Here is a 452,677-nt window from a genome sequence, read left to right on the forward strand (position 1 = left end):
CAGCCCTGGATGGAGGCGATGGTGGGGGTCCGGCAGTCGGCGACGGCGGTGATGGCCTGTTGCATGGCCCGCAGCGCGGTGTGGAAGTCGGCGCGCTCCTTGGCCAGCCCGCCCGCCAGTAGCGGGGCGAGCAGGCCGCCCATGGCGGGCAGGTCCAGTCCGTAGCTGAAGTTCTTGCCCGACCCGGTGAGCACGATGGCCCGCACGTCGGGGTCGGCGTCCAGGGCGGCGAAGGCCACCGGCAGTTCGGCCCAGAAGGCCGGGCCCATGGCGTTGCCCTTGCCGGGGCCGAGCAGTGTCACCTGCGCGACGTGATCTTTGGTCTCAATGGAGAGCGATTCGAAGCTTCCCGAGGTTTCACCCATGATCGGCAGGCTAGCCGGTCAACCTGGGCGTAGCGTCTCGCCCATGACGATTCCGTCCGATGTGATCGAGGCCGGCGAGGCCAGTCTGGACGTGCTCGAGCGGGTGTTGGCCGGTCTCGGGCCTGACGATGCGACACGGCAGACACCGTGCACCGAGTTCGATGTGGCGGCCCTCACCGACCACTTGATGAACTCGATCACCGTCATCGGCGGGATCGCCGGCGCGCAGCTGCCCGAGCGGGACGCCAGCGCCCCGATCATCGACCAGGTGAGCGCTGCGGCGCGGCCCGCACTGGCGGCGTGGCGCAGCAGGGGGCTGGAGGGCACCGTCGCGGCGGGGCCGGGTGAGATGCCCGCCGCCATGATCGCCGGCATCCTGCCGCTCGAATTCCTGGTCCATGCCTGGGACTACGCCACCGCCGTCGGCCGCGAAGTGGACGCCCCGGACGACCTGGCCGAGTACGTGCTGGGGTTGACCCGAGCGGCGATCAGCCCCGCGGCGCGCGCGGCCGTCGGGTTCGACGATCCCGTCGAGGTACCGGCCGACGCGAGTGCACTGGATCAGCTGATCGGCTTCACCGGCCGCCGCGCCACCTGATCGCGAAGTCGAGGAACAGGTCGTTCTCGTGCGGCACCGTGACGGTGACGCGCACGCCCTCGCCGCCGTAGGGCCGCACCAGCAGCTTGTTGTCGGCGGCGGCGTCGACGAAGTCGGCGGTGTCTTCCGGGCTCAGGGGCAGCCAGACGAAGTTGGCCTGTGAATCGGGCAGCTCGAAGCCGGCGTCGCGCAGGGCGGCGCTGACCCGGGCCCGCTCGGCCACCACCGCGTCGGTACGCGCCAGCAGTTCGTCGGCGGCGTCCAGGCAGGCGATGGCCGCGGCCTGGCTGACGCTGGTCGCCGTGAACGGCACGTACACCTTGCCCAGGGCCGTGACGATGTCCTCGTGGGCGACGGCGTAGCCGATGCGCAGTCCGGCCAGCCCGTACGCCTTGGAGAAGGTGCGGAGGACGACGACATTCGGGTGCTTGCGCACCAGCGCCAGGCTGTCCGGCAGCAGGCCGTCGCGGATGTACTCCACGTAGGCCTCGTCGAGAACGACGAGAATGTGCGGCGGGACCTTGGCGACGAACTCGGCCAGTTTCACCGGGTCGACGACTGTCGAGGTGGGGTTGTTGGGGTTGCAGACGAAGATCAGTCGCGTGCGGTCGGTGATCGCGGCCAGCATGGCGTCCAGATCATGCGTGTGATCCGCCAGCGGGACGGGCACCGGCGTCGCCCCGGCGGTGCGGACCTGCAGGGGGTAGATCTCGAAGCTGCGCCACGCGAACAGCACCTCATCGCCGACCGAGGCGGTGATCTGGATGAGCTGCTGGCACAGGCTCACCGACCCGCAGCCGACCGAAATCTGGTTGGCCGCGAACCCGACATGGGCCGCCAGCCGTTCCCGCAGCGCGGCGTAGCCGTTGTCCGGGTAGCGGTTGATGTTGTCCATCGCTTTGACGATGGCGTCCCGGACGCTGGGCAGCGGTCCGTCGACCGTCTCGTTGCTGGCGATCTTGATGGCGCCGGGCACCGTACGGCCGGGGGTGTAGGCAGGCAGGGCGTCCATTTCGGGGCGCAGACGGGCGGTCACCCGGGACAGTCTAGGTGTCCGGCGAATGTGGCCCTGGCGTCGCGCTTTGCCATTGACGGCCTTGACTGTGTACCGTATGCCCTCGGCGGTTCCGGGGTGCAAGAGTCCGGTACCCTCGGATCGTTCAGGAGGCGTGCCAGAGCGGCCGAATGGGACTCACTGCTAATGAGTTGTCCCCCTTACAGGGGACCGGAGGTTCAAATCCTCTCGCCTCCGCCACATAACTGAATAGTTGTACCCGAGCGCCCGTAGCTCAACGGATAGAGCATCTGACTACGGATCAGAAGGTTAGGGGTTCGAATCCCTTCGGGCGCACAACATCTACAGGCCAGAAGCTTTTGCTTCTGGCCTGTAGTCATTTCTGGGGTCGATACGCGTCCCCTCAACGCGTTCCGAGGGCGCCGTTGATCGTCCGCATGACCGCCAGTTCGAGTTCCGCGCGGGACGCCGGCCGACCGATGGTGGTGTGCGTGAAGAACATTCCGACGATGAGATGAAGGATGGCCTGCGCGTCACCATCCGGATCCGGCGATGACACGTAACCGAACCGGCAGCCGTGCACAATGGCGTCCCGCAGCGGCTTCAGCAGTTTGTCGGGCGGCATGCGCCGCGTCGAGGCAAGGTCCGCCTGCCCGTTGGTGCAGAGCCAGTCGATGATCGCGGCCGCGGACGCCTGGATGCGTTCCCTCGGGCACTGCTGAGACATGCGCGGCTACCGACGCGGCAGAAGTACGGCTTTGACGACGTCGCCGCGTTGCGTCGCCGCGATGGCGTCGTTGATCTCGTCGAGCCCGAACGTGGTGATCAAGCGGTCGACGGGTAGCGCACCGCTGCGGTACAGGTCGATGAGCGCCGGGATGAAGCGGCGCGGCACCGCCTGGCCTTCGACGACACCGCAGAGCGTCTGGCCCTTGCCGACGAGCTTCGCGAGGTCGACCTGGATCGGCGTACTCAGTCCCTGCAAGCCGACGACGGCACACACGCCAGGGGAGGCCAGGCTGGCGATGGCGGCACGCGCAACCTCGGGCTTGCCGATGCAGTCGATGGCGTAGTCGACTCCGGGTCGTATGGCGCTGCTGACAAAGGCGGGATCGACGGCGTCGGTGGCGCCCAACGCCACCGCGAGTTCGCGCCGTTGCGGTTTCGGGTCCACAGCGATGATCCGTTCGCAGCCCGCCACTTTCGCGGCCATGATGGCCGAAAGTCCCACCGAGCCCGCGGCGAAAATCGCGATCGACGACCCCGGCTCGGGGCGTAGCGCGTTGAGTACCGTGCCCGCGCCGGTCTGCACGCCGCAGCCCAGGGGGGCGAGCACCTCGAACGGGATGTCCTTCGGAACGGGCACCACGGTGTGGGCGACGGCGAGAGCGTATGTGGCGAAAGAGGATTGGCCGCAGAAGCGGGCGTGCACCGGGGTGGCACCGATCCGCATGCCGCCGCTCCCGTCGAGCCGGGCGCCGGTGAGGTTGAGCATGTTGGACCGCGAGCAGTAGGCCATCCGGTCGCGCTTGCAGTTGGTGCATTCCCCGCACCACGCGTAGCTGAGCACGACGTGATCGCCGGGCTGGAGGTCCGTCACGTCGGCCCCGACGGCTTCGACGACGCCGGCACCTTCATGGCCGAGAACCATCGGAAGTTGTTGGGGCTGAGCCATTCCGGCGATCACAAGGTCGCTGTGGCAGATGCCGACGGCCTCGATGCGCACGAGAACCTCGTTGGCGCGGGGACTTTCGAGCTCGACCTGGGTGACCTCGAAGGGTTGGCCCGGTGCGCGCAGGACTGCCGCATCGGCGGTGCGGGGCGGTTCACACGAGACGAACTCGGGATCGCGCGGCCGCTCCGAGGTGTCCATCCGCCTCAGATAGAAATAGCCGGCGCGGCTCTGCCCTGGCGCTTCCATCGCCCCGATGAGGATGGTGTCGGAGATCTTCCGGAAGTGATCCGCCATCGGCAGGTCGTGGTAGGTCATGGTGGCGGTCGCGCTGCCGCGGTAGTCCTTCAGCCGAAGGCTCGCGCCGCCGAAGATCGGGTTCACGAAGCGGCGGCCCGCGTCGTCGAAGCAGACGATCGGTGCGACGTCATCGGCGGCGCCGAACGACTTGCCGGCCCATTTGATCGCCTCCAGCTGCGCTTCGGCGGGGTGGCCCAGACCGAACACGCCGCCCGCCCATTCGCCGAGCACGTCGTCGACGCGGACGGGGGCCGCGTCGGCGTACAGCGCGTCGAGCTGGTCGAGGGTCGGGGCGGGGCCGCCCTTGATCAGGTCCTGGAATCTGTCGGTGAGGTTCATCGGCGCCCTTTCTTGACGTGCTGGGGGTTGTGGCCGGATCGGGCCGAAGTAGGAACAATAGTGTTCCTGGAACAGGGTTGTGTCAAGATTGGGTTATGTCGACCGTCACGCGGCCCTTCCGAGGTGTGAACGCCGATCAGCGCGTGCTGGACCGCCGGAATCGCCTGATCGCGGCGGGGCTGGACGAAGTGGCGGAGGTTGGCGTCGCCGGGTTGCGGATGAACACCGTCTGCCGGCGGGCGCGGCTCAGCCAGCGGTACTTCTACGAGCATTTCGCGAACCGTGACGAGCTGCTCGCCGCCCTGTTCGACGACGTGATGCGGGACGTTTTCACGCAGACGGTGGCGGCCGTCGATGCCTGCGGGCCCGGCATCGTCGAGCGGGCGAGCGCCGCGCTGGCCGTGTTCTACGACGTCATCATCAGCGATGTGCCCAGGGCTCGGTTGTACGCCGAATCCGCGGGCGTCGCGGCCGTCGCGGCGCGGAAGCGGGTGGCGACCGACCAGTACGTCGCGTTCGTGACCGAACAGGTGGCCGCCGTCGTCGGCCCCATGGACGACCGGACGACCGGTCGTCTGGCCATGGCGACGCGGGTGCTCGTCGGCGGCCAGGTGGACGCCGCCGTCGCGCTCGCCGCCGGCGACGTCGTCATTTCCCGCGCGGACTACATCGCGCTGTGCGCGCGCATGCTCAGCGACGCCATCGCGGCCGCGGCCGGCTGACTCAGCGCGCCCGCTTCGTGGGGGCGTAGGACTCCAGGTAGGCCGTACTCATCCGCCGCACCTCGTCGATGACGGCCTCGTCGCCCGTCGGCGACTGCCGGAACGCGACGTCGAGGAGTCGGTTGCCGGCTTCGAAGGTCAGCAGCACCACCAGGACCGGCGTATCCGGATGCAGCAGCTCGCGTTCGATGAGGTACCGCCAGAACTGCTCGGCCCAGGTTTCGTCGGCGGCGCGTGCCGACTCTCCGACGACCGTCGTGCGCTCGACGAACCACAGCGCGATCAGGCTGCGGTGCTCACGGAAGTAGTCGACCATGGTGTCGATCAGCACGTTGATGGCGCCGCGTAGCGTGCGGGCGCGGCTGCGCTCGAGCGCAGCCGTCAGGATGCCGTCGATCGCGGCGATATGCCGTTGCACCAGTTCGGCTTCGAGCTGATGGCGGTCGGCGAAGTAGTGGTAGACCGACGCGGTCGGGATGCCGGCCAGTTCGCCGACGGCCTTGAGTGTGGCGGCCGCGTAGCCCTGCTCGCTCAGCAGCGTTTCGGCCGCGTCGAGAAGCGCCTGAGTCCGTTCGACGCCGCGGCGTTGGACTGCCGCGGGACGGGACCGGCCGGCGCTTGAAGGCGGAGTACTGGGCATCGTTCGAGAGCTTAGCCACTTTCATTGACGCGCTCCGGAGTGCTACCTAAACTCGAATACGAATCGAAATCGGTTTTGACTTTGGAAGTGAGGGACCCATGACCAACGAATGCGACGTCGCGGTGATCGGCGGCGGTTTTGCCGGCGTCATCGCGGCACGCGACCTGAGCGTCAAAGGGCACTCGGTTGTGCTGATCGAGGCGCGTGACCGTGTCGGCGGACGCACGTGGACCGGTCCCGGTCTGGGTCGGCAGCTCGAATACGGCGGCACCTATGTGCACTGGACGCAGCCCAACATGTGGCAGGAACTGCAGCGACACAACATTCCGCTGCGCATCCCTGTCGTACCCACCACGATGTACTGGATTGCCGAAGGCGCAACACATTCGGCGTCCCCCGAGGAGTACGGCGCGGCGCTCGAGCCGCTGATGAATCAGTTCTTCGCCGATGCCCGGGCCACCTTCCCGCAGCCGTTCGATATCGGGCTCGTCGACACCAGCGCAGTCGAGAAAGAGACCATTGCCGACCGGCTCAACGCACTGAACCTGCCGCCCTACGAGCATGACCTGCTCGATGGTGCGATGGCCGGTCTCGTCACGGCCTACGAGGAACATGGTGTCGCCCAGTTCCTTTCGTGCGTGGCGACGTACTTCGGCAGTTGGGCGGCTTTTTTCGAGACTGCCGGCACCTGGCCCATCGAGGGCGGCACCAGGAGGCTGCTCGACGCCGTCATGGCGGAGTCGAAAGCCACGGTGCGGTTGTCGACCCCGGTCGCCGCGATCGAGGACGACGGTGCCGGCGTCACCGTCACGACGCGAGATGGTGAGCGGATCCGGGCGCGTGCGGCCGTCGTCGCGGTGCCGCTGAACACTTTGGGCGACATCGCCATCACTCCCGAGGTCCCGGCGGCGTCGCGCCGCATGATCGAGGAGAAGAACCCGATCGTCGGTTCCAAGATCTGGGTGCGGGCCAAGGGCGAACTCGAGCCTTTCCAGGCTGTCGCGCCGCTGGGGGTGAACCCCATCAACGCCGCGCGGGTGGAGTACCACGACGACGGCGACACCTTCATCATGTGCCTGTGTTCCACGGGCGCCGCGATCGACGCCACCGATCCGACCGCGGTGCAGCGGGCGTTGCGGGCGTTCGTTCCCGACATCGAGGTGCGCGAAACCGCTTGCCACGATTGGGTTGCCGACGAATTCTCCAAGGGCGGATTCATGGTGCACCGGCCGGGGCATTTCACCGGTGGTGCCGCACAGCTGCGGGAAGCTCACGGACGAATTCACTTCGCCGGCAGCGACATTGCCGGGGTCGAGGCCGGCGCCATCGAAGGTGCCATGGATACCGGTGCGCATGCGGCCCGGAGCATCGCTGCCGGACTGGCTGACGGCACGTACTGACGAAATACGGTGACGGCCCGCGGGGAGGAACCCGCGGGCCGCTACCTTTTGCGAAGTGCTATGCGGCGAAGACCTTTTCGGCCGGGATCCGCGCGGTGTGATTGTTCAGCGCGCGGTAACCGTAGTAATACACCGTCATCTGCGCCGCCCAGGTGGTCAGCGCCAGGATGTAGAAGATCGTGTGGTGCTGATCGTCGCCCGGGATGCGGTAGAAGTCGTACATTCCGGCAATGGCAGCTGCCGCGATCGTCACGGCGGCGACGGCCATCGCGTTACCTTGTGCGCCGATCCGCCACAGTCGCCAGGCGAAGTAGAACAGGAACAGCGTCGTCAGGGCATTCATCACCATGTAGAAGATGGCCCCGGCGACGCCGAGCTCCTCGGCGAACAACGACATCACGAGTCCGCCGATGATCGCGAGCCCGAACACACCGATGTCGACGGCGACCGACGGCTTGTAGCCGTGCGTGACCTTCATCAGGCCCAAGACGAGGATCACCGTGATGCCGATCGACCGGGAGAAGGCATCGAGGAAGAACGCCGCGTGGAACATCGGGCTGCTCTCGTTGGCGCCGACCAGCCCGTACACCAGGAAGTTGGTGCCCGACGACGCGACGATGATCCATTCGAGGCCCAGCAGGTAGTTCTGGTAGTTCCGAATGAACTTGAAGCCGTAAGTGAATCCGGCGATGATCATGAAGATATCGGCGAGCGCGTACAGCGCGGTCTTGAGATCCATACGGAGTTACCTCTGGTGCGCGCCGGAAGGGAGCTCGGCGCGCGGCACCCCGACACGTTCGAGGGCGGCGTAGAACTGCTGCGGCCCGGCCCATTCTTCGGGCGTGAAAACCCCTGCGCGGCTGTCGGCCTCGAGTGCCACCACCATGAACGCGGCGCACGCGGTCCCCGTCGCGGCGGCCATGTCGGTGAACAGATACGTGCCGGGTCCCGCGACCGGGGTACGGCGGGCGGCGACGGTGGGGATGCCATCCTTGAGGCCGGTCACCTCCACCTTCAGGCCCGATTTGTACGGGAAGGTGTGGCCCGCTGCGGCCTTGGCGAGGAACGTCAGGAGTTCGAGTCGCGTCGACTCGCCCGTGCGCACCAGGTCCCACATTCCGGACAGGCCGTGCCGCCAGCCTTTCAGGCTGCCCGTTTCGCCGGTGAGGAGCGACTCCAGGAAGTCGATGGCTTTCTCGACGGGCAGCCGGCCCTTCTGTACCGCCAGGCCGACGCCGCGGACCAGGCCGTTGTAGGGTGCCGGATCGAGGCCGCCGAAGCAGCGAATGTTCTTGGCGTCAGGGTATTTCCGTGGCAGCGTCACCGGTTCCGGATGGGCGGTCTCGTGCACCATCGTCAGGCCAAGGCCACCACCCAGATCCGTCCAGCGGGTCTCCAGCCACGACTGGTGCATCACCGGACCGCCGTTCTCCCACGTCATGCAGGGGCCCGCGGCGACGCGCAGCATGTGGTCGAGTACCGCGCGGCCGATCGAGCCACGCTCGTCGCCCACGACCCAGTAGACGTCGATGTTCTCGACGGTGTCCAGATCGGCGACCGCGTCGGCGGCCAGCACGTTGGTGATGCCGGGTGAGGCACCGCAGCCGATGTACATCGGCACGCCGGCCGCCTTCGCGGCGTCATGCAGAGTCAGTGCGTGCAAGGTGCTTTCGATGTCGTCATCGAAATCGAGGTAGGGCACCTTGGCGGCCAGGCAGGCATCCATCACCGGGCCGGCAGTGCGGTTGTAAGGACCCGCGCCGAGCACGACGAGTGCAGCGCCGTCGATGGCGGTGCGTAGTGCGCCGTGGTCGTACAGATCGAGCCGCGCCGCGGTCGCCAGACCGGCCGGCAGCGTCTCGATGAGCGCCTCGAGCAGTTCCGGGCGAATGTCGTAGAGCGCGAGCTCCCAGTCGCCGGCGGCTACCGCGAACCGCTTGATGGCCAGGCGACACATCTCACCGGCTGCGCCGATGAAGACGACCCGCCGTCGGGTGTTGGCCATGATCTTCTCCTTCTGGTGGGGGTCATCCCACAGGATCAAAAGTCAATGTCGAATCGAAATCGAGTTTAGGTATTGCGTGGATACGCTGTCAATGCCCGCCCTGACGTGCGCTTACGGCGCTAGGCTGCGGGTCATGTCGCCGAGGGCCGCGTCCGCCGAGAGTCTGGCGCGCCGCCGACGGGTACTCACGGTGGCCACCAGGATCGGCGCCGTCGTCGCCGCGTTCCTCGGAATGCTGTCGATGCTCGCGGGCGAGGCCGGCATCTGGATCGGTGCGCTCGCCGTCCTGTGTGCCCCGGTCTATCTCGCGATTCCCCGGTTGTACCGGTACGGCGAACTCGTCGCGCCGTTGACTTTCATCGGCATCGCGTACTTCTTGACGACGCTCGTGACCGCTTACGTCGGAAGGGGATCCGGTCAGCAGTTGTACTTCCTGGTGGCCGCCTCGCTGGTGGTGCTGATCCTGGGCATCGAGCACATCGTGGTGGCCTCGGCGGTGGCGGCGGTGGGTGCGGCACTCATCATCACGCTGCAGTATCTGGTGCCCGCGGACACCGGCGTCCAGCCGCTGTGGGTCACGACTGCCGGATTCGTCATCTCGGTGATTTCCTCATGGGTGCTCGTGCTCGCGACCGTCTGGTACGCACTGCGTGAAATCAGCCGCGCGGAAACGGCTTTGGCCGCCGAATACGAGCGCTCCGAGTCGCTGCTGGCCAACATCCTGCCCGCGAAGATCGCTGAGAGATTGAAGGATCCGCACCGCGATGTCATCGCGGACAGCTACGACGACGCCTCGGTGCTGTTCGCCGACATCGCCGGATTCACCCAGCGCGCAAGCGATACCACGCCCACCGAGCTGGTCAGGTTTCTCGATCAGCTGTACACCGACCTGGACACGCTGGTCGATCGTCACGGCCTGGAGAAGATCAAGACGAGCGGCGATTCCTACATGATCGTCAGTGGCGTCCCGGAGCCGCGGCCGGACCATCTCGAGGCGCTGGCTGATCTGGCTCTGGACATGGTCGCCGCGGTGGCCGAGCTGACGGACCCCAATGGGCGGCGGGTACCGCTGCGGATCGGGCTGGCGGCCGGGCCTGTCGTCGCCGGTGTGGTCGGCGCGCGGAAGTTCTTCTACGACGTGTGGGGCGACGCGGTCAACGTCGCGGCACGGATGGAGACCACTGATGTCGAGGGCCGAATCCAGGTGCCGCAGAACGTCTATGAACGCCTCAAGGACGCTTTCATACTGGAGGCGCGTGGGGCCGTCGAGGTCAAGGGCAAGGGCGTCATGCAGACCTGGTACCTCATGGGACGTATGTCGTCAGGTACGCGGTGAGCATGCGACGGCCCTCGTCGATGGTGGTGTCATCGCCCTTGGGGGAGCGCCGGAATGCCACGTCGAAGAGCCTGTCGCCGACTTCGAACATCAGCTGGACGGCGAACAGCGGGGTCGTGGCACTGATGAGCTTGTGCTCGATGAGGAAGTGCCACAGCCGTTCTGCCCACGACTCGTCGAACAATCCGCCCAACTCGGTGAGTGTCCCGCTCCGGCCGGCGAACCACAGCTGGAGTAATCCGGGGTTCTCCCGGAAGTAGGCGAGCAGTGGGTCGATCATGGCGTCGACGCCGTCGCGCAGGCTCGTTATCTGCTTCTCGTACAGCGACGCGGCGAAGCGTTCATCGATGGCGGGGATGTGGCGGCGTACCAGTTCGGCCTCGACCTGACCGCGGTCGGCGAAGTAGTGATAGAGCGATGCGGTCGGGATGCCGGCATGTTCGCCAATGGCCTTGAGAGTGGCTGCGGCGTAACCGTGTTCGGCGAGGATGGCCTCGGCCGAGTCGAGGATCGCCTGGGTGCGTTCGATGCCGCGGCGCTGCACCGCGGTGCGAACAGGCGGCGCGCTCGTCGAGGCAGACTCGATCACGATTCGAATTCTACCAGCGGGCTACGCGGCGGCCTGCTCCAGCTCGTCGAGCGCTTCGCGCGAGTAGACCGCCAGACGCTGCAGGTGCGGCATGGTGTCGCGGCAGCCGACGAATCCGAGGATGACCTTGTCGGTGTAGCCGACCAGGGTGATGTTCAATCCGTAGCCGTCGCACAGGAAAGAGACCGGAGCGATCAACTCGAGCTGCGCGCCGCCGAGGTACAGCGGCTCTCTCGTCAGGACCACGTTGGACACGGTGAGGTTGAACAACGGCGGAATCTTGGTCAGCGCACCGGTTTTCTGGCCGATGGTCAACGGCAGCAACCCCATCAACGTGTAGTGGTTGAGGGCATTCGGCGACATCGCGAGCAGTTCCTTCTTGCCGCGAGTGGTCGAGGCGTTGATCACCGCCAGGCGTTGCAACGGATCGGATTCTGTTGTCGCCAAAGGACAGACGAAGCCCGCGGCCGCATTCAAGGTGTCTTCGTCGCGCTCCCAACCAACCGGCACCGAGGCCGTCAGCGTCTCGTCGGGCAGCTCGCCCTGCTCATCGAGATAGCGCCGCAGGGCAGCGCCGCACACGGCGAGCGACACGTCGTTGACGGTCGTCTCGGTGGCCTTGGCGATCGCTTTCAGGCGGCCCAGTTCGAGGACCTCGACCGCGAGCCGGCGCTGCGGAGTGAGGGTCGCGTTGAACGGCGCCCGCGGCGTGCCGAGCGTGGCACCCACGTGGCTGTTGTCGCCGCCGATCATCCCGACCAGGCTCTTCACCAGTTCGGCTGAACCGGAGACGCCGTCGGTCGTCCGGTTCCACAGTTCGTACGCGACCGACGCGATCCGGTTGCGGTCGGGCACCTCGGCCTTGGGTCCGGCCTCGGACAATGGCACGTAGCGGTCCGGTTCGGTGCTCAACCACTTCTTGATGGTGTTGATGGCACCCATGCCGTCCACCGCACAGTGATGGGCCTTGAAGTACATAGCGAAGCGGCCGTCGGACAGGCCTTCGATGAAGTGCGCCTCCCACAGCGGCCTCCGCATGTCGAGCGGGTGCGCGTGCAGCCGGGCGACCAGGGTGCCCAGATCGGCCTCGCTGCCCGGATACGGCAGCGCCGACAGCCGGACGTGATACTCGGGATCGGGGCGGACCGTGCGCCACTCGGGCAGCAGACCGTCGACGACTTCGCTGTCGAACGGGAATGGCAGGAACGACAGTTCGGCGAACGCGTTGTACAAGGTGCGGACGTAGTCCGGCCCGGCGCCGTCGGGCAACCGGAACGTCAGCAGGGCACCGATGTGCATGGGCGTCCGGTCGGACTCCATCCGGTAGAACATCGCATCGACAGCACTCAGCAACCGCATGGCAGCACTATGTCAGGCTCACCAGCTGGAACGCGGCGAAATCCGTCAGCAAGTCCACGCCCGACGCGAATTCTTCGTCCCGTTCGAATCGGGCGAGAAAAGGTGCACACGCAACCACTTCCGGCAGCGCGGAACCTTCGAGTTCGGACTGCCGGGCAGCGATGGCGACGGGGTCGGTGCTGCCGAAGGTGGGGCCGGCCGACACCTCGCGAAGCAGCATCCCGATGAGCGCGGCCACCAGGACGCGGGTGAGTCGCACCGCTTGCTCGGGATCGGCACCGGCCTGGTGCAGCGTCGACAGCACTGCCTCGACGGGCGTGAGCCCGGCCGCCGTCGACATCGGTCGCGTCAGCACGAGCGTCGCGGCCTCCGGGTGGGCGAGGGTCACCCGCCGGAACTCGTAGGCCAGGGCCCGTAGGTCGGTCTTGGGATCGCCCGTGGGTGCCGGTGGCTGCAGTTGCCCGAGGAGATGTTCGGCGACGGCGTCCAGCAGGTCGTCCTTGTCGGCGACGTGGTGGTACAGACTTTTCGCGTCGACGCCGAGCAGGCGGCTGACGGACCGCATGCTCACCGCGGCGATGCCGTCGGAGTCGATCACGGTCAGCGCTGCCTCGCGAACCGTTGCTCGGGTCAGCTGTGCCAGGGCCTTTGGGGGCCGGCCGCGGCGAGGAGTCGGGTTGGCCGCGTTCATGGCCTCATTCTCGCCCAGAGTCTTGCAAATTTCCACACCGTGGGATTATCGTCCATTAATCCCACGGTGTGGAAATAAATTGTTGGAGGAGCCATGACCCACCGCTTCGCCGTCCCTGCCATCGATGTGTTGCAGGCTCGCGAAAAACTCGTGCTCGACCACTTCCATGACGAAGTGCGTCAGGACTGGGACGACGTGCTGGCCACCTTCCCGCATCCGCACTACGAGATCATCCCGACGCTCACCGTCCACGACGGCGACGCCGACGTGCGGGGCTACTATCACGACACCCGCGTTGCGTTTCCTGATCAGGACCACGAAATCATCGCGCTGCGCCACAGCGCTGATGCGGTGATCGTCGAATTCTGGCTCCTGGGGACACATTTGGGCCCGTTGGGTGGCATCCCGGCGACGGGTTCGCGGCACTGCACCCGGATGACTGCGTACTTCGTATTCGACGAGAACGAGAACCTGGTCTCCGAACGGATCTACTTCGACACGCTGACGATGCTGAAACAGCTTGTGGGCGGCCTGAATCTGCGTGATCCGCGGAACTGGCCCACCGTCATCCGCGGTCTGCGCGGACTGCTGGCCATGTCCAGCCAGCCTGATGCGAGGCTCATCGATACCCCGCCTGCGGACCTGACATGAGAGTTCATCACCTCAACTGCGGCACCATGCACCCACGTTTCGTCCCCGACGGCCTGGTCTGTCACGTGCTGCTCGTGGAAACGCCCGGGGGCCTCGTGCTGGTGGACTCCGGGCTGGGGTTGCGGGACGCTCAATCACCCGGCAGTCGGTTCGGCCCGGCCCGCTTCTACGTCCGCCCGGTATTCGATCCACGGGAGGCTGCCGTCAACCAGGTCCGCCGGCTCGGCTTTGATCCTGGCGACGTGCGGCACATTGTTGTGACCCACTTCGACGCGGACCATGTGGGCGGTCTCGCCGACTTTCCTTGGGCGCAAGTGCATCTCACTGGTGCTGAGGCGTTCGCCGCGTTGCATCCGAAGACGCTCGTGGAGAAGCAGCGGTACCTGCCGGCCGGTCATGCGCACGGCCCGATGTTGGTCGAACACTCGCCCGCGGCATCTGAGATGTGGTGCGGTTTCCCCGGCGCCAAAGAGTTGACCGAGATCGCCGACGGCATCGTCTTGATCAATCTGCCCGGGCATACACGGGGACATGCTGCGGTGGCCGTCGACGCGGGGGACCGCTGGATTCTGCACGCCGGCGACAGTTTCTACCATCGTGGCCAGCTCGACGGCAGCGATGCGGCACCGCGCGCGCTGCGGCTGATGGAGCGGTCGGTGGCTTTCGACTGGAAGCGAGTGCAGGTGAATCATCAACGGTTGAGCGAACTTTGGGCGTCGGGTGAGCCTGACCTGCTGCTCGTCAATGCCCACGACCCGCAGCTGCTGCGGCAAGCGGCCAACTAGGCTTGTACGGACGTAGCGGCCGCTGCCGGACGAACGTCGGCCACCAGAACCACGGGCCCAGCAGCCGCACCAGGCACGGCACGATGAACGACCGCACCACCAGCGTGTCGAGCAGCAGGCCGATGCAGACCGTCGACCCCATCTGGCCGATGGTCCGCAGGTCACTGGAGAGCATGGCCAGCATGGTGAACGCGAACACCAGGCCGGCGGACGTCACGACGCCGCCGGTGCTGCCGAGCGCGCGGATCAATCCGGTGTTGAGGCCCGCGTGGATCTCTTCCTTGAGCCTGGCCACGAGCAGCAGGTTGTAGTCCGAACCGACCGCCACCAGCACGATGAAGGTCAGCGGCAGGATCAGCCAGTGCAGAGGTAGGCCGATCAGGTGCTGCCAGATCAGCACCGACAGCCCGAACGCCCCGGCGTAGGAGAACGCCACGGTGCCGGGAATGACCAAGGCGGCCACCAGGGATCGGGTGATGATCATCATGATCAGGAAGATCAGCACGAAGGCCGCGATGGCCGCGATCATGAGGTCGTTCTTGGCGTACAGCTGGATGTCCTTGTTGTTGGACCCGGATCCACCGATGTAGATCTTCGATCCGGCCAGCGACGTCTCCTTCAGCGCGATCTTGATGGCGTCGGGGAACTGCTCGACGTGCTCGATGCCCTCGGGTCCCATCGCGTTGCCCTCGTGGGTGACGATGAAGCGCGCGGCATGGCCGTCGGGCGACATCATCAGTGCCATACCGGTTTTGATGTCGTCGTTGTCGAAGGCTTCGTGCGGGATGTAGAAGAAATCGTCACTGCGCGACATGTCGAAGTCGTTGCCGACGTTGATCATGTCGTCGAAGGTCTGGTCGGTGTTTCTGTTCTGGATGTCGGTGGGGCCGTAGTTGTTGACGATCAGGGCCAGCAGCGCCTGGTTGTCGGACACCGTCTGGCGCAGCAGCGACACCATCTGTGGCATCAGGCTGTCGACCACCTGCAGGGAGCCGACCGCGTTCCCGATGTCGGCGGCGAGGTTGTCCACCTTGTCGATCACGTCGAAAAGGGACCGGAACGACCAGCACACCGGAATGTCGAAACAGTGTGGTTCCCAATAGAAGTAGGCGCGGATCGGGCGCATGAAGTCGTCGAGATTGGCGACGGCGTCACGCATGTCGTTGGTGACCCGCTCCATGTCCTCCATGGTCAGCACGGTGTTGTGGAGTTCGTCGGCGAGCGTCTGCGTCAGGTCCGCCGTCTTCTTCAGCACCTCGATGCTGTGCCGGGTGATCTCGGCCTGCTTGGCGGTGTTCTCGTTGTTGTGCTGGGTGAACGGCAGCTGCTGGCCGTTGCCGCTGCCTTGTGTGGTGAAAAGGTAAGGGATGGAGGCGTGTTCGAGCGCGCGGCCCATGGGGCGCGTGATGCTCTGCACCATCGCCACGCCGGGCAGCCGGATGAGCGCCTTGGCCACCCGGTCCAGCGAGATGAAGTCGGCCGAATTGCGCATGTCGTGGTCGGCCTGGACCATCAGCATCTCGCTGAACAGCTTGCTCTTGGGGAAGTGCCGGTCGGCGGCCTGAAATCCCTGGTTGGCCGGGGCATCTGACGGCTGGTACGTGCGATCGTCGTAGCTGACCCGGTACGTCGGCACGAACACCGCACCCACCGACACGACCGCGACGCTGGCGACGAGGATCGGCTTGGGCCAGCGCACCACGGCGGTGCCGATGCGCCGGTACAGCTTCGCCTTGACCGCCTGCTTCGGGTCGAAGAGCCCAAAGAGGCTGCCGACGCTGAGCAGTGCGGGCCCGATGGTCAGGGCGCCGGCGATGGTGATCAACATGCTGACCGCCACGGCGGGGCCCATGGTGTGGAAGTAGTTCAGCCGGGCGAAGGTAAGGCAGGCGCAGGCGCCGGCGATGGTCAGGCCGGAGCCGATGATGACGTGTGAAACCCCCTTGTACGCGGTGTAATACGCGTCTTCACGACTCTCGCCGTTCAATCGGGCCTCGTGATATCGGCCGATGAGGAAGATGCCGTAGTCGGTGCCCGCACCGAGAGTCAGCGAGATCACCATGTTGGTGGCGAACGACGACAATGGGATGAAGCCGTAGTGCCCGAACGCGGAGATCACGCCCTTGACCGACAGCATCAGCAGGATCACGCCGAAGAACGGCACCAGCATCGTGACGACCGAGCGGTAGACCAGCAACAGCATGAAGATGATCAGGAACATCGTCGCGATGGTGATGTTGTTCAGGCTGGAGTTGGCGATTTCGACGGTATCGGCGGCCAGCGGAGCCGCGCCGCTGACGTAAACCTTCAGTCCGGCAGGCGGATTGGAGTTGTTGACGATCTTTCTGACGGCGTCGACCGAGTTGTTGGCCTCCATCTGCCCGATGTCGCCGGCGAGTCGGAGCAGCACGTAGGCCGACTTGCCGTCCAGGCTCTGGGCGCCGGCGGCGGTGATCGGCTTGCCCCAGGTGTCCATGACGTACTGCACGTGCGTGCTGTCGGCCTTGAGCGTGCGGACCAGGCCCGCGTAGTAATCGCGGTCCTGTTCGGTGAGCCCCCGGTCGGCCTCGAGCACCAACATGGTCAAGCTGGTCGAGGTGGACTCGTGAAATTCCTTGCCGATGGTCAGCATCGCCACCTGCGATGGCGCGTACGTCGGAACCATCGGACCGGCGAGCTCTTCGGCGACGCGTTCGATCTGCGGCACAAAGGTATTCGTGATGACCGCGAGCAGGGCCCAGAAGACGATGATCGGGATGGCCAGGAAGCGAACGGTTCTGGCGAAGAACGGGCGCTTCGCCTGATGCGCACTCACGCGGACTTCACCCGGCAAGCTACATCGGCGTTGCCGCGCTCGTCGGACTGTTCGTCGCGGACAACGTCATTCACCTTCATCCGGCAGCCGACGGTGCCGCCGTGCACCTGGACCGAGATGCTGCCGGAGACGACGGTGAGGGTGGTGGTCTCGGTATGGGACCACGGCAGTTCGGTGAGCTCGACCTTGTGCGGATGCCCGCTGATGTCGACATACGACAGCAGTCCTCCGGACCCGAGGCTGCCGAACACCTCGTAAGTGAGGGTCTTGGGGGTGAACTCCGGCGGCGCCTGCGGCGGGTTCACGGCAAGCACCGGTCCCGGTTCGGAGAATTCGTGGACCTTGACCATGCACAGCACCCCGACGCCGATCGCGATCAGCGCTACCAGGGGCATCCACGCGCGCGCAAGGATTCTTCGGCCGGTGGAGCGCTGGCTCACTCGATCACCCCTCGATGTCAGGATCGGGTATATCAATTAGATTGATATGAGTCGGCGTAAACCTTATCAGCCATTCGACGCTGCCGCGGTCGCACATATTCCGGCGAAACAAACGCCGAGGTGAGGGCACTCAGCTAATTCGCAGAATCCACCAAGGTGACTGTCGACAGCCGCTTCTTCAGTTTGATGACACGGAAGATCTGGGCGGTGATGTTGATGGACGACACCATCGCAATAACCCCGAGAAAAGTGCGCTCCGAGGGAGTGGCGCCGTGCAATTGTTCGAGGCTGCCCAGGACGTAGAAGCAGCCCAGTGAGAACACGGTGAGCGGAATGGCGAACGTCATCAAGGTGCGCTGATTGCCGACGACCTGGGTGGCGTACTCCAGTTCATCGCGGGTCATCGGCTGGCCCTTGCGCACTTTGGTGAGCACCGTCTGTTTGGCCCGAACGCCTTCCGCGATCGGTAATTGCGGTTGCTTCCGCAGTCGTTGGACGTAGAAGAACATCACCGTGGCGCCGAACAGCAGCGTCAGCAGTGCGACGTCGGCCAGCTTGCCGAACAGGCGCCAGTCGGTGCCGAGGAAGTTCCAGCCCATTGCGACAGTCCTTTCCGGTTCGCGGCCACAGCTATCGGCGCGACGTTACCTCAGCTAACTGGCAATGGGTGGTCGGTGTCAATTGCATTGAGATCAGGGTCTTGATGCCCGACCGCTCATGACACAGACTGCGGTGATGACGCACGTGCAGACCGTCGGGGGCCCGGTGCCCGTCGACCGACTCGGGGCCACGCTCATGCATGAGCACGTGTTCATCCTGGGCGACGAGATCCGGCAGAACTTCCCGGACTACCCGTCGCCGTGGAATGAGGAGACCCGCGTCGCCGACGCGATAGACCAACTGCGCCAATGCAAGTCACGCGGCATCGACACCATAGTCGACCCGACGGTGATTGGCCTGGGTCGCTATCTGCCGCGCATCCAGCGGGTCAACGAGCAGGTCGATATCAACATCGTCGTCGCGACCGGCATTTACACGTACAACGACGTGCCGTTCCAATTTCTGCATACCGGCCCGGGCCTGCTGTTCGACACCCCCGAGCCGATGGTCGAGCTGTTCGTACGAGATATCCGAGAAGGCATTGCGGACACGGGGGTCAGGGCGGCATTCCTGAAATGCGCCATCGAACATCAAGGGCTGACGCCAGGGGTGGAGCGCGTGATGCGCGCCGTCGGGCAGGCGCACGTGCAGACTGGTGCGCCTATCACGGTGCACACGCACGCGCACAGCCAGTCCGGGTTGGTCGCGCAGAAGGTGTTCGCGGAGGAGGGAGTGGACCTGACGAAGGTGGTGATCGGCCACTCCGGCGACAGCACCGATCTCGACTATCTGTGCGCGCTAGCCGACGCCGGTTCGTATCTCGGCATGGACCGGTTCGGGCTCGACATGCTGCTGCCTTTCGAGCAGCGGGTCGATACCGTGGCGGCGCTCGCCAAACGCGGCTACGCCGAGAAGATGGTGCTGGCACACGACACGTCGTGTTTCATCGACTGGTTCTCCCACGAGGGCAAGGTTGCCGCGCAACCGAACTGGAAGCTGACCCACATCAGCGACGACGTGCTACCCGCGCTCCGTGAGCGCGGCGTCACCGAAGAACAACTCACCACCATGCTGGTCGACAACCCGCGACGGTACTTCAGTTGATGCACTTACTCCTGATCTCCGACACCCACGTGCCCAAGCGGGCCCGCGACATGCCGGCGCAGGTCTGGGACGAGGTCGCGCGCGCCGACGTCGTGCTGCATGCCGGCGACTGGGTGGACGTGAGCCTGCTCGACGACCTGGAGCAGCGGGCCAATCGCCTCGTCGCGTGCTGGGGCAACAACGACGGACCGGAGCTGCGGGCCCGGCTGCCCGAGCGGGCCGACGTCACGCTCGGCGGGGTCCGGTTCACCGTCACGCACGAGACCGGCGCCTCGGCCGGGCGCGACGCGCGCATGGCTCGGCTGTATCCCGACACCGACGTATTGGTGTTCGGGCACAGCCACATTCCGTGGGACAGCACCGCGGCCGCCGGCCTGCGCCTGCTCAACCCCGGGTCGCCGACCGACCGCCGACGCCAGCCGCACTGTACGTACATGACGGCCACGGTCGGTGACGGCATGTTGTCAGATGTGGTGCTTCATAAGCTCTGACCCGCGCGAAATTGACGCTAGGTTGGTCGCATGGAGCAGAAGCCGCCCACAGCCGCCATCGCCGCCGCCAACCGCGCCCACGTCGCGTCGCTCCCGTTCGCGGACACTCGGGACTTCGACGACGCCGACCGTGGCTTCATCGCTGCTCTGGAGCCGTGCGTCGTCACTGCCGCTGACGGAAGAGTGGTGTGGGACAACGACTCCTACTCGTTCCTGAACGGCGACGCGCCCGACAGCGTGCACCCGAGCCTGTGGCGGCAGTCGCAGCTGTGTGCCAAGCAGGGCCTCTACGAAGTGGTGCCGGGCATCTATCAGGTCCGCGGTCTGGACTTGTCGAACATCAGCTTCATCGAGAGCGACACGGGCGTCATCGTCATCGACCCACTGATCTCCACCGAAACCGCGGCGGCCGCGCTGGCGCTGTACCGCGCGCACCGCGGTGACCGTGAGGTGCGGGCGGTCATCTACACGCACAGCCACGTCGACCATTTCGGCGGAGTGCTCGGCGTGACGTCGCAGGCCGATGTCGATGCCGGGAAAGTCGAGATCATCGCGCCCGAGGGCTTCACCGAACACGCCGTGCAGGAAAACGTCTATGCCGGAACGGCAATGGCGCGCCGCGCGGGATACATGTACGGCGCTTCTCTGGACCGCGGCCCGCAGGGGCAGGTCGGCTGCGGGTTGGGTCAGGTCGGGTCGACGGGCGAGGTCGCACTTATCGTGCCGACTGTCGACATCAAGGCGACCGGCGAGACCCACACCGTCGACGGCGTCGAGATCGAGTTCCAGATGGCGCCCGGTACCGAGGCGCCGGCCGAAATGCACTTCTATTTCCCGCAATTCCGGGCGCTGTGCATGGCGGAGAACGCCACCCACAATCTGCACAACCTGCTGACGTTGCGTGGTGCGCTGGTGCGTGACCCGCATGGGTGGGCCGGCTACCTGACCGAGGCCATCGACCGCTATGCCAACCGCGCCGACGTGGTGTTCGCGTCGCACCACTGGCCCACCTGGGGGCAGGACAACATCGTCGAATATCTTTCGGTGCAACGGGATCTGTACGCCTATCTGCACGACCAGACGTTGCGCCAGCTCAACCAGGGGTACACCGGGATCGAGATCGCAGAAACCTTCCAGATGCCGCCGGCACTGGAGAAGGCCTGGCACACCCACGGCTACTACGGCTCGGTCAGTCACAACGTCAAGGCGGTCTACCAGCGCTACATGGGCTGGTTCGACGGCAATCCGGGGCGGCTCTGGCAGCACCCGCCCGAGGCTGCGGCGCCGCGGTATGTGGCGGCGATGGGCGGTATCGACCGCGTCGTGGAGCTGGCCCGCGCGGCTGCCGACGAGGGTGACTTCCGTTGGGCGGTAACCTTGTTGGACCACGCCATCTTCACCGACGAGAACCACGCCGCCGCCCGCGAACTGTATGCCGACGCCCTCGAACAGCTGGCCTACGGCGCCGAGAACGCGGTATGGCGCAACTTCTTCCTGTCCGGCGCCACCGAACTGCGCGTGGGCAAGTTCGGTACCCCGACGCAGGCTGCGCCGACGATGCTGGCGCAGCTCACCCCGGAGCAGATGTTCGACACTCTGGCGATCAACGTGAACGGCCCGCGGGCCTGGGACCTGGATCTCGCCGTCGACGTGACGTTCCAGGACGTGGACACCAATTACCGGCTGGCGCTACGCAACGGGGTGCTGGTGCACCGCAAGGTCGCCGCCGATGCGGCCACCGCTCAGGCCACCGTCACATTGGCGAACAAGCTGCGGCTCTTGGCTTTTGCCGCCGGCGACACCAGCTCGCCGGGCGTCGAGGTGACCGGTGACGCCACCGCGCTGCCCACACTGCTGGGCGTGATCGACCGACCCGACCCGGCGTTCAACATCATCACGCCGTAGCCGGGCCGGTCAACCCGCTAGGTGGTCGGTACCCAGTTGCCGTGGAACCCGGCCGGCACGCGGTGGGGCAGCTTGATGCTCGCCACGTCCTGCAGCGTCTGGGCGTCGAGGATCGCCAGCTCGCTGTGGTCGGTGGCGGCGTCGTAGACGAAGCCCATCAGCACGCCGTCGTCTTCTGCGGCGGCCGCCGATGACGGGTGAAAGACGAACTCGCCCAGCTCTTTCCCGGCACCGAAGTGGCGGGTTGCAGTGTTGCCGCCGACGAAGTCGTGCTTGAGCAGCGTGTCACTGCCGCTGACACCCTCGGCGATCATCGGCGCGTAGCCGTAACGGTGACGCTTGCCGACCAGGCGTTCGTCGACGCGCGGGAATTCCTGGGGGTGGTCGTCCACGCGGTCCTCCAGCACCTTGCCTGCGCTGAGGTCGATGGTCCACCGGTCCAACGTCGGCGGCCCCTCGTTGGGGCCGATGCGGTCGGTGTCGAACATCTTGGGGTGCCGCACCACATCGAGGACGATCGTATTGTCGTCGGGGGAGTCGTAGGCGTTCATCGGGTGGAAGACGTAGCACGGTTCGACGTCGAACCAGCGCACGTCGGCGTTCCCGCCGTCGCGGGGCATCACGCCGATGCGCGCCGGGTACTTGGGATTCCACGAGTACGGGAAGCGCCGATCATTCGATCGGAAGCTCGACTGGCGCGCGATGACCGGATCGGGAATCTTGACCCGGCCGATCACCGAGGACAACAGCAGTCGGGCCGGCAGTCGCAGTGCCTTCGGCACCGCCATTTCCGCGACGGTTTTCGTATCAAAGCTCACGGGCAGGTCGTAGAAGATGACATGGCGCTCGGTCAGCGAGAAATCGTGCATCATCGGGCTGCCGTGCACTTCGACGTCGACGGTACGGCGCGCCTTTCCGTCGGTGCCGATCACCGAGTACTGCACGGTGTTGCCGCGCGTGAAGCTGTACGAAACCGCGTGCAGTTCACAGGTTTCCGGGTCCCGCTTCGGATGGGCCGTGTAGCCGCCGCTGAGGGTGCCGTCGAAATCGCAGGCGCCGATCGTGTCCAGCTCGTCGGTGAGTTCATAGTTCGCCCCGCCACCCTCGACCAGCGCCAGGGTCTTGCCGGCGTGGCCGAGCACATTGGTGTTGGCGCCGATGCTGAATGGAACGCCGTGTCCTTCCGGGGTGCCTTCACCGAGTGCGGCGACGGTGTACGGTCCGCGCACCCACCGATTGCGGTACCACTCGGCTTTGCCATCGCGGATGCGGATGCCGTGCACCATGCCGTCACCGAGGAACCAGTGGTAGAGCTCAGGGTCGATTTCGCCAATCGGGTTGGGGCCGTTGCGTAGATAGCGGCCGTCCAGGTAGTCCGGGATCGTGCCGGTGACGGACAGATCGGTCAGGGTGTACTCGTCGTGCAGTGGCGCGAACGCGCCTTCCAGGTAGCGGTTGGTCATCCCAGAACCTCCATAACAGTGTTATTGGCTGCGGTTACTGGTATAACACTGTTATGAGAGGTCTGCAAGGGTGAGCGAAGAAATCCGCCGGCAATTGATCGAAGCCGGCATCGTGATCCTCGAACGCGATGGTCTCCAGGCGCTGACGGTGCGTAAACTCGCCGCCGAGGTGGGCACGTCGACCATGGTCGTGTACACCCACTTCGGCTCGATGACCGGTGTGGTCGACGCCCTCTCGGCCGAGATCTTCGCGCGGTTCGGCGCAGCGCTGGCCGCCATCCCACACACCGATGATCCGGTGGCGGACTTCTTCTCGATGGGCGCCGCCTACCGCCGGTTCGCGCTCAAGAATCCGCAGCACTATCAACTGATGTTCGGCACGACGGTCCCGGCATCGTTGTCGAGCGTCCGCAGTGATCTGACAGTGACTGGTCATGCCACGTCGCGTGACGCGTCGTTCCAGACACTCTGCGAGTCGGTGCGCCGGATGACCGCGGCCGGCCGCATCCGCGATGACGGTGAAGCCGCTGTCGCAGGCCGTATCTGGAGCATGTGCCACGGAGCAGTGATGCTCGAGATGGCTGGGTTCTTCGGCGCGGAAGGCCACGGGCTGCGGGACATCCTCACCCCGATGACCGTCGATTTCCTCGTCGGAATGGGCGACGAACGGGAGCGCGTCAACGAATCACTCGCCACTGCGGCCGCCGCGCTCGTGGCGAGCGGTCACCTGTGATCTAGGCGAAACCGCCGTCGGCCCGCAGGATCGAACCGGTGGTGAAGCTGGATGCATCCGACATCAAAAAGAGTGCGGCGCCCACGATTTCGCGCGGCTGGCCGGCGCGCTGCAGTGGCAACGAGCGAAAGGCGCTCGACGGATCCGCACCCCACGCCTTGCTGATGTCAGTGAGGAACGGCCCGGCCATGAGGGTGTTGACGCGCACCGTCGGGCCGAAGGCTTTCGCGAAACCCTCGGTGAGCGTGTTCAATCCGGCCTTCGCGGCGGCGTAGGGCAACATGTACGCGTCCGGGCGCAATGAGCCCGACGAGCTGATGTTGATGATCGACCCGCCGCCGTCGGCAACCATCCGCTCACCGACAAGCGCCGATAACCTGAACGGCCCCTTGAAGTTCAGGTTCACCACCGCATCGAACAGCTTCTCCGGCACCGAGCCCAGCGACTCGTACAACGGCGACATGCCGGCGTTGTTGACCAGCACGTCGACCTTGCCGAACCGGGCATAGGCCGCGTCGACCAGTCCGTCGAGCTGATCCCAGCGCCCGACATGCACCTCGTGCGCGAGTGCGGCCCGGCCCGTGGCGGCGGTGATCTCCGCTGCGGTGGCCTGACACGACTCCAGGTTCCGGCTCGCGATGATGACGTCGGCGCCGCAGTGGGCTGCCGCGAAGGCCATCTCCCGGCCCAGGCCACGACTACCGCCGGTGATGAGCACGACCCGGTCGGTGAGGTCGAACAGTTCGTCGGCGTACCCCATGGCTTTATGGTGACACGGTGCAATTGCTTTTGATCCGTCATGCCCTGCCGCTGCGCAACGAGCCCGGCGAGGGCGCCGACCCCGACCTGTCGGAGGAAGGCATCGCGCAGGCCAACCGGCTGCCCGACGCGCTCAAGCGGTTCCCGATCACCCGGCTCATCAGCAGCCCGCAGAAGCGCGCCATCCAGACCGGGCAGCCGGTGGCGGCCGCGCTCGGGCTGAACATCGAGATCGACGACCGGCTCGCCGAGTACGACCGCGACATGGCGCAGTACATCCCCATCGAGCAGATCGCGGCCGAGCACCCCGAGGAGATGGCCCGGCTCATGACCGGCCACCTGCCCAGCAGCGTCGATGAAGAGGCGTTCCTCGCCCGCATCACCGAGGCCGTCATGGACATCGCGAGCGAGGCCGAAGCCGAGGACACCGTCGTGATCTTCAGCCACGGCGGCGTGATCAACGGATTGCTGCACGACATCGTGCCCACCGAGCGCATCCTGTCGTTCCAGGTCGACTACACCGGCATCACCCGGCTGTTGGCCTCGCGCAGCGGCCGCCTCGCGGTGGCCGGCGTCAACAGCGTCGAACACGTGTGGGATCTGCTCCCGCGAAATCAGCGGTGGTAGACAGATCGGGTGGGATCTCTCGACGGCTTGGACCTGACCGCCCTTGACGCGCACCTGCGCGAGATCGGGGTGGCCCGCAACGGTGAGTTGCGCGCCGAGCTGATCGCCGGTGGCCGGTCGAATCTGACGTTCCTGGTGTTCGACGACGCCGCCAAGTGGGTGCTGCGCCGGCCGCCGTTGCACGGCCTGACGCCGTCTGCGCATGACATGGCCCGTGAGTACAAAGTCGTTGCGGCGCTTGAGGGTACGACGGTGCCGGTCGCGCACCCGGTGACGATGCGTAATGACGACTCGGTACTGGGCGCGCCGTTCCAGATGGTCGATTTCGTGCCGGGCCGGGTAGTGCGGCACTCTGCGGAGCTCGATGCGCTGGGCGACCAGCAGGCCATCGATGCCTGCGTCGACGCGCTGATCAAGGTGCTGGCCGACCTGCATGCCCTGGATCCCGAGGCTGTCGGACTTGGGGATTTCGGGAAGGCCAACGGATACCTGGAGCGGCAGGTGCGGCGCTGGGGTTCGCAGTGGGACCTGGTGCGGCTGCCCGACGATGCGCGCGACGCGGACGTGCGCCGGCTGCATGGTCTGCTGACGGAAAAGCTGCCACCGCAGAGCCGTAGCGCCATCGTGCACGGCGACTACCGCATTGACAACACCATGCTCGACGCCGTCGACGCGACCAAAGTGCGGGCGGTGCTGGACTGGGAGATGTCGACGCTCGGTGACCCGCTGTCCGACGCCGCGCTGATGTGCGTCTACCGCCACCCGATGTTCGGCATGGTGCACTCCGACGCGGCCTGGTCCTCGGACAAGATTCCGCCGATGGACCAGCTGGCCCAGAAGTACTCCGTCGCGGCCGGGCAGCCTCTCGATCACTGGGATTTTTACCTGGCGCTGGCCTACTTCAAGCTCGCGATCATCGCCGCCGGTATCGACTTCCGCGCCCGGATGGCCGCCGGCGGAGCCGGCCACGACGACCCCGTCGGCGAGGCCGTCGCCCCGCTCATCGCCGCCGGCCTCGCTGCCCTCACCTAGCGTCACCCTGGTCTGCCCCCTTAGCGCGAGCGGCCGTGTCTGTACGTCGACACGCGGCATTTCACGTGCAGTTTGGGGCCGCTCGGCAGCGACGAGTGTGCGCAAATTGCCCGGCTGACCCGGCGTGTTGACGTACAAACACGGCCGCTCGCGGGGGATTGGACTACCCGCGGGGGGATTGAAACCGGAGCTAGAGGCCGGCCTTGAGGTTCTTCTTCGCGGCCAGTCGCAGTTGCAGGATTCGGGTGGTGGCGACGGCGAAGGTCAGGAGGCCGCCGGCGATGGCTGCGAGCAGGATGGTCACGCCGAGTTGCACCTGGTGCAGCTTCCAGCCGAGCAGCACGATGTCGACCGGGGTGTCGTTCTGGATGACGAACACCAGCAGCAGGATCAGGATCAGAAAGCCCAGGACGAGCGCAGTCCACAGTGCCGCGGTACGGGTGAACTTAACGGCGGATTCGGGTGTCTTGGGTTTCTTGGCCGGGGCCGAGTCCGGCTTGGGCGACTTGGGCGCCGGCGGTTCGGCGTGCGTCGGCGCCGCCTCGTGGGTTGGCCCGGTCGGCTCGGGGGTAGACGCGTGCTCGCTACTCATACGGACCATCTTGACGGTTCTGCGGGCCGGATGCCGGGAACTGCGGCACCAATTTTCGAATAACGCTAGGGTCGGCCTGAGTGCACGACGCCGAAAGGACGTTCGGGTGGCGCGAATTCTGACCGCTCTGGCCGTACTGCTGGCTGCCCTGTTGACGGGCTGCGGCAGTGCCAATCCCCTCGGTGGGGGCAGCATTTCCGGTGATCTCAAGTCGATCGTGGTGGGGTCCGCCGACTTCCCCGAGTCGAAGATCATCGCCGAGATCTATGCGCAGGCGTTGGCGGCCAACGGCTTTACCGTCGGTCGTCAGTTCGGCATCGGCAGCCGCGAGACGTACGTCCCTGCGGTGAAGGACCATTCGATCGACCTGATCCCGGAATACACGGGCAATCTGCTGCAGTACTTCGACCCCAAGACCACGGCCACGGCCGCCGATGATGTCGAATTGGCGCTCGCGCGAGTGCTTCCGGGTGACCTGTCGATCCTGACTCCCTCGCCGGCCGAAGACACCGACACCGTGGCCGTATCAGCCGAGACCGCGAAGAAGTGGAACCTCAAGACCATCGGTGATCTGGCCCAGCACTCGGCCCAGGTGAAATTCGGTGCGCCGTCGGAGTTTCTGCAGCGGACCGAGGGTCTGCCCGGTTTGAAAGCCAAGTACGGCCTCGATATCGCGCCGGCCAACTTCATCGCCATCAGCGACGGCGGGGGACCGGCCACCGTGCGGGCGCTGGTCGACGGAACCGTCACCGCGGCAGACATTTTCAGCACCTCGCCGGCCATCGTCCAGAACAACCTGGTCGTGCTCGAGGATCCGAAACACAACTTCCTGGCCGCCAACGTGGTGCCGCTGGTGGCGTCGCAGAAGAAGTCCGATCTGCTCAAGACGGTGCTCGACGGCGTCAGTGCGAAACTCACGACGAAAGCGCTCATCGAGATGAACACCGCGGTCTCCGGCAACAGCGGCGTCGACGCCGACCAGGCTGCGAAAAAGTGGGTCCAGGACAACGGATTCGACAAGCCGGTGAGCCGATGATCACGTTCGACAAGGTCACCAAGAGCTACGGCAGCGCCGTCGCTGTCGATGAACTGACCCTCGAGATCGCCGAGGGGACGCTGTCGGTGTTCGTCGGGCCATCGGGGTGCGGCAAGACCACGTCCATGCGGATGATCAACCGGATGATCGACCCGACCTCCGGAACCCTGACCGTCGACGGTGCCAACGTCGCCACCGTCGACCCGGTGCGGCTGCGCCTCGGCATCGGGTACGTGCTGCAGAGCGCCGGGCTCATGCCACACCTCAAAGTGGTGGACAACGTCGCCACCGTGCCGGTCCTCAAAGGCGAATCCCGGCGCAGTGCACGGAAAAAGGCGCTGGGCGTGTTGGAGCGGGTCGGACTCGACGTCAAGCTCGCCGACCGTTATCCGGCCCAGTTGTCGGGCGGGCAGCAACAGCGCGTCGGGGTGGCCCGGGCACTGGCCGCCGATCCGCCCATCCTGCTGATGGACGAACCGTTCAGCGCGGTGGACCCCGTCGTCCGCGAAGACCTGCAGGCCGAAATCCTGCGGTTGCAAAGCGATCTGCGCAAGACCATCGTCTTCGTCACCCACGACATCGACGAGGCCGTCAAACTCGGCGACCGCGTCGCGGTGTTCGGGCCCGGTGGCACCCTGCAGCAGTACGACGCACCGCAGCGGCTGCTGTCCAACCCGGCCAACGCATTCGTCGCGGGTTTCGTCGGTGCCGACCGTGGCTATCGCGGCCTGCAGTTCCGGGATGCCGACGGACTCAAGCTCCGCGACATCCGCACCGTCGCCGAACCGGCGGTCGACGCGCTCGATCTCACCGACGGCCAATGGGCCCTGGTGGTCAACGCCGACGGCACTCCGTACGCGTGGATCAACGCCAACGGCGTGGGTCTGCACCGGCACGGAAAGTCCTTGTACGACAGCACCATCGCCGGTGGCTCGCTGTTCCGGCCGGACGGCACGCTGCGGCTGGCGCTCGACTCGGCCCTGTCATCCCCGTCGGGTCTGGGTGTCGCGGTCGACGAGCGCGGCCAGGTGATCGGCGGTGTGAGCCTCGATGACGTGCTGGCAATCATCAAGAGCCGCAAGGGCAAGCAGTGCGATACCTGCTGAATCACCTGGAAGGCGCGTGGCTGCTCACGCAGATACACCTACGCCTGGCCCTGCTGCCGCTGCTCATCGGCGTGCTGATCGCCGTACCGCTGGGCGCCTATGTGCGGCAGCGGCCGCGGCTGCGCCGGTTCAGCACCATCACCGCCAGCATCGTCTTCACCATCCCGTCGCTGGCGCTGTTCGTGGTGCTGCCGCTGATCATCCCGACGCGAATTCTCGACGAGGCCAACGTCCTGGTCGCCCTGACCCTCTACACCGTCGCCCTGCTGATGCGGACGGTGCCCGAGGCGCTCGACGCGGTGCCCGCCGACACCCGGGAAGCGGCCACGGCCATGGGCTACCGGCCGCGTACCCGGTTCTTGAGAGTCGAACTGCCGCTGTCGATTCCGGTCCTCACGGCAGGCATGCGCGTGGTCGCCGTCACCAACATCTCGATGGTGTCGGTGGGTTCGGTGATCGGCATCGGCGGGCTGGGCACCTGGTTCACCGAGGGATATCAGGCCGACAAGAGCGACCAGATCATCGCCGGCATCATCGCGATCTTCCTGCTGGCGGTGATCGTCGACCTCGTCATCCTGAGCGTCGGCCGCCTGGCCACCCCCTGGACCCGGGCGAAGGCGCCGGCATGAACTTCCTGCACCAGGCCCTCGCCTACATCTTCACCGCGGCGAACTGGACCGGCCCGGCGGGTCTCGGCATGCGGATGCTGGAGCACCTGGAGTACACCGGTATCGCGGTGCTCTGCAGTGCGCTCATCGCCATTCCGGTGGGCATGTACGTCGGGCACACCGGTCGCGGTACGGCCCTGGTGGTTGGCGGCGTCAACGCCCTGCGCGCCCTGCCCACACTCGGCGTCCTGCTGCTCGGCGTCCTGCTGTGGGGACTGGGCTTGGTGCCGCCGACCGTCGCGCTGATGCTGCTGGGCATTCCGCCGCTCCTGGCCGGGACGTACGCCGGGATCGCCAACGTCGATCCGGTGGTGGTCGACGCCGCTCGCGCCATGGGCATGACGGAGCGTCAGGTGCTGCTGCGCACCGAGGTGCCCAACGCCATGCCGCTGATCGTCGGCGGGCTACGGACCGCGACGCTGCAAGTGGTGGCGACCGCGACCGTCGCCGCGTACGCCAGCCTGGGCGGGCTGGGCCGGTTCCTGATCGACGGCATCAAGGTGCGCCAGTTCTATCTCGCCCTCGTCGGCGCCCTGCTGGTGGCAGCTCTCGCGTTGGCGCTCGATGCCGCCTTGGCGTTGGCTGTGCGGGTCTCGCGGCCGGGTCCGGCCGGAGTTGCAATCGTGACTGCGAAGCCGGGCCTTCGTCGCCTACGGTAGACGGGTGAGCGCACCGCAGTCCGATGCCAGCCCCGAAGCTGCAGAACCCGCCTGGCCGGCGATTCTGACCTGGCGCGCGCAGGATGTGTCGCGCATGGAGTCGGTCCGGGTCCAGTTGTCCGGCAACAGGATCAAGGCCTACGGCCGCATCGTGGCCGCGGCCACAGACATACATCCGGCGTTCAGCGCGTCCTATGACCTGGTGACCGACGAGAGCGGCGCGACCAAGCGCCTGTCGCTCACCGTCACCCTCGCGCAGCGCGAGCGGCAGCTGTCCATCGCGCGTGACGAAGAGAACATGTGGCTGGTGCAGGACCACCAGAACCAGGCCCGGCGGGCGGCCTACAACGGCGCCCTGGACGTCGACGTGGTCTTCAGCCCGTTCTTCAACGCGCTGCCCATCCGGCGTACCGGCCTGCACAACCGCACGGCGTCGGTGTCGCTGCCTGTCGTCTACGTCCGGGTGCCGGATCTGACGGTCGAATCCGTCACCATCGGCTACAGCAGCGACGGGCCGGGCAAGCCCATCAAGCTGGACTCGCCGGTTGCCGACACCGCGATCACCGTCGACGACGACGGCTTCATCCTCGACTACCCCGGACTGGCAGAGCGGATCTGATCACCCCGCCCGCGCGGCCTTGGGCGGCCAGCTCTTCGCGCCAGCCCTCGGCCCCGATGGTCGTCGCGAGGATTTGTGGCCGGCTGAAGTTGTCGTAGCGCACCCGCGCGGCATGGCCGCCCTCCACCAGCTCGGCCACCGATTGCGCTTCGACCAGCGACGAGCGGGCCTGGCTCAGCAGTTCCACGGCCCGGTCGAGCATCACCGTCAGCTCGGTCGCGTTGGCCTCGCACATGGCCCGGACCAGGTCCGGCGCGGTGGCCGCGACGCGGGTGCCGTCCCGGAACGATCCCGCGGCCAGTGCGAATGCCAGTGGCACCTCACCGGCGGTCGCGGCCAGGGCCTCGGCCAGCAGGTGCGGCAGATGCGAGATCGCGGCCGCCGCGGCGTCGTGTTCGTCCGAGCGCGCGGGCACGATCACCGCGCGGCAGTCCAGCGCCAGATGCATCACCTGGGCCCACACCTCGGGGTCGACGTGGTCGTCCACACTCACCACCCACGGCGCCCCGGCGAACAGATCCGCGGTGCCGGCCGTCCAGCCGGAATGTGCGGTGCCGGCCATCGGGTGTCCGCCGACGAATCGGCCGAGCAGCCCGAAATCCTGAACCTGTTGCAACACATTGCCTTTGACGCTCACCACGTCCGTGAGCGGGCAGTCCGCGGCGTCGTCGCGGATGTGCTCGAGCATGATCGGCAGTGCGGGCACCGGCACCGCCAGGACGATCAGCGCCTCGGTCGACGCGGCGCGCTTCAGCGCGGCCGTGAGATCCTCGGTCGCATCGAAGCCGTCGGCCGTCGCCGCCCGGACCGCATCGATCGAGCGGTTGTATCCGAACACCTCGCGGCCCGCGGCCTGTCCGGCCCGCATCAGCGAACCGCCGATGAGCCCCATACCGAGCACACACACCGGAGTTGTCACCTTCCAAGGTTTGCATACGGCCCCGGTCGGGTACATATGGGACCGCTGGTCAAGTGGCAGAGTGCGGACTAGCGTTATCCGCATGGGAGTACAGCGCGCGCAGGCACAGCAGCAGGTTGCCGATCTCCCCGACGGCTTCGGAGTCGCGGTCGTCCGGGAGGACGGCGCATGGCGTTGCGTCCCGCTGAAACGGGCCGCGCTGGTCGACCTGGCCGCCGCCGAGACCGAGCTTCGTGAACTACGTTCCGCCGGTGCGGTTTTCGGCCTCCTGAACGTCGACGACGAGTTCTTCGTGATCGTCCGCCCGGCCCCCTCCGGGGCCCGGCTGTTGCTGTCGGACGCCACCGCGGCGCTGGACTACGACATCGCGGCCGACGTGCTGGAGAAGCTGGACGCCGACCTGAGCCTGGAAGAGCTCGAAGAGGACGACCCGTTCGAGGAAGGCGACCTCGGGTTGCTGGCCGACCTGGGTCTGCCCGAGGCGGTGCTCGGCGTGATCCTCGCCGACGACGAGTACGCCGACGAACAACTCAGCCGCATCGCCCAGGAGATGGGCTTCAACGACGAACTCGTGGCGGTATTGGACAAGCTGGGGCGGTGAGCTCCGCTGATGAACGGCTGATCCGCCTGGCGCTGGAGGCCGCCGAACTCGCCGGTGCCGACGACGTCCCGATCGGTGCGGTGGTTTTCTCTGCTGATGGGGTCGAGCTGGCGCGGGCCGCCAATGCACGCGAATCCCTGGGCGACCCGACCGCACACGCGGAAATCCTCGCCCTGCGCGCGGCCGCCGCGGTGCACGGCGACGGCTGGCGGCTGGAAGGTGCGACGCTGGCCGTCACCGTCGAGCCGTGCACCATGTGCGCCGGCGCGCTGGTCATGTCGCGGGTCGCGCGCGTCGTTTTCGGGGCGTGGGAACCCAAGACCGGCGCCGTCGGCTCGCTGTGGGACGTGGTCCGCGACCGCCGCCTGACGCACCGGCCCGAGGTCCGCGGCGGGGTGCTCGAGGCCGAGTGCGCGGCGCTGATGGAGGGGTTCTTCGCCCGGCAGCGCTGATTTCCAGGATTCCTCGCTGCCACATCAGGGAGTTCCGGCCGAAAAGTACGTGAGTTCAGTCGAATGGGCGATCAACCTCTTGTGACTGAAACCAGGGACCTGTCGCAGCGCGGAAAGTTACCTGGTTTCAGTCGAAGCGGCGTCGAGCGTCCAGTGAGTGAAGCTACGGACTTTCTGGACCGAGGCCCGTGCGAGTAGTCCCAAAGACGCCCAAGTAGAGCTCAGGTCCCGGATGCAAGCCTGGTTTCGGCGTCACGCGACCAGCGATTAGGGACTAGGGCCCGGGTTCGGTAAGCTGCCACACGGTGGCGTGTCCGAGCGGCCTAAGGAGCACGCCTCGAAAGCGTGTGTGGGGTAACCCCCCACCGAGGGTTCAAATCCCTCCGCCACCGCCATAGCTGCCCACCTGTTACATGCAGGTGGGCAGCTTTTTTGTGTTAGCTGGCGGTCTCAGTATGGTCGCCCGTGCCCACACTTTGCCCACACTCTGGAGATACTTCGGGCGAGTATTCGTTGTGCAGGGTGATCGCAACGGCATCCAGATCGGTGTCGAACAGGTCCGCGTAGATGCGCAGCGTCACGCTCGCGTCCTTGTGCCCGAGCATCCGTGCCAAGGCCAAGACGTTGCACCCGGCGGACACGGCCAGGCTCGCGCAGGAGTGCCGCAAGTCGTGCGGGGTGATCTTCTGTACCCCCGCCCGATCCACGGCTCCAGAGAACCATCCACGCGTCGATTTCGGCCTCGGCAGGTACTTGCCGTCGGCGCCGGGGAACACCAGATCGTCGGGCTTCTTGCCCTTGCACAGCGGCGCGATCTCCTCGAGCACGAAGGACGGCACCGGCACCGATCGGATCTTCTTGCCCTTCGTCTGGCCGACGGCGTGCTCGATGCCGAGTTGCACCGCGTTGTCGGCGACGACCAGGCGCCGCTTCAGGAACTCAACATCCTTGACCTTCAGTGCGATCGTCTCGCCCCAGCGTGTCCCGCAGAAAGCGAGCACGTACACCAATGCTCGGTGCTCGCCGGCCTCGGCCGCCAGCCGATGCACATCACTGGCAGACAGATAGATGTGCCGGCGTGCCGTCTTCTTCGGAAGGCCTGCGATGCCTCGCGCGGGATTGGACGCCAGCCGCTTGGCCTTCACTGCATCGCCCAAGATGCCGGACAGGACGCCGTGGGCGCGCAGCACCGTCGTCGCTCCGCGACCGTCCTTGCCCATCTGGGCCACCCACGACTCGATGTCGGGCACGGTGATGGCTGAGACCTGCCAGTGGCCCCACCTCGGCTGTACGTGGATGCGCCACGCCGATTCGATCATCCGGAAGTTGGATTTCGCGGTGGCCTGTTCCTTGCGCGCCAGCCAGTTCGGCGCGAGCTCTGCAACGGTGATCTTGCCGAGGGCCGGGGCGATGTAGTCGCCGGTCAGCTTCTGCACTTCGACGGTAGCCGCATACGCCTCGGCGGCCCGCTTAGTCTTGAAGCCGCGCTTGTCAGTCTGGCGATGGTCCGGCGTGCGGTATCGGACACGGTAAAGCGTCGAGCCGCTCTTGGTTTCGTACTTACTTATCGTCGCCACGGAGGTGGTCCTCGTTGCGGAGTATCGAGAGAACCCGCGGGTGTGTGACGACTTCTCCAATCATCTTGTCTATCTCGTTCTGGCGTTCGGCCCACACCCATGGCGGTAGCGCGCTGCGGTAGAACACAATGTTGTTGCCCAGTCCTGGTAGGAAGCTCCGTTCGCCGCTCATCCAGCTCCACGCCTCGCCGCCTGGCATATCGCCGAGGCCGGTCACCCGAACCCGATCGTCGGGTGCCTCGGTGTGCGGCATTAGTAGCGTGACGGGTGAAACCTCGAGCGCTACAGCCAATGCCGCAAGGTCGTCGGCGTCGACACGTCGAGTGCCGGCCTCGATGCGCTGGATTCCGACCAGGGGGATAGGTCGGTCTAGCTCGCCCAACTTCTTGGACAGCTGTGCAGCGGACAACCCTTGCGCATCGCGGAGCCGTCGGACGTTGGCCTTGACTGCTTCGCCTGTGGCGCCCAGGCGCGCTGATGTCTCGGTCTTCTTCTTCGCGGGTTCCTCTGCCATGGGTTCAGTATGCACTCATTTTTGAGGTAATCCGCCCCATCACTTGACACAACGCTGACTCTGATCCATTATCGCTCTATCACTACATCAAAAGTGAGTGAATATGGCAGCATTTTCGAGTGCAGGAAGAAGTTGGACGGCGCGGATTGCCCGCGGCGGCGGTCAGCTAGCAATCCCTCGGATGTGCCCGATTCGCACCGGCAGTTTGACAACTCCACAGAGCGCGCCCATGCGGGATACGGGACCGCTGGCGACATTCTGGGCGCGAGAAGGTAATCACTACAACAGTTTTCGATAGGAGGTAACCCATGCAAGAAATCATGACTGCCAAGCAATTGGCTACCGAGTTGCACGTATCCGAAGCGTCACTTGCCCAGGATCGCTACCGCGGCGACGGTATCCCGTTCGTAAAGATTGGATCCCGCGTCCGCTACATGAAGGCCGACGTCGAGGCGTTCCTGAACGCCAATCGCTGTACCCGCACCGACGACCCGCGTGGAGTTGCCTGATGCACCCGAACATCGACCAGGCCGATCGTGACGCGCTCGACGACCTCGGCCTGATCGACACCGGCATGGCCGGAGATGACGAAGCGGCCCCCGTTTACCCCGGTGTTAGCGCACCGGCGGGGACCGCTTCAGCCCACTAACCAGCAGATCAGAAAGGCAATTCCATGATGACACACCAAGATCAACAGGTCACCTGCACCGGCGATGTCTGGTGCGGGTGCACGTGCCAGGCGTGCACCGTGACCTTCGAGCACTGCCAGCCGAGCCCGGTCGTCAGCACCGGGGACGAGCTGGACGTCGCGCTGGCCCTCGACAAGGCCGCGAACCTGCTCACGCTGGTCGCCAACGACCTGGAAGCGGTTTTGCCGCAGCTTCGCGACGGTCACCCGATGTGGTGCAGCGTGGACATCGTCTCTGCACTTGGGCATCTGCGTATCGCTGCCCGCAAGGTAGACCAGGCCGCTGACCGGATCAACGCGCCGGCGGTGGCCCGATGAGCTGCCCCGACGAGCCGATCAAAATCGACTACCGCTCCAACCACATCCGCATCATCGACTGCATCCGGCCCGCCGGAGCCCGGTCAGGACGCCACCCCGATTCCGATCGGGACCTCAGCGCCATCGACGACCAGGGCAACTGCCTTGTCACCGCCTGGCAGTTCCCCAACCGCGACCACTGGCGGATCGACATCGAATCTCCCGCCTTCAAGCTCATCGGCATCAAGGCCCTCGGCTCGAAAGCACATGGGTTCTGGGTCCGGACCGAGGAAGAGGCCGTTGACTGGCTCGAATTTCTGGGACGGGCGGTGACCCGATGACCGGGACGGAAATCGCCCTGCCCGACGGCGCCGATCCTGAGTTCTCCGAAGGCGAATGGGAAGCCGACATCGACAGCCCCACCGGCTGGTATCGCTGCGTGTGGTCCCCGGCATTCGGAAACGATGATGTACGCGTCGTCGCGACCCAGTACCTCGACGGATCCCTCGGCACCGCAGAGGAATCCCCGCACGTGTCCCTGGGTAGCGGCGAGGCCATCACCCCCGCCGAAGCCCGCAAGGCGGCCGCAGCACTGAACGCGGCTGCCGACCTGGCCGACAAATGGGCGGTGGCGCGATGACGACTCAGACTTGCGCGCAAGGGTATTCGTGGTGCCAGGGTGGTTCGCCAGATTGCGGCGGCGATCACGCCAGCATGGTGTACCAGCCGGTCACGCTCGGCCAAGGCGCACCGATACGGGCAAGCGGCGAAACGCTGTCAGTTGGAATTGGTGTCAGGTTCAACGGCGTAGACGGCGACGTCGCTCCCCGTGTGGTGATCCACATCGACGGCGGCCCGGAGGAGCTGGACGTTGAAGTGTCCCTTCGGCCCGGTGAGGCGTACGAGGTCGGCAAGCTGCTCGATGCCGCAGTTATGGATGCCACGAGCGCGACGCTCAGCCTGTTGCCGTCACGACTCGCGAACGATCTTCTGGAGGTTGACCAGTGACCGTCGAGTCCAATCAGGTGGTCAACTCTTTACCACCTGACGACGACGAGGTCCGAATCGCGGTGCGGTGCAACATCTGCCGCCGATGGTTGACCCACCCGACCAGTGTGGCGGCAGGAGCAGGTGCCCGCTGCCGGGGAGAGCGTGAGTAGTCGCGAAGTGTCGTGGTGGCCGGTATACCAACTGTTGGCCGGCCACCTCGGCAAGCAACCCACCGTAATCGCAGGAACGCCTGCGTGGCACGAACTTCCAGACAACCACCCCGACAAATGGCGCGCGGTCCTCTGGGCCGCGGTGTGGTGGGCACTCGACACAGACACCCGACAAGAACATCTTGCCGACGCCGGCAAAAAGATCGCCGAAGCGGTCGACGCCAACGCCCTGGCGCAGAACATCATTCAAGGCCGAGGACCGGCCTACGTTGAACGGAGGTCCGCGTGACGGACGACCTACTCGACCGAATCCACCGCATCATCACGAAGTACGTTGCATTCCAGTCGCCGCACCACAGCGTCGTCGTGGCCTTGTGGGTGCTGCACACGTGGGTCGTCAATGCGTTCTACGTGACGCCCCGCCTGATCCTCGACAGTGCCGAACCCGGCTCAGGCAAGACCAGGGTGCTCGAGCTGCTGGCGCTGCTCTGCCGGTCGGCGAAGCTCACCCTGTCCACCACCACCGCGGCCCTATACCGACGCATTGCCGCAGCCGTAGAAGACGGACTCCCACCGCCCACCGTGCTCCAGGACGAAGCTGATGCCGTCTTCGGCAAGACAGCCACCCCGCAATCTGAAGACCTCCGGGCTCTGTTCAACGCCGGGTACCGCAAGGGTGCAACAGTCGACCGATGCGAAGGTGATGCGGCCAAGATGCGGGTGCGGGAGTTCCCGGTCCATGCCCCAGTAGCGCTCGCGGGACTGGCTGGCCGGATGCCCGACACCATCCGCACCCGCGGAGTCACCCTGCACATGCGCCGACGCCGACCCGACCAGAAGGTGGCGGACTTCCGCGAGCGGGACGCAATGGCCGAGGCCGAACCGATCCGGGAGCTGTTGCAGCAGTGGGCCATCGATAGCGAGGAGGGGTTAGCCGCCGCGAGGCCCCAGATGCCCGCCGGGGTAACCGACCGGGCCGCGGAGATATGGGAGCCGCTTCTGGCAATCGCGGAGCTGGCCGGCGGTCAGTGGCCAGACAAGGCGCGGTCAGCGTGCAAGTTCTTCGTGCTCGACTCGGCATCCGACGATGAGAAGCTATCCCTCGGCCAACGGCTCCTCCGAGACATAAGGCAGTTGCTGGAGACCGAGAAGGTCGACGGCATGTGGTCGTCGGAGATCATCAGCAAGCTCATGGCCGACCCTGAATCCGAGTGGCGAGATATGTGGGGAAAGACCCTGGATCAACGTCGTCTAGCAAAGGAACTTACCAAGTACGGCGTCAAGTCGGTCAACGTGCGCATCGGCGTCGGCCAGGCCAAGGGCTACACAGTCCACGGACCCACCGGCTTGCAGCAAGCATGGGACCACTGGCTCACCCCATCTACATCCGTCCCATCCGTTGCAAACGTCCCGGCACTGGTAGGAGCGTTTTCGAGTGGGACGGCTGAAACGAATAACGTCCCGAACGTCACGGAACCGTCCCACCTATTTACCGCCTCTGAACAGGTCAAACAAGAATCTGGGACGGCCGCAACGGATGGGACGCTTATGGATGGGCCATCCCTTCGGGGTAGGCCGCCACTGTGCCCTGACTGCACCCGCGCGCCCGCTCGATCGGATACCGGGTACTGCGACCTATGTACCGCACGCCGTCGCCGTCAGCAAACAGTCGACGGTGGCCCCGCCAACGTGGATGCACTCACGTGGTTGGTCGCATGGATACGCGCCAACGCCGGCCCAGGGGGATGGGTCAAACCCGGCGCCGCCATCGCAGCGGGAGTTGCTGCCGGATACAAACCCGCCACCATCAAGGCCGCCCGCCAGCGGTCAGGCAATCCGCGTATTGAGGCATCTGGCATCGGCCGGGACTCGATGTGGAAGATCGCCGACGACGGCGAGGTGACGGCGTGACCGGCCTCGCATGGCGCTTGTGGCCGACCGTCAGACTCACGGACCCGTACCGAGAGTTCGGGTTCGGCCCCGTGAACCACATCCCCGGCACCGCCGACTTCAACGCGCACTGCCCGCACGGCACCCGGCCACCCACTCCGGCCTGCCCATGCGGACTGCACTGGATCGCCGACACCAACCGCGAACAGTTCTTTCATGGACGGCAAGTCAGGGAAGGCCACCGCAACCATCGCCACCGCATCGTGGCAAGCGTGGGTGAACCGATCGGCGCACACCTGCTGGACCACAACACCGACGAACACCGCGGCTGGAACGACGCACCATGCTGGCGCTCCACAGGATTCCGAATCCACGGCTTGATCGTCGCCCCCAACCAGAACAACCCCGCCGTCCTGGCCCGGACCCTCCGCGACAGGTATCCCGTGGCGGTCCTGGAGGCAATGTGGGACGACGAGGCCAACGCCGAACGACTCCTCAACCTCATCGCGAGCGGCAGCGAGGTGGCCGGATGAACCTCGACCCCGACCAAGTCCGCGCAGCTTTCTACTGCGTCGCCGAGGTCACCCGCCAACGCCTACTCATTGGGGCGCCAATCCCGCAGTGGCTCCGCAACATTCACCAAGCCCTGTCCGCAACAGGACAGGAAATCATTGCACCGCAACTAGATTCAGATTCACCGGATGAACTGATCGGCACCGAGCAGGCAGCAGCAATCCTAGGAATCCACCCCCGCACGGTCCGCCGCATCGCCACCGACCTCGACGGCCAACGAGTCGCAAACCGGTGGTGCTTCACCCGCACCGCAGTTATCGAATACGCCGAAAACCGAACGGACACAATCAATGACCGCACAGCAGAACACCAGCCAGGACAGTCCTCCCGACCCGTTTAACGCACTGCTCGCCGGCGTCCACCGCTTCGCCGGCACCAAAGACGAGAGCACCGGCCGCGAAGTCCTCATTGCCGCCGTCAAGCAATACCTGTCGGAGCTGACCGCCGACGAGTTCGCCGCACTCGAGGCTGAAGTCAGGCCACCCGACGAGGACTCCGCACAGTCCAGCGACGGGCCGGTCTACCCCGCGTCGTGGGGATTCAAGCCCACGCCCACCAACTAACCCGACAGGAACACCATGACCCTCGATAGCTATACCAGCCTCACCGACGCCGCCAACCTCATCGCCGCCGCCGGCGACCTCGGCGCCACGATTCCCAAGCGCCTGACCAATCTCATTGCCGCACACAAGGTCATCGCCACCGCACCCCCGACGACTGACCCCGTCACCGCGATCCTCGACGCCGCAGAATCCGGCAGCCTCACCGAAGCCAAGGTCGCCAAACTCGTCGCTGACGCCGCATCAACCACCGCCGTGGCCGAATACCGGGCGACCCTCGCCCAGCGCGCCGGACGCCAGTTCCTTGGCCGTTTCTACGACTGCCTCGGCGACGGCGACGCAGACACCATCATCGACAGCCTGCGACCCGCATTCGACAACGCAGCCAGCGCAATCGACGACGCCCTACGCATCGTCGACATCAACACCAGCGACACCGAACTGGCCACCACCGCCACCGCCGAACAGCTCACCGCCTGGCGCGGACTCGCCAGCCACCTGAACATCCTCGACCGCATCGCCGCCATCGCCACCACCTTCGCCCCCGACGGCACCTTCGGCATTGTCGACAACCCCCGCGAGCGCGACGTCGTGCTCAAGGGCAACAGCGGCCCCCTGCACCCCCGCGCCGTGATGTGCTCGCAACTGCCCCTCGACCAAGGCTGGCACGTATTCATGCAGCCCCACCGCATCGGCGACGTCCGCACCAGCCCCTGGATCGCCGCGCAACCCGTCCTACACACCCTCGACGAAGCCCGCGAACGCGTCCGCGCCTGGGCCGAAGACACCTGGGCCGTAGCCGACGCCACCCGCGGCAAGACCTACAGCAGCGTCAACGGCCAGCTCGTCGAAGACACCCGACGCAATCCGTTCAGCCTCGCCGAGCAGCCCGCCTAACCACCAAGAGAAGGAACCCACCATGTCCAACGAATGCACACCCCTCTACCGCCCCGGCCAAGAGGTCACCGCACTGACCACCGCGGCCGTCACCGGCTCCACCTTCGTCGGCATCTCCGCGACCCGCCTCGCCGGAATGATCCGAGTCGCCACCGCCACCCAAGCCGTCAAGCCGTTCGGTGTCGCTTCGGCTGACATCGCTTCCGGCGCAACCGGAAACATCATCCGCGGCGGCATCGTGTTCGTCACCGCCGGCGGTGCGATCACCGCGGGCGCCGAAGTCGAAGTCGGCGCATCCGGCAAGGTCGTCACCAAGGCATCCGGCACCGTTGTCGGCACCGCACTGGAGACCGGCAGCAACGGCAACCCCGTCCTCGTGGCACTGGACATCTAATGCCTGAACGGGCGGACCACGAAGCCACCGACGACAAGCCACCGCCCACCGTCACCAGCCTCAAAAGCGGCCTCGGCTGGACCGACCCCGACCGCCACCACACCGACCCCTACCCGCCGCACTGGGGATTCCAGCGCGACACCTAGACCGGGCAGCGCGGCGGGCAAATACTCCTGGGTCCCGCCAGCCGCAGCCCACCGCCCCAGACGTCCGCAATGTCGGACCGGACGTCTGGGGCACACCAAGGAGGCACACACCGTGACCCCACAGACCCGCGAGAACGACGCCGAAACCAAACGTCTGCGCGCACGCCTACGCTCACGCCGCGACGACTGCCACATCTGCCTGAAACCCATTGACTACCAAGCCCATTACCTCAACCCGTGGGCATTCCAAATGGACCACCTCGTGCAGTTCGCACACGGCGGACCCACCATCGAAGCCAACGTCGCCGCATCACACCGAGCATGCAACCGACGCCGCAGCGACACCATCGACGGCATCACCATCGCCGCCGCCTACCGCCTCGGCATCCCACTCGACCCCACCAAAACCGCCAGCGCCTACGGCCACACCACGCCATCCGAACCACCACCATGCACCACCCCAAACGGCCAGCTCTGCGAACGACACGGCGGCACCCACAACCCCCAACCAGGCACCCACTGGGTCACCCGACGCCGCTGGTGGTGACCCCTGGGGGATGCCTCTCGACCCGACCCGACGTCCCCCTCAGGGCATTGGGAAATCGGGAGGGAGCGTGCTTTTTTTCGCAGGGCACCCAGCGGCCCCTGGGGGAGGCCTCTGACCCGGCGCCGGCCGTCCTCCTCAGGGCATTGGGACGCATCTCTCCCCGTTGGAAAAAAATCGTCGGGGGGAGGAAATCCCTATGCCCAGAGGTGGAAGCGGGAGCCGATCGGGGTGCATGCCCAGCCCACTGACTCTTGGACACTTCCGGCGGCCGAGGAGTCCCACTAGTGCGATAATCGCACACGTGTTCGAAACGTGGGAGAACATCGACGGGTACACCACCCTGTTCCCCTGCGACCGCCCTGTCTTGGTCAACACCAACTGGCTGCCGGCATCCGGTACCCGCCGGGACAAGCTGGCCATGTGGATCAAGTCGGGCGGCCTCCACCTCGACCACGAGATGCCCGGACGCCAACTCGCATGGATCAGACGATCCGACGGCTCATGGATCGCCGTCGTCGAACTCACCGCCCACAGCGGCAACAAGCGGTCGACGCTCACCGCGACACTCTGGCTGCCACCCGGCGCGATCAGAATCGTTCCTCAATCATGAATCCTGATGGGCTCTCCTGCGCCTAGCTCGCTGCATGCCATTTCCCATCGAATCCCGTTGGCGGTTGTGAACCGGATGCGCACAACAACTTTGGCCAAGTCGATGGATTTGTAACTCGGGTGAACGTAACCCGCTGTACGCGGCACGACCTCAGCCAGCGGGCTCTCCTCGGGATCGCCGAACCGAATACTCAGCTCAAACACCGTGTCGACCGTGTCATCTCCGCCTCGATGCGACTTGAGAATGGGCTTGTAGTCGCGGCGACCCCGCCAGCTATTGTCAAGGGCTGTCCAAGGGGCCTCAGGGTGCTCACTCCACGCCGCGTCGACAAGCTCGACGTCGAGGACCGGTAGAGCGCCGTAATTGTGCAGCTTTGCGGTCACGGCAGCCCGGGTGTCATGCCAGTCCAGGCTCATTCGGACCAGACGCGCATGTGTCTGCTCTTCAGCCAGTCGTTCTGACTCGCGGTCCCTGCGGTCGGAAGTCGATATCCACAGCGCCACTCCGGCAGCGGCGAAGCTTCCAAGCGCTCCTAGCCATTGCCCGAACCCTGTGTACCACGCGACGGACTGGCCGTGTTCATAGGCGATCTGGCTGCCGACGAACAGGCAACCGATGGAGACAAGCCCCAGGAGCACCGGGCCCCAGAACGGTGCGGCGCGGCGCTTTTTCGGGGCCGCGGGCGGTCCTGGCGTGTCAGCGGAAGAGGCCATGCGCTGGACACTACGGCGAGCTACCCGCCGCCGGCATTAAGGCAAGCGCGGTTCCCATGACCTGGATTTCATCCACGCGTCGACCTCGCCCAGGTCGAGCCGGTAGTCGCGGCCCTTCCCGACCGGGTACGCCGGCAACTCACCCTTGTTGACCGCCTGGGCAATCAGGTCGGCGCTGCAGCGGAGGTGCTCGGCCGCTTCGTGCTTTGTCGCCCACTGGACCATTGGGGTTACCCGGCCGCGCTTTCCAGCGTGTGGATGAAGGTCGCAATCTGCTGGTCAGTGCGAAGCGGCGTGACCCGATCGTCACCGAGCCCAGATCGCCGGCGGCCCAGAGCGCGAACACCTTCGCGCGGCTGATCCCGCCCAGCTTGGTGGACGTTGCCTTCCAATCGTTCAACCAGTTGCTCACCGCTGGATGATCTGACGCTTATTCGACGGGAGGCCGCTGTGCCGCGCCGGGGACCGGCAGTAGTCACCGAATGTTCATCGAGCTCCGCCCACATCGTGCCCACTATCTGCCCACAGTTACAGATATCTGGCGTCATCTCTGGTGATGTATTTCGGCAGTTCACGGGCATCACGGCAGGTCGAAACCACCCCGATTTATGTTTCAAATCCCTCCGCCACCGCCATAGAGCCCCTCACCTGTCACCGCAGGTGAGGGGCTTTTTTGCGTGCCAGAAACCACAACGGCCAGGCACCCGATCGGGTGCCTGGCCTTTGGTGAGGACGAACTAGCGACCGAAGGTGAAGGCCGATCCGCCGCCGAAGTTGGAGCCGCCGACCGGGGTCGCGACGCCGGCACCGGAGTTGGTGCCGGCCTGGACGCCGTCGGGGCCGATCTCGCCGGAGGTGCCGGTGTTGAAGCCGCTGCCGCCGACCGGGGTGTTGACGGCCGCGCCGCCGCCGGTACCGGCGCCGAACGTCGGGATGAAGTCGGCCGGGGCGGGCGCGGCGAACTCGTTGGAGGCGCCGGCGTTGAAGCCACTGCCACCGAACGGCGTGTTCACACCGGCGCCGCCGCCCGCGTTGGCGCCGCCGCCGAAGTTCGGGATGAAGTCAACCGGGTTGGGCACGTTGAAGTCGGTGGACGCGCCGGTGTTGAAGTTGCTGCCGCCGATCGGGGTGTTGATCGCCGCACCGGTGTTGGTGTCGAAGCCCGCGCCACCGAAGCCGGCGTCGGTGCCCGTGGCGGTGTTGAATTCACCGCCGCCGAGCGGGGTGTTCACACCGGCGCCGCCGCCCGCGTTGCTCGACGCGTCGAAGGGCTGCCAGAACGGGTTCTCCACGCCGAAGCCGGCGCCACCACCGGCGTTGCCGTTGCCGATCGGGGTAGCGACCGCGGCGCCGGTTTCACCGGAAACCTCGTCGTCGGCCCAAGCCGGAGCCGCGACGGCGAGCGGGACCAGCGCCAGGGCCGATGCCGCAGCAAATCCGATCAAACGTCCTGAGTTGCGCATTAGTGATACTCCAATCATGGTTCTCTCGCGTGTGGCCAGGTGAACCTACTGGGTCGTACTCGGTTCCTCCGACCACTACCCTGGTATCGCCGGCCACGGCGCATCCGTTACAGCAGTGAACCAGTCGGTTGACATACAGCTGTTTGCTATCAGTCTCGATTCAGTCACTGATGCTGTGAATATGCTGGCAATATCTGCTCACGATGAACTTGCTGGTAGCCGAGCAACTATTCGTCGAGCAAAACCGCGGCCGCGTACCACTGGCACAGCAGCAGCGCCATCTCGACGTCCAGCCGGTCGTCGCCGAGCGGCCGTCCCCGACGCTCGAGCGCCCGCCCGACGCGGTACTTGACGGTGTTGAAATGCACCACCAACTCGTCGGCCGCGGCAGTGTAGCTACCTCCGTGCCGGAGGAACACCTGCAGGGTCTCCCGCAGGCGGGCGTCATTGGCGCCGGCCCCGGCCAGCGGCCCGAGAACCGTGTGGACGAACTCCCGAGCGTCGTCCTGGTTCTCGCCCATCAGCGCGGCCGCGGCGAACCCTGGGTCGTCGGCCGCGGTGACGCCGGTCAGGTCGGCCGTCACCGCGACGCTGTGCGCGCGCAGGGCCTGCCGGTGCGACCGGCGGAAGCCGTCGACGCCCGGCAGTGGGGTGCCGACGGCGACGGCAGGGGCGCTGGGATGGGAGTCCGTGAACTGCCGCAGCTGTGCCGACGCGCCGGGTCCGGTCGCGCCGGACAACGGCAGCCAGCCCCAGCCGGTCCGCTGGTCGGCCGCCGTGAACAGCGGACTGCCCTGCGTACCAACATGTTCGGCGGCCGCGCGCAGAAACTGTTCGAGTTTGGCCAACGCATCATCGTGCCCGGTGACGTGCCCGCCACCCGTCGGCCACCACAACACGACGCCCAGATGGTGACGGCGCATCGGATAGCGGATCGCGGCCGTGATGGCCTCGGGGTCAGAGTCGTTGCCCGACAACACTTCCCGCACCCGCAGCGCCTGCGTGCTGTTGCGGTTCGCGAGCCAGCGGTCGCGCTCGTCCTCGTAGACCGTGACGACCTGCTGGGAAATCCAGTCGATGTAGCGGAACGTCACCGACGTCAGCCGTTCGAAGAAGGCCAGGCTCGTCTGCGGTGCGAGCCCGGCCTGATTGATCTCTTCGCTCGCGACGTCGAGCACCAGCGCGTGGCCGATGCGGTAGGCGCGGGTGAGGGCGTTCATCGGCACGCCGCGCTGCGCGAGCCGGCGGGCGTACTCGAGGGCTGCGGTGGGCGCTTCGATGTTCTCCAGAGATATGTCGTAGCGCAGCGCGTGGAATATGGTCTCGACGTTGCCGCCGACACTGGCACGGAGTAGCTCGATGATCTCGGGATCACCGCGCAGCTCGGTGATATCGCTGGCCAGGCGGTGCCCGACGGAGCGCGCGACCTCGGCCTGGCGGGCGATGAGCCGGGTCATGATCGTGGTGTTGGCCTCGCTGACCGCCGGATCCATGAGCCGACTGTAGAGCCAAAGTTTGTGCTCAACATACAAATCATCCGACAAAGTTGATCGGCGCACGACGGAGTGGCGCACGCCACAGACTTCTACTTTTATGACATGAACCTCGCCACCCTGCCCGACCGTCGCGCTGCCGCGGCGCCGCACGCACCGGCCGTCGCCGACGATCAGACCGACCTCGACAATGCCGCATTCCTCGATGTCGTCCAGCGCGCCGCCGGGGCGCTGCGCCAGCGCGGTGTGCGCGCCGGCGACGTCGTCGGCATCATGCTCCCCAACCGCGCGGCATTCGTCGTCGCGCTGTTCGCCACCTGGCGACTCGGCGCCGTCGCGACACCCATCAGCCCGACCCTGGTAGCCGCCGAAGTCGCCTACCAGGTGGCCGACGCCGGCGCCGTCGTGCTCGTCGTCGACCGTGACGTAGAAACCACAGCCGCCGTTCTTCACGTCGACGACATGGGTGGCGAGCCCCGCACGGCCGAGCCGGTGACCGGCAACGGCGACGACCTGGCCCTGCTGATCTACACCAGCGGCACGACCGGCCGGCCCAAGGGCGTCATGCTCGACAACGCGAACCTGAATGCCATGTGCGCCATGGTGATCGAGGGCTTCGAGTTGACCGACGCCGACCACAGCCTGCTCATCCTGCCGCTGTTCCATGTCAACGGCATCGTCGTCAGTGTGCTGTCGCCGCTGCTCGCGGGCGGCCGGACCACCATCGCCGGCCGGTTCGATCCGGCGACTTTCTTCGACCGTCTGGAATCCAGCCGCGCCACTTATTTCTCAGCGGTGCCAACCATTTACACCATGCTGCTGGGCCTGCCGGCCGAGGTGCGGCCCGATACGTCCGCGGTGCGGTTCGCCGTCTGTGGTGCCGCACCGGCCAGCATCGAATTGCTGGAGGGCTTCGAAAAGCGTTACGGCATCGGCCTGGTCGAGGGCTACGGGCTGTCCGAGGGCTCGTGCGCCAGCACCGGCAACCCATTGAACGGGCCGCGCAAAGTCGGCACCGTCGGAATCCCGTTGCCGGGACAGGAGATTCGCATCGTCGACCTGGCCGGTGCCGAGGTCCCGCAGGGTGAGCTCGGCGAAGTGGTGATCAAGGGCCCCAACGTCATGCGCGGCTACCTGAACCGCCCCGAGGAGACCGAGAAGACGCTGAAGGACGGCTGGCTGCACACCGGCGACGTCGGGCGGTTCGACGAGGACGGCTACCTGGTCCTGGTCGACCGGGCCAAGGACATGATCATCCGCGGCGGCGAGAACATCTACCCCAAGGAGATCGAGACGGTCGTGCACCAGCTCGCCGGGGTCGCAGAGGCCGCCGTGGTCGGACGCGCGAGCGGGCTCTACGGCGAAGAGCCGGTGCTGTTCGTCTCCGCACACCCCGGTGCCGAACTCGACGTCGACAGCATTGCCGCGCACCTGCAGGCGTCGCTCTCGAAATACAAACTGCCCGTGGATATCACGGTTCTCGACACGCTGCCGAAGAACCCCGTCGGCAAGATCGACAAGCCGTCCCTGCGCAAAACCCTCACCGCCACCGATCCGCGAATCTAGCCTGATACCAGCAAAGGAGCTCACATCATGGGATTCATCAAACCGACCTTGCCGAAGGTCGATCTGGAAGAGTTTCTCCGGATGCCGCTGCAGGAGCGGCTCCGCATCATGTGCCTCAAATGGGTGGACGAGGGGTACGGCGCACCGCGCATGATCCACGTCCTTTACATCCTCAAGCTCACGATCTTCTACGCCATCGGCGGGGTCACGATCGCCAACGCGACATCCGACCTGCCGGCGTTCTGGCACGTCGCGCAGTGGTGGGACCAGCCGATCGTGTACCAGAAGGTGATCCTGTGGACCGTCCTCCTGGAACTCATCGGGTTCGCGGGTTCGTGGGGTCCGCTGGCCGGCAAGACCAAACCGATGACGGGCGGGTTCCGATTCTGGGCCAAGCCCAACACCATTCGGCTACGGCCGTGGAAGGCGGTGCCGTTCACGAACGGCGATCGGCGCACCTGGTTCGACATCGTCGTGTACCTGGCGCTGATGGCCACCGTGCTCGTCGCCCTGGTGCTGCCCGGTGTGCCCAGCGAATCACTGGCGAAAGCATTGCCGGACAACATTTCCGGACTGGTCGACCCGGCCCTTTTCGTCGCGCCGATCATCCTGTTCGTGCTGATCGGGCTGCGCGACAAGACGATCTTCCTGGCCGGCCGCGGTGAGCAGTACCTGCCCGCGCTGATCTTCTTCGCCACGCTGCCGTTCGTGAACATGATCATCGCCGGCAAGCTGCTGATCGGCACGGTGTGGTTCTGGGCCGGCGTCTCGAAGTTCGGTCTGCACTTCACCAACGTCATCCCGCCGATGGTGAGCAACAGCCCCGCGATCCCGTTCAAGTGGCTCAAGCGGGCCCACTACCGCAACTTCCCCGAGGATCTGCGCCCGTCGCACCTGGCCACCTTCATGGCCCACGGGCCCGGCAGCATCGTGGAAATCGCAGCGCCGCTGGCCCTTCTGTTCTCACCGTGGCCGTGGCTGTCCATCGCGGCCGCCGCCATCATGGTCAGCTTCCACTTGTTCATCATCTCGACGTTCCCGCTCGCGGTGCCGGTGGAATGGAACGTGCTGTTCGCGTACGCCACGATCTTCCTGTTCCTGGGCTTCCCGAACCAGGACGGGTACGCGGTGTGGGACATGAACCCGGGTTGGCTGGCCATCGTGCTCGCCGCGGCGCTGTCGTTCTTCCCGATCCTCGGCAACCTGCGCCCCGACCTCGTCTCGTTCCTGCCGGCCATGCGGCAGTACGCCGGCAACTGGGCCTCGGCGGTGTGGACCTTCACGCCCGGTGCCGAGGAGAAGCTGAACCGCGTCACCCGGTCGTCGCCGAACTCGGCCGACCAGTACGTCGCCTTCGGCTGGGACCCACTCACCGCCGAGGTGTTCACCCAGCAGGCGACGGCGTGGCGGGCCATGCACAGTCAGGGCCGCGGTCTGTACTCGGTGCTGCTGAACTGCCTACCCGACATCGACACCCGTGTCGTGCGGGAAGGCGAGATGTCCTGCAACACCATCATCGGCTTCAACTTCGGCGACGGGCACCTGCACAATGAGGATCTGATCCGGGCCATCCAGTCAGAGGCGCAGTTCGAGTCGGGCGAGTTCGTCATCGCCTGGGTGGAGTCGCAGCCTATCCACAAGATGACGCAGGAGTACAAGGTGATCGACGCGGCACTGGGCGTCATCGAGCGTGGCACGTGGAACGTGAAAGACCTGGTCGACGAGCAGCCGTGGCTGCCCAACGGGCCGATCCCGCTCAACGTCACCTGGCAGCGGGCCGGAGTCCTGCACTGATGAGCACCGCGGTTGTGGTCGGTGCCGGGCCCAACGGGCTCGCCGCCGCCATCACCTTGGCTGCCAAGGGCATCGACGTCACGGTGCTGGAGGCCACCGACCGAATCGGCGGCGGCATCCGTTCGAGTGAGTACGTCCTGCCGGGCCTGGTGTTCGACGACTGCGCGGCCATCCACGTGATGCCGGCGGGCTCCAAGTTCATCAAAGACCTCGGCCTGGATCGCTATGGCCTGCAGTGGAAGTGGACCGACATCGACTGCGTCCACCCGCTCGACGACGGTACCGCCGGCGCCCTCTATCGCTCGGTCGAGACGACGGCGGCCGGACTCGGCGCGGACGGAGCCCGCTGGCAGCTGCTGTTCGGTGGACCGTCGCGCCGGTTCGACAAGCTGTCCGACGACATCATGGGGCCGCTGCTCCGGGTGCCGCGACATCCATTGGGGCTGGCCCGATTCGGGGCGCCGACGGTGCTGCCCGCGGCAGCGCTGGCCCGGATCTTCCGCACCCCGCAGGCCCGGGCACTGTTCGGGGGTGTTGCCGCACATACCTTTCAGCCGCTGCACCACCCGCTCACCTCGGCGATCGGGCTAGGGATCATCACTGCCGGGCATGCCAACGGCTGGCCGGTGGCCGGCGGCGGATCGCAGGCGATCACCAACGCTTTCGAAGCGGTGCTGACCGAACTGGGCGGCAAGATCGAGACGGGCGTGCGGATCACCGCGGTGTCACAGTTGCCGCCGGCCGACATCACCGTCTTCGATCTGTCGCCCACCGCCATCGCCGGGATTCTGGGGGACCGGTTACCCGAGCGGGTGCGCCGCGCCTTCGGTCGATTCCGGTACGGTCCAGGCGCTTTCAAGGTCTACTTCGCGGTGGATGGTGACATTCCGTGGACCAACGCGGCGGCCCGCCGCGCCGGCACCGTGCACCTGGGTGGCGATTTCGCCGAGATCGCCTCGACGGAACGGGACATCCACGCGGGCCGGATGCCGCAGCGTCCCTTCGTGCTGGCATTCCAGCAGTACCTGGCCGACCCCGGCCGTTCCGTCGGGACCGTCAACCCCGTCTCCACGTATGCCCATGTGCCCAACGGCTTCAGTGGCGACGCCACCGAGGCGATCATCGCGCAGATCGAGCGCTTCGCTCCCGGATTCCGTGAGCGCATCGTCGGGCAGGCCGTGCGGTCCACCACCGAGATGTCGGTGTACAACCCGAATTACGTGGGTGGCGACATCAACACCGGTGCGAAGGACATCCGGCAGCTGGCCTTCGGGCCGCGAACGACGTTGTCGCCGTACACCATCGGGGTTCCCGGCATGTACATCTGCTCGGCGGCCACGCCGCCGGGTCCTGGCGGGCACGGTATGTGCGGGGCCAACGCCGCCGCCGTCGCACTGGCTCGGTTGGGGCGCTAGCTACACGTTCACCGCGATGGTGTGCATCTCCCAGATGAGCACTTCTGTGCCGTCGGCGCCCGCGGTGATGCGCTGCCCGCCGGTCGCGGTGAGTCGCACGGCATCACCGGTGCCCAGCGGACCGGAGCCTTCGAACTCGGCCGCTCCGCGGGTGACGAAGACGTGGCCGTACGGTGCGTCCGGCACCTGTACGGTGCTACCGGCATCCAGCCGCGCGACGTGCAAAGTGGCATAGCTGTTGCCGAAGGTGATGGCGGCGTCGTCCCGGTACTTGCGCATGCCGGATGCCATGGGAATCAACGTGTTTCCGGCGAGCTCGGTGCTGATGTCGGCTTCCTGATAACTGGGCGCGCCGCCGAGATCTTCCGGCGGAATCCACATCTGGACGACCCGCAGGGGCTGACGGTCCTGCCGCCCGGCGCCGTTGCGCTCCGAGTGCCGCAGGCCGGTGCCCGCACTCATCCGCTGCGCCAGACCGGGGTAGATGGTGCTCTCGTTGCCCAGCGAATCCTTGTGCACCAGTGTGCCTTCGAGGACCCAGGTGATGATCTCCATGTCCCGGTGGTCATGCGCGTCAAAGCCTTCCCCGGGGTCGACGGTGTCCTCGTTGTTGATCATCAGCAGGCCGTGCGCGTTGGCCGCCAGATCGAAGTTGCCGGTCGCCGGGAACGACTGCCACGATTCCAGCCATTCGTTGCGCCAGTGCCACCGTTCGGCAGCACGGATGACGCGAACAGGCACAGCCGTCGGGTGAGTCACCGGTCAATTCTGGCAGGACGTGCACCATGGAGGCATGACCCGTTCGCTACAGCGCGTATTCGCCGCCGTGCTGGTGGTTGTGGCGCTGCTCGCGGTCGGCGGCTGCCTCGGCCGGCACTCTGCGATGGGTGCTCCGGGCAATGGCATACCCGTCGGCACCTCGAGCAACTCGCTGCAGGCGGGAGGGCTGACACGGACATTCCGCGTGTACCGCCCGGCCGGGCTCAACGCCGTGAGTCCACTGGTCGTCATGCTGCACGGTGGCTACGGCGACGGCGCGCAGGCCGAGCGCGCCTACAACTGGGACGCCCAGGCCGACACCGGCCGGCTCGTCGTCGCTTATCCCGACGGTATGGATCGTGCGTGGAACGCCGGAACCTGTTGCGGGATACCGAAGAACCGCAACATCGACGACGTCGGGTTCATCACCGCGATGGTGGGCGCGATCGAAGCGCAGATTCCGATCGACCCGGCGCGCGTCTACGTCACCGGCATGTCCAACGGAGCCATGATGGCGCTGCGCCTCGTGTGCCAGACGGACCTGTTCGCCGCCGTCGCCCCGGTCGCGGGAACGCTGCTGACCGACTGTTCGCACGCCGCGCCGACCTCGGTACTGCAGATCCACGGCACCGCCGACGATCGCGTGCCCTTCGACGGCGGGCCGGGCAAGGCCAGAACGGTCACCGGCGCACCCAATGTCGATGGGCCGTCGGTGCCCGCCGTGAACGCGACGTGGCGCGGTATCGACGCGTGCGGAGCTCCGGCTATGTCAACCACCGGCGCGGTCACGACGCAGACGGCCGACTGTCCCGGTGGCCGCACCGTCGAATTGATCAGCGTCGCCGGTGCCGGCCATCAGTGGCCGGGCGGGGTCCCGAGCCCATTGGCGCAACGGCTCGGTGACCTGCCGCCACCGTCGACCGCCGTGAATGCGACCGACACCATCTGGCGGTTCTTCGCCGCGCACCATCGCTGAGAACTCGCGAATATACGAAATGTCGAACAGGCAGCTGGAAAATCCCCGGATTGTCCGAGCGGGGCGGATGTGTCCTGGCGCACACTGAGGCCGTGACCGCCAGTGGTGAGGTGAGATGAGTCGACAGTGGCGGGTTGCGCTCGTCCAGGCCAGCCCCCTGCAGGGCGAGGATCCGGTGGCCGAACTGGCTGCTGAGCTCGCGGCGATCCTCGCCGAGCGCCCGAACACCCAGATGGTGGTGTTCCCCGAGATTCACCTGCTCGGCGCGAGCGACGGTGCTGCCGATACGCGGTCCTATTTCGATGCGGTCGCCGAGCCCCTCACCGGACCACTCGTGCGGGCGCTCGGCGCCGTGGCCGCCGACGCCGGCGTCTGGCTGCTGCCCGGCTCGATCGCCGAGCGTGGCGAAGACGGCCGGGTGTTCAACACCGCTCTGGTCTTCGATCCCGACGGCCGTCTCGTCTCGTCGTACCGCAAGGTGTTCCCGTGGCGCCCGCACGAGCCGTGGGCGTCCGGTGCCGGTTTCACGACCTTCGACGTACCCGGCGTCGGCCGGATGGGCGTCAACATCTGCTACGACAGCTGGTTCCCCGAGGCGACCCGGCAGATCGCCTGGCTCGGTGCGGAAGTCGTGTTCAACATCGTCAAGACGACGTCCGACGACCGCGCGCAGGAACTCGTCCTCGCCCGCGCCAACGCCATCACGAACCAGATCTACTACCTCAGCGTGAACGCCGCCGGGCCACTCGGGCGCGGGCAGAGCATCTACGTCGGACCGGAGGGTGAGGTGCTCGCGCAGGCGGCACACGCCGAGGCCGAAGTCACGCATCTGACGATCGACCTCGATCAGGTGACCGCCGTGCGGACCCACGGCACCGCCGGGGTCAACCGGGTATGGGAACAGTTGCACGCCGACGACGACCCGATCGAGCTGCCCGCCTACGCCGGTCAGCTGGTGCACCAGCGGTGGCAGCCGCAGCCCGTCAACCCTGAAGGACGCTCATGACCGAAACCGCCCAGCGGCCCGGCGAGGCCGGCCACCTCAACGCGACCCTCGGCCTGGGTGGCGTGACGCTGTTCGGCCTCGCCTACATGGCGCCGATCATCGTCCTGGGCATCTTCGGCGTGATCGCCGAGGTCGGCGGGAGCCAGCGCCGGTTCGTATCTGCTGGCCACCGTCGCCATGCTGTTCACGGCCGCGAGCTACGCGAAGATGTCGGTGCACTATCCGGTCGCGGGCTCGTCGTACACCTACGTCCGCAAGGCGCTGGATTCGCGGCTCGGCTTCCTGGTGGGCTGGACGATCCTGCTCGACTACCTGTTCCTGCCGCTGGTCATCTGGTTGATCGGCGCCGCGTACCTGACCGGTGAGTTCCCATCGGTGCCGGCGTGGGTGTGGATCGTGGCGTTCATCGTCGTGACGACCGCGCTGAACATCCTCGGACTCAAGGTGGCGGACAAGGCCAACCTGGTCCTGATGGCCTTGCAGTTCCTCGTGATCGCGCTGTTCATCGGTTTCGCGGTGGCCCACATGGTGTCCCGCCACGGCGGTGGCTCGCTGCTGTCCGTCACCCCGTTCAGCGGGACCGGTGGTTTCCCGGCCATCGCCGCGGGCGCAGCCATCGCGGCGTACTCGTTTCTCGGCTTCGACGCCGTCAGCACGCTCACCGAGGACACCAAGAATCCGCAGCGCAACATCCCGCGCGCGATCATGCTGGTCGCCCTCATCGGCGGCGTGGTCTTCGTGACGGTCGCGTACATCCTGACGCTGGTACAGCCCGGAGGTACGTTCCCGAACGCCGATTCGCTGGCCGCCGACACGGCCCGGACCATCGGTGGCGCGCTGTTCGCCGCGTTCTTCGTGACCGGGCTGATCATCGGTCAGTTCACCTCAGGCCTGGCGGCGCAGGCCAGTGTGTCCCGGTTGCTGTATGCGATGGGCCGAGACTCGGTGCTGCCCAAGAAATTCTTCGGCACGCTGTCGCCGCGGTTCTTCACGCCCGTCTTCAACATCGTGCCGTGCGGGCTCATCGGGCTCGGCGCGGTGTTCCTCAGCGTCGCCACGTCGACGTCGTTCATCAACTTCGGCGCGTTCACGGCCTTCACGTTGGTGAACCTGTCGGTGATCGGCTACTTCGTCCGGCATCGCCACGAGCAACGACTGAATCCGCTGACGTACGTGGTGATTCCGCTGATCGGTGCGGTCGTCGACGTCTACCTGCTCACCCAACTCGGCAGTGCCGCACTGACTCTCGGGGTGATCTGGACGTCGATCGGCGTGGTGTACCTGCTGGTTCTCACCCGTGGTCTGCGCGTCCCGCCGCCGGAGTTGTCACTGGCTGAGTAGGGGTGCGCTGCTGCGGGCGAGCGGGGCGCAGTGGACGTCGAAGCGCTTGGCGACGGTGTCCAGCGTGTGCTGCAGGTGCGGACGGCGACGGCGGTGGGTGGCCAGGAACTGGGCCATCCCGACGGCTTGGCGCGGGACGGGATACCAGCGCGCCACGTCCAGTCCGCAGTCCCGAAAAACACTGAGGGGCAAGGCGTCTGCGATGAGGCTGAGGTTGTGCACGGCCAGCGTCATCAAGGCGTGGGGGAACACCGCGTTGCATTTGCGGCGCAGGTCGATCATGTCGAGCTCGTAGAGCGGCACCTCGGTGAGCTGGCCGGTGAACATCAGATGCGGCAGGAAGTAGCCCATGTACGTGGTCAGATGCAGGGTTGCCCCGCGTGCGTTCAACGACAACACCCGGCCGCTGGGGGAGGTGTAGGGCTCATACGGTGGTGAGTGCTTCAGCAGATACCCGGTGCAGTTGACGATCCAGCTGTCCGGGTCGATCGCCCGGACCGCGCCGCTGCGGAGCTGCATCTCGGCCCGGCCGTCGCGATCGACGACATCGACCAGATGGTCCATCACGATGTCGCGCAAGCCGGCCGCGATGGCGTCCCGTTCCGCCGTCGACAGCACGCCGAGCAAGAAGTTCCCGGTGCTGGGCGTCACCCAGACGCCACACCGCTCACGCCAGTGGCGAGCCACTTCCTCTTCGTTGGTGCCGTCGAACATCCGGGTCACTTCGTCGGCGAAGGCGTTGAACGTCAAGCCACCCCACCACCGCCTGCCGCCGGTGGGGAACAGCCGGTCGCGGTGCGCGAAGTAGGTTCCCGAACCCGCCAGCAGGTTCACTTCTCGTCCAGGGTGGCGGTTGATCAGCGCGTGCGCGGTGTCCATCGCGGTCTTGCCGCTGCCGATCACCCACACCGGAGCGTCGCTGGCGTCGATGTCGCCGCTGCGCATGTCGCAGTAGTTCGGCGACACCGAGCGGACGCTGGTGCTGGACAGCGGCAGCGGATCGTTCGGCTCGACGTCGGAAGCGATGGCCTTGATCAGGCGCTTGGCCTCGACCACCATGGTGCGGCCGTCGTCCGACCGGCACTGCACGCGGACGACGCCGTCGGCCTCTTCGTCGGATTGCATTGTCCAGCCGTAGTATTCGTCCACCGTGACGCGCCGCCGCAGCACGTCCAGACAGTGGTCGAAATGTGCCAGCACTTCGTGTTTGGTGGCCAGGTGCGAGGGCTCGGCGCCCAGCGTCCAGCCGATGTTCCCTGCGGTGAAGAACGGGTGTGGCTGGTGCAGTCGCACGTATTCGTAGGTGTCGACCCACATGCCGCCCACGCGCTGCCGACGATCCAGCAGGATGACCCGCTGGCCGGGCGACAGGTACTGCGACGTCGTGAAAAGGGCATTCAGGCCCGCGATCCCCGCCCCGACGATGCAGACGTCGCAGCGTTCGACCGCGGCGCTCACGGGTTCAGCCCTGTGGTGTCGAACATGGCGCCCTCCTTGTCCTTTGAAAAGGATACGGCATCGGACGCGGGCTGTACATCGGCCGATTGGCGTATTTGGTTGGTGCCGCTACAGCGATATGGCGAGCAGCGTCCGGACGAGTTCGGCCTGGCGGTGGGTGCCCGTCTTGTCGAAGATGTGTTGAACGTGGGTCCTCACGGTCCCGGCGGACAGGCACATGCTCTCGGCGATGGGTTTGATGCCGTCGCCTTGTATCAGCCTGATGGCCACCGCCGCTTCGGCCGTCGTCAGCCCGTACAGGCGGCGCAGCATCTCGGTGTCCGGCTGCGGGTGCTGTTCGGGATCCAGGATGAGCACCAGCGCCCGTGATTCGGCGAGCGGAGCCGTCACGTGTTGGAACGGCAGGACGTGAATGACGTAGGGGCGCAACCCCGATGGGCGCGGGCACAACAGGGAGGTGCCGCCCCGAACCGATCCGGTCTGTCCGAGTGCGGCGTTGATGCCGTGGCGCAGCGTCGCGTCGGCCGGCGGGTGCGCGAACTCGAAAGAGCCCTCGTGGATGGTCAAGCCGTCGTGGCGGCGGACGATGTTCTCCGCCGCGGTGTTCAGGTATCGCACCGACAGCGCGCAGTCCACGACGGCCATCCCGATGCGGGTGACATTGTCCATCGCCGACGAGATGTTGCGGATCTGGTGGCTGGCCGCGCTGAGGTCGTGCTGGATGCGCAGTGCGCGCTGGAAGTGCGGGACCAGCGCCGTGGCCAGCTGCACCCGTTCGGCGGTGTCGAACGGGTCGGAACGTTTCTCGGTGGCCACCAGCCAGGTGGCGGGCTCAGGTCCGTCCGTCAGCCGGACGAACAGGCCGTCGTCGAGTCGGTGCGGCCGCATCCAGTCCATGCGGAACTCTGCCTTCGGCTGCAGCTCGGCGAGTCCCTGACAGCTGTGCACATACCCGACGGGCCCGTTCTCGACCGCCTCGAGGAGGTAGTCGATGTGGCGGTAGTACTCCGCGTACTCGGCCAGAGCGTCGGTCGGGATGGTGACGCTCTGGGGTGCTCGGCTCACGCCATCGGCCAGCACCAGTGCCGCTCCGCCGGTCGCCTCGAACATGGTGTGGAGTGCAGCCATGGTCGCGGTCCAGTGCTCTGGCTGGACGGCGGAATCGTAGATCGAGGAGACTACGCGAGAGAAGTCTTCGACCGTGACCACGGCCGACACTCCCTGCGATGTGTTGCGTTCACGTCTGGCGCCTTTCGCGACGTGATCCCCCCACGAATGGACAGGTGCTGCCGAAATCGTAATTCAAGACCAAAGGTATGTAAAGTGTTGGCTTGGTGATTGCTGAGAGTTGGATCAGCGGCGCCGGCGGTGCGGGCAGATCGCGATTAGCGGGGGATCGCGATCTGTACGTACCGCATAGACCGGTTGACGCGAAGCGGTAGGGAAATCCCCTATATCGCTGGTGAGGTCCAGGCCATACGTTGCGTTCATGCTTCCGGTGGAACCGTGCTACCTCGTCGAGTGGTACCACCCGAAATTCTTCGGCTCGACGCTTGCTGAAGCGGCCGCGCTGCTCGACGCGGTCGCCGCGTCGCTGTCGACGGGAGAGACGATGGTGCGGGTGGCCAGCGTGATCTCGGTCCCCAACGACGAGGTCGCGTTCGGCATCTTCGTAGCCGACTCGGCCGACATCGTCACGCGAACGTGTGACCAAGCCGGGTTTCCCGTGCAGCGTGTCAGTGCCGCGAGCGACATCGAGTTCCCGGCCGGCGCATAGTCTCCGTTCGGGTATCCCGAAGGAAATGCACAGCGCATAATCGCGGTGTGCTGGGAAACCGCCTGGATGAGTCGCGGGTGATCAGCGAATTCTTGGCCTCGGCGCGGTGGCCCGCCGCCTTGCTTTTGGAGGGTGAGGCGGGCATCGGAAAGACGACGCAGTGGTTGTCGGTGATCGATCAGGCAGGGGCCCTGGGGATTCGGGTGCTGGCGGCGCGTACGGCTGCGGCGGAGTCGGTGTTGGCGTACGCGTCGCTCGCTGATCTGTTGGGCGACGTCGAGGCGGCGGTGTTGGCGGATCTGCCCGGTCCGCAGCGGATGGCGATGGACCGGGTGCTGCTGCGTGGGACGGGCGACGATGACGAGGCGACGGATCCCCGGGCGGTGGCGGCCGGCTTCGTGTCGGTTGTCGAGCGGCTGGCCGACGAGTCGCCCGTGATCATCGCGATCGACGATCTGCAATGGCTGGATACCTCGAGCCGGCAGGTGGTGGCGTTCGCCGCGCGGCGGCTCGTGGGGCGGATCGCCCTGCTCGGCACCGTGCGTACCGAGCCGCAGCACAGTGCTGCGGTGTCGTGGCTCCAGTTGCCGAGGGTTGATGCAGTGTCCCGAATTCGGTTGCAGCCCTTGAGCCTTGGCAAGCTGCACGGCGTGCTTGTCGATCGGCTCGGGCTGAGTCTGCCGCGGCCCACCATGGTCCGGATTCACGAGATTTCGGGCGGTAACCCGTTTTATGCCCTGGAGCTGGCCCGTACGACCGGTGGTGCGGCACCGCCCGGCGAGATGTCATGGCCGGGCACACTGGCCGAGTTGGTCCAGGACAGGATCGGCAGAGTCGGCGCCGACGCGCGCGAAGCGCTGTTGGTGGTGGCGTGTGCCGCCACTCCGTCGGTGGAACTTGTTGCCCAAGTGACGGATTCGACAACCGACGACGTCGTCGCGGTACTGGAGTCGGCCGAGAGCAACGGCATCGTCGGGATCGACGGTGAGCGGATTCGCTTCACGCATCCGCTGCTGGCGGCCGGGGTCTACGTGGCCGCAACCCCGACGCAGCGGCGTGCGACGCATCGCCGGCTGGCCGCGGCCATCGACGAACCCGAGCTGCATGCTCGCCATCTTGCCCTCTCGGTGACACGGGGTGATCCGCACACGTTGCAGGCTCTGGACATCGCCGCGGAGAGAGCGCTGGTCCGTGGTGCGCCGGCTGCCGCGGCCGAATTGCTCGATCTGGCAACCGGACTCGGCGGCGACACCCCGGAGCGCCGCATACGTCAGGCGAACCACCACTACAACGCCGGCGATGCCGACCGCGCCCGGGCGTTGCTCAACCGGACCGTGGGCGAAGACGTCTCGGGACCGATCAGAGCGCAGGCGTTCAGCTTGCTCGGTGCCATCGAGATCGTCGACCGAAGCCACAGCGGGGCGGCTCGGTTACTCGAGTGCGCGCTTGCGGAGGCCGCCGCCGATCTGGCTGCACAGGTGCAGATCCTGGTGCCGATGTCGTTCGCGCTCTACAACATTGACCATCGCGAGCTCGCGGCCCGCCGAATCGACGATGCCGTCGCTCGTGCAAACCGGCTCGGTCAGCCGGGGTTGTTGAGCCAGGCGCTGAGCATGCGCACCCTGATCCAATTCTGGCTGGGTAGCGGTGTCGACGAGGAAAGCCTGCAGCGGGCAGTCGACTTGGATGAGGGTGACCCGGCCACTTCGGTATTCTTCCTGCCCCGGATGCACAGAGCCATCCTGTTGTCGTGCACCGGGCGCCTCGACGAAGCCCGGGCGGAATTCCGCATCGTCAGACAGCAATGTATCGACGGCGGCGTCGAGACCGACCAGAACTTCGTCGCCATCAACACCGTCCACAACGAGCTCTGGCAAGGGGATCTCGCGGCGGCCACTCTGCTGGCCGACGACGCCATGGAACGCGCCGTACATCTCGGCGGCTTTCACCACACCGCGGCGCTGGTCATGCGAGCACGATGCGCCGCGTATGCCGGCAAGGAAGAGGCAGCGCGCGACGCTGTCCGCGAAGTGGTGGCGACCGTGCCATTGTCGGAGTGCTTCATCTTGACCGGCGAGGCGATCATGGCCCTGGGCTTCCTGGACGTCTCGCTGGGCAATTACGAAGCCGCGCTGGAAGTGCTCGAGCCGCTGTTGTCGACCTTCGCAGACCGGCGCCGGGCGACGGAGATTTATGTCGCGGAGTGGTTGCCCGATGCGGTCGAGGTGCTGGTCGGGTTGGGGCGACTGGCCGAGGCGGAGCCGTTGGTCGAGGCGCTGGAGGTCAATGGTCGCCGGCTGGATCGCGCGTGGATGCTGGCGGTCGGTGGCCGGTGCCGGGCTCTGCTGCTGGGTGCACAGGGCCACGTCGACCAGGCGGCTGCGGAGGCCGAGCACGCGCTGACCGAACACGACCGGCTGCCAATGCCTTTCGAGCGGGCACGCACCCTGCTGGTGTTGGGGCAGCTGCAGCGGCGGCAACGCCGCCGGGCCGTCGCGGTGGCCACGCTGCAGGAGGCATTGGCGGCGTTCGAGGGACTCGGCACACCGCTGTGGGCCGAACAGGCGCGTCGTGCGCTGGGCCGCATCGACGAACGTTCCGACCGCGGTGCGGTGCTGACGGCGTCGGAGCGCCGCATCGCCGAGCTCGTGGCATCGGGGATGAGCAACCGTGAAGTGGCCGCGAAGCTCTTCGTCAGCGCCAAGACGGTCGAGGTCCACCTGTCCCGGATCTACCGGAAGCTGGGCATCCGGTCGCGGGCGGAACTCGGCTGGCGCATCGCTCGTCCCGATCAGTGACGTTGACCGAAACGCGGCCGGCCTGTTGCGACTACGTGATCCCGGCCAGTGAGACGACGCCGCCGGGTGGCCCGCGTGCCGTCAGTAGCGTTCGGCGCCGATATCCCGCGAAACGATCAAGGAGACAACGATGTTCACCCGTTTGACCCGGGGCAAACGATTCGCGCTGCTCGCGGCGAGCACGCTGCTGTGCAGCCTCACCGTCGCGACCGGAAACGAGGCCGCCCAGGCCGCACCGCCGGACCGGGCGCCGACAGTCGTCTACCTCGTCGAACACGGCGAACCCGTTTTCACCGATCCGGCGATGCCGTTGTCGGACAACGGTATCCGTTATGCGAAGGCAGTAGCGGCGGTCCTGAAGGACGTCACGTTCACGAACATCTATTCGTCGCCCGCGCTGCGTTCCAAGCAGACCGTCTCATACGCCGCCGACGCCCGCGGCATGGCCGTCCAGCAGTTGCCCAATGCCGATCCCAAGACACCATCCGCTGACGCGGCCGCGCCGCTCGCCGACGCGGTGTCGAAGCTGCCGGCCGGTTCGGTGGCACTGATCGGCGGCAACACCGAGAACATCTACCGGATCATGAACACCCTCGGGATTCCGGTCCAGGCCGGCTGCCAACCAGGTCAGCGTTGCGTGCCCTGCCTGGACAAGACCTGCTTCACGCCGAACGATCTCAGCACGGTCCGGCAACTGACGCTGTACCCGCAGAGTTCGGGATTCCCGCCCGGCATGGGGCTGGTTACCGGCATGCAGCGCATTCACCCGGAGACGCAGAACGTGTTCAATCCACCCACGCCCAAGTAACGGCCCGGCTTGGCGCCGAACGCGAGTCAGGCCGCGGCGTGGCTGGACTCGCGTTTGGCGCCATCTTTCGGCTCGGATGTGGACCCGCCGGCCGGTGCCGTCTGGGCGTCACCGGCATCCTTGGCGGGCCCGTTCTTCTTCTTCTTCGGCTTGGGGGTCTTGGTCGGCGGGTTGTCCGGATCAGTTTTCGGCTTGGTCGACTTCACCGGCGGCGTATCGGGATCCGCCTCGGGTTTGGGTGATTTGGCCTTTGGTTCGTCGGTCCCCGTCGCCTTGGCGTCGGGATCGGTCTTGGTGTCCGTCTTCGTGTCGGCCGGTGCGTCGGCCTTCGGGTCCGTCTTCGCGTCGGTCTTCGTGGCCTCGGGGGCCTCGACCGTCGTCTTCTGATCCGTGGCCGCCGGCTTGTCCTCGGCGGTCGCCGCCACCGGTGCCAAGGCGGCGGTCTTCTTGGCCGAGGCATCCAGAGTCGTCACGGGCGGCGAGGCGGCCGGTGTCGCCGCCAGGGCCGGCAGGTGCAGTTCGGAGCGGATGTCGTTGACGAAGTTGTCGGCGCCTTCCTGCAGCGCGCCCGGGATCGCATTGAGCGTCTCGATGATTTTCGACAGCGGAGTGAACAACGAGAACGGCGTCTTCTTTTCCGGATGCAGGTTGTCGCGGTCGGTGTAGCCCATGTCGACCAGCACCCGCAGCAGCGGCTCGACGGCGTCCAGCAGCGGTTTGACCAGAGGCGTCAAGCCGATGGCGCCGGCGCCGATGCGCAGTGGCACCAGCAGCGGCAGATCGGGCGTCTTGATGAACACGTAGGTGTCCGTCCCGCCCGCGCCGTTGTCGGGCACGACCGTGACGATGGCCGGCGTGGTGCCGGGGATGTACGAGTCGTAGTACGCGTCGGGGTGGGCGTACATGACGCCGAGCAGGCTGTTGGCCAACGACAGCGGGTTGAAGTACGCCGGGAAGTCGGCGTAGGGGTCGTACTCGCGGGTGTAGAACGTGGTGTCATATGGCGACGGCGCGGACGGGCCCTGGTTGTTGACGATGAGGGGCACGTTGATGCCGGGGAACCGCTCGAAGATGCCGCCGTTGCCGGCGAAGGGCGAGCCGATCATCACGAACGACAGCTGTGACGGTGCGGGGCCCGTGCCATTGGCCAGCAGTCGGCGTTTGGCCCACTCGGCGCCCAGACTGCCTTCCGAATAGCCGGCGACGATCAGCTGCTCGCCCGGCCGGGATGTGATGGCGTTGTACACCTTCGGTCCGGAGACGGTCGTGCTCGCCGACAGCTGGATCGAGGCCGGGTAGTCGATGGGCAGGTATGTGTAGCCCGGCGGCACCACGGTGTGATTGAGCTTGGCCGGAATGTTGGCCGACGTCGGGTCGCCCCGTCCACCGATGCCGATCACCGTGTTCATCAGGCCGACGACGAAGCTCGAGGTGATGTTGGTGGCCGGACTCACGAGCAGTGCACAGCACAGTGCGATCAACAGGAAGACGCGTGGCATTCCGCGAACGGCAGGACTGGTGGCCGGCAACATCTGCACTGACATCGACGCTCCCCCGACTAGGCGTGAACCGGACGGTACTCCCGCGACCAGGCCTTTAGACGGGAATTTGCAACTTCCCCCGGAACAAAAGAACGGATGGTGCTCCGGTAATCCGGAACACCACCCGTGTCTTTCGTGAGTGCCTGCTAGGGGCAGGTCACCTCGATCTCGAAGGGCTTCTTGGTGGGCTCCATCGGGTTGGCCATGTCGACCCCGGTTGCGGTGCCGCTGATCTTGTAGGTCTTGCCGTCCTTGGTGGCCTTGGCCTCGCCGCCCGGGACACCGTCGGTGTAGCCCAGGGTGACGCCGTTGACGGCGCCCAGGCCGACGGTCTTGACGACCGGCGGGTCGGCGTCGGTCAGGGTGACGCCCAGGCCGCCCGAGGCGTTGCCGATGGCGATGACCAGGTTGCCGGCCGCCGTGGTGCAGCCGATCTGGCCCTGAACGTCCTGGGCCTTGCCGTCGATGCTGACCTTCGCGGTGCCGGAGCCTGCGGTGGAGTTACCCGCAGCCGACGACGCCGAGGCCGACGCGGTGGCCGACGAGCCGGACGACTTCTTGTCATCCTTGGAACAGCCGGTCAGACCGGCGGCCAGAACCGCGGCACCAGCGACCGCGACAACCAAACCACGCTTCATAACTTGTGCTCCTAATTTGTGCGAACCGTCCGGACGGCGGGTCATCCAGTGCATTATGGGGTCCGCCAACCGCCCTTTCACCAAATTCACAGAAAATCCCTGTAACCGTCCTGACCTGTTTGTTTCCGCGTAGTTAGCCGGCATTCGGGAGTCGGGGCGGACAATTGATTGAATACAGCGGTGAGTCAGCAGTTCTTCGGAGTCACCGCGCAGCTGCCGGACCGGCGCGGCCGGGCCGGCGTGATCCACACTCCGCACGGTGACATCCAGACCCCGGCGTTCATCGCCGTCGGTACCGCGGCGACGGTCAAGGGCGTCCTGCCGGAGACCATGAAATCGCTTGGGGCGCAGGCGCTTCTGTCCAACGCCTACCACCTGTACCTGCAGCCCGGGCCCGATGTGGTGGACGAGGCGGGCGGGCTGGGCGCCTTCATGAACTGGCCCGGGCCGACGTTCACCGACAGCGGCGGCTTTCAGGTGATGTCGCTCGGGGTGGGCTTCAAGAAGGTGCTGGCCATGGACACGGCCCGCTTGCAGGCCGACGACATCATTGCCGAGGGAAAAGAGCGGCTGGCCCATGTCGACGAAGACGGCGTGACGTTCCGCTCGCACCTCAACGGCGACAAACACCGCTTCACACCCGAGGTGTCCATCGGCATCCAGCACCAGCTGGGCGCGGACATCATCTTCGCCTTCGACGAGCTGACCACCCTGGTGAACACCCGTGCCTATCAAGAACGTTCGGTGGAACGGACCCACCGGTGGGCGGTGCGGTGCCTGGCCGAACACCGCCGACTGAGCATCGAACGCGAGGGCAAGCCGGCGCAGGCGCTGTTCGGGGTGGTGCAGGGCGCGCAGTACGAAGACCTGCGCCGCCAGGCCACCAAGGGGCTCGTCGGCATCGTCGACGACGACGGGCACGGCTTCGACGGATACGGTATCGGGGGCGCGCTCGAGAAGCAGAACCTGGCGACCATCGTCGGCTGGGTCACCGACGAACTGCCCGACGACAAACCGCGGCATCTGCTCGGTATCAGCGAGCCCGATGACCTGTTCGCCGCCATCGAGGCCGGCGCCGACACCTTCGACTGCGTGTCGCCATCGCGGGTCGCCCGTAACGCCGCGATGTACTCGGCGACCGGCCGTTTCAACGTCACCAACGCCCGGTTCAAGCGCGACTTCAATCCCATTGACGCCGAATGCGATTGCTACACCTGCGCCAACTACACCCGGGCGTACATGCACCACCTGTTCAAGGCCAAGGAGATTCTGGCGTCCACGCTGGGGACGATCCACAACGAGCGGTTCATCATCCGGCTCGTCGACCAGATCCGCGCCGCGATCGGCGCCGGTGAGTTCGACGAGCTGCGGGACCACGTGCTGGGGCGCTACTACCGCAGCTAGTCCGACAGCGCGTCGGCGAGAATGGCTTGTGCTGTCCGGCAGAGCATCTCGGTGGCCTGCTCCGGACTGATGCCGGCCACGTCAACCAGCCAGACGTACGCTTCGATACCGGTTGCCGCGCGGATGGTGAGAGCGAGTCGGTGTAGATCGAGCCCGGGGTTGCTGTCACGGAGGGGGCTCAAGGCGTCCTCGATCCAGGGGACGGCGTGTCCGCGGCGCAGCTCCGGCAGCTCGGCGCTGTCTGGTTCGAGGGAAAGCCGCAGTGCGGCACGGAGTTCCGGCTCCCACTCGATGGTGATCCGGAGGCACTCGCGCATCACGAGTTCCAGTCGGTGGCTGGGGGACTCGGGTGCGGACTCGGGAAGCAACGACGGCGCGTCGAGTTCCGGGTGTACTGCCGCCAACAGTGATCGTTGGTTCGGGAAATACCGATACGCCGTGGTGCGGGAAATGTCGGCGGCGTGGGCGGCTTCCTCGACGGTGGGTAGGAGACCCCGCGCGAGTAGGCCACGCGTGGCATCCACGAGCGCAGCGCGGGTGCGCGATTTCTGGCTGCGCCTGCCGGTGGACTCATATGGTATTTGAGTGCCCATCATGGGACAATGATCCCATAAAGTAGAGGGAGGGGCCTCGACATGAGAATCGCAATCAGCGGTGCCGGGATCGCCGGTCCGACCCTCGCCTATTGGCTGCGCCGCGGCGGGCATGACACAACCCTGATCGAGAAGTCTCCGCAGCGGCGCACCGGCGGCTATGTCGTCGACTTCTGGGGCCTGGGATACGACATCGCCGAACGCATGGGCCTGTGCCCGCAACTCGAGGCCGCCGGATACCAGGTCGAGGACGTGCGACTCGTCGACCGTCGCGGAGACCGCGTCGGCGGTTTCCCGACCGCCGGTCTCCGGCGGGCGTTGGGCGGCAGGTTCACGAGCGTGCCGCGCGGCGACTTGGCGGCCTTGATCCACGGTGCCATCGACGACGACGTGGAGACGGTCTTCGGCGACACCATTACCGAGGTCAGCCAGGACGTCGCGGGTGTGCGGCTCGAACTGGAACACGGTGGCGGCCGTGAATTCGATGTGCTCGTCGGCGCCGACGGCTTGCACTCGCCGGTGCGGCGCTTGGTGTTCGGGCCTGACTCGAGGTTCGAGCACGATCTCGGCTATCGGGTGGCCGCCTTCGAAGCACGTGGATATCGGCCCAGGGATGAACTCGTCTACGTCTCGCACGGGTTGCCGCGGCGAATGGTCAGTCGGTTCACGATGCGCGACGACCGCACGATGTTCCTGCTGGTGTTCACGGCCGACCAGGTGCGAGGGCCAGAGCCGGCCGGAATCGGCGAGGTGAAAGCGCTTCTGCGGGAGGTGTTCGCCGACTCTGGCTGGGAGAGTCGCCAGATCCTCATGGCGCTGGATGCGGCCGACGACGTGTACTACGACCGGGTCTGCCAGATCCGGATGGCGAAGTGGTACGACGGGCGGGTCGCGGTGATCGGTGATGCGGCCGCCGCGGTATCGCTGCTGGCCGGTGAAGGCACCGGACTGGCCATGCTGGAGGCCTACGTGCTGGCCGGCGAAATCGAGCGTGCCGGCGCTGAATTCGTGACCGCCTTCGACCGGTACCAACAGTCGCTGCGTCCGTTCATCGCGGGGAAACAGCGGGCCGCGGAGCGTTTCGCCTCGTCTTTCGCCCCGCGCACCGCACCGGGGGTATGGGTCCGTAACCAGTTGAGCAAGCTGCTGTCGTATCCGGGCGTCGGGGACTGGATGCTCCGCCGCCAATTGCACGACGATTTCCGCCTGCCCGACTACGCCCCGAGCTAGCCACCTGCGGCGATCCGGCGCTGTGCACAATTGCTTGTATGACTGGTGCACCTGGAGTGATCGACCCGCAAACCTTGCTTCTCGGGTTGATGGATCCGGGCAACCGGGCCGATCCGTACCCGCTGTACGAGCGATTCCTGGACACCGGACCGCTGGCGCTGCCCGACGCGAATCTGGTCGTGTTCCCCGGATTCGCCGAGTGCGACGAGGCGCTGCGGCACCCGGCATCGGCCAACGACCGGTTGAAGTCGACGGTCACGCAGAAGCAGATCGCCGCCGGCCAGCGGCAGGCGCGGCCCTTCGGCGAACCGGGGTTCCTGTTCCTCGATCCGCCCGACCACACCCGGTTGCGTGGGCTGGCGCAAAAGGCGTTCGCGCCCAAGGTGATCAAGGCGCTCGAGGCCGACATCGTGACCATGGTGGACGGGCTGCTCGAGGGTGTGACGGGCACGATGGATGTGGTGGCCGACCTGGCCTATCCGTTGCCGGTCGCGGTGATCTGCCGGCTGCTCGGGGTGCCGATGGCGGACGAGCCGCTGTTCAGCCGGGCGTCGGCGCTGCTGGCAGGCGGGCTGGACCCGTTTGTCGCGGTCAACGACGAGACGGCCGATGACACCGCCGACCTGATGGAGGCCGGACTCTGGCTGCGCGGGTATCTGCGGGACCTCATCGAGGAGCGGCGCAGCTCGCCGGGGGAGGACCTGATCTCCGCGCTGATCGCCGCCGAAGAGGACGGCGACCAGCTGACCTCCGAGGAGATCGTCGCCACCTGCAATCTGCTGCTGATCGCCGGGCACGAGACCACGGTCAACCTCATCGCCAACGCGGCGCTGGCCATGCTGCGGCACCCGCAGCACTGGGCGGCGCTGGCGGCAGACCCCGCGCGGGCGTCGGCGATCGTCGAGGAGACACTGCGGTTCGACCCACCCGTGCAGCTGACCAGCCGCGTCGCCGTCGAGGACATCCAGATCGGCGGTGTGGCGGTGCCCAAGGGTGACATCATGATGTTGCTTCTGGCTGCCGCGCAACGGGATCCGCGCATGTATGACCGGCCCGGCGAATTCGACCCGGACCGCGGCGTGATCAAGCATCTGGCGTTCGGCAAGGGCCCGCACTTCTGTCTCGGCGCGCCGCTGGCCCGGTTGGAGGCGTCGGTCGCGCTGTCGGCGCTGGCTGAGCGGTTCCCGAACGCGCAGCTGGCCGGTGAGCCCGTGTACAAGCCCAACCTGACGCTGCGCGGTCTGGCCACCCTGCCGGTGACCGTCTGATCCCCGCTACTCTCGCGCGTATGCCTTCAGTTCTCGTCACCGGTGCCGGTCGCGGCATCGGGCTGGCCATCACGCAGCACCTCGCCGCGACCGGCTGGGACGTCATCGCCGGGGTGCGCTCGGAGGCCGACGCCGCCGCGGTCGTGGCGCTGGCCCCGAAACGGATTTCGGCGGTGATCCTCGATGTCACCTCAGAAGACGATGTCGAGGCACTGTCGGAGGCATTGCCGAGCCGGCTCGACGCCGTGGTGAACAATGCCGGCATCGTGGTCGCCGGTCCCGTCGAGACGCTGACTCCGGCGGACTGGCGGAAGCAGTTGGACGTCAACGTGGTCGGCCAGTTCGCCGTGACGGCGGCCGTGCTGCCCAAGTTGCGGGAGTCCCGGGGCCGCGTGGTGTTCATCTCCAGCGTCAACGGGCAGCTGTCGACGCCGATGATCGGCGCTTACGCGGCATCGAAGTTCGCGCTGGAAGCCGGTGCCGAAGCGCTGCGAATCGAATTGCGGCCCTGGGGGATTCCTGTCGTGGTCGTCGAACCCGCGCAGACCGATACGGACATGTGGCGCAAGGCCGACGACATGGTCACCGACCTCGAGGCCGGCGTCTCGCCGACGCACCACGCGCTGTACGGCCGACATATCGCCGGCATGAAGAAGATGGTGCCGCTGTCGCAGAAGATGGCCGTCGATCCGGCGAAAGTCGTTGCGGTGGTGGAGGAAGCGCTCACCGCGCGGCGACCCAAGGCGCGCTACATCGTCGGGCTGGGGCCGAAGCTACAGGCGGCGCTCATGACGAACATCCCGGCATCCGTACGCGGGTTCTTGCTGGCCAAGGTCTTCGGGGTGCCGCGCCGGGTATGACGGCTGTTGAAACTGAGCTTATGTGTCAGATCCTTTGCGAGATTGGCACATAAGCTCATTCTCGGCGAGTGGTTGTGAAGATCCATGGCTCGTGCGGCAATCTGGCCGGGTCGAACTCGGCGAGCATGCCGTCGAGTGTGGTGGCGGTGTAGCCCAGAGATGCCGCGATCTGTGCCAACGCCGCCTCCGCGCCGATCTCCGAAACCGTCACCGCGTCATCGCGTTTGGCCAGCCGCTTGCCCTCGGCGTTGAGAACCAACGGAACATGCGCGTAGACGGGCGGCGAATAGCCCAGTAGCGCAGCCAGATACGCCTGTCGCGGCGACGACGAGAGCAGATCATCGCCGCGGACCACCTGGTCGATGCCCTGCGCGGCGTCGTCCACCACGACGGCCAGGTTGTAGGCCGGGACGTTGTCGCCGCGGCGCAGCACGAAGTCGTCGACGACGCCGGTATAGCTGCCGTGCAGCAGGTCGGTGACGTTGTATTCGTCTGTTTCCGAACGTAATCGGATGGCCGGCGGGCGGCCGGTGGCCCGGCGCCGGGCACGCTCGTCGGCGCTGAGGTTCCGGCAGGTGCCCGGATAGGCGCCTTCGGGCGCATGCGGGGCCCGCGGCGCCTGCAGGATGTCCTTTCTGCTGCAAAAACATTCGAACGTCAGGCCGCGTTGGGCGAGATCATCGACGACGGCGAGGTAGCGGGCCTCGTGTGCCGTCTGATACTCGGGTGGTTCGTCCCACGTCAGCCCGACAGCCGTCAGGTCGTCCAGCTGCCGCTGTGCCACATCGGGGAACGTACGATCGTCCAGATCCTCGACCCGCACCAGGAACCGCCGGCCCGTGGACCGCGCGAACAACCACGCCAGCACCGCCGTACGCACGTTGCCGATGTGCAGGTCGGCGGACGGGCTCGGCGCGAACCGGCCGGCGGGGGAATGGGACACGACCGCAATGTAACGCGCCGGGCGATGAGATTGCCCACCCGCGCCGGTCTACGTGAGTATGAAGAGTGTGGACCTACCCGTGCAGCCACCGATAGACCCCATGCTGGCCAAGGCGGCCGCGAAGGTGCCGGACGACGCAGGGCTGTGGTCCTACGAGCCGAAATGGGACGGGTTCCGCGCCCTGGTGTTCCGCGACGGTGACGAGGTGGTGCTGCAGTCCCGCAATGGCAAGGAGCTGGGCAGGTACTTCCCGGAGTTGCTCGCCGCGCTGAAGGACGAGATCGCGCCGCGCTGTGTGCTCGACGGCGAGGTGGTGGTGCCGCGGGCGATCAACGGCCGCATCCGGCTCGACTGGGAATCGCTGAGCCAGCGCATCCATCCGGCGGCCAGCCGGGTGCAGATGCTGGCCGAGCAGACGCCGGCGCATTTCATCGGATTCGACGCGCTGGCCGACGGTGCCCGCAGCCTGCTGACCGAGCCGTTCCGCGTCCGCCGCGCCGCGTTGCAAAACCTGGTGAGTGAGAAGCAGTGGTGTCACGTCACACGGACCACCGAAGATCCCGAATTGGGCGCGCACTGGCTGACCACGTTCGAGGGCGCGGGACTGGACGGCGTGATCGCCAAGCGTCTCGACGGCGCCTACCTGCCGGGCAAGCGGGAGATGATCAAGGTCAAGCACGCCCGCGACGCCGACTGTGTGGCCATCGGTTATCGCATCCACAAGAGCGGTGAGGGCATCGGGTCCATCCTGCTCGGGCTCTATACCGACGGTGGCGATCTCCATATGGTCGGTGGCGCAGCGTCGTTCACCGTCAAGGACCGCATCGCACTGCTGGGGGAACTTGAGCCGCTGCGTACCGGTGAAGCCCAGGACGGCGAACCGAGCCGCTGGAACTCGGCCGCCGACAAGACCTGGATTCCGATTCGCCCGGAGCGGGTATGCGAGGTGGCATACGACCAGATGGAGGGAAACAGCGTGCATGGCAGACGGTTCCGGCACACGGTGAAGTTCCGGCGCTGGCGCCCCGACCGGGATCCGGAGAGCTGCACCTTCGACCAGCTCGACGTGCCGCTGAACTATGACCTCTATGACGTCCTGGAGAAGTCGTGATGGCAAGTGCCGCAGAAGAACTCGACGTCGACGGCGTCGCCGTCCGGTTCACCAACCCGGACAAGGTGTACTTTCCGCAGCTCGGAAGCATGGGCACCAAGCGCACCATGGTCGACTACTACCTGGCGGTCGCCGACCGGATGGTGACACTGCTGCGAGACCGGCCCACTCACCTGCAACGCTTCCCGGACGGTATCGAGGGCGAGGAGATCTACCAGAAGCGGGTGCCGGTGAAGCATCCGGATTATCTGAAGACCTGCACGGTGACCTTCCCGTCGGGGCGCACCGCCGATGCACTCAAGGTGACGCACCCGTCGGCCATCATCTGGGCCGCGCAGATGGGCACCATCACGCTGCATCCCTGGCAGGTGCGCTGTCCCGACGTCGAACACCCCGACGAGCTGCGCATCGACCTCGATCCGCAGCCGGGAACCGGGTTCAACGAAGCCCGGGAGATCGCGACCGGGGTGCTCAAACCGATCCTCGACGAACTCGGCCTGATCGGTTACCCCAAGACGTCGGGCGGCCGGGGCGTCCACGTCTTCGTCCGGATCAAGCCGGAGTGGGATTTCATCGCCGTGCGCCGGGCCGGCATCGCGCTGGCCCGCGAAGTGGAGCGGCGCGCGCCCGATGCGGTGACGACGTCGTGGTGGAAGGAAGAACGCGGCGAGCGGCTGTTCATCGACTACAACCAGAACGCCCGGGACCGGACCTTCGCCTCGGCGTACTCGGTGCGCAAGACGCCGATCGCGACGGTGTCGACGCCACTGTCGTGGGCGGAGCTCGCCGACGCCGACCCCGACGACTACACCATGGCCACCGTGCCGAAACTGCTTGCGCAGCGCGATGATCCGTGGGCCGGTATCGACGATGTGGCGCATTCCCTGGAGCCGTTGCTCGACATGGTGCAGGCGGACGAGGACCGGGGGCTGGGCGATCTGCCGTATCCGCCGAACTATCCCAAGATGCCGGGCGAACCGAAACGGGTACAGCCGAGCAAGGACCGGGACCTCAAGGGGTCCTAGGACCGTGCGATCACGGGGAACACGTGTGCGCCGCGCCCTGCGGGCTGGGCAGCGCCTGGAGATCATCGGTGCCGCAGCCGAGCGCGGTCGCCGAGATCAGCAGTGCCAGCACCGCGAGGTACCGGAGGGGCTTTCCACGCCACGAACGGGTATTCACCTGGTATTCCGATGAGTCGCTGACGCCAACTGAAATATTTTGCTGTCGTCGCACGATGCCACCTCCTCAGTGTGAATATCGCCTAGTAATGGCAACTTACCGGTAAGTATCGGTTGGTAGCCAGAAATCGCCGAACAAGTTCGCTGAGATCGTACATCGGCGCATATTGACGATCGTGGCGGCTCCGGGCCGATCCACTGGGTAGATTGCTGCCCATGACTGGAAGCTGGGGCACCGTGTTGACCGGGCTCGTTCCCCTCGGGCTGGTGGTGGCACTGTCGCCCATCACCGTCATCCCGGCGGTGTTGGTCCTGCAGGCTCCGCGCCCCCGGCCGACGGGACTGGCGTTCCTCGCCGGCTGGGCCGTCGGTCTGGCGGTGGTGACGGCCGTCTGCGTCCAGGCCTCACATCTGCTCGGCGGCGCGCACCATGGCCACAAGTCGCCGCCCGAGTGGGCTTCGTGGCTGCGGGTGGTGCTGGGTGCCGCGCTCATCGTCTTCGGCATCTATCGCTGGTTCACCCGGCACGACAGCACCGATTCGCCGGGTTGGATGAAGAAGATCGGGACCCTCACCCCGGTCCGCGCGGCGGCGATGGGTGTGGCGCTGGTCGTGGTGCGCCCCGACGTCGTATTGATCTGTGTACCAGCCGGATTGGCGATCGGCACCGCTGGGCTCGGCCTCGAGGGCGACTGGCTGGCCGCGGCCTTCTTCGTGATCGTCGCCGCGTCGACAGTGGCGATCCCGACCGTGGCCTACGCCATCGCCGGTGCTCGGCTCGACGACACGATGCGGCGGCTCAAAGACTGGATGGAGAAGAACAACGCCGCGCTGATGGCGGTGGTGATGGTCGTCATCGGCGCGATGGTGCTGCACAACGGCGCACGTGCACTCGGGTGGCTCTAGGACAGACCGAGGCGACAGGTGTTCCTGACCGGAAAACTCCGGTAGAGACGCCATCGCGCGGATGCCCAGGTCACAGACCTGCGCATCCGCGCGACAGTGCGAAAAGAATTGTGGAAAAGAATTGTGGCTGGTGCGAAGCGCTCCGCACCAGCCGACTGAGCTTTCGGGCTCAGTTAGACCGCGGTGACTCCGGTCGCAGCCGGGCCCTTGCTGCCCTGACCGACCTCGAACTCGACCCGCTGGCCCTCGTCGAGGGTGCGGAAACCGTTGCTCTTGATCTCCGAGTAATGGACGAACAGATCCTTGGAGCCGTCGTCGGGAGTGATGAAGCCGAAGCCCTTCTCACTGTTGAACCATTTCACAGTTCCCTGTGGCATATACCAACTTCTCTCATGTAGAGCGGACGTTAGGAAGAAACGTCCGCTCGGCATCTTAGCTCAGTTCGATGCCCGTGCGCACCCTGAACTGCACATATCGATATCAGGTGTGAACCGGCCTTTCGCCGGGTATGGGGACGGCAGGAGAGCGCCGGCCTCCGCTGTCTGCCGGCCCCGGCCCGGAAGTGACGGACATGCGACTGGTTGCGGCCGTGCTCGCTGTCGTTTCCGTCCTCCTCGCGACGTCGTGCGCGCCCGCACAACGCGTTGACCTGGGCCGGGACGCGGGTTACCTGATCGCCGCGATCTCCGGCGAGCCCGACCAACTCGACCCGCAGAAGACCAGCGCGTACTTCGCCTTCGAGGTTCTGGAGAACGTCTTCGACACCCTCGTGGAACCGGACGCCGACCTGATCATGCGGCCCGCCCTCGCGCAGTCGTGGGACGTCTCTCCTGATCAACTGGCATGGACGTTCCACCTGCGGCCCGGCGTGACGTTCCACGACGGCAGCCCGCTGACCGCGTCGGACGTCGTCTACTCCTACCGCCGGATCATCGACGGCAAGCTGGCCAATGCCGACAAGTTCAGCGCCGTCACCGACGTCACCGCGACCGACGACCACACGGTCCGGATCACCGTGGCCCACCCGACGCCGAACCTGCTGACCAATCTCGGCGAGTTCAAAGGCGTGGCGATCGTGCAGCGCCGCAATGTCGAGGAGGGGCAGATCGCGAGCCACCCCATCGGCACCGGGCCGTTCGCCTTCGTCAGCCAGCGCAGCGGAGATGCGATCACGCTGCGCGCAAATCCGGGCTACTGGGCCGGGGCCCCGCGGATTCCGGGCGTGACGTTCCGCTTCATCAGTGAGCCGTCGACGGCGCTGTCGGCACTGCAGGCCGGTGAGATCGACTGGACCGACGCCGTGCCGCCGCAGCGGATCACCCAGCTGCGGGGCGACGATTCGCTCCACCTCGCGGTCACGCCGAGCAATGACTACTGGTACCTGGCGCTCAACGAGGCCCGGCCGCCGTGGCAGGACGTGCGCGTGCGGCAGGCCGTCGCCTACGCCATCGACCGGGCGTCGATCGTGCAGGCGACCAGTTACGGTGCGGCGCAGGCCAATCAGCTCGCGATCCCGCAGGGCAACCCGTGGTACACGCCCTACGACAAGTACCGCTACGACATCGACCACGCCAAAGCGCTGCTGCGGCAGGCCGGCTCGACGCCGACCGCCATGGACCTGCTGGTCACCAGCGAGTACCCGCAGACGGTGACCGCCGCCCAGGTGATCGCCGACAACCTTGCGCCGCTGGGCATCCGGGTCACCATCCGCACCGTCGACTTCGGGACGTGGCTCGACGAACAACACAGCGGCCACTTCGACATGCTGATGATGGGCTGGCTCGGCAACATCGATCCCGACGACTTCTACTACGCGCAGCACCACACCGGCGGTGCGAGCAATGCCCAGAAATTCTCGGATCCGCGCGTCGACGCGCTGCTGGACGCCGGCCGAACGGAGACCGATCAGCAAGTGCGGCACCAGGATTACACGCAGGCGGCGACGCTCATCGCGGACCAGGTGAGCTACCTCTACCTGTACAACCCCGCCGTGGTGCAGGCCTGGTCGCCGCGGCTGACGGGCTATGAGGCCAGGCGCGACAAGGCAATTCGGTTCCGGGGCGCGGCACTCGGGGGTGACCGGCCATGACCATCCTGCGATTCCTGGTCCGCCGGCTCGTCTACTCACTGGTGGTTCTGGTGGGCGTTCTCATCGTGGTGTTCGCGTTGGTCCATCTGGTTCCCGGCGATCCGGTGCGCATCGCCCTGGGCACGCGGTACACCCCCGAGGCGTACGACGCCCTGCGGCACGCGAGCGGCCTGGACCGGCCACTGGCCGCCCAGTTCGTCAGCTACCTCGGCCATGCCGCGACGGGGAATCTCGGCGTGAGCTTCCGCAGCGGCGACCCGGTGGCCCAGGTGCTGGCCGAGCGGTTGCCCGCCACCGTCTCCCTGGCCGTGGTCGGCATCGTCCTGGCGCTCGTGATCGCGCTGCCGGCCGGCATCTACGCGGCCGCACACGAAGGTCGGCTCAGCGACGTGATCGTCCGCGTCACAAGTCAATTCGGGGTGTCCGTCCCGGACTTCTGGCTGGGCATCCTGCTCATCTCGCTGTTCTCCACGACGCTGGGCTGGTTGCCGACATCGGGCTACCGGCCGCTGCTCGACGATCCGACGGGCTGGCTGCGCCACGTGATCCTGCCGGGCCTGACCGTGGGCCTGGTGGCCGCGGCGATCATGACGCGCTACGTCCGCTCCGCGGTGCTGGAGGTGTCCGCGATGGGTTACGTCCGGACCGCGCGCTCGAAAGGCCTACCGCCACGGGTTATCACGCTGCGACACGTCGTCCGCAACGCCCTGGCGCCCATCCTCACCATCACCGGTATCCAACTGGCGACGATTCTCGGCGGCGTCATCGTGGTCGAGGTGGTGTTCGCCTGGCCGGGCCTGGGCCGGCTGGTCTACCTCTCGGTGGCCGCGCGCGACTACCCCGTGATCCAGGGCGCGGTGCTCCTCATCGCGGTCCTGTTCCTGACGGTCAACCTGGTGGTGGATGTGCTGTACGCCCTTGTCGACCCGCGGATTCGGCTGTCATGAGACTGCGCGCGAACCCCGTCACGGTGCTCAGCGCCGGCGTCGTCGCGGCCGCAGTGGTCATTGCCGTGGGCGCCGGGTGGCTGGCGCCGTACGGCATCAACGACGTCGACGTACCGCAGGCGCTGCGGCCGCCGAGCGGTGCACACTGGTTCGGAACGGACGAGCTCGGCCGCGATGTGTTGTCCCGCGTGCTGACGGGCCTGCAGGCGTCGATGACGGTGGCGGTGGTCAGCGTGGCGTGCGCCGCGGTGGTCGGGACCGCGCTGGGCGTCATGGCCGGTTATCGCGGCGGCTGGCTCGACACCGTGGTGATGCGGGTCGTCGACGTGATGTTCGCGTTCCCGGTGCTGCTGTTGGCCATGGCGATCGTCGCGGTGCTCGGGCCCGGGCTGGCGACGACGATCGCCGCGATCAGCGTCGTCTACGTGCCGATCTTCGCGCGGGTGGCCCGGGCCAGCACCCTGGCCGTGCGGGAGGAGCCGTACGTGGCGGTGTCGCGCACCCTGGGAACCGGCACGGCCTACATCCTGGCCCGGCACGTCCTGCCGAACATCACCGGGCCGCTCATCGTCCAGACGTCGCTGTCACTGGCGTTCGCCATCCTGTCCGAGGCCGCGCTGTCCTTCCTGGGGCTGGGTATCCAGCCGCCGCAGCCGTCGCTGGGCCGGATGATCTTCGATTCGCAGGGCTTCGTCACACTGGCCTGGTGGATGGCGGTGTTCCCCGGCGCGGCGATAGTCGTCATCGTGCTGGCCTGCAACCTGCTCGGTGACGGGCTGCGTGATGTCCTCGATCCCAAGCAGCGCACCATGATCGAAGCGCGGCGGCAGTCATGAGCGTGCTGTCGGTCGACGATCTGTCCGTCCGGATCGGGCGCCGCGACATCGTGCGCGGTGTGTCACTGGCCGTCGAGCCCGAGCAGACGCTCGGCATCGTCGGCGAGTCCGGCTCGGGGAAGTCGACGACGGTGCTCGCCGCGACCGGACTGCTCGACGCGCCCGGTGCGATCGTGACCGGATCGAGTCTCCTTGGCGGACAACAGGAACTCGTCGGCGCCCCGGCACGGACGTTGCGGCGCGTGCACGGCGGCCGGATCGGCTTCGTCTTCCAGGATCCGGGGACCTCGCTGAATCCGCTGCTGACCATCGAACGGCAGATCACCGAATCGCTCGAGACGCACAAGCATCTGACCCGGCGGCACGCCGCCGTGCGGGCGCTGGAGCTCCTCGAGGCCGTGGGCCTGCCCGACCCGCAACGGCGGCTGCGCAGCTATCCGCATCAGCTCTCCGGCGGACAGCGCCAGCGGGTGATGATCGCGATCGCCCTCGCCTGCGACCCTGAGCTGCTGATCGCCGATGAGCCGACGACGGCCCTCGACGTCACAACACAGGCCCAGATCATCGCCCTGGTGCGGGAACTGCAGCGCGGTTTCGGCACCGCGGTCGTGTGGATCAGTCACGACCTCGGCGTCATCGGCGAGGTCGCCGACACCGTCACCGTGCTGCGCGGCGGCGAGGCCGTCGAACAGGCGCCGGTCGACGCGATCTTCGACGCGCCGCAGCAGGCCTACACCCGCGAATTGCTCGATGCCAGGCCGGTTTTGGGGCACCCCACCCGTGAGGTCCCCGACACCCCGACCCTGCTGGACGTGTCCGGTCTGGATGTCAGGTTTCCGGTGAGCACGCCGACGGGCCGGATGGAGGTCCACGCCGTCAAGGACGTGTCGTTCCGCATCCGCCGGGGCACGACGCTCGGGCTCGTGGGGGAGTCGGGCTCGGGGAAATCGACCGTGGCGGCCGCGCTGACCGGTCTGGTCGTGCCCGACGGGGGCCGCGCGCTACTGGACGGCACCGACGTGCTGACGGTCAGGCGCCGCGACCGCAAGGCGGTACGCCGCCGGATCGGTCTGGTGTTCCAGGATTCGTTCTCGTCGCTCAATCCCCGCATCCCCGTGGGACTTTCGATCGCCGAGCCCCTGACGGCCAATGCCAGGGACCGGCGGGCCCGGGTACGCGAGCTGCTGGACTCCGTCGAGCTTCCGGCGGACTACGCGGCGCGGTACCCGCACCAACTGTCCGGCGGCGAGCGCCAGCGCGTCAACATCGCCCGGGCGCTGGCCGTGCAGCCCGAGCTGTTGATCCTCGACGAAGCCACGGCGTCGCTCGATGTCTCGGTGCAGGCCAAGGTGCTCGACCTGCTGACCCGGCTGCAGCGGGAACGCGGTCTGACCTACCTGTTCATCGGCCACGACTTGGCCGTGATCGAGCGCATGAGCCACGACGTCCTGGTGCTGCGCGGCGGCGAGGCGGTGGAATACCGCTCTGCTGCCGAGTTGTTCGCGCATCCCGAACATGACTACACGCGCGCGTTGCTCGCCGCTGTGCCTCCGGCGCGTCCGGGGCGTGCAACGATGACCTGATGCGTGCGGTGATCTTCGAGCAGTTCGGTGGGCCGGTGGAGGTTCGCTCGGTCGCGGACCCGACGCCGTCGCCCGGCGGCGTCGTGGTGCAGGTGCACGCGACCGGGCTGTGCCGCAGCGACTGGCATGCCTGGGCCGGGCACGACGACGGCGTCGCACTCCCGCACGTCCCCGGACATGAACTGGTCGGGGAAGTGGTCGCCGTCGGCGCCGACGTCCGGCGCTGGCATGTCGGTGACCGGGTGACCACACCGTTCGTGTGTGGTTGCGGCGCCTGCGAATGGTGTGCCAATGGTCAGGCGCAGGTGTGCCCGAACCAGACCCAGCCGGGATTCACGCACTGGGGCTCGTTCGGTGAGTACGTGGCGCTGCATGCCGCAGACACGAATCTCGTTGCGGTGGGCGAAGATATCGACGACTCCGCGGCGGCCGCGCTGGGTTGCCGGTTCGCCACCGCCTACCGCGCGCTGCGGGCCCGTGCCGACGTCAAACCCGGTGAGTGGGTCACGGTGATCGGCGTCGGTGGCGTGGGCCTGAGCGCCGTCCAGGTGGCGGCGGCTGCCGGCGCCAACGTCATCGCCGTCGACCGCACGCCGGCGGCACTGGAACTCGCACGCAGCCTCGGCGCCACCGAGACCGTCCTCGCCAACGGCGGCGGGGTGGCGGCCGCGGTGCACGAGATCACCGGTGGCGGAAGCCATGTCGCGGTCGACGCGGTGGGCACCGCCGGGACGTGCGCCGACGCGATCCACAGCCTCCGCCGACAGGGGCGGCACGTGCAGGTGGGCTTGCTGCCCAACGTCGACGGGCACCCGCAGGTGCCCATGGATCGCGTAATCGCCTGGGAATTGGATGTTTTGGGCTCGCACGGCATGGCCAGCGCGGACTACCCCGAGATGCTGGACCAGGTCGCGGCGGGCGAGCTGCGTCCGCAGGCGCTCGTCGAGCGGGTGGTGGGGCTGGCAGAAGGGGCGCGGCTGCTGCCGGAGTTCGGTGCCGCCAGCCCGGTGGGGGTCACGCTGATCGACCCCCGCCTGGCGTGACGGTCAGGGGACCGGCACGCCTTCGCGCAGGAAGTACACGCCCGCGATGGTGCCATCGGGGTGAATCTTCACCCGGAACTGGCCTGGCATGCGGTCCATCTGCAGCGGGACGTTCACCACGGTGAGGTCGCCGCGCAGGGTGTCCTCGGGGCCGCCGTGCGACTGGTACGCCCCGAACGTGCGCTGGTAGCCGTCCCATACCTGCTGTAATGCCTTGGGGGACAACCGCTTCTGCAACTCCGGATCGAACCGGGCGGTGACGGCGGCGTAGTTGCCCGCCGCGATGTCGTCGATGGTCGTCATCGCGACCTGGTCGGGGGCGTCGGCCGCCGTCGCGGCTGGTGCCGCGCCGAGTGCGACGCCGATCCCGAGTGCCGCGATCGCGGCCGCCACTGTGCTCCGACGCTGATGCCTGGAATGTTGTCCCCGCCACATGAGGGCCAGCCTATGCGCTCGCGTCCCGATTGCCATTGACGAGACCCCGGGTACCGCCTAGTTTTGACTACATACGTTGTCAACGGTGACAAGGAGTGCGCACGATGTCCCTGCCGATCCCGGCACGTCATCCCGACCGGCCGCAGCCGGTGCCCGCGGCGATCAGTTCGTTCGCCACCATGCTGGCCATCGGGAAGCCCGATGCGGCGCAGTGGCAGCGCCTCGGCGAGCGTCTGGGCGTCGGGGACGAGCCCATGGACGCCCTGGTCGGCTGGATGTCGGAGACGGGAACCAAGCAGCTGCGGCCGCTGTTCGACCGCGCGCTCACCGACGGCATCGCCGCCGTTCCCGAGGCGCCGGAGCCACTGCGCAGGTTTTTCGAATCCGTCGAGGCCACGCCCGACTGGGTCGACACCGAAGCGCTGCGGATCGGCGCGCGGACGCTGCGCCGCGGCGGGGCCGACGGCATGTACATCGCCAGGGACGTGGCCCTGCTGGGCGGCTACCAGTTCTCGGGATTCAACCAGACCCTGTTGCGCACCGGAGCCCTGGAAAAGGGGTCCAACCAGCGGTTCGCCGAGACCATGCAGTGGGCGCTCGACGTGATCGAGGCCGGCGGGCTCGACAAGTTCGGTTCCGGCTACCGGGCCACGGTCCGGGTCCGCTTCGTGCACGCGATGGTGCGCAGACACGTGCAGGCGATGCCGGACTGGCGAACCGAGCAGTGGGGTGTGCCGGTCAATCAGACCGACATGGCGGCCACGCTGGTCGGCGCCCTGATCGCGCCGGTTCTCGGTGGCCTGGCCATGGGCATCGTGGCCACCCCCGCCGAGTTGAGCGGCATCGCGCACCTCACGCGCTACGTGGGCTGGTTGATGGGCGTGCAGGACGAATGGCTGCCGCGGTCCTTCCGGGACAGCGTCCGCATCCTCTATCACACGTCCACCGCGCTGGCGGTCTCCGACGAGACCACCAGGCAGCTTTCCGTCCCGATGGCGCGTGACCCGCTGAGCTGGCATTACCGCGGCGCGGCAGGCCTTCGCCGGCGGCTGGCGTGGGCGCAGCACCTGTCGGTCACGACGGCGTTCCTGGGCCCGCGGGTGATGCGCACGCTGGGGCTGCCGGCCTACATGCCGCCGTGGTATCCGGTGCTCCGCATCCCCGTCAACGGTGTCCGCAGCATCGCGGCGCTGGTGCTCCCGGGAGGTTCGGACCGCGCCGCCGACCGGGGACTGCGCGAGCAGAAGGCCCTGCTGCACACCATGATCGGGGAGGACCAGGCCACCATCGGGGCGTCGGCGTCCCACCTGCGTGGCGTGGCCTGAGTTTTACGGCAGCGGCGCGACGGGGGCGACGCAGGCCGGCTCCACCGGCGCCGGGTCGCGCCACGCGTGACTGCCGGACATCAGCGCGACGGTGAAAGCCTCCAGCAGCCCGACCACGACGACGGGCCACATGGCTCCGGCCAGCACGCTGGTGAGGACCTGGTGGTCGGGTTGCTCGTCGTCGCTGAACCTGCGGCCGAGGAGATAGGTCGCCAGGGTCACCACAGCCCAGATCGCTGTGTACGCCTCCACGTAGAGGTGGACCACTGGGCTACTCCCTTTGACCGGGTAACCGCCGCGTGAACAGCTGTGACCGAAGGCTCATTTGCAACTGAATGTGTCGCCAATCTAACTCGGGAAAATGCCCCCGCCAAGGCCTTCGGCACCCAGCAACCCCATTACGGCACGTCGGAGGGCGGTGGCAAATTGTCATAACGCCCGGTACCCGGTTAGTGCCGGTGGCCAGCTACTTCGACGGGCTAGTAGATTTTTTTGCCAGAAAGCGACGTGTCAGGACGTCAGGGCGGTCTTGGCGGTGTGCTGCTGGCCCGCGCGGTCGATCCAGAACAGCTCCACGACGTCGCCGGGGTAGTGCCGGTCCAGCACGCTGGTGAGCGCACTCGCCGAGCTCACCGTGACGCCGTCGATGCTCACCAGGACGTCGCCCGGGACCATCCCGGCGATTTGCGCGGGGCCACCGCTGATCACGTCGCGGATCAGCACGCCGGGCAGCTGCGAGTGCTCGTCGGTGCCGCCGACACCGACGCCGAGCAGCGTCGGCTGCCCGATGTGGATGCTGTTCGACGCCGCGCCGGCCCGGATCTGTGCGGCCGTCGCCAGCACCTCATTGATCGGGATCGCGAAGCCCTCGCCGCCCGGACCCATGTGGAAGTTCAGCGTCGCCGCGACCGTCATCCCGACCACCCGGCCGTCCGACGAGACCAGCGGGCCGCCCGAATCACCGGCGCGGACCGGAGCCGCGAACTGGATCAGGCCCGTCACCTGCTCGGAACTGCCCGTCAGCTCGTCCTTGGCGGTGATGGTGCGGTTCAGGCCGATGACGTTGCCGGCCTCGTGGGTCAATGAGTTGACACTGCCGTCGGCGTTGCCCAGGGCCACGACCTCGTCGCCGACGGCTACCGCCGCCGAGTCGCCCAGCGGGGCGACCGGCAGGTCGGCCGCGCCGCGCAGCTGCAGCACCGCGATGTCGCGGTGCCGGTCGTAGCCGACCAGGTCCGCGCGGTATGGCCGGCCAGAGACGGTCGCGGTGACCTTGTCGGCGCCCTGCACGACGTGGAAGTTCGTCAGCAGCGCGCCGCCGGCGTCCAGGACGAAGCCGGTGCCGGCGCCGATGGCGTGCTGGTAGTTGATGACGGTGTCGACGCGCGCGGTCGCGGGTTCGACAGCGGCTGCGGCCGTGGACGGGTCAGCGTGGGCGATCGGGGCGATGCTGACGGTGGCCACGACAACGGCTGCCGCGGTGACCGCGGTGCCGAGCCGACGGCAGAAGCGGAACCCGCCCATGTGCTGTCCTCCGGACTGCGAGGTGATGGCCCTGCGAGTAGGCCCTTAGGCTCCGCGCCCGAACAAGCCGGAACCTTTGCCGGAGCGGCGGTTGCGCAGCTTACCGGCGGGGGCGTCGTCAGTGGCCGTTTCTTCAGCCTCGTCCTCGTTGGTGTCGGCGGTCTCTTCGCCGGACGTCTTGGTCGCTTCATCGGACTCGGCGGCCTCGGTGTTACCGGCGTCGTCGCCTTCGGTGGTTTCGGCCGCGTCGTCGCCGGCCTCGTCTTCGGCCGTTTCTTCGGCCGTTTCTTCGGCCTCGGGCGCGCTCTCGTCGGCGGCTTCAGCGGTGACAGCTGCGGCCCCGGCGTCGGCCTCGACGTCGGCCTCGATGTCCTTGCGGCGGCCGCGACGCTTGCCGTCCTTGACCTTCAGCGGAGCCGGCGGCGGGGGCGGCAGTTCGGCGACGAAGGCCAGGTAGAAGGCCAGGGCGGCGAGCAGGGCCAGGCCGGCCGCGCCGCCGTAGATGCCGAACAGCCAGGTGCCGGCCTGATCCAGGGTCAGCCAGATCTCGCTGATCGCGGCGCCGATGATCAGGACGCCGGCCACGATGTGGAGGACGATCGACCAGGTGCGCAGGGTCAGCGCCAGCTGCGGGGTGCCGTACTCGGGCAACGCGGTGCGCTGGCGGGTGAACAGCACCGGCAGCGCCGACAACGCGATGATCAGGCCGCAGACGATGCGCATCGCGGTGCCGAGGGTGTGCGACCAGTCGCCGGTCAGCTCATTCCAGCGGGGCAGCGTGAAGAAGAAGTACAGCAGGGCTGCGAGAACCAGGAACGACGCGTGCCAAATGATCGCTACCGGCCGCCGCATGCTGCTCCTCGAGGGGTTTTGGCTTCGATGTGGATCCGGGGTGCGACCGGCTGATCAGCTGGTCGCACCCCGGACCGAGTGCGGAGGATAGGGGATTTGAACCCCTGAGGGCTGTTAACCCAACCCGCGTTCCAGGCGAGCGCCATAGGCCACTAGGCGAATCCTCCGTCGACAAGGGTACCCGACCCGGATCCGACGCCCTACTCGTGTGCCACTGGGTGGGTACTACACTCATGGCCGGACCCCGCGCGGCGTCCATCCTGTGAACTCCCCCAGGGCCGGAAGGCAGCAAGGGTCAACGGGCTCTGGCGGGTGCGCGGGGTCCCCTATGTTTTCGCTATCTGATGCGAAAGGCGCGCCGTGTCGTTTCTGTCCCTCGGCCGTGACGAATTGCAGGCCCAGCACGATCTGCAACAGCGCAATTACGCCGAACTGCAGGCCCGCAACCTGACGCTCGACCTGACCCGCGGCAAGCCGTCGGCAGAGCAGCTCGACCTGTCGAACGCCATGCTGAACCTGCCGGGGGACACCCCGGGCTCGTACCTGGACGGCAACGGCACCGACACCCGCAACTACGGCGGCCTGCACGGCCTGCCCGAGCTGCGGGCCATCTTCGGTGAACTGCTCGGCCTGCCCGTGCAGAACCTCATCGCCGGCAACAACGCCAGCCTGGAGTTGATGCACGACGTCATCGTGTTCTCGCTGCTGCACGGCGGCGTCGATTCGCCGCGGCCCTGGGTTCAAGAGCCCGTGTTGAAGTTCCTGTGCCCGTCGCCCGGCTACGACCGGCACTTCGCGATCACCGAGAGCTTCGGCATCGAGATGATCCCGGTCCCGATGCTCGAGGACGGCCCCGACGTCGACCTCATCGAGGAACTCGTCGCGGCCGACCCGGCCATCAAGGGCATGTGGTGCGTGCCGGTCTTCGGCAACCCGACCGGCGTCACCTACTCATGGGAGGCCACCCGGCGGCTGGTGCAGATGCAAACGGCCGCACCGGATTTCCGGCTGTTCTGGGACAACGCCTACGCCGTGCACACGCTGACGCACGAGTCGGTGCAGAACGTCGACGTCGTCGGCCTGGCCGCCACCGCGGGCAACCCGAACCGGCCGTACGTGTTCGCCTCGACGTCCAAGATCACCTTCGCGGGTGCCGGGGTCAGCTTCTTCGGCGGCTCGCTCGGCAACATCGCGTGGTACCTGCAGCATGCCGAGAAGAAGACCATCGGCCCGGACAAGGTCAACCAGCTGCGGCACGTCCGGTTCTTCGGCGACGCCGACGGCGTGCGGCTGCACATGCAGCGGCACCAGGCGCTGATGGCGCCCAAGTTCGCGGCGGTCGCGGAGATTCTCGACGACCGGCTCGGCGAGTCGAAGATCGCGTCGTGGACCGACCCCAAGGGCGGCTACTTCGTCAGCCTGGATGTGTGGCCGGGCACCGCGAAGCGGACTGTCGCACTGGCCAAGGATGCCGGCATCGCGGTGACCGCGGCCGGGGCGTCGTTCCCGTACAAGAAGGACCCGGACGACAAGAACATCCGGGTCGCGCCGACCTTCCCGTCGCTGCCCGACCTGCGGGTCGCCATCGACGGCCTGGCGACGTGCGCGCTGCTGGCCGCGACCGAGGTGCTGCTCGAGGACTGAGGTCCGGCCGCGGTACGCGTTGGCCCTGTACTCAGGGCGCATTTGTGCGAGTGGCGGCCGCCTACAGCCGGTCGACGATGCCTTTCGCTTCTTTCAGGCCGAGGCCCGTTTCCTCGCGCAGCCGCTTGATGGCCTGGATTTTCTGGCCGGCCGCGGCCAGTCGCATGACTTCGGGGCTCACGCCGGAGCCGCCGTACGACTGCCATTGTGGCTGGGGCGCCGGCGCGGCGTTGTCGCTGTTGCCGGCGCGTTCCAAGATCGCGACCCGGCGCTCCAATTCGGTGAGCCGGTTCAGTAGATCGTCGTACGAGAGGTCGCCGGAGCGTCCGAACAATGCCATGCGTGCCAGTGTGGTGGATTGGCACAGCTCTTGCGTTGACTGCGAACTGACGCCGTATTTGTGCGAGTAGCGGCCTGCGTGGATTCGCAGTCAACAGCCGCGCTCCAGCGGTGGCCCGTTGCGGGGCGTCTTGCGGGGTGAAATCTCCATGCCTGGCCGCCAGAGCCGGTCCCATTCGCGCTCGACCCGAGCGATGATGCCGGGCCGCCGATGCCCCGCGGCAACTCGGATATGCGTCCACCCGACTCGAGCGATGTAGTCGGCACGTTCGATGTCGTAACCGAGCTGATCGGCGTGCTGCCCGCCTTCGTATTCGACCGCCAGCATCAGCTCCTCCCAACCCATGTCGAGGAAGTACTTCGGGTAGCCGTCCGGCCCGAGGACAGGTATCTGCGTCTGCGGCCTCGGAAAGCCGGCGTCTATGAGCATCAGCCGCAACCAGGTTTCTTTCGGTGAATGGCCACCGGCGTCGAACAGGTCGAGCGCGCGATCCAGTTGCCGCAGGCCACGGGCGTGGGGGTGGTGTTCAGCCAGTGCGACAACGTCGTCGCCTTTGAATCCGGTGGCCCGCGCGAGGGCGTCGAGCCGGGCGACTGCCGCACCGACCAAACCCCGCCGCCCCAGGTCGAACGCAGTGCGCTCCGGGCTCGTGACAGGCAGCCCGCCGATCTGGGTGGTCTCACCTTCGCGGATCAATTCCCGGCGGGCGATCACATCATTCGGCGGCTTGGTCTTGGTGCTGATCAATTCGATCGCGACGTCGTCAGCTACCCATTTGGCCTTATGGAGTGCAGATGCGGCCATCCCCGCGATCACCCCGTCACGACCTGACCACAACCATGCGGCTGTACTGCGCTGTCGCAGCGACAACGCACTCCGTTTGTCCGCGTAGATGTTCGGCAGGATCGGCCGGTAGTAGCGGCTCAGCTCGTAGCGGCTGAGGACGCCCGCTGCCAGCGCTTCGCTGCCGATGAAAGGTTCGGTCATGTGGGAAGCGTCGTGACGAACACCGACGCGGATCGTTCGGTTGGCGGCGCTTTGCAGCTGTCTGTGGATAAATCGGTGACTGTGGATAGTTGACTGCGAACTGACGCCGTATTAGTGCGAGTAACGGTATGCGTAGATTCGCAGTCAACGGGCACCAGAGCACGAGTCGGACCCGCTCGGTAGCCTTCTCCCGTGGCTCTCTACCGCAAGTACCGACCGGCAAGTTTCGCTGAGGTAGTCGGGCAGGAGCATGTCACCGAGCCGCTGTGCAACGCGCTCGAATCGGGCCGGATCAACCACGCCTACCTGTTCTCCGGGCCGCGCGGTTGTGGCAAGACGTCGTCGGCGCGCATCCTGGCCCGCTCGCTGAACTGTGAGCAGGGGCCGACGGCCAATCCGTGCGGCGAGTGCCATTCGTGCGTGGCGCTCGCGCCGAACGGGCCGGGCAACATCGACGTCGTCGAACTCGACGCCGCCAGCCACGGTGGTGTCGACGACACCCGTGAGCTCCGGGACCGCGCGTTCTACGCGCCGGCGCAGTCGCGGTACCGCATCTTCATCATCGACGAAGCGCACATGGTGACCAACGCCGGTTTCAACGCGCTGCTCAAGATCGTCGAGGAGCCGCCGGAGCACCTGATCTTCGTGTTCGCCACCACCGAGCCGGAGAAGGTGCTGCCGACCATCCGGTCGCGTACCCATCACTACCCGTTCCGGCTGCTGCCGCCGAAGACCATGCGCGGCCTGCTGGAGAAGATCTGCGCCCAGGAGGACGTCGGCGTCGACGACGCGGTGTACCCCTTGGTCATCCGCGCCGGTGGTGGTTCGCCGCGTGACACGTTGTCGGTGCTCGACCAGCTGCTGGCCGGCGCCGAGCAGAATCGCGTCGTCTACCAGCGGGCGCTGTCGCTGCTGGGCGCCACCGACCTCGCGCTGATCGACCGGGCCGTCGACGCGCTGGCCGCCGGCGACGGCGCGGCGCTCTTCGGCGCCGTCGAGTCGGTGATCGACGCCGGGCACGACCCACGCCGCTTCGGCACCGACCTGCTGGAGCGCTTCCGGGATCTGATTGTCCTGCAAGTGGTTCCGGACGCCGCGGCCCGCGGCGTGGTCGACGCGCCGGACGACGTCATGGAGCGCATGCGGGACCAGGCCGCCCAGATCGGCACCGCAACACTGACCCGCTACGCCGAGGTCATGCATGCCGGACTGGGGGAGATGCGCGGCGCGACGGCACCGCGACTGCTGCTCGAAGTGGTGTGTGCCCGGCTGCTGCTGCCGTCGGCCAGTGACACCGAAGCCGCTCTGCTGCAACGCATCGAGCGCATCGAGACCCGGATGAACGTCTCGATCCCGGCCTCGGAGGCCGGGACCGTGGCTGCCCCGCGGCCCGCTGCGGTGGCGGCTCCGGCCCCCGCCTCGGCACCGGTCGCCGAGTCGTACGCGGAGGCACCGCAGGCTCCGGCTGCCCCGTCCTCGGCGGCGGGCAACCGGCAGTTCACGCGGAGAAGTCAAGTACCCCAATCGGTTTCGACACCTGAAGCGGAGCCGACGCCGCCGCCCGCACCCCCGGCGCCACGGCCCGAGCCGCGTCCGGCCCCCGAACCTGCGCCGGTTCAACGTGAAACATCACCTGAACCCGTCGCCCCGCCGGCTCCCGCACCGGCCGCCGCGGCGCCCGTGCAGCCTGCCGCCGCGACACCCGGTGAGCCCGATGCCGCCGCGGTGCGGGCCATGTGGACGACGGTGCGCGAGAAGGTCCGGGCGCGTAGTCGCTCACTGGAAGCCATGCTCATGGAGGCGACGGTCCGCGGCATCGAGGGCGACACCCTCGTCCTGGCGCACCCGGCGCCGCCGCTGGCGCGGCGCCTGTCGGAGCAGCACAACTCGGACGTCATCCGCGAGGCCCTCAAGGACGCGCTCGGGGTGAACTGGCGGGTGCGGTGCGATACCGGGGCGGGGCCCGCTGGTGCCGCGCCCGCGGGTGCGGCGCCGGCCGCCGCGGCGCCGCGAGCCGCCGCGCCGACGCCAGAACAGCAGGCCGCGGTGGAGCGCGCCGAAGAAGAGGACATGCTGGCCGACGCGGCCAACGACCGGGGCACCGACGTCCCCCGGCGCGACCCTGAAGAGGTGGCGCTGGAACTGCTCAAGAGTGAGCTGGGCGCCCGACCCATCGGGGAGTAGTCAGGGCGTCCACCACGGCCGCAGCGGCAGCCCGCCGTCGGCCCCGTGCTCGTCGAGTTTGACGGCCAGAACCTGGTGCAGCTGAACCACATTGGTCTCGAATCCCACCCGGGAACCGGCCATGTACATGCCCCAGACCTTGGCTGTGGCCACGCCGACCTCGGCGACCGCGTCGTCCCAGTTGCGGACCAGGTTGGCGCACCAGTCGCGCAGCGTCAGGGCGTAGTGGTGGCGCAGGTTCTCCTCGTGCAGCACCTCCAGTCCGGTGTCCTGGGCGGTGGCGATTATCCGTCCCGAGCCGGTCAGTTCCCCGTCGGGGAAGACGTAGCGGTCGATGAATCCGCCGATGTGCCCCGGCCGGTTGTGCGGCCGGGTGAGGCAGTGGTTGAGCAGCAGCCCGCCGGTCCGGAGCCGGTCCCGCAGGAACCGGAAGTACGCCGGGTAGTTGGCGACGCCGATGTGCTCGGTCAGGCCGATCGAGGAGACCGCGTCGAAGCCGTCCTCCCGCACGTCGCGGTAGTCACCGTGCACGACGCGGGCGAGGTCGGCCAGGCCCTCATCGGCGATGGCGCGCTGTGCCCAGCCGGCCTGCTCCGCCGACAGCGTCACGCCGGTGGCCCGGACACCGTGCCGGGCGGCGTACCGGACCATGCCACCCCAGCCGCAGCCGACGTCGAGCAGCCGATCGCCGGGCTGCAACCGCAGCTTGTCGAACACCAGCCGGTACTTGTTCTCCTGGGCCTCCTCGAGCGTGGCATCCGGCCGTGGATAGCACGCGCAGGTGTAGGTCATCGATGGGCCGAGCACCAGTTCGTAGAAGGCATTCGACACGTCGTAGTGGTGGTGGATGGCCTCGGCGTCCCGGATTCTGCTGTGCCGCAGCCCTTCTGCCATCCGGCGCCATTTCGGCAGGGCCTCCTGCGGTGGCGGGGCGATGGGCAGCAGATGTTCGAATCCGATGGACCGCACGATGTTCGCCAGCACCCGGATCGGCGGACGCTTGAACTCCACCTTGTCGGCGAGAGCCTTGAGCAGCTCGTACGGGTCGCCCGGATGCACTCCGAGCGCGGCGAGATCGCCTGCGACGTAGGCGCGAGCGAGGCCCAGGTCGCCCGGCGCGGTCGCCAGGTAGGTGGTGCCGCGCGGAGTGAGCAGGCTCAGACCGAGTTCGGCGTCTTCGGGGCCGGCCGAACTGCCGTCGTACGCCTCGAATTTCAGGGGGAGCCGACCACTCGAGAAGCTCTCCAGGACCTCGGCCAAGGTGAGCCTGCCGTCGGTCGTGTCCCGGTCGTCAGTTGTCGTCATTGCCGTTGTACCGCCTTCTCATAGAGACCTAGTAGCCGCGATTCGGGGTCGTAAACGTCTTTGACCTTCTGGTACTCCGCGCCGCCGTAGCGTTTGTCGAAATCCGCGCGCGAGTAGAACGACTCGGAGTACAGGGATTTGTGGCCGCCGCACTCGTCGACCTTGTGCTCGATTAACCGGTTCGTCTCGCCGGCGACGGGTCCAGCCGGGACCGATGACCAGAACCCGACGTTGACGTAGTTGCGGTGGGGCTGGAGCGGATACAGCGGCCAGTGGGTGTCGTCGCGTAACCGCAACGGGCACAACCAGATCGGGGTGATGGGTACCCGGGCCAGGAACCACGCGAGAAAGTCGACGACGCGCTCGACCGGTACCTCGACGTCCTGCACGACGCGCTCGCGCAACGGCTGGCGCGGGGCCAGCAGGCTGCGTCGCTCGATCCGGTCGGCGATGTGGAAGCGCTGGTCCAGACCCACCAACTTCCAGTAGACGCTGCTGCGGCGGTACCGGCGGGGCCACAACCGCCGGATGAGCGGGAGTTGCGCGCCGAAGGCCGCCGAACACCAGAACCAGTCGGTGTCCCAGCGCCAGAGATAGTCCTGCGTGGTGAGCCGGTCGTGCCGCTCGCCGGAGTCGTGCTGGATGGAACGGTAGAAGATGCGCCGGCCGGTGTAGTCGCTGACCGGCCCGTCGATCCCGGTCTTCATGCCGAGGCACAGATAGCTTTCGTCGGGCCCGAACACGACGCCGTCGAGGTAGTCCACCGGCACGCCGTCGTGGCCGCCGGTGTCGAGAATGCGCGCCAGTTCGTCGATCAGGTCGGTCACCCGGTGGAAGCGCAGGTGCCGCAGCTTGACGAACGGGCGCACGGGCTCGAGCTCGATGCGCAGCCGCACCGAATAGCCCAGCGTCCCATAGGAATTGGGGAAGGCGTGGAAGAGGTCGGGGTGCCGGTCGCGGCTGGCGGTGACCAGCTCGCCGGCGCCGGTGAGGATGTCGAGCTCCAGCACGGACTCATGCGGCAGCCCGTTGCGGAACGACGTCGACTCGATGCCCAGTCCGGTGACCGCGCCCCCGAGGGTGATGGTCTTGAGCTGCGGTACGACCAGCGGTGCCAACCCGAACGGCAGTGTCGCCGCGACGAGCGTCTCGTAAGTGCACATGCCCTGCACGTCCGCGGTGCGCGACTCGGTGTCGACGGCCAGCACACCGTCCAGCCCCGAGACGTCCAGCCCCTTGGTCTTGGTGCGCGTGCGTGCCCGGAACAGGTTCGACGTCGGTTTCGCCAGCCGCACTGTCGCACCCTGCGGGATGGCGCGATAGCTGTCCAGGAGTCGCTGAACGGCCACCTCGTGGGCGGCCGTCGCATCGGTCGTGACAGCAGTCACACATATACGCTAAACCGAGACAGCGGTCCTCGCGACCGCAAGGGAAGCCAGATGAACAGGAGTTTTACCTGATGGGACAGGTCAGTGCGTCCAGCACCGTGTTGATTCTCGCCGAGCCGGAGAAGGTGCTTGCGGCAGTCGCCGACTACCAGACGGTGCGCCCGAAGATCCTCTCGTCGAACTACAGCGGCTACCAGGTGCTCGAAGGCGGACAGGGCGCCGGCACCGTCGCCACCTGGAAGCTGCAGGCCACCAAGAAGCGCTCGCGTGAGGTCAAGGCCACGGTTGACGTCGCCGGCAAGAGCGTCATCGAGAAGGACGCCAACTCGTCGATGGTGACCACATGGACCGTCGCCCCGGCGGGCACCGGCTCGACCGTCACCGTCAAGACCGCGTGGCAGGGCGCGGGCGGTATCGGCGGCTTCTTCGAGAAGACCTTCGCGCCGCTGGGTCTGCGCAAGATTCAGGACGAGGTGCTGGGGAACCTGAAGAAGGTCGTCGAAGGCTAGCCCTTCGGCGCACGGAGATTCTTTTCGCGGCCAGTCGGTCGCCCGGTGATCCGTCGGGCGACTAGGCTGGCGCGCACACCCGATCATCGAAACTTGAGGGGATCGTCATGCAACCCGGTGGCCAGCCCGATATGTCCGCGCTGCTCGCTCAGGCGCAGCAGATGCAGCAGCAGCTCATGGCGGCGCAGGAGTCCCTGGCCACCTCGTCGGTGACCGGTCAGGCCGGTGGCGGTCTGGTCAAGGTCACCATGATGGGCAGCGGTGAGATCACCGCGCTCACCATCGACCCGAAGGTCGTCGACCCCGACGACATCGAGACGCTGCAGGACCTCATCGTGGGTGCCCTGGGTGACGCCTCCGAGCAGGTGACGCTGATGGCGCAGCAGCGCCTCGGTCCGCTGGCCGGCGGTATGCAGGGCATGGGCCTGCCCGGGTTCTGATGTGTTTGAAGGACCCGTACAGGATTTGATCGACGAGCTCGGCAAGCTGCCGGGCATCGGGCCGAAGAGTGCCCAGCGCATCGCGTTCCACCTGCTGTCGGTGGAGCCGCCGGACATCGACCGGCTGACCGCGGTGCTGAACCGGGTACGCGACGGCGTCAAGTTCTGTGCGGTGTGCGGCAACGTGTCCGATGACGATCGCTGCCGGATCTGCAGTGACCCGCGCCGCGACGGTTCCCTGGTGTGCGTCGTCGAGGAGCCCAAGGACGTCCAGGCGGTGGAGCGCACCCGCGAATTCCGCGGGCGCTATCACGTCCTGGGCGGCGCGCTGGATCCGCTGTCCGGCGTCGGGCCGGAACAATTGCGAATCCGCGAGCTGCTCAACCGCATTGGCCAGCGGGTCGACGGTGTGGACATCGTCGAGGTGATCATCGCGACCGACCCCAACACCGAGGGCGAGGCCACGGCCACGTATCTGGTGCGCATGCTGCGGGACATCCCGGGGCTGACGGTGACGCGCATCGCGTCGGGTCTGCCGATGGGTGGCGACCTCGAGTTCGCCGACGAGCTGACGCTGGGCCGGGCCCTGGCCGGCCGCCGCGCGATGGTCTGATTCGCGGCCCCGCCGAAATCGCCTCCCGTCCGGCCGCCCCTCGTACCTCTCTCTCTGGCACCGTTGCAGCAACTTCAGCTAACTATCGGAAATGGCCGTCTGACGGTGTTCCCAGGGAAGTCGGTACCGTCGTCGGCATTGGGCAAAGAAGGTCGCGAAAGTCGTTACGGTGTCGGTGTTTTCGGACGGATTGCTCGATCGCGGCGCGCCGGGGCGGGTTTATTGACGCCCATTTGTGGACATAGTCAGAGCATGTAGCATTCGCCCACGGGTCGAGTGAAATCGCAAAGCCCAATTATCTTGAGCGTCAATTCTTTTGGGAGCACCATGAGCACCAACCCGTTCGATGACGACAATGGATCTTTCTTCGTGCTGATCAACGACGAAGAACAGCACAGCCTGTGGCCGACATTTGCTGATGTGCCGGCGGGCTGGCGGGTGGTATTCGGCGAGGCGGACCGCGCCTCGTGCCTGGAGTACATCGAACGGGAGTGGACCGACATCCGGCCGAAGAGTTTGCGGGACCGACTGGCGGTGGGTCAGCAGCTCTGATCGCTCGGTAAGTCAGGGGTAGTTCGGCATTTCAGTGTTTGGGATGGATCTCGGCGATTCGTCGTTGCCTGTCACGCGTGGGCAGTTGGACATCTGGCTCGCGCAGGAAACCGGTCAATCGGCTGCGGAGTGGCAGCTCGGTATCTTCGTAAAAATTGACGGGCCGGTTGATTTCGAGATCTTCGAGCAAGCGATCCGCCACGTCGTGGGCGAGGCCGACCCGGTGCGGGCGACGTTCTCGGAGTCCGGCGGTCAGGTGCGTCAGCGGTTGCTCGACGTCGCCGATTTCGAGGTGGCGTTCCATGATCTGGCCGATGCCGACGAGCCGATGGCCGATGCGCGTGCGACGGCCTCGGCGCTGCAGCGCACCCCCATGCCGCTGGATGGCCCGCTGCTGCGGTTCGCCTACTTCCGGGCCGGCGCCGACGAGTCCTACTTCTTCGCCTGCTGCCACCACGTCGTCGCCGACGGCATCGGGCTGGCACTGGTCCTACAACGCATCGCGGCGGTCTACTCGGAATCCGTTGCGGGCGTGACCATTCAGCCGTCCTACTTCAGTTCGCTTCAGGATCTGCTGGACTCCGAAGATGCGTACGAAGCCTCCGCGGACTACGCCGAGGACGAGGCCTACTGGACCGAGAACCTGCCGGCGCAGGCGACTCGTGACCTGCCGGCGGATGACGTCGCGGGCGCCGACGGCTCCTCGGAGCCCATCCCGCTCGCCCCCGCGCTGCTGTCCCAGGTCGAACGGCTGTGTACGGCCTGGGACGTGCGCCGGTCCACGGTGCTCATCGCGGCGTGCGCACTGGTCCTGCGTGGCCGGGCGGCCGAGGGGCACGAGGTCGTGCTCGACCTGCCGGTGACGCGGCGCGTGCTGCAGGTGTCGAAGACGTTGCCCGGCATGGTCGCCGGCGTGGTGCCGCTGGTGCTGCAGGTTGCCCCCGACGCCACTGTCGCTGAATTCTGTGCGCATGTGCACACCCGCACCCGAGAAGCGGTGCGCCATCAGCGATTTCCCGTTCAGGCCCTCGAGCGCAAGATCCACGGGCCGGGTGCGGACCGGATCGTGGTGGACTTTCTGCCGTCCGGGTTCACTGTGCCGCTGGGCGAGGCCACCGCGGCAGCGCAGCTGATCTCCGGTCTCGGACGCGGCTCCGGACTGGCGTTCTCGGGTACGGGCGACGAACTCTCCGTCACGACATTCGGTACCCGGCAGCTCGACGTCGTGGAACTGGCAGACCAGCTCGATCGCGTGCTGACCGCCATGACGGCGGACCCGGCGCAGCGCCTATCGGCGTTGCCGGTGCTCGGTACACCGGCCGAGGACCGGCTCGCGGACCTCGGAAACTGGGCGACGCTCGCCGCCGAAACGGCGCTGCCGCTGTCGATCCCGGCACTGTTCGCCGCGCAGGTGGCTCGCGTGCCGGAGGCGGTGGCGCTCAGCGGTGACGGTCGGCCACTGACCTACCGGGAGCTCGACCGCGCGTCGAACCGCATGGCTCAGCTTCTCGCCGACCGCGGCGCGGGTCCGGGGCGCCGCATCGCGGTGATGCTGCCGCGTTCCGCCGAGGCCATCGTGACCATCCTGGGCGTACTCAAGACCGGCGCGGCCTACCTGCCGATCGACCCGGCACTGCCGGCGCCCCGAATCGCCTTCATGCTGGACGATTCCGCACCGTTCGCCGCCGTCACCACAACGGCTCTGGCCGGCCGGTTCGACGGCTTCGACGGTGTGGTCATCGACGTGCGGGAGCCGTTCGACGGACCCGACGACTGGCCGGCCGAAGCCGGCCCGGAGCCCGACGACGTCGCCTACGTCATCTACACCTCGGGCACGACCGGGACGCCGAAAGGCGTTGCGATCGCTCATCAGAACCTGACACAGCTGATCGCCGCGCAGGATGCCGGCCTGCCGTCCGAGCAGGCCTGGTCGCATTGGCATTCGTACGCTTTCGATTTCTCGGTGTGGGAGATCTTCTCGGCGCTGCTGCGCGGCGGCCGGCTGGTGGTGGTGCCCGAGTCGGTATCCGCCGATCCGACCGAGTTCCATGACTTCCTGATCGCGGAGAAAGTCACCGTCCTCACCCAAACCCCTTCTGCCATCGGGATGTTGGACATGGCCGGGCTGGAGTCGTGCGCGCTGGTGATGGGCGGTGAGGCCTGTCCGGCCGAGGTGGTCGAACAGTGGGCGCCGGGCCGCACAATGGTCAACGGCTACGGCCCGACCGAGACCACGATCTACGCCGCGATCAGTGCGCCGCTGACCGCAGGTGAGGGCGCGGCGCCGATCGGCGCGCCACCGCGCGGCACGGCATTGTTCGTGCTGGACGGCTGGATGCGGCCGGTGCAGCCCGGCGTGGTCGGCGAACTGTATGTGGCCGGTGCCGGTGTAGGCGTCGGGTATCTGCACCGGACCGCCCTGACCGGATCACGTTTCGTGCCGTGCCCCTTCGGCAAGCCCGGCGAGCGGATGTACCGCACCGGAGACCTGGTGTACTGGGGCGAGGACGGACAACTGCGGTACGTCGGACGCGCCGACGCGCAGGTCAAGATCCGTGGCTACCGCATCGAACTGGGTGAAGTCCAAACAGCTTTGGCCGCAGTCGACGGCGTCGTGCAGGCGGCGGTGATCGTCCGGGAGGACCGCCCCGGCGACAAGCGCCTCGTCGGTTACGTCACCGGTGCCGTCGATCCGGTCGAGGTGCGGGCCGCTCTCGTCGATCGCCTGCCGGCGTACCTGGTTCCGGCCGCGGTAGTGGCACTGACCGAACTGCCGCTCACCACCAGCGGCAAGCTCGACACCCGGGGCCTGCCCGCCCCGGAGTACACGGGTGACGACTACCGCGCGCCGGACAGCCCGGTCGAAGAAATTCTGGCCGCCATCTATGCCGAGATCCTCGGCCTGGAGCCGGCGGATGTCAGCGTCGACGACTCGTTCTTCGAGCTGGGCGGCGACAGCATTCTCGCGATGCAGGTGGCGGCGCGCGCCCGGGCCGCCGGATTGGCATGCCGCCCGCGTGACGTGTTCGTCGAACAGACGGTGGCGCGTCTGGCGCAGACGGTGACCGTGACCGACGACGCGGACGACGTCGTCGACGAGGGCATCGGATCGGTGCCGGCCACCCCGATCATCCGCTGGTTCGCCGGGATCGAAGGACCGGTTGACGAGTTCAACCAGACCCTGGTGTTGCAGGCACCGCACGGCGCCACCGGGGACGACGCGGTGATGTTGTTGCAGGCCTTGCTGAGTCGGCACGCCATGCTGCGGCTGCGGGTCGGCGCCGACGGGGCGCTGTCGGTACCCGAGGCCGGCGCGGTCGATGCCCGCGATTGCGTCGTCGATGTCGAGGAGCTGACAGAAACCGCGGTGGCCGCGGCGCGGCGACGGCTGAACCCGGGTGCCGGGATCATGGTCAGCGCCTTGTGGGTCGGCCCCAGCCGGCAGCTGGTCCTGATCGTCCATCACCTCGCGGTTGACGGGGTGTCGTGGCGAATCCTGCTGGAAGACATCAATATTGCGTGGGCGCAGCATCGCGCCGGCCAGCCGGTGGAGCTGACGACGACAGGCACGTCGTTCCAGCGGTGGGCCATGCTGCTCAGCGAGTACGCGCACCATCCGGACGTGCGGGCGCAGGCGGCGGCCTGGCAACGGGCGGCCTCGGTACCCGCGGCTCTGCCCGCCGCGAACCCTGATGTGGACACCTACGCCACCGCGGGCCGGCTGTCGGTGACGCTCGACGCCGAGCACACCAGGGCCCTCCTCGGCGAGGTGCCGGCGGCATTCCGCGCCGGCGTGCAGGACATCCTGCTGATCGGTTTCGCGTTCGCGGTCACCGAATTCCTGGGCGCCGGTGGGTCGCCCGTCGGCATCGACGTCGAAGGCCACGGGCGCGACGAAGACATTGCCGACGACGTCGACCTGTCGCGGACCGTCGGCTGGTTCACCGCCAAATACCCGGTGTCGCTGGCGCTGCGCGAGCTGTCCTGGTCGCAGATCACCGCGGGCGACGAGGCGCTCGGTGCCGTCGTCAAGGCGGCCAAGGAACAGCTGCGCGCACAGCCCGCGGGCCTGACCTACGGGCTGCTGCGCTACCTCGACGACGGCATCGATCTGGACGGCGCGGAGCCGAGCATCGGGTTCAACTACCTTGGACGCCTGGGTTTCCCGCAGATCGCCGGTGTCGAAGAACTGTGGCGGCTCGGACGCGACGAACTGTCCCTGGCCGGCGCCGCGGCCCCGCTGCCGCTGTTCCACACCGTGGAACTCAACGCCGGCACCGTCGACACCGACGCCGGACCTCAGCTGCAGGCCGACTGGACCTGGGCGACCTCGGTTCTCGACGATGCCCAGCTGAACCGGTTGAGCCGGTTGTGGTTCGAGGCGCTGGCCGGCATCTGCGCACACGTCCGCGCGGGTGGCGGCGGTCTGGCGCCATCGGACATCGCACCGGCGCGGCTGGGGCAGCAGCAGATCGACCAGCTGCAGCAGCAATGTCGCGTTGCCGACATCCTGCCGCTGACGCCGCTGCAGCAGGGTCTGCTGTTCCACAGCAGCACCGCGCACGAGCGGGCCGACGTCGCGGCCGAAATGTACTCGGTGCAGCTGGATTTCACACTGACCGGCACGCTGGACCCGCAGCGACTTCGCGATGCCGTGCAGCGCACCGTCAACCGGCATCCGCACCTGGCGGCCACGTTCTGCCAGCAGTTCGACGAACCGGTGCAGGTGATCCCGGCCGAGCCGGAAATCGCGTGGCAATTCCTCGATTTCGGCGCGACGGGGGTACCCGACGAAGACGAGATTCAGCGACTGTGCGCCGCCGAACGCGTCGCGGTCGGCGACCTCGCCGGTGAGCCGCCGTTCCGGGCCCTGCTGATCCGAATCGCCGAGGACCGGCACCGTTTTGTGCTGACCAATCACCACATCGTGCTCGACGGCTGGTCGCTGCCGATCCTGCTGCGTGAGATCTTCGCCGGCTATGCCGGGCACCGGCTGCCGCCCGCGGCGTCGTACCGGAAGTTCATCACCTGGCTCGCCGATCGCGATCTCGACGCGGCGCGAGCGGCCTGGGGTGCGGTGCTCGCCGGTTTCGATACGCCGACGCTCGTGGGCCCGCAGGACCGGCTCCAGGACCGGTTGGGTCGGGGGCAACGGGGCTTTGCGTCGTTTCAGGTTTCGGCGGAGACCACGCGCGCCCTGTCAGACCTGGCCCGTTCGTGTCAGACCACCGTCAGCACTGTGCTGCAAGCCGCGTGGGCGGTGCTGCTGTCGTCTTTGACGGGCAGGCACGACGTGGCGTTCGGTACCGCGCGGTCCCGGCTCGGGCAGCTCGATGTCGGCGACACCGAATCGATGGTCGGCCTGCTGATCAACACCGTGCCGGTCCGCGCCAACCTGACGGCGGGCACCACCGTCACCGGCCTGCTCGACCAGCTGCAGACCGCGCACAACGACACTCTCGACCATCAGCACCTGGCGCTGGGCGAGATTCACCGCGTCGCCGGCCATGACCAACTCTTCGACACGCTGTTCGTGTACGAGAACTATCCGGTCGAAGCGGGGATGTCCGTCGGGGTCGACGATCTTGCCATCGCCGAGTTCGCGAACCGCGAGTTCAACCACTACCCGCTGACGGTCGAGGCGTTCCCGGGCGACGAGCTCGGGCTGCACATCGAATACGACACCGAGGTGTTCACCGAAGCCGCGATCACGTCGCTGATCGGCAGGCTGAGCCGGCTGCTGGCGGCGATGACCGAGGACCCGGCGCGGAAGCTGTTGTCCATCAACCTCCTCGGCGAGGCCGAGCAGGACGAATTGCGGCGGTGGTCAGGTGCCGGCGTGCAGGCGCCGATCGGACTCGGGCCCGAGCTGCTGGCCGCGGCCGTCGCTGCCGATCCCGGTTCCGTCGCCGTCATCGACGGGGCGCGCAGCCTGACGTATCGCGAGCTCGACGAAACCTCGAACCGGCTGGCGCGCCTGCTGATCGAGAACGGGGTCGGTCCCGAACGCGCCGTGGGTGTCGCGATGGACCGGTGCGCCGAACTGGCGGTGGCGTGGTGGGCCGTGCTGAAGGCCGGCGGCGTGTACGTGCCGGTGGACCGCACCCACCCCGTCGAACGTATTGCCACGGTGCTGGATTCGGTCGCCGCCACGTGTGTGCTCACGCGGGACGCGGACCAGATGGGCGGCGCAGGCTCCCGTCCGGTGTTGCGGGCGGACGTCGATCTGTCCGGCTACCGCGCCGAACCGATCGCCGACGGCGAGCGTTCGGCGCCATTGGCGGTCGACAACACCGCCTACGTCATCTTCACGTCGGGCTCGACGGGTGAGCCCAAGGGTGTGGCGGTCAGCCACGCCGGGTTGCTGGGTGCCGCTGCGGCACAACGGGAATCGTACGAGCTGACCGCCGACGCGCGCGTGCTGATGGTCGCCGCCCCGACGTTCGACGCGTCGCTGTTCGAGATGCTGACGGCGACCGGTGCGGCCGCTGCCTTGGTGGTGGCACCGCGGGACGTGTACGCCGGCGAGGCGCTCGTCGATCTGATGCAACACCACCGCGTGAGCGCGACGCTGCTGACCCCGACAGTGGTGGCATCACTGGACCGGGCGCGACTCGACGGGCTGACCACTCTGATCACCGGCGGTGAGGCCTGCCCTGAGGAACTGGTGCAGGCCTGGGCGCCCGGGCGCCGCATGTTCAACGCGTATGGCCCCAGCGAATCCACGATCTGGGCCACCGGTACCCCGCTGACGCCGGGCCGGCCGGTGAACATCGGTAAGCCCATCGCGGGCACCCGGACCCTCGTGCTCGACGCCCAGCTCAACCCCGTGCCACCGGGCGTGACGGGCGAGCTGTACCTGGCAGGCCCGGCGGTGGCGCTCGGATACGTCGGCCGGCCCACACTGAGCGCCGAGCGGTTCGTCGCGAATCCGTATGGTGGCGAAGGTGATTCCGGCAGCCGCATGTACCGGACGGGCGACCTGGCGCGCTGGAACGCCGACGGCACACTCGACTACCTGGGCCGCGCCGACACCCAGATCAAGCTGCGCGGCCAGCGCATCGAACTGGGCGAGATCGAGAGCGCGCTGCTGGCCTGCCCGCAGGTCAGCCAGGCAGCCGCGACCGTGCATCACGGCACCGGTGGCGCCCAACTGGTCGGCTACATCACGTTCGAACACGCCACCGACGGCACCCGCGACGCCGAACACGACGCGGAGATCGTCGGGGAGTGGCAGGACATCTACGACGAGCTGTACGCCGCCGACGACGCGGAAGGTCAAGCACCCGAGTTCGGTTCGGACTTCCGGGGCTGGAACAGCAGCTACACCGGCGAGCCGATTCCGCTGGCCGAGATGGAGCAGTGGCGGGCTGCCACGATCGACCGCATCATGGCGCTGCGCCCGCGGCGGGTCCTCGAGATCGGCGCCGGCTCGGGCCTGATCCTGTCCCAGATCGCACCGCACTGCGAGCAGTACGTCGCGACCGACGTGTCATCGGCGGCGGTCGACAAGCTGGCGCGGTCGTTGCGGGAGTTGCAGATTCCGTGGCGCGACCGGGTCGAGTTCATGGCGCGGGCAGCCCACGTCACCGCCGGACTGCCCCGTGGGCACTTCGACACCATCATCGTGAACTCGGTGGTCCAGTACTTCCCCAATGCGGCGTACCTGACCGAGGTCATCGACAAAGCGGTGGAGCTGCTGGCGCCCGGTGGCACCCTGTTCCTCGGCGACATCCGAAACCACAGTCTGCAGAACACCTTCCAGACCGCCATCGTGCTGGCCCGCAGTGCGGAGGCCGGAACCGACGCCGCGGTGCTCCGGCAGCGCGTCGAGCATGCCGTGCTCGGCGAGGCCGAGCTGCTGCTGGCGCCCGAGTACTTCACGACGTGGGCCGCGCGGCGGGAATCGGCTGTCGGACTTGCCATTCGGATCAAGCGCGGCACCGCGGACAACGAACTCAACCGCTACCGGTACGACGTCACCATCCACAAGGCACCCGCGGCCGTCCGGTCGGTGGCCGACATCCCGACCTGGACGTGGGCCGACTGTGCCGACCTGGCCGGGCTGCAGGGCCGGCTGGCCGACGTGCGGCCCAAGGCGATCCGCATCACCGACATTCCCCGCGCGGGTGTGGGCATCGACGTCCGGCTGGAGCGGGAACTCGCCGGGCTCGCCGCGGACACCGAAACTGCCGAGACCACAACGGAAGAGCTGCACCGCGTCGGTGAAGAGGCGGGATACCAGGTCGCCGTCACGTGGGGTACGGCACCCGGCAGTGTCGATGCCGTCTTCGTCATCCCGGGAGAGGCCGGCGCGGCGGAGGTGCCACTGACCGACCTGTACCGGCCGGTCGCGCACAACGGCATTCACGCCAACGAACCGCACAGCAGCACCAAGATCAGTGCCGTCCGGAACCGGCTGAGCGCGTGGCTGCCCGATTACATGGTGCCGCAGCACATCGTGGTGCTCGACGAGATGCCGTTGACCACGTCGGGCAAGCTCGACCGCAAGGCATTGCCGGCACCCGAGTACACCGACACCGACGGCTACCGCGCCCCGGCCGGTGTGGTGGAAGAGATCCTCGCGGACATCTACGCCCAGGTGCTGGGTGTGCAGCGCGTCGGTGTGGATGATTCGTTCTTCGACCTGGGCGGCGATTCGCTGTCCGCGATGCGGCTGATCGGCGCGGTCAATTCGATTCTGGCCGTGGATCTTTCGGTGCGCGCGCTCTTCGAGGCGCCGACCGTGGCGCAGCTGGCCCCGCGAGTCGGCGGCGACGCGACGCGCCTGGCCCCGTTGGCGGCGGGGGAGCGACCCGAGGTCCTCCCGCTGTCATTCGGCCAGAACCGGTTGTGGTTCTTCGACCAGCTGCAGGGACCCTCGGCCATCTACAACCTGGCGGTGGCGCTGCGGCTGCGCGGCCGACTCGACACCGACGCACTCGGCCGGGCGCTGGCCGACGTGGTGGCCCGCCACGAAAGCCTGCGGACCTTGTTCGTGGCGCCCGAGGGCGCACCCCAGCAGGTCATCATTCCCGCGGACCGCGCCGACATCGGCTGGGAGAACATCGACGCCGCCGGCTGGCCCGCGCACCGGGTCGACGACGCCGTGGGTGCGGCAGCCCGGCACACGTTCGACCTGTCGGCGCAGATTCCGTTCCACGCCAAGCTCTTCCGTGTCACCGACGACAACCACATCCTGGTCGTCGTGGTGCACCACATCGCGGCCGACGGCTCGTCGGTCACGCCGCTGGTGCGTGATCTCGGGCTGGCCTATGCCAGCCGGTGCGCGGGCCGGGCTCCCGACTGGGCGCCGCTGCCGGTGCAGTACGTCGACTACACGCTGTGGCAGCGTGCGCAATTCGGCGACATCGACGACGCCGACGGGCCCATCGCCGCACAGCTCGATTTCTGGCAGGACACGCTGGCCGGGCTGCCGGAGCGCCTCGACCTGCCCACCGATCGCCCGTATCCGCCGACGGCCGACCACCACGGTGCCCGGGTCACCGTGCAGTGGCCGGTCGCCCTGCAGCAGCAGATCCGCCGCGTCGCCCGTGAGCACAACGCGACCAGCTTCATGGTGATCCAGGCGGCGTTCGCCGCGCTGCTGGCCCGGATCAGCTCGACTTCCGATGTGGCGGTGGGCTTTCCGATCGCCGGTCGGCGCGATGCCGCGCTCGACGATCTGGTCGGCTTCTTCGTCAACACCCTGGTGCTGCGCGTCGACCTTGGTGAGTTCGCCGGCGGCGACCCCACGTTCGTGGATCTCCTCGCACAGGTCCGCCGGCGGAGCCTGGCGGCGTACGAGCACCAGGATGTGCCGTTCGAGATGCTCGTCGAGCGGCTGAATCCCACCCGCAGCCTCACCCATCACCCGGTGGTCCAGGTGCTGCTGGGCTGGCAGAACTTCTCCTGGCAGGCCGGCGACGCGGCCGGGTTGGCCCTCGGCGATCTGCAGGTGACCCCGCTGACGGTCGACACTCAGACCGCCCGCATGGATCTGGCGTTCTCGCTGGGCGAGCGCTGGGACGGCGACGGCGAGCCCGACGGACTCGACGTGATGGTCGAGTTCCGCACGGACATCTTCGACGCGGAGAGCATTCAGGCGCTCGTCGGCCGGTTCGAGCGCATGGTGTCGGCGTTCAGCACCGATCCGGCGCAGCGGTTGTCGTCGGTGGATCTGCTCGACGAGGTCGAGCAGGCCCGGCTGGACCGCTGGGGCAACCGGGCCGTGCTCGGCCGGCCGTCAGCCGTGACAACGGTGCCGGAGGTGTTCGCCGCCCAGGCCGTCCGCACCCCCGACGCGGTTGCGGTGGTCTGCGGCGAGCGATCCCTGACCTACCGGGAGCTCGACGAGGCGTCGAACCGGCTGGCGAACCTGCTGATCGAGCAGGGCGCCGGCCCGGGACAGATTGTCGCCCTGCTGTTCTCGCGCTCGGCCGAGGCGATCGTGGCGATCCTCGCGGTGCAGAAGTCGGGCGCGGCGTACCTGCCGTTCGACCCGGCGCTGCCGGCGGCCCGCATCGAATTCATGCTCGGTGACGCCGCACCGATCGCTGTGGTCACCACCGCGGAGCTGGCCGACCGGTTCGACGGATTCGGCGTCACGGTCATCGACGTGGCCGACCCGCGGTTGGCCACGGAGCCGGACACCGCGCCGCAGGGACCGGCGCCCGACGACGTGGCGCACCTGATCTACACCTCGGGCACCACGGGGATGCCCAAAGGTGTTGCGGTCACGCAATACAACGTCGTCCAGCTGTTCCAGGGCCTGGACATCGGCATCGAGCTGTCGCCCGAACAGGTATGGACGCAGTTCCACTCCTACGCGTTCGACTTCTCGGTGTGGGAGATCTGGGGCGCTCTGCTGCACGGCGGCCGGCTGGTGGTCGTGCCCGACGCGGTGGCCCGCTCCGCCGACGATTTCCACGATCTGCTGGTGCGCGAACGCGTGACCGTGCTCACTCAAACCCCTTCGGCCGCAGCGGTGTTGTCCACCGCGGGGCTGGATGCGGCCGCCCTGGTCATCGGCGCCGAGGCCTGCCCGCCCGAGATGGTGGACCGCTGGGCACCCGGCCGGACGATGGTCAACGTCTACGGCCCGACCGAGACGACCATGTGGTTGTGCAAGAGCCTGCCGCTGACCGCGGGCTCCGGGGCGCCGCCGATCGGCTCGCCCACGGCGGGTGCGGCGTTCTTCGTCCTCGACGAGTCGCTGCGGCCCGTGCCGCCGGGCGTGGTCGGTGAGTTGTACCTCGCGGGCCGCGGTGTCGGCATCGGCTACTGGCGCCGATCCGGCCTGACGGCAACACGTTTCATGGCCTGCCCGTTCGGTGAACCCGGCACCCGCATGTACCGCACCGGCGACCTGGTGTCGTGGCGCCCCGACGGTCAGCTGGACTACTTCGGCCGCGCCGACGAGCAGGTCAAGGTGCGCGGCTACCGCATCGAATTGGGTGATGTCCGTTCGGCTTTGGCCGAACTGCCGGGCGTGGAACACGCGGCGGTGATCGCGCGCGAAGACCGTCCCGGCGACAAGCGACTGGTCGGCTACATCGTCGGCCCGGCGGACCCCGCCGAGGCGCGCACCGCGCTGGCGCACCGGCTGCCGGGCTACATGGTTCCGGCCGCCGTCATTGCGGTGCCGGCCCTTCCGGTCACCGTCAACGGCAAGCTGGACACGCGGGCCCTGCCGGCACCGGACTACCAGGACACCGCGCGCTACCGGGCCCCATCGGGGTCGGTCGAGGAAACCCTGACGGCCATCTACGCCGAACTTCTCGGTGTCGAGCGCGTCGGCGTGGACGATTCGTTCTTCGACCTCGGCGGAGATTCGTTGTCCACGATGCGGTTGATCGCAGGCATCAATGCGGCGCTGGACGTCGAGCTGCCGGTGCGCACGGTCTTCGAGGCGCCCACCGTGGCTCAGCTCGCGGCGCGGATCGGCGACGGGGCGACGCGGCGCGCGCCGCTGCTGGCCGTCGCGACTGCCGAGCGGCCGGACCCGATCCCGCTGTCCTTCGCCCAAAACCGGTTGTGGTTCGTCGACCAATTGCAGGGCGCCTCAGCGCTTTACAACATGCCGGTGCTGCTGCGGCTGCAGGGTCGCCTCGATACCGCGGCGCTGCGTGCGGCGCTGGCCGACGTGGTGGGCCGGCACGAGAGCCTGCGCACCGTGTTCGCGGCGACGGGCGGCACGCCCCGTCAGGTGGTCCTTCCCGCCGAACAGGTGGAGCTCGGCTGGGATGTCATCGACGCTGGTGCCTGGACCGACGAGCAGCGCACCGCCGCGGTGCGCGCGGCCGCGCAGTACGTGTTCGACCTGGCGACCGAAATCCCGGTGCGCGCCAGTCTGTTCCGGCTCTCCGGCGATGAGCACCTGCTGGTGGCAGTGGTGCATCACATCGCCGCCGACGGCTGGTCGTTGCAGCCGCTGGTCACCGATCTGGGCACGGCATACGTCAGCCGCTGTGCCGGTCAAGCACCGGGCTGGGCGCCGCTGGCCGTGCAATACGTGGACTACACGCTGTGGCAGCGCGAGCAGCTCGGCGAACTCGACGCGCCCGACAGCGAGGTCTCGGACCAGCTGACCTACTGGACCGAGGCGCTGGCCGGCATTCCCGACCACATCGACCTGCCGACCGACCGGCCGTACCCGGCGGTCGCCGATCTGCAGGGTGCGACGATCGAAGTGGACTGGCCCGCCGAGTTGCAGCAGCAGATCGCGCGGGTGGCACGCGAGCACAATGCGACGAGCTTCATGGTCGTGCAGGCCGCGCTGGCCGTCATGCTGGCCAAGCTCAGCGCCAGTTCCGATGTCGCCATCGGCTTTCCGATCGCCGGGCGGCGGGACCCCGCCCTCGACGACCTGGTGGGCTTCTTCGTCAACACCCTGGTGCTGCGTGTCGATCTGGCCGGAAACCCCACTGTCGAAGAGCTTCTGGCGCAAGTGCGGGCCCGCAGCCTGGCGGCCTACGAGCACCAGGACGTGCCGTTCGAGGTACTGGTCGAGCGCCTGAACCCGACACGCTCCCTGTCGCACCATCCGCTGGTGCAGGTGATGCTGGGTTGGCAGAACCTGCCGTGGCAGCACATCGACGTCGAGAGCGGATTGGCGCTCGGTGACCTGACCGTGACGCCGCTGCCCGTGGAAACCCAGGCCGCGCGCATGGATCTCGCGTTCTCGCTGTCCGAACGCTGGACTGCCACAGGGGAACCCGCGGGCATCGGCGGCATCGTCGAATACCGCACCGACGTGTTCGACGCGGCGAGCGTCGAAGCGCTCGTGCGCCGGATGCAAGGCGTACTGGCGGCCATGACCGCCGAGCCCGGCCGAACGCTGGCCACCATCGATCTGCTGACCGCCGACGAGCGCGAACGGATCGATGCGATCGGCCATCGGGACGTCCTGACGCGGCCATCGGGCCAGCCGTCGATCCCCGAGCTGTTCGGCACCCACGTCCGCTCTGTGCCGCATGCGGTGGCGATCAGTGACGCGGGCGCACAGCTGACGTACGCGGAACTGGACGCGGCGTCGAACCGTGTCGCTCACCTGTTGGCCGACCGCGGCGTCGGTCCGGGTTCAGTTGTCGCGCTGCTGCTTTCCCGATCGACCGACGCCATCGTCGCGATGCTCGGTGTGCTCAAGGTCGGCGCGGCCTATCTGCCGATCGACATCACGTGGCCGTCGGCGCGCATCGCGTTCGTCCTCGAGGACGCCGCACCGGTGGCCGCCATCCGTGCCGATCCGGATCTGTTGTCGGGCTTCAGCGGAGCGGTCGTCTCGATCGCCGACGCTGCCGGACAAGCTGATTCAGCGCTGCCGATGCCGAATGCCGATGCGCCGGCCTACCTGATCTACACCTCCGGCACCACCGGTGTGCCCAAGGGCGTCGGGCTGACGCACGCCAATGTCACGCAACTGCTCGGCACGCTCGACGCGGGCCTGCCGGCCCCCGGCGTCTGGAGCCATGCGCACTCGTTGGCGTTCGACGTGTCGGTGTGGGAGATCTTCGGGCCGCTGCTGCGCGGCGGCCGCGTCGTGGTGATCGGTGACGACGTGGCCCGGTCATCGGCGGAGTTGCACCAGACCCTGGTCGCCGAAGGCGTCACGGTCCTGACCCAGACCCCAACGGCGGCAGCGGCTTTGTCACCGGCCGGACTGGAACAGGCGGCGCTCGTCGCGGTGGGTGAGGCCTGCCCGCCCGAGGTGGTGCAGCGTTGGGCGACCGGCGGCCGCGTGATGGTCAACGCCTACGGACCGACCGAGACGACGATGTGCGTCGCGATCAGTACACCGCTGACCGCCGAGTCGGTGGCGGAATCCGCTGTGGTGCCGATCGGTTCGCCAGTGGGCGGTGCGGCGCTGTTCGTGCTCGATAGTGCGTTGCGGCCGGTTCCCCCCGGAGTCATCGGCGAGCTGTATGTCGCCGGTGCGGGTCTGGGCGTCGGCTATCTGGGCCGTGCCGGACTGAGCGCATCGCGTTTCGTGGCCTGTCCGTTCGGGGCGCCGGGACAGCGGATGTACCGCACCGGCGACCTGGTGCGCTGGGGTGCCGACGGACAGTTGACCTACCTTGGCCGCGCTGACGAGCAGGTCAAGATCCGTGGCTACCGCATCGAACTCGGCGACGTGCAAAGCGCTTTGGCTGCCGTGGACGGGGTGCAGCAGGCCGTCGTGATCGCCCGTGAGGACCGGCCGGGTGACAAGCGTCTGGTCGGGTACGTGACCGGCACGGTCGACCCGGCCGCGGCGCGGGCCGAACTGGCGGGACGGCTTCCGGGCTACATGGTGCCGGCGGCGATCGTGACGCTGGACCGCTTGCCGTTGACCGCCAACGGCAAGCTGGACACGCGCGCGCTGCCCGCGCCGGACTACGTGGCGGGTGACTACCGGGCGCCGGCGACGGCGGTCGAGGAAATCCTGGCCGGCATTTTCGCGAACCTTCTGGGACACAGCCGCGTCGGCGTGGATGATTCGTTCTTCGATCTCGGCGGCGACAGCATCGCCGCGATGCGCCTGATCGGCGCGATCAACGCCGCACTCGACACCGACCTGGCAGTCCGCACGGTGTTCGAGGCGCCGACCATCGCGGAACTGGCGCCACGGATCGGCGCATCCACGGCGCGGCGGGACCCGCTCGTGGCCATCCCGGATTTGTTGCGGCCGAACGTGCTCCCCTTGTCGTTCGCGCAGAATCGCCTGTGGTTCCTGGAGCAACTGCAGGGCCCGTCCGCGACCTACAACCTCGCCACGGTGCTGCGTCTCGCCGGTCACCTCGATGCCGACGCGCTGCACGCCGCGCTGGTCGATGTCGTGGGGCGGCACGAGGCGCTGCGCACGGTCTTCGTCGCTCCGGACGGCGTACCGCAGCAGGTGGTGCTGCCGGCATGGACCGCCGACATCGGTTGGGAGAGCACCGATGCGACCGGCTGGACCACGGGCCGGCTGGCCGCCGCCGTGGACAGCGCGGCGCGGTACGCCTTCGACATCTCCACCGATATTCCGTTGCGGGCCAGCCTGTTCCGGGTTGCCGACGACGAGCACATCCTGGTCGCCGCCGTGCATCACATCGCGGCCGACGGCTGGTCCATCAGACCGTTGGCGCGAGACCTGAGTGTGGCCTATGCGAGCCGGTGCGCCGGACAGCCGCCGCAATGGCCCGAGCTGCCGGTGCAGTACGTCGACTACACGCTGTGGCAGCGGGCGCAATTCGGTGATCTGCACGACGGCGACAGCCCGATCGCGGCACAGCTCGACTACTGGCAGGACGCGTTGGCGGGGCTGCCCGAACGGCTGCAACTGCCGACCGATCGGCCGTACCCGCTCGTGGCGGATCAGCACGGCGCCACCGTCACCATCGACTGGCCGGCCGAACTGCAGCAGCAGATCGCGCAGGTGGCCCGCGAACACCACGCCACCGGATTCATGGTGGTGCAGGCCGCCCTGGCCGTGTTGCTGTCCGCGCTCAGCGCGAGTTCCGATGTCGCCGTGGGCTTCCCGATTGCGGGCCGCACCGACCCGGCGCTCGACGAGCTGGTGGGCTTCTTCGTCAACACGCTGGTGCTGCGCGTCGACCTGGCCGGCGATCCCACGTTCACCGACCTGCTGGCCCAGGTGCAGCAGCGCAGTCTCGCGGCCTACGAGAACCAGGACGTGCCGTTCGAGGTGCTGGTCGAGCGGCTCAACCCCACCCGCAGCCTGACGCACCACCCGCTGGTGCAGGTGCTGCTGGCGTGGCAGAACCTTCCCGGACAACAGGGGCAGGGCGCTGCCGGGCTGACGCTCGGCGACCTCGAGGTGACGCCCGTCCCCGTCGACACCCAGACCGCCCGCATGGATCTGACGTTCTCGCTCGGCGAGCGCTGGAGCGAGGACGGCGCACCTGCCGGCATCGCGGGCACCGTCGAATATCGCACCGACGTCTTCGATGCCGCGACCATCGAGACACTGATCGAACGGATGCGGCGCGTCCTCGCCGCGGTCAGTGCCGATCCCACCGCGCCGGTGTCCGGCATCGAGTTGCTCGACGACGCCGAGCACACGCGCCTCGACGACATCGCCAACCGCGCGGCGCTGGACCGGCCCGCGCCGGACGTGTCGATCCCGGAACTGTTCGCCGCGGTGGTCACGCGCACTCCGGACGCGCCGGCACTCAGCTGCGCAGGCGACACCCTGACCTACCGCGAACTCGATCGGCGGGCCACCCAGTTCGCGCATCTGCTCGCCACGCACGGCGCCGCTCCGGGACAGACTGTGGCACTGCTGCTGCCACGGTCCGCGGAAGCCATCGTGGCGATCCTGGCGGTGCTCAAGACCGGGGCGGCGTACCTGCCGCTCGATCCGGCGCTGCCGGTGTCCCGCGTCGAATTCGTGCTCGCCGACGCCGCACCGGTCGCGGTGATCACGTCGGGTGAGCTGGCGGACCGCGTCAGCGGACTCGAGTTCCCGGTGATCGACGTCGACGACCCGACCGTGGCCGCACAGCCCGACGCGTCGCCGGCCGGCCCCGCGGCCGATGACATCGCCTACCTGATCTACACCTCCGGCACCACCGGTGTGCCCAAAGGCGTTGCGGTCATGCACCGCAACGTCACCCAGCTCATCGCCGCCCCGGATTCCGGACTACCCACCGCGGGCGTCTGGAGCCAGTGGCACTCGTTGGCCTTCGACGTCTCGGTGTGGGAAATCTTCGGTGCGTTGCTGAACGGCGGGCGGCTGGTCGTCGTGCCCGAGTCGGTGGCGCGGGCGCCGGAGGACCTCCACGCCCTCGTGGTCGCCGAGCGCGTCACGGTGCTGAGCCTGACTCCCTCTGCGGCAGGCGCACTTTCGCCCGCCGGCCTGGACGGCGTCACGCTGGTCGTCGCGGGCGAGGCATGCCCCACCGATCTGGTCGAGCGCTGGGCAGGCCGCGTCATGATCAACGCGTACGGCCCGACAGAAGCCACCATCTACGCCGCGATCAGCGCGCCGCTGACCCCCGGCGACCCGACCGTGCCGATCGGCTCAGCGGTGCCGAACGGCGCGACGTTCGTGCTGGACAGCCGGTTACGGCCGGTTCCGATCGGTGTCGTCGGTGAGCTGTACCTGGCCGGCGCGGGTGTGGCGGCAGGCTATCTGCGCCGCGGCGGGCTGACTGCCTCGCGCTTCGTGGCCTGCCCCTTCGGCGGACCGGGCGCTCGCATGTACCGCACCGGTGATCTGGTGCGGTGGCGCGCCGACGGCCAATTGGATTACCTCGGCCGCGTCGACGATCAGGTCAAGATTCGCGGCTACCGCATCGAACTCGGCGACATCCAAGCTGCGTTGGCGGACCTCGACGGCGTGGAGCAGGCCGCGGTGGTGGCCCGCGAAGACCGGCCCGGGGACAAACGCCTGGTCGGCTACCTCACCGGGACCGCCGACCCGGCTGTGGTCCGTCTCGCACTGGCAGATCGGTTGCCGGCGTACATGATTCCGGCCGCGGTGATCATGGTGCCGGAGCTGCCGCTGACCGCCAACGGCAAACTCGACATCCGCGCGCTGCCGGCGCCCGAGTACGCCGCGGGCGACTACCGCGCACCCGCGAACGCGATCGAGGAAATCCTCGCCGGCATCTACGCCGCGGTGCTCGGTGTCGAGCGCGTCGGCGTGGACGACTCGTTCTTCGACCTCGGTGGCGACAGCATTTCGTCGATGCAGGTCGTGACCCGGGCGCGGGCGGCAGGCCTGACCTGCCGGACCAAGGACCTGTTTGTCGAGCAGACCGTCGCCCGGCTGGCCCGCGTGGTCGAGGTGAACGAGAATCCGGGCGGGGCAGCGGATTCGGGTGTCGGGCCGCTGCCGGCCACGCCGATCATCGACTGGCTGCGCAGCGTCGACGGTCCCACCGACCAGTTCAACCAGACGGTCCTGGTGCAGGCCCCGGCGGACGCCACTGCGGCCGACGCGGTAATCCTGTTGCAGGCCTTGCTTGATCACCACGCCACGCTGCGCATGCGCGTCGCGGCGGACGGTGAGTTGAGCACCGCCGAGCCCGGCGCTGTGGATGCGCGCGGCTGCCTCCATACGGTGGACACGTGGTCCGACGACGCGCTGGCCGCGGCGCGTGCGCAGCTGAACCCCGCTGCCGGGGTCATGCTCAGCGCGCTGTGGGTGGCGGACACCCGGCAACTCGCGATCATCATCCACCACCTGGCTGTCGACGCGGTGTCCTGGCGAATTCTGTTGGAAGACCTGAACATCGCATGGATGCAGCACCGGGACGGACAGCCCGTGGCACTGCCGGTGGGCGGCACGTCGTTCCGGCGGTGGGCGGAACTGCTTACCGAGCACGCGCGGGACGCCGACGTCGCCGGTCATGCCGCGGCCTGGCGGCGGGTTGCGCAGGCGCCCGCCGTGTTGCCCGCCGTACAGCCCGCAGTCGACACCTTCGCCGCCGCTGGTCACCTGGCGGCCGAACTGGACACCGCGACCACCGCGGCGCTGCTGAGCGCCGTCCCCGCGGCGTTCCACGCCGGGATCAACGACATTCTGGTCATCGGATTCGCCTTGGCGCTGGCGGAATTCGCGGGTGCGCAGGGGCGGCCGATCGGCATCGATGTCGAGGGGCACGGGCGTCATGAAGGACTCGGCCCCGACATCGACCTGACCCGCACCGTCGGCTGGTTCACCACCAAGTCCCCCGTGGCGATCACGCTCGGGGACCTCAGCTGGGCACAGGTGATCGCCGGTGACGCGGCGCTGGGTGCCGTCATCAAGGATGCCAAGGAGCAGCTGCGCGCGCTGCCGGACCCGCTGAACTACGGGCTGCTGCGCTACCTCAATGATGACGCGGATGTGAGCGGACCCGAGCCGGCCGTCGGCTTCAACTACCTCGGGCGCCAGGGTGGTACCGCCGAACTGTCCGAGGACCTCTGGCGCATCGGTGACCACACACCCGCCGCGGCCATGGCGATCCCCATGCCGCTGATGCACACCCTGGAACTGGGCGCCGGCGCCGTCGAGACACCGGACGGCCCACGGCTGCACGCCAATTGGACGTGGGCGCCGTCGGCGCTCGACGCGGACCAGGTGACCCACCTGAGCCGACTGTGGTTCGAGGCGCTGGCCGGTATCTGCGCCCACGTGTCCGACGGTGGCGGCGGACTGACCCCGTCCGACATTGCGCCGGCTCGCCTCAGCCAGCAGCAGCTCGACGACCTGGAACGGCACGGTGGCGTCGCCGACGTGCTACCGCTGACCCCGGTGCAGGAGGGTCTGCTCTTCCACGCCACCACCGCGGGCGGTGGCGACCTCTACGCCGGACAGCTCGACATCGGCGTCAGCGGGCAGCTCGACGTCGACCGGCTGCACGCCGCCGTGCGCGCCGCGGTCGCCCGGCATCCGCATCTGGTGGCGAGCTTCCACTCGAGGTTCGGCCAACCCGTGCAGGTCATCCCGGCCGATCCCGAGATCGCCTGGCAGTACCTGGAACTCGACAGCGACGCGCAGCTGGCTGACTTCCGCGCGACCGAGCGCGGCGCGGTGTGCGACCTCAGTGCCGGGGCGGTCTTCCGCGCCGCGCTGATCCGGGTCGCGCCCGACCGGTACCGGTTCGTGCTGACGAACCACCACATCGTGCTCGACGGCTGGTCGATGCCGATCCTGCTGGCGGAGATCTTCGCCGGCTACCACGGACACCGGCTGCCTCCGGCCACGCCGTACCGCAACTACGTCAGCTGGCTGGCGGAGCGGGACCGCGACGCGGCCTCCGCTGCGTGGGGCGAACTGCTCCGCGGCCTCGATACGCCCACGTTGGTCGGCCCCGCCGGCCGCACCGAATCGGGCCAGCGGCGCGTCGAGACCGTCACGCTGCCCGCGGAAATCGCCACGGCAGCAGGAGAATTGGCGCGATCCCGGCACACCACCGTCAACACCGTGCTGCAGGCCGCGTACGCCCAGCTGCTGTGCTGGCTGACCGGCAGCCACGACGTGGTGTTCGGCACCACGGTGTCGGGCCGTCCCGCCGAGGTTTCCGGTGTCGAATCCATGGTCGGCCTGTTCATCAACACCGTGCCGGTCCGCGCCAACCTCACCGCGACCACCACGGCCGCGGAGCTGCTCGATCAGCTGCAGGGCGGATACAACGACACGCTGGAGCACCAATACCTGGCGCTCAATGAAATTCACCGCATCACCGGTCAGGATCAGCTGTTCGACACCCTGTTCGCGTTCGAGAACTACCCCGTCGACACCGCGGCCCTGTCGAGCGATGCCGAGCTGGCCGTCACCGATGTCGCCACCCACGAATCCACGCACTACCCGCTGACGGTGCAGGCGCAGCCCGGTCGCGAGCTGACCATCCGCGTCGAGTACGACACGACGGTGTTCGGCGCCGCCGATGTCGCGGCGATGATCGAGCGGCTGCAGACCGTGCTGGCGGCCATGGCGACCGATCCGGACCGGGCGCTGTCGGCGATCGATGCCCTCGGGCCCGGCGAGCAGACCACGGTGGACCGCTGGAGCGGGCGCGCCGTCCTGACCGAACCTGTTGCCGGGCAGACGGTTCCGGCACTTTTCGCCGCGCAGGTGGCGCGCACCCCCGACACGGTGGCGCTGACCTACCGAGAGTCGGCCTGGACCTATCGCGAGCTCGACGAAACCGCCGACCGGTTGGCCCGCACGCTGGCGGCCCACGGCGCGGGCCCGGGACAGACCGTGGCACTGATGTTCCCGCGCTCGGCCGACGCGGTGATCGCGATCCTGGCGGTGCTCAAGTCGGGCGCGGCGTACCTGCCGATCGATCCCGCACTGCCCGCGGAACGCGTGGCGTTCATGGTCGCCGACGCGGCGCCGGTGGTGCTGCTCACGACCACGGAACTTGTCGCCGAGATGTCGGGGCCAGGCGTGCCGGTGCTGGACGTGGCGACCGTCGCGGAACAGAGAAACGGCCATGTGACAACGATTTCGGGGCCGCGTGCCGACGACATCGCGCACGTCATCTACACCTCCGGAACCACCGGGCAGCCCAAGGGCGTCGCCGTCACACACCGCAACGTCACGCAGCTGTTCGACGGGCTGGAGCTGGGTATCGAATTGAGCCCGGTGCTCGGTCCGCCTCCCGTTTGGGCGCAGTTCCACTCGTATTCGTTCGACTTCTCGGTGTGGGAGATCTGGGCCGCCCTCCTGCACGGCGGGCGACTGGTGGTGGTACCCGACGCGGTGGTCCGCTCGCCAGATGAGTTCCACGCCTTGCTCGTTCGCGAGGGCGTCACGGTGCTCGCGCAGACCCCGTCCGCGGTGAGTGTGCTGTCGCCGCAGGGCCTGGAGTCGATGGCCCTGCTGATCGGCGCCGAGGCCTGCCCGCCGGAGTTGGTGGACCGGTGGGCGCCGGGACGCGTGATGCGCAACGTGTACGGCCCGACCGAGACGACCATGTGGGTGTCCAAGAGCACGCCGCTGGTGGCGGGTTCCGGTGCGCCGCCGATCGGTTCGCCGGTCCCGGGTGCGGCGCTGTTCGTGCTCGACGCCTGGCTGCGGCCGGTGCGCCCGGGTGCGATCGGCGAGCTCTACGTGGCGGGCCGCGGCGTCGGAGTTGGCTACTGGGGCCGATCCGCCTTGACCGCAACACGTTTCATGGCGTGCCCGTTCGGCGCGCCGGGAACACGGATGTACCGGACCGGCGATCTCGCGAGTTGGGGTCCCGACGGGCAGCTGCGTTACCTCGGCCGCGCCGACGAACAGGTCAAGATCCGCGGCCATCGCATCGAACTGGGTGAAGTGCGGTCTGCGCTGGCCGCCGTGGCCGGTGTCGAGCAGGCGGTGGTGGTCATCCGCGAGGACGAGGCGGGCGGCAAGCGCCTTGTCGGCTACGTCGTGGGGGCGGTGAATCCGGCTGAGGTGCGTGCGACGCTGGCGCAGCAGTTGCCCGGCTACATGGTCCCGGCTGCGGTCGTCGGCCTGCCCGAACTGCCCGTCACGGTCAACGGCAAGCTCGACACCCGCGCGCTACCGGAACCGGAATACGTTGCGGGCGTGTACCGGGCACCGGGCAGCCTCACCGAGGAGATTCTGGCGGGTGTCTACGCGCAGGTGCTCGGCATCGAGCGCATCGGTGTCGATGACTCGTTCTTCGATCTCGGCGGCGACTCGCTGTCGACCATGCGGCTGGTCGCCGCGATCAACTCCGCACTGGATGTCGACCTCCCGGTCCGTGTGGTCTTCGAGGCGCCCACCGTCGCCCAGCTGGCGCCGCGCATCGCCGCGGGCGAGCGCGGCCTGCAACCGCTGACCGTGGCCGAGCGGCCCGACGTGGTGCCGCTGTCGTTCGCACAGAACCGGCTGTGGCTCGTCGACCAGGTGCAGGGACCCTCGCCGGTCTACAACATGGCGACGGCCCTGCGGATCACCGGAACCCTGAACGTCGATGCGCTGGGCGCCGCGCTGGCCGACGTCGTCGGCCGGCACGAGAGCCTGCGCACGTTGCTCACCGCACCAGACGGCACCCCGCAGCAGGTCGTGATCCCCGCAGCGCGTGCCGATTTCGGCTGGGACGTCGCCGATGCGACGCAGTGGTCGGCGAGCCGGCTGCACGACGCGCTCGAGGCCACCGCGCGGAGCACATTCGACCTGGCCGTCAACATCCCCTTGCGGGCCCGCCTCTTCCGTGTCGGCGATGACGAACACGTACTGGTCGCCGTGGTGCATCACATCGCCGCCGACGGCTGGTCGCTGCGGCCGCTGGTTGCCGATCTGGGGCTGGCCTATGCCGCCCGGTGCGCCGGACAGGCGCCCGACTGGGCGCCGTTGCCGGTGCAGTACATCGACTACACGCTGTGGCAGCGTGCACAATTCGGCCATCTCGACGACAGCGCCAGCCGGGTGGCGGCCCAGTTGGCGTACTGGGAGCACGCGCTGGCCGGCCTGCCCGAGCGCGTACAACTGCCGACCGACCGGCCGTACCCCCTGGTCGCCGACATGGCCGGCGCGACGGTCGCCGTGCAATGGCCCGCCGAGTTGCAGGAGCGGGTGGCCCGCCTTGCCCGCGAGCACAATGCGACGACCTTCATGGTCGTGCAGGCGGCGCTGCTGGCGCTGCTCGCGAAGGTCAGCGCGAATGCCGATGTCGCCGTGGGCTTCCCGATCGCCGGACGACGTGACCCCGCACTCGACGACCTCGTCGGCTTCTTCGTCAACACCCTGGTGCTGCGGGCCGACCTGGCGGGTGACCCGACATTCACCGACCTGCTGAACCAGGTCCGCAGCCGCAGCCTGGAGGCCTTCGAGCACCAGGACGTGCCGTTCGAGCTGCTGGTGGAGCGGCTCAACCCCACCCGCAGCCTGACGCACCACCCGTTGGTGCAGGTCATGCTGTCGTGGCAGAACTTCACCGGCCTGACCGACCCCGCCGCCGGTTCCGGTCTGAAGGGTGTCGACGTCACGTCGATCCCGCTGGGTACCCAGTCCGCCCGCATGGACCTGACCTTCTCGCTGTCCGAACGCTGGACCGCGACGGGTGCGCCCGCCGGCATCGGCGGTGAGGTGGAATTCCGGACCGACGTTTTCGACGCCGGAACCGTTGCCGCCCTGGTCAATCGGATGGAGTTGTTGCTGACGGTGATGACCGCCGAGCCGCGGCGGGTGCTGTCTTCGGTGAGTCTGGTCGACGATGCCGAACAGGCCCGGCTCGACGAGCTGGGGCACCGCGCGGCGCTCACCACGCCGGCGGGAGTTGCCGGTTCCATCCCGGAGCTGTTCGCGGCCCAGGTCGCCCGCACCCCCGACGCGGGGGCGCTCACCTGGCAGGGCCGGACCCTGACCTACGCCGAGCTGGACACGGCGGCGAATCGGTTGGCACACAGGTTGATCGGCCACGGCGCGGGCCCGGGACAGACGGTGGCATTGCTGTTCCACCGCTCGGCCGAGGCGATTGTCTCGATCCTCGCGGTGCTCAAGGCGGGGGCGGCGTACCTGCCGATCGATCCCGCACTGCCGGCGACGCGCATCGAGTTCATGCTCGGCGACGCCGCGCCGGTCGCGGCGGTCACGACCGGCGACCTGGCCGAGCGCCTCGCCGGGTTCGACGGCCCGGTCCTCGATGCGGCCGATGCCGATATCGAAAACCAGCCCGTCACAACGCCTCCCGTGCCGGCTGAGGGTGATGTCGCGTACCTGATCTACACCTCGGGCACCACCGGTGTGCCCAAGGGGGTTGCCATCACGCACCGCAACGTCGTCGGCCTGCTGGGGCGGCTGGACGATCAGCTGCCGGCCGCCCGCGTCTGGAGTCAGTGGCACTCGCTGGCCTTCGACGTCTCGGTGTGGGAGATCTTCGGGGCCCTGCTGCACGGCGGGCGCCTGGTCGTGGTGTCCGAGACGGCGGCCCGCGCGCCGGAGGAACTGCACGAGCTGCTGGTCGCCGAGGGCGTCACGATGCTGACCCAAACCCCCTCCGCCGCAATGATGTTGTCCCCGCAGGGCCTGGAGTCGACGTCGCTGGTGGTGGCGGGCGAGGCCTGCCCGCCCGAGCTCGTCGACCGCTGGGCGACCGACAGCACCGGCGCGGGCCGCGTCATGCTCAACGCGTACGGCCCCACCGAGGCCACCATCTACGCCGCGGTCAGCGCACCGCTCACCGCGGGTTCACCTGCCGTGCCGATCGGCATGCCGGTGACGGGCGCGGCGTCCTTCGTCCTGGACGAGTGGTTGCGCCCTGTGCCGGTCGGCGTGGTGGGCGAGCTGTACGTCGCGGGCTCGGGTGTCGCGGCCGGATATGTGCGCCGCGGCGCGCTGACGGCGTCACGCTTCGTGGCGTGCCCGTTCGGCGCGCCGGGGCAACGCATGTACCGCACCGGTGACCTCGTCCGGTGGGGCGCCGATGGCCAGCTGCAGTACCTGGGCCGTGCCGACGAACAGGTCAAGATTCGCGGCTACCGCATCGAATTGGGCGACGTGCAAACGGCATTGGCCGGCCTCGACGGGGTCCGGCAGGCCGCGGTGATCGTGCGCGAGGACCGCCCCGGCGACAAGCGACTCGTCGGCTACATCACCGGCACGGCCGACCCGGCCGAGGCGCGGAACGCCGTGGCCAAACACCTTCCGCCGTACATGGTTCCGGCCGCCGTCGTCGCGCTCGCGACGCTGCCGCTGACCCCGAACGGCAAGCTGGACCGCCGCGCGCTCCCGGCGCCGACGTACGGCAACGCCGATGAGTATCGGGCGCCGCGCACCCCGGTCGAGGAGACACTGGCCGCGGTCTACGCCGACGTCCTCGGCGTGGAACGGGTCGGCGTCGACGATTCGTTCTTCGAGCTGGGCGGCGACAGCATCATGTCGATGCAGGTGGTGGCGCGGGCGCGGGCGGCCGGGCTGAGCTGCCGGCCGCGCGACGTTTTCGTCGAGCAGACCGTGGCCAGGCTGGCACTGGTGGTCGGAACCGTCGATGACACAACCGATGTCGTCGACGAAGGGGTCGGCCCAGTGGTCGCCACCCCCATCATGCGGTGGCTGGCGGGCGTGGACGGCCCGACGAACCAGTTCAACCAGACCATGGTGGTGCAGGCCCCGGCGGGTGTCACCGAGGCCGACGTGGCAATCCTGTTGCAGGCCTTGCTGGACCGGCACGCGATGCTACGGCTGCAGGTCGATGCGGGTTGGTCACTGCAGGTGCCCGACTCCGGCACGACCGCCGGGGATTGCCTGCACACGGTCGACGAGCTGACGGAAGACGCGGTGGTCGCGGCCCGGTCGCGGTTGGATCCGGCGGCCGGCGTGATGCTGAGCGCGCTGTGGGTGGCGCCCGCGTGTCAGCTGGTGCTGATCATCCACCACCTCGCGGTCGACGGGGTGTCGTGGCGAATCCTGTTGGAGGACTTGAACGTCGCGTGGCTGCAGTCCCGCGCGGGGCAGCCGGTCGAGCTACCGGCGAGCGGTACGTCGTTCCAGCGCTGGGCGCAGGTCCTCACCGAACGCTCTACGGCGCCCGAGGTGGTCGCGCAGGCGGCGGCCTGGCAGCAGGTGGCGGCGACGCCGGCACTGCTGCCCGCCGTGCAGCCGGCGCGCGACACCTTCGCCGCCGCTGGGCGGCTGTCGGTCACGCTGGACGATGTCGACACCGTGCCGACACTGCTGCGCGAGGCGCCGGCGGCATTCCATGCCGGCATCAACGATGTCCTGCTGATCGGATTCGCCTTGGCGCTAGCCGAATTCGCGAACGGTGATCGCACCATCGGCATCGACGTGGAAGGTCACGGCCGCCACGACGAGCTGGCCGACCACCTCGATCTGTCGCGCACCGTCGGCTGGTTCACCACCAAGTACCCGGTGGCTGTCACGGTCGGCGACCTCTCCTGGACACAGGTGACGTCCGGTGACGCCGCGCTGGGCGCCGTGCTCAAGGACGCCAAGGAGCAACTGCGGGCACTGCCGGACGGCCTGACGTACGGCCTGCTGCGCTACCTGAACGACGACGTCGACCTCGAAACCGACGATCCGGCAATCGGATTCAACTACCTGGGCCGCCTCGGCGGCGGCTCCGAACTGTCCGACGAACTGTGGCAGGTCGGCCGGGACGGCTCCGCAGAGGTCACCGGTCTGGCCACCGCGGTACCGATGCCGCTGATGCACACCGTCGAGCTCAACGCCGGCACCGTCGACACCGACGCCGGCCCGCAGCTGCACGCCAATTGGATGTGGGCACCGTCCGCGCTCGACCAGGAACAGGTGACCCGCCTGAGCCGCCTGTGGTTCGACGCGCTGACCGGCATCTGCGCCCTGGTCCGCGCCGGCGGCGGCGGTCTGACGCCGTCGGACATCGCACCGGCGCGCCTGGATCAGCAGCAGATCGACGAGCTGGAACGCGCACACCCCGTCGCCGACATCCTGCCGCTGACACCGCTGCAACAGGGTCTGCTCTTCCATGCCGCGCAGTCGGGCGCCGACGCCGATCTGTATGCGGTGCAACTGGATCTGACGCTCGCCGGTCCGCTCGACGCCGAGCGGCTGCGAGATGCCGTGCAGACGGTGGTGGAGCGGCACCCGAACATCGCGGCGCGCTTCCACGCCGGACTCGATGTGCAGGTCCTCCCGGCTGCGCCCGAAGTGGCCTGGCGAGTGCTGGACGCCACCGACGACGACGTCACGCACATCTGTGCCGCGGAACGAGCCGCGGTGTGCGACCTCACCGACGAGCCGGCGTTCCGGGTCACGTTGGTACGCACCGGAGAACACCGGCACCGACTGGTGCTCACCAACCATCACGTCGTGATGGACGGCTGGTCACTGCCGATTCTGCTGCGCGAGATCTTCGCCGGCTATCACGGATACCGGCTGCCCGCCGCGGTCCCGTACCGCCGCTTCGTCACGTGGCTGGCCGAGCGGGATCTCGATGCCGCGCGCATCGCGTTGGCCGAGGTGCTGGCCGGCGTCGACACCCCGACGCTGGTCGCGGCACGGACGGCATCGGGTGAGCGCGGCGTGAAATCCGTTGCGCTGTCGGCCGAAATTACGCAGGCTGTCGCTGAGCTGGCGCGGGCGCGCCACACCACCGTCAACGTCGTCCTGCAAGGCGCCTACGCACAGCTGCTCATGCAGCTGACGGGCCGGCACGACGTCGTGTTCGGGACCGCGGTGTCGGGCCGCCCGACCGACATCGCCGGCGCCGACGAGATGGTCGGTCTGATGATCAACACCGTGCCGGTGCGGGCCACCGCGACCGCGGCCACCACCGCGACGGAACTGCTCGACCAGATGCAGGAAGCGCACAATCGGACGCTCGATCACCAGCACCTGTCACTCGCCGAGATGCACCGGATCACCGGACAGGACAGGCTCTTCGACACGCTGTTCGCGTTCGAGAACTACCCGCTGGGCGCCGCGGCATCGGGCGGCGTCGGGGACCTCACCATCACCGAGTTCAGCAGCCACGAGCAGAACCATTATCCGCTGACGGTGCAGGCCATGCCGGGCGAAGCTCTGGGCCTGCGTCTCGAGTACGACACCGACGTGTTCACCGCGGCCGACATCGACGGGCTCGTCGAGCGGTTCGAACGCGTGCTCGTCGCGATGACGACCGCGCCCAGCGGACGGCTCGCGGCGGTGGATCTGCTTGCTGCCGAAGAGCACGCGCAGCTGGACCGCATCGGCAACCGTGCCACCGCAGTCGATTCGGCTGCACCGGCGTCGATTCCGGCGCTGTTCGCCGCGCAGGTCGACCGCAGCCCGGCGGCCGTCGCGCTCACGGGAGCAGACCGCTCGCTGACCTACCGCGACCTCGACGAGGCCTCGAACCGGTTGGCGCACCGACTGATCGAAGACGGTGCCGGCCCGGGCAGGACCGTGGCGGTGCTGTTCCCCCGATCGATCGACGCGGTCGTGGCGATTCTTGCGGTGCTCAAGACCGGTGCGGCGTACCTGCCGATCGATCCGGCATTACCCGCGGAGCGGCTCGCGTTCCTGCTGTCCGACGCGACTCCGAGCGTGGCGGTCACCACCGCAGACCTGGCCGGCCGGCTCGAGGGCTTCGACGGTCCGGTCCTGATCGGCGCCGCCCTCGAAAACCAGCCTGCCACAAGGCTTCCGGACCTCGATCCGGACGGCATCGCCTACCTGATCTACACCTCCGGCACCACCGGAACGCCCAAGGCCGTCGCGGTGGCGCACCGCAACGTGGCCCGGCAATTCGGGACACCGCTCGCGGGCCTGCCCGCCGATCCGGTGTGGACGCAGTGCCACTCGTACGCGTTCGACTTCTCGGTGTGGGAGCTGTGGGCCGCGCTGCTGCACGGCGGTCGCCTGGTGATCGTGCCCGAGTCGGTGACCGCGAGCCCGGACGACTTCCAGCGACTGCTCGCCGCCGAGCACGTCAACGTCCTCACCCAGACCCCCTCCGCGGCAGGTGCATTGGTGCCCGACGCGCTCGCGCCGCTGGCCCTACTGGTCGGCGGTGAGGCGTGCCCCGCCGAGCTCGTCGAGCGCTGGACGTCGCACGGGCACACCATGATCAACGCCTACGGCCCCACCGAGACCACGGTGTACGCCGCCATGACCGAACCGCTCACGGCGGCAACGGGTCCGGTGCCGATCGGTACACCGGTGCCCGGCACGGCGTTGTTCGTGCTGGACGGCTGGTTGCGTCCCGTTCCCGCGGGTGTCGTCGGTGAGCTCTACGTCGCAGGTGACGGGGTGAGCGTCGGCTACGCCGGTCGCCCGGGGCTGACCGCCGGCCGGTTCGTGGCCTGCCCCTTCGGCGCACCCGGACAACGTATGTACCGCACCGGGGACCTGGTGCGCTGGGATGCCGATGGGCGGCTGCACTACGTCGGCCGGGCCGACGAGCAGGTCAAGATTCGTGGCTTCCGCATCGAACTGGGCGAAGTGCAAACGGTTTTGGCGCGCCTCGACGGTGCGGACCAGGCGGCCGTGGTCGCCCGCGAGGACCGCACCGGCGACAAGCGTCTGGTCGGCTACCTCACCGGCACCGCCGATCCCGCGACAGTGCGTACACAGCTCGCCGACCTGCTGCCGGCCCACGCGGTCCCGGCCGCCATCATCGTGCTGCCGGCACTGCCGGTCACGGTCAACGGCAAGCTCGACGTCCGCGCGCTGCCGGCACCCGAATACCGCGCGGGCGCCTACCTGGCTCCGCGTAACGCCACCGAGGCGGCGCTGGCCGCCGTCTACGGCCGCGTCCTCGGCGTCGAACGCGTCGGCGTGGACGAGTCGTTCTTCGATCTCGGCGGCGACAGCATCTCGGCGATGCGCCTCGTCGCGGCTGTTCGTGCCGACCTCGGCATCGAGCTGTCGGTGGCCACCGTGTTCGAGGCGCCGACGGTGCAGGCGCTCGGCGAGCGGCTGACGGCGGAGGGCGCGGCCACACCGGACATCGCGCCGGTCCAGGTGCTCAAGACCGGTACGGGCGTCCCACTGTTCTGCCTGCCCGCCGTCAGCGGTATCAGCTGGCCGTACCAGGTGCTCGGCGGCTACGTCGACGGTCCGATCATCGGCATCCAGCAACCGGCCACGGACGCACCGGGATCGCTGCGCGAGATGGCGGCGACGTACGCCGGCCGGATTCAGGCCGAGCAGCCGTCGGGCCCGTACCACCTGCTGGGCTGGTCGTTCGGCGGTGTCGTCGCGCATGCCGTCGCGGTCGAGCTGCAGCGGCGCGGCGCTGCCGTCGCCCGGCTGGTGCTGCTCGACGCCGAGCCGAGCCTGCGCGTCACGAACCAGGCGGTCGACCGGGACCAGCTGGCCGGCATCGTCGACGACGGCCTGCTGGACCTGCTGGTCCGCAACTTCGACACCAACGTCGCGCTGTACCGGGAACACGAAGCCGGCCGGTTCGACGGTGACGTCGTAGTGGTCGCGGCGGCCGCGGATGACGACGGTCGCGGCGCGTTCCTCGCGCAGAGCTGGCGCCCGCACGTCGCCGGCACTGTCACGGTGCACGAGGTGCGGCGCGGGCACCATGAGATGCTGGCCGTCGAAGCGCTTGCCGAGTACGGCAGGTATCTGGGCGGTGAGGCAACGTGAAGGCTCGGTCGGGCAAGGGTGTGTTCGCCGGGGCTTTCGAGCTGCTGGCGCGATTGGTGCTACGCCGGCCATGGGCGGTGATCGGCGCCTGGCTGCTGCTCGTCGTGGCGCTGTCGGTGGCCGTGCCGCCGCTGATGAAGCTGGCGAGCGACCGGAACCAGGAGCTGCTGCCCGCCAACTCCGCGGTGATGGCGGCGACGCGGGACATGACGACGGCGTTCCACGAACCCGGGATCCAGAACATCGCGCTGGTGGTCCTCACCGACGAGAAGGGCCTGACCAAGGCCGACGAGGACGTCTACCGCACTCTCGTCGACAGCTTGCACCGCGACACCGCCGACGTGGTGATGGTGCAGGACTTCATCTCGCAGCCGCCGATGCGAGAGGTGTTGGCCAGCAAGGACAACAAGGCGTGGTTCATCCCGGTCGGTATCCGGGGCGAGCTCGGCTCACCGGAATCCAGCGAGGCCTATAAACGTGTTGTCGGCATCGTCGACCACACCTTGAATCAAGGCACTGCCGGCTCGTCGCTCAACTATCACATGACGGGCCTGACGGCCACCGTCGCCGAACGCGAACAGCTCGGGTTGCGTGACCTGCGGGTCATCGAGACCGCCACGGTCGCCATGGTGCTGCTGATTCTCTTTGTGGTGTACCGCAATATCGTCACCATCCTGGTGCCGCTGGCGACCATCACGGTGTCGCAGGCCGCCGCGACGCAGGGCGTCGCGGCACTGGCGACGTGGGGCCTGCCCATCTCGCAGCAGACCGTAGTCTTCATGAGCGCCATGATGATCGGCGCCGGCGTGGACTACGCCGTCTTCCTGATCAGCCGCTACCACGAATACCTCAGGCAGGGACTCGATTCCGACGAGGCCGTCGCCCGGGCGCTGACGGCCATCGGCAAGGTGATCGCGGCGTCGGCGGCCACCGTCGCGGTGACGTTCCTGGGCATGAGTTTCACCAGCCTGAAAGTCTTCTCGACCACCGGTCCGGCGCTGGCGGTCACCATCGCGGTGGCGTTCCTGTCGTCGATCACGCTGTTGCCGGCGATCCTGACGCTCGTCGGACGGCGTGGTTGGGCCCGGCCCCGCAAGGAACTGACGAGCCGCTTCTGGCACCGGTCGGGCATCAACATCGTGCGGCGGCCGGTGGTTCATCTGGTCGGCAGCCTGGTGGTGCTGATCGCGCTGGCCGCGGGGGTGGCCTGGCTGCACACCAGCTACGACGCCCGCACCGCACTGCCGGCGTCCGCCGAGAGCAACATCGGCATGGCCGCCATCGAGCGGCATTTCCCGGCGAGTGTGACGGCGCCGCAATACCTTTTCGTCCAGTCGCCGCACGACCTGCGGACGACCAAGGGGCTCGCCGACCTCGAGCAGATGGCGCAACGGGTCGCGCAGCTGCCCGACATCGCCGCCGTCCGCGGCGTCACCCGGCCCACCGGTGCCCCGCTGGAGCAGGCGACGCTGAGTTTCCAGGCCGGCGAGATCGGCAACAAACTCGCCGAGGCCACCAACAAGATCAATGGCAGCGTCGACCAGCGGCAGGCGCTGGTCGGCGGGGCCGGCAAGCTCGCCGACAGCCTGGCGACCGTACGTACCCAGCTGACCAAGACCATGGGCGTGCTCGACAACCTGAACAAGAGCATGGCCAGCATCAAGGACCAGCTGGAAAGCTCGCAGGAGTTCCAGGACGCACAGCGGCAGATGGATGCCGTACGCAATTCCGGCGACGTGCCGAACATCCCGCCGCGGTCGGGCACCCAGAACTTCCAGGACATGGTCGCCATGGCCGATGCGCTGCTGCAGCAGCGCAAGGACAACCCCGGCTGTGATGCGGACCCGGATTGCACAGGACAGCGTGACCAGCTGCAGCGGCTCTCGGACGGGCTGCACAAGATGCAGCCTTCGCTGGACTCGGCGGCCAAAGCCCTTCGCTCCCTTGGCGGGGCCGGCGGCAGTGGTGCGGCCGGTGGTTCGGGCGGCATGAAGCAGAACATGGCCGCCCTGCAGGAGGGCGCCAACGCCCTGGCCGAGGGCAGCCGCAAGATCGCGGAGGGACTGCGTGTCCTCGACGACCAGACCAAGCAACTCGGCGAAGGCCTCTCGCACGCGTCGGCATTCCTGCTGGCGATGAAGCTGCACGCGTCCGAGCCGGGCGCCGCGGGCTTCTACATCTCGCCGGAAATCCTGGGCAACGACAAATTCAAGGACCTGGCGCGGGTTTTCATGTCGCCCGACGGGCATTCGGCGCGGTACCTCGTCGAGTCCAAGCTCAACCCGTACGACACCAAGGCCATGGACCAAGTCAAGGCGATCCTCGCCGCCGCGCAAGGCGCACAAGCCAATACGTCGCTGGCCGACGCCAAGATCGCGATGTCGGGCATGACGCCGTACTACGCGGAACTGCGCGACTACTTCAACAAGGACCTGCGGTACATCGTGCTGATGACCGTCATCGTGGTCTTCCTGATCCTGGTGCTGTTGCTGCGGGCCGTCGTCGCGCCGCTGTATCTCGTTGGCACCGTGATCCTCTCGTGCCTGTCATCGCTCGGCATCGGCGTCATCGTGCTGCAGATCCTTGGCGGCCAGCCGATGGCGGCGAGCACCCCGGGCATGGCATTCATCGTGCTGGTGGCAGTTGGCGCCGACTACAACATGCTGCTGATCTCCCGGATCCGCGACGAATCCCCGAACGGCATCCGCTCGGGCGTCATCCGCACCGTGCGCAGCACCGGCAGCGTTATCACCTCGGCCGGAATGATCTTCGCCGCGCCCATGTTCGCCATGCTGTTCAGCAGCATCGGCTCAATGGTGCAGGGCGGCTTCATCATCGGCGTGGGCCTGCTGATCGACACCCTGATCGTCCGCACCGTCACCGTGCCGGCGCTGGCCGTGCTGGTCGGCAAGTACAACTGGTGGCCGTCGCGAGCCAAGCGGAACCCGGCGCCCGCCCTGAGCTAGCGTGGGGGCATGGCCGATCTGCTCGCGCTGACGCCCACGTTGTACCGACTGCGGATCCCAGGCGAGCGGGCACATCTGCTCAACTGCTACCTGCGCCTCGACGCCGACGGCGTGACGCTCATCGACACCGGCTGGCCCGACAGTGCCGCGCTGATCGCCGACGCCCTCGCCGCGCTGCAGCGCCGGCCCGCCGACGTGAAACGTATTGTGCTGACGCACTTTCACGAGGACCACTGCGGAGCCGCCGCCGAGATCGCCGGCTGGTCAGGCGCTGAAGTCGTTGCCGGAGAGCCTGATTCGTCGTACATCACGGGTGACGACGCCGGTCCGATACCGGTGCTGACCGACGCCGAGCGAACGCTGCGGCCGGATTTCGACGCCGCACCGCACGGTCCGGCCTGTCGCGTCGACCGCACCGTGACCGACGGCGACGTCCTCGACTTCGGTGGCGGCGCCCGCGTCATCGCCGTCCCGGGACACACCCCGGGCAGCATCGCGCTGTATCTCCCGGACGATGATGCCATCCTGACCGGTGACGCCGTTGCCGAGGTGAATGGTCAAGTGGCGGTGGGCGTCTTCAACACCGACCGGCCCGCCGCGGTCCAGGCGGTCACCACGCTCGCCGCGACGGGCGCGGGCATCGCGGGATTCGGCCACGGTGAAGCGATCGTAGGCGATGCCGCGGCCCACATCGCCGCGGCCGTCGACCTGTTCGGGTGAATCCCCGGCTAGCAGGCAATCTACTCAACGGGCGCCACGGATCGGTCAAGTCGCGGCATTCGGTCGAGATCGGTCAATTCTGATATTGCTGACGGTTCGCCTGCTATCTGCGCGCTATCTTTGAACGCGAGGGTGGGGGAGGACTCGAATGCTGGTTGACCCTGAGATTTTGCGGGCGTTCGCAGACCAAGTGGGTATTGCGTCCAATGCGATCCGTGCCGCGGACATGGGGAGTAAGGCGAGTGGCGCTGGAGACGGGCTACCTGGTTCCACTACGCAATGGGCGTGCCGCGTTGTCGGAGCCCATATCGCCGCCGAGGCTGAGAAGATCGCAAGCAGCATCACGCGTATGGGGGCGGCGGTTCGCGGGGCCGGTGACAAGTACGAGGTGACCGACAGCGACCTCGCCGGGGCGTTCAAAGGGCTGTTCTGACCGATGTTGCCATCGAGACCCCGGTTGGAGAAATGGTCGCCAGATTCCCTCATCTCGGCGGGGAGTGCACTGGGAAAGAGCGGCGACGATATCGCGTCAGCCGTTCGATCTCTCGACGACCAGATCAGGCGGATGCCTGAGGCGAGCGCCTGGTCGGGCTCCGCCCATGACGCAGCGACCGCGATGTTCGGCCGGGCGACGAGAGCCTCTGATGATTTCGCGAAGTACACGAGCTCGGTGAAATCGGCACTCGCCAAGGGCGCGTCAGATATTGGCAATGCGAGGGCCGCGCTCATCAACAAAGCCGACGCGATCGATCGGACCGAACTTCACGTCAGCGATCAGTGGGTGGTGCTGATCAAACCCGCCGAGATGTCAGAGGAGAAGGCCGCCGCGCTCCAGCGTCGAGCGGAAGTGGAGCAGGTAGAAGTCAACCGGCTGCTGGTTGCCGTCGGTGGCGCCGATAGTGGGACGGCTGCCGCGGTGCAGGCTGCTGCGAAGAATTTTGGCTTCGCGCTGCCCGTGCCGAGTGACATCGGCTCGGGGTTCCCGACGACCGGGCCGGTGCAACCGGCGGACGAGGTTCCAAACCCGCTCACCATGGACGGATTGATGCGGCAAGGCATCGTCCGTGGCGAAGATATGGCGACTATCAGAATTGCCACGGCCGAATCGACTGACAAGGACGGAAATCACGTCACCACGCTGACAATGGCGGACGGCGGCAAGAAAGTCATCACGACGTATGACTTCAATAATACGAAGAAAATGGAACATGTTGGGTCAAATTGGTTCGACAAGAACGGCAATTTGCTTTGTCACACGGCGTCCTGGGTTGACCCTGGAACAAAGGTGAAATACACGCAGATGGATTTCGGGAACAACGGTGCATTCTTCCTCGCCACCGAGACCCCGGACGGACACCGAACAGCGGGTTGGACAATGCCGGATGGGCGGCACGGAGCGTTGCCGCCCGACAATCCGTTCTTTACGAGCGACGCGCCGACGGTGGTCGGCGGGGCGCTCACCGGCCTCGATGCACACGTGGGCGGCGGCGGCAGCCTGCCGGGGCTGACCCCGGACTCCGTCAAGGACATCGGCAAGGCTGCCAGATACGGCGGGCCGGCTCTGGGACTATTGACAACAATGTACAAGTTTGCCGCTGCGCCGACTCCGCATGAGGCCTGTGTCGCAGGCATCTCTGGAGTTTTCGGGGTTGGTGGCGACTACGCCGGAGGCTGGGGCGGTGCAAAGCTTGGTGCCGTAGTCGGTGCGCCGTTTGGGCCCGAGGTGGCGGCATTTACAGTGCCAGTGTTTGCGGTCGGGGGTGCGTTCGGCGGGGGCAAGGGGATGGAGTGGATAGGAAATCAGGTTGGTGGTGCATTTTGCCCGAAATAGAACTACAGATGCCCGAGCACTGGAAAAATCCAAGAGTGGCCGCGAATTTTTCTATCTCGGTTTTTGCGGTTCTCGTTGCACTTTGCCTCATCTGGGTTCTCTATCTAGTTGGCCGTCGTGACTATCTAACCTCTGTGTTCGCTGTCGGACTACTACTGTGTTTTCTGTTTCTGCTTGTTTTGGCACTACAGGTTCGGCTGGGTCGCGTTGTTCCTCAGGCAACCAGTGAAGCCGACGGCACATATTTTCGTCCGCCACGCGCAAAGACCCGGTTCCTGGAGCTATCGATTGTCAGTGCAATAGTTAGTGGAATTTCTTTTGTTTGCTACGTTCCTAGCGGGCGGCTCGCAATCGGAATCGGTGGGGCCAGGCAAATCTATTACCCCATTATTGTTGCCGGACTGGTGTGTTGGTTGTCCTACCTTCTCCTGCGAGGCAGGTCGAACGGTTGGGGATATCTGAAACTGTCCCCGGAAGGGTTTGAGGTCTCAAACTCCGTAACCACGACCGCCAGTGGAGCGTGGGACGACGTGATGGATGTCATTGACCAGGCGCCTAAGGGCAAGGCCGTGAGCTGTCCGGCGGTGATGGTGATGACAGATGGTGAAGCGCAGACCATCAACAGCTTGCCTACCTACCAGGCGAATGGAGCTGCGCTCTACTGGGCTATCCGGCATTACTGGCTGTATCCGGAGAACCGCGGTGAGCTGGCCAATGGCCGGGCGATCGAACGGCTGCGGGCGCAGGACTTCGAGGTCGAATGATCCGTCGAGGCGGGCTTCGCAAGTGGTGGCTGGTGGGTGGTGCGCTGGCTTTGGTTGCTGCCGTGATCGTCGTCCAGCGACCGGTCGACGGCAGGCCACAGTCTGCGCCACCGATGGCTACCGCAGAGCAGTTGGGGTTGCCCAAACAGTTGTTGCTATCTCAGTCGATGCGGAAGCAACCGGTGTTCGGCTGGCATGTGACGGCAGCCGAGCTGGGGCTGCCGGCAGATTCGATGATCCATCCGGCCGGCAATGTGGGGGACCGTGGATTCTTACTAGGTGCCTCGGGCGATGGGTGGCGAGTTGTCGGGGTCAACGTGGCGGATGGTCACCGGCTGTTCGCTCCGGTTCGGCTAGGCCCCAACGCACGCGCGGCCAGTACTCGCTGTTTCGTGAATGGGCCGGCGATGTTGTTGTGCGTATGGGACGCTTCGGGACAGCCGCGGCGGGCGTGGGTCGTCAACACCGAGACTGGGGCCGTGATGTTCGACGGCCCGACTGAATTGCGAGCGTACGGATCAGGTCCCGAACCACGCTTGAGCCAGGTAGGTGACTACGTGGTTGCCGCGGTGCCGGACAGTGGTGTTCATGGGGTTGGCCCGCATGCCGAGCTCACATGGTTTGTCCCGGGCGATGGTCTGCTCGGGGATTCTGCGGGACCCAATTCGGACCTTCAGCCGATGAAGTTTGCATCGCAAGGTGTTTTCAAGGCGCCGGACATCGTTTTCTCGGTTGCCGACGGCGTCTCGGTGAAGCCTTCAGCGGGGCGTGACGCATCAGTCGGAAGTGCCATCGTCTACGCCGGTGGGTTCGGGTTCAGCTATCACGATCAAGACGGCACGGAACGCGTTGCGCTGCTTGATGAATACGGCCGGTTATCGGCGCAGATGGCCGGGGGCCTTGTGAATACCTCGCCCGACGTGCCGATCGTGGAGGACGAGTCGCAGCTTCGAGTCGTCACGATGAGTGGGCGGCAACTGCTCGAAATCCCCAAGCCCACGTTACGGCTCTACGCACGGCTCATCGGTACGACCCTGTACGTCGCCTCCGACAAGCGGCTTCGAAGTTGGCAGCAATTCGACCTGCGAACAGGCGCCAAGGGAAAGGCCTGCGATGCTGAAGGCCTGTCCACCAGCTACATCGGCTCTGATGGCGCGATCGCCATCCTGACGGGCGAGCCGTCACCGGTCGCCTATGGCATGGATATGGCGACATGTGAAACCGCGTGGGCCATGCCAGGCACAAGCTCCCCAGACGTGACTGTGCGGGAAGTATGGAGGGTCAACACCACGCTGCTGGGCCGCGGTGCGGACGACTTGTTTTCACTTGTGCCGCAGCCCAAATGAGCTGGAGCTAGTGGGAATCCCTGGGCATTCTCGGCGCGCTCGGTGGGAAAGCTACGCTGTGACGGTGAGCTCGACGCGGCCGTCGGTGCCGAGGGTCTCGCGCTCGGCGAGCGCGGAGGTCTTGGCGACGAGCCGCACCCGGTCCGCGCGGAACAGGTCTTCGGAGTACTCGAACGGCCGGCCGCCGGCATCGGAGGCGACGCGCGTCATCGCCAGCAGGGGAGTGCGCGTGGGGATTTCGAGCCAGGACGCTTCGCGCGGGTTGGCGCTGACGACCTCGATGCTCTCGACCGACGTCACCGGCCGCAGGTCGTAGCGGACGGCCAGGATGTCGTAGAGCGACCCGCCGAGCGGTTGCTCCAGCAGGTCCGGCACGAGGTCGGCGGGGAAGTGCGCGCAGTCGACCGACAGCGGGAAACCGTCGGCGTAGCGCAGGCGTTGCACGACAACGAGTTCGGTATCGGGTTCGATGCCCAGGCGTTGCGCCTCGATGGCCGTGGCGCCGCGCAGGGCCGTCGACAACACCCGGCTGCGGGTCGTGGAATGACCGCCCTGCTTCAGCCGGTTCGGCAGGCCCGACAGTTCGGCGACGTTGCGTTCCACGAGCACCGTCTTGATGAACGTGCCGCCCGCGCGGCCACTGCGCCGCTCCAGGATCCCGGCGCGGCTCAGCGGCACCAGGGCGCTGCGCAGCGTCGCGCGGGAGACGGAGAACTGCTCGGCCATCTCGCGTTCGGAGCCCAGACGGTCACCCGGTCGCAGGGTGCCGGCGTCGAGCATCGCGACGATGCGGCGCCGCACATCCTCGGCTACCGGGCCACCCTCGGACTCGTCCATGTCGTTCACCGTACCGACCGGCTGTCACCCGGCGACGGCGTCCAGCGATTCCGGCAGGATTTGCCCGCCGTCGACGACGATGGACTGGCCGGTGAGGTAGCGGGCCTCGTCGCTTGCCAGGAACGCGGCGAGGTGGCCGATGTCTTCCGGCGTGCCCAACGTCCCGGCGGGGATGGAGCGGGCCATGCCGGCGATGTAGTCCTCGCCCATCTCCTGCAATCCCTCGGTGAGGATGTTGCCCGGCAAGATGGCGTTGACGGTGATGTGTTTCGGCGCGAGTTCGATTGCGGCGGTGCGCATGAAGCCCAGCTGCGCGGCCTTCGACGCGCCGTAGTGCGACCAGCCGGGGAAACCCGTCACCGGACCGGTGATGGACGAGGTGAGGATGACGCGGCCGGCGCCGCTGCGGGTCAGCGCATCGAGACAGGCCTGCACGCTGTAGACGGTGCCCTTGACGTTGACGTCGAGCACGGTGGCGAGATCGTCGGGCGTCATGGTGGCCAGCGGTGCCTCGGGGAAGATGCCGGCGTTGGCGCACAGCACGTCGATGCCGCCGAAGGCGTCGACGGCGGCATCGGCCATCGCCCGGCAGGATCGCGGATCGGCCACATCGACCGCGACGCCGATGATCTTGCCGGAGCCCAAGCCGTCGAGGCCGGCGACGGCGGTGTCGAGGTCGTGCAGCGAGCGGGCCGCCACGGCGACGTTGGCGCCCGCGGTGGCGAACACCGCGGCGATGCCATAGCCGATGCCTTTGGTGGCGCCGGTGACGATGACGTTCTTGTTGGCGAGATCGAACATGGTGTTTGTGTTTCCTGTCAGTGGGAGAGGGTGGGAGCGGCCGCGGGCACAGCCACGCGGAACCACGACGGGTCGGTGAGATAGGCCTGGGCCAATTGTGCAGTGCCAGAGGCGTATCGGTGCCCGAGCGTCTGTGCCGGTCCGGATTCGGGATGGCTGCCGATCCACGCCGTGAGCATCAGGCGGCGCAGCATGACGAACGTGGGGATCTCGGCGAGGTCGGCAGCGGGGATGTCGCGGACGCTGCGGTAGCCCGCGAGCCATTCGTCGATGATGCGGGCGGCGTCGGGGGTGTCCTCGACGAACGACACCACGGCACCGAGGTCGGCGAGGTACCACGACCAGCCGCAATCGTCGAAGTCGATGACAGTGATCTTCCCGCCCGCCACCATCAGGTTCGACATGCGCAGGTCGGCGTGGACGAGCCCGAAGCGCTCGGGGCCCATACCGTAATTGGTGAGACGATGGATGACCTTACGTTCGGCCTCGGCGATGACGGCGGCGTCCGCGGCGCTGAGCGCCGGCGCGTCACGCCAGTCGCCCCACCGGCCATCCGGACCCAGCATCGCGTCGAGATCCCACCGAAAGCGGGTGAAGGTCTCCGGCCGCTGCCAGCGCTGGACGTGCTCGTGCAGCGTCGCGGTGATGGCGCCCAACTCACTGAAGCTGATGTCGGAGGCGTCATCCTCGGCGATGGTGCCTTCCACGAAGGTGAACAGGTCGACGAGCCGAGTCTCGTTGCCGATCCGGACTTCGACGACACGCCGGCCGTCGGGGGCGGGTATCACCTGCGGCGTCGCGATGGCGGAGTCGCGGCGCAGGCTCTCCATCCAGTCGAGCTCGGATTCGATGGCGGCAAGCGAGTGGTAACCCGGCCGGTGCACGCGCAGGACCTGGCGCCCGGTCTCCGATTCCACCAGGAAGGTGCCGTTCTCCGAGTAGCTCAGCAGCGTCACAGTCGCCGAATCGAGTCCATAGTGGGGCAGCGCGGCGTGCGCGAAGCGTTCGTAGTCGGTGGCGGCCATGTCGCTCATTGTGGCTCTCCTGAACTGGCGGTGTGGGCACGGTCACTATTTGGTCTGGTCAGTTGTAGCGCACTTTGGCTCGAAAGTGAACCAAAACCGAAAATTGGTAACGATGGTTTTACGGGCCGGAAATATGGCACAATTTCGGTAGGTTCCACAGGAACTATGCAGGTAATGCGGGTATTGACCGCGTCGGAGCGGTCTGGTACCAATAGCCCTGTGCCGATGGCGTGGGGGTCCATTGGTCCATCGGATAGCTGAAGTACCGCTCGACGGAGCAGACCAAATAAACCCAAAACCGGCCAGCGTGGCCCGGACCCATCTCCCATCAGATCGGATCGGTTAGCACCCATGAGTGAAATCGACGACCACCCACGAACTGCCCCGGTGACATCGGCGCCGCCCGACAGCGGCCCCGGCGTGCAGCGCCTCAAACCCAACGCCGTCGGCTTGATCGGCGTGCTGTTCATGGCGGTGGCCACCGCCGCCCCGATCACCGCGATGGTCGGCAACGTCCCGATCGCCGTCGGGTCCGGTAACGGTGCGGCCGCCCCCGCCGGGTACCTGATTGCGACGATCGTGCTCGGCCTCTTCGCGGTCGGATATGCGGCGATGTCGAAGCACATCACCGCGACGGGGGCGTTCTACGGCTACATCTCGCACGGACTCGGGCGGGTGCTCGGTCTGTCGGCCGGCTTCCTGACGGTCCTGGCGTACGTGGTTTTCGAGGCGTCCCTGGTCGGCATCTTCTCGTTCTTCTCGCGGGATCTGTTCGCATCACTGTTCAACGTGCACCTGCCGTGGCTGCTGTTCGCCGTTGTGATGATCGTCGCCAATGCGGTGCTCACCTACTTCGATGTCAACTTGGCCGCGAAAGTGCTTGGCGGACTGCTGATCACCGAGATCGTGATGTTGACGCTGATGGCCGGCTCCGTCGTCGTCAGCGGCGGTGGCCCGGAAGGCTGGTCGCTGTCATCACTCAACCCGATCAACGGGCTGAAGGGGCTCGACGCCGTCGTCCCGAACGTCAACGGCGCGGGCACCATGGCCGTCGTCGGCTCCGCCGGAATCGGCCTGTTCTTCGCCTTCTGGTCCTGGGTCGGATTCGAGTCCAGTGCCATGTACGGCGAAGAGTCCAAGAACCCCAAGAAGATCATCCCCGTCGCGATCATGTCGTCGGTGCTCGGCATCGGAGCGTTCTACATCGTGGTGTCGTGGCTGGCGATCGTGGGCACCGGACCCAGCAAATCCATTGCGCTGGCGCAGGATACGAACACCGCCGGGGAAATCTTCTTCACTCCGGTGCGCGAGCACCTCGGCGGCTGGGCCGTGACCATGTTCCAGATCCTGCTCACCACCGGCTCGTACGCGTGCGGCATGGCCTTCCACAACTGCGCTGCCCGCTACATCTACGCGCTCGGCCGCGAAGACATCCTGCCCAGAACCGCGAAAACCATTGGCCGTACCCACCACACCCACGGATCCCCGCACATCGCGGGCTTCGTGCAGACGGCCATCACCCTGGTGATCGTGCTGTGGTTCGCGGTCTCCGGTCGCGATCCTTACAGCGGGCTCTACGGCCTTGCCGCGCTGCTGGGCACCTCCGCCATTCTCATCGTGCAGGCGATGGCGGCGTTCTCGGTCGTCTCGTACTTCCATGTGCGCAAGCAACATCCGGAGACCGCGCACTGGTTCCGCACCTTGGTCGCGCCGGGCCTCGGCGGCATCGGCATGCTGTACGTCATCTACCTGCTGATCAAGAACGCCTCGTTCGCGGCAGGTACGGCCAAGGACGACATCGTCTTCGCGTCGATTCCCTGGGTGGTCGGTGGTGCCGCCATCGCCGGAATCGTGGTCGCCCTGGTACTTCGAGCCCGGTCCCCGCAGCGCTACGACCGATTGGGGCGCGTTGTACTCGACGAAGAACGCTGACGTAACGACCCGACCCAGCGCCGATCGCTTTCTACCGCAAGGACAACGAACATGGCTTTCTCAACAATCATGGACTCCAACAGCTACACCGGCGGGGAAGAACTCGACCCCACCACCGATGCCATGGTCGAGAAGCGGCGATCGACGCTGGGTCCGTCGTACCGGCTCTTCTACAACCGGCCCGTCCACCTGGTCAAAGGTTCCGGGGCGCACCTCTACGACGCCGACGGCAACAAGTACCTCGACGCGTACAACAACGTCGCCAGCGTCGGGCACTGCAACCCGCGGGTCATCGAGGCCGTGACCCGGCAGATGTCAGAACTCAACACCCACACCCGCTATCTGCACGGCGGCATCCTCGACTACTCCGAGCAGCTGCTGGCGACGTTCCCGGCCGAGATCTCGTCGATCATGTACACCTGCACGGGATCCGAGGCCAACGACCTGGCCGTGCGGGTCGCCGAACAGTACAGCGGCGGCACCGGGGTCATCGTCACCGAGGAGGCCTACCACGGCAACAGCGCGCTGATCTCGGCGATGTCGCCGTCGCTGGGCGTCGGAGTGCCACTGGGCACCAATGTCCGTACGGTGCCGGCCCCGGACTCCTACCGCATCGATCCGGCCGTTCTCGGCACCTGGTTCGCCGACCAGATCAGCGCCGCGATCGCCGATCTCGAGCGGCACGGCCACAAGTTCAGTGCGCTGCTGCTGGATTCGATCTTCTCCTCCGACGGCATCTATGTGGACCCCTCGGTGCTGGGGCCGGCCGTCGAGGTCGTCCACCGCGCCGGTGGCGTGTTCATCGCCGACGAGGTGCAGCCGGGGTTCTCGCGGACCGGTGAGGCCATGTGGGGATTCCAGCGGCACGGCGTGGTGCCCGACCTGGTGACGATGGGCAAGCCCATGGGCAACGGCATTCCCGTCGCCGCGATGGCCGCCCGCCCGGATATTCTCGACGTCTTCGCGCGGGAAACCCCGTACTTCAACACCTTTGGCGGCAACCCGGTGTCGATGGCCGCGGCGCAGGCCGTCCTCGACGTCATCGTCGGCGACGGGCTCGCCGAACATGCCGTCGCCGTGGGCGATCAGTGGCGGGCCGAACTCCGCGTCCTCGCCAAGGAGTACCCGCTGCTCGGCGACATCCGCGGCACGGGCCTGTACACCGGAATCGAGATCGTCACCGACCCCGACACCAAGGAACACGACAGGGGCACAGCGCAGCGCATCGTCGACATGATGCGCGATAACCGCGTTCTGATCTCTGTGTGCGGCGGACATGGCAACATCCTCAAAGTGCGACCCCCTCTGGTGTTCTCGATGTCGGACCTCGACTGGTTCATGACGGTGTTCTCTGCCGTCGTCAAGGAGCTCGCGTGAGTGCTTATCGTGAGGCGTTCGAGGCTGCCGCCGAGCGGCCCGACGACTTCTGGCTGACGGCCGCGCAGGCCATCGACTGGACCGTCGCGCCGACCCGCGCGCTCGACGACTCGGCGGCGCCGCACTACCGCTGGTTCCCCGACGGGCAGCTCAACACCTGCTACAACGCCCTCGACCGGCACGTCGAGGCCGGCAACGGCGACCGCACCGCGCTGATCTACGACTCGGCGATGGTCGGCGTGCAGCAGTCCTTCACGTATGCCGACCTGCTCGACCGCGTGGCGCGCTTCGCCGGAGTGCTTGCCGCACAAGGCGTCACCAAGGGCGACCGCGTCGTGATCTACATGCCGATGATCCCCGAAGCCGTCGTCGCGATGCTCGCGTGCGCCCGCATCGGCGCCGTGCATTCGGTGGTCTTCGGCGGGTTCGCCGCCAACGAACTCGCCGCGCGCATCGACGATGCGCAGCCGGTGGCCCTGCTCACGGCCTCCGGTGGTCTGGAACCGGGACGCACCGTCGAATACCTGCCCGTCGTCGCCAAGGCGCTGACACTGACCGACGCCGCGCCGGCCACGGTGATCGTCAAGAACCGCGGGGAGATCGCGGGCGAGGCCACCGACTACCCGGGCTACCTCGACTGGGACGAGCTGGTGGCCGGCGCCGAGCCAGTAGCTCCGGTGCCGGTGGCCGCCACCGACCCGCTCTACATCCTCTACACCTCCGGGACGACCGGCCGGCCCAAGGGCGTCGTGCGCGACAACGGTGGGCACGCCGTCGCGCTGGCCTGGTCGATGAAGAACGTCTACGACATCAGCGCGGGCCAGGTGATGTGGACCGCCTCGGACATCGGGTGGGTCGTCGGCAGCTCGTACATCGTGTACGGGCCGCTGATCGCCGGCGCCACCACGGTGCTCTACGAAGGCAAGCCCGTCGGCACCCCCGACGCCGGCGCGTTCTGGCGGGTCATCGAACAGCACGGGGTGGAGGCGCTGTTCACCGCGCCGACCGCGCTGCGCGCCATCCGCAAAGCCGATCCCGACGCGTCGATGCTTGCCGGACATGACATTTCGACGCTGCGCACACTGTTCGTCGCCGGGGAACGGCTGGACCCCGACACCTACGAATGGGCATCGGAGAAGTTGCACTGCCCCGTCGTCGACCACTGGTGGCAGACCGAAACCGGCTGGGCCATCTGCGCGAACCTGCGCGGCCTCGAACCCATGCCCATCAAAGCCGGCTCACCGACCGTCCCGGTACCGGGCTACCGCGTCAGCATCGTCGATGCGTCGGGTAATCCGGTCGCGCCCGGCGTCGAAGGCAACATCGTCATCAAACTGCCGTTGCCGCCGGGCACCCTCGCCGGGCTGTGGCAGAACGACAAGGGCTTCGTGCAGTCGTACCTGTCGGCGTTCCCGGGCTACTACTTGACGGGTGACTTCGGCTACGTCGACGACGACGGCTACCTGACCGTGCTGGGCCGCACCGACGACGTCATCAACGTTGCGGGCCACCGGCTTTCGACCGGAAGCATCGAAGCCGTCATCGCCGGCCACCGGGCTGTCGCGGAGTGCGCCGTCATCGGCATCCACGACGACCTCAAAGGGCAGCGGCCCAGCGGTTATGTCGTGCTGAAGGCCGGTGCGGACGTCGACGGCGCGGTGCTGCAACAGGAACTCGCGGCGATGGTGCGGGACCAGATCGGCGCTGTCGCCACTTTCCGCGACGTCACGGTCGTGGGCGCGCTGCCCAAGACCCGGTCGGGGAAGATTCTGCGAAAGACCATGCGGCAGATCGCCGAAGGCACCGACTACGTCGTGCCGTCGACCATCGAGGACAGCTCGGTGATCGATGCGCTGATACCGGTGCTGCGGCCCAGCTAGCTTCGCGCCGCGACCGGTAAGTTGGCGGCAATGTGGGGTTCTGTGGCGGTGCTGGCGCTGCCGATCGCGTTCGATCCGGTACGTCTCGGGGTCAACCTGCTGCTGATCTCCCGGCCACGGCCGGCGCAGAACCTGCTGGTGTACTGGGTCGGATGTGTGACCGCGAGCGTCATGCTGCTGTTGCTCCCGCTGCTGGCGCTGCATTTCACCGATCTGGCGTGGGTGCACGATCTGGCCAATCCCCGCACCACCGCGAGCGCGACCATGCGGCATGTCCAGGTGTTCGTCGGCGTGCTGCTGCTGGTCATCGCGGCGGTGACGGCCATGCGGATGGTGACGCGCCGGCGCGCGCCGGACACGGACGCCTCACCCATCTCGAAACTGTTGCAGCGCGACCCCGACGCGCCGCCACGGGGCGGATTGCTGGGACGGGCGCAACGGGCCTGGGAGAGCGGGGCGCTGTGGGTCGCCGCGGTGATCGGCTTCTGGGCCGGCCCCAACCCGTCGCTGGTGCTGTTCGCCCTGACGACGATCCTGGCATCCGGCGCCGCCATCGGCACGCAGATCGGCGTCGCACTGGTTTTCATCGTGGTGAGCCTCGCCGTCGTGGAAGTGGTGCTGCTCTGCAACGTCGTCTCCCCGGTGAAAACCCAAGCGGCACTGCGGAAAGTGCACGACAGGGTCGGCGGCTACCGGCAGCAGATCGTGGTGGCGATCGTGACGCTCGTCGGACTGGCGTTCATCGCGCAGGGGACGGGGTTGCTGTCCTAGGCCCGGCGCGGTGCGGCGAGGCGCTCGGTGCGGAGCAGGTCGACCTCGGGCAGTTCCAGCGGCGGCAGGTCACCGACGACCTGTGACAGCAGATGGTCTGCCAGCTCCGGGTTCCGGGCCAGGCACGGTCCGTGCAGGTAGGTCGCGACCACGCTGCCCTGCACGACGCCGTCGTATCCGGAGCCCGCACGGTTGCCGGCCCCCTTCTCGACACGCGCCAATGGCTTGGCCAGCGGGCCGAGATCGGTTCCACCACGGTGGTTTTCGAAGCCCGTGAGCTTCTGGGTGAGGCCCTCGATCACGGGTGTCGACGTCACCTCACCGATGGTGCGCTCGGGCTGCGGCGACGTCGTGACGTCGAGCAGGCCGACGCCGTCGACGCGCTCGCCCGACGACGTTTCGTACCAGTGCCCGAGTACCTGGATGGCGGCGCAGATGGCCAGCACCGGGGCGCCACGTTCGGCAGCGCGCTGCAGACCGGGGTACTGCAGCAGGTGGCGCGTCGCGAGCCGCTGCGCGTAGTCCTCGGCGCCGCCGAGTGTGTAGAGGTCCATCGAATCCGGCACCGGGTCGTCAAGGGTGATCTCGACGATCTCGGCGTCAATTCCCCTGAGCCGCAAACGCTGTCGCAGGACGACGGCATTACCGCCGTCGCCGTAGGTGCCCATGACGTCGGGCAGGACAAGGCCAATCTGAACCGTCATGCCAGCTCCCGACTCAACTGCAGGAACGCGGTGTAGTTCGCGATCACCTCGACGTGCCCGGGCGGACAGGACTTGATGGCGGCCAGCGTGTCGTGCACCAGCGTGTGCTCGACGCCCGCATAGCCGAGCCGCACCGCGAGATCGGTGCCGCGCTCGCCGGCCGACACGATGGGTGCCGGGAAGTCCACGAAATGCTCGAAGTTCACGTCCCACAGCCAGGACAGGTCTTCGCCGTCGGGAACCTGGCCGTTCACCGAAATGACCGCTCCCGCAACATCACTGGAGACCATCGACAGCGCCTCCTGCCACCCGGCGGGATTCTTGGCCAGCAGCATGCGCACGCTGTGCTCACCGACCTGCAGGGTCCGGTACCGGCCGGCGACCTCGTCGACCGTCGACACCGCGGCCACCGCGGCGGCAGGCGACGCGCCCAGCGCGACCGCGGCGGCCACGGCCTGTGTCGCGTTGCCGCGGTTCACCGTGCCGGGCAGGGCCAGCGTCATGGGCGCGGTAAAGCCTTCCGGCCCATAGATGTTCGTCTCGTCGTACCACCACTGGGGCTGAGGGCGTGAGAAGTCGGTGCCGGTCGAATGCCAGTGCCCGTTCTCGCGGACGATGACCTCACCGCTGCGCGGACAGCTGACCGAGTCGTTGGACCAGCCGCCGCCGGCGGCGACCCAGACCACGTCGGGGCTGTCGTACGCCGCCGAGGTCACCAGGACGTCGTCGCAGTTGGCCACCACGACGGCCTTGGGGTGGCGCGCCAGTCCGGCCCGCAGGGTGCGCTCGATGTGGTTGATCTCGCCGACGCGGTCCAGCTGGTCACGGGACAGGTTGAGCAACACGATCACCGACGGGTCGACCGCGTCGGAAACGTGCGGTACGTGCATCTCGTCGACTTCGAGGGCGGCCAGTGTCGCCTTACGGGACCCAGCCAACGCGGCGATCAGCCCGGCGTCCATGTTGGCGCCCTCGATGTTGGACGCCACCGGCCCGAGAGTCGAGAGCGCCGCAGCCGTCATCCGCGTCGTCGTGGACTTGCCGTTGGTTCCGGTGACGACGACCGAACGCCGTCCGGAGCCCAGCTGACCCAGGATCGAGGGGTCCAGCTTCATGGCGACGAGCCCGCCGATCATGGCGCCGGCACCGCGGCCCGTCACGCGCGACGCCCAGCGGGCGGCTGCGCCCGCGCCGAGCGCGACGCGTCCTCGTGCGGTGATCATCCCCGGAAGTCTAGGAGGGCCGCCGCAAATGTGACGACACGTGTGAGGGTGCCCACTTACGGCAGCCGGATGCTCGGCCGCTTGCGCACGATGCCGTCGTCGAGCATCTGCTGGAAGTGATCGGTGACGGTCTGCTCGATGGGCCGATACACCAGCCCGAGCTCGCTCTGGCTGCGGCTCGCGTCGAAGACCAGCGGGTATCCGACGTTGGTGTCGACGAACTCGCGCGTCAGCCCGATGACCGGCGCGACGGCCTTCACGGCGACCTTGGGGACGTTGAGCCATGGGAACGGGTACAGCACGCCGAACTTGGCGCGCAGGATCTGGCCGATCTCCAGCAGGCTCAGCGAGGCGGCGTTGACCAGGTAGCGGTCGTGTGCGTCGGGCGTGTAGCCGGCGCGCACGTGGGCGTCGGCGACATCGCGGACGTCCACGACGCCAGAGGTCAGCTCCGGTGCGCCGGTCAGCATGGTGCCGTCGGCGAACTGCTTCATGGTGGCCAGGCTGGCCGAGTCGCTGGCGCTGGTCAGGGAGGGTCCGAGCACCAGGCCGGGGTGGATGGTGACCAGATCCCAGCGGTTCTGCGCCTTCTGGTACTTCCAGGCCTCCTGCTCGGCCACGGTCTTGGAATACGAGTACGGCTGGTGGTCGACACTGCTGGTGGTGTTCCACTGGTCCTCGGTGAAGACGCCGCCGGGGACGTCGCGGGATTCGCGGGCGTCACCGTAGATCGCCACCACGCTGCTGGTCAGCACCACGCGCTTGACGCTCTCGGTGCGGTTGACCGAATCCAGCACGTTGCGGGTGCCTTCCAGCGCGGGGCGCACGAGCGACTCCTGCGCGTCGGTGACGCCCTGCAGCAGGAACGGTGACGCGGTGTGCATGACGAGCTCGCAGCCGGCCATCGCCTCGTCGAAGCTGCCGATGTCGAGCAGATCCGCCTTGAAGAGCGTGAGCTTGCCGGGATGGTCGGCCGACAGCTTGTGCAGGTGCTCGAGGCCCGTCGGCTTCTGCGGGTTGCGCACCGTGCCGTGCACGGTATGCCCGGCTTCGAGGAGGTAGCGGACGATCCAGCTGCCGATATACCCGCTGGCGCCGGTGACGAGGACGGGGGCGTCGGGGTCGATCGTGGTCATGCCCGTGACGATAGCGTCGAGCACCTCGCCGAGGGGTTCATCTCCCACAATCCAGATTTGTTGCCGCCGGTCACGATGTGGCCGCCGGAACGTGGCGCGACAGGAAGTCGAGCTGGTCGGTGACGTTGCGTTCGAACTCCTCGCCGACATAGATGTCGAAATGGCCGGTGTCGTAGAGCTTGATCTCGCCCCGGGGTGCCTGCGCGGCGTACTTCCGGGTCGGCCCCGGCGGGGCGACGGCGTCCTGCTCGCAGATGGCGAAGAAGATCGGGCAGGTGACGTTGCGGGCCCGGCGGCCGGGGAAGTGGCGCACGATCTGCAGGGCGAAGCGCGCTGCGACGTCGCGTTCGATTTCGGCGTCCGGTGGCAAGAGGTTCTGGATCCCCGCGACCGAATCGGGTGAGGTCATCAGCGCCGTCGACCCGGGCGGTCCGTACGTCGGAACCATGACGGGATCGCGGCCGAGGAGGGCGCCGATCTGGTCGCGCACCGCGAGGGCGGTGACCTTGGCCGACGTCGACGGCGGGATGGCGAACGACGACGCGAAGCCGTCGGTGAACGGGCACTGCGCGATTGCCGCGGCAAGCCGCTTGTCCTGCGCGGCCGTGACGATCACGTGCCCGCCGCCGAACGAGGTTCCCCAGACCACGACGCGGTCGGGATCGACGCCGTCGAGGGTGTGGGCGTACGCGATGGCGCTGCGCCAGTCTTCGAGTTGCCTGTCGATATCGAGCAGCTGGCGCGGTTCGCCCGAGCTGGCGCCGAAGTGCCGGTAGTCGAAGACGACGCAGGCGTAGCCGGCGGCGGTGAAGCGCTCGGCAAAGGCGTCGAGGCGCATTTCCTTGACGCCGCCGAGACCGTGGGCCATCACGATGATCGGCCGCTTTCCGGTGGCGGGGGTTTTGGGCGTGTACAGCCAGGCGGCGCAGGTGGCGTCGCCCGACGGGAAAGTCACATCGGTGCGGGTCATGAAGCGACGATATGTAAGTAACCCCAAAATTGTAAGTATTTACAAAAGTGGTACCGGTTACACTCTGGGCGTGGCCGATCCCGGGATGACCAGAACGCAGCGACGGGCCGAGGCCAACCGTCGCGCCGTCGTCGACGCTGCCCGCGAGATCATCGCGACCGAAGGTGCGCACGGGCTGAATCTCGAGGCCGTCGCCGAGCGGGCCGACGTCGCACTGCAGACCGTCTACAACCGCGTCGGCGGGCGGGCCGCATTGCTCACCGCAGTCGCCGAGCAGGCGATGGAGGAGAACCGGGCCTACATGGACGCGGCGTACGCGGCCGACGGCACGGTGGAAGAGCGAATAATGCTGGCGGCCAACGCGTATGCCCGCTTTGCCCGCGAACGTCCGCACGAATTCCAGATCCTCGTCGAACCGCCGGACGTCCCGGACGCGGTCGACCGCATCGCCGAGCTGACCCGTACCCAGAACGCGAAACTCGCGGCCGTGCTGCGCACCGGTATCGAAGCCGGGTTGGTGAATCCCGCTCTCGACCCCGACGACCTCGCGACGATGTTCTGGGCGACCTTCAACGGTCTGCTGGCCCTGTCCTGGCGTCCGGGAGCGCTGCGGTCCGGTCCGGAAGAAATCGACCGACTGCTCGCGGCATACCTGGCCACGGTCGCAGACGGTCTGCGTGTCCGGGTCTGATCCGGCTCCGATCGGCGACACGCTGCGCTGCCCGCCAAATCTGTCGGGGGTCCGTGCCATCCTTGCCACGTGGACGAAACCAACCTCGGCTGGGGCCGACCGGCCACTGAGGCCGGCGCGGGTTGGGCTGTCGTCGACGTCGAGACATCGGGATTCGACCCCGGCCACGCCCGGGTCATCAGCGTCGCGGCGCTGGCCCTCGGAGACGACGGCAATGTGGAGCACTCGTTCAGCAGCCTGCTGAATCCCGGAGTCGATCCCGGCCCCACGCACGTGCACGGATTGACCTCCGAGATGCTGGCGGGCCAGCCGACCTTCGGTGAGGTCGTCGGCGACCTGGCCGCCGTGCTTTCCGGTCGCACGCTGGTCGCCCACAACGCCGGTTTCGACTACGCCTTCCTGGCCGCCGAGTGCGAGCGCGTCGGCGCGGTCCTGCCCGTCGACAGCGTCATGTGCACCGTCGAACTGACCCGCCGGCTCAACCTGGGCACCGAGAACCTGCGGCTGGAGACCCTCGCGACGCACTACGGCGCGACGCAGATCCGTCCGCACGACGCCCTCGACGACGCCATGGTGCTGGCCCAGATCCTCAAACCGGCACTGGCCGCGGCGCGCGAGCACCGGCGCTGGCTACCTATCCGCAACGTGGGCCGCAAGCGCTGGCCGAGCGGCGCCATCACGCACGACGAACTCCGGCCGCTGAAAGTCCTGGCGTCGCGACTGCCGTGTGCCTACGCCAACCCCGGCCGGTTCGTCCCGGGCCAGCCGTTGGTGCAGGGCATGCGGGTGGCGCTGTCGGGCGAGATGCAGCGCACGCACGAAGAAGTCATCGAGCGCATCGTGCACGTCGGACTGTCCTACTCCGACAGCGTCGACGCCCATACCTCGCTGGTCATCTGCAACGACCCGGCGCCCGCTCAGGGCAAGGGCTACCAGGCCAGGGAGCTCGGCGTCCCGCTGGTCTCCGACGCCGAATTCATGGCGCTCCTGGGCCACGTCGTCGGCGGTTCGGACGTCGAAGAGTTCGTCGACCGCACGCCGGCCGGCGATCAGTTCATGTTGTTCTGAGGTCGCTTCCGCCCAACAACTTTGGTCACTTTGGTTCTTTGATCACGGTAGGTAATTAGCGTCACGCTGTCGACGATTTTTGTCGGTGGTTCGTACTAGTGTTCGAATATGACCGTTACCGACCTGGACACTGCCGAGGCCGTCTGCCGCGACCTCGGCTCGGTGCTGGGCCGGGCCGCATCCCTGGACTACAGCACCCTCTCGGTGCCCGAACTCCTGGCGCTGCAATCGGAGCGGGAACGGTGGACGTGTGCCGCGGCGGCGGTCGATCACCACATCCAGGCCGCGCTGGCGGCCCAGACCGCGGCGAAAGACATCGGGGCGAAAAACTGGGCAGACGCGATGCGCACCCGGGACCGGCTCAGCCTGGAGGAATCCCGCCGCCGGGTGCGGCACGCCGAGTTGTTGGGGCCGCGGTGGTCGTTGACCGGGGAACCGTTGCAGCCGCTGCGGCCGCATGTCGCCGCCGCGGTCGCCGAGGGGGCGATCAACGGTGATCATGTTGATGTCATCGAATCGTTCTTCACCAAACTGCCCACCTGGGCCGACCTGACCACCCTCGACGAGTGCGAGCAGGCGCTGGTCGCCGCCGCCCGCAATCTCACCCCCGAGGCGCTGCGGTCGGTGGTCCGGCGCAAGCTCTACGAGTTGGATCAGGACGGGCCGCCACCCGATGACCGGGAACCGGACTGTGCTCGCGACCGGGCGCTGGTGTTGTCCAAGCAGCGCCCCGACGGCAGCAGCGAGCTGCGCGGCCGCCTTACCCCGACAGCGCGGGCCACCTACGAAGCGTTGATGGTCAAATACGCCGCGCCCGGCATGTGCAACCCCGCCGACCCGGTGCCCTGCACCTCCGGAACGCCGACTCAGGAGCAGATCGACAATGACCGGCGCACCCTGGCGCAGCGTCAGCATGACGCCTGGGAAACCATCGGCCTGCTGCTGCTCTCCGGGGATTTGGGGGAACACAACGGGTTCCCGGTCACCATCGCGGCGACCTGCACGCTCGAGCAGCTCGAGGACCGGGCCGGGGTCGCCTTGACGCACACCGGCAGCACACTGCCGGTCAAGGACCTGCTCAACCTGGCTGCCCGCACCGGGGCAAGTTGCTATCTCACGGTGTTCGACAACCATGGTGATGTGCCGTTGTATCTGGGGCGGGCGCGGCGCACCGCCACCACCGGACAACGCCTGGCCCTGTTCACCCGGGACTTGGGCTGCACCCGCCCCGACTGCACTGTCCCGGCCGCGGGCTGCCAGGCCCATCACATCCCCGGCTGGACACGCGACGGTCAGACCGACGTCACTACCATGGCCCTGGCCTGTGGCGGCGACAACCGACTCGAAGACACCACCGGCTGGACCACCACCATGAAAAACGGCCGCCCCCACTGGACCCCACCACCCCTACTGGACACCGGACAACCTCGCACCAACCAATACTGGCACCCCCAGCTCTACCCCACCGAGGGCGATGGCGGCGAAAGCGACAGTCCGACAAACTGATTCGACATCGCAGCGACCGGCCGACCGGGTGCGGCGTGGCACGCGGGTGCCCGGCGCGCGAAGTAAGCGTTCAGCCGGCGATGCGGCGGCTGAACGTTCCGTGGAACCCGATCGGCAGATGGTGTTCGAGATGCGCGGTGGCCAGCGGCCCGTCCTCGATGGTGCGGGCGTCGAAGATCACCAGCTGTGAGCGGTGGCTCCGCAGATCGTGATTGAGCACCAGCAGCCAGCCGTCGTCCTCGGCTGCGGTGCGGGAGCGGGGGACGAACAACGGCTCGCCTGTCTGGGCCAGGCCGAAATCGAACGTGGTCTGATCCCCGGTGCGGTGGCCGATGCGCGTCACCGCGTTGTAGTGGCCCACGTCCTCGGTGGCCTTGCAGGCGTAGGTGACGTTGTGCTCCAGCGTCGAGCGACGCCAGTCGTACTGCGGGAATTCCATTGGGGCCGTGGCTGATAGCACCGTCTCGGTGATCCGGCCGGACTTGCTGATCCGGAACCGCGACAGGTGTCCGCGGGGCCACTCGTCAATGGTCAGGTGTGCGCGAGGGTCCGTCGGCTCGGCCGGGTCCTGCCACGCCTTGCCGAGCTTGCCGAAGATGTCCGAGTCCTCGAACCGGAAGAACTCCACCACGGTGTCGGAACCGTCTTCGAATGCGTTGGTGACGTGGATGTGCGTCAGCGCCTCGTGCTCGATGATGCGGGGCTTCGACCCGTCGCGCGGCACCAGGGCGAACCGCGTCGACCCGTTGCGGGTCTGGTATTCCAGGGCTTTCGCCAGCGATCGGGTGCGCAACAACGTGGGGATGTTGGGCCGCAAGGGATCCAGGACGAACACCATGTGGTTCTCGGTGAGTGCGAAGTCGTGGTTCCACACCATGTCCCACAACTTCAGCGAGCTGATCTGGTGGCTGCGGCCGGCGCGGTCCACCCTGAAGCACCGCAGCCGTGGCGTCGGCAGCAGGTCGAGGCCGAAGTTGTAGACGTCGCCGGTGTGTGGATCCCACTTGGGATGGGCGGAGAAGGAACCGAGATAGCCCAGCCGGTCGCCGTCAAAGCGCTTGTAGCCCAACGTGTCCAGCGAGTCCGGATCGATCTTGTACGGCGGCCCGCCCTCCCACATGGCCAGGAGGTCGCCGCAGATGGTGGCCATGTTGGTGTTGCCGGTATTGGCCGGCGGGAGCAGATTGCCGCGCAGGGTCGGGGCGTTGGTGGTGATGCCGCGTTGGCTCATCACGTCTCCGCCGCGGTACTGCTTGGTGCGGACGTAGCGGTTGGTGAAACGCACGGACTGTCCGTCGAGTACGAACCGCGACACCATGCCGTCGGCGTCGAACATGGTCTTGAGCACGGTGTCGCCGACCTCGAACTTGCCGGGCCCGATGCGGAACAGCGTGCCGGTCAGCTCGGGCGGCAGGGTGCCGTCGATGCGGGCGACCTGGTAGTCCATCTCGTCGTACAGGGACGCGAACGCGCGGCCGTGGAGCTGCTTGAGTGTCGGTTCTGCGGGCACTGTGGTTGTCATACAACCTCCATCTGAGGACAGATGTCCTCAGTTTTGAGGCCGAGCCCGGCAATGTCAAGGGGTGGCGTGACGAGCTAACCGCCGAACAGCAGGTACAGCCCCGTGAAGGTGTAGCCGACCATCACCAGCATCATCGCCAGCTGACCGGTGAGCTGATGGCGCTTGGGCAGCACGCGCAGCGCGCAGTCGTGTGCGGCGACGACGCCCGCGATGTGCCCGGCCACCACGAACAGCACCTTGGTCGTGGCCAGCACCGAAGGGTGCATCGACAGCAGGTAGTACACGTGTGCGTCGTGCAGGCCCAACAGCTGGAAGACGGTCTGCTGCCCCTTTTCGACGAGATAGGTCAGGTAGTGCGCGAACACATAGCCGATGACGATCGGGATGAGGGAGTGCGCCATCAATCCGGGCAGCTGCCGGCGCCGTGCGCGGTCCACCCCGCCGGTGGCGCGGGCGGCGAGGCTGAACGACACCGCGACCGTCGTGACAAACACCGCCAGCCCAACGGTTTTCATCGCGGTGACCTGCCACCCGCCGTGCGCATGCGTCTCGACGAACCCTCGCCACGTCGGCGTCGCCGAGAAGCTGTCGAAGGCCGTCGAGCCCAGCAACACCGCGAGCACCGTCACCGTGCCAGGCCGGATCGGCAACGTGGGCAGGTGATTGAACGGATTGCCGACGGCGATCTGGCCATCGGCGTTGCGCCGCACCGGGGCACACCGCGAGGCGACCACGCTGTACACCTCGAACGGGTCGGCGTGCGAGCACCAGCGGGTGCCACACGCCGCGGCCCCGGCCAGCGTCACGCACAGGTAGATCAGCAGCCAGATCCGCACGGCGCCAACAGAACCCGGGTCGGGGCTGGCCAACTCGAGCCAGACGAACGCGAACAGCCCGGCGGCCGCGGGCCAGTAGCCGAGCTGCGCGGGATACGCATCGCGGCTCAGCCGCAGCAACCGGGCAAGGGTCCGCACCGGCGACAGCACCCGCCACACCGGGCCGAAAAGCACTGACAGCGCGACGATTCCGACCCACAGCAGCACGTAGAACACGCCTGGCAACGGGTTGCCGGACCCGGACGGCCCGGCGACGGACGCCACCGCGACCCACCCGGCGAACGCCAGCGCCAGCAGTGCGACCGCCCACCGCGTCGCAGGCGCGTCGACGGCCGTCGTCACCCAGCGCGGCAATGGCCGTCCCGGCGCCTCCGGATCGAACCGCGGCTTGCGCCAGGCCAGTGCCACCACCGCGAAGGTGAAGGTCAAGGCCCACGCGGCGCCGATCAGCGCGTAGGTCAGCGGGATCGGAAGATCACTGGACCCGCCGAGCCCGTGTGCCAGGACGGTCGAGGTCACGGCGTCGGGACGCACAGTGCTTACTGCACCGTGATGGTGGCGACGGTCTTGTCCAAGTGGTGCAGCTCGACGTCGACCTTGCCTGGCACGTCCACCGTGAACTGGAACTCCTGACCCTTCTCCGGCTTGATGTCGAAGGTGTGCTCGGGGCTCGAGTGCACGTGCAGCTGGTCGGCGGCGTCACTGTTGACGCGGACGATGATCGGCTGGCCGAGCTTCGCCTGCACCTGCTGGTTGATCGGCGTCGCGGTGCCGCCCGCGATGGTCACGTCGATGTACACGCGCGCCGGCGGGGCCTGGGGGTTGCTCAGTTGCGTTGTGCCCGTTGCGGAGGCGCTCGACGAACTGCTGGGCGTCGACTCGGTCTTGCTGCAGCCGGCGAGCGCCAGCGCAACGACGCCGGCCACGGCGAAGGTCTTCACAAAGGTCACGTCGAACCATCCTCATCGGTTGAACCTGGTGTCTCCGAATCGGTTTCATCGCCGTCGGAGGTGGAGCTGTCAGCTGCCCGCCGGTCCTTCATGGCCACCCAGGCCACGACCCCGGCGACGACGAACGCCGGGGCGAACGCCGGCAGCGCCAACAATAGCGAGTGATCGGCCAGATAGGTCACGGCTGTCCGACGGGTTCCCTGGTCTCCGTGGTGCTGAACTGCTCGCGCGAATTGATCCTTCCCGCACCCCAACTCAGCAACGCGATCAGGATCAGCGAGCACACCAGCACGATCAGCGAGGCGGCCGGGTACAGCCACGACGGCACGTCGAGGTTGCGTTCGCGCTGCAGAACCTTGATCTCCTCCATGAAGTCACGGGTTGTCGAGATCGCCGGCGTCTCCTCCGCGCCGATGCCAGGATCGGCAGGCAGGTAGACCGGGACGGCCGCCATGGTGCGGCCATCCTGCACGCGCAGCACCGTCTTCCACGTGCCCCACACCGGGATCGGCCGGGTCGACCGGTAGTGCCCGGGGCCGACCTGCTGCAGGTGGTCGACCACCAGGCCGCGCTCATGTTCGAGCTTGCCCTGCCACGCCATCAGCGTGACCCATTCCGGGTCGTCACTGATCAGATTGGTCGGCGTGACCTGGATGTCGGCGTTGACCAACCGCTGCCCGGCCGGGCTCGGTGCCTCGGTGAGGGTGATCTGCGCGCGGGCGTGCTCCGGCACCGTGACGTTCAGCCCGTTGGCCACGGCTGCGCCGATCACCAGGACCGTGGCGACCACGATGCCGATGCCGATCGGACGCGCGGGCAGGCGCTGGCCCGCCAGGACGATGGCCAGCAGGGCGCCGCACATTCCCATGCCGATGGCAACGGGCGTCGACATCGTCAGCGCCTCGCCCCACATGCTGCTGGGCCACGGGGTGCGGAACAGCGCGTCGACCCAGAACGATTCCAGCCACATGCCGACGGTGCCCACGCCCAGCCCGGCCACCGCGCCGAACAGGATGGGGCGGTTGACGAGCGGGGTCAGGCCGATCAGCTCGACGACGATCGCGGAGCCCAGGTACAGCGCACACCAGCTGTAGGGCGAACCCAGGATGGGCCCGACGGCCAGTGCGACGAGTCCGCGGATGAACAACGCGAAGGCGATGGCCCCGAAGGTGGAGAAGCGGCCCAGCGTGAGTCGGGTGGCCACCAGCGACATCGCCGCCGCGGCGGCGATCAGCATGGGGTGGAGCACCAGCCGGAACTGTTCGACGCCGAAGTCGTATTCGACCGGGAACACCGACAGGCCGATCACCAGACCACCGAAGGCCAGGTACGGCAGCACCTTGCTGCGGGCGGGCGGGGCGTCGGCGCCCATCGCGATATCGCCTTCGCGCTCCAGGAGCAGCGTGGCGACAAGCGACAGACCGGCGCCGCCGATGAGCATCAAATGTGTTGGGCCCCAGAGCGTGACGTCCTGACCGAAGATCCGGTGCCAGATGTCGTCGAGTGGAAAGCCGATGAGCGCGTACAGCCCGCAACCGGCCATCAGCACGCCGCCGACGGGCGCGTACCAGGTCTTGGTGATCTTGATGGCGGCCGGACCGGGCTTGTCATACGGCAGGATGATCGACAGCGAGCCCGCGATGAACAGCAGGAACAGACCGACCAGGATGAAGTAGTGCGCCGGGTTGGCCAGCGGGCCGGCGTCGCGGCCCTTGCCGATGTGCAGGCTGACGTCCCAGATGAAGCCGAACATCGCGCAGATGATCGTCGAGATGAACAGCAGCGACGGCAGGGCGACCCAGCTGGGCCGGTTCATCTTGCGGCCGGCCTTGTCGGCCAGGTTCTGCAACCAGGTGATGCGGCGTTGCCGGTGCAGATAGCCGATCCACAACAGGCCGGCGGTGATGATGCCGGTTGCGATGGACATCCCGAGAACCTGGTCGAGGGCGGCGCCCCCGCCTTCGGTTCCGGCCGCGGCCACCACGGTGACCTGCTCGGCGAGCTGTGCTGCCATGTTCCACCCCACTATGTAGATGAACCCTGAACCTTACTCGTCGGTAATATTGCCAGAAGACCGCGTTTGAAACGGGAGTCCGTCTTCCTTCTTCGGATTTTGACATCATGTGGCAGTCGGAGGGAGGGGTTGCGCCAGATGGCTGACGACGGATCGGGCGCCGGTTCAGGTGCCGCGCCGCAGCGCCGGTACTCCGGCAGGTCAGCGGAGGAGCGACGGGCCGATCGGCGGCGCCTGCTGCTGGATGCGGCCGAGGCGCTGTGGCGCGAAGGCGGACTGTCGGCACTGAGCGTCCGCGCGGTCTCGGCCCGCGCCAAACTCACCGATCGCTACTTCTACGAGCAGTTTGCCGGCCTCGGTGCGCTGATCGGCGCCGTCATCGACGACGTGTTGGAGGGGCCCTTCGCCGCAATGCTGGCCGGCGGCAGCGCGCCCGAGTCGGCGACGGTCAAGACCCGGCTGACGATGGGCCTGGCCGGGTTCATCGAGCATGCCGAGAGCGACCCGCTGGCCGTCCGGATCTTCCTGACCGACGCCCGGCACATCGAATCGGTCTCCGAGCACATCCGCATCGCGCAGCACCGGGTGGCCGCCGCCATCCTGGCGCTGCTGCAGCCCGACCGCGACGCCGATCAGGAGAGCTTCGACGCGGCCCTGTTCTGCGTCGGCGGGGTGGCCACCCTGATCAACGAACGGTTGCTCAACGAGTCGAAAGCCGTTACCGCACAAGACTTTGCCGAGCAGGCCGTCGGCTGGTGCGCCCGGGTCCTCCGGGTGTCGGAGGACCCGGGCGCGCCGGGCTGGTGACTTCGGTTAGCTGCGCGCGGCCCGGTTCACCGCCGAGACGACGGCCCGCAGCGACGCCGTGGTGATCGACGGCGCGATGCCGACGCCCCAGACCGTCTTGCCGCCGATCGAGGCCTCGACGTAGGCCGCGGCCTGTGCTTCCTCGCCGGCCGACATGGCGTGCTCCGAGTAGTCGAGCACGTTGACGTGGAAGCCGACGGCGCCCAGTGCGTCGGTGAAGGCCGCCAGCGGACCGTTACCGGCGCCGACGATCTCGCGCTCCTCGCCGTCGATCTTCACGATGGCGGTGATGGTGTCGGTGCCGCCATCCTCTTCGGCCGCGTCGACGCGCTGCCGCATGCGCTCCAGCGGGGTGATGGGCGCCAGGTACTCCTCGTTGAAGACGTCCCACATCTCCTTCGGGGAGACCTCGCCGCCTTCACCGTCGGTGATCTTCTGGATGGCCTGGCTGAACTCCATCTGCAGCCGGCGCGGCAGCACCAGCCCGTGGTCGGCCTTCATGATGTAGGCGACGCCGCCCTTGCCGGACTGCGAGTTCACGCGAATGACGGCCTCGTACGTGCGGCCGACGTCCTTCGGGTCGATGGGCAGGTAGGGCACCTGCCACAGGATGTCGTCGACGTCTTGATCGGCCTCGTCGGCATCCACCTTCATCTGGTCCAGGCCCTTGTTGATGGCGTCCTGGTGGCTGCCGGAGAACGCCGTGTAGACCAGGTCGCCGCCGTAGGGGTGGCGCTCGGCGACGGGCAGCTGGTTGCAGTACTCGACAGTGCGACGGATCTCGTCGATGTTGGAGAAATCGATCTGCGGATCGACGCCACGGCTGAACAGGTTCAGGCCCAGCGTCACCAGGCAGACGTTGCCGGTGCGCTCGCCGTTGCCGAACAGGCAGCCCTCGATGCGGTCGGCGCCGGCCAGGTAACCCAGCTCGGCGGCCGCGACGCCCTCGCCGCGGTCGTTGTGCGGGTGCAGGCTCAGGATGATCGAGTCACGCGGCGCCAGGTGCCGGTTCATCCACTCGATCGAGTCGGCATAGACGTTGGGCGTCGCCATCTCGACGGTCGCCGGCAGGTTGACGATCAGCGGCCAGTCCGGGGTCGGCTGCACGATCTCGGCGACCGCGTTGCACACCTCGACGGCATATTCCAGCTCGGTGCCGGTGTACGACTCCGGCGAGTACTCGAACCGCCACAGCGTGCCCGGGTACTTCTTGGCCTCCTCGACGCACAGCTTGGCGCCGTCGGTGGCGATCTTCTTGACGGCCTCGCGGTCCGCGCGGAACACCACGCGGCGCTGCAGGATGGACGTCGAGTTGTAGAAGTGCACGATGACACGCGGCGCGCCGTTGCACGCCTCGAAGGTGCGCTCGATCAGCTCGGGACGGCACTGCGTCAGCACCTGGATGGTGACGTCGTCGGGAATCGCGCCCTGCTCGATGATCTCGCGGACGAAGTCGAAGTCGGTCTGGCTGGCCGACGGGAAGCCGACCTCGATCTCCTTGTAGCCCATGCGGACCAGCAGGTCGAACATCCGGCGCTTGCGCTCGGGGCTCATCGGGTCGATCAGGGCCTGGTTGCCGTCGCGCAGGTCGACCGCACACCAGCCGGGTGCGACGGTGGCGACCTTGTCGGGCCAGGTGCGGTCGGGCAGGGAGATGTTCTCGACCTCGGCCGCGAAGCTGCGGTACCGGCTGACCGGCATCGCGGAGTTGCGCTGGGTGTTCCAGGACGGCTGGCCCTCGCGGCGCGGGCCGGACGGGGTGGTGATGGCGCGTACCGACGAGAAGGAGTCGGCAGAAGAATCGGGGGAGTAGGTGGTCACGGTTTTTTGCTCCGGTCTGTCTGGATGGGACCTAGAAGGTCAGGACCGGCACATCTCAAACACCCGCGACGGGAGGCCGGTCGGATCAGACCCCGTCGCGGCGTCCGAGGAGGAGCACCCGCGCGCTATACATCGGTGACGAGTTTACTCCCGTCCGGTAGATCGCCAAAACGAGGTGGGGCTGCCGGGTGACAACGTCCTGGCCAGGTGTAATGGGCAGCGCACTCACTGTGCCGATACAGTTCGACCGTGTTGACGAGATGGTTGTTGAGCCTGGACCGCAGCTGGAAGATCGGCATCGCGGTCGCGCTCGCCGTCGTCATCGGCCTCGTGGTGTGGCAGACCGAGTTCCGCGGGCCGACGCCGGAGTGCAAGCCGGTGCGCGACATGCTCGACTACAACAAGGCGCAAGCCGCGCAGATCGAGTCGAAGATCGACAAGAACGGCAACGGCGTCCCGACCATCGCCGAGGAGACGGCCTACCGGGCCTGGGCCGACGGCATGGCAGAGCGGGCGCAGAAGGTGACCGGTGACAAGGTCGCCGCCAACGCCGTGCAGCTGGCGGCGCTGGCCTCGCAGTTCACCTCGGCGCTGGACGCCTACCGGATCGCCGCCCAGGGCCGGGCACCCGGCGCCCCCGCGCCCACCGAGGCCTACCAGTTGTCGGCGATCAACGTGCAGATCACCGAACAGATGAAGGCGCTGACCGACGCCTGCCCGGCGCAGCGGAAGCTCACCGACATCTTCTGACCCGGGCGAGAGTGACGAAGGTCTCGCGCGTTGCAGGTCGGGCAGGCGACCGGGCAACAAAAACGGCTTCGTCCCTCCCTTATCCTTGTGGGCAGCATTGATGCGAATGCTTGCTGCCAATTCAGAGAAGGAACGCGAACAGTGGCGCTCGTCGTCCAGAAGTACGGCGGATCCTCGGTGTCTGACGCCGAGCGGATCCGCCGAGTCGCCGAGCGAATCGTCGAAACCAAGAAGGCCGGCAATGACGTCGTCGTCGTGGTCTCGGCCATGGGCGACACCACAGATGATCTGCTGGATCTGGCTCGCCAGGTATCGCCGGCGCCGCCCGCCCGGGAGATGGACATGCTGCTCACCGCGGGTGAGCGCATCTCGAACGCCCTGGTCGCCATGGCCATCGAGTCGCTCGGCGCGCAGGCCCGGTCGTTCACCGGCTCGCAGGCCGGCGTCATCACGACCGGCACACACGGCAACGCCAAGATCATCGACGTCACCCCGGGCCGCCTGCGCGACGCCCTCGACGAGGGCCTGATCGTGCTGGTCGCCGGCTTCCAGGGCGTCAGCCAGGACAGCAAGGACGTCACCACGCTGGGTCGTGGCGGCTCGGACACCACCGCCGTGGCGCTGGCCGCGGCGCTGAACGCCGACGTCTGCGAGATTTACACCGACGTGGACGGCATCTTCACCGCCGATCCGCGCATCGTGCCCAACGCCCGCCACCTGGACACCGTCTCCTTCGAGGAGATGCTGGAGATGGCGGCCTGCGGAGCCAAAGTGTTGATGCTGCGCTGCGTGGAATACGCCCGCCGCTACAACGTTCCGATTCACGTCCGGTCCTCGTACTCCAACAAGACCGGAACCATCGTCAAAGGATCGATCGAGGACATCCCCATGGAAGACGCCATCCTCACCGGAGTCGCGCACGACCGCAGCGAGGCGAAGGTCACCGTCGTCGGCGTTCCCGACGTTCCGGGCTATGCCGCCAAGGTGTTCCGCGCGGTCGCCGACGCCGACGTGAACATCGACATGGTGCTGCAGAACATCTCGAAGGTGGAGGACGGCAAGACCGACATCACCTTCACGTGTTCGCGCGAGAACGGCCCGGGCGCCGTCGAGAAGCTGACGTCCCTCAAGGACGAGATCGGTTTCTCGCAGGTGCTGTACGACGATCACATCGGCAAGGTGTCGCTGGTGGGCGCCGGTATGCGCAGCCACCCCGGCGTCACCGCCAAGTTCTGCGAGACGCTGGCCGAGGTCGGCGTCAACATCGACCTGATCTCGACCTCCGAGATTCGAATCTCGGTGCTGGTCAAGGACACCGAGCTGGACACGGCCGTCTCGGCGCTGCACGAGGCCTTCGGTTTCGCGAGCGAAGAGGCCGCAGTCGTATACGGCGGGACGGGGCGCTAGTCATGGTGAACATCGGTGTGGTGGGTGCGACCGGCCAGGTCGGCCAGGTCATGCGCAAGCTCCTCGAGGAGCGCGAATTCCCGGCGAGTTCCGTGCGGTTCTTCGCCTCGGCGCGGTCCGAGGGCAAGAAGCTGACGTTCCGCGGCCAGGAGATCGAGGTCGAGAACAGCGAGACCGCCGACCCTTCGGGTCTGGACATCGCGCTGTTCTCCGCCGGCGCGACCATGTCGCGCGTGCAGGCGCCGCGCTTCGCCGCGGCCGGCGCCATCGTCGTCGACAACTCGTCGGCGTGGCGCAAGGATCCCGATGTGCCGCTGGTGGTTTCGGAGGTCAACTTCGACCGCGACGTCCGTGGTAAGCAGCTCGCCAAGGGCATCATCGCCAACCCCAACTGCACCACCATGGCCGCCATGCCGGTGCTCAAGCCGCTGCACGACGAGGCCGGGCTGACCCGGCTCATCGTGTCGAGCTACCAGGCGGTGTCCGGTTCCGGGCTCGCCGGGGTCGACGAGCTGGCCTCGCAGGCCCGCGCCGTCATCGGCGGCGCCGAGCAGCTGGTGCACGACGGATCGGCACTGGAGTTCCCGGCGCCCGTGAAATACGTTGCGCCCATTGCCTTCAACGTCATCCCGCTGGCCGGTTCGCTCGTCGACGACGACTCGGGCGAGACCGACGAGGACCAGAAGCTGCGCAACGAGAGCCGCAAGATCCTCGGCATCCCGGAGCTGGCCGTGAGCGGTACCTGCGTGCGCGTGCCGGTGTTCACCGGGCACTCGCTGTCGATCAATGCCGAATTCGCGCAGCCGCTCTCGGTGCAGCGGGCCCGTGAACTGCTGGCCGACGCGGCCGGGGTGTCGCTTGTCGACGTGCCGACGCCGCTGGCTGCCGCCGGCGCAGACGACTCGCTGGTGGGCCGCATCCGCCAGGACCCGGGCGTGCCCGACGGTCGCGGCCTGGCCCTGTTCGTCTCGGGTGACAACCTCCGAAAGGGCGCGGCGCTCAACACTGTTCAGATCGCCGAACTGCTCGCCTCGCGCTGACCTTGCGGGCGGGGGCAGCGTCGATCGCGGCGCTGGTGCTCGGGCTCGGCATGGGGGTGCCGGCGGCGCAGGCCGATCCGCCTGCGCCGGTACCGACGCCGGTGCTCAAACCACTGCTTGTCGGGCAGGTGACACGCATCGGACCGGTGGCCGGAACCGGCACGCCGACAGCCGATTACGGCATCGGTGCGACGGACCTCTGCGAGTTCATGGAGTTCCCGAGCGGCCTCCTGCAGATCTGCGGCGACAGCTTCGCGGGGCAGGGTGTCGGATTCGGGGGCTGGTATGCGCCCGTTGCCCTGCACGTCGAGACCGACTCCGTCAACTCTCCGGACGGACTGCGGTACCGCGGCGTCATGGGCGTCGACAAGCCGCTGTTGGCCGACGCCAAAACTCCTGGCACGTCCCAACTTCCCGCCGGCGTGGTGAGTATCAACCGGGAGAACTACCTGTTGGTCACCACGACGCGTGACCTGAAACCGGAGAGCTCGCGACTGGTCAAGGCCGACCCGGCGCGCACGGCCTGGCCGACCGTGCCGGGCTCTGTGCGGCCGGCCGGATATGCCGGGGGAGCGCAGAGTCAGATCACGGGCTATTACGACCCGGTCCCCACCGCGGACTCGCCGCGCGGCTGGGTTTACCTGGTCGCCAACAACTTCGACCGCAGCAGCCCGGCCTACCTCTACCGGGCCACGCCGCAGGCGTTCACCGACAGGTCCAGTTGGCAGGGCTGGTCGGCGCACGGCGGCTGGGGCAAACCGCCGACTCCGTTGTGGGGCGACCTGATCGGTGAGATGAGCATGAGGCAGGTCGACGGCAAGACGGTGCTGTCGTACTTCAACAGCAGCACCGGCAACATGGAGGTCCGCGTCGCGAATACGCCGACGGAACTCGGCACCGCCCCCGTGACGACCGTCGTCGTGGCCGGCGGGTGGCCCGAACAGGCCGACGAACTGCCTGCGCCGCAAGACAATCAGCTGGCGCAGCCGTACGGCGGCTACATCTCGCCGGGCTCGACGCTCGACGAACTACGCATTCTCGTCAGCCAGTGGAACACCACGCCACGCGATACCGCGCCGTACCGCGTCATCCAGTTCGCGGTGAATCCGGCCAAGCCCTAGGCGTTGTTGTCAGCGCAGCACCAGGTCGATCCCGGCGCTGTCGAACACGTCGAGCAGCCCCGTCCATGTGTGGGAGTCCAAGGCCTTCTTGGCTTTTGCGCTGTCGGTCAGGACGAAGCGGAACGGCTCGTCGTCCGGAGTGCCGAAGCCGCCGCCGAGGCAGTCGGCCAGGGCGTCCAGATTGCTGCCGAAGTAGCCGCCGGCGCCGTTGACCGCGTGGCCCAGCTCGGTGAAAAGGTCTGCGCGAGAATGGATCCGCGTACCCCGCACGGTAAACGTCTTCACGCTCCTCCGATCTGGCAGAACGTCTCGTAGTGGTCGCCGGTGTAATAGAACTCCGGCGGATTGGTCGGTGGCTCGCCGCCGGTGATGACCCGCCGCGTGCCGCGGGTCTTCGCGCCGGGTGTGGGCACCGTGTACTCGTGGTAGTAGCCGCGCTGCTGGTTCGGCAGCCGGCGTTCGAAGTTGCCGAACACGATGCCGTCCCGCGAATAGGGGAACGGCCCGCCGCGGTGGATGAGGTTGACGGTGGTGGCCGCCTCGGCCGGCAGCGACGACAGCTGGCAGGCGGGCAGCCCGGATTTGTTCTGGCGCGTTGGTGACGGCGTGTGGGCGGTCGGTGATGCTGTCGGAGCCGGCCCGGTGAGCGTGGCGGAGTTCTTCGCACACCCGGGGGTGAGGGCCAGCAGCAACGCGACGCCGCAGGCGAGGACCGCGGCGCGCAGGGTGGTTCTGGACATCGCACCTTTTCTGCCGCGTTCTGATATCGGAGCGTCGGCCGGCCCCCAAAGCCCGGCCGATGCTCCGCTACACAGGCCACGCTACCGCGCCGCGCGCCTCATAGCTGATTCTTACGCGCAACCTAGCCACCGCAGTGGTTGATGGACGGATCATCGATGTCATGAGTGAGGAAACCCCTAACCAAACGCCAGAGACGCCGGATACCCCGACGGACTCGTTCCCGCCCGTAGCAACGGCCACCGCAGTGGCGGCGCCGCCCGCCGAACACAAGCCCAGCAAGCTGAACAAGGTGCTGGCCTGGGTCGGCATCGTCGCCGGCATCGTGTTCATCGTCGCGACGATCTTCTTCTCCGGATTCATCCTCGGCGCGCACTCCGGCGGCGGCCACCACGGCTGGCACAAGCACCACCGCGGGCAGGACACCGCCGAGTTCCGCGAGGGTCACGGACCGCGCGGCGGCATGTGGCACCCGATGTTCCCGGGTGGTCCGGGCTGGCAGGGGCCAAGCGGCCCCGGTTGGCAGGGTCCCGGCGGACAGGGCCCCGGTGGCCCCGGAGGGCAGGGTCCGGGTGGTCCCGGGCCGCAGGCACCTGGTCAGCCCGGCCCGGCCCAGCCTGGCCGCTGATCAACCCAGTCCCGCATCAAACGACAGGCCGTGCCCGATCAGGGTGCGGCCTGTCGTCTGCGCTAGGCCTGTCCGTCGGCCGACTGTCGGTTCGCGGCCGCGGCTCGATACCCGGTGGTCAGCAGCTCGACCATCCGCTCCTCGAGCTCGGCGGAATCGTCGTCGGCGGCGATGGTGGACACGTACATGGCGGCACCCGCGGCCATGATCAGCACGGCGCGCGCGTCCAGTTCCGCACTGCGCCGCTCGTCGGCGGTCTGGGCGCCGACGTCGTCGGCGAACAGGTCGATCGCCGGCCCCGTGAACCGATTCCACAACGATCGCCCCTGCTCTTTGTCCTCGAGTAGGGCCAGGCTCAGGTCGGGCGCTGCCGCTTTCATGTCCGGGCGGTTGAACAATGCGCGGCTGCCGCGAACCACGAAATCGATCCAGCCGTAGACATCAGTCCCGGCAAAAGGCGTCAGGTCAGGTGTCGTGCCCATCACCGCGTCGATCACCAATGCCGCCTTCGATGGCCAGCGCCGGGACAGGCTGGCGCGAGTGACCCCGGAGCGTTGCGCGACGAGCCGCATGCTCAATTCCTGAAACCCGACCTCTGACAGGAGCTCCCGGGTCGCCGCGAGGACGCGGTCGTCGATGCTCGCGTCACGTGGACGCCCTGGGCCTGGCTGACTGCTCACCGGTCCATCATCACAGCACCCGAGTGACGGGGGTGCCATTGACGTCAACCGCTCAATTAGTGTACCACTGGATCACTAATTGAGGAGGTTGTCGATGACCGCCGGGGCGAAGGTGACTGCGTTCACCGTGGTGATGCTGTTGGTCGCCGCCGCGCTCGTGGTGGTGTTCGGCCAGTTCCGGTTCGGGTCGGGCGAGCGATATCACGCCCGGTTCACCGATGCCTCACGGCTGAAAGCCGGGCAGGACGTGCGGATGGCCGGGTTGCCGGTGGGCAAGGTCGACCGGGTGTCGCTGCGCCCCGACAACACCGTCGACGTGTTGTTCAGCGTTGATTCGCGCTACCGCCTGTACACGTCGACCAGGGCCGTTATCCGCTACCTGAACCTGACGGGCGACCGCTATCTCGAATTGGCCTTCGCCGCAGGGGATCTGCATGCGCTGGCGGCCGGGGCGACCATCCCGCTGAGCAATACCCAGCCCGCCGTCGACCTCGACGCGCTCCTGGGCGGCCTGCGCCCCGTGCTCAACGGCCTCGACGGTGACAAGATCAACGCCGTCACCGCCGCCGTCATCGATCTGCTGCAGGGGCAGGGCGGCGCGGTGTCACAACTGCTTTCGACGACAGGCGCCTTCACGCACGACCTCTCCGGGCGTGATCAGCTCATCGGGGACGTCGTCACCAACCTCAATGCGGTGCTCGGCACCATGGATTCCAAGAGCAGGCAATTCGGCGCCAGTGTCGACACGCTGCAGCACCTGCTGACAGGTCTGGCACAGGACCGCGACACCCTCGCCGGCGCCATCGCGCCGCTGGCCGCATCATCGGCCGAACTGACCCAGATGCTCGACCGTTCGCGGCGACCGGTCCAGGGTGTCATCGAAAATGTGCGGCCCTTCGCGCAGCGGGTCCATGAGCGCAGGGCCGAAGTCAACGCCGCCATCGAGCCTCTCGCCGAGAGCTACCTGCGGCTCAATTCACTTGGCGCATATGGTGCGTTCTTCAACATCTTCTTCTGCTCCAGCAAGATCAAGCTCAGCGGTCCGGCGGGCAGCGACATCATCATTCCCATCGGCGGAGCGCCCGACCCATCGAAGGGGCGGTGCTCGGAGAATGGGTGACCGCCGCATTGGTTTGCGCGTCGGCGCGATCCTGACGTGTCTCGCCGCCGTCGTATCGGGCTGTCAGTTCGATGGGTTGAATTCGCTGTCGTTGCCGGGTACGGCCGGGCACGGTCCCGGTTCGTTCGAGGTGACCGTGGAGCTGGACAACGTCGTCGGCCTACCGCAGAATTCGCCGGTCAAGGTCGGGGACGTCACCGTGGGAAGCGTCTCCGGGGTCGTCGTCATGCAGCGCGCCGACAGCACGGTGTATGCGGCCGTTCGTCTTTCGCTGGACCGGCAGGTGGAGCTCCCCGCGAACATCTCGGCGGCAGTAGGACAGACCTCGCTGCTGGGTTCCCAGCACGTCGAACTGATCCGCCCGGCCGACCGCCCGGCGCCCGTCAAGCTGGCGGACGGCGCGCACATCAGACTCGGCCGGACGGGTCACTATCCCACCACCGAAGAGGTGCTGGCCGCGCTCGGCGTCATCATCAACAACGGCAATCTCGGCTCCCTGCAGGACATTACGGACGCGGCGTATGCCGCCGTGGTGGGTCGCGGAGCGACGTTCACCGGCTTGGTGGCGAAGCTGGCCGAACTGACCACCTTCCTCGATACGCAGACATCCACCATCATCGCGGCGGCCGAAGGCGTCGACCGTACGGCGGCGGCACTGGCCCGAGGCGCCGACGCGCTGCGGCAGACGCTGGAGACGCTGCCTGCCGCACTCGATGTGCTGAACCGAAATCGCGCGAACATCGTCGCCGCGTTCGGGGCACTGCGCAGACTCGCCTCGACGGCCGAACGCGTTGTGTCGCAGACCAGAAACGACCTCGCCGCCGACCTCAAGGACACCTACCCGCTCATCAAAGCCCTCAACGACAACGCCGACGACGTCATCCACGATCTGGAAATCCTGCCCACGTTCCCGTTCGCCCAGAAGTACCTGCGCAACGCCGTTCGCGGCGACTATCTCAACGTCTTCTCGACGTTCGACCTCACCCTCCGGCGGCTCGGCGAAAACCTGCTCACCACATCGCGACTCGACCCCAACATGCCGCGCTTGTCCGAGATCGTCAATCCACCGGATTTCCTGATGGGCGCGCTCTCCAATCTGTCGGGGCAAGCCGCCGATCCGTTCCGGATCCCGCCGGGGACCGCCACGCAGCACGGCGCGAAGCCGTGAAAGACGTTGTTGCATCGAGATTTACCGAGAGGATTACCGACAGCATGACACCCGATCCCTTCCAGCCGGCCAAGCTCGGTCCGATCACGTTGCGTAACCGGGTGATCAAGGCGGCGACGTTCGAGGCGGCGACGCCGGATGCGCTGGTCACCGACGATTTGATCCGGTATCACCGGTTGCCGGCTGCCGGTGGGGTGGGGATGACGACGGTGGCTTATTGCGCGGTGTCCCCGGGTGGGCGCACTGATGGGTGGCAGTTGTGGATGCGCCCCGAGGCCCTCCCGGGGCTGCGGCGGTTGACTGATGCGGTGCATGCTGAGGGGGCGGCGATCAGCGCGCAGATCGGGCACGCCGGCCCGGTGGCCAATCCCCGCACCAACAAGGCCCCCGCGTTGGCGCCGGTGCGGTTCTTCAACCCGTTGTCGATGCGGTTCGCGAAAAAGGCCACTCGCGCCGATATCGAGGCGGTGATGGCCGCGCACGCGAACGCCGCCCGGTTGGCGATCGAGGCCGGGTTCGACGCCGTGGAAGTCCACCTTGGCCACAACTACTTCGCGTCCTCGTTTCTGTCGCCGTTGATCAACAAGCGCCGCGACGAGTTCGGTGGCTCGCTGGCCAACCGGGCCAAGGTGGCGCGCGGCACCGTGGCGGCGGTGCGTGAGGCCGTCGGGGATCAGATCGCGGTGATCGCGAAACTGACCATGAGCGATGGGGTGCGCGGCGGCATCGGCATGGATGAGTCGTTGCAGACCGCGCGGTGGCTGCAGGAGGACGGCAATCTGGATGCGTTGGAGCTGACCGCGGGCAGTTCGTTGGTCAATCCGATGTACCTGTTCCGTGGGGATGCCCCGGTCCGGGAGTTCGCGGCGAATTTCAGGCCGCCGCTGAGTTGGGGGATCCGGGCCAGTGGGCACCGGTTCTTCCGCCAGTACCCGTATCGGGAGGCGTTTTTGCTCGAGCAGGCCCGCCAGTTCCGCGCGGAGCTGTCGATGCCGTTGATCTTGTTGGGTGGGATCACCAACCGCGACAGCATGGATCTGGCGATGGCCGAGGGGTTCGAGTTCGTCGCGATGGGCCGGGCGCTGCTGGCCGAACCGGACCTGCTCAACCGGATCCAGGCCGACCGCACCGTGAAATCGGCATGCACACACTGCAATCTGTGCATGCCCACCATCTACACCCGAACCCACTGCGTGGTCACGGGTAAGCCGAACTGAGATAGGAGCTGTATGGGCGACTTTGACGGCCTCGTCGCGCTGATCACCGGCGGGGCACGGGGAATGGGCCGATCGCACGCGGTGGCACTTGCCGAGGCAGGTGCGGACATCGCCATCTGCGACCGGTGCGAGAACAACGACGCGATCGCGTACCCGTTGGCGACGGAAGATGATCTGGCCACCACCGCGGAGATGGTCGAGGCAACCGGAAGACGTTGTCTCACAGCCAAACTGTCGACAGCCGACCGCGGCGCGCTGGAGGAGTTCGTGGCTCGCGTCGAATCGGAGTTCGGGCGCCTGGACATCGCCGTCACCAACGCCGGTGTCAGCGCGATCGCGATGCTGCCCGACGTCCCGTCGGCACAGTGGGATGAAGTGATCGGGTCCAACCTCACCGGCACGTTCAACACGATCGCCGCAGTGGCGCCGGGGATGATCGCGCGCGGGTTCGGCCGGATCGTCACGGTGTCCTCGATGCTGGGCCGCAGCGGAAATTTCGCGCAGGCCGCGTATGCCGCCTCGAAGTGGGGCGTCATCGGGTTGACCAAGGTCGCCGCACACGACCTGGCCGGCCACGGCATCACCGTCAATGCGGTGGCGCCCGGCAACGTCGAAACCCCGATGACATTCAACGACGCGTTGTTCGGCGCCATGCGGCCCGATCTGGAGCGGCCGACGCTCGCCGACGTGGAATCGGTGTTCGCCTCGTTGCACCTGCAGCCGGTGCCCTTCCTGAAGCCGGCTGAGCTCACCCGCGCCGTCATGTTCTTGGCGCACCCCGACAGCACCCACATCACCGGGACGGTCCTGCCGGTCGATGCGGGCGCCACCGCCCGCTTCACCGGCTGACGAGAGGGCCGCAACTGGCATCATCGAAGCCATGACTGCGCGCCCGATCTGGTTCACAGCCTGCGTCACCGCCGCCCTCGCCCTCGCGCCGGCCGCGGCCGCGAGGCCGTCAGACCCGGGTGTGGTGTCGTACGCGGTACTGGGCAAGGGCTCGGTCGGCAATGTGATCGGCGCTCCGATGGGCTGGGAGTCGACCTTCACCGCGCCGTTCCAGGGGTTCTTCGTCGATCTCCCGGCCTGCAACAACTGGGGCGACATCGGCCTGCCCGAGGTGTACGGCGACCCGGACCTGGCGTCGTTCAACGGCGCCGTGGCGCAGACGACGGCGACCGATGACAGTCACGCTGCCAAGCAGGTGGTGGGCGTGTTCGCCACCGCCGAGGCCGCGTCGCGTGCGTTCCACCGCGTCGTCGACCGCACCGCCGGGTGCTCGGGGCAGACCACCGCGATGCACCTCGAGGACGGCCGGACGGAGGTCTGGAGCTTCGCGGGTGCCCAGGCCGGCCCGACGGACGAGGCGTGGGTCAAGCAGGAAGCGGGCACCGATCGGCGCTGTTTCGCGCAGACCCGGCTGCGGGAAAATGTTCTGCTGCAGGCGAAAGTCTGCCAGTCCGGCAACGCCGGCCTCGCCGTCAACGTGCTGGCCGGAGCCATGCAGAACGCGTTGGGGCAATGACGGTGTCCGGGGTGAGTCAGGCCTCGCACATATATTGCGCAGATTTTTGTCGGTGCCTCATGGCATCGTCGGACGAACACGTATTGCTCGGGACGAGTCTCAACTAGGCCTGGTCCGGGAGCACCAACCAACGGATACGGGGATCGGCCCCGAATCCCGGAAGGGGATGTTCAGATGGGCACCGCTACCGCCGTGCGTCGGCCGCACGCCGAATACCCCGAGTTGTCGAGCGCCTACGGCGCCGCCCTGCTGGCCGGTGGCGGCTGCCTGCGCGACGGGCCGGTGGGCCGCGTCGGCCTCGAACTCGAGGCGCACTGCTTCGACCTGGCCGACCTGACGCGGCGACCCGGCTGGGCTGAACTGACCGAAGCCGTCGAGGCCGTTCCACAACTGCCCGGCGGCAGCACGATCACCATGGAGCCCGGCGGCGCCATCGAACTGTCGGGTCCGCCGCTGGACGGCGCCGGGGCTGCGATCGCGGCGATGCAAGCCGATCAGACCGTGCTGCGGCAGTCGTTGCGTAGCCGCGGACTGGGTCTGCTGCAGGTCGGTGTCGATCCGCTCCGGCCGCAGGCGCGGGTGAATCCCGGGGGTCGGTATCGGGCCATGGAGGCGTTCTTCGCGGCCGGCGGGACCGGTGCCGCCGGTGCCGCGATGATGACGTCGACCGCCTCGCTGCAGATCAATGTCGATGCCGGCCCGCGTGACGGCTGGGCCGACCGCGTCCGCCTGGCCCACGCGCTGGGCCCCACCATGATTGCGGTGTCGGCGAGTTCGCCGATGCTGGGCGGCGAGTTCACCGGGTGGCAGAGCACGCGTCAGCGGATCTGGGGCCAGTTGGACACCGCCCGCTGCGGTCCCGTCCTCGGCGCCAGCGGTGACGATCCGGCCAACGACTGGGCGCGCTACGCCCTCAAGGCGCCGGTCATGCTGGTGCACACTCCGGAGGCAGAGCCGGTCACCGAATGGGTGCCGTTCGCCGACTGGGCGGACGGGCGGACGCTGCTCGGCGGCCGCCGGCCCACCGAGGCCGACCTGGACTACCACCTGACGACGCTGTTCCCGCCGGTCCGGCCGCGGCGCTGGCTGGAAATCCGCTACCTCGACGCCGTGTCCGACGACCTGTGGCCGGCTGTGGTGTTCACCCTGGTGACGCTGCTGGACGACGCCCGCCTGTCGCAGATAGCCTGGGAGGCAACGGAATCGGTCGCCACGGCATGGGATCAGGCGGCACGGGTGGGACTGGCCGATCCGCGGCTGCGCGAGGCGGCGGTGCGGTGCGTGCAAGCGGCCGCCGACGTCGCGCCCGCCGATGTGGCGGATTCGATGGACCGGCTGCTGCGCCAGGTGACCCGGGGCCGCAGTGCGGCCGACGATTTCGCGGACCGGGTCGTCGCGCACGGAATTGATGCGGCCATCGCCGGGTTGGCATCTGATGACCGGCTGAAAGGTGGGGCGTGAGTACGCGCGAGCTGTTGGCCCGAGGGCTGACCAGGGCCCGGGACCGGACGCTGGCCCTGGTCGAGTTCGACGATGCCGAACTGCTGCGCCAGTACGACCCGCTGATGAGCCCGCTGGTGTGGGACCTCGCGCATATCGGCCAGCAGGAAGAACTGTGGCTGCTGCGCGGCGGTGATCTGGGCCGTCCCGGCCTGCTGCCGCCGGACGTCGACAGCCTGTACGACGCGTTCGTGCATTCTCGCGCCAGCCGGGTGTCGCTGCCGCTGTTGCCGCCGACCGATGCGCGCGCATTCTGTCGGACCATCCGGTCCAAAGCCCTTGACGCCCTTGACCGGGCGCCCGACGAGGCTGCAGCCCAGTTCCCGTTCGCCCTCGTGATCAGTCACGAGAACCAGCACGACGAGACCATGCTTCAGGCCCTGAACTTGCGCAGCGGTCCGCCGTTGTTGGGGCCGGGCGCCGTCCTGCCGCCGGGGCGTGCCGGGGTCGCCGGTACCTCGGTGCTGGTGCCCGGCGGGCCGTTCGTGCTCGGTGTCGATGCGGCCGACGAGCCTTTCGCACTCGACAACGAGAGTCCCGCGCATGTCGTCGACGTGCCGTCGTTCCGGATCGGCCGGGTACCGGTCACCAACGCCGAATGGCGTGAGTTCATCGCCGACGGTGGCTACCGGCAGCCCCGGTGGTGGTCTGCGGCGGGCTGGGAGCATCGGAAACAGGCGGGTCTGGTGGCGCCGCAGTTCTGGAGTGCCGACGGCACCACCCGGGTCCGGTTCGGTCATGTCGAGGACCTGCCGCCCGACGAACCGGTGCAGCACGTCAGCTTCTACGAAGCCGAGGCGTACGCGGCCTGGGCCGGCGCGCGGCTGCCCACCGAGGTCGAGTGGGAGAAGGCCTGCACCTGGGATCCCGCGGCCGGAGCCCGGCGCCGATACCCTTGGGGTGCAGCCGAACCCGACGCGAACCGTGCCAATCTCGGTGGAGATGCGCTGCGCCCGGCGCCGGTCGGGGCGTATCCGGAGGGTGCCTCGGCCTACGGCGTCGAGCAGCTGCTCGGCGACGTCTGGGAGTGGACCACCTCCCCGCTGCGGCCGTGGCCGGGATTCACGCCGATGATCTACGACCGCTATTCGCAGCCGTTCTTCGAGGGCACCGGCAGCGGCGACTACCGGGTGTTGCGCGGCGGTTCCTGGGCCGTGGCGGGCGATATCCTGCGACCCAGCTTCCGCAATTGGGATCACCCGATCCGTCGCCAGATTTTCTCCGGGGTTCGCCTGGCCTGGTCGTGTGACGAGGAGCGCGGCTGATGTGTCGTCATCTGGGCTGGCTCGGCGCCCCGGTCTCGGTGTCGTCGCTGATCCTGGAACCCGCGAACGGGCTTCTGGTGCAGTCGTATTCGCCCCGACGGCAGAAGCATGGATTGCTCAACGCCGATGGCTGGGGCGTCGGGTTCTTCGACGGTGCGACACCGCGCCGCTGGCGCAACGCCGCCCCGTTGTGGGGTGACGCGTCGCTGGCGTCGGTGGCGCCGGCGCTGCGCAGTGGGTGTGTGGTGGCCGCCGTCAGATCAGCCACCGTCGGGATGCCCATCGAGCCGTCGGCGTCGGCGCCGTTCACCGACGGTGAATGGCTGTTGTCGCACAACGGCATCGTCGACCGTGGGGTGCTGCCGGTGTCCCGGACCGCTGAATCGACGGTCGACAGCGCGATCCTGGCCGCCCACATCTTCACCGCGGGCCTCGACAACCTGGGGGACACCGTGCGCAAGGTCGGGGAGTCCGACCCGTCGGCGCGGCTGAACATCCTGGCTGCCAACGGTTCCCGCATGCTGGCCACCGCGTGGGGCGACACGCTGTCGATACTGCGCCGGCCCGATGGGGTGGTACTGGCCAGCGAGCCCTACGACGACCACCCCGACTGGCAGGACATCCCAGACCGTCACCTCGTCGAGGTGACGGCCGCCGGCGTCGTGATGACGCCATTGACCTGAAGAAGAGGACCACACGATGACACCGAGCAAGACGGCACCGCTGCTGACCAACCACCTCGCCGCCGACTGGGCGCCCCGCGCGCTGCGACGTGATGTCCGGGACGGCTTGGCACAGTCACCGAAATCGTTGCCGCCCAAGTGGTTCTACGATGCCGTCGGCAGTGACCTGTTCGATCAGATCACCCGGCTGCCCGAGTATTACCCGACGCGCACCGAGGCGCACATCCTGCATGAGGCGGCGGCCGCGATCGTGGCGGCCTCCGGCGCGGACACTCTCGTCGAGCTCGGCAGCGGCACGTCGGAGAAGACGCGCATCCTGCTCGACGCGTTCCGGGACGCCGCGGCGCTGCGCCGGTTCGTGGCGTTCGACGTCGACGAGAACGTGCTGAGCGCCGCGCTCACCCAGTTGTCCGACGAGTACGACGGTGTCGAGATCAGTGGGGTCCGAGGCGATTTCGAGCAGCACCTGGGCGAACTGCCCGTCGTGGGCCGTCGGCTGATCGTGTTCCTCGGGTCGACGATCGGCAATCTGACGGCCGGCCCGCGGGCCGAGTTCCTCGCGAGCCTGGCGGCGGCGATGCAACCGGGGGACACGCTGCTGCTGGGCACCGACCTGGTCAAGGACACCACCCGTCTGGTCGCGGCGTACGACGACAGCGCCGGGGTCACCGCGCGGTTCAACCGCAATGTTCTGGCGGTGGTGAACCGGGAGCTGGATGCCGATTTCGATCTCGACCGCTTCGAACATGTGGCACGATGGAACACCGAACACGAGCGTATCGAGATGTGGCTGAGGTCTGTTGCCGCGCAACGGATTCAGATACGCGAGCTGGATCTGTCGGTGGAGTTCGAGGCGGGTGAGGAGATGTTGACCGAGGTGTCCTGCAAGTTCCGCCCCGAGGGCGTCGCGGCCGAGTTGGCGGCTGCCGGACTGCGGCAGACCGAGTGGTGGACCGATCCCGCCGGGGACTTCGGGCTGTCGCTGGCGGTCAAGCCGGACCCGCGGACGTGACCGGGGCCGATTCCGCCGTCGCGCGCCTGTGGCGCGCCGCCCGGCCCAAACCGCTGGGCCTGCATTTCGACAACGCCGCCTGCTCGCGGCAGAGCTTCGCCGTCATCGACGCCGCGACCCAGCACGCCCGGCTCGAGGCGCAGCTCGGCGGTTATGTGGCAGCCGAATCCGCCGAACCCGTTCTGGACGGCGGGCGTGCCGCGGTGGCCGCGCTGACCGGGATGGCTGCCGGTGACGTGGTGTTCACGACCGGCTCCAACAACGCACTCAACCTCCTGCTCAGCAGTTGGGACGGCGAGAAGACCGTGGCGTGCCTGCCGGGCGAGTACGGCCCCAATCTGGTGGTGATGGAAGCCAATGGATTCACCGTCCGGGAGCTGCCGGTTGACGGTCAGGGCCGCCTCGACGTCGAGGTGGCGGTCGCGCTGATACAAGGTGACCCGCCGGCGCTGGCCCATTTGACGGCGCTCGGCAGTCACCGTGGGGTGGCCCAGCCGTTGTCCGAGTTCGTGGCGGCGTGCCATGCGATCGGGGTGCCGGTGGCGGTGGACGCCGCTCAGGCGCTGGGCCATCTGGACTGCGCGGTGGCTCCCGACGTCATCTACGCGTCGTCGCGGAAATGGCTGGCCGGGCCGCGCGGGGTCGGCGTGCTGGCCATCAGTTCGTCTGTGTCGCACCGGCTTCGGCCGCGCATCCCGCTGCCGGAATGGGGGACGCCGCTACCGGTGCTGAAACGGCTTGACCTCGGTGAGGCCAATGTGGCTGCGCGCGTGGCCTTTTCGAAGGCCCTCGAAGAACATCTGGTGGCCGGGCCGGAACTGGTGCGGGCGCGGCTGGCCGAGGTGGGACGCCTGACACGCACCGCGCTCGCGGGATTGCCCGGGTGGCGAGTGGTCGAGGACGTCGATGAGCCCACGGCCATCACCACACTGGAGCCGACGCGCGGCGCGGACCCGAACTCCGTGCGCACCAAGCTGATCACCGAGCACCACGTCGTCACGACGGTGGCCGGCATCGAGCGGGCGCCGTTCGAGATGAAGATTCCGGTGCTGCGGGTCTCGCCGCACGTCGATGTCACCGACGAAGAACTGGAGTCCTTCGCCGGTGCGCTGACTGCCGCGTCGACCTGACCGTCAGGCCTTGTGTGCCGCGAGCAGGAACGCCGGCATCTTCAGCCGGCCCTTCTCGTCGAGGGCGTGCGGGGGCATCTCGAGCGGGGGCTGCCCCGGGATCGATGGCGGCGCGACCATACCGGCGTGGATGAACGCCGGGCGGATTTCGTCGATGGTCCAGTACTTGCCGACAGCCGCACGCAGCTCGTCCTCGGTGACCTCGTTCGGCTTCATCTCGGCCTCCGCCGGGAACGCGCCCTTGGCGAACACCAGGATGAAGTACTTGGCCCCCGGCGCGGCCGCGCGGAACACAGCCTGCTGGTAGCCGTCGCGCGCCTCGACCGGAATCGAGTGGAACAACGTCGAATCCAGGATGGTGTCGAAGCGTCCGTCGAATCCGGTGAACGAGGTGATGTCGTCTTCGACGAATGTCGCGTTGGTCAGATTGCGTTCGGCGGCAGCCTGTTTCGCGGCCGCGACCGCGGTGGGAGACAGTTCGATACCCACCACGTTGTGGCCCGCCGCGGCCAGCGCGAGGGCCAGCTCCGCGTGGCCACAGCCCGCGTCGAGGACCTCGCCGGTGACCTGACCGGCGTCGATCAAGGCAGCCAGTTCGGGCTGTGGCTCCCCGATGTTCCACGGCGGCGGACCGTCGAACCCGCCCTCCTGCCGATAGACGCTGTCCCAATCCATCACTTCATTCGACGAGTCGGTCATGCGTCCAACCTACGCGGGCGGCCGCCGGGTGGCGACGGCTATCTGCGGCGAATACAGGCCGCTGCGCAACTCGATGTCGACGCCGGCTGCGTCGGCCAAGGCCCGCAGTGCGGACGGGCTGTAGGCCCGCAGTGAGCTGATGACGCCGTCGTGCACGAACGGCACGAACGGGGCGAGCGGCAGCATGGCGGCGAGCCGCATCAGGTGCAGCGGCGACGGCGGCCGAGGCAGGTCGATGATGAGCAGCTTGTCCGCCACGCGGGTGCACTCCGCGAGCACCCGCACGGCGGCGGACGGGGGCAGATGGTGGAACGACAACGCGAAAACGGCCAGGGCATAAGCACTGTCGGCCGCGTCGATGGCCGTCGCGTCCATGCCGCGCACCGTCACCCGCGGATCGGAACCCAGGTCACCGGCGGTGATGGCCGCGACCGAGTCGGGCTCCAGGTCGGTGACCGTCAGCGTCGCCGTGGGGTGCATCTCCAGCACTTTTTTCGACAGCCCGCCGTGGCCGGCTCCCAATTCGAGGATGCGCGGGTCGGGAACGTCGGCGACTTCGTCCATGACGATGTAGGCGAAACGCTCGTGGAGGCCGAACCAATTGCCGGTGAGCTCCAGCGCGCGCACGACGCTGCGCTTGACGGCGGGATCGACGTCGTCGCGGTCGAGGTATTCGGGCTGATCGGTCTGCAGCGCGCGATCGAGGCACGAGGCGCGGGGACCGCCGCGCGGCATGCGATCGATGTCTGCGCTCAACCGAGTGCCTCGGTCAGAGCGGCGGGCACCTCGATGTCGGCCACCGCGAGGTTCTCCTCGAGATGCGCGACGGACGACGTACCGGGGATCAGCAGCATATTGGGTGCCGCGGCCAGGGTCCAGGCCAGCGCGACCTGTGCCGATGTCCGGCCGAGTTCGCCTGCCGCCTTGCGGATTTCAGGGTGGCCGAGCACCGGGTTCTCCGGATTGAACGCCGACCCCAGCGGGAAGAACGGGACGAACGCGATGCCGCGTGCGGTGCACGCGTCCAGCACGGGCTGCGAGGACCGGTCGAGGAGGTTGTAGGCGTTCTGGACGCACGCGATGTCGGTGCGCTGCAGCGCGATCTCGAGATGCTCGAGGGAGATGCTGCTCAGGCCGATGCCGCCGATCAGCCCCTCGTCGCGGGCCTCGATCATCGTGGTGAGCTGGCGGTCGAACAGTTCGCGGTCGACCTCGCCCGGGGCGCTGGCATCGCCGTCGGGGCCCATCACGCGCAGGTTCACCGCCGCGAGCCGGTCGGTGCCGAGGGTTTCCAGGTTCTGCTCGATGGCGGCCCGCAGTTCGGCGGGCTGCTGTGCCGGCAGCCAGGCGCCGGTCTGGTCCCGGCGGGCACCGACCTTGCTGACGAGCGCGAGGCCCTGCGGATAAGGATGCAGGGCCTCGCGGATCAGCTGGTTGGCCACGTCGGGGCCATAGAACTGCGCGGTGTCGATGTGGTTGACGCCGAGCTCCACCGCGCGTCGCAACACGGCGAGCGCCTGGTCGCGGTCGCGGGGCGGGCCGAAAACGCCGGGCCCGGGCAGCTGCATGGCGCCGAATCCGATCCGGTGGACCTGGTACTGGCCGAGCGCGTGCGTCGTCATGTAGCCAGGCTAACGCTAGTCGGACTCGCCGAGAATCTGGTAGATCTCGCGGCGGGCGTTGTTCACGATGTCCAGGATGCGTTGCTGCTGTTCGGCATTCGCGGAGTGCACCGACTGCGCGACGGCGCCGAACAATTGACCGAGCGCGTTGCGCAGGTTCAAGGCGGCAGGATCGGCGCCTTCGGCGATCTCGTCCCAGGGCGCGGTCTCGATCGCGTCGGCGGCAGTGCGGCCGTCCTCGGTCAGCTCGAAAGTCTTCTTGCTGCCCTGACTCTCGGCTGGCGTGATGAGACCCTCGTCCTCCAGCAGCTGCAGGGTGGGGTAGATCGAACCTGGGCTGGGCTTCCACAGGCCGTCGCTGCGCGCGGCGATCTCCTGCGTCATCTCGTAGCCGTGCATGGGCCGTTCGGTGAGCAGCTTGAGGATGGCGGCACGGACATCGCCGCGCCGGCTGCGACCACTGCCGCGGCCGCGGCCGCCATGACGCCGCCCGCGGGGACCGCCCGGTCCGAAGGGGCCGGCGCCGAAGCCCGGACCGAAGCCGGGGCCGAAGCCGAATCCCGGTCCGAATCCGAGACCGCCCTCGCCGCGGTGATCCCGCACATGATCGCGGAACTGTTCGCGCATCTCCCGACGGGCTGCACGGCGTTCGTCATGTCGAGCGCGCCGGTCGGCGGGGCCGACGAACGGTGACCGGTCGCCGGGTGTGAAACCGAAGCCGCCTCCGTGGGAGGGGCGGTTGAAGGGGCCACCGTCGAACGGGTGGCCGGGTGGGGTGAATGGGGTTTCCATAGATGTGTTCTCTCTTTCGGCGGGAGGCGCTTGGTGGCGCCTCCGATGCATTAACGATATATCGGAAACTATCGGAATGCAACAGTCCGCTGAGAGTCGGCTGCGTGCGGCCCGCGATGGGGCGCCCGCGTTTAGGGTGTGGCGATGACTTCGACCTGGCTGGATGATCCGGCCCGACTGGCCGCCGGCTGACCGGTGCGCGACTTCGGATTTCACGCCCTGGCGCTGGTGGCAGTCATCGGCCTGGTGGGGCCGCTGCTGGCGGCGGTACCCAAACTGCGCGTGCCTTTGATCGTCGGCGAACTCGCTGCCGGGATCGTCGTGGGGCGCACCGGGTTCGGCATCGTCGACGCGGATAACCCCACGTTCGTGCTGCTGGCGGACATCGGCTTTGCGCTGGTGATGTTCATCGTCGGGACCCATGTGCCGGTGCGCGACAGGTCATTACGCGGTGAGCTGCCCAGATCGCTGCTGCGGGCGGTCGTGGTGGGCGCCTTCGCCGCAGTGCTGGGGGCGGTCATCGCCCAGCTGTTCGGCACCGGCCACGCCCCGTTGTATGCGGTCCTCATGGCTTCCTCCTCGGCGGCGCTGGCGCTGCCGGTAATCCAGTCGCTGGGGCTGACGGGACCGCCGGTGCTGTCGGTCACCGCTCAGATCGCGATAGCCGACGCCGCGTCGATTGTGTTGTTGCCGTTGGTCATCAATCCGGCAGGTGCCCCGCGCGCGGCGGTGGGCGTCCTGGCGATCGCCGCCTGCGCGGTCCTGCTGTACTTCCTGCTGCGGTACGAAGCCGAGCGCGGGTGGCTCAAGCGGATGCACAAGTACTCACACCGTCGGCACCTGGCGCTCGAACTGAGGATCAGCCTGATCGTGCTGTTCGGCCTGGCGGCGCTGGCGAAATCGACGCACGTGTCGATCATGCTGGCGGGTTTCGCCCTCGGCCTGTGCCTGTCGGCGATCGGCGAGCCGCGTCGGCTGGCGCGCCAGTTGTTCGGCATCACCGAGGGATTCTTCGCGCCATTGTTCTTCGTCTGGCTCGGCGCGTCATTGCAGGTGCGGGAACTCGGCGAGCACCCGGGCCTGATCGGGTTGGGTGCGGCGCTGGGCGTGGGAGCGGTACTCGCGCATCTCAGTGGCCGGCTGTTCGGGCAGCCGCTTTCCCTCGGGGTGCTGGCGGCCGCGCAATTGGGCGTTCCGGTGGCCGCTGCGACGTTGGGGACCCAGCAGCAGCTGCTGAGTCCGGGCGAGCCGTCGGCGCTGATTCTCGGCGCTCTGCTGACCGTCGTGGCGACGTCTGTGGCCGGCGGGATTGCCCGGCGCCGGCAAACTTCGGTGGCTTGACTCGCGGCGCGCGGTCAAGCTCGACGCACCGTCTCAGCATGTGGACACTTGCACGGTGGGGCGCCCTGTCGGCGAGCCCGCCGCGGCTACGACTGACGCGTGCGCAAGTTATGCGTAGCGTAATTTGCTGAAACTGCAATTTTTCGACGTATCGCCTTTTTGGCGTGCTGCCCAATCCATGGTGTGACGTGCGTCTCGTCGTGTGGTGAGTGACCGGCGACGAGGTCGGCCGAGATTTGGGCGGTTCTGCTGGCCAAATTGCTGATTCTGTAGCAAAGCTAACTTGCCCGCCGAAGTGGCAACCTCGGCACGCTCAATGTCAACGGCGCCATCGACTCGTTGGTGGGCGGTCTGCTCCCGGGCGGCCTGCAGTTGATCACCGGCATCAACGGCCCGGTGCAGAACATCCTGCAGCAACCGTTGGCCGTGGCGGAGGCAATGGTGCCCGCGGTGCTGGACTCGGTCACCGCACTGGTCGCCGGCCTGGCGATCTCGACCGTCGGAATCGGCTGCGGCGCGTGCCTCGGCACGACGCCGGTGGTGCAGCAGGTGGTCAAGAGCGTGACCGGCATTCTGCAGTCGGTGCTCACCCTGAATCCGGGCACCATCTACAACGGCGTGCTCAACAATGTGGTGAGCCTGGTGCAGAACATTCAGAAGAATGTCACCGATTTTGAAACCGGCACCGTCCCGTACATCGTCAACCGGATCATCACCGCGCTGAACGTGAACCCGAATGCACCGGGCGGCGTCACCGTCCCCGCTGCGGCGACGACGGTCGCCGCTCTGTCGGCGGCGCCGGCGGCCGAGACCGCGAAGACGGATTCGACCGACGCGGTGACGACGACGAAGAAGGCGACCACGGCAACCGCGGCGACCTCCACCGAGGCGGCACCGTCGACCGATGCGGCGAAGGACACGTCCACGAAGGCTGCTGACACCAAGGCCGCCGACACGAAGGCTGCCACCGAGACGGCGGCGACGGACACCAAGGCTGCTGACACCAAGGATGCCGACGCCAAGGCGACCGATACCAAGGTGAGCGACACCAAGGCGACCGACACCAAGGCGACCGACACCAAGGGTGCCACCAAGGACGCCGACACCGTGACGACGCCCAAGGACACCGCCACCAAGACCAAGAAGGCACAGAACCCGGTGTCGAAGGTCGCGAAGTCGATCGCCAAGGCGATCAAGGGTGCCGCCCCGAAGGCACCGAAGGGCAAGACCGCCAGCAAGTAGCCGCTCAGCGAAACTGTGGCCCCACCGCCGAAAGGCGATGGGGCCACAGTGCGTTCAGCGACTATCGCCGGCTGCGGAAGGCGGCGGCCACGATCGCGGTGGCGACCAGCGCGAGTCCGGCCGCGGTCGCCGCGGTGGCGCCGATACCCGAATCGAACGCGAGGCGCGCCGATTCCACGAGGTGGTTGCCGAGCTCGGCCGGCAGGGTCCGGGCGACCGAGATGGCGCCGCCGATGCTCTCCCCGGCGTCGGCCGACTGTGCGGGTGAAAGTGCGCCCGGCAGTTCGACGTTCGCGCGATAGAACGCGGTGAACATGGTGCCCAGCCCGGCGGTGCCGATCACCGCGCCCAACTCGTAGGCGGTCTCCGAGACCGCGGAGGCCGCGCCGGCTTTCTCCGGTGGCACCGACGCCACGATGGTGTCGTTCGAGATCGTCTGCGACACACCGACGCCCAGCTCGAGCACGGTGAACGACACGATGACCCCGACCATCGTCAGGTCGTGACGGAACAGCAGGATCAGCAGGAAGCCGGCCGCCACCAGGAGCAGCCCGGTGACGATCAGCGTCTGCGGCGCAAACCGTTTGGTCAGCCGCACCACGGCGATGCCCGCGATCGTCGACGCCGCCGCACCCGGCAGCATGACCAGCGCGGCGGTCAGCGGGTCCAGTCCCAGGACCAGCTGCAGGTGCTGTGAGACGAAGAACAGGAACCCGATGAGGCCCACCATCGACAGGAAGTTGGCCAGGATCGACGCCGTGAAGGGGCCGTGGCCGAACAACCGCATATCGAGAATCGGTGTGGCGCTGCGGTTCTGCCGGCGCACGAACCAGACGCCCGCGGCGATACCCAGGGCGACGGCCGCCAGCGTCAGTGTCGAGATGCCGTCATGCGCGGCGGTCTTGATCGCCCACACCACCGGCAGCATGGCCACCAGCGACAGCAGTACGCTCAGCGCGTCGACCGGGCCCGGGTTCGGGTCCCGCGATTCGGGCACCAGCTTGGGCGCCAGCACCAGCAACGGCAGCAGGATCGGCACGGCGATCATGAAGACCGCACCCCAGTGGAAGTGCTGGAGCAGCAGGCCACCGACGATGGGGCCCAACGCCGAACCGGCCGCGAAGCACGACGCCCAGATGGCGATGGCGAGCCGGCGGGAGGTGGCCTCGGTGAAGATGTTGCGGATCAGCGACAACGTCGAGGGCATCAGCATGGCGCCGAACACGGCGAGCGCGGCGCGTGCCGCGACCAGATACCCGGCGCTGGGCGCGAACGCCGCGGCGGCCGAGATGGTGGCGAAGCCGACGGCGCCGATGAGCAGCAGGCGGCGCCGGCCGAGCCGGTCGCCGAGGCTGCCCATCGTCACCAAAAGCGTTGCCAGCACGAGTGAATAGATGTCGATGAGCCACAACTGGGTGGCGGCCGACGGGCGGAAGTCTTCGGCGATGCGGGGCAGCGCGAAGGCCAGCACCGTGTTGTCGATGGAGACGAGCAGCACCGGCAGCATCAGCACTGCCAGCGCCCACCAATGGCGTTGCGGGGTCCGGTTCGTCACCTCGTTGGTGACGAGACTGGTGGACATGGGGAATTACCTAACTTGTTGCGGTGAAAGCAAATTCGGGGGATCAGGATTGATCCGGGGTGATGGTGCCGGCCGTCAGGCTGGCCATGATGGCGTCGACGATCTCGACCCGCGGCGCGATGTTCCGGCGCAGTGCCTCATATCCGGCGTCGAGCAGGGCCCAGAAAACCAGGTGCGGCCACTCCGGTGGGCTGGTCTGCGGTCGTGCCGAAACCCGCGCCAGCACTTCGGCTATCGCCTCGTCGCCGGTATCGAGGATCGCGGACAACTCCGGATCAGCCACGATGGTCGGCTCGTTGTAGACGAAGGGCACGATGGGTCCGAGGTCCAGCTGGGATTCGACCACCCGGCGCAGCGCCGCGAGCGGGGGACCGCAGGCCGGCTCGGCTTTGTCGATGGCGGCGTTGCACATCTCGTGCACGTACAGGGCGACGGCGCGGATCAGCTCGGAACGCTCGGAGAAATACCCGGTGCAGGGTGCTGCGGCCGACGCCCGCGGCGGTGGCGATGTCGCTCAACGACGCCGCGGGATTGGTCGCCAGGACGGCGGTGGCGGCATCGAGAATCGCCTTCCGGGTGCGCGACCGCACACCGGTGTCGAACGATTTCAACTCAGCCATGCGTCAAAAGTAGCACGTTTGGCCGAAAATGGGACAGCATTGTCTCAATATGAGGCTGGTGAGAGTGATCACGTCGGGGCGGTGGGAAGGCTCGTCGGCGGGAAGTACATAGCGTCCCTCACCAGGTGCGCGGGCTCTGCTGATTGCGCTCAGGTACTTCTTCCGGGCGGCCAGACGTCCCAGAGCGCAAAAACCACCCGTGCATCGCGCCGACGACTGCACCCACGCACTTCTCGCCGCAATGCTGCCTTCACGGCAGCGGCCGAACTTGTCGGTGGGCGGGTAGAGGCTGGGCCCAACCAATCGGGAAGGGGTGGGTATGTGCTGGAAATGCGATAACCCAAACGGCACCACTGAGGAGTACCTCGACATGTTGCGCGGGATCATGAAAGACCACGGCTGGGCCGTCCAGTTTGTCGAAGACAATCGCCGGCCATTCGCGTACACAATCGGTCTGCACAACCTGGGTTTGCCTGAGCTGCTGGTCACGGGGTTACAGCCGCAGACGGCCGGCCGGGTGCTGAATTCACTCGGACATCAGATTGTTGACGACGGTACGTTTCTGCGGCCCGCCATGCATATCGACTATCAGGGCGAGTTCATGTTCGAGGTCATCGATGTCGAACATCCGGACGTGCATCTGAAGTACGCGGTCGAACTCTGTAGCCCGCGAATCCGCGCGTTCCAACTCGTGTGGACCGATGCGCGTGGCCACTGGCCGTGGGAGAGAGGCTGGAGCCACGGTCGCCGCAGGCAACCGGTCCTTGGTGTCCGCACTCAGCCGAACGGCGAAGCAGCCTCGTGAAAGACGAAGGCCCTGACCAGATTTCCCTGGTCAGGGCCTTGCTCACTTGTCGGGGTGGCGGGATTCGAACCCACGACCTCTTCGTCCCGAACGAAGCGCGCTACCAAGCTGCGCCACACCCCGTGTGAAGCCACGACAGCGTATCGCACCGGGGGCCTCAGAAGCCAAACGGCAGGTAGACGGGGTTAGCGGCGAAGATCACGTCCGCTGGAGGGATGGAATTTTGTGCATCGTGCGTTGAAACGGGTACCTGTAATCAACGACAGTTCAACGCGAGAAAGCGAGGCACGACCATGACCGGATTGGGAGCTCTGCTCTACTGCGGATTCTTCGGACTGGCGGCGCTGTGGCTGTTCGCGACCTCCGACTACCGGGCGGCCTGGCTGGGCCGTCAGGATCAGCCCCAGCGTCCGGACCGCTCGAACTCCGCCAGTGCCGCCACGGCATCGGTGGACTCCAGCCCGCGGCTGCTGACCCACTCGTCGTCGAAGTAGGTGTCGGCGTAGCGGTCGCCGCTGTCGGCCAGGAGCGTCACCACCGACCCGCTGCGGCCCTGCGCCACCATCTCGGCCAGCAGCCCGAACGCGCCCCAGATATTCGTCCCCGTGGACGGGCCCACCCGTCGGCCCAGAACCTTGCTCACGTGCCGCGCCGCGGCCACCGAGGCGGCGTCTGGCACGCACACCATGGCGTCCACCACGCCGGGCAGGAACGACGGCTCCACGCGCGGTCGGCCGATGCCCTCGATGCGCGATGACGCACCCGTGAAGACGTCCCGGTCGCCCGTGGCCCACGACGGATAGAACGCCGAATTCTCCGGATCCACCACGCAGAGCTGGGTGGCGTGGCGCCGGTACCGCAGGAACCGCCCGATCGTGGCGCTCGTGCCGCCGGTGCCCGCGCCGACCACGATCCACTCCGGAATCGGATGGGTCTCGTCGCGCAGCTGCGAGAAGATCGACTCCGCGATGTTGTTGTTGCCCCGCCAGTCGGTGGCCCGCTCGGCATTGGTGAACTGATCGAGGTAGTGGCCGCCGGTCTCGCGCGCCAGGCGCTCCGCCTCGTCGTACACCTGGGACGACTGTTCGACGAAATGGCAACGGCCGCCTTGAGATTCGATCAGGGCGATCTTCGACTGACTCGTCGACGCCGTCATCACCGCGATGAAGGGCAACCCCAGCAGCGCCGCGAAATACGCCTCCGACACCGCCGTCGAACCCGACGACGCCTCGATGACGGTGGTCTGCGGGCCGATCCAGCCGTTGCACAACCCGTACAGGAACAGCGACCGGGCCAGCCGGTGCTTGAGGCTGCCGGTGATGTGGGTGCTCTCGTCCTTCAGATAGAGCTGGACGTCGACGCCGGCGCTCCACGCGGCCGGCAATGGATAGCGCAGGAGATGAGTGTCGGCGCTGCGTCGGGCGTCCGCCTCGATCAGGCGGACCGCGTTGTCCACCCAGTCGCGGCTCACCGTGCCGAGATGGCCGGCTGCGTCACGTCGGCGCCGATACCGGCGTGCCCGCCGCCGGTCGGGGCGGCCACCAGCGTCAGCAGCGTCACCTCGGGGCGGCAGCAGAACCGCACGGGCGTGTACGGCGAGGTACCCAGTCCGGCGGACACGTGCAGCTGCGTGTGTGCGCCCCAGCGTGACGGCCCCTTCACCCGGGAGGTGTCGATGTCGCAGTTGGTCACCAGAGCGCCGTAGAACGGCACACACAGCTGCCCGCCGTGCGTGTGGCCGGCCAGCACCAGCTGGTAGCCGTCGTCGGCGAACCGGTCCAGCACGCGGGTGTACGGCGCATGCGTGACGCCCAGGGACAGGTTGGCCGCCGGGTTGGGCCGCCCGGCGATGGTGTCGTAGCGGTCGCGGTTCAGATGCGGATCGTCGACACCGGCGACGGCGATGAGCTGCCCATTGACCTCGATCTCGCGCCGGGTGTGCGTCATGTCCAGCCAGCCGCGCTCGGTGAACGCCGCGCGCAGGTCCTGCCACGGCAGCGGCCGTCCGGTGATCCGCTTGTGCTTGCTGAACAGGTAGTTGGCGGGGTTCTTCGGCTTCGGCGCGAAGTAGTCGTTGCTGCCGAAAACGAACACGCCGGGCACCGCGAGCAGATCGCCCATGGCCTGCACCACGGCCGGCACCGACTTGGGGTGCGAGAGGTTGTCGCCGGTGTTGACGACCAGATCGGGCTCCCAGCGGGCCAGCTCGCGCAGCCAGGCCTGCTTGCGCCGCTGCGCCGGCATCATGTGCAGATCGCTCAGATGCAGCACCCGCAGCGGCGACGATCCGGGCGTCAACACCGGCATGGTGACCTCGCGGACCACGAACGCGTTGCGCTCGATGAGCGACGCGTAGGCGAGGCCCGCAGCCAGTGTTCCGGCGACGGTGACGGCTGCGTTGCGGGCGATGGCAGACATGCAGGCAGCCTACTTGCTCAGCGCAGCAATTGGCCCGTTGTCGCTGGTCATCGTTAGAAAGCCCACAGGGTTGGCTTAGGTCGTTCTGAGGTTTCGGCCGGGCCTATGGGGGCGGGGGACCGAGAACCGGCACGGTGATCGGCGGCAGGCCCGGAATCTCCACGACCGTCGACCCGATCTGCACCGGCGGCAGGCCGTCGAGGCCCGGAATCCCCACTGGCGGTGGCGGCGGAGGCGGCGGCGCGATGCCGTTGCTGACCTGGATCGTGACGATCGAGCCGGGGATGGTCTGTCCCGACGGCGAGGTTCCGACCACTTGACCCGACGGCGCGGTGCTGTTGACCCACGACGGCTGCGCGGACAACTGGAAGCCGGCTTCCTTGATGCGGGTCTGGGCGAGGTCGAGGTCCATGCCCGCGACGCTCGGCACCCTGGACCCTGGCCCGCCGTCGACATAGCGCGGGTCGGTCGGGGGCATCACGACGTTGGGCGGGGTGAACTGCTTCATCGCGGCGAACCAGGTCCGGGCCGGCTCGTGGCCACCGTAGAGATCACCACGGCCACACTGGCGCAGCGGGAACGAGCACAGGTCGGACGGGGTCGGCGAGTCGTCGTAGATGTAGTTGGCGGCGGCGTAGGCGCTCGTGAAGCCCAGGAACGCCGACGACCGGTGGGCCTCGGTGGTTCCGGTCTTGCCCGAGACCGGGAGGTTCCAGCCCACCGACTGCGCGGCCGCGGCACCGGTGCCACTGATGGCGTCCTTGTTCATCGCGTTGGCGAGGGTGTTGGCCAGGCCCTCCGGGACGGCCTGCTCGCAGGTCTGGGTGGTCACCGAGACCTCGTTGCCGTGCCGGTCGAACACCTTGTCCACGGGATTCGGCGGGCACCACGTGCCGCCCGATGCCAGCGTGGCCGCGACGTTGGACAGCTCAAGGGCATTGACCTCGAACGGACCGAGAGTGAACGAGCCGATGTTCTGGCGCTTGATGAAGTCGGCCAGGCTCTCGTTGCTGTTCGGGTCGTACGGGCGGGCGGTGCCCGGCGCGGCGTAGGACCGCAGCCCTAGCTTGACCGCCATGTCGACGGTGCGCGGGACGCCGATCTGCGAGATGAGCTTGGCGAACCCGGTGTTCGGCGACGACGCCAGCGCTTCGGTGACGTTCATGCTGCCCTTGTAGCGGCCGTCGTTCTCGACGCACCATTTGTCCTTCGGGCAGCCCTTGGCGCCGCCGCTGCCGAGGCCCTTGGCCTCGAACCGTCCGGGCACGTCCAGCTGCGCATTGATGCCCATGCCCATGTCCAGGGCGGCGGCCGTGGTGAACAGCTTGAAGATGGACCCGGCGCCGTCGCCGACCAGTGAAAACGGCTGCGGCTGCATGGTTTCCCCGGCCGCGGTGTTCAGGCCGTACGTCCGGTTGCTGGCCATCGCCACCACCTGGTGGTTGTCCTTACCGGGCCGGATGACGCTCATGACGCTGCCGATGCCGTCGATGGTGGGGGAGGCGATGCCGTCGATCGACGACTTGACCGCGTTCTGGATGTCCGGGTCGATCGTCGTGCGGATCAGGTAGCCGCCCTTGGCCACCTGGTCCTTGCTGATGCCCGCCTTCGACAGGTAGTCGAGCACATAGTCGCAGAAGAAGGCGCGGTCACCGGCGGCGATGCAGCCGCGGGGCAGCTGGTTGGGCTGCGGCAGGATGCCGAGCGGCTCGGCCTTGGCGGCGCGCAGCGCCTCGGCTTCCTGCGGGACGTTCTGAATCATGGTGTCCAGCACCAGGTTTCGACGTGCAAGGGCGCCGTCGGGGTTGACGTACGGATCCAGTCCGCTGGTCGACTGCACCATGCCGGCGAGCAGTGCGGCCTGCTGCCAGTTCAACTGCGAGGCGTTGATGCCGAAGTACGTCTGCGCGGCATCCTGGATGCCGAACGCGCCGTTGCCGAACGACACGAGGTTCAGGTAGCGCGTCAGGATCTCGGACTTGGTGAACGTCTTGTCCAGGGTCAGCGCCATGCGGATTTCGCGCAGCTTGCGCGCCGGGGTGGTCTCGATGGCGGCCCGCCGTTCGGCGTCACTCTGGGCGACCACGAGCAGCTGGTAGTTCTTCACGTACTGCTGCTCGATGGTGGATCCACCGCGGGTGTCGGCCGAACCCGACATGTAGCCGGACAGGCCCGTCAGGGTGCCCTTCCAGTCAACCCCGTTGTGCTCGGCAAACCGTTTGTCCTCGATCGAGACGATGGCCAGCTTCATGGTGTTGGCGATCTGATCGCTCGGCACCTCGAAGCGGCGCTGCGAATACAGCCACGCGATGGGGTTGCCCTTGGCGTCCACCATGGTGGACACGGCGGGTGCGTCACCTTCGACGAGCTGGGCCGAACCGTTGGCCACGACGTCGGATGCCCGGTTGGACATCAGGCCGACACCCCCGATGAGCGGGAACATCATCGCGGCGAGCACCACGCTGGCGAGCAGAACGCACCACGTCATCTTGATGACGGTGACCGCGGTCGGCGGACGGTTCTGCGGTCGCTCGGGCATGGGGTACAGCCTAGCGACCGTGGTAGCCAGCAGCTGAGTGCTGGTCGATTACCACGTCCTCAGGACATCTAGGGGGCTGCGACACGGGCAAAAATTAACGTTTGGACACACGTCCCAAAAAAGCGGCCCCAGACCCATTGCGCAATAGGCCCCTGACCACCTAACTTGAACACACAATGCGATCTAGGTAACACTACTAGCCGCAATGTGGCGTAGATCGCATCAGCGACCTACTCGGGAGGACTCGGCCGTCGGGAGACGGTGTGACGAAGGGATCGCTGGTGGCAGGTACACAGCCAGTAGTTCGCACGACAATCGCTCCCCAGGCCGGAAACGGCGCGATACAGGGCGTGGTCCAACCTGAAGCCGAAGCCCGCATCGCCTGGGTGTCCCAGGCGCGGTGCCGGCAGGCCGACCCGGATGAACTGTTCGTCCGGGGCGCCGCGCAACGCAAGGCCGCGGTCATCTGCCGGCATTGCCCGGTGATCGTCGAATGCGGTGCCGACGCCCTCGACAACCGCGTCGAGTTCGGCGTGTGGGGCGGCATGACCGAGCGTCAGCGCCGCGCCCTACTCAAACAGCACCCCGAGGTGGTGTCCTGGGCCGAGTTCTTCGCGACCCAGCGCAAGCACCGCAACGCGGTCTGACAGACGTAGAACAGCTGTGCCCGGGATTTCCTAGGAAATCCCGGGCACAAGCGTTTGAAAGCCGTTGCCTGTCAGGCCTTCACGACGTCGCCCGTGATCTGATCGGCGATGGCCCGCAGCGCCTCGAGGTCGGACACCTCGAACGGCAGTGACGGCACCCCCACCAACGCCACGTGCGGGTTGGCCCCGGTGAACCGCGACAGCAGCCGCACCTCACGCTTGGAGATCACGGTGCGGTTCGCGTGGATCCGCAGCGTCGCCGCCGCCAGCGCATCGGTGTCCTGACCGGACTGCTCCAGCTTGCCCGCGGCCTCGTCGGCCGCATCGGCGGTCAGGTCGCACAGCATCGGGTGGGTGCGGTTGAGGATCAGGCCGGCCAGCGGCATCTGCTCCTGCGACAACCGGTCGACGAAGAACGACGCCTCACGCAGCGCGTCGGGCTCGGCCGCCGAGACCACGACGAACCGGGTACCGGGGCGCTTGAGCAGTTCGTAGGTGCGGTCGGCCTTCTCCCGGAACCCGCCGAACGTCGAGTCCAGCGACTGCACGAAACTGGCCGCGTCAGAGAGCATCTGCGAACCCAGCACGGTGGACAGCGCCTTCATCGCCAGGCCCATGGCCCCGGTGACCAGCCGGCCGATGCCGCGGCCCGGACCGAGCAGCAGCTTCCACAGGCGGCTGTCCATGAAGTTGCCCAGTCGCTTCGGCGCGTCCAGGAAGTCCAGCGCGTTGCGCGACGGCGGGGTGTCGACGACGACCAGATCCCACTTGTCCTCGGCCAGCAGCTGGCCGAGCTTCTCCATCGCCATGTACTCCTGCGTGCCCGAGAGCGATGTCGCGACGGTTTGGTAGAACTGGTTCTCCAGGATCGCGTCGGCCCGGTCTTCGCCCGAGTACTGCACCACCATCTCGTCGAAGGTGCGGCGCATGTCCAGCATCATCGCGAACAGCTGGCCCGGCACCTCGGGTGCCAGCGGCACCCGCTGCGGGGTGTTACCGAGGTCCTTGATGCCGAGGGCCTGCGCCAGGCGCTTGGCGGGGTCGATGGTGAGCACCACGACGGTGCGGCCGTACTCGGCGGCCCGCAGCGCCATCGCGGCGGCCGTGGTGGTCTTGCCGACGCCGCCCGCGCCGCAGCACACCACGACGCGGTTCGCCTTGTCCGACAGGATCGCGTGCATGTCCAGCTTCAATGGCTGATGGCCTGGCTTGCCGCTCATTTGGTGCCAACCCCTTGCTGCTCGAGTGCTTCGGCGAGTTCGTACAGGCTGCCGAGGTCGACCCCGTCGGGGAGCGCGGGCAGTTCCAGGCGGGGCACTTCGAGGGCGTCGAGCTGATCGGCGCTTTCGGCGCGCGCCATCATGCGCGTCGCGTGCTGAATGGTCTCGGTGAGCAGTCCGGCGAAATCGCTGTCGGACAACGTGATTCCGGCGTCGGCCAGCCCGGCGCGCACGGCGTCGGCGTCGACGACGCCCTCGGCGGCCTTCGCCAGATCCTCCTGCGACAGGTACGCCGGGATGTTGCGGTTGACGATGACGCTGCCGATCGGCAGGTCCAGCTCCCGCAGTTCTTCGATCGCTTCCAGCGTCTCCTGCACGGGCAGCGCCTCCAGCAGGGTGACCAGGTGGATGGCGGTGAGCTCCGAGTGCAGCAGCTTCACGACGCCGTCGGCCTGAGAGTGCACCGGCCCGCCCTTGGCGAGATCCGAGACGGCCTTGGTGACGTCGAGGAAGCGGGAGATGCGGCCCGTCGGCGGGGCGTCGACCACGACGGCGTCATAGGGGCGCTGGCCCTTGAGTTCCTTGGCGGTCTTGCCGTTGCGGACCACGACCTCTTTGATCTTGCCGGTGAGCAGGACGTCACGCAGGCCGGGCGCGATCGTGGTGGCGAACTCGACGGCGCCGATGCGCTTCATGGCGCGGCCGGCGATGCCGAGGTTGTAGAACATGTCCAGGTACTCCAGGAACGCGGCCTCGGTGTCGATGGCCAGCGCGTTCACCTGCCCGCCGCCTTCGGCGGTGGCGATCTTCTGCTCCCCGTACGGCAGCGGTGGCACGTCGAAAAGCTGGGCGATGCCCTGCCGCCCCTCGACCTCGACCAGCAGGACGCTGCGGCCGCCGGCGGCCAGCGCCAGCGCCAGCGCGGCGGCGACGGTGGTTTTGCCGGTACCGCCCTTGCCGGTGACGAAATGGAGGCGCGCCTGGTCCAGGCGCGCGGGCCAACCGGTGTGGGTTCGGCCCGTCGATTCGGAGGTCACCCCAGCATGTTAACCATGCGGTACCCCTCGGCCGATAAGCTCGGCGGCATGAGCGAACCGACCCGGTGGGAGTACGCCACCGTCCCGTTGCTGATCCACGCCACCAAGCAGATCCTGGACCAGTGGGGCCAGGACGGGTGGGAGCTGGTGTCGGTGCTGGCCAACCCGAGCGGTGAGCAGCACGTCGCATACCTGAAGCGGCCGAAGTGACCGTCTCCGACCGGTTGGCCGAGCTCGGCATCGAGCTGCCGGAAGTCGTTGCGCCCCTTGCCGCTTACGTCCCCGCCGTCCGTACCGGGAACCTCGTCTACACCTCGGGCCAGCTGCCCATGCAGGGCGGCCAGTTGCCGGCCGAGGGCAAGGTCGGCGGCGAGGTCAGTGCCGAGGACGGCAAGGCCCTGGCCCGGATCTGCGGCCTCAACGCGTTGGCTGCCGTGCACGCGCTGGTGGGTATCGACTCGGTGGTGCGGATCGTCAAGGTCGTCGGTTTCGTCGCCTCGGCACCGGGCTTCAACGGCCAGCCCGCGGTGATCAACGGCGCGTCCGAACTGATGGGCGAGGTGTTCGGCCCGGCCGGTGCGCACGCCCGCTCTGCCGTCGGGGTCTCGGAGTTGCCGTTGAATGCGCCGGTCGAGGTGGAGTTGATCGTCGAGGTCGTATGACGCATCCCGCGTATGGCGTGCTGCGGCCGGTCACGGAGGCCGCCTCGGTACTGCTGTGCGACAACCCGGGGATCATGACGCTCGACGGCACCAACACCTGGGTGCTGCGCGGGCGCGGTAGTGACGAGATGGTCGTCGTCGACCCGGGACCTGACGACGATGCGCACCTCGAGCGCATCGCGGCACTCGGCAAGATCCCGCTGGTGCTGATCAGTCACAAGCACGACGACCACACCGGCGGCATCGACAAGCTGGTCGGCATGACGGGTGCGGTGGTGCGCTCGGTCGGCAGCGGGTTCCTGCGGGGACTCGGCGGGCCGCTCACCGATGGCGAGGTGATCGACGCCGCGGGCCTGCGGATCGCCGTCATGGCGACACCGGGGCATACCGCGGATTCACTGTCGTTCGTCGTCGACGATGCCGTGCTGACCGCGGACACCGTGCTGGGCCGCGGCACCACCGTCATCGACAACGAGGACGGCAGCCTGCGCGACTACCTGGAATCGCTGCGGCGGCTGCAGGGCCTCGGACAGCGGACCGTCCTGCCCGGTCATGGTCCCGATCTGGCCGACCTGTCGCAGGTGACGGCCATGTACCTCGCGCACCGCGAGGAACGGCTGGACCAGGTGCGCGGTGCCCTGAAAGTGCTCGGCGAAGAGGCGTCGGCACGGCAGGTCGTCGAACACGTCTACACCGACGTCGACCAGAAGCTGTGGGACGCCGCCGAGAAATCGGTGCAGGCCCAGTTGGACTACCTGCGGACTGCTTGAACCAGACAAAGATGCCCCCGACGCGTGTCGGGGGCATCTTGTCAGAACTACCGCGCTCGGCGGGCCAGCCGCTCCGAGTCGGAGATCAGCACGCTCTTGCCTTCGAGCCGGATCCAGCCGCGGTGCGCGAAGTCGGCGAGTGCCTTGTTCACGGTTTCGCGGGAGGCGCCGACCAGCTGGGCGATCTCTTCTTGCGTCAGGTCGTGGGTGACGCGCAGGGCGCCGCCCTCCTGTGTGCCGAAGCGCTGGGCCAGCTGCAGCAGCTGCTTGGCCACGCGACCGGGCACGTCGGTGAAGATCAGGTCGGCCAGGTTGTTGTTGGTGCGGCGCAACCGGCGGGCGAGCACGCGCAGCAGCTGCTCGGCGATCTCCGGACGGTCCGCGATCCACGCCCGCAGCGCTTCACGGTCCATCGAGACGGCGCGCACCTCGGTGATGGTGATGGCGCTCGACGTCCGGGGACCCGGGTCGAAGATCGACAGCTCACCGAACATGTCCGACGGACCCATGATCGTCAGCAGGTTCTCCCGGCCGTCCGGCGACCGGCGGCCGATCTTCACCTTGCCGGAGATGATGATGTAGAGGCGGTCGCCGGGCTCGCCTTCGGCGAACACGGTGTGTCCGCGAGGAAAGTCGACAGGCTGCAGCTGTTTGGTCAGTGCGGATACCGCGGTGGGCTCGACACCCTGGAAGATTCCGGCCCTCGCCAGGATCTCGTCCACGTTGCTCCCTAAGGCTGGTGAGTGATAAAAAACGCGCGCAAGCTAGCCAGTGAACTGGTTAACAAAGTCAGTCTAGTGGTAAGCCGTTTCGCAACCAGCCACGCTACACACGATTCGCCTGGCGAGTCTCGCGAAATTGCGGATTGCTCGCATAGTGGGCATACGCGCGGCTGGGTAATTCGGGCTCACCGAAGGCGCCGAGCGGGTTGTCGCGCGTCGGCGACGGGGCCGCGAGGGCGCGCGGCTCCTCGAATCGGGGTGCTGATCGGTGCGGCAACGTACCGGCGGATGCGGACTGTTCCGACCAGGCGTTCTTGACCTTCTCGACGAAGGCTTTGACGTCTGCCGCGGTGTACGTCTCCTTGGACGTATCCAGCATCGCTTCGAGGCGGCTCAACCCGAAGGTTGCCAACATGAGCAACCCGGGAATGCACACCACGAGCAACCAGGACACACGCAGAAGTAAACACGCCGAATGTCTCAGGGTGATCACGAAACGACGCCGGTCAAAGTATCCTTACCGACTTCTCTCAGTACGCTTACCGGCGTGCCTGCGCGACGATCCACCGCAAAATACGACCGCGAAACCCACCTGGGTCTGGTGCGTCGCGCTCGGAGAATGAATCGTGAACTGGCGCAAGCGTTCCCGCACGTCTACTGCGAGCTGGATTTCACCAATCCGCTGGAGCTTGCGGTGGCCACGATCCTGTCGGCGCAGTGCACGGACAAGAGGGTGAACCTCACCACGCCGGCGCTGTTCGCCAAATACCCGACGGCGCTGGACTATGCGCAGGCCAACCGGACCGAACTCGAGGAGCTGATCCGGCCCACCGGCTTCTACCGCAACAAGGCGACGTCGATCATCGGGCTGGGCCAGGAACTGGTCACCCGTTTCGACGGCGAGGTGCCCGACACCCTCGACGAGCTGGTCACGCTGCCCGGTGTGGGACGCAAGACCGCCAACGTCATCCTCGGCAACGCCTTCGACATCCCGGGCATCACGGTCGACACGCACTTCGGCCGGCTGGTGCGACGTTGGCGCTGGACCGCCGAAGAGGACCCGGTCAAGGTGGAACACGCCGTCGGCGAGCTGATCCCGCGCAAGGAATGGACCCTGCTGTCGCACCGCGTCATCTTCCACGGGCGCCGGGTTTGCCATTCCCGGACCCCGGCCTGCGGCGTGTGTGTGCTGGCCCGCGACTGCCCGTCGTACGGACTTGGGCCGACGGACCTGGCGGCCGCCGCGGCGCTGGTGAAGGGACCCGAGACCGAACACCTGCTGGCCCTGGCCGGGATCACCGAGTGAGTCGGTCTGCCCGTTGGACCGTGGTGGTGCTGGCCGTGTTCGTCGTTCTCGGTGTGGCGCTGTGGCGGCAACTCGGTGACGACCGGACCGCGTCCGGGCCGGCGGGCCAGCAGACTGTCGCGCGCGCACATCGCGACGCCGACACCCCGGCGGCGCTGGCCGGACCCCGGGCCAAGGCGGCCCTGCCGCCCTGTCCGGCGCCGCAGGGCGGGCCCGGACCGCAAGCGCTGCAGGGCATCACGGTCGACTGTGCGGCCGACGGGACGCCCGTCGACGTCGCCAAGGCCGTCGCCGGCCGCGCCGTGGTGCTGAACTTGTGGGCCTACTGGTGCGGCCCGTGCGCCGACGAACTGCCCGCACTGGCCGAGTACCAGCGCCGGGTGGGCTCGAAGGTGACGGTGCTGACGGTGCATCAGGACGAGAACGAGACCGCCGGGCTGCTGCGGCTGGCCGACCTGGGCGTCAAGCTGCCGATGCTGCAGGACGGCCGGCGGCTGATCGCGGCCGCGCTGCGCGTCCCCAATGTCATGCCTGCGACCGTGCTGCTGCGCCCTGACGGTAGCGTTGCGCAGGTCCTGCCCCGGCCGTTCACCAGTGCCGACGAGATCGCCAGTGCAGTGAACGCACAGTTAGGAGTGTCGGGGTGAACGTGCTGAACCCACAGGCCGCCCCGGCCTGGCTGCGGCCCCTCGTCGACAACGCCGCGGACCTGCCGCAGGCCTACCGGCGCCGGGTGCCGAAGAGCGTTCTGGCGGCCATCACCGCCGCCGGCGCCACCGCGACATTGACCGGCACCAAGCGCGACGCCGCCGTCCTGGTGTTGTTCTCGGGCGCGCCCGACGCCCCCGCCGGTGCCCTGCCGCCCGACGCCGACCTGCTGGTCACCGTCCGCGCATCGACGCTGCGCCACCACGCCGGGCAGGCGGCGTTCCCCGGCGGCGCGTCCGATCCCGGGGACGACGGTCCCATCGGCACCGCGCTGCGCGAGGCGACCGAGGAGACCGGGATCGACGCCTCGCGGCTGCACGTGCTGACGACGCTCGACCGAATGTTCATCCCGCCCTCGGGTTTTCACGTCGTTCCGGTGCTCGCGTACTCGCCCGACCCGGGCCACGTCCTCGCCGTCGACCCGGCCGAGACCGCGATCGTCGCGCGGGTTCCCGTGCGCGCCTTCGTCAATCCCGAGAACCGGTTGATGGTGTACCGCAAAGAGAACACGCGGCAGTTCGCCGGCCCGGCATTTCTGCTCAACCAGATGCTGGTGTGGGGGTTCACCGCTCAGGTGATCTCCGCGATGCTCGACGTCGCAGGCTGGGCCAAGCCGTGGAACACCGACGTCGTCGAGGAACTGGACGCGGCAATGGCGCTGCTGGGCGAGTCCAGCGGCTACCGTGTGGATCAACCATGACACCTTCACAATGGCTGGATCTGGCCGTTCTGTCCGTCGCCTTCGTCGCCGCCGTCTCGGGCTGGCGGTCCGGGGCGCTGGGCTCCCTGCTGTCTTTTCTCGGTGTGGTGCTCGGCGCGGTGGCCGGTGTGCTGCTGGCGCCGCATGTGGTGGCGCACGTCGACGGCGCCCGCAGCAAGCTCTTCATCGCCTTGTTCCTGATCCTGGGCCTGGTCGTGGTCGGCGAGATCGCCGGTGTGGTGCTGGGCCGCGCCGTCCGCGGCGCCATGCGCAACGAGGTGGTGCGCGGATTCGACTCGGTCGTCGGCATGGCCCTGCAACTGGTCGCGGTCCTGGTTGCCGCCTGGCTGCTGGCCACCCCGCTGACGTCGTCCGACCAGCCGAACCTGGCTGCCGCGGTGAACGGCTCGCGCGTGCTGTCCGAGGTCAACGACCTCGCGCCGGCCTGGCTCAAGCGCGTGCCCACGCGGCTCTCGGCGCTGTTGAACACGTCGGGCCTGCCGTCGGTGCTGCAGCCGTTCGGCCGCACGCCGATCGTCAGCGTCTCGGCGCCCGACCCGGCGCTCGTCGGCGACCCGGCGGTGGCCGCGGCCAAGGGCAGCGTCGTGAAGATCCGCGGCGTCGCGCAGAGCTGCCAGAAGGTGCTCGAGGGCACCGGCTTCGTGGTGGCGCCCGGCCGGGTGATGTCCAACGCCCACGTGGTGGCCGGCTCCAACAGCGTCACCGTCCAGGTCGACGACAAGAGCTACGACGCCAAGGTCGTGTCGTACGACCCCGAGGCCGACATCTCGATTCTCGACGCGCCCGACCTGCCCGCGGCACCCCTGAAGTTCGACATGCAGGAAGCCGCGACCGGGACCGGCGCCGTGGTGATGGGCTATCCGGGCGGCGGTGAGTTCGCCGCGACCCCGGCGCGCATCCGCGAGGTCATCAAGCTCAACGGCCCGGACATCTACCACTCCACGACCGTCACTCGCGAGGTCTACACCATCAGAGGCAATGTCCGCCAAGGCAATTCGGGCGGGCCGCTGATCGACGGCAGTGGGAAGGTGCTCGGAGTCGTGTTCGGCGCCGCGGTCGACGACGCCGACACGGGCTTCGTCCTCACCGCCGACGAGGTGGCCAAGCAGATGGCCAAGGTCGACAACCAGGACGCGGTGCCGACCGGGAAGTGCATCTCAGCCGGGTAGCTGGTGCAGAAACGTCGACAGCTCCGAGGTGACGGTCGACGGCTGCTCCTCGTGCGCGAAATGCCCTGCGCCGGGGACGGATACGAAGCGGGTCTGCGGGGCGTAACGCTGGGTCCGGCGGACCGGATCATCGAGTACGTACGGGTCGGCGGTGCCGTGCAGATGCAGGACCGGCACCGCGGTGCGCTGTTTCATCGCGCGCATGAAGCGCCGGCCTTCGCCGCGGACCTGACTGCGCGCCGCCCACCGCTGATACTCGAGCGCCGAGTGCGCGGCCGACGGAATCTGGATCGCGGTGCGCAGGTGCGCGGCGGTCTGGGCGAAATCCGCCGACGCCGGCCAGGCGGCACCGGCGCGGCTGCGCACCAGCTGCTCGACGGCAGCACCGCCGCGCCGGGTCAGGACATGCTCGGGCCACCACGGCACCTGATTGCGCAGCATCGCCGGCAGCAGGGCCGCGCGCTGGCCCTTGTCGGTCAGCGTCGAGGACCGCAGCGCCACCGGGTGCGGTGAACTGACCAGCGCGATACCCCGGACCGCCCGCGGATGCAGCATCGCCGTCGCCCAGCAGACGAGGCCGCCGTCGGCGTGTCCGACCAGCACGGCGGAGTGGTGTCCCAGCGCGCGCACCAGGCCGGCGGTGTCCCCGGCCAGCGTCCAGCCGTCGTAGCCGGTCGGTGGCTTGTCACTGCCGCCGTAGCCTCGCAGGTCGACCGCGACCACCCGGGCGCCGCGCAGGTCGCGCAACTGATGTCGCCACGAGTACCAGAACGAGGCGAACCCGTGCAGCAGGATCACCAGCGGACGCTCGGCATTGGAGGACCCGTCCGCGTTCCGATCCTCGGGCTCCGAGCCCTCGGCCTCCACGACGTGGAAGCGGATCCCGTTCGCGTGCACCTGGAGGTGTCGCCACGGACCGTCGATCCGGACGACCGACGGATCAGGTGGCGGCACTACCAGCCTGAGGTGTCGCTAGAAGCCGTGCGGGCGGTGATCTGACTCGACGGCTTGTCGTGCCCCGGCGTCAGCGCCACCTTGGCCTCCTTGACCGTGGCGATGGTGTCCCGCGGGCCGCGGATCTTGCGGACCTTGAGGAAGCCCAGGAACGCGAGCGCGCCCGTCGTCAGCACCATGAGCGCGAAGACGATGAGGTACGACGCCCAGCTCGGCAGCCACAGCTCCAGCAGCGAGCCGAGGAAGAAGAAGAAAAAGAACGTCGAGTAGAAGAGCACGACCAGGGCGGCGATGAACAGGACGCTGCCGGTCAGGCCCTTCTTCACATCGGCGGTGATCTCGGCGCGCGCGAGCTCGACCTCGGCCCGCACCAGCGTCGACATCTGCGCGGTGGCTTCCTTGACCAGATCGCCGATCGACGGATCGGCCTTGGGCGCATGCGGATCCACCAGCGGGATCGAGGTCACCGTGGCTGGAACGGGGCCATTCTTGCGATCGCCATTGCTCACGAACACGTCCTCCCGGCGTCGGTGTAGTCCTGGCATATGTTGCCACGTGGGGCGCCGCTTAACGATCCGGCCCAGGGATACACTGCCCCGATGCGTTTGGCACCCGTGATTGCTGCGATGTGTGGGACGGCCGTTGCTCTGCTCGCCACGTCGGCCGGGGTGCCGGCCCACGCGGACGCACCGGTGCCGCTGGGCGGTGGTTCCGGCATCGTCGTGGACGGTGACACCTTCTGCACCCTGACCACGATCGGTCATGACAACCGCGGCAAGCTGGTCGGCTTCACGTCGGCGCACTGCGGCGGTCCCGGCCACGAGGTGTCGGCCGAGGGCGCCGAGAACCGCGGCACGCTGGGCGTCATGGTGGCCGGCAGTCAGCCGCTGGACTACGCCGTCATCGAGTTCGACCCGGCCAAGGTGCAGCCCCTCAACACTGTCAACGGATTCCAGATCGACGGCATCGGCCCGGACCCGGCCTTCGGCCAGGTGGCGTGCAAGCTGGGCCGCACCACCGGCTACACCTGCGGCGTCACGTGGGGCCCCGGACAGGACCCGGGCACCATCGTCGACCAGGTGTGTGGCCAACCCGGTGACTCGGGTGCGCCCGTCACGGTGAACAACAAGCTGGTCGGCATGATCCACGGCGCGTTCAGCGACGACCTGCCGACGTGCGTCGTCAAGTACGTGCCGCTGCACACCCCGGCCGTGACGGTGTCGATCAACGCGGTGATCGCCGATCTGGACGCCAAGAGCCGGCCCGGCGCCGGTTACGTGCCGATCGCCTGACCACATACGAAAAGGCCCCCGACATGTCGTCGGGGGCCTTTCGCGTACTACGCCTACTTGCTGGCGCGGATGGCTTCGAAGACGCTGGGGTCGACGAGGGTGGAGGTGTCGCCGAGGTCGCGGCCTTCGGCGACGTCGCGCAGCAGGCGGCGCATGATCTTGCCGCTACGCGTCTTGGGGAGCTCGGGCACGACGTGGATTTCGCGTGGTTTGGCGATGGGGGAGATCTCCCGTGCCACCTGGGCGCGCAGTTCCTCGATCATGTTCTCCGGACCGCCGTGCGCCGACTCCTTGAGGATGACGAACGCGCAGATGGCCTGGCCGGTGGTGGCGTCGGTGGCGCCGACGACGGCGGCCTCGGCCACGCCGGCGTGCCCCACGAGTGCGGACTCGACCTCGGCGGTGGAGATGCGGTGGCCCGAGATGTTCATGACGTCGTCGATGCGGCCCAGGACCCAGATGTTGCCGTCGGCGTCGTAGCGGGCGCCGTCACCGGCGAAGTACCAGCCCTGCTCGGCGAAGCGGGACCAGTAGGTGTCCTTGAACCGTTCGTCGTCGCCCCAGATGCCGCGCAGCATCGACGGCCACGGCTTGTCGAGCACCAGGTAGCCGGTGACGTGTTCGGCCTCGTCGGCGCCGGGGACCAGGTCGTTGCCGTCGTCGTCGACGATCTTGGCGCTGATGCCGGGCAGCGGGGTCATGGCCGAGCCGGGCTTGGCGGCGGTCACGCCGGGCAGCGGGGAGATCATGATGGCGCCGGTCTCGGTCTGCCACCACGTGTCCACGATGGGCGTGGTGCCCGCGCCGATGTGTTCGCGGTACCAGCGCCAGGCCTCGGGGTTGATGGGCTCACCGACCGAGCCGAGCACCCGCAGGCTCGACAGGTTGTGCGCCGCGGGGATCTGGTGGCCCAGCTTCATGAAGGTGCGGATCAGCGTGGGCGCTGTGTAGTAGATGGTGACGCCGTACTTCTCGATGATGTCGAAGTGCCGGTGCTCGTTGGGTGAGGTGGGGGTGCCTTCGTAGACCACCTGCGTGACGCCGTTGGAGAGCGGGCCGTAGACGATGTAGGTGTGCCCGGTGACCCAGCCGATGTCGGCGGTGCACCAGTACACGTCGTCGGCCTTGATGTCGAAGACGTTGTGGTGGCTGTAGGACGCCTGGGTCAGGAAGCCGCCGCTGGTGTGCACGATGCCCTTGGGCTTGCCGGTGGTGCCGGAGGTGTACAGCAGGAACAACGGTTGCTCGGCGTCGAAGGCCTCGGGGGTGTGCTCGGTCGACTGCGAGTCGACGATCTCGTGCCACCAGACGTCGCGGCCCTCGGTCCAGTCGACGTCGATGCCGGTGCGCTTGACCACCAGCACGTGCTCGACGCTCGCCTGGCCGGTGACGGCTTCATCGACCGCGGACTTGAGCGAGGCGGCCTGGCCGCGGCGGTACTGCCCGTCGGTGGTGATGACCAGCTTGGCCTGGGCATCCTCGACGCGGGCGGCCAGGGCGGTGGCCGAGAAACCGGCGAAGACGACCGAGTGCATGACACCGAGCCGGGCGCAGGCCAGCATCGCCACGATGGCCTCGGGCACCATCGGCATGTAGATGGCGACGCGGTCGCCGGCGACCAGGCCCAGGGCGGTCAGGGCGTTGGCGGCCTTGCTGACCTCGTCCTTGAGCTGGGCGTAGGTGATGTCGCGGGCGTCGCCGACGGGCTCGCCCTCCCAGTGGATCGCGACGCGGTCGCCGTTGCCGGCCTCGACGTGGCGGTCCACGCAGTTGTAGGCGACGTTGAGCTTGCCGTCACCGAACCACTTGGCGAAGGGCGCATTGGACCAGTCGAGCACCTCGGTGAACGGGGTGGCCCAGGACAACCGCTCGCCCTGGCGGCGCCAGAAATCCAGGCGGTCGGCGTCGGCCTCTTGATACAGCGCGGCGGTGGCATTGGCCTGCGCGGCGAACTCGGCAGGCGGCGGGTAAGCCTGTGGCACAGCGGTGTCTTGTGTCATGGCTGTGAGCGTAGTCACTGGCACGTTGCAATGACGTTGGAGGTGACCCGCCACCGGGACGTTGGTGGTGGCCACCCGGTGGCACTACCGTGTGCGGACGTGGCTGCACCTGACCCGCTGGCTCCTTTGGCCGAACTCCCCGGCGTGGCCGAGGCCGGAGACGAGGCTCGTGAAGCGCTCGGCAGGGCCCACCGGCACAAGGTGAACCTGCGCGGTTGGCCCGCCACCGCGGCCGAGGCGTCGATGCGGGCCGCCCGGGCGTCGTCGGTGCTCGACGGCGGCTCCCTGAGTTTCAGTAAGGACGGCGAGGCGCCGGCCAAAGGTGAGCGCGCCGACGCGGTGCTGGCCGGCGCGCTGCGTGTGGCCGAGGCGCTCGAAGGTGGTGCGACGGCGCTCGTCGGCGTCTGGCAGCGGGCGCCGCTACAGGCGATCGCCCGGCTGCACTCCCTGGCGGCCGCGGATCTGACGGACCCGGACCAGCTCGGCCGGCCCCGCACCGATGATCCGGACGTGGGCCGGCGCCTGGAGCTGCTCGGCGAGATCGTGGGCGGTGGGAGCCGGGTGCCGGCGACGGTGCTCGCGGCCGTCGCTCATGGCGAACTCCTGAGCCTGGCTCCATTCGGGGTGGCCGACGGTGTGGTGGCGCGCGCGGTGTCCCGGCTGATCACCATGTCGAGTGGTCTCGACCCGCACGGCCTCGGCGTTCCCGAGATGTACTGGATGCGTCAGGTCGGCGAATACCGTGCCGCGGCACGGGGCTTCGCGTCGGGCACGGCCGACGGGCTGACGGCGTGGTTGATCTGCAGCAGTCGTGCGCTGCATTCCGGAGCTCGTGAGGCGCTGTCGATTGCGCAGGCTTCGGCCAAGTAGCGGTCGGTCCGCGGCCGTCTCCAGCAAACACGCACACATAAAAGCGGGCGGCGCTCCGTCGTCAGAGGGCATCTGACTCGGCTCGCCGCCCGCTAGCACGGAACCCCGGTTACCAAGCGTGCTTGTCGGGTTGTGTGGGTGGCCTCGGCGTCCCTGCAATGCGCTGCGGCTACAACCCCACCCAAGGAGTTCTCTTAGCCGTTCGCTTTTCGCAATTACGCAGGCCCACAACGCTTTTACCATTGTCGCGGTATGTGCTCCGCGTGGGTGCCGGTATTCCGTGCTGGGATGCCCTCTTCGGGAGGTCGAACCTTCTCTTCCGGTTCGGTCTTGGCCTCGGGGGGCTTCCGTGCTTCCTTTGTACTACGTGACCGCAGTCACATCAAGGGTCAATCGCCGGCGATTTGTGATTGTTACTCCAGGGCACTCAGCAACTTGCCAGTAGCTTTCAGAAGCTCAGTCGACGGAGCAGCGAGTACGTCACGGCGCCGGCCGCGAGGGCGCTGGCGCCGACGGCCAGTGTGGTGGCCACCGCGGCGCCCGAGGGTGCCGGCAGCCGGTCCCGCAGCGAGACCGGACGGGTGAAGGTCAGCACCGGCCAGCCGCGGGCGACGGCCTCCTTGCGCAGCGCGCGGTCCGGGTTGACCACTGCGGGGTGACCGACGGCCGCGAGCATCGGCAGATCGGTGATGGAGTCCGAGTAGGCGTAGCAGTGCTCCAGCGCGTAGCCCTCGCGGGCCGCGAGTTCCTCGATCGCCTGGACCTTGCCTTCGGCGAAGCAGTAGAAGTCGACGTCGCCCGTGTACTTGCCGTCGGCGACCACCATGCGTGTGGCCATCGAATGATTGGCCCCGAGTTCGCGGGCGATGGGCGCGACGATCTCCTCACCGGATGCCGAGACCACCACGACATCGCGGCCGCACAGCTTGTGGTCGGCGATCAGGTTGGCGGCTTCTGCGAAGACCAGTGGGTCGACGATGTCGTGCAGCGTCTCGGCGACGATCGACTTGACCTGTTCGACGTCCCAGCCCGTGCACATGTTCGTCAGGTAGGACCGCATGCGGTCCATCTGATCGTGGTCGGCACCGGACATCAGGAACAGAAACTGGGCATAGGTGGACTTGAGGACAGCTTGCCGGTTCAGCAGTCCCTGGTTGAAAAAAGGTTTGCTAAAAGCGAGGGTGCTGGACTTGGCGATCACCGTTTTGTCGAGATCGAAGAAGGCTGCGGTGCGCACCGGACCGGTCGACCCGGCCTCCTGACGCGGCGCGGCCGCGGTCTGCGCGGCCGGATCGGATGCGGTCACGGCTCCAAGCATATGCTCCGGAACCCCGGCGCCGGGTGGGCGCCGCTGTGGCCGTGTCGGTCGCCGGTGGGTCGGCCATCGTGGCGATTGACGTGCTGACACGCCCATTTCACAGACAATCAACAGTTGCGCACAGCCCTGTTGACGTGTGTATAGTGGGCATTACCCGGGCAGCGCCGGGTGTGCATCAGCCCGACCCCCCGGGGCTGATCCACGACGACCTCCGCCTCCTCCCCCCCCTGGCGGGGGTCGTCCCTTTTTCGGGGGCGGTCATTTTCCCGGAGGCGTTGCCTCTTCGGCGAGATTTTCGCCAGCGCCGAATTCATCGGTTCCCGTTGTGGCGGAGCCTTGGCGAGCCCGGCCCGTCGACAGTCGTGACCCATCCGTGAAAAGTTGCGGAACGACATTCTCACCAGTGCGTCAATAAAGTTGTCCACAGTTTGCGATTCATCCACATTCTGGGGGCGGGCTCTGGTGCCGTGGCCTGCCGCGGATCACGGTGGAACCATGACGACGAACGGGGCCCTGGCGTTGATCGCCGACGCCGGACTGCGCGACGAGATCGAACGCATCGCCGCGGCGGCGGGGATCAGAGTGGTGTACGCGGCGGAGCCCTCCGGCCGGAAGGCATGGGTCGGTGCCGCGGCAGTGGTGCTCGACGTCGCGGCAGCGCGGCGCTGCCGAGAGCTCGGGATGCCGCGACGGCCCGCCGTGTTCTTGATCGCGACCGATACGCCCGGCTCCCGCGAGTTCGAGGCCGCGATGGTGATCGGTGCACAGGAGGTCATCACCCTGCCCGGCGGGGAGTCGGCTCTGGTCGGTGTCCTGGCGGATGCCGCAGCCGGCGAATCCGACGGGCGCCGCGGCGCCGTGGTCGCCGTCATCGGCGGACGTGGCGGCGGCGGCGCGTCGGTGTTCGCGATCGCCTTGGCGCAGGCCGCGGGAGAACCGGACCATGAGTGCCTGCTCGTCGACGTCGACGCCTGGAGCGGCGGTATCGATCTCGCCCTCGGTGCCGAGTGCGATGCCGGCCTGCGCTGGCCGGACCTGGCGGCGGCAGGGGGACGGCTCAGCTATCCGGCCCTGCGCGATGCGCTCCCGCGCCGGCGCGGGGTGGTGGTGCTGTCGACGGGCCGCACCGGCGTCGAGCTGAGGCCGACGGCGCTCGCGGCGGTCGTCGAGGCCGGAAGCCGCGCCGGCGCAACCGTCATCTGCGATGTGCCACGACAGTCTTCCGCTGCCGCCGAGACCGTCCTGGCTGCAGCCGATCTGGTGGTCGTGGTGGCGCCGGCAGAGGTGCGGGCCTGCGCCGCGACCCGGGTCGTGGCCGACTGGGTGACGGCCGTCAACCCGAACGTCGGCCTGGTGGTGCGGGGTCCTGCGCCCGGCGGGCTGCGCGCCGCGGAGATGGCGACGATCCTCGGGCTGCCGCTGCTGGCGGCCATGCGGGCCGAGAGCAACCTCGACGGCGCGCTCGAGCGGGGCGGTCTCGGCCGGAGTCTGCGGAGCCGGTCACCGCTGGCCGTGGCCGCCCGCCGCGTACTCACGGTGCTGGGCCGACAGCCCGGGGAGGCGGCGTGACGTCGTCGTTGGTGGATCGGGTCCGGGAACGACTGGCCGCGCAGACCAGCGGTGCCCTGCACCCCAACGCGGTGGCTGCGGCCATCCGAGCTGAGTCCGGCGGCGTACTCGCCGACAGCGACGTACTGGCCGGCATGCGGCTGCTGCAGACCGAGCTGACCGGTGCCGGGATTCTGGAACCGCTCCTGCGGGCACCGGGCACCACCGACGTGCTGGTCAGCGCGCCCGACGAGGTGTGGGTCGACGACGGAAACGGGTTGCGCCGCAGCACGATCAGATTTCCGGATGAGGACGCGGTGCAGCGCCTGGCGCAACGGCTCGCGCTGGCGATCGGGCGCCGGCTCGACGATTCGCAACCCTGGGTCGACGGCCACCTCGGCGGTATCGGCGGTGGTCTGACCGTGCGGTTGCATGCCGTGCTGCCGCCGATCGCCGCCGCAGGTACCTGCCTCTCGCTGCGGGTGCTGCGGCCCGCGACGCAGGACCTGGCCGGACTCGTCGAATCCGGCGCCATCGCGCCGCCCGCCGTCCCGCTGATCACCGACATCGTCGCGGCGCGGCTGGCGTTCCTGGTCTCCGGCGGCACCGGTGCCGGGAAGACCACCATGTTGTCCGCGCTCCTCGGGGCCGTCGATCCCGCCGAGCGGATCGTCTGCGTCGAGGACGCCGCGGAGCTGGCGCCGCAACATCCGCACCTGGTCCGGCTGGTCGCGCGCGGCGCCAACGTCGAGGGCGTGGGCGAGGTGACGGTGCGTGACCTGGTTCGGCAGGCGCTGCGGATGCGCCCTGACCGGATCGTCGTCGGCGAGGTGCGCGGTGCGGAAGTCGTGGATCTGCTTGCCGCGCTCAACACCGGTCACGAGGGTGGGGCGGGGACGGTGCATGCGAACAGTCCCGCCGAGGTGCCCGCCCGCATGGAGGCGTTGGCAGCGGTCGGCGGATTGGACCGGGCGGCGCTGCATTCGCAACTGTCGGCCGCGTGCCAGGTGGTACTGCACACCGCGCGAGCCCGGGACGGGCGTCGGCACCTGAGTGAGATCGCGGTGCTGCGCCGCGCCCCGGACGGGACCGTGACGGTCGTGACCGCCTGGCACGTCGACCGCGGCGCGGGCCCTGGCCTGCCCGCGCTGGGTGAGCTGCTGACTGCGCGGGGCCGGTCGTGAGTCCCGCGCTGCTGCTGGCACTGGCCGTGCTGGTCGCGCCACCGGCGGGCGGCGCCGGGCGCCTCGGGCACAGAAAACGGTTGGTGCGATCTGGACCTCGCCTGCTCTGGCCGGTGGCGGCAGTGGCCGCCGTGGTGGCGCTCGTCGTCCTGCCGATGCCGGTGATGCTGGCCGGCTCGGCCGTGGTCGGCACCGCGGGGCTCCGGTGGCGGCGCTCGCGGCAGGCCGCGCTGCGCGCCCGGGAAGCTCAGACGCTGCAGGGCGCACTCGGCATCCTGGTCGGGGAACTGCGTGCCGGGGCGCATCCGGTCGCGGCGTTCGATGCCGCGGCTCATGAGGTCGGCGGACCGGTGTCCGCGGCGTTGGGCGAGGTCGCGGCGCGGGCCCGCCTGGGCGCCGATGTCTCTGCCGGTCTGCGTGCCGTCGCGGGATCGTCGGCGCTGCCCGCCCATTGGCAGCGGCTGGCGGTGTACTGGCAACTGGCGCTCGACCATGGCTTGGCCATCGCCCCGCTGATGCGCGCCGCCGAACGTGACGTCGTTGCGCGCGAACGTTTCTCCTCGCGGATCAGGGCGGGGATGGCCGGGGCCCGCACGACGGCGGCCGTGCTGTCCGGGCTGCCCGCACTCGGAATTGTCTTGGGACAGTTGATCGGTGCGCATCCCGTGCGCTTCCTGCTGGGTGACGGCGCGGCGGTGCTGACGATCGGTGTGGTGCTGTGCTGCCTCGGGCTGCTGTGGTCGGACCGGATCATCGCGCGGGCACAGCGATGAGCGCCGTGCCGATTCTGCTGCTCGCCGTGGCGGTCCTGCTGATCCCGGGCGCGGCGGTGCACCGAATCCGGCCCCGCCCGTCGGATCGGTCCGCGCCGCCCGCGGCGCCCGACGACCCGCTGGCGGTGCCGTCGAGCCTGGACGTGCTGGCGGCGTGCCTGTCGGCAGGCATGGCGACCGGCGCGGCGGCCGCGGCGGCGGTGCCGTCGGCACCGGCCGATCTGGCGAGCGTGCTGCGTCGCGCGGCCGAACTCCTGGCCCTGGGGGCGGCACCGGCGTCGGCCTGGGCAGAGCCGGGTCGCGGTACCGACCCGCACGTGATCGCGCTGCTGCGGCTGGCGCGGCGGTCGGCGTCGTCGGGTGCCGCGATGGCTCAGGGCGTCGCGGAACTGGCCGAGCAGGCCAGGGCCGACGCCGGGGACGCGGCGGACGCCGCCGCCGAGCGCGCCAATGTGCTGATCGCCGGTCCACTGGGGCTCTGCTACCTGCCGGCATTCGTCTGTCTCGGCATCGTGCCGGTGGTCGCCGGTCTGGCCGGTGACGTGTTCGGGTCCGGGGTGTTCTGATCACAACAAAGGGGAGGAAAACCATGAAAATGACCAGCTTTCGCGCGCTCGAAGCTCGAGCGACCCTGCTGCTGGCCGATGAGAGCGGAATGTCGACGGTGGAGTACGCCATCGGCACCGTGGCTGCCGCGGCGTTCGGCGCCATCCTCTACACGGTGGTCACGGGGGATTCGATCGTCAGCGCGCTGACCAACATCATCTCGCGTGCTCTCACCACCAACCGATGACCGTGGCGGCGTCACGGTCGAGGCGGCGTTCGCGGTCGCCGCACTCGTGGTGGTCGCCGTCCTCGGTGTCGGTGGGCTGGCTGCGGTCTCGGCGCAGGTGCGCTGCATCGATGCGGCCCGGGAAGCGGCCCGGCTCGCGGCCCGTGGCGACGACAGTGCTGCCGTCGACACGGCCCGTCGCACCGGACCGGACGGGGCCTCGATCGAGGTGCGGCGCGACGGCGGGCGGATCGTCGCGCGGGTCCGCGTTCGGGCACCGCTGGTGCCCGGCGTCACGGTGGGGGCCGAGGCGGTGGCGGCACCCGAACCTGGTGCGTGACGACCGGGGTGCGGCGACGGTGTTCGCGGTCGCGCTCATCGTGGTGCTCATCGGGGTCCTGACCGGCGCGGCCGCGGTCGGCGCCGCGGTGATCGGTCGGCATCAGGCGCAGTCAGCGGCCGACCTGGCCGCACTGGCCGCCGCGGGCGCATTGGCCGCCGGACCAGGCCAGTCCTGTAGCCGGGCGGCTGCCGTCGCCGAAGCCATGGACAGCCGGGTTGGTCACTGCGCCGTGGAGCGGCTGGATGTGGTGGTCGACGTGGAGGTGCCGGTGCGATTCGGGCGCTGGCACCTGGGCGACGCGCACGGCCGGGCCCGCGCCGGGCCAGGCTGACGGCAGCGCGGTGGTGACAACGATCAGGAGGCCGCAGAAGAACAGATCACCCCACCCGGGCCGATCTGTCGTTGTGTCGCTTGCCATGTCACTACCGTAGAATCTCAACTATGGTTGAGATCAAGCGCATGGGTCCGACCGACCTCCTGACCATCGGGGAGATCGTGAAGCGGACGGGAGTCTCGGCGTCCGCGCTGCACTTCTATGAGCGAAAAGGGCTGATCCACCCCGAGCGGACGTCGGGCGGGACACGGCTGTACCCACGTCACCTGGAGCGTCGCATCGCCGTCATCCAGGTCGCGAAGCGGCTCGGCATTCCGCTCAGCGAGGTGGCCGAGCACTTTCAGACGCTGCCCGACGACCGGATGCCGTCACTGCGCGACTGGACCAGGCTCAACAAACGGTGGCGGGCGCAATTGCGCGAACGCCAGCTCGAGTTGGAGCGGCTGCAGTCGGAGATGGACCAGTGCATCGGGTGTGGATGCATCTCGCTCAACCACTGTCTGGTCATCAACCCCGGCGACACGCTGGCCGCCGAAGGTCCGGGTGCGCGGCGACTGCTGCCGCTCGACGGAGCGAATCCGGCTGGCGCCCAATAGGACTCGTCGCGGTCAGGATTCCGGCAGGTCGTCGTTCAGCCGGTCCCCGGCCGCCACGAGCTCGCCGTAGGTCGGCAGTCGCAGCGACAGCAGACCGGCGAAGGTGTCGTCGGCGACCTGGAGCCGGTGTGCGGTGACGTGAATCGGCACCCACCCGCCGTCATTGGCGCGCAACCGGAGCACCCGCGACGTCGGTCCGCTGCCGAATTCGACCGTCATGGCCGCCATCTCGGCGATCTCGTTCGGGTGCACCACTGTCTCGGACGTCGCGTCGGCGCTCCAGTCGAAGAGCGGACAGGGCTCGTCGACCCACTTGATGAGCTTCCAGGTGTTCAGGTCCACCAAGGCCCGGTACACACCGGGAACGGCCCGCCCGCCCGCGATCTGCTGTGCCCGGTCGAGCGGGTTGGCCGACGAATTTTCGCGGACGCCGCGCCAGTTCATCGCCCGGCAGATCAGCCGGTCCTGGTCGTCCTCGTCGGGCTCGTTCAGGACCCGCGCGGCGAATCCGACGCTGATGGGGCGGCCCCGGAAGTCGGTCATTTCCCAAGTGCTGGTGAAGGTTTGGCCGGGCTCGGGTTTGAGCACGGCGGAGATGACCCGGGCCTCGTTCGGGTTGAGCTTGCGGGTCTGCAGATCGTCGGCGAAGGCGCGGCCGTGGGTGGCCTCGGCCGCCGGGTTGAGGCCGCTGTTGGCCAGGGACTCCATGGTGTCGGTCGCGATGCCGCCCGTCAGGTCCCACTTCAGCGGGCCGGGGATCATCCGGTCCGGCGGGTCGGCATCGGGCGCGCCGACCCAGACGTGGACGCCGTGGATGCGGCCGTCGGTCATCTGCACCACTTCGGTCCGGATCACCCGGTCGCTCTTGGGCGTGATGCTCGTCAGCGGCAGGCCGGCGCGCACGGTTTCCCCGATGGCCGACTGGATGGCCATCAGGCTCGCGTTGCGCCGCAGGAAAGTGCTGATGGGAACCATGTCCTGGGTTTGCTGCCCCAACGCGACGACGGCAGGTTCGGCGCCGAGGGTCTCGACGAGGAGCCAGTCGTCCGTCATGGCCGTAAGTTTATCCGTTTCGGCGCGCTTTGCTCTGCCCGGCGTCGGCCGGCGGGCCTACTTCCCGTGGGCCGCCAAAGTGTCGACTACCAGGCGAAGTACCTGGACAGCGCCGGCTTTGTCGAGGGGATCGTTCGCGTTGCCGCACTTGGGCGATTGCACACAGGAGGGGCAACCGTGACGGCACTCACATGCCTCGATCGCCGCGGCCGTGGCGGACCACCAGGTGGGCAGCTGCCGGAACCCGCGGTCGGCGAACCCGGCACCACCGGGATAGCCGTCGTAAACGAAAATTGTTGGCAGACCGGACAAGTCGCCGGGGGCCGGGCCGGATGCGGTGGACACCCCGCCGATGTCGCCCCGGTCGCAACTGGCCACCAGTGGCAGTAGACCGATCGCGGCATGCTCGGCGGCGTGCAGTGAACCGGGTACGCGCAGCTGGTCAATCCCGTTGTCCAGCAATATCTCCGGTGTCACGGTGCACATGACCGCCATGGTGTCCAGTGTGCGGGTCGGCATGTCCAGGTCGACGAAATCGAGCACCGTGCCGTCCAAGGCCCGGCGCAGGAAACCCACCACGGTGTTGGACACCGACACCGGGACGAGGCCGATGGCGACGGACCCGAATCGGTGGATTTCGCCGGTACCACGCACGCTGATATCGGTGACCTCGCGGGCCGACGTCGTGTAGCCGGGATTCTCGGCGTGCACGAAGGCCACGCCGGCCTCGAAGTCGAGCGCGTCCACCAGGTACGTCTCGCCCTGGTGCAGATGGACGGCGCCCGGATGCACCGAGGCCGGCGCCTGCCCGGCGCCGGTGCTGCCCAGCATGCGCCCGGTGCCGGACTCGAGGATGGCGATCTGCCCGCCGGACGAGCCCCGGATGTCCACCGCGGGATGCGGATCCACACCGGGCGCCGGGAAATAGCCGGCGGGCCGCTTGCGCAGCAGGCCGTCGTCGACGAGGGCTTCGGCCACCGCTTCGGCGTCCCACATCCGCACCTCGGCCGGTGTCAGTGGGAGTTCGGTTGCCGCGCACAACAACTGCGGTGACAGCACGTAGGGGTTGGCGGGATCGATGACGATCCGCTCGATGGGTTTGTCGAGCAGCGCGGCGGGATGGTGCACCAGGTAGGTGTCGAGCGGGTCATCCCGGGCGATCAGCACGATGAGCGCGCTCTGCCCGCGGCGTCCGGCCCGCCCGGCCTGCTGCCAGAACGAGGCCACGGTGCCGGGGAACCCGGCCAGCACCACCGCGTCGAGTCCGGCGATGTCGACACCGAGTTCCAGGGCGTTGGTGGTCGCCAGGCCACGCAATTCGCCTTCTGTCAGAGCATGTTCCAGCGCCCGGCGGTCCTCGGCGAGATACCCGGCGCGGTACGACGCCACCAGCTCGGCGAGCTCGGGTGCGACGTTCTCGAGCCGGGCCCGGGCGCCGAGCGCCGTCAGCTCGGCGCCGATCCGGGAACGGACGAACGTCAGGGTGCGGGCGCCTTCGGCAATCAGGTCGGCCATCACCCGGGAGGCCTCGGTGCCGGCGGCGCGGCGGACCGGGGCGCCGTTCTCGCCGATCAGATCGGTGAGCAGTGCAGGCTCCCACAACGCCACCGTGCGGCCGCCGTGCGGTGACCCGTCCTCGGTGACGGCGGTGACGGTCTGGCCGAGCAGCTCGGACGCCGTCTGCGCCGGGGCGGCCGTGGTCGCGCTGGCAAACACCACTGTGGGTGCCGACCCGTAGCGGTCGCACAGGCGCAGCAGCCGACGCAGTACCATCGCCACGTTCGAGCCGAAAATGCCTCGGTAATAGTGGCATTCGTCGATCACCACGAACTTCAGCTGCCGCAGGAACACTGCCCACCGCGCATGGTTGCGCAGCAGGGACAGGTGCACCATGTCGGGATTCGAGAAGATCCACCGGGAGCGCTCCCGGGCGAATTGCCTTGCCTCGGTGGAGCTGTCGCCGTCATAGGCGGACGGTGCGGTGTTGTTGAGGCCGGGAATCGTGGCGCACAGCGACTGCGCGGCCCGCAGCTGGTCGTGGCCCAGCGCCTTCGTGGGGGACAGGTACAGGGCGCGGGCGTGCACGTCGGTTTGCAGCGCGTGCAGGATCGGCAGTTGGTAGGCCAGGGATTTACCGGAGGCGGTGCCCGTCGCGATCACCACATGCCGCCCGGCGTGCGCCAACTCGGCCGCGGTCACCTGATGCGACCACGGCTGCGCCACACCACGATCCGTGAAGGCCTGCGTCACGTCGGCGCCAACCCAAGCGGGCCAGGGCATTCGGCGCGCCTGGCGCGGCGCCAGGTCGGTGACGTGCCGCAGCGGCTGCTCGTCGGCCGGAGTGCCGTCCAGCGCGGCCGCGAGTAGCTCGCGCCCGAAGTTCGACTCTCCCTGCGTCACAAGATGAATTGTTAACCACAGATCGCTGTGTGACTGTTGCGACCGCGTGGAACATGGTTGACTGATCTTGGTCGCAGCTTCTGTGTTCGTGTGTCAACACCCGGGAACGTCGTCTGCGTTCCCGGTACACCGGAAGACTCGGTGGCCCGCACCCGCAGTAACAGAAGGAAATGAAGGACAAATGCCACAGGGGACTGTGAAGTGGTTCAACCCGGAGAAGGGTTACGGCTTCATTGAGCAGGAAGGCGGCGGAGGCGACGTCTTCGTCCACTACAAGCAGATTCAATCCAATGGGTTCCGCACCCTTGAGGAGAATCAGAAGGTCGACTTCGAGATCGAGCAGAGCCCGAAGGGTCCGCAGGCTCTGAACGTCCGCACCGTCTGAGGTTCACAGACTCCGTAGAACGCCCCCGCATCGTCCGTGGCGAAGTGGGGGCGTTTCGCATCGGTGGGTAGTCGCGCCCGGCCTCCCTGCCTTTTGGTCTGGGCTGGCCTACTGTCGGCAGGGTGAGTCAGCTGTCCTTCTTCTCGGCCGAGTCGGTGCCGCCTGCGGTCGCCGACCTGACCGGGTTGCTCGCCGCACCGGGACAGGTGGTCCGGGTGGGCGGCGATGTGCGGCTGTCAGTCGTGGTCGACGCGTTGTGGCGGGCCGAGGCGCTGGCCGAGATGATCGCCGAGGCCGGCCTGAAGCCCGAGATCACCCACACCGACGAGAAGACGCCGCTGGTACGCACCGAAGCCGACGCGAGGCTAGCGCCGATGGCGCAGGACTGGACCCGCGGCGCGGTCAAGACCGTGCCCGACGGATGGTTGCCGGGCCCCCGCGAGCTGCGCGCCTGGGCGCTCGCGTCCGGTACCGCGGAACCGAATGGCTACCTGTTGGGTTTGGATCCCCACGCACCGGATACTCATTCGACGTTGGCGTCGGCACTTATGCGAGTCGGGATCGCGCCGACCTTGATCGGCACCAGGGGTCATCATCCGGCCCTGCGGATCAGCGGCCGTCGGAGGCTGTTGCGCCTGGTAGAGAACGTGGGCGAGCCGCCCGGGTTCACGGAGGCGTTTCTCCAATGGCCCCGGATTTAGCGGGTGCAGCCCGTATATTTTGGCCGCATCCGGTTTGCGTAGGCTCGCGCGGAGTGTCAAATTGTGACTTGCCTTGGAACCGGATGACCGTTAGGCATTCATTCGGTGTCCTAGTGCCGACCAAGAAGTGGAGCGTATAGATACGGTGGCTGACCTCGATGGTGCCGGTAGCGGCAGCCGGGTCCGGCGACTCGTCATAGTCGAGTCGCCTACCAAGGCGCGCAAGATCGCCGGTTACCTCGGCTCCAACTATGTCGTCGAATCGTCGCGCGGACACATTCGCGACCTCCCACGCAACGCCGCGGACGTGCCGGCCAAATATAAAGGTGAGGCCTGGGCCCGCCTCGGCGTGAACGTCGACGACAACTTCGAGCCGCTCTATATCGTCAGCCCCGACAAGAAGAGCACCGTCACCGAACTCAAGGACCTGCTCAAGGGTGTCGACGAGCTCTACCTCGCGACGGACGGTGACCGCGAGGGTGAAGCCATCGCGTGGCACCTCCTCGAGACGCTCAAGCCCAAGGTGCCGGTCCGGCGGATGGTGTTCCACGAGATCACCGAGCCCGCGATCCTCGCCGCCGCCCAGAACCCGCGTGACCTGGACATCGCCCTGGTCGATGCGCAGGAGACCCGTCGTATCCTCGACCGGCTCTACGGCTACGAAGTCAGCCCGGTGCTGTGGAAAAAGGTCGCGCCGAAGCTGTCGGCGGGCCGCGTGCAGTCGGTCGCGACCCGGATCATCGTGCAGCGCGAGCGCGAACGCATGGCGTTCCGCAGCGCCGGCTACTGGGACGTCACCGCTGAGCTGGACGCCAGCGTCTCCGACGCCGAAGCGTCCCCGCCGAAGTTCACCGCCAAGCTCAACACCGTCGACGGCCGACGTGTGGCCTCCGGCCGTGATTTCGACTCCCTCGGCGCCGTCAAGAAGCCCGACGAGGTGCTGGTCCTCGACGAGGCCGCTGCGGGCGCACTGGCCGCCGGGCTGCGCGGCGAGTCGCTGACCGTCAGCTCGGTGGAGCAGAAGCCGTACACGCGCAAGCCTTACGCCCCGTTCATGACGTCGACGCTGCAGCAGGAAGCCGGCCGCAAGCTGCGGTTCTCCTCCGAGCGCACCATGAGCATCGCGCAGCGGCTGTACGAGAACGGCTACATCACCTACATGCGTACCGACTCCACGACGCTGTCGGAGTCGGCGATCAACGCCGCGCGCACGCAGGCCGGGCAGCTGTACGGCCCCGAGTACGTCCACCCGACGCCGCGGCAGTACACCCGCAAGGTCAAGAACGCCCAAGAGGCACACGAGGCCATCCGCCCCGCCGGTGACGTGTTCCAGACCCCGGGCCAGCTGCACGGCCAGCTCGAGACCGACGAGTACCGGCTCTACGAGCTCATCTGGCAGCGCACCGTCGCCTCCCAGATGGCCGACGCCCGCGGCACGACGCTGTCGCTCCGTATTTCCGGCCAGGCCAGGACGGGCGAGCAGGTCGTCTTCAGCGCCTCCGGCCGCACCATCACGTTCGCCGGCTTCCTCAAGGCCTACGTGGAGAGCCTCGACGAGCAGGCCGGCGGCGAGGCCGACGACGCCGAGAGCCGCCTGCCGAACCTCACGCAGGGCCAGCGGGTGGACGCCGCCGAGCTCACCGCCGACGGGCACACCACCAATCCGCCGGCCCGGTACACCGAGGCCTCGCTGATCAAGGCGCTGGAAGACCTGGGCATCGGTCGCCCGTCGACGTACTCGTCGATCATCAAGACCATCCAGGACCGCGGCTATATCTACAAGAAGGGCAGCGCCCTGGTGCCGGCCTGGGTGGCGTTCGCCGTCGTCGGGCTGCTGGAGCAGCACTTCGGGCGGCTGGTCGACTACGACTTCACCGCCGCCATGGAGGACGAACTCGACGAGATCGCCGCCGGGAACGAGCAGCGCACCAACTGGCTCACCAACTTCTACTTCGGTGGCGACCACGGCGTCGAGGGTTCGGTGGCCCGCGAGGGGGGCCTGAAGAAGCTCGTCGGCGTCAACCTCGAGGGCATCGACGCACGAGAAGTCAACTCCATCAAGCTGTTCGACGACGCCGAAGGCCGCGCCATCAACGTCCGCGTCGGCCGTAACGGGCCGTACCTGGAGCGGATGATCGCCGATGACGAGAACCCGGGCGAGCTGAAACCGCAGCGCGCCAACCTCAATGACGATCTGACGCCCGACGAGCTGACCCTCGAACTGGCCGAAAAGCTGTTCGCCACACCGCAAGAGGGCCGCGTGCTGGGTGTCGACCCGGCGACCGGGCACGAGATCGTCGCCAAGGACGGGCGTTACGGTCCGTACGTCACCGAGGTGCTGCCGGCGCCGCCGGAGGAGCCGGACGCCGGCACCGGCGCGAAGAAGACCAAGAAGCCCGTCGGCCCCAAGCCGCGCACCGGATCTCTGTTGCGCTCAATGGATCTCGAGACGGTGACGCTCGACGACGCGCTCAAGCTGCTGTCGTTGCCGCGCGTCGTCGGTGTCGATCCGGAGAACAACGAGGAGATCACCGCGCAGAACGGCCGTTACGGCCCATACCTCAAGCGCGGCAGCGACTCTCGCTCGCTGGCCACCGAAGAGCAGATGTTCACCGTCACGCTCGAAGAGGCGTTGAAGATCTATGCCGAGCCGAAACGCCGTGGGCGCCAAGGGGCGGCCACGCCGCCGCTGCGTGAGCTGGGCACCGATCCGGTGTCGGGCAAGCCGATGGTGATCAAGGACGGCCGGTTCGGCCCGTACGTCACCGACGGTGAGACCAACGCGAGCCTGCGCAAGGGCGACGACGTCATGTCGATCACCGACGAGCGGGCCTCGGAGTTGTTGTCCGACAGGCGCGCTCGTGGCCCGGTGAAGAAGGCCGCCAAGAAGACCGCGGCGAAGAAGACCGCCGCGAAGAAGACTGCCGCCAAGAAGGCGCCGGCGAAGAAAGCCGCCGCGAAGAAGGCCTAGGAGGCGGCTTCGGTTTCCGGCTCGGGAGCCGGCCGTGGCGAGGCCAGCGACAGGGGCCGTGCCAGTTGTGTCGGCGCGGACCGGCCGCGCAGCTCGACGGTCTCGCCGACGTCCCAGCACAGTGCCTCGGCGTCCAGCGCGCCGCTGACCGCGATGGCCGACGCCAGCACGTGGCCCTCCTCGAGCTTGGCGAGCTCGGTCAGGCGGGCCGCCTCGTTCACGGGGTCGCCGATCACGGTGTACTCGAAGCGGGCCAGCGCGCCGATGTGGCCGGCAATGGCGCGGCCGGCGGACACCCCGATGCCGAACTCGGTGGTGCCCAGCACCGTCACCAGTTCGTCGTGCAGATCGCGGGATGCGGCCAGGGCCGCGCCTGAGGCGTCCGGGTGTTCGATGGGGGCGCCGAAGATGGCCAGCGCCGCGTCACCCTGGAACTTGTTGACGAACCCGCCGTGCCGGTTCACGGTGTCGACGATGATCCGGAAGAACTCGTTGAGGATCGACACGACCTCGGCGGCGGGCCGCGTCGACGCCAGCTGCGTCGACCCGATCAGGTCGATGAACAGCACCGCGACATCGCGTTCCTGGCCGCCCAGCTCGGTGCCGCGCTCCAGGGCGCGGCGGGCGACGTCCTCGCCGACGTAGCGGCCGAACAGGTCGCGCAGCCGCTGCCGTTCGGACAGGTCGCGCACCATGTCGTTGAAGCCGGCCTGCAGCAGTCCCAGCTCGCTCGCGTCGTAAATCTGCATGTGCGCGTTGTAGTTACCGCGCTGCACCTCACCCAGGGCCCACCGCAGCTGGCGCAGCGGGTCGGCGATCGACATGGCCACGAGGATGTTGCCGGCCAGGCCGACGGCCAGCGCGGTGATCGCCAGCAGCAGGATGGGAGTGTTGAGCTGGTCGTTCTGGGCGATGAAGGTCGTGTACTGGCCGGCCAGCCGGGCCACGATGATCGCCAGCAGCGGCACACCCGTCGAGAGCACCCAGGTCAGTACCTGGCGCTGGATGACGCCGGGGGCCCGGAAGTTCTCGGGCACCCCGTCGCGCAGCGCGGCGACCGCGACGGGCCGCAGCACGCGTTCGGACTGCAGGTAGCCGATGATCGCGGTGGCGGTGGCGCCGAGCGCGCTGGCCACCGCGACGAACGGCGCCGAGCGGCTCGCCACCGGCCAGCTGGCGATGATGAAGACCACCGAGCCGAGGAACCAGTTCCCGACGCTGATCAGCGTCCGGTAGTACGGCATCTTGAGGGCCCGGGTGCGGGCCAGTTCGGTGAACGCGGGATCGTCGGCGTCGCCGTGCAGGGTGTCGCGCCGTTGCCAGCGGATGACGGGGATCAGCAGCCGCAGACTCAGCCACGCCGCCACGACGAACGAGACGAACAGGACGGTCAGGAACACCGCCAGATTCACCGCCGGCAGGTCCTGCAACTGGATGCGATCTTCGGCCGGCAGACCGAACCGCAGGAAGCCCAGAACGAACAGCGCGCCGATGATGTCGGCCTGCAGCAAGCTCAGCGTGAACACCGGCCAGGGCGTGCGCGCCACCCATCGGACGAACCCCCGGATTCGCCCGATGTGCTTTACATCGGTGGCCACTCGCTAACCGTATCGGGCCGGGGCGACGGATATTGCCGCTGCGCGCAGGTTCGTGTCGCACGCGACGGTTACTGTGGGGCGCGATGAGCGGAGTTTTCTCGCGTTTGGTCGGCCAGGATGCCGTGGAAGCCGAGTTGGTGGCCGCCGCGCGGGCGGCCCGGGGTGATTCGGCTCACAGCGGGCTCACAACCGGCAGCATGACGCATGCGTGGTTGATCACGGGGCCGCCCGGTTCGGGCCGGTCCATCGCCGCGGTGTGCTTTGCTGCGGCGCTGCAATGCACTGCGGAGGCCGCTGCGGGCGGTCCGGGCTGCGGGGCCTGCCGTGCCTGCACGACGACCATGGCGGGGACGCACGCCGATGTGCGGCGCGTCATTCCCGAGGGGCTGTCCATCGGCGTCGACGAGATGCGCGCCATCGTGCAGACGGCGTCCCGGCGGCCCGGCACCGGCCGCTGGCAGATCGTCGTCGTCGAAGACGCCGACCGGCTCACCGAGGGCGCCGCCAACGCGCTGCTGAAGGTCGTCGAGGAACCGCCGCCGTCGACGGTGTTCCTGCTGTGCGCGCCGTCGGTCGACCCCGAGGACATCGCGGTGACGCTGCGCTCGCGGTGCCGGCACGTCGCGCTGACGACGCCGCGCGTCGACGCCATCGCGCAGGTCCTGGTCGAGAACGACGGACTGTCCGAGGCCGACGCGCGCTGGGCGGCGTCGGTCAGCGGAGGACACGTCGGCCGGGCCCGCCGGCTCGCCACCGACGAGCAGGCGCGGTCGCGCCGGGAGCGGGCCCTGGGCCTGGCCCGGGACGCGGCGACGCCGACGCGGGCGTATGCCGCCGTCGAGGAGCTCGTCGCCTCGGCCGAGGCCGAAGCAGTGGCGCTGACGGCCGGCCGCAACGAGACCGAGACCGAGGAGCTCAAGACCGCGCTGGGTGCCGGTGGCACCGGCAAGGGCGCTGCGGGGGCGCTGCGGGGCGCTGCGGGCGCGCTGAAGGACCTGGAGAAGCGGCAGAAGTCGCGGCAGACCCGGGCCTCGCGGGACGCGCTGGACCGGGCGCTGATCGACCTGGCCACCTATTTCCGCGATGCCCTGTTGGTGTCGTCGGGTGCCTCGACCGCTGCTGCGGCCAACCATCCGGACATGGCCGACAAGGCCGCCGCGATGGCCGCGCACGTGCCCGCAGACCAGCTGCTGCGCTGCATCGAGGCGGTGCTGGCCTGCCGCGAGGCGCTGGCCACCAACGTCAAGCCGAAGTTCGCGGTCGACGCCATGGTGGCGACCATGGGTCAGGCCCTGCGCGCCGGACAACGGAACTGACTTTGGACGCTGCGAGTCCGTCCCGTAGACTCGTCCCGCCCCGCCTCGGTGGGGTGCGCCACCCTAGCTCAGTCGGTAGAGCAATTCACTCGTAATGAATAGGTCAGGGGTTCGATTCCCCTGGGTGGCTCCATCGATGCAGGTCAGAGGCTTATCGCTTCTGGCCTGCAGTCGTTTCTGGGTCTGATCCCGTACTTTCCCCGTAGAAACCGGTTCGTTATCCCGCCTGACCTGCCCATTTGTCCAGTGTTGCCCGCGCATCCGGCCCGGTGGTTCGACGCTGGGCATAGTGCTGTTCCGTCGTGGCCATCTGCGTGTGCGATAACTGCGCCTGTGCGGCCTCGATACCCATGCCGTCGCGGACGACCGTGGCCACCGACCGGCGGAAGCTGTGCGGGGTGACCCATCGCAGCGATTCTGGGAGCGCATCGCGTAGTGCGCTGCGGATATTCGACAGGCTGACGTAGCCGCCGTCACGGGTGGCCAACACTGGCCCGTCCGTTGACGCAGTCCGTCCAAGCAGTTCGGTGAGCACCGTCACCCCGAACTTCGGCAGCAGCACCGTGTGCGGGTCGGCGTCACCCTTGCGGGCGTCTTGCCGGTGCACCGACTTGCCCGGCACCCGGCCATGGTCGATCACCGTCCCGTTCACAGTGACGGTCGGCGGATCCCCGAGGAGATCGACATCTTGCCAGCGGATCGCCAGCACTTCCCCAGGTCGCACACCGGTGGCCGCCAGCAGCTCGACGAACGCGGGCAGCATCGCACCACGCGGCGGGCCGCCGCGGTGATGTGGCTGCGCGTACACCTTGACGGCCTGGCGCACCTGCTCCAGTTCCAGAGCCGTCAGCCCACGGGCCGGCTTCGGTTCCGCCTTGGCCGGTCTGGTCGCCGCGATGGGGTCGAACCGCACGACGTCGAATCGGGCCGCCATCTGGTACATGCCGGATAGGACGGTGCGCAGCAGTTCGGATTGCCGCGGCGGCAGGGTCTGTATATGGGTATTGGCGCGGCTGCCCTCGAGTTCGGCGATGCGCAGCGCCCCGAGCTGGTCGTCGCCGTGCAGGCGCCACACCTGGCGGTACTGCGCTTCGGATTGCGGCTTGATTCCGTCCTCGGTTACCTTTGCCGAAACCCAGGTGTCGAATAGCTCGGAAAGCGTTGTACGGCCGCTGATTACACCGACAGGAGCGGTGGTCTCCAGCTCGGCTTTGATGCGCCGCAACAGCATTCGACGAGCATCCTCGCTGGAACTGTACGACGTGGCTTCGCGCTCGCGCAGCTTGCCGGTGTGTAGGCGTACGTAAACGCTTGCGATATAGCGCTTTTGGCTCTTCCCGGCCTCATCTTTGAACTTCTCGACACGCTCGGTTATCCGCCCATGCTCACCGGGCTTCATCCGCTGTCTAGGCATGGCTGTCGTCCGCGGGATGTTCGATGCGTAGGTCCACCTCGGCGGTTGGGACACTGATTCCAAGTCGCTCACAAATAGCTTTGATCCGACGATTGAGCACAGCTATGTGTTCCGGGTTGTCCATCTCGTCTCTCGTTGCGATCAGCTCGTCTAGATCGCGCCACTGGTACAGCGTTTCGGTATTCTCTCGCCACTGCGTTTCAGGGTCTTCTGCCGCACCCAAACTATTGTTTCCGAGATAGCTATATATCCCCGAAAACCATTGTGCTGCATTGAATCCCGCAGCATTTCGCCCGGGCATAATCTCGAGAGCGCTCTGGTATGGGCCGGGATAGACGAGGTTCACCGGCGACGTGTTCAATGCAGCCGCGAGGATGATCAATTCGGCTAGGTCAACCTTGCCGGCCCGGTGGTTGCCCTCGATCCGGGCAATTGTCGAGCGCGTGATCGGATAACCAAGCTCCTTGGTTCGAGCTGACAACTGCACTGCAGTGAGGCCCTGCGCCACTCGAAGGCTGGCGACCGCCTGCCCGAATCGTTTGGACCCGGCCTCCTGCCACGCCTTCGCGTCCAGGTCAATGTTTGGCATTGCGCCATCTTCCCGCGATTTGGGCTTGCATGTCCAAACTTTCTGTGCAAGTGTTTGGACTTGTACGGATGTAGTCGTATCCGTGACGCATAACCAAACACGAGGAGGAGCGGTGCCACCCGAATTGCAAGACGAGATCGACAAGCTCAACAGTCGGCTGTGGCCTGTGGAGGCCGTCATGGAGCGGCTGAGCGTCGGCAGGTCGATGGTGTTCGAGCTGATGGCCAGCGGCCAGTTGCGCAGCACGAAAGTTGGGCGCCGCCGGCTGGTGTCCGAGGCCGCCATCAATGAGTTTATCGCCCGCATTGACGGTGCGGCCTAGATGAACACCACCCGCGAAAATGCCCCGGCCGGTGCTCGAACACCGGCCGGGGCCGAGAACAACCCGTCAGTCGCCAAAACCGAGAAGGAGAAGTTCACCACCATGATGACACCCGACCCGTGGCAGCACCAGACCTGCACGTCATGCACGGTGCCCGCAGCCACCACCACCCTTGATCCGTCCACCGGCCTGTGCCAGTTCTGCGCAGACCCCCCACCACCGCTGACCGAAGCCGACCAGCACCTCGCCGGCGACCCGCTCGTCTACCCGCTGGCCGCGCGTATCGCCCATGGTTCACCGGCGTTCCCGTTGCAGGGCTATTCCTGCTACGTCACCGAGGTCGACCGCTCCCGCTTCACCATCACCGCGACCCGCCGCGACCCCGAGACCGGCGAGATTGTGAACCGCGAATTCGTCTGCGCCGTCCTGGAGGTCACGGAATGAGCCCGAAGAAGACCAAGGTGGTCGACGGCATCGAATACGAGGTGGTCGACATGCCACCGGTGAGCGCCGACGCGCAAACCTCCGTCAAGTTGGCGGAGGTTTCAGGTACCCACAAGTGCACGCTCGGCTACTCCTGGTGCGACGGCACCACCGACGCGGAAAATTCACACGCCGGGATGATGTACGTCTCGGTCGACTCACACCGGGGAGCGCCACTGTCGGTCGGCGTCGGAATCTACTACGACACCAGTTGCTCGGACATCGCCCCGTTCGTCTCGCTGCACATCAACGGCGGCGACGATTACGACGTCGAGATCAGCCTGTGGCCGAGCGAAGCCGAACAGATCGTGAACCTGCTGCTGCCCGCGATCGAGGACGCCACCCGCGTCACCCTCGAACGGCTGCCCACGGGGCTCACCGCCGACCTGTTGGCTACCGCCGAGCGGGGAGAGCAATGAGACTGTCCGGACCAGTGTTGACCGCGTTGCGACGAGTACATGGCGCGCTTGACAACATCTGGCCGCTGCCCGTCGCCGAACGCAGGGCGGCACTGGAAGCGTTGGTGCACAAGGAAACCGACAGTCTCGACCGCGACGAGATGCGAGCGCTTGTCTACGCAATTCTCGCACTCATTGAGCGGTACGAACTCGCCCGACGTAGGGGCAAGCAGTGAGTGTGATCCATAAGCAAGGAGGCCGGCCCGGTTCTCCGGCGTCTCGGCAAGTTTCCTGGTGGCCCGTCCATGAGTTCATTGAAGCCGCTGTAGCGCAGGCTAATTGCGGTCCGCTGCCAACTCCGGGCACCCCGGCGTGGTGTGCCCTCTCCGACGGCGATCCACGAAAACTGCTGGCCTTGGCTGCTGCCGGCGAACACCACGTACTACGCACGGAGACAGCACAAGAAATCTGGGCCGAAGCCGCGAAATCCATTGCCGAAAGCCAGGAGTGGGACGCCGTGCGCAGGGACTCACGTCGCCGCGTGCAGGCCACCCGATCCGGCGCCTACATTCCACGGAGGTCAGCTTGAGCGACGATGGCGGACAACGCCCGCTGTACTACGACATGCAGGCCCTGCTGGCCGGTGAACTCCCGCCACCGCCGCAGCCGGCAATCGGGTGCCGCAACGACGGGCACCACATCTTCTACGTCGAGCAGGTGAACCTGGTGTTCGGCGACCCCGAGACGGGCAAGACGTGGCTGTGCTTGTGGTGCGGGGCAAGCAAGTTGATCACTGACCAGACATCGAGGGTCGCTGTCATCGACCTGGACCACAATGGGCCAACCGCGACGGCGACACGGCTCCTGGCGTTCGGCGTCCCCAAAGAGGTGCTGTCCGACCCGAGTCGCTTCCGGTATGTCGAGCCTGATGACCGGCTGCACATGGCCCAGGTGATCGCCGACCTGGTCGTCTGGCGCCCGACCGTTGTGATCGTGGACTCGCTCGGCGAGCTGATGCCGCTGTACGGCGCCAACTCCTATTCGGGCGACGACTTCACCGATGTGAACGCGCGGGTGCTCAAGCCGTTGGCGAAGGCCGGTGCCGCCGTGCTGGTGATCGACCATCTGTCCAAGGGCGCCGACTCCCGCAACTTCGGCCCGGTCGGCACAGCAGCCAAGCGTCGGGCCATCGGTGGGGTATCGCTGCGCGTGACCATCAAGGACGCATTCACTCCCGGCTCCGGTGGGGCGGCCTACCTGAAGGTCAACAAGGACCGCCACGGCGGGCTCCGCGAGCACTGCCCGACCGGTGATCGGGAACCGCTTGCGGGCACCTTCACCATGCGCGTATTTCACGATGCACTCACGGGTGAGATCAAGGCCGCCGATGGCACCGAGAACGTCACTGACGACCACGCTCTGAGTGCCAGCCAGGCCCGTGATGTCGCCGCCGATGTTGCCCTTCTCGAAGCACTTGATCCGCCGCCGCAGTCGAAGCGCGATGTTTGCCAGCGAATGAATTGGGGTGACTCTCGATCACAAACCGCTTTGAAGGCGTGGCGGGAGTCGACAGGCCGGTCAGCGCCGAAGAATCAACACACGGCGACCACGCAAGGGGGTGGCGGAAATAGTGATTCCGCTGGAACCGGTTCCGGCACACCCGATGTATCAGTTCCAGCGGTTCCAGCACCAATTGTCGACCCCAATATTGGTCTTGAGCTGGGGTTACCGGTCGAATCTGCTGGAACTCACACACGCCAGGCGAACGCCACCGTCACTGACATCGGATCGCGCCGACCACCATGCTCCAAATGTGAATCCGGCACCGCTCGACCGGACACCGGCAGGTGCGATTTCTGCACTCGCAAGACAATGACAGCAGGCGACTTTCTCGTTTGCTGGTTCCGTCATCACACCGACCCTGGCGAGTGGGTTCCACCGTTGCGCGTGTACCAGGAAGCCGAACCTATCGGTTGGAATCGGCACACCGTCATGACGGCAAAGAACAGCCTCCGTGGGGTGATCGAATCCTCCAGCAGGGGCCGGGGGTCGGAATGGCGACTGGACCCCGCGAGCCACACCAACACCGAGGATGCATCATGACTGAATACGAACGCTTGACCGCTTTCGCTCGCCTGCTCTCGGATGTATCGGCGGCACTGCGGATGAAGGGCCGCACCGAGGCCGCCGACATCCTGCACGCCGAAGCCGTCCACTTCGCCACCGAGCGCGACATCGCCAGAGCGGTGGCCGACGCCGAACTCGACACTCCGATGCAGACGGTCGACCTCGGCCGATTGTCCGACGACTGAGATACGCTTAGGACACAACCAAATCGGAGTAGTGCCGCGTGACAGGGCGAAACCCATTGCGCGGAGGGGCGAAACGCAAACTTCATATTGCCGGGAGGGCGACACCCACCGGAGTCTGTAACGAAACCCTCATCAACGTGAGGCAGTCGTTACCACGCGAAAACTGGTTACCACCAACACTTTTCGGGCTCTGGGAGGGGCTCACAACATGGCAATGAAATCTCTTGCAACAGAACTCATGGAGCGCCGTAGCGTTCTCATCAACGAAGCCCGCGCAATCGCCCAGCGCGGCGTAGACGCGAAACGCGACCTCACCGAAACAGAGCAATCCGACTTCGATCAGCGCATCGCAGACGCCAACGCACTCGAGGCCCGCGCCAAGGAGATTCACGACGGCGAGCAGCGCGCTCACGAACTCGACGAGTCGTTCCGCAACGTCACCGGCGCATACCCAGGGCAGCCCAGCGCATCCGGCTGCCCGTCTCTGCTGGTGTCCCGCGACAACATCGCCAAGCACGCCGAAGCACTGCGCGAAGGCCGCGTATTCGGCGCCGTCGAAGAGGGCCGCGCCCTGGTGCAGGTCAACCCGTCCGCCGCCAACGCGTTGGGTGGCCCGCAAGCATGGGCGCAGATCGGCCCACGCGAACCCATGCACCTGATCCGCTTCGCCGGCATCCCCGTGCAGACCCTTACCGGTGTGTCCGCAGTGATGCCCGCTTTCACCCTGCCGGCCAGCGCCGCCGGGGTGAACGAGTCCACCGCGCACGGCGAATACGACTCGGTGGTGGACGTGCCGCTGTCAGCGCTGCGGTACGGCCGTTGGACGTCCGTCTCGGCGGCCTCAGGCCAGTTCGACAGCCTCAGTGGAATCGCCAACTTGCACAGCGTCGGTATCGCCAAGGACCTCGACAAGAAGGTCGTCGGTGATATCCAGACCGCCGCGGGCACTCCGGTGACCTACGCCGCCGATATCGCCGGCAACGTGCGTAAGAGCCTGCTGACGGTCTCGGCCGCGGTGCTCGTCCCGGTCGACCAGCTCGTCATCTTCGGCACCCCGGGCGACATCGCGCTGCTCGGCGACACCACGCCCGCCAACGGCCCCGACGTCGGGTCTGTTACCGAGCGGTTCAACGGCGCCCGTCTCTATGCCACTAACGACGCCACCGCCGGCCAGGTGACGATCTTCGACCCGGCCTCGTTCCTCGTGTTCATGAGCCAACTGCAGTCGGCGTCAACCATCGATCCGAAGGACGGCAGCAACTCGTTCGGAAGCTGGTTGCACTCGACCGGCGTCGGCCAGGGCCTCACCGGCTCCGCGCAGGCCGTCGACACCGTCAGCCCGTAGTGACTGACCCTCGTTTCGGTGCCGGTCCACCCGCAGACGACGGGTGGCCGGAAACCGACGGATGGGCCGACGACCGCGAGCAGCAAGCGCAGTCGTGGACGAGCCGCATCCAGAAGCAACTAGGCGACTGGTTCGGCACCGCCGAACAGCACCAGAACCCCACACCCGACTGGTTCAACCCCTAGACCATGTGCCGGGGCGTCAAACCCCGCGTTTCGTTTCTCTTCGAGGGCAAGGCCAGTCACGACGGCCAGTGTGAAGGCCAGAGCTGGACCTGCGCCCCGGCACATACCCACAGGTCAGGCGATTTTTTGAGCGGCAAACACGCAGGTGACACCACCAGTGTTGCGTATCTCTCCCCGAAATTTTTTTCCACAAGCTCGAAGTTGCCGGTATGTCGCCGGATTACCCCAGACCCGGCCAGAATCTCCAGACTCCGTACATCCTGCGAAAGGAACATTGGCGCAGTAGCTTCGGCTGGCCTACTCCGCATTTTCCCCGTAAAAACGCCCGCGACACGCCGCGAATCTGGGTGAATCGACACGGACGCACCTGTTGCCAATCATGTTGGTGTGCAACACGTTAACGCACTATCGCGGGCTTCGGCGGACGCTTCGGCCTTATGAATAGGTCAGGGGTTCGATTCCCCTGGGTGGCTCCACAACTTTCGGGTCGACCCTGCATCTGAGCACGCCTGAATTCGTACTGTGTCTGCGCGGGCGCAATCTCTGCGCGCTGCGCGCCGCCTAATTCACTGCGAGTTCACAGGCTCGTCGCCGGTAAAATCGGTACCGAAGTCGACCTGGGGGAGGAACGGCAATGGCTGAGCGCAGTATGGAAGTCGATATAGCTCATCTGCACGCGGGGGCGGATCGGTGCGGGGACGCTGCGGATACGGCATTGGCAGCGGCCGGCAGGCTTGCAGAGAAGAAGCCGACGGCGGGGATGTTCGGCGATTTCGATGAGGCTCACGAATTTCATGGGGCTTTGACGGCAGCGCACCAGGGACATGTTGAGCAGTTGCATGGCCATAACCGCGCACTTACCGATGTTGGCGATAAGAGTCGTTCAGGCGCAGAACAATTCACAGCGCAAGATGCATCGTCTGCTGACTCGGTTCGGGCCGCCGAGTCGGGCTTCGACGTACGTTAATGCCGCCGCCTATTGGATTGGTCAATCTGTCCATCGGCGATTTGATCGCAGCCGCCGGCGGTGACCCATGGAAGATGAACGACGAGCTTCAAACTGGAGACCCAGGCGCGATCAACGCTCAAGCGGATGCTTTTCACACCGCGGCGGGCTCTGCTACAGAGGTCGAGGACGATTTCAAATCGGCCAAACAACGTTTCGAAAAAGGATGGCGGCACAACGGATCTGAGCACCCGATCAATGAGTCAGCCGAGGTCGCCCGCATCACGGACGCCCTTCATCTGCAGAAACCGCAACTTGCCAAAATCGCGCTCGATCTCGAAAACGTAGCGACTGCCCTCGCGACGGCCAAAACCGCCTGCGACGCCGATATCGGCGCATTGGATGCCCGTCTGCATCAGATCGACGATGCGATCGGTACCGCCAAAGCCAACAATCAAGATGCCAGCGGGCTTCGAGACGAGGCTGTCGCTGCGGTGCGTGCCACCTTCGGGAGCGTTCAGAAGGGTCGCGACGGGTATGTGGCCGCGATGGCTGCGGCCAAACCTTCGTTGGACGCCATAACGTCGAAGCCGCTGATCGGCCCGGGTATCAATGGACCCGCCACGACGGGAAAGCCGGTTCCGGATGGCCCGTTGATCGGGCGAGGCGCCGACGGGCCGCCCAAGGGAAAGACGCCGCCGTCGTTGAACCCTTCACCGACTGATGTCGCGCTTGGTGGTGCGGGTGCGATAGCCGGCGTTACTGCTGACGGAGTGCGCGGCGCCGTGCTCGATGCGATCAAAGACGGGCCAAAAACAGGTCCCGGTGCCGCTGATCCTGGCCTCCTGAGGTGGCTCGAGGATTCCAAACTTGGTTCGCTAAGAGGCTTCTCCAAGATCGGCGGAGTGGCTTCGCTGGTCGGTGTGATTCCGTCCATCGCTTCCGACATGCACAGCGAGGGAGGCAAGCCAGGCAATTCGCTCGCAGAAGCCACGACTCGTGAGGTTGTCAGCGCAGGTGTTGGGCTATGGGCGGGGGCGGAGTCCGGTGCAGCAATTGGTGCAGCAGTCGGTTCGGTCGTGCCAGGGGCAGGCACCGTGGTTGGACTGGCGGCTGGTGCTGTGATCGGTGCGGGTGCCGGTTTCCTCGCATCAAAAGGCATCGAAATGGCCTGGGATCCGGTAGCAGATGCAGTCAGCGGCGCGGCACATTCCGTGGAATCGCTGTTTGGTTTCGGGTAGGGCAGACGCCATGCGGTTCGATGAATTCATACATTCGTCCGGCATTACGGCAGTTCCGGTCGAACGGTTCCCCGGGTTGGTCGTGGAAGTCGGTCTACCGGTCGGCTGGTATCCCTTCGAGGGCGATGTCGGTGTGAGAGTCTGGGCCTGTCGTAGCGACCCATGCATCGACGTTTCTGCGCGAATGCGGTGTTGACAATGCACCGCATCGAAACCCGACTCGATGCAGCTGACGCGTTTGCAATGTTGGTCGAGCAGCAGTTGCAGACCGTGGCAGGCACACGCGAGCTGACACGTGCACTCAGCGCCGCTACCGAAGGCCCCGGCGCGATGGGGTTGTTGAGGATGGAGATCACCGATGGAGTCGGCGTCATTGAGAGCCTGACACGGTCGCGCATTGTTGCTGTCGAAGGAGAAACTATGGTTTCGCAACTGACTACGACGGCGTTGCGGGATTCACCCGCGAATCGAGCGGCCGTTTGGATGACATTGCGGTCAGGGGATGCTTCGGGTTCGCATAGGGGCGGCGCCCCGATCACAGGTACGCGAGACCGACACTGATGGCGAGGAACCGGGCGAGTCAGGTGTTTCGGTGCGGCATCGGCGCGGCGGCATGCGTGCTGGCTGGGGTTGTCACATTGGTGAAGGCCGACTGGTATTTGGGTCTGGGTATTGCTGCCGTTGGCGGGGTCATCCTTCTCGGAGGTCGGCGAATTTTTCGCCCGGCGGTCAGCCGTTCGGGTGACAAGGTGGTGTGCCGCTACGTTCCCTGGTACGAGGGAAACGCGTACATCGTGAACGTGCTTACTCCGCTGATGGCAATTGCAATGGTGGGGGTGGGATCTGGACCTGGCAGTCCGTCGTGGTTGCGACTCGGCGGCATCTTCCTTCTAGCTCTGACCCCGATCCTTTGGTACTTCCTTGTGCGGACGTGGCGGCGGTCTTTTCTGTGCATTACTCCGTCAATGTTGACGGTGAGTTCGGCTGTGTTCGGGAGCAAGCCGATCGCCATACAGCGTGACTTCGTTCAGTCGCTCGGGTCCAAGGTTGTTCCGAATTCGGTACGCGGCCAGTCATTGCAAGTCGAGATTGCGTACCAGGCTGGGGACCTCAGTCGTGACGTCACGAATACTCTGCTGCTTGGTGCGTCCCTTACTGTCGAGCCGATTGACCTGGTCAACGGACTCGTGTTGTGGAGAGACGGTGCACCCGACAGCGACACCGGGCTGATGGACCGGGTTGCCGATTCCCTTCGCGGTGGGTAATCGCGGAGGTGCGACGAGCCGCCTCACAATTGGTGACTTGCTCAATCCTCAACTGCTGCTTCATGTTCGCAATGGCAAAGGTCTCAGTGAACGGGGCTGTGTTGTTCGACGGCAGAAAAGTCACCAGCTGAATTCGCAGTTCATCGACAATTAGACAGGCCACCATGACGGCGCTGACGCGCAATCAGTGCGCTACCGGCGTTGATCGGGCTGCGTGCGGCCCCACGGACGGGGTTTCGGCAACCGGCGCAACGACGCTCGGGTCCACGTTGAACCTGGGCTTCCGCATCGGGACCGCGATGCAGCCCTGAGCTTTTCCGTCGACGTACGAGCATTTCGTCTTGTCGCCGTTCTTGTCGGTCGTGGTGCAGGCCTCGTAGGAGTGCCCGCCCGCGACCTTGGTTTCGTAGGTCTGGTTCGAGCCCATGCAATCGCTGCCAACCGTGGCGTTGGCGCCGGGTGCGGACAGGATCGCCGGAACGGCATACAGCGCGGCAGCACTCAGCAGGGCGGCGAAGGCGGGCTTGATCATCGACCCACACCCGAACCGTCGACCTGAACCGGGACGAGCTCACCGGTCGGGATGTGGGTGCCCTTCACCGTGGTCCGTGGCACGGTGATGCAGCCCTGCGGTTTGTGGTCCACCTCGGAGCATTGGGTTTTGACGCCGTCCTTGTCGACGGTCGTGCAACTCTCGACGATCGACCCGTTCGACCGTTGCCCGAGCGCGAAGGTGCCGCCGCCTTTAGCGCAGCGGGTCGCCAAGGACTCGGCGCTTGCCATGGGCGTCGTGAGCGCCAGCGGGGCGACGTACAGCGCGGCGGTGCCGACGAGTGCGGCCAGTGCGATGCGCCTGCCGGGTGCGGTGCGGTCCATGGGGTTCTCCTTTTCCGGTGGTCGCAGGCCCGGGCGGACTTGCTGACACAGGTAGGAGTGCGCACCGTCCCGGAAGGGGACAGTTTTTTGAAAAACTTCTAGGGCAGGGCCTGGCGCGGCGCGAGGAACCCCACCGGGCCGGAGGCGACGCACACCGACAGCGCCGCGGTGTTGGCCTTCACCTCGATCGCCGCGCCGGCGCCGGGCAGCCGGACGAACACCCGGTTCAGGCCGGGGTGCACCGGAACCCGGGCCTCGCGCCCCTCGGGCAGGGACATGGTCAGGGACCCGTCGCTGTTGGCCAGGTAGTTGAGCTCGGCGGTCCAGTCGGCCGGCAGCAGCGGACCGTCGAGCGGCATGGTGACCGGCGCGTCGGTCTGCACCAGGTAGCCGCAGTTCGGTGCCGGGCCCGGGGCGATGGTGCGCGTCCACGTCACCTGGGCTGGCACCAATTGGCCGGTCGCGGTGAGCATCTGCAAAGAGGTTGTGCTGGAAGCGAATTCAGGCCGGTCGCGCAGCAGGGCGAACATGTGGCTCGCCAGGTTCTGCGGCCAGGCCACGCGTTGCAGGATCAGGGGGTCGACTTCCTGATCCAGCAGTGGCACGCCGCGGGGCGCGTTGGCCAGCGAGGCCTCGACGTTGACGAGGTAGGCGCGCGTCGGGTTGTCGCGCCAGCTGGGCAGGAAGGTTGCCCACGAGTACAGGCTGCTGCCCACGAATAGTGTTGCGGCGCAGGCAATTGCGATGCGCCGGCGCGCGGAGTCGTCGAACCGTGAACTCCGGTTGGGTGCGCAGAAGGCGACGGCGGCCAGCAGCGCCAGCACCACGACGAGGTCGGACAGATAGCGCAACGTCTGCGCCAGCTCGAGGGCGGTGAACTTCGACGACCGCATGAGATAGATCGGCACTTGGCAGGCCACCACGTACCCCACGGCGGCCAGCCACACCGGCCCCAATCGGCGCTTGCGCAGCAGCGAGACCGCGACCACCGCGGCGAGTACCAGCCAGCCCAGCACCATGACCACCGGGCCGGGCGTCGCCCACGGCGAGGCGGGCGCCCAGCGCTGCCAGTCCCACGGCCCGCCCGCCAGGGTGGGCACCAGCCCGTGTGTGACGGACCGGGCCAGCAGCTCCCACGTCATCGCCAGGTCCAGGGTCCAGCGCTTCTGGTTGACCACAAGGAGGTAGACGCCGACCCATCCGGTGGTGATGGTCAGCAGCCCCAGCCACAGCCGCAGGCCCGCGCGCCAGACCGAGACCCGGTTGCCCGTCACGTACATCAGCAGCCAGCACACCGCGAACGCGGTGAACGGGATCACCGCGGACTTCTCGAAGAACAGCAGCCCGCCCAGATAGGCCAGGCAGCCGGTCCACACGTACCGCGCTTTTCCGGTGCGGACCAACTGGATGGCGTCGGCGCAGACCCAGGCCATGGCCGCCGCCATCGGCAGCGCGTTGAGGCCCGCCGACCACCACGCGAACGCCGGCACGCCCAAGGGCGTGAACAGCGCGAACGTCAGCGGCACCAGCAGCACGGGCCGCCACCCGAGGATCACCCGTAGGGCGCGCACCAGCGCCAGCGACGCGATCAGCTGCAGCACCACCAGGCTCAACGCCGGCCAGAACCAGTTCAGCGGTGCCAGTCGCGTCAGCACCCCGGCCAGCAGGAACCCGGCAGGCATGACGTGCCCGTCGTGGTCGTTGAACAGGAAGTCGGGTGACAGCAGGGAATGGGTGCCGGCCTGGCCGATCAGGATCAGGTCGTCCCAGTAGAAGTAGCCGCCGAATGCCAGGACCGCCCGCAGTATCAGCTGCAGCACCACCAGCGCGGCGGTGGTTCGGGCGACCCAGTTCACTCTTGTCGACTGTACGGGGCACTCCGCAGCAACCGTCGGTATGGTTGCGCCGTGCGAACACTTGTCACTGGTGCTGCCGGGTTCATCGGGTCGACGCTCGTCGACCGGCTCCTGTCCGAAGGACACGACGTCGTCGGGCTCGACGACCTGAGCAGCGGCAAGGTCGACAACCTCGCCGACGCCGAGCGCAATGCGCAGTTCCAGTTCGTGAAGGCGGACATCGTCGACGCCGATCTGCACGGCATCGTCGCCGAGACCAAGCCCGAGGTGATCTTCCACCTGGCGGCGCAGATCTCCGTCGCGCGGTCGGTGACCGACTCCCCGTTCGACGCCGGGGTCAACGTCGTCGGCACCGTGCGGCTGGCCGAGGCGGCCCGCAGCAACGGCGTCCGCAAGGTCGTGCACACCTCGTCGGGCGGGTCCATCTACGGCGTCCCACCGGGGTATCCGACCAACGAGGACATGCCGGTCGACCCGTCGTCCCCGTATGCCGCCAGCAAGGTGTGCGGCGAGGTCTACCTCAACATGTTCCGCAACCTGTACGGGCTGGACTGCTCGCACATCGCGCCGGCCAACGTCTACGGCCCGCGCCAGGATCCGCACGGCGAAGCCGGCGTGGTCGCGATCTTCAGCCAGGCGCTGCTGGCCGGCCGGCCCACCAAGATCTTCGGTGACGGCACCGACACCCGCGACTACGTCTTCGTCGACGACGTCGTCGACGCCTTCGTGCGCGCCGGCGGCGAAGCCGGCGGCGGGCAGCGGTTCAACGTCGGCACCGGGGTCGAAACGTCGGTGGCGCAGCTGCACACCGCGATCGCCGCGGCCGTCGGTGTGCCGGACGCGCCGGAGTTCCACCCGCCACGCCTCGGCGACCTGCGTAAATCCTGCCTGGACATCAGCCGCGCCGGTGCCGTGCTGGGGTGGAGCCCCAAGGTGGCGCTGGCCGAGGGCGTGGCCCGGACGGTCGACTTCTTCCGTCCCTGACCTGCGATTACACAGAAAAAGATTGTAAGCACTCACTTTCTGTCCTAGTCTCACGTCATGACCTACGACGTGATCGTCAAAGACGGCCTGTGGTTCGACGGCACCGGCCGCACGCCGCAACTGCGCAATCTGGGTATCCGCGACGGCGTCGTCGCGACGGTGTCGGCACAGCCGCTCGATGAGACGGGCTGCCCCGACGTCATCGACGCCAAGGGCAAGTGGGTGACGCCGGGCTTCATCGACGTCCACACCCACTACGACGCCGAGGTGCTCCTCGATCCGGGCCTGCGCGAGTCCGTCCGCCACGGCGTGACGACGGTGCTGCTCGGCATGTGTTCGCTGTCGACGGTCTACGCCGAGAACGACGACGCCGCCGACCTGTTCAGCCGCGTCGAGGCGGTGCCGCGCAAGTTCGTCGTGGGCGCGCTCGAGCAGAACCGGTCGTGGTCCGGACCCGCGGAGTACGTGCGGGCGCTCGAGGCGCTGCCGCTCGGCCCCAACGTCAGCTCGCTGCTGGGCCACTCCGATCTGCGGACCTCGGTGCTGGGTCTGGACCGCGCGACCACCCCGAACGTCACACCGACCAACGCCGAGCTCGAGACCATGGCGTCGCGGCTCGAGGCGGCCCTGGACGCCGGGATGCTCGGCATGTCGGGCATGGACGCCGCGATCGACAAGCTCGACGGCGACCGCTTCCGCTCTCGTGCGCTGCCGTCGACCTTCGCCACGTGGCGGGAACGCCGCCGCCTGATCAAGGTGCTGCGCAAGCGCGGCCGCATCCTGCAGAGTGCACCCAACGTCGCCAAACTGCAAGAGGCACTGAACTTCTTCCTCGAGAGCAGTGGCTGGTTCGGTCGTCGTGCCGGCGTGCGCATGAGCCTGCTGGTGGCCGCCGACGCCAAGTCGTCGCCCGGCGCCGTGTACCTGCTGGGTCCGGTGACCCGCCTGGCCAACAAGGTGCTGAACTCGAAGGTCCGCTTCCAGCACCTGCCGGTGCCGTTCGAATTGTATTCGGACGGAATCGATCTCCCGGTTTTCGAGGAGTTCGGCGCGGGCACCGCGGCACTGCACCTGCGCGACCAGCTGGAGCGCAACAAGCTGATGGCCGACCCGGAGTACCGGCGCCGGTTCCGCAAGTCGTTCGACAAGAAGGTGCTGGGCCCGACGCTGTGGCACCGCGACTTCCATGACTCGACCATCGTCGAGTGCCCGGACAAGTCGTTGATCGGCAAGAGCTTTGGCCAGATCGCCGACGAGCGCGGCAGCCATCCGCTCGACGCGTTCCTCGACGTCCTGGTCGAGCACGGGGAACGCAACACCCGCTGGACCACCATCGTGGCCAACCACCGGCCCAAGCAGCTCGACAAGCTCGCCGTCGAGCCGTCGGTCCACATGGGCTTCTCGGATGCCGGTGCGCACCTTCGGAATATGGCGTTCTACAACTACGCGCTGCGGATGCTGCGTCGTGTGCAGGACGCCGACAAGGCCGGCCGCCCGTTCATGACCACCGAGCACGCCGTGCACCGGCTCACCGGTGAGGTCGCCGACTGGTTCGGCCTGGAAGCCGGCACCCTGCGTGAGGGTGAGCGTGCCGACTTCGTCGTGATCGACCCGGCCGGGCTCGACGCCGGACTCGAGGCGTACCACGAGGATTCGGTCGAGTTCTACGGCGGCTTGAGCCGCATGGTCAACCGCAGCGACGCCGCCGTCGTGGCGACCGGTGTGGGTGGCCAGGTGGTGTTCCGCGACGGCGACTTCGTCGAGGGCTACGGCCAGACCGTGAAGTCCGGCCACTACCTGCCGGCGCGTGGCGCGAAACTGCCGGTGGCGCAAGCGGTCTGACATGGCCAGAACACAACAGCAGCGCCGGGAGGAGACCCGGGCCCGGCTTCTCGACGCCGCGATCGAGACCATCGTCGAGGTCGGCTACGCCCGCGCCTCGGCGGCGGTGATCGCGCGCCGGGCCGAGGTCTCCGACGGTGCGCTGTTCAAACATTTCGCCACCATGGGCGATTTCATGGCGGCGACGGCGCTGGAAGTCATGCGCCGGCAGTTGGAGCAGTTCAGCAAGCAGGTCGCCGAAATCCCGTCGGACCGGCCGGCTCTGGAAGGCGCCCTGATCGCGCTGCGCGACATCAGCGGCAACGCCACCAACGCGGTGATGTACGAGCTGATGGTCGCGGCGCGCACCGACGAGAAGCTGCGGACGACGCTGCAGGGCGCGCTCGTCGAATACGGCCGCAACATCTACGAGACCGCGCAGGAGATGCCAGGCGCCGATCAGCTGCCGCCCGAGCTGCTGATGCTGATCGTCGCCGTCATGGTGAACACGTTCGACGGCGCGGCGCTGATCCGCGCCGTGCTGCCGCAGCCGGAACTCGAGGACGGCCGCATCCAGCTGCTGGCGACGATGCTGGGAAGCCTGGGCGTTCAGACCTGACGCGTCGGCGGCTCGGGATCGGGCACCCGCGCGCCCTCCAGTGCCACCGCCCGGGCCAGCTGGGCGTACCGCAATTCCAGGTCCTTGAACCGCATGTACGCGCTGATCGTGGTGAACAGGAACGCGATGACCAGCGCGTACAACAGGAGGTCGGCGCCGCGGCCGATGCCGAGCCAGTGCGCTACGACCGTGGTGTCGTTGGGCCGCAGGATCGCGTAGATGGCGCCGACCACGAAGAACACATAGCCGACCTTCACCCAGGCCCGTGACTGCGCGTTGCGCCGCGACGAGAACAGGTAGGCCAGCAGCAGGACCACCGCGCCGATGAGTAAAGCCTTGGTCCAGATCATCGGCGCAACCTCCCGCGCAGCAGCCCGTCGACGATGATGTTGACGCCGTTCACCAGCGGCTGACCCTTCGACATCGAATAGTCGGTGTACAGGATCTGCACGGGCTGCTCGGCGATCCGCCAGTGGTTCTCGACAATCAGGGAGACGAATTCGCTGGCGTGGCTCATGCCGTTCATGGTGAGGTTCAGGCCGTCGGCGACCGTCCTGTTGAACACCCGCAGCCCGTTGTGCGCGTCGGTCAGGTGCAGCTGGCGGCTGGACCGGCTGAGTTTGGCGACGATCGGTAGCAGCAGCCGCTTGAGCATCGGCATGCGGTCGGGCGGCTGATCGGCGAACCGGGTGCCGATCACGATGTCCAGGTTCTCGGTCTGCAGCCGATCGAGCATCCGCACGACGTCCTTGACCTGGTGCTGACCGTCGGCGTCGAACGTGGCGAAAAACTGTGCCCCGGGACGGGATCGGGCGTATTCGACGCCGGTCTGGATGGCCGCGCCCTGCCCGAGATTCACCGGATGACGCACCACGTGGGCGCCGGCGGCGAAGGCGCGGTCGCCGGTGTCGTCCCGGCCGCCGTCGTCGACGCAGACGACGTTCGGGAAGACGGCGCGCACATCGGCGACGACGTCGGCAATGACGCTCGCCTCGTTGTACGCGGGGATGACGATCCAGACGTCGCGATAAGACATGTTGCTGCCGAAACTACACGCTCAGCGGTGCCTGATCGCGCTCAGCGCGGCCAGGTGAACGACGATTCCGACCAGCGGTCCGCACATCAGCGCCACGATCGTGCGGGTCTGGAGGTCCAGCGGCAGCAGCAACAACAGTGCCGCGGCCACTGTGGCACTCACCCAGCCCACCGCGTAGGCCCGGTGCAGCGCGGCGGCCACCGTAGCGGCGCCGGTGAGGGTCAGGAAGGCGATGGCGACGGCGCCGGCCGTCAGCCACGCCAGCAGCGCGCCGCTCGCGGCGTACTCGGGCCCGAACAGCGTGCGCAGCAGCCACGGTCCGAGCAGTCCGGCCGCGAGTACCGCCAGCGCGCCCAGGCCGGCGAGCACCAGGGCCGGCGTGAGCAGCGCGCGCAGCCTGCGGTTGTCGACGAAATGCGCGATCAGGTTGCCCTGCATCGCGGTGAGCGGAACCAGCAGCGGGGCGCGGGTCAGCGTCACCGCCAGGATGATGACGCCGCCGGTGGCCCCCAGATCCCGCGACGTGGCCTGCAGCAGCACCGGGAAGCCCATCACCAGGACGGCGCTGGCGCCCGCGGCGGCGATCGAGTGCGCCGACCCCGTCAGGAAGGTCCGCGGGGTGCCGGGCGTGTGGATGGCGGCCGCGGACCGGGCCACACGGGAGGCCAGCAGCAGGATCAGCCACGACATCGAACCGGCGACGGTGGCCCACAGGTAGCCGTCCAGGCCCCAGCCCAGGACGAACGCGGCGACCGCGACGGCGACCCGGATACCCGCGTCGGTCACCATCAATGTGCCGTACTGGGTCCAGCCGTCCGCCCCGGCCAGCACGCCGAGGAGGGTGGCGTGCAAGCAGAAGCCGGCCAGGCCGACGCTCAGCAGCGTCACGCTCAGCGGCGTGGATTCGACGAATACGTGGGCCGCCCACAGCGGGGCGGTGCCGGCGATCAGCAGGCCCGCGGCGACGGCCACCAGTGCGGCGACGCGCAGAGGCTGCAGGTGCGGCCCGGGTTGGGGCTCGGCAATGCGCGCGATGCGGACCTCGCGGGTGGCCTCCTGCAGCAGCCCGTTGGCCGCGCCGGTGAACAACCCGAACGCGCCCCAGAAGACGCTGAACACCGAGAACCCGGCGGGAGCCAGGTCGCGCGCGGCGAGGTACAGGATCGCGTAGCCGCACAGCGCGCTGAGCACCGTCGCGACCGCGACCCGCGCCACACCGCTGGGTTTCACAGTGTCGGTAGCTCCGTCGTGTAGAGCCACGCCGTCCACAGTCCGCGCAGGGACTGGTCGGTGTAGTGCGCGGCCAGGCCGGTGAAGTCATCGGTCAGTGCGGTCGAGTGCCGGTACCGGGTGGTCCAATCCCGCAGCAGCGCAAAGAAATTCGTGTCACCGATCGTGCGTCGCAGAGCATGCAGGGTCAGCGCGCCGCGCTTGTAGACGCGGTCGTCGAACATGTCCTCGGGTCCAGGATCGGCGAGCAACAGGTTCTGCGGCAGGCCGCGGAGTTTCTGCAGATTGTGGGTGGCCAGTTGGTCGGCGGTGCGCCAGCCCGACTCCTCGGCCCACAGCCATTCGGCGTAACAGGCAAATCCCTCATGCAGCCAGATGTCGCGCCACCGTCGTACCGTCACCGAGTTGCCGAACCACTGGTGGGCCATCTCGTGCGCGATCAGCCGTTCGGCGCCGCGGCGGCCGTCGCAATGGTTGGCCCCGAAGATCGAAATGCCCTGTGCTTCAAGCGGGATCTCCAGCTCGTCGTCGGTGACGACGACGGTGTAACCGGTCGATAACGGGTACGGCCCGAACAGCCGGGTGAACAGCTGCATCATCTGGGGCTGCCGGCCGAAGTCGTATTCGAAGTTGCGGATCAGCCGCTGGGGCAGGGCCGCGGACATCGGCACCGGCGACTTGGCCAGGCGCACCGATTCGTAGCGACCGATCTGCAGCGTGATCAGGTAGGTCGACGTCGGCTCGGCGAGCTCGTACACCCAGGCCGTCTGTGCCGCACGGGTTTTGCGGCTCACGAGCTCGCCGTTGGCCACCACCCGGTACGGGCTGTCGGTCGTGACCGCGATGCGGTAGCTGGCCTTGCTGCTCGGGTGGTCGTCGCACGGGAACCAGGACGCCGCGCCGTTCGGCTGCCCGGCCACCAGGGCGCCTTCCGTCAGCTCCTCGAAACCGACTGTGCCCCAGATGGATTTGATGGGGCGCGGGTTGCCGCCGTAGCGCACCGTCACTTTCATCGCGGCGCCGGCGGGCAGCTGGTCGGCCAGCGTGATGTGCAGCTTGCCGTTGACGGTGCGGAACTTCGCCGGGCGTCGCCCGTTGACCTCGACCTTGGCCACCGACAGATCGTCGGACAGATCCAGGGTGAACCAGTTCAGCGACGCCAGGGTGACGGCGGTGATGTTGGCGATACCGCTCAGCCGGTTGCTCTCCACCTTGTACTCGAGGCTCAGCTCGTAGCGGGACACCCGGAAGCCGAAGTTGCCGTTGTTCGGCAGGTACGGATCGATCACCGGCGCAACGCTTTTGCGGTCTTTCTTGTTGGTCCGGGTCACGCGGCCTGCGCCTTCTGCCGGTTGCCCGACTTGCGCTTCTTGCCGACCCACGGGGCGATCGGGTTGCCCTGCCAGCGGGTCGACGCCGGCACCGCGTCGCCGCGCATCACCAGCGAGGCTGGGCCGACCGTCGCTCCGGCGCCGATACTCGCCGCCGGCAGCGCGACGCAGTGGGTACCCAGCGTCGCGCCTTCCTCCAGCACCACGGTGTCCAGTTGCATGATGCGGTCGTGGAACAGGTGGGTCTGCACGACGCAGCCCCGGTTCACCGTCGCGCCACGGCCGAGTGTCACCAGGTCGGCCTCTGGCAGCCAATAGGTTTCGCACCACACGCCGCGGCCGATCGCGGCGCCGAGGGCCCGCAGCCACAGGTTCATCACCGGGGTGCCGCTGGCGGCGCGGGCGAACCACGGTCCGGCGACGGTCTCGACGAAGGTGTCGGACACCTCGTTGCGCCACACGAACGGCGACCACAGCGGGTGCTCGACGGCCCGGATGCGCCCGACCATGAGCCATTTCGCCACCACGGCGATGGCGCCGGCGATGGCGCCCGCGTTCAGCAGCACGAGCCCGGCACCCAATGACGCCCACACCCAGCCCAATTCACCGGCGAGGGCCTGCAGGACGCCGAGGACCGCCACACCGATACCGAACGTCACCATCACCGGGACGATCCGCAGCGTCTCGACCGTCGAGCGCATCACCTTGAGACGAAGCGACGGGTGGAAGGTGCGCACCGCGTCGGCTTCAGTTGGCTGGCGGCGCAACCGGATCGGGGGGCTGCCCAGCCACGACGAACCGGCCTTGGCCTTGTGCGGGGTCGCCGACAGCACCGCGACCAGCCCGTCGTCGGGGACGCGGCGGCCGGGCTGGGTGATGCCGGAGTTGCCGAGGAACGCGCGGCGGCCGACGGTCGCCTTCGCCACGTGAATCCAGCCGCCGCCGAGTTCGTACGACGCCACCATGGTGTCGTCGGCCAGGAACGCGCCGTCGAGCACCTCGGTGAACTTCGGTGTCAGCAGGGCCGTCGAAATCTCGGTGTCCTTACCGACTTTCGCGCCCAGGATGCGCAGCCACCACGGCGTCAACAGGCTCGCGTAGATGGGGAACAGGTAGTTGCGGGCGGCGTCCATCAGCCGCTCGGTGGCCCACAGCTGCCAGCCCACCCGGCTGCGCACGGGGTGGTAGCCCTCGGTCAGGCCGAGGGCCAGCAGGCGCACCCCGATGACGGTCAGTGCGGCATACACCGCCATGGCCACCACGGCCGCGACGGGCGTCCACAGCGCGACCGGCAGGACCGCCTCGGGCAGCGAATGGGTATGACGCACCGGCAGAATCAGCACCGCGAGGCCGGCGGCAAGGGCCAGGATCGGCAATCCGCCGAGCAGCACCGACGTCAGCCCGTACATCCCCACCCAGATGGGGGCGCGCCCCGGCCGCTCTTTCGGCCACGGGTGGTGGGCCTTGCCGGACTTCACCGCCGGCGAACCCTTCCAGTACTGCCCGGCCTTGACCTTGCCGATAACGCCGGAACCCGGTGCGACGTCGGCGTTCTTGCCGACCACGGCACCCGGCAGCAGCGTGGTGCGGGCGCCGATCGTGGCGTCGTTGCCGACGCTGATGGGTCCGACGTGGAACAGGTCGCCATCGATCCAGTGCCCGGTGAGGTCGACCTCCGGCTCGACCGAGCAGCGGTCCCCGAGCGTGAGCATGCCGGTGACCGGCGGCGTGGAATGCAGGTCGACGCCGTCACCGACCCGATTGCCCAGCGCGCGGGCGTAGTACACCAACCACGGTGCGCCGGCCTGGTTTTCGGCGCCGCTGGCCTCGCCGAGCCGTTCGGCGAGCCACACCCGCAGGTGCTCGGAGCCACCGCGTTTGTAGGTGCCCGGTTCCAGCCCGGACAGCAGGGCGCGCGCGGCGAACACGGCGATGCCCATGCGGCCGATCGGCGTGACGAACACCAGGAACCCGACCAGGATCACCCACCAGTTCACGGTGTGGGCCCACGACAGCAGGTGCAGCGCGGCGGCGATGTTGTTCAGCAGTGCCAGCCAGACGACCCACTGCATGCCGGCCAGCGTCGCGAGCGGGATGGCGGCGGCGGTCTGGATCAGCTGAGTCGTCAATGGAACCGGTGTGACGCTTCGGGTTTCGACGAGCGGCGGCGGGTCGAGTTCGTCGAGATAGCCGGCCAGCGAGCCCAGCCGCGGATGGTCGTAGAGATCGGCGACGGTGACCTGCGGGTACTTCTCGCGTAGCAGTGAGACCAGTTGCGCGGCGGACAGCGAGCCGCCGCCGAGCGCGAAGAAGTCGGCGCCGGGCCCGTCGATGGGGGACGCCAGTACGTCGCGCCACAGCCCGGCGAGCCAGCCCATGGTGCCGTCGAGGTCGGGGCTGTCGTCGCCCGCCGAGTCGACAGGCCAGGGCAGCGCGTTGCGGTCGACCTTTCCTGATGTGCGCGTGGGCAATTCGTCGACCAGCACCAGCCGCGGTACCAGTGCGGCGGGTAGGGACTCGGCCAATGTCTTGCGGGCCTTGGCGATGTCGAACTCGGGGTCGGCGCTGGCGATGTAGCCGACCAGCAGGGGAGTGCCGGTGGCGGTCTTGCGCACCGCGGCGGCGCCGCCGCTGACACCGGGCAGGTTGACCAGCGCGGCGTCGACCTCGCCGAGTTCGATGCGCCGGCCGCCGACCTTGACCTGATCGTCGGCGCGGCCCTGGAAGTACAGGCCGTCCGCCTCGAGCCGGACCAGGTCACCGCTGCGGTACGCGCGGCCCCAGCCGAGGGTCTCCATCGGCGCGTACTTCTCGGCGTCCTTCTCGGGGTCGAGGTAGCGCGCCAGGCCGACGCCGCCGATCACCAGTTCGCCGACGTCGCCGTAGCCGACCTGCAGGCCGTCCTTGTCGACGACGGCCAGGTCCCACCCGGGCAGCGGCAGCCCGATGCTGACCGGGCCACCGCCGAGCGGCGCCAGGCAGGCGACGACCGTGGCTTCGGTGGGCCCGTAGGTGTTCCACACCTCGCGACCCTCGACGGCCAGGCGCTCGGCGAGCTCGGGCGGGCAGGCCTCGCCGCCGAAGATCAGCAGGCGCACGGCCTCCAGCGCTTCGGCCGGCCACAGCGAGGCCAGCGTCGGGACCGTCGAGACGACGGTGATGTCGCGGGACACCAGCCACGGCCCGAGGTCCATGCCGCTGCGGACCAGGGAGCGCGGTGCCGGCACGAGGCAGGCGCCGTGGCGCCAGGCCAGCCACATCTCTTCGCACGATGCGTCGAAGGCGACGGACAGTCCCGCCAGCACCCGGTCGCCCGGGCCCAGCGGGTTGTCCTTGAGGAAGATTTCGGCCTCGGCGTCGACGAACGCGGCGGCGTTGCGGTGCGTCACCGCGACGCCCTTCGGGGTGCCGGTGGAGCCGGAGGTGAAGATGATCCAGGCGTCGTCGCGAGTCAGGGGTCGGCCGGCCTGCCAGCCCCGCGTCGACCCGGGACCACGGACCAGACCGGCCTCGGTGATGATGCCGACGACGCCGGCCTCACCGAAGACCAGCGCGGCGCGTTCCTCGGGATCGTCGGCGTCGACGGGGACGTATGCGGCGCCGGTCGCGAGGGTCGCCAGAATCGACACGTACAGCGCGTAGCTGCCCGACGGCATGCGGATACCGATGCGGTCACCGCGGCCGATGCCGCGCGCGGCCAGCCAGGCCACGCTTTCCTCGACGTCGGCGATCAGCTCGGCGTAGGTGAGCTGGACGGTGCCGTCGTCGATGGCGGGCGCATCGGGATATTGGTCGGCCGTGGCGTAGAGGATGTCGATGAGGGTCCGGGCCTGCGGTGCGTTCGCTGAACGCACGTACTGCGGGGGGATCTCCTGAGGCACGGGTACAAACTACTAAGGCTTGGGGAACGCTTCCTGGCGGCGGGCATGCCGTGGCGGCTTCGTTACCAGTTGTTGTAGCCGCCTTCAGGCCCGAGCATGCGTTCCAGCCGGGTCCGGTTGATGCGGGCCAGCTCGTTACGGACCACCTTGCGCTCGGTCTCGTGGTCGTTGTGCATGCGGTCGGCCATGTGGGCCAGCACTTCGTTGGCGCTCATCGCGCCGACGAACATCACGAAGTCGAAGCCGAAGTGGTCCCGGTACGTCGTGGCGTGCGCGGTCAGGGTCGCCATGAGATCGGGGTCGCGGTCGCACACCGCGCACTGCTCGAACTGCGAGCGGGCGCTGCCGGGCCGGCGGCCGAGCTGCGGGTAAGCCTGCAGGATCGCGTCGACCGAGGAGTCGGCAAGCGCGAAGAGCAGGTCGTCGGCACGCCGGAACAGGTGGTCGTGGTCGGCGTAGGCGCGTCCGTCGGCCAGGCTGCCGGCCAGCGGCACGCTGTAGCAGCATTCGTACAGTGCGTGCACCGCCCGCTGCTTCGGCATGGCGTTGAACGCGTCGAGACCGATTCCCTGATGCATCAACACATGGACATCATCGAATCTGCAGGGTACGGGCAGATTTCCTCGTGTTACAGCGCGGCAAATTCATTTATCTGGGGTCTGGCGCGTATCACACGCATCCGGTAGAGTCGAACGCATGTTCGATATTCTGGCGGTGGGCCCCGACGCCGATGAGGCGGTGTTGTCGGGTCGCATGGCGGAGCTCGAACGGGTGAAGGCGCGTGCGGCGGCCGAGCAGGCGCGGATTGCGGCCGCACTTGAGGCGCGGCGGGTGGCGGCGGCCGCGGCGGGTGGGCCGCGGGTGTCGCGGGCCGCGCTGGGTTCGGAGATCGGGTTGGCGCGGCGCGAGTCCCCGCATCGGGGTGAGCGGTTGATGGCGATGGCCCGCATCCTGGTCGCGGACATGCCGTGCACGCTGGCCGCGTTGGAGTCGGGTGTGCTCTCCGAGCACCGGGCCGAGCTGATCACCAGAGAGGCGGCGTGCCTGTCGGTGTTGGATCGCCGGCTGCTGGATGCCGAGTTGTGTGGGGATCCGGGCCCGCTGGCGGGGTTGGGGAACGCCGAGGTGTCGGCGGAGGCCGCGCGGATCGCCTGTGAGCTGGATCAGCAGACCGTGGTGGAGAAGATGAGGCGGGCGCGGTCCGCGCGGCATGTGCGGTTCCGGGTGGCCGCTGACGGCATGATGTCGATGACGGTGCTGATGCCGGCGGCCCAAGGTCAGTTGGTGCGCCAGGCGCTGGCTCGTGAGGCGGCGTCGGCGGTGGCGGCGGGTTCGGAGCGCAGCCGTGCGCAGGTGATGGCCGATGTGGTGGTGGGGCGGGTCACGGGTCGTGATCCGGTCGCGACACCGGTGCCGGTGACACTGAACCTGGTGATGTCGGATGAGACGCTGCTGACCGGGGGTGAGGCGCCGGCGCAGTTGGACGGCTACGGGCCTCTTCCGGCGGTGCTGGCGCGCGACATGGTGCTGGCCGCGGCGGCCGATGCGACGGTAGGGGCGACGTTGCGGCGCCTGTACGCCCAGCCGGGGACGAACAAGTTGGTGGCGATGGAGTCGAGGGCGCGGGCGTTTCCGAAGGCGCTCGCGACGTTCATCGGTTTGCGGGATCAGATTTGTCGGACCCCGTTCTGCAATGCGCGGATTCGGCATATCGACCACGTCACCCCGCACGCCAAGCGGGGGCGGACCAGTGCGCACAACGGGGATGGGTTGTGTGAGCACTGCAATTACGTCAAAGAAGAACCCGGCTGGCAGGCGGCGGCCAGTTATGACCGGTACGGCCGGCACACCATCGCGCTGACCACGCCATCGGGAGCGGTGTACACGTCAACGGCGCCACCGACACCGGAGGGCTTGCGTATCTTCACGCGCGACGTCCACATCGCGCGGATCCAACCTGCGGCCTAGCCCACCTGTGTGGCGACTCACGGTTTCCGACAGCGCTCGGCGGCGCATGATGAAGTCATGGACGGAGTGCTGTTTTTCGACGGCAAGTGCGGGATGTGTACCCGCGCACGAAACCAGTTGCTGCGGATGAATCGAACCGGCCGTCTCCGCACCGAACCACTGCAGAAGCCCGGCACCGCTGAACGACTCGGCGTGCCACCCGAGCACCTGATGGAATCGGTGTGGTGGCTGGATTCGTCCGGCAACGTGTTCGGCGGCGCAAAGGCGGCCAATGCGGCGGTGTCGGCGGCGCTCGGAACGCGGTTGCCGTTGTGGGTCTATGGAATTCCGGGGGTCGGCGCGCTCCAAGAGTGGGTCTACCGCTGGGTGGCCACGCACCGCTACCACTTCCGCGGCGTCACACCGTGGTGCGAATCGGCTCCGTCGGAATGTGTTTCAGCGTAGCTGCGCCATCGCGCGGTAACCCTCGATGGCGCTCGGGTAGCGGGGACGCCAGCCGGAAGAATCGCGAAAGCGCTTATTGCTCAACCGAAGTGACCGGGTTATTGACGTGAGCCGGTCGCCGAGCAACAGTCCCAGCCGGCCTGGCCCGCTGATCCAGATCCGGCGCCCGACGGCCGCGGCGCAAGCCTCGGCATATTCGCGTTTGGTGAGTGGCTGGTCGTCGACGATGTTGTAGGTGCCACCCGGTGTCGTGAGTGCCGCGACGACAGCGCTCGCCGCATCTGCGACGTGGATCGACGACAGATAGGTGTCGCTGCGGCCCGGGACAAATCCGATGTGCCACTTGGCCATATCGAGGATCTGTTCGCTATGCGCGGCGTGCGGACCGTAAAAGACGCCGAATCGAAGAATGGTGGCAGTACCGGGGAACCGCCGGGCGCTGGCCTCGGCGGCGTGGTTGCCGCGGGTGATCGGGTAGTGGTCGACGGGCTGGTTCTCGTCGACCCAGTCGGTTCCACCGTCGCGGTAGATCATGCCGACGGACTCTTGGATCACGTGCTGGACGCCGGCATCCAGAGCGGCGTCGACAACGGCGGCCGAGCCTTCCGTGCGCACCCTCTCACATTCCGCCCACGCGGATTTGCGGATGAACGCCGTGGTCGACGGCAGCGCCGAGGCCAGATTCACCACCGCGTCGTGGCCGGCGAACGCGTCGGCCAGCCCGCGCCGGTCGAACAGCGATACGGCGACCGGCCTAGCGCCCTGGCTCTGCAACCAGGCGGCCTTCTCGTCGCTGCGGGCCAACGCCGTGACGGCATGTCCCGCCGCGACCAGAGCGGGCACGGTGTGGACACCGATGGCGCCCGTCCCGCCGGTGACGAAAACCCGCATCAGCTGAACGCCACCGGCAGCGTCTGCGGACCCCGAATGGCAGGCGTGTCACGCCAGGTGACCGCGCCGCGGATAACGGGTTGGCGCGCAAGGACTTCCCGCAGCGCGACCGTCAATTCCAGCTGGGCCAGCGCCGAACCCAGGCAGTAGTGCGCGCCGTACCCGAAGGCCAGGGGAGCGGGGCCGGTGCGGTCCAATCGGAACCGGTCGGGGTTGTCGAACACCTTTGGGTCGCGGTTGGCGGCGGCCACCACGACGACGACGCTGTCGCCGGCGGCGATGTCCACGCCGCCCAACGGTCGGTCCTCGGTCGCGGTCCGCACCGTCGACTGCACCGGGCCGTCGAGTCGCAGCAGTTCGGTGACAACGGCCCCGTCGACGGTGTCGACCTGTTCGTTCACCAGTCGAATCAGCCCTGCGCCAAGAAGATTCGCGGTGGTCTCATGCCCGGCGACCGCGATCAGGATGGCGGTCACCACGACATCTTCGAGGGACAGCTCGGGATCGGTGGCGATGAAGCTCAACAGGTCGTCACCGGGATGAGCCCGTCGATCGGCGGCGAGTGGCAGGAATTCCGCCATCAATGCGGCGGCGGCGCCGAATCCCTCGGCGACCTCGACGGGGTCGGCCAGAGTGCCGAGCATCCGGATGATCGCCGGCGACAGTTCGCGCAGCGACGCCGCGTGACCGGGATCGAGAGCGAGCCATTCACCGACGACCGCGATCGGCAGCGGTAAGGCGATCCGCGACATGAAATCGAAAGGCTCACCGGTCGGCGCCTGCGCGATGACCTCGGCGGCGATCGTCGCCACACCTTCGGTCAGCCCGGATATCGTGCTGCGGGTGAACGCATCTCGGACCGCGCCGCGCAGCCTGTCATGGTCGGTGCCGTCGGTGAAGAGCATCGACGCCTTGGCGAAGTCGGTCGGCATCATGGTCATCGATGCGCGGGCCACCGGGTTGGCCAGCGGATCGCTGGTCCAGCCGGACCCGCCGAGCACCTGCCGGGCGGCGTCGTAGCCCAGCACCAGCCAGCCTTGTGCGGCGTTGTCCCACACGACGTCTCCGTCGCACCGCCGGGCTTCGTAGAAGGGGTAGGGATCGGCGGCGTCCCAGGGCAGCCGGGCCGCGGTGACGTCGTTAGCTGACATGATCGTCCGTCCCGTGGGGTAGGCCGCGGCGCTGAACCCACGCCTCGTGTTCGAGGCCCAATGCGGTGACCGGCGCTGCGACGCCGTCCATTTCGTCCAGCATCCCGCGAGCGTGGAACGTGGCGTTCAACGCCGTGAAGATCGCGTTCATCGACAGGTTCAGGCGTGAGAAGAACACGAAGTCGGCGGGCACCGTGATGTGCCGCATGGGGTGGTCGGCGTCGCGGACGTCCAGCATCGAGGCGATGGCGCGTCGCGAGGCCTCGTCGGTGTAGGTCACCGGCTGCGGTGCCAGGATCTCGTAGATGATGCCTTCCCACCAGCGGTAGGCGTCGTCCGCGGTCAGCACCGAATCCGCTGCGAAGAAACCGCTTTCGACCATGTTCGACCGCAGGTCGTCGCGACGTCCCTCGACCGCGCAGCGCATCAGGTTCACGATGCGTCTGCGCTGGCCTTCGGGAAGCACCTTCGCGCAACCGAAGTCGACGAAGCCGACGGTCCCGTCGGCCCCGAAGCGGTAGTTGCCGGGGTGTGGGTCGGCGTGGAACAGGTGGCCGTGCCGGTAGGAGCCGGTGACGAAGCGCGCGATCACCTCCGACCAGGTGTTCTTGGTCTCCTGGTCGGCGTCTTGCGCTGCGGCCCAGTCCAATCCGTCGAGGTATGTCATGGTCAGGACGCGGTCCCCGGAGGCCTCGCCGACCAGTTCGGGGACGCGAATGTGGGGGTGGTCGCGCCAGAGTTCGCAGAACGCGGCGATGTGGGCAGCCTCGCGGCGGTAGTCGATCTCCTCGGAGATGCGTTCGGAGATCTCCGCCGATATCGACGCCACGTCCGGCAGTGACGCGCCGAGCGCACCGGCCGCGCCTGCCGCGAACCGGAACATCGTCGCCAGCAACTCGGTGTTCGACAGGTCATCGCGAATGGCTTGTGCCACACCGGGATACTGAATCTTCACCGCGACGTCGCGGTCGTCGTGCAGGACAGCCCGATGGACCTGTCCGATGGACGCCGCCGCCATCGGTTCGGCGGAGAACGACGCGAAGACGGCGGAGATCGGCCGACCCAGATCGTCCTCGACGACCTGTCGGGCCAGCGCCGAGTCCATCGGTGGCGCGTCGGCCTGCAGCCGCGTCAGTGCCCGCTGGTACGGCGAGAGTTCGCCGGCGCCGATGGCATTGGCGTCGACCATCGAGACCAGCTGGCCGGCCTTCATCAATACGCCCTTGGAGTGGCCGAGGAGCTCGGCGTACTGCTCGGCGGTGCGTTCGTGGAAGCGTTCGACGGCGCCGGTGTTGCCGGCCTTCTCGCGTAGGGCCGCGACCATGCGTCCGCCCGCGGCGCGGGCGGTGAAGCCGGCGACCGGCATGGTGCGGCGGATGCGTCCGCGCGGCACATTCCCGGTCATTGCGCCTCCCAGCGTTGTATGGTGACCTAGTACGAAACATATGACAGTTCTTATAGGCGGTCAAGAGTGCAGACATCGACCAAGGAACGGCTGGTCACCGAGGCCATGCGGCTGTTCAGCGAGCAGGGCTACAAGGCCACCAGCATCACTCAGATCGAGAAAGCGGCCGGCCTGGTGCCCGGTTGCGGCGCCCTCTACAACCACTTCAAAACCAAAGAGGCCGTGCTGGCGGCGGGGATCGACAGGCAGCTGGATCGGCGCCGCGCGATGCACGACATCAGCGCGCTGTTCGCCGGCGAAGGTGAGCTGCGGACAGAGCTCACGCTGCTCGGCCGGTACGTGCTGAGCGTGCTGAACCAGGAGAGTCAATTCCTGCAGGTGGTAGCCCGCACGCCGACGGAGCAGTCGGACCGCGTCAACGCCGCGTACGCCGCTCTGGTCGACAGTCTCTACAGCGGACTTGCCGATTGGATCTGTGGCTGCGCGCCCGGCCTCGATCTGCGGGAAGCCAGGAGGATCGCGGTGGTCGGGGTCAACGCGCTGCTGGGCAAGCATGCGACGCGCGTCGTCTTTCACGCCCCGCAGGCGGACACCCCCGATGACGAGTTCATCGCGGACTGGACCGTGATGCTGGCGGGCCGGATCGAAGCGGCCGCGCTAGCTCGGTAGCGCAACGGGCGGGAAGTACTGTCCCTCCGGGCTGCGGTGCCACCACACGTGGTCGTGCCGCAGTTCGCGGGGCGTGGAGTAGCGGTAGCGGAACACCTGCGCGCGGACATAGGTGGGCGGCGAATCGGGAAACGGGTTGTGCCGCAGCAGTTTCAGCGTTGCCGCGTCGCCGCGCAGCAAGCGCTCCAGCAAGCCGACGAACCACTGGCGGCCGTAGGTCGGTGAGATGGCGGCGAACCACATCATCCAGTCGAGACGCAGGTGGTAGGGCGCCCACTGACGCGGCAGTCGCCCGACGGCCCCCGGTTTGCCCTTGAATTCGTATTCGCGCCATACGGTTTCGTCGGTGATGTCCGAGTCGGCAGTGCCCTCGATCACCACCTCACGCCGGATGCGGCCGATCGAGCCGAAGGCGCCGTACGTGTTCACCAGGTGCAACGGATCGAACGACGCGTTCATGCGTTGCTGCGGCGACAGCAGATTTCGCACCGGCCAGTAGCTCAGCACCACGACCAGGACGCTGAACCCGATGACGAGCACCACGAACCAGACCGGCGGGGCGGCCAAGGCGGAGGTGGGCACCGGCCCGGCTATCGCACTGAACGCCAACACCATCGTCAGCCAGTTCAGCCACGCATAGTTGCCGGAGATCACCAGCCAGAGTTGAGTGACGACGACGATCGCGCCCGCGACGGTGGCAACGGGCTGCGGCGCGAACAACCCGAACGGAACTATCAGCTGCGTGACGTGGTTGACCGCGACCTCGATGCGGTGCAGCGGCTTGGGCAGGTGATGGAAGAACCAGCTCAGCGGGCCCGGCATGGGCTGGGTCTCGTGGTGGTAGTAGAGACAGGTCAGATCGCGCCAGCAGCGGTCACCACGCAGTTTGATCAGCCCCGCACCGAACTCGGTGCGGAACACCAGCCACCGTGCCAGCCAGATCACCAGCACCGGCGGAGCGACGGAGTCGTTGCCGAGGAACACCGCGAGGAAGCCGGCTTCCAGCAGCAGCGACTCCCAGCCGAAGGCGTACCACCGCTGCCCGACGTTGACGATCGACAGGTACAGCACCCACAACAGCAGCCAGGTGAGCATCGCCGCCCACAGTGGTACGAGATCGCCGGCGCCCGCGACCAGTGCCGCACTGAGTACGGCACCCGACCACGCGACGGTCGCGAAGAACCTGTCCGAGTAGTGCCAGTGAAAGATGCTGGGCGCCTGCCGGAACGACACAGCGGACAGATACCGCGGAATCGGCAACATGCCCTGCGCGCCGAGGAGGGCGCGGAATTGCCTTGCGGCGCAGATGAAAGCGATCAGATAGACGCCGGCGATGCCGCGCTCCAGCACCAGCCGGCTGAACCAGTATTCGGGTGCTGTGAACCACTCCATCGCCGATTCCTGACCCGCCGCTGCACTCCAGGGTACGGCGGGTCAGGACGGGTGAAAACGAAAGAAACGAAAGATCAGTGCTCTTGCTCTTCGAACCGGGCGATCGAGCGGGCCAGTTCTTCTTCGGCCTCTTTGCGACCGACCCAGTCGGCGGCCTTGACGAACTTGCCCGGCTCCAGGTCCTTGTAGTGCACGAAGAAGTGCTTGATGGCGTCCAGCTCGAACTCCGAGATGTCGCCGACGTCCTGGATGTGCTCCCAGCGCGGGTCACCCGCGGGCACGCACAGCAGCTTGTCGTCGCCGCCGGCTTCGTCGGTCATCTTGAACATGGCGACGGGGCGGGCGTCGACGATGCAGCCCGGGAAGACCGACTCGGTCAGCAGCACCAGCGCGTCCAGCGGGTCGCCGTCCTCGCCGAGGGTGTTCTCGAAGAACCCGTAATCGGTGGGGTAGCCCATGGGGGTGAAGAGGTAGCGGTCGAGCTTCACCCGCCCGGTCTCGTGGTCCACTTCGTACTTGTTCCGCGAACCCTTGGGGATCTCGATGACGACTTCGTGCTCCACCGGGAGACTCCTTAGCTCTGTGCTGATGACGGGCTACACCTTAGACGAGCGATACCCTGCTGAGTGACCCGTACGAGTTCAGGAGCAACATGCGGCCCACCCGGTGGCGCCGATCGACCCACTTGGTGATCGGTGTGGCAGTTCTCGTGCTGGTTGCCGCGCTGGTGGCGGCCGCCGCGGTGATGACGCGGCACGACGCCGTCCCCGCGGCGGGGGCGACGGTCAAGCCGCAACCCGCGCTCGTCTCGCCGCGACCTGGCGTGCAGCCCGTTTCCGACGCCGCCGCGCAAGTGGTGCCCGCGCAGCTCGCCGCCGTATTGGCGCCGCTGGCCGCCAACCCGAATCTCGGCATGCTCGGGGGACGGATCACCGATGCGATCACCGGCACCCAGCTGTGGGCGCAGGGCGCGAACATTCCCCTGCAGCCCGCCTCCACCAACAAGACCCTGACTGCGGCCGCGGCGCTGCTGACCCTCGACCGCAACGCCCGGCTGACCACCACGGTCGTGTCGGGCGACACCCCGGGCGTCGTGGTGCTCAAGGGCGGCGGCGACCCGACGCTGTCGGCGGCGCCGCCGGGCACCGACACCTGGTACGGCGACGCGGCCCGGATCTCCGACCTGGCCGACCAGGTCCGGAAGGCCGGCGTCTCCCCGAGGGCAATTCAGGTCGACATCAGCCTCTACTCCGGCCCGACGATGGCGCCGGGCTGGGACGTCGCCGACATCGACGGCGGCGACTGGGCCCCGATCCAGTCGGTGATGGTCGACGCCGGTCGCATCCAGCCCACCACCGTCGAGTCCAGGCGCTCGACGACGCCGGCGCTCGACGCCGGCCGCGCTCTGGCGTCGGCCCTGCGGGTCGACCCCGCCAACGTGACACTCCGCACCACCCCCGCCGGTGGCCAGCAGCTCGCCGCGGTGCAATCCCCGCCGCTGATCGAGCGCCTGCGCGAGATGATGGGCGCCTCCGACAACGTGATGGCCGAGTCGATCGGCCGTGAGGTCGCCGCCGCGGTGAACCAGCCGCAGAGTTTCGACGGCGGCGTACGTGCCGTCCTCGGCCAGCTGGCGAAGGCGGGATTGACCACCTCGGGTGCGACGCTGTTCGACGCCAGCGGCCTGTCGGTCAACGACCGGCTCACCGCGACGGTCCTCGACGACGTCGTCAACGCCGCGGCCGGCACCAGCGAGCCCCGCCTGCGCCCGCTACTCGACGTGCTGCCGATCGCCGGCGGCAGCGGCACGTTGTGGAACCGCTACGCCGACACCTCGTCGGCCGGATACCTGCGTGCCAAGACCGGTTCGCTGACCGGCACCAACGCGCTGGCGGGCATCGTCACCGACCAGAGCGGACGGGTCCTGACCTTCGCGCTCATCTCCAACAACGCCGGTCCGGAAGGACGCACCGCGCTGGACGCCCTCGCCGCGGCGTTCCGGTCCTGCGGGTGCGGCACGTGAGCCGGAAGCCGACCGTCGGCAAGGCCGTCGACTGGGGCTTCGCCGCCACGGTCGGGGCAAAGCTGACCCGCCCGGAACCGGCGACCACCGACTACACCCGTAACCAGGTGCGCGCGCAGCTCGCCGATTCGGCCCGCCGGGCCGAGCTCCCGGTGCGGGAGGTGACGCTGCTCAACGAGGGCGCCGAGGTGCCCGAAGCCCGCGTCATCGACCGGCAGGACTGGGTGCGCGCCGCCACCGAGTCCATGCGGGTGATGACCGGTGGCGAAACCACAAGCCCCACAGGCCTGGCCGCGAAGCTGGCCGGCCGGGTCACCGGCGCGCAGACGGGCGCGGTACTGGCGTTCGTGTCGTCGGGCATCCTCGGGCAGTACGACCCCTTCGCCGGCAATGGCGGCGAGCTGTTGCTGGTCGCCCCGAATGTGCTTGCCGCAGAACGGCAATTGAAGGTCGAACCCGCCGACTTCCGGCTGTGGGTGTGCCTGCACGAGGTGACGCACCGCGTGCAGTTCCGGGCCAACCCGTGGCTCACCGAGCACATGTCGCAGGCGCTGGCGGTGCTGACCGACGAGTCCGGGCTGGACGCCGGCGACATCGTCGGCCGGCTGGCCGAGTACGTGCGGGCGCAGCGAGACGGCGAGGCCGACGCGAATTCGCAGGGCATCCTGGGCATCATGCGGATCATGCAGTCCGACGAGCAGCAGCGTGCGCTGGATCAGCTGCTGGTGCTGGGGACGCTGCTGGAAGGCCACGCCGACCACGTGATGGACGCCGTCGGCCCGGCGGTGGTGCCGTCGGTGGCCACCATCCGCAGCCGGTTCGACGAGCGCCGGCACCGCAAACAGTCTCCACTGCAACGGATTGTCCGCGCCCTGCTCGGGGTCGACGCCAAGATCGCCCAGTACACCCGCGGTAAGAAGTTTGTCGACGAGGTGGTGTCGACGGTCGGTATGAAGCGGTTCAACGCGATCTGGACCGACGCCGAAACCCTGCCGCTGCCAACCGAAATCGACGAGCCGCGGCGATGGATCGATCGAGTGCTCTGACACCGCTGCGCGCGGCTGTCACCGCCTTCGCACGCCGGTATCCGGCCGACCGGTGGTGTGTCGGGCTCTCCGGTGGCGCCGACTCGCTGGCGCTGACGGCCGTCGCGGCCGCGCTCAAACCGACCACCGCGTTGATCGTCGACCACGGCCTGCAAACCGGATCGGCCGAGGTGGCCGCCACTGCGGCGGCACAGGCCCGGCAGCTGGGTTGTGTTGCCGCGCAAGTGATCTCCGTGGCTGTCGGTACCGAGGGCGGCCCGGAGGCCGCGGCCCGCGCCGCGCGCTACGCGGCATTGGACGCCGCCCGCGGGGGTGCTGCGGTGTTGCTCGCGCACACCCTCGACGACCAGGCCGAGACGGTACTGCTCGGGCTGGGGCGCGGTTCGGGCCCGAGATCCATTGCCGGGATGCGACTTTGGGACCCGCCGTGGGGACGGCCGCTGCTCGAGGTGCGACGCGCCGACACCGAAGCCGCCTGCGCCGAGCTGGGGCTCGCGCCATGGCGCGACCCGCACAACACCGACCCGCGCTACACCCGGGTCCGGCTGCGCACCGAGGTGCTGCCGCTGCTGGAGGACGTGTTGGCCGGCGGCGTCGCGCCCGCGCTGGCCCGGACCGCCGCGGCGCTGCGGGAGGACAACGACGCCCTCGACGCGCTGGCGGCCGGGCACCTGGCTGCCCTGCGTACCGATGACGGCCTGACCGTCGCCGGGCTCGAGGATCTCCCGGCCGCACTGCGTCGCCGGGTGATCCGCGGCTGGCTGCTGAGCGTCGGGGCCACCATGCTCACCGACGTCCAGCTGCGCGCCGTCGATGCGCTCGTGGGGGACTGGCACGGGCAGGGCGGCGCGGCCGTCAGCTCCCCGCTGCGGTACCAGCGCCTGATCGTCACGCGACGCGCCGGACTGCTCACCGCCGCTGCCCAGCCGGTGTGAGCGACCGCCGAGCGGGACGGTCTTGGTACTCGGCGAGGCAACGTGGCACGCTGTTGCCGTGGAGCTGTATCCGGGTGACATCAAGTCGGTTCTCCTGTCTCAGGAGCAGGTTCAGGCGCGCATCGCCGAGATGGCCGCGCTCATCGCCGAGGACTACCGCGCCGACTCCGGCGACCAGGACCTCCTGCTGATCACCGTGCTCAAGGGTGCGGTCATGTTCGTCACCGACCTGGCCCGCGCGATCCCGCTGCCGACGCAGCTGGAATTCATGGCGGTCAGCTCCTACGGGTCGTCGACCTCGTCGTCGGGCGTCGTGCGCATCCTCAAGGACCTCGACCGCGACATCAGCGGCCGCGACGTGCTGATCGTCGAGGACATCATCGACTCCGGCCTGACGCTGTCGTGGCTGCTGCGCAACCTGGCGACGCGCGGCCCGCGCTCGCTGCGGGTGTGCACGCTGCTGCGCAAGCCCGACGCCATGCGCGCCGACATCGACGTCGCGCACATCGGCTTCGACATCCCCGACGAGTTCGTCGTCGGCTACGGCCTGGACTACGACGAGCGCTACCGCGACCTGCCGTACATCGGCACGCTCGATCCGAAGGTGTACGAAGCGCACTAGACGGAGCACAATCCGGGGCATGGAAACCGCGCTCCGGATCTGCCCCTTCTGCGAAGCCACCTGCGGCCTGACCCTCACCATCGACGACGGCCGCGTCACGGCCGCGCGCGGTGACCACGACGACGTCTTCAGCGCGGGGTTCATCTGCCCCAAGGGCGCCAGCTTCGGCGAGCTCGACAACGATCCCGACCGCCTCGTCGGCCCGCTCGTGCGCCGCGACGGCGTGCTCACCGAGGCGACCTGGGACGAGGCCTATGCCGTCGTCGCCGAGCGGCTCGGCGCGGTGATCGCCGCTCACGGCGGCGCGTCGGTCGGGGTGTACCTCGGCAATCCGAATGCGCACACCATCGCGGGCGCGCTGTATGCCCCGCTGATCCTCAAAGCCTTGGGCACCCGCCAGGTGTTCAGTGCCAGCACCCTCGACCAGATGCCCAAACACGTTGCGCTGGGCCTGATGTTCGGCAGCCCGGGCGCGTTCGCGGTGCCCGACCTCGACCGCGCCGACCACCTCGTGATCATCGGCGCGAATCCGCTGGTGTCCAACGGCAGCGTGACCACCGCCGCCGACTTCCCCGGCAAGCTGCGGGCGCTCAAGAAGCGCGGCGGCAAGCTCGTGGTGATCGACCCGGCGCGCACCCAGACCGCCAAGCTCGCCGACCGGCACCTGGCGCCGCGTCCGGGGACCGACGCGGCGCTGCTGCTGGCCGTCGTGCACGTCCTGTTCGACGAAGGTCTTGTCGATCTCGGCGCGAATGCCGACCACGTCATCGGCGTCGAGCAGGTGCGCGCGCTCGCCGCCGACTTCGCGCCCGACGCCGTCGAACAGGCCTGTGGTGTCGGCGCCGACGAGATCCGCGAACTGGCCCGCGAGCTCGCGGCAGCGCCGACGGCGGCCGTGTACGGCCGGATCGGCACCTCCACAGTCGAATTCGGCACCATCGGCAGCTGGCTGGTCGACGTCATCAACGTCCTCACCGGCAACCTGGACCGGCCCGGCGGCGTGATGTTCCCGCTCGGCGCGGCGGTCCCGGCGCCGCGGCCCCCCAAACCCGGCCGAGGATTCCGGACGGGCCGGTGGGCCAGCCGGGTGTCCGGCTACCCCGAGGTGATGTCCGAGTTGCCGGCCACCGCACTCGCCGAGGAGATCGACACCGCGGGCGATGGGCAGATCAAGGCGATGATCACCATCGCGGGCAACCCCGTGCTGTCCGCGCCGGACGGCGACCGGCTCGACAAGGCCTTGGACAGTGTGGAATTCATGCTGTCCGTCGACCCCTATCTCAACGAGACGACGCGGCACGCCGACGTCATCCTGCCGCCGCCCCCGCCCTCGCAGAGTCCGCATTTCGATGTCCTGCTGAACAACCTCGCGGTGCGCAACAACGTGCGCTACTCGCCGCCGGTGCTGCCGCCGGCCGACCGGCCGGACGAGGCGGCGATTCTGTCGCGGGTTGCCTTGATCCTGTCCGGCCTTGGGGCACAAGCAGATCCCGCGCTGGTCGACGCGCAGGTGATCGCGATGACGCTGGCCAAGGAGACGCAGGACCCCGATTCGCCGGTCGCCGGACGCGATGTCGACGAACTGACCGGCATGCTGCCCGCGGGTCCCGGCTATGAGCGCCGGCTCGACATGATGCTGCGGCTCGGGCCCTACGGTGACGCGTTCGGCGCCAAGCCCGAGGGCCTCACCCTCGAGAAGCTCAAGGCCAATCCGCACGGCATCGATCTGGGCGCAATGCAGCCGAGAATCCCCGAGGTACTCCGAACCCCCAGTGGGCGAATCGAACTCGCGCCCGAACCGATCGTCGCCGACGTGGCGCGGCTACAAGAGGCGCTGAGCCGCTCGGCCGGCGGCTTCCTGCTCATCGGCCGTCGCCACCTGCGCTCCAACAACAGCTGGATGCACAACCTGCCCGCGCTGTCGGGTGGCTCCAATCGCTGCACGCTGCAGATTCACCCCGACGACGCCGCCGATCTGGGCCTCACCGACGTCGCCATCATCAAGGGTCCGGGCGGTGAACTGCTCGCCCCGATCGAGGTGACGGACGTGATGCGCCGCGGCGTGGTGTCGCTGCCGCACGGCTGGGGCCACAACCGCGGCGGCACCGGTCAGCAGCTCGCGAGCAGCCATCCGGGCGTCAACGTCAACCAGCTCAACGACGGCACCCACCTGGACCGGCTGTCCGGTACCGCCGTGCTGAACGGGATTCCGGTCGAAATCGCAGCGGCCGGCTAACCCAGCTCCCAGATCACCGTCACCGAGAAGCTGACGGTCTGCTGACCGGGGGACAGCGGCACGGCTTCGGCCATCGCCATCCGCGGGGCCGGCATGGGCGTCGGGGTGGTGCCGCCGGTGGCCTCGGAGATGGAGACCACCTTGCCCAGGCTCAGCCCGGACAGCTGCGCGTACTGCTGGGCGCGGGCCTTGGCGTCGTCGAAGGCATGCGTGCGGGCGTCTTTCACCAGCTGCGAGTCGTCGTCGATCGAGTAGGCGACGTTGCTGATGCGCGTGGCATTGCCACCGGCGGTGACGATCTTCGCCAGCACCTGTGACGCGGTGTCGAGCTTGCGGATCTTGATGTCGATGGTGTTGCTGGCCCGGTATCCGGTGATGACGGAGTCGCGGTAGTCGGGCTGCAGCTCGACCTGCTTGGTGGCGATGTCCTTCTTGTCGATGCCGGCACCGCTCAGCGCGTCGATCACGGCTTGCTGACGGCTGCTGGTCTGGTTCATCGCGGCGGTGACGTCGGGCGCGGTCGCCTCGATGGACGCGGTGACGTTGAGGGTGTCCGGCGTGCCCTGGACCTTGCCGTTGCCGACGACGGTGACCTGGCGGCTCTCGGGCTTGGTGTCGTCGGAACCGCAGCCGGCGACGCCGGCGGTTGTGGCGATCGCCAGTCCGGCGAGGGTCAGGGCGGCAGTACGGCGGGTCGCGAATGGCATGGTTTTCAGCGTACCGACGTGTCTTTGGTGTGTTCGGCGATCGCGTTGCCGACGGCCTCGCCGACGCGGCCGAACAGCTGGTCGCGCAGGCCTTTTGCCCATTCGTGCGAGGCGTGCGGTGCCGTGAGCTGACCCTTGAAATGCGGGATCACCTCACGGGCGAACAGTTCGTACGAGTGCATGGTGGCCGCGGGCGGCGCCCAGTCGTGACCCAGCATCAGGAACGTGCCGAAGCCGCCGGAACGGTCCAGCATGTCCTGGATGTAGCCGATGCAGTCGGCGGGCGTGCCGATGCAGCAATTGCCTTTGGCCGCATAGTCTTCGACGAACTGCCGCGACGTCGGCGCCGGGCCGGTCTGGCTGCCCAGCGGGACGAAGCCGGCCGCGCCGAAGTAGTTCGAGAAGTCTTCCAGGCCGTAGGTGCAGTCCTCGATGGCCTGCTCGCGGGTGTCGGCCAGGTGCACGACGCCCAGCACCCGCCAGCCGCGGCGGTCCGGCTCGGGCCGCCCGGCTTTCGCGGCCTGGTCGCACACCACGTCCCACGTGGTCTCGAGGGCGGCGTAGCCGCCGGGCACCGACATCGACAGCGAAAGCAGTGACGTGCCCAGCTGTCCGGCGAGCCGCGGCCCAGATGGGGAAACCATTGCCGCCGTGGATATCTCGGGGTATGGCCAGGTGTACGGCCGGATGTGCAGGGCGGCGTCACGCAGCGTGAACCAGTCCGTCTCACGGGTGATCCGCGCATCGGGGTCGGCCCGGAACAGCGCGAGGATGGCCTCCAGCGACTCCTGCTGCATACGGCGCTGGTTCACCGGATCGATGCCCATCATGTAGGCATCCGACGGCAGTGCGCCCGGGCCGGTGCCGAACATGACGCGGCCGCGGGTCAGGTGGTCGAGCAGCACCCAGCGGTCGGCGACCATCAGCGGATGGTGGTACGGCAGCGACACCACGCCGGTGCCGAACCGGATGTTCTTCGTGCGTTCGGCCGCCGTGGCGATGAAAACCTCGGGGCAGGCGATCAATTCGTAACCGCCGGAATGGTGTTCACCGAACCACACCTCGTCGTAGCCCAGCTGGTCCAGCCGCACGGTGCGTTCCAGGTCGTATTCCAGTGCCGTCGTCGGAGATTGACCGACCGGGTGGAACGGTGTGATGAAGGCCCCGAAATCCAGTGGGCGACGCGTCATTTCAGTCCCAATCCGTCGATGAATTCGATGAGTATCGCGTTGACCTCGTCGGGACGTTCCTGTTGCAGCCAGTGCCCGGCGCCGTCGATCATGACCTCGCGGTAGTCGCCGGTGACGATGTCCCGGACCCGGTCGCGTGGGGTGAAGCCCAGTACTGGGTCGGCAGTGCCCGCCACGAACAGCGTCGGCACCGTGATGGTCGGGGCGGCAGTGGTCTCCGTGAGCTTCCAGTTCCGGTCGAAGTTGCGGTACCAGTTCAGCGGACCGGTGAAGCCGCTCTCGGTGAAAGCCGTTACGTACGGCTCGAATTCGTCCTCGGTGAGCCAGTCCGGCAGGGGCGGTAGCGGTTTGTCGGCGAGGGTGTCCGGTGGTGCGGCGAAGCCTTCCTCCGCGACCATCCGGCGCATCGAACTCCGGACGTCGCGCCCCAGCGCCGCGTCGGCGGGCCCGGGCTCCTGGAAATAGAGCATGTAGAAGTAGTTGTCGCCGACTCGCCGGCGCCAGATTTCGGTCGGCGGCGCGGCCGCCCGCGGCACCGGCGGCACACTCAGCGCGGCGACGGCCGCCACCCGGTCCGGGTGCAGCAGCGCGAAGTTGCACACCACCGGCGAGCCCCAGTCGTGGCCGACGACCACGGCGCGCTCGGCGCCTCCGCCAACTTCCGAGTCGAGCAGTCCAACGAGGTCCCCGGTGAGGTGGACGATGTCGTAGTCCTCGATGGCCGACGGGCGTGACGAGCCCGCGTAGCCCCGTTGGTCGGGGGCCAGCACGTGGTAGCCCGCCGCGGCGAGGGCCGGGATCTGGTGCCGCCAGGAGTGCGCGAGTTCGGGGAAGCCGTGTGCCAGCACCACGACGGGGGCACCGCGGTCCCCGGCTTCGGTGACCTGCAGCCGCACGCCGTTGGTCTCGACTAACCGTTTGGTGGACGTCATCACCGTTTCACCAAAGCACAGGTTTCCCTCCGGGAACTGCCGATCGTTTGCATAGCGGTAACCTGTGAACTATCCCGCATCTGTGTATCGGAAGGACCTGGCCGACGAGTATTCGCCGGCCGAAATATGTCGATGAAGCGAAAAAACGTCATCCGCACCCTGACCGTCGTCGCGGTCGTGTTGCTGCTGGGTTGGTCTTTCTTCTATTTCAGTGATGACACGCGTGGTTATCACCAGGTCGATACGTCTGTGGCGATGGCCCAGATCAATGCCGGGAACGTCACCGGCGCCCAGATCGACGACCGGGAACAGCAGGTCCGGCTGGACCTGAAGAGCGTCACGGCGGACACCGACAACAGCAACAAGATCATCACGTCGTTCCCGACGGGCTACGCGGTGCCGCTGTTTGACGCGCTCAACGGCAAGAACGTCAAGACCAAGACGGTCGTCAACCAGGGCAGCATCCTCAGCTCGCTGCTGATCTACCTGCTGCCGCTGCTGCTGCTCGTCGGCCTGTTCTTCATGTTCTCGCGTATGCAGGGCGGCGGCCGCATGGGCTTCGGCTTCGGCAAGTCGCGCGCCAAGATGCTCGGAAAGGACATGCCGAAGACGACGTTCGCCGACGTCGCCGGCGTCGACGAGGCCGTCGAAGAGCTCTACGAGATCAAGGACTTCCTGCAGAACCCGAGCCGCTACCAGGCGCTCGGCGCCAAGATCCCGAAGGGCGTGCTGCTCTACGGCCCGCCCGGAACGGGTAAGACGCTGCTGGCGCGCGCCGTCGCCGGCGAGGCCGGCGTGCCGTTCTTCACCATCTCCGGTTCGGACTTCGTCGAGATGTTCGTCGGTGTCGGTGCGTCCCGCGTGCGTGACCTGTTCGAGCAGGCCAAGCAGAACAGCCCGTGCATCATCTTCGTCGACGAGATCGACGCCGTCGGCCGCCAGCGTGGCGCCGGCCTGGGTGGTGGCCACGACGAGCGCGAGCAGACGCTGAACCAGCTGCTTGTCGAGATGGACGGCTTCGGCGACCGCCAGGGCGTCATCCTGATCGCCGCGACCAACCGGCCCGACATCCTGGACCCGGCGCTGCTGCGTCCGGGCCGTTTCGACCGCCAGATCCCGGTGTCGGCACCCGACCTGGCCGGCCGCAAGGCCGTGCTGCGGGTGCACTCGGCCGGCAAGCCCATCGCCCCCGACGCCGACCTCGACGGCCTGGCCAAGCGGACCGTCGGCATGTCCGGCGCCGACCTGGCCAACGTCATCAACGAGGCCGCGCTGCTGACGGCCCGCGAGAACGCCACCGTGATCACCGGCCCGGCGCTGGAAGAGGCCGTCGACCGCGTCATCGGTGGCCCGCGCCGCAAGGGCCGCATCATCAGCGAGCTGGAAAAGAAGATCACCGCCTACCACGAGGCCGGGCACACGCTGGCCGGCTGGGCCATGCCGCACCTGGACCCCGTGTACAAGGTGACGATCCTGGCCCGTGGCCGCACCGGCGGGCACGCCGTCGCCGTCCCCGAGGACGACAAGGGCATGCAGACGCGTTCGGAACTGATCGCGCGCCTGGTCATGGCGATCGGCGGCCGCGCCGCGGAGGAGCTGATCTTCCGGGAGCCCACGACCGGCGCGGTGTCCGACATCGAGAACGCCACCAAGATCGCCCGCGCCATGGTCACCGAGTTCGGTATGAGCGCCAAGCTGGGCGCCGTCCGGTACGGCACCGAGCACGGGGATCCGTTCCTGGGCCGCACCATGGGCACGCAGGCTGATTTCGGTCACGAGGTCGCCCGCGACATCGACGACGAGGTGCGCAAGCTCATCGAAGCCGCCCACACCGAGGCGTGGGATGTGCTGACGCAGTACCGCGACGTCCTGGACGACCTGGCCGGCGAGCTGCTCGAGAAGGAGACGCTGCACCGCCCCGACCTCGAGCGCATCCTGGTGGGTGTCGAGAAGCGTCCCCGCCTGACGATGTTCGACGACTTCGGTGGTCGCATCCCGTCGGAGAAGCCGCCCATCAAGACGCCCGGTGAACTGGCCATCGAGCGCGGCGAGCCCTGGCCGCCGCCCGTTCAGGAGCCGGCGTTCAAGGCGGCCATCGCCGCGGCCAGCCAGGCCGCGGCCGGAGCCGGCGTCAACGGCACCAATGGCGCACACGCCGCACCGAACGGTCAACCCCAGCACGGCCAGACCCAGCCGAACTACGGCGCGCCCGCGGGCTGGCAGGCACCGGGCTGGCCGCCGCAGCATGGCCACGGCCAGCAGGGCCAGTGGTACCCGCAGCCGGGCTGGGGCCAGCCCGGTCCGCCGCCGGGCTACCAGCCGTATCCGCAGCAGCCGGCACCGCCGCCGGCCAAACCCAACGACGAGTAGGCGCATAGATGACGCGGTCGCAGATCCATTCGGCCACGCTCACCGTCCCGACGTTCGATCACGATCGAGCCGAGGCCGCGGTGCGTGAGTTGCTGCTCGCAGTGGGCGAGGACCCGGACCGCGACGGCCTGCGGGATACGCCGGGCCGTGTCGCCCGCGCCTTCCAGGAGATCTTCGGCGGGCTGTACACCGACCCCGATGCCGTGCTCGACACCACCTTCGACGAGGGGCACGACGAGCTGGTGCTGGTCAAGGACATCCCGATGTACTCGACCTGCGAGCACCACCTGGTGTCGTTCCACGGCGTCGCGCACGTCGGCTACATCCCGGGCGAGGACGGCCGGGTGACCGGGCTGTCCAAGATCGCCCGCCTGGTCGATCTGTACGCCAAGCGGCCCCAGGTGCAGGAGCGGCTGACGGGCCAGATCGCCGACGCCCTGATGCGCAAGCTGAACCCGCAGGGCGCCATCGTGGTGGTCGAGGCCGAGCACCTGTGCATGGCGATGCGCGGCGTCCGCAAGCCCGGCGCGGTGACCACCACCTCGGCGGTGCGCGGTCAGTTCAAGACCTGCGCGTCGTCGCGAGCCGAGGCGCTGGATCTGATCCTGCGGAAGTGACACTCCCCACGCAGGTCATGGGCGTCGTCAACGTGACGGCCGACTCGTTCTCCGACGGCGGACGCTACCTCGACCACGACCGCGCGATCCAGCACGGCCTGACGCTGGCGGCCCAGGGGGCGCAGATCATCGACGTCGGCGGCGAATCCACCCGGCCCGGCGCCGCCCGGCTGGATCCCGAGGTCGAACGCGGCCGCGTCCTGCCGGTGATCAGAGAGCTTGTCGCACAAGGCATCACCGTCAGCGTCGACACCATGCACGCCGACGTGGCGGAGGCCGCGCTGGAATGCGGTGTGCACATCGTCAACGACGTGTCGGGCGGCCGGGCCGACCCGAACATGGCCCCGCTGCTGGCGGGCGCGCGGGTGCCGTGGGTCCTGATGCACTGGCGCGAGGTCGACGCCGAGCAGCCGCACCGGATTCCGGAGTACGCCGACGTGGTGGCCGACGTGCGGGCGGAACTGCTCGCCGCGGTCGACGACGCCGTCGCGGCCGGGGTGGCGCCCGGGAACCTGATCATCGATCCGGGGCTGGGTTTCGCCAAGTCGGCGCGGCACAATTGGGCGCTGCTGAGGGCGCTGCCCGAGCTGGTCGCGACCGGCATCCCGGTGCTGGTCGGGGCGTCGCGCAAGCGGTTTCTCGGCACTCTGCTGGCGGATGCCGACGGCACGCCGCGCGAACCCGACGGCCGCGAGACGGCCACCGCGGTGATCTCGGCGCTGGCTGCGCAGCAGGGCGCGTGGGGCGTGCGGGTACATGATGTCCGGGCGTCGGTGGATGCGGTGAAAGTGGTGGGGGCCTGGCATGGCTGATCGAATCGAATTGCGCGGCTTGACCGTTCGTGGCAACCACGGGGTCTTCGACCATGAGCGCGAGGACGGGCAGGACTTCGTCGTCGACATCACGGTGTGGATCGACCTGGTCGCTGCCGCCATGAGCGACGAACTGTCGGACACCCTCGACTACGGCGCGCTGGCGCAGCAGGCGGCCGACATCATCGCCGGGCCGCCGCGGAATCTGATCGAGACGGTGTCCGCCGAGATCGCCGATTCGGTGATGACCGACCAGCGCGTCCACGCCGTGGAGGTGGTGCTGCACAAACCCAGCGCGCCGATCCCGTTGACGTTCAAGGACGTTGCCGTCGTAGCGCGCAGGTCCAGGCGGGGCGGCAGAGGGTGACGGCCGTCGTCCTTTCCATCGGCTCCAACCTGGGCGACCGGCTCGCCCACCTGCAGTCGGTTGTCTCCGGGCTGCGCGGTGCGGTCCGGGCCGTCTCCCCGGTCTACGAGACCGATGCCTGGGGCGGCGTCGAGCAGGGGCCGTTCCTGAATGCCGTGCTGCTGGCCGACGATCCCGGCCTCGACGGCCCGGGCTGGCTCCGCCGGGCCCATGAGTTCGAGAACGCAGCCGGCCGGGTGCGCGAACAGCATTGGGGGCCAAGAACTCTCGACGTCGACATCGTCAGCTGCCAGGACGGCGACGCCGAAGTGCGCTCCGACGATCCGGCCCTGACGTTGCCGCACCCCTTCGCGCAGCATCGCGCCTTCGTGCTGGTGCCGTGGCTGGCCGCCGACCCGGCGGCGACGCTCGCGGGGGTTCCGGTAGCCGAGCTGCTGGCCGCCATCGACGCCGGCGAACGCGACGGGGTACGCCGCACCGACCTGGCGCTGATGCCCTGATGGGACCCACCCGGAAGCGGGACCTGGCGATCGGCACGGTGCTGGCCACGGTCGTCGCGTACCTGCTGGTGATCCTGGTGTACCGCTGGTTCCCGCCGATCACGGTGTGGACGGGCTTGTCGCTGTTGGCCTTTGCCGCTGTGGAGGCGGGCTGGGCGTTCTTCCTGCGCGCCAAGATCCGCGACGGCGCCATCGGGGTGGGGGCCGGCCGGATCCATCCGCTGGCGGTCGCGCGGTCTGTCGTGGTGGCCAAGGCGTCGGCCTGGGTCGGCGCGCTGGCCCTCGGCTGGTGGCTCGGCGTGCTCGGCTACGTGCTCCCGCGGCGCGGCGTGCTGCGGGTGGCGGCGGCCGATTTTCCGGGTGCCACGGTCGCTGCGGTGAGCGCACTGGCCCTGGTGGTGGCAGGTATGTGGTTGCAGCATTGCTGCCGCGCGCCGCTGGACCCGCCGGAGAAGTCCGACGGCGCAACCGAATAGGTAACGATCCGCCCGGACCGGGTGTCGGTCGACCTGCGAGGGGAACGCAAAACGGTACAGTCAGCCCATGATCGATCCGACCCGGGCTGCGCGCGGTAGGCGTGCGAACCGCAGGCCGGGTTGGTTGCTGCTGACAGCATTGCTGGTGCTCGCGATCATCGCCAGCTCGGCGCTGGTGTTCACCGATCAGGTCGAGTTGCTGAAACTCGCTGTGGTCATTGCCCTGTGGGCCGCGGTGGCGGCGGCGTTCGCCTCGTTCATCTATCGGCGCCAGGCCGATCTGGACCAGGCCCGGGCCCGCGACCTCAAGCTCGTCTACGACCTGCAGCTGGACCGCGAGATCGCGGCGCGCCGCGAATACGAACTGTCGCTGGAATCGCACCTGCGCCGTGAGCTGGCCTCCGAACTGCGTGCCCAGTCGGCCGACGAGGTCGCGGCGCTGCGGGCGGAGCTGGCCGCGTTGCGCGCCAACCTCGAGTTCTACTTCGACACCGATCTGGCGCACCGCCCGGCGCTCGAGACCGACCGCAGCGGGCAGTCCGCGCCGGTCGGCCGCGTCGTCGCCAGCCGGATCGACACCGAGGACCGGCCGGACCTGGTGTCGGAGCCGAACACCGAAGAGAGCCCCATCATCGACGTGGCGGCCGAGCCGCACGTGCCGCCCGACCCATGGGCACCGCCGCCCCCACCGCCGCAGCCGCCGTTCGGCGGGGCGCACCGGCGTCCTCCGCAGCCGGGACCGTCCGACTGGCAGCCGACGCCGGCCGAAGGACAGTGGATCCCGGCCGGGCAACCGGGTAGCAACTGGGCGGCCCCGGTGCCGGACCGTGGTCCCGAACCGACGATGACGCTGCCCGTCGTCCCGCCCGCCCCCGAGCCGGCGCCCGAGCCGCCGCGGCGGGGTCGCCACGGGGCCCCCGCCGAACCGGTCACCGCGCCGCCCGCGGCAGAGACCCCTGTCACATCCGGTCGCCGGCGCCGAGCTGAGCCCGAAGACGAACCCGCAGGTCAGCACGTTGGCGGCCAGCCAGCCGCCGAATTGTTGGCACGGCTGCAGGCCAACACCAGCGGCGGCGGCCGTCGACGTCGCCGCGAGGACTGAGCTACGCTCTGCGGTGACCGTCCGGTACCTGCCAGGCAGGACTGGAACGTTGAGAAACCACCAAATGTGAGGTCGCTGCAATGAAGCAGCTCGACGGACTGCGTCCGGCCCGGCTCACTGTCGGAATCATTTCCGCAGGGCGGGTCGGCAGTGCGCTGGGTGTTGCGCTGGAGCGCGCCGACCACGTCGTCGTCGCGTGTAGCGCGATCTCCCATGCGTCGCGCGGCCGTGCCGAGCGCCGGCTGCCCGATACCCAGGTGTTGCCCGCGCACGACGTCGCCGCGAAGGCCGAACTCCTGCTGCTGGCTGTGCCCGACGCCGAGCTGACGTCGGTCGTCGCCGGCCTGGCGGCCACCGGATCGGTCCGCCCCGGCACCATCGTCGTGCATACCTCGGGCGCCAACGGCATCGCGGTGCTGGCCCCGCTGACCGAGCAGGGCTGTATCCCACTGGCCATCCACCCGGCCATGACGTTCACCGGCTCGGACGAAGACATCACCCGGCTGTCGGAGACCTGTTTCGGGATCACCGCGGCCGACGACATCGGCTACGCCATCGCCCAGTCCCTCGTCCTCGAGATCGGCGGCGAACCGTTCCGGGTTCGCGAAGACGCCCGCACGCTGTATCACGCAGCCCTGGCGCACGCCGGCAATCACGTCATCACCGTCGTCCTCGACGCTGTCGAAGCCCTGCGCGGCGCACTGGCCGGCCAGGAGCTGCTGGGCCAGGAACTGGTCACGGGCGACCCCGCCGGCATCGCCGAACGCATCCTCGCGCCGCTGGCGCGGGCCTCTCTGGAGAACGCGCTGCAGCGCGGGCAGAGTGCGCTGACGGGTCCGGTGGCGCGGGGTGACGGCGCCGCCGTCGCGGCTCATCTGCACGCGCTGGAGGAAGCGAATCCTCAACTGGCGCAGGCGTATCGGGCCATGTCGCTGCGCACCGCACAACGTGCCCATGCACCCACCGAGGTTTTCGCCGTGTTGAACGACTCAGGGAGAGCGCAGTGACCGATCGCAGGCCGCCGAAGTTCACCGCCGGCGAGCTGAACCTCTACACCAACCCGACCGACGTGTCGGACGTGTCGCGGGTGCTGCGCGCCACGGGGCGCCGGGTGATGCTCGTGCCGACGATGGGTGCGCTGCACGATGGCCACCTGGAACTGGTGCGTTCGGCCAAGAAGGTGCCCGGCGCCGTCGTGGTGGTGTCAATCTTCGTGAACCCCTTGCAGTTCGGCGCGGGGGAGGACCTCGACGCCTACCCGCGCACCCTGGACGCCGACGTCGAGTTGCTGAAGGGCGAGGACGTCGACATCGTCTTCGCGCCCAGTGCCGCCGCCATGTACCCGGGCGGTCAGCGCACGACGGTCATGCCGGGCCCGCTGGGCGCGGAGTTGGAGGGCGGCTCGCGCCCGACGCACTTCGCCGGGATGCTGACCGTGGTGCTCAAGCTGCTGAACATCGTGCGCCCCGACCGCGCGTTCTTCGGCGAAAAGGACTATCAGCAACTGGTTCTGGTGCGCCAGATGGTCGACGACCTCGATCTCGACGTGCGCATCCAGGCGGTGCCGATCGTGCGCGAGAACGACGGCCTGGCCATGTCGTCGCGCAACCGCTACCTCGATGCTGAACAGCGCGAGCAGGCCGGGGCGTTGTCCGCGGCGCTGCTCGCCGGCAAGTACTCCGCGTCGCACGGCGCGGCCGCCGCACTCGATGCGGCCCGGGCGGTCCTCGACGAGGTACCCGCCATCGACGTCGACTATCTGGAGGTCCGGGACCCCTGGCTGGGTCCGGCACCGGCTTCGGGCCCGGCCCGCATGCTGGTGGTGGGCCGGCTCGGCACGACCAGATTGTTGGACAACATCGCCATCGATATCGGTGCATCCGCAGGGATCGACGGTCACCCCAATGTGGGGCCTGCCATCGACCAGGACGGAGCCAATGGCGGCAACCACGAATTACCTTGGAGGAATTGATGTTTCGCACCATGCTGAAGTCCAAGATCCACCGCGCCACGGTGACGCAGGCGGACCTGCACTACGTGGGTTCGGTGACCATCGACGCCGATCTGATGGACGCCGCCGACATCCTCGAGGGTGAGCAGGTCACCATCGTGGACATCGACAACGGCAACCGGCTGGTCACCTACGCCATCACCGGTGAGCGCGGTACCGGCATCATCGGGATCAACGGTGCCGCAGCGCATCTCATCCACCCGGGTGACCTGGTGATCCTCATCGCCTACGCCACCATGGACGACGCCGAGGCCCGCACGTACCAGCCGAACGTCATCTTCGTCGACGCGCAGAACCGGCAGATCGACTTCTCGCACGACGCCGCGCACGTCCCGGACGGTGTCGACGGCCTGCTGTCGCCGCGGTAACGCCGGTGCTGCTGGCAATCGATGTCCGCAACACCCACACCATCGTCGGGTTGATCTCCGGCTCCGGAGATCACGCAAAAGTGGTGCAGAACTGGCGGATTCGCACCGAGTCGGAGGTGACGGCCGACGAGCTCGCGCTGACCATCGACGGGCTGATCGGCGACGACGCCGAAAACCTGCTCGGCGCAACGGGTCTGTCGACGGTGCCGTCGGTGCTGCACGAAATCCGGGTGATGCTGGACCAGTACTGGCCGAAGGTGCCGCACGTGCTGATCGAACCGGGTGTGCGCACCGGCATCCCGTTGCTGGTCGACAACCCGAAAGAGGTCGGGGCCGACCGCATCGTCAATTGTCTTGCCGCGTACCACAAGTACGGCACCGCGGCCATCGTCGTCGACTTCGGGTCGTCGATCTGCGTCGACGTCGTCTCGGCCAAGGGCGAGTTCCTGGGCGGTGCCATCGCGCCCGGTGTCCAGGTGTCCTCGGACGCCGCGGCAGCCCGTTCGGCGGCGCTGCGCCGCGTCGAGCTGACCCGGCCGCGGTCGGTGATCGGCAAGAACACCGTCGAGTGCATGCAGGCCGGCGCGGTGTTCGGGTTCGCCGCCCTGGTGGACGGTCTGGTGAACCGGGTCCGCGAGGATGTCGACGGCTTCGACGGGAACCACATCACGGTGGTGGCCACCGGGCACACCGCGCAACTGGTGCTGCCCGATCTGCGGACCGTGCAGCACTACGAGAAGAACCTGACGCTCGACGGCCTACGGCTGGTCTTCGAGCGCAACCAGCGCAACTCCCGCCGTTCCCAGTGATTTGTGCACGATAATTCGCGCCCACCGCGGAAAATCGTGCACAAATCCCTCAGAAAAATGTGCGGACCAGCTCGACCACCCGGTGGCCGGCGTCGAGCACCGGGATCAGCTGCCATTTGTCGAACACCGTGCACGGGTGCGATACCCCGAACTCCAGCCAGTCGCCGACGGCCAGGCTCTGGTCCGCCGGTGCCAGCCGCAGGTAGGCGTGCTGGTCGTTGAGCTTCTCGACGCGGCTGTCGGGCCGCCCGTACGGCACGGGTAGGTCCTGGTCGAACGACACGTCCCGGCGGCCCATGCCCACGATGGCGAGATCGGGCTCGGGCCGCGACAGCACCTGCGCCCACACGCTCAGCGCGGGGACGAAGTGGCCACCGGAATCAACATCGCCGGCGCGGCCCAGCGGTGTCGTGCGGGCGTACAGACCGTCGTCGTGCGTCAGGTAGCAGCCGCTGCGCAGGACGGTGCGCACCGACATACCGGCGGGCCACCCGGTCAGGACGTCGGCGACCAGGTCGAAGTACGTGCTACCGCCGGCTGTCACCAGGATCTCGTCGGTCTCGAACAACGGGTGCAGCCGGATGACGGTGTCTCGCATCGTGTGCAGGTACGCAGAGACGGCAGCCACCGCGGCGTCGTCGACTGCATGGCCCGTGGCCGCTTCGTATCCGGCGACGCCGACGAGGCGCAGCCGGTCCGAGTCCACCGCCGCGCGCGCCACGGCATCGACCGTCTCGGCGTCACGGCAGCCGGTGCGGCCGCCCGCCTGGCCGACCTCGACGCAGACGTCCACCTGGCGGCGCCTGCCGGTGAGCGCGGACGTCATCAGTTGCACGCCGCGCACCGAGTCCACCCAGCACGTCAGCTCGAAGTCGGGGTTGGCGTCCAGTTCGGCCGCCAGCCAGCGCAGCCCGGTGACGTCGACCAGTTCGTTGGCCAGGATGATCCGGCGGACGCCGAACGCCCGGAACACCCGGACCTGACTGATGGTGGCGGCGGTGACGGCCACCGCCCCGGCGCCCAGCTGGCGGGCGAGCAGCTGCGGGGACATGTGGGTCTTGCCGTGCGGGGCGAGCTGGACGCCGTGGCGGCGGCACCAGCGCGCCATGGTGACCATGTTGTGCACCAGCGACTGCGTACGCAGCGTGCACACCGGCGATACCGCGCCGTCGTCGAACAGACTGGGGCGTCGCCGGCACACCTGAGCAGGGGTCTGGCCCCACCACGAGGCCGGCAGACCCTTGAATTTCCAGTCGATCGGCTCGTGGTCCAGCGCGTCTACGGCGGACTGCTCCAAACTGGTGGCCATGGGCTTCATTTAAGCTGGCATTTCGTGAGCGAAGCCGACAGCCCCGACATTCCAGAGCAGTTCCGCATCCGCCAGGCCAAGCGTGAGCGGCTGCTGGCCGAGGGGCGCGACCCGTATCCGGTCGAGGTGCCGCGTACCCACACCCTGGCCGAGCTGCGGGCGGCCTATCCGGAGCTCGTCGCGGACACCGCGACAGGCGACATCGTCGGCGTGGCAGGGCGCGTCGTCTTCGCCCGGAACTCGGGAAAGCTGTGCTTCGCGACGCTGCAGGAGGGCGACGGCACGCAGCTGCAGGCCATGCTGAGCCTGGACAAGGTGGGCCGGGAGTCGCTCGACGCCTGGAAGTCGGACGTCGACCTGGGCGACATCGTGTTCATCGAGGGCGAGGTCATCAGTTCCCGGCGCGGCGAATTATCTGTGCTTGCCCAGAACTGGCAAATTGTGTCGAAGGCGTTGCGACCGCTTCCCGTCGCGCACAAGGAATTGAATGAAGAGACCCGGGTCCGGCAGCGGTACGTCGACCTGATCGTGCGTCCGGAGGCTCGCAATGTCGCCCGGCAGCGCATTGCTGTGGTGCGGGCATTGCGTTCGGCATTGGAACGTCGCGGCTTTCTCGAAGTCGAGACCCCGATGCTGCAGACGCTGCCGGGTGGCGCCGCCGCGCGCCCGTTCATCACGCACTCCAACGCGCTCGATGCGGATCTGTACCTGCGCATCGCGCCGGAGTTGTTCCTGAAGCGTTGCCTGGTCGGCGGTTTCGAGAAGGTTTTTGAGCTTAATCGGAACTTTCGCAACGAGGGCGCGGATTCCACGCATTCACCGGAATTCGCGATGCTGGAGACTTATCAGGCCTACGGCACATATGACGATTCCGCGATTGTGACGCGTGAGCTTATTCAGGAGGTCGCCGACGAGGCCATTGGTACCCGAATGGTGCCACTGCCCGACGGTTCCACCTATGACCTCGATGGTGAATGGGCGACCGTCGAAATGTATCCGTCGTTGTCGGAAGCGCTGGGTGAGGAGATCACCCCGGAGACCTCCGTCGAGTACCTGTGGAAGGTGGCCGAGCGGCTCGGCGCCGAGATTCCCCGGGACCGTGGATACGGCCACGGGAAATTGATCGAGGAACTGTGGGAGCACACCGTCGGCGATCATCTTTGGGCGCCGACCTTCGTCCGGGATTTCCCGGTGGAGACCACGCCGCTCACGCGCGCGCACCGCAGTATTCCGGGCGTTACAGAAAAATGGGATCTGTATGTCCGGAAGTTCGAGCTCGCCACCGGATATTCGGAGTTGATCGATCCGGTGATTCAACGCGAGCGTTTCGAGGCACAGGCGCGTGCCGCCGCTGCCGGTGACGACGAGGCAATGCGACTTGATGAGGATTTCCTTATCGCATTGGAGTATGCGATGCCGCCGACGACCGGAACAGGAATGGGACTCGACCGCCTGCTGATGGCGTTGACGGGGTTGACGATTAGGGACACGGTTTTGTTCCCGATTGTGCGCCGCCAGGGCGACTGAAAACTGAGCTGACCCTGAGACTTGTTGAAGGAATTCGACTCCTATGCCAGCATTGTTCTGGCAGAGTCGATTCTGCGCTTTAAACGAGGCAGAAGGGTTAGTGTGGGCCGATGGCAAAGAAAGTGACTGTCACGCTCGTCGACGATTTCGACGGTGAAGGCGCGGCGGATGAGACGGTCGAATTTGCTCTCGACGGGGTGAACTACGAGATCGACCTCACCACCAAGAACGCCACCAAGCTTCGGAATGATTTGAAGAAATGGGTCGAGGCCGGCCGGCGGGTCGGTGGACGCCGCCGCGGCCGCGCCGGCACGGGGTCGACGGGGCGTGGTCGCGCGTCCATCGATCGCGAGCAGAGCGCCGCCATCCGGGAATGGGCTCGCCGCAACGGCCACAATGTCTCCAGCCGGGGCCGTATTCCGGCGGAGATCATCGACGCGTTCCACGCCGCCACCTGAGCCGGCGGGCAACAAAAATCAGGGTTGCCCGCGGTTTCTCTGTTCGCTTTCGGCGTAGCCCGGTCAGGCCGATCCGGGAAACGTTTCATAGCCCCAGCGCGTTGGCCTTTTCGCAGCGCTGAGTGGCCCCGCGAGCTAGGGGATACCGCAGGGCACGCATGGTCGCCGCCCATTAGAGTGGACGGTAGGCGCACAGCGTTGCGACACGCGAAGTGACGTGGCAGGAGCTGCGCTACGAGGGAGAGCAGGTAACCACCGATGTTTGAGAGATTCACCGACCGGGCCCGTCGGGTCGTCGTCCTGGCTCAAGAAGAAGCCCGGATGCTCAACCACAATTACATCGGCACCGAGCACATCCTGCTTGGCCTCATTCATGAGGGCGAGGGCGTAGCCGCCAAGTCGCTGGAATCGCTGGGCATCTCGCTGGAGGGTGTGCGCAGCCAGGTCGAAGAGATCATCGGCCAGGGGCAGCAGGCGCCGTCCGGCCACATTCCGTTCACGCCGCGCGCCAAGAAGGTGCTGGAGCTGTCGCTGCGCGAGGCGCTGCAGCTCGGGCACAACTACATCGGCACCGAGCACATTCTGCTCGGCCTGATCCGTGAGGGCGAGGGCGTCGCCGCTCAGGTGCTCGTCAAGCTGGGCGCCGAACTGACCCGTGTGCGTCAGCAGGTCATCCAGCTGCTGTCTGGGTACCAGGGCAAGGAGACCGCCGAAGCCGGCACCGGTGGCCGCGGCGGCGAGACGGGCAACCCGTCGACGTCGCTCGTGCTCGACCAGTTCGGCCGCAACCTGACCGCCGCCGCCGCCGAGGGCAAGCTCGATCCGGTCATCGGCCGCGAGAAGGAAATCGAGCGGGTCATGCAGGTGCTGAGCCGGCGCACCAAGAACAACCCGGTGCTGATCGGCGAGCCCGGTGTCGGTAAGACCGCCGTCGTCGAGGGCCTGGCGCAGGCCATCGTGCACGGCGAGGTTCCCGAGACGCTCAAGGACAAGCAGCTCTACACGCTGGACCTGGGTTCGCTGGTGGCCGGCAGCCGTTACCGCGGTGACTTCGAAGAGCGCCTGAAGAAGGTGCTCAAGGAGATCAACACCCGCGGCGACATCATCCTGTTCATCGACGAGCTGCACACGCTCGTGGGTGCGGGTGCCGCCGAGGGCGCCATCGATGCCGCCAGCATCCTGAAGCCCAAGCTGGCCCGTGGTGAGCTGCAGACGATCGGTGCGACCACTCTCGACGAGTACCGCAAGTACATCGAGAAGGACGCCGCCCTCGAGCGCCGGTTCCAGCCGGTCCAGGTGGGCGAGCCGACCGTCGAGCACACCATCGAGATCCTCAAGGGTCTGCGCGACCGTTACGAGGCGCACCACCGCGTCTCCATCACCGACGGTGCGCTGGTGGCTGCCGCGACGCTGGCCGACCGCTACATCAACGACCGGTTCCTGCCGGACAAGGCCATCGACCTGATCGACGAGGCCGGGGCCCGGATGCGCATCCGCCGGATGACCGCTCCGCCAGACCTGCGCGAGTTCGACGAGAAGATCGCCGACGCGCGCCGGGAGAAGGAATCGGCCATCGACGCGCAGGACTTCGAAAAGGCAGCCCGGCTGCGTGATTCGGAGAAGACGCTGGTCGCCCAGCGCGCCGAGCGGGAGAAGCAGTGGCGTTCGGGTGATCTGGACGTGGTCGCCGAGGTCGACGACGAGCAGATCGCCGAGGTCCTGGGCAACTGGACCGGCATCCCGGTCTTCAAGCTGACCGAGGCCGAGACCACGCGTCTGCTGCGCATGGAAGATGAGCTGCACAAGCGGATCATCGGCCAGGTCGATGCCGTCAAGGCCGTCTCGAAGGCCATCCGGCGTACCCGCGCCGGCCTGAAGGACCCGAAGCGTCCGTCGGGCTCGTTCATCTTCGCCGGCCCGTCCGGTGTCGGTAAGACCGAGCTGTCGAAGGCGCTGGCCGAGTTCCTGTTCGGTGACGACGACGCGCTCATCCAGATCGACATGGGCGAGTTCCACGACCGCTTCACCGCGTCGCGGCTGTTCGGTGCCCCTCCGGGCTACGTCGGCTACGAAGAGGGTGGCCAGCTCACCGAGAAGGTGCGCCGCAAGCCGTTCAGCGTCGTGCTGTTCGACGAGATCGAGAAGGCCCACCAGGAGATCTACAACAGCCTCCTGCAGGTCCTCGAAGACGGTCGCCTGACCGACGGCCAGGGTCGCACTGTCGACTTCAAGAACACCGTGCTGATCTTCACCTCGAACCTCGGTACGAGCGACATCAGCAAGGCGGTTGGCCTCGGCTTCACCCAGGGTGGCGGCGAGAACAACTACGAGCGGATGAAGCTCAAGGTGCACGACGAGCTGAAGAAGCACTTCCGTCCGGAGTTCCTGAACCGTATCGACGACATCATCGTGTTCCACCAGCTGACGCAGGACGAGATCATCCAGATGGTCGACCTGATGATCGGCCGGGTCGGCAAGCAGCTCAAGGCCAAGGACATGGAGATGGAGCTGACCGACAAGGCCAAGGCACTGCTGGCCAAGCGCGGCTTCGATCCGGTGCTCGGTGCCCGGCCGCTGCGCCGGACCATCCAGCGCGAGATCGAGGACCAGCTCTCCGAGAAGATTCTCTTCGAGGAGGTCGGCCCCGGTCAGCTGGTCACCGTGGACGTCGAGAACTGGGACGGCGAGAGCAACAACACCGAGGATGCGGTGTTCACCTTCGCCGGCCGTCGGAAGGAATCGGCCGACCTGGCCGAGGCCGCGGCGACTGCCGCCGAGTAACGGATTGTGAAAATGCCCTTCCCCGAAATTCGGGGAAGGGCATTTTCCGTTTGGGTGTATCTTGATTCCCGGTACGACGGCGCATGGAAGCCGGTGCGAATCCGGCGCGGTTGCGCCACTGTGAGCCCTCTGCGGCGAGTCAGATCTTTCGCCGTCGTGCAGAACCGAACAATGTAGGGGCGCGTGACCCCGTAGGAGGTTTGACCATGACGAGTATTGCGGTTTCGAAGCCGGGCGTATCGACCAAGGCGCTTTCGGCCACCCGGGTGGCGGTGCTGCTCGGTGTGACGATCTTCCTGGCGGTGCTGGCGTACTACCTCGTCGGCATCGACGAGGGCATGATGTCGCTGTTCGGCAAGACCGTGGTCGTCCATGAGTGGGTGCACGACTCGCGGCACTTCCTCGGCTTCCCCTGCCACTGACTCAGGGGACTTTTGTGGAAATCCGCGTCATCGGGCGCGGAGCCCTGGCCGGCCTGATCGCCGGCATCCTGGGGTTCCTGTTTGCCTGGATTTTTGCTGAACCCACCATCGACAAGGCCATCGATTACGAGTCCGGCCGCATGAACGTGCTCTCGACGGTCCACACGGCCATGGGCCACCCGGTCGAGCCGGACGGGCCGGAGTTGTTCAGCCGGTCCATCCAGTCGGGTATCGGTGCGGCCACCGGCATCATCGCGTTCTCCGTGGCGATGGGCGCATTGGTGGCCGTGGCGTATCTGGTGCTGCACGGCCGGTTCGGGGTACGGCCCAAGGTGCTGGGCTGGACCGCCGCCGGATTCGGTTTTCTGGGTGTGTACCTGCTGCCGTTCGTGAAATACCCGTCGAACCCGCCCGCCATCGGTCACGAATTCACAATGGAGACGCGCGGCTTCCTGTACCTGGGCATGGTGTGGGGCTCGCTCACCCTGCTGGGTCTCGCGGTGTTCGCCGCGCGCAAGCTGTCCGGGAAGGTCGGCTGGGCGCGCGCGATCGGGATCGCGGTGCTCGGGTTCTTCGTGCTGTACGGCGGACTGCTGGCGGCCCTGCCGTCGCTGGGCGATCTGGCCGCCAACGTCGAGCACTCCGGCGAGTTCGGTTTCGCGCGCGCCGCGACCGAGACGCCGCAGCCGATCACCAACACCTTCCCGACGCCGGTGACCGTCGACGGCAAGGTCTATGCGCCCGGGCAACTCATCTATCCGGGGTTCGACGCCGACCTGCTGTGGAAGTTCCGGTGGTACTCGCTGATCGACCAGGCGTTGATCTGGGCGGTCATCGGGCTGGTGTTCGGCGGGCTCGTCGAGCGCTACCTCGGTGGCGCCCGGAAGGCCGCACCGGCGCAGGACGTGGCAGCCGCTCTCTGACGATTGCGGTTGCCGCGCACTACAGTTCGAGGCGTACCGACACAGAAAGGCGGCAGCATGCTGGTTGTCACGACGAATGACCTGCCCGGGTGGGAGATTCAGCGGGTCTGCGGTGAGGTCTTCGGCCTCACCGTCCGCTCCCGGAATGCCTTCGCGCAGATGGGCGCCGGCTTCAAGGCGATGTTCGGCGGCGAGCTGCAGGGCATGACCAAGAACCTCGCCGAGAGCCGCAACGAGGCCATGGGCCGGCTGCTCCAGGAATGTCAGGCCCGCGGCGGCAATGCCATCATCGGGATGCGGTTCGACACCACGGAGATCGGCGACGTGTGGACCGAGATCTGCGCGTACGGCACTGCGGTGCAGGCGGTTCCGGTCACCGACGCGGCCCGCTACACCGCGCAGCAGTTGGGTTACGGCGGCGGCCCGGGCCCGGCACAGGGCCCGACAGGGTAGTCTCCACGGCGCAGCTGGTTTGCCAATGACGCCTCGGCGTCTGCGGCGTCGAATGGCGGGGAACCGCCATGAGAGGGAACCCGGTGAGAATCCGGGACTGTCCCGCAGCGGTATGCAGGAACGACCGCCGTCATCCGCACTGATCCACGGATTGGGAAGCGACGGCCACTAGGTGCACCAGAAGGTGCGCGCCTGCGAGTCCGAAGACCTGCCAGCTGTGCCGGATGCGCCGCGTCCGGCGGTGCATCGCCTCGTGGAATGGGCAATCGCCGAGGGCGGTTCGCGCTGTCCTCGATGGATGTCCTTGGGCGGTGCGCACTTCCGTCGCGTTTAAGGACGTCGCATGTCAACACCATTCACCGCAACCATTCTGGGTGCGCCCCGCATCGGCCCCAACCGTGAGCTCAAGCGCGCCGTCGAGCGCTACTGGGCCGGCCGGATCGACCGCGCCGCACTCGAAGAGATCGCCGCGGGTCTGCGCCGCGATACTCTCGCCGAACTCTCCCGGGCCGGTCTGGATTCCGTTCCGGTCAACACTTTTTCGTACTACGACCAGGTCCTCGACACCGCGGTACTGCTCGGTGCTCTACCGGCCCGGGTGAGCGGTGTAGCCGACGACCTGGATCGCTACTTCGCCGCGGCCCGCGGTACGGCGGACATTCCACCGCTGGAAATGACGAAGTGGTTCGACACCAACTACCACTACATCGTCCCGGAGATCGGTCCGGACACCGCGTTCACCCTGAATCCGGCCAAGGTGCTGAATGAGCTCAAAGAAGCTCAGACGCAAGGTATTTCGGGTCGCCCTGTGATCGTCGGGCCGATCACCTTCCTGGCCTTGAGTAAGGCGGTCGACGGCGCCGCCGCGCCCATCGAGCGGCTCGGTGAGCTGCTGCCGCTGTATGTCGAACTGCTGGGCCGGCTGGCCGATGCCGGCGCGCAGTGGGTGCAGATCGACGAGCCGGTGCTGGTCACCGACATCCTCGACAGTGGCGCCGAACTGGCAGAGCAGGTCTACACCACGCTCGCGGGCGCGGCCAAGCGCCCGGCCATCCTGGTCGCGACCTACTTCGGCGAGCTGGGGGCCGCGCTGCCGGCGCTGGCCCGCACCCAGATCGAAGGTATCGCAGTTGATTTCGTCGCGGGGGGCGATCAGCCTGTTTCGGGCCTGGCCGACAAGCTGCTGGTCGCGGGCATCGTCGACGGCCGCAACATCTGGCGCACCAACTTGGAAACCGCGCTGGCTCGGCTGGGGGCGCTGGTCGGGTCGGCGAAGACGGTTGCGGTGTCGACATCGTGCTCGACGCTGCATGTGCCGTACTCGCTCGAACCAGAGTCCGATCTGGACGACGCCCTGCGCAGCTGGCTGGCCTTCGGCGCCGAAAAGGTCCGTGAGGTCGCGACATTGGCGACGGCGATGCGCGACGGCCGGGACGCGGTGGCCGCAGCGTTCGAGGCGTCGAGCGCGGCTGTCGCGTCGCGGGCGCAGGACCCGCGCCTGCACAACGACTCCGTCCGGGCGCGGCTGAAGGAGGTGCTGACCGGCGGCATCAGCCGCGGGCCGGCAGCCGAGCGGCGTAAGGCGCAGGACGCGCGCCTCAGTCTGCCGTCATTGCCGACGACCACCATCGGCTCGTTTCCGCAGACCGTCGAGATCCGCAAGGCGCGTGCCGCGCTGGTCGCCGGTGAGATCGACGAGGCTCAGTACACCGATCAGATGAAGGCCGAAGTCGAGACCGTCATTCGGCTGCAGGAGGACCTGGGTCTGGATGTGCTGGTGCACGGCGAGCCCGAGCGCAACGACATGGTGCAGTACTTCGCCGAGCAGCTGGACGGTTTCTTCGCCACGAAGAACGGCTGGGTCCAGTCGTACGGCAGCCGCTGCGTGCGTCCGCCGGTGTTGTTCGGCGACGTCACGCGTCGGCAGCCGATGACGGTCGAATGGGCCAGGTACGCACAGACTCTCACCGACAAGCCGGTCAAGGGCATGCTCACCGGGCCGGTGACGATTCTGGCCTGGTCGTTCGTCCGCGACGACCAGCCACTGGCCGACTCCGCCAACCAGGTGGCCCTGGCCATCCGAGACGAGACGGTCGACCTGCAGGATGCGGGCATCGTCATCGTCCAGGTCGATGAACCCGCGCTGCGCGAGCTGCTGCCGCTGCGGAACGCCGACAAGGCGGCATATCTGCAGTGGGCGGTCGACGCGTTCCGGCTGTCCACTTCGGGCGTCAGCGACGAGACCCAGATCCACACGCACCTGTGCTACTCCGAATTCGGTGAGGTGATCGGTGCCATCGCCGATCTCGATGCCGATGTGACGTCCATCGAGGCGGCGCGTTCGCACATGGAGGTGCTCGACGACCTCAACGAAATCGGGTTCGCGGGCAGTGTCGGTCCGGGTGTCTACGACATCCACTCGCCGCGGGTCCCCAGTGTCGAGGAGATGGCGACTTCGCTGCGCCACGCGCTGGATGCCGTTCCGGCAGAACGGCTCTGGGTGAACCCGGACTGCGGTCTGAAGACCCGCAAGACCGATGAGGTGACCGAATCCCTGCGGAACCTGGTGCGGGCGGCGCGGCTGGTCCGCGCCGGGTAGGGCGCCAAAGACTGTGCCCCGGAACCTGATCAGGTTCCGGGGCACAGCACACTGTCACACTTCCCAGTCTTTGATGCTCGCGGTCGGACCGAAGATATCGGCGGGCACGTCGGGCGACAGCGGTCGTCCTGCCCGGACCCGCTGTGGCCAGTCCCGGTTGGCCAGTGCAGGTTTGGCCAACGTGACGATATCGGCGGAGCCGGAGTCGAGGATGCCGGCCGCGTCGCGGGGATCATCGAGGTGGCCGTTGGCGATGATCGGCAGGCCACTGTGGCGCTTGGCCAATTCGGCCAACGTGCTCGAACTGTCATCGAAAGCTGGTGCCAGAGCTCGATATTCGGTGGTGTGTATGTAGTCGACGCCGGCAGCGGCGAGTGTGCCGAAGATGATGGCGGCGTCATCCTCTCGGCCCGGCCACCGATGATGGTTGTCCGACACCTTTCCCTGTGAGATACGGATACCGACGGCGATGTCCGCGCCGACCGCGGCCACGACGTCGGCGCTGACCTCCGCGGCGAGCCGCACGCGGTTGGCGACGGTGCCGCCGTACTCGTCGGTGCGGGTGTTCATGTAGTCGGTGAGGAACGCGTCGAGCAGATATCCGTTGGCGCCGTGCAGTTCTACGCCGTCGAACCCCGCGTCGCGGGCCAACTTGGCAGCATCGACGAACGAGGTACGGACCTGGTCGATATGCTCGGCGGTCATCGCCTCGGGCATCTGGTACGGACCCGATCCGCGGTACATGGACAACTGCTCGCCGTGCGGCCGTACTGCCGACGGAGCCCAGGTGGTGGCCGTATGGCGGTTTCCCTGTGACTGGCTGCCGGCGTGCATGAGCTGGGCAAAGAACTTCGCACCGGACGCGTGGACGCCATCCACGACCGGTTTCCACGCCGCGACCTGGGCAGAGCTCGAGATGCCGGGCTGGAAGTAGTAACCCTGGCTGGCCTGGTCATCGATATACAGGCCTTCGGTGATCAACAGGCCAAACCCGCCATCGGCGAACGTCCGGTAGTAGGCGCCCATCCGATCGGTGGGAAGACCTTCGGCCGTTGCGCTGACTCGGGACATCGGAGCCAGTGCGACACGGTTGGTCAGGTTGACCCCGGCGATCGACGTCGGCCGGAAAAGAGATTCGTAGCGTGCGTTGCGATCAGACATGGTTCTGGTCGCCCGTCCAGCCGGACCGGATGGCGTCGGCCAGTGTCCAGAACGAAGCTCCCAGCAAGACAAGGTCTTTCAGGAGAAACTCGGCGAGCAACGTGATCGCGGGGAACCCGCCGCCTGCCGGTTCGGCAATTCCCGGGGTGGTGAACAGGAAACTGATCGTCGCGAGGAACAACAACACCGACAGCAGGCTGCCGAGCGCCGAGATGCGTGGCGCGAACGGCTTCACCGCCAGGAGGACCGCAGCGGTCACTTCCATGACGCCGAGGAGTGCGGAGAAGGTGTATTCGGGGAAGATGCCGTAGAGCCAGCCCATGAACGGGCTGTGCGCGACCAGTGGGGCGATCTGATGTGCCTCGTAATGGGCGAACTTCAGCAGGCCGATCCAGCCGATGACGACAACGAGTCCGTACCGCAGCAGTGCCGCGGTGACAGTGTCGACGCGTGGCAGCGCGCGCACCGCGACGCGAGCCGTAAGCGCGGTGTCCTTGGTGTGGAGTTGTTCGGTCATGACGGTCTCTTTCCTGTGCGGAGTGCTTGGCGTCGGAACCCGCGAAGGGCTGCACTTCGTTGAACCGTACTTAGCCGCAATCGATACCAATAGGCGCTATTGACTCAGTTTTCTGCTCTAAAGTCTCAATATGGACGTCGTCAGTCGTTTGTTGGACGTGGCGCAGGTCGGTGCCAAGGTGGACAAGCGCTGCCTGCTGGGCAGCACCACCCGCATGGACGTCGGCGGATATCCGGAGCTGCAGGCACCGTTCCACGTCCTGCTCGAGGGCGAGTGCGAGCTGCTGGTCGGTTCCCGGGCGCTGACGATGCGGCAGGGGGATGTCGTGCTGATCCCGAGCCGGGCTCCTCATCGGATCGTCGCGGCAGGCGCCGGCCGGCTGCGGGGCACAACCGAGACCACCGGTGAGGCGTTCGTGACCACCCGTAGCCGGGGTGGCGGACCGGCCGTCATCGATTTGTTCTGCGGGCATTACACATTCGACGGGGGAGCGGGCGCGGTGCTGTTTCGCAGTCTGCCGGACCCGCTGCATGTTTCGTGCGGCGACTCAGCCGACACCGCGGACATGTTGACGATGCTGAGCGCCATGATGCGCGCGGAAGCACAGCGGGAGGGAAAAGGCACCGCGGCGATCCTGTCCGCGTTGGCCACGGTGCTCCTGACGATGGTGTTGAGGTCCGCGAACAGCGCGACGACGACGTCCACGTTGTGGACCGCGGCAACCGACCCGCGCATCGCGAAGGCGATCGAGAATGTGCTGGCCGCGCCGGGCGCAGACTGGACCATCGATCGGCTCAGCAGCACGGCCTCAATGGCGCGGGCGACATTCCTGCGGCATTTCGCACGGGAAACGGGCATGACCGTGGGCGTCTTCCTGGCACGTGCCCGGGTGATGGCTGCCGCCGAACTACTCAAATCCACCGACGCGACAGTCGCCACCATCGCCGGTCAGGTCGGCTATCAGTCCGAGTCCGCGTTCTCCCGGGCCTTTCGCGCTGAGGTCGGGACTACGCCGGCCCGCTTTCGGCGTCGCCGTCACGGCGTCACGAAATAAACCGGGCACCCCGCAGCTTTCCTTCTTTGGGCTCCCGCCCGGTACCGGAACCCGATTGGAGACGACCGAATGTCGAGACTTGTTCAGTTCGGAGAATACGGCGGCCCTGAGGTGTTGCAGGTGGTCGATGCCCCGCCACCGGCGCCCGGACCGACCCAGGTGCGGATCGCGGTGCGCGCGGCCGGGCTGAACCCGATCGACTGGAAAATCCTCAGTGGTCAGATGCGCGAACTGTTTCCGCTCGAGCTACCCGCCGGCGTGGGCTCCGATGTGGCGGGCGTAGTCGACGCGGTCGGCGCCGAGGTAACCGAGTGGGCTGTCGGCGACGAAGTGCTGGGCCGGTCGACCACCGGATCGTTCGCCGATCACGCGCTCGCCGAATCGGCCGAGATTGTGCGCAAGCCCGCCGGTGTCCCGTGGGAAGTGGCGGGCTCCCTCGCGGGTGCCGGTGGCACGGCATATGCCGTGCTGAAGAAGCTCGGCATCAAGGCAGGCGAGACGCTGCTCATCCATGCCGCCGCGGGCGGCGTGGGGACGTTTGCCGTCCAACTCGCAAAGGCTCAGGGCGTCAATGTGATTGGTACGGCGGGTGAAGCCAACCACGAGTATCTCCGTTCGCTGGGCGCGACGCCGGTCACCTACGGCGACGGCCTGGCTGAAAGGGTTCGCGCCGTCGCGCCGCAGGGCGTGGACGCCGTTCTCGACGCCTCTGGCCGCGGCGAAATCCCGCTGTCGATCGAACTCACGGGCAATCCGGCGCGCGTTCTCACGCTGGTTGCCTTCGACGCGGCAGGCACCGGCATCCAGATTCACGCCGGTGGCTCGGGCAGCGAACTCGGCGCGGCCCTTGGCGAACTCGCCGCACTGGCAGCGCAGGCGCGGCTCGTCGTCTCGATCAGCCAGACGTTCCCGCTGACCGAAGCTGCGGCCGCGCTCTCGGCGAGCATGACGGGCCATGGTCACGGCAAGATTGCCGTCGTGCCGTGACCGTGGCCTCGGTCAGCTGACGACCACGAGCAGGTCGTTGCCTTCGACACTTGCGGTGGGGGCCACCGCGATCCGGGTGACGGTGCCGGTCTTGGGCGACGTGATCGCGGCTTCCATCTTCATCGCTTCGATGGTTGCCACTGTCTGACCGGTGTTCACGGCGTCCCCGACCGCCACCCCGATCGTCACCACGCCGGCGAACGGCGCGGCGATGTGATCGGGGTTGCCGCGGTCCGCCGTTTCCGCAGCGGGCAGGGCGCTGTCGATCGACCTGTCCCGCACCTGGATTGGGCGCAGCTGACCGTTCAACAGGCACAGCACCGTACGCATGCCGCGGTCATCGGGTTCGGAGACGGCTTCGAGACCGATGAGCAGCTCGACGCCCTTCTCCAACTTGACGCGGTGCTCCTCGCCGCGGCGCAGCCCGTAGAAGAACTGGTTGGCGCTCAGGCTCGAGGTGTCGCCGTATTGCTCTCGATGTGTGAGGAATTCGTGGGTGGGCCCGGGGAAGAGCAAGCGATTGAGTGCCGCCCGGCGGGTGGGCCCCGGCTCTGCCAGTTCGGCGTAGTCCTCGACGGTGAGTGTGGCCGTCGGCCTGGCGGCGGTCCGACCCTGAAGGGCCTTGCTGCGCAACGGCTCCGGCCAGCCGCCGGCCGGTTCGCCGAGTTCGCCGCGCAGGAACCCGATCACAGAATCTGGGATGTCGCACCGGCGCGGGTCAGCGGCGAACTCCTCGGCACTGATCCCGGCGCCGACGAGCGCCAGCGCCAGATCACCGACCACCTTGCTCGACGGGGTCACCTTCACCAGCCTGCCGAGGGCGTGGTCCGCTCTCGCGTAAGCGTTCTCGATGTCCTCGAACCGGCCGCCCAGACCGAGGGCGACGGCCTGAGTGCGGAGGTTACTCAGCTGTCCGCCCGGGATTTCATGGGTGTACACGCGGCCGGTCGGAGCGGGTAGGCCCGCCTCGAACGGTGCGTAGACGCGGCGCAACGCCTCCCAGTACGGTTCCAGCTCGCAGACGTTCGCCAGAGGTAATCCGGTGTCGTGTTTGGTGTGTGCGGCTGCGGCAACGATGGACGACAACGCGGGCTGGCTGGTGGTACCGGCCAGCGGTGCTGCGGCCCCGTCGACCGCCGAGGCGCCGGCCTGCCAGGCCGCGACGTACGTCGCAAGCTGGCCACCCGGGGTGTCGTGGGTGTGAACGTGCACCGGCAGGTCGAACCGGGATCGCAACGCCGACACCAGTGTTGCCGCCGCAGGTGGCCGCAGCAGACCGGCCATGTCCTTGATCGCCAGCACGTGTGCGTCGGCGTCGACGATCTGCTCGGCCAGCTTGAGCCAGTAGTCGAGCGTGTACAGCGTCTCGCCGGGATCGGACAGGTCGCCGGTGTAGGACATCGCGACTTCAGCGACCGCACAGCCGGTTTCGAGCACGGCATCGATCGCCGGACGCATCGACTCCACATTGTTCAGCGCATCGAAGATCCGGAAGATGTCGACGCCGGTGGCGGTGGCCTCTTGCACGAACGCCGACGTGACGGATACCGGATAGGGCGTGTAGCCGACGGTGTTGCGGCCACGCAGCAACATCTGCAGGCAGATGTTGGGCAGCGCTTCCCGCAGTGCGGCGAGCCGTTCCCACGGGTCTTCCTTCAGGAACCGAAGCGCCACATCGTAAGTCGCACCGCCCCAGCATTCGACCGACAGCAGCTCGGGCATCATGCGGGCCACGTACGGTGCCACCTTGACCAGGCCCGAAGTACGCACTCGGGTGGCCAGCAGGGACTGATGGGCATCGCGGAACGTGGTGTCGGTGACCCACAGTCGCGGCGATTCCAGCAGCGCGGCTGCGAAGCGCTCGGGCCCCAACTCGGTCAGCAGCTGCTTGCTGCCCGCCGGTGCCGGCACGGACAAGTCGATCTCGGGCAGCTTGTCCCGCGGATACACCGCGGACTGCCGCACGCCGTGCGGTTTGTTGACCGTGACGTCGACGAGGTAGTTGAGGATGCGGGTGCCGCGATCCTCGGGGATATGTGCCGTCAGCAGCTGCGGCCGCTCGTCGATGAACGACGTCGACACCGTGCCCGCCGCGAAGGCGGGGTCGTCCAGAACCGCTTGCAGGAAAGGGATGTTCGTCGACACCCCGCGGATGCGGAACTCGGCAAGAGCGCGGCGGGCACGCCTGACCGCGGTCGCGAAGTCGTGACCCCGGCAGGTGAGTTTGACCAGCATCGAGTCGAAATGCGCACTGATCTCGGCACCGACATTGGTACCGCCGTCCAATCGGACTCCGGCACCGCCGGGACTGCGGTAGGCGGTGATCCGGCCGGTTTCGGGCCGGAACCCGTTGGCGGGATCCTCGGTGGTGATTCGGCATTGCATGGCTGCGCCACGGATGCGGATGCTGTCCTGGCTGAGCCCCAGGTCTGCCAACGACTCTCCGGCCGCGATCCGCAGCTGGGAAGCCACCAGATCCACATCGGTGATCTCCTCGGTCACCGTGTGTTCGACCTGAATGCGGGGATTGCATTCGATGAACACATGGTGCCCGCGCTCGTCGAGCAGGAACTCGATGGTGCCGGCGCAGAAGTAGCCGATCTGGCGGGCAAATCTCACTGCGTCAGAACAGATTCGGGCCCGCTGTTCTTCGGTGAGGTTGGGGGCGGGTGCCAGCTCGATGACCTTCTGGTGCCGACGCTGCACACTGCAGTCCCGCTCGAAGAGGTGGATCACCTCGCCGGTGCTGTCAGCCAGGATCTGCACCTCGATGTGGCGCGGATTGAGTACCGCCTGCTCGAGATAGACCATCGGGTCACCGAATGCCGACTCCGCTTCGCGCGACGCAGCTTCGATGGCCTCGGCCAGATCGGCACGATCAGCGACTCGCCGCATACCGCGACCGCCGCCGCCAGAGACGGCCTTGACGAACAGCGGGAACTCCATATCTGCTGCGGCCGTGAGCAGTTCGTCGACCGATGCCGATGGTTCGGACGAGGTGAGCACCGGCAGTCCGGCAGTCCGGGCCGCCGCGATGGCACTGGCCTTGTTGCCGGTCAGCTCCAGCACATCGGCGCTGGGGCCCACGAAGGTGATGCCGGCGGCGGCACACGCCGACGCCAGTTCCTGGTTCTCCGAAAGGAATCCGTACCCGGGGTAGACGGCGTCGGCGCCGGCCAGCTGTGCCACCCGGATGATCTCGGGCACCGTGAGGTAGGCCCGTACCGGGTGGCCCGGCTCGCCGATCTGGTAGGACTCGTCGGCCTTCAAGCGGTGTGGCGAGTTCCGGTCCTCGTATGCGTAGACCGCCACTGTCGCGATGTCCATTTCATAGGCGGCCCGGAAGGCCCGGATCGCGATCTCACCGCGGTTGGCAACGAGGACTTTGCGGATTGTGTGCTCAGGCAATGGAACGCTGTGGTTGGCCCGAGTATTCGCTCAGGGGACGGATCAGGGCATTCGATGCCGCCTGCTCCATGATGTGTGCCGTCCAGCCCGTGATGCGGCTCATCACGAAAAGCGGCGTGAAGACCGGGATGTCGAAGCCCATCAGGTAGTAGGCCGGACCCGTCGGGAAGTCGAGGTTCGGCTTGATCCCGGTGGCGGCGAACATATCCCGCTCCAGCACGTTGTAGATGTCCAGCCACTGCTGGCCCCCGCGCGCTTGCACCACCCGCTCAAAGGCGGCTTTCATGGTCGGCACGCGCGAGTCGCCGTTCTTGTAGACCCGGTGCCCGAAGCCCATCACCTTGTCCTTGCGGGACAGCTTGCCGTGCAACCACTTCGCGGCATTGTCGGCGGACCCGATCTCCAGCATGTCGTGCATGACGGCTTCGTTGGCGCCGCCGTGCAGGCAGCCCTTGAGCGCACCGATGGCCGCGGTCACGGCACTGTAGATGTCGGACTGGGTGGAGGTCACCACCCGGGCAGCGAAGGTCGACGCGTTGAAGCTGTGCTCGGCATACAGCACCATCGACTGACTGAACGCCTCGACGATCGCCGGTTCCGGCACCTCGCCGAAGCACATGTTCAGGAAGTTCTCCGCATAACCGAGGTGGCTGTGCGGTGCGATGGGCGCCAGCCCTTGCCGGCGCCGGATGTCGGCCGCGACGATGGTCGGCAGTACCGCGAACATCCGTAATGACTTGGCGTAGTTGGCGGTCGGGGTGCTGACGTCCTCCTCGGGGTCCTCGGCACCCAGGTAGCTGATCGCGGTGCGGACCACATCCATCGGGTGGCAGCTCTCGGGCAGTTTGGCCAGCAGCGAATACATCGAGCGGTCGACCCGGCGGGATGCGCGCTCGTGCTGGCAGAACAGCGCCAGTTCCTGGTCGGTCGGCAGCTCGCCGTGCCACAGCAGGTACGCCACCTGCTCGAAGGAGCAGTGCGTGGCCAGATCCTGCACCGGGTAGCCGCGGTAGGTCAGGCTGTTGGTCTCGGGTACGACCTTGGAGATGGCGGTGGTGTCGACGACGACACCGGCCAGCCCCTTGTAAATGTGTGGCGTCTCAGTGGTCATGCTTTCGCGTCCTGGAGGGTGAAATTGAAGATGTCTGAATCGAATTCGTTGTATTCGGCATAGCGCAGCAGCTCGTAGAGCCGGGTGCGATGCTGCATCTGGTCCAGCAGGCCGGCTTGCGTTCCAGCAGAGTGGATTTCGCGCAAGCCGACCTCGACCGCGTACATCGCCAGGCGCAACGTGGTGACCGGGTAGATCACCATGTTGTATCCGATGTCGGACAACTGCCGGGTCGTGACCAGTTCGGACTTGCCGAACTCGGTCATGTTGGCCAGCAATGGGGTATCGACCGCTGCCCGGAAGCGCTCGAATTCACCTGGGGTGGAGAGCGCCTCGGTGAAGATCAGGTCAGCGCCGGCGTCGGCGTAGGCCTTCGCGCGGTCGATGGCGGAGTCGATGCCCTCGATGCCCGCGGCGTCGGTCCTGGCGCAGATGATGAAGTTGGGGTCCCGACGGGCGGCAACCGCCGCGCGCAGCCGCTTGATCATCTCGGCAGCGGGCACCACGGCCTTGCCGTCCAGGTGCCCGCAACGCTTCGGGTTCACCTGGTCCTCGAGGTGGCAGCCCGCGAGCCCGGCATCTTCGAGAATCGTGATGGTGCGGGCAGCGCTCATCGGCTCGCCGAAGCCGGTGTCGGCGTCCACCAGCGTGGGCAGGTCTGTGGCCGCGGCGATCTGGGCACTGCGGCCGGCCACCTCGCTCAGGGTGGTCAGCCCGATGTCGGGCAGCCCCAGATCGGCCGACAGCACCGCGCCCGAGACGTAGACCCCCTCGAATCCAATCTCGGACACCAACTTTGCCACCAGCGGTGAGAAGGCACCCGGATAGCGTTGCAGCTGGCCGGAATTCAGGCCCGCCCGGAGCTTGGCGCGTTTGTCGGCGGCGGAAACCGTCGATCCGAGAAGGCCGGCGCTCATCGGAAAATCCCCGAGGGAATCGTCGGGGCCTTGTCCAGTACGACCTGCTCGACCCGCAGGTTGAGCGCGCCGAGGCTGCCCGGCTTGAGCGTGCCGAGCTGGTCGACCACGGTCAGGAACCGCTCCTGCTCAGCCGGGGCGATGACGCCGTCAGCGAGAGTGCTGAATTTGCCACGGTACTGCTCACGCTCGAATGGGCGCGCACCCAGCGGGTGGGCGTCAGCGATCGCCAGTTCGTCGACGATCACCTCGCAGCTCTTGAGCGTCACCACGGCACGGGCGCCAAAGGCCTTCTCGGCCGGGTCATTCGAGTGGTAGCGCCGGGTCCATTCCGGGTCCTCGACTGTCGAGATCTTGTTCCACAGCTCGATGGTGTCCGGGCGGTGGGCGCGCTCGGGAGCGTAGGACCGCTCGTGGTGCCATTCGCCGTCCTGCAGGGCGACCGCGAAGATGTACATCACCGAGTGGTCCAGGGTTTCTCGTGTTGCATCCGGGTCGAACTTCTGCGGATCGTTCGAGCCGGTGCCGATCACCACGTGCGTGTGGTGGCTGGTGTGCAGCACGATGGTCGCGATCTGGTCGAGATCGCCGATGCGCGAACGCATCCGGCGCGCCAGATCGATCGGGGCCTGGCTCTGGTACTCGGCCGAGTGCTCCTTGGTGTAGGTGTCCAGGATGGCGCGCTTGGGCTCACCGGCCTCGGGTAGCGGCACCTGGTAGGTGTGCTCGGGACCAGACAGCAGCCAGGCGATCACGCCGTCCTCGCCCTCCCAGATGGGAGCCGGCGAGCCCTCGCCGCGCATGGCGCGGTCGACGGCCTCGATGGCGACCTTGCCGGCCAGCGCCGGGGCGTAGGCCTTCCAGCTGGAGATCAGGCCCTTGCGGGACTGACGGGTCGCGGTGGTCAGGTGCAGGGCCTGACCGATCGCGTCGTAGATGGTCTCCGGAGCAAGCCGCAGCATGGTGCCGATACCGGCGGCGACCGCGGGTCCGAGGTGGGCGACGTGGTCGATCTTGTGCTCGTGCAGGCAGATGCCTTTGACCAGGTCGACCTGCACCTCGTATGCGGTGGCGATGCCGCGGATCAGGTCACTGCCGCGGATGTCGAGCTGCTGGGCCACCGCGACCAGGGCCGGGATGTTGTCACCCGGGTGCGAGTACTCGGCGGCCAGGAAGGTGTCGTGGAAGTCGAGTTCGCGCACGGCAACCCCGTTGGCCCAGGCGGCCCATTCGGGGGAGTAGGTGCCGTCGATGCCGAACACGGTGGCGCCGCGCTGGGTGCGGTGCGCCTGGGCCTGGGTACGCGCGACGGTGACGGGGCGCCGGATGACCGATGCGGCAGAGACGGCGGCGTTGTCGATGATGCGGTTGATGACCATGCCCTCGACCTCGGGAGTCACCTCGACGGGGTCGGCTGCGATCTCGGCGATCTTCCAGGCCAGGTGTTCCGAGCGCGGGAATTCTTCGGCGCTGCGCCGCGTGCGTACCTCGTGTGTCTGCATGGTTCGCACGCTACGCAGCTCGTCGACCGGTCGAAAGTGCCTGTAAAGGCGAATTTTTGTGTCCTTGGGCCACGGAGTTTGCGAACTTTGCGTAAATCCGGCGGGTTACGCTCGTGGCGGTGGCGAAGACATTCGTGGGCGCCCGTCTGCGACGGCTGCGTGAGGAACACGGCCTGACTCAGGTCGCGCTGGCCCGCGCCCTGGATCTGTCCACGAGCTACGTCAACCAACTGGAGAACGACCAGCGGCCCGTGACGGTGCCGGTGCTCCTGGCGCTGGCGGAGCGGTTCGATCTGCCGACCAATTATTTCGCACCGGATTCGGATGCGCGGCTGGTGTCCGACTTGCGCGAGATACTCGCCGACACGTCGGCGACTGCCGGTCAGATCGAGGAGTTGGTGGCCCGGATGCCCGCGGTGGGCCAGGTGCTGGTGAGTATGAATCGCCGATTGTTCGACGCGACAACGGAACTCGACGCGATGCAGGCCCGGGCCAACATCGATGCCTCGGTGTCGGCGCAACAACCCATGCCGTTCGAGGAAGTGCGGGACTTCTTCTACGACCGCAAGAACTACATCGGTGAGCTCGACGAAGCGGCTGAGTCGCTGTTCGTCGAGCGCCGGCTGCTGCTTGGTGGTCTCGACGCTCAACTCGCGGCCCTGCTATCCGACGAATTCGGCGTCGTGGTGGTGATCGACGACGGTGATGCGTTGGGCCCCAATGCGCAACGGTCCTACCGTCCGGACACCGGCGTGTTGTACATCGCGCGCTGGCTGCATCCCGGGCAGCGGGCCTTCCAGCTGGCCACTCAGGTGGCGTTGCTGCGGCACTCGGAGCTGATTTCCGCGATCGTGGCCACCGCTGACCAACTCAGTTCCGAGGCAAAGGAAGTCGCACGCATCGGGCTGGCCAACTATTTCGCGGGCGCTCTGCTGCTGCCGTACCGGATGTTTCTGGATGTGGCCGAGGAGCTGCGTTACGACATCGATCAACTGGCACGCCGGTTCGAGGTCGGTTTCGAGACCATCTGTCACCGGCTCTCGACGCTGCAGCGCCCGGATGCGCGTGGTGTGCCGTTCATCTTCGTGCGGACCGACAGTGCCGGAAACATCTCGAAGCGCCAGTCCGCCACGGCTTTCCACTTCTCCAGGGTGGGCGGAAACTGTCCGTTGTGGGTGGTGCACCATGCCGTCGAACGCCCCGGTGAGTTCATCACCCAGGTGGCGCAGATGCCCGACGGCCGGTCGTACTTCTGGATCGCGCGCACCACGTCGTCCGCCCCGAGCCGATATCGCGGCCCCCGCAAGCGTTTTGCCATCGGGCTGGGCTGCGATGTGGTCCATGCCGACAAGCTGATCTACGCGGCGGGCATCGATCTGGCCGATCCCGACGCGGCGGTGCCGATCGGGGCGGGCTGCAAGATCTGCGATCGTCCGGCGTGCCCACAGCGCGCCTTTCCCTACGTCGGCCGCCCCGTGCATGTCGATCCGTACAGCAGCAGCGACCTGCCCTACTCGTCCAGCGCAAACGAACCTAATATCTTCTAGCGTCAATATTCGGGCTTGCCGAACCAGTTGGTTCGGGATTACAGTCGGTTTCCGAACCAACTGACTTGGGAGGCCCTTGTGGACGTTGATACCGCTCGCGCTCGTTTCTCCGAACTGCGCGGCCGGGAGCATGTCGATCCTGCCGAGTTGGATGAAATCTGGGCCTCGCTGGAACCGGTCCGTGCAGTGGACATCGTGGGCAACTGGAAAGGCGACGAGTTCGACACCGGCCACAAGATGAACGGCCAGCTGCAGGCGGTCCGGTGGTACGGGAAGATCTTCAAATCGATCAACGAGGTCGAGCCCATCGTCTGCTACGACGAAGCGGGGCAACTGTTTTCGAACCGCGATCTGAGCCGTGGTGGCGCGTCGTTGTGGGACATCGAGTTTCGCGGCGAGGTGACCGGGACCATGGTCTACGACGGGCAGCCGGTGTTCGACCACTTCAAGCGGGTCGACGGCGACACCTTGATGGGCATCATGAACGGCAAGCGGCAGCGCACCGACGACAAGCTGTTCTACTTCCTGCTCGAACGCGACCAGTGAGGTAGCTGGCTGTTACCCTGGCGGATGCTATGAGAGCAGCCGGGCATGCGACACGTGAGCGCATCATGGCTGCCGCGAAAGCGGAGTTCTCTGCTCTTGGGTTTGCCGGAGCGCGGCTGAATCGTATTGCCGCCGAAGCCAATGCCAGCAAGGAACGGTTGTACAGCTACTTTCCGAGCAAGCAGAAGCTGTTCGAGGCCGTCGTGGAGCAGTGGATTCAGGACGCCCCCTACGACGCGATCTTCAAGCCTGACGACGTCGCCGGATACACCGTCGCGCTCTTCGATTACATGGTGGCCGATCCGGCCGGGGCCCGCTTGCAGCGTTGGATCGAGTTGGAGGCGGCCGACGGCATGTTCGGCGACCACGTGCTGCGGCGGATCTTCCAGTCGAAACTCGACCGGATCGCGGAGGCGCAGCAGGCGGGCATCATCGATCCGTCGTGGCGCCCGATGGACCTGCTGGTCCTGCTCAACGACATGACATACGCCTTGGCGGCCGGCGGGTTCGGTATCGATCGCATCGTCGACCAGCCCATGTCAGCGGAGACCATCGCCGAACGTCGGGCCGCTGCCGCTGAAGCTGCGCGTCGCTTGGTTCAGCAACCCCCGCGGTGACGGACCCCCTGGCCGCGTTCGGCCCCTTCTTTGCCGCCCAGCGGCACGATGATCCGCCGCCGACGCCGTGGCGACCGATGGCCGAGCTCAGCGACGATCCGGAGGCGTTGACCGCCCGGGTGTACAAGGTGCGGGCGGCGCTGGCGGGCAACGGCGAGCCGGAGATGCGCGTAGCCGCGTCTGTCGCGCACCTGGGACTGGTGGCTCGACTGATCGCACCCATGATCGGTACCGCCGCCCTCGGGGAGCCGGTGTCCTGGTCACTGGCAGACCTGGCGTGGCAGGACCAGTTGGGCGGCCCCTATCCGCTGTCGATCGCCGCACGGCCGTCCGGTGGCGCGCCAGCCGTGGAGGTGCTCACGGATGCGTTCGGGCGATTCGGCGTCGGCCCAAAAGTGTTGTGGGGCAATGTGGGATCGGCCGCCAACAGTGCGGCTCAACAGATCGGCCGGGCGCGGCCGGACGTGGCGGAGGCGGCGCGGCGAGCGGCCGACGCGGTGCTCGAAGACCCCAGGGTCGACGGGGGAGTGCTGCGCTCAGGGCCGGCGTTTCGCCGCCACAGTTGCTGCCTGATCTACCGGCTGGCCGGCGACAGGGCGGCATGCTGCGGCGACTGCGTGCTCACCGCACCGGGATCAGATCGAACGCCTGCTTGATGATGCTCAGCAGCCACTGCGCCGCCGTCTGACCCTTGAACGTCGGCCACGTCAGCTGGAAGTTCACGACCCACGGCTGACCCGTGTGGTCGACGGCGTACCAGCTGAAGCCGAGGTCGCCCGGCAGGTTGCCGCCCTTGGAACCCAGGTAGGGCCACTTGGTGCGGTCCAGGTCGATGCCGGCGACCTTCGACATGATGTCCCGGACCGGCGCGGCGGCCCCGACAGCGGCGGCCTGTACCGCGACGTGCTCGCGGCAGATGTCGGCGGCGGTGCCGTACCACTCGGCCCCGATGCTCGACGCCGGCGTGCGGGTGCGGTACGGATCCGGCTCGTAGGGACGAGAACTCACCTGCTGCAACAGTGCCGTGCGCTGCGCCTTGTCGCCGTTCTTCCACTGATCGCGGACATCGGGCTTGCCCCAGCCGATGGAGAACAGCTCGTGCATGGTCGGGTAGGGGGTCAGGCTCGCCGGGTCATGGTGTCCGGCGACCACGAGCGCCTCGTCGACCGCGGCCGGCCCGACCTTGTTGATCAGCATGTCGGTGGCCATGTTGTCGCTGACCGAGATCATCTGCTGGGCAGCCTCGTGGACCGTCACCTGCGTGCCCGGCGCCAGGTTGTCCATGCCGGCCGAACCGAGCTTCTTGCCCTCGGCGGTGACGGTGACCTTGTCGTCCCAGCTGAGGGTTCCGGCCGACACCGCGCGCGCAACGGCAAGCAGCACATAGATTTTCATGATCGACGCCAGCGGCATCGGCTCGTCGACGTTGGTGCCGGCGACCTTGACACACTTGCCGTCGACGACCTTGGCGACCTGGTACGAGTAGTGGGCGCCGGATTTCGCGATCGCCGCGTCGACGTCGGCCCACGACTTGATGGGCGGCGGGCGCAGCGACACTTCCATGCGGTCGACGGTGCCCTTGCCGTCGACATGCAGCTGGATGTCCTGGTTCACGCCGTACGAGTTGGTGACGTGCAAGGTCGACTGTCCCGCGCCGATGTCGATGCCGGTGAGCTTGAACGGGCGGTCCCACCAGATCCACTTCATCCGGTAGGTGATGTCGTCCACCTGGTCGGGTGCGGCGAGCGTCTTCACGCCGGCCGGCTCGATGGACCAGTCCGAGTTGAGCATGTCCATCGTCTGCCGCGATCGCATGCCCTGAGGCGTGCTCATGTCGATGAGCGCACCGTAGGCAGCGCTCGATGGTGGCGCGACGGCTGCGGGCGTGCTGCTACAGCCACCTAAGACGACGATGACTGCGCCCGCCGCGGCCAGCGCAGTCCGGGTCTTATGCCTGCTGGCCTGAACCAGCAACGTCCAACACAACCTCGAATTCGAGAAGTGACGCGCCGGTGGCGACGGGGTTGGCCCGCTGCCCGGCATGGGCCTCGACGGCCGGGCCGGTGGCCCAGGCCTGGAACGCCTCGTCGGACTCCCACTGCGTCACCACGAAGTAGCGGTTCTCGCCTTTGACCGGGCGGAGCAGCTGGAAACCGAGGAAGCCGGGCTGGCCGTCCACTGCGTGGGCGCGGTTCGCGAACCGCTTCTCCAATTCCGGGCCGGCGTTGGGCGGAACTTCGATCGCATTGATCTTCACCACAGGCATGTGGTTCAGGTTACCGCGCTGCCGTGCCCGGCAGGATGGGCGGCAATATAGGGCTATGACGACCGACCTGCTCACCGCCCGCGGCGGCACCGGCGAGCCGATTGTGCTGGTGCACGGATTGATGGGCCGCGGCACGACGTGGGGCCGGCAGTTGCCGTGGCTGACCGAATTGGGTGAGGTCTATACGTACGACGCGCCGTGGCACCGTGGTCGCGGCGTCGACGATTCCGAGCCGATCAGCACCGAACGTTTCGTCGCCGACCTCGCCGAGGCGGTCGGCTCGCTGGGGCGACCAGTGCGCTTGATCGGGCACTCGATGGGTGGGCTGCACAGCTGGTGTCTGGCGGCCGCCCGGCCGGAGCTGGTCACTGCGCTGGTTGTCGAGGACATGGCGGCCGATTTCGTCGGTTTCACCATCGGCGCCTGGGACCCGTGGACCCATTCGATTCCGGTCGAATTCGATTCGGCGCAGCAGGTTCTGGATCTTTTCGGCCCGATCGCCGGCCAGTATTTCCTGGATGCGTTCGACCGCACCGGGACCGGCTGGCGGCTGCACGGCGAGGCGGGGCGCTGGGTGGCGATCGCCGCCGAGTGGGGCACCCGGGACTACTGGCAGCAGTGGTCCGCCGTGCGCGTGCCGACGTTGCTCATCGAGGCCGGGAACGGGGTCGCGCCCCCGGGGCAGATGCGCAAGATGGCCGAGATCGGGCACTCGACAACGTATTTGGAAGTTCCCGGGGCCGGCCACCTGGTGCACGACGACGCGCCCGAGGTCTACCGCCGCGCGGTCGAGGATTTTCTCCGGTCTGTCTGATCACTCGAATCGGGAACGCGCCGCGGCGAGGTCGTGCTCGACGCGGTCCAGGTCTCGGGAATCTCCTACGTCGGTCCAGTCGAAGTTGCCGAAACCATTGCGCGCACCGGGATTTCGGGTGATGGCGCTCAACATGGCGCCGAGTGCGAATGGGGCGACCATGATCGCGACCATCGCGACCAGAGTCAGGATGGTGTTCATGCATCAATTGTCGAATCGGAGGCAATCGAATAAACAGTGGCAGTTCGGACGGTAATCGATAAAATACTGCCATGATCAAGAGTGTCTCGGTCCTGGTGATGGACGGAGTGGCGCCGTTCGAGTTCGGCGTGGTGTGCGAGGTCTTCGGCATCGACCGGTCGGCCGACGGTGTGCCGAACTTCGATTTCAAGGTGTGCGGGCCGGAGGCCGGGCGGCCCGTGCGGACGTCGGTCGGTGCGTCACTGATTCCCGACCACGGAATCGACCAGCTCCTGGGGGTTGACCTGGTCGCCATCCCGGCGGTGGCGGGTCCGGTCTATCCGCAGGCGGCGCTCGACGCCATCCGTAACGCCGCGGATTCCGGCTCGATGATCCTGACCATCTGTTCGGGGGTTTTCGTCGCCGGCGCCGCCGGGCTGCTCGACGGCCGGACGTGCACCACGCATTGGATGCACGCGGACAAGCTGGCCCGCATGTATCCCACCGCCCGCGTCGATCGTGACGTGCTGTTCGTCGACGACGGAAATCTGATCACCAGCGCGGGCACGGCTGCCGGTATCGATGCCTGCCTGCACCTGGTGCGGCGCGAGATGGGCAGCGAGATCACCAACAAGATCGCGCGCCGCATGGTGGTGCCGCCACAGCGCGACGGCGGTCAGCGGCAGTTCATCGAGCAGCCTATCCCGGTGCGGTGCTCGGAAGGCTTTGCGCCACATCTGGATTGGATTCTGACCAACCTGCGCCACCCGCATACGGTGGACAGCCTGGCCAAACGGGCGAGCATGTCGGGGCGCACGTTCGCGCGGCGTTTCGTCGAGGAGACGGGACGGACGCCCATGCAGTGGGTCACCGATCAGCGCGTGCTCTACGCCCGCAGGCTGCTGGAGGAGACGGATCTCGATGTCGATCGGGTGGCCGACAAGGCCGGATTTGGCACCGCAACCCTGCTGCGGCACCATTTCCGGCGCGTTGTCGGCGTCAATCCATCCGACTACCGGCGGCGCTTCGCTTGTCCCAATCTGGTTGCGCCGCAACCGGTTGACTAGCCCTGCGGCCTGCACTGCACGTTGACGTACACGGTGTCGAACTGGCCGGAGTTGATGCGCTGGCCCCGGCCGTCGATGTTGGAGCCGGTCAGCCCGTGCACGTCGGTCACCGAACACGCGGACAGCGGCCCGGAGGTGCTGGTGTTGACCTGGACGTGATAGCCGCGGGATTGCAGCTCATTGATGGTGTCGACGGCCGAGCCGCCGCCGGTCGGCAGCGCGGAGGCCGTGGCCGGGGCGAGGGTCGCCGCGGCAATTGCGGCTGCGGCGGCTCCGGCGATGACGAGGCCGCGACGACGAGCGTTAACTTTCTGTTCACCTGAAATTCGGTATGCGGTCATGCTTCCGTTCTATCCGAGGATCACCGCATGTGGTACTGACTCATGCCGTTCTCATTGGAAAGCACGCGGTTTCATGCCGTTCTCATTGAAACGGGGTTTTAGCGCTCGCCCTCACCGGCCAGTGCGTACCGGTCATCGGCGGTCTGCTCGACCAGGCCGTCGACCAGTAGCGAGTCCAGGGCCCGGTCGCGCTGCGCGGTATCGGTGAGCCACGCCACATCCAACTGCGCCCGCGTCACCGGAGTTGCGCTGCCGCGCAACACATCCAGCAGCCGGCCGCGGACCTGGCGGTCAGTTCCCGCGTACTTCTGGACCGGCCGGGTCGGCGCGTCCAACTCGGGATGGCCGGCACTTCGCCACGCGCACACGGTCAGCGGGCAGACCCCGCATTTCGGTTTGCGGGCGGTGCAGACGATGGCGCCGAGTTCCATCAATGCGGCCGAAAACACATGTGCCGTGCCATCTTCGGGCAGGAGTGCGGCGACGTCGTCCAGGTCGCGCGAGCGTGCGGGGGTGTCGGCCACACCGCGAATCGCGCGCGCGACCACCCGGCGCACGTTGGTGTCGACGACGGGGACGTCCTGCTGATACGCAAAGCAGGCGATGGCCCGCGCGGTGTAGGCACCGATGCCCGGCAGCGTCAGCAGGGTCTCGACGTCGCGGGGGACTTCGTCGCCGTGCTCGGCGGCGATCACCTCGGCGCATTCGTGTAAGCGCTTGGCGCGCCGTGGATAGCCCAGTTTTCCCCAGGCGCGCAGCACGTCCGCGGCCCCGGCCGCCGCGGTCGCGGACGGAGTGGGCCAGCGGGCGATCCAGTCCCGCCAGATCGGTTCCACCCGCGCCACCGGGGTCTGCTGCAGCATGAACTCGCTGACCAGAATTTGCCACGCGGTGACATCGGGCGCCCGCCACGGCAGGTCGCGCCGTGCGGTGCCGAACCACTCCAGGAGCTCGTCGGCCGGGATGAGAATTTGCCCTGAACTCATTGCGCACTCACTATGCGTGCAGGGCACAATGGGCGGCATGCCCAACTCAAACCCGATAAATGCCTGGAAAGCACTCAGAGAGGGTAACGATCGCTTCGTTGCCGGAGAGTCGCTGCACCCCAGCCAGAGCATCGAGCGCCGTGCCGAACTGGCCGGCGGGCAGAAGCCGACCGCCGTGCTGTTCGGTTGCGCCGACAGCCGCGTCGCCGCCGAGATCATCTTCGATCAGGGTCTCGGTGACATGTTCGTGGTGCGCACCGCCGGCCACGTCCTCGACTCCTCGGTGATCGGTTCCATCGAATACGCCGTGGCGATCCTCGAGGTGCCGCTCATCGTCGTGCTCGGCCACGACAGCTGCGGCGCGGTCAAGGCCACCATCACCGCGTTGGACGACGGCTCGGTGCCGGGCGGATTCGTGCGGGACATCGTCGAGCGCGTGACGCCGTCGATCCTGGTCGGCCGCCGCGAGGGACTTTCCGAGGTCGACGAGCTCGAGGCCAAGCACGTCAACGAGACGGTGCGCCTGCTGAGCGAGCGGTCCAACATCATCGCCGAGCGTCTGGCCTCGGGCAAGGTCGCCATCGTCGGTGCGACCTACCACCTGGCCGAGGGCCGGGTCACCAAGCGCGACCACGTCGGCGACATCGGCGAATAGTCGGCTCGGCCGACGTGGCGAATAGTCCCAGGAACTGGGGTGGCGAATACCACCCCAGTTCACAGACGACACGCCGCACCACGTCAGAGCCCACCGCGTTTTGTGCCCTTACCGTGACAATGTGCCGGATCTAGAACCGCATGGCCCGCTGCCATCCCAGATCTATTTCCGTCGGCGAATGCTGGCGATCGGTGTCGCCGCAGTCGTCCTGCTCCTCGTCGTCATCATCGGGGTCGTCGTCTTCAGCAACAGCACGGGCGATTCCAAGCAGACTCAGCCCACCGCGAAGACGTCGACGTCCGCGACGCCGCTGCCCGGCGAGACGCCCGGGGTGAAGAGCCCGATCGCGCCGCCGCCGAACGCCGCTCCGGCTCCGACGCCCACGCCGACCACCGCGGTCACTCCGCCGCCGGTGCTCAAGGCGGGCGACGACTGCCCGGACACGACGCTGGCGGCCAAGGGCATCACCAACCAGCCGACCTACGTGATCGGTGACCAGCCGAAGTTCACCATGGTCGTCACCAACATCGGCCTGGTCGAGTGCAAGCGTGACGTCGGCGCCGCCGTGCTGGCCGCGTACGTCTACTCACTGGACAACAACCGGCTCTGGTCCAACCTGGACTGCGCACCGTCGAACGAGACCCTGGTCCGCGGCTTCAAGCCCGGCGAGCAGGTGACCACCGAGGTCACCTGGACCGGCATGGGTTCGGCGCCGAACTGCCCACTGCCGCGTCAGGCGATCGGGCCAGGCACGTACAACCTGGTCGTCCAGCTGGGCAACCTGCGATCGGCCCCGGTGCCGTTCGTGCTGTCCGAGGCCCAGCAGCCCGGCGCGGGTGCACCGCCCGCGGGCGAGGCGCCGCCACCGGCGCCCGTCGCACCGGCACCCGGCGAGCCGACGCTGCCCGGCCCCGCCAACTGATCTCAGGCCAGCCGGTCGGCGATCGTCGACTCTGCGAGCAGCGACAAACCCTCGCGGATGTGGCGAGCCCACATGGACCCGATCCCCTCCACCGACTGCAGGTCGTCGGCGCTCGCGGCGAGCAGGCCCTGTAGCGATCCGAACGAGCGCACCAGCAGGTCGACGTGTGCGAACTGCAGACGCGGAATGCCGGCCATCGCCCGGTAGCCGCGCGAGCTCATCGCCGAATCCTGCGCCTCGGGCGTCGAGGGGTAGCCGAAAACCCTTGCGAGCGTTGTGAAATCGAGCAGTTCGTTGTCGCTGAGCGCGTCGAGCTCCTCGAGTGTCGCGGTCACCTGGTCGGCGGTCGGCGGGTCGGGGTTGGCGTGGTAGTCGCGCACGATCAGTTCGCGGGCCGCGTCGTTGTCGCCGACCAGTTCGTCGAGCTGCAGCTTGAGCTGACGCCCATCGGTACCGAGCTCTACGACGTCGGCGTCGATCTCCAGGCTGATCCGGCGGACCATCTCCATGCGTTGCACGACGGTCATGACGTCGCGCAGCGTCACGAAGTCCTCGATCTCGGCCATCGACAGCTGCTTGCTGACCTCGTCGAGCCGGAACTTGTAGCGCTCCAGCGTGGCGATGGTCTGGTTCGCGCGCGACAGGATGGTCGCCGATTCCGGCACGACGTGCCGTTCGCCCGCCACGTACACGGTGACGATGCTCATCGAGTGGCTGACGGACACCACCGGGAAGCCGGTCTGGATGGCGGCGCGCTCGGCGGAGCGGTGCCGGGTACCGGATTCGTCGGTCGGGATCGACGGGTCGGGCACGAGCTGCACGTTCGCCCGCAGGATGCGGGTGAGGTCGCTGGAGAGCACCACGGCGCCGTCCATCTTCGACAGCTCCCGCAGCCGGGTCGGGGCGAACCGGACGTCCAGCGGGAAGCCGCCGTCGCAGATGGCCTCGACGCTGTCGTCGTAGCCCAGCACGATCAGCCCGCCGGTGCGGCCGCGCAGGATGCGCTCGAGGCCGTCCCGCAGCGGGGTGCCGGGCGCCAGCTTGCCCAACGTCTCGCGCAGTGTCGGTCGGGCCAGATGCACGACGTTGCCGCGCCCGGCCCGGGTTCCCGCTTTCACCGACATCGGTGCACTCCTCGGTGGTTTTCCGGCCGGGCTCTACCCGGTCCGGTCCACATTCTCTGTGATCTTGCGTAACACCCGCAACGCCGCGGTGATGTTGTCGGCCGGCAGCACCCGGAGGCCACGTGGTGGTGACTCGATTCCGGTGGGCACCACGGCCGTGGTGAACCCGAGCCGGGCGGCCTCGGCGAGCCTGCGATCCATACCGGTGACGCGGCGCAGATCGCCCGCCAGGCCCACTTCGCCGATGGCGATCGCGGTGGCCGGCAGTGGGAGATCGGTGTACGCCGAGGCGATGGCCAGCGCGACCGCCAGATCCGAGGACGGATCGGTCAGCCGCATGCCGCCCACCGTGGACAGATAGATGTCGTTGGTGCCGACGGGCAGCCGCGCCCGCTTCTCCAGCACCGCGGTGATCATGGCCGCGCGGGCCGAGTCGATACCGCTGACGGCGCGGCGCGGCGATCCGGCCGACGGCGAGCCGATCAGGGCCTGCACCTCGCCGATGAGCGGCCGTTTGCCGTCGAGGCTGACGGTCACCGCGGTGCCCGACACCGGCGCCGGCCGCTGATCGAGGAAGAGCCCCGACGGGTCGGCAACGCACTCGATTCCGTTGTCGTGCAACATGAAACAACCGACCTCGTCGGCCGCGCCGAAGCGGTTCTTCACGCCGCGGACCATGCGCAACGCCGAGGCGCGGTCGCCCTCGAAGTGCAGCACGACGTCCACCAGGTGCTCCAGTGAGCGCGGCCCGGCGATGGCGCCGTCCTTGGTGACGTGGCCGACCAGGACCATCGCGATACCCGTCGTCTTGGCCGCCATGGTGAGGGCGGTGGTGACGGCCCGAACCTGTGTCACGCCGCCGGTGACGCCGTCGGCCTCGGCGGTTGACATGGTCTGCACCGAATCCACCACCACCAGCGTGGGCTGAACTGCCTCGATATGGCCGAGCGCGGTCTGCAGATCGGACTCGGCGGCCAGGTAGACGTCGTCATGTGTGCAGCCGGTGCGCTCGGCGCGTAACCGGATCTGCCCGGCGGACTCCTCGCCCGACAGATAGAGCGCACGGCGCCCCGACATGGCCCAGCGGTGTGCGACCTCGAGCAGCAGCGTCGACTTGCCGACGCCGGGATCACCGGCCAGCAGCGTCACCGAACCCGGCACCACACCGCCGCCGAGCACGCGGTCCAATTCACTGATCCCGGTGTGGAAGTGCCTGGTGGTGCCCGGATCGATGGAGCTGATCGGTACGGCGGGGGAGGCCGGCGCGACAGCGCGGTGCGTCGCGGGCGTCAGAGAGTTGAGTACGGCGACTTCATTGACCGTGCCCCAGGTGCCGCAGTCCGGGCACCGGCCCACCCATTTCGCCGTGGTGTGCTGGCACTCCGAGCAGCGAAACTGCGAACGTACTTTCGAACCGGTTCTGGCCATGCCGCGAACTTAGTCGCAGGCACCGACATTTAGCCTTTGAGTGAGTCCGTGGGCAGGTCGAGGCACCGACCGGGACATCTGGTGATCCCTGACGTCTGAGTGGCCGCCCGCGGGCTCGGTGCCTGGTCGAGCGGTGTCCTTGTTTGGGAACTTGGAGCCAGCCTGAGGGTGGGACTCCTGCTTAGAGAATGTCTGGGCCGTGGCCGCGATGGTCAGTCACCTGGGATGACAGGATCGGGCTGACAGGAGCAAAACGACAATGGCATTGACGTTGGGGATCGACGTGGCAGTGCGGGCAGCGCATCAAGGGACGCTGGCCCGCGACGGAATCGCGGTGTGGCGTGGCCGTAAGTTCTCGACCCGGCCGGCGGAGCTGGAACGGTTGTGGGATGACCTGAATCTGGCTGATCCGGGTGATCTGACGGTCGTGGTCGAGCCGACGCGCAACGCGTGGATCGTTGTGGCGGAGTGGTTCCGCCGCCGCGGGGCCCGCGTGGTGATGGTTCCCACCACCCAATCGGCGGATCTTCGCAAGTACTACTCCAAGCACACCAAGAACGATCGGATCGACTCCGAGTTGCTGGCCCGGCTGCCACTTCTTCATCCCGAAGGCCTGCGTGAGTATTCCGGCCAGGGACCTGCAGACCCGTTGCGGCGCTTGGTCAAGCAGCGCTCCACCATGGTCAAACGCCGGGTCGCCGTCTACGCCCGACTCGATGCACTCGTCGAGCTCCTCGGGCCGGCTTGGTATGCGGTGCTCGGTTCGAATTACGGCATCGCGGCGTTGGAGTTCCTGGCCCGTTACGCCGATCCGAACGCGGTGATCCGCCTCGGCCACGGACGTCTGAGCAGGTTCTTGATCGCCCGGTCCCGTGGCGCGTGGCGCAGCGACCACGCCGCCGGCCTCATCGCCGCGGCCAAGGAAACCCTCGCGCTGTGGGGGTCGGACGGGATGAACTTCGCCGAACTGGCCGAAGACATCGCCCACGAAGCCGAACAGGCGCTGTTCTTGACCCGCCAAATCAAGCAGATCGACGAACGAGTCGCGAACCTGTACGCCGACGCCGACCCCGATGGGATCGTTGCCTCGGCTCCCGGCGTGGGACCGGTCATCAGCGCCGTGATCGCGGGACGGATCGGTGATCCGCACCGATTCACCTCACTGGCGGCGGTGCGCGCCTACACCGGACTGGTCCCCAAGGTCAGCCAGTCCGGGGTGGGCAAGATCGAATCTTCGATCACCAAGGCCGGTGACCCACTGCTGCGCGAAATGCTCTGCACCGCAGCCGATCAAGCCCGCAAGGTCGACCCGCAGATCGCGGCGAAGTACCAGCGGCTGATGGCCGGCGACCGCCACCATGATTCGGCGATCTGCCATCTGGCCACTCTGCTGGTCACTCGGATCGCCACGTGCATGCGCGCCGGCCAGCCCTACGCCCTACGCGATGTCGACGGCACCCCCATCACCGAAGCTCAGGGCCGCGTGCTCGTCAAAGAGCGCTACCAGATTGAGCCGCGCCGCCGAGACAACATCCGGCACCACCGTATGCGCGACCGCCGCAAACAGAGGGCGGGCCAGGAGTCACAGGAGTCGCCGAACGCTCCAACATCCAGGCCCGCCACCAATCACCCTACGAGCCAACACATCGCTTGACATCCGTTAGGAACTCAGATTGCGTCAGGCAGGCGGGCGAAACGGTGTGTGGGCGGTGTGACGTACGGCCATACACTGGACTTGATGGGGGAGATGTTGAAGGTCGACGACGAGGGTCTGTGCGTGCTGGCGGGGCAGTGCGATTCGGCAGCGGCAGAGTTTGTGGGTGGCCGAACGGATCGACCCGCGGGGCCTGCGGGCCAGGCCACTACCGCGGCAGTCAGTCGCGGTCATGACACGGTGACGGCCGCCGCAGCGGTGTTCGCAAGGCGCATGACGGCCAGTGGTGTCAAGCTGCGGGCAGCAGCTGCCTCGTATGTGTCAGCCGATTGCGGTTCGAACGAGCATATTGCGGCCGCGGGCCGGTCGATCGAGGTGTGATGTGGCCGTCGTGAGCGGCCGCATACCCAGCCTGTCGCAGATAACTGAGTGGGACACTCGGCATCTCGAAGTGGCGGCGACGAGCTGGTCGGTAACCGCACAACAATGGGAAACCCATTTCAGCGCGATCAACTCGGGGATGTTGTCCCCAGGCGGCAGCAAATGGGAGGGCTCTGCGGCCGAGGCAGCCCAAGACCGCGCGTGGACGGACTTGACGAAGGTTCGCGGTGTTGCCGAAGCAGTGCGCGGCGCGTCCGAGTTGGCTCGTAACGGTGCCGACGATATTGCCTGGGCCAGGCGTCAAGCGCTGGCGGCAATCGCAGAGGCCGAAGAGTCGGGGTTCGTTGTCGCGGAAGACCTTTCAATTTCTGATCCGGCATCGACATCACTGCTCCATGAGTCGGAGTCGCGTAGGGAGCAGGCGCGGGAATTCGCCGCCGAGATCGGGTCTCGTGCCCGCGTTCTCGCCTCGCTGGATGACGCCGTGGCCGACAGCATCGCGGCGGCGCTCGCTCCCTTGCGTGAGGTCAGTTTCAACGAGGCCACTGACACCAATGTTGTCCACCAACTCGGCTTCAAGGCTGCGCCTGCGCGGCCGGATGGGGCGCTATCGGACGCCAGGCGGCGTGCAATCGAGTACGCAGATCATTGGGCTGGTAGCGCCGACGATCCGCACCGTGCGAACCCTGAATACGAGAATTTTGGTGACGGTGGTGGTGACTGCACCAATTTCGCATCCCAAGTCATGCGTGCAGGCGGACTAAAGGACGTCGGCAACGGTATCGATGATTGGCACCGCGGAGATGCTGACGACTGGTACTACAACAATGGCATCCATTTCCCCTGGAACGATCGTGGCGAGTCCCCGATTCTGAGTCCACCCGGAATTAGAGTCGGGTTTGTTGATCCAGATTCAGTTGATTTCGCAGGCCATCGGGGTGTGACTGCACGTACAGACGGCAGCGTACTCGGCGGGTGTTCGGTAGCCCAGCGCCGAGTGCCGGTGCCGCAGGTTGTGGTCAGCCTTGAAGTCCCCGATCACCACTCGGGCCTCCATCAGGGTGTTCCAGTGATTGCGGTTGAGGCACTCCTTGCGTAGTCGGTTGTTGAACGATTCGATGTAGCCGTTGTTCCACGGCGTGCCCGGCGGGATGTAGGACAACCCGACCTTGCCGTCGCAAAACTGTTGCAGCGCAGCCGAAATGAACTCAGGGCCGTTGTCCATCCGCAACACCATCGGCGGCCCGCCGGCCGCGGCGAACACCTTCTCCAACTCGGCCACCAGTCGCTGCGCGGTGATCGACCGCTCGACGATGTTCAGCAGCGACTCACGGGTGTGCTCGTCAAGCATCGACGCGATCTTGATGGCCTTGCCGTCGACGGTGGAGTCGAACTGAAAATCGATGGCCCACACCACCTTCGGCGCATCCGCGATGACCTCCGGTGGGCACGATGACACCCCCGACCGCTTGCGCGGCGAGGTGACCTTCACCTGCAGACCTTCCTCGCGCCAAAGCCGGTGGATCTTCTTCTTGTTCACCTCACGGCGCTCGTCGTACCGCAACGCCGCCCAGGCACGCCGGAACCCATGACACGGGTGTTTGGTGGCGTACGAGCGCAACCAAACCCGCATATCGGCGTCCGGATCGGACGGGGTCAGCGCCATCGGCAGGTTTCTGTAAGTGGAGCGGGCCAGCCCAACGGCCTTGCACGCCAACCGTTCCGACATGCTCAAGGTGTCCTTGAGCATGTCCACGGCGCGGCGCTTGGCAGCTGGGCTCAGAATTTTCCCTTCGCAACCTCCCGCAACGCGTCCTTCTCCAGCTCAGCCTCGGCCAACAGCCGCTTGAGGCGGGCGTTCTGCTCGCGCAGCTCCTTGAGCTCGCGGGCGGCGTCGGTGTCCATCCCGCCGTAGGCGCGGCGCCAGTTGTACAACGTCGCCGGCGATACGCCCAGCTCGGCGGCGATCTCCTCGCCAGTCTTGCCCTCGGCAGCCAACTCGTCCGCGCGGCGCAACTTGCGCACGATGTCCTCCGCGGAATGCCGCTTGCGTCCAGCCATGTATCTCATCGTCCCTTCTCGGCCCGAAACCGGGCCACGGGACTCTAAAACACGCTGGACTCATTCACAGGGAACACGCCAATCGCTCCAACACATGGTCGGTGGCGCAGGCGAACCGTGACTTCATCGTCAACAGTGGCCGCGGCAATGTTGTAGGTACTGCCCCGATGCCCACGCGTGCCGCACTTGACCCGCTGGCTCCGTCGAAGGCCGGATTGGTGCCCGGTGATCTCATCTACTACCACGACACGGCTACGGGCACGATCAATCACACCGCCGTCTATGTCGGTCAAGAGATGAAGAACGGCAGGCTGGTGGACGTTGTCGATCAGCACGCCAACGGAGACAACAATTTTCATAACGACTGGATGCCCGACGGCTCCGGCTTCACTGGCGGGTCGGCTTCTGTAGAGTTCGTCCACCTCCATTATCCGGGAGATTGATCATCTGATGCCGATCATCAAGAACAGGCGCAACGCCGTGATCGCCGTCGGCGTTCTGTTTGTACTCATATTGGGTGCCGGTGTTGCCTGGTTCGGGTACTGGTCCGTTGTGGACAGTCGAAACCCTTACGGCGGGCATAACTCGTACGGGATGCGTGATTACACGCGTGACGTACAGGAGAAATCCGCCAATGCGATCGTGGCTGGATTGAATAGCGGCAATCCGGATGATGTCGACCTGATGCGTAACCACAGCGGGAACGCGGACAGGGAGGCCGACAACGCTCGAATCACTGCCAATATCGAGGCCGTACTACCGCCGCCGGGTTGCCGGTATGAACTCGAAGGGATCGAGGATAAAGGCGAACAAGACCCTGCTGCAGTGCCTTGGTTTGGCGGGCCGACCCATGCGCGCGGGTTCGATATGAAGCTTCGGCAGCTATGCACGGGTGGGCCACCGACGCAGCGGGCGATCCGCGTCATCGCTATCCCCTCCGGAATGGGCGGATACTGGGCTGCGGCGGCATTGCAGGCACTGAATTAGCGGTTATCGTCCGAAGCTGGGGACGGGCGGGCAGGCGATTCGTCGGCGGATCCGAGCAGTGCGGCCTGGCCAGCGCCGATCGCCACATTCACATATGTCGCGCGGAGTTCAAAGATTGCCGTAGTCGCTGACGTCGACCGCCGTCGCCCAGACGCGATGCGAACCGTTGGGGACGGCCAGTACGCAGCCGCCGCTTCTCGGACCGAAGGGGTACCGCGCGATCAATGTGCCGATGCGGACCTGCACCGTGCCGAGTCCCACGGTGGTGTATCCCGCAGCACGACCGGTGGCGGCTGCGAGGAACGCCTTGAGCTCAGTGATGTCCCTCGCCGCCGGCGGCAGGTGCCGGAGCGGCTTCGCCGGCCTCGCGGCGCGGGGCCTCGCCCGCGGAGATCGGGACCGCGATGGTCTTCTCGCCGGCGTTCTGGAACTTGAACGTGAAGTTGTAGTTCAGGCCGTTGCTGATGGGCTTGGTCAGCGCGACCATCGCGATGGAGGTCGTCGCGTCCTCGGACCGCGGCAGGGTCTGCTTCTGGCCGTCCGGGGTGCCGACCAGCAACACGCCGCCCGCGGGAACCGTGGTGCCGCCGTTGACCAGCACCTCGCCGGTGTCGGAGGAGATACCGATCAGCTTGTCGGCGTTCTCGGGCGACTTGTTGGTCGCGACGAACAGCAGCTCGACCATGGTGCCGGGCTTGACGAAGTCGCGGGTCTGCGGAGCGCGCAGGTACACGTTGCGCAGGTCCACACCGGCCTTCTCGTCGCCGATGGTGGTGGCGGTGCCGTTGACAGCAGGCAGCTGGTTCGCGCTCTGCGAGACCTGGCCGCTGCTGCAGCCGGTGAGCGTCACCGCGGTGGCCAGCCCGAAGGCGGCCAGCGTGACGGCAGAAGTGCGCGATTTCATGCGGTTCACTCAAGCCTCCTGCTTGGGCGCCAGCGGCGATGCGCGTGACGGCCTTTTGGGTTGTCCTACGGTGTCCCCGGAGGGGTCCGGCGTTCGACTATGCAGAGTAGTAGGTGGCGGTGGGCGACGGTAGCGGAGGCCCGTTATCGGCCTGGTTCGAGCGCCTTTCCGCCCCCGAATGACCGGTGAATGGGACGTGAATCCGGCGGAATTCCGCCGGATTGTGGCCCCCGCCACTGCATGTAAACGCCGCCCTGTCAACCCCTTTCGCGCATCTGTATGGCCCCTGACCTGCATTGTTGATCCGCGGGTGTCTGACGCCCGTGCTAACATTGCTTTGTGAAAGGGGCCCGAATCTGATGATTTTCAAGGTCGGAGACACCGTCGTTTACCCACACCACGGTGCAGCATTGATCGAGGCGATTGAAACCCGGACCATCAAAGGCGAGCAGAAAGAATATCTCGTCCTCAAGGTTGCGCAGGGCGATCTCACCGTTCGAGTACCCGCAGAAAACGCTGAATACGTCGGTGTTCGCGACGTGGTGGGTCAGGAAGGCCTCGACAAGGTTTTCCAGGTGCTGCGCGCCCCGCACACCGAGGAGCCGACCAACTGGTCCCGTCGTTACAAGGCGAACCTGGAGAAGCTGGCGTCCGGTGATGTGAACAAGGTCGCCGAGGTCGTTCGTGACCTGTGGCGTCGCGACCAGGAGCGCGGTCTGTCCGCCGGCGAGAAGCGCATGCTGGCCAAGGCTCGTCAGATCCTCGTCGGTGAGCTGGCTCTGGCCGAGAACACCGATGACGCGAAGGCCGCCACCATCCTGGACGAGGTTCTCGCCGCGGCGTCCTGAACGCCGTCTCCCTCGGAGAAGTGAACTTCCGTATCGGTCTCGGTACCGACGTACATCCCATCGAGGCAGGGCGGCCGTGTTGGCTGCTCTGCCTGTCATTTGACGGCGCTGACGGCTGCGCCGGGCATTCCGACGGCGACGTCGCCGCGCATGCACTCTGCGATGCCTTGCTGAGTGCTGCCGGCCTCGGTGACCTCGGCAGTGTCTTCGGCACAGATCGTCCCGAATGGCGCGGCGTCACCGGTACCGACATGCTCAAACATGTCTCCACGCTGCTTGCGGCCGCCGGTTTTCGGGTGGGCAATGCCGCGGTCCAGGTGATCGGCAACCGCCCGAAAATCGCGCCCCGCAGGGAAGAGGCCCAGCAGGTGCTGTCGGCGCTTCTGGACGCGCCTGTCTCGGTTTCGGCGACCACCACCGACGGCCTCGGACTCACCGGGCGGGGCGAGGGTCTGGCCGCGATTGCGACGGCGCTGGTGGTCTCGCTCGATTAGGCCGGTAAGCTGGCCCGTCGTGACCGAACACCGTCTCGAGGGCCTGCGGCTCTACGACACCATGACCGGTGCCGTGCGGGACTTCACCCCGGTGCGGCCCGGACACGCATCCATCTACCTGTGTGGCGCAACTGTGCAGGGTCTGCCCCACATCGGACATGTCCGCAGCGGCGTCGCTTTCGACGTGCTGCGGCGCTGGCTGACGGCCAAGGGCTACGACGTCGCGTTCATCCGGAACGTCACCGACATCGACGACAAGATTCTCAACAAGGCGGCCGAAGCGGGCCGGCCGTGGTGGGAATGGGCCGCCACCTTCGAGCGGGCCTTCACGGCCGCCTACGACGCGCTGGGCGTGCTGCCGCCGTCGGCCGAGCCCCGGGCGACCGGGCACATCACGCAGATGGTCGAGGTCATCGAGAAGCTGATCGAGCGCGGGCATGCCTATGCCGCGGGCGGCGACGTCTACTTCGACGTCCTGAGCCTGCCTGACTACGGCAAGCTCTCGGGCCATCGCATCGATGACGTGCACCAGGGTGAGGGCGTGGCGACCGGCAAGCGTGACCCGCGGGACTTCACCCTGTGGAAGGGCGCCAAGCCCGGTGAGCCGTCCTGGCCGACGCCGTGGGGCCGGGGCCGTCCCGGCTGGCACACCGAGTGTGTCGCCATGTGCCAGGAATACCTGGGCTCAGAATTCGACATCCATGCCGGCGGCATGGACCTGATCTTCCCGCACCATGAGAACGAGACCGCCCAGGCCAACGCCTGCGGCGACGAGTTCGCGCGGTTCTGGCTGCACAACGGCTGGGTCACCATGGGCGGCGAGAAGATGAGCAAGTCGTTGGGCAATGTGCTGGCGATTCCGGCTGTCCTGCAACGGGTTCGAGCCGCCGAGCTGCGTTACTACCTGGGCAGTGCGCACTACCGGTCCATGCTGGAGTTCTCCGAGAACTCGCTGCAGGACGCGGCCAAGGCCTACACCGGCATCGAGGAATTCCTGCACCGGGTCCGCACCCGGGTGGGTGCCGTCGAGGTCGGCACCTGGACCGACAAGTTCGCGGCCGCACTGGACGACGACCTGGCGGTGCCCGCGGCGCTGGCCGAGGTGCACGCCGCCCGCGCCGACGGCAACCGGGCGCTGGACGCCGGCGACCATGCCGGCGCGATGGCTGCGGCGACGTCGATCCGGGCCATGATGGGCATCCTGGGCTGCGACCCGCTCGATGAGCGCTGGGAAACGCGCGACGAGACGTCGGCAGCGCTCAATGCTGTTGATGCCCTGGTGCAGTGGGCGCTCAAGAGCCGCGCCGAGGCCCGCGAGAACCGGGACTGGGCTGCCGCCGACGCGATCCGCGACCAGCTGAAGCTGGCCGGCATCGAGGTCACCGATACCGCTGACGGCCCGCAGTGGGCCTTGACTGATGGGGCCTGACGATGGCTGGAAACTCTCAGCGCCGCGGCGCAATTCGTAAAGAGGGCACCAAGAAGGGCCCGCAGGTCGGCTCCGGCGGCCAGCGCCGCCGCGGGTTGGAGGGCAAGGGCGCAACCCCGCGTGCCGACCAGCGCCCGAACCACAAGGCGTACAAGATCGCGCAGAAAGCGGCCCGATCGAATCAGGGACGCCACAAGAAGACCGATGACGTCGAGGTCGTGGTCGGCCGCAACCCGGTCGTGGAATGCCTGCGCGCCGGCGTTCCGGCCACTGCGCTCTACGTCGTGCTGGGCACCGAGGCCGACGAGCGGCTGACCGAATCGGTCACGCGCGCGGCCGATGCCGGTATCGCCATCATGGAGGTGCAGCGCCACGATCTGGACCGCATCACCAGCAACGGCATGCACCAGGGCATCGCACTACAGGTGCCGCCGTACCAGTACACGTACCCGGACGATCTGCTGAAGTCGGCGACCTCCGACTCGAGCCCGGCCCTGCTCGTCGCGCTCGACAACATCTCGGACCCGCGCAACCTGGGCGCCATCGTGCGCTCGGTGGCGGCGTTCGGTGGGCACGGCGTGGTGATCCCGCAGCGGCGTTCGGCGTCGGTCAGCGCGGTGGCATGGCGTACCAGCGCCGGTGCGGCCGCCCGGCTGCCGGTGTCGCGCGCGACGAATCTCAATCGCACGCTCAAGGATTGGGCCGATGCCGGTCTGACGATCGTCGGGCTGGACGCCGGCGGCGACACCACCCTTGACGAGCTGGACGCCTCGGGCCCGATGGTGGTCGTGGTGGGCTCCGAGGGCAAGGGCCTGTCGCGGCTGGTCCGGGAGAACTGCGACCACATCGTCTCGATCCCCATGGCCGGCCCCACCGAGTCGCTCAACGCGTCGGTGGCCGCCGGTGTGGTGCTGGCCGAGATCGCCCGGCAGCGCCGCTGATCAACGGTCGGTGCGGGGCCGTGTCAGTCTGAATCTGTCGACGGCCCGCACCTCGCCGAACGGACCGCTCACCGCGTAGTAGGTGGCGTCCATCGATGTATTGCCGCCCGGCCGGCCCGGGTCGACATCGAAAGCCACGAAGCCGCAGGGGTTCTCCCGATCGCGGAAGACGGACCACGGTGCCGCCTCCTCGACGTAGTTCGGCGTCTTCCTTCCGGTGGCGGGATTCACCTCTCCCACGGACATCAGGACGCGGCATCGCGGTTCGGGGAACAGCATCGTGTTGGACGGAATCGACGTGCCGCCCCCACCGATGACCAGGTGCACCGTGCCCTTGCTGGTGTCTATCGAGTCCGGTTGGGCGTCAACCGGATTCGGTGTCAGGGTGTCGGTCGGCAACGTGCCGCGGATCGCATGGCTGCGTTCGTAGTGGTGCTCGTGCCCGCAGACCACGAGGTCGACGTTGAACCTGTCGAACAGAGGCAGCCAGTTCTCGCGGATGCCGAGGTCGGCACCGTTGGTCTTGTTGCCGGTGGAGACCGCGGTCTGGTGCATGCACACCACGATCCAGTCGATGTCCTTGTTGCCGCGGGATCGCTCGAGTTCTTGTTCGAGCCAACGTTTTTGGGCACCGCCCGAATAGCCGCGGACGTATGAGTTGCCACCGTCCTGGTAGCAGACGTCGTCGTTGGCCAGGATGATCACGCGGACCGAGCCGGCGGTGAAGGCGTACCACAGGCCACGCAGCTCGGGATCGGAACCGGAGTCCGGCAGTCCGAAGTAGGCCTGGTAGGCGCCGTAGCCGATGGGGCCGTTGCCCCGCTCGTTCTCGTGATTTCCCGGCGCCGGCATCCATGGCCGATGCCGCGCCGAGCGGGTGTTGTTCTCGAACCAGTCCGACCAGGTGCGGACCCGGTCGTGCGCGAGGTTGGCGTAGCACAGGTCGCCGTTGACGAGATGGAACAGCGGGGCCAGCCGTTCGACCGCGGTGGTGATGTCCCCGGCGGCCGGGGAACCGGCGTGGTCGTTGCCGAAGGACGCCGCGACCTTGGCGTCGAGCATGGGCGTCGACTGGTCGCCGAAGCTGGTGAACCGGATGGGCGCCCGGCCCCGGGGCGCGGTGCGCACCGAGCCCAGCTCGGGACTCGCGCCGTCATGGGTGGCGGCGTAGACGTAGTCGGTGTCGGGTGCGAGTCCCGTCAGCCGGGCATGGTGGACGCGAATCTCACTGCCGGACAGTGCATCTCGGTAGGTGATCGTCTCGGCGGCGACGGCGCTGCCGACACCGTCGTCCGGGGTGCCGACCAGCACGTGGGGTTTCTGGACCGCGGCGGCGGTGTGCCACGACACCACGACCTCGGTTGCCGCGTCGGAGCCGAACTGGGTGTGCAATCCGGTGACCGGCGGCGCGCCGCTGCGGTCGGCACGCTGCCACAGCATCGGCCCGGTGCGCCTGGTCGTGACGTACCCGGTGGCGCCGGCCCCGAGGCCCGCGCCGACGAGAGCCGAGGTGCCTCCCACGATCAGCGATCTGCGGCTCACGTCCACGACAGCCATCTTGCCTGCGATGCGGACTGCCGGCCCGGCGGCGACGCCGCCCGGTCACCAATCGACGTGTGCTGTTCTCGCTGCGGTAACCGTGAATCAGCGCCGCGTCAGCTCGACGACCGGGATGACGCGGTCGGTCTTCTTCTCGTAGTCGGCGAACCCGGGCGCGAGTTCGACGATGCGGGCGTAGGCGGCATCCCGTTCGGCGTGCGGCAGTTCGCGCGCCACGACGTCGTATTCGTCGGTGCCGATCTCGATGTGGGCTTCGGGATTTGCCCGCAGGTTGTGCACCCAGGCCGGGTCGGCGTCCGCGCCGCCGGCGGACCCGACGATCAGCCGCTTTCCATCGATGACGAACGTGGCCGCGGGATTCACCCGTGGCTCACCACTCTTGGCGCCGGTGGTGTGCAGCAGGAGCAGGGTCAGGTTCTCGAACGGTCCACCGACCTTGCCGCCGTTGGCGCGGAATTCGGCCATGATCTTCTCGTTCCAGCTGTCGGCCATGTTCCTCTTCCTTGCGCTCAGCGCAGTCCCAACATCGAACAGGTCAACCATAATCCGGTCACGGCCAGAAGCAGGGTGACCGGCACCGTCACCAGCCCTACGGTCGTGAACTCGCGGGCCCGCGCCGTCATCTCGTCGCGGACCACATTGCGCCACAAGAGGTTCGACAGTGATCCGGGGTAGGTCAGGTTGGGGCCGATGTTGACCCCGATGAGGACCGCCAGCACCGCGACCGGTCCACCGGCCGCGACGAGCGGCAGCAGCACCAGCACGGCGGGCAGGTTGTTGATCAGATTCGACAGCACTGCCGCCACGGCCGCGATGCCGAGCAGGGCCGGCAGTGACGCGCCGTGTGGCAGCACGTGCGACAGCACACGGCCTAGGCCGAGATCCAGTACCGCGCTCACCAGTACGCCCAGCGCCAGCACGGCGACGAGGAACGGTACGTTGGCCGCCCGCAGGATGCCCATCGGTGTCTCGTGACCGCGCACGACGGCCCGCACCGCGAGCACCGCGGCGCCGGCGAACGCGGCCCACGCCGGTTCCAGACCGAGCAGCGACGTGGCGCCGAAGCCGATCAGCGTCAGGACCAACACGGTCAGGACGAAATACGGGATTTCCGGTGCGGGTGGGGCCGGCCGGTCCGTGGCGCCGGCCCGGAGTTCACGCCGGAAGAACCACCGCAGCAACACGTATTCGGCGGCGACCGCGAAAAGCCAGGGTAGGGACATGGCTGCGGTGAATCTGGTGAAACTCAGGCCCGCGGTCGTGAAGGCCAGCAGATTGGTCAGATTGGACACCGGTAGCAGCAGCGACGCGGTGTTGGCCAGGTGGGCGGCGGCGTAGCCGTGCGGCCGCGGCGGTACGTCCAGTGTCCGCGCGGTCGTCAGCACGACGGGCGTCAGCAGCACGACGGTGGCGTCGAGGCTCAGCACGGCGGTGGTCCCGGCGGCGATCAGGAAGACGGTGACCAGCAGCCGGCGGGCTCTGGACTCTCCGGATTGTCCTGCGCCCCAACTGCGCCGGGCCATGTAGACCCCGGCGGCGTGGAACAGCCCTTCGTCATCGCAGAGTTTGGCCAGCACCAGGACGGCGGCCAGAAATCCGACGACCGGCAGCAATCTGCCGATCTCGTGCAGCGCGGTGCTCACAGCCAGGGATCTGCGGGTTGCCAGAGCGTCGGCAGATGCAGCGGCACGCCATCTTCGGCGGCCAGCCGGCTCAGTACCCGCATCGAGACGTCGAGATCGTCGCCGGCGTAGGGCAGGGCGCGCAGCGGCTCGTGCAGGGGCCGGAAGAAGTCGTCCCAGTGCGTCAGCACCACTCGGCGCGCGCCGACGGTCCGCACCGTCTCGTGCCAGTAGTCGACGAGATACTTCTCGGGCTGCAGGCCGAGCTGCCCGATGCCGAGATACACGATCTCGGCGTGTTGTCCGGCGAGCGCGCCCGGTACGAAACCGGCACTGCCGACGGCGAGCAGCCGGCGGCCGCTGGCGCGGTGGTGGATGTGCGTGGACCACGCCTCGCCGCACTTGTAGGCCGACGCGCGTACCGGCGGGACCACGGGAGCGGTGATGGTGCCGGGGAAGCGGTCGGGCGGGCAGTGGTGACCGGTGAACAGCGTGACGTCGAAGGCGCCCAACGTGATCGGCTCGCCGGGGGTGACGACCGTCAGCTGAGTGTCCGGCAGCCCGCCGCCCCGGCCGATGTGCGCGGCCGACGTGCCGCCCACCAGTTGCGCGCCGGTCCGTGCTGCGACGGCCGCGGAGTCCATGGCGTGGTCGAAGTGCGTGTGGACCGGCAACACCGCATCGAGCCGGTCGATGCCGAGCCGGTGCAGGCAGCCATCGATGCGCGGCACCGAGGGCTCCAGTCGGCCCAGCCCCACCGACAGCAGATTGGGCCGGGAGAAGAAGCCGTCGGTCAGCAGCGCCGATGAACCGTCGGACACCAGCATGGTGGTGACGCCGGCCCAGGTGACGGTCAGCGGCGAGTCGGCGCCGGCCGCGGGCTGATCGAAGTAGCGGGTGTATGCGGCCAGGTCGGGACGGCCGAGTTTCAGTCGCATCAGCAGAAGGCCTCGATCTGTACATTCTCCGCGGTCAGGCGGTCGCGGACCGCGCGGGCGATGTCGACGGCGCCGGGCGAATCGCCATGTACGCAAATTGATTTCACGGTGATCTTGATGGTGGAGCCGTCGACGGCGCCGACGCGGCCGGCGGTCACCATGGAAGCCACCCGGTCGGCGATGGTCGAAACGTTGTGCAGCACCGCATTACGTTGTGTACGCGGCACCAGTTGGCCGTCGGGGCGGTACGAGCGGTCGGCGAAGGCCTCCGGCACGGCGCGCAGTCCGAGCTCCGCGGCGGCCGTGAAGAACGCCGAACCGGCCAGCCCCAGCACCGGCAGCGCCGGGTCCACGGCGTGCACCGCGGCGGCCACCGCCCGCGCCTGCACGTGATCGGTGGCGATCGTGTTGTACAGGGCGCCATGGGGTTTGACGTAGGTGACGGCCGAACCGGCGACCTGTGCAAGGGCCTGTAGCGCGCCGATCTGGTAGATCACGTCGGCAGTGAGATCCTCGGGCGCGACGTCGATGTAGCGGCGGCCGAAACCCGCCAGGTCGCGGTAGCCCACCTGCGCACCGATCCGCACGCCACGCTCGGCGGCGGCGTGGCAGACCCGCAGCAGTCCGGCCGGGTCACCGGCGTGGAAGCCGCAGGCGATGTTGGCACTGGTGACCAGATCGAGCATCGCGTCGTCGTCACCCAGCTGCCACACCCCGAAGCTCTCGCCGAGATCGGCATTGAGATCGACAGCAGACATGCCTGCCAGCCTAGGCTCGACGCCATGCCCACTCGTGACGACATTCTCATCACCGCCTTCGGTCTCGCCCAGCTGATCGCCGCCGGCGACGTGACGCTGCTCGATGTGCGCTGGCAGCTGCCCAAGCCCGACGGACGCGACGACTACCTGGGCGGGCACATTCCCGACGCGGTGTACGTCTCGCTCGAGGACGAGCTGTCGGATCACAGCGTCGTGGGCCGGGGCCGTCATCCGCTGCCGTCGGGCGCCGCGGTGCAGGAGGCCGCGCGGCGCTGGGGCGTGCGCGACGGCGTGCCGACCGTCGTCTACGACGACTGGAACCGCGCCGGCTCGGCGCGCGCCTGGTGGGTACTGCGTGCCGCGGGCATCGAGAACGTCCGCATCCTGGACGGCGGGCTGGCCGCCTGGACCACCTCGGGTGGCCCGCTGGACCGCGGTGACGTCGAACCGGCGCCGGGTGACGTCACGGTCACCCATCAGGACCTCTATGCCGGGGCCATGCCCACACTGACCGCCGACGAGGCCGCGGCGCTGGGCCCGCGCCTGGGCGACGTCCGGGCGCCGGAGCGGTTCCGCGGCGACGTCGAACCCATGGACCCGATTGCCGGACACATTCCGGGTGCGATCAATCTGCCGAGCGTGCTGGCTGCCGACGGCACATTGCGGACCGACGGCGCGGAGGTCGACGCCGTGTACTGCGGGTCGGGTGTCACCGCGGCGGTGGCGGTGGCCGCGCTGGCGGCCGCCGGGCAGGACGTGGCGCTGTTCCCCGGCTCGTGGTCGCAGTGGAGTAGCGAGCCGGGCCGGGCGGTGGCTACCGGCGACTGAGCCGTCCCGCGCCCCAGCACAGCAGGTAGATGCCGAACGAGATCGACGTGACGAACACCGATACCGGGACGCCCGGGGCCAGGGACAGCACGATGCCGCCGACCGCGGCGATCTCGGCGAACACCACCGACGCCACCATCGTGGTGACGGGGGAGCTGAAGACCCGGCCGGCCGCGGCGGCGGGGGTGATCAACAGCGACATCACGAGCAGCGCCCCGACGATCTGCACGCCCTGCGCGGCGGCGACGCCGACCAGTGCGGCGAACACGATGCCCAGCGCGCGCACCGGAACCCCGCGGGCCGCAGCCACTTCGGGGTCGGCGGTGGCGAACAGCAGTGGCCGGTAGCAGGCCGCCAGGATCGCGACCACCAGCACGGTGACCACGGCCAGCAGCGCCAGCCCCGAATAGCCGACGCCGACGATCTGCCCGGTGAGCAACGCGAAACTGGTGCCGGTGCGGCCTGGGTACAGGTGGATGAACAGCACGGCGAGACCGAGGCCGAAGGCCAGCACGACGCCGATCGCCGAGTCCCGCTCGCGTGAGCGTTGCCCCAGGATGCCGAAAAGGATTGCCGCCAGGGCACTCCCGACGAGGGCGCCGAGGCCGACGTTGAGTCCGGTCAACAGGGCGAAGGCGGCACCGGTGAGGGAGAGCTCGCTGGAGCCGTGCACCGCGAACGACATCTGCCGCATCACGATGAACGGCCCGATCAGGCCGCCGAGGAGTGCCAGCAGCGCCGCCGCGAGCACGGCCTGCTGGACGAAGTCGCGGCCGAGCAGGTCCGCGGTCAGTGCCGTGTCGAAGAAGTTATTCACAGCAGTGCCCACTCGCGTGCTCGGAGTTGTCCACGCCGGCACCGTCCTGGCCGACCACGACGTACTGACCGCCGATCCGGGCCACCTCGATGTCGGCGCGGTACAGCGCGGACAGCGTCTCGGATGTCATGACGTCCTCGACGGTGCCGATCCGGAAGCGGCCGTCGACCAGGTACAGCACGCGGTCGACGTACGGCAGCACGGGGTTGACCTCGTGGGTGACGAACAGGACCGCGGTGCCGGCGTCCTTGCGGCGCTGGTCGATGAGGCTCGACACCAGTTTCGCGTTGGCCGGGTCGAGGTTGAGCAGCGGTTCGTCGCACAGCAGCAGCGCCGGGTCGGACGCCAGGGCCTGCGCGATGCGCACGCGCTGCAGTTCCCCGCCGGACATCACCGACACGGGAACGTCGGCCAGCCGCGCGCCGTCGACCTGGCCGAGCGCCTTGGTCACGATGGCGCGACGCTGCGCGCGCTTGCGCGGACCGGCGAAACCCCACTGGTGCCCGTCGCAGCCGAGCCCGACGAGATCGCGCCCGCGCAGCGTCAGCCCGGTGTCCAGTGAACGGTGCTGCGGCACATAGCCGATGGTGCCCGTGGTGGTCATCCGGCCGGCCGTCAGTGGCTGTTGGCGCAGCAACACCTTGAGCAGCGACGTCTTGCCGGTGCCGTTGGGGCCGAGCACCGCGATGAATTCACCGCGGCGCACCGTCAGATCGAGCCGGTCCCACAGCACGCGGTCGCCGAACGACAGTCGTGCGCCGGTGAGTTCGGCGACCGCAGCAGAAGTCACGGTTACTGATTATCGACCCGGCGCCGCGGCGCTATCGAGCTGGTGTGCCAGTGCCTCCGCGGTCTGCTGCTGCCAGGTCAGGAAGTCCTGTCCGGCGGGCAGTGTCTCGGTGACCTCGACGATGGGCAGCGCGGCCTTGCGGGCGGCATCCTGCAGCTGCTTGGTGACGGCGGTCTCGGTCTGCTTGTTCACCACCAGTGCGTCGACCTTGTGGCCGTTGATCAGGTCGAGTACCGCGGCCACGTCGGCCGGGGCGGGATCGTGGCCTTCTTCGGCGGCGGCGGCGAAACCGTGCGGGGTGCTGTCGACGACGCCCGCGGCGGCCAGCAGGTAATGCGCGACGGGTTCGGTGGAGACCACCGCGGCGCCGGGGTGCTTCTGCCCGATGGCGTGCTCGGTGGCGGCGATGGCGTCGGTCTTCTTGCCGAATTCCGCGGCGTTGGCGCGGTAGGTGTCGGCGTGCGCGGAATCAGTGGCCGCCAGGTCGTCGGCGATCTTGGTGGCGACGGCCTTGGCGACGGCCATGTTGTAGAAGACGTGCTCGTTGGCCTCACCGGGCGCGTTGTGCGGCAGCAGCGAGTAGGCGTCCACGGTGGTGACGTTCTTGTGGTTCTTCAACACGTCGTCGGCCCAGTGGTCGTAACCGCCGCCGTTGATGACGACGAGGCTGGCATCGGCGATGGCGGCGGCGTCGGCGGGGGTGGCTTCGTAGGAGTGCGGGTCGTCGACATCGCTGGTGAGCAGGGACTTGACGTCGGCGTGGCCGCCGGCCACCGCGGTGGCGACGCTGCCCCAGACGTTGGTGGTGGTGACGACCTTGGCGGCGCCGCCCGCGTGCCCGGAGTCGCCTTGTGACCCGCACGCGGCGACGGTCAACGCGGTCAGGGCGGACAGTGCGATGAGCCTGGTCCGGGTCATGTGTGCTCCTGCAAGTTAGTGTTAATGAAAACCGTTTGCAATAAATCTAGTGCACCGTTGCCGTGCAGCGCGAATCGGATGCGCTAGCGTCACAAACATGCCGAGGAGTCCCAACCCGAGGCGTCGGGCCACGCTGGCCTCGCTCGCTGCTGAGTTGAAGGTCTCGCGCACCACGATCTCGAACGCCTACAACCGGCCGGACCAGCTCTCGCCGGAGTTGCGCGAGCGGGTGCTCGCCGCAGCCAAGGAGATGGGCTATCCCGGCCCCGACCCGGTGGCGCGTTCGCTGCGCACGCGGCGGGCCGGTGCCTTCGGGCTCATGATCACCGAACCCCTCAACTACTCGTTCCGCGACCCGGCGGCCCTGGATTTCGTTGCCGGACTTGCCGAATCGTGTGAGGAAGCCGGGCAGGGCCTGCTGCTGGTGGCGGCCGGGCCCAACCGTTCGGTCGAGGACGGCACCGCGGCGGTGCTGTCCGCCGGGGTCGACGGGTTTGCGGTGTATGCGGCCTCCGACGACGATCCGTACCTGCCCGTCGTGCAGCAGCGCGGCGTGCCGATCGTGGTCGTCGATCAGCCCAAGGACGTCCAGGGGGCCTCCCGGGTCTGCATCGACGATCGCGCGGCGATGCGCGGCATCGCGGAATACGTTGTCGGCCTTGGCCACCGGGAGATCGGCTTGCTGACCATGCGGCTCGGGCGGCAGTGGCCGCACGGTGACGCGCAGTCGGCCGTCGCCGACCCGGAGCGGCTCACCTCACAGCATTTTCACGTGCAGTGCGAACGAATTCTCGGGGTGCGGGATGCCATGGCCGCAGCCGGCCTGAACCCCGATGCGCTGACGGTGGTGGAGACCTTCGAGCACCTGCCGAGTTCCGGCGGAGCCGCGGCCGCTGTTGCACTGCAAGCCAATCCGCGCATCACGGCGCTGATGTGCACCGCCGACGTGCTGGCGCTCTCGGCGATGGACCACCTGCGATCGCGCGGTATCTACGTGCCCGGCCAGATGACCGTCACGGGATTCGACGGGGTGCCGGAGGCGCTGGCGCGCGGGCTGACCACCGTCGCCCAGCCCAGCCTGGAGAAGGGCCGACGGGCCGGATACCTGTTGAACAACCCGCCGCGGTCCGGGATCCCGGTCATCGAGGTGCTCGACACCGAGCTGGTCCGCGGCCGCACGTCGGGCCCGCCCGCCTAATCCGCCCGGCGCGCCGCCAGGTAGGCCAGCGCCTCCGCGACGTCCTCGGGGGAGCCGACGCGGTACTGCGCGGCCGAGGGCCCCGGACCGACCTTCACGCCGACGTCACCGTCGCGCAGCCGGGCGAAGGCCTTCTCGTCGGTGACGTCGTCGCCCAGAAAGACCACGGCGGTCGCGTCGTCGCGCTCCCGCAAGACGTCGATGGCCGAGCCCTTGCTGGTGGTGACCACCGCGAACTCCAGCACCGCCTTGCCCTCGGTGGGCTCGGCGTCCCACTGGCCTCCGGCTGTGCGGGCGGCGGCCAGTGCGGCCTCGCCGTCGGCCGCCGAGGCGTTCCGCACGTGCAGGGCAGCGCTGGCCGGCTTGGTCTCGACCGCCGCGCCGGGGTAGTGGCTTGCGATCTCGGTGAGCGAATCCACGATCTCGGCCAGCAGCGCGGTGTCGACGGTCTGGGTGAACCCGGTGTTGAACTCCGCGCCGTGGCTGCCCACCAGGTGCACCGACGGCGGCATGCCGGACAGCTCGCGCAGGACGTCCAGGGCACGTCCCGACACCAGCGCGACGAACGTGTCCGGCAGGGCGGCCAGGTCCAGCAGGGCGGCAGACCCGGCGGGCAGGGCCCGCGCGTCGGCAGGGTTGTTCACGATCGGCGACAGCGTGCCGTCGAAATCCGAGGTGACGAGCAGTCGGGGGGTGGCGGCGACGGTGTCGAGCGCCGCGATCAGATCAGCCGGGAGCACCGGTCAGACTTTAGGGTGCTCCCCGTCACCGATCAGCAGTCGGACCGCCAGATCGAGCCGCTTGCTCACATCGGTGGCCGAAGCGCGACGCGTCAGCCAGGCCAGCAGGTTGGACAGCCACACGTCGGAGATGACGCGCGCGATGTGGTACTGGTCCTCGGTGGGTTCGCCGTCGCTCATGGCGCGCGCAAACATCGAGTCCATGAGCTTGCCGACGTGATCAACCTCACCGGCCGCGGACGCATCGGCGAACACGAAAGCACGTGTCATGGCCTCGGTCAGCAGCGGATTGCGCTGCATCGACCGGTTCAGCTTGCTGACCATCACGTTGAGGCGCTGGTACGGCGTACCGCCCGTCAGCGACGCCCGATCGGTCTTGGCGTCGATGCGCTCGAACTCGCGACCCAGCGCGGACACCAGCAGGTGCACCTTGGACGGGAAGTAGCGGTACAGGGTGCCGACGGCGACGTCGGCGCGTTCTGCCACCGCACGCATCTGAACTGCCTCGTAGCCGCCCTTGGAGGCGATGGCCAGGGTGGCGTCCAGGATGCGCTTGCGTCGCTCGCGCTGTGCTTCGGAACCGAGCTCGGATTCGGTCAGTACGGCCATGTTCGTCACCTCCCGCGGGCGGACGGCGGAATCGGATTCGGGTGTTGCTGGCGTCGGCATTCGGCGGTCAGCTCCTTCGGGTCGCGCATTGGGTGAAAACGATACGCAAAGTGATCGGTAATTTCCCACCTCCAGGCGCCCCGGGACACCCAAGTGTCCTGCTGTAATGGCGATCGACTTGACGTCTGATTGCTGTCACCATTAGAACACGTTCTAGTGAGAAGCGTGTTCTTCTCGCCCAAACGCTAGGAGCGCATGGTGTCCATCACTTCCACAACTATCGACTCGGAGCGGGCCGAGGTCCGCGAAATGGTCCGTAGCTGGGCTGTCGCGTCGGGTTCCATTGCCGCGGTCCGTGCTGCCGAGAACAACGGCGCCGACGCCTGGCGGGGCCCGTACAACGGTCTTGTCGAACTAGGGACCTTCGGCGTCGCGGTGCCCGAGGACCTCGGCGGCGCCGGCGGGTCTATCGCCGATCTGTGCGTGATGGTCGACGAAGCCGCCGCCGCGCTGGTGCCCGGTCCGGTCGCCACCACCGCGCTGGCAACTCTGGTCATCACCGACGCCGCGCTGCTGGAGGCGCTGGCTTCCGGGCAGCGCACCGCCGGACTCGCTTTGACGTCCGACATCGCCTTCGACGGGCAGGCCGCCACCGGCACCGCCAAGTTCGTCCTGGGTGCCCTGCCCGACGGCCTGCTGATCCTGCCCGCGGGCGACACCTGGATCCTGGTCGACGCCGCCGCGGCCGGCGTCACCGTCACGCCGCTCGAGGCCACCGACTTCTCGCGCCCGCTGGCCCGCGTCGAGCTGACCGGCGCCGCGGCGACGGTCCTCGACGCGCCGGTGGCCGACCTGGCCGTGACCGTGCTCGCCGCCGAGGCCGCGGGCCTGGCGCGCTGGCAGCTCGAGACGGCGGCCGAATACGCCAAGGTGCGTGAGCAGTTCGGCAAGCCGATCGGCAGCTTCCAGGCCGTCAAGCACATGTGCGCCGAGATGCTGCTGCGTTCGCAGCAGATCGCCGTTGCCGCAAGCGATGTCGCCGAGGCCGCAGTGGAAGGCGATGCCACGCAGCTCTCCATCGCCGCTGCGGTGGCCGCCGCGGCCGCCATCGACGCCGCGAAACACAATGGGCGCGACTGCATTCAGGTCCTGGGTGGCATCGGCTTCACCTGGGAGCACGACGCACATCTGTACTTGCGGCGCGCGTACGCGACCTCCCAGATCCTCGGCGGCCACGGCACGTGGCTGCGCCGCGTGGCCGCGCTGACCCGCGCGGGGCTGCGCCGTCAGCTGCACGTCGACACCGGTGCGGCCGAGACGATCCGTCCCGAGATCGCCGCCACCGTCGCCCAGATCGCCGCGCTGCCCGTCGAGAAGCACCAGGCCGCGCTGGCCGAGGCCGGGCTGATGGCGCCGCACTGGCCCGCGCCGTACGGCCGCGCGGCGTCGCCGGGCGAGCAGCTCGTGATCGACGACGAACTCAGTGCCGCAGGCGTTGTGCGCCCGGACATTTCGATCGGCTGGTGGGCCGCGCCGACCATCCTGGGCCATGGCACCCCCGAGCAGATCGACCGCTTCATCCCCGGCACGCTCACCGGCGACGTGTACTGGTGCCAGCTGTTCAGCGAGCCGGGCGCAGGCTCGGACCTAGCGGCCCTGCGCACCAAGGCCGTCAAGGTCGACGGCGGCTGGAAGCTGACGGGCCAGAAGGTGTGGACCTCCAACGCGCACCGCGCCAACTGGGGAATCTGCCTGGCGCGCACCAACCCTGACGCACCGAAGCACAAGGGCATCACCTACTTCGTCGTGGACATGAGCTCGCCCGGTATCGATATCCGCCCGCTGCGCGAGATCACCGGCGAGGCGCTGTTCAACGAGGTCTTCCTGGACGACCTGTTCGTGCCGGACGACTGCGTCATCGGCCCCGTCGACGGCGGCTGGGCCCTGGCCCGCACCACGCTGGCCAACGAACGCGTCGCCATGGCCGCCGGTGGCGCGCTGGACAAGGGCATGGAGCATCTGCTGGATGTGCTCGGCGACCGTGAGCTCGACGCCGCCGAGGCGGAACGTCTTGGCGCACTTATTGTTGCGGCGCAGGTGGGTTCGCTGCTGGATCAACTGACGGCCCAGATGGCCGTCGGTGGCCACGATCCGGGTGCGCCGTCGAGCGTGCGCAAGCTGATCGGCGTGCGTTACCGCCAGACCCTGGCCGAGACCATCATGGACGCGCACGACGGATCCGGTATCGAGGATTCGCCGGACGTCCGGTACTTCCTCAACACCCGCTGCCTGTCGATCGCCGGTGGCACGGAACAGATCCTGCTGACCGTGGCCGGCGAGCGCCTGCTGGGCCTGCCGCGCTAGCGGCCCCGACGGAAGTCCCGCGGGCTCAGGCCGACCCGCTGCCGGAATGTGGTGGCGAAGTGGTTGGGTGTCGAAAACCCAACTGCTGCACTGATTTCGGTGATCGACAACCGGGTCGAGGACAGCAGTGTCTTGGCGCGGTCGATGCGGCGGTCGAGCAGGAACTGGTACGGCGTGGTGTGAAACGCGGCGCGGAACGCCTTGATGAAGGTCGCCACAGACATCTGGGCAAGGTGCGCAAGCGATTCCAGATGGATGTCGGATTCCAGGCTGGTCTCCAGGAATTCGATGATCGACGCGCGTGCCGACGGCGGCAGGGTGTCACGCTCGGCGTCCGTGGCCGGTGTCGTCGTCGTGTAGGTGTCCCGGATCAGTAATCGCAGGGTCTCGCCGGCCGAATCGAGCAGTAGCCGGGCGACCGCGTCGTCGCGGCCTGCGACACTGCGAATCTTGGTCACCAGCTGCAGGATCAGCGGGTCGTGATGCTTGCGCCGCGGCACGTGCACGACCTCGCCCAGGGCGTTCTCGGGTATCGATATTTCGCAGAATCCCGAGACATCGCCTGTGACGACCGACGTGCAGCGCACCCCCGCCGGCACCACCCAGGTATCGCCGATGCGCGGCAGCGTGCGGTCGGTCGGGCCCCAGTCCAGGTTGGTCTCCATCGATCGGAGTTCGCCGTGTCGGTGGACGTAGATGAGGTGGCGACTCGAATCGTGGCAGCACCAGTCGGCGGGCTGCTCGATGCGCTCGGTGGCGAAGCGTAGCGACATGCCGCGACTGTCGACGGACCTCTCGCCGACGACGATGCGTGGCTTCATGGGCCGGTCGTCATTCCATGGCTTGACGGCCATGCGAAACCTCCGGGGTGTCCAGCTTGGCCACGATCATGCGCCCTCGGGCGCGTGCTCGCGGCGGCTTTCTCCGAACATCCTGTGAGGAATCTGCGAGCCAGTCAATAAAAATTAGAACTTGTTGCATATTTCGAATGTTTGTTTTCGGCCTGGTCGCTACCGTCTGCGCGGCCAGAAGTGCTGACACCTCAGAGTCCAAGGAGAACGTATGGCATTCGAGTTGCGCCGATATTCGACTGCGGGGATGGCGATGGCAACCGCCGGCGTCATCGCCGTCAGCCCGCTGACGATCCCGCCGCCAGACCTTCATCTACCGGCGCCGACGACCGTCGCATCGACCCGGACCGTGGACCTCACCGCGTTCGTCAACCCGCTCGCGGTGTGGGGTGACGTGCTCACCACGACCGTCGCCGATATCGGGAAACTGGGCCAGGCGTTCGCCGCCGACCCCTTCCCGCTCGCGAAGCAGGTGATCGCCAATCAGGTCCGCTACGCAAACCAGCTCATGTCCATCGCCCAGGGCGTGGGCAACGGGGTGGTCAACTGGGCCAATACCGTTCCCGATTCCTTACGGACCATGGCGCAGCAATTGGCTGCCGGCCAGATCTCCGATGCGGTGATGTCGGGTTGGGGCATCTTTGTGAACGGTGTTGTGGGCGTTCTGTTCCCGGTCCTGCAACTCGACATCCCGCAGCAGGTCGCGCAGAACATGGCCAATGTGGTCAAGGCGATCACCCCGGTCGTGGCGCAGTTGGGGTTCGCGGTGCTGAACACCATGTATCAGGCTACGGATGCCTTCGGTGACATCGCCCAGAACTTCTACGACGCCGCGCGGGTCGGGGATATCGTCACTGCCGCAAGCGAATTGATCAACGCTCCGGCAAATCTCACCGGCGCCGTACTGAACGGGTGGGGCGAGGGCAGCAAGGGCATGTATGGCATCTTCGGGTCGTTCGGGGTCGTCGCCGCGGTCATGCAAGGGTTCAAGACCATCGCCGACGCCATCAAGCCGCCGGCTCCGGAGGCTCCGGTCGCGGTAACCGTGGATGGCCCGGCCGCGGTCCCGGCCTCGGCCGCCAAGGTGCTGTCCTCGGCGACCACTGCGGCTGTGGAGGCAAGCGCTCCAGTGAAGGAATCGTCGACTCCCGAGAAGGTCAAAGCGACTGTGGCCAAGGCGGATCCGAAGCCTGCGACGCCGGTCTCGACCGACGCCGAGGCCGTGGAGACGCTGCCGGTGAAGGTCACGGAGCCCGTGAAGGTTGCAGAACCGGTGAAGGTCGAGGCATCCACACCCGCTGCGGACCCGGTGTCGGCCGAACCGGCCAAGGTCGAGACAACGAAACCGGCGCAGAAGGACACCACCACGTCCGAACCGGGCACCAAGGCGACGGGTGCCACCTCGTCTGACTCCGATTCGGCGGGCAAGCAGGACAAGTCGGCAGGGAAGTCGCAGAAGGCAGAGAAGGCGCCGAAGGTGCAGAAGTCACCGAAGGCGCCGAAAGTCGCCAAGCAGCCGAAGAAGGCGTCGTCGACGCATCAGTCAGCCAACGCGAGTTGATGGGGGGACGAGATCGGCGAAGTGGTTGCGAAAGCCTTTCGGCCGGTAACCATTTCGTCGATCTCGGCTCGGGTCCGGTCAGGGGACCACGAAATCGGTAGTCACGTGGTCGAGCGGATGGTGGTTGGCATCCGCGAGGATGATCTCCACCTTGTGCGGTCCGGGTGGTAGGCCGACCAGGATCACCGGTTCACCACTGGCGTCCGCCCAGTGCCACGGCGCACCGTCGACAACCACGTGAATGTGGCCGATACGCGGAGTCACCTTGAGTGCCTCGGGACCGAAAACCGGTTCGATGCGCAGGTTTTCGGCACGGTATTGGATGAACACCTGCCCCTTGGCGAGGGCCTCGGGAATGGGCGGATCGACGATCAGTTTCGCCGGCGGCTGCGGCGTGGTCAGCGGCACCACTCCCGGCGGGCCGAGCACATCCGCGGCGCTCGGTGTTCCTGCGGTGCGGGTAGTCGAAGGGGCAGAGGAACTCTCGTGTTTCGTGTGGTCCGAGCTGTCGACCGTGGTGCCACATGATGCGATGAGCCCCGCAGTGGCCGCGACGACCGCGTAGCCGATGAGGTGCGGCAGCTTCTTCATTCGTGTTTCCTCCTGAATTTCTGGCGCTGGCGGGTGCGGCGATTCACCGGGCGAGAAAGCGGCTCTGACAGTAGTCGGCAAGCGCTGCGCCGCTGGCTCCGACGGCTCCCGCTGTCGCGAGCGCGATCACTGTTGCGACCGTCGGCGCATGTCCCGCGTAGAAGAAGCTGGTGATGCCGAGAAAGTACGCGGGTGGGTAGTTGAACAGGGGCAGCGCTCGCAGACACATGACGATGGCGACCAGGCCGAAGAGGAATTGTCAATACCTGTGGATCGGCTTGTTTCAGGCGACCTCCGTTCCAGTTGATTCGGTCGGTGCCGAGTCCGCCGACGGGGTGATGTCGGTGGGTCGCTCGAGCAGTTTGCCTTTGTGGAAGATCGCGCCGGCCCGGACCAGAGCGACCAGGTGCGGTGCGTTGACGGCTCGCCAGCGGGCTTGCGCGGCGTCGATCAGCTTGTAAGCCATGGCCATTCCGGCGACGCGTGAACCCGGCCCCTTGGTCACCTTGGTCCTCAAACGTACCGTGGCAAACGTTGATTCGATCGGGTTGGTAGTGCGCAGATGGACCCAGTGCTCGGCCGGGTACTTATAGAACTCCAGCAGCACATCGGCGTCATCGACGATCTTGGCGACCGCCTTGGGGTACTTGGCGCCGTAGTCCACCTCGAACGCCTTGATCGCCACCTGCGCGTGGTCGATATCCTCGGCGTTGTAGATCTCCCGCATCGCCGCGATCGCCCCCGGATGAGCCGACTTTGGCAGGCAGGCAAGAACATTGGCCTGCTTGTGAAACCAGCACCGCTGCTCGCCGGTGGCCGGGAACACCTCACGCACGGCCTTCCAGAACCCCAGGGCCCCATCGCCGACGGCCAGCACCGGTGCGGTCATCCCGCGACGTCGGCACGACCGCAACAGATCAGCCCACGACTCGGCCGACTCCCGGTACCCGTCGGTGAGCGCGACCAGCTCCTTGCGGCCGTCAGCGCGCACACCGATCATCACCAGCAAACAGAGCTTCTCCTGCTCCAGGCGCACCTTGAGATGGATGCCGTCGACCCACAGGTAGACGTAGTCGGTGCCCGACAGATCACGGGCCTCGAAGGCCTTGGCCTCGTCCTGCCACTGCGTGGTGAGTCGGGTGATCGTCGTGGCCGACAAGCCGGCACCCGAGCCCAGGAACTGCTCCAACGCCGGACCGAAATCACTGGTCGACAAGCCATGCAGATACAGCAACGGCAACACCTCGGTCATCTGCGGCGACTTGCGCACCCACGCCGGCAGGATCGCCGAGGAAAACCGTTGCCGCTCACCAGTGTCCGGGTCAACACGTTTGTCATTGACCCGCGGCGCGGTCACACTCACCGCGCCCGCCGCGGTGAGCACCTCGCGCTCGCGGTGATAGCCATTGCGCACCACCAGCCGGTGCCCGTTCTCATCAAGCTCACCGGCATGAGCCTCGATGTAGGCGGCGACCTCAGCCCGCAACGCTGCGGCCAGCATCTGGCGGGCACCGTCGCGGACAATCTCATCGAGCAACGACCGCGACGAGCCAGCATCCTCGTTGGATGAATCCGCATCGTGAACTACCGTGAGCATGGGCGTACCTTCCCGAACCAGCGCGCCAACGCCGGCTCTTGATCAGACCTTCGACATTCAGATCATCCTCGGGAAGGTGCGCCCTTTCCTACGCCGCCTCGCCGAGGCTCATCCACAGGTTCTGATCATTGCTCCAGGCCGAATATCGCAATACCGGTGGCCGCCAGACCTAGTGGTGTGTCTCGTAAATAAGTAGTCGTATGTTTGTTATTCTGTCCGGGTGAGTGCATCACCAGCAGCGGCCTTGCCAATGACGCCGGCCGAGCGTGAAACGTTGGAGAAGCTGGAACGGTCGCACACTGCGCCGCATCAGCAGGTGCTGCGGGCGAAGGTGCTGCTGATGGCCGCCGACGGTGAGGCCAATACCCGGATCGCCGAGGAAGTTGGGGTGACACCGGTGACGGTGCGCAGCTGGCGTGAGCGGTTCAGTCAGGACGGGCTTGCCGGGCTGGGCAAGATCCGGGTCGGGCGCGGCCGCAAGCCGTCGATTTCGGAGGAGACGATCGCCGAGATTGTGCGGTTGACCACGACGACAACTCCCGATGGTGCCACGCATTGGTCATGTCGCACGATGGCCAAGCGAGTCGGGGTCAGTTCGGCTACGGTGCAACGGATTTGGTCCGACTTAGGTCTCAAGCCCCATCGGGTGGACACGTTCAAGGTGTCAGGGGATCCCAAGTTTGAGGACAAACTCATCGATGTGGTCGGGTTGTATCTGAATCCGCCCGAGCAGGCCATCGTGTTGTGCATGGATGAGAAGTCCCAGATCCAGGCGTTGGACCGCACCCAGGCGTCACTGCCGATGGTCAAGGGCGGGCCGCCACCATGACCCATGACTACAAACGAAACGGCACCACTACGCTGTTCGCCGCACTGGACGTGCTGACCGGCACGGTGATCGGCCAATGCCTGCCCCGGCACCGCCACACCGAGTTCATCAAATTCCTCAACACAATCGACCGCGAAGTTCCCCAGGGGTTACAGGTCCACCTGATCTTGGACAATTACGCAACCCACAAGCACGTCGAGGTCACGAACTGGATGAAGCGGCACAAGCGGTTTCATTTCCATTTCACCCCGACCTCATCGTCATGGCTCAACCAGGTCGAACGGTGGTTCCGCGACCTGACCGACAAGAACCTACGCCGCGGTATCTTCGGCAGTGTGCCCGAGTTGATCGCCAGCATCGAGTCATACCTCAACGCCCACAACGCCGATCCCAAGCCCTACGTGTGGACGGCCACCGCCGAATCCATCCTCGCCAAAGTTCGCCGCGCACGCACCAAACTCCAACAAGTAGTCAACCAAAACTGAGACACACCACTAGTGACGGCTGCAGCCGATTGATCACGAGTGTCGTTGCGGCGGCGAACACCAGGCCGACCACGTATGACGCCAGATTGGCGTAGCGGTGACGCACGGTGTCGCCGGTGACACCGTAGGCGATCCAGCCGAGAAACATCGCTGGTGCCGAGAGCATCGCCCAACCGGTACCGAATGTGACGACGGCCGCGACGCCGGCGACTATCAGCGTGATGGCGTGAAACGGGATTGCGGTCGTTCTGGCCGTGCCGGTTGCGGTGATGCTCACTGGCGTCTCCTGGTGGTTGGTCGGTGCGGCTGCCGTTGGTGGAGTGGACATTTCGGTGTGCGTCCGAGTCTGGTCAGGCGATGCTGAGCACGACGTCGATGTTGCCGCGGGTGGCTTTGGAATACGGGCAGGTTTGATGTGCGGCGTCCACGATGGCCCGGGCCGTGTCCCGCGCGATGCCCGGCAGGCTGACGTGCAGGCGCGCCTGCAAGAAGTAGGCGCCGTCGACGTTGCAGAGGTCGACTTCGGCGTCGACGGCGGTCTCGGCCGGCAGTTTGACGTTCGCCTTGCCGGCCGCGATGTGCATGGCGCCGATGAAGCACGCGGACCACCCCGCCGCGAACAGCTGCTCGGGATTGGTGCCGGCGCGATTGCTGCCGGGGGGATCGAGGCGGATGTCGAGCCGGCCGTCGGAGCTTTGGGCGTGTCCGTCGCGGCCGCCTGTGGTGCGGGTCTTGCCGGTGTAGAGAACGGCGTCGTGGGTGGTGGTGCTCATGTTGCTCCTTGAGAACGGAGAGTTGGAATGTAAATCGCATCCGATTAACTCGGATGCGATGAGACTATCCGAAGGCGTCGAGATGTCAACCCATCCGATTGAATCGCGTCCGATAGAATCGCTTCAGATGTCACTCAAAGTCAGGAGTTGTCGATGGCTATCGAGCGTCCGACCGAGGCCGCCGGTCCCCGGCTTGCCGACTTCATGTGTTTTGCGATCTACTCGGCGAATCTCGCTTACGGCAAGGCGTACAAGCCGATCCTCGACGAGCTTGGTGTCACATATACCCAGTACATCGCGATCGTCGCGCTCTGGGAGAACGACCATCAGACCGTCCGTGGCCTGGGTGAAAACCTGTTCCTGGAGTCGAACACGCTGACCCCGATTCTCAAGAAGCTCGAAGCGCAGGGTTATGTGCGCCGCCGGCGCGATCCGTCCGACGAGCGTCAGGTCATCGTCAGCCTCACCGATACGGGCCGGGCGTTGCGTGAGAAGGCGCTGCCGATGAATCTGGTGGCGGCGACCGGCTTGCCGTCCGACGAGTTCGACAAGCTGCAGAAGGCGGTGGTCACCCTGCGCGACAACCTTCGCGACCACGCGCAGGCGCAGTCCCGCTGAACTGTCAGTGCCGCATGCGGTGTGCGCCGGCGACGATGGCGTCGTGCAGCGCGATCTCGGCTTCCGATGGTGCGCTGCGCCGGTGCAGCAGGACGAATTCCAGGTGGCCGAGGTTCGGTAGGCGGTTGTCGGTGATCGGTTGAAGCCCCTGCGGCAGAACCGATTCGGAATGCGCGATGATGCCGAGCCCGGCGAGGGCCGCGGCCTGTAGGCCGAGCAGACTGTCGCTGACGCACGCGATGCGCCAGCTGCGGCGCTCGCGTTCCAGTTCGCGTAGTGCGATGTGCCGGGTCAGGCTCGGCGGTGGGTACGTCACGATCGGCACCGGGTCGGTGATGTCGGTCAACCCGGGGCGGCCGGCCCACACCAGGCGGTCGCGCCACAGCAGTTCACCGTGTTGTTCGCCGGGCAGTCGTTTGGCCACCATGAGATCCAATTCGCCTGCGGCCATTCGGGTTTTGAGGTTCTCGCTCAGCCCGACGACGAGCTCCAGGTCGACGCCGGGGTAGGACCGCCGGAACTCGACCAGCACATCCGAGAGCATGCGGCCGACCAGATCGTCCGAGGCGCCCAGCCGGATGAGGCCCGTGGGTTGGGATTCGGAGAAGTAGCGGTCGGCCTTGGCCTGCGCGTCCAGGATGTCGTGGGCGAAGCCCACCATCGCCGCGCCGTCGGCGGTGAGGGCCAGGTTGCGGGTGTCGCGGCGGAACAGTTCGCGGCCGACGGCCTGCTCGAGGCGGGCGATGTGGCCGCTCACCGTCGACTGGCGCAGGCCCAGCAGACGCCCGGCCGCGGTGAACCCGCCCGCGCGCTCGACTGCCAGGAAGGTGCGCAGCAGTTCGGGGTCCAGCATATTGATCACCATATCCGTTCAGAGATATCGGATATATCGCCTGGCGCTATGAGTTGCGACCGCAGTACGTTTTCCCGGTGAACCTGCTCGCCAAGCTCCGCATCGACGGCTTCCTGCTCGGGCTGTTCGCCGCGATGGCCATCGGCGTGCTGCTACCCGCACGCGGCGACGCCGGCGAGGCGGTCGAGACCGCGACCAAAGTCGCCATCGCGGTGTTGTTCCTGCTGTACGGCACGCGGCTGGAGCCGCGCGAGGCGCTTGAAGGGCTGAAACACTGGCGGCTGCACACCACGGTGCTGGCCGCGACCTTCGTGCTGTTTCCGCTGCTCGGGCTGGCGATGAAGATGCTGGTGCCGTCGGTGCTCACCGACGAGCTCTACACCGGCATGCTGTATCTGTGCCTGCTGCCTTCCACGGTGCAGTCGTCCATCGCGTTCACCTCGATCGCGCGCGGCAATGTCGCAGCGGCCGTCGTGAGTGCGTCGGCATCTAACCTGCTGGGCATCTTCCTCACCCCGCTGTTGGTGACCCTGCTCATGACGACCACGGGCGCTGCCACGGTATCGGCGAACTCGGTCCTGGAGATCGTCGTGCAGCTGTTGCTGCCGTTCCTCGCCGGCCAGTTGTTGCGGTCCAAGCTGCACCGCGTGCTCTCGCACACCACGCTCACCAAGGTCGTCGACCGCGGTTCGGTCTACCTCGTCGTCTATGCGGCGTTCAGTGCCGGTATGGCCGAGCACATCTGGACGGGCATGAAGGTCACCAACGTGCTCGCGGTGATCGCCGTCAGTGTGGTGCTGCTCGCCGTGGTGCTCGGCATCACCGCAGGGGTGGCGCGGCTACTGAAGTTCGATCGAGCCGACCGCATCGTGATCATCTTCTGCGGATCGAAGAAGAGCCTGGCAACCGGGCTGCCGATGGCGACGGTGCTGTTCGCCGGGCATCCGGTGGGCCTGATCGTGTTGCCGCTCATGATCTTCCATCAGATTCAGCTCATCACCTGCGCGATGCTGGCCGGCCGCTGGGGGCGGCAGGTTGACGCCGAGGCGGCGGAAGTGGACCTCGCCGTCGCGCGGGGCTGAGCCGGCGTGGTCGGTTCCTGGTAGGGGCAACCTGATCTTCGACCGGGGTCGCTGTCGCAGCGAAGATAGTATGTAGAACAACTGATTTGTCATACCAACCATTATTGGTTATGGTCGTTCTACCGGGGCCTCTAGTGTCGAGGCCATGGCTTCAACGGAAGATGCGGTAACCGGCGAGGAGGCTGATTGCGACCTGGGCTGGTCGGCCGGAATGCTGATGCGGCATTACCGGGCGCAGGTTCAGCCGCGTGTTGCCGACTTGCCCCGTGGGGAACGTGGGTACCAGGTGCTCTACACCGTGATCTGCAAGAGCTTGCCCAATCAATTGCAGATGGCGGAGTACCTCGGTATCGACCGTACGGTTCTGCCGTACGTCATCGACGATTTGGTGAAGGCCGGGTTGGTCGAACGGCAGCCGGACCCGGCGGACCGTCGCGCCAGGAAGGTCGTCGCCACCGCACGCGGAGTCGAGACGTTCCAGCGGTTACGGGACGAGGTTGTCCCAGCCGAGCAGGCCGTGTTGTCGGCGTTGGATCCTGAGGAGCAGGTGCTTTTCAGGTCACTGCTGTCACGGGTGGCTCGGCAGGCGCGCGATGAGACGAATGTGCGTGCCATTTCCAGCGAAGACGTTTGAGATTAGAGGTGACCCGGTATCGAGGTATCGGCGGTTGAGAAAAAGCCGCCGCGCCTGAATCTGGGTGCCAGCGTCGGCCCCAGAATCCGCGAAAACGCAAAGGAACGGGTACACGACATGTCGCACAATCCAGATGACCTCAGCAAGGACCCGACGCCAGATCCGGTCGAGGACAACGCATTTCTACCCTCGCCGTATTCGTTGAGCCAGTACACCCAGTCGAAGACCGACTTCGACGGCGTCAAGCATCAAAACTCCTACACCGGGGGCAGGTGGAAGGTGCTCATGATTGCCGCCGAGGAACGGTATGTGCTGTGCGAGAACGGCAAGATGTTCTCCACTGGCAATCATCCGGTCGAGATGCTGCTGCCCCTGCACCACATGATGGCGGCCGGCTTCGACGTCGACGTCGCCACCGTCGCCGGCTACCCGGCCAAGCTCGAATTGTGGGCAATGCCCAATGAGGATGAGGCGGTCCTACAGACCTACGAAGCGCTCAAGCCGAAGCTCAAGCAGCCGAAGAAGCTCGCCGACGTCGTCGCGGGCGAGCTGGGCCCGGACTCGGACTACATCGCGGTCTTCATCCCGGGCGGGCACGGTGCCGTGGTCGGCCTGCCGGCCGCCGAGGCGGTGGCGCAAACCCTGGAATGGGCGCTGGCCAATGACAAGTTCGTCGTCACTCTGTGTCACGGCCCGGCCGCGTTGTTGTCCGTCGGGCAGGGCGGCAAGGCCTCGCCGTTCAAGGGCTATGAGGTCTGCGTGTTCCCGGACGCGCTCGATCAGGGGCCCAACATCGAGATCGGTTATCTACCAGGTCATTTGCAGTGGCTCGTCGCCGACCTGCTCAGCAAGCAGGGGCTGACCATCGTGAATGAAGATATGACGGGCAAGGTCCACCAAGACCGCAAGCTGCTCACCGGTGACAGCCCGTTGGCATCGAACAATCTCGGCATCTTGGCCGCAGACGCGTTGGTGGGCGCCGTCCGGTCGCTCGACGCGAAGTCCTGACACGAGGCTCTTGATCTGCGGCAGCGAGTGATTCGTTGCCGCAGATCAACTCGCCCGCCTCAGGTGAGCTCACACCCCGAATATCCGCGCCGCATTTCCGCCGAGGTAGAGGTCGCGTGCCTCGGGGTCAAGGCCCAGTTCATCGAGCCGCTCGAGACACCGTTGCGCGGACAGCATCGGCCAGTTCGTTCCGAAAAGTACTCGGGTGCGGCCGGATTCGCGCATGTAGTCCACCAGCGCCGGCGGTAGGCGATGCGTGGCGTAAGCCGAGGTGTCGATGTAGAAGTTCGGAAACTTCTTGGCCAGGAACAGCACTTCGTCGATCCACGGTGCGCCGACGTGACCGCCGATGACCACGAGTTCCGGGAATTCGAGCAGGACCGTCTCCAGGTAGGGGATGGGCCGGCCGGGCTCGGAGGGGCACAGTGGACCGGTGTGTCCGATCTGCGTGCAGAACGGGATGCCGAGTTCGACGCAGGCCTGGAGCAGTGGATAGTAGCGGCGGTCATTCGGCGGCAGGTTCCACAGCCACGGCACGACGCGCAGCGCCACCATGCCCAGATCAGTTACTGCCCTGCGTAATTCGCGGACGGCGTCGACCGGACGGGTGAGGTCCACGGACGCGACACCGGCGAACCGATCCGGGTGGGCGCGCACGTGCGCCGCGGTCTCGTCGTTGTCGATCAGCGTGCCGTGGGGGCCGACCCACGCGCACAACAGCGACTTCTCGACACCGGCGTCGTCCATCGTCTTCAGCGTGACATCGACGGGCAGGGCCGGCAGGTCTTCTTGGCGGGTCCAGCGCAGCAGTGGCCGCAGCCATGGCTGGCGCATGAACAACTCGTTCGGCTGTTGGGACCACGCGTCGATCACTCGTGTCATTCCTCAATTACTTCACTAGTGAAGTAATAATGCAAGGGTGAGTTCGAAGAACAGGTCGGCGGCAGGTCGGCGGCGTGCGTACTTCAAGCTGCAGACCGTCGCGCAGCGGCTGCGCACGACGGCCGACCGGCTGTTCATGGACGAGGCAGGCATCTCGACAGCACAGGCCGCCGCGCTGACGCTCATCGCGAGCCATGCCGGCTGCCGCCAGTCGCTCATCGCGGCACAGCTCGGTCAGCGGGAGTCCGCCGTCACGGCGATGGTGGGCCGGCTCGAGACGGCGGGATTCGTCGAGCGCAGAGCCAGTCAGAGTGATGGCCGCGCCTGGGAGCTCTGGCCGACCGACGCCGGTGCCGACGCGCTGCGCCGACTGGAGGCCGCCCTGGCAACGGTCAACGGGTACATCGACGAGGCCATCGGGCCCGACGCGGTCGACGGTGTCGTCGACGCACTGCAACGGCTGAGTGATCTGCTGGACGCTTCAACTGGCCGAGAGTGAACCAGATCCCGAAAAACCGCGAAAGTTCGCTATCTACTTCACGTTCGGCGGCGCTCAGTTGTAGTGCGTCGTCGCGCAGGCGGTCGGCGTCGTGAGGTTCACACCGGGGTAGGTGACCTGAATGTCCGCGCAGGCAATGAAATTGGCCTCGGTGTTCGGCCTGCCGGTCCGCACGTCGAGCGTCAGCGAGGTGCCGTCGACCGCGAACTCCTCGAACGTGCCGCCGCCGTTGAACGTGACCGAGACCAGAGCGCTGTTCTGCGATTTGAGCTGCCGCGAGTTCACCGGGCCGTTCCACGAGCCGCGGTTGATGGGCGGGGCTCCGGTCGGTGCGCTGTACGAGACGTCTTGGTACACATTGCGGTTGGCGCTGCGCAGCGTGATGTTCTCGCGCGCCCAGGTGTTGGGCGGCAGCGGAACCGGATTGCCACCGACGACCAGGTTGGCGGCGGTGTTGAAGGTGCACGCACCCCCGGAGCACTGCGCCGTCACGTGAATCTGAATCTTGGTGGCGTCGTCGACGGGCACGAAGGCGTCGGCCGAATTGACCGCGGCAGCAGCCGTCACGGGGGACATCAGAGCGGTCGCGGTCAGCACAGCGGCCGCACTTGCTGCAGTAAGCCGGTTCACAGTCAAGAAAGTAATCCGTTCGCTACTCGTCGTAGGTGACTTCGACGGAATCCGTCTTGGGCACCGCCTGGCAACCGAGGATGAGGCCCTCTTCGAGGTCGGACGGCTCCAGCACGTCGTTGATCGCCATGTCGACGTCGCCCTTCTTCATGAGCACCGCACACGCCCCGCAGTGCCCCTCGCGGCAGGAGAACGGTGCGTCCAGTCCCTTGTCGAGCAGCACATCGAGCAGCACGGCCTTGCGCGGCCACTGCAACTCGTGTGTCTCGCCGTCGAGCGTGACGATTGCGGTGGCCGGGCCCTCATCGCTGTCATCTTCGGCGAGCACGACGGCGGCGAACGGGTCGGAGTCCAGTGACTGGAACACCTCGAGGTGGACATTGTTCCTGTCGGCGCCGGACTTGAGCAGCGCCTCTTCGGCGGCGGCCATGAAGGGGGCCGGGCCGCAGATGAAGGTCTCGCGCGTGGTGTACGGCGCCAGCTGCGTGGCCAGGATGGTCGGGTTGGGCAGGCCCTGCACCGACTCCAGCCAGTGGACGATGGACAGCCGGTCGGGGTACAGCGACGTCAGTTCGCGCAGCGCCTTGCCGAAGATCACCGACTTCTCGTCGCGGTTGGCGTAGAACAGCGTCACCTTGCCGGTGCCCTCGGACAGCGCGGACTTGAGGATCGACAGCATCGGGGTGATGCCGCTACCGCCGGCCAGCAGCAGGAAGTCGGTGTCGAGGTTCTTGGGGACGAACGTGCCGGACGGTGCCAGGACGTGCATCCGCATGCCGACGTGCGCGTTGTCGCACAGCCAGTTCGACGCGTAGCCGTCCGCGGTGCGCTTGACCGCGACGGTGAGCGCCTCATCGGCGTGCGGCGAGCTGCACAGCGAGTAGCAGCGGGCAACCGATCCGGTGCGGGTACTCGGGACGCGCAGGGTCAGGAACTGACCGGGGGAGTACTTCAGTCGTTCCGGCGGGATGTCGCTGCCGTCGGGCGTCTTGAACACCAACACGCGGGCGTCGTTGGTCTCGGCGACGACATCGGCCACCACAAGTTCCAGTACGTGGCTGCCCAGCGGCTCGTCCACAACCATCACCCTTCGTTCGAACCGGCCTGACGGCCAGTAACTAGAACAGGTTACAAAAGTGCAGTTATGCGGGTCTACCTGCTGTAGTACCGCCATGCTCGACACAAATCGTAACGTGTTCTAATCTTCTGTCTAGACGACCACTCCCCGGGAGGCAATCCGTGACGTCAATTGAACAACTCGACGTGCAGGCCGTGCTGGCCGGCATCGACGACCTGCTGCCGGTGCTGCGCGAACGCGCACAGCTGACCGAGGACCTGCGCCAGGTGCCGCAGGAGTCTATCGACAGTCTGAACGAGATCGGCTTCTTCAAACTGCTGCAGCCCGCCCAGTGGGACGGCCTCCAGGCCGACCCCACGGTGTTCTACGAGGCGGTCCGCCGCATCGCCAGCGCCTGTGGTTCCACCGGTTGGGTCGCGTCGATCATCGGCGTGCACAACTGGCACCTGGCGCTGTTCGACCAGCAGGCCCAGGAAGACGTCTGGGGCGACGACTCGACCGTCCGCATCTCCTCGTCCTACGCCCCGATGGGCGCGGGCGTGGTGACCGAGACCGGCGACGGCTACATCGTCAACGGCGCCTGGAACTGGTCCTCCGGCTCGGAGCACGCCACCTGGGCGTTCCTCGGCGGCCCGGTCATCAAGGACGGCCGTCCGGTCGACTTCGGTAGCTTCCTGATCCCGCGCACCGAATACACCATCGACGACGTGTGGAACGTGGTCGGCCTGCGTGGCACCGGCAGCAACACGATCGTCGTCAAGGATGTGTTCGTGCCGCGGCACCGATTCCTGTCCTACAAGTCGATGAACGACGGCACCGCCGGCGGCTACCAGACCAACACCGCTCCGGTCTACAAGATGCCGTGGGGCACCGTGCACCCCACCACCATCTCGGCGCCGATCGTCGGTATGGCCTACGGCGCCTACGAGGCGCACGTCGAGCACCAGGGCAAGCGTGTCCGTGCCGCGTTCGCCGGTGAGAAGTCCAAGGACGACCCGTTCGCCAAGGTCCGCATCGCCGAGGCCGCCAGCGACATCGACGCCGCATGGCGTCAGCTGATCGGCAACGTCGGAGACGAGTACGCCCTGCTGGTCGCCGGCAAGGAGATCCCGTTCGAGCTGCGGGCCCGCGCCCGTCGTGACCAGGTGCGCGCCACCGGTCGCGCCATCGCGTCCGTCGACCGCCTCTTCGAGGCCGCCGGCGCCACCGCGCTGGCCAACGGCACTCCGCTGCAGCGCTTCTGGCGGGACGCCCACGCCGGCCGGGTGCACGCCGCCAACGAGCCCGAGCGCGCCTACCTGATCTTCGGTAATAACGAGTTCGGTCTGCCCCCGGCCGACACCATGGTCTGATGACCGCGGTCTCCGAGGTCACTTTCGAGTCCACCTCGCGGTACGCGCAGGTCAACCGTGATCTGCGCCTGCATTACCACGAGGCCGGCGACCCGGCCGCCGAGACGATCGTGCTGTTGCACGGCGGCGGCCCGGGTGCGTCGAGCTGGTCGAACTTCTCGAAGAACATCGCGGTGTTGGCCGAGCACTTCCATGTGCTGGCCGTCGACCAGCCGGGCTACGGATACTCGGACAAGCCCACCGACCATGTGCAGTACCACCGCCACAGCGCCACCGCACTGCTGGCGCTGTTCGACCACCTCGGTATCGAACGGGCTGCGCTGGTGGGCAATTCGCTCGGTGGCGGTACGGCGGTCCGGTTCGCGCTGGATCATCCCGAGCGGGCCGGCCGGCTGGTGCTGATGGGCCCGGGCGGGTTGAGCGTCAACCTCTTCGCGCCCGACCCCACCGAGGGCGTCAAGCTGCTCGGCAAGTTCGCCTACGCGCCGACGCGCGAGAACCTCGAGGCGTTCGTGCGGATCATGGTGTTCGACCAGAGCCTGGTCACCCCGGAGCTGATCGACGAGCGGTTCGCCATCGCCAGCACACCAGAGTCGCTCGCCGCGCTGCGTGCGATGGTCAAGTCCTTCGCGGGGCCCGACTTCGAGCTCGGCATGATGTGGCGCGAAGTCCACAAGCTGCGGCAGCGGGTGTTGCTGATCTGGGGTCGTGAGGATCGGGTCAACCCGCTCGACGGGGCGTTGGTGGCGCTCAAGCAGATTCCGCGGGTCCAGCTGCACGTGTTCGGTCAGTGCGGCCACTGGGCACAACTAGAGAAGTTCGACGAGTTCAACAAGCTGACCCTCGATTTTCTGGGCAGCTAGAGGAGACATGGCATGACGACGATCAAGGCCCTCGGCTACATGCGCATCGAGGCCACCGATGTGGCGGCCTGGCGCGAGTTCGGGCTCAAGGTGCTCGGCATGATGGAGGGCGAGGGCACCAACCCCGACGCCCTCTACCTGCGGATGGACGACGTCGCGGCACGTCTGGTGATCGTGCCCGGCGAGAAGGACCGGCTGCTGGCTTCGGGCTGGGAGGTCGCCGACGCGCCCGCCCTCGAGCAGCTGAAGCAAACCCTGAGCGCCCACGGCGTCCCGTTCAAGGAAGGCACCAAGGAGGAGCTGCTCGACCGCAAGGTCGAGGGCATGATCAGCTTCCAGGACCCGGCCGAGAACACCCTCGAGGTGTACTACGGCATCCAGTACCTGGGCCGTCGCTTCGTCAGCCCCTACGGCCACAAGTTCGTCACCGCCGAGCAGGGCCTCGGCCACGTCGTGCTCACGTGCAACGACGACGCCGCCGCGCAGGCGTTCTACCAGGATGTGCTGGGCTTCCGGTTGCGTGACTCGATGCGGCTGCCTCCGCAGCTCGCCGGCCGTCCGGCCGATGGCGACCCGGTGTGGCTGCGCTTCTACGGCTGCAACCCGCGGCACCACGCGCTGGCGTTCATGCCCATGCCCAACCCCACGGGCATCGTGCACCTGATGGTCGAGGTCGAGAACTCCGACGACGTCGGCCTCTGCCTGGACCGCGCCAACCGCAAGAAGGTCAAGATGTCGGCCACGCTGGGCCGGCACATCAACGACAAGATGCTGTCCTTTTACATGAAGACGCCGGGTGGCTTCGACATGGAATTCGGTTGCGAGGGACTCGAAGTCGAGGACGAGAGCTGGATCGCCCGCGAGAGCGTCGGCATCAGCTTGTGGGGCCACGACTTCAGCGTCGGGTTCAAGTAGGCTCGCCCGGCATGACCCAGACCCCGCAGATCGACCCCCGCACATTCCGCAATGTGCTCGGGCAGTTCTGTACCGGTATCACCGTCATCACCACCGTGAATGACGGTGTGCCGGTCGGTTTCGCCTGCCAGTCGTTCGCCGCGCTGTCGCTGGACCCGCCGCTGGTCCTGTTCTGCCCGACGAAGCACTCGCGGGCCTGGAAGGCCATCGAGGCGAGCGGCAAGTTCTGCGTCAACATGCTGCACGAGAACCAGCAGCACGTCTCGGCGCAGTTCGGCTCGAAGGCCGAGGACAAATTCGCCGGTATCGATTGGAGCCCTTCGGGATTGGGCTCCCCGGTGCTCGACGGCACGCTCGCGCACATCGACTGCACGGTGCACTCGGTGCACGACGGCGGCGACCACTTCGTGGTGTTCGGCGCAGTGCAGTCGATGTCGGAACCGCAGGCCATCAAGCCGCGTCCGCTGCTGTTCTACCGCGGCGAGTACACCGGCATCGAGCCCGACAAGAACACCCCGGCGCAATGGCGCGACGATTTGGAAGCGTTCTTGACCACGACGACCGAGGACACCTGGCTATAGTCGCGCCATGAGCGCGCCGATCCGGTCCGGATTACGTCGGGTCGTCCTGGCCTCCATGGCCGGCACCGTCGTCGAGTGGTACGAGTTCTTCCTGTATGGCACCGCTGCCACCATCGTGTTCAGCAAGGTGTTCTTCGGGCAGAGCGGCAGCGATCTCGATGCCATCTTCGCGGCCTTCGTCACCTATGCCGTGGGCTTCGTCGCGCGCCCGCTGGGCGGCGTGGTGTTCGGCCACTTCGGCGACAAGTTCGGCCGCAAGACGCTGCTGCAGTTCTCGCTGCTGCTGGTCGGCTCGGCCACCTTCCTGATGGGCTGCCTACCGACCTTCGGTCAGATCGGCTACTGGGCGCCGGCCTTGCTGGTGGTGCTGCGGTTCATCCAGGGCTTCGCGGTCGGCGGCGAGTGGGGCGGCGCGGTGTTGTTGGTCGCCGAGCACAGCCCCGCTGCGCAGCGCGGCTTCTGGTCCAGCTGGCCCCAGGCCGGGGTGCCGGTGGGGAACATCCTGGCCACCGTCGTTCTCCTGACGCTGACCGGGACGCTGCCGGAATCGGAGTTCTTGTCGTGGGGCTGGCGGGTGGCGTTCTGGCTGTCGGCGGTCGTCGTGCTGGTCGGCTACTACATCCGCACCAAGGTCACCGATGCGCCGATTTTCGTTGCGGCACAAGAAGAAGCCGAGCGCGTCAAGGCATCGTCGCTGAGCGTCGTGGAGGTGCTCCGGTACTACCCGGGCAAGGTGCTGACCGCCATGGGTCTGCGGTTCGCCGAGAACATCATGTACTACCTGGTGGTGACGTTCTCGATCACGTACCTGAAAGTGCATGCGGGCGTGAGCACTTCGCTGATCCTGTGGTACCTGCTGGTGGCCCACGCGGTGCACCTGGTGGCAATTCCATTGGTGGGCAGGCTTTCCGACCGCATCGGCCGCCGGCCCGTGTATCTGATCGGGACGCTGCTCACCGCTGCCTGGGGCTTCGTCGCGTTCCCGATGATGGACAGCAAGCACTACTTCGTCATCATGACGGCGATCACCGCGGGCCTGGTCGCGCATGCGTTCATGTACGCACCGCAGCCCGCGCTGATGTCCGAGATGTTCCCGACCCGGATGCGCTATTCCGGTGTGTCCCTTGGCTATCAGGTGACCGCGATCTTCGCCGGTTCCCTTGCGCCGATCATCGCGGTACGGCTGCTGAAGGACTTTCATTCGTCGGTGCCGATCGCGATTTATCTGGCCGGCGCTTGCGTGGTGACGCTCCTGGCGCTGGCGTTCGCCCGCGAGACCAAGGGGATCGACCTGGCCGACGTCGACCGCGCCGACAGTGAGCGCATAGTTGCCACCGGAGTGTCCCGTCCATGACGGTTACGCCGGATGTGCGTACAGCTCGCTGGATCGGCCGCGGTTGAGACGCTCTGGTCGCATATTCGTGTGCGTGAATGTGCTGGGCACTTGACAAGCAAATGCCTTGTGGGCGTTGACTGTGCGCGGACGCACACAAAGTTCGAGTAGCCAAGACCCAGGACGCACGATCAACGCGTGGCCGACGGGGAAAGTGACCTACGACCCGTCCTGCATCGCGGCTTCCCACAGCCCGCGGCCGAGCTCCGAGAGCCGCAACGCAAGCTTCTCGACGCGTGCCGGGAAGGGGCCCCGCGAGGCGTCCTTGATGGCCTTCAACACCATCGATTCTGCGCTGAGAATCTCGTAGTCGGCCTTCAGGTCTGGGTCCTCGGGGACGGTCTCGACCAGCCCGAGCGCCAGCAGGTGGCTGACGTACTGCGGCACCATCAGCGGCAGGGCGACATTGGCCGTGCGGCCGATGAGGCACGCGTTCTCCAGCGTCGCGACACTGCGGTTCCGCGGGTAGATGTTCACCAGCGGCGACGACTCGTTGTCGGACAGCGCACCGATGATGCGGGCCTCGTCGGCAACCAGCTGATCGAGCAGTCGGTGGTACAGCTCGGTCTTCCCGTCGGCGGTGCTCTGATCGAGGGCGCGGTCCAGCAGGCCGCCGAGCTTGCCGTGCAGGGACTCCTTGGCGGGCTGCTTCTGCGGGGCGGGAGCCGGCGTCCGCTCGGGGGCCATCTCGATGGCTTCGACGGTGGTCTTGGTCGCGATCGCGATCTGCTCGCCACCCCAGGCAGCCAGCTTGAAACCGAATTTCGCGACGCCGAGGGCGCGGTTGGCCAGGCCGAGCGGGTCAAATCGCTTCGGGATCGCCAAACCACCGCGCGGCGTCGAGATCGCGATGGCGATCTCACCGATGGGCGTGGACAGCTTGATGCCGTGCCGTTCGAGGCCCTCGCGGTTCACCGGTAAGTCGTCGGTAACTTCCGGTTCTGGGTTGTCGGTTTCCTGGGACATTGCGGACCGATGGTACCGGCCTGCCGTTTGTTCTTGCCTCTTGTGTGGCAAACGCGACAGCTACCCCTGGCGGTACGCGGCGAGCCAGGGACCCAGCCGGCGGAGCGCTTCTTCGATGTCGGACTTCGGTCCGGCGAACGACAACCGCACGAACGATCCGCCGTGCTGAGTGTCGAAGTCCACGCCCGGTGCGATCGCCAGACCGGTGTCGGCCAGGAGTTGCTCGCAGAACGTGAGCGAGTCCGTCGAGTACTCCGAGATGTCGGCGTAGACGTAGAACGCGCCGTCGGCGGGCGCCAGCTTGCCGAGCCCGATCTCCGCCAGCCCGGCCAGCAGCAGCGCCCGGTTCTCCGCGTAGCGGTGCACCAGGGCGTCGGCTTCGGCGATGGCCTCGGGCGTGAACGCCGCGACGGCCGCGTACTGCGGCAGCGTGGGCGGGCAGATGGAGAAGTTGCCGGTCAGGCAGTCGACGGCCCGGCGCAGCGGCTCGGGCACCAGCAGCCAGCCCAGCCGCCAGCCGGTCATGGCGAAGTACTTCGAAAAGCTGTTCACCACAATGGCGTTGCGCGAGGTCTCCCACGCGCAGCTGGTCGCGGGGGCATCGTCGTAGATGAGGCCGTGGTACAGCTCATCGCTGATGAGCTGTACGGAGTTGTCGTCGCACCAGGTGGCGATGGCGGCCAGATCCTCGGCCGGCAGCACGGTGCCCGTCGGGTTGTTGGGGCTGGCGATGATCAGACCCTTCACCGGTGGGTCCAGCTGCTCCAACATGGAAATGGTTGGGTGGAAACGGGTTTCGGGTCCGCACGGTATCTCGACGACCTCGCAACCGAGCGCCGACAGGATGTTGCGGTAGCAGGGGTAGCCCGGGCTCGCCACCGCGACGCGATCGCCGATGTCGAAGCACGAGAGGAACGCCAGCAGGAATCCGCCCGTGGATCCGGTGGTGATGACGACGGCGTCCGGTTCCACCTCGACGCCGTACCGGTCCAGGTACGACTTGGCGATGGCTTCCCGCAGCTCGGGAATGCCGAGTGCGACGGTGTACCCGAGGTTGTCGTTGGCCAGCGCCTCGGCGGCTGCGGCCCGGATGGGCGCCGGTGCCTGTGCGGCGGGTTGTCCCGCCGACAGGTTCACCAGGTCGCCGTGGCTGCGCTGGCGCTCGGCCGCGGCCAGCCACACGTCCATCACATAGAACGGTGGGATGCCCGCGCGCAGCGCTACCGGATTGGTCATACCTCGACGTTAGGCCAGAACTTCGGCTTCGAGGCGACGCAGGTGCTCCCGCGACGACCCGAGCAGCTGCGCACTGCCGTGCGCGCGCTTGAAGTAGAACTGGATGTCACTCTCCCAGGTGATCGCGATGCCGCCGTGCATCTGGATCGCCTCGCCGGCAACGGCATTGAACGCCTCCGTGGCCATGTAGCGGGCCAGTGACGCATTCGTGGGCGTCGGGTCGGCCAGCGCATCGTTGACGATCGAGCGGGCGGCCGAGACCTTGACGTACAGGTCCGACATCCGGTGCTTGAGCGCCTGGAAGCTGCCGATCGGGCGGCCGAACTGCACGCGGTCCTTGGAGTAGGCCACGGTCAGGTCCAGGCAGCGGCTTGCGGCGGCGACCTGCTCGACGGCCATCAGGATGGCGGCGGTGTCCGCCAGGCCCGGGTCGGAGCCGAGGGCGGTGGTGCTGCCGGGGGTCACTGCGGCGAGCCGACGGGTCGGGTCCATCGCGGTGGCCGGCGTGACGGTGTTGTCGGTCCAGCGGGTCAGCTGGCCGTCCTGCGCGGCGATGACCACGTCGGCGACGTCACCGTTGATGACGTAGCCGGCGTCGAAAACCACTGTGCCGATGGATGTTCCCTCGGCCAGGCCTTCCAGCGGCTCTTCCTCACCGGCGGCAAGCAGCGCCAGTTCGGCCAGCGTGGTGCCGAGCAGCGGAGTCGGGACCAGGTTCTTGGCCAGCTCCTCGAGAACGACGGCGGCGTCACCCAGTTCGCCGCCGGCGCCGCCGAGCTCCTCGGGCACGACCAGCGCCGCGGCGCCGACCTGCTCGCACAACATCCGCCAGAGCTTCTCGTCGTAGCCCTTCTCGGACTCGATGGCAGCCCGGACGGCCTCAGGGCTCGCGTGCTTCTCGACCAGCGCCGCGACGGTGGCGCGCAACATCTCCCGTTCTTCGCTCATTGTCACAGCCCTTCCAGTACGCGGGTCCGGTGCCACGTCGAGTCGCCCCACGCCGAGCGCAGCGCCTGCGTGCGCAGCAGCAACAGGGACAGGTCGTGTTCCTGCGTGAAACCGATGGCGCCGTGCGTCTGCAGCGACGACCGGGCGGCCAGCAGCGCGGCTTCGTTGGCCGCGACCTTGGCGGCGCTGACATCGCGGGCCAGCGTGGGCGACCCGTCGGCGAGGGCCAGGGCCGCGCCGTAGGCCAGCGGGCGGGCCAGCTCGACGGCGATGTGCACGTCGGCCAGCTTGTGCTTGATGGCCTGGTACGACCCGATCACGGTGCCGAACTGCGTGCGCTGCTTGGCGTACTCGACAGCCATGTCGAGCATCGCCTGGCCTGCGCCCACCAGTTGCGCGGCGGTGGCCAGCGCGCCGAACTCGAAAGCCTTTGCGGTGTCCGCGGTTTGGGCTTCGCTGGTGGCGGTCACGTCGAACAGGTGACGGGCCGGGTCGACGGACTGGTGCTCTGCGCCGATGGTGGCGTCCTGCACCTGACCGTCCCCGGCCAGCAGGATCAGACCGGCGGTGTCGGCGTCGACGGCCCGCGGGGCCAGCGGCGACAGAGCGACGGTGGCGATGAGCTCGCCCGAGGCCAGGCCTTCCGAACGCTTGTCTGCCGCCAGCAACACCGGGGCCACCGCGATGGATTCGGTGACCGGGCCCGGGACGGCCCAGTAGCCCAGACGCTCAAGGGCGACAACCAGATCCACCGGATGCGCACCGATGCCGTCGAACTCTTCCGGCACGTTCAGTGCGGTGACGCCGAGGTCGGCCAGCGTCGACCAGATCTTGCGGCCGGGGGCGGCGTCGGCTGCCTTCTCGACTCCGCCCCACGCCCGCACGGCGGCAGGCACGTCTGCCGCGCCCAGCGCGGCGTCGATGCTCGCAGCGAAATCACGCTGCGATTCGTCCAATTCAAAGAACACGTGAACAATCCCTCTTATTTGCGGGGCAGGCCCAGCAGGCGCTCGGCGATGATGTTGCGCTGAATTTCGTTGGTACCGGCGTAGATCGGGCCGCCGAGGGCGAACAGCAATCCTTCGGTCCAGTGGTCGTACAGCTCGGCGTCGGGGCCGCGCAGGTCCAGTGCGGTCTGGTGCAGGGCGACGTCGAGGTCGGACCAGAACACCTTGGTCACCGAGGACTCGGCGCCCAGTTCGCCACCGTTGGCCAGGCGGGTGACGGTGCCGAAGGTGTGCAGGCGGTAGGCCTGGGCCTTGATCCAGGCGTCGGCGACGCGCTCGGCGTAGGCGGGGTTCTGGTCGACCTTCCATTGCGCGACAAGGCGTTCGGCCGGGGCGACGAAGCGGGCCGGGCTGCGCAGCGACATGCCGCGCTCGTTGCTCGACGTGCTCATGGCCGCGGTCCAGCCGCCATGCACCTGACCGATGACGTCGTCGTCGGGGACGAACACGTCGTCGAGGAAGATCTCACCGAAACCGGTCTCACCGCCCAGCTGGGCGATGGGGCGGACCGTGATGCCCTCGGCCTTGAGGTCGAACATGAAGTACGTCAGGCCCTTGTGCCGCTGGGCTTCCGGGTCGGAGCGGAACAGGCCGAAACCGCGCTCGCCGAACGGGGCACGCGAACTCCAGATCTTCTGGCCGTTGAGCTTCCAGCCGCCCTCGACCTTGGTCGCGGTCGAACGCAGGGAGGCCAGGTCGCTACCGGACTCGGGCTCGGACCACGCCTGGGCCCAGATCTCCTCACCGGAGGCCATTTTCGGCAGTACGCGCTGCAACTGCTCTTTGGTGCCGTGCGCGAACAGCGTCGGCGCCAGCATCGCGGTGCCGTTGGCCGAAGCCCGGCCGGGGGCGCCGGCCTTGAAGTACTCCTCCTCGTACACGACCCACTGCAGCATGGTGGCGTCGCGGCCGCCGTACTCCTTCGGCCACGCGATGACCGAAAGGCCGGCGTCGAAAAGCACCTTGTCCCAGACTCGGTGCTGCTCGAAACCTTCGAGGGTGTCATAGGACTTGGTGGGGAACTTGTCCCGGTTGGCCGCCAGGAAGTCGCGGACCTCGGCCCGGAATTCCTCGGTTTCGTCGTCGAATGTCAGATCCATTTACCGACTCGTCTCTCCGTTTGTCTTGCCCGTCGCTTCGCTCGCCCGGAGCAGAGGTTTGACCACTTTTCCTCCAGGGTTGCGCGGCAGCGTCTCGAGGAACGCCATCGAACGCGGTGTCTTGAAGTTAGCCAGATGTTCTTTTGTGTAGGTCTGCGGTGGGGTCTGCCGACCGGGCTGCTGGGTGCCGTCGGACCCACTCATCGGAACTCCCTCTAACAAAGCAAGTGCTTGGTAGGTTAGCCTACAAGGGTGATAGAGGTCCAGACGTTCCGGGCCGAGGTCCGGCAATGGCTTGCCGACAACCTCGTCGGTGAATTCGCAGCTCTGAAAGGCCTTGGTGGCCCCGGTCGGGAGCACGAGGCTTACGAAGAACGACGCGCGTGGAACCAGCACCTGGCCGCGGCAGGCCTGACCTGCCTGGGCTGGCCGGAGGAGCACGGCGGTCGGGGACTGTCAGTCGCGCACCGCGTCGCCTTCTACGAGGAGTACGCCAAGGCGGACGCCCCGGACAAGGTCAATCACCTCGGTGAGGAACTGCTGGGGCCGACGCTCATCGCGTACGGCACTGAGGAGCAGAAGAAGCGCTTCCTGCCGAACATCCTCAATGTCACCGAGCTGTGGGCCCAGGGTTACTCCGAGCCCGGCGCCGGTAGCGACCTGGCCAACGTCTCGACGTCGGCTGAACTGGTCGGCGACGAATGGGTGATCAACGGCCAGAAGGTGTGGACCTCACTGGCGCACTGGGCGCAGTGGTGCTTCGTGGTGGCCCGCTCCGAGAAGGGCTCCAAGCGCCACCACGGCCTGTCGTATCTGTTGGTGCCGCTGGACCAGCCGGGCGTCGAGATCCGTCCGATCGTTCAGCTGACCGGTGACTCCGAGTTCAACGAGGTGTTCTTCGACGACGCCCGTACCGACGCGTCGCTGGTGGTCGGTGAGCCCGGGCAGGGCTGGGGCGTGGCGATGGCCACCCTCACCTTCGAGCGTGGTGTTTCGACGCTGGGCCAGCAGATCCGTTATAAGCGTGAGCTTGAGGGCCTGATCGACGTGGCCAAGCGCACCGGCGCCATCGAGGATCCGCTGATCCGCACCAAGCTGGCCGAGTCCTGGACCGGCCTGCAGGCCATGCGGTCCTACGCGATGGCGACCATGGACGTCGAGCAGCCGGGCCAGGACAACGTGTCAAAGCTGTTGTGGGCCAACTGGCATCGCGAGCTCGGTGAGATCGCCATGGACGTGCAGGGCATGGCCGGCCTGACGCTGCCCGGCGGCGAGTTCGACGAGTGGCAGCGCCTGTACCTGTTCTCCCGTTCGGACACCATCTACGGCGGCTCCAACGAAATTCAGCGCAACATCATCGCCGAGCGTGTGCTCGGCCTACCCCGAGAGGCCAAGGGCTGATGGATCTTTCAGTTGCACCCACCGAGGTTGAAGGCCACGGCCTGCTGAAGGGCAAGGTCGTCCTCGTGACGGCAGCCGCCGGCACCGGCATCGGCTCGTCCACTGCCCGTCGGGCGCTGTTGGAAGGCGCCGACGTCGTGGTGTCCGACTACCACGAGCGTCGCCTCAACGAAACGCGTGACCAGCTGGCCGCACTCGGCCTGGGCAAGGTCGAGGCCGTCGTCTGCGACGTGACCTCGACCGAGGCCGTCGACGCCCTGATCACCGCGGCCGTCGAAAAGATGGGCCGCCTGGACGTATTGGTCAACAACGCCGGCCTCGGTGGCGAGACACCGCTGGTCGACATGACCGACGACGAGTGGGACCGCGTCCTGAACGTCACGCTGAACTCGGTGATGCGCGCGACCCGGGCGGCGCTGCGGTACTTCCGCGGTGCTGAGCACGGTGGTGTGATCGTCAACAACGCCAGTGTCCTGGGCTGGCGCGCCCAACACTCGCAGTCGCACTACGCCGCCGCCAAGGCCGGGGTGATGGCCCTGACCCGTTGCAGCGCAATCGAAGCCGTCGAGTACGGGGTGCGGATCAACGCGGTGTCCCCGAGTATCGCGCGGCACAAGTTCCTGGAGAAGTCGGCCGATGCCGCGCTGCTGGACCGGCTGTCCTCCGACGAGGCATTCGGCCGTGCCGCCGAACCGTGGGAAATCGCCACCACCATCGCGTATTTGGCCAGTGACTACTCCAGTTACCTGACCGGTGAGATCATTTCGGTGTCGAGCCAGCGGGCGTAGTTTCATCCGGCCGCGAGGTTCGGATATATGTATTTGCCCGCCTAGTTGCGACAACTCTGTCGCAACTAGGCGGGCATTTTCATGTGTGGCTGGATCGCGATCTCGCGAGCCTGACCTGGTGGCGGACCCTCCCGATCAGATGATCTCCTGCTCCTGCAAGCTCGCGATCCGCGCCGCGTCATAGCCCAGTTCGCCCAGTACCTCCGCGGTGTGCTCGCCGATCAGCGGCGGCGCGAGGCGGATCGTCGCAGGCGTCGCGCCCATGCCCGCCAGCGGGCTGCCGATCAGGTCGACCGATCCGGCGGCGGCCCACATGTGCGGAGTCGTGGCGCGCAGGCCCCGATGCTGCACCTGCGGATCATCCCAGACCTCTGCTAGATCGTTATAGCGCGCGGCCGGGATGCCCACGCTGTCGAACTTCGCCTGCAGCTCCTCCGTCGTGAACTGCCGGCTCCACACGTTGATGATGTCGATCAACTCCGCGCGATTGATCTTGGCCCGCTTGGCGTTGGTGTCGAAGCGCGGGTCGGCGTAGAGCTCGGGCCGGCCCATCAACTCCGCCATGCGCCGCCAGTGGGCGTCGCTGCCGGCCGTAATGTACGTCATGCCGTCGCGCGCATGGATGAGGTCGGCGGGTCCGCCGCCGTTGCCACCATTGCCCAGACGCTCCGCCTGGACGCCGCTGATCAGATAGTCCTGCATGATGTGGCAGATCATCGCCACGGAACTGTCGAGCAGCGCCATGTCGATGTGCTGGCCCTCGCCGGTGTTGTTGCGATGGTTCAGCGCGGCGAGGATCGCGATGGCGCTGTTGTGGCCGGTCACGAAATCGACCAGGCTGGGACCGGCTTTCACCGGACCCGCGCCGGGTTGGCCTTCGGGGATGCCGGTCACGGCCATCATGCCGCCGCTCGCCTGGAACAACCCGTCGTAGCCCGCGCGCGCCGCCATCGGCCCGGTCTGGCCAAAGCCGGTGATCGAGCAATAGATGAGGCGGGGATTGATCGCCTTCAGGCTCTCGTAGTCCAGCCCGAACCGCTTGAGGTCGCCGACCTTGTAATTCTCGATCAGGATGTCCGCGGTCTTGACCAGGGCACGCAGGATGTCCTGCCCCTCCGGCTTGGAGTGGTTGACCGTGATCGACCGCTTGTTGCGGTTCGACGCGGTGAAGAAGCCGGACTGGCGAAGGTCCTTGCCATCCTTGCCCTCGACCGAGGCAAGACCGTAACCGCGCCCTTCGTCACCGCTGCCCGGTCGCTCCACCTTGATGACGTCAGCGCCGAGGTCGCCCAGTATCTGCGCGCTGATGGGGCCGGCGAAGACGCGGGTCATGTCGATGACCCGGATGCCCTCCAGGGCAAGCTGTGTCGTGCTCATGATCTCCTGCTACTCATCCATTTCGAGTCGTGCTGCGCGCAAGCATAGGGCTCGAATCGAAGCGCCCGACGCTTTACGCATCCCATCTATCGGTCGCGGTCGAGAACCGCGCGTGTGACCTCGCCCGCTCTCAGGGCCGCGATCGCCTCAACGTGCGCGACCCCTGTGAGCACTCGATCTTTGTGTACGTAGTGGCCAAGTCAACACCGGCCCGACCTACCCTAGCAAGCGCTTGGTTTCCATGCTGTCGAGATGGCGTCTCCATCGCCAGTCAACCCGCGAGCAGGCGCGACGAGCTACTTCAGCTCGCCGCGGCGATGTTCGCTGAGCGTGGGCTGAAGGCAACCACTGTCCGGGACATCGCAGACTCGGCAGGAATCCTGTCAGGCAGTCGCTACCAGCAGTTCAAATCGAACGAACAGATGGTCGAGGAGGTCACGCGGGACTTCCTTGATCGGTTGTTCAGCCGGTACGAAGAAATCATCGCCACCGAGCCGTGGGAGGTCGCGTCGACCATCGCATTCCTGGCCAGCGACTACTCCAGCTACCTGACCGGCGAGATTATCTCGGCGCCCAGCCAGCGGGCTTAAGTTTCCTCCGCGAGCGGACGTAAAACTGTCGATTTCGACGCGAATTCGATAGTTTTACGTCTGCTCATGGCGTTCGCGGGCACGCGAATGCTGCTCGTACGCTTCAGTTTTTGTGATCCAGTGCCGACGCCCGAAGTACATCGCCAGGTAACTCGCGGGGAATAGCCCGAAGGTCACGATCGAAACGAGTACGAACTGGACGCGTTGGCCGGCGGCCACCGGATTGTGGAGGAGTTGATCACGGTAGCCGAACCCGACACCAGCCACTATCGCCACGAATGCGGAAACGGCAGTTTGGCATAGGCCGCCCTTTCCCGTCATTAGCGCGAACACTGGGTACATGAATATGGCGATCGCGAACAACAGTTGCCACCAAGCTTTTTTGGTGGTTACGCGGCCGCCGTATGGTTGGATGTGGTCACTGTAGAAGGTACGCGGCTTGCCGCCGATGTTGAGGAACGACGTATAGCGATATGCAGTGAAGGTGATGGCCGCAATTGCGCATACGCTGCCGCCCGCTGCTGGCCCCAAGCCGCGCGGAAGGCCGATGAAGAAAGTTGTGATCGTTGTGATCGTTGCGCCAGCCCAGAAAATTCGGCCGGATGCGTCGAGGTCATCCCGGAACGCAGCGAGCGCCATCATTGCGAGCCCGAAGAAGGCGGGGGCCAATATCCAGTTGCCCATGGCTACCCCATTATCGATTTGTAGATGTCACTAGTCCACTTTTCCCCGTAGTAAGCGCCTATCGTGCCGAAAACTAATCCGCCGGCAAAAGCCCCAACTGGGCCGGCAGGCGCGCCGAGCCAGGCCCCAAGTTCGCCAGCGGCCCACGCAGTCCCCATACCGCCAGCGGTTTTGGTGAGGACTTGACCCGCAGGCATGCCGTGTTGCCATTCATATAGTCCGACTCCGAGATCCACGAGGTTTCCAGCAACGCCTAGCTTGCCGCCGATCTTCTCGAGTGCCTCGATATCGGCTGCGCTGTATATCTGGCTTGACTGGTTCCAGGGGTGGCCAGGTCGCATTGAATCGGCCGTCTGGGCCACAGATATTTCGGCGCCAGAGAGACCTTTCCCAGCCATTGATGCGCCCTCGACTAGCTCCTTTGGAATCTGGCCATGCGACATGCCCGCAGCAGCTTGGGCTGCCCCTTGTGGTGACATGCCTGCCTGTTGAAGTTGCTCCTGCACTCGGGCGATCACCATGGTGCGGGCCTGCGCCTCGGATTGGTCTAAGCCTCGATCCACCGATGAACTGACTGTTTGGTCGGGTGTCGTAACGAGGAAAGTGCCTTCTGAGCTGGGATGATGAGTGTTCTCTACGCACTTATCGGCACAACTCGGAAAGGCACTTCCAGTGCAAGTGTCCCACAGGTTCACCGCGTCGTCGGCGGTCTTTGATGATGAGCATCTCGTGTCGTGCGCGGGCCTGGTGCCGGTGATGACGTTGGCAGAGCAGAGTCGCCTTTCGGCGTTGTTGGAGCACAAGATTCGTTTCACCAGCGAGCGGATCAAGTCCGGGGCGGCCAACCCGTCACCGAAGCTGGCGACGGTGATCGCCGGCATGTGCGTCGGCGCGGACAGTATCGATGACCTCGACGTGGTCCGCAGCGGTGGAATGAAAACACTCTTCGACGGGGTGTATGCGCCTTCGACGATCGGAACCCTGTTGCGGGAGTTCACCTTCGGGCATGCCCGTCAACTGGAGTCAGTTCTGGGTGCACATCTGGGTGCCCTGTGTGAACGCGTGCTGTTGCTGCCCGGCGCCGATCAGCGTGCGTTCATCGATATCGATTCGCTGCTGCGCCCGGTCTACGGACACGCCAAACAGGGCGCGAGCTACGGGCACACCAAGATCGCCGGCCGCCAGATCCTGCGCAAAGGTCTCTCGCTGGTGACCACGATCAGCACCGAACACAGCGCCCCGGTGATCGCCGGAGCGCGGTTGCGCTCGGGCAAGGCCAACTCCGGCAAGGGAGCGGCCCGGATGATCGCGCAAGCGGTGGCTACCGCCCGTGCCGCCGGCGTCACTGGTCAGATCCTGGTGCGCGGCGACTCGGCCTATGGCAACAGCGCGGTGGTGTCCGCGTGCCGCCGTGCCGGGGCCCGGTTCTCGCTCGTGTTGACCAAGACCGCGGCGCTGACCGCCGCGATCGAGCAGATCGACCAGGACGCGTGGGTACCGGTGAACTATCCCGGTGCAGTGCGCGATCCCGATACCGGCGCGTGGATTTCTGATGCTGAAGTCGCCGAAACTACCTACACCGCTTTCACTTCCACGAAGACCCCGATCACCGCACGACTGGTGGTACGCCGGGTCAAAGATGCGCGCATGGCCGATGGGCTGTTTCCGGTGTGGCGGTATCACCCGTTCTTCACCGACATCGACCTACCGGTCGATCAAGCCGACATCACCCACCGTCGCCACGCGATCATCGAAACCGTGTTCGCCGACCTGATCGACGGACCCCTGGCCCACATGCCCTCGGGGCGGTTCGGCGCCAACTCCGCCTGGATCCTCTGCGCGGCCATCGCCCACAACCTGCTGCGCGCCACCGGCGTCCTGGCCGGAGGCTCTCACGCCGTTGCCCGCGGTGCCACCCTGCGACGGCGCATCGTCAACATCGCGGCCCGACTGGCCCGACCACAACGCCGAGCAGTCCTGCACCTACCCGCCCACTGGCCCTGGGCCCGACACTGGCTTGCACTGTGGCACAACACGATCGGACGCCCACCCCCACAAACCGTGACATCCTGACCACCGCCGCAAGGCCCAACCCGAGGACACCACAGGAAAAGCTGGGCAGACCAGCAGCTAACTGCCGCCCACAGCAAAATGATCCCGACCAGAACCGAAAAGTCCTCACAGAATCAGTCAGTCCACGGATCGAGGCTAAGGCCGCCGTCGCTTGATCTGGTGTCAGACCAGGCTTGTCGAGTACACCGTGCTCCAGTTTCGACTGCAATTCCAAACGAGCGCGAGCGCGCGTGCGAGCGTCGCCGCCCAGTACCGGATCGGTAGGCAATGGGCCCACGGATTGGGCCGTCGTGAAATCGTCGAGTCGTTCGCTCGCGTAGCGCTTCGCTTCCGGTGTGGCTGGCGAGTCCCCGATTCTGAGTCCACCCGGAATTAGAGTCGGGTTTGTTGATCCAGATTCAGTTGATTTCGCAGGCCATCGGGGTGTGACTGCACGTACAGACGGCAGCGTACTCGGCGGGTGTTCGGTAGCCCAGCGCCGAGTGCCGGTGCCGCAGGTTGTGGTCAGCCTTGAAGTCCCCGATCACCACTCGGGCCTCCATCAGGGTGTTCCAGTGATTGCGGTTGAGGCACTCCTTGCGTAGTCGGTTGTTGAACGATTCGATGTAGCCGTTGTTCCACGGCGTGCCCGGCGGGATGTAGGACAACCCGACCTTGCCGTCGCAAAACTGTTGCAGCGCAGCCGAAATGAACTCAGGGCCGTTGTCCATCCGCAACACCATCGGCGGCCCGCCGGCCGCGGCGAACACCTTCTCCAACTCGGCCACCAGTCGCTGCGCGGTGATCGACCGCTCGACGATGTTCAGCAGCGACTCACGGGTGTGCTCGTCAAGCATCGACGCGATCTTGATGGCCTTGCCGTCGACGGTGGAGTCGAACTGAAAATCGATGGCCCACACCACCTTCGGCGCATCCGCGATGACCTCCGGTGGGCACGATGACACCCCCGACCGCTTGCGCGGCGAGGTGACCTTCACCTGCAGACCTTCCTCGCGCCAAAGCCGGTGGATCTTCTTCTTGTTCACCTCACGGCGCTCGTCGTACCGCAACGCCGCCCAGGCACGCCGGAACCCATGACACGGGTGTTTGGTGGCGTACGAGCGCAACCAAACCCGCATATCGGCGTCCGGATCGGACGGGGTCAGCGCCATCGGCAGGTTTCTGTAAGTGGAGCGGGCCAGCCCAACGGCCTTGCACGCCAACCGTTCCGACATGCTCAAGGTGTCCTTGAGCATGTCCACGGCGCGGCGCTTGGCAGCTGGGCTCAGAATTTTCCCTTCGCAACCTCCCGCAACGCGTCCTTCTCCAGCTCAGCCTCGGCCAACAGCCGCTTGAGGCGGGCGTTCTGCTCGCGCAGCTCCTTGAGCTCGCGGGCGGCGTCGGTGTCCATCCCGCCGTAGGCGCGGCGCCAGTTGTACAACGTCGCCGGCGATACGCCCAGCTCGGCGGCGATCTCCTCGCCAGTCTTGCCCTCGGCAGCCAACTCGTCCGCGCGGCGCAACTTGCGCACGATGTCCTCCGCGGAATGCCGCTTGCGTCCAGCCATGTATCTCATCGTCCCTTCTCGGCCCGAAACCGGGCCACGGGACTCTAAAACACGCTGGACTCATTCACAGGGAACACGCCATGGCGTTTGGATTGGTGGCGGTTGCAAAGTCGCGCAGTCGGTTTGACGCTGCCTGCTTTTCAGGTGTCCACGCTCCGGGCGCATTTACGAGAGCTTCGTCGGCAGCACGTTGGCTGGCACCGTACTTATCGGGCGCTGATTGCGCGGGCGCAGTGCCGATGCCATCGGCTCCCGTAGTGGGATCGGCTGCGTAGCCTTCGGCGACCATCGCGGTCCGGGCCTTGCTGAGTTCGTCCGTGTAGGCCGTACGGATTGCCTTGGCTTCGTCGACTGCGGTCCGAGTGCGACTTTCCGCCGCACGCTTGAGATCCTCCCACTCCGCGTTCTTGCCTGTCCTGGACGCTTCCTCAATCCGCGCATCGATCTGAAGGTCATAGGACTTCAGTGCGCCTTCCAAGAGAGATATCGAGGTGGCGGAGCTGCGCTGGGACTGCGCTAGTGCGGCAGCAATGCTCTCAAGGCTGACCGCGAGCTTAGAGATCTGCAATTTGCTGAGGTGGAGACTATCCGTAACGCGAACTACTTCGGCGGCGTCGTTGATCGGGTGACCGCCACCGTCCTGGCGGTCCCACGCTGATCCGAAGCGCTGTTTGGCGATAGTGAAATCATGTTCGGTCTCGGTAATGCATCCACTCGCATTTCTGAATGCGGTTGCCAACTCGTCAATTTCACCGGGCGCGCCGCTTTGGATGGCACTGTCCATTTGCCATGGGTCACCGCCGGCGGCACTGACCAATTCTTGGATGCTGAGATGTTTTAGCTCAATCGACATGCGGGCTAGATCGAATCGGCTGCCGTATTGATCGAGCCTGCCCCCGCTGCATCCTGAACCTCAAAAATCGTTGCGGCCGAGTTGGTGCGTTCCGCCAGCGAATCCAGAACTGTACGGAAACCACTCAGCGTGGTCGTATGCGTTTCGTGGCAGTCGACGAGTGATCGGTGGAAGTCGTGGGCGTCATCGAAATCCCCGAAGATGCCCGCTGATATCGAGGCATCAGCAAAACGGCCCGCCCCTTCATGCGCGATAGCGCCGGCGCTCTGGGCGAAGGCTGCGCCCATCCGCAGCAGATCGGAATCAACGTACATCGGTCCCCCTGACCTGTCTATAGCCCCCCTGACCTGTCTATAGACAGGTTACCGCCTCCTCGTAGGGGTCATATGCGGAAGTTTGTCGCGGTCATTGCAGTGTGAAGCCGTGTCGTTCGAGCGGGCGCAGGGTTGACGCGTCCGTGCCTTCCACGAGAAACAACCATGCCATTCCAGTCTCATCGGTGTGGGTCGCATATCGATACCTGCCCTCGAGATGAGGTGTGTCGACGGCCAGGTCAGTCGGCGTGGCGTATACGGCGACGTATGTAGATGGTGATCCGGGCTGCCCCATACACATAGCCCACTCCTTGGCACGACTGAGGATCTCGCTCGTTTGGTGCAAGTTGATCACCGCCGGACCGCCGCATGCAGCAGTGATAAACACGAATCCCTTCTCGGATTCGAGTGGTGACGACGCCGGCGCGACCGACGGTGACGGGGCTGCTGACGATGTGGTTGGTGTCGGCGACACCGACGTGGATGAGGCTGAAGTTGATGCTGCCGGAACCGCCTTTCCGCCCGTCTGACCACAGCCCGTAAGGCATGCGGTGACGGCCAAAACCAGCACAGCCAGCGACAATCTGACAGTGGAACGCGGTACGCGACTTTCCTTCACGGCCACAATCGTAGTTGGCGGCCATCTCCGTAAGTCTCCACAGTTTCTTCACAATCACTGCCGGTAAGCCCCACAAACCGCGCTTACAGTCGGAAAGCGTGAAGCGAATCCTGGTGGTCGACGACGAGCCGACGATCTTGTCCTCGGTCGCCACCCGCCTGCGGGCCGAGTCGTTCCAGGTGGAGACGGCCGTCGACGGGCCTTCGGCAGTGGCCGCGGCGGCAGCGACACAGCCCGACCTGGTGGTGCTGGACGTCATGCTGCCCGGCTTCGACGGGTTGGAAGTCTGCCGGCGCATCCAGGCCGAGCGTCCGGTGCCGGTGCTGATGTTGACCGCCCGCACCGACGAGACCGACATGCTGATCGGTCTGGGGATCGGGGCCGACGACTATCTCACCAAACCGTTCAGCATGCGCGAGTTGGTTGCGCGGGTGCGGGTGTTGCTGCGTCGGGTGGACCGGGCGGCCGGGGACCAGCCGCTGTCGGTGGGGGAGTACCGCATCGACCTCGCCGAACGCCGGGTGCACCAGGGTGATATCGAAATCCACCTCACCCGAACAGAATTCGATCTACTGGCCTTCCTCGCCGGTCGTCCCAGAGCCGCGGTGGACCGCGAGACGCTGCTGGAGCACGTCTGGGGCTGGGGGTCGGGCGCCGAGACGCGCACGGTCGACAGCCACGTGAAGGCGTTGCGCCGCAAGCTCGGTGCCGAGCTCATCCGGACCGTGCATGGGGTCGGCTATGCCCTAGAGGTACCACGGTGAGCACCTTCGGCGAACTATGGGACCGGCTGCCCCGGCCGCTGGATCCGTTCGCGTCCTTCAAGATCAAGATGGGACTGCTGGTCGGCGGAGCAATCCTGTTGGCGTCGTTCACCTTCTGGATCGGCGCGAGCTGGCAGTTCCGATACGCGCTGCTGTCCGCTCTGCTGACCTCACTGCTCTTCACCCAGTTCATGGCCCACGGCATGACGTCTCCCTTGCGGCAGATGACCGCCGCGGCCCGCGCGATGGCCAAGGGCGACTACAGCATTCGGGTCCGCGCCACGTCGCGTGATGAAGTCGGCCAACTCGCAACGGCATTCAATCAGATGGCAGCCGATCTCGGCGCCGCCGACGAGTACCGGCGCGGGCTGATCGGCAACGTGTCCCATGAATTGCGCACGCCCATCACCGCATTGCAGGCCGTCCTGGAGAACGTGGTCGACGGTGTCGTCGAGCCGGACGCGCAGACGATGCGGTTGGCGCTGTCGCAGACCGAACGGCTCGGTGAGTTGGTCACCGATCTGCTGGACCTGTCGCGCCTCGAAGGCGGGGCAATTCCTTTACGGATCAACCGGTTCGACGTCGAGGCCTTCCTGCGTGCCGCCGTCGAGCACGTCTCTGTTTCCGCCGATGACGTGTCGGTCGCGGTCGAGGTGTCACCACCCGGTTTGACGGCGCTGGCCGATCCGGCGCGGCTACGGCAGGTGGTGGTCAATCTGGTGGACAACGCGATTCGGCACAGCCCGCCCGGCAGCAGCGTGACGGTGCGGGCGACGCGCGATGCGGGGGGATTGCGGCTCGAGGTGGCCGATCAAGGTCCGGGTATCGCGCCGGCAGAGCGTGAGCGGGTGTTCGAACGGTTCACCCGCGGCGCCACATCTGATGGCGGCACCGGTCTGGGGCTGGCGATCGCCCGCTGGGCCGTCGAATTGCACGGCGGGGTCATCGATGTGGTGGAGACGACGGTGGGATGGGCCTTGCCCCCATGTAGTGGACACGGGATTTGTGGTTACGCGGCTACTGGCAGCGTAGCCGGTGTTAGGGTCCTTTCGTAGGTCGCAGGGCTGGAATAGCGGCACCGGGAGTGCCGTCGTTTGGTGTTGTAGCGAGCCAGCCAGCGGAACACTTCGCGGCGGCAGGTAGCAGCGTCGGGCCAGTGGCTGCGGTCCTGCAGGATCTCGCGTTTGAGGGCGGCGTTGAACGATTCGGCCAGCGCGTTATCGGCACTTGACCCGACGCCACCCATAGACTGGGTGACCTCCAAGTCACGGCAGAGGTTCGCGAAATCCCTTGAGGTGTACTGACTTCCGTGATCTGTGTGGAACACTGCACCGGTCAGGGAGCCGCGCAGCCGCAGCGGCTTTGAGGGCATCTTCGACCAGTTCGGTGCGCATGTGCTCGGCGATCGCCCACCCGCCACCCGTCCGGAGAAGCAGTCGATCACGGTCGCCAGATACAGATTCGAACCGCTTGCCAATGGCAGGTAGGTGATGTCGCCGACGTACTTGACGTTGGGTGCCGCGGCGGTGAAGTCCCGGTTGAGCAGGTCCGGGACTTTCTGTTTGGCCGGATCCGGCGTGGTGGTCTTCACCCGTCGCCGGCGGCGGTAGCCGGCGATCCCGGCACTGCGCATGACCCGGGCCACCCGCTTGTGGTTGACCCGCTCACCGTCGGGTGCACCGTCGTTGAGTTCAGCGGTGATCCGCGGCGCCCCGTAGGTGTTGTCCTCATCGTGCACGGTGCGGATACGCGCGGCCAGCGCCTTGTCAGCGGCCTGGCGGGCGGCGCGTCCGTCGGCAGCGGCCAACCAGGCGTAGAACGATGAACGCGCAACCTCGACGACTGCGCACAGCCACTTCACCTCGAAGGTGTGCAGGTGGTCGGCGACGAACTGGAAGCGGCTCACCAGTTCGTCTCCCCGGCGAAATACTTGGCCGCCGACCGCAGAATGTCACGCTCGGTAGACAACCGAGCCTCCGTGGCGCGTAACGCCTTGTTCTCGGCCCGTAGCCGGGCCAGCTCCTGCTCTGGGGTCTCAACGCCGGGGCTCGGCTGTGCTGCTGCGGTGGGGTTGCGGTGCCTGATCGGCACCCCGGCGGCTTTGCACCACGCTGAGAGCGTCACACCGGAGATGCCGAGTTCGTCGGCGATCTGCGTGATCGTGGCGCCCTCGGTGTCTCGGTACAGCGCTACCGCGTCCCGTTTGAACTCGTCAGGGTAATTTTTCCTTGCCATCGTGGTGGATCATCTCGCTTCCCCCGCCAACCTTGCGGGATTCAGCGTGTCCAACACACGGGGTCAAGTCCCGATGCCGCTTCAGGGTGAGCATTCCGGAATCAGAGGAGCGGTCCGCATGACGATGTTGATGGGATATACAGGGCCGCCGATGGTCCCTCCGCTGATCGGGCCGGCACTGCCGCGCCGCGGTGAGCCCGGTTGGACGATGTTGCCGCGACGGGTGTGGCCGATCAGTCCGCTGGCGACAGCGCCACACCGGGTGGTGATGCTCGCCGTGGTGGCCGGTCTGCTCGGTACTGCGCTGTGGCGGCCGTCGTCTTTGAGCGTCGGCTACCTGGCCGTCGGGGTGATGGTCTTCGCCGTCGTCTACGGCACCGCCGAGCGCCGGCCGACGCGCACCGAATGGGCCGGTATCGCACTGACGTTGGCGCTGCTGGCAGTTCCCGCCTTACTCGCCGCCGACTGGCTGGGCGTGCTGTGCATCATGGCGGCCTGGATCGTCGGGTGGTGCACGCTGTTCGGCGGACGTACCTGGACCGCGGTCCTGACCGCGCCGTTCCTGGCGTGGGCGCTGCCGGCCCGTGTCCTCGGTTGGACGCGGCGTGGATTGTCCGGTCGGGTGGGTATCGCAAACCCGGTTCGCGTTGCCGTTGTCGGCGGTCTCACAGTGCTGCTGACCTTGGTGTTCGGTGGGTTATTTGCCTCCGCGGACGCGGCTTTTGCGCATCTGGTGGGCAAGCTGGTCCCGCGGTTCGACGGTGTCGACGTCGTCGCCCGCGTCGTCGTCTTCGGCATGGTCGCGGCGTTCGTCCTCGGTGGTGCCTACCTGACCCGGTTCGCGCCGCGGCTGGATGTCCTCGCGCCCAAGCCGATGAAGCCGGTGCCGCGCTGGGAGTGGGCCGTCCCGCTGGGGGTGCTCGATGCGCTGTTCATCGCGTTCGTCGCGGTGCAGGCGGCGGTGCTGTTCGGCGGTCATACCCACGTTCTGGAAACCGAGGGGCTGACGTACGCCGAGTACGCCCGGCAGGGCTTCTGGCAGTTGTTGTGGGTGTCGGCGCTGACGCTGTTGGTGCTGAGCGGCGTGATCCGGGTGGCGGGGCGTGTCACTGCGGGTGACCGCCATGTACTCCGAGTGCTGGCCGGAATCCTCTGCGCGACTTCGGTTGTCGTCGTCATCTCTGCGATCCACCGCATGTGGCTCTATCAGCAGGCGTACGGCTTCAGCACGGACCGGCTGATGGTGATCACCATCGAACTGTGGTTGGGTGCGGTGTTCCTGCTCGTCGCGGTGGCGGGGGTGCGGATGTCGGGGCGCTGGCTGCCGCACGCAGTGTTGGCGGCCGGAGTGGTGGCACTGCTTGGACTGGCTGCGCTGAATCCGGAGCGCCTCGTCGCTGATCGCAACATCGACCGCTTCGAGCAGACCGGCCAATTCGACGCCGAGTATCTGTCGCGGCTGTCGTCGGACATTGACCCGGCACTGCATCGGCTACCTGAGCGTGTCCGCGCGTGCGTCCGCTCGAACTACCCGCATGACGACCCGTGGTACCTGTTCAACCTGTCCCGCTCGAACGCGGACCGGCCGGTGGGAACGGAGTTACCCGACTATTGCGATCAGTACTGGTCATCTCGCTACTAGCGGGCCGTCGAACCTGAGCTTGTGTGCGAAAAATCGCCGATTCTTGGCACACAAGCTCAGTTTCGGCGGGGAAATGCGCAGTGGTAACAGTCACTAGCCACCAAAATCGACCTAACAAGCGCTTGGTTGCTATGCTGTGTCGATGGCGTCACCACCGCCCAGCCAACCCGCGACCAGGCGCGACGAGCTTCTTCAGCTCGCCGCGGCGATGTTCGCTGAGCGTGGGCTGAAGGCAACCACCGTCCGGGACATCGCAGACTCGGCAGGAATCCTGTCAGGCAGTCTCTACCATCACTTCAAATCGAAGGAACAGATGGTCGAAGAGGTCATGCGGGACTTCCTCGATTGGCTGTTCACCCGGTACGAGCAGATCATCGCTACCGAGCCCGATCCACTGGCGCGTTTCAAGGGTCTGTTCATGGCGTCATTCGACGCCATCGAGCACCGGCATGCGCAGGTCGTCATCTATCAGGACGAGGCGAAGCGGCTCGGGATCCTGCCGCAGTTCGCTTTCGTCGATGAGCGCAATCGCCAGCAGCGCAAGATGTGGGTCGACGTCCTGAAGCAGGGAATGGCAGAAGGCGTTTTCCGGTCCGACCTCAATGTCGACCTGGTGTACCGCTTCATCCGTGACACCACCTGGGTGTCGGTGCGCTGGTACCAGCCGGGCGGCAAGTTGACCGCGGAAGACGTCGGGCAGCACTACCTGACCATCGTGCTCGGCGGCGTCGCGGTAGCTCCGTAACGCCTTGCCGCCAAATGAGTTTCACCCAACGAAGGAGATGAGAAATGGCCGCATCTGAGGCGTACGTCATCGACGCTGTGCGCACCGCCGTCGGCAAGAAGGGCGGTGCCCTCGCCGGCTACCACCCGATCGACCTCGGTGTGGAGGCGTACCGCGGGATTTTCGCGCGCAACGACATCGACCCCGCTGCGTTCGACGACGTCATCGTCGGTTGCGTCGACGCCATCGGTGGCCAGGCCGGCAACATCGGTCGCCTGACGTGGCTCGCCGCCGGCTACGACGAGGCTGTCCCCGGCACCACCGTCGACCGGCAGTGCGGTTCCTCACAGCAGGCCATTTCCTTTGGGGCCCAGGCGATCATGTCCGGCACCGCCGACCTGATCCTCGCCGCCGGCATCCAGAACATGAGCCAGATTCCGATCAGCTCGGCCATGATCGTCGGCGAGCAGTTCGGCTTCACCTCGCCGACCAACGAGTCGAAGCGCTGGGTGGAACGCTATGGCGACCAGGAGATTTCGCAGTTCCGTGGCGCCGAGATGATCGCCGAGCAGTGGGACATCTCCCGTGACGAGATGGAAGAGTTCGCGTTCAACAGCCACCAGCGGGCGTTCACCGCGATCCGTGAGGGCCGCTTCGACAACGAGATCATCCCCGTCGGCGACTTCAAGGTCGACGAAGGCCCGCGTGAGAGCACCCGGGAAAAGCTGGCCTCGCTGAAGCCGTTGGTCGAGGGTGGTCGCCTGACCGCCGCGCTGGCGAGCCAGATCTCGGACGCGGCGTCGGCGACGCTGCTGGCCTCCGAGGCCGCAGTCAAGGCCCACGGACTCAAGCCGCGCGCCCGTATCCACCACATCAGCTGCCGTGGTGACGACCCGGTGAAGATGCTGACCGGCCCCATCCCCGCGGCCAAGTACGCGCTGGAGAAGACCGGCCTGAGCATCGACGACATCGACGTGGTGGAGATCAACGAGGCGTTCGCGCCCGTCGTCCTGGCGTGGGCCAAGGACCTCAAGGCCGATCTGTCAAAGGTCAACCCCAACGGCGGCGGCATCGCGCTGGGCCACCCGCTCGGCGCCACCGGTGCCAAGCTGTTCGCCACCATGCTGAACGAACTGGAGCGCACGGGCGGCCGCTATGGCCTGCAGACGATGTGCGAAGGCGGCGGCACCGCCAACGTCACCATCATCGAGCGCCTCTGATACCAGGCACGCCGAAACTGCCCCTTTCCCTTTGGGAGAGGGGCAGTTTGCGTCTCGCGGGTTTACCGGTTCGGGCAGCTGGGCATTCGGGAACCATGTTGAAGTCCATCGTCGTCATGGCCGTAGCCGCAGCTGCTCTCGGCGCCAGTGCCTGTTCGAATGAATCGCCGCCGCCGTCGAAGCCCACCTCCAGCACGAGCACGACGGTGACCTCGACGGAGATCATCCCGGGCTATCCGGTCGGTCCGTCGACACCGCCGACGACGCCGTCGACGCGCGCCAGCACGAGCACCAGCACCGTGACGGTCACCGAGCCGCCCAGCGTGACGATTCCGCCACCGGTGCCGGTCATGCCGGCTCCGCCCGGGGTGGGGCGCTGACTATCCGGGCCGGTGCCCCAGCAGCGCGCCGATGGCCTGCTCGGCCTTGCCGACCTCCAGCGGTTCGCCGGTGATGATGTCGGCGTAGAGGAACGACTCCACGATCCGGACGATGAGGAACGCCAGGTCGCGCGGGGGCAATGGCGCATCCAGTTGACCCGCGGCGATCTCATCGTTGAGTAGGTCTTCGATCGCGGCGACGAGCCGGCCCTGCAAGGTCCCGGCGCGCGTGGCCAGAATCCGCAGGGCGCGTTCGGGTTCGCGGCGCAGGAACGCCTGGAAGAAGCCGGCTTCATCGATCACCGTGGCGTAGTGGCCGACGGCCCGTGCGATGTGTGCGGCGCCGTGGCCGGGGGACGACTCGATCGAGGCCTTGAGCGTCGGCTCGGCCAGTGACCACAGGATTTCGGCCAGCAGTTCGTCGCGCCCGCCGAACCAGCGGAACAGCGTCGCCCGGTTGATGCCGAGTTCGGTTGCCAGTTCCTGCATTTCGATGCGGCGACCCTCGAGGAACCAGCGGCGCGCGATGCGGAACGCCTCGAGCGGGTCGGGTCGCCTGTCGGTCGACGCCAGCATGCGTCCCAGCGGTGTCTCGCTGATGGCGCACCTCCTGTTCATCCCGCGGCCTCCGCATCATGGTAGCGGCTGATGTCTGAGTGAGATATATCTCGATCAGTCTCGAGTGTGCAACATATCTGGATATGATGCACGAGTGACCCAGAGCGACGCATCTTCGATCCTTGATCTCTTCCGTCTCGATGGCCGCGTCGCGGTCGTCACCGGCGCCTCGAGTGGCCTCGGGGTCGGGTTTGCGCAGGCACTGGCCCAGGCCGGCGCCGACGTCGTACTCGGTGCGCGGCGTGAAGACCGGCTGGCCGAGACCAAGGCGCTCGTCGAAGCGGCAGGTCGCAAGGCCGTCGCCGTACGCACCGACGTCACCAACCCCGACGACTGCAAGGCGCTCGTGCAGGCTGCTGTCGATTCCTTCGGGCGCGTCGACATTCTGGTGAACAATGCGGGAGTGGGCACGGCCGTCCCGGCGACGCGCGAGACGCCCGAGCAGTTCCGGTCCGTCATCGACCTGAACCTGAACGGGTGTTACTGGATGGCGCAGGCGTGCGCCGCCCACATGCAGCCGGGCAGTTCGATCACCAACGTGAGCAGCATCCTCGGCCTGACCACCGCCGGCCTCCCGCAGGCGGCGTACGCGTCATCGAAGGCGGGCCTGATCGGTCTGACCCGGGACCTCGCCCAGCAGTGGACGGGACGCAAGGGCATCCGCGTCAACGCCCTGGCGCCCGGATTCTTCGCCTCCGAGATGACCGAGCAGTACGCGGACGGCTACTTCGAGAGCACCGTCCTGCCCCGAACCCTGGCCGGAAGGCTCGGGCGCACAGAGGAACTCAGTGCCGCGCTGATCTTCCTGGCCAGCGATGCCAGCAGCTACGTCACCGGAATCACCCTGCCCGTCGAGGGTGGCCTGCTCACCAGCTGAGCGTCAAAAACCATCTAGGAGAAGAACACTCGTGAAGCAGCTCAGCGGCATGGACGCCACTTTCCTCTACCTGGAGACGCCGACGACATTCGGTCACGTCACCGGGCTGATGATCTTCGAGCGGCCCAGCGAGGAGTTCGATCCGTACAGTGCCGTCCATGCGAAGTACGCCTCACTCATCGGTGAACTCGAACCGTTGCGCCGGCGACTCGTCGAGGTGCCGCTGGGTCTCGACCACCCGTACTGGGTCGACGACCCGAACTTCGACCTCGACTTCCACATCCGCGAAATCCATTTGGCCCGGCCGGGAATGGTCGACCAGCTGGCCGACCAGGTGTCCCGCATCGTCGGCCGCCCGATGGACCGGAGCCGGCCGCTGTGGGAGGTCTACGTCATCGACGGCCTGGACAACGGCAACTGGGCGATGCTGACCAAGTACCACCACGCCACCATCGACGGGGCCGCCGGACAGCTGATGCTCAACATCCTGACCGACACCGAACCGGACGCCACACCGCCCGGCCCCGGCCCGGCCTGGGAACCCGAATCCCTGCCCAGCGACATCGACCTGCTGCGCAGGGCCGTCATCAACCTGGCGGGCCATCCGGTCAAGGCGCTGCGGTTCCAGACCCGGCTGGTCGGCCAGCTCGCCGACGCCGCGGGCATCGACAGTATCGGCAGCGCCGCCAGCAAGGCCGGATCGGCCATCAAAGCCATTGCGCGCCTTGGTAAAGAAGACGGCCCGAGGATTCCGCTACCCACCTCGGCCGCGCCGCCCACCCCGTGGAACAAGCCCATCACCGGGCATCGTCGGTTCGCAATGCGCACCGCGTCGCTGGAGAACGTCAAGCAGCTCAAGACCGCGACGGGCGGCACGGTCAACGACATCGTGATGGCGATCTGCGCCGGCGGTCTGCGCAGCTACCTGCAGGCCCACGACGCGCTGCCCGACGGCCCACTGCGGGCCATGGTGCCGGTGTCGATCCGCACCGGCGACGAAGAGGACCCCTGGACCAACCGGGTGTCCGCGATCTTCCCCGAACTGCCGACCGACTGCGCCGACCCACTCGAGCGCGTGGCCCGCTGCCGCGCGGCGATGCTCGACGCGAAGCGCCTGCTGAATCTGGTGCCCGCCAGTCAACTCGGTGACATGGCGCAGGTGTCGGCTCCGGTGCTCTCGACATCCGCGATGCGGCTGGCGTCCCGCTTCGGGCTGGCACACCGCATCGCGGCCACGCCCTTCAACCTGGTGATCTCGAATGTGCCCGGTCCGCGCAAGCCGCTGTACTTCGCGGGGGCACAGCTGGTCAATCAGTTCCCGGTCTCGATCGTCACCGAAGGACAGGGACTCAACATCACCGTCGTGAGCTATCTGGATCGCCTGGACTTCGGCTTCATCGTCGACCGCGAGTTGGTGCCCGACGTGTGGGACTTGGCGGACATGCACATCGACGAGATCGGCCGGCTCATGGCGGCCAGCGGCGCCCAGTGGGTGCAGGAGCCGCAGCCCCCGGCGCCGCGACGTGGACCGGTCCGCGTCGTTCAACCCGGCGACGCCTACTGACGGGCTCTAGTGTTGAAGGGATGAGTGGTTCGGGCGACGAGAGTTTTCTGACAGTCGTCGTCGCACTCGGTGCCAACGCCCTGATCGCGGTGGCCAAGACCGTCGCCGCCGTCGTCACGGGCAGCGCGTCGATGCTCGCCGAGTCGGCGCATTCCTGGGCGGACACCGGCAACGAGGTGTTCCTGCTGATCGGCACCCGGCAGTCGGACAAGCCGGCCGATGCCGAACACCGGCTGGGCTACGGCCGGGCGGGCTACATCTGGTCGATGTTCGCGGCCTTCGGGTTGTTCACCGTCGGCGCCGTGGTGTCGATCTGGCACGGCATCCAGTCCCTCAACGGCGAAGGCGAGGCGACGTCCTACGGCTGGGCCTATGCCGTGCTCGCGGTCTCGTTCGTGTTGGAGGGATCGTCGTTCCTGCAAGCGCTGTCGCAGACGAAGTCCGGCGCGCTCGAGCGACGGATCCATCCGCTGCGCTACATCCGCGTCACGTCGAACCCCATGCTGCGCGCGGTCTTCGCCGAGGACCTGTCGGCCCTCATCGGCATCGTGATCGCGACGGGCGGCATCTTGGCGCACCAACTCACCGGCAACGCGGTCTGGGACGCCATCGGCTCGATCCTGGTCGGACTGCTTCTCGGGGGCGTGGCGCTGTTCCTCATCGGGCGCAACATGGATTTCCTGACGGGGGAGTCCGTCACGCCGCTCGCGCGCAACAACGCCCTGCTGGCCCTACTCGACCACCACGACATCGAGCGGGTCAGTTATCTGCACATGGAATGGGTTGGCGCGAACCGGATTTATCTCGTCGCGGCCGTCGACCTCGTCGGTGACGCCGCCGAATCGAACGTCGCCGCGCGGCTCAACGCCATCGCCGACGCGTTGGCGGACCGCCCGGAAATCGTGCGCGCCGTGCTGACCCTGACCCGGCCGGGCGACACCACTGATCTGCGTCCGACCGCGCTGCCCGAGTGGTATCGCTAGTCGGGGTTGATCGGCGCGCGGTGCGCCGTCGCGACCAACGCGCGCGCCAGCACCGAGCCGGGCTCGGCGGCGCTGGTGACCAGCGCGACCGTCGCTGTCACCTGCGGTTCGTCCAACGGCACCACCCGCATTCCGTCGGGCGGGCGCAAAGTGTCCAGCCAGGTCTGGGGGACGATGCTCGCCCACCGGCCACCGCTGACGTGCGCCAGCAGGGACACCACCGAATCCGCCTCGAGCCGCGGCGTCGCCGTCAGGCCGTGCGCCGCGAGGACGTCGTCGAGCAGCTGCCGGCCGCGCATCCCGGTGTTCAACAGGCACAGTGGCAGTTCCAGGGCGTCGGACCAGGTCAGCGGATTCGGCTGGCTGGCAAGCAGTTCGGCGCCGGCGATCAGCACTTGCCGTTCTTCATAGAGCGGCGTGACCGTCAGACCGGCGGTGTCGACGCCGTCGGGGTAGATGACTCCGGCGTCGAGTTCGAATCGGCGGATGCGTTCGACGATGCCCGCCGAACGCAGACTGCTCTCCAATTGCACTCGTACCAAAGGATGTTCGAGGCAGAAGGGATCAGTCAGAAGGGCCACCGTGCCCGACGCGGCCGGGATGACGCCGAGCCGTAGCTCGCCCGTCAGACCCGTCTGCAACGCGGTGACCTCGTGGATGAGTGCGTCGTGATCGGCCAGAATCCGGCGGGCCCACAGCACCAGCCGTTCGCCTTCGGGCGTCAGACCCTCGAAGCTCTGCCCACGCCGCACCAGCGGCACCTTGAGTTCGTTCTCGAGCTTGCGGATGGCCTCGGACAACGCTGGTTGCGAGACGTAGCAGGCGGCAGCGGCGCGCGCGAAGTGCTTCTCGCGGGCGAGCGCCACGAAGTATTCGAGCTGGCGGAAGAGCATGGATTATTCGATCACGGCTGATAGGTGGCGCCTATCAGGCTTTCGAAAATTGCCCTTGGACGTGGGGCTCTCCTGCCTAGCAGACTTGTCCCATGACCGACCGGAGCACCGAGCAGCGAACCGAGTCTGACGAGCAGGGCGAACCTGAGTTCAAGCCCTACCATCATCCCGCCGCCGGCTGGGGCGCGGCGATCAGCGTCACCAAGTTCCTGGCGCGTGAGCGTGAACCCATCAGTGGACCGCACGCGATCATGAAGATGAACCACGAGGACGGTGGCTTCGACTGCCCGGGCTGCGCCTGGCCCGACGACATGAAGGGCCTCAAGCTCGACATCTGTGAGAACGGCATCAAGCACGTCACGTGGGAGATGACGCACAAGCGCTGTGGGCCGGAGTTCTTTGCCTAGCACACGGTTTCGGAACTGGCGGAGTGGAGCGACTTCGCGCTCGAAGACACCGGCCGGCTCACCGAGCCGATGGTGTACGACGCCGAGACCGACCGATACAAGCCCATCAGTTGGCGCGACGCCTTCGACCTCGTCGGCCGCGCACTGGCGGAACTCGACGACCCGAACCAGGCGTCGTACTACACATCGGGGCGGCTGGGCAATGAGGCGACGTTCCTCTACCAACTGCTGGCCCGGGAGCTGGGCACCAACAACCTGCCCGACTGCTCCAACATGTGCCACGAGGCCAGCGGCCGCGCCATGCAGGCGGCGCTGGGCACCGGCAAGGGCACCGTCGACCTCGAGGACTGGGAGACCGCGGACGCGCTGTTCGTCATCGGCGTCAACGCCGCGTCCAATGCGCCCCGCATGCTCACCGCGCTGTCGGAGGCCTACCGGCGCGGCGCGCAGATCGTGCACATCAACCCGCTCGTCGAGGCCGGCGCCACCAAGACCATCATCCCGCACGACTTCCTGCGGATGGCGACCTTCAAGTCGACCAAGACCAGCACGCTGAACCTGCAGCCCCGCATCGGCGGCGACATGGCCCTGATCCGCGGTATCGCCAAAGTTGTTCTGGAACAGTCGGAAACGGACCCGAAGGCACTCGACATCGAGTTCATCGAGCGGTACACCACCGGGTTCGAGGCCTACCGGGCGGCGGTCGAGGCCACCTCGTGGGACGAGATCGTCTACAAGTCCGGGGTGTCGGAACGCGATATCCGCAGGGCCGCCAAGATTTACCGCGACTCGGACCGCAGCATCATCAGCTGGTGCCTCGGCGTCACCCAGCACGAGCACGGTGTCGACAGCGTCCGGGAGATCGTGAATCTGCTTCTGCTGCGCGGCAATCTGGGTCGCGAGGGTGCCGGGCCGTCACCCGTGCGCGGGCACAGCAACGTGCAGGGCAACCGCACCTGCGGCATCGACCACCGGCCGACCGAGGAGTTCCTGGCCCGGCTGGGTGAGGTCTGCGGCATCGACCCTCCTCGCGCGCACGGTCTCGACACCGTCCACACCATCGAGGGCATGCACAGCGGCGACGTCAAGGTGTTCATCGGTATGGGCGGCAATTTCGCCAGTGCCGCACCGGATACCGCGTACACCTTCGCGGGCCTGCAGAAGTGCGAGCTCACCGTCCAGGTCAGCACCAAACTGAACCGCAGCCACGTCATTCACGGGCGGCAGGCGCTCATCCTGCCGTGTCTGGGCCGCACCGAGAAAGACCATCAGAAGGAGGGCATCCAGTCCACCTCGGTCGAGGACTCGATGAGCATGGTGCACCTGTCGGTCGGCATGAAGAAGCCGGCCTCACCGCACCTGCTGTCCGAGCCGGCGATCATTGCGGGCATCGCCGCGGCCGCGCTGCCGAACAGCCAGACGCCGTGGCACTGGTACGTCGAGGACTACGACCGCATCCGCGACACGATGGCGAAGGTGCTCAACGGTTTCGAGGACTTCAACCGGCGGGTGCGGCTGCCGCTGGGCTTCCGGATCAAGCAGCCCGCGCGGGAGCTGGTCTTCCTGACGCCGTCGGGTCGCGCGGAGTTCTCGGCCGTCGAGCTGCCCGACGACACGGTCAGTGAAGGCACGCTGATCCTGGCGACTCTGCGCTCGCATGATCAGTGGAACACCACGGTGTACTCCGACAACGATCGCTACCGCGGTATCAAGAACCTGCGCACGCTCATCTTCATGAATGAGCGCGACATGGCCGACCGCGGCATCAAGGAGTTCGACGACGTCGACATCGTGGCCACCGCGCGCGACGGCAGCGTCCGCTCACTGCGCCGCTACAAGGCGGTGCCGTACGGCATCCCGCGCGGCAACGCGGCCGGCTACATGCCCGAGATGAATGTGCTCTGTGCCATCGGCGATTTCAGCACGCAGAGCGACCAGCCGATCATGAAGAACGTCAAGGTGACCGTCACGAAGTCGGCGGGCGCTTAGCGCCGCGCGTTACTCGCGAGTGCCCGGCAACAGCATCGACACCGCGATGGCGGCGGTGACGCCGATGATGGTGTCAATGCCGCGAGCGGCCAGCAGCACGAGCGGTTCGGTGGGTGCGGCAAGGTCGGTCATCAGCATGATCAGCGGGGTGAAGAAACCCAGCGCCACGGCGTGGTGGTGCGCCATGAACAGTTCGGTGGGGAACAGCAGCGCCATCACGCAGATCGCCAGCACGTACGGGCTGGGCCCCGGCACCAGCAGCGCGGCCGCCACGGCCAGTCCGATGAAAGTGCCGCCCAGACGGTGGATTCCGCGTCTGATCCGGCCACTGGCATCGGCGGCCGCCAGCGGTCCGGCGGCCGCGGCGATGGCCCAGTTGGCATGGTCGACACCCAGTGCCAGGCCGGCGGTGCCCGCGGCGGTGATGGCGAGCGCGTAGCGGCCGGCGTGGACCAGCACGTCGCGGTGGTTCGGCAGGCTGAGGCGGATGGTCGGCGTCATGGCCCGCGGCGCGTCGAGCACACCCAACAGGACACACAGCAAAGCTGTTGCGGCACAAAGCAAGATCGCCGACGATGGCGCCACCCGGCCGGCAGGTACCGTGGCAATGGCACCGAGAGCGAAAACGCCGTAGAACGGCCCCTCCGGCTTGAGCACCAGGTAGTCGGTCACGACAGAGCCCACAGTGGCGAACGCCACCGCAGCGATGACCAGGACAGCCGGTGGCACATGGGAATTGGCGAGCAGCACGCCGATGGCCACACCGAGGACCAGGATCACACCGCCCTGCGTCTGGTGAGCGAATCGCCGGGCGCGGGTTTCGGTGCGGCCGTACATGCCGGTGATCGCACCGAACACCGCGTAGATGATCAGGTCGGGGCGTCCCGCCGCCAGCAGCGCGATGCCGGGGATGGCCAGCCCGAGCGCGACCCGCAGTGCCGGCCGATGGTCTTCCATCGGCGGGGTCATGGCCCGGCGCACGCGCATGTAGACGGTGCGCATCGGCTCACTCCGATCGATGAAACGACTGGCTGAATCAGGTTGTCGTATCCGGGGAGCGGCCGTCAAAGTGGAAATACCGAGCAGGTGATCGGCGGCGCCTATCGGCCGGCGGCAGCTACTCGCGGCTGGCGGGAGGTGCCCCTACTCGCGGAGGCAACCGTTACCCGAAGACAGGGAAGCTGCGGCGCTTGGCGAGCCGGTCCATGCCGGACTGGATGGCGAACTGCACCTCGTCGTACACCTTGTCGACGTAGGCGGCGTCGTTGGCGCGCTCGGGGTCGGTGTCGACGTAGATCGGGTCGAGCAGCTCGGTGCGGATTTTCGCGGGCAGCGGCAGGTGCATCGGCAGCACCTCGACGGCCAGCGGGAACGGGAAGCCGGCGATGATCGGCATATTGGCGCCACGCAACCGCTTTCCGAGGCCGCTCCACTTGGCCAGGAACTTGCCCTCGTTGAGCACGAAGAGGGTGTCGTGCCCACCGACCGTCGCCACCGGGACGATCGGCACACCGGACCGGATCGCCTGCTTCACAAAGCCTTTGCGACCGCCGAGGATCGCCTTGTCACGGTCGCGCCAGGTGCGCATGGCGTCGAGCTCACCGCCCGGCCACACCACGACGTCGCGCCCGGCGGCAAGCGCATTCGTCACCCCGTCGCGTGACGCGGGGATGACGCCGACGGCGCGGAAGTAGTCACCGAGACCGGGGGCACCCATCAGCACGTCGTGCGCGGTGCCGTGCAGGATGCGCTGCCCGTCGAAATGCCGGTACCAGGAGTGCACCAGGGTCCAGGCGTCCATGGTCAGGGAGCCGCCGGAGTGAATGCCGATCAGCAGCGACGGCTCGTCGGGCACCTTGTGCCAGCCGTCGATCTCGAGCCGGAAGTAGTGGTCGCACAGGAAGTTCCAGATCGGGTTCTGGACGTACCGCATGAAGGTCGGGTTGGGGACGCTCGGAGCGGTGTTCAGCGTGGTCATGAGTCCTCGTTTGCAGGGTCTGGCCGTCCGCGGCGCCTGCCGAGTGCGCGGACCATGGCATTGATCGCGGCAAGGGGCAGAACCGGGAGCAAGGTGACGACGATGTAGGCCACACCACCGATGACAGTCATTCGACCGGTTACCTCTCTGGTGCGGTTTGTCGAGCCTGTTGTAGCAGGTAGGAACCTTGCCGCTGGGGTCGATGACCACGCTACGGAGAGCGTGGACGTGCCGCGACATCCTCGGGGGCCGAAGATCCGGCGTAATTTCGCGGATATGTTGTCGCGAGAAGCCAACGTCCTCTGCTGGAGTTGACAGTCCGGGTGAATGTTGCTGCGCAGCGGCTACGGCCGGTGGTGCGGGTTGTAGTTGTTCACGTTGATCGTGCGCCCAGGATCCTCGCTACTCGACCTTTGTCTGCGTCAGCGCACAGTCAACGCCCACAAGGCATTTGCTTGTCGAGTGCCCAGTACGCGAAAGCCCCCAAATCGACGAAGATTTGGGGGCTATGCGCCGGCTCGGGCGGGAACTAGACGATGTAGCTCGTCGCCGCCTGCAGATGTGCGATGGCCTCGTCGGCGATTCGTGGCACCAGCTCGGCGCACGACGGCAGACTGTCGATGATGCCGGCCACCTGGCCCGACGCCAGCACGCCCGCCTCGGTGTTGCCTTCCACCAGACCGGCTTTCAGCAGCATCGGGGTGTTGGCGGCCATGACGACCTGCGACCAGGTCAGGTCCTTGCCGTGGCGCATGGCCAGGCCGTCCTTGACCATCGAACGCCAGGTCATGCCCGACATCTTCTTGAACTTCTGGGCATTGCCGACCGCGGCGACGAAACCGCGTACCGGCGAACCGCTTTCGAGCTTCTCGACCAACCCGGTCCGCAGCACCCGGTGCGGCATGCCGTCGACGCGGGTCGACACCACGGTGCCGTCGAGGGCGGCTTCCAGGTAACGCTGCTTGACGGCATCGGGGACGGTCGAGTCCGACGTCAGCAGGAACCGCGTGCCCATCGCGACGCCGGCGGCGCCGTAGGACAGCGCGGCCGCCAGGCCACGACCGTCGAAGAAACCACCCGCGGCGATTACCGGCATGCCGGTGTCCTTCACGGCGTCCAGCACCGACGGCAGCAGCAGCGTGGTGGCGATCGGGCCGGTGTGGCCACCGCCCTCGCCGCCCTGGACGATCACCGCGTCGGCGCCCCAGCTCGCCACCTTCTTGGCGTGCTTGGCCAGGCCGACCGACGGGATCACCACGACGCCGGCAGCTTTCAGCTTGGCGATCAGCTCGGGCCTGGGCGCCAGGGCGAAGGAGGCGACTTTGACTCCTTCGCGGATCAGGAGGTCGCACCGGGCATCCGCGTCACCGGCGTCGGCACGCATGTTGATGCCGAACGGCTTGTCGGTGGCCGCCTTGACCTTGGTGACGGCGGTCTGCAGCTCGTCCAGCGTCATCGTCGCCGACGCCAGGATGCCGAGACCGCCGGCGTTGGAGGTGGCCGCGACCAGACGCGCGCCGGCCACCCAGCCCATGCCGGTCTGCACGACCGGATACTCGATGCCGACCAGTTCGGTCAGCGGCGTCTTGAGCTTGCTCACGCCTTGACTTCCTTGTCGCGGAACGACTTCGGGTCGATCACCTCGCGCAGCAGCTGCAGTTCGTCGGCTGTCGGCAGGCGGGTCTCACCGGCGGCGTCCAGGCCGTGCACCTCGAACGAGGTGTTGTCGGCGACCTCGTCGGCCGTCACACCCGGGTGCAGCGACACCGCGCGCATCTGGTGCTCGGGGCCGTTGAAATCGAACACACCGAGGTTGGAGACCACCTGGTAGACGTTCAGGAAGCGGTACGCGGGGTTGGCCGGATCGACCTTGTCCCAACCGATTCCGGAGACGATGTCGACCGACTCGGCGAACACCCGCTTGGTGTGGTTGCCCACGAAGTAGCTCGTCGCATGGTTGATGCTGTTGCCGGGCGCGCCGCGGACACCGAACATCTGGCGGGTCGGCTGCTGGATCGGGCCGAAGGCCGACAGATTCTGGTTGCCGTAGCGGTCGATCTGGTTGGCGCCCATGACCACATGGCGACGGCCCCAGGCCAGCGTCTCGAAAACGCGGTTGAACGGCATCCAGCCCTCGACGGCGAACGGGGCCCCGATCGCCGGGGTGTCGGCCAGCATGCGGGCCTCACCGTCGGTGATCACGATGTCGGGGGAGAAGGTCAGCCGGGCCAGGCGGGCCCCGATCTGCACGACGGTCGTCATGGGGCTGGCCATGATTTCCCCTGCGTCACGGAACAACTCGGCGCAGGCGACGGCGCAGACCTCGGCGCGAGTTGCGTCACTCACTTTGCGGCCTCCTTCTGGGCTGCTTGGGCCTCGGCGAACTTACGGACGGCCGCCTGGTAGTCGGCCTCGGTTCCGGACAGGTAGGTCTTGACGAATTCGGCCCAGGTCTCGTCCGAGCCGGCGGCTTCGGCGTAGTGCCGCTGGAACTTCTCGTCGCGCCGGTAGTCCGGCTCGTTGGTGGTGAAATGGGCGCCGTTCGGGGCCTCGACCACGGTGTCGACCATCATGCGGTTGATGATCTGCTGCTGCGGCACAACCGACTTCACCAGTTCCTCGGTGGAGACGATCTTCTCGACCGACAGGTGGCGGCGCTTGGCCGACATCAGGAACAGGTCGTCGAAGTAGGGGTCGATGCCGGTGTAGGCGGCGTTGCCCTTCACGTCACCCAGGTTCATGTGCACGAACGCGGCGTCGAGGTTCAGCGCCGGCATGGCCACCAATTCTTCGTAGCCGTTCCCGGTGCTGTAAGGCGACTTCACGGTCTTGAGCTCGTCACCCCAGAAGGCGCGGACGTCACTGCCGAGCCCGGCGCGGATCGGCAGGAACGGAAGGCGTTGTGCGGCAGCCTGCAGGCCGCAGCGGAGCATGCCCTCGTCCATCTCGCGGGCCTCGATGGCGCCTTCCATGCGGCGGCGCGCGAACCACGGGTCGTAGAACGGTGGCGAGTCCAGCGACACGAAGCCGTAGTAGACGCGCTTGACCTTGCCTGCGGCACAGAGCAATCCGAGGTCCGGCCCGCCGTAGGTCACGACGGTCAGGTCGGTGACGTCGGTACGCAGCAGCGCCCGGACGAAGGCCATCGGCTTGCGGCGCGAACCCCAGCCGCCGATGCCGATGGTCATGCCGCTTTCGATCTCGGCGACCGCGGCATCGAGAGTTGTTGTCTTGTCTGCCATTCTATTTCGACCCCTTGTTGGTCCCCGCGAACTCGTCGCGGTGCTCGTCGGATACGCCGGACAGATTCAGTTCGAAGGTGAAGCCCTGCTCCATGCGATAGCGCGCGTTGACGGGCTGCACGTCGATGAAGTTCAGTGCCTCCTTGGCGGCGCGGATGACGCGGGTGTCCTTGCTCGCGATGTCGCGCGCGACGCGCAGCGCGGCCTCGTCGAGCTCCTCGCGCGGCACGACCTCGTGCACGGAGCCGAAGTGCTGCAACGTCGTCGCGGGCACGGTCGAGGCGGTGAAGAACAGCCGGCGCATCATGTGCTGCGGGACGAGGCGCGACAGGTGGGTGGCCGCGCCCAGGGCGCCGCGCTCGACCTCGGGCAGGCCGAATTTGGCGTCGTCGGAAGCGACGATGACGTCAGCGTTGCCGACCAGGCCGATACCACCACCGACGCAGAAACCGTTGACGGCCGCGATGACCGGGACCTGGCATTCGTAGACCGCGCGGAATGCCTCGTAGCAGCCGCGGTTGGCATCGATCAGGGCGCCGAAGCCCTCGGTGTTCTGCATTTCCTTGATGTCGACGCCGGCGTTGAAGCCACGTCCCTCGGCCCGCAGGATCACCACATGCGTGCTCTTGTCGCGCCCGGCGGCGGTGATCTGGTCGGCCAGCTCGAACCAACCTGCCGACGGGATGGCGTTGACCGGCGGGTAGTTCACGGTGACCGAGACGATGCCCGGTTCGACTGTCTTGGTGGTGATGGTCATCAGTCACTTCCTGGGGGACGGGTACCTAAGCAAGCACTTGCTTGGTACGCTAGCACAGTGACTGCTGGAATCAATCTGCAATTGGCCGGTCGCGTGGTGCTGGTCACCGGCGGTGTACGCGGCGTCGGCGCCGGCATCAGCGCGGTGTTCGCCGAGCAGGGCGCCACGGTGATCACCTGTGCGCGGCGTGAGGTCGAGGGGTTGCCCTACGAGTTCCACGCCTGCGACGTGCGTGACGACGCCGCGGTCAAGGCCATGATCGACGCCATCGTCGCCAAGCACGGCAGGCTCGACGTCGTCGTCAACAACGCCGGTGGCTCGCCGTTCGCGCTGGCCGCCGATGCGTCGGCCAAGTTCAGCACCAAGATCATCGAGCTCAACCTGATTGCGCCGCTGCTGGTTTCGACGCACGCCAACGCAGTGATGCAGCAGCAGGACACCGGCGGCGTGATCGTCAACATCTCCAGCGTCAGCGCCCACCGGCCGACCCCGGGCACCGGTGCGTACGGTGCCGCCAAGGCCGGCATCGACAGCCTGACCACGACGCTCGCCGTCGAATGGTCGCCCAAGGTCCGGGTGAACTCCGTCATCGTCGGCATGGTCGAGACCGAGCAGTCCGAGCTGTTCTACGGCGACGCCGAGTCGGTCGCTGCCGTCGCTGCGACGGTGCCGCTCAAGCGACTGGCCAAACCCACCGATATCGGCTGGGCCGCAGCATTTTTGGCTTCCGAGGCCGCGTCGTACGTCAGCGGTGCGTCCCTCGAAGTGCATGGTGGCGGCGAGCCGCCGCATTATCTCGAAGCGTCAAGCGCCAACAAGTAAAAGGGAGAGATCAAATGGGATTGCTCGACGGCCGCGTGGTCATCGTGACGGGTGCCGGTGGCGGAATCGGGCGTGAGCACGCGCTCGCGTTCGCCGCTGAGGGTGCCCGCGTCGTGGTCAACGACATCGGTGTCGGCCTGGACGGTTCGCCCGCCGGTGGCGGCAGCGCCGCACAGAACGTGGTCGACGAGATCGTCGCCGCCGGTGGCGAGGCCGTGGCCAACGGCTCGAACGTCGCCGACTGGAACCAGGCCGCGGCCCTGATCCAGCAGGCCGTCGACACGTACGGCACGCTCGACGTGCTGGTGAACAATGCCGGCATCGTCCGCGACCGCATGTTCGCCAACGCCACCGAAGAGGAATTCGACGCCGTCACCGCGGTGCACCTCAAGGGACACTTCGCGACCATGAAGCATGCCGCCGCGTACTGGCGGGCCAAGTCCAAGGCGGGCGAGACCGTGGACGCCCGCATCATCAACACCAGCTCGGGCGCCGGCCTGCAGGGCAGCGTCGGGCAGGCCACTTACAGCGCCTCCAAGGCCGGCATCGCTGCGCTGACGCTCGTCGCCGCGGCCGAGATGGGTCGCTACGGCGTCACCGCCAATGCCATTGCGCCGTCGGCGCGTACCCGCATGACGGAGACCGTCTTCGCCGACATGATGGCCACTCAGGACCAGGCCTTCGATGCCATGGCCGCGGAGAACATCTCCCCGCTGGTGGTCTGGCTGGGCAGCGTCGAGTCGCGCGATGTCACCGGCAAGACGTTCGAGATCGAGGGCGGCAAGATTCGCATCGCCGAGGGCTGGGCGCACGGCCCCGAGATCGACAAGGGTGCCAAGTGGGACCCGGCCGAGCTGGGCCCCGTCGTCGCCGATCTGCTCGCCAAGGCACGTCCCGCGGTGCCGGTCTACGGCTCGTAAGCAACCCGCTCGAAAGCGTCCCCGCAACGGATCACGTTGCGGGGAAGCTTTTTTGGTGCTGCCTCACAATGCTGCGGCGACATCCCAGATCGGTTCCAGCGCCGCGACTCCCGTGCGGACGAGGGGGCTCAGCACGATGTCTGTCGCGCCCGCCGCGAGGTACCGCCGCAGTTGAGCGGACACCTGCGCGGCAGTGCCGACCGCCGCGAGATCGATGACGGAGTCGACGCCTTCGCGTTCGATCACCTTCGCGTACGACGGGATGGTGGTGTAGAACTCGAGGGCCTCGGCCGCGCGGGCTCGACCCTCGTCGACGTCGTCGGTCACCAGGACCGGTACCGCGGCGATCACTTTGGGCGCGGGCCGGCCGGCTGCGGTTGCCGCGGCGGTGATGGTCGGCACGATGAAATCCTCGATGGTGCGCGGCCCGGCGAGATAGGGCAGTGTGCCGTCCGCCAGTTCTCCCGTCACGCGTAATGCCTTGGGCCCCATGGCCGCGACGTAGACCGGGAGGGGAGTGCCGCCGGCGATCGTCACCGGGAACTGCGGGGCCGCGGTGAACTCGTCGCCGTGGAAGTCGACGGTGCCGGTGTCCAGGATCGACCGGAGCACCTGCAGATGTTCGCGCAGCCGGCCGATGGTGTTCGGCCATGCGGTTCCGAAAGCCACCTGTTCGGGACCATGCGCCCCCAGACCGAGGCCGAGGCTGAAGTTGCCGCTGGTGGCCGCTTGGGCGGTCAGCGCCTGGGAGGCGAGCGTCAGCGGGTGGCGTGGGTTGACCGGTACGACGAACGTACCGACGGCGAGACCCGGCACTGCGGCGCCGACGTACCCGGCCAGCGAGATGGCGTCGTGGTCGAACTGCTGGGCTATCCAGACCTGACCCACGCCGGCGTTGTAGGCGCGGCGGGCCTGGTCGATCGCGGCAGCGACATGATTGGCGGAACTACGGTCGGGATCGAGGACAACTCCGGTCGGCATACCAACGACAACCACCGGGGCCGGATGACTGATTCCTTCGCGCAGAGAAAAACTCCCCCAGAACGAAACTCGTTCTGGGGGAGCTCCTTTGATTCAGTTACTTGGCGGCGTCGGCCTTCGCTGCCGTGTCCTTCTTCGGCTTCTCGGCCTTCTTGGGTTTTTCGGCCTTCGGCTTGTCGGACTTGTCCTTCTTCGGCTTGTCCTTCTTGACCTTGGTGGCCTTGTCGTCGCTGTTCTTGCCTTCGGTGCCCTTGTCGCCGGCCTTGGTGTCGCCGGCCTTGGTGTCACCGGCCTTGGCGTCGTCGGCCTTCGCGTCGTCGGCCTTGGTGGCGTCGGTCTTGGTGGCGTCGGTCTTGGTCTCCTCGGCGGCCTTGACGGACTTGTCCTTGGTGCCGGTGACGGCCGGCTTGAGGGCGGAGACCTGCTTGGCGAGCGTCGGCGTCGCCGAGGGCTTGGCGGCGTTGTCGGTGTTGTCGGCAGCCTTCGAATCGACGGCGGCCGTGGTGGTCGGCGCGGGAGCCGGCGGCGGAGCGGCCTTGAATACCGTACCGGTCTGGATCGACTTCACGATGCTCTTGGTCACCGCGACCGGGTAGTTGGCGACGGCTTTGACAGTGTCGAAGACGCCGTCGCGGATGGCGCCCGCGATGGTGGCGATGTTGCGGGTACCCAATGCCTGGATGACGTTGTACACGGCCATCTGCGGCGTGGTGATCACCTTGCGGGTGTCGACGAACAGCTTGGTGAACAGTGCCGGGTTCTGCGAGACGGCCATGCCGTCCCAGCTGACCAGTGTCCAGCCATCGGTCGGGTTGCCGTTGACGGTGACGACCGAGGTGTTGTCCAGCGGGTGACCCAGCAGGAGGGTCAGGTCTGGGTTGTCGACGTTCATCAGCGTCCACGCCATGATCGACAGGCCGTGGGAGAACGCCACCGGGTGCTGATCGCCGGAGTTGTAGATGTCCTCGACCGCGCCGTTGTACCGGCTCTGGAAGTTCGCGCCCGTCAGATCCGGGGAACCGGGGATCGGCACGAAGTAGAGGCCGGCTGCCCAGGCCAGCGCGGGCAGGGCATACCCCAGGCGCTGGAAGCCGGAGTTCTGCGGGGCGCCTTCGTAGATGCCTGCCTGGACCTCGTGCAGGCCGTCGAGCTGAGTTCCGGTGAGCCCGGTCAGCGTTTCGAAGGGAGCGGCGGTCTGCTGGGTGCGGACCATGTCGGAGTAGTAGATGCCGTCGTAGGCCACGCCGTCGTTGGCCAGTTGGTTGGCGCGATTCTGAGCCTGGGTCTGGCCGTTGGCGGTCAGGTTCGGGCCGGGGATCTTCGTGTCGATGCAGCACGACACGTTGCCGTCCGATTCGCCGTGCCGGACGAACGTGATGGTGATGTTGGTTGCGGCCCAGGCCGAGAAGGCCGAGGTGAGGAACATGAAGACGGCGGCGAGCAGCACCGCCGCGCTTCGTGCTCCGCGCTTGAACGTCCGGCTGTGCGACAGCCTCCGACGGAACGTTGATGACATAGACGGCTCCATAGTGTTGCCCTGGATGTGTGCAGGGCCACACTATGTACACATCTATGAATCTGTCTAGTCTCTTCCGTTAATTACCGGATGAACTTTGCTGGCGCGCAAAGGGCGCCGCGCCTAACCTGCCGGGTGATGCTGCTCCCACTGGAAGCCGGCGACGTCGTACTGGCTGACGGCTTTGTCGGTGTTGCCACGGTTCGGATTCAATTCGCTTCCCGCGTAATGCTGTTCCGCATTGGCGAAACCCTTGCTGCTGAAGCCCGGCGGCTTCAGAGCGGGGTCGTCGCTCGCCTCCTTGCCGGGCTGGCCGGTGGTGCCGGGAGCGTGGGGGTTGTCGGCGAGGGCGATGCCAGCGGGCGACAGCGCGACAAATGCGGTGACCACACACGGCACGATGATGGAGCGCTTCATGAGATTTCTCCGATCGTGAGAGCCCCTTTCGGATCACGATCGCCCGGCCTGATCGGTTCACCGCCCACAAAAAACTCCCCTGGAACGACGTGCGTCCCAGGGGAGTTCTCGGTCGGTGCTCAGGCCGGGTCGAGCAGGATGATCGGAATCTTGCGGTCGGTGTGCGACCGGTAGTCGACGAAGTCCGGGTACATGGCGTCGAGCTTGGGCCAGTACTCGTCGCGTTCGGCATCGGTGGCCTCGCGCGCGAGCAGCTGCAGCTTCTCGCCGCGCACCTGGAACTTCACCTTGGGGTTGGCAACCAGGTTCAGGTACCACATCGGGTGGGTGTCGCGACCGCCCTGTGAGGCGACGACGACGATCCGGTCGCCTTCGCGCAGGTACAACAGCGGGCTGTCACGCGGCTCGCCGGATTTGCGGCCGATGGTGGTCAGGATCCCGACGGGCGGGGGCGTGGCGACGGGCTTGGAGCCCAGTCGCCACTTGGCGCCGATCCGGCCGTCGGTGGCCCGGAACGCCCAGGTGTTGATTCGCGACATCCATTTGAAGCCGACCTGCATTCCCTTGGAATTCAGGATCTTCAGCTGCCTGTCGCTCATTTCCCCGTCGGCCATGGTGGCGACCCTGCTCCTCGCTCTAGATGCGCTCGATGATCGTGCCGGTGGACAGCGCGCCGCCGGCGCACATCGTGATGAGCGCGGTCGACTTGCCGGTCCGTTCCAGTTCGTGCAGCGCGGTCGTGATGAGCCGCGAGCCGGTGGAACCGACCGGGTGGCCCAGCGCGATGGCGCCGCCGTTGACGTTGACCTTATCCATGTCGGCCTTGTGCACCTGAGCCCAGGACAGCACCACGGACGCGAACGCTTCGTTGATCTCGACCAGGTCGATGTCGGCCATCGACATGCGCGCCTTCTCGAGCACCTTGGCGGTCGACTGCACCGGGCCGTCCAGGTGGTAGTAGGTCTCCGCGCCGACGTTGGCCTGCGCGATGATCCGGGCGCGGGGCGTGAATCCGAGGGCCTTCGCCTTGTCCTCGTCCATCCACAGCACCGCGGCCGCGCCGTCGGAAATCTGCGACGAGGTACCGGCGGTGTGGATGCCGCCCTCGATGACCGGCTTCAGCGCCGCCAGGCCCTCGAGGGTGGTGTCGCGCAGACCCTGGTCGCGGGTGACCCAGTTCAGCTCGGCGGTCGGCTGCTTGTTCTCGTCGATGACCGGCGCCTCGATGGGCGAGATCTCACGGTCGAAGCGCCCCTCGGCCCATGCCTGCTTGGCCTTGGCCTGCGAGGCGAAGCCCAGCGCGTCGATGTCGGCGCGGGTGATGCCCCGGCGGTTGGCGATGCGCTCGGCGGCCTCGAACTGGTTGGGCAGGTCGATGTCCCACGACGCGGCGCGGGCGCCACCGCCGTTGGCGCCCAACGGCACCCGGCTCATGGCTTCGATGCCGCAGGCGATGCCGATGTCGATGGCGCCGGTGGCGATCAGACCCGCGATGAGGTGGTTGGCCTGCTGGGCGCTGCCGCACTGGCAGTCGATGGTGGTGGCGCCGACATGCTCGGGCAATCCGGCGACCAGCCAGGACTGGCGAGTGATGTTGTTGCCCTGCTCGCCGTACTGCGTGACGCAGCCGCCGATGAGCTGCTCGATGTCGCCGGCATCGAGCCCGGCCTTCTCGACGAGAGCCTTCTGCGTGGCGCCCAGAAGTTCGGTCGCGTGCAGGCCGGACAGCCAGCCACCCCGCTTGCCGATGGGGCTACGAGTGGCTTCAACGATGACAGGATTACCCATGAGCTCAGGCTAGAACACGTTTCATTACTCTGACAAGCAACGATCGGGACGTGCCTTTTATCTGCGGTGAAGGCGTGTTTCAATGGTCGCAACGCCGAACTAGAAGGATTTGTCTCGGAACCCGGTTCTGAGGCGTTGGATTCCCCGAGGAGACACCATGCCCTGCCCGATCCCGTCCGACTTCGACTTGCTGGACGCGAACCTGAACCTCCAAGGCCTGCCCATCGAGGAGCTCGCCGCCCTGCGTAAGTCAGAGCCGGTGCACTGGGTGGACGTGCCCGGCGGCACCGGTGGCTTCGGTGACAAGGGGTACTGGATCGTCACCCGCTACGAGGACGTCAAAGAGGTCTCGAAGCGCAACGACATCTTCGGCAGCGCACCCGACGGCGCCATTCCGGTGTGGCCGCAGGCCATGACCCGCGAGGCCGTCGACGTGCAGCGCGCGGTGCTGCTCAACATGGACGCCCCGCAGCACACCCGGTTGCGCAAGATCATCTCCCGCGGCTTCACCCCGCGTGCCATCGGCCGCCTGCAGGCCGAGCTGAACGAGCGGGCACAGAAGATCGCCGAGACCGCGGCCGCGTCCGGCACCGGCGACTTCGTCGAGCAGGTCTCGTGTGAGTTGCCGCTGCAGGCCATCGCCGGTCTGCTCGGTGTGCCGCAGGAAGACCGCGACAAGCTGTTCAACTGGTCCAACGAGATGACGGCCGGCGAGGACCCCGAGTACGCGCACATCGATCCGGCGGCGTCGTCGTTCGAGCTGATCACTTACGCCATGGGTATGGCCGCCGAGCGCTCGAAGAACCCGACCGAAGACATCGTCACCCAGCTGGTGCAGGCAGACATCGAGGGCGAGAAGCTGTCCGACGACGAGTTCGGCTTCTTCGTCGTGATGCTGGCCGTGGCCGGCAACGAGACCACCCGTAACTCGATCACGCACGGCATGATCGCCTTCGCGCAGAACCCCGACCAGTGGGAGCTGTACAAGAAGGAACGCCCGGAGAGCGCCGCGGACGAGATCGTCCGTTGGGCCACACCGGTTTCCGCGTTCCAGCGCACCGCACTCGAGGACACCGAGCTCGGTGGCGTGAAGATCAAGAAGGGCGAGCGGGTCGTCATGTCCTACCGCTCGGCCAACTTCGATGACGAGGTGTTCGAGGATCCGCACACCTTCAACATCATGCGGACGCCGAACCAGCACGTCGGCTTCGGTGGCACCGGCGCGCACTACTGCATCGGCGCCAACCTGGCGCGCATGACCATCAACCTGATGTTCAACGCCATTGCCGACCACATGCCGGACCTGGCCTCGATCGGTGAGCCCGAGCGGCTGATGTCGGGCTGGCTCAACGGCATCAAGCACTGGCAGGTTGACTACACGGGTAAGTGCCCCGTCCAGCACTGACGGCGACTGACTGCAGTAGTCCGGTAACACGAATCAAGGAGGATTCGGGTGGATTTCACACCGAGCCCCGAGCAGCAGGCTGTCGCCGATGTGGTGACATCTGTGCTCGAGCGGGAAAACACTTGGGACGCACTGGTTTCCGGTGGCGTCGTGGCACTTGCGGTGCCGGACCGCTTGGGCGGTGACGGGCTGGGGCTGCCGGAGGCGGCCACCGCGCTGACCGAGATCGGTCGGCGCGGCACCACCGGTCCGGCGCTGGCCACGATCGGGCTCGCCCTGGTTCCGCTGGTCGACCTGGCCACCGAAGCGCAGCAGGACCGGTATCTCGCGGGTGTCGCCTCGGGTGCGGTGCTGTCCGCCGCGCTGAACGAGGCCGGCAACCAGCTGCCGGAGAAGCCGTCGACGAGCTATGCGGGCGGCAAGCTCAACGGCACCAAAATCGGTGTGCCCTATGCCGAGACGGCGCAGTGGCTGCTGGTCACCACCGACAGTGGGGTTGTCGTGGTGTCGCCCACGGCCGCCGGTGTGACGGTCGAGAAGACCCCGACCGCCAACGGGTCCGATGAATACGTCGTCACCTTCACCGACGTGGCAGTGGCCGACGACGAAGTGCTGGCCGGTGCCACGGTCGCGCGGGTGAACGAGCTGGCGCTGGCCATGATCGGCGCATTCGGTGCCGGGCTGGTGGCCGGTGCGCTGCGGCTGACCGCCGACTACACCGCGACGCGCGAACAGTTCGGCCGGCCGCTGTCGACCTTCCAGACCGTGGCAGCGCAGCTGTCCGAGGTCTACATCGCTTCGCGGACAATCGATCTGGTCTCCACCTCGGTGGTGTGGCGGTTGTCGGAGGGACTCGACGCAGCCGAGGACCTGGCCATCCTGGGCTACTGGCTGACCTCGCAGGCCCCGCCGGCCATGCGGCTGTGCCATCACCTGCACGGCGGCATGGGCATGGACATCACGTACCCGATGGACCGCTACTACTCCTCGATCAAGGACCTCAACCGCCTGCTCGGGGGTCCGTCGCACCGTCTCGATCTGGTGGGAGCCTGATGTTTATCGACCTGACCGCGGAACAGCGCAAGCTGCAATCCGAACTGCGCGAGTACTTTTCGACGCTGATCACGCCCGAAGAGGCGGCGGCGATGGAGACCGACCGGCACAACGAGGCCTACCGCACCGTCATCAAGCGCATGGGCAGCGACGGCAAGCTCGGTGTGGGCTGGCCCAAGGAGTACGGCGGCCTGGGGTTCGGGCCGATCGAGCAGCAGATCTTCATCAACGAGGCCAACCGCGCCGACATCCCGCTGCCGATGGTGACCCTGCAGACCGTCGGCCCCACCCTGCAGCTGCTGGGCACCGAGGAACAGAAGAAGAAGTTCCTGCCCGGAATCCTCGCCGGTGAAGTGCATTTCGCGATCGGCTACTCCGAGCCCGAGGCCGGCACCGACCTGGCGTCGCTGCGGACCACCGCGGTGCGGCACGGTGACGAGTACATCGTCAACGGCCAGAAGATGTGGACCACCGGCGCCCACGACGCCGACTACGTGTGGCTGGCCTGCCGCACCGACCCGACCGCGGCGAAGCACAAGGGCATCTCGATCCTGATCGTCGACACCAAGGACCCGGGCTACTCGTGGACCCCGATCATCCTGTCCGACGGTGCGCACCACACCAACACGACGTACTACAACGATGTGCGGGTGCCCGCCGACATGCTGGTCGGCGAGGAGAACGGCGGCTGGAAGCTGATTACCACGCAGCTCAACCATGAGCGCGTCGGTCTCGGCCCGGCCGGTCGCGTGGCCGGCATCTACGAGCAGGTGCACGCGTGGGCTTCCGAAGCGGGCTCCGATGGCGTTGTCCCGCTGGACAATCCGGAGGCCAAGCGGCTGCTGGGCCAGATCAAGTCGATCATGCGGCTCAACGAACTGCTCAACTGGCAGGTCGCGTCGTCCGGCGAGAACATCGCCGTCGCCGACGCGGCCGCGACGAAAGTGTTCTCCACCGAGCGCATCCAGGAAGTGAGCCGGTTGGCCGAAGAGGTCGTCGGACGCTTCGGCAACCCGGCCGACAAGCACACCGCAACGGTGCTGCAGTGGCTGGACACCATGGCCAAGCGCAACTTGGTCATCACCTTCGGTGGCGGGGTCAACGAGGTCATGCGCGAGATGATCGCGGCATCGGGCCTCAAGGTGCCGCGGGTTTCGCGGTAGGAGGGCGATCGATGACTGATCTTCAGGCCGGTATCGACGAGATCGTCGCATCCGGACGCAGCAAGCCGACCCTGAGCCGGGATCCGGTGAACCAGCCCATGATTCACCACTGGACCGACGCGATCGGCGACAAGAACCCGATCTACGTCGACGAGGAGGCCGCCAAGGCCGCCGGGCACCCCGGCATCGTGGCGCCGCCCGCCATGATCCAGGTCTGGACCATGATGGGCCTGGGCCGCACCCGATCCGACGACGATCCGCTGGCCCGCATCATGAAGCTGTTCGACGAGGCCGGGTACGTCGGCGTCGTCGCCACCAACTGCGACCAGACCTACCACCGCTACCTGCAGCCGGGTGAGCGAGTCAGCATCAGCGCCGAGGTCACCGACGTGGTCGGTCCGAAGCAGACGGCGCTGGGTGAGGGCTACTTCGTCAACCAGAAGATTCGGTGGCATGTCGGTGACGAGGAAGTCGCCGACATGGACTGGCGCATCATGAAGTTCCTGCCCGCCAACAAGCAAGGTAAGGAAGCGGCCGAAACCGGTTCCATCCCAGCCGATCTGGATCCGGACAAGCTGATGCGCCCGTCGTCGTCGCGCGACACCCAGTTCTTCTGGGACGGCGTCAACGCGCACGAACTGCGGATCCAGAAGCGGCCCGACGGCTCGCTGCAGCACCCGCCGGTGCCCGCGATCTGGCAGGACAAGGACGCCCCGATCGACTACGTCATCTCGTCGGGCCGCGGCACGGTGTTCAGCTACGTCGTGCACCACGCGCCGAAGGTGCCCGGCCGCAGCCTGCCGTTCATCATCGCGCTCGTCGAACTCGAAGAGGGCGTGCGCATGCTCGGTGAGCTGCGCGGCGTCGAGCATGACGACGTGAAGATCGGAATGCCGGTCAGCGCAACGTTCCTCGACTTCCCGGACAGCGACGTCAGTCCGGCCTGGAGCCTGTACGCATGGGAGGCAGCGAAGTGACCGCGACTGTCAGTGCCACGGTGGGCACCAAGCTGCCAGAACTGTCGATCTACGGCGACCCGACGTTCATCGTCTCGACGGCCATCGCCACCCGGGACTACCAGGACGTGCACCACGACCGGGACAAGGCGCAGGCCAAGGGCTCCAAGGACATCTTCGTCAACATCCTGACCGATACCGGTCTGGTGGGGCGTTACGTCACCGACTGGGCCGGCCCGAACGCCATCGTGAAGTCGATCAAGCTGCGTCTCGGTGTGCCCTGGTACGCCTACGACACCATCACCTTCCGCGGTGAGGTGACCGCTGTCGAAGGTGACCTGGTGACACTGAAAGTGGTGGGCACCAACAGTCTCGGCGATCACGTCATCGCCACCTCGACGCTGACGATGGGAGCCGCGCAGTGAGCATCTCCGGCAAGGCGGTCATCGCAGGTATCGGCGCCACCGACTTCTCCAAGAACTCCGGCCGCAGTGAACTGCGGCTGGCGGCAGAGGCAGTCACCGACGCGCTGAACGATGCGGGCCTGTCGCCCAAGGATGTCGACGGTCTGGTGACCTTCACCATGGACTCCAACCTGGAGACCGCGGTCGCCCGTTCCACCGGCATCGGCGAGCTGACGTTCTTCAGCCAGATCGGCTACGGCGGCGGCGCCGCGGCCGCGACCGTGCAGCAGGCCGTGCTCGCGGTGGCGTCCGGTATCGCGGAAGTCGTTGTGGCATACCGTGCTTTCAACGAGCGTTCGGAGCACCGCTTCGGCCAGGTGATGACGGGTCTGACCGTCAACGCCGACTCCCGCGGTGTCGAGTACAGCTGGTCGTACCCGCACGGGCTGAGCACGCCGGCCGCCTCGGTCGCGATGGTCGCGCAGCGTTACATGCACGAATACGGCGCCACCAGTGCCGATTTCGGTGTGGTGTCGGTGGCCGACCGCAAGCACGCGGCGACCAACCCGAAGGCGCACTTCTACGGCAAGCCGATCACCATCGAAGACCACCAGAACTCGCGGTGGATCGCGGAGCCGCTGCGCCTGCTGGACTGCTGCCAGGAGACCGACGGTGGTGTCGCGATCGTCGTGACCACGCCGGAGCGCGCCAAGGATCTCAAGCAGCGTCCGGTCGTCGTCGAGGCGGCGGCGCAGGCAGCGGGTGAAGACCAGTTCACCATGTACTCGTACTACCGCGACGAGCTCGGCCTGCCCGAGATGGGCCTGGTCGGCAAGCAGCTGTGGGGCCAGAGTGGCCTGACGCCCAACGACATTCAGACCGCGATCCTGTACGACCACTTCACCCCGTACACCCTGATCCAGCTCGAAGAGCTCGGTTTCTGTGGCCGGGGCGAGGCCAAGGACTTCATCGCGAACGGCGCGATCGAGCTCGGTGGCAAGCTGCCGATCAACACGCACGGCGGTCAGCTCGGTGAGGCCTACATCCACGGCATGAACGGCATCGCCGAGGGGGTTCGGCAGCTGCGTGGTACCTCGGTCAACCAGGTGCCCGATGTCGAGCACGTACTCGTCACCGCCGGCACCGGCGTCCCGACGTCAGGCCTGATCCTGGGCTGATTTCGCCTCGCAAACTGCCCCCCTTCCACGGAATGGGGGCAGTTTTGCTTTCAATGGGGGTAGTCCTACTCATCCGAACTCCAATGGCTCGGCGCGATGATGACCTGCATGACCGAACCGCAGCGGGCGATGGTTGCCCGGCTCTCCCAGGATGTCGCAGCGATCTCCCATCATCTGGCCTGGGTCTCGGCCTGCCTCACCGAACTGGATCGGTCGATGGCGTACCAGCAGCCGGCTGCGCAGCCCGTCACGTATGCGGCGCCGCAACAGTATTGGCAGCCGTCCCGGACCGCGCCGGTTGCGGGACCGACGCCTCCACCGATGCCTCAGCCGACGCCGCAGCCGGCACCGCAACCGCGACCCGAGCGCTCGGACGGCTGGATCGGCAAGGCGCTGGCCGCCGCCGGTGTCGCGGTGACGCTGATCGGCGTCGCCCTGCTGCTGGTGCTCGCCGCGCAGGCCGGCCTGCTGCGGCCCGAGTTCCGCGTCGGCGCGGGGGCCGTCCTGGCTGCGGGTCTGGTGTTCGGGGCGACCCGCCTGAAGACGCGCCCCGGCGGCACCGTGGGCGCGGTTGCCCTGGCCGCCACCGGTATCGCCGCGGCGTACATCGACGTCGTGGCGGTCACCACGATTTATGAATGGCTTTCTGCGCCAGTCGGTTTGGTGCTGGCGGCGGTGATAGGTGGCGGCGGCCTGACCCTGGCCCGGCGCTGGGATTCCCAGCAGCTCGCACTGTTGGTGCTCGTGCCCCTGGCCGTGCTGGCGCCCGTGGTGGCCGACGGCGTCTCGCTGCTGCTGATCGGGTTCATGCTGGCGCTGTCCGCGGCGTCGCTGCCGGTGCAATTCGGCAAGGACTGGGTAGCGATGTTCGTGGCCCGCACTGCCGCCTGCACCTTTCCCATGCTGGTGGCGTTGGCCTCTGCGGCGTTCGGCACCGACCGGAATCCGGGACTCGCGGGGGCCTGCGCGGCGGCAGCAGTGCTGGCCGTCGGCGGTGCGGTGCTCCTGTTGCCCACGACGTCCAACCGTTCGTTGCTGGGCTTGGCCACGGCAGGCGGTGCGTTGCCGGTGCTGTTCGTCTCGGCGGTGGTCGGTCCGCTGATCGCCGCGTCGATCATCGCCGCGGTGGCGGCCCTGTTCCTGGCCGTCGTGCTGGCCGGCAGTCGACTGCCCGGCGTCGCCGGTGTGGTGCGGCGCATCTGGTCGGCGGTGGCGGCGGTCTGCGCGCTGGTCGCGGTGCTGGTGGCCTTCGGCGGCAGGACCGGCGGGGCCGTGTTGCTCGCGATGTCGGTCGTGGTGGCCGTCGCCGGGCGTCGCGACGCCATCGCGCGCTGGGTCGCTGCCGGTTTCGGGGCCGTGGGCGGTGCCGTCTATCTCAGCTACTCGCCGCCGGACCTGCTGTTCCGCGCGGTGGAGCTGACTGCGCACAGCGCCGTGTCCACCGTCATCGCCAGCATCCTGGCGGTGGCCAGTGCGGTGGCCGTGGTGTGGTCGTGGACCGGCAGGCGTGACGACGACGAACTGCGGCTGATGTGGGCGGGCGCGGTCGTGGTCGCCGCCTACGCGTCGACGATGTCGACCGTCACCGCGGGCGTGCTGATCGGCGGTGTGAAGGGCGGTTTCCTCGCGGGTCACATGGTCGCGACGATCGGCTGGATCGCCGTGGCGGCCGCGTTGTTCGCGTACGCGGCGCGCCAACCGAGGGCGCAGCGGTCCCTACCCATCGGCGGTGGCCTGACATTGGTGGCCGCTGCGATGGCCAAGCTCTTCCTGTTCGATCTCGGAACACTGAGCGGCATGTTCCGGGTGGCGGTGTTCATCGTCGTCGGGCTCGTGCTGCTGGCCATGGGGACCGGCTATGCCCGGCTGCTCGCCCGACAGGATCAGCCGAATCCGTAGACCGGCCGCACCGACAGTTTGCGTCGGGTAGGTGGCCGTCGGGGCGGTAGGCTCGAACCGACGCGGTATGTCTGGGGAAGGGGGCCGTGTCTATGGGGATTCAGCCGGACAGCAGTCCGTTCGGATCGCAGACGGTGACGGGCCCGGGGTGGCCCAACGTCAATGAGGAACAGCTCGAAGAAGCTGCCGCCCACTATACGAAGCTGGCCACCAAGATCAGCGGATCAGTGGTGCCCCAGCAGACCAGCCAGCTGATGAACCTCACCGACCAGTGGCAGGGCGCGGCCTCGCTGGCGGCGGCGGGCGAGGCCGGCACCATCATCGGCGGCCACGAGGCCAATGGTGCGCAGGCGGCGGCAATCGCCGCGAAGCTGCAGTCCATGGCGGCTGCAGTCGTCAAGACCAAGAACCTGGTCAACGCCACCGCCGAGGAAGTCCAGGCGGAGTGCATGGCCCTGTCGGCGGCGCCGTTCCCCAACGTGCAGGAGCTGATCCAGAGCCGGATCAAGATGGGCCTGTCCCAGAACATCGCCGCGGTGACCGCGAGTGCCACCGAGGTGGCCAACTTCGTCGGCGCGCCCCCGAGCATCCCGACGGCCGGCGTGCCGCCGCAGGTGGCGCAGACCGCGCAGAAGACCGCGGAGTCGGCGGGCAAGGGCGGCGATCAGATGGGCCAGATGATGGGCCAGATGATGCAGATGGCCGGTCAGCTCCCGCAGATGCTCGGGCAGCTGCCGCAGCAGGCCATGCAACCGCTGCAACAACTTTCGCAGCCGCTGCAGCAGTTGACGTCCCTGTTCTCCGGCGGCGGTCAGGGCAAGGCCGGCCTCGGCGCGTCGCCGTTCGGCGCGTTCTCGAATCATCCGCTGGCCGGCGGTTCCGGGGCCGCCCACGGCGCGGGGTTGATGAAGGGCGGCATGCCCGGCGGTGGCGGCGGTGGTGTGGGCGCGGCCTCGGTGCAGACGCCGCTATTGGCCAAGATGGTCGGCCCCGGGCCAGCCGGACCCGGGGTGATGCCGGCGAGCGCCGCGGCCGGCATGGGTGCCGGCGGCCTGGCTCCGGTTGCCGCCGCCGCGGGTGCAGGCGGCGCGATGGGTGCCATGGGCGGCATGGGGCACCGCGAAGGTGGTGGCGGCGGGGGCCGCATCACCCAGCTGGCGGTGCCCGAAGCGCTCGAGCACGGGTCCTATGACGAAGACATCGACGACGACTGGTGAGTAGGGGGGATATCTGATGTCGATGATGCAGACACCGGACAACATCAGCTGGAACGCGGCTTCGGTCGAGCTGCCCGAGATGCCGATGATCCAGCCCGGCGAGGACGCCATGAGCGCGACGATCGCCGCGGTCCTGCCGGCCATGGCAGCCGACATGACCGCCAATGTGGCCTCGCTGCAGGCCAAGGAGGGCATGTTCTCCGGCAAGGTCGGCATGGCCCAGTCGGCCTACGACAACGCCGACAGCAAGGGCGGCGAGGGCGTCGGCCAAATGGGTCAGATGCTCGGCCAGCTCGGTCAGATGGGCCAGCAGGCGGGCCAAATGGCGGGCCAGGGTGGCGGCCTGGGCCAGATGGGCCAGCAGGCCGGCCAGTTCGGGCAGATGATCCAGCAGGCCATGGGCAAGGGCGGCGGCAAGGAAGGCGGCATGCCGGGCGGCGAACCGCCGGAGGGCCAGCCCGGTGGGCCGGCCGGCGGCGGTGCGCCCATGTCGCCCGAGCAGCGTCAGGCGCAGCAGGATGCCCGGGAGAACCAGCAGAACGACCGGCAGTCCCAACAGGACGCCCGCCAGCAACAACAGGACAACCGGCAGTCGCAGCAGGATCGGCGCGAGGCCCAGCAGGACGCCCGCGACTCCCGTCGGCACACGTCCGCTCCGGCTCAGGCGGCCCCGCCGGTGGCGGGTCCCAGTGCGGGTTCGCACAACGCCGGTCCGGCGCCGGTCGCGCCCGTGGCCCCGCCGCCGCAGCGTGGCGGTGACGTCGGCCGTCAGATGTAGTTACCGAAACAACAAGCCAGACAAAGAAATTGGGGCCAGTCGCGAGAATCGCGACTGGCCCCGATTCAATGGTTGACCGTTAGGAAGCCGGGGCCGGCGCCGGGGTCGGGGTGACCGGCGCAGCCGGAGCGGCCTGCTGGTTACCGGCCGGGGCAGTGGTGCCCTGACCCGCGCTGGAGGCCGGCTGACCGGCGATGGCCTGGCTCGGGGCCGGAGCCGGAGCGGGCGTCAGCGGAGCCTGCGAGACGGCGCCACCGGCAGTGGCAGCGGTGCCCGGGCCGCTTTCAGCGGCGGTGGGAACCGGAGCAGCCTCCGGGACCTGGCCGGCGGCCGGAGGCGTGGCCGGGGTACCCGCGGGGGTGCCGGCCGGAGTGCCCGCCGGAACCTGGGCGCCGGCCGGAGCCGGAGCGTCAGCAGCCGGGGTGCCGGCCGGGGCCGGAGCAACCGCCGGGGTGCCGGCCGGAGCCGGAGTACCGGCCGGGGTGGCGGCAGGGGTCTCACCGTTCGGCGTCGCCGCCGGAACCTGACCGGTGGTGGTGCCGGCCGGAGGCTGCGTGCCAGCGGCGGCGGGAACCGAACCGGCCGGGGTGGCGCCGGGCACGGCGCTGCCGAGACCGGCAGGAGCGGCCGCCGGGGCGGCAGCAGGAGCGGCGGCGGGGGCGGCAGCGGGCGCCGGGGTGGCGGCCGGGGCAGTGCCACGAGCCGGAGCGGCGGCGGGGGCGGCACCGGTGGCGGCTTCGGTGCCCTGCCACTTGAGCACCTCGCGGTCACCGTCGGTGTATACGACGCTGGTCGGAGCGGCGCCCGTCACGTCGAAGTAGACCTTGCCCTTGGACTCTTGTCCCTCGGAGAGGCCGGCGGGGTTGAGGCCCTGCGGCGTGGCAGCGCCCCACAGCACGCGGTAGTTCTCACCGTCGGCGGTGCGGGCGTTCAGGTTCGGCACGAACGGCTGGGAGCTACCGCGCTCAGCGGAGTACTCGGCCGTCGCTTCCCAGAGCGTGCCGTTGAGGTGCTGCGACAACACGTCGGTGCTGGGCTTGAGGTTGCTGATCTGCCATTCCGCGACGGTGTTCCCGTCGACGAGCTTGCCGTCCTTGCCGAACGCAATGGTGGTCGGAGCAGGCGACACACTTGCGGGCTGAGTCGAGTCGGCCACCGCGAACGGCGTCGCGATCAGGCCGAATGCGGCGGCTGCGCCGATGGCGATGGTGATCTTGCGGGTACTCATGATGATGTGGCTCCTTTGTCTCCAAGTCGTCCGACGGGCGGCTTCCCCCACGGAAGTTGAGTCACGAGTAATTGGATAATTACTGACTACTACGAAAGCTAGCAGGTTAAGCGTCAGCTGTGGATGCAGGTTGACGTCACAGCGGTGACCCGGCCGCTGCCCCTGGTTTGCCGGAATCGGCCGCCGAACAGGCGGCCGATTCCGAATACGTCCTGGTCAGGACGCAGTGAGCTCGATTCCAGCAAGTACGACGACGTTGTCTCGGCTCGGCGCCGTCAGCACGCCGGTAATTCGTTCACCGTCACGCCAAAGGTTGGCCTGCAAGGTTTCACCAGGGATGACGGTGCCCGCGAAGCGCGCGCCGTAGGACCGGACCCGGCCGGCGTCGCCGTCGAGCACGTTGTCGACGATGGCCTTGCAGCCGATGCCATAGGTGCACAGACCGTGCAGGATCGGGCGGTCGAAGCCGGCGGCCTTGGCGAACGCCGGGTCCGAGTGCAGCGGGTTGCGGTCACCGCAGAGCCGGTACAGCAGGGCCTGCTGCGGCAGCGTGGGCAGCGCGATCTGCAGGTCCGGCGCGCGGTCGGGCTCGGCCGCCGAGGTCGACGGACCTCGGTCGCCGCCGAAACCGCCCTCACCGCGGGCGAAGATGGACCGCTTCTGCTTCCACAGCGGAGCACCGTCGAGGGTGGTCACGGTGGTCTCCGACCAGATGACCGCGGCCTTGCCCTTGTCCCAGATCTCGGTGAACCGGGTGACGGCGCGGCCCGTGCCCGACGGCGGGATCGGCGCATCGGTGTAGATGGCCTCGCTGGCGTGCAGCACCCGGCTCAGTTCGATGTCGATGCCCGGAAACTTGACCGACGGCGCCTTGGTCTCGTGGAAGCTCTGCGCCACGTTGCCGAACGTCGGCAGCACCTGGGGCTTGTCGTCGATCAGGTAGCGCAGCTCGCGCTCGCTCATCGGGTCGGCGCCGGCACCCAGGCCCAGGTGGTACAGCTGCACATCGCTGCTGCTCCACGAGAATTCGACGGGTGCGAGTTCAGCTCCGATGGCCTCGTCGAGATTGATCGGCATGTCAGCCCTTTCCTGCCACGTGAAGTGCCGCGAGGTATCCGAATGTCATGGCGGGGCCGATGGTCCCGCCGGGGCCGGGGTAGGTGTGACCCATGACCGGTCCGCTGACGTTGCCAGATGCGTACAGGCCCTCGATCACCGAGCCGTCTTCCCGCAGCGCGCGCCCGTGGATATCGGTGACGATGCCGCCCTTGGTGCCGAGGTCGCCCGGCACCATCTTGGCTGCGTAGAACGGGCCGTGCTTGATCTCGCCCAGGTTCGGGTTCGGCTTGTTGGTCGGGTCGCCGTAGTACCGGTCGTAGGCGCTGTTGCCACGGCCGAAGTCCTCGTCGACGCCGCTACGGGCGAAGCCGTTGAAGCGCTCGATGGTGGCCTTGAGCTCCTCGACGGGCAGGTTGGTGAGCGCTGCCAATTCTTCGATGGTGTCGGCCTTGACGACGACGCCGGCCTCGGTCCACTTCTTCGGGATGCGTTGTCCCGGCTGCAGACCCGCGAAGATGTAGCGGTTGCGGTACTGCTGGTCGAACAGCAGCCAGGCCGGCACGTTCTCGCCCGGGCCCTCGCCCTGGCCGTACTGGCCGCCGTACATGTGGTGGCAGGCCTCGACATACGGCATGGACTCGTTCATGAACCGCTTGCCGTTCATGTTGACGATGATGGAGCCGGGGGAGTTGCGCTCCGACAGGGCGAACCACGGGTTGTCGGGCAGCGGCACCGTCGGGCCCCACCAGGCGTCTTCCATGATTTCCAGTGCGGCACCGAGCTTTTCGGCGGCCAGGATGCCGTCGCCGGTGTTGGCCTTGGCGCCGACGGTCCAGTCGGTGGTGATCGGCTGGCGCTGGTACTTGGTCCGCATCTCCTGGTTCTTCTCGAAGCCACCGCTGCCCAGGATCACCGCGCGGCGGGCCCGGATCAGTTGCGGCTCAGCGCTTTCCGGAGCGTTGGTGTCACGGACATAGATGCCGGCAACCCGGCCGTTCTCGTAGTACAGGTCGGTCAGCGCGGTGTTCAGCTGCACCGGGACGCCGGCCTTCTGCAGGCCGATGCGCAGCGGGGCGATCAGGGCGCGGCCCATACCGACCAGGTTCTTGCCGGTGGCGCCGGCCCAGGTGGCGCGGATGCCGACCTTGAGGCTGCGCAGCACGCCGCGCGGGTGGCGCTTGAGCTGGTTGAGCCGGACGTAATCCTGTTGCATCACAACCATGTTCAGCGGGACCTTGCCGTACGCCGGCTCCAGGCCCTTCTCGTCGGCGCCGAGCTTCTTGGCGTTGAACGGCTTGGGCTCGACGGACCGTCCGCCGGCGCGGCCGCCCTCGACCTCCGGGTAATAGTCGGAGTAGTTCGGCACCCAGCACAGCTTCAGTGGCGAGTTCTTCAGAACGAAGGACAGCATCTCGGGGCCGCGCTGCAAGTAGGTGTCGATCTTCTCCGCGGGCACCACGTCGCCGACGATCTTGTGCAGGTAGGTGCGGGCCGCTTCCGGGGTGTCCTTCACCCCCGCACGCTGCAGAATCTCATTGTTCGGGATCCAGACGCCGCCACCTGACCGCGCAGTGGAACCTCCATAGTGTGGGGCCTTTTCAACGACTACTGTCGAAAGGCCCTGATGGGCTGCGGTGAGGGCGGCGACCATACCGGCTGCACCGCTGCCGACGACGACAACGTCGTACTCCTGTCCAGTCATGTAGAACACGTTATAGAATTGCCCGGCCTGTGGACAACTGCGCCGGTCCATGAAGTTAGGGGAATTCACGAATGCTGTCCGACAACGTGCGTGCCGAGCTCGCCGCCGCGCTGGCCCAAGCCGAGCGCAGCCGGGTCGCGATGACGCCGATGACCGACGACCATGCCGACATCGACGTCATCGACGCGTACGAGATTCAGCTGCTCAACATCCGGCAGCGGGTCGCGGAAGGTGCCCGCGTGGTGGGACACAAGGTTGGTCTGTCCAGCGAGGCCATGCAGAAAATGATGAATGTGGACGAACCCGACTACGGGCACCTCCTCGACGACATGCAGGTATTCGAGGACAAGCCCGTGCTGACCTCGAATTACCTGTCGCCGCGCGTCGAGGTTGAGGTCGGCTTCGTCCTGGCCGACGATCTGCCGGGCGCCGGTTGCACCGAGGACGACGTGCTGGCCGCCACCGCCGCCTTCGCGCCCGCCATCGAACTGATCGACACCCGCATCACCAACTGGCAGATCAAGCTGTGCGACACCATCGCCGACAACGCGTCCTCGGCCGGCTGGGTGCTCGGCAAGGAGCGGGTGTCGCCCAAGGACATCGACATCAGGAACATCGATGCCGTGCTCAAGTGCAACGGTGAGGTGCTCGGCGAGGGCCGCAGCGACGCGGTGCTGGGCAACCCGGTGACCGCGGTGGCGTGGCTGGCCCGCAAGGTCGACCAGTTCGGCGTGCGTCTCAAGGCCGGCGACGTGGTGCTGCCGGGTGCCTGCATGCGGGCGTTCGATGCCAAGCCGGGTGACGACTTCGTCGCCGAATTCGCCGGATTGGGTTCTGTCCACCTGTCTTTCGCGTAATACCCAAAGTTTCTATAGAGGAGTGAGCATGCCGTCCAAAGCGAGCGTCGCGATCGTCGGCTCGGGAAACATCAGTACTGACCTGCTGTACAAGCTGCTGCGGTCGGACTGGCTCGAGCCGCGCTGGATGATCGGTATCGACCCGGAGAGCGAGGGCCTGGCCCGCGCCCGCAAGCTGGGTCTGGAGACCAGCGCAGAAGGGGCGGATTGGCTACTGGCCCAGAGCGAGAAGCCGGACTTCATCTTCGAGGCCACCAGCGCCTACGTGCACAAGGCCTACGCGCCGCGGTACGAGGAAGCCGGCATCCGGGCCATCGACCTGACCCCGGCCGCCGTCGGCCCGGGCGTGATCCCGCCGGCCAACCTGCGGGCGCACCTGGATTCGATGAACGTCAACATGGTCACGTGCGGCGGCCAGGCCACCATCCCGATGGTCTACGCGGTGTCCCGCGTTGTCGACGTGCCCTACGCCGAGATCGTGGCGTCGGTGTCGTCGGCGTCGGCCGGCCCCGGCACCCGCGCCAACATCGATGAGTTCACCAAGACCACGAGCGCCGGTGTGCGCGACATCGGTGGGGCCAGGGACGGCAAGGCCATCATCATCCTGAACCCGGCCGATCCGCCAATGATCATGCGCGACACCATCTTCTGCGCCATCCCTGAAGATGCCGACCACGCCGCCATCACGCAGTCGATCAAGGACGTGGCCGCCGAGGTGCAGACCTACGTGCCCGGCTACCGGCTGCTCAACGAGCCGCAGTTCGACGAGCCGTCGATGGTCAACGGCGGCCAGCACGTCGTCAGCATCTTCGTCGAGGTGGAGGGTGCAGGTGACTACCTGCCGCCCTACGCTGGAAATCTGGACATCATGACGGCCGCGGCCACCAAGGTGGGCGAAGAGATCGCCAAGCAGATCGTGGAGGTTAAGGCATGAGCACCGCACTGGAGCCCGGAGACATCTTCTTCGACGCAGCTTGGGACGTCCGGATGACGGACACCTCCCTGCGCGACGGCTCGCACCACAAGCGCCACCAGTTCACCGGTAACGAGGTCCGCGCGATCGTCGGTGCGCTCGACAACGCCGGTGTGCCGGTCATCGAGGTCACGCACGGCGACGGACTCGGCGGTTCGAGCTTCAACTATGGCTTCTCGAAGACGCCGGAGCAGGAACTGATCAAGATCGCGGCAGAGACCGCGAAGACCGCCAAGATCGCGTTCCTGATGCTGCCCGGTGTCGGCACCAAGGAGGACATCAAGGAAGCCCAGGGCAACGGCGGGTCGATCTGCCGCATCGCCACGCACTGCACCGAGGCCGACGTCTCGATCCAGCACTTCGGCCTGGCCCGCGAGCTGGGCCTGGAGACCGTCGGCTTCCTGATGATGAGCCACACCATCTCCCCGGAGAAGCTGGCCGCGCAGGCCCGCATCATGGCCGACGCCGGCTGCCAGTGCATCTACGTGGTGGACTCCGCGGGTGCGCTGGTGCTCGAAGGTGTCGCCGACCGCGTGGGTGCGTTGGTGGCCGAACTCGGCAACGACGCGCAGGTGGGTTTCCACGGGCACGAGAATCTCGGTCTGGGCGTTGCCAATTCGGTCGAGGCCGTGCGCGCGGGTGCCAAGCAGATCGACGGTTCGTGCCGCCGCTTCGGTGCCGGTGCCGGTAACGCGCCGGTCGAGGCGCTCGTCGGCGTGTTCGACAAGATCGGCGTCAAGACCGGCATCGACTTCTTCGACATCGCGGACGCCGCGGAAGAAGTTGTCGCCCCGGCGATGCCGGCCGAGTGCCTGCTGGACCGCAACGCGCTGGTGATGGGCTACGCGGGTGTGTACTCCAGCTTCCTCAAGCACGCGGTGCGCCAGGGTGAGCGCTACGGCGTGCCCGCTCACGAACTGCTGCTCCGCGTCGGCCAGCGCAAGCTGATCGGCGGCCAGGAGGATCAGCTGATCGACATCGCTCTCGAGATCCAGCGCGAGCGGGCCGAGGGTAAGTCCTAGCTCGACGCCTGTGAGTGCTATGCACGGATTTGAGCCAAATTCCGTGCGTAACACTCACATTCGTCAGCCGAGAAGCGTTTTGCGTAGCCGGGTCAGCTGGTGACGGGATCCGCGGCGGTTTCGCAGCGCGCCACCAACTCGGCGAGCGCCGCCGGCAGGCGGTCGGCGATGGCCTGCGGATCGGAAACCTGGTCGGTACAGGTGAGCACACAGATCTGCATGCCGCCCTCGTAGCTCCAGCCGGTGATGTTCATGCCCATCGGGAAGACCAGCGGCCCGGTCGAGATGAGCTTCTCGACCGGTGCACCGCCGAAATACAGCGTCTGCTGCGGGCCGCGCATGTTCGAGGCGATCATGCTGAACATCGGCCGCTTCTTGACCTGCGCCCCGATGGTCGGCAGCACCCGCGAGTACACCTTGAACAGCGGCCAGTACTCCATCCAGTCGTGCTGCAGCCAGGCATCGCGCTCGCTCTGCACCTCACGGGCGGTGGCGGTGTTCGCCGAGATGGTCTTCAACCGCTCGACCGGGTCGGCGATGTTGGTGGCGAGCTCGACGTTCCAGCGCGCCACTTTGTTGCCCCAGCGGTCGCCGTCCTGCGGGCGCATCGACACCGGCACCACGGCCGTCATGGTGTCGTCGCCCACGGGACCGCGGGAGGCCTGGTACTCGCGAAGGACAGTGCTGCACATGGCGAGGAAGACATCGTTGACGCTCACGCCGAACGCCTTCGACACCCGTTTGATCTGGTCCATCTCGACGCCCACGAACGCGAAGCCGCGGCGCGCCGTCAGCGGTTCGTTGAACGGCAGGGCCGGCGGGATGAAGGCCTCAGCGTAGCCGGGCTTGCCCGCCTTCTGCCGGTTCTGGATGGTACGGGTGACCTTGGCCGTGCGCGCCAGGACCTTCGGAAACTTGGTGAGCGACGTGACCTGCTGACGCGCCACCATCGGCAGCCACTCCGCGGTCGGCGGCCGGTGCTCGTCGGGCACGGGCCGGGCCGACGGCTCGGGCAGTCGGTCGGCGGGATCCTGGCTGTAGAACTGCTCGAGCAGGTTCAGCGACGCCATGCCGTCGGCCACCGCGTGGTGGATCTTGAGCACGAGCGCGACGCGGCCATTGGCCAGGCCGTCGATGTACCACAGCTGCCAGGCCGGGCGGTTCCGGTCGAGTGGCTCCTCGAAGAGCTTGGCGATCTCCGCGCCCAGCTCGCGATCGGTTCCGGGCGCAGCGGCCGTGGCGCGCTTCATGTGGTAATTCAGGTCGCCCCGGGCGCGGGTGATCCACCACGGCCGGCCGGCACCGAATCGCGGCGACATCAGCTGCCACTGCATGGGCTCGACGCGGTCGACGAGGCCGGGCAGCGCGGCCCGCACGGCTTCGAAGGTGACGGGCTCGTGGCCCTGTGCCGGATCGAGGACGACGGCCTTGATGGTGTGCTGCGGCTGGACGGCACTTTCCCACGCCAGGAAGCTGTTGTCCTCGCCCGATAAACGTCGCATACATCACTATGAAGCCAAAAATGTGAGCCAGCGGACATGTTGTCTCGGTGATCGGGAACTACCTCTGAATTTCGGCGCGTCCCGCGTTTAGCGTGCTCACCACGAGGTGACTCGGCGTCGCGATGCGGAGCTCGAGGGCTCCGCCGGGACAGCACGATCGTGAATGGAGCAGGGATATGCAACTGAGGAACAGCCGGGTTCTGGTCACCGGTGCCAGCCGTGGCCTGGGCCGCAACATCGCGCAGGCGATGGCCCGCCGCGGCGCCGACGTCGCACTCGTCGCCCGTAACGCCGAGCAGCTCGAAGAGCTGGCGAAAGAGCTGGGCGGCAAGGCATATCCCGCGGACCTGATGGATCCGGCGGCGGTCGAGGAGCTGATCGGCCGCGTCGAAGCCGACGGCCCCGTCGACGTCATCATCAACAACGCCGGTGTGGACCGGGTCGGCCGCTTCTACGAGGCGTCGGCGGCGGACGTGCGAGACCTGTTGCAGGTCAACCTGATTGCTCCGATGGAGCTGTGTCGTCAGGTGATGCCGGGGATGATCGCGCGCGGCCGCGGGCACATCGTCAACGTGTCCTCGATGGGCGCCATCTCCACCGGCCCGGGCGTGACTCTGTACGGCGCGTCCAAGGCCGGCCTCAGCCACTTCACCGCAGGCATCCGTTCCGAGCTGCGCAACAAGCCGGTGGGCACCACGCTGGTGCAGATCGGCGAGGTCAAGACCGACATGATCGACCACATCCGGTCGTTCGGGCCGGCCCGCCGCACCATCGAGCGGTCCCTGAAATTCCGGATGATCCCGCAGGAGCCGCTGGACGCCGACATGGTCGCCGAGGCCATCGCTGATGCCGTCGAGAAGGAGAAGAAGCACGTCATCCTGCCCAAGCGGATCGCGGCGATGGCCTACCTCACCGAGACCCCGCGCCGGGTTTCCGAGCTCATGCTGACCGGCATCGACCAGGACAGCGACTAGTTATGGACCTGATCGGCAAGGTCGCGATCATCACCGGCGCGGCGCGCGGTCAGGGTGAGGCCGAGGCGCGGCTGTTCGCCGAGCGCGGCGCGCAGGTCGTGCTCACCGACGTCCTGGTCGACGAAGGGGAGGCGGTCGCCGCGTCGATCGGCACCGCCGCCCGGTTCCAACGGCATGACGTCGGCAGCGAAACTGATTGGCGCACAACAGTCGAGCTTGCGCTGAGCGAGTTCGGCCGGATCGACGCGCTGGTCAACAACGCCGCGATCTGCACCGTCGAACCGCTGCTGGACCACACCGCCGAGTCGTGGGAACGGCAACTGCGGGTCAACCTGATCGGGCCTTTCCTGGGTACCAAGGCTGTCGTCGAGCCCATGCGAGCGGTCGGCGGCGGCTCGATCATCAATGTGTCCTCGCAGGCCGGTCTGCAGGGCCTGGCCGGCTACAGCGCCTACGGCGCGTCGAAGTGGGGCCTGCGGGGCTTCTCCAAGGTCGCCGCAATCGAGTTGGGCCCCATGGGGATTCGCGTCAATACCGTCTACCCCGGCATGATCGACACCCCGATGGTGGCGCACCTGCCGATCGAACGCGGGCTCGGCGGGCACCCGGGTGCGCCGCTCACGCGCGTCGGCGCGCCCGGGGAGGTCGCCGAGGTGGTGGCGTTCCTGGCGTCGGACGCGTCGTCGTACATGACGGGTGCGGACCTCGCGGTCGACGGCGGCGCGAGCGCGGGCCGGATCCCGGTCGTGCCCACCCGGCCACAAGCGACGTAGCGAGCGACTTGTCAGACTTGCCCGGCAAGATGGGCGCATGGCCGGGGACGAATCCACACTGGCGCCGGTTCGCCGGCGGCGGGCCGGGTCGATGGAACTGTTGCTCATCGCCCTCACCGCACTGGCACTGTCGGGTTCCTGGGTCAGCGGTGTCCTGACCGACCATGCTCGCCTGGCCGCCGCGGCCACGGTGTTCTGCGGTGTCTTCGTGCAGGCCCTGCCGTTCCTGGTGCTGGGCGTCATCGTGAGCGGCCTGGTGGCCGCGTACCTCACGCCGGAGCGACTGGCCCGCCGATTGCCGCGCCGGCCGGCGCTCGCGGTGGCGGTCGCGGGTGTCGGTGGTGCCGCGCTGCCCGGATGCGAATGCGGCTCGGTGCCCGTGGCACGCAGGTTGTTCAGCGGGGAGACGGCCGGGGCCGCCCTGACCTTCATGTTGTCCGCACCGGCGATCAACCCGGTGGTGTTGGTGGCGACGGCGGTCGCCTTCCCCGGCCAGCCGCAGATGGTGGTGGCGCGCTGCGTGGCGTCGCTGGCGACGGCCGTGGTGATGGGGCTGCTGTGGCAGCGCTGGGGCCGCACCGAATGGGTCACCCGCACGCTCCCCGCGCATCACGACGAGGGCGCCTCCCGGTTCACCGTGTTCACCGAGGCGGCCCGCCACGACTTCCTGCAGTCCGCGGCGTATCTGGTGGTCGGCGCCGCAGCGGCCGCGGTGCTGCGCGCGGCCGTGCCGCCGTGGGTGTTCGAGCACGTCGCGGGCAACCTGGTGGTCGGTGTGGTGACCATGGCGCTGCTGGCCGTCGTACTGGCGCTGTGTTCGGAGGCCGACGCGTTCGTCGCGGCGAGCCTGACCATGGTCCCGCTGGTGCCGCGTCTGGTGTTCCTGGTGGTCGGTCCGGCGGTGGACGTCAAGTTGTTCGCGATGCAGGCCGGCGTATTCGGCCGGCCGTTCGCCGTGCGATTCGCACCGGTGACGCTGGTGGTGGCGACGGCATGTGCGACGGTCGTCGGGCTGCTGGTGCTCGAGGGCGCGTCGTGAGCCGGGAAACGCAGAACATCCTGGTGCTGTTGATCGGGCTGAGCACGGGCCTGATCGCGGTCAAGGGCACGTACCTGAATTTCGTGAAGCCGGCGTTGTTCCCGTGGCTGCTGGTGGCGGCGGTCCTGCTGGTGGCGCTCGCCGTGGTGTGCCTGGTGCGGGATCTGCGCCAGGGGCCGCCGGCCGGGCATCACCACCGGGGACTGCTGGCGTGGCTGCTGCTCGTCCCGGTGGCGCTCACCGCGTTCGTCAGCGTGCCGCCGATGAGCGCGGTCGGCGCGGAGACCGTCACCGCGGCGGTGGCGCCGCCCAAGCGGGCGTTCCCGCCGCTGCCGGCCGACGGCGTCGTGCCGCTGCCGGAAGTCGTGCTGCGGGCCGCTGCCGATTCCACGAAAAGCCTTGAGGGACGGACCATCACCGTCACCGGTTTCACCATGGGCGACGATCTGGCCCGGGTCGTGATCGTGTGTTGTGCCGCCGACGCGCAACTGGCCCGCGTTCACCTGACCGGCGCACTCGGTGTGCACCCGAACGACACCTGGCTGAAGGTGCAGGGCAAGGTGATACCCGGGACGTCCAATCCGTCCACGAATTTCGTCCCGACCATGGAAGTGACCAGTGCCGACCCAATACCCAAGCCCCGCAACACCTACGCGTACTGACGCGCAGGCCCTGCTGGAACAGCTCGCCGGCCCGGGCGCGGTGCTGCGTGACGACCAGTGGGTGGCCATCGAGGCCCTGGTCGTCCAGGGCCGCCGGGCGCTCGTCGTGCAGCGCACCGGGTGGGGCAAGTCCGCGGTGTACTTCATCGCCGCCAAGCTGCTGCGGGCCGCCGGCCGCGGCCCGACCGTCATCGTCTCGCCGCTGCTGGCCCTGATGCGCAACCAGGTGGCGGCCGCCGAACGCGCGGGCGTCCGGGCCGCGACCATCAACTCCAGCAATGTCACCGAATGGGACGAGGTGCATCAGCGCGTCGCCTCCGGCGATCTCGACGTGCTGCTCGTGAGTCCGGAGCGCTTGAACAATCCCGACTTTCGTGATGCCGTCCTGCCCGCATTGGCCGCCGATGCCGGGCTGGTCGTGGTCGACGAGGCGCACTGTGTGTCCGACTGGGGGCACGACTTCCGCCCGGATTACCGGCGCATCCGCACCCTGATCGGCGAGTTGGGTGCGGGTATCCCGGTGCTCGCCACCACCGCGACCGCCAATGACCGCGTGGTGCAGGACGTCGCCGCGCAGCTGGGCGTCGGCGGTGGGGACACCCTGGTGCTGCGCGGTGGGCTGGACCGCGAGTCGCTGCGCCTGTCGGTGGTGCACGCCGGGGGGCCGGCGCAACGGGCGGCATGGCTTGCGGCGCATCTGGATTCGCTGCCCGGCTCGGGCATCGTCTACACCCTGACGGTGTCGCAGGCACATGACATCGCCGCGCTCCTGCGCGAGCAGGGGCACACCGTGGCGTCCTACACCGGTTCCACCGAGACCGCCGAGCGTGAACAGCTGGAAGCCGATCTGCTGGGTAACCGGGTCAAGGCGCTCATTGCCACCTCGGCGCTGGGCATGGGGTTCGACAAACCGGACCTGGGCTTCGTCGTGCACCTGGGCGCTCCGTCGTCGCCCATCGCGTACTACCAGCAGGTCGGCCGTGCCGGCCGCGCCACCTCGAGTGCCGAGGTGATCCTGCTGCCGGGCAAGGAGGACGCCGACATCTGGCGGTACTTCGCGTCGGTCGCGTTCCCGTCGGAAGCCCTGGTGCGCAAGGTGATCGGCGAACTCGAACCCGACCGGGCATTGTCCACGGCGGCCCTGGAACCGCTGGTGGACCTGGGCCGGTCGCGGCTCGAGATGGTGCTCAAGGTGCTGGACGTCGACGGCGCGGTGCGCCGCGTCAAGGGCGGTTGGATCAGCACCGGCCAGCCGTGGTCGTACGACGAGGAGCGGTACCGCAATCTGGATGCCGCGCGGCAGCGTGAGCAGCAGGCCATGCTGGACTACCAATCGACGACCGAGTGCCGAATGGTGTTCCTGCGCAGCCAGCTCGACGATCCCGAGCTCGACGGCCAGGGCTGCGGCCGGTGTGACAACTGTGCGGGTGCGCGCTACACCGCCGACGTCGATGTGGAGGCGGCATCGGCGGTGCGTGATCAACTGATGCGGCCGGGTGTCGAGATCGCCCCGCGCAAACAATGGCCGACGGGGCTGGGTTCGTTGGGAATCGGGTTGTCCGGACGCATCTCCGGTGGTGCTGAACCGGGCCGCGTCATCGGGCGCCTCACGGACCTGGGGTGGGGCGCCCGGCTGCGCCAGTTGCTCGACGGGCCCGACGGTGAGGTTCCCGACGCCGTCGTGCAGGCGGCCGTCGCGGTCCTCAAGGCGTGGAACTGGAAAGAGCGTCCGGTGGCCGTGATGGGTCTGGATTCCGAGCGGCATCCTCTGCTGATCGGATCGCTCGTCACCCGACTGGCGGAGCTGGGCCGGCTGCAGAACCTGGGCACGCTGTACTACCGGCCGCAGCGGCGACCCGTGACGGCGGCCAACTCGGCGTATCGGGTTGCGGCGCTGGTGGATTCGTGGGAGGCACCCACGCTGGACGTGACCGGTCCGGTGCTGCTGGTCGACGACCTGGTCGACACCGGCTGGACCATCACCATGGCGACGCAGGTACTGCGCACCGCCGGGGCGCCGGCAGTGCTGCCGTTCGCGATGGCATCGGTCAGCTGAGTGGGCTACGCACGCCGCAGCGCCAATTGGTCGATCACGGCGTCGACGCCGATCAACGCGATGTCGCGGCGCCGCAGCGTTTCCCACTGCGCACGGGTCATGGTGAACTCGAGCATGGTGTCGAAAACCCCGCGCCGCGATTGCCGTGACGAGCCGGTCTGTACGTAGGGCAGTGACCGCGTGACGCCGAGTGATGCCGCGTTGTCATGCCATGCGGCGGTGCGGGCGACATCGGCGTCGAACCCGGCGAAGATCAGCTGCAGCGCGGCCGTGCGCATCTCCCGGCCGAGACCGCGACCCTGATGGCGGCGGCCGAGCCACGAGCCCGTCGACACGGTCCGTCGGGCGGGGAAACCGTCGGCGGTCACCGCACAGACGCCCACGGCCTCGTCTCCGACGATGACGGCCAGCGGCACGTCCCAGTGCTCCGTCGACACCTCGGCGCGGGTCTGCTGGAAGTACGCGACGGTGTTGCGCTCCAGTGCGGGGGAGACCGCATCGGTCCACGGGACCGCGAACGGCATGGTGGCCGGATCGTGGATGCCCTCGGCGGCCAGCCGGGCGAGCTGGTCGGCCAGTTCGTCGGTCACATGGCAGAGCCGCAGAACCGGAGTAATCACCTCCAGTTCCGCCAGGGGCCAGGGCGAAGGGCGCATGCCCCAATACCAACACAGCCGAGCTAATTCACGAAAGCGAATATTCTCGGTCCCGAGCCGGGCTGACCTGCAACTTTGGTCGCTTGTGTAACAGCTCGACGGGGCCGAGCGAAACACACCCAGAGGCCGGGGAAGACGGATGCGGCCAGAACCAAGGAGGATTCCATGACTCGTGCCGTTCCGTTCGGCCGTTCCACCCTCGGCTTCATCGCGCTGGGTGCAGCCTGTGCCGCGATTGTCGTGCCTCGTGCCTCGGCCGACCCCGTGAGCCCGACGGCGCCGACCACGTCGGCCACCGCGTCACCGAGCACCACCGCGACCACCGCCGCGACGCCGACCGCCTCGGCGACGCCCACCACGTCCGCCACGGCGCCGTCGACCACGACGACGACCACCGTCGCCCCGGCCGCGACCGTCGCCGACTGCAGCACCGCGACGCTCGCCAAGACCATCAGCTCGGTCACGCTGCAACTGTCGGACTACTTCGCCGCGCACCCGGATGCCGACAGCTCGCTGCTCGACGCCACCCGTCAGCCGGCGTTCACCGCGATGAGCCAGTTCGACAACTACTTCAAGGAGCACCCGGACCAGGCCGACGCGCTGCGCGGTATCCAGGCTCCGCTGGCCGCGTTCAAGGACCGCTGCGGCCTGCAGGTCGCGCCGACCGACGCGCTGGCCGTCCTCAACGGCGTCTAGTCCTCACCCGCCGAACGTGAGCGAATGCGTTTATCCGACAGAGGATTTCGCGCTCGAGCTCACGTTCGGCCGGGCTGGGAGCCGCCGAGTTGCGCCGTCAGGGTCGCGGCGGCGGCCACCAGCCCGCGCGCTCGCTTGCTGATTTCCGCGTCGGTCAGGGCGTGTCCGATCTGAAGTGACAGCACCATCACCTGGCGTTGGTGGTGGTCGAAGACGGGCGCGGCGATGACGCTGATGTCGTGCTTGGCCCGGCCGCCAGCCGCCGCGCTCGATTCGCTGGGCAGGTACACGCGCTCGCCGATGTCCGAGACCAATTCGCCCAGCAGCACGCGTAATTCGTCGGGCAGGTTGCTCGACATACCGGCCATCATGGCGTACAGCCGCCGGCCGCCCGGTGTCAGCCGCTCCACGAGATAGCCCGATTCGCGGCACTCGGCGATGACGCGTTCCAGCCGCGCACTGTCGGTGCGCAGGGGGATCGTCGGTTCCTTGGCCAGCCAGTCGCGCACCGCGCGCTCATCCCACAGCACGAACATCAGGCCGACCGGCGGCGCGAACGGATAGCTCTGTCCGACCTGTACCGGTTCCGGACTGCCATGCGGGGCAACAAGTTCCAGCAGGGTGATGCGGTCGTCGACGACCGCCGACAATGCCGCCGTGGCGTTGAAGGCCTCCGACAGCCGGCGCAGTTCCGCCCGCGCGGCGGGGCTGATGCGCATGGACTCCTGCGCGGTGTGGCCCAGCGTGATCAACCGCGGGCCCAGTCGATAGGTCTTCTCGGCCGCGTCACGCACCAGATAGCCGGCGTCGGCGAGCGTCGTGACGATGCCCAGGCACGTCGGCTTGCTGAGGTCGAGTCGGCGCGCCAACTCGGACAGCCCGAACTGTTCCTGGGGGTGACTGGCCAGGAAATCCAGCACCGCGACGACGCGGGCGGTGGGCGGCGACGCGCGGCCGGTGTCGGTCATGGCAAGGAATGTACGACATCGGTCCAAATATGGACCGTTCTGTCGTAACGAATGTTGGGAGAGGCCTGAGGTGAAGCCGCAGGTCGAGCGGTACGACTGCACTGCGCGGCATTGACGACGACTGCAACACGTTCTACTCTTCAGTCGGAATATCTACCGATGCGTTCCAATATTGGAACGGAAGGGTGTTGACCGTATGTTCACGCAGTCGTTCGTCGACGCCGTCGCCGAGGCGGAGCGCCTCGTCGCCGCGGCGCCGTTCATCCAAACCGAGGCCGACCTGCTCGAGGGCCTGCAATACCTCGCCGGTTGTATCGCGTCGTGCACGCACGTTGCCTTCGACTTCGACAAGGACCACCCGTTCCTGCACAGCGGCACCGGCCCGTTCGAGAAGATGGGCCTAGACAATCCCGACACCATGTACTTCGGCACCCGCGTGCAGCCGGGCCACGAGTACGTCGTCACCGGACGCCGCGGCACCACCACCGATGTCAGCTTCCAACTGCTCGGCGGCGAGTACACCGACGCCAACGTGCCGGACAGCGAGACGGCGTTCGACGATCGCAAGCTCGACATCGCCGCCGACGGCACGTTCGAATGGCGGTTCACCCCGGCCACGCCGGCGCAGTTGGTGATCCGCGAGGTCTACAACGACTGGTCGGCGCAGCGCGGTACGTTCGCGATCTCCCGCACCGACACCGCGGGCACCGCGCCGGAGCCGCTGACGCGTGAGTTGATCGAGAAGCGTTACGCCGTCGCCGGCAAGCAGCTGGTGCAGCGCGTCAAGACCTGGCTGCAGTTCCCCAAGTGGTTCTACGACAACCTCCCGGTCAACACCCTGACCGCGCCGCGGCTGACCCCCGGTGGCCTGGCCACTCAGTACTCATCCGTCGGGCACTACGACATGACGCCGGACCAGGCCATGGTCATCACGCTGCCGGTGTCGGACGCGCCGTACCTGGGCTTCCAGCTGGGCAGCCTCTGGTACATCTCGCTGGACTACATCAACCACCAGACGTCGCTGAACGGCACTCAGGCACAGGCGGATCCGGACGGCAAGATCCGGATCGTGGTGTCCGAGAACAACCCTGGCGTCACCAACTGGTGCGAGACCCTGGGCCACGCCAAGGGCTACCTGCAGTTCCGCTGGCAGCGGGTGTCCCGCGAGCTGACGGCCGAGGACGGCCCGACGTGCGAGGTCGTCGGCCTCGATGAGGTGGCGTCGAAGTTGCCGTTCTACGAGACCAACAAGATTTCCGAAGAAGATTGGCGCGCACGGATTGCGCTGCGCCAGAGGCTTATTGGCGAGAGGATGGTGGGCTGACCGTGAGCGGACTGCTGACGAGCAAGGTGGTGGTGATCAGCGGCGTCGGGCCTGGGCTCGGGACGACGCTGGCGCGCCGATGCGCGGAGAACGGTGCCGACCTGGTGCTGGTCGCCCGCACGGTGGAGCGACTCGAGGTCGTCGCCAAGGAGGTGACGGAGCTGGGCCGTCGCGCGCTGGTGGTGGGCGCCGACATCACCGACGAGGAGCAGGTCGCCAATGTGGTGGCCCGCACCACGGCGGAGTTCGGCAAGGCAGACGTGTTGATCAACAACGCGTTCCGGGTGCCGTCGATGAAGCCCTTCGCGAACACGACCTTTGAGCACATGCGCGATGCGATCGAGCTGACGGTGTTCGGTGCGCTGCGCATGACCCAGGGCTTCACCCCGGCACTCGAGACCGCCAAAGGTTCTGTGGTGAACGTGAATTCGATGGTCGTTCGGCATTCGCAGGCCAAGTACGGCGCCTACAAAATGGCGAAGTCGGCGCTGCTGGCCATGTCGCAGACCCTTTCGACCGAGCTGGGGGAGAAGGGCATCCGGGTGAACTCCGTGATGCCGGGCTACATCTGGGGCGAAACCCTGGAGGGCTACTTCAGTCACCAGGCCCAGAAGTACGGCACCACCGTCGAGCAGATCTACGCGGCGTCGGCCGCCGGCTCCGACCTCAAGCGGCTGCCGACCGAGGACGAGGTGGCTTCTGCCATCCTGTTCCTGGCCAGCGACCTGTCCAGTGGCATCACCGGCCAGTCGCTCGACGTCAACTGCGGGGAGTACAAGGCATGAGCGCGGTGCGGACAAATGTCGGAACCGTCGAGGACCTGCACGCCTCGGCCATCAAGGCCTGTGGCCTGGACGACTTCGGTGGCGACGACGACAACTACCTGGAAGCTCTTGGCGTGCTGCTGGATTCGTACCAGCGCGAGGCCGACCTGACCGAGCTCGGCAGCAAGATGCAGCGGTTCTTCACCCGCAACGCGCTGGTGGCCCGCCTGGTGTCCAACGCGGCGTTCAAGCAGTACCCGCAGCACGCCGACGTGCCGATCGAGCGGCCCATCTTCGTCACCGGCCTGCCGCGCACCGGCACGACGGTGATCCACCGGTTGCTGACGGCCGACCCGCGGCACCAGGGCCTGGAGATGTGGCTGGCCGAGTTCCCGCAGCCGCGGCCGCCGCGCGAAACCTGGTCGGAAAACCCGGTTTTCAGTGCACTCGACGCCCGGTTCAAGCAGGCTCACGAGGAGAACCCGGACTACACGGGCCTGCACTTCATGACGGCCGACGAGGTCGAGGAATGCTGGCAGTTGCTGCGTCAGTCGCTGCACTCGGTGTCCTACGAGACGCTGGCGCACGTGCCGTCGTACGCCCAGTGGCTGGCGCGGCAGGACTGGACCAAGTCGTACCAGCGGCACCGCAAGAACCTGCAGCTGATCGGACTCAACGAGCCCGAGAAGCGTTGGGTGCTCAAGAATCCCAGCCACCTGTTCGCGCTGGATGCACTGTTCAAGGTGTACCCGGACGCATTGGTGGTGCAATGCCACCGGCCGGCCGAGACCATCATGGCGTCGATGTGTTCGCTCGCGCAGCACACCACGGAGGGTTGGTCGAACACGTTCACCGGCAAGGTGATCGGCGACGACTCGATGGAAACGTGGTCGCGCGGCCTGGAGCTGTTCAATACCGAACGGGCCAAGCATGATCCCAAACAGTTCTGCGATGTCGACTACTTCGAGTTCATCAAGGACCCGGTCGGCGCCGTCGAGGGTATCTACCGCACGTTCGACATCGAGTTCACCGACGCCGCACGCGAGGCCATCACCGAGAGCCACGCCCAGAGCCAGCAGGGTCCGCGCGCACCGAAGCACACCTACTCGCTGTCCGACTACGGGCTGACCGAGGAACAGGTCAAGGAGCGCTTCGCGAACCTGTAATTGCCCGGCAGCTGCGAAAGCCCCCTGAATCAAACGATTCAGGGGGCTTTCGCTGTGGGTATATGCCTAGCCGTCGCCGGGGGAGGGGGCGGTGGAGAACTCCTCCAGGCACCCTTCGGCGACCGCGTGCTTGATGCTGTCAGACATCTTCGGGCAGGAGCGGCTGCGGCTGGGGTCGCCGCCTTCGGCGCGGATCTCGCTGAAATACGCGCAGCGCGCTGTCGCCTCCGAATTCCACTGCACCGCAGTGTGTTCCGGGCCCAGCTTCTTGACCGCCACCGTCGAGTGGCAGAACCGGCAGTCCACCGGAACCAGGCCGGAGGTCAGGTACCGCTCCCGGTCGGCCGCGGTGGCCTCGCGAACCGCGGCCAGGCGCACCGGGTCACCGGCGAAATCCGGGGCCTTGGACCAGGATCCGTTGGCCGGCGAGTTGGAGGCGGGATGCGCGTGGTCGTCATCGTCGCCGTGCCCCATCAGCTGCAGCATCGAACGGGCCAGGCTCTCGGCTTCGTCGGCGGCGCCGACAAATGGGCTCCGAGCCTGGGCCCGTTCGTCGTGCTGGGTCATCAGCTGGACTGCTCTGCGGATTCCTTGGCCTCGGCCTGCAAGCGCAGGTTTTCGGCCACCTCGCCCTGCCACTTCTCGTTGGCGACCGTGGTGTCGATCTCTAGCTCGAAGCGGTCGGTCATGTCCGGGGTGATGTCGGCGACGTCGACGTAGAACTGCTGGTACCAACGGCGCATCTGGTACACCGCGCCGTCTTCCTCGACCAGCAGCGGGTTGTCGATGCGGGTCTTGTGCTTCCAGATTTCGACGTCCTGCAGGAAGCCCTTGCTGACACCGTCGGTCATGGCGTTGGCGAGCTTCTGGGTGGTCTTCTCGTCCATGCCCTTGGGCTTTTCGACGATGACGCCCCACTGCAGCACGAACGCGTCCTGGCTGACCGGGTAGTGGCAGTTGATCAGGATCGACTCGGCCTTGTAGCCGCTGTAGTTGTTGTGCAGCCAGTTGATCATGAACGACGGCCCGAAGTACGAGGCCTCCGAGTCGAGGTGCGCCTCGCCGTACTGGGTGCCCATGCCACCGATGTCCGGCCGGCCCACGTTGTGCAGGTACTGGCTGGCGATGTGGCCCTCGAAGACGTTCTTGAAGTACGTCGGCAGGCCGTAGTGGATGTAGAAGAAGTGCGCCATGTCGGTGACGTTGTCGATGATCTCGCGGCAGTTGCTGCCCTCGATCAGCATCGAGTTCCACTGCCAGTCGGTCCACTCGTCGCTGGCGGCCTCGGGGATTTCCGGGATCCGCACGTCGTCGGTGGGGGCGTTGCCCTCGTGGTCGTGCCAGACGAAGAGGAGGCCGCCCCGGACGTCGGTGTGCCAGGCGCGGGTGCGGGCCAGCCGCGGCGTGCGCTTGGCGTAGGGCACCAGCTGGCACTTGCCGTCGCCGCCCCAGCGCCAGTCGTGGAACGGGCATGCGACCGCGTCACCCTTGATGGTGCCCTGCGACAGATCCCCGCCCATGTGGCGGCAGTAGCCGTCCAGAATCTTCAGGTCGCCCTGCGAGTCTGCGAACACCACCAATTTGGTGCCGAACGCCTCGAACGAGTGCGGCTTGCCGTCCAGGAAGTTCTTCACAGGACCCACGCAGTGCCATCCACGGGCAAAGCGGTCCGGCAGCGCGCCGGTATCGATCTCGCGAACCCCCGCGGTTTCGGTGCTCACCTTGGCCTCCCAATCTGTGCCTAGTAACTAGAACACGTTACAGTTTTTTCTCGGTGCAGCGCAATGCAAGCGTCCCGACCTGCGGTATGTCGCGAGCGCGAGCGAAGCGACGGGGTAGGTTCTGACCATGCCGCTCTACTCCTTCGAGGGCCGAAGCCCGGTCGTCGACCCCACGGCGTTCATCGCCCCCACCGCCGTGTTGATCGGCGATGTTCGCGTCGAGGCCGGGGCGTCGGTGTGGTTCAACGCGGTTCTGCGCGCCGATTACGCGCCGGTCGTCATCCGCAACGGGGCAAACGTGCAGGACGGGTCTGTGCTGCACGCCCCTCCCGGTATCCCGGTGGACATCGGGCCCGGCGCGACCATCGCCCACCTGTGCGTCGTCCACGGCGCCCACGTCGGTGCCGAGGCGCTGATCGCGAACAACAGCACGATTCTCGATGGCGCGGTGATCGGCCGGCGCACGCTCGTCGCAGCCCATTCGCTGGTGGTCGCCGGGACCAAGATCCCCGATGAGGTTCTGGTCGTGGGGTCGCCCGCCAAGATCCGCGGCCCCATCTCCGGAACCGGCGCCGAGACGTGGATCAACACCAATCCGCAGGCCTACCGGGAACTGGCCGAGCGCTACCTGACCGGCCTGGAAGAGCTGTAGCCCCGGATTTCGCCGAAATCTGACATTCCGGCCGAGCTTCGGCCGAGACTGGGCGCATGAAGCTGCCGCTCATCGCCCTGACCGGTGCAGTCGTGGTGCTCACGGCGCCGTTCGCACAGGCCGCGCCGCCACCCAACTTTCCCGACCTCGCGGGCTTCAGCATCGTCACGTCGACCCATCTGGCGACCTACCAGCGCACTGATCAGCAGGTGGTGAAGTTCTCGACACCCGACGGGCTGGCGTGCCTCGTCAGCGCGCTGGGCGGGGTGGCGCCGACCGTGCGGTGCTACGGCCCGGTGCCGGGGACGACGGGTCTGGCCGTCACTGCCGACCCCAACGCCAAGGCGCCCCGCGATTTCGGGGTCGCGCAGGTGCACGCGGCCAACGAGGGCACGATCAGCAACTACCGCGGCGACTATCCGACCGATCTCGCCGGTGCACCGCTACTGGCGCCGGGCGAGAAGGTGACTCTGACGACGATGACGTGCGGTGTGGTTGCCGGCAGCGTCACCGCATGCATCGACACCACCGACGGCGGCCACGGCTTCGTGCTGCAGCCGTCGGGGTCCTGGACTTTCTGACCGGGATTTGTGCACGAAAATCCGCGGTGGCCGCGGATTTTCGTGCACAAATCACGAAGTGCGCGGCGCTTCCCAGAACGCGCGCAGCGCCACCAGCTGCCCGGCTTCGTTGGCGCGGTAGGTGAAGACGCCATGGGTGGTGAAGTCGTGCCCGCCGATGGTGGTCACGATGTTGCCGACGTTGGCCTCCTCGTCGCCGCACTGGTAGGTGGTCTCGAAGTTGAACACGAGACTGTCGGTGGGGGCGATCGCCTTGTCCCAGAAGCCCGAAATGGCTTCCTTGCCTCGGTGCCCCTTGCCCTCGGGATCCAGGAACGACGGCCCGATCGGGTCCTGCACGATGGCGTCGTCGGCGAAGTTGGCCAGCCAGGCGTCCTTGTCGCGGGCGGCAACGGCATCGCGGGAACGCTTGCCGGCCAGGTGCGCGGGATGATTCGGATCGGAAACTGTCATGTCAGTCCTGCCAGCCGGAGTGGATGTGGATGTCGGCGTACCGCTTCAGTGAATCTTTCTTCTTTTCGATGAGGGCGTCAAAGGTCGCGCCGGACCCGACCTACTTCGGTCGGGACCGGCGCGACCCTCACGGCGTACGCCCAGGCAACTACTTGCCCGGCTTGTCGCTCGAGACGACCCACATCGAGTAGTACTGTGCGCCACCGCCGTACGCGTGACCGAGCGCCTTGCGGGCGCCCTCGACCTGGTGGTCACCGGCCTTGCCCATGACCTGGATGGCCGACTCGGCGAACCGGATCATGCCGGACGCGCCGATCGGGTTGGAGCTCAGCACACCGCCGGAGGCGTTGAACGGAATCCTGCCGCCGATGGCGGTCTCGCCGGCCTCGGTCAGCTTCCAGCCCTCACCCTCGGCGGCGAAGCCCAGGTTCTCCAGCCACATCGGCTCGAACCACGAGAACGGCACATAGACCTCGGCGCAGTCGATTTCGTCGATGGGGCTGGTGATGCCGGCGTCGCGCCACAGGGCGGCGGCGGCGTCGCGACCGGCCTGCGGGTTCACCTGGTCGCGGCCCGAGTAGGCCAGTGGTTCGGTCCGCAGTGCGGTGGCGTGGATCCAGGCCACCGGATGGCCCTCGGCGACGCGGGCGTCGGCTACTTCCTCGTTGCCGATCACCAGTGCGGCCGCGCCGTCCGATGACGGGCAGGTCTCGTCGAAACGGATTGGGTCCCAGAGCATCTGGGATGCCATCACCTTCTCGACGGTGATGTCGGGCTGGTGCAGATGGGCCAGTGGGTTCTTGGCGCCGTTGAGCCGGTCCTTGACCGCCACCATGGCGCCGATGTGCTCCGGCGCGCCCGAGCGGCGGATGTATGCGCGCACGTGCGGGGCGAAGTAGCCGCCCGCACCCGCGCCGACGGGCTTGGTGAACGGCACCGGAATGGACAACGCCCACATGGCGTTCGACTCGGACTGCTTCTCCCAGGCCATGGTCAGCACGCGGCGGTACTTGCCGGATTTCACCAGGCTGGCGGCGACGATCGCGGTCGAGCCACCCACCGAACCGGCGGTGTGCACGCGGATCAGTGGCTTGTTGGTGGCGCCGGTGGCGTCGGCCATGAACAGCTCGGGCATCATGACGCCCTCGAAGAAGTCCGGTGCCTTGCCGACGACGACCGCGTCGATGTCGGCCATCGTGCAGCCGGAATCGGCCAGTGCACGGTCGATCGCCTCGCGCACCAGGCCATTCATCGAGACGTCGAGCCGCTTGGCGACGTACTTGGTCTGTCCCGTGCCGAGGACGGCGGCTTTGTTCGCCATTAGTTCTTACCCTCCAGGACGGCAATCAGATTCTGTTGCAGCGCAGGACCACTCGTGGCATGAGCCAGCACGCGGCCCGCAGTGCCGTTGAAGATGTGTTCGGCGGCGAAGCCGATGCGCTCCAGACCCGCCGAGAACATCGGGTTGGCGGCCAGCGCGCCACCGGACGGGTTGATCTTCGTCGACTCACCAAGTCCGATGGCCTCTTTGAGGATCAGCTGCTGGTGGCTGAACGGCGCGTGCAGCTCGGCGATGTCGATCGAACCGGCGTCGCCGCCGGTGGCGACCTGCGCCGAGGCGGCGGTCGAGGGCGACGTCGTCAGGTCGCGGGCACCCAGGATCGGGGTCTCGATGCGGTGCTCGAAACCGGTGATCCAGGCCGGGTTTTCCCGCAGTTCCCGGGCCTTGTCGGCCGACGCCAGCACGATGGCGGCGGCACCGTCGGTGATCGGGGCGATGTCGTGGCGGCGCAGCGGGTCGGCGAAGAACGGCCGCGACAACAGGTCGTCGATGCTGCCGGTGACCTCTTCGCGGTCGGTGCGGCCGCCGGCGGCGAACGCGTCGAGCGCCACCTGAGCCATCTGCTCGGCGGTCCACTTGCCGGCGTCCAGACCGAAGCGGGCCTGCAGACCCGCCATCGACACGGCGTCCGGCCACAGCGGCGCGACGGTGTACGGGTCGGTCTGCAGGGCGAGCACCCGGCGCAGGGTGCCGGCGCTGCCCTTGCCGAAGCCGTAGACCAGCGCGGTATCGACCTCGCCCGTCAGGATCTTGATGTAGGCCTCGTACAGCGCCCAGGCCGCGTCCATCTCGACGTGCGATTCGTTGATCGGCGGGATGGCGCCGATCGAGTCGATCGCCGAGATGAAGGAAAATGCCCGGCCGGCAAGGTAATCCGACGAACCGGAGCACCAGAAGCCGATGTCGGTCTGCTTCAGGCCCAACTCGGTGTACAGCTTCTGGAAGCACGGCATCAGCATCTCGACGCCGTTGGTGGTGCCGTCAGTGCGGCGCACATGCGGGGCATGCGCGAACCCGACGACCGCTACGTCACTGGAAGTCATTGTTGCAGTTCCTTTTACAGGTGGTGCTTGTACGAGTCGTAGTCGGCGTCGGGTTCGCCGGACGGTTTGAAGTGCGAGATGTTGTCGATGCCCAGGCCCCACTCCTCGCGGGGCTTCCACACCGCCTCGACCCGCATGCCCATCCGGACGTCGGCCGCGTCGATCTCGGTGACCAGGTGCAGGAACGGGATGTCGGCGCCGTCGAGCAGCACGTAGGCGGCCACATACGGCGGTTTGATGCGCTGGCCGGCGAACGGGATGTTGATGATCGCGAAGGTGGTGACGGTGCCGCGATCGACCAGCTCGACGAATTCGTCGAGTTCCAGGCCGGTGGCCGGGTCGGCCTCCTTCGGCGGGAACAGCACCGGGCCGGGCTTGCCGTCGCGGCCCACCTTGGTGCGGCCGCCGAGCAGCTTGCCCTCCTGCAGACCACGCAGGAAGGTGCTCTCGGGAAGTGAAGCGGTGTGCTGGATTTCGATGGACGACGGCACGACCAGCATGGTCACCGGGTCGCGGTCATCAGCCGGCAACGGCTCGACAGCATCTTCGCCAGGCACGAAGTAGGCGATGTCGGTGATGGCGCCGACGGGTTCGTCGACCCAGTGCGCACGGACACGGTCACCGGCCTTCAGTGAACCCTCAGGGGCGTCGACGGCGTGCAGCAGCGGAGTGTCGGCGCCGTCGAGCTTGATCAGCGCCCAGGCGAACGGCTTCTGCAGGGGCTGGCCCTCCAGGGGCTCGGGCTGCCAGGTCCACGACACCACGGTGCCGACGCTGGAGACCGGAACCACCTCGGTCAGGGCCTCGTACGTGACAGGGTCATACTCGGCGGGAGGTACGTGTACCCGGCCGTCTGAACCGCGGGTGCCGACGATGCGTCGGCCGCGCAGCGCGGTGAAGAACTGACTCAGGACCGGACCGACTGAACGGGTGTAGTCGAATGACAGTTTCAGCGGAGCCGAAAGGGGCGGCTCATGGCCTGCCATCTGGGCTGGGCTGCTTTGGCTAACGCTCACGGCATCGAGTAGAACAGGTTCTAACAATCGTGGCAAGCACGTTCGGAAAGGCGGCCCCATGAAACTCGGTTTGCAGCTCGGATACTGGGGCGCCAAGCCGCCCACCGATCACGCGACGCTCGTCGCCGCGGCGGAAGAAGCGGGGTTCGACACCGTCTTCACCGCGGAGGCCTGGGGCTCGGATGCCTACACCCCGCTGGCCTGGTGGGGCCGGGAAACCACGCGGATGCGCCTGGGTACGTCGGTCATTCAGATGTCGGCCCGCACGCCCACGGCGTGCGCCATGGCAGCGCTGACGCTCGACCACCTGTCGGGTGGCCGCCACATCCTGGGTCTGGGTGTGTCGGGTCCGCAGGTCGTCGAGGGCTGGTACGGGCAGAAGTTCCCGAAGCCGCTGGCGCGCACCCGCGAGTACATCGACATCCTGCGCAAGGTCTGGGCCCGCGAAGCACCGGTCACCAGCGATGGCCCGCACTACCCCCTGCCGCTCTCGGGTGAGGGCACCACGGGTCTGGGCAAGCCGCTCAAGCCCATCACCCATCCGCTGCGTGCGGACATCCCGGTGATGCTGGGCGCCGAAGGCCCGAAGAACGTCGCGCTGGCCGCCGAGATCGCCGACGGGTGGTTGCCGATCTTCTACTCGCCGCGGATCTCCGGCATGTACAACGAATGGCTCGACGAGGGCTTCGCTCGCGCCGGCGCCCGCCGGACCCGCGAGACGTTCGAAATCTGTGCCACCGCGCAGATCATCGTCACCGACGACCGGCCGATGGTCATGGAGATGATGAAGCCGCACCTGGCGCTCTACATGGGTGGCATGGGTTCGGAGGACACCAACTTCCACGCCGAGGTGTACCGCCGCATGGGCTACTCCGAGGTCGTCGACGACGTCACCAAGCTGTTCCGTAGCGACCGCAAGGACGAGGCGGCCAAGGTCATTCCCGACGAGCTGGTCGACGACTCCGCGATCGTCGGCGACCTCGACTACGTCAAGGAACAGATCAAGGCCTGGGAGGCCTCGGGCGTCACCATGATGGTCGTCGGCGCCAAGTCGGTTGAGCAGATCAACCAGCTGGCTGAATTGGTCTAGTTTCCGCGAGCTGGGGGCACCTCCCGCTTGCGGGGGAATGCAAAACTGTCGTTTTAGGCATTCTGACATGCAGTTTTGCGTCTGTTCGTGAAGTCGGCAGTAGACACTTATTGCGGAGTGTCTACAACGTGTTCTAGATTCGTGCTGTGACAGACGCCACCGGGGCCGCGCCCTCGCAGCACACCATCGCGGGCACCGTGCTGACCATGCCCGTGCGCGTCCGCAAGGCGACGCAGCACATGGCGATGTTCGCGGTCGACGCCGATGCCGCACAACGCATGATCGATTACAGCGGCCTGCAGGTTTGCCGATTCCGCCCGCGTCGCGCGGTGGCTGTGCTGATGCTCATGCACTACGTCGACAGCGACCTCGGCGAGTACTACGAGTACGGCACCAACATCATGGTGAACCCGCCCGGCTCGACCGCCTCGGGTCTGCGCGCCCTGCAGTCCGCCGGCGCTTTCATCCACCACCTGCCCGTCGATCAGGCCTTCACGCTGGAGGCCGGCCGCAACATCTGGGGTTACCCGAAGGTGATGGCGGACTTTGCCATTCGGGATGGGAAGAACTTCTCCTTCGACGTCACCATCGACGGCCGGTTCGCCGTCGGCATGGACTTCCGGCCCGGCGTCCCGGTACCCGCGCCGTCGAAACCCCAAGCGCCCCCGACCTATTCGCACCTCGACGGCGTAACCCGCGAGACCGTCGGCGTGATGAGGCCGTCCGGCGTGCGTTACCGGCCCAGGGGCGTGACGGTGCGCCTCGGTGACCACCCGTATGCCCAGGAATTGGCGGCTCTCGGATTGCCGAAGCGCGCCATGCTCTCGGGTTCCGCTGACAACGTAGACATGACCTTCGCCGATGCTCAGGAGATCAAGTGACCAGTGTTATCACCCGCCCCGACGTCGATCTGGCCGACGGCCGGTTCTATGCCGATCGGGCGGCCGCGCACGAGGCGTACCGCTGGATGCGGGCCAATGAGCCGGTGTTCCGGGACCGCAACGGCCAGGCTGCGGTGACCACCTACCAGTCGGTGCTCGACGCCGAGCGCAACGCCGAACTGTTCTCCAACGCCGGTGGTATCCGCCCCGACCAACCCGGCATGCCGTACATGATCGACATGGACGATCCGGCGCACCTGGTGCGGCGCAAGCTCGTCAACGCGGGCTTCACCCGCAAGCGCGTGATGGACAAGGTGCCGTCCATCGGGCGTCTGGTCGACGCGCTGATCGACAACGTCTGCGAGAAGGGTGAGGCCGACTTCGTCCGCGACCTGGCGGCCCCACTGCCCATGGCCGTCATCGGCGACATGCTCGGTGTCGTGCCGGAGGAGCGGGAGATGCTGCTCGACTGGTCGGACGAGTTGGTGTCTGGCCTGTCGTCGCACCTGGATGAGTCGTCGATCCAGAAGCTGATGGAAACCTTTGCGGCATATACCGCTTTCACCATGGACGTCATCAAGGATCGGCGGGCCAACCCCACCGACGACCTGTTCTCGGTGTTCATCAACTCCGAGGTCGAAGGTCAGCGGCTGAGCGATGACGAGATCGTCATGGAGACGCTGCTGATCCTGATCGGCGGCGACGAGACCACGCGGCACACGCTGTCTGGCGGCACCGAGCAGCTGATGCGCAACCGCGATCAGTGGGACCGGCTCGTGGCCGACCCCTCGCTGATGCCGGGCGCGATCGAGGAGATGCTGCGCTGGACCTCGCCCATCAAGAACATGTGCCGCACCCTGACCGCGGACACCGTCTTCTACGGCACCGAGCTGAAGAAGGACGAGAAGGTCATGCTCATGTTCGAGTCGGCGAACTTCGACGGCGACCAGTTCGCGAACCCGGACGAATTCCACATCGACCGGAACCCCAACAGCCACTTGGCATTCGGCTTCGGCACCCACTTCTGTATGGGCAACCAGCTGGCCCGCCTGGAGCTGCGCCTGATGACCGAGCGGCTGCTGCAGCGCCTGCCCGACCTCCGCTTGGCCGACGGTGCGCAGATACCGCTGCGCGCCGCCAACTTCGTCAGCGGCCCCGAGTCCATGCCGGTGGTGTTCACCCCGACCGCTCGGGTGCTCTGAGCTAGCCGCTCACTGTCGCCGGCACTGTCATCGAGATGACGGTGCCGGGCGCACCGGTGACCGTGAATTCGCCGCCCGTGGCAAGCACTTTCGTGCAGATCGACGCGAATCCGATGTGACCGTCCTCGACGCTCTGCGCGAGCCGGTCCGGCGGGATGCCGACACCGTCGTCGGCGATGCGTAGTTCGGCCCGGCTTCCGTTGTGCGCCAGTCGGAATCGCAGGTTGTCGGCGTGCGCGTGTTTGATCGCGTTGGTCGAGAATTCGCGGGCCGCGCTGTAGAGCAGGTGGTCGGCGTCGGTGCGCAGGTCATCGGGCCAGTCGTCGGCGTCCAGATGAACCGTGATGCTGGTGCGTGCGGCGATGCCGTCGGCCAGCGCGGTGATCGCGGCCTTGAGGCCGGAGCGGGCCAGCACCTCGGGATGCAGTTCACGCACCACATCGCGCAGCAACCGGGAGGATTCCGCGAGCGCGAAGTCGACACGGTCCATGCCCTCGACCGACCCGTCACGGACGTCCTCCATGTCGTGCCGCGCCACCAGGACGTACTGCAACGCGCCGTCGTGCAGGCGCTCCGAGAGGGATTGGCGTTCGCGCTTCTCCAGGCTGATCACCTCTTCGAGCAGACGGGTCCGCTCCTGAGCCAGCCCGGCGATGGTCCGGGTCTTGGCTTGTTGCACCCATGACAGCGCGACCGAACCGGCGGCCAGGCCGAACACGATGGCGGTCCGCAACAGGATCGAGGCCCAGGGTTCGTGACCGTTGGCCTCGCGGTCGATCCAGTTCACGACGAAGAACGTGGCGACGGTGGGAATCGCGATCATGGCGCTGACGGCGGGATCGAGCTGAGCTGCCGCGATCAGCGGGATCAGGAAGAGCCCGTGCTGCATCACGTCCGACGTCCACGTCTCCGGGGAACTGAGCCCGCTGTCCACCGAAATGACCGCCACCACAGTCAGATCCGCGCACAGCATGAGCAGCGCCACGGCGCGCTGGGTGCGTCGATCGGAGTGGTCGGCCGAGCGTCGTCCCCACCAACCCCACGCCGCGACCATCGCGACGTAGCAGGCGAAGATGCCCCAGTGCAGCCGCAGGTTCGCGTTCGGGGGCTCCAGCAGCAGGCCGAATCCGACGAACACCGCCAGCAGTGCCCGCAGGGCGAACTGCAGCAGCAGGCCACGCACCAGCGAGGTGTCGGTGGTTGGCATCTGAGTCCCCCCGGCTTTCGTGATTTGTGCACGATTTTCCGCGATGGCCGCGGAAAATCGTGCACGAATCACGCAAAAGATTCGACGATCGACTCTCGGGGGTCGCGCCAGGTCAGGCTCAGGTCGGACAAGGTCAAGCTGTCGTCGGTGGGGACGGCGGCCGTCAGCAGCAGGGCGGCTTCGTAGCTCAGCCCCTCGGCCAGGGGCAGCCAGCGCCCGGCGGCATCCGACACCCGGCCCACGCCGCGAAACATGCCCGGCGACAGCGGAATCCGCCGGATCGGCCGGCCCAGCGCCGACTGCAGCGCGTCGACCATCTGATCGAACGTCAGCAGCACGCCGCCGCAGACATAGCGCTTCGGGCCGCGGCCGGGCCGCATCAGCGCCGTGTGTACCCGGGCCACGTCACCGACGTCGATCATCTGCATGCCGCCGCGCAGCCGCGGGGCGACGCGGTAGCGCACGATGGGGTCCCAACCACGTTGTGTCACACCGACTGCCGTGTGGAACGCCGGTCCGACGACCGACGACGGGTACGTCACGACGACGGGCGCGCCCTCGGCCTGCAGCCGGCGGGCGGCGTTGTCGGCGTAGGCCTTGGTGCGGGCATAGTCGCTACGGCCGGGCGCCGGGGGAGTGTCGGGCCCGATCACGCCGTCAGCCGGCGGGAACAGCGAGCTGTAGGACGACACCGAGACCACGGGGTCCAGCCCGAGCTCACATGCCCGCGTCAGCAGGGCCTCGGTGGCGTAGGCGTTGATGTCCCACATCAGCTGGGTGCGCCGGCCGTCGGTGCCGACGACGCCGGCCGCGTGCAGCGCGGCGTCGCAGCCGGTCAACAGCTCGGAAACCGTTGCGGGGTCGCGGATGTCGCCGGTCAGCACCTCGAGCGGCCCCAGCTGGCCCAGCGCGTCGAGCGCGGCGGCGTCGCTGCCGCCGGGAACCACCAGCAGCCGGACCGTATGTCCGGCGGCCAGCAGGGCGCGGACGGTGTGGGCACCGACGTAGCCGGTGCCGCCCGTCACTGCGATGTGCATCAGCGCATCTTGAACTGCGGTGCGCGCTTCTCCTTGAAGGCCAGCGGGCCTTCCTTGGCGTCCTCGGACAGGAACACCGGGATGCCGTTGGCGGTGTCGGGCTTGAAGGCGTCGTTCTCGTGCATGCCCTCGGTCTCGCGGATGGTCTTGAGGATGGCCTGCACCGCCAGCGGACCGTTGTTGTTGATCACCTCGGCGATCTCGAGAGCCTTCTCCAGCGCGGTGCCGTCCGGAACCACGTGGCCGATCAGCCCGTAGTCCAAGGCCTGCTGCGCGGTGATGTGCCGGCCCGTCAGCAGCATGTCGCACGCGATGGTGTACGGAATCTGGCGCACCAGGCGCACCGCCGAACCGCCCATCGGGTACAGGCTCCACTTGGCCTCGGAGATGCCGAACTTGGCGCTCTCCCCGGCGACGCGGATGTCGGTGCCCTGCAGGATCTCGGTGCCGCCGGCGATGGCCGGGCCCTCGACTGCCGCGATCAGCGGCTTGGTCAGGCGGCGGCCCTTGAGCAGACCGTCGATGCGCGACGGGTCGTAGCTGCCGTCCTTGAACGAGTCGCCCGGCGGCTTCTTGGCGGCGCCCTTGAGGTCCATACCGGCGCAGAAGTAGCCGCCCGCACCGGTCAGGATGCAGGTGCGGATCTCCGGATCGCTGTCGACGCGGTCCCACGCCTCGACCATTATCGAGAGCATCTCGCCTGAGAGGGCGTTGCGGGCCTCGGGCCGGTTCAGGGTGACGATCAACGTGTGTCCGCGCTGCTCAATGAGGGCGTCGGCGGTTTTTTCGGGTGCGCTCACGGGTACCAACTTCCGGTCTCGAGATCGTTAGACTTGTCACAAAATGTAACACGTTCTAGTTTATGTAACGTGGCTCTGAACATCGCAGATCTCGCCGAGCACGCCATCGATGCTGTGCCGGACCGCGTCGCACTCATCTGTGGCGACGAACAGCTGACCTATGCCCAGTTGGAGGAGAAGGCCAACCGCCTGGCTCACTACCTCCAGTCGCAGGGCGTGAAGAAAGACGACAAGGTTGGGCTCTACTGCCGCAACCGTATCGAGATCGTGATCGGGATGCTCGGCATCGTCAAGGCCGGCGCGATCCTGGTCAACGTCAACTTCCGCTACGTCGAGGGCGAGCTGAAGTACCTGTTCGACAACTCGGACATGGTCGCCCTGATCCATGAGCGCCAGTACTCCGACCGGGTCGCCAATGTGCTGCCCGAGTTGCCGCTGCTGAAGACGATCCTCGTCGTCGAGGACGGGTCCGACAACGACTTCCAGCGCTACGGCGGCGTCGAGTTCTACTCCGCCATCGCCGACAGCTCGCCCGAGCGTGACTTCGGTCCGCGCAGCGAGGACGACATCTACCTGCTCTACACCGGCGGCACCACCGGATTCCCCAAGGGCGTCATGTGGCGGCACGAGGACATCTACCGAGTGCTGTTCGGCGGCACCGACTTCGCCACCGGCGAGCCCATCGCCGACGAGTACGACCTGTCCAAGCAGGCCGCCGCCAACCCGCCGATGATCCGGCTCCCCATCCCGCCGATGATTCACGGCGCGACGCAGTCCGCCACCTGGATGGCGCTGTTCACCGGCCACACCGTGGTGCTGATGCCAGAGTTCGACGCCGACGCCGCCTGGCGAATGATCCACGAGCACAAGGTCAATCTGCTGTTCTTCACCGGGGACGCGATGGCGCGGCCACTGCTGGACGCGCTGCTGGCGCATCAGGACGCCGGCAACGAATACGACCTCTCCAGCTTGTTCCTGCTCGCCAGCACCGCCGCCCTGTTCTCGACCAGCCTCAAGGAGAAGTTCCTCGAGCTGCTGCCGAACCGCGTCATCACCGACTCGATCGGTTCGTCGGAGACCGGTTTCGGTGGCACCAGCATCGTGGCGAAGGGCCAGTCGCACACCGGCGGTCCCCGCGTCACGATCGACAAGAACACCAAGGTCCTCGACGAGGACGGCAACGAGGTGGTTCCGGGCTCGGGCGTGCGCGGCATCATCGCCAAGTGCGGGCACATCCCGGTCGGCTACTTCAAGGACGAGAAGAAGACCGCCGAGACCTTCCGCACCTACAACGGGGTCCGGTACGCGATCCCCGGCGACTACGCCGAGGTCGAGGCCGACGGCAGCGTGACGATGCTGGGCCGCGGCTCGGTGTCGATCAACTCCGGTGGCGAGAAGATCTACCCCGAAGAGGTCGAGGCCGCGCTCAAGGGACACCCGGATGTGTTCGACGCCCTGGTCGTCGGCGTGCCGGACCCGCGCTTCGGTCAGCACGTCGCGGCCGTGGTGCAGCCCCGCGAGGGCACCAGGCCTGCGCTGGCAGACCTGGATGCGTTCGTCCGGAGCGAGATCGCCGGCTACAAGGTGCCGCGCAGCCTGTGGCTGGTCGACGAGGTCAAGCGCTCCCCGGCCGGCAAGCCCGACTACCGCTGGGCCAAGGATCAGACCGAGGCGCGTCCCGCCGATGAGGTTCACGCGAAACACGCAGGCGCACAAGCCTAGTCAGGAACGAGAAATGAAAACCGAACTCTGTGAACGCTTCGGGATCGAATACCCGATCTTCGTCTTCACGCCGTCGGAGAAGGTGGCCGCTGCCGTGACCCGCGCCGGCGGCATGGGCGTGCTGGGTTGCGTCCGGTTCAACGACGCCGACGATCTCGAGAACGTCCTGCAGTGGATGGACGCCAACACCGACGGCAAGCCGTACGGCGTCGACATCGTGATGCCCGCCAAGGTCCCCACCGAGGGCACCAGCGTCGACATCAACAAGCTGATCCCGCAGGGACACAAGGACTTCGTCGCCAAGACCCTCGCCGAGCTCGGGGTGCCGCCGCTGCCGGCGGACGAGGAGAAGAACGAAGGCGTGCTCGGCTGGCTGCACTCGGTGGCGCGCAGCCACGTCGAGGTGGCGCTCAAGCACCCGATCAAGCTGATCGCCAACGCACTCGGCTCGCCACCCAAGGACGTCATCGACCAGGCGCATGCCGCGGGCGTTCCGGTCGCCGCGCTGGCCGGCTCGGCCAAGCACGCGGCACGGCACGTGGAGAACGGCGTCGACATCGTCGTCGCCCAGGGGCACGAGGCCGGTGGCCACACCGGTGAGATCGGTTCCATGGTGTTGTGGCCGGAAATCGTTGACGCCCTTGGTGGTTCGGCCCCGGTGCTGGCCGCCGGCGGCATCGGCACGGGACGCCAGCTGGCCGCCGCGCTGGCGCTGGGCGCGCAGGGCGTCTGGATGGGCTCGGCGTTCCTGACCTCGGCCGAATACGACCTCGGGGTCCGTCTGGAATCGGGCGTTTCCGTTGTGCAGCAGGCGATGCTGAACGCGACCTCGGCCGACACCGTCCGCCGCAAGATCTACACCGGCAAGCCGGCCCGGCTGCTCAAGAGCCGCTGGACCGACGCCTGGGACGCCGACGGCGCACCCGATCCACTGCCGATGCCGTTGCAGAACATCCTCGTCAGCGAGGCCCACCAGCGGATGAACGAGTCCGGTGACCCGACCGCCGTCGCCATGCCGGTCGGTCAGATCGTCGGCCGGATGAACGAGATCCGTCCGGTCGAGGTCATCATCGCCGAACTGGTCGCCGAGTTCGAGGCCGCCACCAAGCGACTGGACGCCATCCGCGAGGCCTGATTCTCTTCGCGAGCAGACGCAAAACTGTTCTTTTGCAAGGCAAAACGACAGTTTTGCGTCTGCTCGCGAGGGGGGGACGGCCCCAGCTCGCGAGGGAGACAACCCCAGTACGCGCTGGAAACGCCAGCGCTACGGCGTGATCTTCACCTGCTGCGCCACCACATCGGTGGCGGCCTGGATGATGGGCGTCTGGTCCGCCGCGCCGTCCGCATTCAGTTGCAGGACATAGGTTGCCCCGTCTGACGGGAAGACCACCGTCTGCTGTGCGACGAACTTCGTCTTGCCGTCGGAAACCCAGGTACCGGCGATCCGGTAGGCGGGGTAGTTGCGCACCTTGGTTTCGGTCCCGGGGCCCGACGGCGTGAAGCCCGGCAGGTTCTGAATTTCTCCGGGAGCGGTGGCCATCAGCGCCTTGGCGTCGACGTCACCGGTCAGCTTCGACAGCAGCGCGACCACGCTGGGCGCATAGTTCGCCGCGTCGACCGGTCCGGTGTAGATGATCGAGTCGTAGGCCCACGGCGGGTTGTCATCACCGGAGGCTCGCCAGCCATCGGGCTTGGGTAGGTCGACCTTCGGTTCGCCCGGATCGGTGCGGTGCACCTGCTGTTCGGTGATCTTGTGGTCTTTGATGTAGCTGGCGATCGTCGGGTTGGGGCCGTCGGCGGCCGGCTTGTTGCCCGCGTCCGCCGCGGTCGGCGCGGCGCTTGTCGCGGTGTCGGACGACGCGCTCGCGTCTTTGCCGGAGTCGCATCCGGCCAGCACCACAGACAGTGCGGTCGCTGCCGCGACGAGGCCGGTGATCGCGGACGTTCTCATAGGGCCGAGACTAATCGACAACGCTCGCGGTGATCCTGTGAGCCGGACGGGGACCAACTCGAAACCGGCTCTAGCGTGGGCATTAGCTGTGGCATTACTGTGTGCCAGTGGCAAACGCGCAGAAACCACCGCCCGGCTGGCTCATCGACGGCATCGGCCGGGTCCGTGACGGACTGGGCCAGTTGCGCCGGTCCGTCGTCCCGGCGAACGTCGCACTCTTCGAGCTGGGCCAGGGTGCCTGGCTGACCCAGGCCATGTACGTCGGCGCCAAGCTGGGCATCTTCGACGCCCTGGCCGCCGGCCCCGCGTCGGCGGACGACATCGCCCGCCGGGTGGGTTCGCACCCCGAGGCCACCGCCCGGCTCATGCGGGCGTTGGCCGCGAATTCGCTGCTCAAGCGGGAGCGCGATGGCCGGTTCGCGCTGAGCCGGCTGGGACAGGCCCTGCGGTCCGATGCGCCGGGCTCGCTGGCACCGATGCTGCTGTTCATCGGCCACCCCAAGCACTGGGAACACTGGGGTCAGTTGCTGTACTCGGTGCAGACCGGTAAGACGTCCGCGGAGATGCTCCGGGGCATGCCGATCTTCGAATACCTGGAGAACGATCGCGACCTCGCCGACGTGTTCAACAACGCCATGACCGCGGTGTCGGCCATGGCGATCGAAACTCTCATGCCCGCATACGATTTCAGTCGTTTCAAGAACATCGTCGACGTCGGCGGCGGCCACGGCGCGCTGCTGAGTGCGGTGCTGCAGCAGGCCACCGACGCTCAGGGCGTGCTGTTCGATCTGCCGTCGGTCGTCGCGGGCGCGGGCCCGGTGCTCAAGGCGGCCGGTGTGTCGGACCGCGTGACCGTCACGGGTGGCTCGTTCTTCGATGCCGTGCCCGAAGGCGGGGATGCGTATCTGCTGAAGACGATCATCCACGACTGGGATGAGGACAGCGCACTGGTGATCCTGCGGAACGTCCGCAAGGCGATCGACCCCGATGGCACCCTGGCCCTCGTCGAACTGGTGCTGCCGGAAGGCACGCCCAGCCATCCCGGCATGCTGCTCGACCTGGAGATGCTGGTCGCCGCCGGCGGCCGGGAGCGTACCGGTTCGGAATACGCGGACCTGTTGGCACGCGCCGGCTTTCGGCAGACCCGGGTGGTCCAGACGGCGGGCCCGATGTCACTCGTCGAGGCTGTCCCGGTCCACGACTAGCGGGCGATCGCGAAAACCGGGTCGGCGCAGTCGGTGCCCTCGGCGGACAACTGCCGCTTGATGACCTTGAAGGTCTCGGTCCGCGGCAGCGTCGTGGCGACGCGGATGAACCGGGGCCACTGCTTGGGACCCAGATCCTCCTGGGCGGCAAGGAAGGCGCTGAAGTCGTCCGCGGAGAACTCCGCGTGGTCGAGGAGGACGAGTGCCGACATCACCTGGTCGCCGACGGCGGGATCGGGTATCGCGTAGACGGCTGCCTCGACCACGTCAGGGTGCCGCAGCAGCACCTGCTCGATGGGTGCGGTACCGAGGTTCTCGCCGTCGACCCGCATCCAATCGCCAAGGCGCCCAGCGAAATAGATGAACCCGGCGTCGTCACGGTAGGCCAGGTCGCCAGTGTGGTAGATGCCCCCGGCCATCCGTTCGGCCTCGGCGGCGTCGTTGTTGTAGTAGCCGCGGAACCAGCCCCGGCCGGTCGGGTTCACCAGTTCGCCGACGACGCCCGGCGGGCACGGCAATCCGGTCTCGACATCGACGATCGCGACCTCGTCGGTCAGCGGGCCCAGCGCGCCGGCCGGGGTGTCCGGGGTGCGGGCGATGGCGACACCGCCCTCGGTGGACCCGAAACCGTCGACGACGACGACACCGAAGCGCTGTGCGAACCGGTTCAGGTCGCGTGGGGCACCCTCGTTGCCGTACATGAACTTCAGCGGATTGTCGGCGTCGTCCGGCCGGGCCGGGGTGGCCAGGATGTACGACAACGGCTTGCCGACGTAGTTGGCGTAGGTGGCGCCGTAGCGGCGCACGTCCGGCAGGAATCCGGAGGCAGAGAACTTGCGGCGCAACGCAATCGACCCCTGCGCGGCGAGCGCCACGGCCCAGCCCGCCATCACGGCGTTGGAGTGGAACAGTGGCATGGACAGGTAGAACGTGTCGTCGCGCCCGAGGCCGAAACGATCGGCCAGCATCTGGCCCGGGAACGCCACCTTGTCGTGGGTGACCCGGACGGCCTTGGGGTCACCGCTGGTGCCCGAGGTGAAGATCAGCATGAACAGGTCGTCGGGATCGACGTCCGCGAATTGCACCGCGGTGCCGGCGAACCCGGCGAGTTCGGTTGCCCACGAAGCGGATTCGACGTCGATGACGTCGATGCCCGCGGCATCGAGACCGGCTGGGACCAGGTCGGGATTGTCGGCGAGTACCAACTGGCAGTCGGAGCGCTCGGCGTCGCCGACCAGCGCCGCCCCGCGGCGGGTCGGGTTGAGGCCGACCGGAACCAGCCCCGCCAGCGCGGCGGCCACCAGCAGCGACGAGAAGAACGTCGTATTGCTCAGCAGCACACCGATGTGCGGCGGCTTGGCCGGGTCCAGTCGCGCCTTCAGCGCCGCGGCCAACTGTGCGCCCGCGGCGATGTGGTCGGCCCAGCTGGTGAAACCGGCTGGGCCGCCGTCATCTTGTGATGAGTCGTCCGGCGCCGTGGTGCAGTCGTACAACCCGCGGTCGGTGACGTCGACGAGCGGGCGCAGCAGGTCGCTGACGGTGGGCCGGGAGGACATCAGTCGAATCTAGACGGGCGTCTCGGCGAGTTCGCGCCCGATCTGCAGCAGCTGCCCGGTGGCCCCACCGACCGCGAACTCGGTCTGCTTGGCCGCCAGGAAGTAGCGGTGCACGGGGTGATCCATGTCGATGCCGACACCACCGTGTACGTGCACCGCGGTGTGTGCCACCCGGTGTCCGGCCTCGGCGGCCCAGAACGCTGCGGTGTTCACGTCCACCTCGGCGGGCAGGCCCTCGGCCACGCGCCAGGAGGCCTGGGTCAGCGTCAGGCGCAGCGCCTTGACGTCGATGTAGCCGTCGGCCAACCGGGACGACACGGCCTGGAAGCTGCCGATGGGGCGGTCGAACTGCTCGCGCTCGCGGGCGTACAACGCGGTGAGTTCCAGCGCGCGCTCCACCACGCCGAGCTGGAATGCGGTGCGACCCAGGGCATTGTGGAGCTGGAGCCAGGCGAGCACCTCGGCGCCGCCGACGATGCGGTCAGCGGCGACAGTCACGCCCTGCAGATCCAGGTGCGCGACGCTGCCGTGCCCGGTGGTGTCGAGCGAGGTGACGGTGACGCCCGCGTCGGCCGCCGCGACCAGGAAAACCTTGACGCCGGAATCGCTTTCGGCAGGCACCAGGACGGCGTCGGCGACCGGGCCGTAGGCGACCTGGGTGCGGGTACCGGTGAGCTTGTAGCCGGTCTCATCGCTGCCGGTGGCCTGCACCGGGCCCTGACCCATCTCGCCGTCGAGCGCCGGCACGACGATCTTGCTGCCGGCGACCGCCGGGGCGGCCCACTCGGATTGCAGCTCGGACGAACCGAATTCGGCGATGGCGCCGGCGGCCAGGATGGTCGACTCGAGGTACGGCACCGCCGCGAGCTGACGGCCCAGTGCCACGAGCACGGCGGACTGCTCCAGCGGACCGAAACCACCGCCGCCCACCGACTCCGGTGCGGTGGTGGACAGGATGTCGGAATCGATCAGCTTGTCCCACAGCTCACGGTCGAACCGTTCGTCGAGCTTGTCCAGCTCCTTCTGCCGTTCCGGGGTCACCACCGATTCGGTGATGGACCGGACCAGGCCGCCGAGGTCCTCAGATGCTTCGGTTGTCTTGAAATCCATGTCAGTCCTTACCGGTTCACTCGGGGCAGGCCAAGAGCCACCATGCCGATGATGTCGCGCTGAATCTCGTTGGTGCCGCCGCCGAAGGTCAGGATCAGGCAGGACCGGTGCCAGCGCTCGATCCGGCCGCGCAGCAGTGCCCCCGGGGTGTCACGGCGCAGCGTCGCCGAGGTGCCGAGCACCTCCATCAGCAGCCGGTAGGCCTCGGTGGCCAGCTCGGTGCCGTAGACCTTGGCTGCCGATGCGTCGGCGGGGGAGGGCGCGGAGTCGGTGGCCGAGGCCAGCTCCCAGTTGATCAGCTTCAGCACCTCGGCCTTGGCGTGCACCCGGGCCAGGTTCAGCTGCACCCACTCGGAGTCGATCAGGCGCTTGCCGTGGTGGTCCTTGGTGTTCTGGGCCCATTCCCGAACCCCGTCCAGTGCGACGAAGATCGGCTGCGCCGACACCAGGGCCACGCGCTCGTGGTTGAGCTGGTTGGTGACCAGCTTCCAGCCGCCGTGCTCTTCGCCGACCAGGCTGGAGGTCGGGACGCGAACGTCCTGGTAGTAGGTGGCGCTGGTGTCCACACCGGACATGGTGTGCACCGGTGTCCAGGAGAAGCCCTCGGCGGTGGTCGGCACGATCAGCATCGAGATGCCGCGGTGCTTCTTGGCCTCGGGGTTGGTGCGGGCCGCCAGCCAGACGTAGTCGGCGTAGGCGATCAGCGACGTCCACATCTTCTGGCCGTTGATGACGTAGTCGTCACCGTCGCGGACCGCGGTGGTGCGCAGCGACGCCAGGTCGGTGCCGGCACCGGGCTCGGAATAGCCGATGGAGAAGTGCAGCTGGCCCGCGGCGATCTTGGGTAGGAAGAACTTCTTCTGCTCCTCGGTGCCGAAGTGCATGATCGTCGGCGCCACGGAGTTGATGGTCAGGAACGGCACCGGGACGTTGGCGATGGCGGCCTCGTCGTTGAAGATCAGGCCGTCCATCGGCGGGCGGGCCTGGCCGCCGTACTCCTTGGGCCAGCTCAGCGTCAGCCAGCCGTCCTTGCCCATCTGCTCGACGGTCTCGCGGTAGACGTTGCCGCGTCCCATCTCGCCGTCGTTGGACGCCAGCGCCTCGGCGCGCTCCGGGGTCATGAGTTTGGTGAAGTACGAGCGCAGTTCGCGCCGCAGCTCCTCCTGCTCGGGCGTGTAGCCGATCCGCATCGAACTCATCCTTTATCAGTTGAATTGGGGTAGGTCTCTGGTCCGTTTGTCACGTTGCTGGGGCCGCTTTCGTCGACCCGTGCCTATTCAAACTTGTAACACGTTCTAGTCTTGGGGTCCAGAGCGTGCCACACTGGCATCGCCATGGCGGGGTCGTTATGTTGGCCTCACCGTCGAAATCCGGGCTCTCAGGAGGGTGTCATGCGGGTTGAAGTTGATCACGATCGCTGTGAAGGAAACGCGGTTTGCGTGGGAATTGCGCCGGACCTTTTCGATCTCGACGACAACGACTATGCAGTAGTCAAGGCCGATCCGGTGCCTGCCGACCAGGTAGAACTGGCCGAGCAGTCCATCGCGGAATGCCCCCGCGCCGCCCTTCTCCGCAAAGACTAGAGGTATTCATAAATTGACTAGCCAACTGGACTCCACCGACCTCTCCGGCAAGGTGGCCGTGGTCACCGGTGCCGCCGCGGGGCTGGGCCGCGCCGAGGCCATCGGCCTGGCGCAGGCCGGCGCCACCGTCGTGGTGAACGACATGGCCGGCGCGCTGGACAAGTCGGACGTGCTCGCCGAGATCGAGGCCGCCGGCTCCAAGGGGGTTGCGGTGGCCGGCGACATCAGCGCCCGCAGCACCGCCGACGAGCTCGTCGCCACTGCGGACAGCCTGGGCGGGCTCGCCATCGTGGTCAACAACGCGGGCATCACCCGCGACAAGATGCTGTTCAACATGACCGACGAGGACTGGGACGCGGTCATCGCGGTCCACCTGCGCGGCCACTTCCTCCTGACCCGCAACGCCGCGACCTACTGGCGCGCCAAGGCCAAGGAGTCGGCCGACGGCAAGGTGTACGGCCGGATCGTCAACACTTCGTCCGAGGCCGGCCTGGCCGGTCCGGTCGGCCAGGCGAACTACGGTGCCGCCAAGGCCGGTATCACGGCCCTGACCCTGACCGCGGCCCGCGGTCTGGAGCGCTACGGCGTCCGCGCCAATGCGATCGCGCCGCGGGCGCGTACCGCCATGACGGCAGATGTGTTCGGTGCGGCTCCTGGTGAAGGAGAGGTCGACCCGCTGTCCCCGGAACACGTTGTGAAATTGGTGCGGTTCCTTTCCGCGCCCGCGTCGGAAAACGTGAATGGCCAGCTCTTCATCGTTTATGGTCCGACTGTGACCCTGGTAGCAGCCCCGACCGTGGAGAGCCACTTCACAGCGTCGTCCGCTGAGTGGGACATGACACAACTGAGTGCCACGTTGCGCGGATATTTTGCTGACCGCGATCCGGAGCGGAATTTCTCGGCGACTGCCCTGATGGAGTCGAGGGACTGAACGTCCCGGATCGAGTGCTGACGCGGCGTAGAAAGCGCCGCGTCAGCACTAGAACTTGTTACAGTGACGGCAACGTCAAAATATACCCTGAGCTGCGATTATATGTCGTTTCCCAGTGATTTTGCTGTTCTTTTGCCACTGCGAACATGTTCTAGCTACTATGAGCCGGCTCACAAGAGCCATGCATTACAACGTGGTGATCAGGCCGCTGTGGAAGAGGGAAACCCCACTCTTCGCCGTGACTGCTCAGCCCGGACCGAGAATGGAGTCGAAGGTTGATCGAACAGCTTGCGGCTCCGGCCCGGGCCGTCGGCGGGTTCTTCGAAATGGCCCTCGACACATTCACAAAGATGTGGCGTCGCCCTTTTCAATTCCGGGAGTTCTTCGAACAAACCTGGATGATTGCCCGCGTATCGCTCGTGCCGACCCTGCTCGTCGCCATTCCGTTCACCGTGCTGGTCGCCTTCACGCTCAACATCCTGCTGCGTGAGATCGGCGCCGCCGACCTCTCCGGCGCCGGTACCGCGTTCGGCACGGTCACCCAGCTGGGCCCCGTCGTCACGGTGCTGGTGGTCGCCGGCGCCGGCGCCACCGCAATCTGCGCCGACCTGGGTGCCCGCACCATCCGCGAAGAGATCGACGCGATGCGCGTGCTCGGCATCGACCCGATCCAGCGGCTGGTCGTGCCCCGCGTTCTCGCATCGACCTTTGTCGCGGTGCTGCTGAACAACCTGGTGTGCGCCATCGGCATCTCGGGCGGCTACGTCTTCTCCGTCTTCCTGCAGGGCGTCAACCCGGGTTCGTTCATCAACGGCCTGACGGTGCTGACCGGCCTGGCCGAGCTGATGCTGGCCGAGATCAAGGCCGTGCTGTTCGGCCTGCTGGCCGGAATGGTCGGCTGCTACCGCGGCCTCACCGTCAAGGGCGGCCCCAAGGGCGTCGGCATCGCGGTGAACGAGACCGTGGTCTACGCCTTCATCTGCTTGTTCGTCATCAACGTGATCATGACCGCCATCGGCGTCCGAGTACTGGTGAGGTGATCCGGCCATGAGCTACGACGCGACACTCCGATTCAAACGCATGTTCCGGGCACTGCCCGGCATCGTCGACGGCCTCGGCGAGCAGGCCCTGTTCTACGGGGAGTCCTTCCGGTACATCCCCAACGCCCTGACCCGGTACCGCCGCGAGACCATCCGGCTCATCGCCGAGATGACGATGGGCACCGGTGCGCTGGTGATGATCGGCGGCACCGTCGGCGTCGCGGCGTTCATGACGCTGGCCTCCGGTGGCGTCATCGCCGTCCAGGGCTACTCCTCGCTGGGCAACATCGGTATCGAGGCCCTCACCGGCTTCCTGTCGGCCTTCCTCAACGTGCGCATCGTCGCGCCGATCATCGCGGGTATCGCACTGGCCGCCACCATCGGCGCCGGTTGTACCGCCCAGTTGGGTGCCATGCGCGTGGCCGAGGAGATCGACGCCGTCGAATCGATGGCGGTGCACTCGGTGTCGTATCTGGTATCCACCCGCATCATCGCGGGCCTGATCGCCGTCATCCCGCTGTACGCCCTCGCCGTCCTGGCATCGTTCTTCGCGGCGCGGGCCACCACCGTCTACATCAACGGCCAGTCGGCCGGTCTGTACGACCACTACTTCAGCACTTTCATGGTGCCCACTGACCTCTTGTGGTCATTCCTGCAGGCCATCGTCATGTCCGTCGCGGTCATGCTGGTGCACACCTATTACGGCTACAACGCCAGTGGCGGACCCGTCGGCGTGGGTATCGCCGTTGGCCAGGCCGTGCGGACCTCGCTGATCGTGGTCGTCACCATCGTCCTGCTCATCTCCCTGGCCGTGTACGGCGCGTCCGGCAACTTCAACCTCTCCGGATAGGGGGTGCGCGACGATGTCTTCCGGTGGTCCTAAACGCAGCCACGTGAGAATCGCGGCAGCGGTGCTGATCAGCGTCATTCTGGCCGCGGTGGTGTTCACCTATTTGTCGTACACCGCGGCGTTCACGCCCACCGACACCGTCTCGGTCCTGGCGCCCCGCGCCGGTCTGGTCATGGACCCCGATGCCAAGGTCAAGTACCGCGGCATCCAGGTCGGCAAGGTCGAGGCGATCGACTATGCCGGTGACGAGGCGAAGCTGAAGCTGGCCGTCCTGAGCGACCAGATGCGCTACATCCCGTCCAACGCCCGGGTCCGGCTCGGCAGCACGACGGTGTTCGGCGCCAAGTCGGTCGAATTCCTGCCGCCGGAGCATCCGTCGAAGGAGTCGCTGCGTCCCGGTGCGCAGGTGCAGGCCAAGGACGTCCAGATCGAGATGAACACCGTCTTCCAGACGCTGACCGACCTGCTCGACAAGATCGACCCCGTCAGCCTGAACGCCACCGTCACGGCGCTCGGTGAAGGCCTGCGCGGCCACGGCGACGACGCCGGTGCCGCCGTGGCCGGCTTGAGCAAGTACCTGCAGTACTTCAACCCCAAGCTGCCGACGCTGCAGCAGGACCTCAAGGACACCTCGACGGTCGCCGGCATCTACGGCGACGCCGCGCCGGACCTGGCGAAGGTCCTCGACAACGCGCCGACCGTCAGCAAGACGCTGGTCGACGAGAAGGATGACCTGAACGCCGCGCTGCTCGCGTCCACCGGATTCGCCAACAACGCGTACGCGACCATCTCGCCGGCCGCCGACGACTACATCGCCGCCATCCAGCGGCTGCGTGCCCCGCTGAAGGTCCTGGGTGACTACTCACCGGAATTCCCATGTCTCATCCAGGGCCTGTCGAAGGCCGTGGACCGCTACGGCCCGGTGTTCGGTGGCGTCAAGCCGGGCTTGTTCGTCTCGTCGAACTTCTTCCCGGGTGCGCCCAACTACACCTACCCCGAGAGCCTCCCGATGGTGAACGCCTCCGGTGGCCCGAACTGCCGGGGTCTGCCGGACGTCCCGTCGAAGCAGTTCGGCGGTTCGTGGTACCACACGCCCTTCCTGGTGACCGACAACGCCTACATCCCATACGAGCCGAACACCGAGTTGCAGTTCGACGCGCCCTCGACGCTGCAGTTCCTGTTCTCCGGTGCCTACGCAGAGAGGGACCGCTACTGATGTCCGCGAGAGAGTGGGGCCGCCCATGAGACACAAGCGCGAAATGATCAACGTCACGGTGTTCACCGTCGTGATGTTGCTGGTCGCCGCCGGTCTGGTGGTGGTGTTCGGCCAGTTCCGCTTCGCCTCGTCGAACACCTATCACGCCAACTTCGCCGACGCGTCCCGGCTCAAGGCCGGCGAGGACGTCCGTATCGCCGGTGTCCAGGTCGGCTCGGTGAAGAGCGTGAAGCTCAAGAGCGACAACACCGTCGACGTCAAGTTCACGCTGAACGATCGGTACCAGCTGTACACCTCGAGCCGCGCCGTCATCCGCTACCAGAACCTGGTCGGGGACCGGTACATGGAGATCACCTCCGGGCCGGGCGAACTGCGCAAGCTGCCCGCCGGCGGCACCCTTGCCCTCGCCAACACCCAGCCGGCGCTCGACCTCGACGCACTGCTCGGCGGTCTGCGCCCGGTCGTGAAGGGCCTGGACGGCAAGAAGGTCAACGAGATCACCGCCGCCATGATCGAGGCCCTGCAGGGGCAGGGTGGCGCGCTGAGCGACCTGCTGTCCAACACCGGTTCGTTCAGCCAGACGCTGGCCGACCGCGACCAGCTGATCGGCGACACGATCACCAACCTCAACACGGTGCTCGGCACGGTCGACTCCAAGGGCGCCCAGTTCAACACCAGCATCGACCAGTTGCAGCAGCTCATCACGGGCCTCGCCGAGGGACGCGACCCGATCGCCGGTGCCATCGGCCCGCTGGCCTCGGCCGAGAACGACCTGACCGACATGCTGCAGAAGTCGCGGCGCCCGGTGCAGGGCGTCATCGAGAACGCCCGCCCGTTCGCGCAGCGCATGTACGAGCGCCGGGCGGAGGTGAACCCGGTCATCGAGAACCTCGCGGAGGACTACCTGCGACTCAACGCACTCGGTGCCTACGGCGCGTTCTTCAACATCTACTACTGCTCGGTGAAGATCAAGATGAGCGGCCCCGCGGGTAGCGATCTGATCGTGCCGTTCGGTGGTCCCGCGGATCCGTCGAAGGGCAGGTGCTCAGAAAGTGGCTAAGCCGGAAAAAGATCCACTCCGCACCGGCATTCTCGGTGTGTTCATCGTGGTGTGCCTGGTGCTGATCTCGTTCGGCTACACCGGGCTGCCGTTCTGGCCGCAGGGTAAGAACTACTCCGCGTACTTCGGCGACGCCGGTGGCATCACGCCGGGCAGTGACGTCCGCGTCGCGGGCATCAAGGTCGGCAAGGTCGGGGACGTGGAGCTCGCCGGGACGTCGGCGAAGGTGAACTTCACCGTCGACCGTCAGATCGTGGTGGGCGACCAGTCGCTGGCATCGATCAAGACCGACACGGTGCTGGGGCAGAAGTCTCTCTGGGTCGTTCCGAAGGGCACGAAGGAAGCCACGGTTATCCCGTTGGGCCGCACCACGACTCCGTACACCATCAACACCGCTCTGCAGGATTTGGGCCAGAACACCAGTGAGCTGGACAAGCCGCAGCTGGAGCAGGCCCTCAAGGTGCTGACCGACACGCTGCACGACGCGACGCCGCAACTGCGTGGCGCGCTCGACGGTGTGGCGGCCCTGTCGCGCAGCCTCAACAAGCGTGACCAAGCGCTCGAGCAGCTGCTGGGCCACGCCAAGAAGGTGTCCGACACCCTGGCCCAGCGCGCCGACCAGGTGAACAAATTGGTGATCGACGGCAATCAGCTGTTCGCCGCGCTGGACGAGCGGCGTCAGTCGCTGGGTACGCTGATTTCCGGTATTCGCGGTGTCTCGCAACAGCTTTCAGGGTTCGTCGCGGACAACAAGCGCGAGTTCGGTCCGGCCCTCAAGCAGCTGAACCTGGTGCTGGACGAACTGCTGAAACGCAAGGAGCACATCAGCGAGGCGCTCAAGCGGCTGCCGGGTTACGCCACCACACTCGGCGAGGTGGTCGGTAACGGCCCGGGCTTCAACATCAACCTGTACGGCCTGCCGCCCTCGACGATGTCGGAAGTCCTGCTCGACACGTACTTCCAGCCGGGCAAGCTGCCGGCCAGCCTCGGCGACATGCTGAAGGGCTACATCTCTGAACGGATCGTCGTGAGGCCGAAGTCGCCATGATGAAGAACCTGAAGTCGCGCGGCGCGATTATCGCCCTAGTGGTCGCACTGGTGGCGCTCGTCGCCGGCGGTGCCTACCTGCTATGGCCGCCGCGTGGCGGCCACAAGGTGGTCGCCTACTTCACCAACGCCGTCGGCCTGTACGCCGGTGACGATGTGCGGGTGCTCGGGGTGCCGGTGGGCACCATCGATTCGGTTGAGCCGCAGCCGAATTCGGTCAAGGTCAGCATCACGGTGCAGGACGGCGTGAAGATCCCAGTCGATGCCCGGGCGATCATCATCTCGCCGAACCTGGTGGCCGCTCGGTTCGTGCAGTTCACCCCGGCCTACAGCGGTGGCGCGGTGCTGGCCGACGGCGCCGAGGTGCCGCTGAGCCGGACCGGTGTCCCGGTCGAGTGGGACGACGTGAAGAAGCAGCTGACCCAGCTCAGCGCGCAGCTCGGTCCGCAGGACGGTGCGCCGCAGGGCCCGCTCGGTGCCTTCATTAACCAGGCCGCCGACACCCTGGACGGCAACGGCGACTCGTTCCGCAGTGCCTTGCGCGAACTGTCGCAAACCGCTGGGCGCCTTGGTGATTCGCGTGGCGACTTGTTCGGCACCATCAAGAACCTGCAAATCTTGGTCAACGCGCTGTCGAACAGCAACGAGCAGATCGTGCAGTTCACCGACCACGTGGCTTCTGTCTCTCAGGTGCTGGCCGAGAGCTCGGCCGGATTGGACCAGACCCTCGGCGCTCTGAACCAGGCCCTGGTCGACGTCAAGGGCCTGCTGAAAGACAACAACACGGCCCTGATCGATCAGGTCGGCAAGCTGGCCGAGTTCACGCAGATGCTGACCGACAACAGCGACAACATCGAGCAGGTTCTGCATATCACACCGAACGGTCTGGCCAACTTCTACAACATCTACAACCCGGCGCAGGGTTCCCTGGACGGTCTGCTGTCACTGCCGAACTTCGCGAACCCGGTGCAGTTCCTGTGCGGCGGCAACTTCGACGTCGGAGCCTCGCCGGACAACTACAAGCGCGCGGAAATCTGCCGTCAGCGCATGGCTCCCGTGCTGCGCCGGATCGCGATGAACTACCCGCCGGTGCTGTTCCACCCGATCAACAGCATCACGGCGTACAAGGGGCAAATCATCTACGACACCCCGCAGACCGAGGCCAAGGCGCAGACTCCGGTGCCGTACCTGCAGTGGAATGCCGCACCCGGCGTCATCCCGCCGAAGGTCCAGCCGGACGGGACGCTCAGCGACCTGATCCTGCCGCCGCCGGCCGTCCCGGGCCAGATTTCGCCGGCCACGCCGCCGGTGGGACCGGGCCCGGCGCCGCTGAACGGTTCGGGTCCGCTGCCCGGCCCCGCCCCGGCGCCCGCCGCGCCCGTGGGTGCTCCGCTGCCCGCTGAAGCTGGAGGTGGCAACTGATGAGGGCGGTTGTGAAGGTCCTGGCAATCGGGTCGAGTGCCGTGGTGCTCGCCGGTTGCCAGTTCGGTGGCCTGAACTCGCTGGACATGCCCGGTACCCAGGGCCACGGCGCCGGCTCCTACACCATCACGGTGCAGTTGCCCGACGTCGCGACGTTGCCGCAGAACTCGCCGGTGATGGTCAACGACGTCACCGTCGGCAGCGTGTCGGGCCTGGACGCGGTCCAGCGTCCTGACGGCACGTTCTATGCCGCGGTGAAACTGTCGATCAACGGCGATGTGAAGCTGCCGGCGAACGCGCGGGCGAAGGTCTCCCAGACCTCGCTGCTGGGCTCGCAGCACGTGCAGCTGTCGGAACCCGTCGAGGAAGCGCCGCAAGGCCGGCTCAAGCAGGGCTCAGAGATTCCGCTGGCCCACACCGCCCGGTACCCGACCACCGAAGAGGTGTTGTCGTCGCTGGGCCTGGTGGTGAACAAAGGCAATCTCGGTGCGCTGCAGGACATCACCGATGAGGCCTATGCCGCCGTCGCGGGCCGGGCCGGGCAGTTCGTCGACTTCATCCCACGACTGGCCGAGCTCACCCAGTCCCTGGACAAGCAGACCACCGACATCATCGGGGCCATGGATGGGCTGAACCGCTTCGCCTCGATCCTGGCCAAGAGCAAGGACGGCCTGGGCCGCACGCTCGACACCCTGCCCGGGGCGATCAGAGTCCTCAACGACAACCGCAAGAACATCGTGGATGCGTTTACCGCGCTGCGGAAGCTCGCGGTCGTCGGTGCCAAGGTCATGGCCGCGACCAAGGATGACTTCGCGGCCGACTTCAAGGACCTCTTTCCGGTCATCAAAGCGCTCAACGACAACGCCGACGACTTCATCCACGACCAGGATCTGCTGGCGACGTTCCCGTTCTCCAACAAGTACTTCAAGAACGCGGTGCGCGGTGACTACCTGAACGTGTACGTGACGTTCGACCTGACGCTGCGCCGCCTCGGTGAGACCTTCTTTGCGACCTCGGGGGGTCTCGACCCGAACATGAGGCACCTGGACGAAGTGATCAACCCGCCGGACTTCCTGTTGGGCGCACTGGCCAACCTGTCCGGACAGGCCGCTGATCCGTTCAAGGTTCCGCCCGGCACAGCGACGCAACATGGAGGGGTGAAGCCGTAATGTTGTTGACCCGTCTTGCGCGTTTCCAGCTGGCGATCTTCGGTGTCGTCACCGTCATCTGCCTCGCCCTGATCACGACGTCCTACCTGCACCTGCCGGCAGCAGTCGGCCTGGGGGCCTACAACGTGGACGCCAAGTTCGTCGTCGGCGGCGGCATCTACCAGAACGCCAACGTCACCTATCGGGGCGTGACGATCGGCCGGGTCATGAACGTCGGTCTGACCGACACCGGCGTAACGGCTCAGATGCGGCTGAACACCGACAGCCCGGTGCCGGACAATGTCACGGCCACGGTCAAGAGCGTGTCTGCGATCGGTGAGCAGTACATCGATCTGGTGCCGCCGGCCGACCCCTCGAAGAACATGCTGAAGAACGGCGCCACCATCGGTGTCGACCGGACCGCGGTCGGCCAGGACATCGTGGACCTGCTCAACCAGGCCCAGTCCCTGGTCAGCAGCATCAGCAACACGCGCTTGCAGGACCTGCTCCGCGAGTCGTTCAAGGCGTTCAACGGATCCGGTCCGGAACTGGCGCGCATGATCCAGTCGTCGCGGCTGTTGGTCGATGAGGCCAACGCCAACACGAACGAGATCGACAAGCTGATCGACCAGGCGGGCCCGCTGTTGAAGGCACAGGTTCGTGCCGGTGCCGACATCAAGACCATGGCGAGCAGTCTCGCGGCGCTGACCGGCGAGGCCGCCCAGGCCGCCCCGCAGCTCCGTGCGGTGCTCAAGACCGTCCCGGGCGCTGTTCAGACCGTCAACGAGACGTTCGACGGCATCCGCCCGACGTTCCCGATGCTGGCGGCCAACCTGGCCAACTTTGGCCGGATCGGTGTCATCTACCACAAGTCGATCGAGCAGGCGCTGGTGATCTTCCCGGCGCTGATCGCGGCACTGCTGACCGACGCCGGTGGCGTGCCCATCGACGAAGGCGCGAAGCTGGACTTCAAGATCAGCCTCGGCCAGCCGGCGTGCTCGACGGGCTTCATCCCGGCTCCGGAGAACCGCACGCCGGCCGACACCACCGTGCGCGATCTGCCGAAGGACCTGTACTGCAAGACCGCGCAGAGCGACCCGAGCACCGTCCGCGGTGCCCGCAACTACCCCTGCATGGAGTACCCGGGCAAGCGCGCCCCCACGGTCCAGCTCTGTCGTGACCCCCGCGGTTACGTGCCGATCGGCAGCAACCCGTGGCGCGGTCCGCCAGTGCCGTACGACACCCCCGTCAACGACCCGCGGAACATCACCCCACCGAACCGGTTCCCGATGATTCCGCCGGGTGCCGACTACGACCCGGGCCCGCCGTCGGTGCAGTTGCCGCCGGGCGTGCCCGCTGGGCCGGGACCCGCACCCAACGCGCCGTTCCCGCTGCCGTACCCGCCGAGCGATCGGGGTCCGCAGCCGCTGCCCTGGCCGTTCTTCGCGCCGCCGGATCAGGTGACTCCGCCGTACGCGATCAACAACCCGCCGGCGCCGGGCCCCGACGGGCAGCCTCAGGCGAGCGGACCCAAGGGACCGCAGAGCACGACGTACGATGCGAACAGTGGGGTCTTCGCCGACCCTGCCGGCGGTACGGGAGTGTTCAACGCCGGCTCGAACAATGGTGACGCAGGCGAGTCCTGGGTCGACCTCATGAAGGATCCAAGGCAGGTTTGATGAGTGACCAACCGGCTGCGACGGACGAGACGTCGGAGCCGCGGGTGAGCCGCGTGCGCCGGCGGGCTTCGCGGCCCGCCGGCAGCGCCGGTTCCGCAGAGGCTTCAACGCTGCTCGACGTGGCGATTCCGTCGACCGCGAGCAAAACGGCACCACCGTCGGGAACCACCACGTCGGCACGGCCGGCGATCCAGGCCCCGCGGCGGCAGCCGCACCGGTTCCTGGTCGCGGCCATCGGTCTGGCGGTCGTCGCCGTGCTGGTGGCGGCGCTGGCCGGCGGTACGTGGTTCCTCTGGCATGGCAATGGGCAGGTCGAGGCGACGCAGGACCGCGATCAGCGGTTCGTGGACACCGCGAAGCAGACCGTGGTCAACATGTTCAGTTACACGCAGAACACGGTCGACCAGAGCGTCAACCGCTTCATCAATGGCATCGGCCCCGGCCCGCTGCGCGACATGATGAACCAGAGCAACAACGCCGAGAACCTGAAGTACCTGTTCAAGCAGACGCAGGCCAACTCGGAAGCGGTCATCACCGCGGCGGCGCTGGAGAGCGTCGACAACACCTCGAACATCGCGAAGGTGCTGGTGACGGTCCGGGTGACCCTGGCCGACATGAACGGGGTGAACCAGCCGTCGACTCCGTACCGGCAGCGGGTGTTCATCCGGGAGGACGACAGCGGTCACATGAGCGCGTACGACATCAAGTACCCGGACGGGGGCAACTGATGAACCGATTGCTGGCAGCCCTCGGCGCACTGTTGGCGGTCGCCGTGGTGGCGCTCGGCGCGCTCGGCGGCTCGGAGTACTGGAAGCACGTGCAGCTCGCGGGCGAGCAGGCGACGGCGGAGGAACTGCCGGACCTGGCCAAGTCCCAGATCCCACAGATTCTCGGCTACGAGTACAGCAGCGTGCAGCGCAGCACCACGCAGGCGCTGACGTTGATGACGCCCGCGTTCCGCAAGCGTTATGAGGAACTGACTGCGAAGAACAACATCTTCAACGACGCCGTGAAGCGCAAGCTGATCAGTCAGGTGAATGTGGTTGGCGCGGGGATGATCTCGTCGCACCGCGACTCCGGCTCGGTGCTGGCGTTCGTCAACCGGGTCATCACCGATGAGCGCAAGCAACCCAACTATGAGGGCAGTCGGCTGAAGGTCGACTACCGCAAGATCGACGGCAAGTGGTTGATCGACGAGATGACGCCGATCTTCTGACGCGCCGATCTTCATGCACCCCAACATGATTCAGGCCCCAGAGCGGAAGCTCCGGGGCCTGAATCGTTCGTCCGGTTGTGGCGTCAGTGGCGGGTATGCGCCAGCGCGTCGAGGAACGCCCGGGCCCAGCGGTCGACGTCATGGGCCAGCACCTGCCGACGCAGCGCGCGCATGCGGCGTCGTCCCTCTTCGGGGGACTGGGTCAGGGCTTCGGCAATGGCGTCCTTGACCCCGTCCAGGTGATGCGGGTTGGTCAGGTACGCCTGTCGCAATTCCTCTGCGGCGCCGGTGAATTCGCTGAGCACGAGGGCGCCGCCGAGGTCGCTGCGGCATGCCACGTACTCCTTGGCCACCAGGTTCATGCCGTCGCGCAGCGGCGTCACCAGCATCACGTCGGCCGCGACGAAGAACGCGATGAGTTCCTCGCGGCCGATCGCCCGGTGCATGTAGTGCACCACCGCGTGACCGACCTCGCTGTACTCGCCGTTGATGTGCCCGACCTGGCGCTCGATGTCCTCCCGCATGACCTTGTAACTGTCCACGCGCTCCCGGCTCGGAGTGGCCAGCTGCACCAGCACGGTGTCGTGCCGGTTGGCCCGGCCTTCGGCGAGCAGCTCCGAGAACGCGCGCAGCCGCACGTCGATGCCCTTGGTGTAGTCCAGCCGGTCCACGCCCAGCATGATCTTGCGCGGGTTGCCCAGCTCATCGCGGATCTGACGGGCACGCTGCCGGATGGTGCGACTGCGGGCCTGGGCGTCCAGCGCCGCCGAGTCGATCGAGATGGGGAACGCGCCGACCTTGACCGTGCGGCCGTCGTGGCTCACCTCGCCGAGCCGGGACCGGACACCGATGGTGTGACGCGATGTGTTGGCGTCGAGCAGTCGACGGGCCAGCACCAGGAAGTTCTGCGCGCCGCCGGGCAGGTGGAAGCCCACCAGGTCGGCGCCGAGCAGGCCTTCGATGATCTCGGTGCGCCACGGCATCTGCATGAACAGCTCGACGGGCGGGAACGGGATGTGCAGGAAGAAGCCGATGGTCAGATCAGGACGCAGCTCCCGGAGCATCTTGGGGACCAGTTGCAGCTGGTAGTCCTGCACCCAGACGGTCGCGCCCTTGGCCGCGGTGCGGGCCGTGGCCTCGGCGAAGCGCCGGTTGACTGCGACGTAGGCGTCCCACCAGTGCCGGTGGTAGATGGGTTTGACGATGACGTCGTGGTACAGCGGCCACAGCGTCGCGTTGGAGAAGCCCTCGTAGTAGTCGGCGATCTCGTCGGCCGACATGCTGACCGGACACATCGTGAGCTCGTCCTGGACGATCGGATCTTCGTCGCTGTCGGCGACGCCGGGCCAGCCGATCCAGGCGCCGCGCTGCTTGCGCAGCAGCGGCTCCAGCGCGGTGACGAGGCCGCCTGGGCTGCGTTTCCAGG

At 67.4% G+C, this 452,677-nt stretch carries 420 protein-coding genes, 6 tRNA genes, 1 other RNA gene, 7 pseudogenes and 2 riboswitches (2 of these 436 cut by a window edge); of the genes and pseudogenes, 252 read left to right on the forward strand and 182 right to left on the reverse strand.

Annotated features, from left to right (window positions below; genetic code table 11):
* Positions 1-365: the 5' portion of a crotonase/enoyl-CoA hydratase family protein gene (locus G6N46_RS19920; RefSeq protein WP_138251069.1), read on the reverse strand. Its footprint begins 466 nt before the window's first position; the window shows 365 of its 831 coding nt (coding positions 1-365); the start codon lies at positions 363-365; its stop codon lies beyond the left edge, outside the window.
* 43 nt (positions 366-408) lie between these two features.
* On the opposite strand from G6N46_RS19920, the gene G6N46_RS19925 reads away from it, so the two are divergent.
* Positions 409-963: a TIGR03086 family metal-binding protein gene (locus tag G6N46_RS19925; RefSeq protein ID WP_061005027.1), complete on the forward strand. Its 555-nt coding sequence runs from the start codon at positions 409-411 to the stop codon at positions 961-963.
* Here G6N46_RS19925 and G6N46_RS19930 read toward each other — a convergent pair.
* Complete coding sequence (locus G6N46_RS19930) at positions 941-1,999, reverse strand: pyridoxal phosphate-dependent aminotransferase (protein WP_138251068.1); 1,059 nt, start codon at positions 1,997-1,999, stop codon at positions 941-943. The genes G6N46_RS19925 and G6N46_RS19930 overlap by 23 nt on opposite strands.
* Before the next feature lie 127 nt (positions 2,000-2,126).
* Between G6N46_RS19930 and G6N46_RS19935 the strand changes: the two genes are divergently transcribed.
* A tRNA-Ser gene (locus tag G6N46_RS19935) sits at positions 2,127-2,218 on the forward strand.
* A gap of 23 nt (positions 2,219-2,241) precedes the next feature.
* Positions 2,242-2,314, forward strand: a tRNA-Arg gene (locus G6N46_RS19940).
* Between the two features lie 67 nt (positions 2,315-2,381).
* On the opposite strand, the gene G6N46_RS19945 is transcribed toward G6N46_RS19940, so the two are convergent.
* Positions 2,382-2,705, reverse strand: a complete 324-nt coding sequence (locus G6N46_RS19945; RefSeq protein ID WP_138251067.1) for a hypothetical protein — start codon at positions 2,703-2,705, stop codon at positions 2,382-2,384.
* A 6-nt stretch (positions 2,706-2,711) separates the two neighbouring features.
* Entirely contained in the window at positions 2,712-4,289 is a 1,578-nt protein-coding gene (locus G6N46_RS19950) for an alcohol dehydrogenase catalytic domain-containing protein (RefSeq protein ID WP_138251066.1), read from the reverse strand.
* A 95-nt stretch (positions 4,290-4,384) separates the two neighbouring features.
* Here G6N46_RS19950 and G6N46_RS19955 point away from each other — a divergent pair, with 95 nt between their 5' ends.
* Positions 4,385-5,011 (forward strand): TetR/AcrR family transcriptional regulator, encoded by a 627-nt coding sequence (locus tag G6N46_RS19955; RefSeq protein ID WP_138251065.1) that lies wholly within the window; start codon positions 4,385-4,387, stop codon positions 5,009-5,011.
* Position 5,012: 1 nt separating this feature from the next.
* Here the strand turns inward: G6N46_RS19955 and G6N46_RS19960 are convergent, their stop codons facing one another.
* A complete protein-coding gene (locus G6N46_RS19960; RefSeq protein WP_138251064.1) occupies positions 5,013-5,651 on the reverse strand; it encodes a TetR/AcrR family transcriptional regulator in 639 nt (212 codons plus the stop codon).
* 98 nt (positions 5,652-5,749) lie between these two features.
* Here G6N46_RS19960 and G6N46_RS19965 point away from each other — a divergent pair, with 98 nt between their 5' ends.
* The gene (locus G6N46_RS19965) at positions 5,750-7,051 is read left to right on the forward strand and encodes a flavin monoamine oxidase family protein (RefSeq protein ID WP_138251063.1); all 1,302 of its coding nucleotides are present in this window, start codon (positions 5,750-5,752) and stop codon (positions 7,049-7,051) included.
* A 58-nt stretch (positions 7,052-7,109) separates the two neighbouring features.
* Here the strand turns inward: G6N46_RS19965 and G6N46_RS19970 are convergent, their stop codons facing one another.
* Both G6N46_RS19970 and G6N46_RS19975 read right to left on the reverse strand, forming a co-directional pair.
* Positions 7,110-7,790, reverse strand: coding sequence for a transporter (locus G6N46_RS19970; protein ID WP_138251062.1), 681 nt, complete (start codon positions 7,788-7,790; stop codon positions 7,110-7,112).
* 6 nt (positions 7,791-7,796) lie between these two features.
* Entirely contained in the window at positions 7,797-9,056 is a 1,260-nt protein-coding gene (locus G6N46_RS19975) for a saccharopine dehydrogenase family protein (protein ID WP_138251061.1), read from the reverse strand.
* 133 nt (positions 9,057-9,189) lie between these two features.
* Here G6N46_RS19975 and G6N46_RS19980 point away from each other — a divergent pair, with 133 nt between their 5' ends.
* Entirely contained in the window at positions 9,190-10,392 is a 1,203-nt protein-coding gene (locus G6N46_RS19980) for an adenylate/guanylate cyclase domain-containing protein (RefSeq protein ID WP_138251060.1), read from the forward strand.
* Here G6N46_RS19980 and G6N46_RS19985 read toward each other — a convergent pair.
* The 3 genes from G6N46_RS19985 to G6N46_RS19995 are packed head-to-tail and all read right to left on the reverse strand — an operon-like array spanning position 10,361 to position 13,031.
* Complete coding sequence (locus G6N46_RS19985) at positions 10,361-10,981, reverse strand: TetR/AcrR family transcriptional regulator (protein WP_197746732.1); 621 nt, start codon at positions 10,979-10,981, stop codon at positions 10,361-10,363. The genes G6N46_RS19980 and G6N46_RS19985 overlap by 32 nt on opposite strands.
* Positions 10,982-11,002: 21 nt before the next feature.
* A complete protein-coding gene (locus G6N46_RS19990; RefSeq protein ID WP_138251059.1) occupies positions 11,003-12,340 on the reverse strand; it encodes a WS/DGAT/MGAT family O-acyltransferase in 1,338 nt (445 codons plus the stop codon).
* A 7-nt stretch (positions 12,341-12,347) separates the two neighbouring features.
* Positions 12,348-13,031 carry a TetR/AcrR family transcriptional regulator gene (locus G6N46_RS19995; RefSeq protein ID WP_167526421.1) on the reverse strand — a complete coding sequence of 228 codons (684 nt, stop codon included), beginning with the start codon at positions 13,029-13,031 and terminating at the stop codon, positions 12,348-12,350.
* A gap of 93 nt (positions 13,032-13,124) precedes the next feature.
* On the opposite strand from G6N46_RS19995, the gene G6N46_RS20000 reads away from it, so the two are divergent.
* The gene (locus G6N46_RS20000; protein WP_133426154.1) at positions 13,125-13,682 is read left to right on the forward strand and encodes an ester cyclase; all 558 of its coding nucleotides are present in this window, start codon (positions 13,125-13,127) and stop codon (positions 13,680-13,682) included.
* Positions 13,679-14,467, forward strand: coding sequence for an MBL fold metallo-hydrolase (locus G6N46_RS20005; protein ID WP_061005008.1), 789 nt, complete (start codon positions 13,679-13,681; stop codon positions 14,465-14,467). The genes G6N46_RS20000 and G6N46_RS20005 overlap by 4 nt, the downstream gene beginning before the upstream one ends.
* Here G6N46_RS20005 and G6N46_RS20010 read toward each other — a convergent pair.
* From G6N46_RS20010 to G6N46_RS20020, 3 genes are all read right to left on the reverse strand, one after another.
* Entirely contained in the window at positions 14,424-17,300 is a 2,877-nt protein-coding gene (locus tag G6N46_RS20010; RefSeq protein WP_163692910.1) for an MMPL/RND family transporter, read from the reverse strand. The genes G6N46_RS20005 and G6N46_RS20010 overlap by 44 nt on opposite strands.
* Entirely contained in the window at positions 17,279-17,677 is a 399-nt protein-coding gene (locus tag G6N46_RS20015) for an MmpS family transport accessory protein (protein WP_061005004.1), read from the reverse strand. Before G6N46_RS20015 ends, G6N46_RS20010 begins: the two co-directional genes overlap by 22 nt.
* 179 nt (positions 17,678-17,856) lie before the next feature.
* Entirely contained in the window at positions 17,857-18,321 is a 465-nt protein-coding gene (locus G6N46_RS20020) for a hypothetical protein (protein WP_138251056.1), read from the reverse strand.
* A 136-nt stretch (positions 18,322-18,457) separates the two neighbouring features.
* On the opposite strand from G6N46_RS20020, the gene G6N46_RS20025 reads away from it, so the two are divergent.
* Genes G6N46_RS20025 through G6N46_RS20035 form a run of 3 tightly spaced genes read left to right on the forward strand, consistent with a single transcriptional unit; the run spans position 18,458 to position 21,822 of the window.
* Positions 18,458-19,426: a phosphotriesterase family protein gene (locus G6N46_RS20025; protein ID WP_138251055.1), complete on the forward strand. Its 969-nt coding sequence runs from the start codon at positions 18,458-18,460 to the stop codon at positions 19,424-19,426.
* The gene (locus G6N46_RS20030; RefSeq protein WP_138251079.1) at positions 19,426-19,917 is read left to right on the forward strand and encodes a metallophosphoesterase family protein; all 492 of its coding nucleotides are present in this window, start codon (positions 19,426-19,428) and stop codon (positions 19,915-19,917) included. The genes G6N46_RS20025 and G6N46_RS20030 overlap by 1 nt, the downstream gene beginning before the upstream one ends.
* 30 nt (positions 19,918-19,947) lie before the next feature.
* A complete protein-coding gene (locus G6N46_RS20035) occupies positions 19,948-21,822 on the forward strand; it encodes an alkyl/aryl-sulfatase (protein WP_138251054.1) in 1,875 nt (624 codons plus the stop codon).
* A 17-nt stretch (positions 21,823-21,839) separates the two neighbouring features.
* On the opposite strand, the gene G6N46_RS20040 is transcribed toward G6N46_RS20035, so the two are convergent.
* Positions 21,840-23,285, reverse strand: coding sequence for a carotenoid oxygenase family protein (locus tag G6N46_RS20040; RefSeq protein WP_138251053.1), 1,446 nt, complete (start codon positions 23,283-23,285; stop codon positions 21,840-21,842).
* A 70-nt stretch (positions 23,286-23,355) separates the two neighbouring features.
* Here G6N46_RS20040 and G6N46_RS20045 point away from each other — a divergent pair, with 70 nt between their 5' ends.
* Complete coding sequence (locus G6N46_RS20045; protein ID WP_138251052.1) at positions 23,356-24,018, forward strand: TetR/AcrR family transcriptional regulator; 663 nt, start codon at positions 23,356-23,358, stop codon at positions 24,016-24,018.
* A gap of 1 nt (position 24,019) precedes the next feature.
* Here the strand turns inward: G6N46_RS20045 and G6N46_RS20050 are convergent, their stop codons facing one another.
* On the reverse strand, positions 24,020-24,778 hold the full coding sequence (locus tag G6N46_RS20050) for an SDR family NAD(P)-dependent oxidoreductase (RefSeq protein WP_138251051.1): 759 nt from the start codon (positions 24,776-24,778) through the stop codon (positions 24,020-24,022).
* A 17-nt stretch (positions 24,779-24,795) separates the two neighbouring features.
* Between G6N46_RS20050 and G6N46_RS20055 the strand changes: the two genes are divergently transcribed.
* Positions 24,796-25,404, forward strand: coding sequence for a histidine phosphatase family protein (locus G6N46_RS20055; RefSeq protein ID WP_061004989.1), 609 nt, complete (start codon positions 24,796-24,798; stop codon positions 25,402-25,404).
* A gap of 9 nt (positions 25,405-25,413) precedes the next feature.
* Positions 25,414-26,436, forward strand: coding sequence for a phosphotransferase family protein (locus G6N46_RS20060; RefSeq protein ID WP_138251050.1), 1,023 nt, complete (start codon positions 25,414-25,416; stop codon positions 26,434-26,436).
* A gap of 190 nt (positions 26,437-26,626) precedes the next feature.
* On the opposite strand, the gene G6N46_RS20065 is transcribed toward G6N46_RS20060, so the two are convergent.
* Positions 26,627-27,028 (reverse strand): lipopolysaccharide assembly protein LapA domain-containing protein, encoded by a 402-nt coding sequence (locus G6N46_RS20065; protein WP_138251049.1) that lies wholly within the window; start codon positions 27,026-27,028, stop codon positions 26,627-26,629.
* 106 nt (positions 27,029-27,134) lie between these two features.
* On the opposite strand from G6N46_RS20065, the gene G6N46_RS20070 reads away from it, so the two are divergent.
* From G6N46_RS20070 to G6N46_RS20090, 5 genes are read left to right on the forward strand one after another with little or no spacing between them, the layout of a single operon-like run.
* On the forward strand, positions 27,135-28,064 hold the full coding sequence (locus G6N46_RS20070) for an ABC transporter substrate-binding protein (RefSeq protein ID WP_138251048.1): 930 nt from the start codon (positions 27,135-27,137) through the stop codon (positions 28,062-28,064).
* Positions 28,061-29,170, forward strand: coding sequence for an ABC transporter ATP-binding protein (locus G6N46_RS20075; RefSeq protein WP_138251047.1), 1,110 nt, complete (start codon positions 28,061-28,063; stop codon positions 29,168-29,170). The genes G6N46_RS20070 and G6N46_RS20075 overlap by 4 nt, the downstream gene beginning before the upstream one ends.
* Positions 29,155-29,799, forward strand: coding sequence for an ABC transporter permease (locus tag G6N46_RS20080; protein WP_138251046.1), 645 nt, complete (start codon positions 29,155-29,157; stop codon positions 29,797-29,799). The genes G6N46_RS20075 and G6N46_RS20080 overlap by 16 nt, the downstream gene beginning before the upstream one ends.
* Positions 29,796-30,497 carry an ABC transporter permease gene (locus tag G6N46_RS20085; RefSeq protein ID WP_138251045.1) on the forward strand — a complete coding sequence of 234 codons (702 nt, stop codon included), beginning with the start codon at positions 29,796-29,798 and terminating at the stop codon, positions 30,495-30,497. The genes G6N46_RS20080 and G6N46_RS20085 overlap by 4 nt, the downstream gene beginning before the upstream one ends.
* A 4-nt stretch (positions 30,498-30,501) precedes the next feature.
* Positions 30,502-31,116: a putative glycolipid-binding domain-containing protein gene (locus tag G6N46_RS20090; RefSeq protein WP_061004974.1), complete on the forward strand. Its 615-nt coding sequence runs from the start codon at positions 30,502-30,504 to the stop codon at positions 31,114-31,116.
* Here the strand turns inward: G6N46_RS20090 and G6N46_RS20095 are convergent.
* Positions 31,079-32,023, reverse strand: a complete 945-nt coding sequence (locus G6N46_RS20095; protein WP_163693193.1) for a prephenate dehydrogenase — start codon at positions 32,021-32,023, stop codon at positions 31,079-31,081. The genes G6N46_RS20090 and G6N46_RS20095 overlap by 38 nt on opposite strands.
* A gap of 94 nt (positions 32,024-32,117) precedes the next feature.
* On the opposite strand from G6N46_RS20095, the gene G6N46_RS20100 reads away from it, so the two are divergent.
* From G6N46_RS20100 to G6N46_RS20110, 3 genes are all read left to right on the forward strand, one after another.
* Positions 32,118-32,636, forward strand: a complete 519-nt coding sequence (locus G6N46_RS20100) for a tRNA adenosine deaminase-associated protein (RefSeq protein WP_029119076.1) — start codon at positions 32,118-32,120, stop codon at positions 32,634-32,636.
* A complete protein-coding gene (locus G6N46_RS20105) occupies positions 32,633-33,088 on the forward strand; it encodes a nucleoside deaminase (protein WP_061004972.1) in 456 nt (151 codons plus the stop codon). The genes G6N46_RS20100 and G6N46_RS20105 overlap by 4 nt, the downstream gene beginning before the upstream one ends.
* A 304-nt stretch (positions 33,089-33,392) precedes the next feature.
* Positions 33,393-33,483: transfer RNA gene (locus G6N46_RS20110), tRNA-Ser, on the forward strand.
* 42 nt (positions 33,484-33,525) lie between these two features.
* On the opposite strand, the gene G6N46_RS20115 is transcribed toward G6N46_RS20110, so the two are convergent.
* Together G6N46_RS20115 and G6N46_RS20120 are read right to left on the reverse strand one after the other, a co-directional pair.
* Positions 33,526-34,725 carry a site-specific integrase gene (locus G6N46_RS20115; RefSeq protein WP_235688652.1) on the reverse strand — a complete coding sequence of 400 codons (1,200 nt, stop codon included), beginning with the start codon at positions 34,723-34,725 and terminating at the stop codon, positions 33,526-33,528.
* Positions 34,649-35,179: a helix-turn-helix domain-containing protein gene (locus G6N46_RS20120; protein ID WP_138251042.1), complete on the reverse strand. Its 531-nt coding sequence runs from the start codon at positions 35,177-35,179 to the stop codon at positions 34,649-34,651. Before G6N46_RS20120 ends, G6N46_RS20115 begins: the two co-directional genes overlap by 77 nt.
* 320 nt (positions 35,180-35,499) lie before the next feature.
* Here G6N46_RS20120 and G6N46_RS20125 point away from each other — a divergent pair, with 320 nt between their 5' ends.
* The 15 genes from G6N46_RS20125 to G6N46_RS20195 all read left to right on the forward strand — a co-directional run bounded on the left by G6N46_RS20125 (position 35,500) and on the right by G6N46_RS20195 (position 42,941).
* Entirely contained in the window at positions 35,500-35,688 is a 189-nt protein-coding gene (locus G6N46_RS20125) for a helix-turn-helix domain-containing protein (protein WP_234880815.1), read from the forward strand.
* Complete coding sequence (locus tag G6N46_RS20130; protein WP_163692912.1) at positions 35,688-35,828, forward strand: hypothetical protein; 141 nt, start codon at positions 35,688-35,690, stop codon at positions 35,826-35,828. The genes G6N46_RS20125 and G6N46_RS20130 overlap by 1 nt, the downstream gene beginning before the upstream one ends.
* Positions 35,829-35,927: 99 nt before the next feature.
* Positions 35,928-36,185, forward strand: coding sequence for a hypothetical protein (locus G6N46_RS20135; protein ID WP_138251040.1), 258 nt, complete (start codon positions 35,928-35,930; stop codon positions 36,183-36,185).
* Positions 36,182-36,505 carry a hypothetical protein gene (locus G6N46_RS20140; RefSeq protein WP_138251039.1) on the forward strand — a complete coding sequence of 108 codons (324 nt, stop codon included), beginning with the start codon at positions 36,182-36,184 and terminating at the stop codon, positions 36,503-36,505. The genes G6N46_RS20135 and G6N46_RS20140 overlap by 4 nt, the downstream gene beginning before the upstream one ends.
* Positions 36,502-36,804 carry a hypothetical protein gene (locus G6N46_RS20145; RefSeq protein ID WP_138251038.1) on the forward strand — a complete coding sequence of 101 codons (303 nt, stop codon included), beginning with the start codon at positions 36,502-36,504 and terminating at the stop codon, positions 36,802-36,804. The genes G6N46_RS20140 and G6N46_RS20145 overlap by 4 nt, the downstream gene beginning before the upstream one ends.
* A complete protein-coding gene (locus G6N46_RS20150) occupies positions 36,801-37,172 on the forward strand; it encodes a hypothetical protein (RefSeq protein ID WP_138251037.1) in 372 nt (123 codons plus the stop codon). The genes G6N46_RS20145 and G6N46_RS20150 overlap by 4 nt, the downstream gene beginning before the upstream one ends.
* A 159-nt stretch (positions 37,173-37,331) precedes the next feature.
* Positions 37,332-37,613: a DUF2742 domain-containing protein gene (locus G6N46_RS20155; protein ID WP_268815747.1), complete on the forward strand. Its 282-nt coding sequence runs from the start codon at positions 37,332-37,334 to the stop codon at positions 37,611-37,613.
* A 77-nt stretch (positions 37,614-37,690) separates the two neighbouring features.
* Positions 37,691-39,235, forward strand: coding sequence for a DUF3631 domain-containing protein (locus G6N46_RS20160; RefSeq protein WP_235688653.1), 1,545 nt, complete (start codon positions 37,691-37,693; stop codon positions 39,233-39,235).
* Positions 39,232-39,747 (forward strand): hypothetical protein, encoded by a 516-nt coding sequence (locus G6N46_RS20165; protein ID WP_138251035.1) that lies wholly within the window; start codon positions 39,232-39,234, stop codon positions 39,745-39,747. Before G6N46_RS20160 ends, G6N46_RS20165 begins: the two co-directional genes overlap by 4 nt.
* A 330-nt stretch (positions 39,748-40,077) precedes the next feature.
* Entirely contained in the window at positions 40,078-40,350 is a 273-nt protein-coding gene (locus G6N46_RS20170) for a hypothetical protein (RefSeq protein ID WP_138251033.1), read from the forward strand.
* A gap of 15 nt (positions 40,351-40,365) precedes the next feature.
* Positions 40,366-41,244, forward strand: coding sequence for a hypothetical protein (locus tag G6N46_RS20175; protein WP_138251032.1), 879 nt, complete (start codon positions 40,366-40,368; stop codon positions 41,242-41,244).
* Positions 41,245-41,266: 22 nt separating this feature from the next.
* Positions 41,267-41,638, forward strand: coding sequence for a DUF2190 family protein (locus G6N46_RS20180; protein ID WP_138251031.1), 372 nt, complete (start codon positions 41,267-41,269; stop codon positions 41,636-41,638).
* Positions 41,638-41,784, forward strand: a complete 147-nt coding sequence (locus G6N46_RS20185) for a hypothetical protein (protein ID WP_163692916.1) — start codon at positions 41,638-41,640, stop codon at positions 41,782-41,784. The genes G6N46_RS20180 and G6N46_RS20185 overlap by 1 nt, the downstream gene beginning before the upstream one ends.
* Before the next feature lie 112 nt (positions 41,785-41,896).
* Complete coding sequence (locus G6N46_RS20190; protein WP_138251030.1) at positions 41,897-42,331, forward strand: HNH endonuclease; 435 nt, start codon at positions 41,897-41,899, stop codon at positions 42,329-42,331.
* Between the two features lie 301 nt (positions 42,332-42,632).
* On the forward strand, positions 42,633-42,941 hold the full coding sequence (locus G6N46_RS20195; RefSeq protein WP_138251029.1) for a hypothetical protein: 309 nt from the start codon (positions 42,633-42,635) through the stop codon (positions 42,939-42,941).
* Here the strand turns inward: G6N46_RS20195 and G6N46_RS20200 are convergent.
* From G6N46_RS20200 to G6N46_RS20215, 4 genes are all read right to left on the reverse strand, one after another.
* Positions 42,932-43,654: a hypothetical protein gene (locus tag G6N46_RS20200; RefSeq protein ID WP_138251028.1), complete on the reverse strand. Its 723-nt coding sequence runs from the start codon at positions 43,652-43,654 to the stop codon at positions 42,932-42,934. The genes G6N46_RS20195 and G6N46_RS20200 overlap by 10 nt on opposite strands.
* Before the next feature lie 36 nt (positions 43,655-43,690).
* Entirely contained in the window at positions 43,691-43,879 is a 189-nt protein-coding gene (locus tag G6N46_RS20205; protein WP_138251027.1) for a helix-turn-helix domain-containing protein, read from the reverse strand.
* A gap of 512 nt (positions 43,880-44,391) precedes the next feature.
* Complete coding sequence (locus G6N46_RS20210) at positions 44,392-45,117, reverse strand: hypothetical protein (protein WP_138251026.1); 726 nt, start codon at positions 45,115-45,117, stop codon at positions 44,392-44,394.
* 227 nt (positions 45,118-45,344) lie between these two features.
* Positions 45,345-46,610 carry a PucR family transcriptional regulator gene (locus tag G6N46_RS20215; RefSeq protein ID WP_138251025.1) on the reverse strand — a complete coding sequence of 422 codons (1,266 nt, stop codon included), beginning with the start codon at positions 46,608-46,610 and terminating at the stop codon, positions 45,345-45,347.
* 105 nt (positions 46,611-46,715) lie between these two features.
* Between G6N46_RS20215 and G6N46_RS20220 the strand changes: the two genes are divergently transcribed.
* The 3 genes from G6N46_RS20220 to G6N46_RS20230 are packed head-to-tail and all read left to right on the forward strand — an operon-like array spanning position 46,716 to position 51,385.
* A complete protein-coding gene (locus G6N46_RS20220) occupies positions 46,716-48,176 on the forward strand; it encodes a class I adenylate-forming enzyme family protein (RefSeq protein WP_138251024.1) in 1,461 nt (486 codons plus the stop codon).
* A gap of 27 nt (positions 48,177-48,203) precedes the next feature.
* Complete coding sequence (locus tag G6N46_RS20225; protein WP_138251023.1) at positions 48,204-49,970, forward strand: DUF3556 domain-containing protein; 1,767 nt, start codon at positions 48,204-48,206, stop codon at positions 49,968-49,970.
* Positions 49,970-51,385: a phytoene desaturase family protein gene (locus G6N46_RS20230; RefSeq protein ID WP_138251022.1), complete on the forward strand. Its 1,416-nt coding sequence runs from the start codon at positions 49,970-49,972 to the stop codon at positions 51,383-51,385. The genes G6N46_RS20225 and G6N46_RS20230 overlap by 1 nt, the downstream gene beginning before the upstream one ends.
* Here the strand turns inward: G6N46_RS20230 and G6N46_RS20235 are convergent, their stop codons facing one another.
* Positions 51,386-52,144: a pirin family protein gene (locus tag G6N46_RS20235; protein ID WP_234880814.1), complete on the reverse strand. Its 759-nt coding sequence runs from the start codon at positions 52,142-52,144 to the stop codon at positions 51,386-51,388. It abuts the gene before it with no gap.
* A gap of 34 nt (positions 52,145-52,178) precedes the next feature.
* Here G6N46_RS20235 and G6N46_RS20240 point away from each other — a divergent pair, with 34 nt between their 5' ends.
* From G6N46_RS20240 to G6N46_RS20250, 3 genes are all read left to right on the forward strand, one after another.
* On the forward strand, positions 52,179-53,120 hold the full coding sequence (locus G6N46_RS20240) for a CE1 family esterase (RefSeq protein ID WP_138251021.1): 942 nt from the start codon (positions 52,179-52,181) through the stop codon (positions 53,118-53,120).
* 115 nt (positions 53,121-53,235) lie between these two features.
* Positions 53,236-54,126, forward strand: a complete 891-nt coding sequence (locus G6N46_RS20245) for a carbon-nitrogen hydrolase family protein (protein WP_138251020.1) — start codon at positions 53,236-53,238, stop codon at positions 54,124-54,126.
* A 177-nt stretch (positions 54,127-54,303) separates the two neighbouring features.
* Positions 54,304-55,467, forward strand: coding sequence for an APC family permease (locus tag G6N46_RS20250; RefSeq protein ID WP_234880813.1), 1,164 nt, complete (start codon positions 54,304-54,306; stop codon positions 55,465-55,467).
* Here the strand turns inward: G6N46_RS20250 and G6N46_RS20255 are convergent.
* The gene (locus G6N46_RS20255) at positions 55,453-56,925 is read right to left on the reverse strand and encodes an NAD(P)-binding protein (RefSeq protein WP_138251019.1); all 1,473 of its coding nucleotides are present in this window, start codon (positions 56,923-56,925) and stop codon (positions 55,453-55,455) included. The genes G6N46_RS20250 and G6N46_RS20255 overlap by 15 nt on opposite strands.
* Positions 56,926-57,033: 108 nt before the next feature.
* Positions 57,034-58,134, reverse strand: coding sequence for a helix-turn-helix transcriptional regulator (locus G6N46_RS20260; RefSeq protein WP_138251018.1), 1,101 nt, complete (start codon positions 58,132-58,134; stop codon positions 57,034-57,036).
* 280 nt (positions 58,135-58,414) lie between these two features.
* Here G6N46_RS20260 and G6N46_RS20265 point away from each other — a divergent pair, with 280 nt between their 5' ends.
* From G6N46_RS20265 to G6N46_RS20275, 3 genes are all read left to right on the forward strand, one after another.
* Positions 58,415-58,702, forward strand: a complete 288-nt coding sequence (locus G6N46_RS20265) for a hypothetical protein (RefSeq protein ID WP_064859832.1) — start codon at positions 58,415-58,417, stop codon at positions 58,700-58,702.
* Between the two features lie 47 nt (positions 58,703-58,749).
* Positions 58,750-61,500 (forward strand): helix-turn-helix transcriptional regulator, encoded by a 2,751-nt coding sequence (locus G6N46_RS20270; protein ID WP_234880812.1) that lies wholly within the window; start codon positions 58,750-58,752, stop codon positions 61,498-61,500.
* Between the two features lie 130 nt (positions 61,501-61,630).
* Positions 61,631-62,308 carry a histidine phosphatase family protein gene (locus G6N46_RS20275; RefSeq protein WP_064859833.1) on the forward strand — a complete coding sequence of 226 codons (678 nt, stop codon included), beginning with the start codon at positions 61,631-61,633 and terminating at the stop codon, positions 62,306-62,308.
* A gap of 26 nt (positions 62,309-62,334) precedes the next feature.
* Here G6N46_RS20275 and G6N46_RS20280 read toward each other — a convergent pair whose 3' ends face one another.
* Complete coding sequence (locus tag G6N46_RS20280; protein WP_163692918.1) at positions 62,335-63,807, reverse strand: PE-PPE domain-containing protein; 1,473 nt, start codon at positions 63,805-63,807, stop codon at positions 62,335-62,337.
* Positions 63,808-63,995: 188 nt separating this feature from the next.
* Positions 63,996-64,487: a lipoprotein LpqH gene (locus G6N46_RS20285; RefSeq protein ID WP_133426124.1), complete on the reverse strand. Its 492-nt coding sequence runs from the start codon at positions 64,485-64,487 to the stop codon at positions 63,996-63,998.
* A 180-nt stretch (positions 64,488-64,667) separates the two neighbouring features.
* On the opposite strand from G6N46_RS20285, the gene tgt reads away from it, so the two are divergent.
* Positions 64,668-65,891: a tRNA guanosine(34) transglycosylase Tgt gene (gene tgt / locus G6N46_RS20290; RefSeq protein ID WP_138251016.1), complete on the forward strand. Its 1,224-nt coding sequence runs from the start codon at positions 64,668-64,670 to the stop codon at positions 65,889-65,891.
* On the opposite strand, the gene G6N46_RS20295 is transcribed toward tgt, so the two are convergent.
* Positions 65,888-66,415, reverse strand: a complete 528-nt coding sequence (locus G6N46_RS20295) for a TetR/AcrR family transcriptional regulator (protein ID WP_234880811.1) — start codon at positions 66,413-66,415, stop codon at positions 65,888-65,890. The genes tgt and G6N46_RS20295 overlap by 4 nt on opposite strands.
* Positions 66,416-66,526: 111 nt before the next feature.
* On the opposite strand from G6N46_RS20295, the gene G6N46_RS20300 reads away from it, so the two are divergent.
* Genes G6N46_RS20300 through G6N46_RS20310 form a run of 3 tightly spaced genes read left to right on the forward strand, consistent with a single transcriptional unit; the run spans position 66,527 to position 69,842 of the window.
* The gene (locus tag G6N46_RS20300; RefSeq protein ID WP_138251014.1) at positions 66,527-67,714 is read left to right on the forward strand and encodes an FAD-binding domain; all 1,188 of its coding nucleotides are present in this window, start codon (positions 66,527-66,529) and stop codon (positions 67,712-67,714) included.
* A gap of 38 nt (positions 67,715-67,752) precedes the next feature.
* On the forward strand, positions 67,753-68,982 hold the full coding sequence (locus G6N46_RS20305) for a cytochrome P450 (protein ID WP_138251013.1): 1,230 nt from the start codon (positions 67,753-67,755) through the stop codon (positions 68,980-68,982).
* 20 nt (positions 68,983-69,002) lie between these two features.
* Positions 69,003-69,842 carry an SDR family NAD(P)-dependent oxidoreductase gene (locus G6N46_RS20310; RefSeq protein ID WP_138251012.1) on the forward strand — a complete coding sequence of 280 codons (840 nt, stop codon included), beginning with the start codon at positions 69,003-69,005 and terminating at the stop codon, positions 69,840-69,842.
* A gap of 55 nt (positions 69,843-69,897) precedes the next feature.
* Here the strand turns inward: G6N46_RS20310 and gluQRS are convergent, their stop codons facing one another.
* Entirely contained in the window at positions 69,898-70,785 is an 888-nt protein-coding gene (gene gluQRS, locus G6N46_RS20315; protein WP_138251011.1) for a tRNA glutamyl-Q(34) synthetase GluQRS, read from the reverse strand.
* Between the two features lie 58 nt (positions 70,786-70,843).
* Between gluQRS and G6N46_RS20320 the strand changes: the two genes are divergently transcribed.
* Positions 70,844-71,896: an ATP-dependent DNA ligase gene (locus tag G6N46_RS20320; protein WP_163693198.1), complete on the forward strand. Its 1,053-nt coding sequence runs from the start codon at positions 70,844-70,846 to the stop codon at positions 71,894-71,896.
* Entirely contained in the window at positions 71,896-72,921 is a 1,026-nt protein-coding gene (gene ligD, locus G6N46_RS20325) for a non-homologous end-joining DNA ligase (protein ID WP_163692920.1), read from the forward strand. Before G6N46_RS20320 ends, ligD begins: the two co-directional genes overlap by 1 nt.
* Positions 72,922-72,931: 10 nt before the next feature.
* Here the strand turns inward: ligD and G6N46_RS20330 are convergent, their stop codons facing one another.
* The gene (locus tag G6N46_RS20330; RefSeq protein WP_163692921.1) at positions 72,932-73,078 is read right to left on the reverse strand and encodes a hypothetical protein; all 147 of its coding nucleotides are present in this window, start codon (positions 73,076-73,078) and stop codon (positions 72,932-72,934) included.
* Positions 73,079-73,293: 215 nt separating this feature from the next.
* Between G6N46_RS20330 and G6N46_RS20335 the strand changes: the two genes are divergently transcribed.
* On the forward strand, positions 73,294-73,983 hold the full coding sequence (locus tag G6N46_RS20335; RefSeq protein WP_133426116.1) for a GAP family protein: 690 nt from the start codon (positions 73,294-73,296) through the stop codon (positions 73,981-73,983).
* 173 nt (positions 73,984-74,156) lie between these two features.
* On the opposite strand, the gene cspE is transcribed toward G6N46_RS20335, so the two are convergent.
* A complete protein-coding gene (cspE, locus tag G6N46_RS20340) occupies positions 74,157-74,360 on the reverse strand; it encodes a transcription antiterminator/RNA stability regulator CspE (RefSeq protein ID WP_043402873.1) in 204 nt (67 codons plus the stop codon).
* A 194-nt stretch (positions 74,361-74,554) separates the two neighbouring features.
* Here cspE and G6N46_RS20345 point away from each other — a divergent pair, with 194 nt between their 5' ends.
* From G6N46_RS20345 to G6N46_RS20365, 5 genes are read left to right on the forward strand one after another with little or no spacing between them, the layout of a single operon-like run.
* Positions 74,555-76,072 (forward strand): ABC transporter substrate-binding protein, encoded by a 1,518-nt coding sequence (locus G6N46_RS20345; RefSeq protein ID WP_138251008.1) that lies wholly within the window; start codon positions 74,555-74,557, stop codon positions 76,070-76,072.
* On the forward strand, positions 76,069-77,019 hold the full coding sequence (locus G6N46_RS20350) for an ABC transporter permease (RefSeq protein ID WP_138251007.1): 951 nt from the start codon (positions 76,069-76,071) through the stop codon (positions 77,017-77,019). The genes G6N46_RS20345 and G6N46_RS20350 overlap by 4 nt, the downstream gene beginning before the upstream one ends.
* Positions 77,016-77,855 (forward strand): ABC transporter permease, encoded by an 840-nt coding sequence (locus G6N46_RS20355; protein WP_138251006.1) that lies wholly within the window; start codon positions 77,016-77,018, stop codon positions 77,853-77,855. Before G6N46_RS20350 ends, G6N46_RS20355 begins: the two co-directional genes overlap by 4 nt.
* Entirely contained in the window at positions 77,852-79,438 is a 1,587-nt protein-coding gene (locus G6N46_RS20360; RefSeq protein ID WP_138251005.1) for a dipeptide ABC transporter ATP-binding protein, read from the forward strand. Before G6N46_RS20355 ends, G6N46_RS20360 begins: the two co-directional genes overlap by 4 nt.
* Positions 79,438-80,481, forward strand: a complete 1,044-nt coding sequence (locus tag G6N46_RS20365) for a zinc-binding dehydrogenase (protein ID WP_138251004.1) — start codon at positions 79,438-79,440, stop codon at positions 80,479-80,481. The genes G6N46_RS20360 and G6N46_RS20365 overlap by 1 nt, the downstream gene beginning before the upstream one ends.
* A 3-nt stretch (positions 80,482-80,484) precedes the next feature.
* Here G6N46_RS20365 and G6N46_RS20370 read toward each other — a convergent pair whose 3' ends face one another.
* On the reverse strand, positions 80,485-80,874 hold the full coding sequence (locus tag G6N46_RS20370) for a DUF3887 domain-containing protein (RefSeq protein ID WP_163692923.1): 390 nt from the start codon (positions 80,872-80,874) through the stop codon (positions 80,485-80,487).
* A 146-nt stretch (positions 80,875-81,020) separates the two neighbouring features.
* On the opposite strand from G6N46_RS20370, the gene G6N46_RS20375 reads away from it, so the two are divergent.
* On the forward strand, positions 81,021-82,241 hold the full coding sequence (locus G6N46_RS20375) for an oxygenase MpaB family protein (protein ID WP_138251003.1): 1,221 nt from the start codon (positions 81,021-81,023) through the stop codon (positions 82,239-82,241).
* A 3-nt stretch (positions 82,242-82,244) separates the two neighbouring features.
* On the opposite strand, the gene G6N46_RS20380 is transcribed toward G6N46_RS20375, so the two are convergent.
* The 4 genes from G6N46_RS20380 to G6N46_RS20395 all read right to left on the reverse strand — a co-directional run bounded on the left by G6N46_RS20380 (position 82,245) and on the right by G6N46_RS20395 (position 84,784).
* The gene (locus tag G6N46_RS20380; RefSeq protein WP_133426109.1) at positions 82,245-82,508 is read right to left on the reverse strand and encodes a hypothetical protein; all 264 of its coding nucleotides are present in this window, start codon (positions 82,506-82,508) and stop codon (positions 82,245-82,247) included.
* 243 nt (positions 82,509-82,751) lie between these two features.
* Positions 82,752-83,765, reverse strand: coding sequence for a S1C family serine protease (locus tag G6N46_RS20385; protein WP_138251002.1), 1,014 nt, complete (start codon positions 83,763-83,765; stop codon positions 82,752-82,754).
* Between the two features lie 45 nt (positions 83,766-83,810).
* Positions 83,811-84,617, reverse strand: coding sequence for a lipid uptake coordinator LucA (locus G6N46_RS20390; protein WP_138251001.1), 807 nt, complete (start codon positions 84,615-84,617; stop codon positions 83,811-83,813).
* Positions 84,618-84,698: 81 nt separating this feature from the next.
* A tRNA-Ser gene (locus G6N46_RS20395) sits at positions 84,699-84,784 on the reverse strand.
* Positions 84,785-84,852: 68 nt separating this feature from the next.
* On the opposite strand from G6N46_RS20395, the gene ffs reads away from it, so the two are divergent.
* Both ffs and G6N46_RS20405 read left to right on the forward strand, forming a co-directional pair.
* Positions 84,853-84,949, forward strand: an RNA gene (gene ffs / locus G6N46_RS20400) — signal recognition particle sRNA small type.
* Positions 84,950-84,977: 28 nt separating this feature from the next.
* Positions 84,978-86,261 (forward strand): aspartate aminotransferase type Ic, encoded by a 1,284-nt coding sequence (locus G6N46_RS20405; protein ID WP_138251000.1) that lies wholly within the window; start codon positions 84,978-84,980, stop codon positions 86,259-86,261.
* Positions 86,262-86,322: 61 nt separating this feature from the next.
* On the opposite strand, the gene G6N46_RS29015 is transcribed toward G6N46_RS20405, so the two are convergent.
* Both G6N46_RS29015 and G6N46_RS20415 read right to left on the reverse strand, forming a co-directional pair.
* Positions 86,323-86,601, reverse strand: coding sequence for a ribosomal protein L7/L12 (locus G6N46_RS29015; protein WP_138250999.1), 279 nt, complete (start codon positions 86,599-86,601; stop codon positions 86,323-86,325).
* A 90-nt stretch (positions 86,602-86,691) separates the two neighbouring features.
* Positions 86,692-87,588 carry a DUF559 domain-containing protein gene (locus G6N46_RS20415; RefSeq protein ID WP_138250998.1) on the reverse strand — a complete coding sequence of 299 codons (897 nt, stop codon included), beginning with the start codon at positions 87,586-87,588 and terminating at the stop codon, positions 86,692-86,694.
* A 192-nt stretch (positions 87,589-87,780) separates the two neighbouring features.
* Between G6N46_RS20415 and G6N46_RS20420 the strand changes: the two genes are divergently transcribed.
* Positions 87,781-89,772 carry a DNA polymerase III subunits gamma/tau gene (locus G6N46_RS20420; RefSeq protein ID WP_163692925.1) on the forward strand — a complete coding sequence of 664 codons (1,992 nt, stop codon included), beginning with the start codon at positions 87,781-87,783 and terminating at the stop codon, positions 89,770-89,772.
* On the opposite strand, the gene G6N46_RS20425 is transcribed toward G6N46_RS20420, so the two are convergent.
* Positions 89,773-91,077 carry a class I SAM-dependent methyltransferase gene (locus tag G6N46_RS20425; protein WP_138250988.1) on the reverse strand — a complete coding sequence of 435 codons (1,305 nt, stop codon included), beginning with the start codon at positions 91,075-91,077 and terminating at the stop codon, positions 89,773-89,775.
* Positions 91,074-92,465, reverse strand: a complete 1,392-nt coding sequence (locus G6N46_RS20430) for an FAD-binding oxidoreductase (protein ID WP_138250987.1) — start codon at positions 92,463-92,465, stop codon at positions 91,074-91,076. Before G6N46_RS20430 ends, G6N46_RS20425 begins: the two co-directional genes overlap by 4 nt.
* Before the next feature lie 71 nt (positions 92,466-92,536).
* On the opposite strand from G6N46_RS20430, the gene G6N46_RS20435 reads away from it, so the two are divergent.
* The 11 genes from G6N46_RS20435 to G6N46_RS20485 all read left to right on the forward strand — a co-directional run bounded on the left by G6N46_RS20435 (position 92,537) and on the right by G6N46_RS20485 (position 133,197).
* Positions 92,537-92,974, forward strand: coding sequence for an SRPBCC family protein (locus tag G6N46_RS20435; protein WP_020101051.1), 438 nt, complete (start codon positions 92,537-92,539; stop codon positions 92,972-92,974).
* A 107-nt stretch (positions 92,975-93,081) separates the two neighbouring features.
* A complete protein-coding gene (locus G6N46_RS20440) occupies positions 93,082-93,414 on the forward strand; it encodes a YbaB/EbfC family nucleoid-associated protein (RefSeq protein WP_029105129.1) in 333 nt (110 codons plus the stop codon).
* Position 93,415: 1 nt separating this feature from the next.
* Complete coding sequence (gene recR / locus G6N46_RS20445) at positions 93,416-94,027, forward strand: recombination mediator RecR (RefSeq protein ID WP_029105128.1); 612 nt, start codon at positions 93,416-93,418, stop codon at positions 94,025-94,027.
* A gap of 327 nt (positions 94,028-94,354) precedes the next feature.
* Positions 94,355-94,579 (forward strand): MbtH family protein, encoded by a 225-nt coding sequence (locus G6N46_RS20450; protein ID WP_061001811.1) that lies wholly within the window; start codon positions 94,355-94,357, stop codon positions 94,577-94,579.
* 43 nt (positions 94,580-94,622) lie between these two features.
* On the forward strand, positions 94,623-125,570 hold the full coding sequence (locus G6N46_RS20455) for a non-ribosomal peptide synthase/polyketide synthase (protein WP_138250986.1): 30,948 nt from the start codon (positions 94,623-94,625) through the stop codon (positions 125,568-125,570).
* Positions 125,567-128,536: an MMPL/RND family transporter gene (locus tag G6N46_RS20460; protein ID WP_234789564.1), complete on the forward strand. Its 2,970-nt coding sequence runs from the start codon at positions 125,567-125,569 to the stop codon at positions 128,534-128,536. The genes G6N46_RS20455 and G6N46_RS20460 overlap by 4 nt, the downstream gene beginning before the upstream one ends.
* A 9-nt stretch (positions 128,537-128,545) precedes the next feature.
* Positions 128,546-129,256: an MBL fold metallo-hydrolase gene (locus tag G6N46_RS20465; RefSeq protein WP_138250985.1), complete on the forward strand. Its 711-nt coding sequence runs from the start codon at positions 128,546-128,548 to the stop codon at positions 129,254-129,256.
* Positions 129,257-129,404: 148 nt separating this feature from the next.
* Entirely contained in the window at positions 129,405-129,689 is a 285-nt protein-coding gene (locus tag G6N46_RS20470) for a type VII secretion target (RefSeq protein WP_061000234.1), read from the forward strand.
* 24 nt (positions 129,690-129,713) lie between these two features.
* Positions 129,714-131,087 (forward strand): WXG100 family type VII secretion target, encoded by a 1,374-nt coding sequence (locus G6N46_RS20475; protein WP_131808668.1) that lies wholly within the window; start codon positions 129,714-129,716, stop codon positions 131,085-131,087.
* Between the two features lie 8 nt (positions 131,088-131,095).
* The gene (locus G6N46_RS20480) at positions 131,096-131,851 is read left to right on the forward strand and encodes a hypothetical protein (protein WP_138250984.1); all 756 of its coding nucleotides are present in this window, start codon (positions 131,096-131,098) and stop codon (positions 131,849-131,851) included.
* A 113-nt stretch (positions 131,852-131,964) separates the two neighbouring features.
* Entirely contained in the window at positions 131,965-133,197 is a 1,233-nt protein-coding gene (locus tag G6N46_RS20485; protein ID WP_138250983.1) for a 9-bladed beta-propeller domain-containing protein, read from the forward strand.
* 51 nt (positions 133,198-133,248) lie between these two features.
* Here G6N46_RS20485 and G6N46_RS20490 read toward each other — a convergent pair whose 3' ends face one another.
* The 3 genes from G6N46_RS20490 to G6N46_RS20500 are packed head-to-tail and all read right to left on the reverse strand — an operon-like array spanning position 133,249 to position 135,869.
* Positions 133,249-134,034, reverse strand: a complete 786-nt coding sequence (locus tag G6N46_RS20490; RefSeq protein ID WP_061000265.1) for a GntR family transcriptional regulator — start codon at positions 134,032-134,034, stop codon at positions 133,249-133,251.
* Positions 134,035-134,058: 24 nt separating this feature from the next.
* Positions 134,059-134,835 (reverse strand): 3-oxoacyl-ACP reductase FabG, encoded by a 777-nt coding sequence (gene fabG / locus G6N46_RS20495; protein ID WP_138250982.1) that lies wholly within the window; start codon positions 134,833-134,835, stop codon positions 134,059-134,061.
* A gap of 17 nt (positions 134,836-134,852) precedes the next feature.
* On the reverse strand, positions 134,853-135,869 hold the full coding sequence (locus tag G6N46_RS20500; protein ID WP_138250981.1) for a phosphotransferase enzyme family protein: 1,017 nt from the start codon (positions 135,867-135,869) through the stop codon (positions 134,853-134,855).
* Positions 135,870-136,211: 342 nt separating this feature from the next.
* Here G6N46_RS20500 and G6N46_RS20505 point away from each other — a divergent pair, with 342 nt between their 5' ends.
* The 4 genes from G6N46_RS20505 to G6N46_RS20520 are packed head-to-tail and all read left to right on the forward strand — an operon-like array spanning position 136,212 to position 141,820.
* Positions 136,212-137,792, forward strand: a complete 1,581-nt coding sequence (locus G6N46_RS20505; RefSeq protein WP_135357867.1) for an APC family permease — start codon at positions 136,212-136,214, stop codon at positions 137,790-137,792.
* A 51-nt stretch (positions 137,793-137,843) separates the two neighbouring features.
* A complete protein-coding gene (locus G6N46_RS20510; protein WP_138250980.1) occupies positions 137,844-139,169 on the forward strand; it encodes an aspartate aminotransferase family protein in 1,326 nt (441 codons plus the stop codon).
* Positions 139,166-141,049: a propionyl-CoA synthetase gene (locus tag G6N46_RS20515; protein WP_064857866.1), complete on the forward strand. Its 1,884-nt coding sequence runs from the start codon at positions 139,166-139,168 to the stop codon at positions 141,047-141,049. The genes G6N46_RS20510 and G6N46_RS20515 overlap by 4 nt, the downstream gene beginning before the upstream one ends.
* A gap of 30 nt (positions 141,050-141,079) precedes the next feature.
* The gene (locus tag G6N46_RS20520; RefSeq protein ID WP_138250979.1) at positions 141,080-141,820 is read left to right on the forward strand and encodes a GAP family protein; all 741 of its coding nucleotides are present in this window, start codon (positions 141,080-141,082) and stop codon (positions 141,818-141,820) included.
* Here the strand turns inward: G6N46_RS20520 and G6N46_RS20525 are convergent.
* The 4 genes from G6N46_RS20525 to G6N46_RS20540 form a co-directional block, all read right to left on the reverse strand.
* A complete protein-coding gene (locus G6N46_RS20525; protein ID WP_138250978.1) occupies positions 141,817-142,524 on the reverse strand; it encodes a type 1 glutamine amidotransferase in 708 nt (235 codons plus the stop codon). The genes G6N46_RS20520 and G6N46_RS20525 overlap by 4 nt on opposite strands.
* Complete coding sequence (locus tag G6N46_RS20530; RefSeq protein ID WP_138250977.1) at positions 142,521-143,747, reverse strand: Mur ligase family protein; 1,227 nt, start codon at positions 143,745-143,747, stop codon at positions 142,521-142,523. Before G6N46_RS20530 ends, G6N46_RS20525 begins: the two co-directional genes overlap by 4 nt.
* Before the next feature lie 56 nt (positions 143,748-143,803).
* Positions 143,804-144,883 (reverse strand): SDR family oxidoreductase, encoded by a 1,080-nt coding sequence (locus G6N46_RS20535; RefSeq protein WP_197746733.1) that lies wholly within the window; start codon positions 144,881-144,883, stop codon positions 143,804-143,806.
* 70 nt (positions 144,884-144,953) lie between these two features.
* Positions 144,954-145,853, reverse strand: a complete 900-nt coding sequence (locus tag G6N46_RS20540; protein WP_138250976.1) for an alpha/beta hydrolase — start codon at positions 145,851-145,853, stop codon at positions 144,954-144,956.
* A gap of 85 nt (positions 145,854-145,938) precedes the next feature.
* Between G6N46_RS20540 and G6N46_RS20545 the strand changes: the two genes are divergently transcribed.
* From G6N46_RS20545 to G6N46_RS20555, 3 genes are all read left to right on the forward strand, one after another.
* Positions 145,939-146,544 carry a TetR/AcrR family transcriptional regulator gene (locus G6N46_RS20545; RefSeq protein ID WP_061000270.1) on the forward strand — a complete coding sequence of 202 codons (606 nt, stop codon included), beginning with the start codon at positions 145,939-145,941 and terminating at the stop codon, positions 146,542-146,544.
* A 69-nt stretch (positions 146,545-146,613) separates the two neighbouring features.
* The gene (locus G6N46_RS20550) at positions 146,614-147,612 is read left to right on the forward strand and encodes a DEDDh family exonuclease (protein ID WP_061000263.1); all 999 of its coding nucleotides are present in this window, start codon (positions 146,614-146,616) and stop codon (positions 147,610-147,612) included.
* Positions 147,613-147,720: 108 nt separating this feature from the next.
* Positions 147,721-149,118, forward strand: coding sequence for an HNH endonuclease signature motif containing protein (locus G6N46_RS20555; RefSeq protein WP_138250975.1), 1,398 nt, complete (start codon positions 147,721-147,723; stop codon positions 149,116-149,118).
* Between the two features lie 70 nt (positions 149,119-149,188).
* Here G6N46_RS20555 and G6N46_RS20560 read toward each other — a convergent pair whose 3' ends face one another.
* From G6N46_RS20560 to G6N46_RS20580, 5 genes are all read right to left on the reverse strand, one after another.
* Positions 149,189-150,640 carry a carotenoid oxygenase family protein gene (locus G6N46_RS20560; RefSeq protein ID WP_234880807.1) on the reverse strand — a complete coding sequence of 484 codons (1,452 nt, stop codon included), beginning with the start codon at positions 150,638-150,640 and terminating at the stop codon, positions 149,189-149,191.
* A 74-nt stretch (positions 150,641-150,714) separates the two neighbouring features.
* Positions 150,715-151,995 carry a hypothetical protein gene (locus G6N46_RS20565; protein ID WP_138250974.1) on the reverse strand — a complete coding sequence of 427 codons (1,281 nt, stop codon included), beginning with the start codon at positions 151,993-151,995 and terminating at the stop codon, positions 150,715-150,717.
* 20 nt (positions 151,996-152,015) lie between these two features.
* Complete coding sequence (locus G6N46_RS20570; protein WP_138250973.1) at positions 152,016-152,426, reverse strand: hypothetical protein; 411 nt, start codon at positions 152,424-152,426, stop codon at positions 152,016-152,018.
* On the reverse strand, positions 152,423-152,608 hold the full coding sequence (locus G6N46_RS20575; protein ID WP_061001431.1) for a hypothetical protein: 186 nt from the start codon (positions 152,606-152,608) through the stop codon (positions 152,423-152,425). The genes G6N46_RS20570 and G6N46_RS20575 overlap by 4 nt, the downstream gene beginning before the upstream one ends.
* Entirely contained in the window at positions 152,605-154,440 is a 1,836-nt protein-coding gene (locus tag G6N46_RS20580) for a hypothetical protein (protein ID WP_138250972.1), read from the reverse strand. The genes G6N46_RS20575 and G6N46_RS20580 overlap by 4 nt, the downstream gene beginning before the upstream one ends.
* A 138-nt stretch (positions 154,441-154,578) precedes the next feature.
* Between G6N46_RS20580 and G6N46_RS20585 the strand changes: the two genes are divergently transcribed.
* On the forward strand, positions 154,579-155,247 hold the full coding sequence (locus G6N46_RS20585; protein ID WP_138250971.1) for a TetR/AcrR family transcriptional regulator: 669 nt from the start codon (positions 154,579-154,581) through the stop codon (positions 155,245-155,247).
* A 6-nt stretch (positions 155,248-155,253) separates the two neighbouring features.
* Here G6N46_RS20585 and leuA read toward each other — a convergent pair whose 3' ends face one another.
* Complete coding sequence (leuA, locus tag G6N46_RS20590; RefSeq protein WP_138250970.1) at positions 155,254-157,068, reverse strand: 2-isopropylmalate synthase; 1,815 nt, start codon at positions 157,066-157,068, stop codon at positions 155,254-155,256.
* Positions 157,069-157,317: 249 nt separating this feature from the next.
* Between leuA and G6N46_RS20595 the strand changes: the two genes are divergently transcribed.
* The 4 genes from G6N46_RS20595 (at position 157,318) to G6N46_RS20610 (ending at position 161,386) form a co-directional block, all read left to right on the forward strand.
* The gene (locus tag G6N46_RS20595) at positions 157,318-157,818 is read left to right on the forward strand and encodes a hypothetical protein (protein WP_234880806.1); all 501 of its coding nucleotides are present in this window, start codon (positions 157,318-157,320) and stop codon (positions 157,816-157,818) included.
* A 141-nt stretch (positions 157,819-157,959) separates the two neighbouring features.
* Positions 157,960-159,225 carry an aspartate kinase gene (locus G6N46_RS20600; protein WP_061001435.1) on the forward strand — a complete coding sequence of 422 codons (1,266 nt, stop codon included), beginning with the start codon at positions 157,960-157,962 and terminating at the stop codon, positions 159,223-159,225.
* Positions 159,226-159,227: 2 nt separating this feature from the next.
* A complete protein-coding gene (locus G6N46_RS20605; RefSeq protein WP_138250969.1) occupies positions 159,228-160,265 on the forward strand; it encodes an aspartate-semialdehyde dehydrogenase in 1,038 nt (345 codons plus the stop codon).
* 50 nt (positions 160,266-160,315) lie between these two features.
* Positions 160,316-161,386 carry a DUF4185 domain-containing protein gene (locus G6N46_RS20610; protein WP_138250994.1) on the forward strand — a complete coding sequence of 357 codons (1,071 nt, stop codon included), beginning with the start codon at positions 160,316-160,318 and terminating at the stop codon, positions 161,384-161,386.
* A gap of 9 nt (positions 161,387-161,395) precedes the next feature.
* On the opposite strand, the gene G6N46_RS20615 is transcribed toward G6N46_RS20610, so the two are convergent.
* Positions 161,396-161,671: a barstar family protein gene (locus tag G6N46_RS20615; RefSeq protein ID WP_138250968.1), complete on the reverse strand. Its 276-nt coding sequence runs from the start codon at positions 161,669-161,671 to the stop codon at positions 161,396-161,398.
* Positions 161,668-162,126 (reverse strand): guanyl-specific ribonuclease, encoded by a 459-nt coding sequence (locus G6N46_RS28370; RefSeq protein WP_138250967.1) that lies wholly within the window; start codon positions 162,124-162,126, stop codon positions 161,668-161,670. The genes G6N46_RS20615 and G6N46_RS28370 overlap by 4 nt, the downstream gene beginning before the upstream one ends.
* A 161-nt stretch (positions 162,127-162,287) precedes the next feature.
* Between G6N46_RS28370 and G6N46_RS20625 the strand changes: the two genes are divergently transcribed.
* Entirely contained in the window at positions 162,288-162,752 is a 465-nt protein-coding gene (locus tag G6N46_RS20625; RefSeq protein ID WP_138250966.1) for a hypothetical protein, read from the forward strand.
* Between the two features lie 62 nt (positions 162,753-162,814).
* Here G6N46_RS20625 and G6N46_RS20630 read toward each other — a convergent pair whose 3' ends face one another.
* Positions 162,815-163,432, reverse strand: a complete 618-nt coding sequence (locus G6N46_RS20630; protein WP_234880805.1) for a TetR/AcrR family transcriptional regulator — start codon at positions 163,430-163,432, stop codon at positions 162,815-162,817.
* A gap of 94 nt (positions 163,433-163,526) precedes the next feature.
* Here G6N46_RS20630 and G6N46_RS20635 point away from each other — a divergent pair, with 94 nt between their 5' ends.
* From G6N46_RS20635 to egtE, 10 genes are all read left to right on the forward strand, one after another.
* Positions 163,527-164,552, forward strand: coding sequence for an MCE family protein (locus G6N46_RS20635; protein ID WP_138250964.1), 1,026 nt, complete (start codon positions 163,527-163,529; stop codon positions 164,550-164,552).
* The gene (locus tag G6N46_RS20640) at positions 164,545-165,720 is read left to right on the forward strand and encodes an MCE family protein (protein ID WP_138250963.1); all 1,176 of its coding nucleotides are present in this window, start codon (positions 164,545-164,547) and stop codon (positions 165,718-165,720) included. Before G6N46_RS20635 ends, G6N46_RS20640 begins: the two co-directional genes overlap by 8 nt.
* 44 nt (positions 165,721-165,764) lie before the next feature.
* Positions 165,765-166,937 carry an NADH:flavin oxidoreductase gene (locus tag G6N46_RS20645; RefSeq protein ID WP_138250962.1) on the forward strand — a complete coding sequence of 391 codons (1,173 nt, stop codon included), beginning with the start codon at positions 165,765-165,767 and terminating at the stop codon, positions 166,935-166,937.
* Positions 166,938-166,949: 12 nt separating this feature from the next.
* Positions 166,950-167,786: a mycofactocin-coupled SDR family oxidoreductase gene (locus G6N46_RS20650; protein WP_138250961.1), complete on the forward strand. Its 837-nt coding sequence runs from the start codon at positions 166,950-166,952 to the stop codon at positions 167,784-167,786.
* A 31-nt stretch (positions 167,787-167,817) separates the two neighbouring features.
* Positions 167,818-168,462: a sensor domain-containing protein gene (locus G6N46_RS20655; RefSeq protein ID WP_138250960.1), complete on the forward strand. Its 645-nt coding sequence runs from the start codon at positions 167,818-167,820 to the stop codon at positions 168,460-168,462.
* A 174-nt stretch (positions 168,463-168,636) separates the two neighbouring features.
* On the forward strand, positions 168,637-169,923 hold the full coding sequence (gene egtA / locus G6N46_RS20660; protein ID WP_138250959.1) for an ergothioneine biosynthesis glutamate--cysteine ligase EgtA: 1,287 nt from the start codon (positions 168,637-168,639) through the stop codon (positions 169,921-169,923).
* Entirely contained in the window at positions 169,920-171,227 is a 1,308-nt protein-coding gene (gene egtB, locus G6N46_RS20665) for an ergothioneine biosynthesis protein EgtB (RefSeq protein ID WP_060998836.1), read from the forward strand. Before egtA ends, egtB begins: the two co-directional genes overlap by 4 nt.
* Positions 171,227-171,910 carry an ergothioneine biosynthesis protein EgtC gene (egtC, locus tag G6N46_RS20670; protein WP_133426309.1) on the forward strand — a complete coding sequence of 228 codons (684 nt, stop codon included), beginning with the start codon at positions 171,227-171,229 and terminating at the stop codon, positions 171,908-171,910. Before egtB ends, egtC begins: the two co-directional genes overlap by 1 nt.
* A 16-nt stretch (positions 171,911-171,926) precedes the next feature.
* Complete coding sequence (egtD, locus tag G6N46_RS20675; RefSeq protein WP_133426310.1) at positions 171,927-172,922, forward strand: L-histidine N(alpha)-methyltransferase; 996 nt, start codon at positions 171,927-171,929, stop codon at positions 172,920-172,922.
* Positions 172,919-174,052 (forward strand): ergothioneine biosynthesis PLP-dependent enzyme EgtE, encoded by a 1,134-nt coding sequence (gene egtE / locus G6N46_RS20680; RefSeq protein WP_133426311.1) that lies wholly within the window; start codon positions 172,919-172,921, stop codon positions 174,050-174,052. Before egtD ends, egtE begins: the two co-directional genes overlap by 4 nt.
* A gap of 3 nt (positions 174,053-174,055) precedes the next feature.
* On the opposite strand, the gene G6N46_RS20685 is transcribed toward egtE, so the two are convergent.
* From G6N46_RS20685 to G6N46_RS20700, 4 genes are read right to left on the reverse strand one after another with little or no spacing between them, the layout of a single operon-like run.
* Positions 174,056-174,751 carry a class I SAM-dependent methyltransferase gene (locus G6N46_RS20685; protein WP_133426312.1) on the reverse strand — a complete coding sequence of 232 codons (696 nt, stop codon included), beginning with the start codon at positions 174,749-174,751 and terminating at the stop codon, positions 174,056-174,058.
* 9 nt (positions 174,752-174,760) lie between these two features.
* Positions 174,761-175,486, reverse strand: coding sequence for a class I SAM-dependent methyltransferase (locus G6N46_RS20690; RefSeq protein ID WP_133426469.1), 726 nt, complete (start codon positions 175,484-175,486; stop codon positions 174,761-174,763).
* 17 nt (positions 175,487-175,503) lie between these two features.
* Entirely contained in the window at positions 175,504-176,373 is an 870-nt protein-coding gene (locus G6N46_RS20695) for an oxidoreductase (RefSeq protein WP_133426313.1), read from the reverse strand.
* 15 nt (positions 176,374-176,388) lie between these two features.
* The gene (locus G6N46_RS20700; protein WP_133426314.1) at positions 176,389-177,165 is read right to left on the reverse strand and encodes a PadR family transcriptional regulator; all 777 of its coding nucleotides are present in this window, start codon (positions 177,163-177,165) and stop codon (positions 176,389-176,391) included.
* A 195-nt stretch (positions 177,166-177,360) separates the two neighbouring features.
* Between G6N46_RS20700 and G6N46_RS20705 the strand changes: the two genes are divergently transcribed.
* Positions 177,361-178,506 (forward strand): cation:proton antiporter, encoded by a 1,146-nt coding sequence (locus tag G6N46_RS20705; protein ID WP_061009656.1) that lies wholly within the window; start codon positions 177,361-177,363, stop codon positions 178,504-178,506.
* A 342-nt stretch (positions 178,507-178,848) separates the two neighbouring features.
* Positions 178,849-179,748 carry a hypothetical protein gene (locus G6N46_RS20710; protein WP_163692927.1) on the forward strand — a complete coding sequence of 300 codons (900 nt, stop codon included), beginning with the start codon at positions 178,849-178,851 and terminating at the stop codon, positions 179,746-179,748.
* Positions 179,749-179,809: 61 nt separating this feature from the next.
* Here G6N46_RS20710 and lfrA read toward each other — a convergent pair whose 3' ends face one another.
* Positions 179,810-181,330 (reverse strand): efflux MFS transporter LfrA, encoded by a 1,521-nt coding sequence (lfrA, locus tag G6N46_RS20715; RefSeq protein WP_138250958.1) that lies wholly within the window; start codon positions 181,328-181,330, stop codon positions 179,810-179,812.
* Between the two features lie 43 nt (positions 181,331-181,373).
* Positions 181,374-181,950, reverse strand: a pseudogene (locus tag G6N46_RS29105) (TetR/AcrR family transcriptional regulator).
* A 370-nt stretch (positions 181,951-182,320) separates the two neighbouring features.
* On the opposite strand from G6N46_RS29105, the gene G6N46_RS20725 reads away from it, so the two are divergent.
* A complete protein-coding gene (locus tag G6N46_RS20725; RefSeq protein ID WP_234789554.1) occupies positions 182,321-182,755 on the forward strand; it encodes a DUF4262 domain-containing protein in 435 nt (144 codons plus the stop codon).
* Positions 182,756-182,804: 49 nt separating this feature from the next.
* On the opposite strand, the gene G6N46_RS20730 is transcribed toward G6N46_RS20725, so the two are convergent.
* From G6N46_RS20730 to ponA2, 4 genes are all read right to left on the reverse strand, one after another.
* Positions 182,805-182,878, reverse strand: a tRNA-Pro gene (locus tag G6N46_RS20730).
* A 274-nt stretch (positions 182,879-183,152) separates the two neighbouring features.
* On the reverse strand, positions 183,153-184,226 hold the full coding sequence (gene cds1, locus G6N46_RS20735) for an L-cysteine desulfhydrase Cds1 (RefSeq protein WP_138250957.1): 1,074 nt from the start codon (positions 184,224-184,226) through the stop codon (positions 183,153-183,155).
* Positions 184,223-185,173 carry a metallophosphoesterase gene (locus G6N46_RS20740; RefSeq protein WP_060999412.1) on the reverse strand — a complete coding sequence of 317 codons (951 nt, stop codon included), beginning with the start codon at positions 185,171-185,173 and terminating at the stop codon, positions 184,223-184,225. Before G6N46_RS20740 ends, cds1 begins: the two co-directional genes overlap by 4 nt.
* A 103-nt stretch (positions 185,174-185,276) precedes the next feature.
* Positions 185,277-187,712, reverse strand: coding sequence for a transglycosylase/D,D-transpeptidase PonA2 (gene ponA2 / locus G6N46_RS20745; protein ID WP_138250956.1), 2,436 nt, complete (start codon positions 187,710-187,712; stop codon positions 185,277-185,279).
* 341 nt (positions 187,713-188,053) lie between these two features.
* On the opposite strand from ponA2, the gene G6N46_RS20750 reads away from it, so the two are divergent.
* Entirely contained in the window at positions 188,054-188,359 is a 306-nt protein-coding gene (locus tag G6N46_RS20750) for a WhiB family transcriptional regulator (protein ID WP_020100988.1), read from the forward strand.
* A gap of 71 nt (positions 188,360-188,430) precedes the next feature.
* On the opposite strand, the gene G6N46_RS20755 is transcribed toward G6N46_RS20750, so the two are convergent.
* Together G6N46_RS20755 and G6N46_RS20760 are read right to left on the reverse strand one after the other, a co-directional pair.
* The gene (locus G6N46_RS20755; RefSeq protein WP_138250955.1) at positions 188,431-189,579 is read right to left on the reverse strand and encodes an ATPase BagB; all 1,149 of its coding nucleotides are present in this window, start codon (positions 189,577-189,579) and stop codon (positions 188,431-188,433) included.
* Entirely contained in the window at positions 189,576-190,616 is a 1,041-nt protein-coding gene (locus G6N46_RS20760; protein ID WP_138250954.1) for an ATPase BagA, read from the reverse strand. Before G6N46_RS20760 ends, G6N46_RS20755 begins: the two co-directional genes overlap by 4 nt.
* Before the next feature lie 48 nt (positions 190,617-190,664).
* On the opposite strand from G6N46_RS20760, the gene G6N46_RS20765 reads away from it, so the two are divergent.
* Genes G6N46_RS20765 through G6N46_RS20775 form a run of 3 tightly spaced genes read left to right on the forward strand, consistent with a single transcriptional unit; the run spans position 190,665 to position 192,048 of the window.
* Positions 190,665-190,826: a Sp36 family protein gene (locus G6N46_RS20765; RefSeq protein ID WP_090562576.1), complete on the forward strand. Its 162-nt coding sequence runs from the start codon at positions 190,665-190,667 to the stop codon at positions 190,824-190,826.
* Complete coding sequence (locus G6N46_RS20770) at positions 190,823-191,278, forward strand: RidA family protein (protein ID WP_061007129.1); 456 nt, start codon at positions 190,823-190,825, stop codon at positions 191,276-191,278. The genes G6N46_RS20765 and G6N46_RS20770 overlap by 4 nt, the downstream gene beginning before the upstream one ends.
* On the forward strand, positions 191,275-192,048 hold the full coding sequence (locus tag G6N46_RS20775) for an MBL fold metallo-hydrolase (RefSeq protein WP_138250953.1): 774 nt from the start codon (positions 191,275-191,277) through the stop codon (positions 192,046-192,048). The genes G6N46_RS20770 and G6N46_RS20775 overlap by 4 nt, the downstream gene beginning before the upstream one ends.
* A 47-nt stretch (positions 192,049-192,095) precedes the next feature.
* Here the strand turns inward: G6N46_RS20775 and crp are convergent, their stop codons facing one another.
* Positions 192,096-192,770 (reverse strand): cAMP-activated global transcriptional regulator CRP, encoded by a 675-nt coding sequence (gene crp, locus G6N46_RS20780; RefSeq protein WP_020100982.1) that lies wholly within the window; start codon positions 192,768-192,770, stop codon positions 192,096-192,098.
* Positions 192,771-192,873: 103 nt separating this feature from the next.
* Positions 192,874-193,185 carry a hypothetical protein gene (locus tag G6N46_RS20785; protein WP_135355510.1) on the reverse strand — a complete coding sequence of 104 codons (312 nt, stop codon included), beginning with the start codon at positions 193,183-193,185 and terminating at the stop codon, positions 192,874-192,876.
* 60 nt (positions 193,186-193,245) lie between these two features.
* Between G6N46_RS20785 and nth the strand changes: the two genes are divergently transcribed.
* The 4 genes from nth to marP are packed head-to-tail and all read left to right on the forward strand — an operon-like array spanning position 193,246 to position 196,674.
* Complete coding sequence (gene nth, locus G6N46_RS20790; RefSeq protein WP_179967693.1) at positions 193,246-194,076, forward strand: endonuclease III; 831 nt, start codon at positions 193,246-193,248, stop codon at positions 194,074-194,076.
* The gene (locus G6N46_RS20795) at positions 194,073-194,723 is read left to right on the forward strand and encodes a TlpA family protein disulfide reductase (RefSeq protein ID WP_138250951.1); all 651 of its coding nucleotides are present in this window, start codon (positions 194,073-194,075) and stop codon (positions 194,721-194,723) included. The genes nth and G6N46_RS20795 overlap by 4 nt, the downstream gene beginning before the upstream one ends.
* Entirely contained in the window at positions 194,720-195,484 is a 765-nt protein-coding gene (locus G6N46_RS20800; protein ID WP_138250950.1) for an NUDIX hydrolase, read from the forward strand. The genes G6N46_RS20795 and G6N46_RS20800 overlap by 4 nt, the downstream gene beginning before the upstream one ends.
* Positions 195,481-196,674: an acid resistance serine protease MarP gene (gene marP, locus G6N46_RS20805; RefSeq protein WP_061007135.1), complete on the forward strand. Its 1,194-nt coding sequence runs from the start codon at positions 195,481-195,483 to the stop codon at positions 196,672-196,674. Before G6N46_RS20800 ends, marP begins: the two co-directional genes overlap by 4 nt.
* Here the strand turns inward: marP and G6N46_RS20810 are convergent.
* Together G6N46_RS20810 and G6N46_RS20815 are read right to left on the reverse strand one after the other, a co-directional pair.
* Complete coding sequence (locus G6N46_RS20810) at positions 196,663-197,628, reverse strand: alpha/beta fold hydrolase (protein ID WP_064857700.1); 966 nt, start codon at positions 197,626-197,628, stop codon at positions 196,663-196,665. The genes marP and G6N46_RS20810 overlap by 12 nt on opposite strands.
* Entirely contained in the window at positions 197,628-198,137 is a 510-nt protein-coding gene (locus G6N46_RS20815; RefSeq protein ID WP_061007141.1) for a phage holin family protein, read from the reverse strand. The genes G6N46_RS20810 and G6N46_RS20815 overlap by 1 nt, the downstream gene beginning before the upstream one ends.
* A 117-nt stretch (positions 198,138-198,254) precedes the next feature.
* On the opposite strand from G6N46_RS20815, the gene G6N46_RS20820 reads away from it, so the two are divergent.
* On the forward strand, positions 198,255-198,920 hold the full coding sequence (locus G6N46_RS20820) for a S1 family peptidase (RefSeq protein WP_135355527.1): 666 nt from the start codon (positions 198,255-198,257) through the stop codon (positions 198,918-198,920).
* Positions 198,921-198,973: 53 nt separating this feature from the next.
* Here the strand turns inward: G6N46_RS20820 and acs are convergent, their stop codons facing one another.
* Entirely contained in the window at positions 198,974-200,920 is a 1,947-nt protein-coding gene (acs, locus tag G6N46_RS20825) for an acetate--CoA ligase (protein ID WP_138250949.1), read from the reverse strand.
* A 99-nt stretch (positions 200,921-201,019) separates the two neighbouring features.
* Here acs and G6N46_RS20830 point away from each other — a divergent pair, with 99 nt between their 5' ends.
* A complete protein-coding gene (locus tag G6N46_RS20830; RefSeq protein ID WP_133426327.1) occupies positions 201,020-201,790 on the forward strand; it encodes a Fic family protein in 771 nt (256 codons plus the stop codon).
* Positions 201,791-202,238: 448 nt separating this feature from the next.
* Here the strand turns inward: G6N46_RS20830 and G6N46_RS20835 are convergent, their stop codons facing one another.
* Positions 202,239-203,108, reverse strand: a complete 870-nt coding sequence (locus G6N46_RS20835) for an HAD-IB family hydrolase (RefSeq protein ID WP_135355515.1) — start codon at positions 203,106-203,108, stop codon at positions 202,239-202,241.
* 495 nt (positions 203,109-203,603) lie between these two features.
* Here G6N46_RS20835 and ssd point away from each other — a divergent pair, with 495 nt between their 5' ends.
* From ssd to soxR, 8 genes are all read left to right on the forward strand, one after another.
* Complete coding sequence (gene ssd / locus G6N46_RS20840; RefSeq protein ID WP_133426328.1) at positions 203,604-204,677, forward strand: septum site-determining protein Ssd; 1,074 nt, start codon at positions 203,604-203,606, stop codon at positions 204,675-204,677.
* On the forward strand, positions 204,674-205,840 hold the full coding sequence (locus tag G6N46_RS20845; protein WP_133426329.1) for a TadA family conjugal transfer-associated ATPase: 1,167 nt from the start codon (positions 204,674-204,676) through the stop codon (positions 205,838-205,840). The genes ssd and G6N46_RS20845 overlap by 4 nt, the downstream gene beginning before the upstream one ends.
* On the forward strand, positions 205,837-206,613 hold the full coding sequence (locus G6N46_RS20850; protein ID WP_064857695.1) for a type II secretion system F family protein: 777 nt from the start codon (positions 205,837-205,839) through the stop codon (positions 206,611-206,613). The genes G6N46_RS20845 and G6N46_RS20850 overlap by 4 nt, the downstream gene beginning before the upstream one ends.
* Positions 206,610-207,179: a type II secretion system F family protein gene (locus G6N46_RS20855; RefSeq protein ID WP_179967694.1), complete on the forward strand. Its 570-nt coding sequence runs from the start codon at positions 206,610-206,612 to the stop codon at positions 207,177-207,179. The genes G6N46_RS20850 and G6N46_RS20855 overlap by 4 nt, the downstream gene beginning before the upstream one ends.
* A 23-nt stretch (positions 207,180-207,202) precedes the next feature.
* Positions 207,203-207,406 carry a DUF4244 domain-containing protein gene (locus G6N46_RS20860; protein ID WP_174814072.1) on the forward strand — a complete coding sequence of 68 codons (204 nt, stop codon included), beginning with the start codon at positions 207,203-207,205 and terminating at the stop codon, positions 207,404-207,406.
* Entirely contained in the window at positions 207,384-207,725 is a 342-nt protein-coding gene (locus G6N46_RS20865; protein WP_138250947.1) for a TadE family type IV pilus minor pilin, read from the forward strand. Before G6N46_RS20860 ends, G6N46_RS20865 begins: the two co-directional genes overlap by 23 nt.
* The gene (locus G6N46_RS20870; protein ID WP_138250946.1) at positions 207,718-208,059 is read left to right on the forward strand and encodes an Rv3654c family TadE-like protein; all 342 of its coding nucleotides are present in this window, start codon (positions 207,718-207,720) and stop codon (positions 208,057-208,059) included. The genes G6N46_RS20865 and G6N46_RS20870 overlap by 8 nt, the downstream gene beginning before the upstream one ends.
* 110 nt (positions 208,060-208,169) lie before the next feature.
* Positions 208,170-208,658: a redox-sensitive transcriptional activator SoxR gene (gene soxR / locus G6N46_RS20875; protein ID WP_138250945.1), complete on the forward strand. Its 489-nt coding sequence runs from the start codon at positions 208,170-208,172 to the stop codon at positions 208,656-208,658.
* Between the two features lie 12 nt (positions 208,659-208,670).
* Here soxR and G6N46_RS20880 read toward each other — a convergent pair whose 3' ends face one another.
* Together G6N46_RS20880 and G6N46_RS20885 are read right to left on the reverse strand one after the other, a co-directional pair.
* The gene (locus G6N46_RS20880; RefSeq protein ID WP_138250944.1) at positions 208,671-209,711 is read right to left on the reverse strand and encodes a PAS domain-containing protein; all 1,041 of its coding nucleotides are present in this window, start codon (positions 209,709-209,711) and stop codon (positions 208,671-208,673) included.
* A gap of 57 nt (positions 209,712-209,768) precedes the next feature.
* The gene (locus tag G6N46_RS20885; protein ID WP_138250943.1) at positions 209,769-212,111 is read right to left on the reverse strand and encodes a DNA 3'-5' helicase SftH; all 2,343 of its coding nucleotides are present in this window, start codon (positions 212,109-212,111) and stop codon (positions 209,769-209,771) included.
* Positions 212,112-212,292: 181 nt separating this feature from the next.
* On the opposite strand from G6N46_RS20885, the gene G6N46_RS20890 reads away from it, so the two are divergent.
* The 3 genes from G6N46_RS20890 to topA all read left to right on the forward strand — a co-directional run bounded on the left by G6N46_RS20890 (position 212,293) and on the right by topA (position 216,168).
* On the forward strand, positions 212,293-212,496 hold the full coding sequence (locus G6N46_RS20890) for a cold-shock protein (RefSeq protein WP_020100960.1): 204 nt from the start codon (positions 212,293-212,295) through the stop codon (positions 212,494-212,496).
* A gap of 122 nt (positions 212,497-212,618) precedes the next feature.
* Positions 212,619-213,197 (forward strand): hypothetical protein, encoded by a 579-nt coding sequence (locus G6N46_RS20895; RefSeq protein WP_138250942.1) that lies wholly within the window; start codon positions 212,619-212,621, stop codon positions 213,195-213,197.
* 145 nt (positions 213,198-213,342) lie between these two features.
* The gene (gene topA, locus G6N46_RS20900) at positions 213,343-216,168 is read left to right on the forward strand and encodes a type I DNA topoisomerase (RefSeq protein WP_138250941.1); all 2,826 of its coding nucleotides are present in this window, start codon (positions 213,343-213,345) and stop codon (positions 216,166-216,168) included.
* On the opposite strand, the gene G6N46_RS20905 is transcribed toward topA, so the two are convergent.
* Entirely contained in the window at positions 216,165-217,766 is a 1,602-nt protein-coding gene (locus G6N46_RS20905; protein WP_138250940.1) for an adenylate/guanylate cyclase domain-containing protein, read from the reverse strand. The genes topA and G6N46_RS20905 overlap by 4 nt on opposite strands.
* 83 nt (positions 217,767-217,849) lie before the next feature.
* Between G6N46_RS20905 and G6N46_RS20910 the strand changes: the two genes are divergently transcribed.
* Complete coding sequence (locus G6N46_RS20910; protein WP_138250939.1) at positions 217,850-219,082, forward strand: DNA polymerase III subunit delta'; 1,233 nt, start codon at positions 217,850-217,852, stop codon at positions 219,080-219,082.
* A 57-nt stretch (positions 219,083-219,139) separates the two neighbouring features.
* A tRNA-Thr gene (locus G6N46_RS20915) sits at positions 219,140-219,215 on the forward strand.
* Between the two features lie 84 nt (positions 219,216-219,299).
* Here G6N46_RS20915 and G6N46_RS20920 read toward each other — a convergent pair.
* Complete coding sequence (locus G6N46_RS20920) at positions 219,300-220,496, reverse strand: tyrosine-type recombinase/integrase (RefSeq protein WP_138250938.1); 1,197 nt, start codon at positions 220,494-220,496, stop codon at positions 219,300-219,302.
* Positions 220,489-221,085, reverse strand: coding sequence for a helix-turn-helix domain-containing protein (locus G6N46_RS20925; RefSeq protein ID WP_073697294.1), 597 nt, complete (start codon positions 221,083-221,085; stop codon positions 220,489-220,491). The genes G6N46_RS20920 and G6N46_RS20925 overlap by 8 nt, the downstream gene beginning before the upstream one ends.
* 112 nt (positions 221,086-221,197) lie before the next feature.
* On the opposite strand from G6N46_RS20925, the gene G6N46_RS20930 reads away from it, so the two are divergent.
* The 12 genes from G6N46_RS20930 (at position 221,198) to G6N46_RS20985 (ending at position 229,582) form a co-directional block, all read left to right on the forward strand.
* Positions 221,198-221,407 (forward strand): helix-turn-helix domain-containing protein, encoded by a 210-nt coding sequence (locus tag G6N46_RS20930; RefSeq protein ID WP_234880802.1) that lies wholly within the window; start codon positions 221,198-221,200, stop codon positions 221,405-221,407.
* Complete coding sequence (locus tag G6N46_RS20935) at positions 221,408-221,851, forward strand: hypothetical protein (protein WP_138250937.1); 444 nt, start codon at positions 221,408-221,410, stop codon at positions 221,849-221,851.
* Positions 221,848-222,309 carry a hypothetical protein gene (locus G6N46_RS20940; protein ID WP_138250936.1) on the forward strand — a complete coding sequence of 154 codons (462 nt, stop codon included), beginning with the start codon at positions 221,848-221,850 and terminating at the stop codon, positions 222,307-222,309. The genes G6N46_RS20935 and G6N46_RS20940 overlap by 4 nt, the downstream gene beginning before the upstream one ends.
* Before the next feature lie 14 nt (positions 222,310-222,323).
* Positions 222,324-222,524, forward strand: coding sequence for a hypothetical protein (locus G6N46_RS20945; RefSeq protein WP_138250935.1), 201 nt, complete (start codon positions 222,324-222,326; stop codon positions 222,522-222,524).
* 2 nt (positions 222,525-222,526) lie between these two features.
* Positions 222,527-222,877 (forward strand): DUF2742 domain-containing protein, encoded by a 351-nt coding sequence (locus tag G6N46_RS20950; RefSeq protein WP_234880801.1) that lies wholly within the window; start codon positions 222,527-222,529, stop codon positions 222,875-222,877.
* A 353-nt stretch (positions 222,878-223,230) separates the two neighbouring features.
* Entirely contained in the window at positions 223,231-224,391 is a 1,161-nt protein-coding gene (locus G6N46_RS28375) for an AAA family ATPase (RefSeq protein WP_174814073.1), read from the forward strand.
* Positions 224,388-224,600 carry a hypothetical protein gene (locus G6N46_RS20960; RefSeq protein ID WP_138250933.1) on the forward strand — a complete coding sequence of 71 codons (213 nt, stop codon included), beginning with the start codon at positions 224,388-224,390 and terminating at the stop codon, positions 224,598-224,600. Before G6N46_RS28375 ends, G6N46_RS20960 begins: the two co-directional genes overlap by 4 nt.
* Before the next feature lie 238 nt (positions 224,601-224,838).
* Positions 224,839-225,945 (forward strand): hypothetical protein, encoded by a 1,107-nt coding sequence (locus G6N46_RS20965; protein ID WP_138250932.1) that lies wholly within the window; start codon positions 224,839-224,841, stop codon positions 225,943-225,945.
* Complete coding sequence (locus G6N46_RS20970; protein WP_138250931.1) at positions 225,945-226,130, forward strand: hypothetical protein; 186 nt, start codon at positions 225,945-225,947, stop codon at positions 226,128-226,130. Before G6N46_RS20965 ends, G6N46_RS20970 begins: the two co-directional genes overlap by 1 nt.
* A 634-nt stretch (positions 226,131-226,764) precedes the next feature.
* Entirely contained in the window at positions 226,765-227,097 is a 333-nt protein-coding gene (locus tag G6N46_RS20975) for a DUF2563 family protein (protein WP_135357781.1), read from the forward strand.
* A gap of 17 nt (positions 227,098-227,114) precedes the next feature.
* Complete coding sequence (locus G6N46_RS20980; RefSeq protein ID WP_235688654.1) at positions 227,115-228,317, forward strand: putative alpha/beta hydrolase; 1,203 nt, start codon at positions 227,115-227,117, stop codon at positions 228,315-228,317.
* A 641-nt stretch (positions 228,318-228,958) separates the two neighbouring features.
* Entirely contained in the window at positions 228,959-229,582 is a 624-nt protein-coding gene (locus G6N46_RS20985) for a hypothetical protein (RefSeq protein ID WP_234880799.1), read from the forward strand.
* 184 nt (positions 229,583-229,766) lie between these two features.
* Here G6N46_RS20985 and G6N46_RS20990 read toward each other — a convergent pair whose 3' ends face one another.
* From G6N46_RS20990 to G6N46_RS21000, 3 genes are all read right to left on the reverse strand, one after another.
* The gene (locus G6N46_RS20990) at positions 229,767-230,114 is read right to left on the reverse strand and encodes a hypothetical protein (protein ID WP_133426340.1); all 348 of its coding nucleotides are present in this window, start codon (positions 230,112-230,114) and stop codon (positions 229,767-229,769) included.
* Complete coding sequence (locus G6N46_RS20995) at positions 230,111-230,458, reverse strand: hypothetical protein (protein WP_133426341.1); 348 nt, start codon at positions 230,456-230,458, stop codon at positions 230,111-230,113. Before G6N46_RS20995 ends, G6N46_RS20990 begins: the two co-directional genes overlap by 4 nt.
* A 98-nt stretch (positions 230,459-230,556) precedes the next feature.
* Positions 230,557-232,314 (reverse strand): hypothetical protein, encoded by a 1,758-nt coding sequence (locus tag G6N46_RS21000; protein WP_138250930.1) that lies wholly within the window; start codon positions 232,312-232,314, stop codon positions 230,557-230,559.
* Between the two features lie 51 nt (positions 232,315-232,365).
* Between G6N46_RS21000 and G6N46_RS21005 the strand changes: the two genes are divergently transcribed.
* From G6N46_RS21005 to G6N46_RS21015, 3 genes are read left to right on the forward strand one after another with little or no spacing between them, the layout of a single operon-like run.
* Positions 232,366-233,298 (forward strand): NAD-dependent epimerase/dehydratase family protein, encoded by a 933-nt coding sequence (locus G6N46_RS21005; protein ID WP_163692930.1) that lies wholly within the window; start codon positions 232,366-232,368, stop codon positions 233,296-233,298.
* A gap of 57 nt (positions 233,299-233,355) precedes the next feature.
* Entirely contained in the window at positions 233,356-235,140 is a 1,785-nt protein-coding gene (locus tag G6N46_RS21010) for an N-acyl-D-amino-acid deacylase family protein (protein WP_138250929.1), read from the forward strand.
* Position 235,141: 1 nt separating this feature from the next.
* Positions 235,142-235,738: a TetR/AcrR family transcriptional regulator gene (locus G6N46_RS21015; RefSeq protein WP_138250928.1), complete on the forward strand. Its 597-nt coding sequence runs from the start codon at positions 235,142-235,144 to the stop codon at positions 235,736-235,738.
* Here G6N46_RS21015 and G6N46_RS21020 read toward each other — a convergent pair.
* From G6N46_RS21020 to G6N46_RS21045, 6 genes are all read right to left on the reverse strand, one after another.
* Entirely contained in the window at positions 235,729-236,088 is a 360-nt protein-coding gene (locus G6N46_RS21020; protein WP_138250927.1) for a DUF2304 domain-containing protein, read from the reverse strand. The genes G6N46_RS21015 and G6N46_RS21020 overlap by 10 nt on opposite strands.
* Complete coding sequence (locus G6N46_RS21025) at positions 236,085-236,774, reverse strand: polyprenyl-phospho-N-acetylgalactosaminyl synthase PpgS (RefSeq protein WP_138250926.1); 690 nt, start codon at positions 236,772-236,774, stop codon at positions 236,085-236,087. The genes G6N46_RS21020 and G6N46_RS21025 overlap by 4 nt, the downstream gene beginning before the upstream one ends.
* Positions 236,775-236,795: 21 nt before the next feature.
* Positions 236,796-238,034 (reverse strand): hypothetical protein, encoded by a 1,239-nt coding sequence (locus tag G6N46_RS21030; RefSeq protein ID WP_167526422.1) that lies wholly within the window; start codon positions 238,032-238,034, stop codon positions 236,796-236,798.
* Positions 238,001-239,335: a M1 family metallopeptidase gene (locus G6N46_RS21035; protein WP_138250925.1), complete on the reverse strand. Its 1,335-nt coding sequence runs from the start codon at positions 239,333-239,335 to the stop codon at positions 238,001-238,003. Before G6N46_RS21035 ends, G6N46_RS21030 begins: the two co-directional genes overlap by 34 nt.
* Entirely contained in the window at positions 239,332-243,216 is a 3,885-nt protein-coding gene (locus G6N46_RS21040; protein WP_138250924.1) for a Pls/PosA family non-ribosomal peptide synthetase, read from the reverse strand. The genes G6N46_RS21035 and G6N46_RS21040 overlap by 4 nt, the downstream gene beginning before the upstream one ends.
* A gap of 62 nt (positions 243,217-243,278) precedes the next feature.
* Entirely contained in the window at positions 243,279-243,800 is a 522-nt protein-coding gene (locus G6N46_RS21045; protein WP_174814074.1) for a 2-oxo-4-hydroxy-4-carboxy-5-ureidoimidazoline decarboxylase, read from the reverse strand.
* A gap of 112 nt (positions 243,801-243,912) precedes the next feature.
* Between G6N46_RS21045 and G6N46_RS21050 the strand changes: the two genes are divergently transcribed.
* Both G6N46_RS21050 and G6N46_RS21055 read left to right on the forward strand, forming a co-directional pair.
* On the forward strand, positions 243,913-245,184 hold the full coding sequence (locus tag G6N46_RS21050) for an HNH endonuclease (protein ID WP_163692932.1): 1,272 nt from the start codon (positions 243,913-243,915) through the stop codon (positions 245,182-245,184).
* Positions 245,185-245,241: 57 nt separating this feature from the next.
* Positions 245,242-245,628 (forward strand): thiol-disulfide oxidoreductase DCC family protein, encoded by a 387-nt coding sequence (locus G6N46_RS21055; RefSeq protein ID WP_138250915.1) that lies wholly within the window; start codon positions 245,242-245,244, stop codon positions 245,626-245,628.
* On the opposite strand, the gene G6N46_RS21060 is transcribed toward G6N46_RS21055, so the two are convergent.
* Genes G6N46_RS21060 through G6N46_RS21070 form a run of 3 tightly spaced genes read right to left on the reverse strand, consistent with a single transcriptional unit; the run spans position 245,620 to position 249,075 of the window.
* On the reverse strand, positions 245,620-246,519 hold the full coding sequence (locus tag G6N46_RS21060) for an NAD-dependent epimerase/dehydratase family protein (RefSeq protein WP_138250914.1): 900 nt from the start codon (positions 246,517-246,519) through the stop codon (positions 245,620-245,622). The genes G6N46_RS21055 and G6N46_RS21060 overlap by 9 nt on opposite strands.
* Positions 246,519-247,670, reverse strand: coding sequence for a cytochrome P450 (locus G6N46_RS21065; RefSeq protein ID WP_138250913.1), 1,152 nt, complete (start codon positions 247,668-247,670; stop codon positions 246,519-246,521). The genes G6N46_RS21060 and G6N46_RS21065 overlap by 1 nt, the downstream gene beginning before the upstream one ends.
* On the reverse strand, positions 247,660-249,075 hold the full coding sequence (locus tag G6N46_RS21070) for an ABC1 kinase family protein (RefSeq protein WP_138250912.1): 1,416 nt from the start codon (positions 249,073-249,075) through the stop codon (positions 247,660-247,662). The genes G6N46_RS21065 and G6N46_RS21070 overlap by 11 nt, the downstream gene beginning before the upstream one ends.
* 105 nt (positions 249,076-249,180) lie before the next feature.
* On the opposite strand from G6N46_RS21070, the gene G6N46_RS21075 reads away from it, so the two are divergent.
* Positions 249,181-249,744, forward strand: coding sequence for a TetR/AcrR family transcriptional regulator (locus G6N46_RS21075; RefSeq protein WP_138250923.1), 564 nt, complete (start codon positions 249,181-249,183; stop codon positions 249,742-249,744).
* Here the strand turns inward: G6N46_RS21075 and G6N46_RS21080 are convergent.
* Both G6N46_RS21080 and G6N46_RS21085 read right to left on the reverse strand, forming a co-directional pair.
* Positions 249,733-251,136, reverse strand: a complete 1,404-nt coding sequence (locus G6N46_RS21080) for a lipase maturation factor family protein (RefSeq protein WP_138250911.1) — start codon at positions 251,134-251,136, stop codon at positions 249,733-249,735. The two genes, G6N46_RS21075 and G6N46_RS21080, sit on opposite strands and share 12 nt — an antisense overlap.
* A 74-nt stretch (positions 251,137-251,210) precedes the next feature.
* A complete protein-coding gene (locus G6N46_RS21085) occupies positions 251,211-251,699 on the reverse strand; it encodes an inorganic diphosphatase (RefSeq protein ID WP_060999633.1) in 489 nt (162 codons plus the stop codon).
* Positions 251,700-251,788: 89 nt separating this feature from the next.
* Between G6N46_RS21085 and dacB the strand changes: the two genes are divergently transcribed.
* The 5 genes from dacB to G6N46_RS21110 are packed head-to-tail and all read left to right on the forward strand — an operon-like array spanning position 251,789 to position 257,998.
* A complete protein-coding gene (dacB, locus tag G6N46_RS21090; RefSeq protein ID WP_138250910.1) occupies positions 251,789-253,159 on the forward strand; it encodes a D-alanyl-D-alanine carboxypeptidase/D-alanyl-D-alanine endopeptidase in 1,371 nt (456 codons plus the stop codon).
* Positions 253,156-254,205 carry an Rv3626c family coenzyme F420 biosynthesis-associated protein gene (locus G6N46_RS21095; protein WP_138250909.1) on the forward strand — a complete coding sequence of 350 codons (1,050 nt, stop codon included), beginning with the start codon at positions 253,156-253,158 and terminating at the stop codon, positions 254,203-254,205. Before dacB ends, G6N46_RS21095 begins: the two co-directional genes overlap by 4 nt.
* Positions 254,184-255,140, forward strand: coding sequence for a tRNA lysidine(34) synthetase TilS (gene tilS / locus G6N46_RS21100; RefSeq protein ID WP_138250908.1), 957 nt, complete (start codon positions 254,184-254,186; stop codon positions 255,138-255,140). The genes G6N46_RS21095 and tilS overlap by 22 nt, the downstream gene beginning before the upstream one ends.
* A gap of 58 nt (positions 255,141-255,198) precedes the next feature.
* Entirely contained in the window at positions 255,199-255,762 is a 564-nt protein-coding gene (gene hpt / locus G6N46_RS21105) for a hypoxanthine phosphoribosyltransferase (RefSeq protein WP_138250907.1), read from the forward strand.
* 19 nt (positions 255,763-255,781) lie between these two features.
* Complete coding sequence (locus tag G6N46_RS21110; RefSeq protein ID WP_138250906.1) at positions 255,782-257,998, forward strand: molybdopterin-dependent oxidoreductase; 2,217 nt, start codon at positions 255,782-255,784, stop codon at positions 257,996-257,998.
* Here G6N46_RS21110 and G6N46_RS21115 read toward each other — a convergent pair.
* The 3 genes from G6N46_RS21115 to G6N46_RS21125 are packed head-to-tail and all read right to left on the reverse strand — an operon-like array spanning position 257,995 to position 260,827.
* Positions 257,995-258,705 carry an SIMPL domain-containing protein gene (locus G6N46_RS21115; RefSeq protein WP_138250905.1) on the reverse strand — a complete coding sequence of 237 codons (711 nt, stop codon included), beginning with the start codon at positions 258,703-258,705 and terminating at the stop codon, positions 257,995-257,997. The genes G6N46_RS21110 and G6N46_RS21115 overlap by 4 nt on opposite strands.
* A gap of 5 nt (positions 258,706-258,710) precedes the next feature.
* A complete protein-coding gene (locus tag G6N46_RS21120; protein ID WP_138250904.1) occupies positions 258,711-259,895 on the reverse strand; it encodes an LLM class flavin-dependent oxidoreductase in 1,185 nt (394 codons plus the stop codon).
* Entirely contained in the window at positions 259,892-260,827 is a 936-nt protein-coding gene (locus tag G6N46_RS21125) for an alpha/beta fold hydrolase (protein ID WP_275938043.1), read from the reverse strand. Before G6N46_RS21125 ends, G6N46_RS21120 begins: the two co-directional genes overlap by 4 nt.
* A 132-nt stretch (positions 260,828-260,959) precedes the next feature.
* On the opposite strand from G6N46_RS21125, the gene ftsH reads away from it, so the two are divergent.
* From ftsH to G6N46_RS21180, 11 genes are all read left to right on the forward strand, one after another.
* Positions 260,960-263,197 (forward strand): ATP-dependent zinc metalloprotease FtsH, encoded by a 2,238-nt coding sequence (gene ftsH, locus G6N46_RS21130; RefSeq protein WP_138250902.1) that lies wholly within the window; start codon positions 260,960-260,962, stop codon positions 263,195-263,197.
* Between the two features lie 8 nt (positions 263,198-263,205).
* Entirely contained in the window at positions 263,206-263,814 is a 609-nt protein-coding gene (gene folE / locus G6N46_RS21135; RefSeq protein ID WP_138250901.1) for a GTP cyclohydrolase I FolE, read from the forward strand.
* 17 nt (positions 263,815-263,831) lie between these two features.
* The gene (folP, locus tag G6N46_RS21140; RefSeq protein WP_138250922.1) at positions 263,832-264,626 is read left to right on the forward strand and encodes a dihydropteroate synthase; all 795 of its coding nucleotides are present in this window, start codon (positions 263,832-263,834) and stop codon (positions 264,624-264,626) included.
* A complete protein-coding gene (gene folB / locus G6N46_RS21145; protein WP_061002671.1) occupies positions 264,619-264,993 on the forward strand; it encodes a dihydroneopterin aldolase in 375 nt (124 codons plus the stop codon). Before folP ends, folB begins: the two co-directional genes overlap by 8 nt.
* Complete coding sequence (gene folK / locus G6N46_RS21150; protein ID WP_138250900.1) at positions 264,990-265,493, forward strand: 2-amino-4-hydroxy-6-hydroxymethyldihydropteridine diphosphokinase; 504 nt, start codon at positions 264,990-264,992, stop codon at positions 265,491-265,493. The genes folB and folK overlap by 4 nt, the downstream gene beginning before the upstream one ends.
* Positions 265,493-265,969: a DUF3180 domain-containing protein gene (locus tag G6N46_RS21155; protein ID WP_138250899.1), complete on the forward strand. Its 477-nt coding sequence runs from the start codon at positions 265,493-265,495 to the stop codon at positions 265,967-265,969. The genes folK and G6N46_RS21155 overlap by 1 nt, the downstream gene beginning before the upstream one ends.
* A gap of 67 nt (positions 265,970-266,036) precedes the next feature.
* Positions 266,037-267,071 carry a DUF6779 domain-containing protein gene (locus G6N46_RS21160; RefSeq protein WP_138250898.1) on the forward strand — a complete coding sequence of 345 codons (1,035 nt, stop codon included), beginning with the start codon at positions 266,037-266,039 and terminating at the stop codon, positions 267,069-267,071.
* Between the two features lie 80 nt (positions 267,072-267,151).
* The gene (locus G6N46_RS21165) at positions 267,152-268,078 is read left to right on the forward strand and encodes a Rossmann-like and DUF2520 domain-containing protein (RefSeq protein ID WP_138250897.1); all 927 of its coding nucleotides are present in this window, start codon (positions 267,152-267,154) and stop codon (positions 268,076-268,078) included.
* Positions 268,075-269,043 carry a pantoate--beta-alanine ligase gene (panC, locus tag G6N46_RS21170; protein ID WP_138250896.1) on the forward strand — a complete coding sequence of 323 codons (969 nt, stop codon included), beginning with the start codon at positions 268,075-268,077 and terminating at the stop codon, positions 269,041-269,043. Before G6N46_RS21165 ends, panC begins: the two co-directional genes overlap by 4 nt.
* Positions 269,043-269,450 carry an aspartate 1-decarboxylase gene (panD, locus tag G6N46_RS21175; RefSeq protein ID WP_020100918.1) on the forward strand — a complete coding sequence of 136 codons (408 nt, stop codon included), beginning with the start codon at positions 269,043-269,045 and terminating at the stop codon, positions 269,448-269,450. The genes panC and panD overlap by 1 nt, the downstream gene beginning before the upstream one ends.
* A 5-nt stretch (positions 269,451-269,455) precedes the next feature.
* Positions 269,456-270,259 (forward strand): type III pantothenate kinase, encoded by an 804-nt coding sequence (locus G6N46_RS21180; protein WP_138250895.1) that lies wholly within the window; start codon positions 269,456-269,458, stop codon positions 270,257-270,259.
* 49 nt (positions 270,260-270,308) lie between these two features.
* On the opposite strand, the gene G6N46_RS21185 is transcribed toward G6N46_RS21180, so the two are convergent.
* On the reverse strand, positions 270,309-271,568 hold the full coding sequence (locus G6N46_RS21185; protein WP_163692934.1) for an alanine racemase: 1,260 nt from the start codon (positions 271,566-271,568) through the stop codon (positions 270,309-270,311).
* A gap of 24 nt (positions 271,569-271,592) precedes the next feature.
* Here G6N46_RS21185 and lysS point away from each other — a divergent pair, with 24 nt between their 5' ends.
* From lysS to metE, 7 genes are all read left to right on the forward strand, one after another.
* The gene (gene lysS / locus G6N46_RS21190; RefSeq protein ID WP_138250893.1) at positions 271,593-273,095 is read left to right on the forward strand and encodes a lysine--tRNA ligase; all 1,503 of its coding nucleotides are present in this window, start codon (positions 271,593-271,595) and stop codon (positions 273,093-273,095) included.
* Between the two features lie 110 nt (positions 273,096-273,205).
* Positions 273,206-273,553: a histone-like nucleoid-structuring protein Lsr2 gene (gene lsr2 / locus G6N46_RS21195; RefSeq protein ID WP_138250892.1), complete on the forward strand. Its 348-nt coding sequence runs from the start codon at positions 273,206-273,208 to the stop codon at positions 273,551-273,553.
* A 258-nt stretch (positions 273,554-273,811) separates the two neighbouring features.
* Entirely contained in the window at positions 273,812-276,334 is a 2,523-nt protein-coding gene (gene clpC1 / locus G6N46_RS21200; RefSeq protein WP_138250891.1) for an ATP-dependent protease ATP-binding subunit ClpC, read from the forward strand.
* 57 nt (positions 276,335-276,391) lie between these two features.
* Positions 276,392-276,538: riboswitch (adenosylcobalamin (AdoCbl) riboswitch) on the forward strand.
* Positions 276,539-276,540: 2 nt separating this feature from the next.
* A complete protein-coding gene (locus tag G6N46_RS21205) occupies positions 276,541-276,756 on the forward strand; it encodes a CbtB domain-containing protein (protein ID WP_138250890.1) in 216 nt (71 codons plus the stop codon).
* A 14-nt stretch (positions 276,757-276,770) separates the two neighbouring features.
* Complete coding sequence (locus tag G6N46_RS21210) at positions 276,771-277,679, forward strand: CbtA family protein (RefSeq protein WP_138250889.1); 909 nt, start codon at positions 276,771-276,773, stop codon at positions 277,677-277,679.
* Between the two features lie 57 nt (positions 277,680-277,736).
* Positions 277,737-278,132 carry a YbjQ family protein gene (locus G6N46_RS21215; protein WP_064857257.1) on the forward strand — a complete coding sequence of 132 codons (396 nt, stop codon included), beginning with the start codon at positions 277,737-277,739 and terminating at the stop codon, positions 278,130-278,132.
* A 26-nt stretch (positions 278,133-278,158) separates the two neighbouring features.
* Positions 278,159-278,362, forward strand: a riboswitch (cobalamin riboswitch).
* Positions 278,363-278,475: 113 nt separating this feature from the next.
* Entirely contained in the window at positions 278,476-280,731 is a 2,256-nt protein-coding gene (gene metE / locus G6N46_RS21220) for a 5-methyltetrahydropteroyltriglutamate--homocysteine S-methyltransferase (protein ID WP_138250888.1), read from the forward strand.
* A 54-nt stretch (positions 280,732-280,785) separates the two neighbouring features.
* On the opposite strand, the gene G6N46_RS21225 is transcribed toward metE, so the two are convergent.
* On the reverse strand, positions 280,786-281,892 hold the full coding sequence (locus G6N46_RS21225; RefSeq protein WP_138250887.1) for an NADH:flavin oxidoreductase: 1,107 nt from the start codon (positions 281,890-281,892) through the stop codon (positions 280,786-280,788).
* Complete coding sequence (locus G6N46_RS21230) at positions 281,885-282,409, reverse strand: YkgB family protein (RefSeq protein ID WP_138250886.1); 525 nt, start codon at positions 282,407-282,409, stop codon at positions 281,885-281,887. Before G6N46_RS21230 ends, G6N46_RS21225 begins: the two co-directional genes overlap by 8 nt.
* Positions 282,410-282,539: 130 nt before the next feature.
* Here G6N46_RS21230 and G6N46_RS21235 point away from each other — a divergent pair, with 130 nt between their 5' ends.
* Together G6N46_RS21235 and G6N46_RS21240 are read left to right on the forward strand one after the other, a co-directional pair.
* On the forward strand, positions 282,540-283,463 hold the full coding sequence (locus G6N46_RS21235) for an AraC family transcriptional regulator (RefSeq protein WP_138250885.1): 924 nt from the start codon (positions 282,540-282,542) through the stop codon (positions 283,461-283,463).
* 159 nt (positions 283,464-283,622) lie between these two features.
* Positions 283,623-284,450 carry an NADP-dependent oxidoreductase gene (locus G6N46_RS21240; RefSeq protein ID WP_234880797.1) on the forward strand — a complete coding sequence of 276 codons (828 nt, stop codon included), beginning with the start codon at positions 283,623-283,625 and terminating at the stop codon, positions 284,448-284,450.
* Between the two features lie 12 nt (positions 284,451-284,462).
* Here the strand turns inward: G6N46_RS21240 and G6N46_RS21245 are convergent, their stop codons facing one another.
* From G6N46_RS21245 to prpD, 4 genes are read right to left on the reverse strand one after another with little or no spacing between them, the layout of a single operon-like run.
* Positions 284,463-287,858: a pyruvate carboxylase gene (locus G6N46_RS21245; RefSeq protein WP_174814076.1), complete on the reverse strand. Its 3,396-nt coding sequence runs from the start codon at positions 287,856-287,858 to the stop codon at positions 284,463-284,465.
* Positions 287,851-288,969 carry a bifunctional 2-methylcitrate synthase/citrate synthase gene (locus G6N46_RS21250; RefSeq protein ID WP_138250883.1) on the reverse strand — a complete coding sequence of 373 codons (1,119 nt, stop codon included), beginning with the start codon at positions 288,967-288,969 and terminating at the stop codon, positions 287,851-287,853. The genes G6N46_RS21245 and G6N46_RS21250 overlap by 8 nt, the downstream gene beginning before the upstream one ends.
* Positions 288,966-289,886: a methylisocitrate lyase gene (gene prpB, locus G6N46_RS21255; protein WP_138250882.1), complete on the reverse strand. Its 921-nt coding sequence runs from the start codon at positions 289,884-289,886 to the stop codon at positions 288,966-288,968. The genes G6N46_RS21250 and prpB overlap by 4 nt, the downstream gene beginning before the upstream one ends.
* The gene (gene prpD, locus G6N46_RS21260) at positions 289,883-291,388 is read right to left on the reverse strand and encodes a 2-methylcitrate dehydratase PrpD (protein ID WP_174814077.1); all 1,506 of its coding nucleotides are present in this window, start codon (positions 291,386-291,388) and stop codon (positions 289,883-289,885) included. Before prpD ends, prpB begins: the two co-directional genes overlap by 4 nt.
* A gap of 119 nt (positions 291,389-291,507) precedes the next feature.
* On the opposite strand from prpD, the gene G6N46_RS21265 reads away from it, so the two are divergent.
* From G6N46_RS21265 to G6N46_RS21280, 4 genes are all read left to right on the forward strand, one after another.
* Positions 291,508-292,935 (forward strand): short-chain fatty acyl-CoA regulator family protein, encoded by a 1,428-nt coding sequence (locus tag G6N46_RS21265; RefSeq protein WP_138250880.1) that lies wholly within the window; start codon positions 291,508-291,510, stop codon positions 292,933-292,935.
* A 78-nt stretch (positions 292,936-293,013) separates the two neighbouring features.
* Positions 293,014-293,481 (forward strand): DUF4334 domain-containing protein, encoded by a 468-nt coding sequence (locus G6N46_RS21270; RefSeq protein ID WP_138250920.1) that lies wholly within the window; start codon positions 293,014-293,016, stop codon positions 293,479-293,481.
* A 65-nt stretch (positions 293,482-293,546) separates the two neighbouring features.
* Positions 293,547-294,098: a TetR/AcrR family transcriptional regulator gene (locus G6N46_RS21275; RefSeq protein WP_138250918.1), complete on the forward strand. Its 552-nt coding sequence runs from the start codon at positions 293,547-293,549 to the stop codon at positions 294,096-294,098.
* The gene (locus G6N46_RS21280; protein ID WP_234880796.1) at positions 294,095-294,754 is read left to right on the forward strand and encodes a (2Fe-2S)-binding protein; all 660 of its coding nucleotides are present in this window, start codon (positions 294,095-294,097) and stop codon (positions 294,752-294,754) included. The genes G6N46_RS21275 and G6N46_RS21280 overlap by 4 nt, the downstream gene beginning before the upstream one ends.
* On the opposite strand, the gene G6N46_RS21285 is transcribed toward G6N46_RS21280, so the two are convergent.
* Positions 294,720-296,084, reverse strand: a complete 1,365-nt coding sequence (locus G6N46_RS21285; RefSeq protein ID WP_407665132.1) for a serine hydrolase — start codon at positions 296,082-296,084, stop codon at positions 294,720-294,722. The genes G6N46_RS21280 and G6N46_RS21285 overlap by 35 nt on opposite strands.
* Positions 296,047-296,364 (reverse strand): mycobilin-forming heme oxygenase MhuD, encoded by a 318-nt coding sequence (gene mhuD / locus G6N46_RS21290; protein ID WP_020100898.1) that lies wholly within the window; start codon positions 296,362-296,364, stop codon positions 296,047-296,049. The genes G6N46_RS21285 and mhuD overlap by 38 nt, the downstream gene beginning before the upstream one ends.
* 55 nt (positions 296,365-296,419) lie before the next feature.
* Here mhuD and G6N46_RS21295 point away from each other — a divergent pair, with 55 nt between their 5' ends.
* Entirely contained in the window at positions 296,420-297,178 is a 759-nt protein-coding gene (locus G6N46_RS21295) for an alpha/beta fold hydrolase (RefSeq protein ID WP_138250878.1), read from the forward strand.
* Here G6N46_RS21295 and G6N46_RS21300 read toward each other — a convergent pair whose 3' ends face one another.
* The gene (locus tag G6N46_RS21300; RefSeq protein ID WP_138250877.1) at positions 297,179-297,379 is read right to left on the reverse strand and encodes a hypothetical protein; all 201 of its coding nucleotides are present in this window, start codon (positions 297,377-297,379) and stop codon (positions 297,179-297,181) included.
* A 71-nt stretch (positions 297,380-297,450) separates the two neighbouring features.
* Here G6N46_RS21300 and G6N46_RS21305 point away from each other — a divergent pair, with 71 nt between their 5' ends.
* The gene (locus G6N46_RS21305) at positions 297,451-298,425 is read left to right on the forward strand and encodes a GlxA family transcriptional regulator (RefSeq protein ID WP_138250876.1); all 975 of its coding nucleotides are present in this window, start codon (positions 297,451-297,453) and stop codon (positions 298,423-298,425) included.
* Here the strand turns inward: G6N46_RS21305 and G6N46_RS21310 are convergent.
* Positions 298,422-298,766 (reverse strand): hypothetical protein, encoded by a 345-nt coding sequence (locus tag G6N46_RS21310; RefSeq protein WP_061006741.1) that lies wholly within the window; start codon positions 298,764-298,766, stop codon positions 298,422-298,424. The genes G6N46_RS21305 and G6N46_RS21310 overlap by 4 nt on opposite strands.
* Before the next feature lie 98 nt (positions 298,767-298,864).
* Positions 298,865-299,752 (reverse strand): iron-sulfur binding domain-containing protein, encoded by an 888-nt coding sequence (locus G6N46_RS21315; RefSeq protein WP_138250875.1) that lies wholly within the window; start codon positions 299,750-299,752, stop codon positions 298,865-298,867.
* A gap of 37 nt (positions 299,753-299,789) precedes the next feature.
* Between G6N46_RS21315 and G6N46_RS21320 the strand changes: the two genes are divergently transcribed.
* Together G6N46_RS21320 and G6N46_RS21325 are read left to right on the forward strand one after the other, a co-directional pair.
* The gene (locus G6N46_RS21320; protein WP_133426382.1) at positions 299,790-300,407 is read left to right on the forward strand and encodes a carbonic anhydrase; all 618 of its coding nucleotides are present in this window, start codon (positions 299,790-299,792) and stop codon (positions 300,405-300,407) included.
* A 178-nt stretch (positions 300,408-300,585) separates the two neighbouring features.
* Positions 300,586-301,329, forward strand: coding sequence for a hypothetical protein (locus G6N46_RS21325; protein ID WP_138250917.1), 744 nt, complete (start codon positions 300,586-300,588; stop codon positions 301,327-301,329).
* A gap of 2 nt (positions 301,330-301,331) precedes the next feature.
* On the opposite strand, the gene disA is transcribed toward G6N46_RS21325, so the two are convergent.
* Both disA and radA read right to left on the reverse strand, forming a co-directional pair.
* Positions 301,332-302,453, reverse strand: a complete 1,122-nt coding sequence (gene disA / locus G6N46_RS21330) for a DNA integrity scanning diadenylate cyclase DisA (protein WP_061006743.1) — start codon at positions 302,451-302,453, stop codon at positions 301,332-301,334.
* 33 nt (positions 302,454-302,486) lie between these two features.
* Positions 302,487-303,881: a DNA repair protein RadA gene (gene radA / locus G6N46_RS21335; protein WP_138250874.1), complete on the reverse strand. Its 1,395-nt coding sequence runs from the start codon at positions 303,879-303,881 to the stop codon at positions 302,487-302,489.
* A 259-nt stretch (positions 303,882-304,140) separates the two neighbouring features.
* On the opposite strand from radA, the gene G6N46_RS21340 reads away from it, so the two are divergent.
* Both G6N46_RS21340 and G6N46_RS29110 read left to right on the forward strand, forming a co-directional pair.
* A complete protein-coding gene (locus G6N46_RS21340; protein ID WP_138250873.1) occupies positions 304,141-305,535 on the forward strand; it encodes an IS110 family RNA-guided transposase in 1,395 nt (464 codons plus the stop codon).
* Positions 305,536-306,055: 520 nt separating this feature from the next.
* Positions 306,056-306,730, forward strand: a pseudogene (locus G6N46_RS29110) (amidase domain-containing protein); the annotation flags it as partial.
* A 99-nt stretch (positions 306,731-306,829) separates the two neighbouring features.
* On the opposite strand, the gene G6N46_RS21350 reads toward G6N46_RS29110, so the two are convergent.
* Positions 306,830-307,977 (reverse strand): IS3 family transposase gene (locus tag G6N46_RS21350; RefSeq protein ID WP_109557130.1). Its coding sequence is split into 2 segments (ribosomal slippage): positions 306,830-307,710 and positions 307,710-307,977, totalling 1,149 coding nucleotides; the frame shifts between segments, so codons are not numbered across the junction.
* A gap of 62 nt (positions 307,978-308,039) precedes the next feature.
* Here G6N46_RS21350 and G6N46_RS21355 point away from each other — a divergent pair.
* Together G6N46_RS21355 and G6N46_RS21360 are read left to right on the forward strand one after the other, a co-directional pair.
* Positions 308,040-308,420: an amidase domain-containing protein gene (locus G6N46_RS21355; protein WP_268950105.1), complete on the forward strand. Its 381-nt coding sequence runs from the start codon at positions 308,040-308,042 to the stop codon at positions 308,418-308,420.
* Positions 308,421-308,427: 7 nt separating this feature from the next.
* Positions 308,428-308,964, forward strand: coding sequence for a hypothetical protein (locus G6N46_RS21360; RefSeq protein ID WP_138250871.1), 537 nt, complete (start codon positions 308,428-308,430; stop codon positions 308,962-308,964).
* A gap of 108 nt (positions 308,965-309,072) precedes the next feature.
* On the opposite strand, the gene G6N46_RS21365 is transcribed toward G6N46_RS21360, so the two are convergent.
* Positions 309,073-309,225, reverse strand: coding sequence for a hypothetical protein (locus G6N46_RS21365; protein WP_163692942.1), 153 nt, complete (start codon positions 309,223-309,225; stop codon positions 309,073-309,075).
* 52 nt (positions 309,226-309,277) lie between these two features.
* Positions 309,278-309,868, reverse strand: coding sequence for a copper chaperone PCu(A)C domain-containing protein (locus G6N46_RS21370; protein ID WP_133426383.1), 591 nt, complete (start codon positions 309,866-309,868; stop codon positions 309,278-309,280).
* A 359-nt stretch (positions 309,869-310,227) separates the two neighbouring features.
* Here G6N46_RS21370 and carD point away from each other — a divergent pair, with 359 nt between their 5' ends.
* The 4 genes from carD to rlmB are packed head-to-tail and all read left to right on the forward strand — an operon-like array spanning position 310,228 to position 313,580.
* Positions 310,228-310,716 (forward strand): RNA polymerase-binding transcription factor CarD, encoded by a 489-nt coding sequence (gene carD, locus G6N46_RS21375; protein ID WP_020100886.1) that lies wholly within the window; start codon positions 310,228-310,230, stop codon positions 310,714-310,716.
* Between the two features lie 20 nt (positions 310,717-310,736).
* Entirely contained in the window at positions 310,737-311,210 is a 474-nt protein-coding gene (gene ispF / locus G6N46_RS21380; protein ID WP_133426384.1) for a 2-C-methyl-D-erythritol 2,4-cyclodiphosphate synthase, read from the forward strand.
* A complete protein-coding gene (gene cysS, locus G6N46_RS21385; protein WP_174814140.1) occupies positions 311,206-312,639 on the forward strand; it encodes a cysteine--tRNA ligase in 1,434 nt (477 codons plus the stop codon). Before ispF ends, cysS begins: the two co-directional genes overlap by 5 nt.
* A 2-nt stretch (positions 312,640-312,641) precedes the next feature.
* The gene (gene rlmB, locus G6N46_RS21390; RefSeq protein WP_061006746.1) at positions 312,642-313,580 is read left to right on the forward strand and encodes a 23S rRNA (guanosine(2251)-2'-O)-methyltransferase RlmB; all 939 of its coding nucleotides are present in this window, start codon (positions 312,642-312,644) and stop codon (positions 313,578-313,580) included.
* Here rlmB and G6N46_RS21395 read toward each other — a convergent pair whose 3' ends face one another.
* The 5 genes and pseudogenes from G6N46_RS21395 to G6N46_RS21410 form a co-directional block, all read right to left on the reverse strand.
* Complete coding sequence (locus G6N46_RS21395; protein ID WP_138250870.1) at positions 313,581-315,137, reverse strand: purple acid phosphatase family protein; 1,557 nt, start codon at positions 315,135-315,137, stop codon at positions 313,581-313,583.
* Positions 315,138-315,224: 87 nt separating this feature from the next.
* Entirely contained in the window at positions 315,225-315,683 is a 459-nt protein-coding gene (locus tag G6N46_RS21400; RefSeq protein ID WP_407665134.1) for a nitroreductase/quinone reductase family protein, read from the reverse strand.
* Positions 315,650-316,828, reverse strand: a pseudogene (locus tag G6N46_RS28800) (SLC13 family permease); the annotation flags it as partial. The gene G6N46_RS21400 and the pseudogene G6N46_RS28800, both read right to left, overlap by 34 nt.
* Complete coding sequence (locus tag G6N46_RS29020; protein ID WP_138250867.1) at positions 316,780-317,700, reverse strand: MBL fold metallo-hydrolase; 921 nt, start codon at positions 317,698-317,700, stop codon at positions 316,780-316,782. The gene G6N46_RS29020 and the pseudogene G6N46_RS28800, both read right to left, overlap by 49 nt.
* Positions 317,700-318,458 carry a LamB/YcsF family protein gene (locus G6N46_RS21410; RefSeq protein WP_138250866.1) on the reverse strand — a complete coding sequence of 253 codons (759 nt, stop codon included), beginning with the start codon at positions 318,456-318,458 and terminating at the stop codon, positions 317,700-317,702. Before G6N46_RS21410 ends, G6N46_RS29020 begins: the two co-directional genes overlap by 1 nt.
* A 24-nt stretch (positions 318,459-318,482) precedes the next feature.
* On the opposite strand from G6N46_RS21410, the gene G6N46_RS21415 reads away from it, so the two are divergent.
* Positions 318,483-319,286, forward strand: coding sequence for a sulfurtransferase (locus G6N46_RS21415; RefSeq protein WP_138250865.1), 804 nt, complete (start codon positions 318,483-318,485; stop codon positions 319,284-319,286).
* Here the strand turns inward: G6N46_RS21415 and G6N46_RS21420 are convergent.
* Genes G6N46_RS21420 through G6N46_RS21430 form a run of 3 tightly spaced genes read right to left on the reverse strand, consistent with a single transcriptional unit; the run spans position 319,273 to position 321,811 of the window.
* Positions 319,273-320,103: a metal ABC transporter permease gene (locus G6N46_RS21420; protein WP_064860298.1), complete on the reverse strand. Its 831-nt coding sequence runs from the start codon at positions 320,101-320,103 to the stop codon at positions 319,273-319,275. The genes G6N46_RS21415 and G6N46_RS21420 overlap by 14 nt on opposite strands.
* Positions 320,096-320,893, reverse strand: coding sequence for a metal ABC transporter ATP-binding protein (locus G6N46_RS21425; RefSeq protein WP_138250864.1), 798 nt, complete (start codon positions 320,891-320,893; stop codon positions 320,096-320,098). Before G6N46_RS21425 ends, G6N46_RS21420 begins: the two co-directional genes overlap by 8 nt.
* Before the next feature lie 9 nt (positions 320,894-320,902).
* Positions 320,903-321,811, reverse strand: coding sequence for a metal ABC transporter solute-binding protein, Zn/Mn family (locus G6N46_RS21430; RefSeq protein WP_138250863.1), 909 nt, complete (start codon positions 321,809-321,811; stop codon positions 320,903-320,905).
* 97 nt (positions 321,812-321,908) lie between these two features.
* Here G6N46_RS21430 and G6N46_RS21435 point away from each other — a divergent pair, with 97 nt between their 5' ends.
* Positions 321,909-323,009 (forward strand): Rv3575c family transcriptional regulator, encoded by a 1,101-nt coding sequence (locus G6N46_RS21435; protein ID WP_138250862.1) that lies wholly within the window; start codon positions 321,909-321,911, stop codon positions 323,007-323,009.
* On the opposite strand, the gene otsB is transcribed toward G6N46_RS21435, so the two are convergent.
* Together otsB and kstR are read right to left on the reverse strand one after the other, a co-directional pair.
* Positions 323,006-323,749 carry a trehalose-phosphatase gene (otsB, locus tag G6N46_RS21440; RefSeq protein WP_138250861.1) on the reverse strand — a complete coding sequence of 248 codons (744 nt, stop codon included), beginning with the start codon at positions 323,747-323,749 and terminating at the stop codon, positions 323,006-323,008. The genes G6N46_RS21435 and otsB overlap by 4 nt on opposite strands.
* 3 nt (positions 323,750-323,752) lie before the next feature.
* Complete coding sequence (kstR, locus tag G6N46_RS21445) at positions 323,753-324,418, reverse strand: cholesterol catabolism transcriptional regulator KstR (protein ID WP_138250860.1); 666 nt, start codon at positions 324,416-324,418, stop codon at positions 323,753-323,755.
* Positions 324,419-324,613: 195 nt separating this feature from the next.
* Here kstR and G6N46_RS21450 point away from each other — a divergent pair, with 195 nt between their 5' ends.
* A complete protein-coding gene (locus tag G6N46_RS21450; RefSeq protein WP_138250859.1) occupies positions 324,614-326,722 on the forward strand; it encodes an acyl-CoA dehydrogenase family protein in 2,109 nt (702 codons plus the stop codon).
* Here the strand turns inward: G6N46_RS21450 and G6N46_RS21455 are convergent.
* Positions 326,719-327,576, reverse strand: coding sequence for a helix-turn-helix transcriptional regulator (locus G6N46_RS21455; protein ID WP_138250858.1), 858 nt, complete (start codon positions 327,574-327,576; stop codon positions 326,719-326,721). The two genes, G6N46_RS21450 and G6N46_RS21455, sit on opposite strands and share 4 nt — an antisense overlap.
* 208 nt (positions 327,577-327,784) lie before the next feature.
* On the opposite strand from G6N46_RS21455, the gene G6N46_RS21460 reads away from it, so the two are divergent.
* Positions 327,785-329,134: a hypothetical protein gene (locus G6N46_RS21460; protein WP_138250857.1), complete on the forward strand. Its 1,350-nt coding sequence runs from the start codon at positions 327,785-327,787 to the stop codon at positions 329,132-329,134.
* A gap of 78 nt (positions 329,135-329,212) precedes the next feature.
* On the opposite strand, the gene G6N46_RS21465 is transcribed toward G6N46_RS21460, so the two are convergent.
* Genes G6N46_RS21465 through G6N46_RS21475 form a run of 3 tightly spaced genes read right to left on the reverse strand, consistent with a single transcriptional unit; the run spans position 329,213 to position 331,322 of the window.
* Entirely contained in the window at positions 329,213-329,725 is a 513-nt protein-coding gene (locus tag G6N46_RS21465) for a DUF6130 family protein (RefSeq protein WP_234785442.1), read from the reverse strand.
* A gap of 43 nt (positions 329,726-329,768) precedes the next feature.
* On the reverse strand, positions 329,769-329,969 hold the full coding sequence (locus G6N46_RS21470; RefSeq protein WP_407665199.1) for a DUF1097 family protein: 201 nt from the start codon (positions 329,967-329,969) through the stop codon (positions 329,769-329,771).
* A 39-nt stretch (positions 329,970-330,008) separates the two neighbouring features.
* Positions 330,009-331,322, reverse strand: coding sequence for an IS256 family transposase (locus G6N46_RS21475; RefSeq protein WP_052536990.1), 1,314 nt, complete (start codon positions 331,320-331,322; stop codon positions 330,009-330,011).
* A gap of 250 nt (positions 331,323-331,572) precedes the next feature.
* Between G6N46_RS21475 and G6N46_RS21480 the strand changes: the two are divergent.
* A pseudogene (locus G6N46_RS21480) lies at positions 331,573-332,636 on the forward strand (IS630 family transposase).
* Here the strand turns inward: G6N46_RS21480 and G6N46_RS21485 are convergent.
* Positions 332,623-332,913, reverse strand: a complete 291-nt coding sequence (locus G6N46_RS21485) for a DUF1097 family protein (protein WP_138250856.1) — start codon at positions 332,911-332,913, stop codon at positions 332,623-332,625. The pseudogene G6N46_RS21480 and the gene G6N46_RS21485 sit on opposite strands and share 14 nt — an antisense overlap.
* Positions 332,914-332,986: 73 nt before the next feature.
* A complete protein-coding gene (locus tag G6N46_RS21490) occupies positions 332,987-333,409 on the reverse strand; it encodes an organic hydroperoxide resistance protein (protein ID WP_138250855.1) in 423 nt (140 codons plus the stop codon).
* Between the two features lie 153 nt (positions 333,410-333,562).
* Between G6N46_RS21490 and G6N46_RS21495 the strand changes: the two genes are divergently transcribed.
* Positions 333,563-334,027 (forward strand): MarR family winged helix-turn-helix transcriptional regulator, encoded by a 465-nt coding sequence (locus G6N46_RS21495; protein ID WP_064857249.1) that lies wholly within the window; start codon positions 333,563-333,565, stop codon positions 334,025-334,027.
* A gap of 4 nt (positions 334,028-334,031) precedes the next feature.
* Here G6N46_RS21495 and G6N46_RS21500 read toward each other — a convergent pair whose 3' ends face one another.
* Positions 334,032-334,886: a LysR family transcriptional regulator gene (locus G6N46_RS21500; RefSeq protein WP_407665200.1), complete on the reverse strand. Its 855-nt coding sequence runs from the start codon at positions 334,884-334,886 to the stop codon at positions 334,032-334,034.
* Between the two features lie 71 nt (positions 334,887-334,957).
* On the opposite strand from G6N46_RS21500, the gene G6N46_RS21505 reads away from it, so the two are divergent.
* The 3 genes from G6N46_RS21505 (at position 334,958) to hchA (ending at position 337,604) form a co-directional block, all read left to right on the forward strand.
* A complete protein-coding gene (locus G6N46_RS21505) occupies positions 334,958-335,962 on the forward strand; it encodes a bile acid:sodium symporter family protein (RefSeq protein WP_133426401.1) in 1,005 nt (334 codons plus the stop codon).
* Between the two features lie 145 nt (positions 335,963-336,107).
* Positions 336,108-336,596 carry a MarR family winged helix-turn-helix transcriptional regulator gene (locus G6N46_RS21510; protein WP_133426402.1) on the forward strand — a complete coding sequence of 163 codons (489 nt, stop codon included), beginning with the start codon at positions 336,108-336,110 and terminating at the stop codon, positions 336,594-336,596.
* A gap of 117 nt (positions 336,597-336,713) precedes the next feature.
* Entirely contained in the window at positions 336,714-337,604 is an 891-nt protein-coding gene (gene hchA, locus G6N46_RS21515; protein WP_133426403.1) for a glyoxalase III HchA, read from the forward strand.
* Positions 337,605-337,673: 69 nt separating this feature from the next.
* On the opposite strand, the gene G6N46_RS21520 is transcribed toward hchA, so the two are convergent.
* Positions 337,674-338,438: an amidohydrolase family protein gene (locus G6N46_RS21520; RefSeq protein WP_234880794.1), complete on the reverse strand. Its 765-nt coding sequence runs from the start codon at positions 338,436-338,438 to the stop codon at positions 337,674-337,676.
* Between the two features lie 85 nt (positions 338,439-338,523).
* On the opposite strand from G6N46_RS21520, the gene G6N46_RS21525 reads away from it, so the two are divergent.
* The gene (locus tag G6N46_RS21525) at positions 338,524-338,985 is read left to right on the forward strand and encodes a MarR family winged helix-turn-helix transcriptional regulator (protein WP_133426405.1); all 462 of its coding nucleotides are present in this window, start codon (positions 338,524-338,526) and stop codon (positions 338,983-338,985) included.
* A 54-nt stretch (positions 338,986-339,039) separates the two neighbouring features.
* Here the strand turns inward: G6N46_RS21525 and G6N46_RS21530 are convergent, their stop codons facing one another.
* Entirely contained in the window at positions 339,040-339,615 is a 576-nt protein-coding gene (locus G6N46_RS21530) for a hypothetical protein (RefSeq protein ID WP_138250854.1), read from the reverse strand.
* A gap of 22 nt (positions 339,616-339,637) precedes the next feature.
* Entirely contained in the window at positions 339,638-340,699 is a 1,062-nt protein-coding gene (locus G6N46_RS21535; RefSeq protein WP_138250853.1) for a ferredoxin--NADP reductase, read from the reverse strand.
* 155 nt (positions 340,700-340,854) lie between these two features.
* Here G6N46_RS21535 and hsaA point away from each other — a divergent pair, with 155 nt between their 5' ends.
* The 5 genes from hsaA to G6N46_RS21560 are packed head-to-tail and all read left to right on the forward strand — an operon-like array spanning position 340,855 to position 345,758.
* Positions 340,855-342,045, forward strand: coding sequence for a 3-hydroxy-9,10-secoandrosta-1,3,5(10)-triene-9,17-dione monooxygenase oxygenase subunit (gene hsaA, locus G6N46_RS21540; RefSeq protein ID WP_064859705.1), 1,191 nt, complete (start codon positions 340,855-340,857; stop codon positions 342,043-342,045).
* Positions 342,045-342,908, forward strand: a complete 864-nt coding sequence (gene hsaD / locus G6N46_RS21545; protein ID WP_135356500.1) for a 4,5:9,10-diseco-3-hydroxy-5,9,17-trioxoandrosta-1(10),2-diene-4-oate hydrolase — start codon at positions 342,045-342,047, stop codon at positions 342,906-342,908. The genes hsaA and hsaD overlap by 1 nt, the downstream gene beginning before the upstream one ends.
* A gap of 12 nt (positions 342,909-342,920) precedes the next feature.
* On the forward strand, positions 342,921-343,823 hold the full coding sequence (gene hsaC / locus G6N46_RS21550) for an iron-dependent extradiol dioxygenase HsaC (protein ID WP_135356501.1): 903 nt from the start codon (positions 342,921-342,923) through the stop codon (positions 343,821-343,823).
* Positions 343,824-343,834: 11 nt separating this feature from the next.
* A complete protein-coding gene (gene hsaB, locus G6N46_RS21555; RefSeq protein ID WP_138250852.1) occupies positions 343,835-344,404 on the forward strand; it encodes a 3-hydroxy-9,10-secoandrosta-1,3,5(10)-triene-9,17-dione monooxygenase reductase subunit in 570 nt (189 codons plus the stop codon).
* Positions 344,405-344,411: 7 nt separating this feature from the next.
* The gene (locus tag G6N46_RS21560) at positions 344,412-345,758 is read left to right on the forward strand and encodes an MFS transporter (protein ID WP_138250851.1); all 1,347 of its coding nucleotides are present in this window, start codon (positions 344,412-344,414) and stop codon (positions 345,756-345,758) included.
* A gap of 198 nt (positions 345,759-345,956) precedes the next feature.
* Here G6N46_RS21560 and G6N46_RS21565 read toward each other — a convergent pair whose 3' ends face one another.
* The 6 genes from G6N46_RS21565 to G6N46_RS21590 are packed head-to-tail and all read right to left on the reverse strand — an operon-like array spanning position 345,957 to position 351,258.
* A complete protein-coding gene (locus tag G6N46_RS21565) occupies positions 345,957-346,763 on the reverse strand; it encodes an Abi-alpha family protein (protein ID WP_064859700.1) in 807 nt (268 codons plus the stop codon).
* 60 nt (positions 346,764-346,823) lie between these two features.
* Positions 346,824-347,999: a pyridoxal phosphate-dependent aminotransferase gene (locus tag G6N46_RS21570; RefSeq protein ID WP_138250850.1), complete on the reverse strand. Its 1,176-nt coding sequence runs from the start codon at positions 347,997-347,999 to the stop codon at positions 346,824-346,826.
* Between the two features lie 9 nt (positions 348,000-348,008).
* Complete coding sequence (gene ipdE2, locus G6N46_RS21575) at positions 348,009-348,947, reverse strand: acyl-CoA dehydrogenase IpdE2 (RefSeq protein ID WP_064859698.1); 939 nt, start codon at positions 348,945-348,947, stop codon at positions 348,009-348,011.
* A gap of 2 nt (positions 348,948-348,949) precedes the next feature.
* Positions 348,950-349,915 carry an acyl-CoA dehydrogenase family protein gene (locus G6N46_RS21580; RefSeq protein WP_138250849.1) on the reverse strand — a complete coding sequence of 322 codons (966 nt, stop codon included), beginning with the start codon at positions 349,913-349,915 and terminating at the stop codon, positions 348,950-348,952.
* Between the two features lie 14 nt (positions 349,916-349,929).
* Positions 349,930-351,054, reverse strand: coding sequence for an acyl-CoA dehydrogenase family protein (locus G6N46_RS21585; protein ID WP_138250848.1), 1,125 nt, complete (start codon positions 351,052-351,054; stop codon positions 349,930-349,932).
* Entirely contained in the window at positions 351,055-351,258 is a 204-nt protein-coding gene (locus G6N46_RS21590) for a hypothetical protein (protein WP_138250847.1), read from the reverse strand.
* A 48-nt stretch (positions 351,259-351,306) separates the two neighbouring features.
* Here G6N46_RS21590 and ipdE1 point away from each other — a divergent pair, with 48 nt between their 5' ends.
* Positions 351,307-352,455 carry an acyl-CoA dehydrogenase IpdE1 gene (gene ipdE1, locus G6N46_RS21595; RefSeq protein ID WP_138250846.1) on the forward strand — a complete coding sequence of 383 codons (1,149 nt, stop codon included), beginning with the start codon at positions 351,307-351,309 and terminating at the stop codon, positions 352,453-352,455.
* Positions 352,455-353,243, forward strand: a complete 789-nt coding sequence (ipdF, locus tag G6N46_RS21600) for a (5R,7aS)-5-hydroxy-7a-methyl-1-oxo-2,3,5,6,7,7a-hexahydro-1H-indene-carboxyl-CoA reductase (RefSeq protein WP_138250845.1) — start codon at positions 352,455-352,457, stop codon at positions 353,241-353,243. The genes ipdE1 and ipdF overlap by 1 nt, the downstream gene beginning before the upstream one ends.
* Positions 353,244-353,378: 135 nt before the next feature.
* On the opposite strand, the gene G6N46_RS21605 is transcribed toward ipdF, so the two are convergent.
* Positions 353,379-354,620, reverse strand: coding sequence for a CaiB/BaiF CoA transferase family protein (locus tag G6N46_RS21605; protein ID WP_138250844.1), 1,242 nt, complete (start codon positions 354,618-354,620; stop codon positions 353,379-353,381).
* Positions 354,621-354,937: 317 nt separating this feature from the next.
* On the opposite strand from G6N46_RS21605, the pseudogene G6N46_RS21610 reads away from it, so the two are divergent.
* Positions 354,938-355,153 (forward strand): annotated as a pseudogene (locus G6N46_RS21610) (TetR/AcrR family transcriptional regulator); the annotation flags it as partial.
* 111 nt (positions 355,154-355,264) lie between these two features.
* Here the strand turns inward: G6N46_RS21610 and G6N46_RS21615 are convergent.
* On the reverse strand, positions 355,265-355,894 hold the full coding sequence (locus G6N46_RS21615; protein ID WP_138250843.1) for a hypothetical protein: 630 nt from the start codon (positions 355,892-355,894) through the stop codon (positions 355,265-355,267).
* A 672-nt stretch (positions 355,895-356,566) separates the two neighbouring features.
* Here G6N46_RS21615 and G6N46_RS21620 point away from each other — a divergent pair.
* On the forward strand, positions 356,567-357,967 hold the full coding sequence (locus G6N46_RS21620; protein ID WP_163692946.1) for an IS1380 family transposase: 1,401 nt from the start codon (positions 356,567-356,569) through the stop codon (positions 357,965-357,967).
* Positions 357,968-358,365: 398 nt separating this feature from the next.
* Here G6N46_RS21620 and G6N46_RS21625 read toward each other — a convergent pair.
* The 4 genes from G6N46_RS21625 to G6N46_RS21640 form a co-directional block, all read right to left on the reverse strand.
* Positions 358,366-359,513 (reverse strand): IS3 family transposase gene (locus G6N46_RS21625; protein WP_109557130.1). Its coding sequence is split into 2 segments (ribosomal slippage): positions 358,366-359,246 and positions 359,246-359,513, totalling 1,149 coding nucleotides; the frame shifts between segments, so codons are not numbered across the junction.
* Positions 359,514-359,577: 64 nt separating this feature from the next.
* Complete coding sequence (locus tag G6N46_RS21630) at positions 359,578-360,366, reverse strand: putative alpha/beta hydrolase (protein WP_138250839.1); 789 nt, start codon at positions 360,364-360,366, stop codon at positions 359,578-359,580.
* 5 nt (positions 360,367-360,371) lie between these two features.
* The gene (locus G6N46_RS21635) at positions 360,372-360,680 is read right to left on the reverse strand and encodes a DUF2563 family protein (protein WP_138250838.1); all 309 of its coding nucleotides are present in this window, start codon (positions 360,678-360,680) and stop codon (positions 360,372-360,374) included.
* A 239-nt stretch (positions 360,681-360,919) separates the two neighbouring features.
* Positions 360,920-361,324 (reverse strand): hypothetical protein, encoded by a 405-nt coding sequence (locus tag G6N46_RS21640; RefSeq protein WP_138250837.1) that lies wholly within the window; start codon positions 361,322-361,324, stop codon positions 360,920-360,922.
* 73 nt (positions 361,325-361,397) lie between these two features.
* Here G6N46_RS21640 and G6N46_RS21645 point away from each other — a divergent pair, with 73 nt between their 5' ends.
* Together G6N46_RS21645 and G6N46_RS21650 are read left to right on the forward strand one after the other, a co-directional pair.
* Entirely contained in the window at positions 361,398-362,063 is a 666-nt protein-coding gene (locus tag G6N46_RS21645; protein WP_064983296.1) for a response regulator transcription factor, read from the forward strand.
* On the forward strand, positions 362,060-363,118 hold the full coding sequence (locus G6N46_RS21650; protein WP_234880793.1) for a HAMP domain-containing sensor histidine kinase: 1,059 nt from the start codon (positions 362,060-362,062) through the stop codon (positions 363,116-363,118). Before G6N46_RS21645 ends, G6N46_RS21650 begins: the two co-directional genes overlap by 4 nt.
* Here G6N46_RS21650 and G6N46_RS21655 read toward each other — a convergent pair.
* Positions 363,073-363,969: an IS3 family transposase gene (locus tag G6N46_RS21655; protein WP_235688655.1), complete on the reverse strand. Its 897-nt coding sequence runs from the start codon at positions 363,967-363,969 to the stop codon at positions 363,073-363,075. The two genes, G6N46_RS21650 and G6N46_RS21655, sit on opposite strands and share 46 nt — an antisense overlap.
* Positions 363,966-364,298, reverse strand: coding sequence for a transposase (locus G6N46_RS28805; protein ID WP_064859989.1), 333 nt, complete (start codon positions 364,296-364,298; stop codon positions 363,966-363,968). The genes G6N46_RS21655 and G6N46_RS28805 overlap by 4 nt, the downstream gene beginning before the upstream one ends.
* Positions 364,299-364,416: 118 nt before the next feature.
* Here G6N46_RS28805 and G6N46_RS21660 point away from each other — a divergent pair, with 118 nt between their 5' ends.
* The 3 genes from G6N46_RS21660 to fadA6 all read left to right on the forward strand — a co-directional run bounded on the left by G6N46_RS21660 (position 364,417) and on the right by fadA6 (position 367,884).
* A complete protein-coding gene (locus G6N46_RS21660) occupies positions 364,417-365,940 on the forward strand; it encodes a DUF4153 domain-containing protein (RefSeq protein ID WP_167526424.1) in 1,524 nt (507 codons plus the stop codon).
* A gap of 142 nt (positions 365,941-366,082) precedes the next feature.
* A complete protein-coding gene (locus G6N46_RS21665; protein ID WP_133426418.1) occupies positions 366,083-366,685 on the forward strand; it encodes a TetR/AcrR family transcriptional regulator in 603 nt (200 codons plus the stop codon).
* A 44-nt stretch (positions 366,686-366,729) separates the two neighbouring features.
* On the forward strand, positions 366,730-367,884 hold the full coding sequence (gene fadA6, locus G6N46_RS21670; RefSeq protein ID WP_135356514.1) for a steroid 3-ketoacyl-CoA thiolase FadA6: 1,155 nt from the start codon (positions 366,730-366,732) through the stop codon (positions 367,882-367,884).
* A 380-nt stretch (positions 367,885-368,264) separates the two neighbouring features.
* Here the strand turns inward: fadA6 and G6N46_RS21675 are convergent, their stop codons facing one another.
* Entirely contained in the window at positions 368,265-368,882 is a 618-nt protein-coding gene (locus G6N46_RS21675) for a QsdR family transcriptional regulator (RefSeq protein ID WP_234880792.1), read from the reverse strand.
* A gap of 94 nt (positions 368,883-368,976) precedes the next feature.
* On the opposite strand from G6N46_RS21675, the gene G6N46_RS21680 reads away from it, so the two are divergent.
* The 3 genes from G6N46_RS21680 to G6N46_RS21690 are packed head-to-tail and all read left to right on the forward strand — an operon-like array spanning position 368,977 to position 372,306.
* Positions 368,977-369,759 carry an SDR family NAD(P)-dependent oxidoreductase gene (locus tag G6N46_RS21680; RefSeq protein ID WP_138250835.1) on the forward strand — a complete coding sequence of 261 codons (783 nt, stop codon included), beginning with the start codon at positions 368,977-368,979 and terminating at the stop codon, positions 369,757-369,759.
* A gap of 31 nt (positions 369,760-369,790) precedes the next feature.
* Positions 369,791-371,323, forward strand: coding sequence for a WS/DGAT/MGAT family O-acyltransferase (locus G6N46_RS21685; protein WP_138250834.1), 1,533 nt, complete (start codon positions 369,791-369,793; stop codon positions 371,321-371,323).
* 20 nt (positions 371,324-371,343) lie between these two features.
* Positions 371,344-372,306, forward strand: coding sequence for a cation diffusion facilitator family transporter (locus tag G6N46_RS21690; protein WP_138250833.1), 963 nt, complete (start codon positions 371,344-371,346; stop codon positions 372,304-372,306).
* Here the strand turns inward: G6N46_RS21690 and G6N46_RS21695 are convergent.
* A complete protein-coding gene (locus tag G6N46_RS21695; RefSeq protein ID WP_138250832.1) occupies positions 372,303-373,199 on the reverse strand; it encodes a LysR family transcriptional regulator in 897 nt (298 codons plus the stop codon). The two genes, G6N46_RS21690 and G6N46_RS21695, sit on opposite strands and share 4 nt — an antisense overlap.
* A gap of 92 nt (positions 373,200-373,291) precedes the next feature.
* On the opposite strand from G6N46_RS21695, the pseudogene G6N46_RS21700 reads away from it, so the two are divergent.
* A pseudogene (locus G6N46_RS21700) lies at positions 373,292-375,595 on the forward strand (FdhF/YdeP family oxidoreductase).
* Between the two features lie 9 nt (positions 375,596-375,604).
* On the opposite strand, the gene G6N46_RS21705 reads toward G6N46_RS21700, so the two are convergent.
* From G6N46_RS21705 to echA20, 6 genes are all read right to left on the reverse strand, one after another.
* Entirely contained in the window at positions 375,605-376,597 is a 993-nt protein-coding gene (locus G6N46_RS21705) for an FUSC family protein (protein ID WP_138250831.1), read from the reverse strand.
* A 160-nt stretch (positions 376,598-376,757) separates the two neighbouring features.
* The gene (locus G6N46_RS21710; RefSeq protein ID WP_138250830.1) at positions 376,758-377,573 is read right to left on the reverse strand and encodes a lysophospholipid acyltransferase family protein; all 816 of its coding nucleotides are present in this window, start codon (positions 377,571-377,573) and stop codon (positions 376,758-376,760) included.
* A 529-nt stretch (positions 377,574-378,102) separates the two neighbouring features.
* A complete protein-coding gene (gene ipdC, locus G6N46_RS21715) occupies positions 378,103-379,173 on the reverse strand; it encodes a (3aS,4S,5R,7aS)-5-hydroxy-7a-methyl-1-oxo-octahydro-1H-indene-4-carboxyl-CoA dehydrogenase (protein ID WP_061006868.1) in 1,071 nt (356 codons plus the stop codon).
* Positions 379,170-379,919 carry a cholesterol ring-cleaving hydrolase subunit IpdB gene (ipdB, locus tag G6N46_RS21720; protein WP_061006867.1) on the reverse strand — a complete coding sequence of 250 codons (750 nt, stop codon included), beginning with the start codon at positions 379,917-379,919 and terminating at the stop codon, positions 379,170-379,172. The genes ipdC and ipdB overlap by 4 nt, the downstream gene beginning before the upstream one ends.
* Positions 379,916-380,815 carry a cholesterol ring-cleaving hydrolase subunit IpdA gene (ipdA, locus tag G6N46_RS21725; protein ID WP_138250829.1) on the reverse strand — a complete coding sequence of 300 codons (900 nt, stop codon included), beginning with the start codon at positions 380,813-380,815 and terminating at the stop codon, positions 379,916-379,918. The genes ipdB and ipdA overlap by 4 nt, the downstream gene beginning before the upstream one ends.
* 1 nt (position 380,816) lies before the next feature.
* Positions 380,817-381,572 carry a (7aS)-7a-methyl-1,5-dioxo-2,3,5,6,7,7a-hexahydro-1H-indene-carboxyl-CoA hydrolase gene (echA20, locus tag G6N46_RS21730; RefSeq protein ID WP_138250828.1) on the reverse strand — a complete coding sequence of 252 codons (756 nt, stop codon included), beginning with the start codon at positions 381,570-381,572 and terminating at the stop codon, positions 380,817-380,819.
* A gap of 57 nt (positions 381,573-381,629) precedes the next feature.
* Between echA20 and G6N46_RS21735 the strand changes: the two genes are divergently transcribed.
* Complete coding sequence (locus G6N46_RS21735) at positions 381,630-382,394, forward strand: SDR family oxidoreductase (protein WP_138250827.1); 765 nt, start codon at positions 381,630-381,632, stop codon at positions 382,392-382,394.
* A gap of 14 nt (positions 382,395-382,408) precedes the next feature.
* Positions 382,409-383,314 carry an SDR family oxidoreductase gene (locus tag G6N46_RS21740; RefSeq protein WP_138250826.1) on the forward strand — a complete coding sequence of 302 codons (906 nt, stop codon included), beginning with the start codon at positions 382,409-382,411 and terminating at the stop codon, positions 383,312-383,314.
* Positions 383,315-383,377: 63 nt separating this feature from the next.
* On the opposite strand, the gene G6N46_RS21745 is transcribed toward G6N46_RS21740, so the two are convergent.
* From G6N46_RS21745 to G6N46_RS21765, 5 genes are all read right to left on the reverse strand, one after another.
* On the reverse strand, positions 383,378-384,295 hold the full coding sequence (locus tag G6N46_RS21745; RefSeq protein WP_138250825.1) for a TIGR03564 family F420-dependent LLM class oxidoreductase: 918 nt from the start codon (positions 384,293-384,295) through the stop codon (positions 383,378-383,380).
* Between the two features lie 97 nt (positions 384,296-384,392).
* Positions 384,393-385,811, reverse strand: a complete 1,419-nt coding sequence (locus tag G6N46_RS28430) for a histidine phosphatase family protein (protein WP_179967696.1) — start codon at positions 385,809-385,811, stop codon at positions 384,393-384,395.
* 123 nt (positions 385,812-385,934) lie between these two features.
* Positions 385,935-386,228, reverse strand: coding sequence for a transporter family protein (locus tag G6N46_RS21755; RefSeq protein WP_061006708.1), 294 nt, complete (start codon positions 386,226-386,228; stop codon positions 385,935-385,937).
* 119 nt (positions 386,229-386,347) lie between these two features.
* Positions 386,348-386,842 carry a nitroreductase family deazaflavin-dependent oxidoreductase gene (locus G6N46_RS21760; protein WP_061006707.1) on the reverse strand — a complete coding sequence of 165 codons (495 nt, stop codon included), beginning with the start codon at positions 386,840-386,842 and terminating at the stop codon, positions 386,348-386,350.
* Between the two features lie 22 nt (positions 386,843-386,864).
* The gene (locus tag G6N46_RS21765) at positions 386,865-388,016 is read right to left on the reverse strand and encodes a steroid 3-ketoacyl-CoA thiolase (protein ID WP_061010174.1); all 1,152 of its coding nucleotides are present in this window, start codon (positions 388,014-388,016) and stop codon (positions 386,865-386,867) included.
* 157 nt (positions 388,017-388,173) lie between these two features.
* Between G6N46_RS21765 and G6N46_RS21770 the strand changes: the two genes are divergently transcribed.
* The 9 genes from G6N46_RS21770 (at position 388,174) to G6N46_RS21810 (ending at position 398,069) form a co-directional block, all read left to right on the forward strand.
* The gene (locus tag G6N46_RS21770) at positions 388,174-389,421 is read left to right on the forward strand and encodes a cytochrome P450 (RefSeq protein WP_061006575.1); all 1,248 of its coding nucleotides are present in this window, start codon (positions 388,174-388,176) and stop codon (positions 389,419-389,421) included.
* Positions 389,422-389,469: 48 nt separating this feature from the next.
* Positions 389,470-390,474 (forward strand): acyl-CoA dehydrogenase family protein, encoded by a 1,005-nt coding sequence (locus G6N46_RS21775; protein WP_061010177.1) that lies wholly within the window; start codon positions 389,470-389,472, stop codon positions 390,472-390,474.
* Positions 390,474-391,637, forward strand: coding sequence for an acyl-CoA dehydrogenase FadE29 (gene fadE29 / locus G6N46_RS21780; RefSeq protein ID WP_133426431.1), 1,164 nt, complete (start codon positions 390,474-390,476; stop codon positions 391,635-391,637). Before G6N46_RS21775 ends, fadE29 begins: the two co-directional genes overlap by 1 nt.
* Before the next feature lie 11 nt (positions 391,638-391,648).
* Positions 391,649-392,614 (forward strand): bifunctional MaoC family dehydratase N-terminal/OB-fold nucleic acid binding domain-containing protein, encoded by a 966-nt coding sequence (locus G6N46_RS21785; RefSeq protein WP_133426432.1) that lies wholly within the window; start codon positions 391,649-391,651, stop codon positions 392,612-392,614.
* Positions 392,596-393,018 (forward strand): MaoC family dehydratase, encoded by a 423-nt coding sequence (locus G6N46_RS21790; RefSeq protein WP_138250824.1) that lies wholly within the window; start codon positions 392,596-392,598, stop codon positions 393,016-393,018. Before G6N46_RS21785 ends, G6N46_RS21790 begins: the two co-directional genes overlap by 19 nt.
* Positions 393,019-393,020: 2 nt before the next feature.
* On the forward strand, positions 393,021-394,175 hold the full coding sequence (locus tag G6N46_RS21795; RefSeq protein WP_174814143.1) for a 17-hydroxy-3-oxo-4-pregnene-20-carboxyl-CoA lyase: 1,155 nt from the start codon (positions 393,021-393,023) through the stop codon (positions 394,173-394,175).
* Between the two features lie 108 nt (positions 394,176-394,283).
* The gene (locus G6N46_RS21800; protein WP_138250822.1) at positions 394,284-396,074 is read left to right on the forward strand and encodes a DUF2339 domain-containing protein; all 1,791 of its coding nucleotides are present in this window, start codon (positions 394,284-394,286) and stop codon (positions 396,072-396,074) included.
* 92 nt (positions 396,075-396,166) lie between these two features.
* Positions 396,167-397,291, forward strand: a complete 1,125-nt coding sequence (locus G6N46_RS21805) for a hypothetical protein (protein ID WP_138250840.1) — start codon at positions 396,167-396,169, stop codon at positions 397,289-397,291.
* Positions 397,292-397,307: 16 nt separating this feature from the next.
* A complete protein-coding gene (locus G6N46_RS21810) occupies positions 397,308-398,069 on the forward strand; it encodes a hypothetical protein (protein ID WP_226519794.1) in 762 nt (253 codons plus the stop codon).
* A gap of 79 nt (positions 398,070-398,148) precedes the next feature.
* On the opposite strand, the gene G6N46_RS21815 is transcribed toward G6N46_RS21810, so the two are convergent.
* From G6N46_RS21815 to kstD, 3 genes are all read right to left on the reverse strand, one after another.
* On the reverse strand, positions 398,149-399,297 hold the full coding sequence (locus G6N46_RS21815; RefSeq protein ID WP_163692949.1) for a DUF1942 domain-containing protein: 1,149 nt from the start codon (positions 399,295-399,297) through the stop codon (positions 398,149-398,151).
* Between the two features lie 216 nt (positions 399,298-399,513).
* A complete protein-coding gene (locus G6N46_RS21820; protein WP_138250813.1) occupies positions 399,514-400,374 on the reverse strand; it encodes an enoyl-CoA hydratase ChsH3 in 861 nt (286 codons plus the stop codon).
* Position 400,375: 1 nt separating this feature from the next.
* Positions 400,376-402,058: a 3-oxosteroid 1-dehydrogenase gene (kstD, locus tag G6N46_RS21825; RefSeq protein WP_138250812.1), complete on the reverse strand. Its 1,683-nt coding sequence runs from the start codon at positions 402,056-402,058 to the stop codon at positions 400,376-400,378.
* A 71-nt stretch (positions 402,059-402,129) separates the two neighbouring features.
* On the opposite strand from kstD, the gene G6N46_RS21830 reads away from it, so the two are divergent.
* The 3 genes from G6N46_RS21830 to dmpG are packed head-to-tail and all read left to right on the forward strand — an operon-like array spanning position 402,130 to position 404,910.
* Positions 402,130-402,915, forward strand: coding sequence for a 2-keto-4-pentenoate hydratase (locus G6N46_RS21830; protein WP_138250811.1), 786 nt, complete (start codon positions 402,130-402,132; stop codon positions 402,913-402,915).
* Between the two features lie 28 nt (positions 402,916-402,943).
* Positions 402,944-403,849 (forward strand): acetaldehyde dehydrogenase (acetylating), encoded by a 906-nt coding sequence (locus tag G6N46_RS21835; protein ID WP_138250810.1) that lies wholly within the window; start codon positions 402,944-402,946, stop codon positions 403,847-403,849.
* A complete protein-coding gene (dmpG, locus tag G6N46_RS21840) occupies positions 403,846-404,910 on the forward strand; it encodes a 4-hydroxy-2-oxovalerate aldolase (RefSeq protein ID WP_138250809.1) in 1,065 nt (354 codons plus the stop codon). Before G6N46_RS21835 ends, dmpG begins: the two co-directional genes overlap by 4 nt.
* Positions 404,911-405,002: 92 nt before the next feature.
* Here the strand turns inward: dmpG and G6N46_RS21845 are convergent, their stop codons facing one another.
* Positions 405,003-406,412, reverse strand: a complete 1,410-nt coding sequence (locus G6N46_RS21845) for a wax ester/triacylglycerol synthase family O-acyltransferase (protein WP_138250808.1) — start codon at positions 406,410-406,412, stop codon at positions 405,003-405,005.
* A 176-nt stretch (positions 406,413-406,588) separates the two neighbouring features.
* Between G6N46_RS21845 and G6N46_RS21850 the strand changes: the two genes are divergently transcribed.
* From G6N46_RS21850 to G6N46_RS21870, 5 genes are read left to right on the forward strand one after another with little or no spacing between them, the layout of a single operon-like run.
* The gene (locus tag G6N46_RS21850) at positions 406,589-407,386 is read left to right on the forward strand and encodes an SDR family NAD(P)-dependent oxidoreductase (RefSeq protein ID WP_138250807.1); all 798 of its coding nucleotides are present in this window, start codon (positions 406,589-406,591) and stop codon (positions 407,384-407,386) included.
* A gap of 2 nt (positions 407,387-407,388) precedes the next feature.
* Positions 407,389-408,159 carry a glucose 1-dehydrogenase gene (locus G6N46_RS21855; RefSeq protein WP_138250806.1) on the forward strand — a complete coding sequence of 257 codons (771 nt, stop codon included), beginning with the start codon at positions 407,389-407,391 and terminating at the stop codon, positions 408,157-408,159.
* Positions 408,160-408,196: 37 nt separating this feature from the next.
* Entirely contained in the window at positions 408,197-409,198 is a 1,002-nt protein-coding gene (locus G6N46_RS21860; protein ID WP_138250805.1) for a permease, read from the forward strand.
* Positions 409,195-409,860 (forward strand): TIGR03943 family putative permease subunit, encoded by a 666-nt coding sequence (locus G6N46_RS21865; RefSeq protein ID WP_138250804.1) that lies wholly within the window; start codon positions 409,195-409,197, stop codon positions 409,858-409,860. Before G6N46_RS21860 ends, G6N46_RS21865 begins: the two co-directional genes overlap by 4 nt.
* Positions 409,817-411,916, forward strand: coding sequence for a RecQ family ATP-dependent DNA helicase (locus tag G6N46_RS21870; protein ID WP_138250803.1), 2,100 nt, complete (start codon positions 409,817-409,819; stop codon positions 411,914-411,916). The genes G6N46_RS21865 and G6N46_RS21870 overlap by 44 nt, the downstream gene beginning before the upstream one ends.
* Positions 411,917-411,921: 5 nt before the next feature.
* Here the strand turns inward: G6N46_RS21870 and G6N46_RS21875 are convergent, their stop codons facing one another.
* A complete protein-coding gene (locus G6N46_RS21875) occupies positions 411,922-412,572 on the reverse strand; it encodes a GNAT family N-acetyltransferase (RefSeq protein WP_138250802.1) in 651 nt (216 codons plus the stop codon).
* A 165-nt stretch (positions 412,573-412,737) separates the two neighbouring features.
* On the opposite strand from G6N46_RS21875, the gene G6N46_RS21880 reads away from it, so the two are divergent.
* Positions 412,738-413,268: a hemophore-related protein gene (locus G6N46_RS21880; RefSeq protein ID WP_234880791.1), complete on the forward strand. Its 531-nt coding sequence runs from the start codon at positions 412,738-412,740 to the stop codon at positions 413,266-413,268.
* Between the two features lie 59 nt (positions 413,269-413,327).
* Here G6N46_RS21880 and G6N46_RS21885 read toward each other — a convergent pair whose 3' ends face one another.
* On the reverse strand, positions 413,328-414,236 hold the full coding sequence (locus tag G6N46_RS21885) for an IclR family transcriptional regulator (protein WP_138250801.1): 909 nt from the start codon (positions 414,234-414,236) through the stop codon (positions 413,328-413,330).
* Positions 414,237-414,432: 196 nt separating this feature from the next.
* Here G6N46_RS21885 and G6N46_RS21890 point away from each other — a divergent pair, with 196 nt between their 5' ends.
* Genes G6N46_RS21890 through G6N46_RS21900 form a run of 3 tightly spaced genes read left to right on the forward strand, consistent with a single transcriptional unit; the run spans position 414,433 to position 417,490 of the window.
* Entirely contained in the window at positions 414,433-415,560 is a 1,128-nt protein-coding gene (locus G6N46_RS21890; protein WP_138250800.1) for a hypothetical protein, read from the forward strand.
* A gap of 2 nt (positions 415,561-415,562) precedes the next feature.
* On the forward strand, positions 415,563-416,345 hold the full coding sequence (locus G6N46_RS21895) for an SDR family oxidoreductase (protein WP_138250799.1): 783 nt from the start codon (positions 415,563-415,565) through the stop codon (positions 416,343-416,345).
* Positions 416,342-417,490, forward strand: coding sequence for a sulfotransferase family protein (locus G6N46_RS21900; protein ID WP_138250798.1), 1,149 nt, complete (start codon positions 416,342-416,344; stop codon positions 417,488-417,490). Before G6N46_RS21895 ends, G6N46_RS21900 begins: the two co-directional genes overlap by 4 nt.
* A gap of 66 nt (positions 417,491-417,556) precedes the next feature.
* On the opposite strand, the gene G6N46_RS21905 is transcribed toward G6N46_RS21900, so the two are convergent.
* Both G6N46_RS21905 and G6N46_RS21910 read right to left on the reverse strand, forming a co-directional pair.
* Positions 417,557-418,057 carry a hypothetical protein gene (locus tag G6N46_RS21905; RefSeq protein ID WP_138250797.1) on the reverse strand — a complete coding sequence of 167 codons (501 nt, stop codon included), beginning with the start codon at positions 418,055-418,057 and terminating at the stop codon, positions 417,557-417,559.
* Positions 418,057-419,211 carry a 3-ketosteroid-9-alpha-monooxygenase, oxygenase component gene (locus G6N46_RS21910; RefSeq protein ID WP_138250796.1) on the reverse strand — a complete coding sequence of 385 codons (1,155 nt, stop codon included), beginning with the start codon at positions 419,209-419,211 and terminating at the stop codon, positions 418,057-418,059. The genes G6N46_RS21905 and G6N46_RS21910 overlap by 1 nt, the downstream gene beginning before the upstream one ends.
* A 127-nt stretch (positions 419,212-419,338) precedes the next feature.
* Here G6N46_RS21910 and G6N46_RS21915 point away from each other — a divergent pair, with 127 nt between their 5' ends.
* The gene (locus G6N46_RS21915; RefSeq protein ID WP_133426449.1) at positions 419,339-419,863 is read left to right on the forward strand and encodes a gamma carbonic anhydrase family protein; all 525 of its coding nucleotides are present in this window, start codon (positions 419,339-419,341) and stop codon (positions 419,861-419,863) included.
* Positions 419,864-419,919: 56 nt separating this feature from the next.
* Positions 419,920-420,444 (forward strand): hypothetical protein, encoded by a 525-nt coding sequence (locus G6N46_RS21920; protein WP_138250795.1) that lies wholly within the window; start codon positions 419,920-419,922, stop codon positions 420,442-420,444.
* Between the two features lie 51 nt (positions 420,445-420,495).
* Here the strand turns inward: G6N46_RS21920 and G6N46_RS21925 are convergent, their stop codons facing one another.
* The 5 genes and pseudogenes from G6N46_RS21925 to G6N46_RS21940 form a co-directional block, all read right to left on the reverse strand.
* Positions 420,496-420,897: a nuclear transport factor 2 family protein gene (locus G6N46_RS21925; RefSeq protein WP_138250794.1), complete on the reverse strand. Its 402-nt coding sequence runs from the start codon at positions 420,895-420,897 to the stop codon at positions 420,496-420,498.
* A 1-nt stretch (position 420,898) separates the two neighbouring features.
* A pseudogene (locus tag G6N46_RS29115) lies at positions 420,899-420,997 on the reverse strand (LLM class F420-dependent oxidoreductase); the annotation flags it as partial.
* A gap of 48 nt (positions 420,998-421,045) precedes the next feature.
* On the reverse strand, positions 421,046-422,218 hold the full coding sequence (locus G6N46_RS21930) for a thiolase family protein (protein ID WP_138250793.1): 1,173 nt from the start codon (positions 422,216-422,218) through the stop codon (positions 421,046-421,048).
* Entirely contained in the window at positions 422,218-423,282 is a 1,065-nt protein-coding gene (locus tag G6N46_RS21935; protein ID WP_138250792.1) for a thiolase family protein, read from the reverse strand. The genes G6N46_RS21930 and G6N46_RS21935 overlap by 1 nt, the downstream gene beginning before the upstream one ends.
* 14 nt (positions 423,283-423,296) lie before the next feature.
* Entirely contained in the window at positions 423,297-424,298 is a 1,002-nt protein-coding gene (locus tag G6N46_RS21940) for a Zn-ribbon domain-containing OB-fold protein (protein ID WP_138250791.1), read from the reverse strand.
* 58 nt (positions 424,299-424,356) lie between these two features.
* Here G6N46_RS21940 and G6N46_RS21945 point away from each other — a divergent pair, with 58 nt between their 5' ends.
* From G6N46_RS21945 to G6N46_RS21955, 3 genes are all read left to right on the forward strand, one after another.
* Entirely contained in the window at positions 424,357-425,388 is a 1,032-nt protein-coding gene (locus G6N46_RS21945; protein WP_138250790.1) for an LLM class F420-dependent oxidoreductase, read from the forward strand.
* 206 nt (positions 425,389-425,594) lie between these two features.
* Positions 425,595-426,269, forward strand: a complete 675-nt coding sequence (locus tag G6N46_RS21950) for an acetoacetate decarboxylase family protein (RefSeq protein WP_138250819.1) — start codon at positions 425,595-425,597, stop codon at positions 426,267-426,269.
* Positions 426,266-427,471: a cytochrome P450 gene (locus G6N46_RS21955; RefSeq protein WP_138250789.1), complete on the forward strand. Its 1,206-nt coding sequence runs from the start codon at positions 426,266-426,268 to the stop codon at positions 427,469-427,471. Before G6N46_RS21950 ends, G6N46_RS21955 begins: the two co-directional genes overlap by 4 nt.
* 1 nt (position 427,472) lies before the next feature.
* On the opposite strand, the gene G6N46_RS21960 is transcribed toward G6N46_RS21955, so the two are convergent.
* From G6N46_RS21960 to G6N46_RS21970, 3 genes are all read right to left on the reverse strand, one after another.
* The gene (locus tag G6N46_RS21960) at positions 427,473-428,678 is read right to left on the reverse strand and encodes a sensor histidine kinase (protein ID WP_138250788.1); all 1,206 of its coding nucleotides are present in this window, start codon (positions 428,676-428,678) and stop codon (positions 427,473-427,475) included.
* Positions 428,679-428,746: 68 nt separating this feature from the next.
* Complete coding sequence (locus tag G6N46_RS21965) at positions 428,747-429,715, reverse strand: NAD-dependent epimerase/dehydratase family protein (RefSeq protein WP_138250787.1); 969 nt, start codon at positions 429,713-429,715, stop codon at positions 428,747-428,749.
* Entirely contained in the window at positions 429,715-430,515 is an 801-nt protein-coding gene (locus G6N46_RS21970; RefSeq protein WP_138250786.1) for a crotonase/enoyl-CoA hydratase family protein, read from the reverse strand. The genes G6N46_RS21965 and G6N46_RS21970 overlap by 1 nt, the downstream gene beginning before the upstream one ends.
* 69 nt (positions 430,516-430,584) lie before the next feature.
* Between G6N46_RS21970 and G6N46_RS21975 the strand changes: the two genes are divergently transcribed.
* Positions 430,585-432,237 (forward strand): medium/long-chain-fatty-acid--CoA/3-oxocholest-4-en-26-oate--CoA ligase, encoded by a 1,653-nt coding sequence (locus G6N46_RS21975; RefSeq protein ID WP_138250785.1) that lies wholly within the window; start codon positions 430,585-430,587, stop codon positions 432,235-432,237.
* Between the two features lie 13 nt (positions 432,238-432,250).
* On the forward strand, positions 432,251-433,372 hold the full coding sequence (locus G6N46_RS21980; RefSeq protein ID WP_138250784.1) for an NAD(P)H-dependent flavin oxidoreductase: 1,122 nt from the start codon (positions 432,251-432,253) through the stop codon (positions 433,370-433,372).
* Positions 433,373-433,501: 129 nt separating this feature from the next.
* Here the strand turns inward: G6N46_RS21980 and G6N46_RS21985 are convergent, their stop codons facing one another.
* The gene (locus tag G6N46_RS21985) at positions 433,502-434,188 is read right to left on the reverse strand and encodes an LpqN/LpqT family lipoprotein (protein ID WP_138250783.1); all 687 of its coding nucleotides are present in this window, start codon (positions 434,186-434,188) and stop codon (positions 433,502-433,504) included.
* Positions 434,189-434,289: 101 nt separating this feature from the next.
* Here G6N46_RS21985 and G6N46_RS21990 point away from each other — a divergent pair, with 101 nt between their 5' ends.
* Complete coding sequence (locus G6N46_RS21990; protein WP_138250782.1) at positions 434,290-435,393, forward strand: methyltransferase; 1,104 nt, start codon at positions 434,290-434,292, stop codon at positions 435,391-435,393.
* Here G6N46_RS21990 and fadD17 read toward each other — a convergent pair.
* The 3 genes from fadD17 to G6N46_RS22005 are packed head-to-tail and all read right to left on the reverse strand — an operon-like array spanning position 435,390 to position 439,249.
* A complete protein-coding gene (gene fadD17, locus G6N46_RS21995) occupies positions 435,390-436,949 on the reverse strand; it encodes a long-chain-fatty-acid--CoA ligase FadD17 (RefSeq protein ID WP_138250781.1) in 1,560 nt (519 codons plus the stop codon). The genes G6N46_RS21990 and fadD17 overlap by 4 nt on opposite strands.
* A gap of 9 nt (positions 436,950-436,958) precedes the next feature.
* The gene (locus G6N46_RS22000; protein ID WP_138250780.1) at positions 436,959-438,059 is read right to left on the reverse strand and encodes an acyl-CoA dehydrogenase family protein; all 1,101 of its coding nucleotides are present in this window, start codon (positions 438,057-438,059) and stop codon (positions 436,959-436,961) included.
* Between the two features lie 8 nt (positions 438,060-438,067).
* Positions 438,068-439,249, reverse strand: a complete 1,182-nt coding sequence (locus G6N46_RS22005; RefSeq protein ID WP_029105069.1) for an acyl-CoA dehydrogenase family protein — start codon at positions 439,247-439,249, stop codon at positions 438,068-438,070.
* Between the two features lie 201 nt (positions 439,250-439,450).
* Between G6N46_RS22005 and G6N46_RS22010 the strand changes: the two genes are divergently transcribed.
* From G6N46_RS22010 to G6N46_RS22065, 12 genes are all read left to right on the forward strand, one after another.
* A complete protein-coding gene (locus G6N46_RS22010; RefSeq protein WP_138250779.1) occupies positions 439,451-439,642 on the forward strand; it encodes a ferredoxin in 192 nt (63 codons plus the stop codon).
* Between the two features lie 13 nt (positions 439,643-439,655).
* A complete protein-coding gene (locus G6N46_RS22015) occupies positions 439,656-440,573 on the forward strand; it encodes a 3-oxoacyl-ACP reductase (protein WP_138250778.1) in 918 nt (305 codons plus the stop codon).
* A 275-nt stretch (positions 440,574-440,848) separates the two neighbouring features.
* On the forward strand, positions 440,849-441,613 hold the full coding sequence (locus G6N46_RS22020; protein WP_138250777.1) for an MlaE family ABC transporter permease: 765 nt from the start codon (positions 440,849-440,851) through the stop codon (positions 441,611-441,613).
* A gap of 7 nt (positions 441,614-441,620) precedes the next feature.
* Entirely contained in the window at positions 441,621-442,463 is an 843-nt protein-coding gene (locus G6N46_RS22025) for an MlaE family ABC transporter permease (RefSeq protein ID WP_138250776.1), read from the forward strand.
* Positions 442,464-442,476: 13 nt separating this feature from the next.
* Positions 442,477-443,679: an MCE family protein gene (locus tag G6N46_RS22030; RefSeq protein WP_138250775.1), complete on the forward strand. Its 1,203-nt coding sequence runs from the start codon at positions 442,477-442,479 to the stop codon at positions 443,677-443,679.
* Positions 443,680-443,704: 25 nt separating this feature from the next.
* Positions 443,705-444,739 (forward strand): MCE family protein, encoded by a 1,035-nt coding sequence (locus tag G6N46_RS22035; protein ID WP_138250774.1) that lies wholly within the window; start codon positions 443,705-443,707, stop codon positions 444,737-444,739.
* Positions 444,732-445,787 (forward strand): MCE family protein, encoded by a 1,056-nt coding sequence (locus G6N46_RS22040; protein ID WP_138250773.1) that lies wholly within the window; start codon positions 444,732-444,734, stop codon positions 445,785-445,787. Before G6N46_RS22035 ends, G6N46_RS22040 begins: the two co-directional genes overlap by 8 nt.
* A complete protein-coding gene (locus G6N46_RS22045; RefSeq protein ID WP_138250818.1) occupies positions 445,787-447,208 on the forward strand; it encodes an MCE family protein in 1,422 nt (473 codons plus the stop codon). Before G6N46_RS22040 ends, G6N46_RS22045 begins: the two co-directional genes overlap by 1 nt.
* Positions 447,208-448,377: an MCE family protein gene (locus G6N46_RS22050; protein ID WP_163692951.1), complete on the forward strand. Its 1,170-nt coding sequence runs from the start codon at positions 447,208-447,210 to the stop codon at positions 448,375-448,377. The genes G6N46_RS22045 and G6N46_RS22050 overlap by 1 nt, the downstream gene beginning before the upstream one ends.
* Positions 448,378-448,379: 2 nt before the next feature.
* Positions 448,380-450,035, forward strand: coding sequence for an MCE family protein (locus tag G6N46_RS22055; protein WP_163693217.1), 1,656 nt, complete (start codon positions 448,380-448,382; stop codon positions 450,033-450,035).
* Positions 450,035-450,763 (forward strand): Rv1363c family protein, encoded by a 729-nt coding sequence (locus G6N46_RS22060; protein WP_138250771.1) that lies wholly within the window; start codon positions 450,035-450,037, stop codon positions 450,761-450,763. Before G6N46_RS22055 ends, G6N46_RS22060 begins: the two co-directional genes overlap by 1 nt.
* The gene (locus G6N46_RS22065; protein ID WP_138250770.1) at positions 450,763-451,251 is read left to right on the forward strand and encodes a mammalian cell entry protein; all 489 of its coding nucleotides are present in this window, start codon (positions 450,763-450,765) and stop codon (positions 451,249-451,251) included. The genes G6N46_RS22060 and G6N46_RS22065 overlap by 1 nt, the downstream gene beginning before the upstream one ends.
* An 83-nt stretch (positions 451,252-451,334) precedes the next feature.
* Here the strand turns inward: G6N46_RS22065 and G6N46_RS22070 are convergent, their stop codons facing one another.
* Positions 451,335-452,677, reverse strand: partial view of an alpha,alpha-trehalose-phosphate synthase (UDP-forming) gene (locus tag G6N46_RS22070; RefSeq protein ID WP_138250816.1) — the 3' portion only. It continues 55 nt past the right edge of the window; 1,343 of the gene's 1,398 nt are visible here — the last part of the coding sequence; its start codon lies beyond the right edge, outside the window — the gene reads right to left on this strand; it ends in the stop codon at positions 451,335-451,337.

The organism is Mycolicibacterium phocaicum, from assembly GCF_010731115.1.
Classification (GTDB): Bacteria; Actinomycetota; Actinomycetes; order Mycobacteriales; family Mycobacteriaceae; genus Mycobacterium; species Mycobacterium phocaicum.

What these genes read in the sequence shown, in the direction of transcription:
- G6N46_RS19925 (WP_061005027.1), top strand. Translation starts at nt 409, where the DNA reads ATGACGATTCCGTCCGATGTGATCGAGGCCGGCGAGGCCAGTCTGGAC.
- G6N46_RS21810 (WP_226519794.1), top strand. Translation starts at nt 397,308, where the DNA reads ATGTCGATGATGCAGACACCGGACAACATCAGCTGGAACGCGGCTTCG.
- G6N46_RS20355 (WP_138251006.1), top strand. Translation starts at nt 77,016, where the DNA reads ATGAGACTGCGCGCGAACCCCGTCACGGTGCTCAGCGCCGGCGTCGTC.
- G6N46_RS21785 (WP_133426432.1), top strand. Translation starts at nt 391,649, where the DNA reads ATGACTGATCTTCAGGCCGGTATCGACGAGATCGTCGCATCCGGACGC.
- G6N46_RS20535 (WP_197746733.1), bottom strand. Translation starts at nt 144,883, where the DNA reads ATGACCACGATCGACCCCGACGCCCCCGTCCTCGTCACCGGCGCCAGC.
- G6N46_RS20125 (WP_234880815.1), top strand. Translation starts at nt 35,500, where the DNA reads ATGACTGCCAAGCAATTGGCTACCGAGTTGCACGTATCCGAAGCGTCA.
- G6N46_RS21690 (WP_138250833.1), top strand. Translation starts at nt 371,344, where the DNA reads ATGAGTGGTTCGGGCGACGAGAGTTTTCTGACAGTCGTCGTCGCACTC.
- G6N46_RS20990 (WP_133426340.1), bottom strand. Translation starts at nt 230,114, where the DNA reads ATGATCAAGCCCGCCTTCGCCGCCCTGCTGAGTGCTGCCGCGCTGTAT.
- hchA (WP_133426403.1), top strand. Translation starts at nt 336,714, where the DNA reads ATGTCGCACAATCCAGATGACCTCAGCAAGGACCCGACGCCAGATCCG.
- G6N46_RS21770 (WP_061006575.1), top strand. Translation starts at nt 388,174, where the DNA reads ATGCCCTGCCCGATCCCGTCCGACTTCGACTTGCTGGACGCGAACCTG.
- G6N46_RS21945 (WP_138250790.1), top strand. Translation starts at nt 424,357, where the DNA reads ATGAAACTCGGTTTGCAGCTCGGATACTGGGGCGCCAAGCCGCCCACC.
- G6N46_RS21110 (WP_138250906.1), top strand. Translation starts at nt 255,782, where the DNA reads ATGGAAACCGCGCTCCGGATCTGCCCCTTCTGCGAAGCCACCTGCGGC.
- G6N46_RS21490 (WP_138250855.1), bottom strand. Translation starts at nt 333,409, where the DNA reads ATGAGCACCACCACCCACGACGCCGTTCTCTACACCGGCAAGACCCGC.
- G6N46_RS20545 (WP_061000270.1), top strand. Translation starts at nt 145,939, where the DNA reads ATGACCAGAACGCAGCGACGGGCCGAGGCCAACCGTCGCGCCGTCGTC.
- G6N46_RS21215 (WP_064857257.1), top strand. Translation starts at nt 277,737, where the DNA reads ATGCTGGTTGTCACGACGAATGACCTGCCCGGGTGGGAGATTCAGCGG.
- G6N46_RS21230 (WP_138250886.1), bottom strand. Translation starts at nt 282,409, where the DNA reads ATGACCGAACAACTCCACACCAAGGACACCGCGCTTACGGCTCGCGTC.
- G6N46_RS19955 (WP_138251065.1), top strand. Translation starts at nt 4,385, where the DNA reads ATGTCGACCGTCACGCGGCCCTTCCGAGGTGTGAACGCCGATCAGCGC.
- G6N46_RS20880 (WP_138250944.1), bottom strand. Translation starts at nt 209,711, where the DNA reads ATGACGGACGACTGGCTCCTCGTCGAGACCCTCGGCGCCGAACCTGCC.
- G6N46_RS21115 (WP_138250905.1), bottom strand. Translation starts at nt 258,705, where the DNA reads ATGCCATTCGCGACCCGCCGTACTGCCGCCCTGACCCTCGCCGGACTG.
- G6N46_RS21745 (WP_138250825.1), bottom strand. Translation starts at nt 384,295, where the DNA reads ATGCCGACCGGAGTTGTCCTCGATCCCGACCGTAGTTCCGCCAATCAT.
- G6N46_RS20320 (WP_163693198.1), top strand. Translation starts at nt 70,844, where the DNA reads ATGAAGAGTGTGGACCTACCCGTGCAGCCACCGATAGACCCCATGCTG.
- G6N46_RS20925 (WP_073697294.1), bottom strand. Translation starts at nt 221,085, where the DNA reads ATGCCAAACATTGACCTGGACGCGAAGGCGTGGCAGGAGGCCGGGTCC.
- soxR (WP_138250945.1), top strand. Translation starts at nt 208,170, where the DNA reads ATGGTTGAGATCAAGCGCATGGGTCCGACCGACCTCCTGACCATCGGG.
- G6N46_RS20835 (WP_135355515.1), bottom strand. Translation starts at nt 203,108, where the DNA reads ATGCTTGGAGCCGTGACCGCATCCGATCCGGCCGCGCAGACCGCGGCC.
- G6N46_RS20740 (WP_060999412.1), bottom strand. Translation starts at nt 185,173, where the DNA reads ATGTCTGCCATCGCCCGCAACGCAGCCGTCACCGTCGCCGGAACACTG.
- G6N46_RS20365 (WP_138251004.1), top strand. Translation starts at nt 79,438, where the DNA reads ATGCGTGCGGTGATCTTCGAGCAGTTCGGTGGGCCGGTGGAGGTTCGC.
- egtD (WP_133426310.1), top strand. Translation starts at nt 171,927, where the DNA reads ATGACACCGAGCAAGACGGCACCGCTGCTGACCAACCACCTCGCCGCC.
- G6N46_RS20820 (WP_135355527.1), top strand. Translation starts at nt 198,255, where the DNA reads ATGTGTGGGACGGCCGTTGCTCTGCTCGCCACGTCGGCCGGGGTGCCG.
- G6N46_RS21885 (WP_138250801.1), bottom strand. Translation starts at nt 414,236, where the DNA reads ATGACCGACACCGGCCGCGCGTCGCCGCCCACCGCCCGCGTCGTCGCG.
- G6N46_RS21055 (WP_138250915.1), top strand. Translation starts at nt 245,242, where the DNA reads ATGGACGGAGTGCTGTTTTTCGACGGCAAGTGCGGGATGTGTACCCGC.
- G6N46_RS22065 (WP_138250770.1), top strand. Translation starts at nt 450,763, where the DNA reads ATGAACCGATTGCTGGCAGCCCTCGGCGCACTGTTGGCGGTCGCCGTG.
- G6N46_RS21395 (WP_138250870.1), bottom strand. Translation starts at nt 315,137, where the DNA reads ATGGCTGTCGTGGACGTGAGCCGCAGATCGCTGATCGTGGGAGGCACC.
- lsr2 (WP_138250892.1), top strand. Translation starts at nt 273,206, where the DNA reads ATGGCAAAGAAAGTGACTGTCACGCTCGTCGACGATTTCGACGGTGAA.
- G6N46_RS20035 (WP_138251054.1), top strand. Translation starts at nt 19,948, where the DNA reads ATGGAGCAGAAGCCGCCCACAGCCGCCATCGCCGCCGCCAACCGCGCC.
- G6N46_RS21875 (WP_138250802.1), bottom strand. Translation starts at nt 412,572, where the DNA reads ATGCGCCCTTCGCCCTGGCCCCTGGCGGAACTGGAGGTGATTACTCCG.
- G6N46_RS20040 (WP_138251053.1), bottom strand. Translation starts at nt 23,285, where the DNA reads ATGACCAACCGCTACCTGGAAGGCGCGTTCGCGCCACTGCACGACGAG.
- G6N46_RS21205 (WP_138250890.1), top strand. Translation starts at nt 276,541, where the DNA reads ATGACGAGTATTGCGGTTTCGAAGCCGGGCGTATCGACCAAGGCGCTT.
- nth (WP_179967693.1), top strand. Translation starts at nt 193,246, where the DNA reads ATGTCTCAGGGTGATCACGAAACGACGCCGGTCAAAGTATCCTTACCG.
- G6N46_RS20230 (WP_138251022.1), top strand. Translation starts at nt 49,970, where the DNA reads ATGAGCACCGCGGTTGTGGTCGGTGCCGGGCCCAACGGGCTCGCCGCC.
- G6N46_RS21535 (WP_138250853.1), bottom strand. Translation starts at nt 340,699, where the DNA reads ATGGTTGTGGACGAGCCGCTGGGCAGCCACGTACTGGAACTTGTGGTG.
- ipdF (WP_138250845.1), top strand. Translation starts at nt 352,455, where the DNA reads ATGGATCTTTCAGTTGCACCCACCGAGGTTGAAGGCCACGGCCTGCTG.
- G6N46_RS20785 (WP_135355510.1), bottom strand. Translation starts at nt 193,185, where the DNA reads ATGTTGGCAACCTTCGGGTTGAGCCGCCTCGAAGCGATGCTGGATACG.
- G6N46_RS21760 (WP_061006707.1), bottom strand. Translation starts at nt 386,842, where the DNA reads ATGGCCGACGGGGAAATGAGCGACAGGCAGCTGAAGATCCTGAATTCC.
- G6N46_RS22060 (WP_138250771.1), top strand. Translation starts at nt 450,035, where the DNA reads ATGAGTGACCAACCGGCTGCGACGGACGAGACGTCGGAGCCGCGGGTG.
- G6N46_RS20975 (WP_135357781.1), top strand. Translation starts at nt 226,765, where the DNA reads ATGGCTGAGCGCAGTATGGAAGTCGATATAGCTCATCTGCACGCGGGG.
- G6N46_RS21060 (WP_138250914.1), bottom strand. Translation starts at nt 246,519, where the DNA reads ATGCGGGTTTTCGTCACCGGCGGGACGGGCGCCATCGGTGTCCACACC.
- G6N46_RS21075 (WP_138250923.1), top strand. Translation starts at nt 249,181, where the DNA reads ATGCGGCTGTTCAGCGAGCAGGGCTACAAGGCCACCAGCATCACTCAG.
- fadD17 (WP_138250781.1), bottom strand. Translation starts at nt 436,949, where the DNA reads ATGTCCTCCCGGCCCACCGTCAGCGACCTGCTGCGCCCGCTCGTCGAC.
- radA (WP_138250874.1), bottom strand. Translation starts at nt 303,881, where the DNA reads ATGGCCAGAACCGGTTCGAAAGTACGTTCGCAGTTTCGCTGCTCGGAG.
- G6N46_RS28370 (WP_138250967.1), bottom strand. Translation starts at nt 162,126, where the DNA reads ATGTCCAGAACCACCCTGCGCGCCGCGGTCCTCGCCTGCGGCGTCGCG.
- carD (WP_020100886.1), top strand. Translation starts at nt 310,228, where the DNA reads ATGATTTTCAAGGTCGGAGACACCGTCGTTTACCCACACCACGGTGCA.
- G6N46_RS20855 (WP_179967694.1), top strand. Translation starts at nt 206,610, where the DNA reads ATGAGCGCCGTGCCGATTCTGCTGCTCGCCGTGGCGGTCCTGCTGATC.
- G6N46_RS20185 (WP_163692916.1), top strand. Translation starts at nt 41,638, where the DNA reads ATGCCTGAACGGGCGGACCACGAAGCCACCGACGACAAGCCACCGCCC.
- G6N46_RS20465 (WP_138250985.1), top strand. Translation starts at nt 128,546, where the DNA reads ATGGCCGATCTGCTCGCGCTGACGCCCACGTTGTACCGACTGCGGATC.
- G6N46_RS21450 (WP_138250859.1), top strand. Translation starts at nt 324,614, where the DNA reads ATGGTGTCCATCACTTCCACAACTATCGACTCGGAGCGGGCCGAGGTC.
- G6N46_RS20170 (WP_138251033.1), top strand. Translation starts at nt 40,078, where the DNA reads ATGACCGCACAGCAGAACACCAGCCAGGACAGTCCTCCCGACCCGTTT.
- G6N46_RS20210 (WP_138251026.1), bottom strand. Translation starts at nt 45,117, where the DNA reads ATGCGCAACTCAGGACGTTTGATCGGATTTGCTGCGGCATCGGCCCTG.
- G6N46_RS22010 (WP_138250779.1), top strand. Translation starts at nt 439,451, where the DNA reads ATGCGGGTTGAAGTTGATCACGATCGCTGTGAAGGAAACGCGGTTTGC.
- G6N46_RS21605 (WP_138250844.1), bottom strand. Translation starts at nt 354,620, where the DNA reads ATGAGCACGACACAGCTTGCCCTGGAGGGCATCCGGGTCATCGACATG.
- G6N46_RS20425 (WP_138250988.1), bottom strand. Translation starts at nt 91,077, where the DNA reads ATGACGACAACTGACGACCGGGACACGACCGACGGCAGGCTCACCTTG.
- G6N46_RS21435 (WP_138250862.1), top strand. Translation starts at nt 321,909, where the DNA reads ATGCCGAGGAGTCCCAACCCGAGGCGTCGGGCCACGCTGGCCTCGCTC.
- G6N46_RS20265 (WP_064859832.1), top strand. Translation starts at nt 58,415, where the DNA reads ATGCTTCCGGTGGAACCGTGCTACCTCGTCGAGTGGTACCACCCGAAA.
- G6N46_RS19975 (WP_138251061.1), bottom strand. Translation starts at nt 9,056, where the DNA reads ATGGCCAACACCCGACGGCGGGTCGTCTTCATCGGCGCAGCCGGTGAG.
- G6N46_RS20140 (WP_138251039.1), top strand. Translation starts at nt 36,182, where the DNA reads ATGAGCTGCCCCGACGAGCCGATCAAAATCGACTACCGCTCCAACCAC.
- G6N46_RS29015 (WP_138250999.1), bottom strand. Translation starts at nt 86,601, where the DNA reads ATGGCATTGTTCGGACGCTCCGGCGACCTCTCGTACGACGATCTACTG.
- ssd (WP_133426328.1), top strand. Translation starts at nt 203,604, where the DNA reads ATGACGACGAACGGGGCCCTGGCGTTGATCGCCGACGCCGGACTGCGC.
- G6N46_RS20775 (WP_138250953.1), top strand. Translation starts at nt 191,275, where the DNA reads ATGACGCATCCCGCGTATGGCGTGCTGCGGCCGGTCACGGAGGCCGCC.
- G6N46_RS22050 (WP_163692951.1), top strand. Translation starts at nt 447,208, where the DNA reads ATGAGGGCGGTTGTGAAGGTCCTGGCAATCGGGTCGAGTGCCGTGGTG.
- G6N46_RS20890 (WP_020100960.1), top strand. Translation starts at nt 212,293, where the DNA reads ATGCCACAGGGGACTGTGAAGTGGTTCAACCCGGAGAAGGGTTACGGC.
- G6N46_RS20335 (WP_133426116.1), top strand. Translation starts at nt 73,294, where the DNA reads ATGACTGGAAGCTGGGGCACCGTGTTGACCGGGCTCGTTCCCCTCGGG.
- G6N46_RS21465 (WP_234785442.1), bottom strand. Translation starts at nt 329,725, where the DNA reads ATGAAGAAGCTGCCGCACCTCATCGGCTACGCGGTCGTCGCGGCCACT.
- egtA (WP_138250959.1), top strand. Translation starts at nt 168,637, where the DNA reads ATGGGCACCGCTACCGCCGTGCGTCGGCCGCACGCCGAATACCCCGAG.
- G6N46_RS20150 (WP_138251037.1), top strand. Translation starts at nt 36,801, where the DNA reads ATGACGACTCAGACTTGCGCGCAAGGGTATTCGTGGTGCCAGGGTGGT.
- cspE (WP_043402873.1), bottom strand. Translation starts at nt 74,360, where the DNA reads ATGCCACAGGGAACTGTGAAATGGTTCAACAGTGAGAAGGGCTTCGGC.
- G6N46_RS21570 (WP_138250850.1), bottom strand. Translation starts at nt 347,999, where the DNA reads ATGACCAATCCGGTAGCGCTGCGCGCGGGCATCCCACCGTTCTATGTG.
- G6N46_RS20015 (WP_061005004.1), bottom strand. Translation starts at nt 17,677, where the DNA reads ATGCCCCTGGTAGCGCTGATCGCGATCGGCGTCGGGGTGCTGTGCATG.
- G6N46_RS22030 (WP_138250775.1), top strand. Translation starts at nt 442,477, where the DNA reads ATGTCTTCCGGTGGTCCTAAACGCAGCCACGTGAGAATCGCGGCAGCG.
- G6N46_RS20130 (WP_163692912.1), top strand. Translation starts at nt 35,688, where the DNA reads ATGCACCCGAACATCGACCAGGCCGATCGTGACGCGCTCGACGACCTC.
- G6N46_RS20375 (WP_138251003.1), top strand. Translation starts at nt 81,021, where the DNA reads ATGTCCCTGCCGATCCCGGCACGTCATCCCGACCGGCCGCAGCCGGTG.
- G6N46_RS20540 (WP_138250976.1), bottom strand. Translation starts at nt 145,853, where the DNA reads ATGACCCGCACCGATGTGACTTTCCCGTCGGGCGACGCCACCTGCGCC.
- G6N46_RS20700 (WP_133426314.1), bottom strand. Translation starts at nt 177,165, where the DNA reads ATGGAAACCCCATTCACCCCACCCGGCCACCCGTTCGACGGTGGCCCC.
- G6N46_RS20940 (WP_138250936.1), top strand. Translation starts at nt 221,848, where the DNA reads ATGAGCCCGAAGAAGACCAAGGTGGTCGACGGCATCGAATACGAGGTG.
- G6N46_RS21410 (WP_138250866.1), bottom strand. Translation starts at nt 318,458, where the DNA reads ATGTCTGCTGTCGATCTCAATGCCGATCTCGGCGAGAGCTTCGGGGTG.
- G6N46_RS21665 (WP_133426418.1), top strand. Translation starts at nt 366,083, where the DNA reads ATGGCGTCACCACCGCCCAGCCAACCCGCGACCAGGCGCGACGAGCTT.
- G6N46_RS20020 (WP_138251056.1), bottom strand. Translation starts at nt 18,321, where the DNA reads ATGGGCTGGAACTTCCTCGGCACCGACTGGCGCCTGTTCGGCAAGCTG.
- G6N46_RS21155 (WP_138250899.1), top strand. Translation starts at nt 265,493, where the DNA reads ATGGGACCCACCCGGAAGCGGGACCTGGCGATCGGCACGGTGCTGGCC.
- G6N46_RS21565 (WP_064859700.1), bottom strand. Translation starts at nt 346,763, where the DNA reads ATGTCCCAGGAAACCGACAACCCAGAACCGGAAGTTACCGACGACTTA.
- G6N46_RS20450 (WP_061001811.1), top strand. Translation starts at nt 94,355, where the DNA reads ATGAGCACCAACCCGTTCGATGACGACAATGGATCTTTCTTCGTGCTG.
- G6N46_RS21900 (WP_138250798.1), top strand. Translation starts at nt 416,342, where the DNA reads ATGAGCGCGGTGCGGACAAATGTCGGAACCGTCGAGGACCTGCACGCC.
- kstD (WP_138250812.1), bottom strand. Translation starts at nt 402,058, where the DNA reads ATGACTGGACAGGAGTACGACGTTGTCGTCGTCGGCAGCGGTGCAGCC.
- G6N46_RS21855 (WP_138250806.1), top strand. Translation starts at nt 407,389, where the DNA reads ATGGACCTGATCGGCAAGGTCGCGATCATCACCGGCGCGGCGCGCGGT.
- G6N46_RS21310 (WP_061006741.1), bottom strand. Translation starts at nt 298,766, where the DNA reads ATGACCGCATACCGAATTTCAGGTGAACAGAAAGTTAACGCTCGTCGT.
- G6N46_RS20625 (WP_138250966.1), top strand. Translation starts at nt 162,288, where the DNA reads ATGAGTGAGGAAACCCCTAACCAAACGCCAGAGACGCCGGATACCCCG.
- fabG (WP_138250982.1), bottom strand. Translation starts at nt 134,835, where the DNA reads ATGTTCGATCTCGCCAACAAGAACGTCATCGTCACCGGCGCCACCAAA.
- G6N46_RS21710 (WP_138250830.1), bottom strand. Translation starts at nt 377,573, where the DNA reads ATGACCACGCTGAACACCGCTCCGAGCGTCCCCAACCCGACCTTCATG.
- G6N46_RS20205 (WP_138251027.1), bottom strand. Translation starts at nt 43,879, where the DNA reads ATGGTCCAGTGGGCGACAAAGCACGAAGCGGCCGAGCACCTCCGCTGC.
- G6N46_RS19970 (WP_138251062.1), bottom strand. Translation starts at nt 7,790, where the DNA reads ATGGATCTCAAGACCGCGCTGTACGCGCTCGCCGATATCTTCATGATC.
- G6N46_RS20345 (WP_138251008.1), top strand. Translation starts at nt 74,555, where the DNA reads ATGCGACTGGTTGCGGCCGTGCTCGCTGTCGTTTCCGTCCTCCTCGCG.
- G6N46_RS21980 (WP_138250784.1), top strand. Translation starts at nt 432,251, where the DNA reads ATGAAAACCGAACTCTGTGAACGCTTCGGGATCGAATACCCGATCTTC.
- G6N46_RS20640 (WP_138250963.1), top strand. Translation starts at nt 164,545, where the DNA reads ATGGGTGACCGCCGCATTGGTTTGCGCGTCGGCGCGATCCTGACGTGT.
- G6N46_RS20995 (WP_133426341.1), bottom strand. Translation starts at nt 230,458, where the DNA reads ATGGACCGCACCGCACCCGGCAGGCGCATCGCACTGGCCGCACTCGTC.
- G6N46_RS20085 (WP_138251045.1), top strand. Translation starts at nt 29,796, where the DNA reads ATGAACTTCCTGCACCAGGCCCTCGCCTACATCTTCACCGCGGCGAAC.
- G6N46_RS21475 (WP_052536990.1), bottom strand. Translation starts at nt 331,322, where the DNA reads ATGCTCACGGTAGTTCACGATGCGGATTCATCCAACGAGGATGCTGGC.
- G6N46_RS20965 (WP_138250932.1), top strand. Translation starts at nt 224,839, where the DNA reads ATGGAGCGCCGTAGCGTTCTCATCAACGAAGCCCGCGCAATCGCCCAG.
- G6N46_RS21845 (WP_138250808.1), bottom strand. Translation starts at nt 406,412, where the DNA reads ATGCGACGTTTATCGGGCGAGGACAACAGCTTCCTGGCGTGGGAAAGT.
- kstR (WP_138250860.1), bottom strand. Translation starts at nt 324,418, where the DNA reads ATGCCGACGCCAGCAACACCCGAATCCGATTCCGCCGTCCGCCCGCGG.
- G6N46_RS20525 (WP_138250978.1), bottom strand. Translation starts at nt 142,524, where the DNA reads ATGACGGTTCAGATTGGCCTTGTCCTGCCCGACGTCATGGGCACCTAC.
- G6N46_RS20030 (WP_138251079.1), top strand. Translation starts at nt 19,426, where the DNA reads ATGCACTTACTCCTGATCTCCGACACCCACGTGCCCAAGCGGGCCCGC.
- G6N46_RS20580 (WP_138250972.1), bottom strand. Translation starts at nt 154,440, where the DNA reads ATGGCAGCACAGCTCGCCGAGCAGGTCACCGTGGTGGCCGCGGCCGGA.
- metE (WP_138250888.1), top strand. Translation starts at nt 278,476, where the DNA reads ATGTCAACACCATTCACCGCAACCATTCTGGGTGCGCCCCGCATCGGC.
- folP (WP_138250922.1), top strand. Translation starts at nt 263,832, where the DNA reads ATGGGCGTCGTCAACGTGACGGCCGACTCGTTCTCCGACGGCGGACGC.
- G6N46_RS21925 (WP_138250794.1), bottom strand. Translation starts at nt 420,897, where the DNA reads ATGACAGTTTCCGATCCGAATCATCCCGCGCACCTGGCCGGCAAGCGT.
- G6N46_RS21320 (WP_133426382.1), top strand. Translation starts at nt 299,790, where the DNA reads ATGCCCAACTCAAACCCGATAAATGCCTGGAAAGCACTCAGAGAGGGT.
- G6N46_RS20250 (WP_234880813.1), top strand. Translation starts at nt 54,304, where the DNA reads ATGCTGTTCACGGCCGCGAGCTACGCGAAGATGTCGGTGCACTATCCG.
- G6N46_RS20005 (WP_061005008.1), top strand. Translation starts at nt 13,679, where the DNA reads ATGAGAGTTCATCACCTCAACTGCGGCACCATGCACCCACGTTTCGTC.
- G6N46_RS20285 (WP_133426124.1), bottom strand. Translation starts at nt 64,487, where the DNA reads ATGAAGCGTGGTTTGGTTGTCGCGGTCGCTGGTGCCGCGGTTCTGGCC.
- G6N46_RS21460 (WP_138250857.1), top strand. Translation starts at nt 327,785, where the DNA reads ATGGCATTCGAGTTGCGCCGATATTCGACTGCGGGGATGGCGATGGCA.
- ligD (WP_163692920.1), top strand. Translation starts at nt 71,896, where the DNA reads ATGGCAAGTGCCGCAGAAGAACTCGACGTCGACGGCGTCGCCGTCCGG.
- G6N46_RS21325 (WP_138250917.1), top strand. Translation starts at nt 300,586, where the DNA reads ATGCTGGCGATCGGTGTCGCCGCAGTCGTCCTGCTCCTCGTCGTCATC.
- G6N46_RS20100 (WP_029119076.1), top strand. Translation starts at nt 32,118, where the DNA reads ATGGGAGTACAGCGCGCGCAGGCACAGCAGCAGGTTGCCGATCTCCCC.
- ipdE2 (WP_064859698.1), bottom strand. Translation starts at nt 348,947, where the DNA reads ATGAGCGAAGAACGGGAGATGTTGCGCGCCACCGTCGCGGCGCTGGTC.
- G6N46_RS20505 (WP_135357867.1), top strand. Translation starts at nt 136,212, where the DNA reads ATGAGTGAAATCGACGACCACCCACGAACTGCCCCGGTGACATCGGCG.
- fadA6 (WP_135356514.1), top strand. Translation starts at nt 366,730, where the DNA reads ATGGCCGCATCTGAGGCGTACGTCATCGACGCTGTGCGCACCGCCGTC.
- G6N46_RS20000 (WP_133426154.1), top strand. Translation starts at nt 13,125, where the DNA reads ATGACCCACCGCTTCGCCGTCCCTGCCATCGATGTGTTGCAGGCTCGC.
- G6N46_RS28430 (WP_179967696.1), bottom strand. Translation starts at nt 385,811, where the DNA reads ATGTCATCAACGTTCCGTCGGAGGCTGTCGCACAGCCGGACGTTCAAG.
- disA (WP_061006743.1), bottom strand. Translation starts at nt 302,453, where the DNA reads ATGTCGGTGAAAGCGGGAACCCGGGCCGGGCGCGGCAACGTCGTGCAT.
- G6N46_RS20455 (WP_138250986.1), top strand. Translation starts at nt 94,623, where the DNA reads ATGGATCTCGGCGATTCGTCGTTGCCTGTCACGCGTGGGCAGTTGGAC.
- G6N46_RS21950 (WP_138250819.1), top strand. Translation starts at nt 425,595, where the DNA reads ATGCCCGTGCGCGTCCGCAAGGCGACGCAGCACATGGCGATGTTCGCG.
- panD (WP_020100918.1), top strand. Translation starts at nt 269,043, where the DNA reads ATGTTTCGCACCATGCTGAAGTCCAAGATCCACCGCGCCACGGTGACG.
- G6N46_RS21120 (WP_138250904.1), bottom strand. Translation starts at nt 259,895, where the DNA reads ATGACGCGTCGCCCACTGGATTTCGGGGCCTTCATCACACCGTTCCAC.
- G6N46_RS20275 (WP_064859833.1), top strand. Translation starts at nt 61,631, where the DNA reads ATGTTCACCCGTTTGACCCGGGGCAAACGATTCGCGCTGCTCGCGGCG.
- G6N46_RS20200 (WP_138251028.1), bottom strand. Translation starts at nt 43,654, where the DNA reads ATGGCCTCTTCCGCTGACACGCCAGGACCGCCCGCGGCCCCGAAAAAG.
- G6N46_RS21025 (WP_138250926.1), bottom strand. Translation starts at nt 236,774, where the DNA reads ATGTCTTATCGCGACGTCTGGATCGTCATCCCCGCGTACAACGAGGCG.
- G6N46_RS21250 (WP_138250883.1), bottom strand. Translation starts at nt 288,969, where the DNA reads ATGACCACTGAGACGCCACACATTTACAAGGGGCTGGCCGGTGTCGTC.
- G6N46_RS21960 (WP_138250788.1), bottom strand. Translation starts at nt 428,678, where the DNA reads ATGCCAACCACCGACACCTCGCTGGTGCGTGGCCTGCTGCTGCAGTTC.
- G6N46_RS20220 (WP_138251024.1), top strand. Translation starts at nt 46,716, where the DNA reads ATGAACCTCGCCACCCTGCCCGACCGTCGCGCTGCCGCGGCGCCGCAC.
- G6N46_RS21630 (WP_138250839.1), bottom strand. Translation starts at nt 360,366, where the DNA reads ATGTCGATTGAGCTAAAACATCTCAGCATCCAAGAATTGGTCAGTGCC.
- G6N46_RS20300 (WP_138251014.1), top strand. Translation starts at nt 66,527, where the DNA reads ATGAGAATCGCAATCAGCGGTGCCGGGATCGCCGGTCCGACCCTCGCC.
- G6N46_RS20350 (WP_138251007.1), top strand. Translation starts at nt 76,069, where the DNA reads ATGACCATCCTGCGATTCCTGGTCCGCCGGCTCGTCTACTCACTGGTG.
- G6N46_RS21920 (WP_138250795.1), top strand. Translation starts at nt 419,920, where the DNA reads ATGAAGCTGCCGCTCATCGCCCTGACCGGTGCAGTCGTGGTGCTCACG.
- G6N46_RS21020 (WP_138250927.1), bottom strand. Translation starts at nt 236,088, where the DNA reads ATGATCTGGACCAAGGCTTTACTCATCGGCGCGGTGGTCCTGCTGCTG.
- G6N46_RS20215 (WP_138251025.1), bottom strand. Translation starts at nt 46,610, where the DNA reads ATGGATCCGGCGGTCAGCGAGGCCAACACCACGATCATGACCCGGCTC.
- G6N46_RS21915 (WP_133426449.1), top strand. Translation starts at nt 419,339, where the DNA reads ATGCCGCTCTACTCCTTCGAGGGCCGAAGCCCGGTCGTCGACCCCACG.
- G6N46_RS20490 (WP_061000265.1), bottom strand. Translation starts at nt 134,034, where the DNA reads ATGGACGAGTCCGAGGGTGGCCCGGTAGCCGAGGATGTGCGGCGCCGC.
- G6N46_RS20145 (WP_138251038.1), top strand. Translation starts at nt 36,502, where the DNA reads ATGACCGGGACGGAAATCGCCCTGCCCGACGGCGCCGATCCTGAGTTC.
- G6N46_RS21890 (WP_138250800.1), top strand. Translation starts at nt 414,433, where the DNA reads ATGTTCACGCAGTCGTTCGTCGACGCCGTCGCCGAGGCGGAGCGCCTC.
- G6N46_RS21635 (WP_138250838.1), bottom strand. Translation starts at nt 360,680, where the DNA reads ATGTACGTTGATTCCGATCTGCTGCGGATGGGCGCAGCCTTCGCCCAG.
- fadE29 (WP_133426431.1), top strand. Translation starts at nt 390,474, where the DNA reads ATGTTTATCGACCTGACCGCGGAACAGCGCAAGCTGCAATCCGAACTG.
- mhuD (WP_020100898.1), bottom strand. Translation starts at nt 296,364, where the DNA reads ATGCCTGTGGTGAAGATCAATGCGATCGAAGTTCCGCCCAACGCCGGC.
- hsaC (WP_135356501.1), top strand. Translation starts at nt 342,921, where the DNA reads ATGACGACGATCAAGGCCCTCGGCTACATGCGCATCGAGGCCACCGAT.
- G6N46_RS19980 (WP_138251060.1), top strand. Translation starts at nt 9,190, where the DNA reads ATGTCGCCGAGGGCCGCGTCCGCCGAGAGTCTGGCGCGCCGCCGACGG.
- G6N46_RS28805 (WP_064859989.1), bottom strand. Translation starts at nt 364,298, where the DNA reads ATGGCAAGGAAAAATTACCCTGACGAGTTCAAACGGGACGCGGTAGCG.
- G6N46_RS20510 (WP_138250980.1), top strand. Translation starts at nt 137,844, where the DNA reads ATGGCTTTCTCAACAATCATGGACTCCAACAGCTACACCGGCGGGGAA.
- G6N46_RS20025 (WP_138251055.1), top strand. Translation starts at nt 18,458, where the DNA reads ATGACGCACGTGCAGACCGTCGGGGGCCCGGTGCCCGTCGACCGACTC.
- G6N46_RS22045 (WP_138250818.1), top strand. Translation starts at nt 445,787, where the DNA reads ATGAAGAACCTGAAGTCGCGCGGCGCGATTATCGCCCTAGTGGTCGCA.
- G6N46_RS21315 (WP_138250875.1), bottom strand. Translation starts at nt 299,752, where the DNA reads ATGAGTTCAGGGCAAATTCTCATCCCGGCCGACGAGCTCCTGGAGTGG.
- G6N46_RS20050 (WP_138251051.1), bottom strand. Translation starts at nt 24,778, where the DNA reads ATGGGGTACGCCGACGAACTGTTCGACCTCACCGACCGGGTCGTGCTC.
- G6N46_RS21675 (WP_234880792.1), bottom strand. Translation starts at nt 368,882, where the DNA reads ATGAACAGGAGGTGCGCCATCAGCGAGACACCGCTGGGACGCATGCTG.
- G6N46_RS20725 (WP_234789554.1), top strand. Translation starts at nt 182,321, where the DNA reads ATGTTGCGCGGGATCATGAAAGACCACGGCTGGGCCGTCCAGTTTGTC.
- G6N46_RS20585 (WP_138250971.1), top strand. Translation starts at nt 154,579, where the DNA reads ATGGCTGACGACGGATCGGGCGCCGGTTCAGGTGCCGCGCCGCAGCGC.
- G6N46_RS21065 (WP_138250913.1), bottom strand. Translation starts at nt 247,670, where the DNA reads ATGTCAGCTAACGACGTCACCGCGGCCCGGCTGCCCTGGGACGCCGCC.
- G6N46_RS19960 (WP_138251064.1), bottom strand. Translation starts at nt 5,651, where the DNA reads ATGCCCAGTACTCCGCCTTCAAGCGCCGGCCGGTCCCGTCCCGCGGCA.
- G6N46_RS21510 (WP_133426402.1), top strand. Translation starts at nt 336,108, where the DNA reads ATGGCTTCAACGGAAGATGCGGTAACCGGCGAGGAGGCTGATTGCGAC.
- G6N46_RS21070 (WP_138250912.1), bottom strand. Translation starts at nt 249,075, where the DNA reads ATGACCGGGAATGTGCCGCGCGGACGCATCCGCCGCACCATGCCGGTC.
- G6N46_RS20610 (WP_138250994.1), top strand. Translation starts at nt 160,316, where the DNA reads ATGGGGGTGCCGGCGGCGCAGGCCGATCCGCCTGCGCCGGTACCGACG.
- marP (WP_061007135.1), top strand. Translation starts at nt 195,481, where the DNA reads ATGACACCTTCACAATGGCTGGATCTGGCCGTTCTGTCCGTCGCCTTC.
- G6N46_RS21835 (WP_138250810.1), top strand. Translation starts at nt 402,944, where the DNA reads ATGCCGTCCAAAGCGAGCGTCGCGATCGTCGGCTCGGGAAACATCAGT.
- G6N46_RS21225 (WP_138250887.1), bottom strand. Translation starts at nt 281,892, where the DNA reads ATGTCTGATCGCAACGCACGCTACGAATCTCTTTTCCGGCCGACGTCG.
- dacB (WP_138250910.1), top strand. Translation starts at nt 251,789, where the DNA reads ATGCGGCCCACCCGGTGGCGCCGATCGACCCACTTGGTGATCGGTGTG.
- G6N46_RS21800 (WP_138250822.1), top strand. Translation starts at nt 394,284, where the DNA reads ATGACCGAACCGCAGCGGGCGATGGTTGCCCGGCTCTCCCAGGATGTC.
- G6N46_RS20480 (WP_138250984.1), top strand. Translation starts at nt 131,096, where the DNA reads ATGCCCGAGCACTGGAAAAATCCAAGAGTGGCCGCGAATTTTTCTATC.
- G6N46_RS21080 (WP_138250911.1), bottom strand. Translation starts at nt 251,136, where the DNA reads ATGGAGTGGTTCACAGCACCCGAATACTGGTTCAGCCGGCTGGTGCTG.
- G6N46_RS21640 (WP_138250837.1), bottom strand. Translation starts at nt 361,324, where the DNA reads ATGGCCGCCAACTACGATTGTGGCCGTGAAGGAAAGTCGCGTACCGCG.
- G6N46_RS20910 (WP_138250939.1), top strand. Translation starts at nt 217,850, where the DNA reads ATGAGCGGAGTTTTCTCGCGTTTGGTCGGCCAGGATGCCGTGGAAGCC.
- G6N46_RS21360 (WP_138250871.1), top strand. Translation starts at nt 308,428, where the DNA reads ATGCCGATCATCAAGAACAGGCGCAACGCCGTGATCGCCGTCGGCGTT.
- G6N46_RS21010 (WP_138250929.1), top strand. Translation starts at nt 233,356, where the DNA reads ATGACCTACGACGTGATCGTCAAAGACGGCCTGTGGTTCGACGGCACC.
- G6N46_RS20390 (WP_138251001.1), bottom strand. Translation starts at nt 84,617, where the DNA reads ATGCGGCGGCCGGTAGCGATCATTTGGCACGCGTCGTTCCTGGTTCTC.
- echA20 (WP_138250828.1), bottom strand. Translation starts at nt 381,572, where the DNA reads ATGACCATCACCACCAAGACAGTCGAACCGGGCATCGTCTCGGTCACC.
- G6N46_RS21615 (WP_138250843.1), bottom strand. Translation starts at nt 355,894, where the DNA reads ATGGGCAACTGGATATTGGCCCCCGCCTTCTTCGGGCTCGCAATGATG.
- G6N46_RS21880 (WP_234880791.1), top strand. Translation starts at nt 412,738, where the DNA reads ATGACTCGTGCCGTTCCGTTCGGCCGTTCCACCCTCGGCTTCATCGCG.
- G6N46_RS21050 (WP_163692932.1), top strand. Translation starts at nt 243,913, where the DNA reads ATGTTCGATATTCTGGCGGTGGGCCCCGACGCCGATGAGGCGGTGTTG.
- egtC (WP_133426309.1), top strand. Translation starts at nt 171,227, where the DNA reads ATGTGTCGTCATCTGGGCTGGCTCGGCGCCCCGGTCTCGGTGTCGTCG.
- ftsH (WP_138250902.1), top strand. Translation starts at nt 260,960, where the DNA reads ATGAAGCGAAAAAACGTCATCCGCACCCTGACCGTCGTCGCGGTCGTG.
- G6N46_RS20485 (WP_138250983.1), top strand. Translation starts at nt 131,965, where the DNA reads ATGGCTACCGCAGAGCAGTTGGGGTTGCCCAAACAGTTGTTGCTATCT.
- clpC1 (WP_138250891.1), top strand. Translation starts at nt 273,812, where the DNA reads ATGTTTGAGAGATTCACCGACCGGGCCCGTCGGGTCGTCGTCCTGGCT.
- G6N46_RS21275 (WP_138250918.1), top strand. Translation starts at nt 293,547, where the DNA reads ATGGCTGCCGCGAAAGCGGAGTTCTCTGCTCTTGGGTTTGCCGGAGCG.
- G6N46_RS21985 (WP_138250783.1), bottom strand. Translation starts at nt 434,188, where the DNA reads ATGAGAACGTCCGCGATCACCGGCCTCGTCGCGGCAGCGACCGCACTG.
- G6N46_RS21415 (WP_138250865.1), top strand. Translation starts at nt 318,483, where the DNA reads ATGCCCACTCGTGACGACATTCTCATCACCGCCTTCGGTCTCGCCCAG.
- G6N46_RS21740 (WP_138250826.1), top strand. Translation starts at nt 382,409, where the DNA reads ATGGGATTGCTCGACGGCCGCGTGGTCATCGTGACGGGTGCCGGTGGC.
- lfrA (WP_138250958.1), bottom strand. Translation starts at nt 181,330, where the DNA reads ATGTCCACCAGTCTCGTCACCAACGAGGTGACGAACCGGACCCCGCAA.
- G6N46_RS21830 (WP_138250811.1), top strand. Translation starts at nt 402,130, where the DNA reads ATGCTGTCCGACAACGTGCGTGCCGAGCTCGCCGCCGCGCTGGCCCAA.
- G6N46_RS22000 (WP_138250780.1), bottom strand. Translation starts at nt 438,059, where the DNA reads ATGGATTTCAAGACAACCGAAGCATCTGAGGACCTCGGCGGCCTGGTC.
- G6N46_RS21165 (WP_138250897.1), top strand. Translation starts at nt 267,152, where the DNA reads ATGAAGCAGCTCGACGGACTGCGTCCGGCCCGGCTCACTGTCGGAATC.
- G6N46_RS21560 (WP_138250851.1), top strand. Translation starts at nt 344,412, where the DNA reads ATGAGCGCGCCGATCCGGTCCGGATTACGTCGGGTCGTCCTGGCCTCC.
- G6N46_RS21015 (WP_138250928.1), top strand. Translation starts at nt 235,142, where the DNA reads ATGGCCAGAACACAACAGCAGCGCCGGGAGGAGACCCGGGCCCGGCTT.
- G6N46_RS19950 (WP_138251066.1), bottom strand. Translation starts at nt 4,289, where the DNA reads ATGAACCTCACCGACAGATTCCAGGACCTGATCAAGGGCGGCCCCGCC.
- G6N46_RS21590 (WP_138250847.1), bottom strand. Translation starts at nt 351,258, where the DNA reads ATGAGTGGGTCCGACGGCACCCAGCAGCCCGGTCGGCAGACCCCACCG.
- G6N46_RS22005 (WP_029105069.1), bottom strand. Translation starts at nt 439,249, where the DNA reads ATGCGGATCGGCTACACGCCCGAGCAGGAGGAGCTGCGGCGCGAACTG.
- G6N46_RS21455 (WP_138250858.1), bottom strand. Translation starts at nt 327,576, where the DNA reads ATGGCCGTCAAGCCATGGAATGACGACCGGCCCATGAAGCCACGCATC.
- G6N46_RS20360 (WP_138251005.1), top strand. Translation starts at nt 77,852, where the DNA reads ATGAGCGTGCTGTCGGTCGACGATCTGTCCGTCCGGATCGGGCGCCGC.
- G6N46_RS20645 (WP_138250962.1), top strand. Translation starts at nt 165,765, where the DNA reads ATGACACCCGATCCCTTCCAGCCGGCCAAGCTCGGTCCGATCACGTTG.
- G6N46_RS21370 (WP_133426383.1), bottom strand. Translation starts at nt 309,868, where the DNA reads ATGAAATCGCGCACTTCTGCCGTCACGCTGGCCGCCTTCGGGCTGGCC.
- G6N46_RS21695 (WP_138250832.1), bottom strand. Translation starts at nt 373,199, where the DNA reads ATGCTCTTCCGCCAGCTCGAATACTTCGTGGCGCTCGCCCGCGAGAAG.
- G6N46_RS20635 (WP_138250964.1), top strand. Translation starts at nt 163,527, where the DNA reads ATGACCGCCGGGGCGAAGGTGACTGCGTTCACCGTGGTGATGCTGTTG.
- G6N46_RS20280 (WP_163692918.1), bottom strand. Translation starts at nt 63,807, where the DNA reads ATGCCACGCGTCTTCCTGTTGATCGCACTGTGCTGTGCACTGCTCGTG.
- G6N46_RS19965 (WP_138251063.1), top strand. Translation starts at nt 5,750, where the DNA reads ATGACCAACGAATGCGACGTCGCGGTGATCGGCGGCGGTTTTGCCGGC.
- folB (WP_061002671.1), top strand. Translation starts at nt 264,619, where the DNA reads ATGGCTGATCGAATCGAATTGCGCGGCTTGACCGTTCGTGGCAACCAC.
- G6N46_RS21160 (WP_138250898.1), top strand. Translation starts at nt 266,037, where the DNA reads ATGATCGATCCGACCCGGGCTGCGCGCGGTAGGCGTGCGAACCGCAGG.
- G6N46_RS20530 (WP_138250977.1), bottom strand. Translation starts at nt 143,747, where the DNA reads ATGATCACCGCACGAGGACGCGTCGCGCTCGGCGCGGGCGCAGCCGCC.
- G6N46_RS20755 (WP_138250955.1), bottom strand. Translation starts at nt 189,579, where the DNA reads ATGAGCGGCAAGCCAGGCCATCAGCCATTGAAGCTGGACATGCACGCG.
- G6N46_RS21520 (WP_234880794.1), bottom strand. Translation starts at nt 338,438, where the DNA reads ATGCGCCAGCCATGGCTGCGGCCACTGCTGCGCTGGACCCGCCAAGAA.
- G6N46_RS21125 (WP_275938043.1), bottom strand. Translation starts at nt 260,827, where the DNA reads ATGACGTCCACCAAACGGTTAGTCGAGACCAACGGCGTGCGGCTGCAG.
- G6N46_RS21235 (WP_138250885.1), top strand. Translation starts at nt 282,540, where the DNA reads ATGGACGTCGTCAGTCGTTTGTTGGACGTGGCGCAGGTCGGTGCCAAG.
- G6N46_RS19990 (WP_138251059.1), bottom strand. Translation starts at nt 12,340, where the DNA reads ATGCGGTTGCTGAGTGCTGTCGATGCGATGTTCTACCGGATGGAGTCC.
- G6N46_RS21860 (WP_138250805.1), top strand. Translation starts at nt 408,197, where the DNA reads ATGGCCGGGGACGAATCCACACTGGCGCCGGTTCGCCGGCGGCGGGCC.
- G6N46_RS21930 (WP_138250793.1), bottom strand. Translation starts at nt 422,218, where the DNA reads ATGGCGAACAAAGCCGCCGTCCTCGGCACGGGACAGACCAAGTACGTC.
- G6N46_RS21965 (WP_138250787.1), bottom strand. Translation starts at nt 429,715, where the DNA reads ATGCACATCGCAGTGACGGGCGGCACCGGCTACGTCGGTGCCCACACC.
- G6N46_RS20685 (WP_133426312.1), bottom strand. Translation starts at nt 174,751, where the DNA reads ATGACCGACTCGTCGAATGAAGTGATGGATTGGGACAGCGTCTATCGG.
- G6N46_RS20180 (WP_138251031.1), top strand. Translation starts at nt 41,267, where the DNA reads ATGTCCAACGAATGCACACCCCTCTACCGCCCCGGCCAAGAGGTCACC.
- hsaD (WP_135356500.1), top strand. Translation starts at nt 342,045, where the DNA reads ATGACCGCGGTCTCCGAGGTCACTTTCGAGTCCACCTCGCGGTACGCG.
- G6N46_RS21935 (WP_138250792.1), bottom strand. Translation starts at nt 423,282, where the DNA reads ATGACTTCCAGTGACGTAGCGGTCGTCGGGTTCGCGCATGCCCCGCAT.
- G6N46_RS21660 (WP_167526424.1), top strand. Translation starts at nt 364,417, where the DNA reads ATGACGATGTTGATGGGATATACAGGGCCGCCGATGGTCCCTCCGCTG.
- prpB (WP_138250882.1), bottom strand. Translation starts at nt 289,886, where the DNA reads ATGAGCGCCGGCCTTCTCGGATCGACGGTTTCCGCCGCCGACAAACGC.
- G6N46_RS19945 (WP_138251067.1), bottom strand. Translation starts at nt 2,705, where the DNA reads ATGTCTCAGCAGTGCCCGAGGGAACGCATCCAGGCGTCCGCGGCCGCG.
- acs (WP_138250949.1), bottom strand. Translation starts at nt 200,920, where the DNA reads ATGACACAAGACACCGCTGTGCCACAGGCTTACCCGCCGCCTGCCGAG.
- hsaB (WP_138250852.1), top strand. Translation starts at nt 343,835, where the DNA reads ATGACCCAGACCCCGCAGATCGACCCCCGCACATTCCGCAATGTGCTC.
- G6N46_RS20305 (WP_138251013.1), top strand. Translation starts at nt 67,753, where the DNA reads ATGACTGGTGCACCTGGAGTGATCGACCCGCAAACCTTGCTTCTCGGG.
- G6N46_RS20690 (WP_133426469.1), bottom strand. Translation starts at nt 175,486, where the DNA reads ATGCCGCGCGGCGGTCCCCGCGCCTCGTGCCTCGATCGCGCGCTGCAG.
- G6N46_RS20860 (WP_174814072.1), top strand. Translation starts at nt 207,203, where the DNA reads ATGAAAATGACCAGCTTTCGCGCGCTCGAAGCTCGAGCGACCCTGCTG.
- G6N46_RS21340 (WP_138250873.1), top strand. Translation starts at nt 304,141, where the DNA reads ATGGCATTGACGTTGGGGATCGACGTGGCAGTGCGGGCAGCGCATCAA.
- G6N46_RS20960 (WP_138250933.1), top strand. Translation starts at nt 224,388, where the DNA reads ATGACTGAATACGAACGCTTGACCGCTTTCGCTCGCCTGCTCTCGGAT.
- G6N46_RS20240 (WP_138251021.1), top strand. Translation starts at nt 52,179, where the DNA reads ATGACCCGTTCGCTACAGCGCGTATTCGCCGCCGTGCTGGTGGTTGTG.
- G6N46_RS21585 (WP_138250848.1), bottom strand. Translation starts at nt 351,054, where the DNA reads ATGGATCTGACATTCGACGACGAAACCGAGGAATTCCGGGCCGAGGTC.
- folE (WP_138250901.1), top strand. Translation starts at nt 263,206, where the DNA reads ATGACGCGGTCGCAGATCCATTCGGCCACGCTCACCGTCCCGACGTTC.
- G6N46_RS29020 (WP_138250867.1), bottom strand. Translation starts at nt 317,700, where the DNA reads ATGCGACTGAAACTCGGCCGTCCCGACCTGGCCGCATACACCCGCTAC.
- G6N46_RS21305 (WP_138250876.1), top strand. Translation starts at nt 297,451, where the DNA reads ATGATCAAGAGTGTCTCGGTCCTGGTGATGGACGGAGTGGCGCCGTTC.
- G6N46_RS20555 (WP_138250975.1), top strand. Translation starts at nt 147,721, where the DNA reads ATGACCGTTACCGACCTGGACACTGCCGAGGCCGTCTGCCGCGACCTC.
- tilS (WP_138250908.1), top strand. Translation starts at nt 254,184, where the DNA reads ATGGATCGATCGAGTGCTCTGACACCGCTGCGCGCGGCTGTCACCGCC.
- G6N46_RS20520 (WP_138250979.1), top strand. Translation starts at nt 141,080, where the DNA reads ATGTGGGGTTCTGTGGCGGTGCTGGCGCTGCCGATCGCGTTCGATCCG.
- ponA2 (WP_138250956.1), bottom strand. Translation starts at nt 187,712, where the DNA reads ATGCCCGAGCGACCGCAGAACCGTCCGCCGACCGCGGTCACCGTCATC.
- G6N46_RS20605 (WP_138250969.1), top strand. Translation starts at nt 159,228, where the DNA reads ATGGTGAACATCGGTGTGGTGGGTGCGACCGGCCAGGTCGGCCAGGTC.
- G6N46_RS20650 (WP_138250961.1), top strand. Translation starts at nt 166,950, where the DNA reads ATGGGCGACTTTGACGGCCTCGTCGCGCTGATCACCGGCGGGGCACGG.
- G6N46_RS20065 (WP_138251049.1), bottom strand. Translation starts at nt 27,028, where the DNA reads ATGAGTAGCGAGCACGCGTCTACCCCCGAGCCGACCGGGCCAACCCAC.
- G6N46_RS21820 (WP_138250813.1), bottom strand. Translation starts at nt 400,374, where the DNA reads ATGCCGATCAATCTCGACGAGGCCATCGGAGCTGAACTCGCACCCGTC.
- G6N46_RS21430 (WP_138250863.1), bottom strand. Translation starts at nt 321,811, where the DNA reads ATGACCCGGACCAGGCTCATCGCACTGTCCGCCCTGACCGCGTTGACC.
- G6N46_RS20470 (WP_061000234.1), top strand. Translation starts at nt 129,405, where the DNA reads ATGCTGGTTGACCCTGAGATTTTGCGGGCGTTCGCAGACCAAGTGGGT.
- G6N46_RS21765 (WP_061010174.1), bottom strand. Translation starts at nt 388,016, where the DNA reads ATGGGTAATCCTGTCATCGTTGAAGCCACTCGTAGCCCCATCGGCAAG.
- prpD (WP_174814077.1), bottom strand. Translation starts at nt 291,388, where the DNA reads ATGCAGACACACGAGGTACGCACGCGGCGCAGCGCCGAAGAATTCCCG.
- G6N46_RS20415 (WP_138250998.1), bottom strand. Translation starts at nt 87,588, where the DNA reads ATGACCGAACCTTTCATCGGCAGCGAAGCGCTGGCAGCGGGCGTCCTC.
- ipdA (WP_138250829.1), bottom strand. Translation starts at nt 380,815, where the DNA reads ATGGCAGACAAGACAACAACTCTCGATGCCGCGGTCGCCGAGATCGAA.
- G6N46_RS20385 (WP_138251002.1), bottom strand. Translation starts at nt 83,765, where the DNA reads ATGGGCGGGTTCCGCTTCTGCCGTCGGCTCGGCACCGCGGTCACCGCG.
- G6N46_RS21805 (WP_138250840.1), top strand. Translation starts at nt 396,167, where the DNA reads ATGGGGATTCAGCCGGACAGCAGTCCGTTCGGATCGCAGACGGTGACG.
- G6N46_RS20245 (WP_138251020.1), top strand. Translation starts at nt 53,236, where the DNA reads ATGAGTCGACAGTGGCGGGTTGCGCTCGTCCAGGCCAGCCCCCTGCAG.
- G6N46_RS20175 (WP_138251032.1), top strand. Translation starts at nt 40,366, where the DNA reads ATGACCCTCGATAGCTATACCAGCCTCACCGACGCCGCCAACCTCATC.
- G6N46_RS20560 (WP_234880807.1), bottom strand. Translation starts at nt 150,640, where the DNA reads ATGACAACCACAGTGCCCGCAGAACCGACACTCAAGCAGCTCCACGGC.
- G6N46_RS21300 (WP_138250877.1), bottom strand. Translation starts at nt 297,379, where the DNA reads ATGAACACCATCCTGACTCTGGTCGCGATGGTCGCGATCATGGTCGCC.
- G6N46_RS22035 (WP_138250774.1), top strand. Translation starts at nt 443,705, where the DNA reads ATGAGACACAAGCGCGAAATGATCAACGTCACGGTGTTCACCGTCGTG.
- G6N46_RS28375 (WP_174814073.1), top strand. Translation starts at nt 223,231, where the DNA reads ATGGCCCAGGTGATCGCCGACCTGGTCGTCTGGCGCCCGACCGTTGTG.
- G6N46_RS20695 (WP_133426313.1), bottom strand. Translation starts at nt 176,373, where the DNA reads ATGACGACGCACGCGCTCGGCCAGTACCAGGTCCACCGGATCGGATTC.
- G6N46_RS21790 (WP_138250824.1), top strand. Translation starts at nt 392,596, where the DNA reads ATGGGAGGCAGCGAAGTGACCGCGACTGTCAGTGCCACGGTGGGCACC.
- G6N46_RS21815 (WP_163692949.1), bottom strand. Translation starts at nt 399,297, where the DNA reads ATGAGTACCCGCAAGATCACCATCGCCATCGGCGCAGCCGCCGCATTC.
- G6N46_RS21755 (WP_061006708.1), bottom strand. Translation starts at nt 386,228, where the DNA reads ATGAAGCGCTCCATCATCGTGCCGTGTGTGGTCACCGCATTTGTCGCG.
- rlmB (WP_061006746.1), top strand. Translation starts at nt 312,642, where the DNA reads ATGGCTGGAAACTCTCAGCGCCGCGGCGCAATTCGTAAAGAGGGCACC.
- G6N46_RS21495 (WP_064857249.1), top strand. Translation starts at nt 333,563, where the DNA reads ATGGCTATCGAGCGTCCGACCGAGGCCGCCGGTCCCCGGCTTGCCGAC.
- G6N46_RS20435 (WP_020101051.1), top strand. Translation starts at nt 92,537, where the DNA reads ATGGGACAGGTCAGTGCGTCCAGCACCGTGTTGATTCTCGCCGAGCCG.
- G6N46_RS21400 (WP_407665134.1), bottom strand. Translation starts at nt 315,683, where the DNA reads ATGGTTGACCTGTTCGATGTTGGGACTGCGCTGAGCGCAAGGAAGAGG.
- G6N46_RS20765 (WP_090562576.1), top strand. Translation starts at nt 190,665, where the DNA reads ATGAGCGAACCGACCCGGTGGGAGTACGCCACCGTCCCGTTGCTGATC.
- G6N46_RS21850 (WP_138250807.1), top strand. Translation starts at nt 406,589, where the DNA reads ATGCAACTGAGGAACAGCCGGGTTCTGGTCACCGGTGCCAGCCGTGGC.
- G6N46_RS20120 (WP_138251042.1), bottom strand. Translation starts at nt 35,179, where the DNA reads ATGGCAGAGGAACCCGCGAAGAAGAAGACCGAGACATCAGCGCGCCTG.
- G6N46_RS21905 (WP_138250797.1), bottom strand. Translation starts at nt 418,057, where the DNA reads ATGACCCAGCACGACGAACGGGCCCAGGCTCGGAGCCCATTTGTCGGC.
- G6N46_RS20920 (WP_138250938.1), bottom strand. Translation starts at nt 220,496, where the DNA reads ATGCCTAGACAGCGGATGAAGCCCGGTGAGCATGGGCGGATAACCGAG.
- G6N46_RS20075 (WP_138251047.1), top strand. Translation starts at nt 28,061, where the DNA reads ATGATCACGTTCGACAAGGTCACCAAGAGCTACGGCAGCGCCGTCGCT.
- G6N46_RS21705 (WP_138250831.1), bottom strand. Translation starts at nt 376,597, where the DNA reads ATGCGCACCGTCTACATGCGCGTGCGCCGGGCCATGACCCCGCCGATG.
- G6N46_RS20225 (WP_138251023.1), top strand. Translation starts at nt 48,204, where the DNA reads ATGGGATTCATCAAACCGACCTTGCCGAAGGTCGATCTGGAAGAGTTT.
- G6N46_RS20935 (WP_138250937.1), top strand. Translation starts at nt 221,408, where the DNA reads ATGAACACCACCCGCGAAAATGCCCCGGCCGGTGCTCGAACACCGGCC.
- G6N46_RS20655 (WP_138250960.1), top strand. Translation starts at nt 167,818, where the DNA reads ATGACTGCGCGCCCGATCTGGTTCACAGCCTGCGTCACCGCCGCCCTC.
- G6N46_RS20440 (WP_029105129.1), top strand. Translation starts at nt 93,082, where the DNA reads ATGCAACCCGGTGGCCAGCCCGATATGTCCGCGCTGCTCGCTCAGGCG.
- G6N46_RS20500 (WP_138250981.1), bottom strand. Translation starts at nt 135,869, where the DNA reads ATGAGCGACATGGCCGCCACCGACTACGAACGCTTCGCGCACGCCGCG.
- G6N46_RS21185 (WP_163692934.1), bottom strand. Translation starts at nt 271,568, where the DNA reads ATGGCCACCAGTTTGGAGCAGTCCGCCGTAGACGCGCTGGACCACGAG.
- G6N46_RS20310 (WP_138251012.1), top strand. Translation starts at nt 69,003, where the DNA reads ATGCCTTCAGTTCTCGTCACCGGTGCCGGTCGCGGCATCGGGCTGGCC.
- G6N46_RS19995 (WP_167526421.1), bottom strand. Translation starts at nt 13,031, where the DNA reads ATGAACGCGGCCAACCCGACTCCTCGCCGCGGCCGGCCCCCAAAGGCC.
- G6N46_RS21295 (WP_138250878.1), top strand. Translation starts at nt 296,420, where the DNA reads ATGACGACCGACCTGCTCACCGCCCGCGGCGGCACCGGCGAGCCGATT.
- dmpG (WP_138250809.1), top strand. Translation starts at nt 403,846, where the DNA reads ATGAGCACCGCACTGGAGCCCGGAGACATCTTCTTCGACGCAGCTTGG.
- G6N46_RS22025 (WP_138250776.1), top strand. Translation starts at nt 441,621, where the DNA reads ATGAGCTACGACGCGACACTCCGATTCAAACGCATGTTCCGGGCACTG.